Below are 449705 nucleotides of genomic sequence, written 5' to 3'. Positions count from 1 at the left end.
GAATCGTCCACCGCATTCGAAGGCGAGCAGCTCTCGGGTGGATCGGCCCCCTCGGTAGCACCCGCAGAGGCCAAGGCGATCGCGGGCAAGTCGCCGATGAAGCTGGCGATGATGCGGCTTCGCAAGGACAAGCTGACCATGGTCTCGCTCGTCATCGTCGTGCTTGTCGTCCTGGCCGCGATCGCTGCCCCGATCCTGGTCAAGGTCGGGGTCCTGGACCCCTTCGGCTTCAACCAGGACCTCCTCGACGAGAACACGCTCCCGGTCGGCGGCTGGAGCGGCGCCAGCCTGGACCACCCGCTGGGCGTCGAGCCGGGCACCGGCCGCGACGCGCTCTCCCGGTTCTGGTACGGCGTGACGTTCTCGCTCGTGATCGCGCTGACCGCGTCGATCCTGTCGGTGATCATCGGCGCCGTCGTCGGCATCATCTCCGGGTTCAGCGGTGGCTGGGTCGACGCCGTCCTGGGCCGGATCACCGACCTCACCCTCTCCTTCCCCTCCACCCTGATGCTGCTGGCACTGTCCTCGCTCGGTCTGGTGATCGTGCAGAACGTGACCGGGCTGCCGAACGGTCCCACCGTCCAGGCGATCTACTGCATCGTCGTGCTGGCGTTGTTCGGCTGGACCGGCACCGCCCGTGTGGTCAGGGGACAGGTGCTCTCGATCAAGCAGCGTGAGTTCGTGGAGGCCGCGATCGTGCTCGGTGCGGGCAGGATGCGGATCTACTTCAAGGAGATCCTGCCGAACCTGTGGGCGCCGCTGCTGGTGCTGGCGACGCTGATGATGCCCGCCTACATCTCGGCCGAGGCGGCCCTCAGCTACCTGCAGGTGAGCGTGAAGCCGCCGACGCCGACGCTCGGGAACGTGTTGGCCGACTCGTTGAAGTACGCGCAGACGGACTTCTTCTACTTCTTCGCGCCGGCGTTCTTGATCGCACTGATCGTGGTCTCGTTCAACCTTCTCGGTGACGGGTTGCGCGACGCCCTCGACCCCAAGGGAAACCGGTGAGCCTCGGGGCTCCGTAACACAAGCTGGTGTGCCTCGATGGCCACCGATATCAGCGCCACGTCGTGGCGGTGACAACACCAAGGAGAAACGAATGCTCAACAAGCGAGCAAAGTACGTGGCAGTCAGCGCTGCCGGCGTGCTGGGTCTCTCGCTGGGCCTTGCCGCCTGCGGCGGCGAGGACGGCGGGGGATCGAGTAGCAAGGCGCTGGTGATGGTCAGCGAAGACGCCATCGAGCACCTCGACCCTCAGCGCATCTACGTCGGCGCTGACATCGCCAGCACGACGCGTCTGGTCTACCGGCAGCTGTTGGCCTTCCCGTCCTCGACGGACCCGAAGGTGTCCGGCACCCCGACCCCGGACCTCGCGACCGACACCGGCACCTCGACCGAGGGTGGCAAGGTCTGGTCGTTCACCATCAAGGACGGCGTGAAGTGGCAGGACGGCTCCGAGATCACGTGTGAGGACTTCGCCTACGGCGCCTCGCGCAACTTCGCTGCCGACGAGCTCACCGGTGGTCCGGGCTTCTACCTGACCGCGAAGCTGGCCCTCAAGGGTGAGTACCCGGGCCCGTACACCGCGACGCCGGAGCAGCAGGCCGACTTCGACCAGGCCGTCACCTGCGACGACAAGACGATCACCTACAAGTTCAAGTCCCCGTGGCCTGACTTCCCGCTGGCGATCGCGTCCCTGCACATGATGGACCCCTACAAGAAGTCCTTCGACAAGGGCGCGAAGAACGACGACGTCATCTTCTCGAACGGCCCGTACAAGGTCGACAAGTGGAGCGCCACCAAGGGCGGCACGCTGGTCCGCAACCCGGAGTACGACCCCGAGACCGACGACAAGTCGCTGCGCGAGGCCCTGCCGGAGAAGATCGAGTTCAGGTACGGCGAGAAGGCCGAGACCCTCTACGAGAAGCTGTTCTCCGACAGCCCTGACTCGCAGTACATCGTTCCCAAGCAGAGCCGGGTGCCACCGGAGTTCTACTCCCGTCTCACCGAGCCCGGCGTGAAGGACCGCTACGTCCAGGTCAAGTCGCCCTACGTCGACTACCTGGTCCCCAACCAGAACCAGATGAAGGACCCGAAGGTCCGTCGCGCGCTGGCGCTTGCGACCAACGTCGAGGCGTGGATCGCCGCCGGCGGTGGCGAGAAGGCCTACACCCCGGCCGACTCGATCGTGAACCCGGCCGTCGGTGGCTACGTCCCGAACCCGTCGTTCAAGGACCGCAACCTGGCCGGTGACGTCGAGGGCGCCAAGAAGCTCCTCGCCGAGGCCGGTGTCAAGACGCCTTACCCGATCACCTTCACCTACCCGCAGAGCGACACCGCTGACAAGCAGGCCGCTGCGCTGGTGGAGACCTGGGAGGCTGCCGGGTTCAAGGTCACCCTCGACCCGCTGGGCGACGTGTACTACACCGAGATCCAGAAGCCGTCCAACGAGGCCGACGTGATGTGGGGCGGTTGGGGTGCCGACTGGCCCTCCGCGATGACCGTCACCGCGGCGCTGTTCGACAGCCGTCAGATCGAGAAGTCGACCAACGGCCAGAACTACGGCAACTACAAGAACCCGGAGGTCGACGCTCTGTTCGACAAGGCCGGCTCTGCGGCCACGATCGAGGAGCAGAACAAGTTCCTCCAGGAGGCCGACGCCATCATGGGTGAGGACACCGCTTACGTCCCGCTCGAGATCGCGACCTTCAACTGGGTCTACGGCTCGAAGGTGAAGAACTTCACCACGACGACTGCGTCGAGCTCGTTCGTCGAGCTGGGCAGCATCGACATCGAGGACTGATTCCTCGACACTCCGAATTACCCGTCGGAGCGTCGCGAACAACGCGCGGCGCTCCGACTCTCGGAGGCGGGGTTCCCTGGTGAGCCCCGCCTCTGTCCTATGAATGTCTCAAGATTCCCCGGACGGCGTCAGCGATGGCGCGTGTGCGGGCCGATCCAACGAAGGTGAGACCTCCTGATGGTCGCCTACATCATCCGCCGCGTCATGGTCGGCGTTCTCATGCTTGTCGCGATGAGCGCCGTCGTCATCGGGCTCTTCTTCGCGAGCCCTGTCGATGCCGCGAAGTTCGCCTGCGGGAGGAACTGCCCGCCCGAGCGTATCGCCGAGACGCGCGAGGCTCTGGGATATCCGGATCCTTCTCTTCCCCCGATCGACAAGGCCGCCGCGACGATCAAGGTGTGGGGCGGCTTCCTGGAGGGTGTCGCAGTCGGTCGTGAGTACCCGGCGAACGAGGAGCTGCGCAAGGCGGCTCCGGAGCTGGTGACCGAGTGCCCCGCTCCGTGCCTGGGCTACTCGCAGAACAACCAGACCACCGTCAACGCCGAGATCGCCGAAGCGGCACCGATCTCGATCTCGATCGCCATGGTGGCGATCGTCATCTGGATGGTGTTCGGCATCCTCTTCGGTGTCTTGGCCGCGGTCACCAAGGGCAGCCTGGTCGACCGCGGCGTAGTCGGAGCGACCCTGATCCTGTATGCGTTCCCGACCTTCTTCATCGGTGCGTTGCTGCTCAACTACGTGGCGATCAAGTTCGGGTTGTTCCCGGCGCCGGGATACGTCCCGATCGCGGAGGGCGGCGTCGGCCAATGGCTGGTGCAGCTCATTCTTCCCGGCTTCACGCTCGCGGTCGTCTACATGGCTGGCTACGTACGCATGACGCGCGCCTTCGTGCTGGAGTCGCTGAGCGAGGACTACATCCGCACAGCGCGGTCCAAGGGCCTCAAGGGTCCCAAGGTGCTCTTCAAGCACGCGCTGCGGGCCGCCCTGACGCCGCTGGTCACGATGGCCGGTCTCGACTTCGCCAGCGTCCTGGGCGGAGCGATCATCACCGAGAGCGTCTTCAACTACTACGGGCTCGGCAAGCTGGCGGTCACCGCCAACCGTGACTTCGACCTGCCCACCGTGATCGGGCTGGTCCTCCTCCTCGGAGCGCTGGTGATCGTCGCGAACATCATCGTCGACATCCTGTACGCCTTCATCGACCCGCGCGTGCGCGTCGCCTGACCCCGGAGCTGATTCATGACTGACCTCTCCAACACGCCCGGGACGACGCCGGCCAAGGACGGCGCGTTCCTCTCGGTGCGGGACCTGAAGGTCCACTTCACCACCTCCGACGGCATCGTCAAGGCGACCGACGGTCTCTCCTTCGACCTCGAGCGCGGCAAGACGCTCGGCATCGTGGGTGAGTCCGGCTCCGGCAAGTCGGTGTCCAGCTCGGCGATCATGGGGCTGCACCGTGGCACCAACGCCAAGCTGAGCGGCAAGATCCTGCTCGACGGGGTGGACCTGCTCAAGGTGAGCAACGAGGACATGCGCAAGCGTCGCGGCCGCGACGTGGCGATGATCTTCCAGGACCCGCTCTCCGCGATGCACCCCTACTACACGGTGGGCAACCAGATCATGGAGGCCTACCAGGTCCACAACGACGTGACCAAGAGGGAGGCGCGCAAGCGCGCCATCGAGATGCTCGACCGCGTCGGCATCCCGCAGCCCGACCGTCGTGTGGACGACTACCCGCACCAGTTCTCCGGCGGCATGCGCCAGCGCGCGATGATCGCGATGGGGCTGATCAACAACCCCAGTCTGCTCATCGCCGACGAGCCGACCACCGCTCTCGACGTGACCGTCCAGGCGCAGATCCTCGACCTGCTCCAGGACCTGCAGCGCGACTTCGACGCAGCGATCATCATCATCACCCACGACCTCGGGGTCGTGGCGGAGATGGCTGACGACGTACTCGTCATGTACGCCGGCCGCGCGGTCGAGTACGGCCCGGGCAAGGAGATCCTCACCAACCCGGAGATGCCCTACACCTGGGGTCTGCTCTCCAGCGTGCCGGACCTGACCGCGTCGACCGAGGCGAAGCTGATCCCGATCCGGGGCAACCCGCCCTCGCTGCTCAACCCGCCGCCGGGATGCGCGTTCGAGCCGCGCTGTGACCACGTGGCGAAGGTGGGCGGTGACCTGTGCCGGACGACCCTGCCCGCGCTCACCCCCGCCAGCACTGGTGGCAACCACGTCAAGCGTTGCCACATCAAGAACGCCGACGAGGTCTACGAGGCAGAGATCCTGCCCGAGATCGCCCCTGACCTGGTGGAGGACTGATGAGCGACACCACGACTGCCACCGCGGCCTCGGTCGCGCCGGCGAGCACCGAGACGGTGCTCTCGGTCGAGAACCTGAAGATGCACTTCCCGGTCAAGGGCAGCGGCGTGATCCGGCGTACGGTCGGCCACGTCAAGGCCGTGGACGGGGTCTCCTTCGAGGTCGCCAAGGGCACCGCCCTCGGCCTTGTCGGTGAGTCGGGCTGTGGCAAGTCCACCACCGGTCGGATGGTCACGCGGCTCTACAAGCCCACCGAAGGCAAGATCGACTTCGAGGGCACCGACATCGCCAACTACTCGGGTCGGCAGCTGCACCCGATGCGGCGCGAGATCCAGATGATCTTCCAGGACCCGTCGACGTCGCTGAACCCGCGTCACACGGTCGGCTCGATCATCGGCGCGCCGCTGCGGATCCACAAGATGGTGCCGAAGGACAAGGTGCTCGGCCGGGTCCAGGAGCTGCTCGAGATCGTCGGTCTCAACCCGGAGCACTACAACCGCTACCCGCACGAGTTCTCCGGCGGCCAGCGTCAGCGCATCGGCATCGCCCGGGCGCTGACCCTGCAGCCGAAGCTGCTCGTCGCCGACGAGCCGGTCTCCGCGCTCGACGTGTCGATCCAGGCCCAGGTGATCAACCTTCTGCAGGACCTGCAGAGGGAGTTCGACATCTCCTTCCTGTTCATCGCGCACGACCTCGCCATCGTTCGCCACTTCTGCCCCGAGGTCGCGGTGATGTACCTCGGCAAGATCGTGGAGATCGGCGACCGCGAGTCGATCTACGAGCGGGCCCACCACCCCTACACGCAGGCGCTGCTCTCCGCCGTGCCCGACGTGAAGCAGGCCGCGATCGGTGGCCGCCGCGAGCGGATCCGGCTGGAGGGCGACGTACCTTCGCCGATCAACCCGCCCTCGGGCTGCCACTTCCGCACCCGCTGCGCCATCGCCAAGGACATCTGCTCCGTGGTCGAGCCGCCGTTGCTGCAGATCGGCAAGAAGCACAAGGTGGCCTGCCACTTCCCGGGTGAGATCCACCAGCACCCGGAGAAGCCGATCACGGCGCCGCTGCTGGGCGTCGACGAGTTCGGCGCGCCGGACCCGGGCGCCAGCCCTGCCGAGGTCCCGGGCGACGGTCCGGGCTACGCCGACACGTGGTACGACCTGGCGAACAACTCGCGGGGACGCGCCTGAGGATCTTCTGCGTCTCAGCAAGATTACGAAAGACGGTCCGCAGCCATTGGCTGCGGACCGTCTTTGTTACGGATGTGTCACACGTCACGTCGGTATCGAACCGTTATCTGTAGGGGCGTCCCAAACGCCGGATCTTGGCATAACTTGAGCCAGCGCTGGCCCGGGACTGCGCGACGTGATCCCGGTCTTGGGCGAGCCGAGAGCGAAGGCATTCGAACGGAGATCCGAGCGTATGACTGTGTCCGAAGTGTTGATCCAGGGCGGGCCTGATCCCGAGATCGATCCGGAGCCGAGCTCCGGCGAGGTCGCCGGCCGCTCGCCGATGCGGATCGCCATGGACCGGCTGCTCTCGGACCGGGTCGCGATGATCTGTGCCGGGATCGTGCTGGTCTTCGTCCTGATCGCGATCTTCGCGCCACTGCTGTGCAAGCTGTTCGGTGTCGAGGTGCGTGCCGGCGACCCGGTCGCCGACACCGACTCGTTCAACTACCCCGTGATCGGGCCACCCAACTACGGCTTCACCTGGGAGGCGCCCCTCGGGCTGGAGCCCAACTCGGGCAACGACCTGCTCGCCGAGTGGTTCTACGGCGCGCGTACGTCCCTGCTGGTCGCCACGGTCGCCACCATCGTCTCGACCGTCGTCGGGGTGGTCCTCGGCCTGATCGCGGGCTACAGCCGCGGCTGGGGAGACCGGGTGGTCACCTTCGTGACCGACCTGTTCCTGACGCTGCCGTTCCTGCTCGTCGCGATCGCCGTCTCGCCGATGCTCGTGGAGCGTTGGAAGGAGAACCCGGCGATGCTCGACAACGCCTCCCTGATCGCGCTGATCGTGATCCTCTCGGTGTTCGGTTGGATGGGCCTGGCCCGGCTGATCCGCGGTGAGGTGGTCTCGCTGCGCGAGCGGGAGTTCATCGAGGCGGCGCGCGTGCTCGGGATGCCGACCCACCGGATCCTGTTCCGGGAGCTGCTGCCCAACCTGGTGGCTCCGATCGTCGTCTCGTTCTCGCTGAGCCTGCCGGCCACGATCGCCGCGGAAGCGACGCTGGCCTACCTCGGCGTCGGCGTCACCGGGCGCCCGTCGTGGGGTCAGACGATCCTGCGGGCCCAGAACTGGTTCGACGAGTACCCCTTGTTCCTCTACGCGCCGATCGTCGGGATCGTGGTCCTGGTTTTCGCGCTCAACCTGCTCGGAGACGCCATCCGCGACGCCTTCGACCCCAAGTCTTTCCGGTGAGCAGGTCGTCGGAGAGAGGCATCAACCATGGAAGGTGGAGACCTACGATGCGATTGAAGAGAACAGTGATCGCCGCCAGCGCGATCGCTGCGCTGACGCTCACCGCTGCGTGTGGCGGCGGGAGCGGGAGCGGCGAGGACTCGACCGGCGAGTTCAAGGCCGGCGGCGGCGCCGGTGCCGGTAAGGACGCCACGGCCGAGGGCCCGCTGGCGATCCCGGACGACGCCAAGAAGGGCGGCACCATCACGGTGCTGTCGAACCAAGCCCCGCACACCCTCGACCCGACCCGGACCTATTACACCGACTCCGGTGCGATCATGTCCGGCCTGGTGACCCGGTCCCTGACGCAGTACGTCTACGACGAGAAGAGCGGCGACTCGATCCTCGTCCCCGACCTCGCCACCGACCTCGGCCAGGTCTCCGAGGACGGCCTGACCTGGACCTTCGAGCTCAAGGACGGGCTCAAGTACGAGGACGGCACCGACGTCACCGCCGAGGACGTCGTCTACGGCATCAAGCGCTCCTTCGCCATCGACACGCTGACCGACGGTCCGACGTACCAGCTGACCTTCTTCAAGGACGGCGACAAGTACAAGGGCCCGTTCGCGGACACCGACGCCGAGCTGAAGAAGCTCCCCGACTACGACGCCGGCGCGGGCTGGTACGGCGGTGAGGACTACGACGGCGTCGAGGCCGACGGCAACAAGGTGATCATCCACCTCGCGCAGCCGTTCCCCGAGCTCGACTACTACGCCTCGTTTCCGGTCTTCTCGCCGATCCCGAAGGCCAAGGACAAGGACCCGCTGGCCTACGAGAGCCACCCGATGGCGACCGGCCCCTACAAGTTCGAGTCCTACAAGCCCGGCGTCTCGCTGAAGCTGGTCAAGAACGACCAGTGGGACGCCGACTCCGACCCCGGCCGCTTCCAGGCCGCCGACGCCTTCGACTTCCGGTTCGCTCAGGACACCGCGAAGCTCGAGAACCAGATCCTCGGCGACAAGGGCGCGGCGCAGACGATGATGACGTACGACGACGTCACGCCTCCGACCTACAAGTCGATCAAGGAGAGCGCGCCGGACAACCTCATCGAGGGCACCTCGCCGTGCACCTACATGTACCGCCCGGACCAGACCAAGATCAAGGACAAGAAGATCCGCGAGGCCATCAGCTGGGCCTACCCCTACCAGGCTGCCTGGAAGGCCTCCGGCGAGATCGTCGGCGTCACCATCCAGCCCGGCACCTCGCTCCTGCCCCCGGGCACCGCGGGCCGTGTCGAGTACCAGTACCCGAAGGGCCAGGACGGTCAGACCACCGACCCGGAGAAGGCCAAGGCGCTCCTGGAGGAGGCCGGTGCCGTCGGCTTCGAGCTGAAGTGGCACTACCAGCGTGACGACGAGAACTCGGTGGCCAAGAAGGACCAGATGGTCAAGGGCTTCGAGGCGGCCGGCTTCAAGGCGACCCCGGTGGCCTCGACCGACGAGACCTACCGCGACGACGAGAGCAACCTGGACGCCCCGGTCAACCTCCGCTACGGCGGCTGGTGCTCCGACTGGCCCTCGGGTGGCTCGTGGTTCCCGGCGCAGTGGATCGGCTCCAACGCCAACAAGGCGGGTATGCCGAACCCGACCAACTTCAAGGAGGCCGACGCCGACGCGAAGCAGGCGGAGATCCTGAAGATGGACGCCGACGAGGTGCCCGCCGCCTGGGGCGAGTTCGACAAGTGGATGCAGGAGACCTACATGGTCGAGATCAACGCCGGCTACGACGCGAACGCCTTCATCAAGGGCTCGCAGGTCGGCGGGGTCGTCAACGACCCGGTCAAGGGCATGCCGAGCTTCTCCATCATGTACCTCAAGTGAGGTGAGCCGGCCGGCGTGGGCGGTCCCCACGCCGGCCGGACCCCCGAAATCGGACCGCACCTGCGGGCCAGCGCCCGTGGACACCCTCTAGGAAGCGAGACCTCCGTCCCATGATCGGTTTTGTCGTACGCCGGCTGATCTCGGCACTTCTGGTGCTGTTCGTCATCTCGGTGGCGGTGGTCGCGCTCTTCACCTATGGTCCGAGCGACCCGGCGGACGCGATGTGCCCCGAGCCCAAGTGCACCGCGGAGCGCCAGGACGCGATCCGGGAGGCGCTCAACCTGGAGGCGCCGATCTACGTCCAGTACGGCGAGTACATGTCCGGGATCGTCAACGGCCGCCAGATCGCCTTCGGCTCCGAGGCGTACGACTGCGACGCCCCCTGCTTCGGGGTCAGCTTCATCTACCGCGTCAACGTCTGGGACGACATCAAGGACCGGATCGGGCCGACCGTCTCGGTCGCGGTCGGAGCCGGTGCCACGATCCTGCTCATCGGGGTGCCGATCGGGATGTTCGCGGCCAGACGCCGGGGGACCTCGGCCGACAAGGCCGTCATCGGCGCGACCCTCGTGATCGAGTCGATTCCCTACTATCTGTTCGTCCTGCTCGCCTTCCTCTATCTGGCGGTCGGGGCGGGGATCTTCCCGCAGGACGGCTACCACCCGCTGACCGACTCGCCCCTGAAGTGGGCCTGGGCGCTGCTGCTGCCCTGGCTCGCGCTCGGCCTGGTGAACTCCTCCAAGTACGCCCGGTTCACCCGTGGCTCGATGATCGAGGCGTTCAACGAGGACTACGTCCGCACCGCGAGGTCCAAGGGTCTGCCCGAGCGGACGATCGTCAACAAGCACGCGCTTCGCGCCGCGGTCGTGCCGATCGTGACCATCTTCGGTCTCGACTTCGGCGCCCTGCTGACCGGCACGATCTTCACCGAGAAGATCTTCGGCATCAACGGCCTGGGCCTCCGTGCCCTCGACGCCGTCGGGCAGAGCGACCTCCCGGTCATCGAGGCGACCACCCTGATCTCCGCCGCGATCATCGTGCTCACCAACCTCGTGGTCGACATGTTCTACAGCGTGCTCGACCCCCGCGTACGCCTCACCTGAGCGTTGTCGGTGCCGGCCACTAGGGTTGGCGTGTGGATGGGTTGTTCGAGATGGGCGCTGCCGGCGCCTCGCGTGGCGGGTCGCTGAGCCACAGCGACCATGCGGCCGCGCCGCTGGCGGTGCGGATGCGGCCGCGTACGCTCGAGGAGCTGGTGGGGCAGAGCTCGCTGCGCGCGGCCGGGTCGCCGCTTCACCAGGTCGTCGAGGGTGGGCAGTCGCTCTCGCTGCTGCTGTGGGGACCGCCGGGGACGGGGAAGACCACCATCGCCTCCATCGTGAGCCGCTCCACCGACCGGCGCTTCGTCGAGATCTCCGCGGTCTCGGCCGGGGTCAAGGAGGTCCGGGCCGCGATCGACTCCGCCCGGGCCGAGTTGGTCGCGACCGGCAAGGAGACGGTGCTCTTCGTCGACGAGGTGCACCGGTTCAGCAAGGCGCAGCAGGACGCGCTGCTGCCGGGCGTGGAGAACCGCTGGGTCACGCTGGTCGCCGCCACCACGGAGAACCCCTTCTTCTCGGTGATCTCGCCGCTGCTGTCCCGCTCGCTGCTGCTGCGGCTGGAGTCGCTGACCGACGACGACATCCGTGGCGTACTCCTACGGGCGCTGGAGGACGAGCGCGGCCTGGGCGGCTCGGTGACCATCTCCGACGAGGCGCTGGACCATCTCGTCCGCCTCGCCGGCGGCGACGCGCGACGGTCGCTGACCTACCTGGAGGCAGCCGCGGGCGCCGCGTCCGAGGGGGAGATCACCCTGGAGGCGGCCGAACGGGCCGTGGACCAGGCAGCGGTGCGCTACGACCGCCAGGGCGACCAGCACTACGACGTGGTCAGCGCCTTCATCAAGTCGGTGCGCGGGTCGGACGCCGACGCGGCGCTGCACTACCTGGCCCGGATGATCGAGGCGGGGGAGGACCCCCGGTTCATCGCCCGCCGGCTGATGATCCTCGCCTCCGAGGACATCGGCCTGGCCGACTCGACGGCCCTGCAGACGGCGGTCGCTGCCGCCCAGACGGTGCAGCTGATCGGGATGCCCGAGGCCCAGCTCACCCTGGCGCACGCGACGATCGCGCTCGCGGTGGCGCCCAAGTCCAACGCGGTCACCAACGCCATCTTCGCCGCCCGCGCCGACGTCGCCGCCGGAAAGATCGGCAACGTCCCGCCGCACCTGCGCGACGCCCACTACGAGGGCGCGAAGAAGATCGGGCACGGCGAGGCCTACAAGTACGCTCACGACGAGCCGTTCGGGATCGCGACGCAGCAGTACGCGCCGGAGGCGGTGGCCGATGCGGAGTACTACCGGCCGACGACCCACGGAGCCGAGGCCGGAGTGAAGGAACGTTGGGAGCGTGTCCGGAAAATCGTGCGCGGACAGGATGGATAGGGTAGGTCCACCATGACGATCTCGAGCATGCCCGGCTGGGCGCTGGCGGCGGCACTGGCCGCGGTGGGGGTTCTGGTCCTCATCTCGCTGGTGGCCGTGCTGCTCGCGCTCGGGGCACGGCGCCGCGCGCGGCTGAGGCTCGAGGCGGCCGAGGCCAGCGAGGCCGAGCTGCGTGAGCGGCTCGAGGCGCTGGAGAAGCGGCTGGCGCAGCCCGAGGTCAGGCGACGGGGCCGGGACGAGAAGGAGTACGTCATCACCTCCCTGGGGGAGGACGGCGAGCCTGCCGAGGTGGAGCAGGTGGTGCAGCGTACGTTGACCGCACCGGCGTTCGCGGACGCCGTCTTCCGGGAGACGATGGTGCACAGCGCCGCGCTGGTCCACGGGGTGCGCCGGGCGATCTCGCCCGAGGTGCGGTTCAAGATCCGCTACGAGATGCACCGCGAGGTCAAGCGGGCACGCAAGGACCGGAAGAGCGAGATGCGCGAGGCGCTGCGGGAGTACCGAGCGCGCCAGCGCGAGGCAGTTGACGAGGACGTACGTATGGAGGACACCCGATGAGGGGCGCGATCTGGTTCGTGGTCGGTGCGGGCGCGGGCGTGTACGCGATGGTCAAGGGACGACGCGCCGCCGAGGCGTTCACCGCCGACGGGCTGCGTGACCGGGCCCAGGCGATCGGGGTCGGCGCGCGGATCTTCCGCGAGGAGCTGGCCCAGGGCAAGGCGGAGAAGGAGCTCGAGCTGCGCGAGTGGATCGAGGCGAAGACCGCAGGTCCGAAACAGATTGGCGCCACGGGCGCCGAGCAGCAGAGACTTGGACTGAACGGGCCAACCGAGGACCCGAGGAAGAACACGGAAGGTAGTACCCCCTGATGGAGTGGTTGAGCACGGCGGAGATCCGCCGCCGTTTCACGGCGCATTTCGCCGAGAACACCGAGATCGGCGAGCACACGGTGGTGCCGTCGGCATCGCTCCTGCTCGACGACCCCAACCTGCTCTTCGTCAACGCAGGCATGGTGCCCTTCAAGCCGTTCTTCCTCGGTCAGGCGACCCCTCCCTACCCGCGGGCGACGTCGGTGCAGAAGTGCATCCGTACCCCCGACATCGAGGAGGTCGGCAAGACCACCCGGCACGGCACCTTCTTCGAGATGTGCGGCAACTTCTCCTTCGGTGACTACTTCAAGGAGGGCGCCATCACGCTCGCCTGGGAGCTGGTCACCAAGTCGGTCGCCGACGGTGGCTTCGGCTTCGACGAGTCGGTCCTCTACCCCTCGGTGCTCAACGGTGACGAGGAGGCGGTCGCGCTCTGGAAGAAGGTCTCCGGCCTGCCCGACGACCGCATCGTCCGGCTGCCCCCAAGCGAGAACTACTGGTCGATGGGCGTGCCCGGCCCGGGCGGCCCGTGCTCGGAGATCCTGATCGACCGCGGTCCCGAGTTCGGCGCCGACCGCGACTGGGACGCCGGCGACCGCTACCTGGAGTTCTGGAACCTCGTCTTCATGCAGGACAACGTCGTCGCGGCGCGGTCCAAGTACGACGTCGACATCGACGGTCCGCTCGCCCAGACCGGCATCGACACCGGCCTCGGGCTCGAGCGCGTCGCCTACCTCATGCAGGGCAAGTCCAACATGTATGAGACCGACGTCGTCTTCCCGGTCATCGAGAAGGCGATGGAGCTGACCGGGAAGAAGTACGGCGCGGCCTACGAGGACGACGTCCGCTTCCGCGTGGTCGCCGACCACGTGCGCTCCTCCCTGATGCTCATCGGCGACGGTGTCACCCCCGGCAACGAGGGCCGCGGCTACGTGCTGCGCCGGCTGATGCGCCGCGCGATCCGCAACATGCGGCTGCTCGGCTACGAGGACCCGGCGATGCCCGAGCTGCTGCCGATCTCCCGCGACAAGATGGGGGAGACCTACACCGACCTCCACACCGAGTGGGACCGGATCAAGCGCGTCGCCGACGCCGAGGAGGAGGCCTTCCGCAAGACCCTCGCGGCCGGCACCCAGATCTTCGACCTGGCCGCGACCGAGGTGAAGTCGAGCGGATCCACCACGTTCACCGGTGACAAGGCGTTCCAGCTCCACGACACGTACGGCTTCCCGATCGACCTCACCCTCGAGATGGCCGCCGAGGCGGGCCTCGAGGTCGACGAGGCGGGCTTCCGCGGTCTGATGACCGAGCAGCGCGAGCGGGCCAAGGCCGACGCGCGCGCCAAGAAGGGCCAGCACGCCGACCTGACGGTCTACCGCGGCATCCTGGACACCAACGGGCCGACCGACTGGCAGGCCTACACGACCCTCGACACCGAGTCGAAGCCGGTGGCGCTCCTGCGGGAGGGCAAGCCGGTCGACGTGCTCGGGCCCGAGGAGATCGGCGAGATCGTCCTCGACCGCACCCCGTTCTACGCCGAGTCCGGTGGCCAGTCCGCCGACGCGGGCATCATCGAGTTCGACGGTGGCCGGCTCGAGGTCGTCGACGTGCAGCGGCCGGTCAAGGGCCTCGTGGTGCACCAGGTCCGCGTCGTCGACGGCGAGTTCCACGGCGGCGAGTCGCTCGTGCACGCGAAGGTCGACCCGGAGTGGCGCCTCGGCGCCCGCCAGGCCCACTCCGGCACCCACGTGGTGCACGCGGCGCTGCGCGAGGTGCTCGGCCCGACCGCGCTGCAGTCGGGCTCGTTCAACCGGCCCGGCTACCTGCGTCTCGACTACGGCTGGACCAAGGGCCTGACCCCGGAGCAGATGCACGAGATCGAGGAGGTCTCCAACAACGCGCTGCGTGCCGACCTGCCGGTCTCCTGGGACTACATGACTCTCCCGCAGGCCAAGGAGTGGGGCGCGATCGCGCTCTTCGGCGAGACCTACGACGACTCCAAGGTGCGCGTCGTCGAGATCGGCGGCCCGTGGTCGCGCGAGCTGTGCGGTGGCACCCACGTCGACCACTCCGCCCAGATCGGCACCATCGTGGTCACCTCGGAGGCCTCGGTCGGCTCCGGCAACCGCCGCATCGAGGCCTACACGGGCGTGGAGGGCTTCAAGTACCTCGCCCGCGAGCGCGACGTGGTCTCCGAGCTCAACCTGCTGCTCAAGACCAAGTCCGGCGACGTCGTCGGCCGGGTCTCCGACCTCATGGAGCGGCTCAAGGCCGCCGAGAAGGAGATCGCCCGGGCGCGTACGGCGCAGCTGCTCGCCTCCGGCGGCTCGATCGCGGCCTCCGCGGTCGACGTCAACGGCGTCCAGGTCGTCGCCCAGCGGGTCCCGGGTGTGGGCGGCGGCGACGCGCGTACGCTCGCGCAGGACGTACGCTCCCGGCTCGGTGACGCCCCTGCGGCCGTCGTGCTCTTCGGGGATGCCGACGACAAGGTCGCGGTCGTGGCCGCGGTCAACCCGGCCGGCATCGCCAAGGGCGTCAAGGCCGGCGACCTGATCAAGGAGCTGGCGCCGGTCGTCGGCGGGCGCGGTGGCGGCAAGCCCGACTTCGCCCAGGGCGGTGGCACCGAGGTCGGCAGGATCGACGAGGCGGTCGCCAAGGTCAAGAGCCTGGTGGCCGGAGCCTGATGCGACACGGCGTACGCCTCGGTCTCGATCCTGGCGACGCCCGGATCGGCGTCGCCAGGAGCGACCCCACGGGGTTCCTGGCGACGCCGCTGGAGACGGTCAAGAAGGGCCGCGGGGATCTCGCCCGGCTGCAGGCGATCGTCGCCGAGATCGGCGAGGAGTCGACGATGCTCGAGGTGGTCGTCGGGCTGCCCCGCTCCCTCAAGGGAGGGGAGAACCCGGCGACTGCTAAGGTCCGGGACTTCGCCGCGTCGTTGGCGCGGCGAGTGGCCCCGGTCCCGGTTCGTCTCGTCGACGAGCGGCTCACCACTGTTTCTGCGGAGGCTATGCTCCGAGACCGAGGTCGCAAGGGTCAGGACCGTCGAGCAGTTGTCGACATGGCCGCGGCGGTTGTGATCCTGCAACACGCATTGGACAGTGAGCGCGCTTCGGGGGCCGCGCCTGGAGAGATCGTTGAGGTCGGTCATTGAGTGAGCGCTACTACCCCCCGGACCCGCGCGACCCGCGTCGCCCTGGTCAGGGGTCATATGGTCGCGATCCGCGCGGTGGCTACCCGCCGCGCCAGCAGCCGCCGCAGGATCCCCGTGACCCGCGCCGGATGCCGCCGCAGACGCCCGGGCAGATGCCGGGTCAGCTGCCTCCTCAGCATCAGGGGCAGCCTCGTCCGGGCCAGCCGGTTCAGGCGGGCCAGCCGGGGCGACGGCCAGGGCCGCGTCCGGTGCCCGGCGTCGGCACACCCCCGCCGGGCTACGGTCACCAGGAGCCCCCGCAGCGGCCCGGTGGCTACGGTGGGCCGACCTACCAGCAGCACCCGAGCTTCTTCGAGGCCGGTCCCGGCGAGCACGATCCCTACTTCGACGAGGAGCCACCCAAGCGCAAGCGACGCTTCGGTGGCTGCCTGGCCGTGCTGGTGGCCATGGCCGTCGTGCTCGGTGGGTTCTACGTCGTGGGTGACCGCGCCATCGACTACGTCAAGGACATGGTCGCGCCGCCCGCGGACTACCCCGGACCCGGCACCGACCCGGTCTCCTTCGAGGTGCGCGAGGGCGACTCGGTCTCAGCCGTCGGCCGCAATCTCAAGGAGGTCGGCGTGGTGGAGTCCGTCGATGCCTTCATCGATGCGGCCAACGCCGAGGGACTGACCGTGCAGGTCGGCTTCTACCCGCTGAAGAAGCAGATGAAGGCCGCCGACGTCGTCGAGATCCTCGCCAACCCGGACAACATCGACACGATCAACGTCACCATCACCGAGGGATCGCGCGCCAAGGCGATCTACAAGGTGCTCGCCGAGAAGACCAAGACGAAGCCGGCCGACTTCAAGAAGGCCGCCGAGGACACCGAGGCGATCGGGCTGCCCGACTACGCCAAGGGCAACGTCGAGGGCTACCTCTTCCCCGCGACGTACGCCTTCCCGCCCGACGCCACGCCGACCGAGATGCTGGCGATGATGGTCGACCGCTGGGAGCAGGCGCTGGGCGACAACGACATCGAGGCGCGCGCCAAGCAGCTGAAGTGCGGTGGCGGCAAGGCCTGCACGCCTGAGCAGATCATGACCGTGGCCTCGCTCGTGGAGGCCGAAGGTCGCGGTGACGACATGGCCAAGATCGCCCGGGTGATCTACAACCGCGTCGAGAACCCCGGCACGGCCGGCCAGGCGGGCTTCCTGCAGATCGACGCAACGGTCAACTACGCGCTCGGGAAGTCCGGCAGCACCGAGCTCGGTGGGGTCAACGTGCAGTCGGTCGACTCGCCCTACAACACCTACACCAACAAGGGTCTGCCGCCTGGGCCGATCGGTGCGCCCGGTGACAAGGCGATCCAGGCCGCGCTCAACCCGGCTGACGGTGACTGGTACTACTACGTGACCGTCAACCTGAAGACCGGTGAGACGAAGTTCGCGAAGAACTACGACCAGTTCCTGAAGTTCAAGGCCGAGTACAAGGCCTACTGTGCCTCGGCGAAGTCCAAGAGTTGCTGATCAGGAGACCTGAGTGAAGTGCGCTGTCCTGGGTGACCCGATCGGTCATTCGCTCTCCCCGGCCCTCCATCAGGCGGCGTACGCCGAGCTGGAGATGTCGGACTGGTCCTACACCTCCACCCGGGTGCAGGCCGGCGGCCTGGCGAAGTACGTGGCCGACCTCGGTGGCGACTGGCCGCCGAGCAAGTGGCGCGGGCTGTCGGTGACGATGCCGCTCAAGCGGGAGGCCTTCGAGCTGGCGCGGTCGGTCTCGCCGCGGGCGCGGCTCGTGGGGGCGGTCAACACACTGGTGCGCTCCTCGCACGGCTGGGTGGGGGACAACACCGACCTGCCCGGTGCGGTCGCGGCGGTCCGGGAGCGAGCCGGTGACGGCTTCTCCTGCTCCCACGGTGCGGTCCTGGGCGCCGGCGCCACGGCCGCGTCGACGGGCCTCGCGCTCGCCGAGCTGGGCGCTTCCCGGATCACGCTGCTGGCTCGCAACCCGGGTGCGGCGGGGGAGACGATCGAGATGATCTCCCGTCACCGGAGCAAGCCCGTGGTCTCGGTGCTGCCGCTGGACTCGGCCGTCGACGGAGTCGACGCGGTCGTCTCCACGGTCCCGGCGAAGGCACTGACCCCCGAGCTCATCGACCGCTGGGCGCCGACGCCGGTCGTCTTCGACGTCGTCTACGACCCGTGGCCCTCGCCGCTGCTCTCCGTCGCACCCGGTGTGGCTGTCAGCGGCCTGGACCTGCTCGTGCACCAGGCGGTGCTGCAGTTCGAGCTCTTCACCAGCCGTCCCGCCCCGCTCGACGCCATGCGGGCGGCGGGGGAGAAGGCGCTGGGGATCGCGGAGCTGTCACCGGCATGAGTCCTGGGGCGGTCGTGCTGGTGAGTGCGGCCGTCGCCGGTCTGCTCGCTCTCGGGATGCCGGCACTTCTTCGCCGGCTCCCCGAACCTGTCGACGACCCGCCGGCGGTCTCCTATGCCAGGTTGGCCGACTGGGCACCGTTCCGGCCTCTCGCGGTGGCCGTCTCCGCCGCGGTCGCCGGGCTCCTCGCCTGGCACGTCGATCCGTCGCGGCTGATGGTGGCGCTGGCGCCGCTCACACCGATCTGCGTGCTGCTCGCCTACGTCGACTGGCGCGTCCAGCGGCTGCCGAAGGTGCCGATCCTGGTGGCCACCGCGGTCGGGATCGCGCTGCTCGGCGTCGAGTGGCTCTGGACGCGCGAGACCGCAACGGCCCTCGGCGCCCTCGCCGGGCTGGTGATCGCCCGCTCGGCGTTCTGGCTGCTGTGGCGGCTCCTGCCGCACGCGATGGGCTTCGGCGACGTACGGCTCGCCGCACTCGTCGGCCTGGTCCTCGGTCGCCTCGGCTGGGACCAGCTGGCGATCGGGCTCTGGGCCGGGCTGGCGATCTTCGGTCTCTGGGGCATCGGACGTGCGGTCGCGCGACGTTCGCGCACGGCGATGCGCGAGCCGCTGGCGTACGGGCCGTTCATGATCTGGGGCATGCTCGTCGGGGTCTTCGCCGTCTCGCTTTGAGCCCGGGTGCACGGGGTTGCGTGGCGGGGATGAAAGACTGGCGTCATGTTGCGTTGGCTCACTGCGGGCGAGTCCCATGGTCCGTCCCTGACGGCCGTGATGGAGGGTCTGCCCGCCCACGTCCGGATCACCTCTGACGACATCGCTGATGCCCTGGCCCGGCGCCGGCTCGGCTATGGCCGCGGTGCCCGGATGAAGTTCGAGAAGGACCAGGTGCGGATCACCGGCGGCGTACGCCACGGGGAGTCGCAGGGCGGTCCGGTCGCGATCGAGGTCGGCAACACCGAGTGGCCCAAGTGGGAGACCGTGATGGCCGCCGACCCGGTCGACCCCGACGTGCTGGCCGGGCAGGCGCGCAACGCTCCGCTGACCCGGCCGCGGCCCGGTCACGCCGACCTGGTCGGGATGCAGAAGTACGACTTCGACGACGCCCGTCCGATCCTGGAGCGCGCCTCGGCCCGCGAGACGGCGGCCCGGGTCGCGCTCGGCGCGGTCGCCTCGGCCTTCCTCGAGCAGGCGCTCGGGGTGCGGCTGGTGTCCCACGTCCTGGAGATCGGCGGCATTCGTACGCCGGGCCGCGAGGTTCCCTCGCCCGAGGATGTCGCCCGGCTCGACGAGGACCCGGTGCGGGTGCTCGACCCGGACGGCTCCAAGCAGATGGTCGCCCGCATCGACGAGGCCCACAAGGACGGCGACACCCTGGGCGGCGTCGTCGAGGTGGTCGTCCACGGGCTGCCGCCGGGTCTCGGCTCCCACGTGCACTGGGACCGGCGGCTCGACGCCCGCCTGGCCGGCGCGCTGATGGGCATCCAGGCGATCAAGGGCGTCGAGGTCGGTGACGGCTTCGAGCTCGCCGCGACTCCGGGCTCCAAGGCCCACGACGAGATCGTTCCCTCCGCCGACGGCATCCGCCGCGCCTCAGGGCGCTCCGGCGGCACCGAGGGCGGGATGTCGACCGGCGAGATCCTGCGGGTCCGTGCGGCGATGAAGCCGATCGCGACGGTGCCGCGGGCGCTGCGTACCGTGGACGTGGCCACCGGCGAGGAGGCCGTCGCCCACCACCAGCGCTCCGACGTCTGTGCGGTGCCCGCCGCCGGTGTCGTCGCCGAGGCGATGGTCGCGCTCGTGCTGGCCGAGGCGGCGCTGGAGAAGTTCGGTGGCGACTCGGTCGCCGAGACCGCCCGCAACGCGAAGGCCTACCTCGAGAACCTGAGGTACTCCTGATGCCGGCTGTCGTGCTCGTCGGCCCGATGGGCGCGGGCAAGTCGACGGTCGGAGCGCTGCTCGCGGCCCGTCTCGGTGTCACGCTGCGCGACACCGACGAGGACATCGCGGCAGCCGCCGGCAAGAGCGTGCAGGACATCTTCGTCGACGAGGGTGAGGCCCACTTCCGTGCGGTCGAGGCCGAGGCCGTCGCGGCGGCGCTCGCCGAGCACGACGGCGTGGTCTCCCTCGGCGGCGGCTCCGTCCTGGCCGAGCAGACCCAGATCCTGCTCAAGGAGCACACCGTCGTCTACCTGCGGGTCGGCGTCGCGGACGCGGTCAAGCGGGTCGGTCTCGGCTCCGGCCGTCCGCTGCTGCTCGGCAACGTACGCGGCCGCATCAAGGCGCTCCTGGAGGAGCGCGCACCGATCTACGAGTCGGTCGCGACGATCGTCGTCGACACCGACGGCCGCTCGGCCGACGACGTCGCCACCGAGCTCGCCACCGCCCTGACAGCGCTGAACACCACGGAGTAGAAGTGACCGGAACCGTCATCAGGGTCGAGAGCGCCGCGGCGTACGACGTCGTCATCGGCTCCGGCCTCGCCGGCCGGCTCCAGGGGCTGCTGGGCGAGAGCGTCGAGCGGGTGGCGTTCCTCTACGCCGCCGAGCTGGCCGAGTACGCCGAGCCGGTGCTCGAGGAGCTGCTCAAGCACTACGACGTGCTCGGCCTCGGCCTGCCCAGCGGTGAGGACCAGAAGACCGTCGCGGTCGCGCACGACTGCTGGGAGGCGCTGGGGGAGCGGGGCTTCACCCGCTCCGACGCGGTCGTCACCTTCGGTGGCGGGGCGACCACCGACCTCGGCGGCTGGGTCGCGGCCGGGTGGCTGCGCGGCGTACGCGTCGTGCACATGCCCACCACCGTCCTCGCCATGGTCGACGCTGCGGTCGGCGGGAAGACCGGCGTCAACACCGCCGCCGGGAAGAACCTCGTCGGCGCCTTCCACGAGCCGGCCGGGGTGCTGTGCGACCTCGCGCTGCTCGCCACCCTGCCAGAGGCAGACCTGATCGCCGGCCTCGGCGAGGTCGTCAAGTGCGGCTTCATCGCCGACCCGGAGATCCTGCGGCTGGTTGAGGAGACGGACGGGATCACCGCTTCCTCGCCCGTTCTCGCCGAGCTGGTCGAGCGTGCGATCCGGGTCAAGGCTGAGGTCGTCGCCGCCGACCTGAAGGAGACCGGCGGCGCCGACGGCCACCCCGGCCGCGAGACCCTCAACTACGGCCACACCCTCGCCCACGCGCTCGAGAAGCACTCCGGCTTCTCGATCCGCCACGGTGACGCGGTCGCCGTCGGCTGCGTCTACGCCGCCGAGCTCGCCCGTCTCGCCGGCGTCCTCCCCGACGAGGTCGCCGCCCGGCACGCGCCGACGTTCGCGAAGGTCGGCCTCCCGACCACCGTCAAGGAGCTCGGCGTCGAGGCCGGCTTCGACGACCTCATCGGCGCCATGCGGGTCGACAAGAAGGCCCGCGGCTCCGTCCTGCGCTTCCTCGTCCTCCACGACATCGCCGACCCCCGCATCCTCACCGGGCCGACCGAGGAGCAGCTGCGCGAGGCGTACGCGGTCGTCGGGGGCTGACGCCCGGGCGCCGGTTCAGGCGCCGGACCAGCGAGCGATGTCCTCGTCGGTGACCTCGACGGGACCCTCGATCCGCTGGGTGGCGCGAATGTGGTTGCCGAAGGGGTCGCGGAAGGCGCAGTCGATGCCGTAGGGCTGCTTGGTGGGCTTGTCGGTGAACTCGACGCCCTTGGCGGAGAGTTCCTCGTAGAGCTTCTCGCAGTCGTCGGTGTTGAAGATGACCACCGCGCCCATCGCTCCCTTGGTGACCAGGTCACGCAGTTGGGCCGCCGTCTCGGCGCTGTGGGCGGGGGAGCGGCCCGGCACCTCGAGCAGCAGCTGGTGGTCCGGGTCGCCGGGGAGGTGGATGGTGAGCCAGCGCATGAAGCCCATGTCGACGTCGCTCCCGACCTCGAGGCCGAGCTTGCCGACGTAGAAGTCGAGCGCCTCGTCCTGGTCGAGAACGTAGATTCCGGTGATGTTGATGTTGGTCAGCATGCGACCAGTCTGCGGCGCGTTCGACGCCGGGCGCTTCTCCGAAACTGCTCAGCTCGCCGGCCGCATCCAGGCGCGGGCGACGCACCCGGGCACGGCGGGGCTGTGGGCCCTGGCCCGGTAGCCGCTCGGGGAGGTGCCGACGATGTCGCGGAACGTACGGCTGAAGGTGCCGGGGCTGGTGAAGCCGACCGTGAGCGCGACCTCCGTGACCGGAGTCGGGGTGTCCCGGAGCAGCGCCATCGAGCGCTCGATCCGGCGCCGTTGGAGATAGCGGTGGGGTGTCTCCCCGAAGACCGCCTTGAACCGGCGGCTGAAGTGCGCGGGGGAGACATGCGCGACCCGGGCCACCGCCGCGACGTCGAGCCGCTCGGCGTAGTGCCGGTCCATCACGTCGCGCGCCCGCAGCAGGCGGCGGTTCTCGTCCTCGCGCGGCGTCATGTGCCCGAGCCTAGCGCCGGGCGGACCTGGGAGTCCTGAGGTCACCAGGTGGACCCCAGGACTCCCAGGTCGGGTCTCACAGACCCATGTCCTTGGCGATGATGAGCTTCATGACCTCGGAGGTGCCGCCGTAGATGCGGTTGACGCGGTTGTCGGCGTAGAGCCGGGCGATGGGGTACTCGTTCATGTAGCCGTAGCCGCCGTGGAGCTGGAGGCAGCGGTCGATGACGCGGTGGGCGACCTCGGTGCAGAACAGCTTGGCCGAGGCGGCCTCGGCGGCCGTCAGCGTGCCGGCATCCTCGGCCTCGATGGCGCGGTCGACCACGGCCTCGGCGGCGTCGACCTCGGCCTTGCACGCGGCCAGCTCGAACTTGGTGTTCTGGAAGGAGGCGACGGCGGTGCCGAAGACCTTGCGGTCGTGGACGTACGCCTTGGCGAACTCGACGGCGGCAGCGGCCTGGGCGTACGCGCCGACGGCGATGCCGAGACGCTCGACCGGGAGGTTCTGGCCGAGGTAGGAGAAGCCCTTGCCGACCTCGCCGAGGACGTCCTCGACCGGGACCTGCACATCGGTGAAGGAGAGCTCGGCGGTGTCGGAGACCTTGAGGCCGAGCTTGTCGAGCTTGCGGCCGACCTCGTAGCCGGGCAGCTTGGTGTCGACGGCGAGGAGCGTGATCCCGCCGCGGCGGTCCTCGGGGGTGGCCGGCGCGGTGCGGGCGCAGACGATCACCCGGTCGGCGTTGACGCCGCCGGTGATGAAGGTCTTGGCGCCGTTGAGGACGTAGTGCTTGCCGTCCTCGGTGAGCTTGGCGTTGGTGGTCATCCCGGCCAGGTCCGAGCCGGTGCCCGGCTCGGTCATCGCGATCGCCCACATCTCCTCGCCGGAGACGAAGCCGGGCATCCAGCGCTCCATCTGCTCCTTCGTGCCGAGCTTGAGCAGGTAGGGCAGGCAGAGGCCGACGTGGGTGCTCGAGCCACCGAAGGAGACACCGGCACGGGCGAGCTCCTCGGTGATGACGGCGGAGTACTTGAACGACTCGATCCCGGCGCCGCCGTACTCCTCGGGCACCTGGATGCCCCACACGCCGAGCTCGCCGAGCTTGAGGTAGAAGTCGTGGGGGACGATCCCGGCCGCGTACCACTCGTCGTAGACGGGGGTGACCTCCTTCTCGATGAACGAGCGGATGGTCTCGCGGAAGGACTGGTGGTCCTCGGTGTAGATGGTGCGGCGCATACGGTGCTTACTCCTCGGGGTGCATTCTTCTCGGGGTCGAAACGGACGTTCAGGGGCGGGCGCCGACGGCGCGCAGCGCCAGATCGGCGTAGAAGTCGGCGAGGGCCTCGGGCGTCCAGGAGCCGTCGTCGCGGTACCAGCGGGCCAGGTCGATGCCGAGCGAGAGCAGGGCGGTGGCGGCCTTGGCCGGGTCGGGGGTGTCGAAGTCGCCGCTGCGTACGCCTTCCTCGACGACTTCGCGCATGACGGTGTCGATGGCGCGGCGCAGCCCGGCGATCTCCTTGAAGTGCTCCTCGGTCAGCGCCGCGAGCTCGTAGTTGATGACCCGGGCCATCGTGTGGGAGCGGGCGTGGAAGAGGACATAGGTGCGTACGGCGGCGGCGACCCGCTCGGCGGGTGTGGCGTCTGCACGGGTCGCGTCGGTGACCGCCTCGAGGATGACCTCGTGGCCACGCACCGCGATCGCGTGCAGGAGCTCCTCCTTGGAGCGGTGGTGGACATAGACCGCTGCCGGGCTCAGGCCGGCTGCGGTAGCGATGTCGCGGGTGCTGGTGCCGTGGAACCCCTTCGCGGAGAAGGCCTGGACCGCCGCGTCGAGCAGACGGGCGCGGCTGCGGTCGCCGCGTGCCTGGGTGCTGGTGCGGAGCTCGTTCATCGGCCCTCCTCGTGTCGGAGTCTCGCGTCGGAGTCTCCTGGTGTCGGATCCAGTGTCGCACAATATAAGTGAGCGCTTAGATTGGGATCGCCGTCACCTGTCGCCGAGACGAGCCCGGGACCACGCGAAGCCCGTGACAGGATGGCCGGGTGAGCAAGAAGCTGCAGCCGGTCCTCGTCCTCAACGGCCCCAACCTCGGACGTCTCGGGAAGCGCCAGCCCGAGATCTACGGGCACACCACCCATGACGAGCTCGCCGCGATGTGCGTCGACTGGGGCCACGCGCTCGGCTTCGCCGTGGACGTACGTCAGACCAACCATGAGGGCGCCATGGTCGACTGGCTCAACGCCGCCGCTGACAAGGACATCCCGGTCGTGCTCAACGCCGCCGCCTGGACCCATTACTCCTACGCCATCTACGACGCCTGCGCGCAGCTGACCGCGCCCCTGATCGAGGTGCACATCTCCGAGCCTCTGGAGCGGCCCGAGGTCTTCCGGCACACCAGCGTCGTCACCCCCCATGCGACCGCGGTCGTGGCGGGCAAGGGCATCGACGGCTACCGCGAGGCGCTCGAGGTCATCGCCGGGAAGCTCGGCCAAGCCTGACCTGACCCATATTGGCGATCGGCGCAGCGGGATCGCTGTGCGGGTGCGTCCCGGAGCCACCGTGAGGTCATGCGTCAGTTCCTCGACGGTCCCGCGCGAGTCCTCGCCGTGCTGCTCGCCGGCGGGATCCTCGGCGCCCTGATCGGCGGAGTCGGCGGACGGGTCGTGATGTACCTGCTGATCCGGCTCAGCCCCGCGGCCGACGGCGTGACCAGCGACGACGGGTTCGAGATGGGGCGCTTCACCCTGAGCGGCTCGCTGAACCTCGTCGGCGTGGGCATGGTCCTCGGGCTCGTCGGGGCGGTGCTCTACCTGCTCGTCCGCTGGCTGCTGTTCGGGCCGTGGTGGTTCCGCGTCCTCAGCGTCACCCTCGCCTCCGGGGTGGGGGTGGGCAACATCATCGTCCACACCGACGGCGTCGACTTCAGCCTGCTCCAGCCGGCCCTGGTCTCGGTGCTGGCGTTCGTGGCCGTCCCCGCGGCCTATGGAGCCGCCCTGACGGTGGTCGCCGAGCGGCGGATCCTGGCCGCCTGGCCGGTCCCACCCTCGACGGGGACGGTGGGCAGCGCCACGCTGTGGGTGCTGCGCGCGGTGGCGCTGGCCGTCGGCGTACTGTCGCTCGTGGATCTGGTCTGGAAGACCGCGGTCGTTGCTTGATTCGGCCGTGTGCGGACTCGCGGATAGGATTCTCCGAGGCCCTTCGGGCCCCAGGACATTGACAACGAAAGCCTGCATCGGTGCAGGTCGAAGAGACGAAGGCTGACGGACGGTTATGGCGACGACGAACGACCTCAAGAACGGCATGGTGCTGAAGATCGAGGGCCAGCTCTGGCAGGTGGTCGAGTTCCAGCACGTGAAGCCCGGCAAGGGTCCGGCCTTCGTCCGCACCAAGCTGAAGAACGTCGAGTCGGGCAAGAACGTCGACAAGACCTTCAACGCCGGCACCAAGGTCGAGACCGCCACGGTCGACCGCCGCACGTTCCAGTACCTCTACAACGACGGCTCCAACTTCGTCTTCATGGACGTCGCGGACTTCGACCAGGTCGAGGTCGGCCCGGAGATCGTCGGTGACGGTGCCGGCTTCCTCCTGGAGAACCAGGAGGTCATCCTGGCCACCAACGAGGGCCGCGTGCTCTTCGTCGAGCTGCCGCCGTCGGTCGAGCTCGTGATCTCCTACACCGAGCCCGGCGTGATGGGTGACTCGGCCACCGGCCGCACCAAGCCCGCCACCCTCGAGACCGGCGCCGAGATCCAGGTGCCGCTCTTCATCGAGCAGGGCGAGAAGATCAAGGTCGACACCCGCGAGGGCGGTTCCTACCTCTCCCGCGTCAAGGGCTGACCTGTGGCTCACGTCGCCACCGCCCGCACCAAGGCCCGCAAGCGCGCTCTCGACCTGCTCTTCGCCGCCGAGGCCCGCGGCCTCTCCGCCGGTGATCTGCTCGACCAGCAGATCAGGGAGGGCGAGGTGCCCAACAACCCGTTCACGGTCAAGATCGTCCGTGGCGTGGTCGCCGAGGCCGAGCGGATCGACGCCCTGATCGGCGCGTTCGCCAAGGACTGGACGCTTGCCCGGATGCCCGCTGTCGACCGCAACGTCCTCCGCATCGGCGTCTGGGAGCTCCTCGACGGCGACGTGGCCTCCGAGGTCGCGATCAGCGAGGCGACCGCCCTGGTGACCGAGCTGTCGACCGACGACTCGCCGTCGTTCGTCAACGGAGTGCTCGCCGCGGTCGCGAAGGATCTCGCCAAGGCCTGATCAGCACACGACGTACGCCTGCCCTGGAGCGTTCCGGGCAGGCGTAGCGTCATTTCGGGGTGCGGCGCGAAGCGTGTGTTTTCCGGTTATCGACGATTGCTTCGGTCGGGACCGTATGTTTGGACCCAAGGCTGATGGAGGCCGTAAACCAGCACCCGTATTCGGAGAGCGCATGACGCAGGAGAACAACCCCTACGACGAGCCGGACTCGCGCACCCGGCCGGCCGGAACACCCTCGCACTGGGTGACGCCGCCTCCGCCGAACTCGGCGGGCCGGCCGCCGACGCCCCCCGTACAGCCCCGTCCCGACCCGAGTCAGGAGGCGACTCGCATCACCAACCCACAGGTCACCACGACACCCGCTCCGCCCCCGCCGGCGGTGGCGGTGACGCCGCCACCGCCCGGCGGCCACGGGCTGGAGGTCCCCAGTGCGACCGACTTCCTCGATCGGCGCGCCGAGACGGCCGGGTTCGGCCCCGCGACCTGGGGCTGGCGAGGCGCGATCCGCAAGATGTCCGGCGGGCTGATCAGTCCGAAGATGGGGCCTGCCGAGGTCGCCTACGAGCAGGACCGGGCGATGATCCAGCGCGACTTCGACGGTCCGCGCACCATCGTCTTCATCAACCCCAAGGGCGGTGCCGCCAAGACCACCGGCGTGCTCGCCGCGGGCTACACCTTCGGCACCGTACGCGGCGGCGGGATCGTGGCCTGGGACAACAACGAGACCCGGGGCACCCTCGGCATCCGCGGCATGCGGAGCACCCACCGCAACACCACCCGTGAGCTGCTCGACAACCTGGCCGCGTTCAACAACGTCTACCAGTCCCGCATCGGCGACCTCGGTGCCTTCGTACGCTCCCAGGGCGACGCCCACTTCGACGTGCTCGCCTCCGACGAGCGCCCCGATGTGACCGGCCAGATCCACGCCGACGACTTCGCGCAGGTGCACCAGCTGCTGGAGCGGTTCTACAAGGTCATCCTGGTCGACACCGGCAACAACATGCGGGCCGAGAACTGGCTGGCCGCCGCCGACACCGCCGACCTGCTGGTGGTGACCTCGACGGTCCGCGAGGACACCGGCTACAGCGGTCTGTGGATGCTCGACGCGCTCCAGGAGTCCGGCTACGCCGACCTCAAACTGAAGACGATCACCGTGCTCTCCGACCCGTCCCCGAAGGTCGACAACAACCTGGCCCGCGACCTCACCGAGGTCTACCAGCAGCGCACCCGCGGGGTCTACCGGGTCCCGTTCGACCCGGTGCTCGTGGCGGGGTCCACGGTGCAGTACTCCCAGCTCTCGGAGGACACCAAGATGTCCTGGCTCAAGGCCTGTGCCGGGATGGCGCACGCGCTCTAGCCGGCGGCCGCTAACGTCGGAGTCATGCGCGCTGTCGTCTACTCCGAGAACGGTCCCTCCTCCGCCATGCGTCTGACCGAGCGGCCGGTGCCGAAGCCCGGCCCCGGTGAGGTCCTGGTCAGGCTGGTGCGAGCGGGCGTCAATCCCACCGACTGGAAGGTACGCGCCGGCGTGAGCGCGACGCTCACGACTCCGGAGGCCACCCCGGGCCAGGACGGCGCCGGCGTGATCGAGGAGATCGGCGAGGGGGTCGGCACTCACATTGTCGGTCAGCAGGTCTGGCTCTACATGGTCCAGCACGGCCAGGCCTGGGGGACCGCGGCGGAGTACGTCACCGTCCCGGCCCACAAGGCCGTCGAGCTCCCCGCCGGAGCCTCCTACGACCTCGGCGCCTCGCTCGGGGTCCCGGCGATGACCGCCCACCGGGCGCTCACCTGTGGAGCGGTGGAGCGGGTGGCCCCGGGTTCGTTCGACGGTCTCACCATCCTGGTCCACGGTGGCGCCGGAGCGGTCGGCAACGCCGCCATCCAGCTGGCCGTGTGGGCAGGGGCGACGGTGATCACCACGGTCAGCTCCCCGGAGAAGGCGGCGCTGGCGAAGGCCGCGGGCGCCCATCACATCGTCAACTACCGCGAGGGCGACCCGGCCGCGGAGATCCGCGAGATCGCGCCCGACGGCGTCGACCAGATCGTCGAGGTCGCACCGGCCGACAACAACGACCTCGACCGCGCGGTCGTCGCCAAGCGCGGCACCATCGCCATCTACGCCAACAACGGTGGTGACGAGCTCACCCTGCCCGTGAGGGCCACCTTCTCGCTCAACCTGCGCTACCAGTTCATCCAGCTCTACGGCATCGAGGACGCGCAGCTCCAGGCCGCGGCCGAGGACGTCACCGCCGCCGTGGCGGCGGGGGCGCTGCGTGTGGGCCCGGAGCACGGCGTACCCCTGCACCACTACCGGCTCGAGGAGACGGCAGCTGCCCACGACGCGGTCGAGGCCGGCGCGATCGGGAAAGTGCTCATCGACCTGGAGTGAGGATAAGGTTGGCCCGATCCTTTAACGAGTCGTCCCGTGAGGCGGAGAAGGAGACCACAACCTTGTCTGATGCCGTCCCCGTGCCCGCGACCGATGGTCGCGTCGTGCTCGACTCCCGTGACATCTCCCGGGCGCTGACCCGGATCTCCCACGAGATCCTGGAGCGCAACCGTGACGCCGAGGACCTGGTGCTGCTGGGTCTGCACACCCGCGGGGTGCCGCTGGCCAAGCGGATCGCCACGCGGATCGAGGCTGCCGAGGGCCATCCGGTGGCTCACGGCGCGCTCGACGTGACGATGTACCGCGACGACCTGCGCACCCACCCGACCCGGGCGCCGCACCACACCGAGATCCCGCCCGGCGGCATCGACGGAAAGACCGTGGTGCTGGTCGACGACGTGCTCTTCTCGGGCCGCACCGTCCGGGCCGCGCTCGACGCGCTGGCCGACTACGGCCGCCCCGCCGTCGTACGCCTGGCCGTGCTCGTCGACCGCGGCCATCGGCAGCTGCCGATCCGTGCCGACCACGTCGGCAAGAACCTCCCGACGGCACGCTCCGAGCGGGTCGGGCTGCGGCTGGAGGAGACCGACGGCATCGACGAGGTACGCATCGTGGAGCTGGAAGGGGTGCCCGCATGACGCGCCATCTGCTGTCCATCGACGACGTGAGCGCCGAGGAGATCCAGCAGCTCTTCGCGACCGCCGCCGAGATGCACGACGTCCAGAAGCGCGAGGTCAAGAAGCTCCCGGCGCTGCGCGGACGCACCGTGATCAACCTCTTCTTCGAGGACTCGACCCGCACCCGGTCCTCCTTCGAGATCGCCGGGAAGTGGCTCTCGGCCGACGTCATCAACCTGTCGGCGAAGGGCTCGTCGGCCTCGAAGGGCGAGTCGCTGCGTGACACCGTGCTGACGGTGACCGCGATGGGCGTCGACGGCCTGGTGATGCGTCACTCGGCCTCCGGCGCGGCCCACCAGGTCGCCGGCTGGCTCGACATCCCCGTGATCAACGCCGGCGACGGCATGCACGAGCACCCGACCCAGGCCCTGCTCGACGGCTACACGCTGCAGCGCCAGCTCGGCGGCCCGGGCTCGCTGGAGGGCAAGCGGATCGCGATCGTCGGCGACCTGACCCACTCGCGGGTGTTCCGGTCCAACGTGAAGTCGCTGACCAAGCTCGGCGCCTCGGTCGTCGCGGTCGCGCCGCCCACGCTGATGCCCTCGGGTGTCGCCGAGTGGGCCAAGGCCGACGGCTTCGCCACGTCCTACACGCTGGACGACGTGCTGCCCGAGGTCGACGCGGTGATGATGCTGCGCGTCCAGCGGGAGCGGATGAGCGGCGGCTACTTCCCGACCTCGCGCGAATACACCGTGGGCTACGGGCTCACCCGTCAGCGGCTCGCGCTGCTGCGCGAAGGCGTGCCGATCCTGCACCCCGGCCCGATGAACCGTGGCCTGGAGATCTCTCCCGAGGCCGCCGACGCCGCCTCCTCCCGGATCCTCGACCAGGTCTCGGCCGGGGTCGCGATCCGGATGTCCGTCCTCTACCACCTGCTTGCCGGCGAGGAGTCCGCATGAGCCTGTTGATCAAGGGTGCCTCCGTCCTCGGGGCCGAGCCGACCGATGTGTACGTCGACGGGGGAGTGATCCGGGAGATCGGCACGGTCTCCGCCAACGCGGACGAGGTCGTCGACGCCTCCGGCCTGGTCCTCCTCCCGGGCTTGGTCGACCTGCACACCCACCTGCGCCAGCCGGGCCGCGAGGACGCCGAGACGGTCGCCTCCGGTGCCGCCGCGGCTGCTGCGGGCGGCTACACCGCCGTGCTCGCGATGGCCAACACCTCGCCGGTCACCGACACCGCCGAGGCCGCGGTCTCGGTGTGGGAGCTCGGCCGCGAGGCCGGTCTGGCCGACGTGTTCCCGGTGGGCGCGGTGACCAAGGGGCTGGCCGGCGAGGAGCTCGCCGAGCTTGCGTTGATGAACCGGTCGCGCGCCGGTGTCACGGTCTTCTCCGACGACGGTCGCTGCGTCTCGGACCCGCGGGTGATGCGGCGGGCGCTGGAGTACGTCAAGGCGTTCGGCGGCGTGATCTCCCAGCACTCCCAGGACCCGTCGCTGGCCCCCTACGGCTCGGCCTGCTGCCACGAGGGCGAGCTCTCCGGACGGCTCGGTCTGCCCGGCTGGCCGGGCGTCGCCGAGGAGGTCATCGTCGCCCGCGACGTGATGCTCGCCCGCCACACCGGCTCGCGCGTCCACGTCGCCCACGCCTCCACCGCCGGCACCGTCGAGGTGCTGCGCTGGGCGAAGGCCCAGGCGGAGAAGGACGGCAGCTGGGCGGTCACCGCCGAGGTCACCCCGCACCACCTGCTGCTGACCACCGACCTGCTCGCCGGCTACGACCCCACCTTCAAGGTCAACCCGCCGCTGCGCCCCGCCGAGGACGTCGAGGCGCTGCGCGCCGCGCTGGCCGACGGCACCATCGACGCCGTCGCCACCGACCACGCTCCGCACGCGCGCCAGGACAAGGAGCACGCCTTCGTCGACGCCGCCTTCGGGATGCTCGGGCTCGAGGAGGCGCTCTCGGTCGTCTCGACCGTCATGGTCTCCTCGGGGCTGCTCGACTGGGCCGGCGTCGCCCGGGTCATGTCCACGACCCCGGCCCGGATCGCCGGCCTCGAGGGCCACGGCCGCCCGGTCGCCGTCGGCGAACCGGCCAACCTGGCCCTGGTCGACCCGGCCGCGACCTACGTCGTCGACCGCGACCGCTCGCTCTCGCTCTCCCGCAACAACCCCTGGCACGACCGCAAGCTCACCGGTCGTGTCGTCGCCACCTACCTGCGAGGGAAGCAGACCTACGCCGGTTAGGCTCCACCGCCGTGACCGACGTCTTCTCCGAGAGGCTCGCCCAGTGGCGCGCCTACACCGCGACCCCGTGGGGCCGCATCCGCTACACGGTGGTCGAGGAGGTCCTGCGCCGCCAGTGCGCCGAGCTGGGGGAGGGACTCCGGATCCTCGATGTCGGCGGCGGTGACGGGATGGACGCGCTGCCGCTGGCGTTGGCCGGGCACGACGTCACGATCCTCGATCCGTCCGAGGCCTGGCTGGCCGAGGCGAAGCGGCGGGCGGCCGAGGCGGGTGTCTCGCTGACCACGCTCGTCGGTGGCCTCGACGACCTGCCCGAGGGCGAGTGGGACCTGGTGCTGTGTCATTTCGTGCTGCACTATCGGCCCGCTGACGCCGGAGACGTACGCCGCCTCGCGGCCGCCGTCCGCCCCGGCGGTCGGCTCTCGCTGATGGTCCCCAACCCGGCGAGCATGGTTCTGCGCCAGCTGGTCACGGGCGGTCCCGAGGCCGCGCTCACCGAGCTGCGCGCGGACACCAAGCGTGCCGTCACCTTCGACCATGACGTACGCAAGGTGTCGATGGGCGACCTCGAGGCCGAGGTCGCCGCCGCGGGCCTGCGGCTCACCGGCCGCTTCGGCACCAGGATCGCCAACGACCTCCTCACCGACGACGCGGCCAAGCACGACCCCGCCCACTTCGACCGTCTCCTCGAGCTCGAGCGCCAACTGTGCGACCAGGAGCCGTTCGTACGTATCGCCGGGATGTACCAGCTCGTCGCCGAACGACCCGCCTGAGCCGAATCACGGGTGCGCCGACCGAGCGCCTGCGGCTATCCTGCGTCGGCAGAACCCGTACGTCGATGGCCCGGCGCCGCCGCTGAAAGGCGCCTTTGATCATGATCATGTCGGGAGCCTCCACCGTGCGCCGATGAGCGGCGCCAAGTCCAAGCCCTGCGAAATCCGGGCTAAGCGGCGATCCGGCCGCCACTCCTGCTGGGACCACCTCGTCGTCGCGCCGCTGTGGGTGGCGTACGAAGCCAACCTCGGCACCCTGCTGCGCACGTGTGACGCGATTGGGGCGTGCCTGGCGGTGCCGCGCACCAAGCACTATCTCGATGCGCTCCAGATCGGTGACACGCTGCGTGGCAGACGTCCGTGCATCCACTGGGTGACGCCCAGCAAGGAGGGGTGGATCGCGGCGCAGCGGGAGGCCGGCAAGCGGATCGTCGCCGTCGAGCTTGCCGACGGCGCGACCCCGTTGACCCGGCTGGCGCCGGCACGGGAGCCGACGGTGCTGTTGCTCGGCCATGAGCACCAGGGAGTGCCGGATGACGTACTCGCGGAGGTCGAGGAGTGCGTCGAGATCCCGATGGTCGGGTGGGGTGCGAGCCTGAACGTCGCGGTGGCCGGAAGCCTGGTGGCCTACCGGCTGGCCGGTCTGTCGTGACACCGGCGAGGCCGGGTTAGGCTCGCGAGCGTGGATAACCTCGAGCGCGTCTACAAGATGCCCTTCGGCTCCGTCTACCCGCACTACGTGACGAAGGTCGAGAAGAAGGGCCGCACCAAGGCTGAGCTGCACCAGGTGATCACCTGGCTGACCGGCTTCGACGACGCGGCGATCGCCAAGCACATCGAGGCGGAGACCAGCTTCGAGGAGTTCTTCGCCGCCGCCGACCTCAACCCGGCCTCGGACCTGATCACCGGCGTGGTCTGCGGGGTGCGGGTCCAGGACATCGAGGACCCGGTCATGCGTCAGGTGCGCTACCTCGACAAGCTGGTCGACGAGCTGGCCAAGGGCAAGGCCATGGAGAAGATCCTGCGCGGTTAGCCGTGTTCGGTTAATCGGTTGGACGGCGCATGCGTCCGCCGCGTACGCTTTTGCCATCATGAAGATCTCGCGCTGACCTCCGACCCGCGCCCGAGGCATCTGCCCGGCGGGTCGTCCTCGAACCCGAAGGCCAGCGCTCTCATGTCTATGAATCCCATCGTCGTCCGCGACCTCTCCGTCTCCTTCCGCAGCGGCACCGTTCTCGCCGGGATCGACCTCACCGTCTCCCCGGGCGAGCGGATCGCGCTGGTGGGAGAGAACGGCGCCGGCAAGTCCACGCTGCTCCGCGGTATCGCACGCAGGCTTCCCGCCAGCGCCCAACGCACCGGCAGCCTGGAGGCGCCCGACGACCTCGTCTGGCTGCCCCAGGAGCCGCCGTTCCGCGACGAGGCGAGCATCGAGGACGTGCTCGCCACCACCCTGCGTCCGCTGCGTGAGGCCGTCGCGACGGTCGAGACGCTCGCCGACCGGCTCGACGACCCCGAGGTCGCCGAGACCTACGCGCGTGCCCTCGACTTCGCCGTCGCCCACGACGCGTGGGACGCCGACCGGCGGGCCATCCTGGCCGCCGAGCGGCTCGGCCTCAGCGGGCTCGACCGGGAGCGGCCGATCAGCACGCTCTCCGGCGGTCAGCGGACTCGGCTTGCGCTCGCGACCGCGATCACGCGACGGCCCGACGCGTTGCTGCTCGACGAGCCGACCAACCACCTCGACGACGAAGCGGTCACGGTGCTGGGGGAGTTCCTGCGTGATCTGCCCGGTGTCGTCCTGATGGCCTCCCACGACCGGGTCTTCCTCGACGAGGTCGCCACCGGGCTCTTCGACCTCGACCCGACGGCCTTCGGCACCGACGGTGCCGGCGGTCGGCTCTTCGGCGGCGGCTGGAGCGCCTACGAGGAGGCCCGGAAGGCCGCACGCGAGCGGTGGGAGCAGACCTACGCCGAACAGCAGGAGGAGCTCAAGCGCCTGCGTACCGCGACCAAGATCGGCAACGACGCGATCGCCCACAACCGAGGCCCGACCGACAACGACAAGTTCATCTACAAGTTCAAGGGCAGCAACGTCGAGCGCACCGTCGCCCGCCGCAAGAAGGACGCCAACCGGCGGCTGGAGGAGGCCGAGGAGACACAGGTACGCAAGCCGCCTCTGCCGTTGCGCCTCAACGCCGCGCTGTCGGCTGCGGGGGCGAGCGGGCGAATGGTGGTCGTGCGCGACCTGGTGGTCGAGGAGCGGCTCAGCCTGCCGGTCCTCGACATCACGGCGGGGGAGCACCTGCTGATCACCGGGCCCAACGGCAGCGGCAAGTCCACACTGCTCGGGGTGATCTCGGGCCGGGTGAAGCCCACCTCGGGAGACGTCCAGGTCAGTGCGCGGCACGTCGAGGAGCTCACCCAGGACCCGCAGTTCGGAGACCTGCGCCGCAAGGTCGCCGACGTCTACCGCGAGTCGGTGGGGGAGGTCCTGGCGACCGAGGTGCCGCTGCGCGAGCTGGGCCTGGTCCACCCGCGAGACCTCAACCGGCCCGTCGGTGCGCTGAGCGTCGGGCAGCGTCGCCGGCTGGATCTGGCGATCGCGATCGCAACCGGTCCGGACCTCTTGCTCCTCGACGAGCCGACCAACCACATCTCGCTCACCCTGGCAGGCGAGCTGGAGGAAGCGATCGGTGTCACCGCGGGCACCATCGTCGTCGCCTCCCACGACCGTTGGCTGCGCCGACGCTGGGCCGGTCCGGAGCACCGCCTCGTGCCCTGAACGGGGCGCTGAAACGGGCGCTGACGGGCCACTTACGAGCGATGCCCTGTGGATGAGCAGCGTTATCCACAGGGCTTCGGTTCGTCGTTGTTCTCGCCGGCAGGCCGTGGTGGCCTACACCCATGACCGACAAGACCCCGTACGCCCCAGTCCTCCGCACCCAGGCCGACGTCGAGGCCGCCTGGCGACATCTGATCAACCCGCTCGGCTGGCCGGAACCACGGCTGTGGTTCATGTTGGTCGATCCCGACGGGGTCCCGTTCCCCCAGCTGTGCCAGATCGAAGGGCTGCCGGTGGAGATCGCCGACGACGGTGCGGCCAACCTCGCCACCATGCTGCGCGACCTGGTCGAAGCGCACGGCTTCGACCGGGTCGAGCTTCTGCTGTGCCGGCCGGGCGGTGGCCCACCGAACCGCTCGGACCGGAAGAACGCCGCCGAGCTCTATGGCGCGTGCGTCGTCGCCGAGGTGCCGCTCGATGTCGTCCATCTCGCGACCGACCACGACTTCTGGCCGATCCCGCTGGACGCGCTCGGTGAGATCAGAACTCCAGCGTGACCTTCGTGTCGCCGAGCTCGCGCTCGACGATGCGGTCGAACTCCGCGGAGGCGGCCTCGCGCTCGACCAGGTCACGCAGCGCGTGGTCGATCGCAGCCTGGTTGGTCGTCGTGCCGGCGATCTTCCTCGCCTCGGCCAACAGCTCCTCGTCGATGCTGATCGACGTCTCGGTCATTGCGTACCCCCGCACGTAATCGTGATGAAACATCGAAACGCTAGCGGCGCGCGCCATGCAACGCAATGACCTGCGACAACCGTCACATCGTGTCGCACTCAACTGGTTCCGGGTGGAGTCGTGGTGTCGGTGGTCGCCTCTAGGGTGCTCGACCATGAGCCCGGAGGACCGACTGTTGACCGACATCGCGATCATGGTGGACTCGATCGAGCCGATGGACGCCGTGGAGAGCGGCCACATCGCCGACGCGTCGGCGTGGTTGTGCGCGACCGACGACGTCTTCCGGCGGAGCACCGCCCCTACCGAGCCCGCCAAGCACCTGGTCTCCTACTTCCTGCTCGTCGACCCCGTCAGCGGTCACATGCTGCTGGGCGACCACCGTAAGTCCGGCCTCTGGCTGCCCTCCGGCGGCCACGTCGAGCCCGGTGAGAACCCCGCCGAGACCGTACGCCGCGAGTGCGTCGAGGAGCTCGGCGTCAAGGCACGGTTCCACCCGGACCTCGGACCGAGTCCGCTCCTGGTCACCATCACCAACACCCGACCCGACCGCCCGGACGTGCACACCGATGTCAGCCTCTGGTTCGTGCTCGCCCACGACCACCAAGTTCCGTTGGTGCCGGACGAGCGGGAGTACGTCAGTGTGCGTTGGTGGACGACCGCCGAGATCCGCGCTGCCGACCCGAGCTCCTTCGACCCGCACATGGGTCGGATGCTCGACAAGCTGAAGACCCTCGGGGCCTTCGCGTCCTAGCGACCTTTCTCTGTTGGCCGCCGACCAGAATTGTCCAACGACCGTTGGATAATTGCTTCGCGCGGCGCAGCGGCGAGTTTGCCGACGGCTGAACGAGAGACCGATCGAGCCGAACGCAGCCTCGCCGCTAACCACGAGTGCGGCACGCCCCCATCGGATAGCGGGTAATGGACGTCCGCCGCGCCGAACCGGGTCACCACGGTCACAGATTAGGGCGAGCGTGTGGAACACCGGTGAGTCGCGCATCAGGCACATGCCAGGATGGAGTCGAGAAGGACCGATGTGGGTCCGTGAACGCAAGGGTTAGAGATGACGGACGCAGCGTGGTACCCGGACCCGACCGGACAGGCCGAGCTTCGCTACTACGACGGGAGCCAGTGGACCGAGCACGTCTCCACGGGCGGGCAGCAGTCGACGGCGCCCCTGACGCCGCCCCAGGCCACCGTGGAGCAGGAGGCTCCGACGCAGGTCGGCTCGGCGCAGGCCGCGCAGGCGGCGTACGGCGACCACGCGCAGGCGCAGCAGGCCCAGTACGGGCAGCAGCCTGCCCAGGCTCAGCCCGCGGGCGACGCGTTCGCGGGGATCTCCGGTGACCTGATCGACGGTCGCTTCTCCGAGATCGAGGGCAACGGCGCGGTGCTGCAGAACAAGAAGCTTCTGCGCGTACGCGTGGGCGAGCCGTTCCAGGCGCGCCAGGGCTCGATGGTGGCCTACCAGGGCAACGTGCAGTTCAAGTACCAGGGCGGCGGCGTCGGGAAGTTCCTCAAGAAGGCCGTGACCGGTGAGGGCCTCAGCCTGATGGGTGTCGAGGGTCAGGGTGACGTCTTCCTGGCTGACGCCGCCAAGGAGGTCCACATCCTCCAGCTGAACAACTCGGGCATCTCGATCAACGGCGACCACGTGCTCGCCTTCTCCAACAGCCTGCAGTGGAACATCGAGCGGGTCCAGGGCGCCGGCATGCTCACCGGCGGCCTCTTCAACACGACCCTGCGCGGCACCGGATGGGTCGCGGTCACCACCGAGGGCGACCCGGTGGTGCTCAACGCCGCCGAGGCGCCGACCTTCGCCGACACCAACGCGGTCGTCGGCTGGTCGCTCGGCCTCCAGACCAGCCTGCAGAAGTCGTTCACCGCCGGCGCGCTCATCGGCCGCGGCAGCGGCGAGGCGTTCCAGGTCGCCTTCCACGGTGCCGGCTTCGTGATCGTGCAGCCGTCCGAGGGCGCGGTCGTCCCGCCCCACTCGCACAGCTGAGCCCGCTCGACCCGGTGCGACTGCCGCGTACGTCACATGCTGGCGTACGCGGCGGACGCCAACTGCCGTCAACCGGCATCTGCTTGATACTGTCACCAGCAAGTTGACCGACATCCTTTAAGCACCGTCCCGTGAGGCGGAGAAGGAGGTACGGCGTGCCGCTGCATGCCCACAAAGAAGCACTCCTCGTACTCGAGGATGGTCGATCGTTCCGGGGGGAGTCGTTCGGCGCCGAGGGTGAGACCTTCGGCGAGGCGGTCTTCTCCACCGGCATGACGGGCTATCAGGAGACGCTGACCGACCCGAGCTACCACCAGCAGGTGGTCGTGATGACCGCGCCCCACGTCGGCAACACCGGCGTGAACGACGAGGACCCCGAGTCGCGCAGGATCTGGGTCGCCGGCTACGTCGTCCGCGACCCTGCCCGGGTCTCCTCCAACTGGCGCGCGCAGCGCACCCTCGACGACGAGCTCCGCGACCAGTCCGTGGTCGGCATCAGCGGGATCGACACCCGCGCCCTCACCCGTCACCTGCGTGAGCGCGGCGCGATGCGCGTCGGGATCTCCACGATCGAGACCGACCCCGAGGCCCTGCTGAAGAAGGTGCTCGCCTCCGCCGAGATGAGCGGTGCGAACCTCTCCGACGCGGTCAGCACCCAGGAGGCGTACGTCGTCCCCGCGCAGGGCGAGAAGCGGTTCACCGTCGCCGCCCTCGACCTGGGCATCAAGGAGATGACCCCCGAGCGGATGGCCGAGCGCGGCATCGAGGTGCACGTGCTTCCCGCGACCGCGACCCTCGAGGACGTCCTCGCGACGAAGCCGGACGGGCTCTTCTACTCCAACGGCCCGGGTGACCCGGCCGCGACCACCGGCCAGGTGGAGCTGCTCAAGGCGGCGCTGGCCGAGGACATCCCCTACTTCGGCATCTGCTTCGGCAACCAGCTCTTCGGCCGCGCGCTGGGCTTCGGGACGTACAAGCTCAAGTACGGTCACCGCGGGATCAACCAGCCGGTCATGGACCTCACCACCCGCAAGGTCGAGGTGACGGCCCACAACCACGGCTTCGCCGTGGACGCCCCGATCGGGGAGGAGACGACGACCGACTACGGCATCGCGACCGTCTCCCACGTCAACCTCAACGACGACTGCGTCGAGGGCCTCGAGCTCAAGGACGCCGAGACCGGGAAGCTCAAGGGCTTCTCCGTCCAGTACCACCCGGAGGCAGCGGCCGGCCCGCACGATGCCGCCTACCTCTTCGACCGGTTCATCTCTCTCATGGCGAAGGAGGTCTGAGCGATGCCCAAGCGCGAAGACATCAAGTCCGTGCTCGTGATCGGCTCCGGCCCGATCGTCATCGGCCAGGCCTGCGAGTTCGACTACTCCGGCACCCAGGCCTGTCGCGTGCTGCGCGAGGAGGGGATCCGGGTCGTCCTGGTCAACTCCAACCCGGCCACGATCATGACCGACCCGGAGTTCGCCGACGCGACCTACGTCGAGCCGATCACCCCGGAGTTCGTCGAGAAGGTCATCGCCAAGGAGCGCCCCGACGCGCTGCTGGCCACCCTCGGCGGCCAGACCGCGCTCAACTGCGCGGTGGCGCTCGACGAGCGCGGGATCCTGGAGAAGTACGACGTCGAGCTGATCGGCGCGAGCATCGACGCCATCCAGCGCGGTGAGAACCGCGAGGAGTTCAAGAAGATCGTCGCCGAGCTCGGCGGCGAGAGCGCCAAGTCGGTCATCTGCCACAGCATCGACGACCTGCTCGCCGGCGCCGAGGAGCTCGGCTACCCCGTGGTCATCCGGCCGAGCTTCACCATGGGTGGCTCGGGCTCGGGCTTCGCGTACAACGAGACCGAGCTGCGGCGTCTGGGCGGCGCCGGCCTCGCGGCCAGCCCCACCACCGAGGTGCTCCTGGAGGAGTCCATCCTCGGCTGGAAGGAGTACGAGCTCGAGGTCATGCGCGACCGCAAGGACAACTCGGTCATCGTCTGCTCGATCGAGAACCTCGACCCGATGGGCGTGCACACCGGTGACTCGATCACCGTCGCCCCGGCGTTGACGCTGACCGACCGCGAGTACCAGAAGCTGCGCGACCTGGCGATCGGCATCATCCGCGCCGTCGGCGTGGACACCGGCGGCTGCAACATCCAGTACGCCGTCAACCCGGCCGACGGCCGGATCATCGTCATCGAGATGAACCCCCGCGTCTCACGCTCCTCGGCGCTGGCCTCCAAGGCGACCGGCTACCCGATCGCCAAGATCGCCGCGAAGGTCGCGATCGGCTACACCCTCGACGAGATCGAGAACGACATCACCGCCGGGCCGAACGGCTCGACCGCCGCGTCGTTCGAGCCGACCCTCGACTACGTCGTCGTCAAGGTCCCGCGCTTCGCCTTCGAGAAGTTCCCGGGCGCCGACACGACCCTGACCACCCACATGAAGAGCGTGGGCGAGGCGATGGCGATCGGCCGCAACTTCACCGAGGCCCTCCAGAAGGCGCTGCGAAGCCTGGAGAAGCCCGAGGCGGTCTTCGACTGGACCCAAGAGGTCGTCGAGCTCGACAAGCCCGCGCTGCTGGAGGAGATCAAGGTCCCCACCGACGGCCGGCTCAAGCGGGTCATGGACGCGATCCGCTCCGGTGCCACGCCGGAGGAGATCTTCGAGAGCACCAAGATCGACCCCTGGTTCATCGACCAGCTCTTCTTGATCAACGAGATCGCCCAGGACATCATCGCGGCGCCCGAGCTGACCGCCGACGTGCTCCGCTACGCCAAGCGCCACGGCTTCTCCGACTACCAGCTCGGCAAGATGCGCGGCATGACCGCGGACGTCGTCCGCGGCGTACGCCATGCCCTGGGAATCCGCCCGGTCTACAAGACGGTCGACACCTGCGCGGCCGAGTTCGAGGCGCGTACGCCCTACCACTACTCCTCCTACGACGAGGAGACCGAGGTCGCGCCGCGGGAGAAGGAGGCGGTGATCATCCTCGGCTCCGGGCCCAACCGGATCGGGCAGGGGATCGAGTTCGACTACTCCTGCGTGCACGCCTCCCTCGCGCTGAGCGAGGCCGGCTACGAGACCGTGATGGTCAACTGCAACCCGGAGACGGTCTCCACCGACTACGACACCTCCGACCGGCTCTACTTCGAGCCGCTCACCCTGGAGGACGTGCTCGAGATCGTCCACGCCGAGCAGCAGGCCGGACCGGTGGTCGGCGTCATCTGCCAGCTCGGTGGCCAGACCCCGCTGGGTCTCGCGCAGGCGCTCAAGGACAACGGCGTGCCGATCGTGGGCACCAGCCCCGAGGCGATCCACCTCGCCGAGGAGCGCGGCGCCTTCGGCCGGGTGCTCCACAAGGCCGGCCTGGTCGCGCCGAAGCACGGTATGGCCACCACCTTCAACGAGGCCCGCGAGATCGCCGCCGAGATCGGCTACCCGGTCCTGGTGCGCCCCTCCTACGTCCTCGGTGGCCGCGGCATGCAGATCGTCTACGACGACGAGGCGCTGCGCTCCTACATCGAGGCCGCGACCGAAGTCACCCCGGACAAGCCGGTGATGGTCGACAAGTTCGTCGACGACGCGGTCGAGATCGACGTCGACGCCCTCTACGACGGCACCGAGCTGTTCCTGGGCGGCGTCATGGAGCACATCGAGGAGGCCGGGATCCACTCCGGTGACTCCTCCTGCGCGCTGCCGCCGATCACCCTCGGCGCCGCCGAGGTCGAGCGGATCCGCACCGCCACCCTGGCGATCGCCGAAGGCGTGGGCGTACGCGGCCTGCTCAACATCCAGTACGCCCTCGGCTCCGACGTGCTCTACGTCATCGAGGCCAACCCGCGTGCCTCCCGCACGGTCCCGTTCGTCTCCAAGGCCACCGCGACCCCGCTGGCCAAGGCCGCGGCGCGGGTGATGCTCGGTGAGTCGATCGCGGAGCTGCGTACGGCCGGGGTGCTGCCGACGACCGGCGACGGGGGAGCGCTGCCGCCCAACCAGCCGATCGCGGTCAAGGAAGCGGTCATGCCGTTCAACCGGTTCCGCACGCCGGAGGGCCAGCAGGTCGACACCGTCCTCGGCCCGGAGATGAAGTCGACCGGCGAGGTCATGGGCCTCGACTCCGACTTCGGCCGCGCCTTCGCCAAGAGCCAGGCCGGCGCGTTCGGCCCGCTGCCGACGTCCGGACGGATCTTCGTCTCGATGGCCAACCGCGACAAGCGCACCATGATCTTCCCGATCAAGGTGCTCGCCGACCACGGCTTCGAGATCTTCGCGACCGAGGGCACCGCCGAGGTCCTGCGCCGCAACGGCGTCGCCACCCGGCAGATGCGCAAGCACTCCGAGGGTGTCGGTCCCGACGGTGAGAAGACCACGGTGCAGCGGATCCTCGGTGGCGAGGTCGACCTGGTCATCAACACCCCCAACGGCACCTCCAACGCCAAGTCCGCCCGCATGGACGGCTACGAGATCCGCACCGCCGCGGTGATGGCCAACATCGCCTGCATCACCACGGTCCAGGGCCTCGGCGCCGCCGTGCAGGGCATCGAGGCGCTGCGGCGCGGTGAGATCGACGTACGCAGCCTGCAGGAGTGGCGCGACGTCGTCGGCCACCACGACGGTGGGGTGTCGGCCAAGTGAGGGCCTATCGGACGCTGTTCGACAAGGTCCTGACGAAGACCGATCCGGAGCGGGCCCACCAGCAGGCGTTCGCCGCGATCCGGGCCGCCGGGCCGGCGCTGTCCCGGACGCGTACGCCGGGGACCCCGGTCCACGCCATGGGGCTCACCTTCCCGAACGTGATCGGGCTGGCCGCAGGCTTCGACAAGAACGCCGTCGGGATCGACGCGCTGGGCGGGCTCGGCTTCGGCCACGTCGAGATCGGCACGGTCACCGGTGAGGGTCAGCCGGGCAACCCGGCCCCGCGGCTCTTCCGGCTGCCCGCCGACCGCGCGGTGATCAACCGGATGGGCTTCAACAACGAGGGTGCCGAGGCGGTCGCCGCCCGGCTGGCCGGCCGCCTGGAGCGGCGCGGCACGGCCACCGGTGGGCCGATCCTCGGCATCAACATCGGCAAGACCAAGCTCGTCCCCGAGGACGATCAGGCCGCGGTCGAGGCCGACTACGCCAAGTCGGCGCGGCTCCTGGCCCCCTACGCCGACTACCTGGTCGTCAACGTCTCCTCGCCCAACACGCCCGGCCTGCGCAGCCTGCAGTCGGTCGAGAAGCTGCAGCCCCTGCTGGAGCACGTCCGCTCGATCGCCGACCAGGTCACCAAGCACCGGGTCCCGCTGCTGGTCAAGATCGCCCCCGACCTGGCCGACTCCGACGTGGTCGAGGTCGCCGATCTGGCCATGGCGATCGGCCTGGACGGGATCATCGCGACCAACACCACCATCGGCCGCGAGCACCTGGTCTCGGCGCCCACCGAGATCACCGCGGCCGGGGCCGGCGGCCTCTCCGGCGCCCCGCTCAAGTCGCGTGCGCTCGACGTCCTGCGACTGCTCCGCAGCCGGGTCAGCCCCGAGATGACGCTCGTCGGCGTGGGTGGCATCGCCACCGTCGAGGACGCCCGCGAGCGCCTCGCGGCCGGTGCCGACCTGCTCCAGGGCTACACCGGGTTCATCTACGAGGGCCCGCTCTACGCCCGCCGGATCGCGAACGGGGTGGCTCGATGACGTTCGGTGCTCGCTACACCGCCGCTCTCGCCGAGCGCGGGCGGCTCTGTGCCGGGATCGATCCGCACGCCTCGCTGCTCCTCGACTGGGGGCTGAACGACGACCTGGCCGGCCTGGAGAGGTTCGCGCTGACCGCGGTCGAGGGCCTGGCGCCCCACGTCCCCGTCGTCAAGCCGCAGAGTGCGTTCTACGAGCGCTTCGGCTCGCGCGGCATCGCGATCCTGGAGCGGGTCATCGCCGAGTCGAAGGCCGCCGGCGCGCTGGTGCTCCTCGACATCAAGCGCGGCGACATCGGCTCCACCAGCCAGGCGTACGCCGACGCCTACCTCGACCCCGCCAGCCCGCTGGGCTCCGACGCGGTGACGGTGAGCCCCTACCTGGGCTTCGGGTCGCTGACGCCGTTCGTCGAGACGGCCACGAAGTTCGACGCCGGGCTGTTCGTGCTCGCGCTGACCTCCAACAAGGAGGGCCCCGAGGTGCAGCACGCGACGGTGGAGGACGGCCGCAGCGTCGGCCGGGTCATGCTCGACCACCTGCGCCGGCTCAACGAGGACGAGACGCCGCTGGGCTCCTTCGGTGCGGTCGTCGGCGCGACGATCGACGGCGCGGACGGTGCCGGCGTGGCGTACGACTTCGGGTTCAACGGCCCCATCCTGGCGCCGGGCTTCGGTGAGCAGGGCGGCACCCCGGGCGACCTCGCCCGGATCTTCGGTCCCGCCAACGCCCACGTGGTCGCCAGCACCAGCCGTGGGCTGCTGCGCAAGGGCCCGGACGTCGCCGCGCTGCGCGACGAGGCGCTGCGACTGCGGGACGAGCTCGGCTGACGGCTGCCTGTTCGTGCAGGTACGCAGACGAACCGTCTCTTCCCAAGCGGAGCTCCGCACGGGAAGAGACGGTTTCGCTGCATACCTAGACCTACCGCCCACCCCAGTGCCTGACAAACTAGCCCGATGACCAGTCTCCGGATGGCCGCCCGGCTCCTCGTCCTGCCGATCCTCGCCACGAGCCTGAGCTCGTGCGGTGACCCGATCGAGGGCTACTGCGAATCCCTCGAAGGCCACCAGGAGGAGCTGACGAAGACCCTGGGGGAGGGCGGCACCGGTGGGCTGATCGCCGCCCTGCCGGTCTTCGAGGACCTCGAGAGCAACGCCCCCGACGACATCGAGAAGGACTGGAAGACGCTCACCGGGGCGATCTCGGGTCTCCGCACGGCTCTGGACGACGCTGGCGTCTCGGCCGACGACTTCGAGAACGGCGAGCCGCCCGAGGGCGTCGGCGACGCCGAGGCGAAGAAGATCGCCGACGCGGCCACGAAGGTGAGCAGCACGAAGACCCAGGAGGCGTCCGTACGCGTCCAGCAGCACGCCCGGGACGTCTGTCACACGTCGCTGACCCTGTGAACCATCTTGGGAACCAGATGGACACCAGTTAGGCGACCCCGATTGCCGCCCCGGCAACGTAATGGCTAGATTGGCGCGAGCGCTTACTTTCAGCGCTCAGCCGGGGGGCACGATCCCTGTACCGCGCGACCCGGTTGCCCTGTTGACTACACATTTGATCGTGAAAGGGAGTCTTCGTGGCTCTGCCTCCGGACATCACCCCTGAACAGCGCGCTGCCGCGCTCGCGAAAGCCGCGGCCTCGCGCCAGGAGCGGGCTGCTGTCAAGAACAAGGTCCGCACTGGCGGCATGTCCGTCATCGAGGTCATCGAGGAGGGGAAGAAGAACGAGGTCGTCGGCAAGATGAAGGTGATCGACCTGCTGACCTCCCACCCCGGCCTCGGCGAGGTGCGGGCAACCCAGATGATGGAGCGTCTCGGCATCGCGATGAGCCGCCGTGTGCAGGGCCTCGGCCCCAAGCAGGTGGCCGCGTTGGTCGAGGAGTTCGCTCGCCGATGAGTCTGATGGCGGACGAGAAGATCACGACCGACGGCGCGAGCCAGGAGAAGCGACTGGTGGTCCTGGCCGGCCCGACCGCGGTCGGCAAGGGGACCGTCTCCGCGGCGGTCCGCGACGACCACCCCGAGGTCTTCTTGTCCGTCTCGGCGACCACCCGGAAGCCTCGCGAGGGCGAGGTGCACGGGGTGCACTACCTCTTCGTCTCCGACGAGGAGTTCGACGCGATGATCGCCGGCGGTGAGCTGCTGGAGTGGGCCACGGTCCACAACATGGCCCGCTACGGCACCCCGCGCGGCCCCGTCGTCAAGGCGCTGGCCGAGGGCCGCCCGGCGATGCTCGAGATCGACCTGCAGGGCGCCCGGCTGGTGCGCGAGACCATGCCCGAGGCGATCTTCGTGTTCCTCGCCCCGCCGAGCTGGGACGAGCTCGTACGCCGCCTGGTCGGCCGTGGCACCGAGACCGAGGCCGAGCGGGAGCGCCGCCTCGAGACCGCGCGGGTCGAGCTGGCGGCGGAGAAGGAGTTCGACGTCACGATCGTGAATCACGAAGTTCATCAGGCAGCCGATGAGTTGGTAACCTTGATGACGCTCGGGCTCCCGAGCAAGAAATCCGACCAAGCCGACAAGTGAGGCTCACGTGGCTGCCCCTCAGATCGACGCCCAGGGCGTGACCAACCCCTCGATCGACGACCTGCTGACGAAGACCGACAGCAAGTACAAGCTGGTTCTCTACAGCGCCCAGCGGGCTCGCCAGATCAACGCCTACTACTCCCAGCTCGGCGAAGGCCTGCTCGAGTACGTCGGCCCCCTGGTCGACACCCACGTCCAGGAGAAGCCCCTCTCGATCGCGCTGCGCGAGATCAACGAGGACCTGCTGACCTGCGAGGACATCGACCCGGCCGAGCTGGCCGCCCAGGCTGCCGCCGCTCAGGCCGCTGCTGCCGAGGCGCCTGCCGCCGACCTCTGATCTAGGCACTTCGCTGTCCACCCACAGCACCACCCCGGCCGCCGCTCTCGACGAGAGGCGGCCGAAAGTGGTCTTAGGGGTCGCCGGCGGCATCGCCGCCTACAAAGCGGCCGAGCTGCTGCGCCGGTTCACCGAGTCCGGCCACGACGTGACCGTGGTCCCCACGGCCTCCGCCCTCGAGTTCGTCGGCGCCCCCACCTGGGCGGCGCTGTCGGGCAAGGAGATCGCCACCGGCGTCTTCGAGAACATCACCGAGGTCCCGCACGTACGCATCGGGCAGCAGGCCGACCTCGTGGTCATCGCGCCTGCGACCGCCAACACGCTCGCCCGCGCGGCCCACGGCCTCGCGGACGATCTGCTCAGCAACGTACTGCTCACCGCGCGCTGCCCGGTCGTCTTCGCCCCGGCGATGCACACCGAGATGTGGGAGCACCCGGCCACCCAGGCCAACGTGGCCACGCTGCGCGAGCGCGGCAACATCGTCATCGAGCCCGCCGAGGGCCGGCTGACCGGCAAGGACACCGGCAAGGGGCGCCTGCCCGAGCCGAGCGAGATCTTCGAGCTGTGCCGCGCGGTGCTCACCCACGGGGCGCGGGCCGACCTGACCGGCCGTCACGTCGTCGTCTCGGCCGGCGGCACCCGGGAGTTCCTGGACCCGGTCCGCTACCTCGGCAACCGTTCCTCGGGTCTGCAGGGCTACGCCATCGCCCGCGCGGCGGCCGCCCGCGGGGCCGAGGTGACGCTGGTCGCGGCCAACGTCACCCTGCCCGACCCGGCCGGCCTGAAGGTCGTACGTGTCGGCACCACCGCCGAGCTGCGCGACGCCGTCGTCTCCGCGGCCGAGGGTGCGGACGCGATCGTCATGGCGGCCGCACCGGCCGACTTCCGCCCGACCGGGGTGAGCGAGGCCAAGATCAAGAAGGCTTCCGACGGCTCGGCGCCGACGATCGAGCTGATGCAGAACCCCGACATCCTGGCCGAGATCTCCCACAACCGGACCAAGCCCGGTCAGGTCGTGGTGGGCTTCGCGGCCGAGACCGGGGACGCGACCGGCTCGGTGCTCGAGCTGGCCGCCGCCAAGCTGAAGCGGAAGGGGTGCGACCTGCTCGTCGTCAACGACGTCAGCGGTGGCGCGGTCTTCGGCAGCGAGGTCAACAAGGCGGTCATCCTGGATGCCGACGGAGGCCACGTCGACGTGCAGGAAGGGGCGAAATCCGCCCTGGCAGAGGTCATCTGGGACCAGATCGCCTTACGCCTGGATGAACAACGTACGAACTGACGACACGCCACGCGCCACGATGAGGACCAGCGCAGCAGTCCTGGGATTCGGGGTCTATGTTTGTCGACCAGAACGATTGACGATTCTCCACCTGAACACCCACACGAACCTGTGAAACGGAGCTACACGTGACCGGACGTCTCTTCACGTCGGAGTCGGTGACCGAGGGGCACCCGGACAAGATCGCCGACCAGATCAGCGACACCGTGCTCGACTACCTGCTCGAGCACGACCCCAAGAGCCGGGTGGCTGTCGAGACCCTGCTCACCACCGGCCTGGTCGTGGTCGCGGGCGAGGTGACCACCGACGCCTACGCGCCGGTCGCCCAGCTCGTGCGCCAGAAGATCCTCGACATCGGCTACGACTCCTCCCTCAAGGGCTTCGACGGCCACTCCTGCGGCGTCCAGGTCGCCATCGGCGCCCAGAGCCAGGACATCGCCCAGGGCGTCGACACCGCGGAGGAGCACCGCCTCAACTCCTCGGTCGACGAGCTCGACCTGCAGGGCGCCGGCGACCAGGGCCTGATGTTCGGCTACGCCTGCGATGACACGCCCGAGCTGTTCCCGCTGCCGATCAAGATGGCGCAGACGCTCGCGGAGAAGCTGACCGCGGTCCGCAAGGACGGCACGCTCGACTACCTGCGTCCCGACGGCAAGACCCAGGTCACCATCGAGTACGACGACGAGAACAAGGCCGTCCGCGTGGACACCGTCGTCCTCTCGACGCAGCACTCCGAGGAGACCAGCCAGGAGCAGCTGCACGCCGACATCAAGAAGTACGTCATCGAGCCGGTGCTCGAGCAGTTCAAGTCGTCGGTTCCCTTCGACGGCTACAAGCTGCACATCAACCCGACCGGCCGCTTCGTCGTCGGTGGCCCGATGGGTGACGCCGGCCTGACCGGCCGCAAGATCATCGTCGACACCTACGGCGGCATGGCCCGCCACGGCGGCGGCGCCTTCTCGGGCAAGGACCCGTCGAAGGTCGACCGGTCGGCTGCGTACGCCATGCGCTGGGTGGCCAAGAACATCGTCGCCGCGGGCCTGGCCCGTCGCGCCGAGGTCCAGGTGGCCTACGCCATCGGCAAGGCCCAGCCCGTCGGTGTCTTCGTGGAGACCTTCGGCACCCACACGGTGCCCGAGGCCAACATCCAGAAGGCAGTCCTGGAGGTCTTCGACCTCCGCCCGGCCGCGATCCTGCGCGACCTCGACCTGCTCCGCCCGATCTACGCCAAGACCGCTGCATACGGTCACTTCGGCCGCGAGCTGCCCGAGTTCACCTGGGAGCGCACCGACCGCGCCGACGCGCTCAAGGCTGCTGCCGGCGCCTGATCCACAGCACCACCTGTTGCCGAGTCGGCGCGTCCTGACGCGCCGACTCGACTTCGTTTTCGGTCAGGACGCGCCGACTCGGCGTTGTGTCGGCGCAGGCTGATAGGAATGTCGGTTGTGAGCCGGGGACCGCAGGAGGCAGCCGGGGCAGCCGAGCTGGAGCTGCCCGGGCTGGTTCGCGACCGGGTCAAGGAGGGGCGGGCGAAGGCCGCGGCCACGCGTGCGCGCAAGGCTGCCGAGGCGGAGACCGCCGAGATCGATCCGGTCGCCAAGGTCCTGATCGATCTGCCGATGGCCCACCTCGACCGGCCCTTCGACTATGCCGTCCCGGCCTCGATGGCCGAGGAGGCGCAGCCCGGGGTGCGGGTGAAGGTCCGGTTCGGACCCAAGGACGTCGACGGCTTCGTCGTGGCCCGCGCCGAGGCCTCCGAGCACACCAAGTTGCAGCCGCTCAAGCGGGTCGTCAGCTCCGAGGTGGTGCTCACCCCGCAGGTCGCCGCGCTGAGCGAGGCGGTCGCCCGGCGCTACGCGGGACCCCGGGCCGACGTGCTCCGGCTGGCCGTTCCGCCGAGGCACGCGTCGACCGAGAAGGAGCCGTCGCCGCCGGCTCCCGCGGCCCCGCCGTTCGACCCCGCGGCAGCCGCCTCGGCGTGGGCCGGTCACGAGCCCGCGGGCGCGTTCCTGCGACACCTGGCCTCCGGCGGCGCGCCGCGCGCGGTGTGGCACGCCGCGGCCGGCACCGACCACGCCGACCTGATCGCCCACGCCACCGCCGCGACGCTCGCGTCGGGACGGGGTGCGCTGGTCGTGGTGCCGGACTGGAGGGACCTCGCCCGCCTCGACACCGCGATGACGAAGGTGCTGGGAGAGGGCCGCCACGCCGTGCTGGCAGCCGATGCCGGGCCGGCGTCTCGCTACCGCGAGTTCCTGCGGGTCTCCCGCGGCGCGGTGAAGGTGGCCATCGGCACCCGTGCCGCGGCGTTCGCGCCGGTGCACGACCTCGGGCTCGTCGTCGTCTGGGACGACGGCGACGACCTGCTCGCCGAGCAGCGTTCGCCCTACCCGCACGCGCGGGACGTACTGCTGCTGCGGGCCGAGCTGGAGCACGCGGCCGCGCTCGTGGGCGGCTTCGCGCGCACCGTGGAGGCGGGGTTCCTGGCCGAGACGGGCTGGGCGCAGGAGATCCGGCCGACGCGCACCCTGGCTCGGCAGCGGGTGAGCATCGAGATCACCGGCGACACCGACTTCGACCTCGAGAAGGATCCGCTCACCCGAGCCTCCCGCGTGCCCCGAGAGGCGCACGAGGCGATCCGCGCCGCGCTCGCCACCGGACCGGTCCTGCTCCAGACCCCGCGCCGCGGATATGCGGCCTCGCTGGCCTGCGACCGGTGTCGTACGCCGGCCAGGTGCTCGGCCTGCCAGGGGCCGCTGCAGCTCGGCGGGCCGGCCGCGCCGCCGACGTGCGCCTGGTGCGGTCACGTCGAGGCGGCCTGGGCGTGCGGCGCCTGTGGAGGATTCGGCCTGCGGGCGCCGATCATCGGCGAGGCCCGCACGGCCGAGGAGATGGGTCGCTCCTTCGCCGGGGTGCGGGTGGTCACCTCGTCGGCGGGGGCGGTCAAGCAGACCGTGCCGGGGACCCCGGCCATCGTCGTCGCGACGATCGGCGCCGAGCCGGTCGCCGACGGAGGCTATGCCGCAGTGCTTCTCCTCGACACCTGGCTGCTGCTGGGGCGGCCGGACCTGCGTACGGACGAGGAGGCGCTGCGCCGCTGGAGCAACGCCGCCGGTCTGGTGCGGCCCGGCGGGCGGGTGCTGGTCGTCGGCGACCCCGCGCTGCCGGTGCTGCAGGCGCTGGTGCGCTGGGACCAGCCCGGGTTCGCCCAGCGGGAGGCGTCCGCACGGCAGGAGGCCCACCTTCCGCCAGCCTCGCGGATGGCCACCATCACCGGCACCCCCGGGGCGCTCGACGACGCGCTCACGCTGCTCGCGCTGCCGCCGGGCGCGGAGGTCCTGGGCCCTGTCCCGGCCGAGCCCACCTCCACCGGCGAGCCGCGACTGCGAGCGGTCGTACGCGTCCCGCGGTCCCTCGGCACCAAGCTCACCAAGGCGCTCGGGGAGCTGCAGCGGGTGCGGTCGGCGCGCAAGCTCGACCCGGTGCGGGTCCAGGTCGATCCGCCGACGCTCTGACCGAGGCTCAGCCCACGTATTGTGGACCCGACACGCTCGACCACCTAGGAGAACAGTGGCAGTCCAGCCCATCCGACTCTTCGGCGACCCCGTGCTGCGCAAGCCAGCCATCGAGGTCGTCGACTTCGACAAGGAGCTGCACAAGCTCGTTGCCGACCTGACCGACACCATGCTCGAGGCGCCCGGCGCCGGACTGGCCGCTCCCCAGATCGGCGTGAGCCTGCGGGTCTTCACCTGGTACGTCGACGGCCAGGTGGGTCATCTGGTCAACCCGGACCTGACGTTGTCGGAGGAGACGCAGGACGGGGGAGAGGGCTGCCTCTCGCTGCCCGACATCACCTTCGACTGCCGCCGCGCGCTGTCGGTCGTCGCGAAGGGCTTCAACATGCACGGCGAGCCGGTGACCATCGAGGGCTCCGAGCTGCTCGCCCGCGCCATCCAGCACGAGACCGACCACCTCGACGGCATCCTGTTCATCGACCGGCTCGACGAGGCCGCCCGCAAGGCGGCGATGAAGGAGATCCGGGAGTCGGAGTGGTTCGGCCTGGAGAAGCCGACGGTGAAGATCTCGCCGCACGCGACGAACGGGTTCGGGTTCTGATGAGGGTCGTCTTCGCAGGCACGCCCGAGGTCGCCGTACCCTCGCTGGACGCGATCGCCGCCTCCCGCCACGAGCTGGTCGGTGTCGTCACCCGGCCCGATGCGGCGCAGGGCCGCAGCAAGCGGCTGGTGCCCTCTCCGGTCGCCCAGCGGGCCGAGGAGCTGGGGGTGCCGGTGCTCAAGCCGGAGCACCCGCGCGAGCCCGAGTTCCAGGCTGCGCTGAAGGCTCTGGAGCCCGACTGCTGCCCGGTGGTCGCCTACGGTGCGATGCTGCCGCAGTCGGCGCTGGACATCCCGCCGCACGGCTGGGTCAACCTGCACTTCTCGCTCCTGCCCGCCTACCGTGGCGCGGCTCCGGTGCAGCGTGCGGTCTGGGCCGGCGAGGAGATCTCCGGCGCCACCACGTTCCGGATCGTGAAGGCGATGGACGCCGGGCCCGTCTTCGGCACCATGACCCAGGCGCTGGCCCCTGACGAGACCTCCGGGTCGCTCTTCGAGAAGCTCACCGCCGGTGGTGCCACGCTGCTGGTCTCCACCCTCGACGGGATCGAGGACGGCTCCCTGGAGGCGCGCGAGCAGCCCGCCGACGGCGTCTCCTACGCCGACAAGATCACCGTCGAGGACGCCCGGATCGACTGGACCCAGAACGCGGTCGCCATCGACCGGCAGGTCCGCGCCTGCACCCCGGCGCCGGGAGCCTGGACACTGCTCGACGGCGAGCGGTTCAAGGTCGGCCCGGTCACGATGACCGACGACGAGGCCGCCCCCGGCGAGCTGGTCGTCCGCAAGAACGAGGTGCTCGTCGGCACCGGCACGACGGCCGTACGCCTGGGCCGCGTGAAGGCCTTCGGCAAGAAGGAGATGCCGGCGGCCGACTGGGCCCGTGGCGTACGTCTGGAGTCCGGTGTCGCCTTCGAATAGAGCACAGCCGGGTAGGCGTCCGGGCCGCAGGCCTCAGGGACCGCGGCGACCGGGGGAGCGGGGCGGCACCAAGCCCGTCGACCCGGCGCGGCTGGCGGCGTTCGAGGTGCTCAAGGCGGTGCGGGTCGACGAGGCGTACGCCAACCTGGTGCTGCCCCACGTCCTCGGCCGCCTCGGCCTGGAGGGTCGCGACGCGGCCTTCGCCACCGAGCTGGCGTCGGGGACGCTGCGGCAGCAGGGCACCTACGACGCCGTCCTGGCCGCGTGCATCGACAGGCCGCTGGCCAAGGTCGAGGCGAAGGTTCTCGACGTTCTGCGGTTGGGGGCGCACCAGGTGCTCTCCATGCGGGTCCCGGACCATGCCGCGATCTCGACCAGCGTCGACCTGGCCCGCTCCAAGGTCGGGCAGGGACCGGCGGGCTTCGTCAATGCCGTCCTGCGCAAGGTCACCCGCAACACGCTCGAGGAGTGGGTCGCCGAGGTCGCGCCCGCGCGTGAGAAGGACCACGACGGCTGGGCCACGGTCGCCTTCAGCCATCCGCGCTGGGTCGTGGAGCAGCTGGCCGAGGCCGTCGGCCGCGACCAGATCGATGCGTTGCTCGAGGCGGACAACGTGCCGCCGTCGGTCACGCTCGTCGCCCGTCCCGGGCGCGCCACGGTCGACGAGCTCGGCGGTACGCCGACGTCCTACTCGCCCTTCGGCGTCACCCTCGACTCCGGCTCACCGGCCGGGATCGCCGCGGTCGCGGAGGGGCGCGCGGGCGTGCAGGACGAGGGCTCGCAGCTCGTGGCCATCGCGCTGGCCGAGGCGGCCATCGAACGCGAGGACGAGCCGGGCGAGGACCGGGCGGAGTCCTGGCTGGACCTGTGTGCCGGACCAGGCGGCAAGTCGGCGCTGCTGGCGGCTCTGGCCGCGCAGCAGGCCGCCGCGCTGGTCGCCAACGAGCGCCAGCCGCACCGCGCCGGACTCGTCCTGGCCAACCTGACCGACCGCTCGGCCGGATCACACGTCGAGGGGGTCGCGGGCGTCGTCGCCGGCGACGGGACCAGGCCGCCGTTCAAGGACGCCACCTTCGACCGGATCCTCGTCGACGCCCCGTGCACCGGGCTGGGGGCGCTGCGCCGCCGGCCGGAGGCGCGGTGGCGTCGCGGCACGGCCGACCTGGACGTACTCGTCGACCTGCAGCGCTCGCTCCTGGACCGGGCCGTCGACCTGACCCGACCGGGCGGCGTGGTGCTCTACGCCACCTGCTCGCCGGTGCTGGCGGAGACGAGCGGCGTGGTGCAGAGCGTGCTCGCGGACCGATCCGACGTCCGCCTGGAGCCCATCGCCGCCACGGTCGGCGACGTGCCCGACAGCGCCGGGCCGATCGAGGGCACCGTGCAACTGTGGCCGCACCGGCACGGCACCGATGCGATGTTCCTGGCGCTGCTGCGCCGCACCCGGGCGTGAGGTCTCAGTCGAGGATGTGACGCAGGTAGCGGCGCGGGTCGTCGAGGTAGCTGCGCCAGTGGCGTACGAGCTCGAGGTCTTCCCACGTCGTCTCCCGCAGACCCCAGTCGCCGACCTCGAGGATGGTGGCGCCGGGCATCGCGGCGAGCACCGGGGAGTGGGTGGCGCAGAGCACCTGACCGCCGTCTCGCACCACCTCGTCGAGCGTGGCGATCAGCCCCATCGTGGACATGAACGACAGCGCCGCCTCGGGCTCGTCGAGGCAGTAGAAGCCGGGGGTGTCGAAGCGCTGGCGCAGCACCGCGAGGAAGGACTCGCCGTGGCTCATCTCGTGGAACACCGGCTCGCCCGCCGGTGAGTGACCGAGATCCTCCATGTAGGTGTACCAGCCGTGCATCGTCTCCGCGCGGAGGAAGAAGCCCCAGCGTGCCGAGCCCAGGCCGCGCTGGAGGCGGAGGACGTCGCTCAGCGGTGACTCCGACGCCCGCGTCGAGTGGTTGGTGTTGCGCGAGCCGCCCTCGGGATTGAGGCCGTACGCCGCGGCGACGGCCTCCACGATCGTCGACTTTCCCGAGCCGTTCTCACCGACCAGGAACGTCACCCCGGCCGCGAGCTCGAGCCCCTTCTCCACGACCTGGGCGACGGCCGGCACGGTCAGCGGCCACTCGCCCGGCAGCAGCGGCTCACGCGTGGGGTCCGCCTCGACGCGTACGACGGGAGGCCGGTCGAAGTCCATGCCCTGAATATAGGAGGGGCAGCCGATCGTCCATGTCGCCCGTCCTCGACGGATCCGTGGCCTACGCTGGCGACCATGACCAAGGCATCGCCGTCGGTGGAGATAGAGGTCGACAACCGCGTCGTCAGGATCTCCAACCCGGATCGGGTCTACTTCCCCGAGACAGGCGCGACGAAGCTCGACGTGGCGCAGTACTACCTCGCCGTCGGCCCCGGGATCGTCAACGCGCTGTGGGAGCGGCCGTGCATGCTCCACAGGTTCCCCAAGGGCCTGGCGGGGCCGAAGGTGCACCAGAAGCGGCTGCCGCAGGGGGCGCCCGACTGGATCGAGACCGTACGCCTCTACTTCCCGCGCTGGGGCCGCACGGCCGACGAGCTGTGCGTGACCGAGCTCGGCGCGGTGATCTGGGCGGTCCAGATGTCGACCGTCGAGTTCCACCCCTGGAACAGCCGCCGCGAGGACACCGAGAAGCCCGACGAGTGGCGCATCGACCTCGACCCCGGTCCCGAGTGCCCGTTCTCGACGGTGCAGACCGTGGCCGGCGTCGTCCGCGAGCTGCTCGACGAGCTCGGCGCGGTGGGCTACCCGAAGACGAGCGGCGGCTCCGGGATGCACGTGTACGTGCGGATCCCCGCGGAGCACGGCTTTCAGGACGTACGCCGCGCCGCGCACGCCTTCGCCCGCGAGGTCGAGCGCCGGGCACCGAAGCTGGTCACCACCGCCTGGTGGCGCAAGGATCGCGACCCGGCGCAGCTGTTCGTCGACTTCAACCAGAACACCCGCGACCACACGATCGCGTGCGCCTACTCGATCCGCGGCGTCGCCGACGGCCGGGTCTCCACCCCGATCACCTGGGAGGAGACCAAGGACGTCGACCCGCGCGACTTCACGATGCGTACGGTGCCGGCGCGGTTCGCAGAGATCGGCGACCTGCACGCCGACATCGACGACCACCCGTTCTCGATCGAGCCGTTGCTCGAATGGGCCGACCGCGACGAGCGCGACGGGGCCGAGACGCCTCCCGACGAGGAGTGACCCTCACCAGACCTCGAGCCGTTCGCCCAGCGTGCGGGCGAGCTCCTCGGAGTAGGTCGCGGTGAGGTGATGCCCGTCGCGGTGGGTGATCGTGTCGCCGACGACCGTGGTGCAGATGCCGACGCTGTCGCAGAACATGTCGTCGAGGTCGACGGTCTCGACGCGAGCGGCCTTGGCAGCCTGCATCTGCAGGTCGGCGCCGTCCTGCTGGCTCTCGAGCGGCTTGTAGGTGCAGGGCGAGAGAGTCTTGTTGCTGCTCAGGCAGGTGGCCGGGTCGAACTCGAGCGCCGGTACGTCGCGCAGCCACACGGTGCGCTTGGCGACGGGCTTCACCTGGGCCAGCAGCCGCTCGTAGCCGCGGTAGACGGCGCGGCGTACTTCCTCACGGTCGGTGTGCCGGCCGGATGAGTCGTGGTAGGCGGCGCTGATCGGGCGTGAGGAGATCAGCAGCAGGTCGGGACGGAGCTTCTTGACCGAGGAGAGCATGAAGTCGTGGAAGTCGTCGCACGAGGTCATCGGGTCGGTGCTGTCGATCTTGTCGGGCGTGACCAGCGAGACGGTGCACTGCGGCATCGCCAGGACGTAGGCGCGGTAGCCGGAGCGCTCGGCGATCTCCTCGACCGCGGGCGTCCAGTGGCGGGCGTGGGAGTCGCCGATGATCACCATCGTCTTCTCGGCATCGACGTCGCCGCGCGGGCACAGCTTGCGTACGTTGGTCGCGTAGTAGTTGCACGCACCGACCGTCTCGACGTCGTCGGAGAGGTTCGTCAGCCCCGGCTCGAGGTTGGTGGGGATGGGCTGGTTCTTGCGGGCCGCGAGCACCGAGGCCTTCACGAGGTCCGGGAGCGGGTCGGGCTCCTGCGCCTTGGCCGCGGGCGGTGCGGCGCTCGATGCCGGCCGATCGGGCTGCTTGGAGTCCTTGGGCTCCTCGGCGGAGCCGGAGGAGTCGGCCTCGGCGAGCGTGATGGCCGGCTGGTAGCCGTCCCGGGCGGCCCCGGTGGCGTAGGAGTTGGCCCCGAAGCAGGTCAACGCGACCAGGGTGATGCTCAGCGGGTAGAGCGCGACCGGACCCAACGAGCCGGCCCGCCTCAGCACGGGGCGGCGCCACAGGACACCGCGCCGGAACGGCTCCTCGACGAAGCGGTAGGAGAGGCCCGCCAGGACGAACGCCAGCGCCACCAGGAGGATCTGCTCCCACCAGTGCAGCTCACGGCCCAGCTGCAGCTCGGCGAGAACCAGCACCGGGAAGTGCCACAGGTAGAGCGAGTAGGACCAGTTGCCGATCACCTGCAGCGGCGGCACCGACAGCAGCCTGCCGACCACGGTCGGGCCGTGCCAGAGCGTGCCGGCCACGATGATGAAGACGCTGCCGAGGACCGGCACGAGCGCCGGTGTGCCCGGGAACGGGGTCGCGTCGTTGAACTGCAGGCAGGCGCACACGATGAAGAACATCCCGAACGCCGAGAGCACCTGCGCGCGCCAGCGTGCGGTCGCGTCCTGCGGCCCGTCGTCACGGAACGCGATCGCCGCGATCGCGCCCAGGCCGAGCTCCCAGGCGCGGGTGAAGGGCGAGAAGTACGCCGCCTCCGGGCTGGTCCGGGTCAGCACCGCCGAGGCGAGCAGCGATGCCACGATGACGACGCCGAGCGCGATGACCAGCACGCGCCGGCGGCCGCGGGGGTCGGGCTCGGCGTGCACGCTGCGCCTCTTCAGCACCCACAGGCACCCCAGGATCACCAGCGGCCAGACCAGGTAGAACTGCTCCTCGACGGCGAGCGACCAGAAGTGCTGCAGCGGTGACGGCGGCAGCGCTGCCGAGAAGTAGTCGGTCTCCAGCGCGGCGAACCGGAAGTTGGCGGCGAAGGCCGCCGACCACAGCGCGTCGAGGGCGATCTCTCGGGTGCGTACGAAGCCGAGGAAGAACGCGGCGTAGACCACCGTCGCCAGCAGGACCACGGTCGCCGCGGGCAGGATCCGCCGAGCCCGGCGCGCGTAGAAGCCGAGCAGGCTGACCCGGCCCTCGGTGCGCACCTGCCGCATCAGCTGCTGGGTGATCAGGAAGCCCGAGATCGCGAAGAAGACGTCGACGCCGACGAAGCCGCCGGTCAAGGATCCGAAGCCGACGTGCAGCGCGACGACCGCGAGCACCGCGATCGCGCGCAGTCCCTGGATGTCGAGACGTTGCCGAGACGAGGTCGCGCTCCCGGTGGGCGAGCCTGTCGAGCTCACGGGCAGCCGCACCTCCCTCAGCCAAGCGCATCCGTCACAGTCGTCGCGACGATAACTCTCGTAACCTGCCGATCCTGGTAGACGCGCCTAGGGTCTAGTCGAGATCGAGGTCGTCGCCCGCCGTGACGGGGCCTGGAGTGGGCGGGAGCGGGGGAGGAGTGCCCCCGAAGGCGGGGCACAGCGGCTTGTGGGCGCACCAGCCGCACAGCTTCCCCGGGTTGGGCAGCCACTCCCCGGTCTCCTGGGCGGTGCGGATCGCCCGCCAGATCGCCTCGGCCTTGCGCTCGGTCGCGAGCAGGTCGGCCTCGTCCGGCACGTAGCGCAGGATGTCGCCGGAGCCGAGGTAGATCAGCTGGAGCATGGCCGGCACCACGCCGCGGGTGCGCCAGATCACCAGGGCGTAGAACCTGAGCTGGAACAGCGCCTTCGCCTCGTAGGCCTCGCTGGGGATCCTCGAGGTCTTGTAGTCGACCACGCGGATCCGGCCGTCGGCGGCGATGTCGACCCGGTCGATGAAGCCTCGCAGCAGCAGTTTGGAGTCGAGCAGGGCCTCGACGTAGTGCTCGCGCTCGGCCGGCTCCAGACGCCGCGGGTCCTCCAGGTCGAAGTAGCGGCGCAGCACCTGGCGGCACGACTCCAGCCAGGCGACCTCCGCCTCATCGGCCGCCGCGGTGAACAGCGTCGCCAGGGCCGGGTCGAGGCTGCGTACGTCCTCCCACGCCTGCTCCACCATCGACCTCGCCTGCCGGGGCGTGCGTTCGGTGGCGGGCAGGTCGAAGAGATCCTCGAGCACCTTGTGCACCACGGTGCCGCGCGCGGCCGCCTCCGAGGGCGGCTCCGGGAGCTGGTCGATGGTGCGGAACCGGTAGAGCAGCGGGCACGAGGTGAAGTCGCTCGCGCGGCTCGGCGAGAGCGACCCCAGCACGTTGATGCCGTCGACCGGGGTCGACCGCGCGTCGGCTGGTGAGGTGCTCATGGAAGTCGACACTATTCGCAAGCACCGACAACCGGGTCGACACCTCCTGGCCACCGCCGCTCAAGTACGCTCGGAATGTGGCAGACCCTGACCCACGCCCCGGCGGCGACAAGCCGGTCGAAGAGGCGGAGCCCGGCTCGCGAGCCCCGGGCACGATCAAGGTCGGCTCCATCGCCGGCAGCGACGTCCTGGTCACGCCGTCCTGGTTCCTGATCGCGGCGCTGATCGCCTGGCTGATGGCGCCCCGGATCGAGGCCGTCGAGCCAGGACTGGGCTGGTTGACGTACGTCGCCGGCTTCGCGTTCGCGATCGTGCTCTACGCAGCGGTGCTGCTGCACGAGGCGGCGCACGCCATCGTCGCCAAGCGGCTGGGCTATCCGGTGGGCGTGATCATGCTGCACTTCCTCGGCGGGGCGACCTCGGTGGAGAAGGAGGCGAAGCGGCCTCGCGACGAGTTCTGGATCGCCGTGGTCGGGCCACTGGTCTCCCTCGGCGTCGGTATGGCCGCCTACGGCGTCTCCTTCTTCACCCCCGACGGGCTCATCGGGCTGCTCGTCATGGGTCTGTGCGTCACGAACCTCTTCGTCGGCGTACTCAATCTCGTCCCCGGCCTGCCCCTCGACGGCGGCCGGTTGCTGAAGGCCGGCGTCTGGGCCGGGACCGGCAACGTCAACCGCGGCAGCATCGTCGCCGGCTGGGCGGGCCGCGTGCTCGCGGTCCTCGTGCTGCTGTGGCCCTTCACCCAGGGTCAGATCCTCCGCGTGCAGCCGGACCTCACCGACTACATCCTCGCCGTCATCATCGGCGTGTTCCTCTGGAGCGGCGCCTCCGCGGCGATCATGTCGGCGAAGGTACGCCTCCGCCTCCCGCTCCTCGTCGCCCGCGACCTCGCCCGCCGCACCCTGGCGGTGCCCGCCGACCTCCCCCTGGCCGAGGCCGTACGCCGCGCCCAGGAGGCCGAGGCCGGCAGCATCGTCACCGTGACGAGCGGAGGTGAGCCGATCGGTCTGGTGCACGAGGGCGCCCTGCTGGCCACTCCCGAGGACCGCCGCCCGTGGATGGCCACCTCGACGGTGACCCGACGGCTCGAGGACGGTCTCACCCTCCCGGCCGACATCGACGGGGAGGCCCTGATCCAGGCGATCTCGAAGACGCCGGCGCCCGAATACCTCCTGGTCGAGCCCGACGGCTCGATCTACGGCGTCCTGGTCACCTCCGACGTCGACGCGGCGTTCCGCGCGGGAGCATAAGAGATCGCGGTTTGCCGGGTTCGGCGGGAAAACGGGTAGCCTCGGCGGGTGTCAAGCGCTGATATTCCAGACATTCCGGCCGAGGCCCGAGCAGGTGTGCACCGCGGGCCGCTCCGCGAGGGCGAGTGGGTGCGGCTGACCGACACCAAGGGTCGCCGCCACAACTTCGAGCTCGTCGCGGGCAAGCGCTTCTTCTCCAACAAGGGCCACATCGACCACGACGAGCTGATCGGCCGCGAGGAGGGCTTCACGGTCACCGCCTCCACCGGAGGCGAGTACCTGGTCTTCCGCCCGCTCCTCTCGGAGTTCGTCGTCTCCATGCCCCGTGGCGCGGCCGTGGTCTACCCCAAGGACGCCGCCCAGATCGTCGCCATGGCCGACATCTTCCCGGGTGCCTCCGTCGTGGAGGCCGGGGTCGGCTCCGGTGCCCTGACCTGCTCGCTGCTGCGCGCGGTCGGTCCGTTCGGCAAGGTGACGTCCTTCGAGCGCCGCGAGGAGTTCGCCGAGGTCGCCCGCAAGAACGTCGACCAGTTCTTCGGCACCCCGGCAGGGGAGTCCCACCCCAACTGGTCGCTCAACCTCGGCGACCTCCAGGAGGAGCTCCCGCGCCAGCAGATCCGCTGCGACCGGCTGATCCTCGACATGCTCGCCCCGTGGGAGTGCATCGACGCGGCCGCCGAGTCGCTCTACCCCGGCGGCATGGTCTGCGCCTACGTCGCGACCACCACCCAGCTGTCCCGCTTCGTCGAGACGGTCCGTGCCCACGGCGGCTTCACCGAGCCGCAGGCGTGGGAGTCGCTGGTGCGCGACTGGCACGTCGAGGGTCTCGCGGTCCGGCCGGGTCACAAGATGATCGGCCACACCGCCTTCCTGGTGACGGCCAGGAAGCTGGCACCGGGCGAGCGTGCGCCTCGCAAGACGCGGCGACCTGCCCCCGGGGCGTACGGACCTGACTACACGGGCCCGCGCCCGGCCGACATGCCTGCTCCCGAGCCCGTCGCGGACGCCGTTCCCGGCGCCGCGCCGGAGGACGTCGCCGAGCTGGACTGAGTCCGGTCGGTGACAGTCCATGTTTCCGACGTGCCACAGGTCGACACGAACCGGTCGAAGTCGACCGAATAGTGTCCAACACCGGTAAATCCTTCTCCTCTCCTACCCCTCCGCCTTGTAGGGTCGAAGAAGTAGAGGAGGTGTGCTGATGTCGACATCCGATGGATTCCATTCCGAGGGGCGCAGCCCCGAGGAGCTCGAGAGTCATGTCCGTTTCCTCGAAGCTGAGGTGACCGACCTGCGGCACAGACTGACCGAGATGCCCGGATCTTCGCGTGGCCTGGAGGCGCGGCTCGCTGACGCGCAGCGCTCCCTGGCCGCCGTGACGTCGCAGAACGAGCGACTCACCGTGACGCTTCGGGATGCCCGAGACCAGATCATCAAGCTCAAGGAGGAGGTCGACCGGCTGGCACAGCCGCCAGCAGGCTTCGGCACCTTCATCGAGCGCAACGAGGACGACTCGATCGATGTCTTCACCGGTGGGCGCAAGCTCCGGGTGACCGCATCGCCCAACGTCGACCTCGACGAGCTGCGCTATGGCCAGGAGGTCATGCTCAACGAGGCGCTGAACGTCGTGGCCGCGATGGAGTTCGAGAAGGTCGGCGAGGTGGTGATGTTCAAGGAGCTGCTCGCCGACGGTGAGCGCGCCCTGGTGATCGCCAACGCCGACGAGGAGCGCGTCGTGCGGCTCGCCGAGCCGCTCCTCAACGACGCCATCCGCGCCGGTGACTCCCTGCTCCTCGAACCACGCTCGGGTTATGTCTACGAGAAGGTGCCCAAGTCCGAGGTCGAGGAGCTCGTCCTGGAGGAGGTGCCCGACATCTCCTACGAGTCGATCGGTGGCCTCAGCGGCCAGATCGAGCAGATCCAGGACGCGGTCGAGCTGCCCTACCTCTACCCGGAGCTCTTCATCGAGCACCAGCTCAAGCCGCCGAAGGGCGTGCTGCTCTACGGCCCTCCGGGATGTGGCAAGACCCTGATCGCGAAGGCCGTCGCCAACTCGTTGGCGAAGAAGGTCGCCGCGAAGACGGGAGCGGACGGCAAGTCCTACTTCCTCAACATCAAGGGCCCCGAGCTCCTCAACAAGTACGTCGGTGAGACCGAGCGCCACATCCGCCTGGTCTTCCAGCGGGCTCGTGAGAAGGCCGCGGCCGGCACCCCGGTGATCGTCTTCTTCGACGAGATGGACTCGCTGTTCCGTACGCGTGGCACCGGTGTCTCCTCCGACGTGGAGAACACCATCGTCCCGCAGCTGCTCTCCGAGATCGACGGTGTCGAGGCGCTGGAGAACGTGCTGGTCATCGGTGCCTCCAACCGTGAGGACATGATCGACCCGGCGATCCTGCGCCCGGGCCGTCTGGACGTGAAGATCAAGATCGAGCGTCCCGATGCCGAGGGTGCTCGCGACATCTTCTCGAAGTACCTGGTCCCCGAGCTGCCGCTGCACCCGACCGATGTGGGCGAGTTCAACGGCGACAAGCAGGCCACCATCGACGAGCTCATCCGCACCACCGTGGAGCGGATGTACACCGAGTCCGAGGAGAACCGCTTCCTGGAGGTCACCTACGCCAACGGTGACAAGGAGATCCTCTACTTCAAGGACTTCAACTCCGGCGCGATGATCCAGAACATCGTCGACCGGGCCAAGAAGATGGCCATCAAGTCCTTCCTGGACTCCGGTGAGGACGCCGCCCAGAAGGGCCTGCGGGTGCAGCACCTGCTCCAGGCCTGCGTGGACGAGTTCAAGGAGAACGAGGACCTCCCCAACACCACCAACCCCGACGACTGGGCCCGCATCTCCGGCAAGAAGGGCGAGCGGATCGTCTTCATCCGCACGCTCATCACCGGCAAGCAGGGCACCGAGCCCGGCCGTTCGATCGAGCAGGTCTCCAACACGGGGCAGTACCTGTAACCCACTGCACCACCGAGATCGGCCTGCCACCTGCGGAAACGCGGTGGCAGGCCGATTCGCGTCTGTGGGTTGGAAGGCGCGCCGATCGTCGGCCTCACTCCGCAGGCGGGAGAACCAGCATCAGCGCCTCGACGACGCATGCCGGTCGCTCCTGGTCCTCGATCTCGATCGTGTAGCGCACCCGGGCGAGGACGCCGGGGCCGGAGTCCTCGGCCGAGATCATCGCCGCGCGGGCTCGTACGCGGTCGCCGGGGCGGACGGGGGAGAGGAACCGGACCTTGTCCAGCCCGTAGTTGAGGGCGCGGCCGATGTTGGCGAACGTGAACACGTCGTTGCTCAGGCGCGGGATCAGCGACAGCGTCAGGTAGCCGTGCGCGATCGTGCTGCCGAGGTCGCTGCCGGCGGCCCGTTCGGTGTCGACGTGGATCCACTGCCAGTCCTCGGTCACGTCGGCGAAGGACGTGATGCGGGCCTGGTCGATCTCGAACCAGGGCCCGGGGTCGAGGTCGGTGCCGACGGCGGCTCGTACGCCATCGATCCCGTCGAGGGTCAACGTCATGATTCCTCCTGGATTGAATTCGGTTCAGGTATCGTACGACGCGGACAGCCAGTCGTGGTGAACATCCACCGAGTGAACGGAGTAAAGAGATGGGTCGATTCGAGGATCGCGTGGTCGTCGTGACCGGGGCCGCCCGAGGGATCGGGTACGCGTGCGCCCAGCGTTTCGCGGAGGAGGGCGGTCGGGTCGCGGTGCTCGACCTCGATGACACGGCCGCCAAGGACGCGGCCGCGCAGCTTCCCGGCAGCGGCCACCTGGGCATCGGGACGGACGTGTCGGCGTCGACGAGCGTCGACGAGGCGGTCGGACGCGTGGTCACCGAGCTCGGTGGGCTGCACGTGCTGATGAACAACGCCGGCATCACCCGCGACAACCTGCTCTTCAAGATGTCGGAGGCCGAGTGGGACCAGGTCGTCGACGTGCACCTCAAGGGCGCGTTCCTGATGTCGCAGGCAGCGCAGAAGCACTTCGTGGAGCAGCGCTACGGGAAGATCGTCAACGTCTCCTCGACCTCCGCGCTCGGCAACCGCGGCCAGGCCAACTACTCGGCCGCCAAGATGGGCATCCAGGGCTTCACGCGCACGCTGGCGATCGAGCTCGGGCCGTACGGCGTCAACGTCAACGCCATCGCTCCCGGGTTCGTCGCCACCGAGATGACCGACCAGACCGCGGCACGCCTGGGCCTCGAGCCGGACGAGTTCCGACGGCTCAACGCCGAGGCCAACCCGGTCAGGCGGGTCGGCATGCCGGAGGACATCGCGGCCACCGCCGCCTTCCTGGCGAGCGACGAGGGGTCCTACATCACCGGTCAGACGCTGTACGTCGACGGCGGCGGCAAGCTCTGACCCCGAGCCGAACACGCTGCCCCTGGCGGCCGGGCTGCGACACCCGGCCGCCGGAGGCGGGTCAGCCCACGTACGGCCGGGTCCTCCGCATCTCCAGCCGCGCGACCGTCCGACGATGCACGGCGTCGGGGCCGTCGACGATGCGCAGCACCCGCGCCCAGGCGTAGAAGTACGCCAGCGGGGTGTCGTCGGAGACGCCGGCTCCGCCGAAGACCTCGATCGCGCGGTCGATGACCGCGGTCGCCATCGCCGGCGCCGACACCTTGATCGCGCTGATCTCGCTGCGGGCGGCCTTGGCGCCGTACGTGTCGATCTTCCAGGCCGCGTCGAGGACGTGGAGCCGGGCCTGATCGATCTCGATGCGTGACTGCGCGATGTGGTCCTGCACGTTGGCGTAGTCGGACAGCGGCTGTCCGAACGCGACCCGGCTGCGCGCGCGCTCGACCATGAGGGCGAGGGCGCGCTCAGCCATGCCGATGGCCCGCATCGCGTGATGGATCCGCCCCGGCCCGAGCCTCGCCTGGGAGATGAGGAACCCGTCGCCCTCCTCGGCGAGGAGGTTGGCGGCCGGGACGCGTACGTCGCGGAAGACGATCTCCGAGTGTCCGTGCTGATCCTGATAGCCGAAGATCGGCAGGTGTCGTTCGATCTCGAGGCCCGGTGCATCCCGAGGCACGAGCACCATCGACTGCTGCCGGTGGGTCTCGGCGTCGGGATCCGTCTTCCCCATGACGATGAAGATCTGGCAGCGCTCGTCGGCGGCGCCGGTGATGAACCACTTGCGGCCGTTGATGACGTAGTCGTCGCCGTCGCGGGTGATGAGGGTGGTGATGTTGGTGGCGTCGGAGGAGGCGACCTCCGGCTCGGTCATCGCGAAGGCCGAGCGGATCTCGCCGGCCAGGAGTGGTTCGAGCCACCGCTTGCGCTGCTCGTCGGTGGCGAACAGCTCGAGGGTCTCCATGTTGCCGGTGTCGGGCGCCTGGCAGTTGATCGCCTCGGGCGCGATCACGGGCGACCACCCCGAGATCTCGGCGACCGAGGCGTAGTCGGCGTTGGTCAGGCCGGAGTGCTGGGGAAGGAAGAGGTTCCACAGCCCGCGTCTGCGTGCCTCGTGCTTCAGGTCCTCCATGACCGGCGGATGCGTGTGCTCGCCGTGCTCGCGCAGGTGGGCGTGCCAGACCGGTTCGGCGGGGAAGACATGCGTGCGCATGAAGTCCCACATGTTCTCGCAGGCCTCCTGGGCCTTGGCCGATGGTGCGAAGTCCATTTCGGTGCTCCTTGGGGTCAGATCAGGTCGAGGCCGGCGCGGGCGAGCGCGAGGATCTCGTCGTCGAGGTCGCCGAAGTCCTGGCCGCCCATCGCTCCGTCGCGGGACCTGTTGGCGACGCCCTGGGCGATGACGGCGAACTTGAAGTGGGCCAGCGCGACGTGGAAGTCCAGGTCGTCCAGGGTCAGCCCGGTCCTACGCGCATAGCGCTCCAGCAGCTGCGAGCGGGTCGGGAAGCCGGGCTGGTCGGTGACGGTCGGCGTCAGCGAGGAGATGGGCGGTTCGCCCGGGTGGCGCCAGAACATCAAGGCATAGCCGAGGTCGGTGAGCGGGTCGCCGAGCGTGGACAGCTCCCAGTCGAGGACCGCGTTGATCGTGCCAGGGTCGTCGAGGTGGAGGACGCAGTTGTCGATGCGGTAGTCGCCATGGACGATCGAGGTGGCCTGCTGGGCGGGTACGCGGCCGGAGAGACGGCCGGCGAGCTCGTCGACCTCGGGCACGTCGTGGGTGCGCGAGCTCTCCCACTGCCTGGTCCAGCGGCGTACCTGGCGCTCGGCGTAGCCGGCCGGGCGGCCGTAGTCTCCCAGGCCGACCTCGCCCGGGTCGACGGAGTGGAGCGCGGCGAGGGCGTCGATGAAGGCGAAGCCGAGTCGCTGCCGCTCCTCGGCGGTCGCCGCGTACCCGGTGGGGAGGGCCTCGCGGACGATGTGCCCGGGGACCCGCTCCATCACGTAGCAACGGATCCCGATGAGCTCGCCGGCGTCGGCCATCACGATCCGCGGCACCGGCACGGGCGAGCTCGCCAGCGCCGCCTGCACGCGGGCCTCGCGGAGCATGTCGTGAGCGCTCGGCAGCAGCTCGCCGGTCGGTGGGCGGCGCAGCACGAGCTCGCCGGCGGGGGAGGAGAGCAGGAAGGTCAGGTTCGACTTGCCGCCGCTGATCAGCTCGGCCCGGACCTCACTCCAGCCGGGCTCGCCGGTCGCCTCGACCAGTGCGGGTGCGAGTCGTTCCAGTCCTGCCAGCTCGGCCGCCGACACCGCTGCGATCTCGGTCATCACGCCTCCTGTCGCTCGTGTGGGCGCACACTCTTGTAATTGAAGTGAATTCAAGTAGTGTGATGACACTAGCGGATACCCGGTTCGAGGAGAAGCCCATGACCCAGAGCCTGGCCGTCTGGCCAGAAGCCGCCCCGTCGATCGTCGCGCCGATCGAGGAGCACGAGCAGCTGCGCGACGTGGTCCGCCATCTGCTCGATCGCGACGCCGACCATCAGGCCGTACGTCACGCCGCCGACTCGGCGCGAGGGTGGTCGGCCGATCTGTGGCTGAGGCTGAACAAGGAGCTGGACGTCGGCTCGATGATCGTCCCCGAGGAGCGCGGCGGAGCCGGCTTCGGCCTGCGCGACCTCGCCGTCGTGCTGGAGGAGACGGGTGCGGCGCTGCTTCCCGAGCCCGTCCTCGAGTCGTCGGTGCTGACCGCGCTGACGCTCTCGCTCGCGGACGACACCGAGGCGGTCCGAGAGCTGCTGGCCGCCGTCGCGGCGGGGGACCTCGTCGGCACGGTCGCGCTCTCCGCAGCGGTCCGGGTGTCCGACGGCAGGGCCACCGGGACTCTCGCCCGGGTCGTCGCCGGTGCCGACAGCGACCTCGTCGTCTTCGGCGGTGAGGACGGAGTCTTCGTCGTTCGCCGGACCGACCCCGGCGTCGAGACCCGCCGGATCGAGGTCCTCGACACGACCCGTCGCCAGGCCGACGTCGTGCTCAGCGGCGCAGAGGTCCTCCGCGTCGTCGGTCCCGAGCGGGCCGAGCAGGTCCTGGCGCGCGTACGCCGGGCCGCCACCGTCGCCGTCGCGGCCGAGCACGTCGGAATCATCCGCCACCAGCTCGATGCCGTGGTCGAATACGTCGGCCAGCGCGAGCAGTTCGGCCGGCCGATCGGTTCCTTCCAGGCGATCAAGCATCGCCTCGCCGACGTGCTCGTCGACCTGCAGCGTGCGCGCTCCGCCGTCGTCTACGCCGCGGCGCTCTACGACGAGAACCCGGATACGGCCCTGGCAGCCGAGGTTGCCGGGGCCGTGGCCACCGATGCCGTGATCCGTGCGGTGCACGAGGCCGTGCAGCTGCACGGTGGCATCGGGTTCACCTGGGAGCATCCGGCCCACTTCTACGTCCGGCGCGCCCTGGGTGACGAGGGCATCTTCGGCAGCGCCCGGGAGCATCGCACCCGTATCGCCGATCTCGCCGGGATCTGAGGCCGGGGGCGTGGTGGCGGGTGCCCCCACGCCCCGCTCGGCTCAGAAGGTCAGCTGCCCTCCAGATGCGTGCGAGCGGCGGTCAGCCCGAACACGATCGCCGCGGCGAGACCGCCGGCGTACGCCCGGTTCCACAGGCCGCCCGTGTCGGACCCGGCCGCCAGGAGGCCGGGGATCGGAGCGCCGTCGACCGCCAGGACCCGCGCCCGCTCGTCGATCAGCACCCCGACGAACGGGAACGTGATCGCGGGCGTGGTCTCGACGACGTAGTACGGCGGCTCGTCGAGCGGTGTGGCGTCGAGCTTCCTGCCCGGCGTGGTCCCCGCGGCGACCTCCGCGTTGAAGCGCTCGATCGCCGAGCGGATGGCAGCCCCGTCGTAGCCCCACTCCTCCGGCAGGTACTCCAGCTCTTCGAGCGACTCCGCCAGGCCCGTGCGTCCGCCCCGCTTCGAGGCGAGCGCGAACTTGTCGACGCTCACCGCTCCCTCGACGTACGCCGGCACCATCCAGTCGCGGCGCACCCGCGCATCGGCGATGAGCAGTCCGCGCGCCTCCGGTTGCTCGCTGAGCGCGACCGTCGTGAGGTGGTCGCCGAGCGTCTCGTCGACGAACCGCTCTTTGTCGAGGTTGAAGAGCAGCGCGTGCTCGCTGTAGTAGAGCGAGAGGTCGACGAAGTCGCCGGAGTCCTTGAACGGTACGCCGCTCGGCACCAGGTGGCCGTAGAAGCCGGCGCGCTCGAGGCCCGTCGCGGCCCCTACGGCCGTCGCCAGACGCAGTCCGTCGCCCCTGCTGTTCGGGTTGGACCGCAGGGGCAGTGCGCCGGCACCTGGGCCGAGCAGCTTCTCGCGCATCTCGGGGTCGGCCTGGAAGCCACCGGTGGCGAGGACCGTGTTTCGTGCCCGGATCTCCACGACCTCGTCCGTGGGCAGCCGCAGGCGGGCACCGGCAACGGCACCGTGGTCGACGAGGAGCTCCTCGGTCGCGGTCGAGAGCAGCACCTGGCCACCTGAGTCGGTCACGATGCGACGGCAGGTGTCGACGTACTGGTTGGTGTCGAAGCCGTGGCCCTGGCCGAAGGAGAGGATCCGCTGGGAGGGGCCGGCTTCGACCCCGGTGCTGCGGATCCATTCCACCGCGGCGTCGAACCGCTCGACGAGGGCCCGCTTGAGGGCCTCGTCGCCGCCGGGATTCTGCTCGTCCATCACCGCATCCGTCGGAGCGGTCCAGATGTAGCCGGCGAACCGTCCGGAGCCACCCACGTCGGAGGAGACCTCGACGACCGTGACGCGCTGTCCGTCACGCGATGCGCGGGCGGCGGCGGTGAGTCCGGCCATGCCGCCGCCGATGACCAGGAGGTCGGGGGAGAGGTCCATGAGCGCCTTTCGTCCTGCCCGGCAGTGCACCCGGGTTCGTGATGATGTTCTCGCGACCGTACCAATCGAACTAACTTCAGTTCAATGATTGACGGAGAGTGACGGACGTCCCATACTGAAGTGAATCCACTTCATATTGCCACCGACCGAAAGGCACCGGCCATGGTTGTCAACACCGACCACGTCGTTCTCGAGAAGGACGGCGGCGTCGCCCGCGTCTGGCTCAACCGTCCGCACAAGAAGAACGCGGTCACCGTCGAGCTGCTCCACCGCCTGGACGAGATCATCAAGGAGGTCGACGAGGACCCCGAGCTGAAGGTGCTGGTGCTCCGCGGCCGCGGCAACACCTTCTGCTCCGGCTTCGACCTCGACGAGCTCCTGGAGAACTACGTCGGCAACACCATGGCCATGGAGGTCGCGGTGCTCTCCGCCCAGGTCTGCGACCGGCTCTACCAGATGAACACGCCGTCCGTCGCCGTCCTCGAGGGGTACGTCACCGCCGGCGGTTTCGAGCTGATGATCTCCTGCGACTTCGCGGTCTCCGCGGACGACGCCAAGATCGGCGACTTCCACATCCGTCGCGCCCTCTTCGGCGGCGCCGGCCCGATCTACCGCCTGCCCCGCATGATCGGTCTGCGCAAGACCAAGGAGCTCATGCTCACGGGCAAGCTCCTCTCCGGCCAGGAGGCCAAGGACTTCGACCTGATCAACGACTCGGCCCCGGCCGAGCAGCTCGACCAGCTCGTCGAGGACTTCGTCGCGCCGATCATCGACAAGAGCCCGTTCGCGATGCGGCTGACCAAGATGGCGATCAACCAGGGCCTCGACGCGGACGTCCGCTCGCTCATGGTCATGGAGCACCTTGCCGTCGGCAACGCCCTCCAGTCGGAGGACGCCAAGGAGGGTGTGGAGGCCTTCCTCGGCAAGCGCGAGCCCAAGTGGGTCGGCCGCTGATCCGCAGCTGACCCGACCGACGAGTCATCCTGGTGAGGAGAGCGAAGTGACGGACGTGCAGACCCCTGCCCTCAAGGGGAGCCGGTGTGCCGGTTGCGGCAACGTGGCCTTCCCGGAGGCGCGGGGCTGCCAACGCTGTGGTGCGGTGGCGATGGAGCCGGTGGACCTCGGACGGCGTGGCATGGTGTGGGGCTTCACCATCCAGCGGTTTGCGCCGAAGTCGCCGCCGTACGTTCCCCCGGCCGACGGCTTCCGGCCCTTCGCGGTCGGCTACGTCGAGCTGCCCGAAGGAGTGAAGGTCGAGGCGGTCCTGGACTGCGCGGACTTCGCCGACCTCGACGAGCAGGCGCCGGTCGAGCTGGTCGCCACCACGCCGGTGCCGCGGTTCGCCGCGACCGGCGCCGGCTCCGCGACGGAGGAGAGCTGATGTCGAACGTCTCCATCATCGGCGCCGGACTCTCGAAGTTCGGTCGCCAGAACGGGGTGACGGGTCGGGAGATGGCGGTGGCGGCGATCCATGCCGCGCTCGCCGACGCCCAGCTCGAGTGGCCGGACATCCAGGTCGCCTTCGGTGGCAGCGACGGTGCCGGCCTCGCCGACACCCTCGTCGCCGACCTCGGCCTCACCGGGATCCCGTTCACCAACGTCAAGAACGGCTGCGCCACCGGCGGCAGCGCCCTGGTCTCCGCCGTCAACGCGATCCGCTCGGGACAGGCCGAGGTGGCTCTCGCGGTCGGCTTCGACAAGCACCCGCGGGGCGCCTTCGACCCGCGCCCGGAGGACTGGGGTCTCGACCCCGGCTACGGCGAGGCCGGGCTGATGGTCACCACGCAGTTCTTCGGCATCAAGATCGCCCGCTACATGCGGGAGTACGGGATCACCGACGCCACGCTCGGCCGGGTCGCCGCCAAGGCCTATCGCAACGGCTCCCTCAACCCGAACGCCTGGCGGCGCGACCCGATCAGCGAGGAGGAGATCCTCTCCGCCGACATGGTCAACGACCCGCTGACCCGGCTCATGTTCTGCTCGCCGGGCGAGGGCGGTGCGGCGATCATCGTCGCCAGCGAGGCCGCTGCTCGGAAGGCGGGCCTACGGCCCGTACAGCTGCTGTCGGTGGCCGCCCGCACCCGGCGGTTCGGCTCCTTCGAGGTCTTCAGCCCCGCCGTCCAGGGGCACGGTCGTCCCTCGAGCGCGAGCGCGGACGCGGCGGCGGCAGCGTTCGCCATGGCAGGGGTCAGCCCCGACCAGATCGATGTCGCGCAGCTCCAAGACACCGAGAGCGGGGCCGAGGTGATGCATCTGGCCGAGTGCGGCTTCTGCAAGGACGGCGAGCAGGAGGACCTCATCGCCTCCGGCGCCACCGAGATCGGCGGTCAGCTGCCGGTCAACACCGACGGCGGCTGCATCGCCAACGGGGAGCCGATCGGTGCCTCCGGTCTGCGGCAGGTGCACGAGATCGTCACCCAGCTGCGCGGCGAGGCCGGTGACCGGCAGGTCCCCGGCAGCCCGAAGCTCGGCTTCACCCACGTCTACGGCGCACCCGGCATCAGCGCGTGCACCGTCCTGGGGGTGTGAGCATGATCGGGCTGGAGGAGTTCCTGGCCGCGGGCCGCTCCTGGCTTGCCTCCGTCGCCGACGTACGCACCACCCACGCCTGGGGCGAGGGTTCGGACTCCGTCGCGGTCTTCGAGAACTGGACCGCCGAGCAGGAGCGTGCCGAGACCGATCGCATCCGGGCGTACGAGCAGGCCAAGTTCGACGCCGGGTTCGGCGCGATCACCTGGTCGGCGGAGTACGGAGGCCGTGACCTGCCGGTCGCGTACCTGCTCGCCTTCCGGCGCCTCGAGGGTGAGTACGACGTGCCTCGGCGCACCGAGATGTTCCCGGTCACCCAGCAGCTGATCGCGCCGACCATCGCGCAGTGGGGGACCGAGGAGCAGCGGGCGACCTACGTGCGCGCCATGCTGCGCACGGATCTGATCGCCTGTCAGCTCTTCTCCGAGACCGAGGCGGGCTCCGACCTCGCGGCGGTACGCACCAGGGCGACCCGCCTGGACGACGGCCGGTGGCGGCTCGACGGGCACAAGGTCTGGACATCGGGTGCCCGGGTCGCGGACTACGGGGTCGCGGTCACCCGGACCGATGCCGCGGCCGCCAAGCACGCCGGTCTCACGGTCTTCATCGTGCCGATGGATGCCGAGGGCGTGACCGTACGCCCGATCCGGCAGATGACGGGCGGCACCTCGTTCAACGAGGTCTACCTCGACGGCGTCGTCCTCGACGACGCCCTGCGGCTCGGCTCCGAGGGCCAGGGCTGGAAGGTCGCCCTCACCGTGCTCGCCTCCGAGCGGCTCGACTCCGGGTCCCTCGGTCTGGAGAACGCCGACCAGGCCGTCGAGCTCGCCCGCAACCTCGGTCGACCGCTCGACGCGCTGGAGCGCGACCAGGTCGCCGACCTGATCACCCGCAGCTACGTGCAACGGCTCACCGGGATGCGCGTCGCCGCGGCCGTGGTCTCGGGTCAGGACCCGGGCCCCGAGGCGTCGGTCGGCAAGCTCCTCGCCACCGACACCATGGCGCGCACCTCGGAGGTCGTACGTGCCCTGCTCGGTGCCGAGCTCAGCGCGAGCTCCGAGCGATGGGGCACCTGGGCGTGGGCCGAGCACGTCCTGGGCGCTCCCGGCTACCGGATCGCGGGCGGCACCGACGAGATCCAGCACAACATCATCGCCGAGCGGGTGCTCGGCCTGCCCCGGGAGCCACGCCCATGACCGAGCAGCCCTACGAGCTCGAGCTCGGCCCACGCATCGTCGACGTCCTGTGGGACCGGACGGGGCTGACCGGGATCGGCGAGCTTGCCGTCCTCCCCGGTGGCCACTCCGGCCTCACCTATCGGCTTCCGGTGGGGGAGGGCCGCGACCTCGTGGTCAAGGCCGTCCCTCGCGGTCAGCGGTCCATCGGCCGCCACGACATGCTCAAGCAGGCGCGGATCATGAGCGCGCTGGCCGAGACCGACGTACCGGTGCCACCGGTGCGCGCCGTCGACGAGACCGAGCCGGCCTGGTTCGCCGTCGACTTCATCCACGGCGAGTCGATCGAGCCGACCCTCGACGACCCAGCGATCGCCCCCGAGGTCGCCGCCGCCCGGATGCTGCGTGCCGCGGAGATCCTGCCGCGCCTCCACCGGGTCCCGCTCGCGAGCCTGCCCGCCGGCGGAGATCCGCTGACCCCGCAGGAGGAGCTCGCCCGCTGGTCCAAGACCATGGGCGCCGTCCCGGCCGAGCTCGTCCCGGGTGCCGCCGACCTCGAGGAGCGGCTCGCCCGCCGCGTACCAGATGCCCTGGACGTCACGCTCGTCCACGGTGACTACCGGCTCGGCAACATCATCTGCGTCGGCAACGAGCCCGCCGCGATCATCGACTGGGAGATCTGGAGCCTCGGCGACCCCCGCGTCGAGCTCGGCTGGTTCCTCGTCTTCGCCGACGGCTCGAACTTCCCCGGCGTCGGTCGCGAGGTGCCTGGCCTGCCCAGCGAGGAGGCACTGCTCGAGGCGTACGCAGCAGGCGGCCGCGCCCCCGAGGCGATGGCCTGGTTCAACGCCCTGGGCCGCTTCAAGATGGCCGCGATCATGGGCCACAACCTGCGCCGGCACCGCGAGGGCAGGCACCACGACCCCGACCAGGAGCGCCTGCCCGACACCATCGTCCGGCTCATCAGCAGCGGACTCGAGCGGCTCGGCTGAGCCGCGCCAGGAGGATCACCATGGACTTCGCACTCTCGCCGCGGACCGAGGAGCTCAAGGTCGAGCTCGAACGGTTCATGAGCGAGCACGTCTACCCGGCCGAGCCGGTCTACGACGCGCAGATCGCCGAGAACGACAACCCCCACGAGCAGCCGCAGATCATGCGCGACCTGCAGAAGATCGCTCGCGACCGCGGGCTCTGGAACCTGTTCATGACCCACGGCGACCGTGGCGCCGGGCTCACCAACCTGGAGTACGCCCCGCTGGCCGAGATCGTCGGCCGCTCCATCATCGGCAACGAGGCGATCAACTGCTCCGCCCCGGACACCGGCAACATGGAGATCCTGGCGATGTACGCCACCCCGGAGCAGCAGCGGCAGTGGCTCGACCCGCTGCTCGCCTGTGAGATCCGGTCCGCCTTCGCGATGACCGAGCCGGAGGTGGCCAGCTCGGACGCCACCAACATCACCTCGACGATCACCCGCGACGGGGACGAGTACGTCCTCAACGGCCGCAAGTGGTACACCTCCGGCATCCTCGACCCGGACTGCAAGCTCGTGATCTTCATGGGCAAGTCGGATCCGGACGGCCCGACGTACCGGCAGCAGAGCATGATCCTGGTGCCGGCCGACGCCCCCGGCATCGAGGTGCTGCGCGACCTGCCGATGTTCGGCTACCGCGACCGGCTCGGCCACGGCGAGGTGCAGTTCACCGACGTACGGGTGCCGGCGGCCAACATGCTCGGCGAGGAGGGCGACGGCTTCAAGATCGCCCAGGGACGGCTCGGTCCGGGCCGGATGCACTACGCGATGCGGGCCATCGGCTTCGCCGAGCGGGCGCTCGACCTGATGTGCCGGCGGGCGCTCTCCCGGGTCGCCTTCAAGGAGCCGCTGGCCGAGCGCGGGGTCGTCCGCGAGTGGATCGCGCGGAGCCGGATGGAGATCGACCAGATCCGGCTGCTCACCTTCCGCGCCGCCTGGCTGATGGACACCCAGGGCAACAAGTCCGCCCGCTCCGACGTGGCGGCGATCAAGGTCGCCGCGATGGAGACCGCGCACCGGGTCGTCGACCGCGCCGTACAGGTCCACGGGGCCGCCGGGGTCAGCGACGACACCGTCCTCGGCCGCCTCTACGCCATCACCCGTGCCCTCCAGATCGCCGACGGCCCCAACGAGGTGCACCTGCGCACCATGGCCCGCCTGGAGCTGAAGAAGCACGAGGCCGGCGCATGAGCGGGGAGCTGGCCGGCAAGGTCGCCCTGGTGACCGGTGCGACCCGTGGCCTCGGTCTCGCGATCGCGCAGGCGCTCGCGGCCGAGGGTGCCGCGGTCGTCGTGTCGAGCCGCAAGGAGGACGCCTGCCGCGAGGTCGCCGAGAAGATCGCCGCGACGTACGGCGTCGAGACGCTCGCCCTGCCGCTGCACGTCGGCCACTGGGACGAGATCGAGCCGGCCGTCGCGACGGTGGTCGAACGCCTCGGGCACCTCGACATCCTGGTCAACAACGCCGGGATCGCGCCGCTCGCGCCGTCGTTGCTCGAGGTCACCGAGGCGCTCCTGGAGAAGACGATGGAGATCAACCTCAAGGGTCCGTTCCGGCTGATGGCCGTCGCCGGCGCCCACATGCGCGAGCGCGGAGCGGGCTCCATCATCAACATCTCCAGCATCGGTGCCGTACGTCCGAGCCCGGCCGAGGCGATGTACGCCGCCGCCAAGAACGGCCTCAACGCGCTCACCCAGGCCTTCGCCCAGGAGTACGCCCCGCAGGTGCGGGTCAACTGCGTGCTGCCCGGCGCGTTCGAGACCGACATGGCCGCCGGCTGGGACGAGGAGTTCCTCGACCTCGTCACCCGCAACCTCCCGGCCGGCCGGCTCGGCAGGCCCGAGGAGGTCGCGAGCATGGTCGTCCATCTCGCCGGCGACCGCTCGGGCTACACCACCGGCGCCCTCATCGCCGTCGACGGCGGCCGTACCGCCGTCTACTGACCCACCCCTCATCAGATCTCCCTGGAAGGACACCATGGACCTGCCACACGCCTTTGACCTGAGCGGTCGCGTCGCCATCGTGAGCGGCGCCTCGTCCGGGCTGGGGGAGGGCTTCGCGCGGTCGCTCGCGGCCGCCGGTGCCACGGTGTTCGCGGCCGCGCGCCGGGTCGAGCGTCTGGAGCAGCTCGCGGCCGAGGTGGCGAACGTGGTCCCGGTCCGTTGCGACGTCACCGACGACGAGGACCGCAGGGCCCTCGTCGCCGCCGCGTCCGCCCACGGGTCGATCGACCTCCTGGTCAACAACGCGGGCCGAGCCGGTGGCCCCGACGCGCTGGCGGAGACGGTGCCGGAGTTCGAGAGCCTGCTCCAGCTCAACGTCGTCGCCGGCTTCGCCCTCTCCGCCGAGGTCGTCAGGTCGCTGCCTCCCGAGCACCCCTCCTCGATCATCAACATCTCCTCCGTCGTCGGCCTCGGCTCCACGGCTCCCATCGGCGGAGCCGGGTACGCCGCGTCCAAGGCCGCGGTGATCGGGATGACCCGCGAGCTCGCCGGTCAGTGGGGTCGTCGCGGGATCCGGGTCAACGCGGTGGTGCCGGGATGGTTCGATACCGAGATGACCGATGGGCTGTTCACCAACGACAAGTCAGCGACCTGGGTACGCCGTGGCACCATGCTCAACCGCAGTGGCCGCGACGGCGAGGTCGACGGAGCCGTCCTCTTCCTGGCCTCGGACGCCGCCTCGTACGTCACGGGGCAGGTCCTCGTCGTCGACGGCGGATGGACCGCGAAATGACCGACACGATGCTCGCCGTACGTTTCGAGGCCTGGGGCGAGCGCGCCCGCCTGCGCGAGGTCCCGATCCCCGAGCCCGGCCCCGACGGGGTGCTCCTCCAGGTGACCGCCGCCGGGATCTGCCACTCCGACCTGCACGTCGAGGAGTCGCCGCCCGGCCGGCTGCCGTTCTCGCTCCCGTTCACGCTCGGGCACGAGGTCGCCGGCACCGTCGTCGCCGTCGGTGACGACGCCGACCCGGGCTGGATCGGCCGCGCCGTGGTCGTCCACGGCGTCTGGGGCTGCGGCACCTGCCGCCGGTGCCGCGCCGGCCGGGAGAACTACTGCCTCGAGCGACCGCCCGCGATCGGCAACGGTCTCGGGTACGACGGCGGCCTGGCGGAGTTCATGGTGGTTCCGTCGACCCGGTATCTGGTGCCGGCCGACGGCCTCGACCCCGTGCAGGCGGCTCCGCTCACCGATGCGGCGCTCACGGCGTACCACGCTCTCAAGCCCTTCCTGCCCGAGCTCGACGCGGAGTCTCGTGCGCTCGTCATCGGAGCAGGCGGCCTCGGCCACTTCGCGGTCCAGCTCCTCGCGCAGACGGCGGCCAGGATCGTCGTGGTCGACCCGAAGCAGGCGGCCCGCGAGCTGGCCTCCGAGCTCGGCGCCCACGAGACGCTGCCCGACCTGGAAGCGGCGGCCCGCACGGCCGCGACGCCGACCACCCGGTTCGACGCGGTCTTCGACTTCGTCGCAGCCGAGTCGACCATGGCCGCCGCGGTCTCGCTCCTCGCCCCCGGCGGCTCGGTCCGGGTCGTCGGCGGCGCCGGTGGTGTCCTGCCGGTCGGCAAGGATCTCGGCTTCCCGCAGGGCTGGTCGGTCTCGGCGCCCTTCTGGGGACCCAAGCCCGATCTGGCGGCTGTCGTCGAGCTCGCCCGTGCCGGACGGCTGCACGCCCACACCGAGACGTTCCCGCTCACCGGCGCGATCGAGGCCTACGACCGGCTCCGATCCGGCGAGATCCGTGGCCGCGCCGTGGTGATCCCCGCCACAATGACCTCGCGCACATGACTCGGGACCAGGTGGCAAACCATGAATCAAGTGCACCCCAGGAGATGATCTGATGCGGATGTTGGCCGAGGAGTTCGCCGGTCGAGTGGCCACGGAACCAGACCGCGTGGTGGTGATCGACGCCGACGGCGAGCACACCACCGCCGAGGTGTGGCACGCGGCAGAGGCGCTCGCCGCGACCATCGCGGGCCTGGTGGAGGGTGCCCCCACGATCCTCGTCCAGGCCGACAACTCGTGGCGCACCCTGGTCACCGTTCTGGCCACCGGTCACCTCGGCGGCTTCGTCGCCGTGTTCAGCAGCCACGCGACCGCCGACGAGTTCGACCTCGCACTCGAGGACGTACGCCCCGACGTGGTCGTCGCCTCCGACGGCTGCGTTGCGACCTGGGACGTCGCCCGCAAGGGCTTCGACGGGGAGGCCGCCGACCTCGACGGCTGGGCCGTACGCGCCGTTCCCGGGCGGACACGGGGGACCGATCGATGGAACGGTGGCGTCGCGGTCGCGATGACCTCGGGTTCGACCGGCCGGCCGAAGTGCGTCGTCCAGTCCGAGGAAGCCCTGCGTTTCGCCGGCCGGGCGACGATCGACGCCGTCGGGCTGCAGGCCGGCGACCGGGTCGGTGCCTTCGTACCGCTCTCGTCGGTCGCGGCCCTCTGCTTCGGTCTCTACCTGCCCGCCATGCTCGGCGGCACGATGGTCTGCCTGCCCAAGTGGAACCCTGCGGACGCGCTCGACCTGATCCGCGAGGAGCAGGTGCGCTGGACGATGCTGGTGCCCACGATGGCGCTCCAGTTCGCCATGGTCGACGGTGCGGCCGGCGGCCTCTCCTCGCTGGCGGCGATGACCGTCGGCGGTGGTCCGATGGATGCCGGCGCGCTCGGTCGTGCCGAGGATCTGCTCGGCACCAGGTTCCTGCGTGTGTTCGGGATGTCGGAGTGCCTCGGACACACCACCCCGCTCCCGTCCGACCCCGCCGAGGTACGCCTCGGCCGCGACGGTCGCCCGTTCCCCGGCATCGAGGTGCGCGTCGTCGACGACCAGGGTGCGCCGCTTCCCGGTGGTGAGGTGGGCCGTGCCCAGGTCAAGGGACCCTCGCTCTTCACCGGGTACGCCCGCGACGGGGCTCCGGTGCCGCCGGAGCTCACCGAGGACGGGTTCTTCTTCACCGGGGACCTCGCCCGCGTCAACGAGGACGGCACGATCAACATCGTCGGCCGCGAGAAGCAGATCATCATCCGTGGCGGCCGCAACATCGACATCAACGAGGTCGAAGCGGTCGTGGCCTCGGTACCCGACGTGGTCCAGGTCTGCGTCGTCCCGGTGCCGGACCCGGTGCTCGGGGAGCGTGCGGCCGCACTGGTCGTCACGCCGAACCCGTCCCTGGACCTCGGGGCGGTGCGCGCTCACCTGGAGTCACGGGGCACGCCGAAGCATCAGTGGCCGGAGTTCGTCTTCGTGGTCGAGGACCTGCCGCAGAACCGCGTGGGGAAGCTCGCGCGCAAGGATGCGACGCGATTGGCCGCCGAACTGGTACGGTCGATGCCCCACTGAATTGACCTCAAGTCGGCTATTCTCGAAGAGAATCCCAGGAGAAAGGTTCGCCATGGCGCGTCAGGCGACCGTGACAGAGAGCCCCCGTTCGAAGCGCGGGCTGATCCTCAGCGCTGCAGTCGAGAGCTTCGGTGACCACGGGTTCGAGCTCACCAAGTGGGCCTCCGTCGCCGACAAGGTCGGCATCGGGCAGACAGCGCTCTACCACTACTTCGAGTCGAAGGTGCACTGCCTGCTGACGATCATGAGCACCGAGCTCGAGCGCAGCGCCAGCCGCTTCGAGAGGGTCGTCTCCGTCGAGGACGCGCCCGTTGACCAGCTGCGTGCCGCGGTCCGGGCGGCGTTCGACGTGACGCCCCAGGAGGTGCTGCAGATGCGCATCCTGCAGAGCCACATGGACCTGCTGGCGACCCCGCGACTGTCCGAGCGCGAGGAGGCCGAGCGGCAGCACGCCCGCGAGCTCGTCCGCAAGGTCGAGGAGAACTGGACCGGCCTGATCGAGCGTGGCATCGGGTCGGGCGACTTCGCCGACCGCGACCCCGAGCAGACCAGTCGCGCGGTGCTCGCTCTCGTGGTGAGTGTCTGGCGTTGGTACCGCACCGGCGGACCGACGACGCTCGAGGAGACCCGCGATTTCATCTCCGACGCCGTCCTCCGGCTCGTCGGCCCCTGACCCATCCGGTTCCCGGTCCGCGCGGACCTCTGTCCGCAGAACCCAAACAGAATTCAGATCAGGAGTGACATGTACAACCTCATCTTGATGGCCTCTCGTCCCGAGGACTGGTCGCACGAGCAGTTCATCGAGTGGTGGCGTGGCGAGCACGCCGAGGTGACGTACCCGCTTCCCGGTCTGCGCCGATGGCTGCACACCGACGTCCAGGTCGCCCTCGAGGAGCGGTCGGAGGGCTGGGACGGTGTCTCGATCCTGAGCTTCGACAGCAAGGAGGCCCTCGACCGGGCGCTCGCGAGCGAGGAGTGGGCCGCCGCGATCAAGCACGTGGGCCGCATGCGTGGCCACCGGATCGCCGTCATGGGCGAGGAACGGATGATGGTCGGCTGATGCCCGCCTCCGAGGCCTGGTGGGGCACACCCGGCTGCTACCAGGTCGTCGACGGCATCCACCGGATCCCGCTGACCATGCCCAACGACGGCCTGCGTGCCGTCAACGTGTACGCCGTCGAGACCGCCGAGGGGCTGCTCCTCGTCGACGGCGGCTGGGCGGTGCCGTCCGCGGTGGACGAGCTCGAGTCGGCGCTGAGGGCGATCGGGCGCTCGCCGCGGGAGGTCAGCGACGTACTGGTCACCCACATCCATCGCGACCACTACACCTTCGCCGTACGGCTACGGGAGAGGTACGGCCCTCGCGTCCACCTCGGCCGGCTCGAACGCCCCGGTCTGGTCGCGATCCAGGAGCTGGGCAACAACGTCCCGCTCAGCTCGCTGCGCGAGCTCCGCCGATCGGGCGCTGACGATCTCGGCCGGGTGATCGAGAAGGAGACCGAGCTCGAGCCGTACGACGTCGCCGACTGGGCAGACCCCGACGGCTGGCTCGACGCCGGCCCGCTCGCGATCGCCGGCTGGCAGGTGGAGGCCGTGCACACACCGGGCCACACCAAGGGTCATCTGGTCTTCCACGACGAGGAGCGTGGGCTGCTCTTCTCGGGCGATCACGTGCTCCCTACGATCACGCCGTCGATCGGCTTCGAGCTCGGTGAGTGGGACCTGCCGCTCAAGCACTACCTGGAGTCGCTCGCGCTGCTCCTGGACCGGGCCGACGCCCGGCTGATCCCCGCCCACGGGTATCCGACCGACAGCGTCCACGACCGGGTCCGCGCCCTGCTCGCGCACCACGAGCACCGGTTCGGTCAGGTGGCCGCCGTCCTCGACGCCCATCGGTGGGCGATGACGGCGGCCGAGGTCGCCGAGCGGCTTCCGTGGACCCGGCGCGAGGTGCCGTACGCCGATCTCGACGCCTTCAACCGGATGATCGCGATCTGCGAGACGGCCGCCCACCTCGACGTCCTGGCCGACCGTGCCGATGTCGCGGTCGGCCAGGAGGACGGGATCGACCGCTTCAGTCGGTGAACCGCACCTGCGGGGTACGGCAGATCAGCAACCGCCGTACGCGGCCGCTGGCCGGGTCGAGCTGGGCGCTCGCGTTGAAGGACGCCTCGAAGGCGCCGTCGCGTCGCGTCTCGCCGAGGGCCAGCTCGGAGTCGTCCACCCGCGAGCCCGCCAGCAGATGGTGGGTGAGCACGCTGACCTCGCGCTGCGCCAGGTAGGCGACCAGTCCGGCTCGGTCGCCCTGGAACTCCGCGGCCTGGTCGGCGCCCTTGGAGAAGAGGATCGAGAGCTGGAAGTCGTCGGTGATCATGTCGAGGACCCGCTCGGGGGTGGTCGAATCCATGATCTCGAACCAGTCGTGCAGCAGCGGGGTCGAGCTGGAACTCATCGTCTGTGACATGCGGGATGTCTCCTTCGTGGATCGGGATCAGTCGGGCAGGAGGCCGAGCTCGGGGTCGAAGGCGACCTGGTACGCGGCGATCAGGCCGTCGTCGCCCAGCCGGGCCGCGGCGAGGAAGTGGCCGGTCACGGTCGCCTCGTCCTCGACGACGGCGCCATAGACGAACTCCACGTTGCCGGCGACCGAGGAGCGCTGCGGTACGTGGCGGCGTACGACATCGCCACGGCCCGACAGGTAGGCGACGAGGTCCGTACGGCCGATCCCACGGACGGCGCGGTTGGGCAGCAGGATCGCGAACTCCACGTCGGGTGTCACGAGTGCCATGCCGGCATCGAAGTCGCTCGCGTCGACGGCGGCGTAGTAGCGGACCAGCGTGGGAGAGGTCTCGATGGACATGACTTGAACTTAGTTCAGGGACTATGGGTTGTCCAGGGGATTGATGTGATAGAGGTTACATATCCAACCGACTTCAGTTTGAGGAGAGCGCATGAGCGGGCAGCAGGCCGCGCGATTCGACGGGCAGGTCGCCCTGGTGACCGGAGGTGGCTCCGGCATCGGTGCCGCGGTGGCGAGGCGGCTCGCCGCGGAAGGCTGTGCTCGGGTGCACATCGCTGACATCGACGGAGCCAACGCCACCGCGGTCGCGGAGTCCGTGGGCGGCCGCGCTCATCTGGTCGATGTCGCCGACCCGCAGTCGGTCGACGACCTCGTCGCCGCCGTCACCGGGGCGGACGACCGGCTGGATGTCGTCGTCCACACCGCCGGCGTGGACGACCCCGCCGCCAAGGCGCGGATCCTCGCGGCCCAGGAGTCGGGCGAGCCCGTCGACGTGCTGAGCGATCTCGACGACGACGGCTGGCGCCGGGTCATGTCGATCAACCTCGACGGCACCTTCCACGTGCTCCGCGCGGCCGTACGGGCGATGCGTCCGCGTGGCGGGGGAGCGATCGTGACCGTCGGCTCCTCGGCCGCGTACGACACGCTCGTCGGCTACCCACACTACGCGGCCTCAAAGGCGGGCCTGCACGCCTTGTCGCAGTCGGTCGCCAAGGAGGTCATCCCGTACGGGATCCGGGTGAACACGGTCGCCCCCGGCCCGGTCGACACCCCGATGGCCGGGCGCACGCCGGGTGCTGTCCGCAAGGCGATGGAGGCGAGCGGTGCCATCGGGTACGCCTCGGCCGACGACCTCGCCGACAACATCTGCTACCTCGCCTCTCCGGGCGCCAAGAACGTCGTCGGGGCGGTGCTGCTCAGCAACGGCGGCCGCTTCACCGTCTGAAGAACCACCCCGGAACCGCCGCTGAAAGGACCCCCATGGGCACCGACTTCCCACACCTCTTCTCGCCCTTCACCATCGGCTCGATGTCGGTGAAGAACCGGCTGGTCGCACTCCCGGCCGGAACGAGCATGGCCGTCGACGGCGTGCCGACCCATGGCGACACCGAGCACTTCGAGCGTCTCGCCGCCGGCGGCGTCGGCATGATCATCGGTGGCGCCACGGTCGTCCATCCGACGACCACGCTGCGTTCGCGCAAGCTGGTCGAGGCCTATCTCGACGAGTTCGTCCCGGCCGCGGCGGCCAAGGCCGACGTCATCCACCGCCACGGCGCCAGGTTCATCGGGCAGCTGTGTCATCTGGGACGCGAGTTCATCGGCGGCGAGTCCGACTCGCCGCCGGTCGCGCCGTCGCCGATCAAGACGGTCCGCGATGCCTATCCGCCTCATGAGCTCACCGTCGCCGAGATCCACGACATCGTCGAAGGGTGGCGGGTGTCGACGCAGAACCTGGTCGAGGCCGGAGCCGACGGGGTCGAGATCCACGCCGCTCACGGGTATCTGCCCGCGCAGTTCATGTCGCCGCTGACCAACCGGCGCGAGGACGCCTTCGGCGGCTCCTTCGAGAACCGGATGCGGTTCCTGCACCTCGTCATCGAGGCGATGCGGTCGGTCATCCCCGAGGGCTTCGTCCTCGGCGTACGTCTCTCGGGCGAGGAGGAGATCCCCGGCGGGATGGACATCGACGACTGCGTACGCATCGCCGAGGATCTGGCCGGCTCCGGAGTCGACTACTTCAGCATCACGCACGGCACTCGCGGCAAGTACGTCAAGGACTCGACGAACCCGGACGCCATCGCGGTGCCGTCGGCGGCGCGCGTGAAGGCGGCCACCGGTCTGCCGACCCTCGTCGGGCAGCGCATCCGGGACGCGGCGACCGCCGACCACATCGTGAAGACGGGGCGTGCCGATCTGGTCGGGATGGCCCGCGCCCTGATCGCCGACCCCGATCTTCCGGCCAAGTCCGAGTCCGGCCGGGTGAGCGAGGTGCGCGGCTGCCTCGGCATCAACCAGGACTGTCGCGCCTTCGATCCGCACCTGCACTGCGCGGTCAACGCCGAGATCGGCCGCGGGCGGCATCGCAACGTCGGTGTCCGTGTCGATGCCCCGAAGGAGATCTACGTCGTCGGGGGAGGGCCGGCGGGTCTGGAGACGGCCCGGGTCGCGGCCGGCCGCGGCCACCGGGTCACCCTCTTCGAGCAGTCGCCGCAGTTCGGCGGTACGGCGCGGGTGGCCGCCGCATCTCCGCACCGGGCGACCTTCATCGACGTCGTCGACTACCAGGAGCGGGAGCTCAAGAGGCTCGGCGTCGACGTGAACCTCGCCGCCGGCATCGATGCCGACGACCTCCAGGAGATCCTCGGGATGGCCGATCACGTCGTGGTCGCGACCGGATCGCGACCGGCGGATCCGCCCGCGGAGCTGGCCGGCCGGCCGTTCGCGACCGTCGACGACGTGATCACCGGTGAGCTGGAGCACGACGGCGACCGGCGTGCGCTCGTCTACGACGAAGGAGACGGGTTCTGGCCTGCGTACAGCGCGGCCGAAGCGCTGGTGCGAGCGGGCTGGCAGGTCACCTTCGCGACCGCCCTCGGAGCGCTCGCCTCCCGGGTGCCGGCCGAGAGCGCTGGTCCGCTGCTCACCCGGCTCGGCGCCGCCGGGGTCGACCTGCGGGTCGCGAGCACGGTCGTCGTACCCGAGGACCCGGCGGCGTCGCTCCAGCTGGCGCCGGTCTTCGGTGGTGAGCCGGTGGATCTCGGGCCGGTGCTCACCGTCTGGCACCGGCCGCGGGTCCCTGTGCTGCTGCCGGGTGTGGTCGCCGGCGATAAGGTGAGCGTGATCGGCGACTGCCTCACGCCGCGGCGGGTCTCGCACGCGATCGCGGAGGGCTACCGGCTCGGCGCCGAGCTCTGAGCCGGTAGGCGTCGTCAGCGAGCGGTCCAGCCGCCGTCGGCGTACACCTCGCTGCCGGTCATGTAGCCGGCGTCGTCGCTGCCGAGGAAGGCGACGGCGCCGGCGATCTCGGCCGGGGTGCCGAGGCGGCCCATCGGAGTGTTGGCGAGCATCGCCTGGTGGCGCGGTGAGCCGCCGAACCGCTCGATCAGCTGAGGGGTCTCGATGAATCCCGGATGCAGCGAGTTGACGCGTACGCCCCGGGTGGCCCAGTGCAGGGCGGCGTTCTTCGTCATCGTGCGCACCGCTCCCTTCGCCGCGTGGTAGGCGATGCTGTTGCCGAGGCCGCCGGTGCTGCCCAGGATCGAGGCGACGTTGACGATCGATCCGCCGCCGCTGCGCTCCAGCAGCGGTCCGACATGCTTCATCCCCAGCCAGACCCCGGTCTGGTCGACCGCGACCACCCGGTCCCAGGTGTCGCGCTCCTCGTCCTCGACGGTCGCGATGCTGCCGATCGCGGCGTTGTTGATCAGCACGTCGAGTCCGCCCCAGGCGGCCTCGAGCTGCGAGGCGGCGTCGCGCCACTGCTCCTCGTCAGCGACATCCAGCTCGAGGCTGAGGTGGCCGGTGCCGGTGAGGGAGTCGAGGAGGGGACCGAGATCGGTCCCGGCCAGGTCGGCTGCGGCGACCCGCGCGCCCTCGGCGCTGAGCCGGGCGCAGATCTCACTGCCCAGCCCGCCGCCCGCTCCGGTCACCAGCACTCGCCGATCTGCGTACCGCTTCATCCTTCACCTCGTCCTCTCGGTCCCGCGAATCCTCAAGTGAATTCAATGAGACTTTTCCTTGCCATCGTGTGACCTGCGCCATACAGTCTACCTGAACCAACTTCACTTTAGTAACCAGAAGATGCTGTGCCATAAGGGAGAAGAGATGATCAGACGACGACTGTTCGCGCTGGCCGCCGCCACGGTGGCGCTCGCGACGACCCTGACGGCCTGCGGTGGCGCTGCCACCGAGACCGAGCTCGCAGGTAGCTGGGACGAGATCGTCGCGGCGGCCAAGGACGAGGGCTCGGTCACCCTCTACTCCACGCATGCCCCCGACAACCTCGAGCTGCTGAAGAAGGCGTTCGAGGCGAAGTACGGGATCAAGCTGAACTACGTACGCGGCACCGACGCCGACATCGTCCCCAAGGTCGAGACCGAGATCCAGACCGGCCAGGGCACCGCGGATGTCCAGATGGCGACCGACGCGGGCTTCATGGACCGTGCCACGAAGGAGAACTGGAACGTCGAGGTCGTCGGCCCGAGCTTCGACAACGCCGACTACAAGCGCTCCGAGAGCATCAAGGACGGCAAGTGGTTCCTCTCCAGCGCGACCGTCTTCGGCTACGGGTGGAACACCAGCAAGCTGCCGAAGGGCCTGCACACCTACGAGGACGTCCTGGCCGCCGACACGAAGGGCGGGAAGCTGGGCATCACCAACCCGGCCGGCATCCCGACGTACGTGGACATGTACCGCCGGATCGACGCCGACTGGGGCGGTGGGTTCGTGGAGAAGCTCGCCGCGCAGAAGCCGCGCATCTACCCGAGCGCCGTGGCCATCGACCAGGCGATCGCCTCCGGTGAGATCTGGGGCTCCCCGATGGCGGCCACGACGATGCTCGACACGAAGGCGAGCGGCGCACCGGTCGACTTCGTGGTCCCCAAGGACCCGTTCGGGGTCCCGTGGTACAGCCAGGTGCTCGCCTCGGCGCCGCACGCCAACGCCGCCCAGGTGCTCGCCGACTTCATGGTGACGCCCGAGGGGCAGGCCGCCATCTCGCACAACTACGTGGCCGTGCTGCCCGACGTCGAGGGGACCGGCGTCCCCGGCTCGGACCTGCTGGCGCAGGACATCGAGCTGCCCGACCCGAAGACGCTCGACCAGGACTCGGTCAACGAGTACCAGAAGCAGTGGGAATCGCTCTTCCAGGGCTGATCACCGCCCCTTCGCCGACCCCGACCTCGAGGAAGACCTCATGACCACGATCGTCAGCAGCACACTGCCTCGTCTGCGCGGCGACGCCGCCACCTGGCGCGCGCGCCTGACGTACGCGCCCTTGATCCTCATCCTCGGGTATCTCGTCGTGGTGCCGCTCTATCGGCTCCAGTCGCTCGCGTTCGCCGACGGCGCGAGCGGCTACCGGGCCCAGTTCGGGCGCGACGACATCGGGGAGACGCTCCGTACGACCATCCTGCTCGCGGTGGTCTCGCTGGCCATCGCGATGGTGCTCGGCACCGTCCTCGCCTTCGCGACGAGCCGGCTCCCGCGGCGACTCGGCTTCCTGCGGGTCGTCCCGCTGCTGCCGATCGTGATGCCGTCGGTGGCCAACGTGGCCGGCTGGGCGTTCCTGCTCTCGCCGGGCCCCGGCTACCTCAACGCCATGCTGCGGCACCTGCCGTGGTGGCAGGACCTCGAGAGCGGTCCGGTCAACATCTACAGCACGACCTGGATCATCATCATCACCGGCTTCGGGCTGACCTCGTTCGTCTACCTCTTCGTGAGCGCCGGGATGCAGAACATCGGCTCGGAGCACCTGGAGGCCGCGGCGATCAGCGGGTCCTCCACGATCGGGGTCTTCTTCAAGGTCGTGCTGCCGCTGCTGCGCCCGTCGCTGGTGTACGGCGCTGGTGTCGCGCTGCTGCTCGGGCTCGGCCAGTTCACCGGGCCACTGCTGCTCGGGCAGAACGAGGGCGTGAACGTGCTCACCACGGAGATGTATCGGCGCACGAGCGAGTCGCCGACCAACTTCGCCGCGGCAGCGGCCGCGGGATCGCCCCTGGTGATCTTCGGGCTGCTGGTGATCTTCGCCCAGCGCTACCTGCTCGGCAACCAGGCGCGGTTCGTCACCCACGGCGGCAAGTCCTTCGCGCCGACGCACGGCCGGTCCGCCTGGGCGGCTGTCGTCGTCGCGGCGTACGGGCTGGTCGCGCTCGTGCTGCCGTTGATCGGGGTGATCCTGGTGTCGCTCTCGCCGTTCTGGTCGGCCAACCTGTCGTGGGGCCTGTTCACGCTGGACAACTACCGCGCGCTGGTCGAGACCCCGGGCATCGTCGAGTCGGTGGTGACGAGCGTGGTCACCTCGCTGATCGCGGTCGCGATCTGCGTGCCGATCGGGCTCGGCGTCGCCCAGCTGATGGTGCGGCGGCGGGACCTGCCGCTCGTCCGCCTCCTCGGTGACCTGATCACCGCGCTGCCGCTCGGGATACCGGCCGTGATCTTCGGCGTCGGCTTCCTGCTGACGTACACCCAGCCGCCGTTCATCCTCTACGGCACCAAGGCGATCATCGTGCTCGTCTACGTCGTCCTGATGATCCCGTTCGCGACCCGGATGCAGCTCACGGCGCTGGTGTCGATGGGCAACACCTATCAAGAGGCGTCGGCGGTGAGCGGCGCCGGCCCGGTGCGTACCGCACTCACCGTCACGCTTCCCATGCTCAAGCCGGCCGTGCTGAGCTCCGTCGCCCTGATGTTCATCCTGCTCACCCACGAGTTCGCCGCCTCGATCATGGTGCGCTCGGCGACGACCCAGGTGATGGGCACGCTCCTCTACGACCAGTGGACCAACGGCTCGTACCCGCTGGTCGGGGCGATGGCGATCCTGATGTCCGCCGTCACCGGAGCCGGTGTCGCCATCGCGATGCTGGTCGGTGGCCGAAACGTGCTCGACAACCTCTGAGGGAGCGGCCCGGGCGTCCGCCGCCCGTGTCGTACGCCCCGTCGTAATCCCATCAAGCAAGTCCATGGAGGAATGGCCGATGTCCGCCAAGTTCCGAGTCGAAGGACTCACCAAGTCGTACGGATCGAACGTCGTCGTCGACCACCTCGACCTCGAGATGGAGGAAGGCGAGTTCCTGGTCCTGCTGGGCCCGAGCGGCTGCGGCAAGACGACCACCCTGCGCTGTCTGGCCGGCCTGGAGACCCCGGAGTCCGGTGTCATCGACTTCAAGGGGCGTCACGTCTTCGACTCCGGCCAGCGGGTGAACGTGCCGGCGCACAAGCGGGACGTCGGCATGGTGTTCCAGTCGTACGCGCTGTGGCCGAACATGACCGTGCGCAAGAACATCGCCTACCCGCTGAAGGTGCGCAAGATGCGCGAGGCGCTGGCCGGCGGGCGGGTCGAGGAAGCAGCCGCGATGGTGCACTGCGAGCACCTGCTCGATCGCTACCCGAGCCAGCTCAGCGGTGGGCAGCAGCAGCGCATCGCCGTCGCCCGGGGCCTGGTCTCGCGTCCGGACCTGGTGCTCTTCGACGAGCCGCTGAGCAACCTCGACGCGCGGCTGCGGGACACGGTGCGTACCGAGATCCACCGGTTGCACGAGAGCCTCGGCTTCGGGGCGGTCTTCGTGACCCACGACCAGTCCGAGGCGTTCGCGCTCGGTGACCGGCTGGCCATCATGCGCGCCGGCAGGATGGAGCAGGTCGACACGCCGCAGCGGGTCTTCGCCGACCCGGCGACCGACTACGTCGCCGAGTTCATCGGCATGTCCAACCGGCTCGAGCTGCACCGCACGACCGCGGGATGGCGTACGAACGCGGGTGTCGACATCACGCTCGAGCGGGATCTGCCCGACTCGGACGCGGTGGTCGCCCGGCTGTGGCCCGACGACCTCGAGCTCTACCGCGACGTGGCGTCGGTGCCGTCCGGCGTCGTCGCTCTCGAGGCCGAGCTGCTCGCCTCCGAGTTCGGAGGACGCACGTACGACGTCACCGTTGCCGCAGGGCAGGAGGAGTTCCGGCTCCGGGCGAGCAGTGCGCTGCACGGGTCGTGGCTGCGTGGCGCTGAGGAGGGTACGAAGGTGGTCATCGGGCTGCGCCCCGAGACCATGCAGGTCTATCCGTTGGACGCGGCAGCCGGGGGCGAGGCTGCGGCCAGGCCGCTGGTCGCGGCATCCTGAGGCGGCCGAGGTCGCTGCGCGTGCAGCGACCTCGGCCCGGCCTCGGGCAGCGTGACCTGGGGTCAGTCGGTGGTGACCACGAGCCGGCCCGTGACCCGGCCGGCCCGGAGGCGCTCGATGCCCTCCGGGACCCGGTCGTGGTCGAGGTGCTCGACGGTCGGGGTGATCTCGCCACGGGCGAGGTAGTCGTACACCGTGGCGATGTCCTCGCGGGTGCCGCCGGAGGAGCCGTGGATGTGGGCGCGCTGGTGGATGACGTCGGCGGTGACCAGGGTCGTCTCGACCGCGCCCAGGCCGACCATGACGATGGTGCCGCCCTTGCGGATCGCGCCGACCGCCGCCGAGGTGGTGGAGCCGAAGCCGGCGAAGTCGATCACCGCGTCGAGGCCGAGTCCGATCAGGTCCTCCGCCCGCGGGTGCACGGCGGCGAGGCCGAGCTGCTCGCCGAGAGCCACGGCGGCGGGGCTGGTGTCGGCGGCGTACACCTCGGCGCCGAGCAGGGCGGCGATGCGGGCACCGAACTGACCGAGGCCGCCGAGCCCGATGATGCCGACGCGGTCGCCGGCGCCGACCCGGGCGACCTCGGCGACCGCGTGGTGGGAGGTCATGCCTGCGTCCGTGCCGGCGGCGGCCAGGTCGAACCGAAGACCGTCGGGCATGGCGACCAGGTCGGTGGCAGGAGCGAGGGTGTAGGCGGCGTACCCGCCGTCGCGGCTGTAGCCCGGGACGGTCTCGCCGAGAGGGTGCACGCCGACCCGGTCCCCGACCTGCCACTGCGTGACGGCCGCGCCGACCTGCGCGATCTCGCCCGCGATCTCGTGGCCGAGGGTGATCGGGTTGCGGGTGATGGTGGCCGCCCACGACGGCTCGTCCAGCTCGCCCACGTCGGAGTGGCACATGCCGGCCGCGCGCACCCGGATGAGGACCTCGTCGGCCGCGGGGGTGGGGACCGGCACCTGGTTGAGCGTGAGAGGGCGTCCGGTCCCGGTCCATTGCCAGGCAGCCATTGCGGTGTTCACGGAACTGAAGTTAGTTTGGTTCAGGCGCCGTGTCCAGGCGGCCGAACCATCGAGGAGGTTCTGTGAAGAGCACTCAGGTGCACGTGGTCACGCTCCCGGACGGTGATGTGCGTCCGGAGCACTTCGAGCTCGTGAGCGTCGACCTGCCCGATCCGGAGGCCGGTCAGGTGCTGGTCCGCAACACCTGGACCTCGGTCGATCCGGGGATGCGGCTCCGGCTGCGTGCCGACGCACCCGAGGGCTACTTCCCGGCCTTCCCGCTGGGCGAGCCGATGGACGGGATCTTCACGGTCGGAGTCGTCGAGGAGTCCCGTGCGGAGGGCTTCCCGGTCGGTGCGACGGTGTGGCACTCCTACGGCTGGCGCAGCCACGCGGTCGTCGATCCCGGCGAGGTCGCGATGAACGGGGTCGCCGACCTGCGGGTCCTCGACGTCGAGCAGCTCTCGCCCCAGACCTACCTCGGTCCCCTCGGCCCGATGGGCCTGACGGCGTACGCCGGCCTGCACGTGATCGACGCGCTCGATGCCGGCGAGGACACCTCGACGATCTGGGTGTCGGCGGCCGCTGGGGCGGTCGGGAGCCTGGTCTGCCAGATCGCGAAGCTGTCCGGCCTGCGGGTCGTCGCGAGCGCGGGCACCGCGGAGAAGGTCGCCTGGCTGCGTGACGAGATCGGCGTGGACGCCGCCTTCGGCTGGCGCGACCGCCCGCTGGTGGAGTCGCTGCGCGATGCCGCGCCCGAGGGGCTCGACCTCTGCTTCGACAACGTCGGCGGCAGCCACCTCGAGGCCGCCCTCGCGGCGATGAACAACCGTGGCCGGATCGCCCTGTGCGGCTCGATCTCGGAGTACGAAGGGGCAGCCGCCGGTCCGGACAACCTCTTCCTCGCCACCTCCAAGAACCTGACCCTCCGCGGCTTCCGGGGGAGCGCGCACGTGCGGCTGCTCGACGAGATGCAGCAGCGGGTCGGTGGCTGGCTCGCCGAGGGCCGGCTGCACTACCGCGAGAGCGTCTACGACGGTCTCGCCCAGGCGCCGCGGGCGATCGCCGACATGATGGCGGGACGTACGACCGGCAAGACGCTGGTCCGGATCTGAGGGCCGGATGTCTCGCCCGATCGCGCCCACCTGGCGTCCCACCCCCGAGATCGAACGCTTCTACCGCGCTTCCGGGATGTGGCACGCGGCCAGCGTCACCGACGACCTGCGGCGCTGCGCCGACCGCTTCGGTGACAAGGTCGCGGTCCGCGACTCGACGACCCGGCTGACGTTCGGCCAGCTCTGGGACCGAGCCGCCGCGCTCGCCGGCTGGTTGCGCGAGCGCGGTCTGCGCCGCGGGGAGGCGGTCGCCGTCCAGCTGCCCAGCTGGACCGAGGCGGTCGTGGCGTTCCACGGGGTGCTGATGGCCGGCGGTGTCGTGGTGCCGATGACGAGCATCCTGCGCCGGCGCGAGGTCGGCTTCATCGTTCGTCAGACCGGTGCCCGCTTCGCGATCGCCGCCGAGGAGTTCCGCGGATACTCCTACCGCGACCTCTACGCCGACCTGACCGGTGAAGGCGTCGGGCTCGACCATGTCCTGTGGGTACGCGGCGGGGCAGGCGGCGAGCGCTTCGAGGAGGCGCTGCGTACCCGACCGGTGGACGTCGAGACCGCGCTCGCGAGCGCCGGGCGGGACGGCGACGTCGCGCTCGTCATCTACACCTCGGGGACCACCGCCGACCCGAAGGGCGCGATCCACACGCACGAGGGGATCGCGGCCTCGGGCGACATCTGTCAGCGCGCGTTCGGGCTCAACGAGAACGACGTCCTCTTCAACCCCTCGCCGGTCAGCCACATCACCGGCATCTCGCTGAGCGTGCTCTTCCCGGTCGCCTTCGGCTGCTCGGTCACCCTCCAGGAGGCCTGGGACCCGCAGCAGGCGTTCGATGTGGTCGAGCGCGACCGGACGACCTTCTTCATCTTCGCCACCCCGTTCCTGGCCGCCCTCACCGCGATCGCGGAGGACCGCGGCGTACGTCTGGACCACGTCCGGACGATCGTGTGCGGCGGCGCGGACGTACCCGAGGCGCTCGCCCGCCGCGCTCGTGAGCGGCTCGGCACGGTCGTTCGGATGTACGGCGCCACCGAGTGCCCCAACGCCAGCTGTGGCTCGCCGTGGGACCCGGAGCTCCAGCGCTGGGGCACCGAGGGGCACTGGCTCTTCCCGACCGAGGGGCGGGTCGTTGATCCCGGCACCGGCACGGACCTGCCGTCCGGCTCGGTCGGTGAGGCCTGGTGGCGCGGGCCGCAGCTGTGCTCGGGGTACGTCGACGCCGAGCGCAACGACGCCTTCACCGCCGACGGCTGGTTCCGCACGGGCGACCTCGTGCGCCTCGACGCCGGTGGCTGGCTGACGGTGCAGGGCCGGATCAAGGACGTCATCAACCGCGGCGGCGAGAAGTTCAGCGCACGGGAGATCGAGGACCTGGTCGCCGAGGTGCCCGGCGTCGCCGACGTGGCGGTCACGCCCGTGCCCGACCCCGTGCTCGGCGAGCGCGTCTGCGCCTGGGTCGTGCTCGAGCCCGGCGCCGACCTCGACCTGGCGGCCCTCACGGCCCACCTACGCGGCCTCGGCCTGACCACCCAGAAGCTGCCCGAGCGGCTCGAGGTCATCGACGAGATGCCACGCACACCGAGCGGAAAGATCCGCAAGACCGACCTGCGCGACCGCCTCGAGGCCGCGCCGACGACCCGGCTCTGACCGGGTCAGATGGAGGAAGACAGTGACCAAGGAACGCATCGTCGTGCTCGACGGGGCCCGGACCCCGATCGGCAGCTTCGGCGGCCAGTTCAAGGACGTACCGGCCCACCGGCTCGGCGCGGCGGCGGTCACCGAGGCGCTCGAGCGCTCCGGTGTGGCCGCAGCCGACATCGAGGAGGTCGTGATGGGCTGCATCGGCCAGGTCGGACCCGATGCGTACAACGCCCGGAGGGTCGCCATCGAGGCAGGTCTGCCCACCTCGGTCCCCGCGTTCACCGTCAACCGGCTGTGCGGCAGCGGGCTGCAGGCCATCTGGTCGGCCGCCCAGGAGATGCGCTGGAACGACCTGCGGGTCACCGTCGCCGGCGGCGACGAGTCGATGACCCGGATGCCGTTCTACGACTTCGGCGCCCGCAACGGCTACAGGCTCGGCGACCGCGATCTGGTCGACGGCACGGTCGCGATGCTCACCGACCCGTTCGGAGGTGTGCACATGGGGGTGACCGCGGAAGCCGTCGCCGAGAAGTACGGCGTCTCCCGTGCGGAGCAGGACGAGTTCGCGCTGCGATCCCAGCAGCGGTGTGCGGCGGAGGCTGCGAAGGCGGCCTTCGCCGAGGAGATCGTCCCCGTCGAGATCTCGGGGCGTCGGGGCGTCACCGTCGTCGACACCGACGAGCACCCCAAGCCGCAGACCACGCTGGAGGTGCTTGCCGCGCTGCGGCCGGCCTTCGCCCAGGGCGGTACGGTCACCGCCGGCAACGCCTCCGGGATCAACGACGGCGCCGCCGCGGTCGTGCTCGCGACCGAGTCGGCCGCTCGTGACCGCGGCGCGACCGGACTGGTCGCGCTCGAGCAGGTGGTGACCGCGGCGATGGAGCCGGGTCTGATGGGGTACGCCCCGACGCCCGCCCTGCGCAGTCTCTTCGAGCGCACCGGTCTGACCCCTGCCGACATCGACATCGTCGAGCTCAACGAGGCCTTCGCCTCCCAGGCGGTCGCGGTCTCGCGAGACGTGGGGCTCGATCCGGAGCGCACCAACCCCTACGGCGGGGCGATCGCGCTCGGCCACCCGGTCGGGGCGACCGGCGCGATCCTGTCGTTGCGAGTGGTCAAGCACCTGCGACGTACGGGAGGTGAGCTGGGCATCGTCACGATGTGCATCGGCGGCGGGCAGGCCCTCGCCGCGCTGTTCCGTCGCCTCGACTGATGCGCCCGGTGGACGTCCGTCAGCGCTCCTGGACCGAGACGAGAGCCGCGTTGCCGCGCGAGTCGACCTTCACCACGGCGACGGCGTGGCCGCCGTTGACCTCGGTCTCGATCTCCCGGGCCCGGTCCTGAGGAACGAAGAGGCTCTCGATGCCACAGCTGAGCCGCCAGCCGTCGTCGTGGCACTTCAGAAACGGTCCCTCGGCGGGGCGGTCGGTGTCGACGCCGGTGGCTTCCCAGACCTGGCCGCGTCGTGCCAGCGAGACGTACGCATCTCCGTCCTCCTTCGTCGTACGCGTGCTGATGCCGGGATAGGAGAGGTCGACGTAGGCGCCACGGAACGGGTCGATCGGGTCGACCGGCTCGACGCGGAGGCGGATCTCCTCGCCGATGGCGCGTGCGGAGAGCTGGCCGGCGACGGCGATGCCGACGAGGGCGAGGTTGAGGATGCTGACGAGTGCCACGCGGGTGCGAGTGTTCATGAGAGGACCTCACCGAGGTTGGCGGCCACGCCTCGCCGGGCGCGGTCGAAGACGAAGCCGGTGGCGAGCAGGAGCACGCCGAGCATCAGGAAGAGGGTGGCGCCGGACATGATCGGCGCGAATACCGCGAAGCTCTGCATGGTGGTGAAGACGACCAGCGCGCCGGTGGCGAGCACGACGAGCAGGGTCTGGTCGCGCACCGAGCCGTCGACCGCGACCGCACCGGCGACCACGACGTACACCGCGATGCTGACGAAGGCGGACAGCCACGCCTCGCCCGAGACCGAGCCGAGGTCGTCGACCTGCGGGTCCCAGGCCACCAGCGCGAGCCCGACCGGCACGATGAGCGCCGCGGCCAGCACCTCCCAGCGCGACAGCCCGTCCGTACGTACTGCCGCGGCTGCGACCAGGAGCCCCGCGATCACCAGCGCCACGAGGAGCGTGGGGCTCCACGCGAGGTCGCGGTCGCCGATCTGCGGGACGGCGGCGACGAAGAGGCCACCCAGGACGAGTACGCCGCCCGCCAGCCGCCACACCTGGGCGAAGGCCTCCTGGCCCCGGTCGTGCAGCGCGGCCATGGCGGTCGCGACCACACCGCCGACCAGCACCGCGAAGACGCCGGCGAACGTGCTCTCGCTGCTCGCCACCACCTGCCAGTCGAACCAGATCATCGTGGTCGAGATGCCGACGACCAGCGGCGCCAGGCCACTGCTCGCGTAGGCGTAGCCGAGCGCTCCGAGTCCCCAGATCCCCACCAGCGAAGGCTCGTACGCCGGCACCTGGAGGCTCTGCGCGGCCTGGAAGACGACGCCGCCGAAGCTCATCGCAGCGATGCCGCGGAACGCGCCGCGCAGGGGCCGGGGGAGCGGGATCGTCTCCGCGGCGGCGGTGAAGGCGAGCCAGATGACGACGATCCCGACGAACCGGACCAGCGGGGTCAGTGCGTCCAGGTTGGTCGCGACGAGCCACACCAGCCCGACGCCGAGGAACGCGCCACCGAGGTAGGAGACGACCCGCGTCAGCGACCCGGCTCGGGAGGCGACGTACTGCCTCTTGATCGTCGCCGCGGTGTCCCCGGTGAGGAGGCCCTCGCTCACCCAGCGGTCGATCTCGTTGTTCAGCCAGCCGAGCCGTCTCGGCGCGACGGGTCGTACGTCTGTGTCCATGTGACCATTGCAGCGGATCGTGGGGGAGCGGCGCGTGAGTCCAGGTACTCAACTCATCGGGTCCTGCGACCTTGACGCCTGCGGTCATTTCGGCTGCGCGGGCCGGGGCAGCGGCGATAGCCTTCGGTTATCCGCGGGAAACGCCCGCGTGGTGTGGACGGAGTGACGCGTGGCAGCGTGGTTGTTGATCCTGGTCGGAGCAGCGGCACTCGTCGTCGTGGTCGCCGTCGTGGCTCTGGTCTGGGTGCTCTCCGGTCGAGCCGAGCCAGGTGGCGTGATCAACCCGAACGACGACCCCGGCGTCCAGGCCGCACACGGTCAGGCCGAGCGGACCCACATCCAGCACAACTTCGGGGACGCCGGCCCCGGCTTCTGATCCTAAGGTTGAACGACGTGGCAGACGACATGGGTCGCAAGGACATCGAGGCGGGGTTGGAGACCCGCCATGAGCTGGGGGACGCCTTCGACGCCGAGCTGGTCGCCGGCTTCGCCGATCGCATCGAGAAGACCGTCCAGGAGCGGGTCGGGGCCACCGCCGCCGCCCGCACCCTCGCCGAGCGCAACGAGTCGCGCACCTCGGTCTTCCAGTTCGTGCTCGGCGCCGGCTCGGCCGTCGCCGGCATCCCGATCAGCATCACCCTCGGTGTCACCGACAACCTCGGCGCCCTGGTGATCTCCTGGGTGGGTATCGTCGGCGTCAACGTCGCCCACGCGCTGCGTACGCGCAAGCGCTGATGCGGGGGTGACAGCCCGACCGAGCGAGCCTCAGGGCGCGGTGGTGGGAGCCGGGGTGCGCTGAGGTCGCTGCTGCCGCCACTCACGTGCGCTGGACACGTAGATGGCGGAGTTGAGGACCACACCGAGCAGGAAGCCGAACTGCCCTGTCACGAGGGCGAAGGCGGTCCAGGGGATCTGGGTGATGAGCAGGAAGTGCTGCGCCCACCAGACCTTCCTGCCGACGAGCGCCGTTCCGGCGACTCCGAGAAGGGTCAAGGCGTAGGACCAGAGATCGGTCACGAGGGTGCGAAGGCTTTCTCAAACGTGCATGCGGTGGCCCGGGTTCGCTGGTCCCGAGTTGCGGCGAAGATTCGCTTGGTAGAAATCTTGACGGCTGCGGCTGGGTATCGTCAAAGTGACGCGAATGTGCGTCGCATCACGCCGAAGCGCGCCCTGCGGACACGTATCCCCACGGCTTGGAGAGGGCCGGGCCGGGGAGGTAGTCCTGCTGGAGGAGCTCGACCTGAAATCCCTGGTCGGCCAGGAGTTCCGGGATGTCGCGAGTGAGGTGGCAGCCGCCGAAGAGGCGTTGCTGGAGGCCGTCGAGGCGGTGCTGCCAGCGGGCGACCGCGGGGTCGGGGGAGAGGCCGTGCTCGGCGAAGCCGATGGTGCCACCCGGGCGCAGGACGCGGCGCAGCTCCGCGAGCGCGCCCGCGACGTCGGGGATGGTGCACAGCGAGAAGGTGACCAGCCCCGTGTCGACCGAGGCGTCGGCGAGCGGGAGCCGGGCGCCGTCGAGACCGACGCGGCTCACCGGGACCGAGGAGCCGGCACGCCGTGTCGCGGAGAGCTCCCAGGCGACATCGGAGGGCTCGACGGCGACGATCTCGGTGACCTCGGGCGGATAGAGGCCGATGTTGCTACCGCTGCCGAAGCCGACCTCGACGACCTGACCGCGGAGACCGTCACACGCCAGCTCGCGCAGCGGCTCGAGCTGCGGGAGACCGCAGGTGCGGTCCACGATGTGGGGCACCACGCGCGTCTCCCAGAGTCCCATGAGAGCTCACTCCTCCATCTCGCCGGTCCACTGGACCCCGAGGAGCAGCGTGTCCTCGGTCTCGGCGATCGTCGTGAACCCCACCCGCCGGTAGAAGCCGACCGCGCGGGTGTTGGCCGTGCTGACGCCGAGGTGGGCACCGCGTACGCCGGCGACGTGGAAGGCGCCGAGCATCATCCCGATCAGCTCCTTGCCCACACCTTGGCCCTGGGCGCGGGGGAGCAGGTTGATGTGCAGATGCGCCGGGTACTCGCTCAACAGCTCACCGGGCGTACGCACCGGCCGATGGATCAGGGAGCGCAGCCGAGCGTTCCAGTCGGTGCGGTCGTGGTCGGGGCCGGGATCCGGGTTGACCACCCGCAGCGCGGGCCACCAGTCCTCCTCGCACTCCTTCTCGAAGGCGCGGGTGAACGGGGTGCCGACGACGTAGCCGACGACGCCCTCGGAGTCGACCGCCACGAAACCGAGCCCGAGGCGCAGGACGATGTAGGGAGCGGCGTAGATGTTCCCGGGCAGCCGGGGGTCGTCGTAGAACTCGGTGGCGTCCTCGCCCGATGCTCCGGTCAGCAGACAGATCGAGAAGAGATCGTCGAGGTCGTCGGCGGTGGCCCGCCGGATCTCAGGAGTGCCCATGCCCCAACCTCACCATGACCCGCCTCCGCCGTCGCCGCCAGGCCAGACCTGGGAGGCGGCCGGCGGCCACGTACCCGCGGACATGGCGTTTCACAAGCGGTCTCCTCCCGGTGCCGCCCAGCCGAACAACCTCGGGCAACCTCAGCGTGGCGTATGGATGCTCACGTGCACTCGTGCACGTGGCCGGTAGCCTTGCAGGCATGAGCGTACGACGGGTGATGGGCACGGAGGTCGAATACGGAATTTCCGTGGCCGGACAGCCCCAGGCCAACCCGATGGTGGCCTCGAGCCAGGTCGTCAATGCGTACGCATCCTCGACCCTGAGGGCGAGGAGAGCGCGCTGGGACTTCGAGGAGGAGTCACCGCTGCGCGACGCGCGCGGCTTCGACATGTCCCGGCAGGTGGCCGATCCCAGCCAGCTCACCGACGAGGATCTCGGGCTGGCCAACGTCATCCTCACCAACGGCGCCCGGCTCTACGTCGACCACGCCCACCCGGAGTTCTCCTGCCCCGAGGTGACCAACCCGCTCGACGCGGTGCGCTGGGACAAGGCCGGCGAGCAGGTCATGCTCGACGCCTCCCGCGCGGCCGCGCGGCTGCCGGGCAACCCGCAGATCCACCTCTACAAGAACAACACCGACAACAAGGGCGTCTCCTACGGCGCGCACGAGAACTACCTCATGCGCCGGAGCACCGCCTTCGCCGACATCGTCAAGCACCTGACCCCGTTCTTCGTCTCCCGGCAGGTCTTCGCCGGCGCCGGCCGGGTCGGGATCGGCCAGGAGCGCCCCAAGCACGGCTTCCAGATCTCCCAGCGCGCCGACTTCTTCGAGGTCGAGGTCGGCCTGGAGACGACGCTGAAGCGGCCGATCATCAACACCCGTGACGAGCCCCACGCCGACCCTGAGAAGTACCGCCGGCTCCACGTCATCCTCGGCGACGCCAACCTGGCCGAGGTCTCGACCTACCTCAAGGTCGGGAGTACGTCGCTGGTGCTCGCCATGATCGAGGACGGCTACATCACCCGCGATCTCAGCGTCGACGGCCCGGTCTCGGCGCTGCGCGCGGTCTCCCACGACCCCACGCTGAAGACCCTGATCACGCTCAAGGACGGTCGCAAGCTGACCGGTGTCCAGCTGCAGATGGAGTATCTGGACCTGGCCAAGAAGTTCGTCCAGGAGCGCTACGGCTCCGACGCGGACCACCAGACCAAGGACGTCCTGGAGCGCTGGGAGTCGGTGCTCGACCGGCTCGAGCGCGACCCGATGGAGTGCGCCAACGAGCTCGACTGGGTGGCGAAGTACAAGCTGCTGCTCGGCTACCGCGACCGTGACGGCCTGGAGTGGGACGACCCCAAGCTCCACCTCATCGACCTGCAGTACGCCGACATCCGCCCGGAGAAGGGGCTCTACCACCGCCTCGTCCGGGCCGGCCGGATCGAGCGTCTGCTGACCGACGACCTGGTCGAGAAGGCGATGCACGACCCGCCCACCGACACCCGCGCCTACTTCCGCGGCCGCTGCCTGGAGAAGTACTCCGAGAACGTCGCCGCGGCCAGCTGGGACTCGGTCATCTTCGACCTGCCCGGGCGCGAGTCGCTGCAGCGGGTGCCGACGATCGACCCCTTGCGGGGGACCAAGAAGCACGTGGGCGGGCTCCTCGACTCCTCGGACACCGCGGTCGACCTGTTCAACCGGCTGACCGGTTCCTGATCCGTAGATCACGACCGTGCCACATCTCGGTCCAACGTCCGACTTCTGCTTCCTCCCGTAGCGAAATCGGGCATTGTTTCCTCAGGTTTGTCGGTGCTAGTGGATAGGTTGAAGACATGGCACAGGAGCAGAAGCAGCCGAAGAAGTCCTCCGAGACGGAGGAGTCCGTCGAGACCGCGCCCGAGACCGATGTGAACGAGCGCAAGGAAGCGCTCGACTCCGATGTCGACGACATCCTGGACGAGATCGACGACGTCCTGGAGACCAACGCCGAGGACTTCGTGAAGTCCTTCATCCAGAAGGGCGGGCAGTAGCAGATGTCGGAGTCCCGCATCCCGGCGGCCTACATGACGCCGGGCACCTCGTCCTTTGCCGATTTCCTGACCGCCCAGTCGCCAGAGCTGCTCCCGGGGCACAATCCGGTCCCGGGCAACCTGGGCGACATCGCCCCGCACGGCACCACGATCGTCGCGGCCACCTTCCCCGGTGGCGTGATCATCGCCGGTGACCGGCGCGCGACCCAGGGCAACCTGATCGCCGAGCGCGACATGCGCAAGGTGTTCCCGGCCGACGAATACTCCGCGGTCGGCATCGCCGGCTCCGCGGGCCTCGCGGTCGAGCTGGTCAAGCTCTTCCAGACCGAGCTGGAGCACTACGAGAAGATCGAGGGCACCACGCTCTCCATCGAGGGCAAAGCCAGCCGCCTCTCCGCGCTCGTGCGCGGCAACCTCGCGATGGCCATGCAGGGCCTGGTCGTGGTGCCGCTCTTCGTCGGGTTCGACCCCGACGCGGGCGTGGGCAAGATCTACGGCTACGACCCTACCGGCGGCCGCTACGAGCAGACCGGATACGCCGGCGTCGGCTCGGGCTCGCTGTTCGCCAAGGGCGCGCTCAAGAAGCTCTACCGGACCGACCTCGACGAGGACACCCTGGTCGCGGTCCTGGTCCAGGCGCTCTACGACGCGGCCGACGACGACTCGGCCACCGGTGGCCCCGACCTGTCCCGCAAGCTGTTCCCGCTGGTGCACGTGATCACGGCCGACGGTGGGCGCACCCTGCCCGACGCCGATGTCGCGGCCGTCGCGGAGTCTGTCATCGCCGGGAGGCTCCAGCGGCCCGACGGTCCCATCGCCGAGCTGGAGGGTCGCCCATGAGCACTCCGTTCTATGTGAGTCCCGAGCAGCTGATGCGCGACCGCGCGGACTTCGCGCGCAAGGGCATCTCCCGGGGCCGCGCTCTGGTCTCGCTGCAGTACGCGGACGGCATCGTGTTCGCCTCCGAGAACCCCTCGGCGGCGCTGCACAAGGTCAGCGAGATCTACGACCGGATCGCCTTCGCCGCGGTCGGGCGCTACAACGAGTTCGAGAACCTCCGCATCGCCGGCGTTCGGCTGGCCGACATGCGCGGCTACGCCTACGACCGGCGCGACGTCACCGGTCGTGGCCTGGCCAACGCCTACGCCCAGACCCTCGGGACGATCTTCTCCTCGGGCGGGGAGAAGCCCTACGAGGTCGAGCTGTTCGTCGGCGAGATCGGGGACACCGCGGAGGCCGACCAGCTCTACCGGCTGACCTACGACGGCCAGGTCGTCGACGAGCACGGCTTCGCCGCCATCGGCGGTGCGGCCGAGGCGGTCGGTGGCTACCTCAAGGAGCGCTACACCGAGGGCGCCACCCTCGAGGACGCCATCAAGCTGGCCGTGGCGGCGCTCGGCCACACCGACACCGACGACCGCGAGATCGCCGCCAAGGACCTCGAGGTCGCGGTCCTCGACCGCACGCGCACGCAGCCGCGCAAGTTCCGCAGGATCCGGCCGGCGACGCTGGTCGAGATCCTCGGCTCCGCGACCGCGACCCCGCAGGTCGAGGAGGCGAAGCCCGCCGCGGTCGAGGCGCCTGCCGAGAAGCCCGCGGAGAAGCCCGTCGACCAGGCGCCGCTGGCGCCGCCGGCCGACGACGACGGCGAGCCGCCGATCGCTCCGCCGCTCGACTGACACGAGAAGCCGGGGAGTCCCGGGCGCGATCAGATGCGCCCGAGACTCCCCGGCTTCGTGTTCTACCCGGTCTGTCCGAGACCGGCGATCGCGACCAGGATCAGCGCGACCCCGGCGACCGCCGGCCCGGCAAGACGCTCGCCGAGGACCGCTGCGGCGGCGATCGCGGCGGCGACCGGCTCCATCAGGCTGGCCACGGTCGCTGCGCTGCTGCGGGTGGTGCGCAGCCCGGCGTAGAGCAGCCCGTACGCCAGCGCCATCGTCGCGACACCGAGATAGACCAGCCAGGCCCACACCGCCACCGAGGAGGAGCCGAGCGTCCCACCGCCGAGCAGTGCCAGCGGTGCCAGGACCAGGGCCCCGACGCAGGTCGCGCCGGTGGTCACCAGCAGCGGGCTGCGCTGCTGAGCGAGCGGACGCCCGACCGCAGTGGTGAGCGCGTAGGCGGATCCGGACGCGATCGCGAGCAGCACCCCGGTCATCGGCCGCTCGCCGCCCGCCCGGCTGCCGGCGTAGGCCGAGGCGAGGACCAGTCCGGTCAGCGCGGTCGCCAGCACCACGAGCTGTCGGCGGGTCGGCCGCTGTCGTGTCGCGATGGCCTCACCGGCCAGCAGGATCGCGGGGGCGATTCCGAGGCTGACCACGGTGGACACCGTCACGCCGACGGCGACGACGGAGCCGAAGTAGAGAGCCTGGTACAGGCCCGTGGCGGCACCGACGATCACGGTGCGGAGGTCGAGACGAAGGTCGCGCAGGCGGCCCACGAGGGCAAGGACGGCGAGCAGCGCGACCGCTGCGATCAGCATCCGGTAGGCGCTCACCGTGAGCACCGACATCGGCGTGATCGAACGGACGATCTGAAGGACGAGGCCGCCGGTGCCCCACAGGACCCCGGCGAGGCAGATCTGAACGAGCCCGAGACGGGCCCCGAAATGGGTGCAGAGAGTGGACATAGAAGAGGTGCTCCAGGTTCGAGAGACGAGAAGGGCAGCGTCTGGAGCACGCCGAGGAGAGCCGATCCACGCTCGCAGCGTCAGATCGGCGAGGCCGCTCCGGTCAGGCGACCGGCGGCGGAAGCAGGCCGAGGTGCTTCGAGGTCATGGCGGGAAGTGTGTCACACGCCGCGGCGTCCAGGCCCGGCCTTTTCTTCGGCCTTTTCCGAGGGTGACCTCCCGGGTCAGCCGATCCGGTCCGAGAGCGAGACGACGATGCCCTCGGGCCCACGCACGTACGCCATCCGCACCACGTCCTCGTAGACGCCGACGCCGCCGACGAGGCCGTAGCCGTCGGCGGCCACCCGTTCGAGGACCGCGTCCAGGTCGTCGACCTCGAAGCAGACGTTGCGCAGGCCCAGCTCGTTGGCCATCGCCTCGGGTGAGCCGGGCACGTGGTCGGGACGTACGAACCGGGCGAGCTCGAGCGCCGTCCCGCCGCCCGGCGGCCGCAACATGACCACCTCGCAGCGCGCGCCGGGGATCCCGCAGACGGTGTCGATGAACTCGCCCTCGACGAAGGTGCGCCCCTCGATCTCCAGGCCCAGCGCGACGAAGAACTCCGTGGCCCTCTCGATGTCGGCGACGGTCACGCCGATGTGGTCGAACCGCAACAGCTGTGTCATGACTCTCATCCTCCTGCTTGTCGGGTGTCTCTGCCTGGTGAACGAAGCCGCCACACCGTCTTCTACACAGTTACGGCCCGTTGGCTAGGGTCGCTGTCCGTGGAGGTGGACAGGTCGGCGTGGCGGCGGGGAGGGCTGCTCGCGCTCGTCGCGGTGCTGCTCGCGCTGGTGATCGCGCTGCACGAGCTGGTACCGAACCGCTGGGGAAACCTGGGTTCATTGGTCGCGACGTTCCTGCCGTGGCTCGTCCTCGCGGTTCCACTGCTGATCCTCGGGGCGGCCGTACGCCGCTCGGTCCTCGCCGCGTTGCTCGCGCTGACTCCGCTCGCCGCCTGGTTGGGGGTGTTCGGCCAGCAGCTGATGCCCGTCGAGCCTGCGGCGTACGACCTGACGGTGGTGCAGCACAACGGCGCCGACGACAATCCCGACGTGGAGCGGACCGTCGAGCTCCTGCTGGCCGAGGACCCTGACATCGTGGCGCTCGAGGAGCTGACCTCGGAGAACCTTTCGCGCTACGCGGCGGCTCTTGACGAGACGTTCGAGCACCACACGACCCAGGGCACCGTCGGCCTCTGGTCGCGTCATCCGATCTCGGAGCGCGAGCGTGTCGACATCCGCCCGACGGGCATCGACGCGTCCTGGGACCGGTGCCTGCGAGCGGTCGTGCGGACCCCGGCGGGTGAGGTGACCGTCTATGTCGCGCATCTGCCGTCCGTCCGGCTGGGCCCGCGTGGGCTGGCGGCGAACAGCCGCAACCGGAGCGCCGGGCTGCTGGGCAAGGCGATCGCTGCGGACCCGGCGCCGCAGGTGCTGCTCGCCGGTGACCTCAACGGGAGCCTGCTCGACCCCGGGCTGGCACCCGTGACCGAGCAGGTTTCGCGTGAGGAGCACGGATTCGGGTTCACCTTTCCCGCGGCGTTCCCTGTCGTGCAGCTCGATCACGTCCTCGCGCGGGGTGCCGAGGTATCGGACCTGAGGGTCCTCCCGCGGTCCGGCAGCGACCATCGGCCGGTCGTGGCCCGCGTCTCGCTCGGCTGAGGCCGCCCGGCGGGCCGACGTGCCGGTGAGCGGCGCGGCTCGCCGTGTCGTACCTGCGAACGCCTCCGCGGTGACCGCCGACCGTCTAGGGTTTCAGTATGGACAGGCGCATCTTCGGCATCGAGAACGAGTACGGCGTGACCTGCACGTTCCGCGGCCAGCGGCGGCTGAGCCCGGACGAGGTGGCCCGCTACCTCTTCCGCAAGGTGGTGAGCTGGGGCCGCAGCTCGAACGTGTTCCTCCGCAACGGCGCGAGGCTCTACCTCGACGTCGGCTCCCACCCCGAGTACGCCACGCCCGAGTGTGACGACGTGATCTCGACCGTCACCCACGACAAGGCGGGGGAGCGGATCCTGGAGGGGCTGCTCCTCGACGCCGAGCAGCGGCTGCACGACGAGGGCATCGCCGGCGACATCTACCTGTTCAAGAACAACACCGACTCGGCCGGCAACTCCTACGGCTGCCATGAGAACTACATGGTCAGCCGCGCGGGGGAGTTCTCGAAGCTCGCCGACGTGCTCATCCCGTTCCTGGTCACCCGCCAGCTGATCGTCGGCGCCGGCAAGGTCACCCACACCCCGCGGGGCGCCGGGTTCGCGGTCTCCCAGCGTGCCGAGCACATCTGGGAGGGCGTCTCGTCCGCGACGACGAGGTCCCGGCCGATCATCAACACCCGCGACGAGCCGCACGCGGACGCCGAGAAGTACCGTCGGCTCCATGTCATCGTCGGCGACTCGAACATGTCCGAGACCACCACGATGCTCAAGATCGCCAGCTGCCACCTGGTGCTGCGGATGATCGAGGAGGGCGTCGTCATGCGAGACATGACGATGGAGAACCCGATCCGGGCCATCCGCGAGATCGCCCACGACCTGACCGGCCGCCGCAAGGTGCGGCTGGCCAACGGCCGCGAGGCCAGCGCCCTGGATATCCAGAACGAATACCTGAGCAAGGCGCGGGAGTTCGTGGACCGCCGCGAGATCACCGACCCGACCATGATCGCGGCCCTCGACCTGTGGGAGCGCGGGCTGAAGGCGATCGAGTCCGACGACCTCTCCCTGGTCGACCGCGAGATCGACTGGGTGATCAAGTGGAAGCTGATCGAGCGCTACCGCGCCAAGCACGGCCTCCCGCTGGGCCACGCGCGGGTCGCGCAGCTCGACCTCGCCTACCACGACATCCACCGCAACCGCGGCCTCTACTACCTGCTGGAGAAGAAGGGCGCGGTCAAGCGGGCCACCACCGACCTGAAGATCTTCGAGGCCAAGTCGGTGCCGCCGCAGACCACCCGCGCCCGGCTCCGTGGCGAGTTCATCAAGAAGGCCCAGGAGCGCCGCCGCGACTTCACCGTGGACTGGGTCCACCTCAAGCTCAACGACCAGGCCCAGCGCACCGTGCTGTGCAAGGACCCGCTGAGGGCGTACGACGAGCGCGTCCAGCGGCTCATCGACGGCATGTGAGGCGTTGCCCCGGGGTGGCTTCGCCACGGGGCAACCACCGTACGGATATGGTGTGCTCCGCTGTCGTCCGTTCCTTTCACGTCATGAAGGTTTGCACTGTGTCCACTGCTCCTCGGCCTCGCCTGCGCCATGCGCTGGGCGCGCTGACTGTGTTCCTGCTTCTCCCGGCTCTGGTCGCCTGTGGCGAGAAGGTGACGGGCTACGGCGACGAGACCGTCTCCGGCTTCGACGGGGCCACGGTCTCGGCCGACGTCAAGAAGGCGCCGACGCTGAAGTGGAAGTCGGCGATCTCCTACCCGAAGGACCCCAAGGTCAAGACGCTGACCGAGGGCGACGGCGAGGCGATCCCGAAGGACCGCGGCGTGTTCGCCAAGATCTACATCGGCAACGCCACCACTCTGGACAAGGAGTGGGCCTACGAGAGCCAGGCCGCCGAGGGTGAGGAGCTCCCGGCGGACAAGCCGTGGAGCACGATCCTGAAGGGCGCCAAGGTCGGCGACCGGATCGAGGCGATCGTGGGCTCGGCAGACCTGCTCGGTGAGGGCGGCAACCCGCAGATGGGCATCGGCAATCACGACACGCTGCTGGTCGTCGTCGACGTGGTCAAGGCCGCCGCCGACAAGACGCCGCACGACGTGGACGCCACCGAGCTGCCCAAGGTCGTCGAGAAGAACGGCAAGCCGACCGGGTTCGACTTCACCGGCATCCCCAAGCCGAAGGCCGACGACGTGCTCAAGCGGGTCATCGTCACCGAGGGCGACGGCGAGGAGATCACCACCGACCAGACGGTCACGGCCAACTACCTCGGCATGACCTACGGCGCCAAGAAGCCCTTCGACGAGAGCTTCAGCAAGGAGGCCGTGCCGTTCGCCCTCAACCAGGTGGTCGCGGGCTGGACCAACGGCCTGGAGGGCGTCAAGGTCGGCAGCCGTGTTCTGCTGCAGATCCCGCCGGAGCTGGGCTACGGTTCACAGGAGAAGCCGGGCCAGGGCGGCACGCCGGGGATCCCGGCCAACAGCACGCTCTACTTCGTCATCGACGTCGTCAAGGCCGAAGCCACCCCGGCGCCGCAGTAGAAAGTCTCTAGGGGGAGAAGCACACCGTGGCGGCGGGTAAGACCGAGCGGTTGATGAACCTGCTCATCATGCTGCTCGTGCAGCGTGACAACGTGTCGAAGGAGCGGATCCGCGAGGTCCTCTACCCGTCGTCGCACGGTGAGGCGTTCGAGAAGATGTTCGAGCGCGACAAGGAGGAGCTGCGCAGCCTCGGTGTGCCGATCGAGACCGGGGTGATCGACTCCTTCTTCGAGGACGAGATCGGCTACCGGATCAGCCCCGAGCAGTTCGCGCTCCCGCCGATCACCCTCGAGGCCGACGAGCTCGCCGTGGTGGCCCTGGCCACCAGGGTCTGGGAGAACGCCTCGATGGCGGAGGCGACCACGGAGGCCGTACGCAAGCTCAACGCCGCCGGGCTCGAGACCGACGTCTCGGCGCTGGAGATCGTGCAGCCGCGGCTGGCCGCGGAGGAGGGCTCCTTCGACGTCTTCGTGGCCGCGACCCAGGACCGGCAGATCGTCGAGTTCGACTACCGGGGATCCCGCGCGGCCGAGCCCTCCCACCGGCGGCTGCAGCCGTGGGGCGTGGTGCGCTACTCGGGCCGTTGGTACGCCGTGGGCCACGACGTCGACCGCGACGACACCCGCATCTTCCGGCTCTCCCGCGTCCTGGGGGAGGCCCGGGCGGTCGGCGAGTTCGATGCCTTCGAGGTGCCGGCCGAGGTGGACGTACGCGATATCGCACGAACCCTGGCGCCGGCCCCGCCCACGGGCAAGGCCGTCCTGCTGCTGCGGCAGGGGAGCGGCTACACCCTCCGGCGGGCCGCCGACTCCGTCGAGCTCGGGGTGACCGGCCCCGACGGCAGCGATGGCTGGGACCGCGTGGTGCTGACCCGGGTGCCCGCCGACCTCGTCGGCGCGGTGCTGGGCCACGGCCCCGACGCCTACGTCGAGGAGCCGGAGGACCTGCGCCGCGAGGTCGCGACCCGGCTCGAGCGGCTGGTCGCACGCCTGGACGGAGCCACCCGATGAGCGCGCACACCGGTGCCAAGGGTCAGGTCGGGCGGCTGCTGACGCTGGTGCCCTACCTCTATTCCCAGGCCGACGACGTACGCCTCGACAAGGCCGCCGCCGACCTCGGTGTCGAGGAGAAGCAGCTGGTCAAGGACCTGCAGGTGCTCTTCATGTGCGGCCTGCCCGGTGGCTATCCCGACGACCTGATCGACGTCGACATCGACGCACTGACCGAGCCCGACGGCGACCGGGTCATCCGGATCTCCAACGCCGACTACCTCGACCGCCAGCTGCGGCTCACCCCGATCGAGGCGACCGCCGTGATCGTCGCGCTGCGCGCGCTGCGGGGCGGGGCGGTGAGCGCGGAGACCAAGGAGGTCGTCGACCGTACGCTGGCCAAGCTCGAGCAGGCCGCCGCCGAGGGCGCCGCGGGGAGCGTGGACCCCGGCGAGGAGCCGATCGACACCTCGCTCGTCCAGATCCATGCCGCGATCGCGACCGCGATCGACCAGGGCCGCCAGGTCCGCATCGACTACTGGGTCCCCGCGCGCGACGAGGAGTCGTCTCGCGTCGTCGACCCGCGGGCGCTGGTCTCCATCCATGACGTCGAGTATCTCGACGCCTGGTGCCACCGGGCGGAGGCGCCGCGCAGCTTCCGGCTCGACCGGATCCGGGGCGCCGAGGTGCTCGACACGCCCATCGCGGTGTCTCCGGAGGCCGAGGACGGTGCGGATCTCGACCGCGAGGGCGTGTCGCTGCTGCGTACGGACTCCGGCACCGTCGTCCGGGTGCGGCTGGCGCCCGAGGCGCGCTGGGTCGGCGAATACTACGCGGTGATCGACCCGATGGAGCTGCCCGGCGGCGGGCTCGAGGTGGGGCTGCGGGTCTACGACCAGCGCTGGCTGACCCGGCTGCTGCTACGGCTTGCTCCCTATGCTGAAATCGTCGAGACCGAGGACAGTCGGCAGACGCAGCCACGCACAGAGTTCACTGAATCGTTTGCCGCGACTGCACGGCAGGCCCTCGGCCTGTACCGTTCGGACGCGTAGACTTCAAGCGTTCCCCCTAAGACGTAGATGAGGTAGTTCATGTTCACTCCATTGATCGGTATGCCGCAGGGAGCCGAGTGGCTCATCATCCTGGCGATCGTGATCCTCGTCTTCGGTGCTGCCAAGCTTCCCGAACTCGCCCGCGGCACCGGTCAGGCGCTGCGTATCTTCAAGACCGAGACCAAGGGTCTTCGCGACGAGGACGAGAAGGAGAAGGGCGAGAAGGTCGAGAAGCCGGCCGAGCTGACCGCCTCCGAGAAGGAGCGCATCGCCGAGCTCGAGCGTCGTGAGGCCGAGATCAAGGCCGAGCGCGAGCGCCTCTCCGGCAACTGAGGCCGACATTGTCCATCGCCGGTGTTGTCGCGGTTCTCCGCGGCACCCCCAAGCACGCCATCGGCGACGACGGCCGGATGGCGCTCTCCGATCACCTGCGTGAGCTCCGTGCGCGGGTGATCAAGGCATCGCTGGCCCTGGTCGTCGGGTTCATCGTGTCGCTGTTCTTCTTCGAGCAGCTCTTCGACCTGGTCATGGACCCCTACCTCAAGGCCGTCAAGATGATGGACCAGGAGGGCGGCGCCGCCTCGCTGAGCTCCGTCAACGGCGCTGCGGGCGGCTTCATGCTCTACCTGAAGCTGTGCGGCCTGGCCGCGCTGATCGGCACCGCGCCGATCTGGCTCTACCAGATCTGGGCGTTCCTGATGCCGGGTCTGCACGCGCACGAGAAGCGGATGTCCCGGATCTTCGTCGCGGTCGCCGGTCCGCTCTTCCTGGTCGGCGTCGTCCTGGGCTACGTGACCCTGCCCAAGGGCCTGGAGATCCTGTTCGCCTTCGTCCCCGACGGCCTGACCAACATCGTCGAGTTCAGCGAGTACCTGAGCTTCCTGAGCCGTACGTTGCTGGTCTTCGGTATCGCCTTCGAGATCCCGGTCTTCTGCATCCTGCTCAACCGGATCGGGGTCCTGCCCGGCGCCGCGCTCGGGAAGTACCGCGCCTGGATCATCGTCGGCTCCTTCGTCTTCGCCGCGGTGGCCACGCCGTCGGGCGACCCGTTCACGATGAGCATCATGGCCATCCCGATGGTCCTGCTCTTCGGGATCTCCGAGGTCATCACCCGGTCCCACGACAAGCGCAAGGCCGCCAAGCGCCAGGACATGCTCGGAGATCCTGACGTCCCGTCGGTGATCTGACCACTAGTCTTCACCCGTGACGCGCCAGATCGCTCTGCTCGCCAACCCCACCGCCGGTCGCGGCAACGCCGACCAGATCCTCGACGCGGTCACCGCACGCCTCGCGGCCTCGGGTGCCGAGGTGGAGCACCTCATCGGTGACGACGCCGACCATGCCCTCGAGCTGGCGCGCAAGGCCGCTGCCGACGGCGTCGACACGGTCGTGACCCTCGGCGGCGACGGGATGGTCCACGTCGCGGTCCAGGCGCTGGCCGGCACCGAGGTGAGCCTCGGCGTCGTCCCGCTCGGCACCGGCAACGACTTCGCCCGGGCGCTCGGGATCCCGACCGGCGATCCGCTGGCCGCGGCCGACGTGGTCGTACGCGACGACCCCCGCCGCATCGACCTCGGCCGCAGCGGGGACTCCTGGTTCGCCACCGTCCTCGCGGCCGGCTTCGACGCGGCGGTCAACGAGCGGGCCAACGCGATGCGGTGGCCGCACGGCGACCTGCGCTACACGCTCGCCGCCCTCTCGGTGATCCGCAGCTGGACGCCGGTGCCCTACCGGCTCGAGATCGACGGTGTGGTGCGCGAGCAGGAGGCGATGCTGCTGGCGATCGCCAACACCGAGTCCTACGGTGGTGGCCTGCGGATCGCGGCGGGGTGCGACCCGGCCGACGGCCTGCTGGACGCCATCCTCATCAAGCCGGTCTCACGGCTGGAGTTCCTGCGCGTCTTCCCGGGCGTACGTCAGGCCAAGCACCTCACCCACCCGGCCTTCGAGCGCATCCGGGCCCGCCGGATCACCGCCTCCGCGCCGGGCGTGATCGCCTACAGCGACGGGGAACGGCTCGGGCCGCTGCCGCTCGAGGTCGAGTGCGTGCCGTCCGCTCTCGGCGTACTGGTGCCGCCACGCGACTGAGCCCCGCGGCTCGCTGTCGGTGTCGGTCGATAGGCTCGGCACCATGGACGCCTCGCCAGCGGAGAAGTACGCCGCTTTCAAGCGTGACAAGGACTACCCCGTCTTCCGGGACTTTGCCGCGCTCTACGATTTCGGGCTCGACGAATTCCAGATCCAGGCGTGCAAGGAGATCGAGGACGGCAAGGGCGTCCTGGTCGCCGCGCCCACCGGTTCGGGCAAGACGATCGTCGGCGAGTTCGCCATCCACCTCGCGCTCGCCACGGGCCGCAAGGCGTTCTACACCACGCCGATCAAGGCGCTCTCCAACCAGAAGTACAACGACCTGGTCAAGCGCTACGGCCCCGACCAGGTCGGCCTGCTGACCGGCGACAACGTGGTCAACGGCGAGGCGCCGGTCGTGGTGATGACCACCGAGGTGCTGCGCAACATGCTCTACGCGGGGTCGCACACCCTGATGGGGCTCGGGTTCGTGGTCATGGACGAGGTCCACTACCTCGCCGACCGCTCCCGCGGCGCGGTCTGGGAGGAGGTCATCATCCACCTGCCCGAGTCGGTCTCGGTCGTCTCGCTGAGCGCCACCGTCTCCAACGCCGAGGAGTTCGGCGAGTGGCTCACCACGGTGCGTGGTGAGACGACCACGATCATCGAGGAGAAGCGGCCGGTGCCGCTCTACCAGCACGTGATGGCCGGGCGCCGGATCATGGACCTGTTCGCCTCCTCCGACGTCGACGCGGCCGCCGGGTTCGTCAAGGAGGGCGCCCCGGTCAACGGCGAGCTGATGAAGCTGGCCCGCGACGACTGGGCGGCCGGACGGATGACGGACCGGCGTACGCCCAAGGACCGGCGCAAGGGCAACGGCAACCGTCGCGTCGGCAACGGGCGACGCGTCTGGATCCCGTCGCGCGTCGAGGTGATCAACGCCCTGCAGCGCGACAACCTGCTGCCCGCGATCAACTTCGTCTTCTCCCGGGTCGGTTGCGATGCCGCGGTCCAGCAGTGCATCCAGGCCAACCTGCGGCTGACCACGCCCGACGAGCGCGACGAGATCTTCGCCTACGTCGAGGAGGCCTGCGCCGACCTGCCCGACGAGGACCGGCACGTGCTCGGCTACCACGACTGGGTCGACGGGCTCACCCGTGGCGTCGCGGCCCACCACGCCGGCCTCCTGCCGGCGTTCAAGCAGGTCGTCGAGGAGCTGTTCCTGCGCGGCCTGGTGAAGGCCGTCTTCGCCACCGAGACGCTCGCGCTCGGCATCAACATGCCCGCCCGCACGGTGGTCATCGAGAAGCTGTCGAAGTGGAACGGCGAGGCTCACGTCAACCTCTCGCCGGGGGAGTACACGCAGCTCGTCGGCCGCGCCGGCCGCCGCGGCCTCGACGTCGAGGGCCACGGCGTCGTGCTCTGGCAGCAGGGGCTCAACCCGCGCGAGCTCGCCGGCCTCGCCTCCACGCGTACGTACCCGCTGCGGTCCAGCTTCCGGCCCTCCTACAACATGGCGGTCAACCTGGTGCACCAGTTCGGCCGGGCGCGCTCGCGGGAGCTGCTGGAGCAGTCGTTCGCGCAGTTCCAGGCCGACAAGGCGGTCGTCGGGCTGGCCCGCCAGGTGCGCAAGGCCGAAGACGCCCTGGAGGGCTACCAGGAGGCCGCGACCTGCGACCGCGGCGACTTCATGGAGTACGCCGCGATCCGCCGCAAGATCTCCGACATCGAGAAGTCCTCGTCCCGCGAGCGTCGCGCCGACCGCCGCGAGGAGATCATCGAGTCGCTCTCCAAGCTGAAGATCGGTGACGTGATCGACGTGCCGACGGGCAAGTTCGCCGGCTACGCCGTGATCGTCGACCCGGGCTTCGACCCCGACGGCCCGCGCCCTTACGTCGTCACCCAGGACCGGCAGGCCCGGCGGCTGGCGATGATGGACTTCAACGTCCCGATCGCCGCCCAGACCCGGCTGCGGGTGCCGAAGTCGTTCAACGGCCGCAACCCGCAGATGCGTCGTGACATGGCCTCCCGCCTGCGGGAGAAGACCCGCGACCTGCGTCCGGTGCCCTACGAGGCCTCGCCGACCGCCCGCAAGGAGCGCAAGAGCTCGGTGGAGACCCAGATCTCCGAGCTGCGCCGCGAGCTGAAGATGCATCCGTGCCACGACTGCCCCGACCGCGAGGACCACGCCCGCTGGGCCGAGCGCTGGTTCAAGCTCTCGCGCGACACCGACACGCTGCGACGCCGGGTGGAGGCGCGCACCAACACGGTCGCGCGCACCTTCGACCGGGTCTGCGACGTGCTCGTCGCGCTCGACTACCTCGAGGGCGAGACGGTCACCGAGCGCGGCACCCACCTGATGCGGCTCTACTCCGAGATGGACCTGGTCGCCGCCGAGGCGCTCCGCGAGGGCCTGTGGGACGACCTCACGCCCTCCGAGCTCGCGGCCGCCCTCTCCGTGCTGGTCTACGAGGCCCGCCGCGCCGACGACGCCACCCCGCCCCGCCTCCCCGGCGGCCGGGTCAAGGACGTCATCGCCGAGACCGTGCGCCTGTGGGGACACCTCGACGCCCTCGAGCGTGACCACAAGCTCGACTTTCTCCGCCAGCCCGATCTCGGCTTCGCCTGGGCCGCCTACCGCTGGGCCGAGGGGGACGAGCTCGACGACGTCCTCAGCGAGGTCGAGCTCGCCGCCGGCGACTTCGTCCGCTGGGTCAAGCAGCTCATCGACCTCTGCGGCCAGGTGGCCGACGCCGCCGGGGACGTTCCGCTGCGGCGTACGGCGCGGCAGACCATGGATCTGCTCAAGCGGGGAGTCGTGGCGTACTCCTCGGTGGTCGAGTAGGAGGAGCCGCTCAGCGGCGTCTCAGCCCGGTGAAATACGATGGAGCGGTGGACGTATCTCCCTACGATGCCTTGCTGTTCGTCTCTTTCGGGGGGCCGGAGAAGACCGAGGACGTGGTGCCGTTCCTGGAGAACGTGACCCGGGGGCGGGGGATCCCGCGAGAGCGGCTGGTCGAGGTCGGGCAGCACTACTTCGACCGCGGCGGGAAGTCGCCGATCAACGACCAGAACCGTGCCTTCCTGGCGGCGCTGCGCAGCGACCTGGCCGAGCACGGGATCGACCTGCCGGTCTACTGGGGCAACCGCAACTGGGACCCCTACCTGAGCGACACGGTGGCGCAGATGCGGGCCGACGGGATCAAGCGGGCCGCGGTCTTCGCGACGAGCGCCTACTCGTCCTACTCCTCCTGCCGGCAGTACCGCGAGAACCTCTTCGAGGCGTGCGACACGACCGGTGGTGTGGAGAGCGCGCCGGTGCTGGACAAGCTGCGGCGCTACTACAACCACCCCGGCTTCGTGGCGCCGGTCGTCGACGGTGTGATCGCCTCGATCGAGGACCTTCCCGAGGCGGAGCGCGACGGTGCGCGGATCCTGTTCGTGACCCACTCGATCCCGACCTCGATGAACGACAACGCCGGCCCCGACGGCAACGCGTACGTCGCCCAGCACCTCGACGTCGCCGGCGTGATCGCCGAGCAGGTGGCCCAGCGGCGCGGGGTCACCCACGAGTGGGACCTCGTCTACTGCAGCCGCTCAGGCGCCCCGCACATCCCGTGGCTCGAGCCCGACGTGAACGACCACCTCGAGGAGCTCGCGAGCAAGGCCCCGGAAGACGGGGGGAGCAGCGCCGTGGTGATGTGCCCGGTCGGTTTCGTCTCCGACCACATGGAGGTCGTCTACGACCTCGACACCGAGGCTCTGGCGACCGCCGAGAAGCTCGGCATCCATGCCCGTCGCAGCCCGACCGCGGGGGAGGACCCGCGCTTCGTGGCCGCCGTACGCGACCTGCTCCTCGAGCGCGCCGCTGCAGAGCGTGGAGAGGCCCCTGAGCGGCTCACCGTCGGCGACCTGGGCGCCGGCCCCGACCGCTGCCCGGTGGGCTGCTGCTTCAACCAGCGCTCGCAGCTGCCGACCCTGTCCGGCGAGGACTCGCCCCAGTACTCCGGGTGATCACCCGCGGCATAGGGTCGGCTCCATGACAGATCATTCCGCCCCGAAGGCCGGAGACCTCCTCGCGCTCGCCGTGGCGACCGCCCGGGCGGCCGCCGACCTCGTCCGCGAGCGGGCTGCCGGCGTCGTCGAGGTGGCGGCCACCAAGTCCACCGCGACCGACGTCGTCACCGAGGCCGACCGCGACACCGAGGCCCTGATCCGGCGGCTGATCTCCCAGGAGCGTCCCGAGGACGGCTTCTTCGGTGAGGAGGGCGCCAGCGAAGGGCAGACCACGGCCGGCACCAGCGGCGTGCGCTGGATCGTCGACCCGATCGACGGCACGGTCAACTTCCTCTACGGCCTGCCCCGCTACGCCGTCTCGATCGCCGCGGAGTACGCCGGCGAGGTCGTCCCGGAGCCGTCGTGGACGTGTCCGCAGGGACCCTCTACGCCGCTTTCCGGCAGCCCGACGGCTCGGTGGCCGGGGTGAGGAACGGCGAGCCGGTCGAGGTGCGCCCGCCGGCCGAGCTCGGCCAGCGTCTGATCGCCACCGGCTTCTCCTACGACGCCGGTCTTCGCCGGATCCAGGCCGAGGCGCTGGTGCGCTTCCTGCCGGTCGTACGTGACGTTCGTCGCATCGGCTCGGCGGCCCTGGACATCTGCGGGGTGGCCGAGGGAACCCTCGACGGCTATCTCGAGGAGGGCCTGCATCTGTGGGACCACGCGGCGGCCTGTCTGGTGGCGGAGGCGGCCGGGGCGCGATGGGAGGCGACGACCGGCGTAGGGGGCCGGCGATTCGTCGTCGTCGCGCCGGCTCACGGCTACGATGAACTGCGGAAAGCGGCTGTTCAGGCCGGTTTTCTGCCAGTTGACTCGCTCCCGGGTGTCGTACCCGACTGAAAGCCGCTGGTTGATGTAGATCTATGACCGGCCGGTGGCCGGGAAGGTCCCGGAACCCCGTCGGCCACGGCCGCGTTCACCCACCCGAAACTCGTTGATCATCTATCCCCGTGATAGGGAATACCGCCAGATGACAGAACGTTCCGGCGACGCGGTTCCGATTGAGTGTGCGAAATGCACGTGAATAGTGCACAATCACGGGCCGTGCCGCTGCCCTCGGGGGCGCGCGGGGGGACTGAAGATGAGTGAGAAGGGGAGTGGCGCAGATGGCGACGGACTACGACGCACCGCGTAAAAATGAAGAGGACCAGTCCGAGGAGAGCATCGAAGAGCTCAAGGCTCGTCGTCATGACAAGAACTCGGGCAAGGTCGACGAGGACGAGGCCGAGGCGGCCGAGTCGTTCGAGCTCCCGGGAGCCGACCTCAGCCATGAGGAGCTCGCGGTTGAGGTCAAGCCGAAGCAGGAGGACGAGTTCACCTGTATGAGCTGCTTCCTGGTCCACCACCGCAGCCAGCTGGCTGACGAGAAGAAGATGATTTGCTTTGACTGCGCGTAGCGCAGTCAACAACGCCGAGTCGGCGCGTTTGTATAGCTTGCGCTAGCAAGCGCTTTGTACAAACGCGCCGCCTCGGCGAAAGCCCGGCGTAAGCCGGAACGAGAAGTAGAAGGCCGCACGGAATCCCGTGCGGCCTTCCTGCTATCTCAGGACGCGTCCTTCTCCAGCTGCTTCGGCAACCGACCGACCGACCTCACGTAGTAGTTGGCCGCGCGGCGCTGGGCGAACATCCGCGCGAGCGCGACGGTGGCGCCGGTGGCAGCCGACCAGAGCACGGCCTCCACGAGGCGTACGTCGGGGTCGGCTGGGTTGGCCGGCGGAGTGCGTCCGGTGGACGCCTTCCAGCCGGAGGAGAGGACCTTGTTGGTGACCTTGGCGGCCCCGATTCCGCTGACGAGGGCCATGATCGCCCAGACCTTGTCGCCCTTGTCAGCTTTATTGGACTTGGACATGTCTCGAGCCTAGGCCATCGGCTCGAGGATGGGTCTCAGAGACTCGCTCGGAGCGCGTTGACCGTCTTCGCGAGCGCCACCGGGTGGCGGGTGAAGAGCAGCCAGTAGGGCGTGGGGTCGGCCGGGTCCTCGATGGTGACCCGAACGGCGCGCTTGAGATAGGGGCGCAGGAGCAGGTAGGCCCTCGCGTCGGCGTCGCGGCCCGCCAGGTGGTGGGAGTCGATCTCGTCGAGCGCGACCGCCTCGCCGAGGAAGCGCGCCTCGATGCGGGCGGGCCCGGCGCGCAGGACACCGTCGGCGATCGTGATCCTGGCGTTGCCGTAGACGATCATGGCCAGCGCGAACAGGCCGACGATCGCGGCCGTGATGCCCCAGGCGAGGGCGGCCGGAACCCACAGGATGACCGCGATCCACAGGGTCGCCAGGAACATGACGCCCTGGACCCACCACCTCAGCGGCACGGTCAGTCGCTCGTCGTACGCCGGGGTGCTCACGAATCGTGAGTTTTTCACGCCGGTCAAGGGAGTCACGAATCGGGTGAGCCCTGGAGCATCTAAGGTGCGGGTTGTGTCTGATCTCGAAGTAGCCCTGGTGCGTCTCGACGCGGAGCTGCCGCCACCTGCGTACGCCCATCCGGGAGATGCCGGAGCCGACCTGCGCACGACCGTGGACGTGAGCCTCAAACCGGGGGAGCGCGCCCTGGTGCCGACCGGGATCGCGATGGCGCTGCCCGAGGGCTACGTCGGCCTGGTGCACCCGCGCTCCGGGCTGGCCGCCAAGCACGGGCTCTCCATCGTCAACGCGCCCGGCACCGTCGACGCGGGCTACCGCGGCGAGGTGAAGGTGGCGCTGATCAACCTCGACCCTGTCGAGCCCATCGAGCTGCGCCGCGGCGACCGGGTCGCCCAGCTGGTGATCCAGCGCGTCGAGCAGGCCCGTTTCGTCGAGGTCTCCGAGTTGCCCGACTCCGTCCGTGGGGATGGGGGATACGGTTCTACAGGGGGTTTCTCCAACCGCTGAGCGATCAGTGTTAGATAAGTCTCCTCAGAGATCCACCGCAACCTGAAAGCAGATGGTCGTGAAGTTCCGTCGCAAGTCCACGCCCTCCCACCGGGGAGAGCCGTCTGCATCGGTCGGCGAGCGGCCCGTGGCCGACGAGCGGCCGGTGCCGGCCGCTCCCGAGGTCGGCCCGTTCGACATCGACTCGGCCCCGGACGGGCTGATCACCGGTGACTGGGTGGACCTCGGCTCGATGATGCTCGCCCCCGCCCCGGGCAAGGAGCTGCGCCTCCAGGTGGACGAGAAGTCCGGCCAGATCGCGGCCGTGATGCTGACCGCGGACGACGGTGCCATGGAGCTGCGTGCCTTCGCCGCGCCCCGCAACGGCGACCTGTGGACCGAGTCGCTGCCGATGCTGCGCGAGGACGTCCAGCAGCGTGGCGGCGCGACCGCCGACCTGCAGGGCCCGTGGGGCACCGAGCTGATCACCCAGATGAAGGTGAAGCTGCCCGACGGCCAGCCGGCCGTGCAGCAGACCCGCATCATCGGCGTCAACGGCCCGCGCTGGATGCTCCGCGCCACCATGCTCGGCCGCCCGGCGATGGAGCCGACCGCCGGCAAGGAGTGGGAGCGGCTCCTCGAGCACGTCGTGGTGCGCCGTGGTGCCGAGGCCAGGCCCAAGGGCGAGGCGCTCGAGGTCAAGCTGCCGCCCAACGCGCGCCGCGTCGAGAAGTGAGCCGGTAGTGGCCAAGGGGCGCCTGCGCGCGAAGCTCAGCGAGTGGGCCAACACGGCCTCGATCGACGCGAGCGAGATCCGAGCGGCGTACGTCGCCAAGGATGTCGCCTCCATCGCCGACGCGCCGGACCGTGAGCCGGTGCGCCTGCGGGGAACATTGCGTACGATCACGCTGCGGCCTCGCGGAGGCGTCCCGGCGCTGGAGGCCGAGCTGTTCGACGGCTCCGGCACCCTGACGCTCATCTGGCTGGGTCGCCGGCGCATCGCCGGCATCAACCCGGGCCGGTCGCTGCAGGTGCAGGGCCGCATCGGCCGTACCGATGGCCAGCGCATCATGTTCAATCCACGCTACGAGCTGATTCCGGACCCCAACGAGTGAGCCAACCACACGTGAGCCCCACCTCAGAGACCCCTGCCGGCGACGGCTCTGCCGACGACCGTGCCGGCGAGCACCACGACCACAACCATCCGACGGTCGACACCGTCGAGGCGGTCGTACGCCGCCAGATGTCCGCCGGGCTGGGCGGTGTGCGCGGGATGCTCGAGGCCGGCGTGCCCGGGCTCGTCTTCACCATCGCCTGGCTGGTGGTCAAGGACCTCAAGGTCGCGCTGATAGCCTCGGCGGCGACCGCGGCCGTGTTCCTGCTGGTGCGGCTCGTGCAGCGCTCGAGCCTGCAGTACGTCGGCAACGCCATCTTCGGCATCCTGATCGGCTTCGCGGTCGTGCGGCTGGCCCAGTCGATGGGCGGGTCGGCCGAGGAGCAGGCGCTGGCCTACTTCCTGCCCGGCATCCTGATCAGCCTCGGCTACACGGTCGTCGTGGGTGGCCTGTGCCTGATCGGCTGGCCGATCTTCGGCTTCTTCATCGGTGTCGCCAGCGGCGACCCGCTCGAGTGGCACCAGGACAAGCAGATCGTGAAGCTCTGCTCGCGGCTGACCTGGCTCTTCCTGGCTCCCGGTGCGATCGGTGCGGCCATCCAGGGTCCGATCTGGTTCCTGGCCTGGAGCGGCGCCATCGACCGCGACTGGGCGATCCTGGCCCTCGGCATCCTCCGCACCGGTCTCGGCTGGGCGCTGCGGATCGCCTGCTACGGCACCATGATCTGGCTCCTCGCCCGCAACCACACCCCGGTCCAGGGCCGCCCCCAGGACGCCTGAGCCGGATGGAGGTCCGGGTGGTGAGGCCGACGCGCGGAAGCCTGTGGCTCTCCCTGCTCGCCACCCTCGAGATCATGACCGGCGCGGCCCTGGCCCACCTGGCCGCGGGCGGCGCGCTGCCGAACGCCGGCTGGCTGGCCGCGGCGGCCCTGGCCGTCTTCGGCGCCGGCGTGATGGTGCTGCAGCGCCGGGTCGGGCTCCTCACCGGTGCTGTCCTGGCCGGTCTGTCCCAGGTGGGGCTCCACGAGGTCTTCGCGGCCTTCTCCGCGGCCCCCGGCGCCGAGCACCATCACCCGGTCGGCACCTCGCTCGGCTCCGCCGACGGTGCCGCGATGCTCCTGGCCCACGCCTGCGCCGCCGTCCTCTCCGTCGTCGTCTGGGCGCTGCACCGCAGGGCCCTCGCCGTGGCCGTACGCAGCCTCCCGATGCCGCGGGTCGCGGTCGCCGGCCGCCTGCTCGCCGAGTCGTCACAGCTCGTCCCGCGACCGGCCCTGTGGGCCCATGTCTCTCCGCGCAGGGGACCGCCGAGGCCGGCAGGCCTCTGAGATCCCACTGCGAGCACCACCGGGTGAGTCCCGGTGGCTGTCTTGCGTACCCGAAAATTCGCGAGAGAGAACCTTCCATGTCCGTTCCGGCCCAGTTCCAGACCGCACCTCCAGCAGAGCCACAGATCGAGCCGCCGGGCCCCGGGCCCGGCTGGTGGTCGACGATCCGCCCGCTCGTGCTGCGGCTGCACTTCTACGCAGGGGTGCTCGTCGCCCCGTTCATCCTGGTCGCCTCGGTGACCGGGCTGCTCTACACGATTGCCCCGCAGGTCGAGCAGATCGCCTATCACGACCTGACCCACGTCACCCCGGCCAGCGAGACGGTGCCGCTGGCCGAGCAGGTCGCTGCGGCCCGCGCCGGCCACCCCGACGGTGACATCCTCCGCATCGACGTGCCGCCCGCCGCCGACCGCAGCACCCGGGTGGTCTTCACCGACGAGACCGTGCCCGACGACTACGCGATGTCGGTCTTCGTGAACCCCTACACCGCCGCCGTCGAGGGCCAGGTACGCAGCTACGGGCAGTGGCTCGGCTTCCGCGCCTGGCTCGACGAGCTCCACCGCAACCTCCACCTGGGAGCGGTCGGGCGCCACTACAGCGAGCTCGCTGCGAGCTGGCTGTGGGTGGTCGCCCTCGGCGGGCTGATGCTGTGGATCGGCAGGCGACGCCGTGACCGGCGAGTACGTCGCCTGGTGACCCCTGACCTGGCCGCCACCGGACGCTCCCGGGTGATGTCGTGGCATGCCGTGATCGGCGTCTGGGTCCTGCTCGGCGTACTCGCGCTGTCGGTCTCCGGGCTGACCTGGTCCCGCTACGCCGGCGCGAACATCGGTGAGGTGCGCACGGCCCTGTCCTGGACCGAGCCGACGCCGGCGACGTCCCTCCACACCGGCGGTTCCGCGGCCGAGCACGCTGATCACGGCTCCGCCGGGCGTGCCGCGGGTGCCGCTGACCCGGATGCCGTCCTCACGGCGGGAGTCGGTGTCGACGGGGTGCTCGCCGCCGCTCGCGAGGCAGGTCTGGGTGATCCGCTCTACCTCGTCCCGCCGGCCGACGGGTCCAGCGCCTGGACAGCGGCGGAGAACAAGCGCGACTGGCCGACCGCCTACGACGCGATCAGCGTCGACCCCGCCACCGGCACGACGCTGGACCGGGTCGACTTCGCCGACTGGCCGGTCATGGCCAAGCTGACCGACTGGGTCATCGGCGCCCACATGGGCATCCTGTTCGGCATCGTCAACCAGCTGGCGCTCGCGGCGCTGGCGATCGGTCTGATCGTGATGACGCTGCTCGGCTATCGGATGTGGTGGCTTCGGGGAGCGGGTTGGCGCCGCTTCGGCCGACCGGCACCGCGTGGGGCGTGGCGTCGACTGCCCTGGCCCGCGATCGTGGCTCTCGTCGCGATCGTCGGCGTGGTCGGCTGGTTCGTTCCGATGGTGGGCGTGACCCTCGTCGGGTTCCTGGTCGTCGATACCGCGCTCGGCGTGGTGCGCAGGCGGGGCTGACTCAGGCGGAGGCGCAGGCGGCGCAGAGGCCGAAGATCTCCACGGTGTGGTTGACGTCGGTGAAGCCGTTCTGCGCCGCCACCTTGTCGGCCCAGGTCTCCACGGCCGGGCCCTCGATCTCCACGGCCTTGCCGCAGCTGCGGCACACCAGGTGGTGGTGATGGGTCGTGGAGGCGTCGCCGCACAGCCGGTAGGTGGACTCACCGTCGGGCTTGTGGATCACGTCGGCGAGGCCGTCGTCGACGAAGATCTGCAGGTGGCGGTAGACCGTGGAGAGGCCGATCTTCTCGCCGTTGGCTCGCAGCGTGGCGTAGACGTCCTGGGCGCTGCGGAAGGTGTCCTCGGCGGCGAGAGCCTCCTTCACCGCGGCGCCCTGGTTGGTTGCGCGCCGCTTGACCTGCTGGGTTGGTGCCATGGCGCCATGTTAGTCGGTATCGGTATGGATCCCGTGTTCAGTGCGGCGGGGCGTCGTATGGCATACTGGGAATGATTCCGAATAACACGAAAGGCTCTCATGTCACGCACGTGTCAGGTCACCGGCGCCCGCCCCGGCTTCGGCAACAACCGCCCTTGGTCCAAGAAGGCGACCCGGCGACGCTGGGAGGTGAACCTGCAGAAGAAGACCTACTACGTCCCCAGTCTGGGCCGGAAGGTCACCCTGCGGCTCAGCACCAACGCGATCAAGCAGATCGACGTACGCGGCATCGATGCCGTCGTCGCCGAGATGCGCGCCCGGGGGGAGAAGGTCTGATGGCCAAGAAGTCGAAGATCGCGGCCGAGGCCAAGCGCCGCGAGATCGTGGAGAGGTACGCCGAGCGCCGAGCGGCCCTCAAGGAGGAGATCCGCGCCGCGGAGCCGGGCTCGGCCCAGCAGGCCGAGGCCGTCCGAGCCCTGTCGCGTCTCCCGCGCGACTCCTCGCCGGTACGCCTGCGCAACCGCGACCAGGTCGACGGCCGGCCGCGGGGATATCTGCGCAAGGCGGGCGTGTCGCGGATCCGGTTCCGCGAGCTCGCGCACAAGGGGCATCTGCCGGGGATCACCAAGTCGAGCTGGTGACGCGCGGGCAAAAGCCTAACCGGAACCATTCCGAGTCGGCGAGGCGCTACCGGGCCGTCATCGAGCTGTGCTAAACAGACGCCTCATGAGTACGAAGACCCCGGTGCGGGCGGCCGAGAAGCCTGGGTTCAGGCTGGGGCAGACAGAGGTCGTCGCGATCGTCCTGCTGGTCATCCTGCTCTCCCAGCGCTGGCTGCTGCCGCTGCTGGACCATGACCTGTTCAACACCTGGGGCACGATCTTCGTCGCCATCGTGGTGCAGTCGGCTCCGTTCCTGCTCGGCGGCGTGCTGCTCAGCGCCGTCATCTCGACGTTCCTCTCGGAGAAGGCGCTGAGCAAGATCGTGCCCAGGAGCCCGGCGCTCGGTGTCCCGGTCGCCGGCCTGGCCGGGATCGGGCTGCCGGGCTGCGAGTGTGCCGCGGTGCCGGTGACCAACTCGCTGATCCGCCGAGGCGTCGCGCCGGCAGTCGCGCTGACCTTCCTGCTGGCCGCTCCGGCGGTCAACCCGGCCGTGCTCGTCTCGACCGCGGTCGCCTTCCCGGGCCAGCCGGTGATGGTGCTGGCCAGGTTCCTGGCCTCGCTGATCACCGCGGTGGCGGTCGGCTGGATCATGCTCGCCCGCGGCAAGCTGCTGCTCGAGCGGCTCACCAACCTCGGCCGTGACGAGCACGCCCACGAGCGGTCGTTCCTCGGCAACGTCAGCCACGACTTCCTGCACGCCTCCGGCTTCCTGGTGCTGGGCGCCATGCTGGCCGCGGCGGTCAACACCTTCGTACCCCGCTCGGTGGTCAACACCGTCGCGGGTCAGGCCGTGCTGGGGATCGCGACGCTGGCGCTGTTCGCGTTCATCGTGGCGCTCTGCTCGGAGTCCGACGCCTTCGTCGCCGCCTCGTTCACCGCCTTCTCCGACACCGCGAAGCTCGTCTTCCTCGTCGTCGGCCCGGCGATGGACATCAAGCTCGCCTCCATGGAGGCCGGCCAGTTCGGCATGGGCTTCGCCCTGCGCTTCGTACCCTTGGTGATCATCACGGCGGTCGCCTCCGCCGTCGGCATCGGATGGTGGCTGCTGTGACTCGTACGACCCAGGCCCTGGTGGTCGGCTTCCTCGGCGCCGTCCTGCTGCGGCTCTCCCTCGGCGACGGCTATCTGAGGTACGTCACCAGCTGGATGAAGTGGCCGCTGGTCGCCACCGGTGTGGTGCTGCTCGGGCTGACGTTGTGGATGCTGCTGCGCCCCGCGCCGGAGGAGGACGGCGACGACCACGACGGGCACGAGGGACACGAGGGGCACAGCCACAAGGTTCCGGCGATGACGTGGCTGGCGATCGTGCCCGGCGTGATCGTCTTCGTCGCCAGCCCGCCGTCGCTGGGCGCCTACCTCGCCGAGCGTCGTGCCGACGACCCGGTCGCGGCCGCTCCCGACGCCGAGATCCTGCCGCTGCCGGCCTCGGACGGGCCGGTCGACGTCGAGGTCGCCGAGTTCATGTGGCGAGCCGGGGTCGAGGACGGCTCGACGATCAAGGACCGCGACGTACGCCTCACCGGCTTCGTCAGCACCGACGAGAACGGCAACTGGTACGTCACCCGCATTGCCATCGCCTGCTGCGCTGCCGACGCGAGCGCCTCCCGGGTTCGGGTGGAGGACTACGACGACGCCCCGGAGCGCGACTCCTGGGTCGCGGTCACCGGCCGCTGGGTCGAGGGCACCGCGCCGGGCGGCAAGTCGGAGACCGCCATCGAGGCCTCCTCGGTCGAGCCGCGCGAGGCGCCGGCCAACACCTACCAGTGAGACGCATGGGCGACCCGAGACGCTCCGGCAACCCGGCCCGGCGGGCCGAAGCTCTGCGCGAGCCCACCTGGCGCGACCGCCTGCCGCACCCGCCGCGTGCGCTCATCATCGGTGCGCTGATCGCCGTCGCGATCGGTGTCGTCGTGCTGACCCGCGACCTTGGCGATTCCGACGCCCCGGCGGCGTCCGGTCCCTCCGGCGCGGAGTCCTCGGCTGCGCCGGTCGCCACGGGGCCGGTCGCGTCCGTGGAGGAATTCTGCGGTGCCGTACAGACCATGGCGAACGCCCACGCGGCACAGATGTCCACGCCGAACGACGAGAACGAGACCACGCTCGGTCTGGCGGCGACGAGCCTGCAGTCGATGGGTGTCCCGGAAGGTACGCCGGCGGCTGCCGTCGAGGGTGTGCGGATGATGATCGAGGACGCGCTGCGCACTGGTCGTGGCGAGGACCCGCTCGGGCGCAGCGAGGCGCAGAACATGGCCTACGAGCGTCTCGGCGAGTTCCTCACCGAGAGCTGCGGCACGGCGGGCTAGGGATACCCGGTCAACCGGGTATTCATGGGGCTGGTGTGACTCGCTGCCCCATCAGGAGCTCAGGCGGCGGAGCAGGACGACCGCGTCCTCGAGCGTGGCCGGCTCACCGGACGGGCTGGTCACGGCACGGTGCCGGTGCTCGAGGACGACCGTCTCCCACTCGTCCTCGGGCAGGTCGAGCTCCGCCAGCTCCTCCTTGGCGTCGAGGAAGCGGTGCTCGTGGGCGGAGGCGTCCGCCCACGGCGGCGCCGCGGCGTGCGAGGTGATCAGCAGGTGGCCGCCGGCGTTCACCAGAGCAGCCGCCCGGCGCAGGATGTCGGTGCGGGGCAGCTCGACGGGGGAGTGGAAGAAGCTCGCGGTGACCAGGTCGTAGCCCCGGTCCAGGACGGCCGGGTCGGAGAGGTCGGAGACGACGAACCTGGCCTGTTCCTCGGCCAGTCCGGCAGCCTGCGCGGCCTCCTTGCCGCGGCTGACGGCGTTGTCGGAGATGTCGATGCCGGTGGCCCGCCAGCCGTGCTGCGCCAGCCAGATGACGTCGGCGCCCTCGCCGGAGCCCAGGTCGAGCGCGGTCCCGGGCTCGAGGCCGGCGGCGATGTCACCGAGCACGGTGTTGACCTTGCCGGACCAGATCCGGTCGCTGCCGGCGTACCTCTCCTGCCAGAAGTCCACCGGGGCGGGCCCGGCGACGGCGCGGTCGAAGTCGTCGGTCACCAGAGTCGCGTTCACGAAGCTGCCGGCCATCGTGCCGGCGCTCATGCTGATCGGGACGTTGGCCATCGGGTTGGAGACGTTGCCGACCGCCCAGATCCGGTCGCTGCTGGTCTTGCCGGTCGCGTCGACGGCGAGGAAGCTGCCGACCGGGGTGTCGGTGCGCTCGAGGCCGAGGTGGGTCACGAAGCCGTCGTGCGGGCGCAGGGTGCCGGCGGTGAAGATGGCGCCGACCTCGGTGGTGGACCCGTCGGCGGTGCGCACCGCGGTGACCTGGTCGCCCTCGCCGAGGACCTCAACGACGGGCTCCGGGACGAGCGTGACCCCACGTGCTCGCAGCCGCCGGTCGTCGGCCTCCTCGATCTCGCCGAGTCCGGCGGTGAAGACGACGACGTCGTCGCTCCACTGACGGATCAGCTGTGCCTGGTGCATGCCGAGCGGTGAGGTGGTCAGCACGCCGATCCGGCGGTCGCGCACCTCCCAGCCGTGGCAGTAGGGGCAGTGCAGCACGGTGGTGCCCCAGCGCTCGGCGAGGCCGGGGATGTCGGGGAGCTCGTCGGTGACCCCGGTCGTGACGATCGCGACACGAGCGGTCAGCCGCTCGCCGTCCTCGAGGAGGACGCTCACGCCGTCGTCGGTCTCGTCGAGGCGGGCGACGCGGCCCGGCCGGATCCCCACGTCGTACGCAGCCAGCTCCTCGCGCCCCGTGCGCAGCAGCTCGGCGGGGTCGATGCCCTCGTGGCCGAGGACGCCGTGCATGTGGGTCGTGAAGCGGTTGCGGGGGAGGCCGGAGTCGACCACGAGGGTCCGGCGGCGGGAGCGGCCCAGCATGAGGGCCGCGGAGAGTCCGGCGGCACCGCCGCCGATGACGATCACGTCGAGGTGTTCTGGGTGTGTGTTCATGTCATCCAGTTCAGTGGCACAATGAAAGAACGGCAAGGGTTCTTGCTGAAATGGCAAATGCGAGGTGGAGCACATGATCGACGAGCTCAAGCAGGTCGGACCGCGGATCCGGGCGATCCGGCACAGCAAGGGATGGACGCTCGAGCAGCTGGCTGCGATGGCGGAGATGTCTCCGAGCACGCTGTCCCGGCTCGAGTCGGGCAAGCGGCAGGCGAGCCTGGAGCTGCTGATCCCGCTGACCCGCCACCTCGGCGTCGGCCTCGACAGCCTGGTGACGCCGTCGGTCCCGGACCCGCGGGTGCGCCGGCCGGTGATCCGCCGCGACGGCATGGAGATCGCGCCGCTGACTCCCGAGGGGTCGCCGGTGAACACCTTCAAGATCACCTACGAGCCGGTGACCGAGGTGCCGGAGCCGCGCGTCCATGACGGCTACGAGTGGCTCTACGTCCTCTCCGGCAAGCTGCGGCTGCTGCTGGGCGACCGTGACCTGGTGCTGACCCGCGGCGAAGCGGCCGAGTTCGACACCCGGGTGCCGCACGCGATCTTCGCGACCGGTTCGCGCCCGGCGCAGGTGCTGAGCATCTTCAACAGCGACGGCGTACGCATGCACACCCACACCGCCGAGGGGTGATGCTCGCCTCGATGTGAGCGAAGACCACCAGCTGTGTGTAAGATGAGAATCGTTATCATTAACCACAGCGGGAGGTCCCCATGAAGCAAGGCATCCACCCCGTCTCCGGGCCGGTCGTCTTCCGCGACCGCTCGGCGGACAAGCTCTTCCTGATGCGGTCGACGCTCGTCGAGCGTCTCGCCGACGACCACGAGCGGGTCACCTGGGAGAACGGTGAGACCTATCCGGTCGTCGACGTCGACGTCTCCAGCGCCAGCCACCCGTTCTGGACCGGCCGCGGCCGCGTCGTCGACACCGAGGGCCGGGTCGAGCGCTTCAAGCGCCGCTACGGGCGCGATCGATGAGCGCGCCGCGTCCGCGGTCGCCCCGCAACCTGTCGCGCCCCAAGGTGCCGGTGATCCTGGTGAGCGGTGTCGAGGAGGGTGCGATGCTCTCGGCGACCATCTCGCTCCAGTTCGGCCTGCCCGACGCGGTCACGGTCCGCCATGTCATCGATCCCGAGCGCCAGCTGCTCACCCGTGTCGTCAGCGACGTCACCGGGGTGATCGAGCACGAGGAGATCAACCTCGCCCACGCGTGCGTCGCCTGCGCGATCCGCGAGGACATCGTGCCCACGCTCGAGCGCCTCGCTGCTCAAGGACGCTGGGGGAGCATCGTGGCCTGCCTTCCGGTCGCCGCCGAGGCGGTCCAGGTCTGCCGGGTGCTCGCCTGGGCGCCCCGGACGGCCCCGCACATCGGCATCTCCGCCGTCGTCGCGGCGCTCGAGGGCACGACGGTGGCCGAGGACCTGCTCGGTCCCGACCTCCTCGACGAGCGCGGCCTCGCCACCTCCGAGGACGACCGCCGTGGCGTCGCCGAGGTCGCCAGCGCGATCGTGGAGTACGCCGACGTCGTCTGCCTCACCGAGACCCCCGAGCCCGAGGAGGAGTCGCTGGTGGCGACCCTCGCCCGGCCGCGTACGCCGGTGGTGACCGACCCCTCGCTCCTCGATGCCGCCGGCCTGGTCGCCGGTGTGCACCGCCACCACGCGGTGGAGGCCTGGGTCGCCGAGGTGCGCCGCAATGAGCTGCCGCCGCTGCCCGAGGGCGGTGCGTGGCGGCTCGACCTGCGCTCCGATCGTCCGATCCATCCGATCAGGTTCCAGGACGAGCTGGAGATCCTGGGTGGCGGCCCGCGTCGCTCGCGCGGCTGCTTCTGGGTGCCGACCCGGCCCGACGACATCTGCGTGTGGGACGGAGCCGGCGGCCAGGCGAGCGTGGGCTCGACCCAGAAGTGGGGTCGCACCGACCGGCTCACCCGGATCGTCGTGGTCGGCATCGACGACGAGGCCGACGAGATCCCGCGCGCCTTCGAGCGCGCCCTGCTCACCGACCAGGAGATCGCTCAGCGCGGTCGGATCTGGGAGGAGTCCTGGGACGGGCTCGAGGACTGGCTCGGCCCCATCGGCCGCGCCGCCTGACCGGACCCGCATCAACCACCGAAGGAGGCCGCCATGGCCGTACCGAAGCGCAAGATGTCGCGCAGCAACACCCGCCACCGCCGCTCGAGCTGGAAGGCGACCCCGGTCGCGCTCGTGCCGGTGACCGTCGACGGAGAGACCTACGACGTGCCCCGTCGCCTGGTCCGCGCCGTCCAGCGCGGCTACGTCGACCCCGCCAAGCTCCGCTGAGACTCTGCTGGAAGGAACGATCAGATGCCCAAGCGACCACCGTCCCCCGTGCGCAAGCGGCGTAAGCCGCTGCTGGCGCCCGACGTGACCTACGTCGACTACAAGGACGTGCAGCTGCTGCGTACGTTCATCTCCGACCGCGGCAAGATCCGCTCCCGCCGCGTCACCGGACTCACCCCGCAGCAGCAGCGCGCCGTCACCAAGGCGATCAAGAACGCCCGCGAGGTCGCGCTGCTGCCCTACACGAGCACGAAGGGATAGTCCCCATGAAGGTCGTCAACTCCATCCGGTCGCTGAAGAACCAGCCCGGGTCCCAGGTCGTACGCCGCCGCGGCCGGGTCTACGTCATCAACAAGCTGAACCCACGGCTGAAGGCCCGGCAGGGCTGATCAGACGCGCCGACGGCGCCGAGTCCCTTGTCGGGGCTCGGCGCCGTCGTGCATCGGGAGCCATGATCACCAGAGGGCGTCACGGAGTGCCGCCAGTGTCAGCGCTCCTCGCGGAACTCGACGTGGCGCCGCACCACCGGGTCGTACTTGCGGAGCACGATCCGGTCGGGAGTGTTTCGGCGGTTCTTCATGCCGATGTAGGTGTAGCCCGTGCCTGCGGTGGAACGGAGCTTGATCTTGGGGCGTACGTCCGATGACCTGCTAGCCATGCTCAACCTCTAATCCTCATGAGAACGATTATCACTTATATGTTAGCGCGAGGCTGGTGATGGGAAAAAGCGAGAAGGGCCGGATCGAATCGATCCGGCCCTTCTCAGGTGTCCAGGGACTCAGCCCTTGGCGACCCGCTCCTTGAATGCGGAGCCGGCCTTGAACGCCGGGCCCTTCGAGGCCGGGATCTTGATCTCGGCGCCGGTCTGCGGGTTGCGGCCGGTGCGAGCCGAGCGCTCGCGCGACTCGAACGTACCGAAGCCGGGCAGCGTGACCTTGTCGCCGTCAGCGACGGCCGCGCTGATCGCCTCGATGGCGGCACCCAGGGCGGCGGAGGCCTGCGTCTGGGTGATCTCGGCCTGCTTGGCGATTTCGCTCACCAGGTCGGTGCGGTTCATGCGATCTCCTTTAATCGTTGATCCGAGCCGCAAAGGTTGACGAGATGCGGCTCGTCGCCAGCGTAGGCCAGACCTGGGGATCTTCAACGTTCACGCGCCGCGTGTCCCGCGTGGTTACGGGCTCTGCGGGGGTTTCCGGGGTCTGCAGAGGGCTCGGGCGGCACGATGTCGACGACCCGGTCCATCGCGCCCAGGGTTTGGTGGCGATGGGAGACCACCAGCATCGTGGCCGGGACCGTGCCGAGCAGGTCGGTGACCAGCCGGGCGGAGGCCTCGTCCAGGTCGGCGGTCGGCTCGTCCAGGATGAGGATCCGCGGGCGGTGCAGGACGGCACGCGCCAGCCGTAGCCGGGCCCGCTGCCCGCCGCTGAGGCGGAGGCCGCCCTCGCCGATGTGGCTCCCCGGCGTGACCGTGCCCGCGAGCCCGAGGCGGGCGAGCAGGTCCTCGATCTCGGCGTCGGTCGTCGACGGGGCGGCGACGGCCTCGCGCACGGTGCCGCTGAAGAGTGCGCCGTCCTGTTCGACGACGGCCAGCGCGGCCCGCAGGTCGGCGTCGCCGACCGCCGAGATCGCTACCTGGCCCGAGTCGGAGTCCGACAGCGCGACGGTCCCGGTGTCCGGGTCCCAGAGCCGGCCGGCGAGGGCCACCACGGTGGACTTCCCCGCTCCGGAGGCTCCGCGGAGGCCCACGTGCTCCCCGGGAGCGATGGTCAGGTCGAAGCCGTCGAGCACCCGGCGGTCGTCGTAGCCGAAGCCCACCTCGCTCATCACGAGGCCGAGCGGTCCCTCGGGCAGAGCGGCCACCGGGGTGTCACGGGTGAGCGCGGCCGGGCGGGCGAGCTCCTCGCCGACGCGAGCGGCGGCAGCACGCAGGGCGGGCAGCCGGACGCAGGTGGCGGCCGCTTCGGCGACCGGTGCGACCGTCGCGAGCGCGAGGACGACCAGGGCGGCGACCTGCTCGGCGGCGACGTCACGGCCGATGACGCCGACCAGCACGCCCACGCCGACGAGCGTCACCGCGGCCTCGCGCGCGCCGGCGAGGACGCGATGGGTGGTCTCGAGCCTGCCCGCCGCCCGGGCGGCCGCGGCGCCGGTCTCCCTGATCTGACGGCGCACCGGTCCGTGGATGCCGTAGCCCAGCACCTCGCGCAGGCCGCCGAGCACGTCGACGACACGGTCGGAGAGGGCGCCGGTCGCCTCGACCACCTCGCCTCCGAGCGTCTCCAGACGGCGCCGGCCGAGCGGAACGGTCGAGAGCACGAGCGCGAGCCCGGTGAGGGTGACCAGCGCGAGCACCGGCTCCACGACGGCGAGGAGGACCAGGCCGAGGAGCGCGTTGACGGCCGCGGCCACGAGCTGGGCCACGGTGTGGGCGTAGAAGAACTCCAGACGCTCGGTGTCGCTCATCGCGGTCGATGCGGCCCGGCCGACGTTCTCGCGACGTCTGGTCGGCAGCGCGACCGCGTAGCGGTCGAAGAGCGCCATCCGGAGCCGGGCGAGCACCCGGAACGCGAGCGCGTGAGAGGCGTCCATCTCGCCCCAGGTCAACACCGCCCGGAGAACCACGAGACCGGCCAGCAGTGCCCATAACCAGCCCGGGGGCACGCTGCGGAGCACGACGGCGTGGCCGACGGCGGCGGCCAGCAGCACCGAGATCGCCCCCAGGCACACCTGGCTGACGACCACGAGCACGATGGTGGCGGCGATGGCGCGGCGCTCGCTGCCCAGGTGTCCGAGCAGGCCGGTGAGGGGCCGCACGGACGTGGTCGTGGCGGTCATACGTGGCTCCCGTCGAGCAGCGGGGTGAGGTGCCCGTCGGCGAGCTCGAGGACGCGCTCGACCCCGTCGAGCGACTCCTCGCGGTGGGCGACCACGACCACGATGCGGTCGGCGGAGAGCCGTGCGAGCGTGGCGGTGACGGTGCGTGCCGCGGCCGGGTCGAGGGCGCTGGTCGGCTCGTCGGCGAGCAGGATCGGCCGGTCCGAGAGGACGGCCCGGGCCAGCGCGATCCGCTGGCGCTGACCGCCGGACAGGCTCGCTCCGGCGCTGGCGATCGGGGTGTCGAGGCCCGCGGGGAGGCGGCGTACCTCCCCCTCGATGCCGGCAGCGGCGCACGCCTCCCACAGGTCCGGATCGCTCGCGTCGGGGCGGGAGACGCGGAGGTTCTCGCGGACGGTCCCCTCGAAGAGCACCGGCCGCTGCGAGACCACCGCGACATCGGAGGTACGCACCGGCCGGTCGCCGAGGAGGACCCGGCCGCCGGTGGGGGAGAGGTGGGTGAGGACCAGGTCGAGGAGGGTGGTCTTCCCGGCGCCGCTCGGGCCGACGACGGCGGTGACCGCGCCGGGCCCGAAGGCGGCACGGACGCCGTCGAGGATTGCCGGGCCGTCAGGGTAGGCGAACGAGACGTCGTCGAGGACGAGCGCCGCTCCGGGGGATGGCTGCCGGTCGTCCTCGGCCGGGCCGCTCGTCCCGGTGCCGTGGTCCCGGCCGACGCCGAGCCTTCGCAGCGCCGGGACGGCGGAGGTCCCGAGATAGCCCGCATGCCAGGCGCCGGCGAGGTCCCGGATGGGCCGGAAGACCTCGCTGACGAGCATGAGTGCCAGGTAGAGCTCGGCGGGCGGCACCCCGCTCCCGTTCACGCTGGCCACGAGGGCGAGGCCGGCGGCCGCGAGGGTGCCACCCTGGACGGCGAGGTCGATGAGCGCGGTGTCGAGCAGCGACGTACGCATCACCCGCACCGTCGCGCGGTGCAGGTCGTGGCTTCGCCGGGCCATCCGGGCCCGCGTCGTCCCGACCTGGCCGAGCAGGCGCAGCGTCGACATCCCGCGGAGGGCCTCGAGCAGGTCGGAGCCCAGGCCCTCGTAGGTGTCCCAGTGGTCGTCGGAGCGCCGGCGCATGAGCCGCTTCCACAGCAGCGGAGCCAGCAGCGCGGCGGCGGCCGCCAGGCCGGCAGCGAGGCCGGTGAGCGGGTGGACGAGAACCAGCAGGACGGTCACGACCGGGATCAGCACGAGGGCCTGGGCCAGTGCCGGCAGGTAGCGGGTGACGTATGCGTCGACGCCGTCGACCCCGTCGACGAGCGCCGTGCGGAGACCGCCGTCGCGCCGGCCCGGGTCGTGCAGGGCCTCCGGCACCAGGACGCCGCGCAGCGCCTCGTCGCGCACCCCGAGGCGTACGTCCTCTCCCAGCCGTGCCGCGGCGCGCGCCTGCACCCACGACAGGAGCCAGCGTGCGGCCACGATCCCCGCGATCCACAGTGCTGCCGCCACCGCGCGGTCCTCGTCGCCGTCGACCACGGCGAACAGTCCCTGCGCCAGGGCGTAGGCCTGCGGGAGGTAGGTGGCGGTCACCAGGACCTGCAGCCCGACGGTGGTCGCGGCGGGTCCGGGATGTCGCAGCGCGGTGTGCAGCAGCAGGGTGTCGACCATCATCCGTCGGCTCCGTTCTCGAGGATGGCGAGGGCATGGACCAGCGGCGGTGAGCCCGCCGGCGGTGTGCAGAACCCGGAGACGGCGCGGACGCCGTGGCCTCGGGCGTTCAGGGCGTAGGTGTGCCGGGCGGCCTCGCGGTGGAGCTGCCACAGCCGGGCGTAGCCGATGCCGTCGAGACGGTCCGGACGTTCCCAGGAGACGACACGGTCGGCGCCGAGCACCCAGGACTGGCCGCTCTGCCGCGCCACCTCGGCGACGTCCGGCGAGGTGGCGCCCCGGGAGCAGCGGCGGTCGAAGCGATCGAGCGCCGGGCTGCGCCGCGAGCTCATCGCGGAGCAGGCGACCTCGTCGAGGTGAGGTGCGAGCGGGAGCCTGATCCGGGCCAGGGCGATCTCGGGTGCGAGGCCACGCTCGAGCCACCACGCCGTCTGGGTCGCGCGGGGCAGGCCGAGAGTGTGGCGGGCGAGCGCGAGATCTGACCAGTCCTCGGGCAGGTGCGTTCCCGGGACCAGCAGCAGCAGCGCCTCGAGCGCGTACGCCGCGTCGGCGACCCACAGCGGCCAGGCCCGGTGACGGTAGCGGCCGAAGGTGCGGCCGGGCTGAACGGTGACGACGATCTCGGCTGGGCCCGGCGGGATCGGGCTGCCCGGATCGAGCCGGCGCACCATATGCTCGGTCTCCGGATGGTAGACGTAGCGCCCCGGCCGGAGGTGGCCGCCACGGCCGGGAGGCACCACCAGGTGCCACTGCACCGGGTAGCAGCCGCCCGCCGAGGGCACCGCCCGGCGCGGGACGGACGTCAGGGTCCCGTCGGGGCGCGGATGATGGTCACGCGCCCGCCACAGCCGGTGGACGGCCGTCGCTGCCGCGCCGCCGACCTCGACGGGCTCGCCTGGCCAGCGGTTCGCGCGCGGCCCCGGCGGCAGCGGAGCGCCCGGGAGGTCGGGGGAGAAGGCGCTCTCGAGGAGCGCCAGGCTCGAGGTCATGGTCGGCTGCCGCTCACATGTGCGGCGGCGGGCACAGGGCCAGCGGCTCGTCGGGGTCGGCCGGGGCCCAGCCCCGTTGTCGCGCGGCCTCGCCGAAGCGCGGCATCCCGAGGTAGCGGAACGCGGCGGGGGCGTTCGGCACCAGGCCGTTGACGAAGGTGCGGACGACCCGCAGCGGCGTCTGCGCCACGTCGCGCGTGGTGAGGTCGCGGGTGATGACCCGGTGACCGCCTTCGTGGAGCCGGCGGCGCACCTCGGCGACGTCGGTGGTCGGCACCTCGGAGACGGGCACCGTGCCGAGGGCCGGTGCGGTGAACCGCTCCGCGAGCCGGTGCACCCGGGGATCGAGCCAGACCTGGACATGGGCGCCGAGGTCGCGGACGTTCGCGAAGTCCGGTCCCGCGGCGTCGAGGTAGCGGCGGTCCTCACGATGGTCGAGGTAGAGGCCGGGGGCCATCAGCCCGGCGCGTACGGCCTGGAAGACCCAGCCGTCGGCGTCGCGGCAGCCGAGGGTGTAGATCCAGGTGTGGACCGCCTCGAGAACGGCCTTGCGTACGGCCCGCACCGGGTCGGTGGAGGCCGAGAAGCCCGCCGCGTAGACACCCGTCTCCCGGTCGCGCACGAGCGCGGCCATGGCAGGGGCCAGCTCGGTGGGCATCTGGACGACGTGGACGTCGAGGGGCGCTCCTTCCAGGTCGGCGCTCAGGCCCGGGACCGACGCGGTGTCGATCCCGCGGGTCGGTCCGCCGTGGTGCCACCAGACCTCGAGGGCGTCGCGTTCGACGACCTCGAGAAGCCCGCGGTCGTGGGCGTCGGCGGCGCCCTGCCCGGTGGCGATGCCGGCGTAGTTGAGGTGGAAGACGCGGTCCAGGTGGGCGAACCGGCGCTGGCGCCAGTTGAGGCCGACGAGGGCGTGCGGCATCCATACGTCGGCCGCGTCCTCGGCGTAGCCGGTGACCGGCTGCTCGCGGCAGCGGCTCCACAGCGTCGGCACCTGGTCGTCGAGCGCGCGATAGGGGAAGTCGGGGCGGGTGAGCTGGTCGGCGCTCCACGAAGGGAGATCATCGAGCTCGATGACAGGTTCGCCCTGGTCCCGCAGCTCGGCCGCGGACCCGAGGCGGAACTCGGCCGGGTCGAGCCCGTCCGGGATGAAGTTGCCGCAGTAGCGCTCGACCCCCTCCGCGATCGCGGCGATCCGGGCCCCGGCGACGTCTCCGAAGGTGGTGCCGAGCGAGACCCGGTCGGCCGGCCAGTCGCCGAGCCAGCGTGCGTCGGAGACCTCGGCCGTCAGCGAGGTGTAGCGCAGCGGCGCCCGCTCGGGGCGCAGCACCTCGCGCACCCGCCGGATCAGCCCGGTCTCCTTGTCCACCAGCCGCTCGACGTCCAGCGGCGGCATCGCTGTGGGTGACCCGGTCATGCGTGTCCTCTCTCGGTTGCGGGCGTCGTCGTGGTCACGAGTGGCCGCTCGGACCAGGCCCGGGAGGCGACATCGAGCCGGAGCTCCTGGCCGGGTGCGGGCTCGCCGTCGGTGAGCCAGCGCAGGATGGTGCGGCCGGGGGAGCCGGCAGCGTCGTACGCCGCCTGGAGCGCGGGCTCAGTGGTGCCGAGGTCGTGGCCCCAGGGGCCGCTGACCAGGGCGCTCTGCACTCCGCTGCGAGAGCCCCACCCGGCGGCCAGCCGGCGGGCGTAGGCGTGGAACGGGTCGGCATCGCCGGTGACCACCAGGAGCGGCGCGGTGGCGTCGCCGAAGTGGTCGGCCAGGTCGAGCGCCGGGGTGGTCCAGAGGTCGCCGAAGGCGTCCAGGCGCGTCGGCTCCCAGCCGAGACCGGCCGCGGCAGCCATCGGGCCCTCGCAGTCCGCGACGGCGGTCGCGGCCCGGAGGACCTCGGGCGCCAGCGCGGGCTCGGCCCGGCGGCCGAAGCCGTGGATCGCCCACCAGCCGAGCCGGTCCAGGTGCTGCGGGGTCCCGTCGACGGAGTAGGCGGTCTCGTGGGGGCCGAGCGCGGGCACCAGAGCCACCACCCGGCTCACCCGGCGGTCGGCACGCGCGGTCTCGAGGGCGGTGTGGGCGGCGTAGGAGGCCCCGTAGGCCACCACAGGGGTTCGCGGGCAGCGCTGATGCAGGGCGTCGACGGTGTCGACGCCGTCGAGGGCCTCGGCGGCGTAGGGTCGCCAGCTGCCGCCGGAGGTGTAGCGGCCGCGTACGTCCTGGACCAGGCAGTCGAAGCCGCGACGGGCCAGCGACCGGGCGAGCGGCAGGTGGGCATGGGCGTCGTACGGCGTGCGCACGAGCACCACGGCCCGGGCGGCGCCGATCGCGCGGGCCAGCCAGCCGCCGAGGACGACGCCGTCGCGGGTGCCGACCGGGAAGGGGACGACCTCGGGATCGGTCACCGGGTGGGTCCCTGCGGGCGCGGTGCGGGCTCGTCGAACCCGAGGACCGTGTGGGTACGTTCGCGCAGACCGTCGCCGATGACGCGCAGCAGGCGCCGGTGCTCGGCGACGGCGGGATCCTCGGCCGCCCAGTCCTCCAGGATCGACAGGCAGCGCGCGACCGTGAGCGTCAGGGTCGCCCGGGCCAGCGGCCGGGGGTCGTGGCGGCTGCTGGAGAGCCAGGAGGAGAGCTCGGGGGCGGCGGGGGACGCGGCCAGCCGGCGGCGGCTGACCTGGTCGGGAGTGGCCTCGCTGCCGTCGACGACGAGCGGGAAGATCAGCATCCGGCTGCCCTCGCGCCGGCCGCGCAGCAGCACCGTTCCGCCGCTGACGAGCTGCTCCAGGCGCTCGTGGGGCTCGGAGCGCTGCGGAGCCTCGCGTACGTCCACGACGGCATCAGCACGCGGAGTCCGCCCGCTTCCGTGGTCGCTCCCGTCGTCGCGTCGGACGTCGGCACCCGAGCGCGCCAGCTCGGCGGCCAGCGTGCGGCTGAGCCGGCCGCGGCCGAGGACGAGCACGCTGCGCCGGCCCTCGGGCCACCGCGAGGCGCGGACCCGCTCCTCGCGTTCGAGCGCGGCGCGGCGTACGCGCAGGAGGTAGCGGTAGGTCGGGACCCGGCCGGGTCCGGGCAGGTCGTGCAGCCGGAGGAAGTCGCCCGAGCCGGTACGCAGCGCCGGCATGTCGGGGGAGAGGCGGACCTCGCCGCGGGCGGCGGGGAGAGGACGCCAGTCGTGTCTGGGGTACATCGGGGCTCCTGGCTGCTCGGTGGTCGATGGTGGGGAAGGGCCGGGGGCGCCGGGCTCGTCAGCCCGGCGCCCCCGCGATCAGACGGTGGCCAGCTCGCCCGAACGGCACGTGGTGCTCACCCGTCTGCGATCAGTCGAAGGGGTTCTCGACCAGCGCGTTCGAGTGGGACGCGGACAGGTGCGCCAGCTGCTCGGTGTCCTCGATCTCGCTCACGATGTCGTTGTTCATCGGTATCTCCTCTGTCGGATCGTTTCGACCCGGCATCGCCGGGGCCCGCTGGTGCGGACAGCGGCAAAACGTATATGAGAATCATTCCCAATACCAGTAGTGTTCCGCCCATGAACCCCACACTGGTCCTCGCAGACCACCGCGCCGGCCGTTGGCGGACCGTCGATCCGGGCGCATCGCCGGGCGCCTGGTCGAGCGCCACGCTGGCCGAGCACGCCGGCGTCCTGACGCTCCCGGCGGGCGCCCCCGGGGGCGCGCGGGCGGTGTTCGCCGACGACGCCCTCGGCACGCTGATGGTGCTCGACGGCGCAGGTCAGGCCCGCAGAGTGCCGATCGCGATCCCCGCCGAGCACCTCGCCTGCGACCCGACCGGTCGCTACGTCGTGGTCACGACCGGCCTCGGCGCCTCGTGGGAGCCGTGGAGCGATCTGGTCACGGTCGTCGACCTGGCCGACGCGAGCGGCACCACCGCGGTGCGGGTGCGGGTCCGCACCGGCGAGCCCGGCGTCGTGATCGTTCCGGATACCGGAACAGGCGAGCCCATGGTCGTGCTGCGGCACCGCGAGCCGGGCGAGGCGGAGGTGATCGCGCTGAGCGACCTGCTCCGGGCCGGCCCGCACTGCCCGGTCGTACGCGGCGAAACCCTGAAGCTGGCCGGAGACCTCGGCCACGGCGACGCCGCCGACCACCGGTCCGGCGTCGTCCACCTGTCCACCGAGGCGGGCATCGAGCGGCTGCGGGTCATCGGGGGACGGCCCGAGCGCCTCGAGACCTGGCCGTGGCCGGTTCCGGGACGGGCGTACTTCCTCCGGCTCGACCCGGCCGCGGGAATCGTCGCCGCCGTCCGTGGGGCCGACGCGGACGCGGCGCAGTGGCACACCTGGACGAACCACCTGGTGCGCTGGAGCCTCGACGGTGCCGCCGAGGTGACCCGGACCGGCGACGGCCTGGTGTTCCGGCCGGACGCGCTCGAGGGAACGGTCGCCTGGACGATCGTGCACCCCGACGGCGACCGGCTGGCGATGCTCGCCGACGGCCGGCTCAGCGAGGTCGAGCTGCCGCCGATGAGCGCCGCTCCGCGGCCCGGGGTCGCGCCCTGGGACCCGGTGGGCGACCGGTCGGCGCAGCGGCGCGCCCTCGTGCTGGTCTCGGCCGACCTGGCCGCGGTCACCCGCGGAGGCGACGGCCAGCTCCATCTCGTCCGTGGCTCGGGCATCGAGTCGACCCTGGAACTGGGATCACCCTTCGACGAGGGAGGCCACCTGGCCGTCATCAGGGCGCCCGAGGCACAGGTCGACGGGGTCGGACGGTGACCCGCGCGAGCGTTCACGACGCGCTGCGTCGTGCGGAACGGGCAGGCCGCCCGGGGCTGCCGATGGGCCGGTTCCGGCTCTCACGGCGCCCTGGAGACCTGCTGCCGGTCCTGGTGGACGAGGACGGCGGGGTCGTGTTCGACCCGGGCGCACGGATCCAAGCCGCGGCACCGTCACCGGACGGGCGCCTTGTCGCCGTCGAGGTCAGCGACGACGGTTCCGAGAACGGCCGCGTGCTGCTGGTGGACACGGCGTCGCGAAAGGTGACGGAGGTCGAGGGGGTGGTCGTCAGGCACGCGAGGATGGCCTGGGGCGACGAGGGCCTGGTCCTCGTCGACGCCGCCGGTCGCTGCCTGGGGGTCCGGCCAGGCGAGCCGGCCCGGACGCTGTTCGTCGGCGACGCCGGCGAGCGTCTGACACCGATCGGTGTCGGTGACAGCGTGGTCGTCGCCCGGACCGGGTCAGAGCGGACCCGGCTGGTCGGCACCGACGGCGTGGAGGTCCTCGAGCTTCCCCGGGTCCGCAGCATCACCGCGGCCGGCGACACGGTGCTGGCGGTGACCGGCGAGGAGCTGGTGAGCTTCCGGCTGCCCGGACCGGCACCGGCACGATGCCGGCTCGAGACGCTGCCCGGGGTGCCCGTGCACGCCCAGGCCTTTCCCGGCGGCGGCCTGGTCCACCTCGTCCGGGACGGCCACTCGGTCCTGGTCCGCCTCGCCGCCGACGGCGAGGTCCTCGCGCCGACAGAGACCGTCGCGATCTCGGAGCAGCAGGCGGTGCGTACCGTCTCGGGCCTGGTCTGGGCGGAGGACGGCGCCTGGGTGCGGACCGAGTCGCCGGCCGGGGCACCGCGGGTGCTGCCGGCCGAGGAGGCCGCGCGCTCGACGAACCACGGCCCGCCGTCCCGGCTGACCACGGTGACCGCGGACGACGGCGCCGAGATCGAGCTCGTCCTGACCGGAGAGCCGGGCGGCGCGACCCTCCTCGAAGTCTACGGAGGCTTCGGCGTGGTCGACCTGCCTCGCTTCGAGCCCTCGGTCGCCGCCTGGTGCGAGCTCGGCGGGCTGCACGTGACCGCCCGGCTGCGCGGTGGCGGCGGAGCCGGCACCCCGTGGCACACCGCCGGACAGGGCGCGGGCAAGGCACGTACGGTCGCCGACGCCGTGACCGTCGCCCGCGAGCTGGTACGCCTCGGCCTCGCCCGCCCGCAGCGGCTGGTGCTCGCCGGGGCCTCGCTCGGCGGGCTGGTCGCCGTCTCCGCGGCGCTCGCCGAGCCGGGCCTCGTCGCCGGGGTCGCCTGCACGGCCGCACCGCTCGACCCGCACCGCTTCACCGAGCACCCCGGCGCGCGGCACTGGAGCGAGGAGTTCGGCGACCCTGGCGACGCCGCGGTGCGAGCCGCGATGGACGACTACTCGCCGTTCGCGCGCGCCGTCCGCTATCCCAGCCGGGAGTGGCCGCGCTTCCTGCTGACCACGTTCGCGGAGGACTCCCGGGTCGCCCCCGCACCCACCGACCGCCTCGCCGAGGTGCTCACGGCACGCGGTGCCGACGTCGTACGCAGCCACCGCCCGCGGATGGGTCACGGCGGCAACCACCTCGACTCCGTGCACGACTTCGCCGCCGCGGTCCTCGACTTCGCCCTCGACTCAGCTCACCAACCCACAGGAGCGTGATGACCCCCACCGACATCGCCGTGCCCACGGACCAGGCGCCGGCAGCGAAGCCCCGGACCCCCGGCCAGGTCCCGGCTGTCATCGCCCGGCGCAGATGGCGCGCCCGGCTGCTGACCATCGGCCTCGCCGCCGCCCTCGCCGTGGTCGTCGCGCTGTCCGCATCGTCGGGCACCGTGGACCTGACCGCCCTCGACGCCGCCCGGCTGGTCACTGGTCACCTGCTGCCCGGGATGCCGTGGATGAGCGACGGCACCTACACCGTGCTCCAGGACCAGGTGGTGTGGCAGTTCCGGCTGCCCCGCGCGCTGCTCGCCGCACTGGCCGGGGCGGCACTGAGCCTGGCCGGGGTGTTCATCCAGGCAGTCGTACGCAACCCGCTGGCCGAGCCGGCGATCATCGGCGTCTCCTCGGGCGCGGGCGTGGGCGCGGTCTCCGTGGTGGTCCTGGGCGCGGCGGCGGTCGGTGCCTGGATCGGGACCGCGGCGTTCCTGGGCGCCGCGGTCGCGACCGCGGCCGTGTTCGCGGTGGCGTACAAGAACGGCAGCATCGCCCCGCAGCGGCTGGTGCTGACCGGGGTGGCGCTGGGCACCTTCTTCAGCGCGATCACCAGCTATCTGACGCTCACGACCGAGGCGCAGAACGTGTTCAGCGTGATGTTCTTCCTGCTGGGCTCCGTCTCCGCCGCCACGATGACCGACCTGGCCGGGCCGCTGGTGGCGCTCGTGGTCGCTCTCGGCGTCTCGGTCACCACCGGACGCGCCGTCAACGCGCTGCAGGTGGGTGACGAGACGGCCACCGCGCTGGGCGTCCGGGTCAACCGGCTGCGGTCGGTCCTGCTGCTCGCCGCCGCCCTGCTCACCGGCACCGTGGTCGCCGTCGCGGGCGGGATCGGCTTCGTCGGCCTGGTGGTCCCGCACATCGCCCGGGTGCTGGTCGGCTCCGACCACCGGCGCATCGTCCCGGTCGCGGTGCTCGGCGGCGCCCTGTTCCTGTGCGGCGCCGACCTGATCGCCCGGACGGTCTCGGCGCCCGCCGAGGTGCCGCTGGGCATCATCACCGCGCTGATCGGGGTGCCGTTCTTCCTGTGGCTGATGCGCGGCCGGGCCGCCGACGAGCAGGGGATGGCGCGATGAGGCTCGAGACGCTGGACCTCACCCTGAACCGGGGCAGCCGCGAGGTCGTCACCGCGGCCTCGGTCGTGGTCGAGCCGGGCGAGGTGCTCGGGCTGCTGGGGGCGAACGGCAGCGGCAAGTCGACGCTCCTGCGAGCCTGCTTCGGCGCCCTCCGGCCGGCCTCGGGCCACGTCCACCTCGACGGCACCGACGTGGCCACGATGACCCGCCGCGACATCGCGCGCCGGGTCGCGGTGATGGCCCAGGAGCCGCCGGACGAGTTCGGGCTCACCGTCGCCGAGAGCGTGCTGCTGGGACGTACGCCGCACCGCGGCGTGCTCGGCCGTGACAGTGCCGCGGACTGGCTGGTGGTGGACCGGGCGATGGCGCTGGCGGGCGTCTCCGCGCTCGCCGACCGGCCGGTGCACCGGCTCTCGGGCGGAGAGCGGCAGCGTACGTTGCTCGCCCGGGCGATCGCCCAGGAGGCCGAGCTCCTGCTGCTCGACGAGCCCACCAACCACCTCGACGTCTCCTACCGCTTCGAGCTGATGCACACCGTCGCGGAGCTCGGGATCACCACCGTGGTCGCCCTGCACGAGCTCGACCTCGCGCTGGCCTACTGCGACCGCGTCGCGGTGCTCGACCGCGGACGCGTCGTCGCGCTGGGCGAGCCCGCCGACATCCTCACGCCGGACCTGGTGCGTGAGGTCTTCGGTGTCGAGGCCAGCCGGATCACCGATCCGGAGGCCGGCACGCCACACCTGCTCCTGCGCGGGACGTCCGCGCGGGCCCGAGAGAGGAACACATGAACACCACCCCACTGCTGCGCACCGTCCCGGTCGCGGCGCTCATGCTCCTGGCCGTGACCGGGTGCGGCGGCACCGGCGTCACGAACGACGCGGCCGCTGCCGGTGAGGCCGCCGAGGGCTACCCGGTAACCGTGGAGAACTGCGGACGCCAGGTCACGGTCGAGTCCGCTCCCGAGCGGATCGTCGGGCTCAGCCCGGCCCAGACCGAGCTGCTCGTGCGCCTCGGGGTCGCCGACCGGCTCGTCGGCCAGGCGCAGACGGCCATGCACGAGCTCCCCGAGGCCGTCGCCGCGAAGGCGAGCGACGTGCCGGAGCTGAGCACGGACGCCCCGCCGGCCCGCGAGCAGCTGCTCGACGTGCAGCCCGACACTGTCGTCGCCCCGACCGAGTACGAGTTCACCGCCGAGCAGGGCTTCGCCACCATCGACCAGCTCACCGACGCGGGCGTGACCACGTACGTCGCCGCCGGCGGCTGCCCCGAGCGTCGCGCCACGGGCGAGGTCACGGACCTGTTCACCGACCTGGAGGCGCTCGGCAGCATCCTCGGGGTCCCGGCGGCCGCCGACGAGCTGGTCGCCGAGACCCGCGCCGACCTCGAGGCCGTCGAGAAGGCCGTGGCGGACCGCCCGCGGCCCACCGTCGCGCAGCTCTACGTCGAGGGCAAGACGCTCTCCGCGATCGGCGCGGGGGTGGAGTACGACATGATCGAGCGCGCGGGCGGCGAGAACGTCTTCAGCCCGGACGAGAAGCTCTTCGAGCAGTTCTTCTCCGCGGTCGTCTCGCCGGAGGAGATCGCCGCGCGCAACCCGGACGTCATCGTCTTCGCCGTGCGCGAGCAGGCCGAGGCCGAGCGGGTCGAGACGTACCTGCGCCGCACCTTCCCCGACCTCACCGCCGTCAAGGAGGACCGCTTCGTCGCGCTGCGCACCCCGGACACGTTCCCGGGCACGCTCGGCAACGTCGCCGCGGTGCGGACGATCGCGGAGGGGCTGCACCCCGACGCCTTCTGAGTCGGGTGGGGCGCCGGCCACCGGACCGTCCTCGGGGCGGCCCGGCGGCCGGCCGTCGGTGTCTACTCTCCGGCGAGAAGGCGCCAGCCCTCGGCCTGGGTACGCTCGCGCCAGAAGTCGAGGTAGCGGCCGCCGTGCGCCAGGAGCTCCGTGTGGGAGCCCCGTTCGACGATCCGGCCGCCGTCGAGGACGACGATCTGGTCGGCGGCGACGACGGTCTGGAGGCGGTGGGCGATGACGATGACCGTACGGTCGGCCGACAGCGCGGTGAGCGCCTCCTGCACCGCGGCCTCGTTCTCGGCGTCCAGGGCGGCGGTCGCCTCGTCGAGGAGCACGACCGGGGCGTCCTTCAACAGCGCCCGGGCGATCGAGACCCGCTGCTTCTCGCCGCCGGAGAGCGTCGAGCCGGCCTCGCCGATCCGGGTCTGCCAGCCGTGGGGGAGCCGCTCGACGATGTCGTCCACGCGCGCCAGCCGGGCGGCCTCCCGCAGCTCCTCCTCGGTCGCGTCGGGCCGCGACATCATCACGTTGTCGCGCAGGGTGCCCTCGAAGAGGTAGACGTCCTGGAAGACGATCGAGACGCGCCGCATCAGCGCCTCCGTCCCGAGATCGCGTACGTCGACCCCGCCCAGCATCACCGAGCCCGCCGTCACGTCGTGGAACCGGGCGACCAGACGCAGCAGGGTGCTCTTTCCTGAGCCTGAGGGCCCGACCACGGCGGTGAGCGAGCGAGGCGGAACCGTGAGGGACACCTGGTCGAGCACCTGGGTGGCGCCGTCGTAGGAGAAGGCGACCTCGCGCAGCTCGATGCCGCTGTCGGCCGGCTCGCCGGGCGTGGCCGGCTCGGGGAGCGGCTCGAGGGCGAGCACGTCGAGGACACGTCGCAACGAGCCCTCGGCGATGCGCAGTGCGCTGGAGAGCTCGCCGTAGTCGATCAGCGACTCGACGAATCGCACGGTGAGCACGAGCAGGCCGATCGCCGTGGCCGGCGCGAGCGTTCCGCCGAAGCTGAGGTGGACGGCCAGCGCGATCACCAGGGTGAGCAGCGCCTGGATGGAGAGGAGCTGGATCCCCAGGCCGCCGAACCCGGTGACCAGGAGCCGTCGTGAGGCCCGCTTCTGCTCCGTCAGCGCCGCCTCGACCAGCTCGTTGCCGTGGACGGTGCGCCCGAAGACGCGCAGCGCCGGCTGGTTGAGCGCGAACTCCACCACCCGCGCCGAGCCCTCCGCCATCGCCGCGTCGTAGGCGCCCTCGCCGCGCCCGACGATCACGGCCAGCAGCCGGGTGGTGGCCAGGACCGCGACGACGCCCACGAGGAGCGCGAGCGCCAGGCGCCACTCCAGGAACGCCATCGCGACGACCACGGTGACCGGGCTGACGACGGCGGCGATCAAGGGCCGCAGCAGATGTCCCGGCACCGAGGCGATGTCGGTGGCGCCCTTGGAGGCCATCCGGGAGAGCTGTCCGGTGCGGTCCTGGTCGTACCAGCCCAGCGGCAGCCGCACGGTGTGGTCGCCGAGGCGGCCCAGGGTGATGTCGAGCAGGTCGCAGGCCAGGTCGTAGCCGTCCAGGTTGCCGACCGTCAGGGCGACGTGATGGGCCACGAACAGCCCGGCGAGCACCTTGAGCCAGGTGGTCGCGGCGTCCCAGTCCTGACGCAGCGCGGCGTCCAGGACCGGCACGACACAGGCGAAGGCCAGACCCTGGAGCACCCCGGTGGCGACGAACATCGCCACCACCCGGGCGAGCTGGCGTCGATGTGCGCGGTCGAGAAGGCCGGCGAGCAGACGGACGATCGTGATCATGCCGACTCCTCCTCGGCCCAGCCGTCGGCCGGGTGGGCGCGCTGGTCGGCGGCCCAGAGCCGGCCGTAGCGCCCGCCCCGGGCGAGAAGCTCGTCGTGGGTGCCGAGCTCGGCGACCCGGCCCTCGTCGAGGACGACGATCTGGTCGGCCGCGGTGACCGTGGAGAGGCGGTGGGCGATCACCAGCAGCGTACGTCCGGCGACGAGGCGGGACAGCGCCCGCTGGACGAGCGCCTCCGACTCGGGGTCCGCGGCCGCGGTGGCCTCGTCGAGGACCAGGATCGGGGTGTCGGAGAGGAGCGCGCGGGCGATCGCGACCCGCTGCCGCTCGCCACCGGAGAGCTGGCCGTCCTCACCGACCACCGAGTCGTAGCCCCGCGGGAGCTCGTCGATGCGGCCGGCGATCTGCGCCGCCTCCGCTGCGCGCCGAACCTCCGAATCGGGCGCCTCCGGGTGGGCGAGCCGGATGTTGTCCCGGATGGAGGTACGCAGCAGCCCGGTGTCCTGGAAGACGAAGGAGACCTGCTCGTAGAGCTGCGCGCTCGTCATCTCCCGCAGGTCGACCCCGGCGATGGTGATCCGGCCCGATGTGGGGTCGGCGAAGCGGGGCAGCAGCTTCGCGAGGGTCGACTTGCCCGAGCCGGAGTGGCCGACGAGCGCGGTCACCGTCCCCGGCTCGAGGACCAGGTCGATGTCGTGGAGGACGGGCGGTGCGCCGGGGGAGTAGGCGAAGGAGACGCCGTGGAGCTCGACGCGGGACGAGGCCGGGACCGGCGTCGGGGAGGACGGCTCCGGGAGCTCCGGCTCGGCCAGCAGCCGCTGGATCCGCCGGGCCGCCTCGGTCGCCTCGCGCAGCTCGCGGGCGGCGTAGCCGGCGACGGTGACCGGCGCGGTCATCGCCAGCCCGAGGACGAGGAACGGCACCAGGTCGGGCCCGGTGATCCACGAAGCCCCAAGCATCCAGACCCCGCCGCCGAGCACGAGGACCAGGGTCAGCGCCGGTGTCAGCGCGAGCTCCATGAGCAGCATCCCGAACGCGGAGTGACGCATCCAGGCCCGGTTGAACCCGCCGAACCGGGTCGCGACCTCGGCCAGCCGCCGGTGGGCCTGACCGGTCGCGCCGAACGTCTTGATCTCGGCGATCCCGCCGGTGTTCTCGACCGTCGCCGCGGCCAGCTCTGCCAGGCCGGCGTCGTAGCCGCGGTAGAGCGCGCCCGCGCCCCGCATCGAGATCCGGAACCCGACCAGCCCGAGCGCGAGCGGCACCAGGGTCACCAGGGCGAGCGGCGGGGAGACCACGAAGAGATAGACGGCGACGACCGACGGCAGCGTGATCGCCGCGGTGAGCTCCATGACCGAGTGGGCGACCAGATGGTGCAGCGCGGCGACGTCGTCCTGCACCGCCTTCTTCACTGTGCCTGAGTTGCGCTCGGTGAACCACGCCAGCGGCACCCGGCCGAGGCGGGCGACCAGCAGCCGCCGCAGGTGGATGGAGAGGTCGAGGTCCGCGACGTGGGAGAGCCACGAGGAGCCGAGCACCGTCGCCAGGCGCACCAGGAGCGCCGCCACGCTGACCCAGACCACGACCCAGGCGCGGCCCGCGTCGACGGGCGACCCCGAAGCCGCGGGCAGCAGGACCCGGGCGAGCTCGACGATCCCGATCAGCGGCACCAGCCCGGCGACGGTCGAGACGACCATCAGCAGCAGGCTGCCGACCAGCCTTCCCCGGACAGGACGAAGCGTCTGGAGGAGGGGAGAGCGAGCCAACTGGTGTCCTGCCGAGATCGAGGGGTTGCTGCGTACGGAACCTAGCCGCCGTGGCTGGTCGGAGCGAGGAGCCGCTCGAGCTCGTCCTCCTTCTCGGTGGGCACGACGAAGAGGAGCTCGTCGCCCTGCTCGAGAGGCTGCTCGGGGGTGGGTACGTAGACCTGGCCGTCACGCAGCAGCGTGACCAGCGCGCAGTTCTCCGGGAACGGCACCAGGCCGGTGGGCTGGCCGACGTAGGGGGAGTCGGCGGGCAGGGTGATCTCGACCAGGTTGGCCTGGCCCTGCCGGAAGGTGAACAGGCGCACCAGGTCGCCGACGGTGACGGCCTCCTCGACCAGCGCGGACATGATCCGCGGGGTGGAGACGTTGACGTCGACGCCCCATGCCTCGGTGAAGAGCCACTCGTTGTTGGGGTGGTTGACCCGGCCGACGGTGCGCGGCACCCCGAACTCGGTCTTGGCCAGCAGCGAGCAGACCAGGTTGGCCTTGTCGTCACCGGTCGCGGCGATGACCACGTCGCAGTTGTCGAGCCGGGCCTCCTCGAGCGAGGAGAGCTCACAGGCGTCGGCGAGCAGCCACTCGGCGTCGGCCATCCGCTCGGGCTTGATCGAGCCCGGGTTCTTGTCGATGAGGAGCACCTCGTGGCCGTTGGTGATCAGCTCACGGGCGATGGACCGTCCGACGGCCCCGGCTCCGGCGATAGCAACTCTCATCGTCAGTCTTCCTCGGGGCCGTTCTTGATCGTCTTGTACGCCTGCGCGGTGTTCTCCTCGCGCATGACGATGTGGAGCACGTCGCCCTCCTGGATCACGCTCTCGCGGACCGGGAGGATGCCTTCGCCGAGCCGGTCGATCCAGGCGATCCGGCTGCCGGACTGGCGCTGGAACTTGATGGTCCGCTCACCGACCCAGGAGTCGGGCATGATGACCTGGTCGATGCGGATGTTGCCCGACATGTCGCGGAAGTCGGGCTCGGCGCCGGCCGGGAGCAGCCGGCGGAGCACCTGGTCGGCGGTCCACTTCACCGTCGCCACGGTGCTGATCCCGAGGCGCTGGTAGACCTCGGCACGGCCGGGGTCGTAGATGCGGGCCACGACCTGCTGGATGCCGAACTCCTCGCGCGCGACCCGGGCGGAGATGATGTTGGAGTTGTCACCGCTGGAGACCGCGGCGAACGCCTCGGCCCGCTTGATGCCGGCCTTGAGCAGGACCTCCCGGTCGAAGCCCATCCCGGCGACCTTGTCGCCGTTGAACCCCGGCCCGAGCCGCCGGAACGCGTCCGAGTTCTGGTCGATGACCGAGACCGTGTGGTTACGGTCCTCGAGGCTCCTGGCCAGGGTCGAGCCGACGCGGCCACAGCCCATGATCACTACGTGCACCGTGTCATGATTGCATTCGCCGGGCCCGTGCGTCGCCTACGCCCTCGAAAGTGGCGTGTTCAGCCGTGCCGGACGATCCGGAAGCGCGCGGAAGCCGCGACGTGCCGTAGCGTCTGCGGTTGTGGGTGTTGGTGATGTCTCCAAGCGAATCCTGATCGGTCGCAAGCTCCGGAGCTCGCAGCTGGGCGAGACGCTGCTTCCGAAGCGCATCGCGCTACCGGTTTTCGCGAGCGACGCGCTCTCCTCGGTGGCCTATGCGCCCGACGAGGTCTTCATCATGCTCGCGGTCGCCGGCGCCTCGGCGTACGCCTGGTCCTGGAAGATCGGCCTCGCGGTCGCGCTGGTGATGCTGACCGTGGTCGCCTCCTATCGGCAGACCGTGCACGCCTACCCCAGCGGCGGTGGCGACTACGAGGTCGCGACCGTCAACCTCGGCCGCCGGGCCGGTGTGACCGTGGCCAGCGCGCTGCTGGTCGACTACGTGCTCACGGTCGCGGTGTCGATCTCCAACGCCGCCCAGTACGCCGCGAGCGCGATCCCCAGCCTGATCGGTCATGAGGTGCTGGTCGCCTCGATCGCGGTCGTGCTGCTGACCGCGATGAACCTGCGCGGCGTACGCGAGTCCGGCACGTTCTTCGCGATCCCGACCTACCTCTTCATGCTCGCGATCCTCGGCATGGGCGTCTACGGGATGGTGCTGCTGCTGAGCGGCAACCTCCCGCAGGCCGAGAGCGCGAACCTCCAGATCCAGCCCGAGGAGGGCTGGGAGGGCACGCTCAACCAGGTGGCGCTGGTCTTCCTGCTCGCCCGGGCCTTCTCCTCGGGCTGTGCGGCGCTGACCGGTGTCGAGGCGATCTCCAACGGCGTACCCGCCTTCCAGCGGCCGAAGAGCAAGAACGCCGCCACCACCTTGCTGCTGCTCGCGCTGATCGCGGTCACGATGATGATGAGCATCATCGTGCTCGCCAAGCAGATGAGCATCCGCTACGTCGACCCGCACGCTCTCGACAACCTCCGCACCGCCGCCGGGAACGCCGTGCCGGACAGCTACGAGCAGCACCCGGTGATCTCGCAGATCGCCGCCGGGGTCTTCAACGACTTCCCGCCGGGCTTCTACTTCGTCATCACCGTCACCGGCATCATCCTGGTCCTGGCGGCCAACACCGCGTTCAACGGCTTCCCGGTGCTCGGCTCGATCCTGGCCAAGGACGGCTACGCGCCTCGAGCCCTCGGGGCGCGTGGTGACCGGCTCGCCTACAGCAACGGCATCGTCTTCCTGGCGGTGCTGGCGATCGCCCTGATCGTCGTCTTCGAGGCGCAGACGACCAAGCTGATCCAGCTCTACATCGTCGGCGTCTTCGTCTCCTTCAACCTGAGCCAGCTGGGCATGATCCGCCACTGGACCCGCCACCTGGCCACCGAGCGCGACCCGATCGAGCGGCGCCGGATGCAGCGGTCGCGTGCGATCAACACCTTCGGTCTCGGGATGACCTCGGTCGTGCTGGTGATCGTGCTGATCACCAAGTTCCTCGCCGGCGCCTGGATCACGATCCTCGCGATGGGCTTCTTCTTCGTGGTCATGCTGGGCATCCGGCGCCACTACGACAACGTGGCCCGCGAGCTGGCCGCCGACGAGCAGGACAAGGTCATGCCGACCCGCGTCCACGCGATCGTCCTGGTCTCCAAGCTCCACAAGCCGACCCTGCGCGCGCTTGCCTTCGCCCAGGCGAGCCGGCCCAACGTGCTCGAGGCGGTGACCGTCTCGACGACCGACTCCGACACCGCCGAGCTGCTGAAGCAGTGGGACGAGCGCAACCTGCCGATGCCGCTGAAGGTGCTGCACTCGCCCTACCGCGAGCTGATCCGCCCCGTCGTGGAGTACGCCTCGGCGATCCGCGATGCCAACCCGCGCGGCGTCGTGGCGGTCTACATCCCCGAGTACGTCGTCGGCCGCTGGTGGGAGCAGTTCCTCCACAACCAGACCGCGCTGCGGCTCAAGGGCCGGCTGCTGTTCACCCCGGGCGTCATGGTCATCTCGGTGCCCTACCAGCTCGCCTCCGGCAAGGAGCGCGCCGAGGAGATGCGCGAGGAGTACTGGCTCGCGCCGGGTCTGCGCCGCGGAAGCGGCCGGCGATGAGCCGTCCCCGGCGGTCCGCCCCGCCGCGTGGGCGGCGGCCGCGGCCGAAGGCGTCGAAGGGCGAGTCGTACGTCGGCCGGCGGTTCGAGGTCGAGGTCGGCCCGGTCGCCCACGGCGGTCACTTCGTCGCCCGGGTGCCGGTCGACGACACCTCCCGCGTCGTCTTCGTACGCCACGCCCTGCCCGGCGAGCAGGTCGTCGTCGAGATCACCGAGGGCACGGCCGGTGACCGGTTCTGGCGTGGAGATGCGGTCTCGGTGCTCTCGGCCGCGGCGGAACGGGTCGTTCCGCCCTGTCCCTACGCCGGTCCCGGGCTCTGCGGCGGCTGCGACTTCCAGCATGTCTCGCTCTCCGCCCAGCGCGACCTGAAGGCGACCGTGGTGCGCGAGCAGCTGGTCCGGCTGGGCGGCCTGTCCGCCGAGGACCCGCTGGTCGCCGAGCTCGTCGTCGAGGCCGTTCCCGGTGACGAGGACGGCCTGCGGTGGCGCACCCGCCAGCGCTACGCCACCGCCCCGGGCGGCGGCCGCGGGATGCGGCGCTACCGCTCCCACGACGTGATCCCGGTCGACGACTGCCTGATCGCCGCCGCCGACGCCCGCGAGGCGGCTCCCGGAACGGTCGTGGAGACGGTCGAGGTCGGAGGTGCGAAGCACTCCTTCGAGGTCGCCGCCGACGGCTTCTGGCAGGTCCACCCGGGTGCGCCGGCGGCCTTGGTCTCGGCGATGCTGTCCGCGTTGGAACCGATGCCGGGCCAGAGTGTCCTGGACCTCTACGCCGGCGTCGGCCTCTTCTCCGCCTTCCTCGCCGACGCGGTCGGTCCGTCCGGCCGGGTCGTCGCCGTCGAGGGCGACCAGACCGCCTCCGCGCTCTCGGTCGGCAACCTTCCCGGGGCCGAGGTCACCGCCGGCGACGTCGCCACCGTGCTGGCCGGCCTCGCCGAAGGCCCCTTCGACCTCGTCGTCCTCGACCCGCCCCGTGAGGGCGCGCGCCGGGCGGTCGTCGAGGCCGTCGTCGCGCGCTCGCCGCAGAAGGTCGCCTACGTCGCCTGCGACCCTGCCGCGCTGGCCCGCGACGTCGCGATCTTCGCCGAGCACGGCTACCGGCTGCGTACGCTGCGCGCCTTCGACCTGTTCCCGATGACCCATCACGTCGAATGCGTCGCCTTGCTGACGAAAACCGGCTCTGAACAGCAGTGATGCGATTCGGGATTTCGCGGCCGATCTCCAGGAACGGGCCTTAAGGCTCACTTTGGGCTCGGTTTCCGCAAAGCGAGCCCAGCTCAGGCGCCTGGGGAAACCCCGCGCGCGTCAGCAGCCGCGACAAGTATGGGAGCGCGCAGAACATCCCTTTGACGAACGAGGAGCGCGTCCGTGGGATGGGTCGGGGAGCCGTTCGTGGTCCCGGGAGGCTCTCAGAGCCTGACCGCTGGGCCGTCGCTTGTCTCGGAGCCGCGAGTGCGAGGCGCTCGGTCGCCGCCCGGTAGTCGGGCACGACGAGTTTGAGGTTGATGTAGTGCCGCTCAGCTACCGACTTGGAGGTGTGGCCGAGCTGGTTCATCGCGGCCTCGGCGTCGTAAATCTCGTCGATCTGCGTCGGCGTCGGGTGGCAACCGGGTCGTCGGAACGATCCCGCCACGAGGAGGGACGTGTAGTGGTCGAGGGTGTAGCCCGCTGCGGTCCGGGCCGCCCCACACGTCCGCTGACCCGGCCTTGGTCCAGATCCTCAGCGGGACAGCGCCATCTCCAGGCCCTCCCGATCACAGGCGTCGAGGTCACAACTCCGCCAAAAGGGGGATCGCCAGAGCGTGGATACGTTCGCCCGCTTGGGATAGAACCAAGTCGGAACTCTCAGAAGGGGGAGCGTCTTGATCGATCGCACCGGGCTGGCAGGGTTTCTCCGCAATCGGCGTGAGGCGTTGCAGCCGGAGGACGTCGGCCTGCCGCGTGGGCAGCGGCGCCGTACCAGCGGGCTGCGGCGGGAGGAGGTCGCGGCGCTGTGCAACATGTCGGCGGACTACTACTCGCGTCTGGAGCGGGAGCGTGGCCCCCAGCCGTCGCCACAGATGCTTGCCTCGATCGCTCAGGGGCTGCACATGTCGATCGACGAGCGTGACCATCTGTTCCGGCTGGCCGGGCACAACCCCACCGGCCAGGGGAAGCGTCAGCGAGCACATCAGCCCTGGGCTGCTGCGGATCCTGGACCGCCTCGAGGACACTCCTGCGGAGATCGTCACCGAGCTGGGTGAGACCCTGCGGCAGACCCCGATGGGGGTCGCGCTCACGGGTGATACGACCCAGTACACCGGGCCGGCTCGCAGTATCGGCTACCGGTGGTTCACCGACCCGTATGCCCGGGACATCTATGCGCCTGAGGAGCACGCATTTCTGACCCGGATGTACGCCGCCGGGCTGCGGGGTCTCGTCACGCTCCGGGGTCCCGATTCCCGGGCGGCCTACCTCGCGGATCTGCTGCTGGACCGCAGCGAGGAGTTCCGGCGGGTGTGGGAGGACCACGAGATCGGGATCCGCCCTCACGACGTCAAGCACTTCGTGCACCCCGAGGTAGGTGCGCTGGAGCTGAACTGCCAGCGCCTGGTCGACCCGGACCAGGCCCACTCCCTGATGGTCTACACCGCGGTTCCCGGCTCCGAGAGCTACGAGAAGCTGCAGATGCTGTCAGTCATCGGAGCACAGGCTCTGCGCTGAACCGGCGACCTGGAGCATTACCCGATCGCCCAGAGGTTCGGCGATCGGGCATGGCCCCCGCATTCCAGCAGGGAGAACCGGTCCGGGGAGCTCGTCACCGCTCACGCCGTTCGTTCCTCCGTCAGGCGCTTTCATGGTCAGCCGCCCAGCTGCTCCCTGGCAGCGTCGGTGTCCTGCAGGTTCGTCATGTTGATGAACCGTCCGTCACGGACCCGGTAGAGGGCGTACTCGGTGACCTCGAACGAGGCGCCGGTGGGAGCGACGCCGAGCCATTCCTTGACCGGGGTGCCGGTGTTGGTCAGGCGTGCGGCGACCTCGTGGCCGCTTACCCTGAAGTCGTCGAGGCGCCATTTCAGGTCCGGCACGGCGTCCATCTGGGCACTCAGTGCGGCGTGGACCTGGTCGCGGGTGACGACGTCCCCGAAGTGGGTGAGCTCGTCGGCGACGAACTCGTCGAGGCGGTGGAGCTCGTGGGCGTTGAGCGCTTCGATGTAGCGCTCGTAGAACTCGCGGAGCTCGGCGTATGTCATGTCAGCTTTTCCTTTTCGGTCTGCGGTCGAGATGCGTGCGCAGCACTAGCCTGACGGCGCGCGTTGCTAGAATCCATAACGTGACGTCCGCAGTTTCTTACGCATCGTCTACTTTCTCGGCTGAGGTCGCGGCGAGCGACCCGGTCGCGGACGCGATCGGCCTGCTGCGACCTCGTACGGTGGTCTATCCGGCGCTGCGTGCCGGTGGGTCATGGGGAGTGCGCTTCGAGGCGTTCCCGCACGTGAAGATCGGTGGCGTGGTGCGCGGCGAGACCTGGTTGGCGCTCGACGGGCGGGAGCCGGTGCACCTGCTTGAAGGCGACTTCTACCTGCTGAGCAACCCGCCGGCCTACTCGCTGGGCAGCAGTCTGTCCGTGGAGCCGCTGCCGGCCGCAGCGCTGTGGGAGACGGCCGTGGAGGGCGCCGTGAGCATCGGGTCGGTCGACGACGAAGACACCTACCTGTGCGGTGGGTACTTCTGGTTCGACGAGCTCAACGCCCCGATCCTGCTCGACATCCTGCCGCCGCTGGTGCACGTCCGCGCGGACGATCCCCGGATCCGTTCGCTGGCGTACGTGACCGAGCTGCTGTCGGGCGAGGTCGGGAACTGCGCCATCGGGCGTTCTCTCATCCTCGACCATCTGGTCCAGATTCTCCTGGTCCAGGTGCTGCGTGCTCACGCCGAACAGGCGGATCGTCCTGTCGGGTGGCTGGGGGCGCTCGTCGACGACGGTATCGGCGCCGCGCTGCGTGCGATGCACGCGAACGTGGCCCGACGCTGGACCGTCGAGGAGCTCGCCGGGATCAGCCACCTGTCGCGCTCGGGCTTCGCGAAGTCGTTCAAACGACAGGTGGGGCTCGCTCCGCTCGAGTACCTGATCCAGTGGCGGATGAGCTTGGCACGCGACGCTCTTCGGCGGAACGCGCAGACGATCTCCGAGCTCGCGTTCGCCACCGGGTACGAGTCCGAGAGCGCGTTCAGCACCGCGTTCCGGCGGGTGGTCGGAGCTTCGCCGAAGCAGTTTCGGGACCGTGCGCTGCGAGCTCCTGAGGCCGCCGGGCCCGCCTGATGCGGCCCCGGCGGCCCCCGCGTCCACCGCTGCGTCGGCTAGAGGTGCTTGATCAGCTTGTCGAGGGTGATGGGCACGTCGCGTACCCGGATGCCGGTGGCGTTGTAGACGGCGTTGCCGATCGCGGCCGCCGAGCCGACGGTGCCGATCTCGCCGAGACCTCGGGCGCCCAGGCTCCGGGTGCCGACGTCCTCGCCGCCGTCGCCGAGCGGTCCGGTGAGGACGGGATCGGGCCGGTCGAGCATGATCACGTCGATGTCGGGGACGTCTGCGTTGACGGGGACGAGGTAGTCGGCCAGGGTGCTGTTCGCCAGGCGTCCGGTGTCGAGCTCGAGGTGGTTCTCCTCCAGCAGGGCGTGACCGATGCCGAAGATGACACCGCCGACGAGCTGGCTCCGGGCGGCCTTGGCATTGATCACGCGGCCGACGTCGGCGACCGTCGTGAACCGGGTGACGCGGGTCTCCCCGGTGAAGCGGTTGACCCGGACCTCGCAGAAGTGGGCGCCGAAGCTGTGATGCACGTACCCCGGTTCGGCCGCCCCGGGTGACTCGGCGAGCGTGGTGATGCCCCGTGAGCCCACGACCCTGAGCAGACGGCCGAAGGTCATCGAGCGGCCGAGCCCGTGCAGGATCCCGCGCTCGTAGCCCAGGTCGTCCGTGCTCGCGCCGTGCCACGGTGACCTGTCGTCGGTCACGGCGAGCCGCTTGAGCTCGTCGATCGCATCTCGGGCAGCGTTCACGACCAGGGGTACGGTGGCGTGCGTGGCGCTGGATCCGACAGCGGGAGCGCCCTGGGGCAGCGCGGTGTCGCCGATCTCAGGCGTCACCCGCTCCAGGGGTATCCCCAGGGCGTCGGCACCGGAGACCGCGACCATGGTCGCGCCGCCGGTGCCGAAGTCCGAGATCCCCGTCGAGACCACGGCGGTGTCGTCGTCGAGCAGCCGGATACGAACGCTCGCGGGACGGCGGTGTGCCGGGTAGATGGCGGTGGCCATCCCGGTGCCGTACAGCCAGTGGCCCTGGACGCGGGCACGGGGTGTGGCGCTGCGGGCGGACCAGCCGAATCGCCGCGCCCCGACGCGGTAGCACTCCTCGAGGTGTTTGCTCGACCAGGGCAGCCCGGAGACGGGGTGGGCGGTGGCGTGGTTGCGCAGCCGCAGCTCGACCGGGTCGACGCCGGTGGCGACGGCCAGCTCGTCCATGGCCGTCTCCAGGGCGAAGGACCCGGGGGCTTCGTTGGGTCCGCGCATCGCCCGGCTCCCGGGGATGTCGAGGACGGCCAGCTCCGCGTGGACGTGCAGGTTGGGGGTGCGGTACAGCGCGTCCGTGGTGTTGTGGGCCGGCGTCATGGGGAAGGTGACGGTGGTCGGGCGCTCGGAGACACTCTGGTGGCTGACGGCGTTGAGGACGCCGTCGCGGGAGGCTCCCAGCCGGACGTTCTGCGTGAGCTGGGGACGATGCCCGGTGAGGGTGAACATCTGTTCACGAGTGAGGACGAGCCGGACCGGACGGCCGATCTCCCGGGCCGCGGCGGCGGGGAGCGGGGTGTCGCTCCAGATGATGACGCGGGCGCCGAATGCGCCGCCCACGTACTTGGTGATCAGCCGGACGTTCTGGGGCTGTACACCGAGTCGCTGGGACATTCCGAGTGCGAACGCCGCGGGGACCTGTGCGCCGGCGTGGATCGTGACCCGGTCTCCGTTCCAGACGGCGAGGATCGCGTGGGGTTCCATGGCCACGTGGTGCTGCGGGTGCTGGTGGAACTCGGCCTCCACGACGACATCGCTGGCGGCGAGCGCCTCGTCGATCGATCCGACGCCGGGCGCCAGGACCTCCAGGCTGCTCGGCGTCCCGCTGAGGGTGGGACCCGCCGGCTCGTGCGGCTCGTCTGCGAGCGAGGTACGCGGGGGCCGGATGTCGTAGGTCGTGGTGATCAGCGCGGCGGCGTCGCGTGCCTGCTCGGGAGTCTCGGCGACGACCATCGCGATGGCCTGGCCGTGGAATCGGACCTCCCTGTCAGCCAGGGGAACGTAGTTCTCCACGAAGCCCGCGAGCGGGCCGGTGATCGGGTGCAGGTCGAGGCGGGGCTCCGGCGCGGCGTAGACACGCAGGACACCGGGCGCTGCGAGCGCGGCCGCCGTGTCGATCCGGGTGATGGTGCCTCGCGCGATGGTGCTGGTGACGAGGTGGGCGTGGGCGAGGTCGGTGGCGCGGTAGTCACCAGAGTACTCGGCCGCGCCGGTGACCTTCAGCCGGCCGTCGACGCGGTCGGTCTCGCGGCCGACTGGGGAACTGGGCATCGTGACTCCGTTATCTGCTGTGTGTGAGGACGCGCGGCGATGGGGCGGCGTGGGGGAGGGGGACTCCGGTGCTCGGGCCCGTCATCAGCTCGCCATCAGTTCGGTCAGGGCGCGCACGATCGTGCGGCGTAGCAGCGCGGGCTTGAACGCGTTGTGCTCGCGCGGTTCGGCGCCGTCCGCGGCGTGGGCGACGGCGGCCTCGAACGTGTCGGACGTCGCGGGCCGGCCGGTCAGGGCGCGTTCGACCGCGGGCAGCCGCCACGGCCGGGTGCCGACGCCGCCGGCCGCGACCCGGGCCTGGGTGATGGTCCGGCCCCGCAGTCGCAGGGCGACGGCGGCGGAGGTGAGGGCGAACTCGTAGGACTGCCGGTCGCGGATCTTGAGGTAGAGCGAGCGCGCGGCGAGGGGGGAGCGGGGCACGGTGATCCCGGTGATGAGCTCGCCGGGGCGGAGCACGTTCTCGACCTCGGGTGTGGTTCCGGGCAGGGTGTAGAAGGTGTCGAGGGGCACGCTGCGGGTCTCCCTCGCGGAGGCCAGGTGCACGACCGTGCTCAGTGCCACGAGCGAGACGGCGAGGTCGCTGGGGTGGGTGGCGATGCAGGTGTTGCTGGTGCCCAGGACGGCGTGGCCGCGGTTGATGCCCTCCAGCGCGGAGCAGCCGGATCCCGGCTCGCGCTTGTTGCAGGGAGTGGTGACGTCGCGGAAGTAGCCGCAGCGGGTGCGCTGCAGCAGGTTGCCGCCGATGCTGGCCATGTTGCGCAGCTGTGCGGACGCGCTGAGCTCCAGGGCCTGCGCGATCATCGGGTAGTGCTGCCGCACGCTGCGATGGGCGGCGACGTCGCTCATCCGCTCCAGCGCGCCGATGTGCAGCCCCTTGTTGTCCAGGGTGATGCCGGTCAGCGGGAGCCGGTTGATGTCCACGACCTGGTCGGGGCTCATCACTTCGAGCTTCATCAGGTCGACCAGGGTGGTGCCGCCGGCCAGGTATGCGGTCTCCGGTCCGGCGCCCCGCAGGGCCTCGCGCACCGTACGCGCCTGGGTGTAGGTGTAGGGCCGCATCAGCGCATCACCTGCTGGGCGTCCCGGATCGAGTCGACGATGCGGGGGTAGGCGCTGCACCGGCAGATGTTGCCGGACATGCGTTCGCGGATCTCGTCGTCCGAACCCGCGCCGCCCTCGTTGTCGACCATGGCGACGGCGGACATGATCTGGCCGGGGGTGCAGAACCCGCACTGCAGGCCGTCGTGCTCGATGAACGCATGCTGCATGGGGTGCAGCCGGTCGCCGTCGGCCAGGCCCTCGATCGTGGTGACCTCGTGGCCGGTCGTGGTCGCGGCCAGGGTCAGGCAGGACAGCACCCGCCGTCCGTCGACATGTACGGTGCAGGCCCCGCACTGGCCCCGGTCGCAGCCCTTCTTCGTGCCTTTGAGGTCCAGCCGTTCGCGGAGCGTGTCGAGCAGGGTCGCGCGCGCGTCCACCTGCATCGTGACCGGGGTGCCGTTGACCGCGGCCCGTACCGTCACCTGACTCACGCCATCGGCGGTCGCCGCCGAGGCGGCGCTCGCCTCGGCCTGTCCGGTCAGCAGCGGCGTCACGGCCACGGCGGCCAGGCTGCCGCCCAGGAAGCTCCGCCGGGACACACCCGACCGCGCACCTCCCGCATCAGGTTCTTGATTCATCGGGTCTCTCCTGGCTGAGCGTCGATTCGGGCAGGGAAGGACAGCGCCGCGAGCATCCGTGTGCGGTCCGGATCTGGCGCTGATCCAAGGCTGGCCACCGGGAGCAGGAACATCCAGGCTCTCTCGATCCCAGGCTGAGGTGGAACGAATGCGGTCTCCGGCACGTAGACCGAGGCCGACCGGAGACGCCGGCAGGAGTGGGTCAGGCGCGGAGGACGGCCACGGCCTGGTCGAACAGGTCCACAGGATCGCTGGTGCCACCCGACTGGCGCCAGGCCTCCACTGCGACGTCGAGACAGCTGAGGTCGAGGTCGTCGGCGGGGCCATCGGATGGGCGGACGAGCATGATGGCGCCGATGACTCAACCCTGGCGCAACTGACAGTCGCGGTTCCCTCCATGACTCCAGAAGCAAAGATTGACCTCATTATGTCGGCGGCCGGCGGGAGCGGCGCCCCGACGGTGAACGCGTCTGCTTCAGGTACTCCTGTCGCTGCCTCGTTCGGATGCCGACTCTGATGCGGTCTCGGCGCCGGACGGTGCGACTGCGATCCCTGCGATGCAGATGTCCGCCACCGCTTCGGCGTGAGCGCGGATGTCGGCTGCGTCAGGGGGTGACGGGGCGCCGAGCAGTGCCGCCTCGACGTCGTTGGCGAAGATCGCGCCGCCACCTCCGACCGCCAGGAAGTGCAGGGTCGCGTAGGGGACGGGGCGGATCCTTCCGGCTGCGACGAGGCGGGAGAGCAGGTGCTCGACGCCGGGGCGCAGCGGGTTGACGAAACGCTCGACGACGAACCGCACGCGCGGGCTGTCGATCGACCCCTCGCGGTTCATGATCCGCAGCACCTGGGGGTGTGTCGCGGAGAAGATCACCTGTTGCACGAGCGCCTGCCGGAGCGCTTCGAGGTCGTCGAGGGTGGGCGATTCGTCGATGTCTCTCCAGGTCCGTTCGGACTGGGCCAGGGCGTGCTCCATCGCCGCGAACCAGAGGCCTTCCTTGGAGCCGTAGCGGGCGGTCAGCAGGGCGTGGCTGACGCCGAGGCGGCGGCTCAGCTCGCGTACGGACGTGCCGCCGTAGCCCCGGTCGGCGAACGCGTCCAAGGCGCCCTGCAGCAACCGGTCCGTGTCCGGCTCCTGTCCGGTCCGAGGGCGCCCGCGTCCGCGCGGTGTCGTCGGGAGAGCCGATTCATCACGCCGCTTGTCTGGACCCGGCACGTGGGTCATGCTATCGGTAGGCAAATAATAGACACCTGGATATTTAAGCACGGATCCGTTCCCACAGGAGGTAGGACCATGTCTGTCACCAGCACAGTTGCCCCGGCCCGTCTCGGCAGCACGCCCGAGGACTACGCCCGGCTCGGCATCGCTCCGGGCCACATCGAGCCCAGAGAGGACGGGATGCGCACCGACGGCTCCGCGGGCACCTACGAGTGGTGGTACTTCGACGCCCATCTGGCCGACGGCGCCAAGCTCGTCGTGGTCTTCTTCACCAAGCAGTTCACCGACCTGAAGAAGCCGCTCGACCCGACGATCCGGATCGACCTGACCCTCCCGGACGGCACCGCGATCCAGAAGCTCGTCGCGTTCGATCCCGAGGCCTTCTCGGCCTCCACCGAGGCCTGCGACGTGCGTATCGGCGACAACGTGTTCGCCGGCGACCTGAGCCGCTACACGATCCGCGCCACGCTGGAGGACGTCGAGGTCGACATCACTCTGACCGGTCAGGTGCCGGCCTGGCGCCCCGAGACGGGGTACTGGAACTTCGGGAACGACGGCGACTACTTCGCCTGGCTCCCGTCGGTGCCGCAGGGCGCCGTCAACGTGACCTACAGCGCGAGCGGCGAGACGGTCACCACGAGCGGCGTCGGCTACCACGACCACAACTGGGGCAACGCCTCGATGCTCGACCTCATGCACCACTGGTACTGGGCGCGCGGCGCGGCCGGCCCGTACTCGGTCATCGCCTCCTACATCACCGCGGAGAAGCGCTACGGGTACGCGGAGCTGCCGGTGTTCATGCTGGCCCGCGACGGACAGCTCATCGGCGACGACGGCGCCAAGGTGACCTTCGAGGAGCTCGGCCGGTACACCGACCAGCACACCGGCAAGCCCGTGGGCAACGTGACCCGCTACACCTATACGGACGGCGACGAGCGCTACGTCGTCACGTACAACCGGTACCACGACCTGACGGCGTCCAAGTTCGTCGACAACCTCGAGGGGCCCAGAAAGGCCGCCGCCAAGCTCGTCCGGTTCGACGGCGCCTACCTGCGGTTCACCGGAGAGATGCGGGTCGAGCGATACAAGGCCGGGCAGCTCGTCGAGAGCCACGCCGCCGACGCGCTGTGGGAGCTGATGTACTTCGGCAAAGCGCGCCCCTGAACCGGGGTGACGGCGTGATCTGCCTCCCTCGGCCCCGCCGCGACCGTGCAGGCAGTCTGGGATCGCTGACGACGGTCACCGTGCGATCGACCCGGTCTCCGACGACGGCGCGTCCTGGCACCGTGCCGAGGCACGGCCGGATGGTGACGGGACCTTCGTGGTGACCCTCGCGACGCCGTCGGGGCGGAGCAGATCTCGCTCGACGTCGAGGCGGCGAACCGCGGGGATCGGTCCACGAGACGACTATCGGCGCCTACCGGATCGGCGGATCCTTCACCGACGAACACCTGATCCTGCGACGGCAGCCTCAGGACGGCTCAGTGAGTGCCTGTGTGCCGATCACGGCGAGCAACTCGAGCAGTTCGGCAGTGTCGGTGCCCGGCGTCGGGGTGAACCAGAGCAGTCGTTGTCGGCCGTCCTCGCTGAACAGGTTGAGGCAGTTGACGTCGAGCACGCCGAGCTCGGGATGGTTGATGCGCTTACGGTCGCGTCGGCGAAAGGCCACGTCGTGCCTGCCCCAGAGGTCGGCGAACTCCGGGGAACCCTCCTGAAGCTCGGCGATCATGGAGCGTGCCTCGGTGTCCCTGCTGCCCCGGCGGGCGGCCCCCGCCCGGAGGTCGGCGACGAACGCCTGTGACTGGGCGTCGTGGTCGTCCTCGGGATAGATGGCGCGGGACGTCGGGTCCATGAACCAGCGGTAGGCGAAGCTGGCGTGCCGGCCGGTGAAGTGCGAATGATCGCCAACCAGCGCGACGGCGAGCGGGTTCTGGGCCAGCGTCACGTGCAGATCGGTGATCACCTTCGCGGGCGTCGAGGCCAGGCGATCGAGCAAGTCCAGCATCCCGGGCTGTATATGCGACGCCGCACTGCCCGCAGGGGGTACGGGCCGCTCGGCCAGATGGAAGAGGTGACGCCACTCGTCATCGGTCAACCGCAGCGCCCGGCCGAGCGCGGCCAGCATCTGCTCGGATGGCTGGGAGCCGGCGCCGCGTTCGAGCTCGTTGTAGTAGTCCACCGAGGCGCCCGCCAGATGGGCGACCTCGTCGCGCCGCAGACCGGGCACACGGCGCCGCGGACCGGGCACCAGCCCAACGTCCTCGGGCCGGATTCGTTCGCGGCGCGAGCGCAGAAACGCGCCCAGCTCGGCGTACCCGGCTCTTCTCATGTCACGAGTATCCCGTGAGCGGGGTCGCCATCACAGGGGGTGACATCCCCTGGTTCACGCTTCCGAGGTCCTGGAACGTGGGCTTCCCGACGAACAGACGGAGGATCCATCGTGACCGGACAACTTCTCGCCCCCCGAACCCGCACGGCCGTGGCCGTGCTCGCCGTCGGCGCGACGCTGACCACCGCGTACATCGTTGCGCCGGTTTCGTCGTCCGAAGCCTCTTCCAGCCGGACGGACGTCTGGCAGGAGCGTGCTCCCATGGCGCTGGAGCGGCAGGAGCTCTACCCCGAGGTCGTCGACGACCGGATCTACGTCGCCGGAGGACTGCTCAACCCCAACACCGGGGTGTCCGCACACTTCGATGCGTACGATCCCGGGGCCGACGCCTGGAACCGGCTGGCGACGATGCCGCAGGCCAGGCACCACATCGGCCTCGCGGAAGCGAACGGTTCGCTGTACGCCGTCGGCGGGTTCAGCGGTGGGTTCCCCCGGTGGCGGGCAGAGTCGGACACCTTCGTCTACTCGCCGCAGGACGACAGCTGGTCCACCGTCGCCGACCTGCCGGAACCGCGTGCCGAGTTCGTGATCGAGAGCGTGCGTGACCGGGTGTTCGTCATCGGTGGTCGGGTCCGTGAGGCACCTGGCGCCACGACGTTCACGACCCATGTCGACAGCGACAGGAACGAGATGTTCGATCCGGCCACCGGCAGGTGGAAACGGCGTGCCCCGGCGCCGACCCTACGGAACAGCGCCGCGTCGGCTGTCGTGGACGACCGGATCTACGTGATCGGTGGCCGGGAGTTCTCGCTCGCCGAGGACGGGTCCGCCGTCCAGGAGAACGTCGCGACCGTCGAGGCGTACGACCCGGCCACCGACGAGTGGGAGACGGTCGCGCCGCTCCCCGAGGCACGAGGTGGGCTGGCCGCGGCCGTGCACGACGGTTCGATCTACGTGTTCGGCGGCGAGCAGCACAACCCGGCCCCGCTGGTCTACGACGACGTCTGGCGGTACGACCCGGAGGCCGATGAGTGGACCGCCGCGGGGAACCTGCCCACTCCGCGGCACGGCCTCGGCGCCGCCACCGTCGGCGACGTCATTTATACCTTCGGCGGAGGCACCGAGGTGGGCGGCAACTTCGCAAGCGCTCGCAACGAGGCACTCACGCTGGCAGAGTGAGATACGGGGAGCGTCGTGATCGATCGCACCGGGTTGGCGGGGTTTCTCCGCAACCGTCGTGAGGCGTTGCAGCCGGAGGACGTCGGCCTGCCGCGTGGGCAGCGCCGCCGGACGAGCGGGCTGCGGCGGGAGGAGGTCGCGGCGCTGTGCAACATGTCGGCGGACTACTACTCGCGTCTGGAGCGTGAGCGTGGTCCGCAGCCATCACAGCAGATGCTTGCCTCGATCGCGCAAGGGATGCACATGTCGATCGACGAGCGCGACCATCTGTTCCGGCTGGCCGGGCACAACCCGCCGGCCAGGGGAAGCGTCAGTGAACACATCAACCCTGGGCTGCTGCAGATCCTGGAGCGGTTGGAGGACACCCCGGCAGAGATCGTCACCGAGCTCGGCGAGACCCTGCGGCAGACCCCGATGGGCGTGGCGCTCACCGGCGATCGGACCCAGTACACCGGGCCGGCCCGAAGCATCGGCTATCGCTGGTTCACCGACCCCACTGCGCGGGATCTCTACGCGCCGGAGGAACATGGGTACCTGACCCGGATGTACGCCGCTGGGCTGCGGGGACTCGTCACCCTTCGTGGTCCGGAATCGCGGGCCGCGTACCTTGCCGGGCTGCTCCTGGACAGCAACGACGAGTTCCGGCGGGTGTGGGACGACCACGAGGTCGGGATCCACCCCCGCCAGGTGAAGCATTTCGTGCACCCCGAGGTGGGATCCCTGGAGCTCAACTGCCAGCGGCTGGTCGACCCGGACCAGGCGCATTTCCTGATGGTCTTCACCGCCGCGCCCGGCACCGAGAGCTACGAGAAGTTGCAGATCCTTTCCGTCATGGGCGCGCGATCGATGCGCTGAACCGTCGGAACCGAGCTGCGCGTCTTCCGCCGACCCCTTGCCCAGGAGGCGTCATGGTGGCGCTCGCCATCGACCCACAACTACCCAACCGCTCCGCGCCGGCCGTCACTATCGACGGGCTCGACAGAAGAACTCGGCTGCGCGCTCTCGAACCCAGCATCCGTGGGCCGCACTCGGGGCAGAACCGACTTCCCTGCACGGGTCGGGGGAGCGTGGCCGAGGGTAAAATGCTCGTCGCGTCGCCACGTCAGGTGGCTTGCAGGAGATCGCTGGCGGCAGAGCCAAGGAGTGCCTGCCCGCTGTTCGTGATCGGCTCCTCGACAGTGTTGATGGGCAACAGGTCTCGGGTCGTTCTGATCAGATGGTCGGCGATTCCCTGGCGGCGCCACGCGGTCGCGGTCCAGATGTGAGCAATGGACTCATACTTCCCGTCATCGTCGCGGTCGTGGACAACCACGAAGCCGACAAGATTGCCGTAGAAGGCGCCCTCGATCCACCGGTAGGGACTGGCGGCGACCACCCATACGCCATCCTCTCCCGGCGGTGCGTCCCAGCGGCACTCTCGTTGGTAGGCCTTTGCCGCTCGAGCAAGTGCAGACTCCCTCCAATCGCCCGAACTCCAACCAGCAAGGCATTCGGCGCCAACTGGGTCGCTGTGGGTGCCGGTATCCGTGTCGATCACGAAGACAGCGCTGCCCGGCCGGGCCTCCTCATCGACGTCGCCGAGCCAGGTCATTCGTGGGCCGCGTTCGGCGTCGATCGCTTCATGCGCCATGCGGTACACCGTGTCGAGCTCGTCGACGATGATCGGCAGCGGGTCATCCTCCGGTGCTGTCAGGTAGGCGGATGGAACGATCGCACGTAGAGCGCGGTATGCGTCGCGGATCGGACCCTCAAGCTCGGAGTTGGTGTGCGGATTGTCGGTCCCCATGCCGCCCAACTCTCTCAATCAGATGTCGCGCGGTAACCGCGCTTTCCGGCGTGTCGCACTCTTGGCGTACGCCAATTCGCTGGACTCCCTGTCGCGACGCTGCTACCCGATTTCGGGCGGCTGCGAATTGGTCGGTTCCGAGACCCCGTCGTAGGCCTCGCGCATCCGGCCCGGCGTGGTATCGAAGGCGCGGCGAAAGGTGCGGGTGCGCCCGGCCTACGTCGGCGTATGCGGCAGCGATCTTCACGAGATCGTCGACGGCCCGCATGCGATACCGGTCAGCCGCCCCCACGGCCTCTCCGGCGGGCAGGCCCCTCTCGTGCTCGGGCACGAGTTCTCTGCGGTCGTGGAATCCGTAGGTCCCGGCGTCGAGGGGCTCGCCCCCGGCGACCGGGTCGCGGTCGAGCCCAACTACCGCTGCGGCACCTGCGCCGCGTGCCAGAGCGGGCTATACCACGTCTGCGAGCACTTCGGGTTCGCGGGGCTGATGGGCGACGGCGGCATGGCGGGCCTCGCCGTCTTGCCCTCCTACATGCTGCACCGTCTGCCGAGTCGGGTCGACCTTGCCCAAGCAGCTGTACTCGAGCCCGCGGCGGTGGCGCTGCACGCCACCCGGCGCTCGGGTATCGGCGCAGGCGACACGGCAGTCGTGATCGGCCTCGGACCTGTCGGGCTGCTCGTCTGCCTGCTGCTGCGACTGCGCGGTGTGCAAACCATCGTGGGTGTAGAACCCTCCGAGCAACGACGCGCCTTGGCTCTGAGCATGGGCGTCGACCACGTCATCGACCCGTCGAGAACCGAGAATGGACCAGCTGACCTCGTCCGGAAGCTTCTGGGCGGTGGCGCGACCGTGTCCTTCGAGGTCGTCGGTCACCAGTCGACCTTCGACATGGCTCTGGCAAGCGTTCGTTCAGGAGGGACGGTGCTGCTGGTGGGGCTGGCCGGGGGACTGCACTTCGACGGGTTCGCCGCTGTGAACGCGGAAATCACAATCCGTGCGAGTGTGGGCTACAACGACTGCTATCCCGAACTCATCGATCTCGTCGCCCAGGGTCAGCTCGACCTAGACCCGTTCACTGGCGACATGGAGCCACTTGCCGATGCTGTGGAAGTTCTGAACGACCTGGCACGCGGGCGGCGTCAAGGGCTCAAGACTTTGATCCGCTGTGCCGGCGCCGATATCGGTGCTTCGGTGCCCACTGTCTTCACCAACGTCTCGCAGGTACGGACGTAGATCAGGCGGCCTTGTGTCATCCGTGCTCGCAGCTCAGTGACCGCGGCGGCAGGAGCGGGTGGGGCTGGAGATCGACGCACGTCCGGCGTCAGCGGCCGGCCTATGTCCAGCTCCCATTTCATCCGCGGTAGGCGACTGCGGCGACGATCAGGCCGGAGAGCGTGCCCCTGCGGCGAGAGGGATTCCCAATGCGCGGCCGGGTGCGGGTAAGGGGTGAATGTGAACGGAGAGATGGGATGCGGTGGCGGAGTTCAGAGGACCTTCCGATTTTCCATCTGATGCCTATGCCTGGGATGAGGCCATCCGGGCAGGTGACTTTTGTTGCGGCCGGGGTGCTGGGGATCATGCCCCTTTCACGCGATGGCGTCAGGAAGGACGTCCTTCACGATCGTCAGCAGGCAGTGACGTAGCAGGCTGTGCGCCTGGGCGCGGGTGAGAACACCCTTGAGCAACCAGTCGCGTCCGGCGGACCTGGCGAGCTGACCGTAGGCCCTGATCATCGCCCGCAGCTCGGACCGATGGCGAGTGTCGTCGGCCAGGCCGACCGCCTCGAGCACACGGTCGACCGAGTCGTTCTCGGCCTTGAGCAGGATCTTCTCCAGCTCGGGATCCCTGCCGACGCCCATCGCCCCGCTCGCGCTGATCCAGCTGGCCCCTTGCTCGGCTAGTGAGTCGAGGAACCACGTGACCGCGGCGTCGATGCGCTCTTCGAGGGGGCCATCGGGCAGCTCGCTGACGGCGATCGCGGGAACGGTGGCGGCCTCGCGTACGACCTCCAGGTAGAGATCGCGTTTCGTGCCGAAGTAGTGGTTGAGCAGCCCGCGGGCGACCCCTGCCGCTCGCGCGATCTCGGCCGTGGACACCTCGCCGTAGGGTCGCTCGGCGAAGAGATTCTTTGCGGACGCAAGGATCTCTTCGCGTCGCTGGTCCGGACCGAGGCGTCTCCACCTGGGCTCTTCGGCGGTGCTCATGGGGTCGAGTCTTCCATCGGTCGCGACCAGGGCAGCCACGAGGGCAGTCCCTCCGCGACCGTCGTCGGGAAAGCGGGGGGACGCTTCTCCAGGAACGACATCACCCCCTCGACCGCATCTGCGCTGGTCGGCAGGCCTGCGATGAGCCGGGAGTCCACCTCGTGGGCCAGGTATGGAGTCGGCTGCCCGCTCAGATGGTTGAGCATCTGCCGGATCACGGCGACCGAGACCGGCGCGGTGTTGTCCCGGATGTCGCGGGCGAGCTCGTACGCCGCATCGAGGACGTCGGTCGGCGCGTGCGTGGAGGTCAGCAGGCCGGCAGCCTGGGCCTCTTCGGCGAAGAAGACGCGGCCGCTGGTCATCCAGTCCTGCGCCTTGGTCATCCCGACCAGGCGGGGGAGGTGCCAGGCGGATCCTCCTTCCGGGAAGATGCCACGGCGGCCGAAGACGAACCCGAACTTCGAATCCGTGGAGCCGAGCCGGAAGTCACACGCCAGCGTGATCGTCATTCCGGCGCCGATCGCGGCGCCGCGCATCGCCGCGATCACCGGCTTGTTCATCTCGAAGACGCGCCGGGAGCATCGTCCCGCGGGTTCCTGCCAGGCGCTGACGTCGTCGACCGTCTCGTTGACGTCGAAGCCGCCGCCGGACAGGTCGGCGCCCACGCAGAAGTCGCTGCCCGCTCCGGTGAGCACGACCACCCGGACATCCTCGTCGAGGTCGGCGCGGTCGAGGGCGGCGTGGAGGTCGTCTGCCATGGCGAGCGTGTAGGCATTTCTGGCCTGGGGCCGGTTGAGGGTGATGGTGGCGATCCGCTCGGAGACCTCGTAGGTGATGTCGGAGTAGTCGGTGGTGGTACTCGTGTCCATGAGATGACCTCTGTTCCGGATTGCTTGTTGACCGGCTGCCAACAGTAGTGCACTATTGGCGCTGTGCCAACAACTATGACTCGATCCTGGATGACGGACGACCTTCATGCGCTGCGTGAGCTGGCGGCGACGTACTTCGCCAAGGAAGTGCTGCCGCGCGCCGAGGAGCACCGTGCCCAAGGTCACGCGAGCCCTGAGGCCTACCTGAAGGCCGGCGAGCTCGGTCTCGTCGGGATGTCGCTGCCCGAGGCGTACGGCGGGGGAGGAGGCTCCTTTGCGCACGAGACCGTCCTGCTCGAGGAGCAGGTCGCCGCGGGGGACACCTCGATGGGATTCGCCGTGTCGGTCGGGATCGTGGCGCACTACATCGCGGCGTACGCGACCGAGGAACAGAAGCGTCGCTGGCTGCCGAAGGTCGCCAGCGGCGAGTGGGTGCTCTCCATCGCGATGACCGAGCCGGGCACCGGCTCCGACCTGCAGGCCATCAGCACCCGCGCGGTCAAGGACGGCGACGACTACGTCATCAACGGGTCCAAGACGTTCATCTCGAACGGGCATGTCTGCGGCCTGCTGGTGATCGCGGCCCGCACGAGTGACGAGCCGGGGGCGGCCGGGATCTCCCTGATCGTGGCCGAGGTCGCCGACGACCCCGAAGGGTTCACCCGCGGCAGGGTGCTGGACAAGATGGGCCAGAAGGATCAGGACACCGCTGAGCTCTTCTTCGACGACTTCCGCGTCCCGCAGTCGCACCTTCTCGGTCCCGAGGAGGGCAAGGGCTTCTACCAGATGATGGAGCAGCTCCCGCAGGAGCGGTTGATCACCGCGATCCTGGCGCAGGCACAGATCGAGCGCACCGTCCGCCTCGCGGTCGACTACACCAAGGACCGGCACGCCTTCGGCAAGCCGCTGCTGGCGCTGCAGAACACCCGCTTCGAGCTCGCTGAGTGCGCCACCATCGCCCGGGTGAACCGCGCGTTCCTCGACCAGTGCATCGAGAAGCACCTTCGTGGTGAGCTCGACGCCGCCGAGGCCTCGATGGCGAAGTACTGGATCTCCGACCGTGCCACCGAGGTGGCCGACCGCTGCCTGCAGCTGTTCGGCGGCTACGGCTACATCAACGAGTTCCCGATCGCCCGCATCTACACCGATGTCCGGGTGCTGCGCATTCTCGCGGGTGCCAACGAGGTGATGAAGGAGCTCATCGCCCGTTCCCTATGACTCGCCCCCTGTCACCGACGTACGTCACCGACGACCCCGTCTCGAAAGGACGCTCGCTGTGAGCACCGACGCATTCATCTACGACCACATCCGCACCCCGCGCGGCCGAGGCCGCAACGGCTCGCTCCACGGCGTCAAGCCGGTCACGCTCCTCGTCGACCTGATCGACGAGCTGCGCAAGCGCAACCCCGGCCTGGACACCGACGCGATCGACGACTTCGTCGCCGGCGTCGTCTCCCCGATCGGCGACCAGGGCTCGGTCATTCCGAAGACCGCGGCGCTGGCCGCGGGCCTGCCCGACACCGTGGGCGGTCTGCAGATCAACCGCTTCTGCGGCTCTGGGCTCGAGGCCGTCAACACCGCGGCCCAGAAGGTCGTCTCCGGCTGGGACTCGCTGGTGCTCGCCGGTGGTGTCGAGGTGATGTCGCGCGTTCCGATCGGGTCGGACGGCGGCGCCTGGGCGATGGACCCGGCCACCAACTACGACACCTACTTCGTGCCACAGGGCATCGGTGCCGACCTGATCGCGACCATCGAGGGCTTCAGCCGTGAGGACGTGGACACCTACGCCGTAGGCTCCCAGCAGCGGGCCGCCCGCGCCTGGGAGGAGGGCCGATTCACGGGCTCGATCGTGCCCGTGCACGACCAGAACGGCCTGCTCCTCCTCGACCGTGACGAGCACATGCGCCCCGAGTCGACCGTCGAGTCCCTCGGGAAGCTCAAGCCGTCGTTCGAGACGATGGGCGATCTCGGTGGGTTCGACGCGGTGGCGCTGCAGAAGTTCCACACCGTGGAGCGGATCAACCATGTCCACACCGCCGCCAACAGCTCCGGCATCGTCGACGGTGCCGCGCTGGTGCTCGTCGGTTCGGAGCAGATCGGCAAGGACCTCGGTCTGCGTCCTCGCGCCAGGATCGTCGCGACCGCGACCTCCGGCGCCGACTCCACCATCATGCTGACCGGCCCGACCCCGGCCACGCACAAAGTGCTGGCGACCGCCGGTCTGACCGCGGAGGACATCGACCTGTGGGAGATCAACGAGGCGTTCGCCTCGGTGGCCCTGAAGTGGCAGAAGGACTTCAACATCCCCGATGAGGTGCTCAACGTCAACGGCGGCGCCATCGCGATGGGCCACCCGCTCGGCGCGACCGGCGCCATGATCCTCGGCACCATGGTCGACGAGCTGGAGCGGACCGGTGGCCGTCGCGCCGTCGTCACCTTGTGCATCGGCGGCGGCATGGGCGTCGCCACCATCATCGAGCGCATCTGAGCGCCCCCATCTTCCGACACACGCAAAGGAAACTCATGAGTGCGAACATGATCGGCTGGGAGCAGGACGCCGACGGCATCGTCACGCTGACGATGGATGACCCGACCCAGTCCGCCAACACGATGAACGCGATCTTCATCGAGTCGCTGCGCGCCACCGTCGCGCGCCTGGTCGCCGAGAAGGACGAGGTGGCCGGGGTCGTGCTCACCTCGGCGAAGAAGACCTTCTTCGCCGGCGGTGACCTCAACGACCTCAGCGCGGCCGGCCCGGAGGACGCCCAGCGCGTCTTCGATCTGGTCACCGACATCAAGGCTCAGCTCCGTACGCTCGAGAGACTGGGCAAGCCCGTCGTCTCAGCGATCAACGGTGCGGCACTCGGCGGTGGCCTCGAGATCGCGCTCGCCACCCACCACCGGATCGCCGCCGACGTCAAGGGCTCCCAGATCGGGCTGCCCGAGGTCGGACTCGGGCTGCTGCCCGGCGGCGGTGGCGTCGTACGCACCGTTCGCATGCTCGGCATCGTCGACGCGGTCATGAAGGTGCTCGGCCAGGGCCAGCGCTACCGGCCCGCCCAGGCTCTCGAGGTCGGCCTGGTCGACGAGGTCGTCGCTCCCGAGGAGCTGCTCGCCGCCGCCAAGGCGTGGATCGTGGCCAACCCCGAACCGGTCCAGCCCTGGGACGTCAAGGGCCACAAGATCCCTGGCGGCACTCCCGCCACCCCGGCGCTCGCGGCCAACCTGCCGTCCTTCCCGGCGAACGTCCGCAAGCAGCTCAAGGGCGCCAACTACCCCGCACCCCGGGCGATCCTCGCGGCCGCCGTCGAGGGCGCGCAGGTCGACTTCGACACCGCCTTGGACATCGAGTCGCGTTATCTCGTCGAACTCGTCACCGGTCAGGTGTCGAAGAACATGATCAAGGCCTTCTTCTTCGACATGCAGCACATCGCAGCCGGTGGCAGCCGCCCGGAGGGGCATGAGAGGTTCGTCGCCACCAAGGCCGGTGTGCTGGGCGCCGGCATGATGGGCGCGGCGATCGCGTTCGTGTGTGCCAAGGCGGGGATGGAGGTGGTCCTCAAGGACGTGTCGATCGAGAACGCCGAACGTGGCAAGGGCTACTCCAAGAACCTCGTCGACAAGGCCGTCGCGCGCAACAAGATGACCCAGGAGCAGGCTGATGCGCTCCTGGCCAGGATCGTCCCGGCCGCCGAGCCGAGCGCGCTCACCGGCTGCGACCTGGTGATCGAGGCGGTCTTCGAGAGCGTCGAGCTCAAGCACCAGGTGTTCCAGGAGATCGAGCCGTACGTTGCCGACGGCGCGGTCCTCGGTTCCAACACCTCCTCGCTGCCGATCACGGGCCTGGCCGACGGCGTGCAGAAGCCGGAGGACTTCATCGGCCTGCACTTCTTCAGCCCGGTCGACAAGATGCCGCTGCTGGAGATCATCGCCGGCGACAAGACCAGCAACGAGACCCTGGCCAAGGCCTTCGACATCGCCCAGCAGATCAAGAAGACCCCGATCGTCGTCAACGACAGCCGCGGGTTCTTCACCAGCCGCGTGATCGGCACCTTCCTCAACGAGGCCCACGCCATGGTCGCCGAGGGCATCTCGGCGGCCTCGATCGAGCAGGCCGGTCTTCAGGCGGGCTACCCGGCCGCGCCGCTGAAGCTCTCCGACGAGCTCAACTTCTCGACGATGAGCAAGATCCAGAAGGCGACCCAGAGCGGCCTGGAGACCGACGGCAAGGGCCACCTCTACTTCCACCACCCGGCCTACGACGTCATCGACCGCATGCTCGAGGAGTTCGGCCGAACCGGCCGCGCAGGCGGCGGAGGCTTCTACGACTACGAGGACGGACGGGCCACGGGCCTGTGGCCCGGACTGGCCGAGCACTTCGGCGCGGGCAGCAAGGAGATCCCGTTCGAGGACATGAAGGAGCGGATGCTCTTCGCCGAGTCCATCGAGACGGTCAAGTGCTTCGACGAAGGTGTGCTGCGGTCGGTCGAGGATGCCAACGTGGGCTCGATCCTGGGCATCGGCTTCCCCGGCTGGACCGGCGGCGTCGTGCAGTACATGAACGGCTACGAGGGCGGTCTCGCCGGCTTCGTGGCGCGCGCTCGTGAGCTCGCGGCCGCCTACGGTCCGCAGTTCACCCCGCCGGACTCACTGGTCGCCAAGGCCGAGGCAGGCGAGTCCTTCGAAATGATCCCGGCCGATTAGCTGCCGCTGATCCGCCCTTTCAGAACCCGTACGCAGGAGTCAGACATGTATCTCACCCAGGGATTGCACCGCGCCCTCCAGGCCGCGCCGAACAAGGTCGCCACGATCAACGGCGATCGCACCCGCACCTTCGCCGAGCAAGGGGACCGGGTGGCACGTCTGGCCGCCGGCCTCAAGGGGCTCGGTGTCACCGAAGGGGACGTCGTCGCGATCCTGTCGCTGAACAGCGACCGGTTCGTGGAGTACTACTCCGCCGTCCCGTGGGCGGACGCGGTCCTCAACCCGATCAACATCCGGTGGAGCCCGGAGGAGATCGTCTACGCCCTCAACGACTCCAGCACCTCGGTGCTGCTCGTCGATGACGCGTTCGCTCCCATGGCATCGGTGATCAAGGCCAGGTGCGCATCGCTCGAGGCCCTGGTCCACTGCGGTGACGGACCCACGCCGGAGGGGATGGCGTCCTACGAGCAGTTGATCGCCGACAACGAGCCGGTCGCCGACGTACGCCGTTCCGGCGACCAGCTCGCCGGGATCTTCTACACCGGCGGCACCACCGGGTTCCCCAAGGGCGTGATGCTCTCCCACCGCAACCTCCTCACCTCGGCGCTGGGAGCGGTCGCCAGCGGCTACCTGCTGGACCGGACGTCGACCTATCTGCATGCTGCCCCGATGTTCCACCTCGCCGACCTGGCCGGCAACCTGGGCGCCAGCATGCTCGGGTGCACCCACGTCACGATCCCGTTCTTCGAGCCGAAGAACGTCCTGGAGACCATCCAGAAGCACCGCGTCACCGACGTGCTGATGGTGCCGACGATGATCCAGATGACCGTCGACCACCCCGAGGCCAAGGACTACGACCTGTCCTCGCTGGGCCGCCTGATGTACGGCGGCTCGGTCATCTCCGAGGGCGTCCTGCGGCGTACGCAGGCGCTGCTGCCGCACCTGAAGCTGACCCAGGCCTACGGCATGACAGAGCTCGCTCCGGTGGCCACCCTGCTCGGCCCCGACGATCACGTCGACGGCCTGCTCACCTCGGCCGGACGCGCCGTGCCCCACACCGAGGTGCGCATCTGCGACCCGGACGGCAACCCGGTCCCGAACGGCACCGTCGGCGAGATCTGCGTCTTCGGGGCCAACGTGATGCTCGGCTACCTGAACAAGCCGAAGGAGACCGCGGCGGTCCTGCGTGACGGCTGGATGCACACCGGCGACGGTGGCTACATCGATGACAACGGCTACGTCTTCGTGGTCGACCGGCTCAAGGACATGATCGTCACCGGCGGAGAGAACGTCTACTCCGCAGAGGTGGAGACCGCGCTCTCGAAGTTCCCCGGCGTGCTGATGTCGGCCGTCATCGGAGTGCCCAGTGAGCAGTGGGGCGAGACCGTCCACGCGTACGTCGTGAGGGCTCCTGAGGCCGACTTCACCGCGGAGGACCTGCAGCAGCACTGCAAGGAGCTGATCGCCAATTACAAGGTGCCGCGGAGCATCGAGTTCCTCGAGGAGCTGCCCGTCAACGGGGCCGGGAAGATCCTCAAGCGGGACCTGCGCAAGAACCACGCGGCTGGTGCTTGATGAGCCTGCTGAGCGTACGTCCGGCCGACGGCTCCGCGATCGCCGAGTTTCCCGTGATGGCGGAGGACGAGGTCCGCGAGATCGTCGCCGGCGCGCGGTCGGCTGCTGCGTGGTGGCGCGCGCAGGGGTTCAAGGGGCGGGCGGCTCATCTGGCCCGATGGCGCACCTGGATGTGGCGCCACGTCGAGGAGATCGCCGAGCTGATCCACCTCGAGAACGGCAAGCCGGTCGACGACGCCGTGCTCGAGGTCGTGCTCGCGGTCGAGCACGTCCTCTGGGCGGAGAAGAACGCCGGAAAGGTGCTCGCGTCCCAACGCGTCAACCCTGGTCCCCTGTTCGCCAACTACACCGCCCGCGTCGACTACGACCCTCTCGGAGTGGTCGGCGTCATCGGGCCCTGGAACTATCCGCTCTACGCGCCCAACAGCGCCGTCGCGTTCGCGCTCGCAGCCGGTAACACCGTCGTGGTCAAGCCGAGCGAGCTCACCCCTGCGGTCAGCCACTGGTACGTCGAGGCGTTCACCGCCGCCAACCCGCAGGCGCCGGCCGGCGTGCTCTCCGTGGTGACCGGTTTCGGCGAGACCGGTGCCGCGCTGTGCAGCGCCGGTGTCGACAAGATCGCCTTCACCGGGTCGAGCCGCACGGGCCGCCAGGTCATGGCACAGTGCGCGCAGACCCTCACTCCGGTCGTGCTCGAGTGCGGCGGCAAGGACCCGGTCGTGGTGGCTGCCGATGCCGATGTCGCCGCGGCGGCCCGCGCCGTCGCGTGGGGCGCCTTCACCAATTCGGGACAGACCTGTGTCGGCGTCGAACGCGTGTACGTCGTCGACGAGGTCGCCGATGAGTTCTGCACTCGGCTGCTCGCCGAGCTCGACGGGGTGTGTCCCGGCTCGGGCGAGGGCGCCGCCTACGGTCCGATGACGATGCCGGCACAGGTCGATATCGTCCGCCGTCATGTCGAGGACGCCGTGGCGCGAGGCGCCACCTTCCTCATGGGCGGTCCTGAGTCGGTCGGCGAGCGATTCATCTCGCCGATCGTCATCACCGACCTCGATGAGGACGCGATCGCGGTGCGGGAGGAGACGTTCGGGCCCACCGTCACGGTCAAACGCGTCCTCGACGTCGGCGAGGCGATCCGACTCGCCAACGACCACGACTACGCGTTGAGCGCGGCGGTGTTCTCGCGCAGCCGCGGCGACGAGATCGCGAGGCGGCTCCGTGCCGGTCAGGTCACCATCAACTCGGTGATCGCCTTCGCAGGGATGGGCGCGGTCCCGATGGGCGGTGTCGGCGACAGCGGGTTCGGCCGGGTCCACGGCGCCGACGGACTGCGTGAGTTCGCGCGGCCACGTGCGGTCGTGCGCCAGCGGTTCGCCCTGCCCGGCTTCGAGCTCATCTCACTGCGCCGGGCCGGACACGTACTGCCACTGATGAAGAAAATGCTGGGCGTCCGTCACGGACGCTGAGACGTTCGGGTGCCCATCAGCACCATCGGAACGATGTGCGTCCGAGCGAAGGCGCGTAGCTGCTGGGGTGTGGTCAGGTCGATCAACGCCTGTGGCGTCAGCAGGTAGGAGTGCACGACCCGCACCAAGAGCTCGGCACTCGGCTCCATCCCCTCAGCACTGTCCAGGAGGCCGTCGTCGACGGCCTCCTGGAAGAACCGCATGGTGGCCAACGTGGCCCCCGTGACCAGCAGCGTCCCCTCGGTGGTCAGCTGGGTCAGCACGGTCTCGGGCTCGGTCTTGAGCATCCGCGCCAGCAGCGAGTGGCCCCGGATCTGCTCCATCATCGAGGTGAAGCCCAGCTCCACGCGCTCATCGATCGTGCGGCCTGATCGAGCCTCGTTCGCGACGAGCTCGAAGAGCGCGGTCGCCTCTCGGGTGACCACCGCGTGGATCACGGCATCCTTGCCTCCCACACGGCGATAGACCGTCACCCGATCGATGCCGGCCGCCCGGGCGATGTCGCCGATCGTCGTGCGCTTGATGCCGTGCTCGACGAAGAGCTCCAGCCCCGCATCCAGGATCCGCTCGATCTCAGGGGCCCGGGGCGAGGGTCCGGCGGACTCGGTCAGCGCACTCGCTGCTCGGCTCAGCATGTCCTTCATGGGTCCAGCCTACGCAATCGAACATTGCAACAAACAGTGTTGCATTGTTACAGTGGCCGTCATCACAAGCCAAGGAGGATCGATGACGGATCTACACACCGACTCAGCGGCGTACCAGGACGAGGCTTTGGCGATCCATGCCCGTGACGTCCACTTCGACTGGACCGACGTGCCGACCGAGTACATCCCCGGGCACCCGTACGCCACGCACTTCTGGAACGTCATGCACCTGGTGCTCCCCGAGGGGGAGCGTGCGATGGCCGACGTCCTCGGCCGGGCACTGCCTGAGATCACAGACCCGCGGCTGCAGGAGGAACTGGTCGGATTCATCGGCCAGGAGGAGACGCACGCCAGCTCGCACGAGTCCTTCCGGATCCATCTGGAGCGGAACGGCTTCGACATCCCGAAGATCATGCGGATGATGGAGTTCCTGATGGACCAGGTCTTCGGCGACCACGGCCTCACCGGCCGCGCCGGCGACGCCTGGTTCAAGGAGCGGCTCGGCATCTACGCCGCCGCCGAGCACTTCACCGCCACGGTGGGGGAGTGGCTGCTGGACAACAAGACCTTCGACGAAATCGGGGTCGACCCGACGATGCTGGACCTGCTCCGCTGGCACGGCGCCGAGGAGATGGAGCACCGCAACGTCGCCTACGACGTCTTCCAGCACATCGACGGCAGCTACGCGCGCCGGGTCCGAACCGCTGTTCTGGCCGCCTTCGGGCTGCTCGTGCTGTGGCTCTACATCTCGAGCTGGATGTACGCCAACGATCCGACGAACTCCCGGCGCCGGATGCCCTGGCCGCTGGCCTTCTTCCTAGGCGTCCGCCGTGGCCTCATGCCCGGTGTGCGGTTCCTCTTCCGGGAGATTCCGCAGTATCTGCGGCCCGGGTTCCACCCATCGCAGATGGGCCCGATCGACAAGGCCGTGCGCTACCTGGCGCAGTCTCCGGCCGCGAACGGACACTGATGACCACCATCACGGCTCACGAACCCTCGCGCGGACTCCGCGCGCTGGCGCGCGGCGCGCGGGCGTACTCGACCGTCTTCGCAGCCGGTCCCGCCGCGCCCTACCTGTCCCGCGCCAACCCGGTCCGCCGGGTCGGCTACGACCTCGACCTCGTCGTCGACGGGCGAACCGAGGAGGCCGACGACGTGGTCAGCCTCGCCCTGCGCCATCCCGACGGTGACGCGCTGCCGCGCTGGCGGCCGGGCGCGCACCTGGACGTGTTCCTGCCCTCAGGCGCGCAGCGGCAGTACTCCCTGTGCGGCGACCCCACGGATCGCAGCCGCTACCGCATCGCGGTCCGCCGGATCTCCGACGGTGGCGGCGGCTCCGTGGAGATACACGACCGGGTGCGGGTCGGTGACCGGATCACGGTGAGAGGTCCGCGCAACGCGTTCCCCTTCGTCGACGTCGAGGACTACCTCTTCGTCGCCGGCGGCATCGGCATCACCCCGATCCTGCCGATGGTGCGGGAGGCCTCGCGTCGAGGTGCCCGCTGGCGGCTGGTCTATCTCGGCCGCTCGCTCGCGACGATGCCGTTCCTCGACGAGCTGCGGGACGTGCCCGGCGGCCGGCTGGAGGTGCGTCCCGACACCGACTTCGGCATACCCGATGCGGCCGAGCTGCTTGCGCTCGCCGAACCCGGTGCGGCGATCTACCTGTGCGGCCCGACGCCGTTGATCGACGCCGCCCGCGCGCTCCAGCCGTCGCTGAGCACCACCAGCTCTCTCCACTCCGAGCGGTTCTCGGCGCCGCCGGTCGTGGGCGGCCGCCCCTTCTCCGTACGCCTCGCCCGGACCGGCGTGACCGTGCCTGTCGATGCCGACGAGTCCGCGCTCGCAGCGATCCGCCGGGCGGTCCCGGGGGTGCGCTACTCCTGCCAGCAGGGCTTCTGCGGCAGCTGCAAGCACCGGGTCCTCGAGGGCACCGTCGAGCACCGCGACACCAAGCTGCGGCCCGCAGAGTGCGAGACCGAAATGCTCATCTGCGTCTCTCGCGCCGAGGGTGACGCGCTCACCATCGACCTGTGATCCGGAGGACTGTCATGACCCAGCATCTACGCGTTGCCGTGATCGGAGCCGGCTTCGGCGGTCTCTGCACGGCGATCAGGCTCAAGCAGGAGGGGATCGACGACTTCGTCGTGCTCGAGAAAGCCGGAGAGGTCGGGGGCACCTGGCAGGTCAACACCTACCCAGGAGCCCAGTGCGACGTGCCGTCCCTGATCTACTCGTTCTCGTTCGCCCCCAACCCCGACTGGAGCCGGCTCTACCCGCTCCAGGAGGAGATCCAGGCCTACCTGCACCGGTGCGCGGTGGACTTCGGCGTCCTGCCACATATCCGGTTCGACACCGAGGTCACCGACGCGTCCTGGGACGATCTGGCCGGCCGGTGGGACATCTCGACGACCGAAGGCAACCTGACCGCGACGGTGCTCGTCGGCGCGGTCGGACCGTTCAGCGCACCCTCGGTGCCAGACCTGCCTGGCCTGGACACGTTCGCAGGAACCGTCTTCCATTCCCAGGGATGGGAGCACGACCACGACCTGACCGGCGAGCGTGTCGGAGTGATCGGGACCGGCGCCTCGGCGGTGCAGTTCATCCCCCGTATCCAGCCACAGGTCGACCACTTGACCGTCTTCCAGCGCACGCCCACCTGGATCCTGCCCCACCCGGACCGTCCGGTCGGCGATGGTGTCCGGGCGCTCTACAGTCGCTTTCCTCGTGCCCAGGCGGTCGCTCGGAAGACCTGGGAGCTCGCCTTCGAGGCGATGGTGCCGGGGTTCGTCCACGAGCCGTTGCTGCAGAAGCCGCTCGAGGCGCTCGGTCGTGGCCTGCTCCGCAGGCAGGTCGCCGACCCCGAGCTCCGCGCCCGACTCACCCCGTCCTACGCGGTCGGGTGCAAGCGGCCCACCTTCTCCAACGCGTACTACCCGGCTCTGGCTGCCGACAACACCGACGTCGTCGTCGACGGCATCGTCGAGATCAACGAGCGCGGCATCATCACCGCCGACGGGCGCCAGCACGAGCTCGACACGATCATCCTCGGCACCGGATTCAAGATGGTCGACCACCCGGCCTTCGACCTGATGCACGGGCGCGACGGAGTACGTCTGGGCGACGTGTGGCGGGCGGGGGAGATGTCGGCCTACCTCGGCACCGCCGTGCACGGCTTCCCGAACCTGTTCCTGATCCTCGGCCCCAACTCGGGCGTCTACACCTCGGCGGTGATCACCATCGAGGCGCAGGTGCACTACATCCTGGAAGCGCTGCGCACGATCGACGAGCACGACCTGATCAGCCTGGAGCCCTCCGCGACCGCGCAGGAGCGGTTCGTCTCCTGGGTCGATCACGGGTTACGCAGGTCCGTGTTCGTGGCAGGCGGCTGCCAGAGCTACTACCTCAGCCCCTCCGGCCGGAACTTCACCCACTACCCGGGCTTCTCGGCGAGCTTCCGGGCCCAGACTCGCAAGGTCGATCTCGCCGACTACGTCGTTCGGGCACGGCGAACCGAGCCGATAGGAGCCGACGCATGAAGCGCCCGGCAACCAGCAGGTTCGATGTACGTGACCGGGTCGCGCTGGTCACCGGCGCCGGGTCCGGCATCGGACATGCGCTCGCACGCCTGCTGCACGAGCGGGGCGCCTCGGTAGCGCTGGTCGACGTGAACGAGACTGGCCTCGAGTCTGTCCGCGCCGCCGTCGGCCCCGATCGCATCAGCGTCCACGTCGCCGACGTCACGGACCGGATGCGGATGTCCGAGGTCGTCGCGGAGGCGATCGATCATCACGGCCGCTTGGATCTCGTGGTCGCCAACGCAGGCGTCACTCCCGCCCCGGCAACCATCACCACGATGGACCTCGCCGACTACGACCGCGTCGTGGCGATCAACCAGACCGGCGTGCTCAACACCGTGCAACCAGCCCTCCCCGAGGTCATCGCCCGTCAGGGGCATGTGGTCGTGGTCGCCTCCTGTGCAGCGTTCTCACCGGGTGTCGGCGGGGTCGCCTACATGTCGAGCAAGGCCGCGGCCGAGCAGATCGGGCGTGCGCTGAAGATCGAGCTGGCCCCTCACGGCGCGTCGGCCGGGGTGGCCTACTTCGGCTTCGTCGAGACCCCGTTGGCCACCGCGACCCTCGACGACGACCCGACCGGCCGCAAGCTCGACGAGCTGCTCGGCTGGCCGCTCAACCACCGCATCTCCGCCGAGGCCGCGGCGACGTCGATCGCCGACGGCATCACGTCCCGGGCCGGAGCGACCTACGCACCCAGACGCTGGTTGCCCTACTCGATGCTGCGCGGGGTGCTCAACCCTTGCATGGACCAGGTGCTCGTCCGAGACCAGCGCGTGCACCACCTGGTCCGCGAGCTCGAGACCCGTCGCCCCCGGGCGACCCGCTGAAACCCGACAACGTTCAGAGGTAGCACATGAAGATCAAGTACGTCTCGCCCCTCGATGCCGCGTTCATGATGGTCGAACGCGACGACATGCCCTGGCACATCGCCAACCTCATGCTGTTCACGAAGCCGTCCGGCGCCGCCCCCGACTTCGTGCCCGCACTGCGCGAGCAGATGCGCGGTCAGAGCGTGGTCGCGCCGTACGACCAGGCGCCTGCCTTCCCCAGCGCCCGATGGTTCCCCCTTCAGCGCCGGGTCGAAGCGATCGACTTCGACCATCATGTCCGGTTGCACACCCTTCCTGACGGGGCCGACGATCAGGACCTGTTGGCACTCGTCTCCGAGATTCACGCTGAGGGCCTCGATCCGAGGCATCCGTCCTGGGAGATGCACCTGATCGACGGGATCTCGGGCAGCCGGTTCGGCATCTTCATGAAGCTCCACCACTCGATCCTCGACGGCGTCACCGGGATGCGGCAGATGCTGCGCTGGCTCACGACCGACCCGACCGACCTCTCCCGCCCAGCGCTCTTCTCGGTCGGCCCGGACCCGCTGGCGCCGCCGCGCGAGGTGCTGACCTTGGGGGAGCGCGTCCGTCGCAGGTCCATCGCCGTGGCCGAGCTCTCCCGAAACGTATCGCAGCTGGTCCGCAAGGAGTTCGACGGCCAGCGGCTCGCGGCGCCGTACGGCGTGCCCAAGACCGTGTGGTCCGGTCCCGTTTCTCGGGGCCGCAGCATCTCCTACCGATCCTTCGAGCTCGACGAGCTCAAGACAGTCGCGCGGGCGCATGGCGTCGGGGTCAGCGATCTGGTGCTCTACATGTGCGGCAGCGCCCTGCGCACCTACCTCCTCGCCCACGGAGACGTGCCTGCTCGATCGCTCACTGCAGGTGCCCCGTTCAACATCCGAGCCGAAGGTGATGAACGTCCGGGCTCCTCGTTCGCCTTCCTGACCGTCGACCTCGGCACCGACATCGCCGACGCCCGCGAACGGCTCGCCCGGGTCAAGGCATCGAACGACGCCAGCAAGGCCCAGGTGGCCACGCTCGGTCCCGAGGCCCTTGCGTTGCAGACCGTCGTCGCCAACGGCCCCATGATCGCCACGATGGCGATGGGGATGCGCGGCAGGACCCTGCCCGCTTTCGGCGTGGTCGTCTCCAACGTGCCGGGGCCGCCCGAACTGCTCTACCTCAACGGGGCGCGGCTGGACGCGATGATCCCGATCTCGATCCCGATGCACAACAGTCCCTTCAACATGACCTGCATCGGCTACGACGGGAAGATGACGTTCGGCGTCGCAGCGGCCAGCGAACAGATCGTCGACGTGGACTTGATCACCGACGGCCTCGCATCGGCCCTCAACGAGCTCCGGGGTGCTGAGTCGAGCGTGACACGAGGAGCGGATGGATCGGCGAAGCCATGAATGAGCCGGGTGTCGAGCTGAGCATCGACGGCGCTGTGGCGACCGTGCTGCTGGATCGTCCTGACGTACGCAACGCGCAGCATCCGGCGATGTGGGCAGCGATCGCGGGGTTCCTCGAGTCGCTTCCGGACGAGGTACGGGTCGTCGTGGTGCGTGGGGCCGGTGGGACGTTCTCGGCGGGGTTGGATCTGTCGCTGGTCGACCCGGGGCAGACCGACGTCGACGGCAGTTTGGTCGCGACGCTGGCGCGCAGCGACCAGGAGGTGATCGACCTGATCGGGGAGTACCAGCGGCCGTTCGTGGCGTTGGCCGACCCGCGGTTCATCTCGATCGCTGTCGTCGACGGGTACGCGATCGGGGCGGGTTTCCAGATGGCGCTGGCGTGCGACCTGCGGATCATGGCCGAGGACGCCTGGGTCTGCATGAAGGAGCCGGCGCTGGGGCTGGTTCCCGACCTGGCCGGAACCAAGCCGCTGGTCGAGGCCGTGGGCTACTCGCGGGCCCTGGAGATCTGTGCGACCGCGCGCAAGGTGGGCGCGCACGAGGCCGAGCGGATCGGGCTGGCGCAGAGCGTCGTCCCGGCGGTCGAGCTGGATTCCACCCTCGCCGAGCTGGTGGCAGCTCTCCTCGCCCACGACGCGACCGCGGTGCGGCGTACGCACGAGCTCCTGGCGGCCGCGCCCGGCCGGAGCCTCGACGAGCAGCGTCTCGCCGAGCGCACCGCTCAGGTGGGCCGGCTCCGCGCGATACTGCGGCGCTGAGTTCCCACGCTTCCGGCAGACCGGCGTTTCCAGAACCCCATGTCTCTGGGGTCATGAAGAAGGTCGACAGGGCTCGGAATGGGCTCGCTTTGGTTCGCAACGGGCCGCAATCGTGTGCTGGCGCCAGCGGAGGCGCAAAGCGACGTCGCCGCAGGTCAGCGGATGGTTTTGACTCAAGAAAGCAGCCGATCGCAAACGATCGCGTTCACGCTCGCCACCATCAAGGCCTTCCCAATGACCCATCACGTCGAATGCGTCGCTTTGCTGACGAAAGCCGGCTCTGACCCGCGGTGATGCAGTTCGGGCTTTCGCGGCCGGCCCTGAGCGCGGCCTTGAGGTCACCTCGGGCTCGCTTTGCGGAAACCGAGTCCAGCTCTGACACCTGAGGAGCCCCGCGCCCGGCCTATCCGCTCCATGGGGTCGTACCGATTGAATCTTGTACAGCCCTGGCGTGAGACCATCCTTCACCCAAGGCGCTCGGCCGTCCGGCGCCGATGACGAATACGGCGGTTACGGGGATGGCGCGACGTGAGCGGCTGGCAGCCTCGCCGGCTCTTGTGGGCCGAGCCGCCGAGCTCGAGCTCCTTGTCGGCGCTCTGGCTGATCCGCCGACAGTGGCCTTCGTCGAGGGGGAGGCTGGGATCGGGAAGAGCCGGCTGGTCCGGGAGTGCTTGCAGTCCCCGGAGCTGTCCGGCCTGACGGTGCTCATGGTGACGTGCCCGCCCGTGATCGAGCCGTTCCCGTTGGGGCCGGTGGTTGATGGGCTGCGGCGGTTGCGCCCCCGGCCCGACGACCTCGAGCTGAGTCCGTTGGCTGGAGCCTTGCGGCCGTTGCTCCCGGAATGGGCAGACCGGCTGCCGCCCGCTCTGGAGCCGTCGGGCGATCCAGCTGCGACCCGGCACCGGTTGCTGGGCGCGTTGTCCGAGCTGGTCGAGCGGCTCGGTGTCGATGTGCTGGTGGTGGAAGACGCTCATTGGGCGGACGCCGCGACGCTGGAGTGGCTCCTCATCCTCACGGCCTCCGAGGGCCTGGACATGTCGGTGGTGGTGACCTTCAGGTCGACTGAGGTGCCGGCCGGGTCGCTGCTGTTGCGGTTGACGTCACGGCCCCTGGGCGCCGCGCGGATCCGGGTCGAGCTCAACCCGTTGAACGTCGCTGACACCCGCAGGCTGGTGGGGTCGATGTTGGACACCGACGCGGTCTCGGAGCAGTTCGCGGCCTTCCTGCACGAACGCACCGACGGGCTTCCGCTGGCAGTCGAGGAGACGATCTGGATGCTTCGGGATCGGCACGACATCGTCCGTCAGCACGACGCATGGACCCGGAGGGCGCTCGGCGCGATGAACGTGCCACCGACGCTGCGCGACTCCGTCCTCGAGCGCGCCAGCAGGCTCCCGCCGGAGGGCAGAACGGTTCTGCAGGCGGCGGCGATCTTGGCCGAACCGACCGATGAGGCGCTGCTGTCAGACGTCGCCGACCTGGACGAGCCCGCTGCCAAGCTCGGCGTCGCCGCTGCGCTCGGCTCGGGCCTCCTGCGTGAGGTCGGCAGCGGGCGTCTGGCGTTTCGGCATGTCTTGGACGCACTCGCGATCGGAGCGTCGATCCCAGCCTCCGAGCGGTGGGCGTTGCACCGCCGCGCCGCGTACGGTCTCCAGCGACTCGAGCCGCAGCCCGTGGTGCGACTGGCTCACCACTTCCACGAGGCGGGGGAGACCGAGCAGTGGAGCCACTACGCCGAAGCTGCCGCGGCACTGGCTCTCGAGTCCGGTGATGAGCGCACGGCGGTGGCCCTGCTGCACGGGTTGCTGACCAGCGTTGCGCACCCACCCGTTCGACGGGCCCGTCTGGCTCGTCGGCTGGGTGAAGTGGCGGTCAACAGGCTCACCCCCTTGGGCGGGATGGAGAGTGCGGTCAGGGAGACCCTCAGCGGAGTCCTCGACGATCCCGACCTTCCTGAGGCCGAGCGCGGCGAGGTCCGGCTGCTGCTGGGATGGATGCTGTTCCAGGTGGGGGAGTTCGAGGCGGGCCACGCTCAGTTCGAGATCGCTGTGGGCGAGCTGGGGCCCAGGCCCACGAGCGCGGCCAAGGCGATGTTGTTCCTTGCCGATCCGGAGTCGGAGCGTTCCTGGCCCGCGGAGCGACATCTGCAGTGGCTGGAGCGGGCGACACGTCTGATTCCGCTGATCGAGTCACCCGCGGAGAGGCGGGTGCTGGCGATCGACCGGGTGACGGGTCTGCTCAGCCTGGGGGAGGAAGCCGGATGGCAGGCTGCGGCGGAGATACCACGCTCCGCGGCCACCTTGGACGAACGGCGCCAGCTGGTGCGGGTCTTGTTCAACGTCGCCCACCGTGCCGTCCACTGGGGCCGGTACGCCGAGGCTCGCCGCCGGTTGGAGGGGGCGGCAGAGTCTGCTCGCGACGCCGGATTCGAGCGGGTGGCGGAGTACGCGAGGTTCCATCTGGCGCTGCTCGACTGGTACGTGGGCGCGTGGGACGGCCTGGCCGAGACCGTGTCCGGGATGGGCGCGAGCGAGGAGACGCATCCGCTCCTTCGTCTCGCGGCCCGTTCGGTCCAGGCGATGCAGGAGGTCGCTGTCGGCAACCGAGACGCCGCCGAGCGGCGTGCGCGTGACGTGTTGGAGCATGCCACCGGAACCCTGGACGATCCGACGATCCTGGCCGCCGTGGCGCTGGGCAGGCTGCTCCTGGCCGACGGTGCCGTGCACGAGGCCGTACAGGTGACGGCCGCGCCCATGGAGGCGATCGAGCGGAAGGGGATCTGGCTGCAGGCAAGCGACCTGGCACCTGTTCACATCGATGCCCTTGTCGGTGCCGGCGAGCTTAGCCGGGCCGCTGACGTGGTCGAATCCTTCGCGACCTGGACGGCGGTCCGTGACGTCCCGGCCGCTGATGCTGCCTTGCTGACGTGTCGCGCGATCCTGGCCGCCGCCGGCGATCCGGTCGCAGCGGGTCTGTACGCGGATGCGGCAGCCGCCTGGGCGGACCTGCCACGACCGTACGACGAGCTGTTGGCCCTCGAGCGGCACGGTCGATGCCTGTTGGCGACGGGGGAGCAGGACAACGCTGTGCGGGTGCTGTCCGACGTTCAGCAACGCCTCTCCACGTTGGGAGCCCGATGGGACGCCGATCGGGTGGCCCGCGCACTGCGACAGCTCGGCGTCGAGGTCGTGCGGACCTGGCGTCGTGGGCGGCGCGGATACGGTGAGCAGCTCTCGCCTCGTGAGGTGGAGGTGATCCAGCTGGTCGCACGGGGGATGACGAACAAGCAGGTCGCGGACACGCTGTTCATCAGCCCACGCACCGTCCACCGGCACGTGTCGACGGCGATGCGGAAGCTGGATGTGTCCTCGCGTACGGCGCTCGCCATGGCAGCAGTTGAGGCCGGCGTGCTGTCGGCCGACTCCGAGCAGTGAGCATGGGCGCCACCGGCGGTCGATAAAGAATGGTCCATGTGGACACTCGCGACCGTGAGCGGCGGGGTGGATCGTGGCCCACATGAACGACGAGCAGCGGCCATCGGTCGAACGGCGGGAGCCACAGACGCCTCCCGAGCCGGCACCTGAAACCCCGGCAACGGCGCCATCGCAGCTCGTCGAGGTCTCGGAGACCGGACCCGGCTGGGACGAGGGTTCGGCTCCGGCTGATCACTACGAACCCCTGTAGTCCCCTCGTTGATCGACGCCCCACCCTGCCTTGGTGCCCTCGACGTGCTCGAGCAAGCGCCGGTCCGGGTTCGGTCGACCTCTGTGGCCCGCCCTGGCAAGTACGCCACCCGGCGAAGTGAAAGCAAGGAGAACCATGCGAATCGTCCATATCCCGGCGACGTTGGCGCTGGCCAGTGTCGCGGCGTGGGCCGCGCTACCAGGTGGCCTCGCCCTCGGGCAGACCCACGAGCCTGGCGCTGCCCCGACCGCCGCCGCGAAACCGGCCCCGAACGCCGACACGAAAGTGCGCACCGTCACCCTCGTCACCGGTGACACCGTGCGGGTCAGCAGCCGCAACGGGCGGCCCGTGGTGGACGTGGAGCCCGCCGAAGGCCGCGAAAAGGTCCCGTTCGTCACCGCGAGCGCGGGCGACGACATCCGGGTGGTCCCCGCCGACGCCGCTGGCCTCCTCGCCAGTGGCCGACTCGACGAGCGTCTGTTCGACGTCTCGACGCTCCTCGACTTCGGATACGACGACACCCGCCGAAATCTTCCGCTCCTGATCCAAGGCAGCGCCCGGCTCACGGGTACCCGGTCGATGCAACGGCTCGACGGTGTGACGGCGTACCAGCAGGATCGGGACAGGCCCACCGTGCTCTGGAAGAGTCTCACCGACGCGGGCGAGCTGCGTTCCGGCGTCACCAGGGTCTGGCTGGACGGACTGCGAAAGCCGACGCTGGACGTGAGCGTGCCCATGATCGGCGCTCCTGCAGCCTGGCAGGCCGGGCTGACCGGGACGGGTGTGAAGGTTGCCGTGATCGACACCGGTGTCGACCAGCAGCATCCGGATCTGGTGGACAACGTCGCCGAAGCGGTCGATTTCACCGGCTCCGGGGATCTCAACGACTACGTGGGACATGGCACGCATGTCGCCTCGACGATCGCCGGGACGGGCGCCGCGTCCGACGGTAGCCACCGAGGTGTCGCCCCGGACGCCACGCTGCTCAGCGCGAAGGTGTGCGTCCTGGAGGGCTGCTCCGAGTCGGCGATTCTCGCGGGCATGCAGTGGGCGGCCGAGCAGGGTGCAGATGTCGCCAACCTGAGTCTGGGTGGCGAGGACACCCCGGGGGTGGACCCGCTCGAGGCTGCCGTCCACGACCTGACCGCTCAGTACGGGACCCTCTTCGTGATCGCGGCGGGCAACAGCGGCCCCGGCGAGGGCACCATCAACTCGCCGGGTAGTGCCGAGGAGGCCCTCACGGTGGGGGCGGTGTCGAAGACGGCGGAGCTCGCGGAGTTCTCCAGTCGTGGGCCGACGACGACCGGCGCGTCCGTCAAACCAGACATCACCGCACCGGGTGTGGGCATCGCCGCGGCACTCTCCTCGACCAGCGACCTCACGCCGTTGCCCGACAACGGGGCGTACACCCGACTCAACGGCACGTCGATGGCCACGCCGCACGTGGCCGGTGCCGCTGCCCTGCTGGCCCAGGAGCATCCGCAATGGAGTGCCGGGCGGCTCAAGGCCACGCTGATGTCAGCGGCGGCGCCGAGCGACGCGCTCGGGCCGTACGAGCAGGGTGCGGGTCTCGTCGACGTCGCGCGCGCGATCGACCAGGAGGTCACCGCCGATCCGGTCAGCCTCGGCTTCGACCGAGGGACGACCAGCCAGGATCGGACCGTCACCTATGTCAACAGCGGCGCGACGGACGTGACCCTGGACCTGAAGCTGCACTCGAACGCGCCGGACGGGCTGTTCACGGTGAGCGCCTCGACGGTGACAGTGCCGGCTGGCGGAAGCGCGGCGGTGACAGTGACGGTCGCGCCGGGGGAGGACCTGCCGGACGAGCCCTTCGGAGGAGAGCTCACGGCCTCATCCGGCACCGTACGTGTCGAGACGCCGATCGCGCTGGACAAGGCACGACACACGTTGACCGTGCGCACCCCTGCCGCCACCGGCGACGACCCACGATGGGTGACCATGCTGACCGACATCGACCGGCAGACGATCACGGCGATCGCGCACACCGGCGAGAGCGCCATGGTGCGACTGCCGGCGGGGCGCTACGTCGCTCAGTCGTACCTGCTCACCGGCCCTGAGGACGACGTGGCGATCACTTCATTGGTCGACCCGGCGGTGACGCTCGATGCTGATCGCACCGTCACGGTGGATGCACGTTCGGCGAAGCCGGTGGCGATCACGGTGCCGGACAGGTCGGCTGTTCCACGGCACACCGAGCTCGGCTGGACCATCCGCACGCAGGCGCCACAGATCTGGGGCTCCAACGACCCCTACAACGTCCTGATGAACATGGATCTCGCCAGTCTCCGAACCGGTTCGGCAAGGGGCAGCAAGAAGGCAACGGGCTTCGTCTCCTACATCTCGGGAACCTGGGCCCAGTCGCAGATCAACAGTCAGGCGGTCTATCAGGTCTACTTCTACGAGCGTGGCCGGATGATGACCGGAAAGACCGAGGCTCTCCGCGCCGACGACTTCGCCACCGTACGGTCCCGGATCGGGGCGGACGTTCCCGACGTACCGGTGGATCGGGTCGCGGTGGCCCGGGCACCGGGCAACTCGCCGGTCTGGACCAGCCTGGACGGCAGGACCAGGCCACTCACGCTCAGGTATGACGCGCCGAGCACCGTCGTCGAGCACTACAACCGGGATCAGAAGGCCGAATGGCTCATCTCGAACAGCCAGTCGGGCTACACGCACTACGAGTCGGACTGGACGTCGTACAAGCCCGGCCGGGTCTACGACGTGAAGTGGGCGAACGGTGTCGAGGGGCCGGTGTTCCCGGAACCGGAGTTCGACCAGCAGTACGCGACGCGCTACTGGGGCGACACGTTCGGCGCCCCGGGACCGATGCACGGCGACGGCAGCGGGCACGAGGGGTTCCGGTTCCCGGGGCGCGGCACGGGTGATGTCACGGTCTATCGGAACGGGACGCAGGTCGGTCACACGTCGTGGTTCAGGGACGCCATCGACGTCCCGGCCGAGCCCGGCGACTACCTGGTCCACGCGAGGTTCGAGAGCGACCCGGCGTTCACTCTCTCCACGCTGGTCGACGCGGAGTGGAGGTTCGAGTCGGGGCACGTACCCGACGGCGAGCTGGTGCACCTTCCGATGACAGCTGTCCGCTTCTCGCCGGACCTCGACATCGAGAACACTGCCCCCGCCGGACGGTCGTTCAGACTGCCGATCTCGCTGGACCGGCAGATCGGTGCGGCGCCCGCGAAGACCCGGGCTCTGACGGTCGAGGCATCGTTCGACGACGGCCGGACATGGCGCAAGCTGAACGTCGAGCGGCGGGGGGAGAAGGCGGTCGCTTCGGTGCAGCATCCGAGCGGCAGCGGCTTCGTCTCGCTGCGAGCATGGGCAACCGACACCTCCGGCAACAGCGTGCGGCAGACGATCATCCGCGCGTACCGCTACCAGTAGACGACATCGAGGTCCCCGGGCCGTGCTCCGGCCCGGGGACTTCGCCGTCGCGGTACAGACCGTGCACCGCGGCGGTCATCCGCCTATCCGCTCCGGCGTCGGAGGGTTGCGGATCCGCGGGCGGGTGCGGCGACGTTGAACCCGGCCACGACGATCAGATCGCCCTGCCGCGGACGGGGCCGGATACGAGCGTCACCCGGACAGCGATGCCTGCTGGAGAGCGTGCCGTATCCCAGAGAGCGTCGGCTGCTCGTCACTGCCGGTCAGGGCAGCATCGAGATCCTCGAATGTGGGCCGCACCTGGCTGGCGCGGATGAGCCCGGTGTCGGTGAGGTCGACAAGGAGCGAGCGCCGGTCTTCGGGGTTCGGGGACCTGTGGACCAGCCCGAGCGTCTCCAGTCGATTCACCAGGCTCGTGGCAGTCGAGGCTTTGATGTGCAAGGTCGACATCACCCCCGTCATCGTCAACGGACCCCGTTCGAGCGCCAGCAGCAGGACGGCTTCACCGGCTCCGAGGTCGGCACTGCTGAGGCGGCGTTCGAGCAGTATGACTGTTCGATCCTGTCCAGCCGAATGGTTGCCGGGGTGCCGCGGCCAAGGCTGCGGTGGCGTTGATTTCGGTTGCGCAACCCGGGCATCGGCGTTGAGATGCTGGCGTGAGCGATGATCTGTGGGGCACCGACCGGCTCGACCTGACGGCCTATCTGGACAGGATCGGGGTGACCGAGTCACCCGGCCCGTCGCGCGAGGCTCTCGAGGAGCTCTACGACGCCCATCTGCGCACGTTCACCTTCGACAACATCGACGTGCTGCTCGAGCAGCATCCGGGCGTCGATCTGCCCGACGTGCAGGCGAAGTTCGCCGGCCGGGGGAGAGGCGGCTACTGCTTCGAGCACGGCACGCTGCTCGGCGCGGTGCTGGACCGGCTCGGCTTCGCCGTCGAGCGGCGGCTCGCCCGGGTCGGTCCCGACCCGACCGCGGCGGGACGTACGCATCTGGTGGTCGTGGTCGACCTGGACGGCGAGAGGCTGCTGCTCGATCCCGGGTTCGGGCTGAGCGTGTGGCGGCCGATCCCGCTGGTCGACGGGGCGGTCGACGAGGTCCGCGGCATCGCCCACCGGGTGCGGCGGGGCGAGCACGGCTGGGCGCTGGAGCGGGCCAAGGGCGACGGGTGGGAGCTCATGCACACCCACGACGAGGCGCTGGTCGTGCCCAGCGACGTCGCGCTCGGCCACCACTACACCAGCACCCACCCGACGGTGCACTTCCGTCACCGGCTGATCATGACCAAGCTCTTCGACGACAGACACCTCAGCCTCACCCACGACACGGTCACCATCCGCCGCGAGGGCGAGGAGACCGAACACCGGGAGATCGGGCTCGACGAGGCGATGGGCTACCTCGAGGAGGCCGAGGTGCCGCTCACCGACGAGGAGCGCAGGCGCCTCCGCGAGCGGCTGGCGACGCTCGCCTGAGAGGCGGCGCTAGCCGCGCGACCTCTCCTGCTCGTCCACGATCATCTGCAACGCCATGGTGGGGTCCTCGGAGAGGTCGGTGATCAGCTGACGGCGGTCCAGGACGGCCTCGTCGAGATGCGGGCCGAGGGTGCCCAGCAGCTCACCGGTCGTGGTGGCCGGCATCGCGTTGAGCACGCGCGGGCCACGCCGGCCGGAGCTCGGCACCACACGCGCCAGCGCACCGGCCACCGACCGGGTCGCCTCCGCGAAGGGCGCGGTGATCTGGTCCGTGATCGGACTGAGCCAGTCCGCGGCGCGCTCGGCCTCGGCGCGGGACGTGCGCGCCTTGAGGTCCCCGAGACGCACGTCCTCCAGGGCCCGCTCGAGGCGACGCTGCTCCGCGAAGGCGAGGCCGACGGCGACCGCAGAGGCGAGGGCTCCGAGCAGCGCGAGACTAGCGACCAGCATGGACCTTGACCTCGGCCACGACGCCCTCGTCGGCGAGCCGCTCGCGCAGCGACTCGGCCGCCTGGTCGTAGACCATCTTCGAGAGCAGCGCCGGCCGCACCTTGTGCAGCATGGTGGCTGCCTTGGTCTGCGCGGAGGCGAGCTCGAGCGGGTTGAGGATGCGGATGCTCAGCAGCCGGTCCTCGGGCGGGAGCTCGGCGTAGGCGGTGCGCGGCGCGGAGATGTCGGCCTGCTCCAGGCGCCACAGCAGACCGATGGTCTCGGCACGCAGCGCCTTGTTGGAGCGGCGCAGGCGCCAGGCGACAGCGCCTGCGGCCACGGCGATCACCAGCGCCACGACGGCGATCAGGGTGCTCAAGGCTCTCCTCGCATCACTTCGTGCCCGACGAGTTGCGGCCGTCGGGTGGCCCGGTCGGACCAATCATGGAGTATCCGAGGATCGCTGTCAGCGGCGGTGGTCACAACACGGCGCGCCGGGTGATTCGAATTGTCGTTCGACCTCATGTATCTTGATATCAAGAGATCGGGCGAGTGATCGCCGCAAAAGGTTAGGTGAGCCTTTGTTTTCCCGGCGTAGGTAGCCGGGGCAGGATGGGCCTCAAAGACTTGAGAACGTACGTCACTGTGGACGCGAGCAAGGAGATGAACGCGTTGGCCAGCAAGGACAGCTTCGGTGCCAAGAGCACCCTGGACGTGGACGGTAAGTCCTACGAGATCTTCCGCCTGGATGCGGTCAAGGGTGAGGGCCTCGACGTCGCGTCGCTGCCCTTCTCGCTGAAGGTGCTGCTGGAGAACCTCCTGCGCACCGAGGACGGCGCGAACATCACCGCCGACGACATCAAGGCCCTGGCGGGCTGGGACGAGACCGCCGAGCCCGACAAGGAGATCCAGTACACGCCGGCGCGCGTGATCATGCAGGACTTCACCGGCGTGCCCTGCATCGTCGACCTGGCCACCCTGCGCGAGGCTGCGGCCGAGCTCGGCGGCGACCCGACCAAGATCAACCCGCTCTCGCCCGCCGAGATGGTCATCGACCACTCCGTGATCGCCGAGGTCTTCGGCACCCCGGAGGCCTTCGAGCGCAACGTCGAGATCGAGTACGAGCGCAACCGCGAGCGCTACCAGTTCCTGCGCTGGGGCCAGACCGCCTTCGAGGACTTCAAGGTCGTCCCGCCGGGCACCGGCATCGTCCACCAGGTCAACATCGAGCACCTGGCCCGCACCGTCTTCACCCGTGAGGTCGACGGCGAGCTGCAGGCCTACCCCGACACCTGCGTCGGCACCGACTCCCACACCACCATGGTCAACGGCCTGGGCGTCCTCGGCTTCGGCGTCGGCGGCATCGAGGCCGAGGCCGCGCTGCTCGGCCAGCCGGTCTCCATGCTGATCCCGCGCGTGGTCGGCTTCAAGCTGCACGGCGACCTGCCCGAGGGCTCGACCGCCACCGACCTCGTGCTCACCATCACCGAGATGCTGCGCAAGCACGGTGTGGTCGGCAAGTTCGTCGAGTTCTACGGCGCCGGCGTGACCGCGCTGCCGCTGGCCAACCGCGCCACCATCGGCAACATGTCGCCCGAGTTCGGCTCCACCATCGCGATCTTCCCGGTCGACGAGGAGACCATCAACTACCTCAAGCTCACCGGCCGCTCCGAGGAGCAGCTGGCCCTGGTGGAGAAGTACGCCAAGGAGCAGGGCCTCTGGCACGACCCGGCCGCCGAGCCGCGCTACTCCGAGACGCTCGAGCTCGACCTCTCCACGGTCGTCCCGAGCATCGCCGGCCCGAAGCGCCCGCAGGACCGCGTCGAGCTCACCGACGCCAAGACCTCCTTCGAGGGCCACCTGCCGTCCTACACCTCCAAGACGGACGCCAAGGTCCCGGTCAAGCTGGCCGACGGCACCGAGTTCGAGCTGGAGAACGGCGCGGTCACGATCGCCTCGATCACCTCCTGCACCAACACCTCCAACCCGTCGGTCATGATCGGCGCCGCGCTGCTGGCGAAGAAGGCCGTCGAGAAGGGCCTGACCCGCAAGCCGTGGGTCAAGACCACCCTGGCCCCGGGCTCCAAGGTCGTCACCGACTACTACGACAAGGCCGGGCTGACGCCCTACCTGGAGAAGGTCGGCTTCAACCTCGTCGGCTACGGCTGCGTGACCTGCATCGGCAACTCGGGCCCGATCATCCCCGAGGTCTCCGCCGCGGTGAACGACAACGACCTCGCCGTCGTCTCGGTGCTCTCCGGCAACCGCAACTTCGAGGGTCGGATCAACCCCGACGTGAAGATGAACTACCTCGCCTCGCCGCCGCTGGTCATCGCCTACGCCCTGGCCGGCAACATGAACATGAACCTGTTCGAGGACGCGCTGGGCCAGGACCAGGACGGCAACGACGTCTTCCTCAAGGACATCTGGCCGACCCCGGCCGAGGTCGAGGAGACCATCGCCACCGCGATCTCCTCCGACATGTTCACGAAGGACTACGCCGACGTGTTCGCGGGCGACGAGCGCTGGCAGAACCTGCCGACCCCGACCGGTGACACCTTCACCTGGGACGAGGAGTCGACCTACGTCCGCAAGGCTCCCTACTTCGAGGGCATGGCCAAGACCCCGGCGCCGGTCACCGACATCGAGGGTGCGCGCGTCCTGCTGAAGCTGGGCGACTCGGTCACCACCGACCACATCAGCCCCGCCGGCAACATCAAGAAGGACTCGCCGGCCGGCAAGTACCTCATCGAGCACGGTGTCGAGCAGCGTGACTTCAACTCCTACGGCTCGCGCCGAGGCAACCACGAGATCATGATCCGCGGCACCTTCGCCAACATCCGGATCAAGAACCAGGTCGCCCCGGGCACCGAGGGTGGTTACACCCGCGACTTCACCCAGCCCGACGCTCCGGTCAGCTTCATCTACGACGCCGCCCAGAACTACGCCGCGGCCGGCACCCCGCTGGTCGTCCTCGGCGGCAAGGAGTACGGCTCCGGCTCCTCGCGCGACTGGGCCGCCAAGGGCACCTCGCTCCTGGGCGTCAAGGCCGTCATCACCGAGTCGTTCGAGCGGATCCACCGCTCCAACCTCATCGGTATGGGCGTCATCCCGCTGCAGTTCCCGGCGGGCCAGAACGCCGAGAGCCTCGGTCTGACCGGTGAGGAGACCTTCTCGATCTCCGGCATCACCGCGCTCAACGAGGGCGTCACCCCGAAGACGGTCAAGGTCACCACCGACACCGGTGTCGAGTTCGACGCGGTCGTCCGCATCGACACCCCCGGTGAGGCCAACTACTACCGCAACGGCGGCATCCTGCAGTACGTGCTGCGCAGCCTGGTCAACGCCTGACCCTTCGCGGTCACCACGGCCCGTCGTCTCCCTCGGGAGGCGGCGGGCCGTTGCCGGATCGTGAGCAGAAGGTGCCCTGTCGTGGCCTCTGACCTGGCACTCTGAGCCGACTTTGTCGAGCTGACCGGAATCGGGCCGGGCGAAGGGGGTGTGAAAGTGCGGTCTCCGATTCGTACGTCTGTGGTGCTGTGCCTCGTAGTCGCCTTGGGCCTGATGGCGGCCTGTGCGACGCCTGGTGGGGATGATCCCGTGGTGCCGCCGGGTGGCGCACTTCCGACCCGGCTCCATGACGTCGACCGTGACCTGCACGGAACGGACGAGGTCGGGCCGATCGGACCCCTCGCGGTCGCCTGGACCGCCGGCAAGGGGCGGATGATCGGCGGAATCCCACTCTTCCGGCCGCTCTACGAGCAGGGAGTCGTCGGCGCCTCCGCGGAGACCGGAGCGTACGCGTTCCTCGACATCCCGATGGAGCCGGGCACCTATCGTTGCGGCTTCGTCGAGCTCTCGCCGGACGGACGGCGGATGGCGTTCTGGATCAGTCGAGTGTCCCGGCCATGGGCGCCATGGGCGTGCGACGACGCCAGCGCTCTCGGGGTCTACGACACGGTGACGGGCGAGGTTGTGCGGCGGTCGATCACGCCCGGGGAGAGCGTCGCATGGATCGACTCTGATCGGCTTGTCATCGGACACTTCGGGTCCCTGCGGCCGCGCACCGATGACCTGCGGGCTGCGCCTTTCCGGGTCTGGGACGTACGCCGTCCCGCTGACGCGCCCCGCGACGGCCTGCCGCGACCCTTGAGGGATGTGCGGCTGCCGCTGCGGAGCGTCAATGGAGTGGTGGCCATCGACGGCACTTCGACCAGAGCCGTACGTGTCCGAAACGACCGCGGGCCGCTCCTGGTCGCGTCGTGGGACAACAGGCTGGGCGAGGAGAGTCTGCGGGTGCCAGGTCCGGAGGACTATGTGGCCGTCGTCGGCTGGCGTGACGAGGGCTCGGTGGTCGCGCTGACGCAGACCGCAGACGATGCTCCCCGGAGTCTGGTGGCCACCGAGATCGAGACTGGCCGGCGGGAGGTCCTGACCAGGATCGACGGCACGTCCTCGGACCCGATCAGCTTCGCCGGCGATCTTCTCTCGGTTCCACCCGTACCTCGCCCCGCCCCGCGCGCCTCTGGGTGGTTCCACAGCCCCTTCGCTGTGGCGGGCCTGTCGCTGGCCACGATCCTGCTGGTCGGTACGGCACTGCTCGCCGCGGCGGCGCGGAGAAGGCGCGCGGGCGCGAACTGACGAGCCTGCCGAGGCGTCACGTACGTCGGTCGAGACGGCACAGCCCTGCCAGGTCGAGCGACGGGAGTGACGCTTCGACCGGCAGGGCTGACGTCTCGGCCGACGGGGGTGACGCCTCGGCGTCAGGTGAGTGAGGCGATCCGGGCCCGGCTGTCCTCGCCGAGCGCGACCAGCAGCGCCTCGAACGCGTCGCCGTGGTCGGCTCCGGCGGCCGCGATCTCGGCCACGGTCTCGTCGGGCAGGCCGGCGAGGAGAGGGTCGATCACCGAGGGCTCGTCGATGAACAGCGCGAGCCGGACGACCTCTGCGCCCGAAGCGCCGTCGACGACCTTCAGCGAGGTCTCGGGGCCGACGACACCGGTGAACCTGGCCAGGGTCAGCAGATGACCGTCGGCCAGGAGCCGGCGGCCGACGTCGACCACCAGGCCGCGGTCGAGCCTGGCGATGATCGCCTCGACGCGGTTCGGGTCGAGGTGGACGGAGAGGTCGGCGAGGAACGCGGGCTTCAGGTGGCCGGCCAGCTTCGCGGCGTCGGCCGGCTCCATCACCGCGGCCACCCGGGCGCTGAGCATGGGACCCATCGCGATCTCGGCGATCTTCGCGGTGACGGCCGCGGGGAGCTTCTTGCTGACCGCGGCCAGCCCCTTCACCCGGGACTCGTGACGGCTGAACATCGCGTGCGAGACGATCCCGCGCAGGTCGCGGAGGTCGTCGGGGGAGGTGGTGGCGAGGAAGGCGAGCTCGGCCTCGTCGACGTGCATCTCGTGGGCGAGCTTGGTGATCTCCAGAGCGCTGGTCAGGGCGGTCATCGGGCGCCTCCGAGCATCCTCTGGACGACCCCGCGCAGCATCTTCGGCACCAGCTTCAGAGCCTCGTCGAGCGAGGCCTCGAACGCCTTGTCCTCCGCGGTCATCGCGCCCTGCGTCAGATCGTTGAACCGGCCCAGCTGCTCGTCGTCGTACGCCTCCAGCGGCGCGAGCCGCGAGGCCGGCACGCCCAGCGTGGCAGCGAGCCGGTCGAGTCCCTCACTCATCGATTCCTCTCTCACCGGACGTGGCACCTTCGGCCCCCGGCGGCGCCACTATATGCAGGCCGCCCGAGTGTTTGGATAGTGTTTCGACATGCACGCAGCGTTCTCGATCGTCCGCGTCGCGAAGTGGAAGGAGCCCCGATGCTCGTAGCGTTCTCCGTCGCGCCGAGCGGCACCGGCCGCGCCGATGGTTCCGTGTCCGACGCCGTCGCCGCGGCGGTTCGCGTGGTGAGGGAGTCAGGGCTCCCGAACCGGACCGACGCGATGTTCACGACGATCGAAGGCGACTGGGACTCGTGCCTCGACGTCGTGAAGCGGGCGACCGAGGCGGTCGCCCCCTACGGGTCACGGGTGTCCCTGGTCCTGAAGGCCGACATCCGGCCGGGCTACGAGGGCGAGCTCGACGCGAAGCTCGAGCGGCTCGAAGAGGCGCTGGAGGACTGAGGCCCGGCCCCCGCGATTCCGGATGGCCGAGAAGGTCGAGGACAATCGACCCCATGGTCGAACTTCTCCTCGCCGTCACCTTCGCGTGCGGGCTGGTCGTGGCTGTCGCCCACGTCATCAACAGTCGCTTCATCGCACCCGTCTACGACGTCGTGGCGAACCTCACCGGCTTCGTGTGCGCGGTCGCTGCCTCGACGCTGCTCCACCACTGGATTCCCGCGCTGCTCGCCGCACTCGCCGTCTGCTGCTGGCTGGCGCTCGCGCTACGTACGCTGGGGGCCATCCGCCGTCGGGAACCGCTTCTCGGACAGGTGCCCCCTCATCAGGACTCCAGCGTCAGCAGCCACTGACGGGAGCCGTTGACCGGCGTCGGACGCCTCCGCGGGTCCGGCTGGTGCTCCGGGCCGACATCCGGCCCGGTCGCACCAGCCAGCTCACCGCGAAGGTCGAGCGGATAGAGGCTCAGAGTCCGCGGGCCATCGCGTCCTGTCCGGTCTTGATGGCCTCCCGGATCCGGGAGTAGGTGCCGCAGCGGCAGACGTTGCGGATCGTGTCGAGATCGGCCTCGGTGATGGCACGGCCCTCCGCGCGGACCTTGTTGACGAGCGCGACCGCGGTCATGATCTGGCCGGGCTGGCAGTAGCCGCACTGGGCGACGTCGTGCTCGAGCCAGGCCTCCTGCATCGGGTGCAGGCCGTCGCCGGGAGCCGTGTCGGCCAGGCCCTCGATGGTGGTGATCTCGTCGTCGGCGCCGACGTCGGCGACCCGCACCGAGCACGGGTTGAACGCCTTGCCGTTGATGTGCGACGTACAGGCCTTGCAGACGTTGATGCCGCAGCCGTACTTCGGGCCGGTGACACCGAGGATGTCGCGCAGGACCCACAGGATGCGTACGTCGTCCTCGACGTCGACGGTGACGGTCTCGCCGTTGAGCTGGAAGGTGTGAGAAGGCATCGCAGGACCTCAGAACGTGTAGGCGAGGCCGTCGGTCGGCGACTCGGGGACGGGCGGGACGAAGGACTTGGGCTCGAAGTGGAGCGGCTCGTGGAAGTTGATCGGGAACTCCGTGGGCACCTTGCCGGTCGCGCGGGCGTACGCGCAGGCGACCGCGGCCATCGAGGCGGCCACGCCGGCCTCGCCGACACCGCCGGGCTGGTTGCCGTGCGACTCCATCACCTCGCACTCGAACTCGAACGGCGTGTTCCACTGGCGGGTGTAGGCCGAGTTGTCCCAGCTCGCCTCCAGGAAGTGACCGTCGACCAGGTGGTTGCTGTAGGTCAGCGCCTGGCACATCCCGTCGGAGAAGCCGCCCATCATCTGGGCCTTCACCCCGGCCGGATTGATCACCAGGCCGACGTCGGCGACCACGACCGCCTTGGTGACCCGAGGTCCGGTCACGGCGTCGCGCACCTCGCGGTTGACCGTCTCGGGGCGGCAGTCGATCTCGACGAGAACGGCGGTGGCGCCCTTGTACTCCTTGTGGATCGCGATGCCCTGGGCCGTGCCGGCGGGCATCGAACGACCCCAGTCACCGATCTCGGCGGCGCGGTCGAGCACCCGCTTGACGACGTCGCTCTTGAGGTAGTTGCGCCGGAACGTGACCGGGTCCTGCTTCAGCTTCTTGGCGAGCTGGTCGACCATCAGCTCGCTGGCGGTGGCGACGTCGGGGGAGTAGATGTTGCGTACCGAGCTGGTGTTGAACCGGTCGACCGCGGGCTTGGGCTCGTTGAGCAGCTGGGTGACGACCCCGAAGTTGTAGGGCAGCTCGGTGGCGAGCAGGAAGATCGACTCGGAGAAGCTCAGGTTCGACAGACCGGGCGGGAGTGCCGCCACCTCGGCGGTCAGCCGCTCGCCGAGCCCATGGGTGAAGTCACAGGCCACGCTGGCGTGGCGCTGCTCGAAGGTGAGCACGCTGCCGGCCAGCACGGTCGCCCGGATCTGGGAGACCGCCATCGGGTGCACCCGGCCCTGGCGCGGCTCGTCGGCGCGGTGCCACATCAGCTTGACCGGCGCACCTAACTCCTTGGACGCGTGCGCGGCCTCGACCGCGGCGTCGCTGAACAGCTTGCGGCCGAAGGAGCCGCCGCCCTGGACCACGTTGACCGTCACGTCGGTCTGCGCGATCCCGAGCGCCTTGGCGATCCTGCCCTGGGCGTCGATCGGCGACTTGAGACCGCCCCAGACGGTGGCCTTCCCGTCGCGTACGTCGGCGACCGCACAGTTGGGCTCGAGAGCCGAGCCGCTGCGGAAGTGGAAGGTGAACTCGCCGTCGACCGAGGTGGCGCCGACCTTGGGCACGGCGAGCGGGATCTGCCCGGCCCGGAGCTCGGCCCGGATGTCCTTGGCCGACATCGTGGTCACGGTGCCGGAGTTCCAGGTGACGTCCAGCGCGCGTACGGCGTCGATGCACTGACCGAAGGTCTTGGCCCGGACCGCGACGCCGGTGGGGATGATCGCGACGTGGGTGACGCCGGGCATCTTCTCGATCTCGGCCTTGTTCCTGATCTTGTCCGGGGTGCCGTTGAGCTCGGGTGCCCGGCAGACCATCGTGGGCAGCGCGCCCGGGATGTCGAGGTCCATCGCGAACTTCTTCTTGCCGGTGACGGCCGCGCGCGCGTCGACGCGGCGGTGCGGCTTGCCGACGACGGTGTGCTCCGAGGTCTCCTTCAGCTCGACCTCGACCTTCTCGGTCGTCGGCTTCGCGGCCTTGGCGGCCGCCTCGCCGTAGGTCACCGAGGACCCGTCCGGAGCACTGATCACGCCGCCCTTGGAGACCAGCTGCGCCACCGTGCCCCCGAGCATGATCGCGGCCGCTTCGAGCAGCGCCTTGCGAGCGATCGCGGCGGCGACGCGGACCGGGGTGTACATCGAGATGATCGTGTTCGAGCCGCCGGTCAGCTGGTTGAAGAGCAGCTCGGGGCGGGCCGGCGCCAGCGTGACGTGCACGTGGTCGACCGGGAGGTCCAGCTCCTCGGCGATCAGCATCGACACGGCGGTCGTGATGCCCTGGCCGACCTCCATCCGCGGCAGCGCGAAGTGGGCGTGACCCTTCTCGTCGACCTCGATCGCGATCAGGTTCGACGTCGGCGCCGCGCAGTGCGTCAGGAAGTCGTTGAGGTCGTAGAGCTCGGGTACCTGCGGCACCGATGGGATGGGTGCCGCCTGGGCGGCGGAGGGTGTCAGGCCGAGATCGGCGGCGGCGATCAGGGTCGCGCCGCCGACGACGTATCCGACGAATGATCGTCTGGAGACCCGAGCAGGGCCTTCCGAGTTGTGCGTCCCCATGTGAAATCACTCCTGGCGTAGGCAGGGTCCGAGTTTTGTGACCACCGACACATAGCACCATTCACCAGCCAGATCTCGGTTGGGAAGGGCGCGTCGGGAAATGTGTGAGGCCCCGACACCCGGGTTGGAGACAGATCACATGGGGCTCGAAGCGTGACCGTCGCCACACTCGCGCGTTGATCTTGTTGACGCCGCAACCGCCAGCGAAACACCGAGGGAGCGCGATGAGCACAGAGCCGATCAAACGCATCGTCGCGGGCATCAGGGAGGACCTCCCGCACACCGTGGAGCTCTTCCTGAAGCACAACTGGGACCAGGTGCCGGCCTATGCCGTCAGCCCCGACCCCGAGCTGCGCAAGGAGGTCGGCGACCACGCCGAGGCGGTCTTCCTGGCGGTGCTCACCACCCTGGAGGAGGGACGCGCGGCCGTACGCGAGGACTTCCAGTTCACCGTCGACCAGGCGACTCGCCGGGTTCGTCAGGGGGTCGCGCTGGCCGACTTCCTGCAGGCCTTCCGCATCGGCCAGGTGGCGCTGTGGGAGCGCATCGTCGAGATCGCCGCCGCCGACCCGGAGACCAGCCGCGCGGCGCTCCCGGTGGCCTCGCACGTGATGCAGGTGATCGAGGTCGGCAGCACGGTCGCCGCCGAGGCCTACCTCGCCGCCCATCAGGTCGAGCTCGCCGAGGGCGACCGGATCCGCCGCGACCTCGTGGAGGACCTGCTCGCCGGACGAGTGGTCCGGCCGGGTCCGATGCTCGAGGTGGCCCGCAGGTGCGGGCTGGAGCCGGACGACCGGGTCATCGTCCTGATCGCGGTGCCGGTGCGGCCGCTACGCCCCGGTCGGAGCCTGCGGGAGGCACTTCGGCACGTACGCACCGAGCTGGGCCCGGCCCGGGAGGGGGTCACCGTGATCCGTCAGGAGCAGCTCGTCGGGATCCTGCCCGTCGCCACCGGTGACGTCAGGACGATCGTGCCCGACCTGCGGCGCATCTACCGCCAGCTCGCGCGGGAGGGATTCGAGCTGGCGGTCGGCGCCAGCACGGTGCACGCCGGGCTCGCGGCCGTGCCCGCTGCGTACGCCGAGGCGGGCATCGCACGCGACGTCCTCGGTGCGGAGCCCGGCGTGATGGCCCTGCCGATGATCTCGACGATCGACTACCTGGTGCTGCGCGAGGATCCGACCGCCCGCCGACTGGTGCGCCCGGCGCTGCGCCAGTTCGTCGAGGAGGACCTCTCCCGGGACCGCGTCATGATCGACACCATGCTGGCGTACGTCGCCTGCGACCTCAACGCCAAGCTGGCCGCCGAGCAGCTGCACGTCCACGTCAACACCGCCTACCACCGGCTCGAGCGGATCGCCGAGCGCACCGGCTGCGACCTGCGCCGCTTCGCCGACGTCGAGGAGCTGATCTTCGCGATCCGGCTGCTCACCGAGCCTCGCCGGACGGTACGGGCCTAGACCGCGGCCGGCTTCCGACCGTAGAACCAGTAGACCGCCGCACCGAGCAGGTTGGTGCTGCCCCACAGCCGCCACAGGATGCGCGGTCCGCGGATCTCGTCGTCCGAGCGCTTCTGCAGGTCACGCAGGATCACCGGCGCCACTGCCGCCTGGGCCGCGAGCGCGCCCGTGGTCAGGATCGCCTTCTTCTGCTTCTTGGTCAGTGCCATGACGCCAGTCTTTGCCTTGGTTTGTGCTCAGTCAAGGGACGTAGGTCTACAGGAGTGTCGTCAGGTCGGCGGTGGAGGGGAGGAGGTGGGTGTGGGGCTCGGTGGCGAGCTGGTCGTGGGTGAAGGAGCCGGTCGCGACGCCGACGACGAAGCCCGCCCCGGCGTTGGTGCCGGCGCCGAGGTCGTTGGGGGTATCGCCGGCGACCAGCACGCGGCGGACGTCGGTGACGCCGGTCGCCTCCATGCAGTGGAAGACGAGGTAGGGGGCGGGGCGGCTGGCGGCGACGAGGTCGGAGGTGACGACGGCGTCGACGGTCGAGTCGGCGCCCGGGCCGACGGTCCAGCCGAGGCCGTCGAGGATGGCTGCGGCGATCTCGGCCGAGTAGCCGGTCTGCAGCGCCACCTTCACGCCGTGCGAGCGCAGCGCCTCGAACATCTCGGGCACGCCGGGGAAGGGCTGCGGCGGGGTCTCACGGTAGGCGGTGACGAGGCGCTCGCGGAAGCCGTCGAAGATCTTGTCGACCTGCGCGGTGCTCGGGTCCTGGCCGAGTCCGCGCAGCAGCCCCTGGATCGCCTCCCACTTCGAGGTGCCCTTCCACTGCAGCAGCAGGTCGTGGGGGACGGGCTCGCCGGCGGCGTCGGCGACGGTCGAGTCGAGCACGTCGTAGACCAGCCCGCCCTCGTCGACGGTGGTGCCGGCCATGTCGAGGGCGGCGAGGTCGAAGCGAAGCCCGAGACGATCGGTGGGGTCGAAGCGGAGCCCGAGACGATCGGTGGGGTCGAAGGCGGTCACGAGATCTCCTTGAGGATGCGTACGTCGGTGCGGATCCCCGCCGCGGACGGGCGGGTGTTGTCGATGGTGAAGGTGACGCGGTCGGGCCGGTAGCGGTCGTCGGCGTACTCCAGCGGGGTGCCGTCGGCGGCGGTCGCCCGGCGGCGCTCGCGCAGAAGCGGGCTGCCGACGGCGATGTCGAGCAGGTCGGCGTCGGTCTCGTCGGCGGCGACGGCGTCCATGGTGTGGCGGGCGCCGTGCAGGTCGACGCCGGCGCTGGTGAGGTAGGCGTAGAGCGACCCGGAGTCGGGGTCGAAGTCGAAGAGCAGCCGTCCGACGCTCTCCACGAAGGTGCTGCGCTCGAGCATCGCGGGATGGCCGTCGAGGAGGCGGACCCGGAGCACGTCGACGACCGGGTCGCCCTCGTCGATGTCGAGCGCCTCGGCGGCCGCGGCGGTGGCGCCGCGCCGGGCGACCTCGATGGTGCGCTGGCCCGGGGTGCGACCGATCTGCTGCACCCAGGCGCTGAACGAGATCAGCTGCTCGAAGGGCTGGCCGAGGGCGGTGTCGCGCACGGTCGGCGGGCGCCCCTGGCCGCCGGTGAGCAGCCCCTCGCGGCGCAGGGTCGCCAATGCGGTGCGGATCGTGCCGCGGGAGGCCCCGAACTGCTCGCACAGCTGCGCCTCCGACGGGATCGGGGCGCCGGTCGGCAGCTCGCCGCCGATGATCCGGGCTCGGATGGCCTCGGCGACCTGGGTGTGCAACGGACTGCTCATGCCAGCAGGCTACAACTTGATCAGACAAGTGTGGGCGCTTGCATTGTGAACAGCGAGAGAACGCTGGTGAAGCGCGATGGGACGCAGGAAAACGACCGGTTAACTTGTCTGTACATGTTCGCTCCAGGTGTTGACCGGGCCGGTGCCGGGCAGAAGTGTTCGGGCCGTGCCAACTCATTCGACCACCACCGACACGGCCGCTGACCTCGTCGTCATCGGCGCCGGGATCGTCGGCCTCGCGCATGCCGCCGAAGGGCTCGCGCGGGGCCTGCGGGTCCACGTCATCGAGCGTGACGAGCGCGCCGTGGGCGCCTCGGTCCGCAACTTCGGCCACGTCTGCGCCACCGCCCAGTCGGGCCAGGCGCTGACGTACGCCCTCGCCGCCCGGGATCGCTGGATCGCCCTCGGCGAGCAGGCGGGTTTCGGGGTCGAGGAGACCGGCACCGTCGTCGTCGCCCGCACCGAGGCGGAGCTGGCCGTGCTCGAGGAGTTCGCCGCCGCCCGCGGCACCGAGCAGGCGCTCCTGCTCGACGCCGACGCCACCCGTGCCCTGTTCCCGCCGGCAACCGCGGACGTCGTCGGCGGCGCCCACCTGCCGCTCGACCTCCGCGTCGACCCCCGCGAGGCGCTCCCCGCGATCGCCGCCTGGCTCGAGGCCCAGGGCGTCCGGTTCAGCTGGGCGACCCACGTCGGAGCCGTCGACCCCGTCGCGGACGGGGTGGAGATCCGCACCAGCCGCGGAGCCATCCGTTCCGCCCGGGTCGTGCACGCCGCCGGCCACGACGTCGACCGGGTCTTCCCGCAAGTGGCCGAGAAGGCAGGCGTACGCCGCTGCCGGCTGCAGATGCTCGAGGTCGCGCCTCCGGGCGATGTCGAGATCGAGCCGGCGGTGCTGACCGGGCTCTCGATGCTCCGCTACGGCGGGTTCGCCGAGACCACGGCCGCGGCCGGCGTACGCGCGCAGTTCGAGGCCACCGGCCCCGAGCTCCTCGACGTCGTCATGAACCTCATGCTCACCCAGCGTCCCGGGACCGACGGCCGGCCCGGCTCGATCGTCCTGGGCGACACCCACCACTACGACCGCACGCACCAGCCCTTCGACGACGAGTACGTCGCCGAGCTGGTGCTGCGGGAAGGGGCGCGGCTGCTCGGGGCTCCGCTCACCGTCCGGCGTCGCTGGCGAGGGGTCTACGCGGACTCCCCGCTGATCGACTTCCTCGTCGACGAGCCGTTCCCGGGCCTCCGGGTCGTCTCGGTGACGTCGGGCATCGGCATGACCACAGCACTGGGCCTCGCGCCCACCGTTCTCGACCAGCTGCTCTGATCACAGGAGAAACCGACATGTCCAAGCTGCGCTCCCTCACCGCGCTCGCGGGTGCTGCGACCCTGACCCTCGCCCTGGCCGCCTGCGGCGGCGGGGCCACTCCCGAGAAGGCCGCCGCGGGCGGCGAGGTCGGCCCCGACCAGATCTGCCCCGACGGCACCCTGACGATGGGCGTCGAGCCCTTCGAGGACCCGAAGAACCTGATCCCCGTCTACGAGACCCTGGGCAAGGCCCTCGGCGAGGAGCTCGGCTGCGAGGTCGAGGTGCAGATCTCCGACACGTACGTCGCCGAGATCCTCGCCATGCAGAACGGCAAGCTCGACATCGGCCAGTTCGGGCCGCTGGGCTACGTCTTCGCCCAGAAGCAGGCCGGCGCCACGCCGCTGGCCTCGTTCGCGGGCGAGGACGGCAAGGTCTCCTCCTACACCGGCGGCATCTGGGTCCCCGAGGACTCGCCGATCAAGACCGTCGAGGACCTGAAGGGCTCGACCCTGGCGCTCTCGGAGTCGGGCTCCACCTCAGGTGACGCGGTGCCGCGCAAGGCGCTCATCGACGCCGGGATCGAGAAGGACGTGAAGGCGGAGTACGCCGGTGGTCACACCGAGGCGCTCCTGGCACTGGTCAACGGCAAGGTCGACGCCGCTGAGATCAACAGCCAGACCCTGGCCTCGGCGACCGCCGAGGGTCAGTTCGACGAATCGGCCTTCCGCCAGGTCTGGGAGTCGGAGCCGATCCTGAACGACCCGATCGCCGCGGGCCCGAACATGACGCCCGAGGTGTCCGAGGCCGTCCAGGAGGCGCTGCTGAACCTGCCCGCCGAGTCGGTCGCGGAGATCGGCGAGTACCTCGACTTCACCCCGCCCGCCGGCAAGCCGGCGCTGGTCGCGGTGACCGACGAGGACTACCAGCCCGTCACCGACCTGGCCGAGGCCCTCGACCTGACCACGGACGATCTCTGATGGGCGCTGATCACCTCCCCGGAGCGGCCATGCTGCGTATCGACGGCCTGAGGAAGGCGTTCGGGGAGAAGACGGTCCTGGACGGCCTGTCCTTCGAGGTCGCCTCCGGGGAGGTGGTCAGCCTGCTGGGGGCCAACGGCTCGGGCAAATCCACCTCGCTGCGCTGCGTGGTCGGTCTGGAGCGTCCCGACGCCGGCACGATCACCGTCGACGGCGTCACCGCCAGGCCCGCGGAGGCGATGCCGACGGTGGCGATGGTCTTCCAGAAGATCCATCTGGTGCCCCGCCGCAGCGTGCTCGACAACGTCTGCGCCGGAGCGCTCGGTCGGCTCGGCCTGAGCCGCTCCTGGTCGGTGCTGGCCTTCCCGCGCGAGGTCCAGGCCGAGGCGATGGCGTGCCTGGACCGGGTCGGTCTCGCCGACCGCGCCCGGGAGAAGGCGGGCCGTCTCTCCGGTGGTCAGCAGCAGCGGGTCGCGGTGGCCCGCGCGCTGTGCCAGCGGGCCAAGGTGCTGCTCGCCGACGAGCCGGTCTCGGCGCTCGACCCGGCCGCCTCGGAGCAGGTGATGCACCTGCTCCGCTCGCTGGCCGACGACGACGGCCTCGCCGTGGCCGCGGTGCTCCACCAGCCCGACCTGGCACGCCGCTTCTCCGACCGGGTCCTCGGTCTGGCCGGCGGTCGGCTGGTCTTCGACAGCCGCAGCGCCGAGATCGACGACGAGACGGTGGCCGGCCTCTACCGGCCCGCCCTGGAGGCGCTGGAGGCGGCCGAGGCCGCCGAGATGAGGGAGTACGCATGAGCACGGTGACCAAGACTCCCGACCCGGGTCTGGAGATCCCGCCACGCTTCCGCCCGGCGGGGATCGCCCTCGCGGTGGTCATAGCGATCGGCCTGGTCGTCGTGCACTGGTACGCCGCGGTGCAGACCAACACCTCGCCCAAGGAGCTCCTCGAGGGCTGGCGGGGGCTGTGGAACTTCCTGTTCGGCGTCGACCGCACCTACCCGAACGGCAAGACCATCCATCAGGACGGCGCCTTCCCGCTCGACCTGCGCTGGTCCGAGACCATCCGGCCCGGCCTGGAGTACTGCCTGCTGACGATCTGGATCGGCCTGCTCGGCACGACCCTGTCGATCCCGGTGGCGCTGTTCTTCGCGGTGATCTCGTCGCGGACGACCAACCGGTTCGTGCCGCTGTGGCTGCTGGGCCGCGCGGTGATGTCGGTGCTGCGTGCGATCCCCGAGACGGTCTACGCGCTGATGTTCATCGCCGCGGTCGGCTTCGGCGCCTTCCCCGGGGTGATCGCGCTGGCGATCCACAACGTCGCGGTCATGGGCAAGCTGTGGTCCGAGGCCATGGACGAGGTGGACCAGGGGCCCGTCGAGGCGCTCCGCGTGGCCGGCGCCTCGCCCGCGCAGTCGGCAGCGCACGCGGTGCTGCCCGCGGTGATGCCGTCGCTGCTCGGGCTGCTGCTCTACCGGTTCGACACCAACGTACGCAGCTCGGTCATCCTCGGCACCGTCGGTGCCGGCGGCATCGGGTTCTTCATCAAGACCGAGGTGGACAGCTTCCACTTCGACACGATGATGACCTACGTCTGCATGGTGATCGTGCTGATCATCGCCATCGACCTCTTCTCGGCCTGGCTGCGCCGGAAGGTCGGCGCGGTCTGATGGCGCGGGTGGCGGTGTGGCTCGGCGGCGCCGAGGTGACCCTGGAGACGGTGGCGCTGCCGGAGCCGGGCCCGGGGGAGACGCTGGTCGAGATCGACCTGGCGACGGTGTGCGGCTCCGACCACCACACCGTCTCCGGCCGGCGGCCCGGCGCCTGCCCGAGCGTGCTCGGTCACGAGGGCGTCGGCCGGGTCGTCGGCAGCGGTCAGCGGGTGGTCTGGGGCGTCACCGTCTCGTGCGGCGCCTGCGACCGCTGCCTGCGTGGCCTCACCGCGAAGTGCCGCTCCGTGCGCAAGCTCGGGCACGAGACCTACCAGGCGGCCTGGCCGCTCTCGGGCACCTACGCCACCCATGTGCTCCTGCCCGCCGGCACCGCGGTGGTGCCGGTCCCGGACACGCTGGCGGACGAGGTCGCCGCCCCCGCCGGGTGCGCGACCGCCACCGTGATGGCGGCGCTGGAGCGAGCCGGCTCGCTGCGCGGCCGCCGGGTGCTGGTGGTCGGCGCCGGGATGCTCGGTCTCACCGCGATCGCGGCCGCGGCCGACGCCGGCGCGGCCGAGGTCGTGGTGAGCGACGTCGTCCCCGCCCGGCTGGAGCTCGCCGCCGACTTCGGCGCCACCTCGACTCTCTCGGCCGGTCAGGGATTCCCGCCGGTCGATGTCGCGATGGACTTCTCCGGGGCCGCGCCGGCGATCGAGGCGGCGCTCGGCGCGCTCGACGTCGGCGGCTCCCTCGTCCTGGTGGGCTCGGTCTCCCCGGGGCCGGCGATCGCGGTCGACCCGGAGAGCATCGTGCGGGGGTGGCGGTCGGTCAGCGGCGTACACAACTACGAGCCGCGGCACCTCGAGCAGGCGGTCGCCTTCCTGGCCGCCTCGAGGCGTCCCTGGGCCGAGCTGGTCGAGGAACCCGTCGGGCTGGACCGGGTCGGTGACGTACTGACGAGGGAGCTGGGTAGGCCACGGGCGTCGGTGCGTCCGCGGGAGGACTAGGCTCGCTCCCCATGACCGAGTTCGCCGCCGTGATCCTTGTCGACCGTCGTGGGTGGGTGATGCTCCAGGAGCGTGACGAGCATCCGACGATCGCGCCGGAGAAGTGGTCCTTCAGCGGAGGCCACCTCGAGCCGGGGGAGGACCCGGTGACCGGCGCGGTCCGCGAGCTCGAGGAGGAGACCGAGGTGCGTCTCGCCCCCGAGGCCCTCGAGCTGGTCGCCGTCCAGGAGCTCCGCCACCCCGAGACCGGCACCGACGATACGATCCACCTCTACGCTGCCGGGGTCGACCTCACCGATGCCGACATCGTGTGCCACGAGGGCCGCCAGATCGTCTTCGTCGACCCCACGAAGGCGCCTGACCTGGACCTCAGCGACTCCGCCCGGATCGGGCTCGCGCGGTTCCTCGGATCGCCCCAGCACGTGGCGCTATCCGGGTCGGAGCCCGTCAGGGTGGAGACGTAGAATCCCCTCCTATGGGTCTCCTCGAACGCATCGCCGCGCCGCAGGATCTTCGTGATCTCTCCGACGACCAGCTCGAGCTCCTCGCGAGCGAGATCCGCGACCTGATGATCAGGACCGTGGCCACCAACACCGGCCACCTCGGCCCCAACCTCGGCGTCGTCGAGCTGACGCTCGCCATGCACCGCGTCTTCGACAGCCCCCGCGACAAGATAATCTTCGACACCGGCCACCAGTCCTACGTCCACAAGCTCGTCACCGGCCGGTCCGGTGACTTCGGCACGCTGCGCCGCGAGGGCGGGATGAGCGGCTACCCGAGCCAGTCCGAGTCCGACCACGACCTGGTCGAGAACTCCCACGCCTCCACCGCGCTCTCCTACGCCGACGGGCTGGCCAAGGCCTTCACGATCCGTGGCGAGGACCGCCACGTGGTCGCCGTGATCGGCGACGGCGCCCTGACCGGCGGGATGGCTTGGGAGGCGCTCAACAACATCGCGATCCAGCACGACTCCAGGCTGGTCATCGTGGTCAACGACAACGGCCGCTCCTACACCCCGACCATCGGTGGTCTGGCCACGGCGCTGACCTCGCTGCGCACCAATCCCCGCTACGAGCTGCTCCTCGACATGGTCAAGCGCCGCCTCAACGCGGTGCCCGGGATCGGCGCGATGGCCTATGACGCGCTGCACGCGGTCAAGAAGGGCCTCAAGGACGCGGTCGCGCCCCAGGGGCTCTTCGAGGACCTCGGCCTGAAGTACGTCGGCCCCGTCGACGGCCACGACCGGCACGCCGTCGAGCAGGCGCTGACCTCGGCCAAGAAGTTCGGCGGCCCGGTGATCGTCCACGCGATCACCCGCAAGGGCTACGGCTACGACCCGGCCGAACGCCACGAGGCCGACCAGTTCCACTCGCCGGGTCCCTTCGACGTCCAGACCGGGGCCGAGAAGCCCAAGGGCCGGATCTGGACCGACCACTTCTCCGACGCGATCGTGCGGCTGGGGGAGAGCCGGCCGGACATCGTCGCGATCACCGCGGCGATGATGCACCCGGTCGGCCTCGACGCCTTCCAGGCGCGCTTCCCCGAGCGCACCTTCGACGTCGGCATCGCCGAGCAGCACGCCGCCACCTCGGCCGCGGGCCTGGCGATGGGCGGCCTGCACCCGGTCTTCGCGGTCTACGCGACCTTCCTCAACCGCGCGTTCGACCAGGTGCTGATGGACTGCGCCCTGCACCGCGCCGGAGTGACGTTCGTCCTCGACCGGTCCGGCGTGACCGGCGACGACGGCGCCTCCCACAACGGCATGTGGGACATGTCGCTGCTCCAGGTCGTCCCCGGCCTCCGCCTGGCCGCGCCGCGCGACATCACCCGCCTCAACGAGCTCCTCGACGAGGCGGTCGAGGTCGACGACGCGCCCACCGTCGTCCGCTTCCCGAAGGGCCCGCCGCCCGAGGACATCCCGACCGTCTCCAAGCTCGGCGGCGCCGACGTGCTCGCCCGCGTCGGCACCAAGGACGTCCTGGTCCTCGGCGTCGGGTCGATGGCCGAGGTCGCCATGGGAGTCGCCGAGCGGCTCACCGCCCAGGGCATCGGCGTCACCGTCGTCGACCCGCGCTGGGTCAAGCCGATCGACCCGGCTCTCGTCGAGGCGGCCGCCGACCACAGCCTCGTGGTCACCATCGAGGACAACGGCGTCACCGGCGGCGTGGGCGCGGCGTTCCTGCAGGCGCTGACCGCCGCCGACGTACGCACGCCGGTGAAGATCCACGGCATCCCGCAGGAGTTCCTCGACCACGCCAAGCGGCCGAAGATCCTGGAGGCCATCGGCCTGACCCCGCAGGCGATCGCCCTGGACACCATCGAGCGCCTGGGCGCGCTGACGTCCACGCCGCTGTCCCGAGACGTCACCCTCTGACGGCGAGACGCCGAATTTTGACCCTGCGGACTCGGTCTCTCCGGCCGAGTCACTGGCGAAGTTCGGCTCGTCTGCGATTAGAGTGGGCCTGTCGGGGGCGACGAGGGCCCTCGGTCTTGTCACCACACAGCACTCGGGGGATTCAATGCTCTATGACGACCTCGTGGCCGAGTTCGCCTGGTCACCTGAGCAGATGTCGGCGCCGTTCGACCTCAAAGCGGCCGATGAGTTGATCCGCAAGAGGATCGAGAGCCGGCGACGCTCACCGCAGGCGACCGTGCGCCAACAAGCCCCGCGACAGCGGCAGAACACCGTCGCGCCCGAGAAGGCATGAGCTGAGGCTCCTGCAGGAACGGATCGGCCCCCGACCGCATGGCGGTCGGGGGCCGGGCGCTTCCAGGGTCAGTGGAACTTCTTGCCGGTGACCTTCTCGGAGATGCCCTCACGGTCGAGGAGCTGGGTGATGCCGCCGTTCCAGAACTGGAAGCCGGCACCGGTGATCATCCCCAGGTCGATGTCCTCGGCAGCCTGGGCGACACCCTCGTCGAGCATCCGGCCGATCTCGTCGGCGATCGCCTCGAGGGTCTGCTGGCGTACCTCCTCGGGCGCCTTCACCACGTCGCCGACGGTGAGGAGCGCCTCGACCTCCGGGTCGAGCGTGCGGCCGTCGGCACCGAAGAACGAGGCCTTCTTGGCCTCGACGACCTTGTGGAGGTTCTCCGAGAGGTAGAACCGCTCGGGGAAGGCCTTCGCCAGGGTCTCGTTGTTGTGGTACGCGATCGCCGGACCGACCAGCCCGATGAGCTGGTAGGGCGACATCGGGGTGACGCCCGCGAAGGCGGACTCGACGACGTCGATCGGGGTGCCCTCGTCGGCGATCTTCGCGATCTCGCCCATGAAGCGGCCCAGGAGCCGGTTCACGATGAAGGACGGGCTGTCCTTGACCAGGATGGAGGTCTTCTTCAGCGACTTCGAGACCGAGAAGGCCGTCGCCAGGGCGGCCTCGGAGGTCTTCTCGCCACGGATGATCTCCAGCAGCGGCATCACCGCGACCGGGTTGAAGAAGTGGAAGCCCACGACCCGCTCGGGGTTCTTCAGGTCCGCCGCCATCTCGGTGATCGAGAGGCTGGAGGTGTTGGTGGCGAAGACCGCGGTCTCCGGCGCGACCGCCTCGGCGTTGGCGAAGACGGTCTTCTTGACGCCCATCTCCTCGAAGACGGCCTCGATGATGAAGTCGGCGTCGGAGAAGGCCTCCTCGTAGTCGACCGAGGAGGTGACCAGCGCCTTGAGACGGTTGGTCGCGTCCTGGGACGCGCGGCCCTTGGCCAGCTTCTTGTCGAGCTCGGCGTGGACGTACGCCACGCCCTTGTCGGCACGCTCCTGGTCGAGGTCGACCATGACGACCGGCACCTTGAGGCGCTGGACGAAGAGCAGCGCGAACTGCGAGGCCATCAGACCGGCACCGATGATGCCGACCTTGGTGACCTTCTGCGCGAGCGCCTTGTCGGGGGCACCGGCGGGCCGCTTGGCCCGCTTCTGCACCAGGTCGAAGGAGTAGAGCGAGGCGAGCAGCTGCGGGGTCTTGGACATCGCCACGAGCGCGTCGTCCTCGGCCGCGAAGCCCTCGTCGCGGGTTGCGGTCTTGGCCAGGGTGAGCAGCTCCACAGCCTTCTTGGCGGCCGGGGAGGCGTCGCCGGTCTTGGCCCAGGCGAAGAAGCCCGCGTTCTTGGCGGCCTCGTCCCACGCCTCGCCGCGGTCGATCTCCTCACGGGAGACCTCGACGGTCCCGGAGAGGACGCCGTCGGCCCACAGCAGCGACTGCTCGAGGTAGTCGGCGCCACCGAACATCGCGTCCGCGATGCCCAGCTCGAAGGCCTCGGCGCCCTTGAGCACCTTGCCGTTGTTGAGCGGGTTCTCGATGAAGACCTTGGCGGCCTTGGCCGGGCCGATCAGGTTCGGCAGCAGGTAGCCACCGCCCCAGCCGGGGATCAGGCCGAGCATGACCTCGGGCAGGCCGACGGCCGGCACCGAGTCCTGGATGGTGCGGTAGTCGGCGTGCAGCGCGACCTCGAGGCCGCCGCCGAGCGCGAGCCCGTTGATGAAGCCGAACGACGGCTTCTTCGTCGTGCCGTCGCCGTCGCCCAGCTTGCGGAAGACGGCGTGGCCGAGCTCGGCGATCGTGCGGATCCCGTCGGCGCCACCGGCCTGCAGCGAGGTCAGGTCGGCACCGGCCGCGAGGATGAACGGCTTGCCGGTCACCGCGATCGCGTCGATCTCGGGGTCGGCCAGCGCCGCGTCGTACGCGGTGTTGAGCTCGACCAGCGACTTCGGCCCGAAGGTGTTCGGGCGGGTGTGGTCGTGGCCGTTGTCGAGGGTGACCAGGCCGAGGACCTTGCCGGAGGGCAGCGTGACCTTCTGCAGCTTGGCCGCGGTCACGACCTCGTCGTCGGAGAAGAGCTTCTCCACGTCGGCGAGAAGCGTGTTGATGTCCGTCATGTCAGGCCTCCGCGCCGTTCCAGTGAGGGTTCTCCCAGATGACCGTGCCGCCCATACCCAGGCCGATGCACATGGTGGTGAGGCCGTAACGGACCTCGGGGCGCTCCTCGAACTGACGGGCCAGCTGGATCATCAGCCGCACGCCGGAGGAGGCCAGCGGGTGACCGAACGCGATCGCGCCGCCGTAGGGGTTCACGCGGTCGTCGTTCTGGTCGATGCCGAAGTGGTCCAGGAACGCGAGCACCTGGATCGCGAAGGCCTCGTTGATCTCGAAGGCCTCGATGTCGTCGATGGTGAGCCCGGCCTTGGCCAGCGCCTTCTCGGTCGACGGGATCGGGCCGACGGCCATGACCTCGGGGGCGACGCCGGCGAAGGCGTACGACACCAGCCGCATCTTGATCGGCAGACCGAGCTCCTTGGCGACCTCCTCGGAGGCCAGCAGCGAGGCGGTCGCGCCGTCGTTGATGCCCGCCGCGTTGCCCGCGGTCACGCGACCGTGGGGGCGGAACGGGGTCTTGAGCTTGGCGAGGTCCTCGGTGGTGGTGCCGGGACGCATCGGCTCGTCGGTGGTGGCCAGACCCCAGCCGTTCTCCGCCGAGCGGGTGGCGACGGGGACCAGGTCGGGCTGGATCTTGCCGTCGGCGTACGCCTTGGCAGCCAGCTCCTGGGAGCGGACCGCGAACGCGTCGGTGCGCTCCTTGGTGATCGCCGGGTAGCGGTCGTGGACGTTCTCGGCGGTGTTGCCCATGACGAGCGCGCTCGGGTCGACCAGCTTCTCGGAGATGATCCGCGGGTTCGGGTCGACGCCCTCGCCCATCGGGTGGCGGCCCATGTGCTCGACACCACCGGCGATGGCGACGTCGTAGGCGCCGAAGGCGATGCCGCCGGCGGTCGTGGTGACCGCGGTCATCGCGCCGGCACACATCCGGTCGATCGCGTAGCCCGGCACGGACTGCGGGAGCCCGGCGAGCAGGCTCGCGGTGCGACCGATGGTGAGGCCCTGGTCGCCGATCTGCGTGGTCGCGGCGATGGCGACCTCGTCGATCCGCTCCGGGGGAAGATCGGGGTTGCGGCGCGTGAGCTCACGGATGAGCTTGACGACGAGGTCGTCGGCGCGGGTCTCGGCGTACTGGCCCTTGGCCTTGCCGAAAGGTGTGCGTACGCCGTCGACGAAGACGACTTCTCGCAGCTGTCGGGTCACCGTGTCACTCCATGTGAATTGCCGGTCGGTTGCCGCTGGGCGGCGCTGTTGTTGCGGGCACCGGTGGTGCCCCGATGCTTACATTACCCGCAAGTAACAACGGCCGCACCGAGGGGGAGGTCACATCGGAGATCGAGACGTGGTCGCCGGCCTCCGCGCGTCGGCTTGGGAATATCGGGGGCCTCCACGATGCTGCGCTGTCGTCATGTGGAAGCGTGTATTGAGAAGGTTGAGCCCCAGGGTCGAGACCCCGGGCGAGGCAAGCGACGGCGAGGCCCGCGAGGGTCGTACGCAACGGGAGGAGGCACCGATGGCCGGATCACGACTGGTGCACATCGTGGACGACCTGCCCGAGGAGATCATGCTCGCCGGCGGCGAGCGGCTGCCGCTGGTGGTGGTGCTGGACGGGTTCCTCGACGCGGGCAAGGCCTCCGAACGGGCGGCGGCCCACCTGATCCAGACCTCCAGGCGCGCGCCGGTGGTCGCGACCTTCGACGTCGACGAGCTCCACGACTACCGGGCCCGTCGCCCGGCGATCTCGTTCGTCAGCGACCACTACGAGTCCTTCGACGCGCCGCGGCTGGTCGTCCGGCTGCTCAAGGACACCGGCGACACGCCCTACCTCCTGCTGCACGGCCCCGAGCCGGACAACCGCTGGGAGGCCTTCGCCGGCGCCGTACGCGAGGTTGTCGAGCGCCTCGGCGTGACCGAGGTCATCTCGCTCACCTCGGTGCCGATGGCGGTACCGCACACCCGGCCGCTGACTACGACCAGGCACGCCAACGACGCGGCACAGGAGCTCACCGGCCAGGTCTGGGAGAGCCCCTGGAAGGGCGAGATCCGGATCCCCGCCTCCGCGCAGGCCATGCTGGAGGTACGCCTGGGGGAGTGGGGCCTGCCCATGGGCGGCTACGTGGTGCACATGCCGCACTACCTCGCCCAGAGCGACTTCCCCGCCGCTGCGGTCGTGCTCATCGAGGAGCTCGAGCGCGCGGCCCGGCTGACGATCCCGGTCTCCGACCTGGAGGCCGAGGCGCAGCGCCGCGAGGAGGAGATCGCCTCCTACATCGAGGACAACGCCGAGGTGCGGGAGGTCGTCGCCGCTCTCGAGCAGCAGTACGACACCTTCCAGCGTGGTGAGGAGTCCGGACGCTCGCTGCTGGCGCCCGACGAGCCGCTGCCGACCGGTGACGAGCTCGGCGAGCAGTTCGAGCAGTTCCTGGCCGGGCTGAACGGCCCCGACCCCGATGACGGCCCTGAGAAGGATTGAGGGACACTCACTCCTATGACGACCGACGCCGTAGCGGCGGATCAGGCGGTGGCCGAGCTGGTGGGCGTGCTCGACCTCGTCGAGATCGACAAGGACCTGTTCCACGGTGCCACTACGACCCGCAACTCGCGTGGACGCGCCTACGGCGGCCAGGTGGCCGCCCAGGCGCTGATGGCCGCGATCCGCTCGGCCGACCCGGCCTTCACGGTGCACTCGATGCACTCCTACTTCCTGCTGCCGGGCGACCCGTCCTACCCGATCGTCTACGACGTCGAGCGGATCCGCGACGGGCGCTCGTTCGAGACCAGGCGGGTCCGGGCGCGGCAGAAGGGCCGCGACATCTACTACCTCACCGCCAACTTCCAGCGTGAGGAGACCGGCTTCGAGCACCAGGACGCGATGCCGTCCGTCCCGCCGCCCGAGAAGTGCATCGACTTCCTGAAGCTGATGGCCGACTCGGGTTCGCCCGAGGCCGTGTCGCTGGCTCGTGAGTGGGAGGCGGTCGAGGTGCGCGCGGTCGGCAACTCCCTGCTCGGCATCGAGCCCGACCCCGCCCGCCCCGCGCAGCAGCGCCTGTGGATCCGCCTGGGTGCCTCGCTCCCCGACGATCCCGACATCCAGCGCGGCGCCTTCACCTGGGCCTCCGACATCTCGCTGCTCGGCGCCTCGCTGGCCGCCCACTCGCTGGACCACAAGGGCATCCAGATGGCGTCCTTGGATCACACGATCTGGTTCCACCGCCCCTTCCGGGCCGACGAGTGGTGGCTCTACGACCAGGAGAGCCCCTCGGCCTACGGCGGCCGGGGCCTGTCCATCGGCCGCGTCTTCACCGCCGACGGCACCCTGGCCGCGACGGTGGCCCAGGAGGGCCTCATCCGCCCGCCCCGCGCCTGAGCCCGCCGACCCGGCGCGTCAGTCCCGTCATCTCCCGCCGACCCGGCGCGTCAGTCTCATCCTCACGCGCCGAGTCGGCGCATCTGTCCCATCATCCCGTCAGGGAATAGGTCGGCGCACTATCGCACAGCCTGGTTGCCTGCCGCGATAGTGCACCACAGCGGCCGCTAAGGTGGCGGCGTGGATCAGATCACGGTGTACGAGAAGCCGACCTGCACGACGTGCCGGAACCTGTTCGTCCTCCTCAAGGAGGAGGGCATCGACTTCGAGAAGGTCGACTACCACGTGCTCGGCCTGCGGGCCGAGGAGGTCAGGGACATCCTGGCGAAGACCGGGCTGAGCGCCCGCGACGTGCTGCGCAAGCGCGAGCCGGTCTACAAGGAGCTCGATCTCGGCAGCCGCGACCTCTCCGAGGACGAGCTCGTCGACCTGATGGTGAAGCACCCTGCGCTGATGGAGCGCCCGATCGTGCTCAAGGGCGACCGCGGCGTGCTGGCCCGGCCGATCGAGAAGGTGCGCGAGCTGTTCTGAGGCGTCAGGCCCGGAGCCGCTCGACCGGCTGACCGGTGGTGCGGGTGATGAGGTCGACGTCGTTGTCGGCGTGGAGCACCGTGAGGTCGGCCTCCTCGGCGACCGCTGCGACCAGCAGGTCGGGGACCGACGGTGCCCGGTGGCGGCCGCCGCGCAGCACGAGGCGCTGGATCTCCAGCGCCCGCGCCTCCGTGCGCGGGGTGAGGGTCGCGAGCGGCATGTGGACCACCGGCACGTCCTCGACGAGCTCGGACCACTCCTGCTCCGAGCGGGCCAGGTGGCCGATCTCCAGCAGGGTCGTGGTGGTGATGCGTACCTGTCCCAGCTCGATCAGGCGGGACCACTTCTCAGCGTCGGGGCTGGTGGACATCCGGGCGAGCGCCGACCGGTGCACCAACCAGGGTCGAACTACGACCATGCGTCACGCATCAGACCCCGGTCGGCCAGCGCGGCGAACTTCGCGAAGTCGGCAGCGGCCACGGGGCGCGCCGGTGGCAGCGGGCGGAGCGCGTCGGGTGTGAACCAGCGACGGAGATAGTCGTCGCGGGTGAGCCCGAGCCGCGTCGCCTCGGTGTCGATGCGCGCGAGCTCGTCGTCCGAGAGCCCTCGGATCAGTACGTCGGACATGTCTGTCCACCTCCTGGACGGAAGATGCTAGCCCAGGGCAGGCCGCCGAGGTGGGATCAGGGGCGGGTCGCGCGGTGGACCCAGGTGGACTCGACCTCCATGCCGACGTGGCGGTAGAGGTCGAGGGCGCCGGTGCGGGAGTCCGTCGACAGCGTCGCGCGCGTCGCTCCGTGGGCCCGGGCGGCGCCGAACGCGTCGGCGAGGAGCGCCTGGGCCAGACCCCTGTTGCGCTGGTCCTTGCGGGTGGCCAGCTTGCTGACGTACCCCTCCCGGCCGTCCTCGGTCATCACCAGCACCGCCGCAGCGACCACGTCGCCGTCCGGACCGGTGACCACCCGGATGTTCCAGGGCTCGGCGCCGGGACGATCGACAACGGTGGCGACCCAGTCGGGGTAGGGCTCGCGCTCGCGCTCGGACCACTCGAGGAAGGCGTCCTCGATCACGGTCCAGACCTGCTCGTGGTCGTGCGAGGTGGCAGCCCTGATCGCGTACGCATCGGGCAGCTCCCGCACCGGGATCGTCGTGTCCTCCGGCAGCACCAGTACCCAGGACTCCCAGCGGGTGAACCAGCCCAGCGACCCCAGCAGCCGGTCGCCGGGTGAGCCCTGGGGGACCGGCATGCCGATGACCGGCTCGCCGAGCTCGCCGGCGCGGGCGCTGATCCAGCCGGCCAGCGCGGTGCCGATCCCGCGGCCCCAGTGCTCGGGGTGGACGGCCGCGTCGGCGCGAGCACCGCCGGAGCACTCGGCGTAGCCGACCAGCTCACCGGTCGGGGCCAGGACGCCGACGGTGGCGGCGCCGACGTCGAAGGAGGGCCGCTGCCACTCCGCGACGATGTCGGCCTCCTCGATGTGGACCTCGCCCGTCGTGGCCACCTCGTCCGCGGCCATCACGCGGGTCACGCCGCTGGCGTCCGCCAGTGTCAGGGGGCGCTCCGTATAACCCGTGGGGAGCTGAAGTGAAGCAGGCATGCGAGCACCGTCTCACCTGCGAGACCCCGCTCGCCACGGGTTAAATCGGGTGGCTCACAGGGCGGTCGTACGCCCCAGCAGGTGCAGGGTGTCGGAGCCGCGCTTGTGGAGCGAGAAGTCGTAGCCGTCCAAGTGCTTCAGCGACCCGAAGGCGACCGAGGACGGCAGGAAGACCGGCTTCTTGAACGCTACGTCCACGCGCACCGCGCTGGGGAGCCGGTTCTCCAGCGCCGCGATGCAGCGCGCCTTGGTCCACATCCCGTGGGCGATCTGCCGCTTGAACCCGAGCGCCTTCGCGGTCAGCGGGTAGAGGTGGATCGGGTTGTAGTCGCCGGCGACCTTGGCGTAGCGCCGCCCCAGGTCGGCCTTCAGCGGGAAGACCGGGCCCGAGGGATCGACCTCGATGAGGTCTCGCCCCTGAGTCGGACCCAGCCAGGAGACGTCGGGGTTGCGCTTCCCACGGACCAGGTAGGTCGAGGTGGACTCCCACACGACCTCGCCCTCGACGGTGGCGACGGTCAGGAACCGGTACGCCTTCCCGACCGGGTGCGGCTCAGGCTGCCCCACGGTGGCGGTCACGGCGACCGCCTCGCCGACTGAGATCGGCCGGTAGCCGCTGATCGAGTTCTCGACGTGGACCATGCCCATCGCGGGCGAGGGGAAGTCCGGCGAGGACATCAGCGCCATGTGCAGCGGGAAGGCCAGCATGTGCGGATAGGGGAGCGGCACGGTGTCCTTCAGCGGGAAGCCACACAGCTCGGCGTAGGCGTCGACCGCGTCACGTTCGAGGACGACCGGCTCGCGGGTGAGGCTGAGCTCCTCGTAGGTCACCCCGGTCTTCTTGATGCCGGGGAGCGCGTTGACGCCGGGAACGGCGGGCAGGGCCGCCCGGATGAGCAGGCCAGGACCCGACCTGCCCGTGAAGATGTCGCTCATCACGCACCCAGCATCATCTGGCCGCACACCCGCACGACGTTGCCGTTGACGGCGGTGGAGGCCGGCGAGGCGTACCAGGCGATCGTCTCGGCGACGTCGACCGGCAGGCCACCCTGCGCCATCGCGTTGAGCCGCTGGCCGACCTCACGCGTCGCGAACGGGACCGCGGCGGTCATCTGGGTGATGATGAAGCCCGGGGCGACGGCGTTGATCGTGATGCCGTCGGGGAGCTCCTCGGCCAGCGAGTCGACGAAGCCGATGACCGCGGCCTTCGAGGCGCCGTAGGAGGTCTGGCCGACGTTGCCGGCGATGCCCGCGATCGAGGAGACGCCGATGATGCGGCCGTTGGGGCGGATCAGCTTCTGCTCGAGCAGCTCGGCGGTGATCCGCTCCGGGGCGCTGATGTTGATCTCCAGCACCGTGCCGAAGCGGTCGGGCTTCTGGTTGGCGAGCTTCTTGTCGAGGGTGACGCCGGCGTTGTGGACGAGGATGTCGACGCCGCCGAACTTCTCCTGGAGGTAGGTGGCGATCGTGGCGGGGGCGTCGTCGGTGGTGATGTCGGCGGTGATGTAGTCGGGGGTGACCTTCTTCAGGTCGTCCTCGGACGGCGGGATGTCGAGGCCGACGACGGTCGCGCCGTCGCGCTGCAGGACCTTGGCGATCTCCTCGCCGATGCCGCGGGCGGCGCCGGTGACGAGGGCGACCTTGCCGGTGAGCGGCTTCTTCGGGTCGACCTGCTCGGCGGCGGCGGAGGCGTTCTTGGTGCCGATCCGCACGACCTGGCCGGAGACGTAGGCGCTCTTCGGGGAGAGCAGGAAGGCGAGCGTGGAGAGCAGGGAGCCCTCGAAGCCCTCGGCGACGTAGACGAGCTGGACCGTGCCGCCCTTGCCGATCTCCTTGCCGAGGCTGCGGGTGAAGCCCTCCAGCGCGCGCTGGGCGACCCGCTCGCCGCCCTTGACCTGCTCGGGCGGGGTGCCGATCACGACCACGCGCGGGTTGTTGTCCAGGCTGCGCAGCACGGGGGTGAAGAACTCCTGCAGCGCGACGAGATCGGACGTCGAGGTGAGGCCGGTGGCGTCGAAGACGAGGCCCTTGAAGCGGGCGCCGGAGGCCGCGGTGTCGGTCGAGGTGATGTCCAGCTCGCTGAGCAGGCCGCTCAGGGACTCGGCCAGACGACCACGCCCGCCGGTGAGGACGGTGCCCTTCACGAGCGGGGCGCCGGCTGCGTACCGCTCGAGCTTGGCGGGGCTCGGCAGCCCGAGGTTCTTGACGAGGACCTTGCCGATCGCCGACTGGGTGAAGCTCTGGTACTTGTCGCTCATGGTCTGCTCTGATCCTTCTGGACGTGGTCTCTGAGGCGTACGTTGGTATGTTACTGACCAGTTGTAACTAGGCGTGTAACTCGGTGTCCACTTTTCGTGATCTCCCTGACATACCCTTCTCCAAAGAGCTTCATCAGACAAGGATGAACCCATGACCACCACCCGTCGTGTCGCCATCGTGGGCGGCAACCGCATTCCCTTCGCCCGTTCCAACGGTGCCTATGCGACCGCGTCGAACCAGGAGATGTTCACCGCCGTCCTCGACGGCCTCGCCGCTCGCTTCGGCCTCGAGGGCGAGCGCATCGGTGAGGTCGCCTCCGGCGCGGTGCTCAAGCACTCGCGCGACTTCAACCTGACCCGTGAGTCGGTGCTCGGTTCGAAGCTGGCTCCCGAGACGCCCGCCGTCGACCTGCAGCAGGCCTGCGGCACCGGCCTCCAGGCAGCGACCTACATCGCCAACAAGATCGCCCTCGGTCAGCTCGACTCGGGCATCGCCGGCGGCACCGACACCACCTCCGACGCGCCGATCGCGCTGGGGGAGAAGCTGCGCAAGGTCCTGCTCGAGGCCAACCGTGCCAAGACCAATGTCGACCGGATCAAGGCGTTCGCCAAGCTCCGCCCCGCCGACATCATCCCCAACATCCCGGCCAACGTGGAGCCGCGCACCAAGCTCTCCATGGGCGAGCACGCCGCGCTGACCGCGCTCGAGTGGGGGATCACGCGGGAGGCCCAGGACGAGCTGGCCGCCGCCTCGCACCAGAAGCTGGGCGCTGCGTACGAGGCCGGCTGGTTCGAGGACCAGATCACCCCGTTCCGCGGCCTGGAGAAGGACAACAACCTCCGCCCCGGCTCGACCGTGGAGAAGCTCGCGACGCTCAAGCCCGTCTTCGGCGTCAAGGGCGAGAACCCGACCATGACGGCCGGCAACTCGACCCCGCTGACCGACGGCGCCTCCGCCGTGCTCTTCGCCAGCGAGGAGTGGGCCGCCGCCAAGAACCTGCCGGTCCTGGCCTACTTCGTCGACGCCGAGGTCGCCGCTGTCGACTACGTCGCCGGTGGCGAGGGCCTGCTGATGGCTCCCGCCTACGCCGTCCCGCGCCTCCTCGCCCGCAACGGCCTCACCTTCGACGACTTCGACTTCTTCGAGATCCACGAGGCGTTCGCGTCGCAGGTCCTCTCCACCCTCGCCGCCTGGGAGTCCCCGGACTTCTGCAAGGACAAGCTCGGCCTCGACGCCCCGCTTGGCACCGTCCCGCGCGAGAAGCTCAACGTCAAGGGCTCCTCGCTCGCCGCCGGCCACCCCTTCGCCGCCACCGGCGGCCGGATCATCAACAACCTCGCCAAGCTGCTCGACGAGAAGGGCTCGGGCCGCGGCCTGATCTCCGTCTGCGCCGCCGGCGGCCAGGGCGTCGTCGCCATCCTGGAGAAGTAAAACCTGCCGAGGCGTCACCCGCGTCGGCCGAAGCGTCACTCCCCGTCGGCCGAGCTGGCATCCGACTGCCGGCTCGGCCGACGTACGTGACGCCTCGACTTTGCGCCTGCGCCGAATCGGTAGAAATGGCGGCCGAATAGGTGGTTGTGGGCGACGAAACTCGAGTTTCGTCGCCCACAACTGCATTCTCGACGCGCCAGAAGAGCAGATTCGGCGGGGGCTACTTGGCGGTGAGGGCCAGGGCCGAGGTGACGAGGAAGTCGCGGACCTGGTCGGGGGAGACGGAGCCGACGGTGGGTACGCCGGGGGCGGACTCGGAGACCAGGATGCCGACCCGGGCGAGCTGGAGGGCGCCGAGGCCGGAGGCGTAGAGCGTGTTGGCCAGCAGGTTGGCGTCCTTCACGTGGAGCTCGCCGGTGGCGGCACCGTCCTCGAAGACCGTGGTGAGGATGGTGAGGCAGCCGTTCATCGCGCGGCCCAGGCGGAACAGCGCGCTCTCGGAGAGCTCGTCGAGCAGGTCGGAGCCGCTGCGGCGCATCAGTGTCTGGGCGCAGTCGACGAAGGCGGGGTGCTCGATCCCGTAGTCGACGAAGGTGCCGACGACGTCGCGGACCACGTCGATGGGCGAGCTGTCGCCCTCGGTTGCGATGAGCATCCGCTCGCGCAGCTCGTCGAGATAGCCGACCAGGGTCAGCGCGAAGATCTCGTCCTTGCCGGTGAAGTGGCGGTAGACGATCGCGCGGTTGATGCCGACCGCCTTGGCGATGTCCTCGATCTGCGCGTCGCTCACGCCGCGCTCGTCGAAGAGCCTGCGGGTGGCCGCGACGATGTCTGCCTCACGCGCGCGTCGTCGGGCGGCGGCGGCCGAGCGGCGGCCGTCCGATGCGGATCCGTGGGCCGAAGCGGAGCCCGAGGCGGAGTAGGAGGTCGGTGGTCGGGTGCTCACAAGCACACTGTACGCGGTGTGCAACTCCGAGTTGCACTGTGCGTGTGCGGCCTCACACCTCACCGCTGGAGCAGTGCCTTCCGAGCGCTGGCGACGTCATCGGTGGTGACGTAGTCGACCCCGGCGACCGCCGCCCGGAGCACGGACGCGGTGCCGACCGCCGGCCAGGTGCCGACCTCGGCGCCCTGGCGGCGGTAGCGGTCGACGAGTGCGGCGTCGAGCAGCCGGGTGTGGATGTGCACCTGTGCGAAGGCGCCGTCGTGGACGTCCGCGGGATCGGGCTCGTCCTTGACCGCGACCTTCTCCATCCCGGTCCGCTCGGCGCCGGGGAAGTCGAAGTGGCTCGCCTCGAAGCTCATGAAGATCGCCTTGTCGTCGTGGCCCGTCCGGGAGACCCAGCCGGGCCGTAGCGAGACGACCTTGCGGTAGAGCGCACCCATCTCAGCGGCGCTCTCGCCCTTGAGCTCGACCACGAGTCGCACCCGGTGCCCGTGGAGCCGCTCGGCGGTCTCGATGGCGTCGAAGGTCTCCTCGATGGTCGGCACCCGGACGCCCCGGAACTGCGGTGCCATCCACGAGCCCGCGTCGAGCGACTGCACCTCGGCGAGCGTGAACTCGCGGGGACTCGCGGTCCTCCGGTCGGGGAAGCGGGTCTCGACGTCGGTGGTGCGCCTGAAGTCGTCGTCGTGCAGCAGGACCCACTCACCGTCGGCCGTGGGCTGGAAGTCCATCTCGATGAAGTCGGCCCGCTGCCGCACCGCGCTGCGGAACGCATCCAGGGTGTTCTCCGGGTAGTTGAGCGAGTCGCCGCGCCAGGCCATCACGCCGACCGGTCTGTTCCCGATGGCGTAGACGGCTGCCGTGGGCCCCACGAACGCGGGCGCGCCGTGATGCTCCCGAACGACCGTCCGGAACCGGGTCTTCCCCACGTCCCGAGTCCTGAAGGCGTACGTCGCATGGCCGGTCGCGTCGCTGGTGAGGTCGGCGACCTTCGCCCATCCCCGGCCGCTGTCGCGCTGGAGGGTGAGCACCCGTCCGGGCCGGGCGGGCGCGGCGAAGAGGGTGATCCGCACCGCGCTGCCGGCACGCACCGACCTCGGCATGCTGGTCGTCACCGCCTGCGGCTGCCCGAAGAGCGTACGCGGCTCCGTGACCCGCTCCGGCCAGTCCTGACCCCGATCCTCGATGCCGGGGGCCAGGACCCGCCAGCGAGTCCTCCAGGAGGACTGGACCACGGTGAAGGAGTACCGCCCGGAGGTCGCGACGACCTGGCGCTGAACCGCCTGCCAGTCTCCGTCGTGATAGCGCTGCAGCCGCACCACCCGGCTGACGCCGGAGCCGATCGAGCCGCTCAGCGTGAACGTCTCCTGCAGGATCGGTCGGGTGACGCTGGGGGACGGGGCCGCGGCCGTCTCCTCGGCTGAGGCGGATCTGGCGGGTCCGAACGCCGAGACGGAGGCGACGGGCCAGAAGATCATCGTCAGCGTCGCGAGCAGCGCGACGACGCGGGCGTAGGGGGACACGCGCACTGAGGTTAAGGGGTCGGCCGGGCGCACCTTCACCCGGTATCCAGATCAGGTCACTGAAGATACATTCTGACCGTCTCGATCGTGTCCGCCTCGGCCGGCGACTTGTCGTCGCGATAGCGGACCACCCGGGCGAACCGCAGCGCGACACCGCCGGGATAGCGGGTGGAGCGCTGCACCCCGTCGAAGGCGATCTCCACCACCTGCTCGGGCCGGACCTTCACCTGCCAGTCGTCGGTGCCGCCGACGGCGAGCTCGGTGAACCGCTCGGTCTGCCAGGCGAGCATCTGGTCGGTCATGCCCTTGAAGGTTTTGCCGATCATCACGAACTCGCCGTCGGCGCCTCTGGCGCCGAGGTGGATGTTGGAGAGCCAGCCCTTGCGCCGTCCCGAGCCCCACTCGATGCCGATGACGACGAGGTCGAGGGTGTGGACGGGCTTGACCTTGATCCAGCCCGAGCCGCGCCGTCCCGCCTCCCAGGGCAGGCCGACACCCTTGACGACGACGCCCTCGTGGCCGGCGGCGAGCACATCGCTGGCGAACCGCTCCGCCTCCTCGGTGTCCACCGTGACCAGCCGCGGCGGCCGGTGCTGCTCGGGGACGATCCGGTCGAGCTCGGTGAGGCGCTGGTCGAGCGCGAGGTCGATGAGGTCGCGGCCGTCGACGTGGAGGATGTCGAAGAAGTAGGGCACCACGGCCGACCCGGGCGCCGACCGGGTCGCGGTGCGCGAGGCGGTCTCCTGGAACGGCCGCGGTCGCCCGTCGGGGCCGAGGGTCATCGCCTCGCCGTCGAGCACAAGCGTGTCGGCCGGGAACGAGGCGACGATCTCCGCCACCTCGGGCAGCCGCGCGGTGATGTCCTCCAGGGTGCGGGTCGCGATGCGTACCTCCGGGCCGGACTTGTGGGCCTGGATCCTGATGCCGTCGAGCTTGGTGTCGACCATGACCGCCTCGCCGAGCTTGGCCATCGCCTCCTCGACCGAGCCCGCGGAGGAGGCCAGCATCGGGAGCACGGGTCTGCCCACGACCAGCCCGACGTCGGCGAGCGCCTCCTCGCCGTCGAAGGCGAGCCCGGCGACCACCACGGTCGATCCGGCGAGCATCGCGGCGCGGCGTACGGCTGTCAACGGCACCTGCGCCGCGACCGCCAGCGCCTCCTGGACGAGCGAGTCGAGGGCGCCCTGACGAACCTCTCCGGTCACCACGCCCCGCAGCCATGCCTGCTCGGCCTCCGTCGCGGCGCCGAACAGCGCTTCGGCCTCGCGTGCCCGCTCGACCTGCGAGCCGGCCCCCGCCACCCGGGACATCCGCTCGAACGCCTCGTGCACCTCGCCGACCGTCAGCGACGGCGCGGCCGCAGGTGAGGGGAGCGCGCTGAGCGAACGCCACCCCAGCCCCGTACGCCGCTGCAGGAGCGTCCCGGACAGATAGGCCGTCACGACCGGGAGCTCGTCGCGCGACGTGGCGGCGAGACACTCCGCCAGGGCGGCGACCTTCGCCTTCCGCGACCGGGTCGCGGCGACGGCGTTCGAGGTGGAGACGATGTCGGCGAGCAGCATGCCTCCAGTGAACCTCACAGCACCGACAATCGGGCGTGCCCTCGCGCGTCGCCTACGCGGCAGGTAGCTGTTCCGGGTCGCGCCCGAGCAGGCGCAGGGCGTCGTGCCACCGGTCCGTGCCGTGCTCGCCGAGAGGCGCGCTGAACACCGGCGTGCCGCCGGGCCGCGCAGCGATCTGGCGGGCCAGGTCGAGGACCAGGGCGACGGTCGCCTCCGACGGCTGATAGGCGCGTCCCACGGCGGTGGCGACGTCCCAGGCATGGACGGCGGCGTCGACCAGCTGCATGCCCAGCGCCATCGCGACGGTCGGCCGGAAGCCGAACTCGGCGAGGTGGATCGTCGCCTCCGGGTCGGCGGCCGCGAAGGCATCCCGGACCCGGCCGGCCGAGTCCCGCCATCGCCGGGCGACGTCGTGGAGGGTCACCGGCACGGAGGCGTACGCGGCGACCGGGGCGTCGCCGTCGGCGACTGCGGCGGCGAAGCCGAGGTTCTGCCCGGCCATGTGGCCGAAGAGGTCGGCGAGGTCCCAGTCGGCGCACGGGGTGGGAACGCTCAGGTCGGCCACCTCGGAGGTGAGCGTGGTGGTGTCGTCGAGGGCGCGGTCGTACTCGGCGAGCATCTCCGGGAAAGTAAGCATGTGTTGATCGTAAGCGCACGTAGACGATATGTCGAGCGGTTACGATTCTGCGGTGGATCGACCCGAGCTCGGCTTCCTGCTGTCCCGTCTGATGCGCGAGGTGATGGCGCGCGAGAAGCCGATCCTCGAGGCCGCGGGGCTGGAGATGTGGGACTACGCGGTGCTGACCGCGCTGGCCGAGTCGGACGCGCCCACGCAGGCACAGCTCGCCGCGACCACCGGACGCGACAAGACCCGGTTGATCGGCAACCTGGACCGCCTCGAGGCCGACGGCATGGTCGAGCGCCAGCCCGACCCGGCCGACCGCCGCAACCGGATCGTGTCCCTGACGCCCGCCGGCTCTCGTGTTCTCGCCCGCTGTCGCAACGCCATCGCAGCCATGGAGACCGAGCTGCTGGCCGACCTGGACCCGGGTGACCGGGCCGGATTCGAGCGGGCGCTGACGACCCTCGCCGAGGCCGGCCGATGAGCGGTGCGCTCGCCGCGGCCCAGGCCTGGCTCCAGGACGAGCTGCCGGACCTGCTGAAGCGGCGCCGGGTGCCCGCCGCGGCCGTCGGCGTGCTCCACGACGGTCAGGTCGTCGACCACGCCCACGGCATCCTCAACCTCGACACCGGCGTCGAGGCGACCACCGACACGCTGTTCCAGGTCGGCTCGATCACCAAGCTGTGGACCACCGACCTGGTGATGCAGCTCGTCGACGAAGGCAGGATCGGCCTCGACGACGAGATCGTCCGCCACCTGCCCACCTTCCGGGTCGCCGACGAGGAGGCGACCCGGACGATCACGGTGCGCCAGCTGCTCGCCCACACCGCCGGCTTCGAGGGCGACGTCTTCACCGACCACGGACCCGGCGACGACGCGGTCGAGCGGTTCGTCACCTCGATGGGCGACCTGCCCCAGATCTTTGCGCCGGGGGAGCGGTTCTCCTACTGCAACGCGGGCTTCGCCGTGCTCGGGCGGCTGATCGAGGTGCTGCGCGGCACCACCTGGGACCGGGCGCTCCAGGAGCATCTCGCCGCCCCGCTCGGTCTCACCCACCTCGCCACGACGCCCTATGACGCGATCCGGTTCCGCACCGCGATGGGCCACATCGACCCCGGTCCCGAGCATGTCCTCCGCCCCGGCCCGTCCTGGGGGATGGCGCGGGCCAGCGGTCCCGTCGGCGCGATGCTCGCGATGCGCGTACGCGACCTGCTCGGCTTCGCCGCCATGCACCTGGCCGATGGCGTCGCCGCCGACGGCACCCGCCTCGTCTCGGCCGCCTCCTGCGCCGACGTCCTCACCCGGCAGGTCGACCATCCCGCCTCCACCCGGTCCGACGGTCGCGGCCTGGGCTGGTCCCTCGACGACACCAGCCAGGGGATCGTCGGCCACGACGGTCAGACGATCGGGCAGTCGGCGTTCTTCCGGATGGTGCCCGAGCACGGGCTCGCGGTCGCGCTGCTCACCAACGGCGGCGACACCTACGGGCTCTACCACGACGTCGTCGGGCGGCTGCTCGACGACCTCGCCGGCGTACGCATCACCCCCGGCCCCGTGCCGCCTCAGCAGCCGCCGCCCGGTTTCGACGCCGACCGCCTGCTCGGCACCTACCGCGCCCGGATCGTCGACTGGACGCTGCGCCGGGCTCCTGACGGGCGGCTGTGGGTCGAGGAGATCCCCGGCCCGGAGGCGGCCGCCGTCGGCGACGAGCCGCAGAGCTACCAGGTCCTGCCGTACGCCACCGACCAGGTCGTCACCGCCGACCCGCTGCACGGCGTGCACCACGTCTTCGGGTTCACCGGCAGCGACCCGTCCGGCCGGGCGACGCATCTGACCACCAGCCGCGTCTTCCCGCGGGTTAGCCTCGAAGTATGAGTGCGCAGCGGACGGTCCGTCCGGGCTATGCGGTGGGCCTCGCCTCGATGCTGCGGCCGTTGCGGCGCGGGCTCGGGGACCCGACGTACAAGATCATCGGCGAGGACCACTGGCGCGCCATCCGTACGCCGCACGGACCCGCCACGCTCAGGCTGTGCCAGCGCGACGCCGACGCCGTCGTCGAGTCCGAGGCGTGGGGCGAGGGTGCCGAGTGGGCGCTGGAGCAGGTGCCGGCGCTGCTCGGGGCCGACGACCGCCCGGAGGAGTTCCGCACCGACGACCCGCTGCTCGCGACGCTGCTGGAACGCTTCGAGGTGCCCCGCTTCGGACGTACCGGACTGGTCATGGAGGCGCTGGTGCCCTCGATCATCGAGCAGAAGGTGACCAACCACGAGGCGTTCCGCGGCTTCGGCAACCTGGTCCGCCGCTTCGGCGAGGCCGCCCCGGGTCCCGGCGCCGACCACGGGCTGTGCCTGCAGCCCTCGCCGGAGACGCTGCGCACCATCCCCAGCTGGGACTGGCTGCGTCTGCCGGTCGACCCGGCCCGCTCCAAGGCCGTCCTGCAGGCGGCCCGCGTCGCCTCGGCCGTCGAGCGCACCGCCGGTCTTCCCGGCGAGGAGGTCGAGCGCCGGCTGACCACCATCCCAGGCGTCGGTGAGTGGACCGTCGCCGAGGTGCGCCAGCGCGCCCTCGGTGACCCCGACGCGGTCAGCTTCGGCGACTACCACCTCGCCAAGGACGTCGGCTGGGCGCTGACCAACGCGGCGTGGGACGACGACCGGCTTCGCGACTATCTGGAGAGCTTCCGGCCGCACCGTGCTCGCGTCGTGGCGCTGATCTATCGGGGGGCTGGGAAGCGGCCTCGGCGGGGGCCGAAGATGTCGCCTCGGACGCATCTGCCTTCTTGATCCTCAGGCAGTTTTACTGCCGAGTCGGCGCATCAGCCCCCTCCGGCTCGCTTCGCTCGCCGGACACGGGGGCAGATGCGCCGACTCGGCAGGCCCTCAGAGCAGCGGTCGCAGGGGGGTTAGGACGAGCTCGGTGAACTTGCGGTGGACGTCGCGGGCTGCCCACTCGTCAGCGGTCAGCTCCAGGGCGTTGGACTCGTCGCGGGAGAAGATCTCCTCCATCTGCTTGGCGACGTCGCGGTCGAAGATCTCCAGGTTGATCTCGTAGTTGCCGGTCAGCGAGAGGCGATCGATGTTGGCGGTGCCGACGGTCGACCAGAAGCCGTCGACGGTGGCCGTCTTGGCGTGGATCATCGCGTCCTTGAACCGCAGGATCCGCACCCCTGCGTCGAGCAGCTGGGAGAAGTAGCCGCGCGAGATCCAGTCGACCACGACGTGGTTCGACTTCAGCGGCAGCAGGATGCGTACGTCGACCCCGCGCTGCGCCGCGGCCTTGAGCGCGTTCACGAAGTCCTCGTCGGGGACGAAGTAGGCGGTGGTCAGGTAGATGTTGCGTGAGGCCCGGTTGATCGCCTCGAGGTACATCGAGCGGATCGGGAACATCCACAGCCGCGGCACGTTGCGGTGGAAGCGCAGATCCGGGTCCCACGACGGCGCGGTCTCGATGAGCAGCGGACCCTCGGCGCCGGCCTGGTGGGTCAGCGGGTGCGGCCGCCGCCGGTTGAGGTTCCAGAAGTCGGCGAAGGCTCTGCGCAGGTCCCACACGCCGGGCCCGGTGATCCGCACGTGGGTGTCGCGCCACTCGGTGGCGTACGCGGTCCCGATGTTGTAGCCACCGACGAACCCGACCGTGTCGTCGACGACCAGGATCTTGCGGTGGTCGCGGCCGTAGCGGGAGAGGTCGAAGAAGCGCCAGCCGGCCGCGTAGGTCGGGTAGCGCAGCACGTGCATGCCTTCGGGGAAGCGCTTGAAACGGGCCGGGACCACGAGGTTGGCGAGCTCGTCGAAGATGCAGTAGACCTCGACGCCGCGCTCGGTCGCCGCGGCCAGAGCCTGCTTGAACCGCTGGCCGACCTCGTCACCCTTCCAGATGTACGTCTCGAGGAAGATCTGCTTCTTCGCGCCCTCGATAGCGGCGATCATGTCTTCGTAGAGGTCGTTGCCGAAGGTGTAGGTCGTGACCGTGCCGTCGCCGACGCTGTTGGTCCGCGGCGGCGTGACCGGGAACGGCTTGGCCCGCTTGCCGCGGCTGCGGTAGGCGTCGACGAGGCTCATCACGACGGCGAGCGCGACCGGCACGCCGAAGACGGCGAGGAGCAGGCGGCGTAGGAACCTCATGACGCCCCCCGGCGACAGTCTCATCACAGTCCCCAATCTAACCGGCTCGTCGCTCCTAGACACACCGGTGCTGACTTCTACCCCATGCCGAGGGCGCATGCGGCCGCGGCCAGGCGCCGACCAGCATGCGAGAACGACCTTCACGGAGGCGTGACGCCGGGTGGAGGATCTGTGATCCCCGTCACCTACTGGCGGGTAAGTCGTTGGACCTGAATACCTCCCACCCTGTTCGCAGACACGTCGGGGCCGGGTCGTTGCCCTCAGAACTGAAACGTGTTCTACTACTGGGCGAAACGTGAGCCGAGTCACAAGACCTCGCGGAAGGTGCAGGATGGCAGTGCAGTTCGCCTCGCTGGTCCGAGGCGTCGGCGGGATGGGCTTGATGACCGGCGAGGTCGTCAAGGGGACGTTCACGACCAAGTTCCAGCTCCGGGAGTTCCTCGAGCAGGCCTGGTTCATCACCAGCGTCACGATGATGCCGGCGGTGCTGGTCTCGATCCCGTTCGGAGCCGTCATCTCCCTGCAGGTCGGCAACCTCGCCGGCCAGCTCGGCGCGCAGTCGTTCGCGGGCGCGACCGCGGTGCTCGCGGTGGTCAGGGAGGCGGCGCCGATGGCGGCCGCGCTGATCATCGCCGGGGCCGCCGGGTCGGCGATCTGCTCCGACATGGGGTCGCGCAAGATCCGCGAGGAGATCGACGCGATGGAGGTGCTGGGCATCGACCCGGTCGTCCGGCTGGTGATCCCACGGGTCCTCGCGTGCCTGTTCGTCTCGGTGATGATCAACGGGATCGTCATCGCGACCGGCATCGGGGGCGGCTACTTCTTCACGGTGATCGTCCAGGGCGGCTCGGCCGGCGCGTTCCTGTCGAGCTTCACCGCGCTGGCCAGCCTGCCCGACCTCTACATCTCGATGGTCAAGTCGGCCCTGTTCGGGTTCCTGGCCGCGATCATCGGCGCCTACAACGGCCTCAACGCCCAGGGCGGCCCCAGCGGCGTCGGCCGAGCGGTCAACGAGGCCGTGATCATCGCGTTCATGATGCTGTTCGTCCTCAACTCCATCATGACCGCGGTCTACTTCCAGATCGTTCCTCAGGACGGGTTGTGATCCGCCGGTGTCCAACACGCTCGCCCAGGTGGGCAACCAGATCGTCAAGGAGCAGCGCCAGGCCGTCGAGGGCTATGGCGACCAGCTGCTCTTCTACGCCAAGGCCCTGGCCTGGGCGCCCCGCACCATCCGCCGCTACAAGCGGGAGGTGCTCAACATCCTGGCCGAGGTGGCCTTCGGCGCCGGTGGGCTGACGATGATCGCCGGCACCGTCGGCGTGATCGCCTTCATGGCGTTCTTCGCCGGCTCCGAGGTCGGCATCCAGGGCTACGCGAGCCTGAGCCAGATCGGTGTCGCGAAGTTCTCCGCGTTCATCTCGGCCTTCTTCAACACCCGCGAGGTCGCCCCGCTGATCTCCTCGATCGCGCTCGCCGCGACCGTCGGCTGCGGCTACACCGCACGCCTCGGCGCGATGCGCATCAGCGAGGAGATCGACGCGCTCGAGGCGATGGGCGTGCCGAGCCTGCCCTATCTGGTCACCACCCGGATGATCGCGGGGTTCCTGGCGGTCATCCCGCTCTACATCGTCGCCCTGTGCGCCTCCTACCTCAGCCCGCGGCTGATCACGACGCTGATGTACGGGCAGTCGGGCGGGACGTACGACCACTACTTCCTGGCGTTCCTGCCGCCGATCGACATCCTCTACAGCTTCCTGAAGCTGATCATCCTGGCGGTCGCGATCATCCTGATCCACTGCTACTACGGCTACACCGCCTCCGGCGGCCCGGCCGGGGTCGGCATCGCGGTCGGCAAGGCGATCCGTACGTCCATCGTGACCGTCGTCGTCGCCGACTTCTTCCTGAGCTTCGCGATCTGGGGCTCCACGACCACCGTCCGGATCACGGGATGAGGGTGGTGGCGAACAGATGTTGATGGGAATCCAGCGCGACACCCGCGCCGAGCACACCAAGCTCTTCGTCTCCGGGATCGCCTTCACGGTGACCCTCGCGCTGATGATCGCGCTCTGCGTGGCGATCTACCAGAAGGCGTTCGTGCAGTTCACCACGGTAAGCGTCGAGGCAGACCGGGCCGGTCTGCAGCTGCCCCGCTACGGCGACGTACGCATGCACGGCGTCATCGTCGGCCAGGTCCGCGAGATCCGTCAGGACGGCAAGAAGGCCGTCATCGAGCTCGGCCTCGAGCCGGAGCAGGCCGAGCAGATCCCCGCCAACGTCAGCGTCGCGATCAAGCCGACGACGCTGTTCGGGCAGAAGTACGTCGAGTTCATCGACCCCGAGGGGAAGCGGACCGGCGCGCTCAGCGACGGCACCGTGATCCCTGCCGACCGCGTCCGCACCAGCGTCGAGCTCGACGTGATCCTGGCGCGGCTCTTCCCGCTGCTGAAGTCGATCCGCCCCCAGGACCTCAACAGCACCCTGCACGCCCTCGCCACGGCGCTCTCCGGCAACGGGGAGAAGCTCGGCGAGACCCTCGTCCAGCTCAACGACTACCTCGAAGAGATGAACGTCCACCTCCCCACACTCGAACGCGATCTCGAGGACATGGCCGACGTCGCCGAGACCTACTCGATGGCCGCCCCCGACCTGGTCAAGGTCCTGGAGAACACCACGACGACCGCCAAGACCGTCTCCGCCCAGCGCGAGCGTCTCGGCGGCCTGCTCACCTCGGTCACCGGCGTCGCCGACACCTCGAAGAACCTGCTCGCCGAGAACGAGAAGGCGATCAGGTACGAGACCGAGCTGGCCGTGCCGCTGCTCAAGCTGCTCGCCGACTACTCCCCGGAGTACACCTGCCTGCTGCGGGGCCTCGACGACTACACCGAGCTGCTGGCGACCGTCTTCCAGCAGAACCGCGTGCGCCAGACGATGGTCCTCGACGGCACCCAGAAGCCGGCGTACGGCCGTGACGACCGCCCCGAGTGGGGCGAGATCGGTCACGGGCCCTGGTGCGACGGTCTGCCGACCCCGAAGGTGCCGGCCGGGCCGATGGAGCTGGAGAACGGCACCGAGGACGTCCCGTGGGCACCCGGCAACGGGGGTCTGCAGTGAACAAGCGCGACCTGAAGACCGCGGTGGCCGGGACCAAGCTGGCCATCTTCACCGTCATCTCGATCCTCGTCACCGGCACCCTGGCCTCGATCATGGGCAACGTCGGGTTCGGCGACCGGGTGCCCTACCGCGCCGAGTTCACCACCGCCTCGGGCCTGAGCGAGGGCGACGACGTACGCGTCGCCGGCATCACCGTGGGCGAGGTGCTCTCCGTCGAGATCGAGGGCGGTGACCACGCGATGGTCACCTTCCGGGTCGACAAGACGGTTCCGCTCACGACTGCCAGCGGCGCGCAGGTGCGCTACCTGAACCTGGTCGGCGACCGCTACCTCGCCCTGACCCAGGACGCCGGACAGCAGCCGGAGGCCGACGCGACACCGTTGCGGGAGGGGCAGGCGATCGCGATGGCCAACACCACGCCCGCGCTCGACCTGACCGAGCTCTTCAACGGCTTCCAGCCGCTCTTCCAGGCGCTGCAGCCCAAGGACGTCAACAAGCTCTCGCTCAACCTGATCCGGGTGCTGCAGGGGGAGGGCGGCACGGTCGCGAGCCTCCTCTCGGAGACGGCCGAGCTGACCAGCGCCCTGGCCGAGCGCGACCAGCTGATCGGCGACGTGATCACCAATCTCTCCAAGACGCTCAGCACCGTCAACGAGCACCACACCGAGCTGGCCGAGCTGATCCAGCAGCTGAGCGGCTGGATGAAGGACCTGGCGCGCGACAAGGAGGCGATCGGCGACTCGATCTCCTCGATCGGCGACCTCACCGACGAGCTGGCCGGGCTGCTCACCGACGTACGTCCGTTCCTGAAGGAGGACATCAAGCAGCTCAAGCGCGTGGTGGACATCCTCAACAAGCCGGGCAACCAGAAGCTGCTCGACCGGACCCTCGAGCGGCTCCCGGAGACGCTGGAGTCGCAGGCCCGGATCGGCAGCTACGGCTCCTGGTACAACTACTACCTCTGCGACCTCGACTTCTCGATCAAGCTGCCCTCGCTCGGTGAGCTGCTCGACAACTCGCCCGCCGTGAAGGCGATCCAGAAGCAGCTCGACAACGTGGCCTTCTACAGCCGGGCGGAGAGGTGCAAGCTCTGATGGCACACCACTCCGACACCCAGCTCAAGCGCACCGGCGTGATCACGATCGTGGCGATTGCGCTGGCCCTGACGGCGGCGTTCAACCTGCGCAAGCTGCCCTGGTTCGCCGGAACCACCTACCAGGCCGAGTTCTCCGACACCAGCGGCCTGCACGTGGGCAACCGGGTGGAGATCGCCGGCATCCGGGTCGGCCGGGTCAGCGACATCGAGATCGACGGCGCCAAGGTGGTCGTCTCCTTCTCGGTCGAGGGCACCGAGATCGGCCACCGCAGCGAGGCGAAGATCGGGGTGCTCAACCTGCTGGGGGAGAAGTACCTCGACATCACCCCGCAGGGCGGCCGGACGCTCGACGCCGGCTCGAGGATCCCGCTGGCCCGCACCAGCGCCGGCAGCGACATCGTCGGCACGTTCGGGGACCTGGCCGAGACCACGGAGGCGATCGACACCCAGCAGCTCGCCAAGGCGCTGACCACCATGTCGGGCACCCTCGACAAGGCCGGCCCCGAGGTGCAGGGCGCCTTCCAGGGGATCGCGGCGCTCTCCCAGACGATCGCCGCCCGCGGCGACGAGCTGGAGTCGCTGCTCCAGGACGCCGAGAAGGTCGTGCAGCTCGTCAACGAGCGCAAGCAGGACATCATCGGCGTGATGGAGAACGGCGACCAGGTCTTCGCCGAGCTGATCCAGCGCCGCCAGGCCATCCACCAGCTGCTGGTCAACGCGACCGCGCTGGCCGAGCAGCTGCAGGCCCTGGTGAAGGAGAACCAGAAGCAGATCGGTCCCGCGCTGGACGCGCTCGAGCAGGCGCTGAAGTTCCTCAACGCCCGCGACGAGGACCTGACCAAGACCATCCAGAACTACGGGCCGTACGCGTCGATCCTGATCAACATCATCGGCACCGGCCCCTGGTTCGACGCCTACCTCGCCAACCTGACCGGCATCGTGAGCGGTGAGTTCGTGCCCGGACGACGACCAGGGATCGTGCAATGACCAACATCATCGAACGACTGACCGAAGTGCCGCGCGGCCGGCGCCGGCGGCGTACGCAGGTGCCGTTCGCCGTGGCCGGGACCGAGCGGCCCTCTGGGCCGAGCCTGCGGTCCAAGTGGGCGGCGCTGCCGATCGCGCTGGTGCTGATGTGCGGGCTGCTGCTGGTCTCCGAGGTCGCCGCGCCCGACACCAAGCTGGTGACCGCCAGCTTCCCGCAGGCGGTGAGCATCTACGAGGGCTCCGACGTGGTCGTCATGGGCGTCAAGATCGGCAAGGTCGCCTCGCTGGAGCCGAAGGGCGACCACGTGGACGCGGTGATCGAGTACGAGAGCGACTACAAGCTGCCGAAGGACGTGAAGGCGGCGATCGTCACCCCGACGCTGGTCGCGGACCGGTTCGTCCAGCTGACGCCGGCCTACACCGGCGGGCCGGCCCTGGCCGACGGCGGAGAGATCCCGATCGAGCGCACCGCGGTCCCGGTCGAGCTCGACCGCATCTATGCCAGCCTCTCCGAGCTGACCACGGCGCTGGGGCCCAACGGCGCCAACAAGAACGGCGCGCTCAGCGACGTGCTACGGGAGGGAGCCGACGCCCTGGAGGGCAACGGCAAGATCGGCAACCAGGCGATCGCCGACATGTCGGAGGCGGCCCAGGTGCTCGGCGGCAACTCCGAGCAGCTCTTCAGCACTCTCTCCCAGCTCTCCGAGGTCACCAGGACGCTGGCGAGGAACGACGACACGACCGAGAAGTTCCTGACCGACCTCTCGACCGTCTCCACCCAGCTGGCCGGGGAGAGCGACGAGCTCGACCAGGCGCTCGTCGCGATTGCGCAGGCGGTCAAGGTGACCAAGTCCTTCGTGGAGAACAACCGAGACGCCCTGGTCGGCGACGTTAAGGAGCTCAACAAGACGCTCAACATCCTGGCCAAGGAGAAGGAGACCCTCGGCACCGTCCTCGACCTGGCCCCGCTGGGCATCGGCAACCTGGCCGAGTCCTTCGACGCGAGGTCCGGCTCGGTCGGCTTCCGCCTGCAGGTCGGACCGATCGGCTCGGACCTGTCCAACATCCTCTGCATGGTCGTCGAGAACGACCAGATCCCGGGCGCCAAGGAGATCTGCGCGCTGTTCAAGGCGCTGCTGCCGACCGGGTCGACCGCCCCGGCGGGCCAGGCGCTCACCGAGGGCAGCGCCCCCACCGACCGCGATACCGAGACCGGGCTGCCGCTCGACACCGGCACCCAGGCCGAGCAGCCCGAGGTCGAGCCCGAGGTCGTCACCCAGGGCGGCATCACCGAGCTCACCGGCTCGCTCCAGGAACTGATGTCGGGAGGCAAGAGATGAGGCGCGCTTGGGTGGCCGCGGCGATCCTCGGCGTCCTCGCCGTCGCGAGCGGGTGCGGCGTACAGGCCTATGACCTGCCGCTTCCCGGCAAGGAGGTCGGCGAGGGCGACGGCTACGTGGTGACCGCGGAGTTCAACGACGTCGTCGACGTGGTGCCGCGCACCAAGGTGATGGCCAACGACGTGCCGGTCGGCCAGGTCGACAAGGTCGAGCGCGAGGGCTGGTACGCCAAGGTCACCATGACCATCCGGAAGAACATCGAGCTCCCTGCCGACGCGCTGGCCAACGTACGCCAGACCAGCCTGCTGGGGGAGAAGTACATCGCCCTGGTGGCACCCGAGGGGTCCACCGTCGCCAGCGCCGGCAAGCTCGGCGACGGCGCGACCATCGGGCTCGACCGCACCAACCGCAACCCCGAGGTCGAGGAGGTGCTCGGCGCGCTCTCCTTCCTGCTGGCCGGCGGTGGCGTCGGTCAGCTGAAGACGATCAGCGACGAGCTCAACACCATGATGGACGGGCGCACCGGCGACATGCGGGCGCTGCTGGGCAACCTGGAGACCACGGTCGCCTCGCTCAACCAGCAGAAGGGCTCGATCATCAGGGCGATGGAGCAGGTCGACCGGCTGACCCGCACCCTCAACAAGGAGTCCACGTCGATCGAGGCGGCCATCGACTCCTTCGGGCCGGCCCTCGAGGTGCTCCGCCAGCAGCACGCCGATCTGTTGAAGATGATGAAGGCGCTGGACCGGCTCGGCGTGGTCGCGACCCGGGTGATCAACCAGAGCGGCGCCAACCTGACCACCGCGCTCGAGGAGCTGGCGCCGACTCTGCGCGAGCTCGCCGATGCCGGTGACTCGCTGCCGCGCGGCCTGATGATGGCGGCCAGCTTCCCGTTCCCCGAGAACGCCTCAGGACTGGCGATGGGCGACTACTCCAACGCGCTGTTCCACATGGACCTCGACCTCGGCAAGCTGGTCGGCAGCCTCACCAACGGCGAGTCGCCGGGCCTGCTGCCGCAGGTCTTCCAGATCTGCCTGTCCTACTCCAAGGGGTGCGAGGCGATCCAGCCGCTGGCCAAGGCGCTGTGCGACCTGACCAACATGCAGATCACGTGCTCCGTGGTCGGCAAGGAGGACACCGCGGCCAAGCCCGGCGAGAAGACGCCGAAGCTGCCCGACATCTCCGACCTGCTGCCCAAGAGCTCGGCCTCGACCAAGACGCCCGGGCTCAACGACCTGGTCCCGGAGATCGCCGAGGGGCTCTCCGCACCCACGGACGCCGAGTCGCCGACGGCCGAGCCGACCACCGGAGGCCTGGCTGGCCTCCTCGGACTGCTGGGAGGCGGCAGCTGATGACCCGGAGCGTACGCAACAAGCTGGTGATCTTCCTGGTGCTCGCCGCGGTCGGCATCTTCTACGTCTCGGCCGCCTACCTCGGCGTCGTCGACCGGGTCCTGGGCCGCCACGTCGACGTCTCGATCGACCTGCCGGCCTCTGGCGGGCTCTACGTGGGCAGCGAGGTCAACTACCGCGGCATCAGCATCGGCCGGGTGGCCTCGATGACCGTCACCGACGAGGGCGTACGCGCCGGGCTGCAGCTCGATCCCGGCACGGAGGTCCCCAGGGACGCCAAGGTGGAGGTCCACAACCTCTCGGCGGTGGGGGAGCAGTACATCAACTTCATCCCCGACTCCGCCTCCGGGCCCTACCTCGCCGAGGGCGACGTGGTGACCGCCGGGCCCGAGTCGATGCCCGGCACCACCGACGAGCTGCTCACCGAGCTCAACAGCTTCACCACCTCGATCAACGGCCAGGACCTGAGCACCGTGGTGGCCGAGCTCGGCACGCTGTTCCGCGGCAACGCCGAGAACCTGCGTACGTTGCTCGACTCGGGCTCCACGCTCGTCGACGAGGCCTCGGCCCACCGACGCGAGACGATCCGTCTCCTCAACACCAGCCAGACCGTGCTCCAGACGCAGAAGGAGCACAGCGGCGACATCCGCGAGTTCGCCAAGGGGCTCGAGGAGGTCACCGCCACGCTCGACAAGCGCGACCCGGAGCTGCGCGAGATCCTGCAGGGCGGCGAGGCGACAGCCGTCCAGGTGCAGTCGCTGCTCGACGGGCTGCAGCCGCTGCTGCCGGTCTTCCTGGCCAACCTCAGCACCGTCAACGAGGTGCTCACCGCGCGGCTGCCCGCGATCGAGCAGACCCTGGTGACCTTCCCGCGTGTCGTCGCGACAGGGTTTACCGGCTCGCCCGGTGACGGCTACGGTCACCTGTCGATGGGCTACGTCTACACCACACCGCCGTGCCAGGAGGGCTACAAGCCCGCCGACCAGTGGATCCCCGGCACCGTGATGGAGGACCAGCCGCTCTACCCGGCCAAGTGCACCGACGAGCGCGCCCAGCCCGGCTACCAGGGCGACAACCCGATCATGCAGCGCGGCGTCAACATGGTGCCGAAGCCCGAAGGCGTCGGAAAGTACGTGACGACCTACGACCCGAAGACCGGGCGCACCCAGCTCCCCGACGGAAAGACGGTCACGATGTCCACCCCGACCGATGACGGAGGCCTCGTCTCCGCCCTGTCCGACGACTCCTGGCGATCGATGATCCTGGGAGAGGAGTGAGTCCGCATGAGTTCTGACAACCCCCTCGAGGTGAAGCTCTCGCTCGCCAGACTGGGCCGGGTCAACACCGTGCTCGCGGCGGTCCTGGTGATCCTGGTCGTGCTGGCGGCGGCCGTCTTCATCGGCGGCGCCCGGGTGCTGCCCTGGACGACGCCGGCCGAGGCCGCGGCCGCCGACTACGACGAGGTGAAGGCGGTGGCCGAGGACGGCGTGATCGCCTTCCTCGATGTCGACTACCGCGACATGGACCCGCGGATCCAGGCGGTCAAGGAGATCTCGACCGGCACCTTCGGCAAGGAGTACACCGCCATCGCCGAGCAGATCCGGCAGGCCGCGATCCCCGCCCAGACCATCTCCAAGGGCAAGGTCAAGCAGGTCGGCATCCGGGCGATCGGGTCGAAGAGAGCGGTCGTGCTGGTCGCCGTCGACTCGGTCGTGACCAGCAGCCAGACCGCCGAGCTGAAGAAGAGCGACACCTGCCCCTACGACGGTGCCCGGTGCTCGAAGTACCGGTTCAAGGTGTCGCTGGCGAAGACGAAGGACGGATGGCGCATGTCCGACCTGGCAGGAGTCAACTGATGACAGGCGTACGAGCGAACGGATCGGTCTCCACCGGCCAGAAGGAGTGCCCCTTCTGTGCGGAGACGATCAAGGCCGCCGCGATCAAGTGCCGCTACTGCGGGTCCGACCTGCTGCCGCCGGCCGAGGAGCAGGAACCCCAGGACGTACGTGACGAGGTGGCCGCTCCGGACGACGCGGAGACCGAAGCAGAGCCTCAGGCTGAGGTTGAGGGTGAGGGTGAATCCGGGGAGCGTGCCGGGTTCGCCGAGCGGTGGCTGGGCGACGGCAGCCGGGTGCTGACGGCCGTTCTCGGCGTACTCGTCCTGGTGGCCGGCGGTCTGCTCTGGCTGGCTGTCGACATGGCCTCGAACGACGACGTGGCGCCGGGCGGCGAGCTGACCGCGGCCGGGTCGCGGGCGGCGATCATGGAGCACTCGGTCGGGCTGGCCCAGACGGTGATGTCCTACCAGGCCGCCAGCGCGGAGAAGGACATCGCGGCGGCGAAGAAGCTGATGACGCCGGCGATGCAGAAGGAGTACGACAAGACGCTGCCCGGCGAGGATAAGCGCAAGGAGCAGGCCGACCTCGGGATCAAGGTCGACGCCGAGGTGGCGCCGCTCTCCGAGGAGGGGGCGAAGGCCGCCGAGGAGGGCAAGGCCTGCGTCGACGAGGACTGCGCCGCCTCCATCATCTCCGCCACCGAGGAGTCCGCGAAGGTGCTGCTCTTCGTCAACCAGAGCGCGACCGCGCCGAAGACGAAGAACACCGTGGTCAGCCCGACCTGGGAGGTGCTGACGCTGGTCAAGGGCGACGGCGGCTGGCTGATCTCCGAGATGAAGGCCGCCTCCTAGCCGGAGCGGGGCCCGAGACGATGGGTCTGGTCTCAGCATGAGGTCCCTTCGAGGGGCGTCGTTGTCCCTGATATGGTAGAACGTGTTCTAGTTTCACTTGCTCGAGGAGGGCACATGGCCGGCTCACGCCAGTCCGTACAGCTGACCGAGGCGGAGATCGAGGAGTTCCTCGCCTCGCAGATGAAGGTGCAGGTCGCGACCGTCGGCCCCGACGGCGCTCCGCACCTGACCACGCTGTTCTACGTGCTCGACGAGGGCAAGATCGTCTTCTGGACCTACGGGTCCTCGCAGAAGGTCCGCAACCTGCGCCGAGACCCACGGGTCACCTGCCTGGTCGAGGACGGCGTCGACTACTTCGAGCTGCGCGGAGTGAGCATCACCGGCAAGGCGCGGCTCGTCGAGGACTACGACGAGATCAAGGGCATCGGGTCGCGGGTGATGACCCGCATGGCCGGCGGCGCGGACCTCGGCGAGCTCGGCGAGGAGCTGGTGTCGAAGCAGGCCCACAAGCGCGTCGGCATCGTCATCGAGCCCGACAAGGTCGCAAGCTGGGACCATCGCAAGCTGGGCGCGCTGCCCGGTCAAGGCTGAGTTCGATGATGACGAAGGACTGAGGAGACGGACATGGCAAAGGTGATCGTGGACTTCGACCTGTGCGAGTCCAACGGGATGTGCGAGGCATTCGCACCCGACGTGTTCGAGATCGACGACGACGACTACCTGCAGGTCGAGGACCCGACGGTGACCGACGAGAACCGCGACCGCGTCGAGCAGGCCGTGGCCGGCTGCCCCAAGGCAGCCCTGAGGATCGAGGAGTAGCACCACGTGAGCGTTGATCTGACAGGCAAGATCGCGATCGTCACCGGCGCCGGAGCCGGGCTCGGGCGCGCCGAGGCGGTCGCCCTGGCCCGCGCCGGCGCGCGGGTGGTGCTCAACGACCTGCCCGGCGCCGCCGAGGAGGCCGCCGAGGAGATCCGTGGGTTCGGTGGCGAGGCGGTGATCGCGGCCGGCGACGTGAGCGAGCGTGCCACCGCCGACGCGATGATGGCCGCTGCCGTCGACGGCTTGGGTGGCCTCGACATCGTGGTCAACAACGCGGGCATCACCCGCGACAAGATGCTCTTCAACATGTCCGACGAGGAGTTCGACCTCGTCGTACGCGTCCACCTCCGCGGCCACTTCCTGCTGACCCGCAACGCCTCGGCCCACTGGCGGTCGGTCGCGAAGGCGACGGGCGCGCCGGTCGACGCCGCGGTGGTGAACACCTCCTCGGAGGCGTTTCTCTCCGGCCCTCCCGGACAGGCCAACTACGGTGCCGCAAAGGCGGGGATCACTGCACTGACGATGTCGACGGCCCGCTCGATGGGTCGGTCCGGCGTACGTGCCAACGCGATCTGCCCGCGCGCGGCGACCGCGATGACCGAGGGCGTGCTCTCGGGGGACTCCTACGGGCCCGAGCACGTGGCTCCGCTCGTCACCTACCTCGCCTCGCCGGCCGCCGCCGCGATCACCGGGCAGGTCTTCGTCGTCTACGGCGGGATGATCGCCGTCCTGGCGCCGCCGACCGTGGCCGAGCGCTTCGACAACGCAGCCTGGGACCTGGACTCGCTCGACAAGCAGGTCGGCGGCTGGTTCGCCGACCGCGACCCCGCGGCCGGGTTCTCGGCCGACTCGATCATGCAGCTCACGCTGACGGACGACAAGGAGCAGTGATGGCACGTCTCGAGGGCAAGATCGCGATCGTCACCGGCGGCGCGCAGGGCCAGGGGGCAGCGATCGCGCGCGCCTTCGTCGCCGAGGGGGCCGAGGTCGTCATCGCCGACGTGGCCGACGAGCCCGGCAAGCTGCTCGCCGAGGAGTTGGGGGACTCGGCGCTCTTCGTGCACCACGACGTGAGCTCGGAGGAGTCCTGGACGGCGCTCGTGGCCGAGACCGCCGCTGCGTACGGTCCGGTCAACGTCCTCGCCAACAACGCCGGCATCCTCCGCTTCGGCGAGATCCTCACCCAGCCGGTCGAGGAGTTCGAGCTGCTGTGGCGGGTCAACACCCTCGGCTGCTTCCTCGGGATGCGCTCGGTGATCACGACGATGAAGGAGAACGGCGGCGGCTCGATCATCAACGCCTCCTCGATCGAGGGGCTGGCGGGGATGGCGTTCGTGGCCGGTTACACCTCGACCAAGTTCGCCATCCGCGGCATGACCAAGGCCGCCGCCCTCGAGCTGGGCCCCAGCGGCATCCGGGTCAACTCCGTCCACCCGGGCATGATCGACACCTCCATGACCCGCGGTGTCGGCGCCGACGACGCCGCCATGGAGTTCGGCGCCTCGAAGGTCGCCCTCAAGCGGGTCGGCCACCCCGCGGACATCGCCCCGCTCTACGTCTACCTCGCCTCCGACGAGTCGAGCTTCGTCACCGGCGCCGAGATCGCCATCGACGGCGGTGCCACCGCCACCCACGCCTTCGGCGGCTGACGGGCCGGAGGTCGGCCGCCCCGGCATGGGTGAGTCGGCCACACGGGAGGCTTGTCTCCGGCATACTGCGACGCGAAGTTTTTCAGTCACCGGGGACGAACCGAAAGCCAACAGAACTTGTCTCGACGACGCAGTGCGTTCGCCACCATGGCCGTGGTCGCGATCTTCTGCTGGTTCTACTCGTTCGCGTTGGCGGTGCCGATCGACACCGGCAACGTGTCCTCGCTCTGGCAGGCGCGCGGGCACGCATGGTTCGGGGCGTTCCTGGCCCGGGTGCTCGACGGTCTGTCGTTCCTCTGGGGATCGGTGGTCAGGTACGAGTACGCCGCGGCGCCCGAGTCCGCGTGGCCGGCGCTGGTCTTCGTCGTCCTCCTCGCCGGGTCGGTCTATGCGAGCCTCCGAACCGGAGGTGACGGCGCCTACGCCGTCGCCGGCCGGGTGCTGGGCGCGTCCTTCCTCGCCGGCGGACTCACGAACCTCTTCGTCATCGTCGAGGCCGCCGTGGCCTCTCCCTACGGAGCCGCGCAGCTGTCGGCGATGGCGTGGTCGCGTCCTGACGACGGGATCTGGCTGGCCCTGAGCCTCGGAGTGGTCGGCGGCGTGGTGGCGGCGTACGTGGTGACCTTGGTCCAGCTCGCGGCCGCCGTCTCGGAACAGGCCGAACGCGAGGACCCGCCTGCCTCGGCGACGGTGCCGAGGCTGAACCCTGCGCAGGGACGGGTGCGTGCCGTGCGGGTCGCGACCTGGGGTGCGCTCCCGACCCTGGCTCTCGCGCTCGTCGGTGGCTTCGTGTGGGACTACGGTCCCGACGTCTACACCGATGCCGCCGCCGATGCGCGCCAGGGCTGGGTGCACGCGGTCTGGTTCGCCCACGCCAGCCTGGCGCCGCCCGATGACCCCTACTCGCTCGGTGGCACCTTCGACACGTTGATCTGGCTGCCGCGCACGCTGAGCTCAGTCCTCCTGGTGGCACTCATCTGGCTCGCCATCCGTCTGGTGGTGGCTCGCTGGCAGCGCGGTGCGGCGCCGAGCGTGCTCGGCGTGGTCATAGGGTGCTGGGGCATGGTCGCGGTGCTCGCCGTGGTCGTGGGGCTGGTCGAAGGAGCCGTGTTCCCGGTTCCCGAGCTCGCCCCGCCCGCCTACAACCCGCCGGCCTATATCCGGGCGTTCGACAACGTCGCCGACGCGCTGCGCTTCGCTGCCTTCTTCGGCTGGGCGACCGGGGTCGCCGTCGCGCTCGCGCTTCGGCTGTCCGGCGGATCCGAGACCGAGCCGGAGGCCGCTGAGCCCGTACCCGAGGGGAGCATGGACCGATGACCAGGCAGAGGCCCAAGGGGCCCGAGAAGGCCGCCAAGGAGTCCTCGAAAGAGGTCGCGAAGGAGGCCGCGGCGGAGGCGCCGGCACCGGCCGGCGACGTGCGCCGCCGGGGTCCGCTGCCATGGGCGGTGTCGCTGCTGAAGAAGCCGACCGCCTGGGTGGTCGGCGTGGTCCTGGTCTCGCTGGGAGCGACGTTCGGCTCCGGCCTGCAGAATCTCTTCACCGGGCTGCTGCCCGAAGGCTGGAGCGATCCGGGCCAGGGCATCCAGCTGGTGGACGTACGCAGACAGGCGGCGAGCGGGCCGGTGCTGATCCCGGACGGTGCGGGCGCGGCACCGTTCAAGAGCAAGCAGCATGCGTTCGAGACGGTCAACGATCCTGACTGGCAGGCGGAGCACGAGTGGTACGCCGTGGAAAACGTGACCTGGGAGGTCACCCTGGTCGGCCGGCACAGCGAGGACGTGGTGATCACCGATCTGCGGCCGAAGCGCTCCGGACCGTGCACGTCGATGCTGCGCAAGGGCACCCTCGTGGAGGACGTTCCCCAGGGTGGAGGGGGAAACAAGATCCTGCTGCGGACGGACCTGGGCGCGCCGGCGCCGACACTGACCTCGGAGGACGACGGTTCGCCCTACTTCGCCAGCAAGACGGTGACCCTCTCCAAGGGCGAGACGGTGGTCATCCCGATCACGGCGACCAGCTCCGGGCCGACCTGCCGCTGGGTGCTCGAGGTCGACTACGTCGACCATGGCAAGCGCGAGCTGATGACGATCAAGGCTCCTGGCGGCCGCGAGTTCGGGATCACCGGCAAGGCCGAGGGACACCCTTATGAGCTCACTTGGAGCGTGAGCTGCAAGCGGGCGATGAGGCCGGAGGACTGGGCGGTGCCGGAGGACGACCGGACGCGGTGCCGGTGAGCTCTGGGGTCAGCGCAGCAGCAGGCGTACGGCGACGTCGATCGACTTCTCGACGTCCTCGGTGTCCATCCGGCCGGTGACCCAGGAGATGAGCGCGGAGAGCCATACGTCGGAGATGATCCGGATGATGGCGGCCTCCTCCTCGGTGACCTCGCCGTGGTCGGGGGTGCCGTGCATGGCGCGGGCGATGACCGTGGTCAGGCTGGTGCCGACCTCGTGGATCTCGCCGGTCACCGACTGGTCGGCGAACATGAAGGCGCGGACCAGGGCCTCGGTGAGCTTGGGCTGCTTCTGCAGGGCGCGGGTGCGGCGGTTGAGGACGTACATGATCCGCTCGTGCGCCGTGTCGCCCGGGGTCGCGCGGACGGCCGAGCGCTCGACGTCCTTGGTGAACTCGCGCGCCAGCGCGGAGACCAGCAGGTGGATCTTCGAGGGGAAGTAGCGGTAGAGGGTGCCGAGCGCGACCTCGGCCTGCTCGGCGACGGCGCGCATCTGCACGGCGTCGAAGCCGCCCTCGGCCGCGAGCGTGATCGTGGCGTCGAGGATGCGCCGGCGGCGCTCTCGCTGGGCCGCGGACCCGCCGGTGGGTGCGGCGGCCGGAGTGTTGCCATCGGTGTCGCGTGGCTCCGCGCTGACGGACGTCACTGGTGTCCCCCTAGGACTATGACCGGATCTCGATCTGTGGTTCTCAGGCTAACCGCAACAGCGCCCGAGAATGAAACACGTTCCTTCGTGAGTCTAGACTTGTAACACGTTCTACATCAGTCTCTATTCCGGACGAAGGCTCCCGAAACAATAGGAGGTCGCTGTGCCGATCGGCATCACCGACGAACACCAAGCCCTCAGCGAGAGCCTGCGCGACTGGGCGAAGGGGCTGGGCGGCATCGCCCTGGCCCGGGCCGCCGAGGGCACCGCCTCCGCGCGTTTCGACGAGGTGTGGCGAGGTGTCGAGGAGTACGGCGTCGCCGGCATCGCGGCGCCCGAGCCGAACGGCGGTGGCGGCACCCTCCTGGATGCGGCGGTCGCGCTCGAGGCCTGCGCGCACGAGCTGCTCCCGGGTCCGCTCCTCGGCAGCACGGTCGCGGCGTTTCTCGCGGGCGCGGCCGGTCTCGGCGACCTGGTCGCGACCGTCACCGCCGGCGGGTGCGGGATCGCGCTCGACCCCGTCCTCGAACACGGCGAGCGTCTCGTCGGCACCGTCCCCGTCGTCTACGACGGCGGGGGAGCCGCCCACCTGCTCCTCGGTGCCTGGAGCGGAGACGGTGAGGAGCGCTGGTTCCTCCTCGCGGCGGAGCAGGCGGACGTACGTCCCCACGCGGGCCCCGATCTGACCAGGCGGGTCGCCGAGGTGCGGGTCGACATCGACGCCGGCGAGGTGATCGAGATCCCGGGGCTGCGCGGCGAGACGGTGCGGCGTACGGCCCTCACCCTCGCGGCGGCGGAGGCCTCCGGGATCGCGCAGTGGTGCCTGACCACGGCCGTGGAGTACGCCAAGGTGCGCGAGCAGTTCGGCGCACCGATCGGGTCGTTCCAGGCGATCAAGCACCTCTGTGCGCAGATGCTGGAGACCGCCGAGGCGGTGGCCGCGACCGCGTGGGACGCGGCCGCCTCGGCCGAGACGGCGCTGTCGGCGGGAGCAGACACCGGCCAGTGGGCCTTCGCGGCCGAGGTCGCCGGCGCCACCGCGCTCGACGGCGCGGTGCAGGCGGCCCAGGACTGCATCCAGGTGCTCGGCGGGATCGGCTTCACCTTCGAGCACGACGCCCACCTCTACCTGCGCCGCGCGGTCGCCCTGCGCAGCCTCCTCGGCGGCGGCGACGCGCACGCGGTCGCGCTGGCCGGGCACGCCGTGGCCGGGACCCGCCGCTCGGTCCGGGTCGACCTCGACGGCAAGGACGAGGACGTACGTCCCCGGGTGCGCGAGACGGTCGCCGCGATCGCCGCACGTCCGGAGGCCGAGCGCCGCGATGCGCTCGTCGACGCGGCCTACCTGGCGCCGCACTGGCCGGCTCCGTACGGCCTCGGTGCCGGTCCCGTCGAGCAGCTCGTCATCGACGAGGAGCTCGACGCGGCGGGCGTGGCCCGCCCCGACATCAAGATCGCCGGGTGGGCGGTGCCGACCATCCTCAAGCACGGCACCGACGCCCAGCGCGAGCGGTTCGTCGACGCCTCGCTGCGTGGGGAGATCGTCTGGTGCCAGCTGTTCAGCGAGCCGGGCGCGGGCTCCGACCTGGCCTCGCTGGCGACCCGGGCCGAGCGGGTCGAGGGCGGCTGGCGGCTGACCGGCCAGAAGGTGTGGACCTCGCTCGCGGCCGAGGCCGACTGGGCGATCTGCCTGGCGCGTACGAACCCCGACGTCCCCAAGCACAAGGGCATCACCTACTTCCTCGTGGACATGCGCAGCGAGGGGATCGACGTCCGCCCGCTGCGCGAGCTGACCGGGGACGCACTCTTCAACGAGGTCTTCCTCGACGCCTTGTTCGTGCCCGACGAGCTCGTCGTCGGGGAGGTTGACGGCGGCTGGCGGCTGGCGCGTACGACGCTGGCCAACGAGCGCGTCGCGATGGCCTCGACCAACCTCGGCGGCAGCGTCGAGCGGGCGGTCGCGCTCGCCGACGTCCGGGGTGAGGCCGAGCTCGCCCGGGTCGGCCATGCGGTCGCGCTCTCCACGGTCTGCGCGCTGCTCGGGGTCCGTTCCACGCTCAAGGCGCTCGCCGGCCGTGGACCCGGTGCGGAGTCCTCGGTCGCGAAGCTGCTCACGGTGCGCAACCGCCAGGACGCCTCCGAGCTCGTCGTGGACCTGCTCGGGCCGCTGGCGCTCACCGACGACCCGCAGGTGCGCGAGGACCTGCACCAGTCCCAGCTGACCCGCTGTCTCTCCATCGCCGGAGGCACCACCCAGGTGCTTCGGAACGTGGCCGCCGAGCAGATCCTGGGGCTGCCGCGCTAGGCCGGCGCATTTCACCTGACGGGTGGCGCTCGGGACGCTAGGTTGCTGTCGCCGATCTCGAGGACCCAGGAGCTCACGTGCCACACGACGGCGCAGCCGCAGCACCGAACGACGCGCCTACGGTCGAACGGGAGAGCCACGGGCACAGCGCCGACGGCGGCGTCGCCTCGTTGCGCGCGATCCTGCGGCGTACCAAGGAGCAGGTCGGGCCCTACCATCAGGACGCGCGCGACGCCCGGTGGGCGCTCGCCCGGGCGACGCTGCTGGCGCCACGTGGCGAGCTCGGCGACGCGGAGACCAACGGGAGGCAGTTCCGGGCGGAGCGGTGCGCGCAGGTGTTCGTCGAGCATCTCGACGAGGCGGTGGCCGCCCACGGGGCGCCGAGCTGGCAGGCGCGGAGCGCGCGGGCCGAGCTGTCCCGGGCCTACCGACTCCTCCTCGAGGACCCGACCAGCCAGGTCCGGGTCTACGACGACCACCTCAGGGCCGTGCTCGCCGACGGCACGCATCGGATGATCGACCAGGTCCGGGCACGCCAGGACCTGGCCAACGCGTACGCCGACATCCACAAGTTCGACGAGGCGATCGCGCTCTACCAGGAGAACGTCGACAGCCTCGAGCGCTCGGAGCGGTTCGGCGCGCACAGCCGCTACAGCGACCACGCCCGGCGCTTGCTCGAATGGGCGCAGAAGGCGCGCCGCGACGTCGGGGCCGACAGGATGCCCGTACGCCGCCCGCGGCTGCGGCCCTCCGCGCACCGCCACGCGGTGCCGCTCGAGGACGGGCCCGCCATGGCCGACCTGCTCGGCGTCGACAGCGACGTCGACGCGCTCGGCCGGATGATCGCGGCCAGGTCGACCCAGCCACCGCTGGCGATCGCCCTGCTGGCGCCCTGGGGCGGCGGCAAGTCGACCTTCATGCGGCTGCTCAAGCACAAGGTCGAGGTGGAGCTTCCGGCCGAAGACCCGGCCACCTTCCACACCAGCGTCGACGTGGTGGAGTTCAACCCCTGGCACTACAGCGACACCCACGTCATGGTCGGGATGTCCCGGGCGATCTTCGAGTCGCTGACCCGCTACCTGGAGCGCCGCGTCGCCGAGAGCGGGTCGACCGAGACCTCCTGGCGTGAGCAGGTCGAGGAGCGCAAGGCGCTGACGGCGACGCGGAGCCGCCTCGAGCGCACCCAGGACGCGCTGCGGACCAACTCGGTCGTGCAGCGTCCGCGCGCGGCGCTGATCGCGCTGCGTACGCTGCCCGACCTCGTCCTCGGCCGCAACCACAAGGTGATGCGCATCCTGGTGATGCTCAGCGCGGCGTCGTTCCTCGTCGCGCTCGCGGCCGTGCTCGGCTGGGAGGCCTGGGGGCTCGACGTCGGCGCCAGGATGCGCGCGTGGGCGGACGTCGTGCTGCGCTCGGCGCCCGCGCTGCTCGTCCTCTCCACGGTGTGGGCGACGATCCTGGAAGGTGTGCCGAAGGCCGCGGCCATTCACCGGAAGGTGCGCTCCGGCGCGTCCTGGCTGGTGGGCTTCGTGGCGGCGGGTGTCGATGCCGAGATCGGTCGCATCGACGAACGGCTGAAGCGGACCGAGGCGCGCCCGACCACGGCGGCGGTGGCCGATCTGGAGACGATCCTCAGCGATCCGGAGCGAGCCGCCGAGCGGGACGTCCAACGCGGAGTTGTCGGGGTGCTCCAGACCCAGTTCGAGGAGCTGGCCGAGGCGTACGGTCTGGGCCGGGACGGCACGCTCGGCACCCAGGTGGCCGCCGACGACCTCCGGATCCGCCGGATCGTGCTCCATGTCGACGACCTCGACCGGTGCCGCCCGGAGCGGGTCGTCGAGGTCCTGCACACCCTCAACCTGCTCCAGGCGACGCGTCTCTTCGTCGCCGTGGTCAGCGTCGACCCGCGCTGGCTGCGGCGGTCGCTGCGCGAGCTCGACCCGACGCGACCGGGCGACCCGGACGCCTCCGAGGTGAGCGGGCGGCTGCGGGACGAGATCGGCGACCCGCTGGACTTCCTCGACAAGATCATCCAGATCCCGTACGCCCTGCGGCCGATGAACGCCTCCAACGCCGAGGAGTACTTCAGCCGCCTGGTGCGCAGCCACGACCTGGACGACCCCCGGATCGAGGAACCCGATCCCGAGGCCGCGGTCGGCGCGGGGGTGATGGCTCCGCCGTCGGCGCCCGAGCACCTGGACCAGCGGCGCCCGGCCCTGCAGCTGACGGTGACGCCGCGGGAGTGGGACTACCTCCGTCCGCTCGCGGCCGCCCAGGAGACGCCGCGGGCCGTGAAGCGTTTCCTCAACCTCTACCAGCTGCTGAGGCTGACCTCCGGGCTCGGCATGGAGGAGGAAGAGGGCATCCTCGGCGACGACGTACACGCCGCACGGCGCGCCGCCGCGACACTCCTCGCCGTGCTGGTGGGCGCGCCGCGGCAGGGCTCGGAGCTCCTGGCCGAGATGCTGTCGGTCGACGCTCCGGAGCACACCCTGGACGCCCTGGTCGACGACCTGCAGAGCAGACACCTGCATGACCCGAGCGGCCCGCACTCCCGCCGCCGGCAGGCCGGCACCGGTCGCTGCGACGTCTGCGTCGGGTGGCGCCGGATCCGTGACGTGGTCCAGCCGCCGGGCTCCCCTGACGAGGAGGGCGGGCCGGCGGACGGCCGTCTGCGGGTCGGTGACTTCCGGCCCTGGGTGGGCGAGGTGGCCCGGTTCAGCTTCCATTCCGAGGCGATGGGTCTCGCCGGAGTGGCATCCTCCTAGTAGCGGGGAAAACTAGAACGCGTTACAGTTTCGGCATGGGAGACGAGACGCTCGATGCCGTACGCAGCGTGGTGGCCGAGGTCCTTGCCCGCGAGTCCGACCGGGGTGACTGGTCGGCCTGGGCGAGCGCCGGCCTGACCGCACTGCCCGTGCCGGAAGCCCAGGGCGGCGAGGGGTTCGGCCTGACCGAGATCGCGGTGCTGCTGCGGGAGGCGGGTCGCCACGCGGTCCGCGTGCCGGTGTGGGAGACGCTCGCCGTCGGCGCGCTGACTCTTGCCGGGCACGGGACCTCGGAGCAGCAGGAGGCGATCCTGCCCGGCGTGGCGAGTGGCGAGATGCTGCTGACCCCGGCGTGGCTGGAGCCAGGACGACCCGAGACGCCGGCCGCGACCTACCGCGACGGCACCGTGAGCGGAAGCAAGACCGGGGTCACCTACGCGGCCGAGAGCGCGCGCCTCCTGGTGACCGCGACCGCGGCCGACTCCGGGGCACCGGTCGTGGTGCTGGTCGACCCGAGCGGACCGGGCGTCACGCTGGCCGCCGCCAGCACCTCGGGCGAGGCGCCCCAGCACACCGTGGTCCTCGAGGACGCTCCCGCGGAGCCGCTCGGCGCGGGGGCCTTCGCGGCGCTGACCGGCCTGGCCACCGCCGGGCTCGCGGTGAGCGCGGCGGGTGTGCTCGCCGGTGCGCGCGACCTGACCGCGGCGTACGTGAGCAACCGGCAGCAGTTCGGCCGGGCCCTGGCTGAGTTCCAGGCGGTCGCGCTGCAGATGGCCGACGTCTACGTCACCTCCCGCACGCTGGACCTCGCCGCGGACAACGTGGTCGCTGCCGTCGCGCACGGCCGCGCGCCGGGCACGGACCTGAAGGTCGCCGCCTACTGGGCCAGCCAGGTGGCGCCGTACGCCTTCCGCACCTGCCATCACCTCCACGGCGGCATGGGTGTCGACGTGACGTATCCGCTGCTCGGGTTCACCACCTGGGGCACCGACATCGCCCACCTGCTCGACACGCCGGCCGATGCCGTGCCGGTCGAGACCGACGAGGCGAAGAACCTCGAGCTCACCGAGGCGCAACGGTCGCTGAAGGCCGAGGTCCGTGCCTACTTCGCCGGTCTCTCGCACGAAGGCGAGCCGGCCGACCCCGGCCCCGAGGGCTCCTGGGACCGGCACGGCCCGACCTACCAGAAGCTCATCAAGCAGCTCGGCGACGACGGCTGGATGGGCGTGGGCTGGCCGAAGGAGTACGGCGGCCACGGCCTCGGCGAGGTCGAGCAGACGATCTTCGCCAACGAGGCGCAGTACGCCGACGTGCACCTGCCGGCGGTGACCCTGCAGACCGTCGGCCCGACGCTGATCCGCTACGGCACCGAGAAGCAGAAGCAGATGTTCCTCAACCGAATCCTCGGCGGCGAGGTCCACTTCGCGATCGGCTACTCCGAGCCCGAGGCCGGCACCGACCTGGCCTCGCTCCGCACCACCGCCAGACGCGACGGCGACCACTACGTCGTCAACGGCCAGAAGCTGTGGACCACCGGCGGTCACGCCGCCGACTACATCTGGTTGGCGGTCCGCACCGACCCGGACGCCCCCAAGCACAAGGGCATCTCGATCCTGATCGTCGACACCACCGACCCGGGCTTCTCCTGGACCCCGATCATCACCGCCGACGGCTCCCACCACGTCAACGCGACCTACTTCAACGACGTCCGCGTCCCCGCCGACATGCTGGTGGGGGAGGAGAACCAGGGGTGGAAGCTGATCACCACCCAGCTCAACCACGAGCGCGTCATGCTCGGCCCGGCCGGACGGATCGAGGGTCTGCGCGACCGGGTCCTGCGCTGGGCCACGGCCCGGGGCGTCACCGACAGCCCGGACGTACGCTCGCTGGTCGGGAAGACCACGGCCGTCTTCCGCGTCAACGAGCTGCTCAACTGGGCGGTCGCGCGCGCGGCCGAGCAGGGCGAGATCGAGGTCGCCGACGCCTCTGCCTCCAAGGTCTTCGCCGCCGACCAGGTCCAGCACCTGCTCGCCGACCTGATCACCCTGGTCCGCCGCCACGGCGACCCCGGGGAACCCGTCACGAAGAGCCTGCTCGACTATCTCGACGCCCAGGCGAAGCGGAACCTGGTGCTCACCTTCGGCGGCGGGGTCCAGGAGGTCCAGCGCGAGCTGATCGCGATGTTCGGGCTCGGGATGCCGAGGGTGCCGCGATGAGCGCCCCGCAGACGCTGGTGGACGAGGCGATCCACGAGAAGGTCATGGCCGCCGCCGAGGAGATCAAGGCGTGGGGCGAGGCCGCCGAGCGCGATGCCCGCGACCTGGTCAACCAGCCCACGATCAACAACTGGCTCGAGGCGATGGGACTCGAGTCCGAGCGGTTCCACCAGGGCGAGGCGCCGCCGTCGATGGCCCAGGTGTGGACGATGTACGGTCAGGGCGGCCGTCATCCCGACCGCGACCCGCTGCACGCGATGATGAACGTGCTCACCGACGCCGGCTTCCACGGGGTCCTCGGCACCAACTCCGAGCAGAGCTACGACCGTTACCTCCGTGTCGGCGAGCAGGTCCGGGTCACCACCGCGCTCGACTCCGTCGTCGGTCCGAAGAGCACCGGGATGGGCGTCGGCTACTTCGTGACCTCCCGATCGACCTGGTACGTCGGGGACGAACGCGTCGCGACCATGCTGTTCCGCGTCCTCAAGTTCATCCCCAAGGGGACGTCATGAGTGGGCCCGTACGGCCGGTGATCGGCCGGGACAACGCGTACTTCTTCGAGGGGACCGCCAAGCAGGAGCTGCGGATCCAGAGCTGCAACGCGTGCGGTGCCCTGCGGCACCCACCGGGTCCGGCGTGCCTGAGCTGCGACGCGTACGACCGTGGTCATGTCGTCGCCCGAGGCGAGGGCACGGTCTACTCGTTCACCGTGATCCACGCCCCCAAGCTGCCCGGCAAGGAGCTGCCGCTGGTGGTGGCTCTGCTGGACCTGCCCGAGGGCATACGCATGGTGGCGGAGGTGACCGGCGTACCGCCCGAGGGCGAGGGCGCCCTGCAGATCGGCGAACGGCTCGTCGTCGACTGGAATGTCATCGACGAGGAGCTGACGCTCCCGATCTGGAGGAGGCCGTGAAGTTGCAGACCGGAGAGAAGCTCCCCGCCTGGGAGCTCCCGATTACCCCGACGCTGGTCGTCTCGACCGCGCTCGCGACGCGCGACTTCCAGGACGTGCACCACGACCGCGACCGCGCCCAGGCCGCGGGCTCGAAGGACATCTTCATGAACATCCTGACCTCGACGGCGCTGTGTGAGCGTTACGCCACCGACTGGGCGGGGACCGACGTGCAGATCAAGGGGATCTCGATCCGCCTGGGCGCCCCGGCCTACCCCTACGACACGCTGTCGTTCACCGGCGAGGTCACCGACGTCAGCGACGGGATCGCCACGATCGCCGTCACCGGCAGTGTCTCGCTCGGTGCGCACGTGACCGGGACCGTGAGGGTCGCCGCATGAGCCTCAGCAGGAAGGCGGCGATCGTCGGCATCGGCGCGACCGAGTTCTCCAAGGAGTCCGGCCGCTCCGAGCTCCAGCTGAGCGTCGAGGCGACCAGGGCCGCACTCGCCGACGCCGGCCTCACGCCGGCAGACGTCGACGGGCTGACCACGTTCACCATGGACACCAGCTCCGAGATCGCCCTCGCGCGCGAGCTCGGGCTCGGAGACCTCAGGTTCTTCTCGCGGATCAACTACGGCGGCGGCGCCGCCTGCGCGACGATCCAGCAGGCCGCGATGGCGGTCGCCACCGGCGTCGCGGACGTGGTCGTCGCCTACCGTGGTTTCAACGAGCGCTCGGGACAGCGCTTCGGCCAGGTGCAGCCCTGGGCGGCCCAGCAGGTCAACACCAACGGCATCGACAACGCCTGGACCTACCCGCTCGGCCTCAGCACGCCCGCGGCGACGGTCGCCATGCAGGCGCGCCGGTACATGCACGACTACGGCGTGACCAGCGAGGACCTCGGTGCCGTGGCCGTCGCCGACCGTCGCCACGCCGCGACCAACCCCGCCGCGTTCTTCTACGGCAAGCCGATCACGCTCGAGGACCACCAGGCCTCCCGGATGATCGCCGACCCGCTCCACCTGCTCGACTGCTGCCAGGAGTCCGACGGCGCCGTCGCGATCGTCGTCACCAGCCCGGAGCGGGCCCGCGACCTTCCCGGAACGCCGGTCCAGATCGCCGCGGCCGCCCAAGGCAGCGCCGCCGACCAGTATGTGATGACCTCCTACTACCGCGACGAGATCGGCATCCCGGAGATGGGCGTCGTCGCCAAGGACCTGTGGCGCCAGTCCGGCCTCACCCCGGCCGATATCGACACCGCCGTCCTCTACGACCACTTCACCCCCTACGTACTCATGCAGCTCGAGGAGCTCGGCTTCTGCGGCAGGGGAGAGGCCAAGGACTTCGTACGCGACGGCGCCATCGAGCTCGGCGGGCGACTGCCCGTCAACACCCATGGCGGCCAGCTCGGCGAGGCCTACCTGCACGGCATGAACGGCATCGCCGAGGGCGTACGCCAGGTCCGCGGCACCTCGGTGAACCAGGTCACCGACGCCGCCCATGTGCTCGTCACGGCCGGCACTGGCGTACCCACGAGCGGACTGATCCTCGCGGCACCCTGACCGCTCTGAAATTTTGCGCAAGGTCTTGCACCCCCGGGCTACGCCCGGGGGTGCTGCTGTCAGATGACCACGCTTCAGGGGTTGACGTGTGACCGGCATCACTCATACGGTCAGCCTGCAAGATCTTGCAGCAAGATTCAAGCGCGTCGTGTCACCCCCACCACCCATCCGGACACGGCGCGTGCCTTCGACCTAGGAGGAACCATGGCTCTCAAGTCCATGGCTGCCGCACTTGCCCTCTCGGCGGGAGCTGCTGTCGCGCTCACGATCCCGGTCTCGGCCCCGGCACAGGCCGCGCCGCCGGGAGACAAGGACGTCACCGCGGTGATGTTCGAATGGAACTTCGCCTCGGTGGCCAAGGAGTGCACCAGCACCCTGGGCCCTGCAGGCTACGGCTACGTCCAGGTGTCACCGCCGCAGGAGCACATCGAGGGCTCGCAATGGTGGACGTCCTACCAGCCCGTCAGCTACAAGATCGCCGGCCGCCTCGGCGACCGCACCGCCTTCAAGAACATGGTCGACACCTGCCACGCCGCCGGCGTGAAGGTCGTCGCGGACGCCGTCATCAACCACATGTCCGCGGGCTCCGGGACGGGCACCGGCGGCTCCTCGTACAGCAAGTACGCCTACCCCGGCCTCTACTCGAGCTACGACCTGGACAACTGCACGGCCACGATCAGCAACTACCAGGACCGCACCAACGTCCAGGAGTGCGAGCTGGTCGGTCTCGCCGACCTCGACACCGGCGAGGACTACGTACGCGGCAAGATCGCCGGCTACCTCAACGACCTGCTCTCGCTCGGCGTCGACGGGTTCCGGATCGACGCGGCCAAGCACATGGCCGCCTCCGACCTGGCCAACATCAAGTCCCGGCTCACCAACCCGAACGTCTACTGGAAGCAGGAGGCCATCTTCGGCGCGGGCGAGGCCGTCTCGCCGAGTGAGTACCTCGGCAACGGCGACGTCCAGGAGTTCCGCTACGCCCGCGACCTGAAGCGCGTCTTCAACAACGAGAACCTCGCCTACCTGAAGAACTACGGTGAGGGCTGGGGCTACATGTCCTCGGGCAGCTCGGGCGTCTTCGTCGACAACCACGACACGGAGCGCGGCGGCGACACCCTCAACTACAAGGACGGCGCCAACTACACCCTGGCCAACGTGTTCATGCTGGCCTGGCCCTACGGCTCGCCCGACATCAACTCCGGCTACGAGTGGAGCGACAAGGACGCCGGCCCGCCCAACGGTGGCGCGGTGACCGCCTGCTGGCAGGACGGCTGGAAGTGTCAGCACGCCTGGCCGGAGATCAAGAAGATGGTCGCCTTCCGCAACACCGCCCGCGGCCAGGCCGTCACCAACTGGTGGGACAACGGCGCCGACGCCATCGCCTTCGGGCGCGGCAGCAAGGCGTACGTCGCGATCAACCACGAGTCCTCCTCGCTCACCCGCACCTTCCAGACGTCGCTGGCAGCCGGCACCTACTGCGACGCACAGAGCGGCAGGAGCATCACCGTGAACGGCTCCGGCCAGCTCACCGCCACCCTCGGGGCCAACACCGCCCTCGCGCTGCACGTCGGCGCGACGACCTGCAGCTGACCCCCTTCGTCCGGCCGTCCGGCGCCGTCCCCATGGGCGCCGGGCGGTCGGCACGCCGCACGACCTCGAACGACCCCGCACAACCAGAGAGGCCCTCACAGGTGAATCGAAGAAGTGGCGCACACAGCGCGCCCCGGATGGCCGCGACCGTGCTCGCGAGCGCACTGCTCGCCACGGCCCTGCAGACGGCCGCACCGGCCTCGGCGGCAGATGCCCCGAAGCCGCCCTCGGACGCCGAGCTGGCCGCCGAGCCGGCCCGCCACGACGCGACCAAGGAGCAGTTCTACTTCGTGCTGCCCGACCGGTTCGCCAACGGCGACCCCGCCAACGACAAGGGCGGCCTGACCGGCAGCCGCACCTCGACCGGCTTCGACCCGACCGACAAGGGCTTCTACCAGGGCGGTGACCTCCAGGGCCTCACCGAGCGCCTCGACTACATCAAGGGCCTCGGCACCACCGCGATCTGGATGGCGCCGATCTTCAAGAACAAGCCCGTCCAGGGCGAGGGCGCGAACGCGTCGGCCGGGTACCACGGCTACTGGATCACCGACTTCACCCAGGTCGACCCCCACTTCGGCACCAACGAGGACCTCGAGACGCTCATCGACGCGGCGCACGCCAAGGGCATGAAGGTCTTCTTCGACGTCATCACCAACCACACCGCCGACACGGTCGACTACGCCGAGAAGAAGTACGGCTACCGCCCCAAGGGCGCCTTCCCCTACCTCGACACCGAGGGCCGCCCCTTCGACGACGCCGACCCGGCCTCGGACGGAGTGAAGGTCGACGAGGACTCGTTCCCCTACACCCCGGACAGCACCGCCAAGACCGGCGAGATGGTGCCGTCCTGGCTCAACGACCCGACGCTCTACCACAACCGCGGCGACTCCACCTGGGAGGGCGAGTCGACCACCTACGGCGACTTCAGCGGCCTGGACGACCTGTGGACCGAGCGTCCCGAGGTCGTCGAGGGGATGTCGAAGATCTACCAGCGCTGGGTCCGCGACTTCGACATCGACGGCTTCCGCATCGACACCGTCAAGCACGTCGGCCTCGACTTCTGGACCGAGTGGGCGACCGCGCTGGACGCCTACGCCGCCAAGCAGGGACGCGAGGACTTCTTCATGTTCGGCGAGGTCTACTCCGCCGACACCGAGGTCACCTCGCCGTACGTCACCCGCGGCCGCCTCGACGCCACCTTGGACTTCCCGTTCCAGGACGCCGCCCGCGCCTACGCCTCGCTCGGTGCCCCGGCCGACCGGCTCGCAGGAGTCTTTGCCGACGACTACAAGTACGCTACCGACAAGGCCAACGCCTACGAACAGGTCACCTTCCTCGGCAACCACGACATGGGCCGGATCGGCACCTTCCTCGCGGCCGACCACCCCGGCGCGAGCGACGCCGAGCTCGTCCGGCGCGCCCGCCTCGCCAACGAGCTGATGTTCCTCTCCCGCGGCAACCCGGTCGTCTACTACGGCGACGAGCAGGGCTTCGCCGGCGCGGGCGGCGACAAGGACGCCCGCCAGACGCTGTTCGCCTCCGAGGTCGCCGACTACCTCGACGACGACCAGCTCGGCACCGACCGCACCCATGCTGCGGACGCGTACGACACCAGCCACCCGATCTACACCGCCATCGCCGCGCTGGCGAAGCTGCGCAAGGACCACCCGGCGCTGACCGACGGCACCCAGAAGGAGCTCCACGCCGCCGACTCCGTCTACGCGTTCTCCCGCACCGGCGAGAACCGCGAGTACGTCGTCGCGGTCAACAACGCCACCGAGCCGAAGACCGTCAGCCTGCCCGTGGAGTCGGCCGCCTTCGCGACGATCTACGGCGGCGACGCCACCGAGACCGCCCAGGACGGCACGATCGAGGTGACCGTCCCTGCGCTCTCCTCGGTCGTGCTGCGCGCCGGCGACACCCTCCCGGCGGCCACCGCGAAGCCCACGCTGAGGCTGACCGCTCCCGAGGCCGGTGCCACCGGCACGGTCACCCTCTCCGCCGACCCGGGGGAGACCACCGGCGCCCGCGTCGTCTTTGCCGCCCAGGTCGGCAACGGCAGGTGGGGCACCCTCGGCTCGGTCGACCACGCGCCCTACAAGATCACCCAGTACGTCCCCCCGACCGTCGCCGCCGGCACCGCCCTGCGCTACAAGGCGGTGGTCGTCGACCGCGACGGACGGACCGCGAGCGACCTGGCCGAAACCACGGCCGGACAGGTACCCGAGGCCGAGAACCCGAGCGCCGTCGACCGTGACTACGCGGTCGTGCACTACCGGCGCGCCGACGGCGACTACACCGGCTGGACCCTGCGGGCCGGCGAGCAGAGCGGCGAGTTCAGCGGCCGCGACGCGTACGGTGCCTTCGCCTGGGTGAGGCTTCCCGACGGCGCCTCGTCGGTGACGTACACGGTCGAGAAGGACGGGACCGCCGACGGCGGACAGCGCACGATCGATCTCGCCGAGACCGGCGAGGTCTGGGTCGAGGCCGACAGCGACGGCCAGGCGGACACCAGACCCGATGGTGTCTACCCGGCGCCGGACACCTCGAAGGCCGTGATCCACTTCCACCGTCCCGACGGCGACTACGACGGCTGGGGACTGCACACCTGGACCGGTGCCGCGAACCCGACCGAGTGGTCCAAGCCGCTGCAGCCCACCGGCAAGGATGCCTACGGCCTCACCTTCGAGGTGCCGCTGGTCGACGGTGCGACCTCCCTCAACTACATCGTCCACAAGGGCGACGAGAAGGACATCCCCAACGACCGCTCGCTCGACCTGACGACGTACGGCCACGAGGCGTGGCTCAACTCCGGCGACACCGGCTACCTGCTGCCGTCGGTCGGCTCGGCCCCCGAGCTCGACCTGGCGAAGGCGCACGCGCAGTGGATCGACCGGACCACCGTCGTGCTGCCGAAGGAGAAGGCCAGCGGCTCGGCGCTGTCCACACAGCTGGTCTACGACCGTGACGGCGGCATCACCGTCGAGGACGGTGCGCTCAGCAGCGAAGGCCGCTGGCTGCGGCTCCAGGCGACGACGCTGAGCGACGAGCAGAAGGCGCGGTTCCCGCACCTGAAGGAGTACGCCGCCTTCACCGTCGACACCCGCGACCGCGACCGGATCCGCGAGGCGCTCGCCGGCCAGGTCGTGCTCACCCAGCGCATCGGCAACGGCGCCCTGGTCACCGGCACCGGCGTCCAGACGCAGGGCATCCTCGACGACCTCTACGCCGCCAAGGCGGAGAAGGCGTCGCTGGGCCCGGTGTTCAAGGGCGGCAAGGTCACGCTGTCCGTGTGGGCGCCGACGGCGCACCAGGTGAAGCTCGAGCTCGATGGCCGGACCATCGGGATGCGCCGCGACGACGCCAGCGGCGTCTGGTCGGTGACCGGCTCGGCCACCGCCTGGCGCGGCAAGGAGTACCGCTACCTCGTGACGGTGTGGGCACCGAGCGTGCAGAAGCTCGTCACCAACAAGGTCACCGACCCCTACTCGGTCGCGCTCACCGCCGACTCCGAGCGCAGCCTGGTCGTCGACCTCGGCGACCGGTCGCTCGCCCCGAAGGGCTGGTCGACGCTGCGGAAGCCGAAGGCGGTCGCGATGAAGGAGGCCCAGATCCAGGAGCTCCACATCCGCGACTTCTCCGTCGAGGACGAGACCAGCGACCACCCGGGCGGCTACCTCGCCTTCGCCGACAAGGACAGCGACGGCTCGAAGCACCTGCGCGAGCTGGCCGAGTCCGGCACCTCGTACGTCCACCTGCTGCCGGCCTTCGACATCGCCACGATCCCGGAGGAGAAGGCCGACCAGACCAGCCCCGACTGCGACCTCGCGTCGTACGCCGCGGACAGCGACGAGCAGCAGAAGTGCGTCGCCGCGGCGGCCGCCGGCGATGCGTACAACTGGGGCTACGACCCCTACCACTACACGGTCCCGGAGGGCTCCTACGCGACCGACCCGGACGGCACCGACCGGACGGTCGAGTTCCGGAAGATGGTGAAGGCGCTCAACGAGGACGGCCTGCGGGTCGTGATGGACGTGGTCTACAACCACACCACCAGCAGCGGCCAGGCGAAGACGTCCGTGCTCGACAGGATCGTGCCCGGCTACTACCAGCGGCTCCTCGCCGACGGCTCGGTCGCCAACTCGACCTGCTGCGCCAACACCGCGCCGGAGAACGCGATGATGGGCAAGCTCGTCGTCGACTCGATCGTCACCTGGGCCAAGGACTACAAGGTCGACGGCTTCCGCTTCGACCTGATGGGCCACCACCCCAAGGCCAACATCCTCGCCGTACGCAAGGCCCTCGACAGCCTCACGCTCGAGAAGGACGGCGTCGACGGCAGGAGCATCATCCTCTACGGCGAGGGCTGGAACTTCGGCGAGATCGCCGACGACGCGCGCTTCGTGCAGGCCACCCAGAAGAACATGGCCGGCACCGGGATCGCGACGTTCAGCGACCGCGCCCGAGACGCCGTACGCGGCGGGGGACCGTTCGACGCCGACCCGGGTGTCCAGGGCTTCGCGAGCGGTCTCTACACCGCCCCGAACGCCTCGGCCGCCAACGGCACCGAGGCGCAGCAGCGGGCCCGCCTGCTGCACTACCAGGACCTGATCAAGGTCGGGCTCTCCGGCAACCTCGCCGACTACTCGTTCACCGACACCGGCGGCCGCCAGGTGAAGGGGGCCGAGGTCGACTACAACGGCTCACCGGCCGGCTACGCGGCCGAGCCCGGCGACGCGCTGGCCTACGCCGACGCCCACGACAACGAGTCGCTCTACGACGCGCTCGCCTTCAAGCTGCCTGCGTCCACCAGCACCGCGGACCGTGCCCGGATGCAGGTGCTCGCGATGGCGACCGCCGCACTCTCCCAGGGTCCGGCGCTCTCCCAGGCCGGCACCGACCTGCTGCGCTCGAAGTCGTTGGACCGCAACTCCTACGACTCCGGCGACTGGTTCAACGCCATCCACTGGGACTGCGCGGACGGCAACGGCTTCGGGCGCGGGTTGCCGCCGGCGACCGACAACAAGGACAAGTGGCCCTACGCCAAGCCGCTCCTGGGCTCGGTCTCGGCTCCGTCGTGCTCGGAGATCGAGGGTGCGACGGCTGCCTACCAGGACCTGCTGCGGATCCGTACGGACGAGCCGGTCTTCCACCTGGCCACCACCGGACAGGTGCAGGAGAAGCTGTCGTTCCCTTTCTCGGGGAAGGACGAGACGCCCGGCGTCATCACCATGCGCCTCGGTGACCTCGTGGTCGTCTTCAACGCGACCACGACGACCCAGCAGCAGACGGTGCAGGCCGAGGGCGCCCGCTACCGCCTGCACCCGACCCAGGCCGACGGCACCGACGAGGTCGTGAAGTCGTCCTCGTTCGACCAGGGCTCGGGCACCTTCACGGTGCCGGCCCGGACGGTGGCGGTCTTCACCCGCTGACGGAAGGAAAACGGACGCGGCCCCGGCTCATCGAGCCGGGGCCTGCGGCTTCCCTGTCAGGAAGCTCGGCGTCAGGATCAGGAGGGGCTGTTGCCGGCGAGAGCGCCGATCACCACGAGCGCGATGACGACCAGGGCGGCGATGACCATGAGGCCGGCCGGGCTCCGGAAGTCGAACATGGGGATTCCTTTCGGCTAGTTCGGCGACAGGCGTCGAGTGGGGACCGATGGCCTGCGGACGCGTCGGAAGAGCCAGTCACCGGCGATACCCGCGGCGTCGCGTATACATAACCAGCCGGGCTCGGGAAGCGCGTAGGGCCTAAAGTCCTAATTTTTACCGAAGCCATTCACGTGGAGAGAGATATGTGATATGGCAACAGTCCGCTCGATGAACGTCTTGACAGACTAGCTGCCCCTCGGGACCGGCCGGCCGTCGGTGTCGCCGGAGACGTCCCGACTGTGAGGCCCGTCACTCGACCCTGTCAGGTCGGTCAGGTCAGCCCGGCGGCATGACGTCCGGCCCGGCGCCCGAAGTACGAGCCGTCGCCGAGCTGCATGCCCGAGGCGTAGCCCTTGGCGTCCTGGGCGAGGTTGGCCGCGCAGGCGCCGGCGGCGTAGAGGCCGGCGATCGCGGAGCCGTCCTCGCGGCGTACCTCTCCGTCGACGGTGGTCGCCAGGCCGCCCATGGTGAACCCGGCGTACATCGCCTTGCCGAGGGAGAGGTCGTAGGCGCCCCAGGGGCCGGTGTTCTGCGGCTCGGTCCACTCCGGCGCCTTGTGGAGCTCCGGGTCCTCGCCGCTGGCGGCGTGGGTGTTGTAGGAGGTCAGTGTCTCGTTCAGCGCATCGAAGGGGACACCGAGGCCGGCCGCCATCTCCTCGACCGTCTCCCACCCGTCGATGAACGGGCACAGCGGCATCTTCGGGTGCTCGATGTGCTCCGAGTCGACGATCAGGAAGGCCGCCGAGTCCGGCTGCTCCATGACGAAGGCGGCGGTACGCGCGTGGTAGGAGTCCTCGGCCACGAACCGTCGGCCGTGCTTGTTGACGATGATCCCGGTCAGCAGGATCGAGGGCGGGTAGAACGGCGCGGTCTGGAACGGCTCGTCCATGAACCGCCACCGGCCGCCCGCCGAGGCCCCCAGACGCAGACCGAGGCCGTCGTCGTAGGTGGAGGCCAGCGGGAAGAGCTTCTCGCCGAGCCGGGGCGTGTGCTCGGCGACCATGTCGGCGTTGCCGACGAACCCGCCGGCGGCGAGGATCACCGCCTTGGCCCGGATCGCGCCGCGCTCCTCGAAGCGGCGCCAGGCCAGGCCGACGACCCGGCCGTCCTCGATCACCAGGTTGGTGGCCCCGGTCTCGTAGCGGATCTCGGCGCTGGTCTCGGCCAGGCGGTCGGCCATCCGGTCGACGACCAGCTTGGCCCCGCCGGTGTCGCCCGGCACGGGCACCTTGTGGCCGCGCGGAGCGGGGACGGCGAGGTCACGGAACGGGTGAACCTTCTCGTTGCCGGTGTACATCAGCCCCTCGGTGCCGGGCTGGATCACCGCCTTGCCGGGCCAGAACGTGCGCTCGAACTCGAAGCCCAGCGCCTCGAGCCAGTCGAAGTGCTCGACCGAGTCGTCGCAGTAGGCCCGGATCTTGTCGTCCTCGGGCTCCTTGGAGACCGCGCGGATGTACTTGAACATCTCCTCGGCCGAGTCCTCGATCCCGGTGGCCTTCTGTACCGCGGTGCCGCCGCCGAGGTAGAAGTGGCCGCCGGCCATCGCCGAGGTGCCGCCGGGCTCGGCGGCGCGCTCCAGCAGGATCGTGCGGGCACCGGTCCGGGCCGCCTCCAGCGCCGCGGCTCCGCCGGCCACGCCGAAGCCAACCACCACCACGTCGGTCTCCTCCGACCAGCCGCCGAAGCGCTCCTCGACGTCGGCGGTGGAGAGTACGTCGGGGAGTGCCGTGCCGCTCATGCCGTCGCCTCCAGGTAGCAGTCGGCGAGGACCGGGGCGCCGTCGCGCGCCGGATCGTCGGACGAGATGGTGGCCCTCACCAGGATCCGGGGCTCCTCGTCCCACGCCTCGATCGAGATCGTCTCGCCGGGGAAGACGATCCCGGCGAACCTGGCGCCGAACCCGCCCACCCGGGTCGCGTCGCCGTCCAGGAGGAGCCCTGTCGCCTCGCGCAGCACGATCCCGTAGGAGCACAGCCCGTGCAGGATCGGCTTGGGGAAGCCCGCCTTCGCGGCGAAGGCGGGGTCGGCGTGCAGCGGGTTGCGGTCGCCGCAGAGCCGGTAGAGCAGCGCCTGCTGCTCCGTGACGTCGTACGCAGCCACCGCATCGGGCGCGCGGTCCGGAACCGGCACCGACGTCGACGGCCCGCGCTCACCCCCGAAGCCGCCCTCGCCGCGTACGAAGATCGAGCTTCGGACCGTCCACAGCGGATCGCCGGCCGGGGTCGTGGCGACGCCCTCCTGGACGATGACGGCGGCCTTGCCCTTGTCCCAGACCTCGGCGATCCGGGTCGAGACGACCGCGTCGCCTGAGGTGGGGATCGGGCCGTCGACGTGGATCTCCTGGGAGCCGTGGAGCACCGAGGCGAGGTCGATGTCGCAGCCGGGCAGGTCGAGCGACGGTGGCTCGGTGGCGTGGAAGGTCGGCGCGACGACCCCGAAGGACGGCAGCACGGTCAGCGCGTCGGAGTCGAGCGTGTAGCGCAGCGCGGCCGGGTCGGTCGCGTCTCCGGGACGCGAGCCGGCGCCGATGCCGAGGTGGTAGAGCAGCACGTCGGACGAGGTCCACGAGAACGACTGCGACGGCAGCGAGGCGCCGATGGCCTTGGTGGGGTCGATGGGCATCAGTTGCCCTCCTCGGGTGAGACAGTCTTGAGAGCGCAGTCCTCGGCGGCCAGGTAGCCGAAGACGAGGGCGGGGCCGATGGTGGCGCCGGGGCCGGCGTAGGTGCGGCCCATGACGGCGGAGGAGACGTTCCCCGCGGCGTAGAGCCCCTCGATGGGGGAGCCGTCGGGCCGCAGGACCCGGGCGCGCTTGTCGGTGACCAGGCCGCCCTTGGTGCCGAGGTCGCCGGGGGCCATCTTGACGGCGTAGAACGGCGCCTGGTCGATGACGTTGAGCGAGCAGTTCGGCTTGACGGTGGGGTCGGAGTAGTACTTGTCGTAGGTCGACTCGCCGCGGTGGAAGTCCTCGTCGACGCCCGACTCGGCGAAGCGGTTGAACCGGGCCAGGGTCTCGCGGAGCCCGTCGACGGGCACCTCGATCTTCTCTGCGAGCGCTTCGACGGAAGAAGCCTTCACGACGACCCCGCTCTTGAGCCAGCGCCCCGGGATCGGCTGGCCCGGGCCGAGCCCCGCGAAGATGTAGCGGTTGCGGTAACGCTGGTCGAAGACCAGCCACGCCGGGACGTGCGAGATGCCCGTCTCCTGCCCCTTGTAGATCTCGTGGACCGCCTCGACATAGGGAAGCGCCTCGTTCATGAACCGCTTGCCGGCGCCGTTGACGATGATCGAGCCGGGCAGGTTGCGCTCGGCGAGCGCGAACCAGGGTCGTCCCGGGAACGGGATCGTCGGACCCCACCAGGACTCGTCCATCAGGTCGGTGTCTGCCCCGGCCGCGATCCCGGCCAGGATCCCGCCGCCGGTGTTGGAGAAGGCTCCTGTGGTCCACTCGACCGAGGTCGGCGCGGGCAGGTACTTCTCCCGCATCTCCAGGTTGCGCTCGAAGCCACCCGAGCCCAGGATCACGCCGCGCCGCGCCCGGATCACCGAGGTCGGGCCGGACTCGCCGTGGCGCACCTCGACGCCGATGACGCGGCCGTCCTCGGTGACCAGGCCGACCAGCTCCGTCTCGTACCGGATCGGGACGCCGGCATCCATCAGGCCCTTGCGCAGGCCGATCGCGAGCGCCGCGCCCATGGCGTACATCTTCCTGCCGAGCAGGCCGGCGAGGATCCGCGCGACCGCGATCTTGACCATCGTGATCGGGCCTCTGATCGTGCGCATGCCGAGGCTGATCTTCCGGAAGTCGGCCTGGGTGACCACCATGTTGGCCGGCGACTTCGTGTAGGGCGGGTGCAGCCGGTCGAGCTCGGGACCGATGATCCGCGCGTCGAGCGGGGCCGGCTCGACGGAGCGGCCGGCGCCGCGGCCGCCGGGGGCCTCGGGGTGGTAGTCGGCGTAGTCGGGCACCCAGTTGAACCGCACCGGGGTCTTCTCGCACACGAACGAGAGCACCTCCGGGCCACGGCCCAGGAATGTCTCGCGGCGCTCGGCCGGCACGACGTCGCCGACGATCGACTCGAGATAGAGGCTGGCGGCCTCGGGGGAGTCCTTCTGGCGGGCGGCTGCCAGGGCGTGGTTGCGCGGGATCCAGACCCCGCCGCCCGAGCGGGACGTCGATCCGCCGAAGTAGGCGCTCTTCTCGATGACGACGGTCTCGAGCCCGTGCCGGCGGGCGGCCGCGAGAGCCGCGGTCATCCCGGCGCCTCCGGCGCCCACGACCACGACGTCGTAGGTCTCCTCGTCGGTCTGTCCCATGGTGCTCCCTCAACCTCGTGCGATCAGGCGGTGCTGTCTAAGAACTGAAACACGTTCTACCATAGATGACAGGCAACGAAACACGTCCGAGGACTCGACAAAACTGAAACGTGTTCTAGTATTGATCCATCGGCAGCGCACGAATCGCGCCGCCCGACGACATCTGGGACACCATGCAGGAAGGCAGAGCGGTGAGCGAACCGACACAGCGCCCCCACAAGGACGCGCAGACCGTCAGGGACGGGGTGCAGGACCTGCTGCCCACCATCAGGGAGCGCGCCGAGGAGACCGAGCGCCTCCGGGTGGTGCCGGAGTCGAGCGTGAAGGAGCTGGAGGAGGTCGGCTTCTTCAAGCTGCTCCAGCCGGCCCGGTTCGGCGGGCTCGAGGCCGACCCGGTGGACTTCTACACCTGCGTACGCGACATCGCCTCTGCCTGCGGCTCGACGGGCTGGGTCTCCAGCGTCCTGGGCGTGCACCCCTGGCAGATCGCGCTCTTCGACGACGAGGCGCAGCAGGCGGTCTGGGGATCCGACCCCGACACGCGGGTGTCCTCCTCGTACGCCCCCATGGGCAAGGCGTCGCTGACCGAGGGCGGATTCCAGCTCTCCGGACGCTGGTCCTTCTCCTCCGGCTGCGCGCACGCCACCTGGGTGCTGCTCGGCGGCCTCGTCTTCAACGACGAGGGCCAGGTGGTCGACTTCCGTACGTTCCTGGTGCCCCGCGAGCGCTACGAGATCGTCGACGTCTGGAACGTCGTCGGCCTGGCCGGCACCGGGTCCAACGACATCGTGGTCGAGGACGTCTTCATCCCGGAGACCTTCACGCTCTCGATGGCCGAGACCGGGCGGTGCAAGGGTCCCGGGCAGGCGGTCAACACCGGCGACCTCTACAAGCTGCAGTTCCACTCGCTGTTCACGACCACCATCACCACGCCGATCATCGGCATGGCCCGCGGCGCCTACGACGAGCACGTCACCATGCAGCAGAACCGGGTGCGCGCGTCCTACGGGGAGAAGGCATCGCTCGACCCGTTCGCCGCGGTGCGCGTGGCGACGGCATCCTCCGACATCGACGCCGCCTGGGCGCTGCTGATGGGCAACATCCGCGAGCAGCAGGCCTACGTCGCGCGCGGCGAGAAGATCCCGATCTCCCAGCGGCTGCGGATCCGGCGTGACCAGGTCCTCGGTACGCAGCGGGCGATCGACGCGATCGACCTGCTCTTCGAGGCCTCCGGCGGCCGGGCCCTGGCCAACGGCACCCCGCTCCAGCGCGCCTGGCGCGACGCCCACGCCGGCCGTGTCCACGCCGCCAACGACCCCGAGCGGGCGCTGCAGATGTACGGCGCCTCCGAGTTCGGGCACAAGGTCGACCCGGGGATGTACTGATGACGCTGGCCAAGGATGACGTCGCCCACGACGTCCGGATCAAGACCGAGGCGGCGGGGGAGATCTCGCTGCGCTACTACGATCTCGGTGCATCTCAGGATGACCGGCTGCCGCTGGTGATGCTTCACGGCGGGGGTCCCGGGGCCTCGTCGTGGTCCAACTTCGGCTCGGCGCTGGAGGGCTTCGCGGCCGACTTCCGCACGATCCTGGTCGACCAGCCGGGGTTCGGTGCCTCCGACAAGCCGGAGGTGGTGGGCAACTACTACCGCTTCGCCGGCGACGCGGTGATCGCGCTGCTCGACGAGCTGGGCCTGAAGAAGGTGCACCTGCTGGGCAACTCGCTCGGCGGCGGCACCGCGATGCGGACCGCACTGACCTACCCCGACCGGGTCGGACGGCTGGTGCTGATGGGACCGGGCGGGCTCTCGCTCAACCTCTTCCACGCCGATCCCACCGAGGGCGTACAACGCCTGATGGACTTCTCCGGCGACCCCACGCGGGAGGCGCTCAAGGCGTTCATCTCGACCATGGTCGTCAACCAGAAGCTGGTCACCGACGAGCTGGTCGAGGAGCGGTTCGCGGACGCGACCGCGCCCGGCGCGCGAGAGGCGATGGCGTCGATGGGGTGGTCGTTCTACAACCCCGAGACCGCCGAGGACGGCATGCTCTGGCGCGAGGCCCACCAGCTCAAGCACCACACCCTGCTCACCTGGGGGCGCGAGGACCGGGTCAACCCGCTCGACGGCGCGTTCCCCGCCCTGAAGCTGATCCCCAAGGCGCAGCTGCATGTCTTCCCGCGCTGTGGGCACTGGGCACAGATCGAGGCCGCCGACGAGTTCCGCGAGATCGCAGTCTCGTTCTTGAAGAGGCACAAGGAGCGTACTGCCGAGGAGAAGCGATGAGCATCGACATCAAGTCCATGGGCTACGTACGCGTCACCAGCACCGACCTGGAGGCGTGGCGTACGTTCGCGGAGAAGGTCCTCGGCCTCGTGACGGCCAAGGGGCCGGACCCGGAGCACCTCTACTACCGCATCGACGAGGTCTCGGCGCGCCTGGTGATCGAGCCGGGCGAGGTGGACCAGCTCGGCTGCGTCGGCTGGGAGGTCGCCGACCACACCGCCCTGGCGCAGGCCCGCGAGCACCTGGAGAAGTCCGGTGTCGAGGTCGAGGAGGGCACCTCCGAGGAGCTCGCCGAGCGCCGGGTGCAGGAGATGCTGCGCTTCCGCGACCCCTTCGACAACGTCTTCGAGCTCTTCCACGGCATCACCTACGAGCGGCGTCCTGCGGTCTCGCCCTACGGCCACACCTTCGTGACCGGGGACCAGGGGATGGGCCACGTGGTGATCCCGGTCAGCGACGACGTCGAGGCGCTGGAGTTCTACCGCGACACGCTCGGGTTCCGGTTGCGCGACTCGATGAGCATGCCCGGCGAGTTCGCCGGCAAGGAGCCCGGCACCAAGATCTGGCTGCGCTTCCTCGGGATCAACCCGCGTCACCACTCGCTGGCGTTCCTGCCGTTCCCCAACGACTCCAAGTGCGTCCACATCATGCTCGAGGTCGACAAGCTCGACGACGTCGGCCGGGCGCTGGAGCGGGTCAAGAAGTACGGCGCGAAGCTGTCGGCGACGCTCGGGCGGCACATGAACGACGAGATGGTCTCGTTCTACGTGAAGTCCCCGGGCGGTTTCGACATCGAGTTCGGCACCGAGGGGCTGCAGGTCGACGACCAGAAGTGGGTCGCTCGGGAGTCCACGGCCGTCTCGTACTGGGGTCACGACTTCGGCGTAGGCCAGTGATCGGGTATGCGTATAGAGGTGCCTGACGGGATGTCTCCCGATGCCGCCGAGAGCTGGCCGCATCCGGAGCTGATCGAGTCCTTCCACGGTCGCTTCGACTTCGAGGCGCCACCGTCTCCTCCGGAGACCCCTGCCGACGCGGAGGCCGACGCCCGGTTCCGCACGGTGCTGGGCCGGTTCGCCTCCGGGGTCACCGTGATCACGGCGCAGACCGCGGAGGGACCGGTGGGGATGACCTGCCAGTCGTTCTCCTCGGTGTCGCTGCGGCCGCCGCTGATCCTTTTCGCGCCCACGAAGTCCTCGCGGGCCTGGGCCCGGATCCGTCGCGCCGGGCACTTCTCCGTGAACATCCTCGCCGCGGACCAGGAGGCGGTCTCGAACCAGTTCGCCTCCCGGGCCGCCGACAAGTACGCCGACATCTCCTGGACGCCCTCGGACCACCACGGCGACCCGCATCTCTCCGGTGCCGTCGGCTACCTCGACTGCGCCGTCCACTCGGTCCACGAGGAGGGTGACCACTACCTCGTCGTCGGCCGCGTCCTCGACCTCGAGGAGGGCGCTGCCTCCGAGCCCCTGCTCTTCTTCCGCAGCAACTACCGCGAGCTCGGCTGAGGCGGGTCTGTCAGGGGAGCTCGTCGAGGCGGCGGATGGCGTCGGCCTCGTCGGGGTCGGGGGTGGTCTCGTCGAGGAACGCCCGGGCCACCTCGACGGCGACGTCCGGGGCGAGGCGCTTGAGGCTCAACGCCAGGACGTTGGCGTCGTTCCACAGCCGGGCGCCGCGGGCGATCCAGGGCTCCCACGCCAGCGCGGCGCGGACGCCGGGGACCTTGTTGGCGGCGATCGCTGTCCCGGTGCCGGTCCAGCACATCACCACGCCGACGTCGGCGCGGCCCTCGACGACCGCCCGGCCGATGCCGGCGCCGAGGTCGGGCCAGGAGTCGGTGTCGACGACCTCGACCTCGCCGCGCTCCTGCAGCTCGGCGAGCACGGCTCGGGTCGTCTCGTTCTCGTCATCGGCTCCGAAGGCGATCCGCATGGTGTCGAACCTACCGCCGTCCTCAGGCGTGCGTGGCAGGTCCGCCGGGTCCGGTCAGCTTCGCGCTGGGCTGGTCCTTGAGGCTGGTGGTGAGCTCCCAGGTGCGCTCGTAGCCGGTGTGGGCGATGCGCCAGCCCTGCGGCGTACGCACGTAGCGGTCCTCGTAGAAGGCGGCACCCTCGAGGGCGAACGCGAAGGCTGGGGCGAAGACCTTGTCGTAGAGGTACCAGCGGCCGGAGGCCGCATCGCCGTCGACCGTGATCTCGGGGTGGTGCAGGTGGTGCATCGTGATGATCTCGGCGGGCAGGTTGGTGCGCATGTAGTCGACCAGCTCGCCCGGAGTGCCGAAGGAGAGGCCGGCGTAGTCGGCGGTCGCGTCGTCGCTGAAGCACGTGGCGAACTCGTCCCACTGCTTGGTGTCGAGGAGGCGTACGTAGCGGAACTTGAGCTGCTCGATCTCCCTGATGTCACTCATGGACCGATCATAGTAGAACGTGTTCTATAAATGGGCCGGTCGTGGGCTGATGTTCGGCCACCGGTCGGCCATAGGTCACGACGTGGACCGCCGTCGAGGTGCAGGATCGCGGTGTGGACGGGATGGTCGAGCTGCGCGAGCGGCGCGCGGCACTGCTGGCGAACCGCCGCCTGACCTGGGTCTTCGGTGCCGACGACCCGGAAGCGGTGATGCGAGAGGTGCGAGCCCGTGACCTCCGGCTGCGCGTGCATGTCCCGCGAGCTCCCGCGACCTCCGCGACCGGACGGCCGATCGTGCTGGCCTTTCACGGCGGCGGCTGGTGCTGGGGGTCGCCGGAGCAGTCCCGCTGGATGGCCGGTCGGATCGCGGCCCGCACGGGTGCCGTCGTCGTCGCGCCGGCCTACCGGCTGGCGCCGGAGCACCCCTATCCGGCGGCGGTCGAGGACTGCTGGACGGCGCTGAGCTGGGTGGTCGCCCATGCCGCCGACCTCGGCGGCGACGCCGACCGGATCGCGGTGATGGGCGACAGTGCCGGCGGCACGCTCGCCGCCGTCGTGGCCCTGCGCGCCCGTGACGAGGGCGCGCCCCGGATCCGCGGCCAGGTGCTCATCTATCCGGTCGTCGACCTCGTCGGCCTGCGCGGGCCCTGGCTCGGTGGGATCGTCGAGCACTATCTCGGCGGTGACGCGTCGCGCGCGGAGGAGTGGGCGGCCTCGCCGCTGCGGGCGGCCTCCCATGCCGACCTGCCCCCGGCCCTCGTCCTCACCGCGCGGTTCGACCCCCTGCGCCGACATGCCGAGCGCTACGCCGGGGTGCTGCGTACGGCCGGGGTGGAGGTCGCCGTCCACTGCCCGGCCCTGGCGACCCATGCCTACCTCACCCTGCCCGGGATCTCTCCCGCGTCGCGCGCCGGCCTGGCCCGCGTGGTGACCTTCCTCGACCAGGTGCTGGCCAGTCGATAACGCCGACCCGGCGCATCTGTCCCACATGAGGATGCCGAGTCGGCGCATCTGTCTCGCGTGAGCGTGCCGAGTCGGCGCAACTGCTCCATGAGTCCGGGACATTTGCGCCGAGTGGGCGCCGAAATCTGGGACATTCGCGCCGGGTCGGCGTCGGGTGGTGGGACAGTTGCGCCGAGTCGGCGGTTGGTCAGGTCAGATTCAGGCGGGCGGCTAGCTTGTCGAGGTAGGTGAGTACGCCTGCGGGTTCCGTGTCGGGGACGCCCCAGATCAGCTCGTCGGCGACGGACCACTCGGTGAGGTCCTCCGGGGTCGGCTTCTTGGCGACGAGCACCCGGACCTCGGGTTTGCCCTCGCGGCCGGCCGACTCCCACTCGTCCTGGAGGGTCTTGACCTTGTCGCCGATGCCGGCCTCGGTCGGTGTCGACATCCAGCCCTCGGCGTTGCGGGCGATCCAGCGCAGCGTCTTGGGTCCGCCGCCGGCGCCGACGATCGTCGGGATCCGGCCCTGCGGCGGCTTCGGGTAGGCCCAGGAGGGGCCGAAGGAGACGAACTCGCCGTCGTAGGCGGCCTCCTCCTCGGTCCACAGCGCACGCATGGCCTCGAGATACTCCTTGAGCGCGGTGCGCTTGCGGTCGCCGGGGATGCCGTGGTCGGCGAGCTCGTCGGTGTTCCAGCCGAACCCGACGCCCAGCGAGACCCGGCCGCCGGAGAGGTGGTCGAGGGTCGCGATCGCCTTGGCCAGCGTGATCGGGTCGGACTCGACCGGCAGCGCGACCGCGGTCGACAGCCCGATCCGCGAGGTGACCGCGGCGCAGGTCCCGAGCGTCACCCAGGGGTCGAGCGTACGCAGGTAGCGGTCGTCGGGGAGCTCGGTGCCGCCGGTGGGGTGCAGGGCGTCGCGGCGCACCGGGATGTGGGTGTGCTCGGGCACGTAGAACGTGTCGAAGCCGCGCTCCTCTGCGGCGGAGGCGAGCTCGGCGGGCGCGATGCCGCGGTCCGAGGTGAACAGGACGATGCCGTGGCGCATGACACAACAGTAGAACGTGTTCTAGTCTTTGCGGAAGGGATCACCGGGAGAGAGAAGTGAACATGGAAGCGGACTACATCGTCGTAGGAGCCGGGAGTGCCGGGTGTGCCACCGCCCGCAGGCTGGCCGAGAGCGGTGCCAGCGTGATCGTGATCGAGGCGGGCACCAAGGACACCGCCTTCGGGATCAAGAACCTCCTCGAGCTGCCCGGCGCTGTCGCCGCGATGCTCTCCACGCCGCAGCTCAAGAAGCTGGTCGACTGGGGCTACAAGTCGGTGCCGCAGAGCGCCGCCCTCGACCGGGTCATCCCGATGACGCGCGGCAAGGTGCTGGGTGGCTCCTCCTCGATCAACGGCATGCTCTGGGTGCGCGGCAACCGCCAGAACTTCGACGACTGGGCGGCCGACGGTGCGACCGGCTGGTCCTACGACGACGTCCTGCCCGCGTTCAAGCGGATGGAGGACTTCGAGGGCGGCGCGGACGAGTTCCGCGGCGAGGGCGGACCGGTGAAGGTGCGCTACCAGAAGGACCTCACCCCGGCCGCGCAGACCTGGCTCGACGAGGCGCCCAAGCGGCTCGGGGTCAGCGCGCTCGACGACTACAACGGCAAGGAGCAGGAGGGCGTCGGCGTCGTCCAGCTCTCTGCGTCCGAAGGACGCAGATACTCCGCCTCAAAGGCCTATCTGCGCGACGAGCCCCTGGACAACCTGCTGATCCTGACCAAGGCCCACGTCACCCGGGTGCGGATCGAGGGCTCACGCGCGACCGGCGTCGAGGTGGTCGGCGCCGACGGGGAGAAGCAGACGATCCGCGCGACCCGCGAGGTCATCGTCTCGGCCGGCGTCTACGGCTCGCCGCACCTGCTGATGCTCTCCGGAATAGGTCATTCCGCCCACCTCCGCGAGCACGGCATCGAGGTCCACACCGACCTCCCGGTCGGCGACAACTTCCACGATCACCTCTTCGTGCCGGTCTCCTTCCGGATGGACTCGGCGCTACGGCGGCCGACGCCCGCCTACTTCGCCGCCGGCTTCGCGAAGTCGCGGCTCACCCGCAAGGGCTGGGCGGCCGGGTCGCAGTTCGAGGCCTTCGGTTTCGTACGCAGCGCCCTGGCCGGCCAGGTCCCCGACCTGCAGCTGCACGTCCTCTACTGGGTCTACCCGTTCCCGAACCAGGACGGCGAGAAGGCGATCCGGCCGCCGACGAGCAAGCCCGGCCTGTGCATCCTGCCGACGCTGATCTATCCCGAGAGCCGCGGCACCGTACGCCTGGCCAGCGCCGACCCGCTCGCGCACCCGCTGCTCGACCCGGCCTACCTGGCGTCGGGCAAGGACACCGAGGTGCTCCTGGACGGGATCGCGAAGGTGCGCGAGATGATGGTCGGACTCGGTGACAACCAGGGTGAGATCTCGCCAGGCCCGGACCACGCCGGCGCGGAAGCCACCCGCAAGCTGCTGCCCAACATCGTGCACAGCGTCTACCACGGCGTCGGCACCTGCCGGATGGGCTCGGACGAGCGCGCGGTCGTCGACCCGTCGCTGCGGGTGCTGGGCATCGACGGCCTGCGGGTCGCAGACGCGAGCGTGATGCCCTCGATCACCGGTGGCAACACCAACGCGCCCTCGATCATGATCGGGGAGCGCGCCGCCGACCTGATCCTGAGCGCCTAGGAGGCCCTGCACATGTCTGACCTCCTGCTGAGCGAGGACCGCGACCGCGTCCGTACGCTGACCCTCAACCGACCCGACCAGCTCAACGCCTTCAACCAAGCGCTCTACGTCGCCCTCGCCGAGGCGTTGCGCGAGGCCGACGAGGACCCGGAGGTGGCGGTCGTGCTGCTCACCGGGACCGGGCGGGCCTTCTCGGCCGGGACGGACCTCCTGGAGATGAAGGAGACCGCCTCGAGTGCCGGCGAGGATGCCGGTGACGGCGCCCCGCACGGGTTCATCGAGCTGCTCGACTCCCTGGTGGCGTTCTCGAAGCCGCTGGTCGTCGCGGTCAACGGGCTCGGGCTCGGCATCGGCGCGACGCTCCTCGGCTACGCCGACCTGGCCTTCGCCTCCACCGCGGCGAGGTTCAAGACGCCGTTCACCATGCTCGGCGTCGCCCCGGAGGCGGCCTCGAGCTTCCTCTTCCCGCGGCTGATCGGGCGACAGAACGCCGCCTGGATGCTGATGTCGGGGGAGTGGGTGAGCGCCGAGGAGGCCCAGCAGATGGGACTCGTGTGGCGGGTCACCGAGCCCGACGAGCTCCTCGACACCGCCTGGGACCACGCCGCCACGCTCGCCGCGCGGCCGATCAGCAGCCTGGTCGCGGTCAAGGAGACCATGACCGCGCCGCTGCGTCCGGGGATCGAGGCGGCCCGTGAGCTCGAGAACGCCAAGTTCGCCGAGCTGCTCGGTGGCCCCGCCAACATCGAGGCGCTCGTCGCCTTCGCCGAGGGGCGCAAGCCCGACTTCACGAAGCTTCCGCCGGGGGCCTGAGCGGACTCAGCGGTGCGAGCGGGGTCGGTGGTCGAAGCTTCCGTAGCGGTCGCGGCCGTCGAGATGGTACTCACGCTCCATCTCGGTGAGGTCGTGCTCGATCTGGCGGCCGCGGCGGCGGTCGAGGAAGGCGGCGATCAGCATCAGGACGGTCCAGAACACGATCATCCCGATCGTGACCGCGATGACTGCGCTGTTCATGGGGATCAGCTCCTCTGTGGTGGGTCGATCTTCTCGTGGCCGGGCCCGCCCGGACCGGGCTCGGCGCTGAGCATGATGTGGTCGACGATCTCGAGCCCGGTGTCGTGCTCCCTGACGACCTCGAGGACCGTGGCCCGCCGCTCCTCGGAGGCGACCTCGCCGGAGACGACGAGATGGTCGCCGCGTACCTGGACTCGGATGCCCAGCTCGTTGGTGCGTGGGTCGGTCGCGATATCGCGCTCCAGATCTCGTGCCAGCTGTTCGTTCATGCCGACCTCCTGGGGACGACGTCGTAGACGCGGAACGCTGCCTGGATGACGGGCTGGGCGACGTTGCGTACCGGGACCCCGGCTGGGGTGAGGCCCTTCTCTCGCCCGGCGTGGGCGTGGCCGTGGAGGGCCAGGTCGACGCCAGTCTCGTCGATCGCCTCGCCGAGCCGGTAGTTGCCGAGGAACGGCCAGATCTCCTTCGGCTCCCCGACCAGGGTCTCGTCGACGGGAGCGAAGTGGGACAGGGCGACCGTCACGTCGGGCTCGTCGCCGAGGTCGTCGAGGGCTTTGCGCAGCACGGCTGCGGTCTCGATGCCGTGGCCCGTGAAGGCCTTCATCTGCGGCTCTCCGAAGTCGGCCGCGGAGCGGCCGAGGAAGCCGAGACAGAAACCCTTGACCCCGGCGACGCCGAGCCGGCCGGCGTCCGTGTCGATGGTGGTCGAGGTGCCTTCGAGCACGGTCATCCCGCAGTCCTCCAGCAGCCGGGTGATGTCCCGCTCGGCTCCGGAGTGGTAGTCGTGGTTGCCGAGCACGACGAGGACGGGCACGTCGGCGACGCCGAACTCGTCGGCGAACGCCTCGGCCTCCTCGAGCGTCCCGTGCTGGGTGAGGTCGCCGGCGACGAGCAGCGCGTCGGCCTCCCCGGAGATCCCCTCGAGCAGCGGTGCATAGCGTCCTCGCAGGTCGTCAGCGAGATGTACGTCGCCGACGGCTGCCACACGAATCGGGTCAGGCATCGTCCCCTCCCAGGATGCTTCTCTCCGTGATGGCGAGCGAGTCCAGCAGGCCGAGTGCGGCCTGCGCGAACGGGCTCCGCTTCGCCTCCTGTCGCACGAGCTGCCAGTCGATCTGCTCGCGCAGCGCCCGGGCGCTGCCGACGATCGGCGAGAGGTCGCAGGCGTGCTCGCTGAGGGCGAGCATGCGCGAGACGACCAGGTCCGTCGCCGACATGACGGGCATGGTCACCGAGTCCACGGGCAGCTCGGTGCACCGCACCAGCAGCTCCTCGTCGACCGGGCCGGTCGGGAGCCGGTGGATCAGGTCGACGACCACGGTGTCGCGGCCGACCTTGACCAGCCAGTCCTCGGGGGCGGCGACCCGATCCATCCCGTTCTCGACCAGCTTCTGCACGGCCTCCTCGACGCAGTCCTGAGGGAGGACGAAGTCGACGTCGTGGGTGCTCTCCGGGCCGCCACGGGTCCAGACCGCGTACCCGCCCGCGAGCGCGAACGGGATCTCGGCGGCCTTCAACGTCGCGCCCACCCGCTTGAGTACGTCGCGTTGTCGCTGGAGCTCCTCGCCCAGCACGTCAGTTCTCGGCATAGAGGTGCGGTACCCCGAATCGGCTCGGCTCACCCCTTGCTCAAAACAAGAACGTGTTCTAATCTGGACACGTGTCCAGCGCAACGAGCACCCGACAGGCGGAGACGGTCGAGCGACTGTTCTCCGCCGGCCTGCAGGAGCTGCGCGAGGTCGGGCACGAGGCGCTGACCATCCGTTCGGTCGCCGCACGGGCCGGAGTCTCCTCGGCGACGGCCTACACCTACCTCGCCTCCAAGAGCCGCCTCTTCGCCGAGCTCTTCTGGCGCCACCTCACCCACGCCTCGCCGACCACGGCGACCGGCTCCCGCGTGGAGCGAGTGCAGGAGGCCGTACGCAGCCTGACCACGAGGATCGCCGAGGAGCCGGCGCTCGCGGCCGCGGTCACCCCGGCGCTGCTGGGCAGCGCTGCCGATGTCGAGCGCCTCCGGCTGCGGATCGGCGGCGAGTTCGCCGCCCGGTTCGAGGCGGCGCTCGGCGAGGAGGCCGAGGATGCCGTGCGCGAAGCGCTGCTGCTCGCCTTCTCGGGCGCGCTGCTGCAGGCGGGCATGGGCCTGATGACCTACGACGAGATGGCCGACCGGCTCGCTCCGGTCGTCGCCGTGATCGTCGACAAGCCGCCGAATCGAGCCTGTCGAGATGAGTGAGATGACGAGCACCGCCACCGAGATCTTCGACCCCTACGACTACGACTTCCACGAGGACCCCTACCCGGTCTACGCCCGGCTGCGGGAGGAGGCGCCGCTCTACTACAACGCCTCCGACGGCTTCTGGGCGCTCTCCCGGCACGCCGACGTGCACGCGGTGCTGAAGAACGACACCGGCTTCTCCAACCGGATGGGTGTCTCGCTCGACGCGAGCGCCTGGAACGCGGACGCACACCGGGTGATGTCATTCCTCGCGCTCGATGGCACGGAACAGACTCGGCTGCGGAAGCTGGTCTCGGCGGGGTTCACGCCGCGACGGGTGCGCGAGCTGACCCCGCACGTGCAGGCGCTGGCCGAGAGCTACCTCGACCGGCTGCTCGCCGCGAACGAGGAGAACGGCGAGGCGGACTGGATCGCCGAACTGGCCGGCAGACTTCCGATGGACGTCATCTGCGGGATGCTCGGGGTGCCCGAGACCGACCGCGACGAAGTGCGGCGGCTGGCGGACCTGACGGTGCATCGGGAGGCCGGCGTCCGCGACGTTCCGGAGACCGGGGTCGCCGCCGCGTTCGAGCTGATCGCCTACTACGAGGCCATGGTGGCCGAACGGAGACAGCGGCAGGGAGAGGATCTCACCTCTGCTCTGATCAAGGCCGAAGTCGACGGCGACCGACTCCACGACCACGAGATCATCGCGTTCTTGATGTTGATGGTCGTGGCGGGCAACGAGACCACCACCAAGCTGCTCGGCAATGCGCTGCTCCACCTCGGGGCCGATCCGACCCAGGCAGCGGACGTGTTCGCCGGCGACGACCTCGTCGGGCCGTGGATCGAGGAGACGCTCCGCTTCGACACCTCCACCCAGATGCTTGCCCGTTACGTCGCCGAGGACGTTGAGTTCTACGGCCAAGTCGTTCCGGCCGGGTCGAAGCTGATCGTGCTGCTCGGCTCGGCGAACCGCGACGAGCGCGCCTTCACCGCCCCGGACGTCTTCGACATCCACCGCGCGCAGGAAGAGCTCGGCAAGAGCCTGAGCTTCGGCGTCGGCCGGCACTTCTGCCTCGGCGCCAACCTCGCCCGGCTCGAGGCCAAGGTCGTGCTGGCGGAGCTGGTGCGGCGTACGTCGGGGTTCGAGGTCCACGCCGAGCGTGCCGTCCGCGTGCACTCCACGAGCGTGCGCGGGTTCGCCGAGCTGCCCGTCACGTTCGCCTGGAGGGCTGTGCGATGAGCAAGTACGCACAGCCCGACCGGCGGCCGGCGGTGATCACCGGCGCGTCCTCCGGGATCGGCGCGGAGACGGCGAAGGCGCTGGCCACGGCCGGGTTCCCGGTCGCGCTGGGCGCCCGGCGGGCCGATCGGGTCGAGGAGATCGCCGCCGCGATCCGGGCCGACGGGGGAGAGGCGGTCGCGCACCCCCTCGACGTGACCTCCGATGACTCGGTGGCCGAGTTCGCCGCGAAGGTGGCCGCCGACCTGGGCGATGTCGAGGTCCTGGTCAGCAACGCCGGCGTCACCCACCCGGGCGCGACCGTCGAGGTCCCCACCGAGACTTTCGCCGGTCAGGTCGACGTCAACCTGCTCGGCGCCCACCGGGTCCTGCGGGCCTTCGGGCCCGGGATGGTCGAGCGGTGCCGCGGTGACCTGGTCTTCCTCTCCTCCGACGTGGCGGTCAAGCCGCGACCCTTCATGGGTGCCTACGCAGCCTCCAAATGGGGCCTGGAAGGCATGGTGGCCGCGCTCCAGATGGAGCTCGAGGGCACCGGGGTCAGGGCGTCCATCGTGCGGCCCGGCCCGACCCACTCCGACATCGGCAACGAGTGGCCCGCCGAGCTCGGCGGGTTCGTGCTCGAGCAGTGGGTCCGCTGGGGCCTGGCCCGGCACCCGCACTTCCTCAAGGCCCGCGCTCAGGCTGACGCGATCACGACGATCGTGACCGCTCCGCGCGGCGTCCACATCAGCACCATCGACGTCAACCCCGAAGCCCCTGTGGTTCCCGAAGGGCCCGGGGAGCGAAGCGACCGACGGGAGGCACCATGACGATCCCCACCGTCTCCACCGTCCTGGACGACCACGATCCGAGCGTGCCCGAGATCATCCGCGGCACCGGGCACCTGCCCGAGATGCGGGTCGACCCGATCTCGCTGTTCACCCGCGTCCGCGAGGAGTGCGGCGACCTCGGCCGCTTCCGCCTCGCCGACAAGGACGTCGTCCTGGTCACCGGGGCCGAGGCCAACGAGGCGTTCTTCCGGGCACCCGACGACGTGCTCGACCAGGCGGCTGCGTACCCGTTCATGACGCCGATCTTCGGCAAGGGCGTCGTCTTCGACGCCTCGCCCGAGGAGCGGCAGCAGATGCTGAAGAACCAGGCGCTGCGCGGCGACATGATGCGCGGCCACGCGCAGACGATCGAGGCCGAGATCCGCCGGATGATCGCCGGCTGGGGTGAGGAGGGGGAGATCGACCTGCTCGACTTCTTCGCCGAGCTGACCATCTACACGACCTCGGCGTGCCTGGTCGGGAAGCCGTTCCGCGAGGAGCTCGACTCCTCGTTCGCCCAGCACTACCACGAGCTCGAGCACGGCACGGACGCGATCGCGTACGTCGACGCCTACGCCGACATCGAGAACTTCCGGATGCGCGACGCCGCCCGGGAGCGGCTGGTCGCGCTGGTCCAGGCGATCGTCGACAAGCGGGTCGCCCGCGGCAAGGTCCCGCGGGAGGACCGCGACCTGCTCGACGTGCTGATCTCGATCGACATGGACACCGACACCATCACCGGGATCTTCATCTCGATGATGTTCGCCGGCCACCACACCTCCTCGGGCACGGCCTCCTGGGCGATGATCGAGCTGCTGCGGAACCCCGAGGTCATGGGCGATGTCGTCCACGAGCTCGACGAGCTGTACGCCGACGGCAGCGAGGTCTCCTTCCAGGCGCTGCGTTCCATCCCGGTGCTCGAGGCCGCGCTCAAGGAGACGCTGCGGCTGCACCCGCCGCTGATCATCCTGATGCGGCTGGTGCGCGAGGACTTCGAGCTGCTCGGCGAGACCATCCCGGCCGGCACGCTGCTCGCCGCCTCGCCGCGGGTCTCCAACCGGATCGAGGCCGACTTCCCGAAGGCCGAGGCCTTCGACCCGTCGCGCTACATCGACCCGCGCCAGGAGGACATGCAGAACCGGTGGACCTGGATCCCGTTCGGCGCCGGCAAGCACCGCTGCGTCGGCAACGCGTTCGCGATGATGCAGATGAAGGCGATCTTCTCGGTCATCCTGCGCGACTACTCGTTCGAGGCGGCGCAGCCACTGGAGTCCTACGCCGACGACTTCACCAAGATGGTGATCCAGCTCCAGCAGCCCTGTCGGGTCCGCTATAGGAGGCGGTCGTGAAGCTGATCGCCGATCTGGGTCTGTGCCAGGGGCACCAGGAGTGCCTCGCCGAGGCGCCGGAGCTCTTCGGCTTCGACGAGGACAGCTACCAGGTCGTCGTACGCGTCCCCGAGCCGTCCGCCGACCAGCTCGTGGCGGCACGGGCGGCCGTCAAGTACTGCCCGGCTTTCGCTCTCACCCTGGAGGACTGAGATGGACCGCACCGAGATCGAGGCGTTCTGGGCCGACTGGCTCAGCCTTAACCGTCAAGCAGAGGCTGAGGGTGATTGGGCGCCGCTGGCCGACGCGTACGCCGAGGACGCGACGTACGGCTGGATGTACACCCCAGACGAGCACTTCATGGCCGTGGGCCGCGACCAGATCCGGGAGTGGGCGCTCGGCACCGAGATGGCCGGGCTCGAGGGCTGGCACTACGACTACCAGGCGACGGTCATCGACGACGTCAACGCGATGGTGATCGGGTTCTGGCGGCAGCGGGCCGGGATCGTCGACGACGCGACCGGCGAGGAGTACGAGATCCTCGGCATCGGCGGCTCCTGGTTCGGGGTCGCCCAGCGGCCCGACGGCAACGGGCTGGAGTTCGCCTGGCAGCGCGACTGGTTCGACCTCGGCTCCACCGCGACCACCTTCCTCGACATCGTCAAGGCCAAGAAGGCGACCGCCGGGCTGCTGGAGCGGATGTCCCTCAACGGGATCGAGCAGCCCGGCCACTACCGCCTCGCCGACCTGCCCTCAACCGTCTGGCCGCCGCCCGTCGCGGCCGGGAACTTCGTGACCCAGGAGACCGTGTGACGAACCGGAACCCCACCAACCCGCCCGCCCAGCAGCTCGTCGACGGCAAGCTCGGCGCGGCCGCGTCCGGTGAGACGTACGCGATCCTCAACCCGGCCACCGGGCAGGAGATCGGGCGCGCGCCCGACTCGACGGCCCAGGACATGGACGCCGCGATCGCCGCCGCGCGCCGGGCGTTCGACGAGACCGACTGGTCCACCGACGTGGCGTTCCGGGTCCGCTGCCTGCGTCAGCTGCACCAGGCGATCCTCGACAACGCCGACGCGCTGCGGGAGCTGACGACCGCCGAGGTCGGGGCGCCGGCGTTCCTGGTCGCCGGGCCGCAGTTCGACACCCCGGTCGACACGCTGCGGTGGACCATCGACCTGGCCGAGTCCTACGAGTGGTCGCGAGATCTGGGGGTCGGGGTCACGATGGGCATCTCCTCGCGCCGGACCGTGCGCAAGGAAGCTGTCGGGGTGGTCGCGGCGATCACTCCATGGAACTTCCCCAACCAGATCAACCTGGCCAAGATCGGCCCGGCCCTGGCCGCCGGCAACACCGTGATCCTCAAGCCCGCACCCGACACCCCGTGGCTGGCCGCGGAGCTCGGGCGCCTGGCCGCCGAGCACACCGACCTCCCTCCGGGGGTGTTCAACGTGGTCACCCCGCGCGACAACCGGGTGGCCGCGATGCTGGCCGAGGACCCTCGGGTCGACCTGGTCTCCTTCACCGGCTCCACGGCCACCGGCCGGGCCATCATGGCGGCCGCGGCGCCGAGCCTGAAGAAGGTCTTCCTCGAGCTCGGCGGCAAGTCCGCGGCGATCGTCCTCGACGACGCCGACGTGGCATCGGCCGCGTCGATGGCGGCCTTCTCGGTGGCCGTGCACGCAGGTCAGGGGTGTGCCCTGACGACCCGGCTGCTGGTGCCCCGGGCGTCCTACGACGCGGCCGTCGAGGCCGCCGCCGCGACCATGGCCTCGCTCGGCGCGGGCGACCCGGCCGAGCCCGGCACGATCTGCGGCCCGGTGATCTCCGCGGTCCAGCGCGACCGGATCCTCGGCTACCTCGCGCTCGCGGAGGAGGAGGGCGGCCGCTTCGCCACCGGCGGCACGCCTGTGGCTCAGGACGGCGACCTCGCCGGCGGCTTCTGGGTCGAGCCCACCGTCGTCGCCGGCCTCGACAACACCGCACGCGTCGCCCGCGAGGAGATCTTCGGTCCCGTCCTCACGGTCATCGCGCACGACGGCGACGACGACGCCGTCCGCATCGCCAACGACTCGCCCTACGGCCTCTCCGGCTCGGTCGAGTCCGGGTCGCTGGAGCGCGCGAAGTCGGTGGCCGCCCGGATCCGCACCGGCACGATCGGCGTCAACGGCGGCCAGTGGTTCGGCCCCGACGCCCCCTTCGGTGGCTACAAGCAGTCCGGCCTCGGCCGGGAGATGGGCGTCGAAGGCTTCGAGGAGTACCTGGAGACCAAGCTGATCGCGGAGCCGGCATGAGCACAGGAGAGACCATGAGGTTCGAGGACAAGGTCATCGTCGTCACCGGCGCCGCGCAGGGGATCGGCGAGGCGTACGCGAAGGGGCTGGCCGCCGAGGGCGCCAGCGTCGTCGTCGCCGACCTGAACGAGGAGAAGGGCCAGCAGGTCGCCAAGGAGATCGAGGCCTCCGGAGGCATCGCGAGGTTCGTACGCTGCGACGTCTCCGACCACGCGTCGGCCGCCGCGCTGGTGGCCGAGACGACCGAGGCGTACGGCGGGATCGACGGTCTGGTCAACAACGCCGCGATCTACGGCGAGATGGCCTTCGACCTGCTGATCACCGTCGACTGGGACTACTACGAGAAGTTCATGGGCGTGAACCTCAACGGCGCCCTGGTGATGACCCGCGCCGTCTACCCGGCGATGCAGAAGCGGGGCGGCGGGGCGATCGTCAACCAGTCCTCGACCGCCGCCTACCTCTATTCCGGCTTCTACGGCCTGGCCAAGGTCGGCATCAACGGGCTGACCCAGCAGCTCGCCCACGAGCTCGGTGGGATGAACATCCGGGTCAACGCGATCGCGCCCGGGCCGACCGACACCGAGGCGACCCGGGTCCAGGCCGGCGACGCGGCGCGAGAGATGACGAAGGGCATGGCGATCAAGCGTCTCGGCACCACCGAGGACATGGTCGGGACCGCGAAGTTCCTCCTCTCCGAGGAGTCCTCGTGGATCTCCGGGCAGATCATCGCCGTCGACGGCGGAGGGACGTTCCGGCTGTGAGACGCGCAGGTTTTGTGGGACTCGGCAACATCGGCAGGCCGATGGCGCTCCGGCTCGCCGGTGCCGACGGCATCGAGCTGTGGGTCCACGACATCGCCGCCGAGCCGGTCGCCGAGCTCGGTGCCGCCGGGGCGAAGACCGCGGTCTCGGTCGGCGAGCTGGCCTCGGCCGTCGACGTGCTCAGCGTGATGGTGCGCGACGACGAGCAGGTCCGCCAGGTCATCGCCGAGGTGATCGCGGCCGACCGCTCGACGCAGGGACCGCTGACGGTCCTGGTGCACTCCACGGTCGCCCCGGAGACGCCCGCCGCCTTGGCCGCAACCGCGGAGCCGCACGGTGTGCAGGTGCTCGACGCTCCGGTCTCCGGCGGCCCGATGGGAGCGGCCGAGGGCACCCTGGCGATCCTCGTCGGCGGCACCCCCGAGGCGTACGCAGCCGCTGCGCCGGTCCTGGCGGCGATGGGCACCAAGGTGGTCCATGCCGGTGAGATCGGTGCCGGGACGAAGCTCAAGCTGGCCCGCAACCTGCTCCACTTCGCCTCCTTCACCGCCGCCACCGAGGCCGCCCGGCTCGCCGAGGCGGCGGGCCTGGACCTGAAGGCGCTCGGCGAGGTCGTACGCCACACCGACGCGATCACCGGCGGCCCGGGTGCGGTCCTCTACCGCGACACCACGGCCCCGATCGAGGAGACCGACTTCTGGCACGGCGTCTTCGGCCACGTGGCCGCGCTGGGGGAGAAGGACCTCGGCTTCGCGATCGCCCTCGCCGACGAGCTCGGCGTCGAGGTGCCGCTGGCCCGGCTCGCACTCGAGCGGCTGGCACCCGGACTCGGGCTCCCCAAGAACTGAGCAAGGAACACAGGGACATGAGCACTGGACATTCGAGTGAGGGCACCGACAAGTTCGCCGACCTCCCCGAGGAGCGGGCCAGGGGGCTGCGCAAGATGGAGGAGGTCTACGGCTTCGATATGGCCGACGGCGAGGGTGACTTCTTCCGCTACACCGCCGACCACCTCTTCGGCGACATCTGGCAGCGCCCGGGCCTGACCACGCGCGACCGCCGGCTCCTCCTGATCGGCCTGCTCGCCGGCCGGGGCGCCGCCGACGTGCTCGGGATCCAGATCCCCGCTGCGTACGCCAACGGCGAGCTCTCCGAGGACGAGCTGCGCGAGATCGTGGTCTTCCTGAGTCACTACGCGGGATGGCCCGACGGTGCCAGGATGAACACGGTCGTCGAGGAGACGATCGGGAAGGCCCGGCGGAAGGCTCAGCGCTCATGACGTACGTCATCACCCAGTCCTGCTGCAACGACGCCTCCTGCGTGGAGGTCTGCCCGGTCGACTGCATCCACCCCGGCCCCGACGAGCCCGGGTTCGGTGCCGCCGAGATGCTCTACATCCACCCCGACGAGTGCATCGACTGCGGCGCCTGCGAGGACGCCTGCCCGGTCAACGCGATCTTCCCGGACTACGAGGTCCCGGACGCCTTCGCGCCCTACGTCGACATCAACGCCGCCTTCTTCGAGTTCACCGGCGAGCAGGACGAGCCCGCGCCGCTGCCGCCGCCCGGGGCGAAGATCCCCGGAGGCCCGCTCAAGGTGGCCGTGGTGGGGGCAGGCCCGGCCGGCTGGTACGTCGCCGAGGAGCTCGCCGCGACCCGCCGCTGCGACGTCGAGATCACCGTGATCGACCGGCTCGCGACGCCCTACGGCCTGGTCCGCTACGGCGTCGCGCCGGACCATCTGGACACCAAGGAGATCGTCTCCGGCTTCGCGAAGACCGCGCGCCATCGCCGGGTGCGGACGCGCTACAACGTCGAGATCGGGCGCGACGTCACCCACGAGGAGCTGCTCGGCGCCCACCACGCGGTGGTCTACACGACCGGCGCCGGCGAGGGCCGCAGCCTCGGCCTGCCGGGGGAGGAGCTGCCGGGCTCGACGTCGGCCGCAGAGCTCGTCGGCTGGTACAACGGCCATCCCGATCGCGCCGCGCTGAGCTTCGCGCTCGCCCACGAGCGTGCCGTCATCATCGGCAACGGCAACGTCGCCCTCGACCTGGCACGGCTGCTGCTGGCCGACGAGGAGGCGCTGCAGGCCTCCGACCTGGCGCCGGCCGCGCTCTCGGCCCTGGCCGCCAGCGGCATCCGCGAGGTCGTCGTCACCGCCCGTCGGGGCGCCGAGCACGCCGCCTTCACGAGTCCCGAGCTGCGTGCGCTGGCCGACGACCCCCACCTCGACGTCGTGGTCGACGAGGCCGACCTGGGCTCGTTGCCGACCGATGCGGACCTGACCGAACGTGACGCCGGCACCTTCGCGGCGCTGCAGAAGGCGGACCTGCTCCGCGATCTGGCCGCCCGGCCGCGTACCGACGCCGACAAGCGGCTGGTCCTCCGCTTCGGCCTGACACCCACCGAGATCCTCGGCGCCGACACCGTAGCCGGCGTGCGCTTCGGCACGGGCGAGGAGATCGAGGCCGGGCTGGTCGTTCGCGCCACCGGCTACCGCTCCGCCGGTGTCCCCGGTGTGCCGAGCGAGGAGGGCAGCGGCCGTTTCCTGCACGAGGCCGGCCGGGTCGTCGGAGCCCGGGCGACCTACACAGCCGGCTGGGCCAAGCGCGGCCCCAGCGGCGTGATCGGGACGAACCGCGCCTGCGCCGCCGAGACCGTACGCACCCTCCTGGACGACTACGCGGCCGGCTCGCTCGCCGATCCCGCCGGCGAGCCGCTCGACGACCTCCTGGCCGCGCGCGGCGTGATCGTCGTCGACCAGACCGGCTGGAACACGCTCGACACCCACGAGCGCGAGTCGGGGAAGGAGATCGGCCGACCGCGGGCGAAGGTGACCGACCGGGAGGAGCAGGTGCGGATCGCGGCGCTTGCCCGCGTTTGACCTTTGTCCGTTGGGGATGTCTGCCAGAGTGGGTGAAAACCGACCCTCGGGGAAAGGCACTCGATGTCAGGCAGCGACTACAAGGACTGGAACCAGTCGATCATCGACGAGTTCCGCGCCAACGACGGCAATGTCACCTCCGTGCCCTTCGGGCGCGGGCTCGTGCTCGTGCACCACACCGGCGCCAAGACCGGCAAGGAGCGCGTCTCGCCGGTGGCCAACCTCCACCCGGACGCCGACACCTGGCTGATCGCCGCCTCCAAGGCCGGCGCGCCGGAGAACCCGGCCTGGTACCACAACCTCCTGGCCCATCCGGAGACCAAGATCGAGACCCCCGACGAGGGCGTCGTCGAGGTCGAGGTCACCGAACTGAAGGGCGCCGAGCGCGACCAGGCCTGGGAGCGGTTCAAGGCGATGAGCCCGGGCTTCGGCGAGTACGAGGCGAAGACCGACCGGGTCATCCCCGTCCTCGCGCTGCGCCGCAGGTGATCCTCAGACCGGGGTGATCGGCAGCGACCGGCGCGGCTCGAAGGCGAAGTCCGCGCCGGTGCTGAACCTCACCACCGCGACCTCGGAGGCTTCCGGGGCGGGTTCGGGCCGGCGGACGACCTCGACCCGCCACCCGGGGCCGGCTCCATCGGGCGTCACCTCGACGTCGAGGTGAGGGTCGAGAGCCTGCACCGCCGCCTGCAGCGGAACGAACCATTCCGGCCCGATCAGCGAGACCCAGGCGCCGTCCTCGTCGGCGGGCCCGGGGCGGACGACCAGCGCGTCGGCGCCGACCTCGCCCGAGACGTACGCAGCGGGGTTGAGCATCGGGTGGAGCGCGAGCAGCCGCAGCGCGCCCTTGGTGTCCGGCGGCAGGTCGAGGGCCCGAGCGAGCCGGGCTCCGGCGATGCCGGCGACCCCGATGAGCTGTTTGCGGCGGATGTCGAGGAGCTGCTCGGGAGAGGTCGCCCGCGGCTCCAGGGCGATCGTGAAGCCACGGTCGAGTAGAGCCATCTGCAGGCAGACCTCGTCGGCGATGCGCGCCAGGGCCGAACGGGAGAACGCAGCGAGGTCGAGGTCGGAGACCAGGGGACCCGCGTAGTCGGCCGCGCCGTCGTCGGCGGGGTCGATCGACGCGAGCTCGATCCCGGCGGCCCGGGAGCGCTCGTTGACCGCCAGCTCCGGGATCGCGACCGCCTCGGGGTGGGCGTCATCGATGACCACGGTCCAGCGGCAGTGGGGCGTCCGGTCGGCGGGCGTCCGCGGCGGCCGGTGGACGGGACGTACCTGGGCGCGCGGGTGCGTCGCGATGGCGGTGGCGTCGAAGGTGGGGTCCTCGATGTCGTGGCACATCCCACGGACGTACTCCTCGCCCATGGGCTCGACGTCCATCAGCGCGCCGCAGTGGTCGAGGTGGAACTCGCCGTGGCGCGCGTCGTGGACGGTGTAGCGAAAGTCCATGAACTGCGGCGGCGCGCCGATGTCGAGCTGGAGGCCCTTGAAGATGGTCGGTACGTCACCCTGCCCGGGCACCGCCGGCGCGTAGCCGAGCGCGGCCTGCATCCGCCGGGTGTAGATCGGCGAGGCCGCGGCCCACTCGACGATCGCGATCCGCAGCATCTCCTCGCGCCCGAAGGCGGAGATGCACCACGCCATCCCGGCCCGGTCGATCAGCTGGCCGATCAGGAGGAGCTCGCGGACGACCTCGGCGAGCTCCTCCCGAGTCAGGTCGGCATAGCGGGAGATCAACGGATGCGGAGCTTCCGCATCCACCGCAGCGACGTCTGCATCTGCTTGGCGTAGTCGTCGAAGGTCTGCTTGCCCTGCGGCCCCATGACCTGCTTCTTCAGGGTCGCGACGTTCTGGGTCTCGGTGTACTTCAGCAGCCCCTGGTCGCCGTGACGGGCGCCGACGCCGGACTGCTTCATGCCGCCCGACGGAGTCGACTTGGAGGCGTACGCGGTGGCGAGGCCGTCGTTGATGTTGACGTTGCCGGACTCGATCCGGGCCGCGATCGCCTGGGCGCGCTTGAAGTTGGTGGTCCACACCGAGGCGTTGAGCCCGTACTCGGTGTCGTTGGCCAGCTCGATGGCCTCCTCCAGGGTGGAGTAGCGGTGCAGCGAGACGACCGGCCCGAAGGTCTCGGTGACGCCGTGGAGCATCTCCTTCGTGGTGCCCTCCAAGATGGTCGGCTCGAAGAAGGTCGGCCCGATGTCGGGGCGCGCCTTCCCGCCGGTCAGGACGGTGGCGCCCTTGGCGACCGCGTCCTCGACGTGCGACTGCACCCGCGCCAGGTGGTCGGGGGAGACCAGCGCCCCGAGGTCCGGCCCGAAGGCGTACGCAGCCTCGATCCGCATCCCCTCGACGGCGGCGACGAACTTGTCGCGGAACTCGTCGTACATCGCCTCCGGGATGTAGATCCGCTCGATATGCATGCAGATCTGGCCGGTGTTGCCGAAGACGGCGAACATCGAGCCGCCCACGGTCTCGTCGATGTCGGCGTCGTCGAGGACGATCATCGGGTTCTTGCCGCCGAGCTCGAGGCAGGCGCCGATCAGGTTGCGGCCGGCCTGCTCACCGATCACCCGGCCGGTGGCGGTCGAGCCGGTGAACATCGCGTAGTCGACGTTGTCCAGCATCGTCGGGCCGACGTCGGGGCCCTCGCCGCAAACGACCTGGAACAGGCCCTTGGGCAGTCCGGCCTCCTCGAGCAGCGAGATCCCGAACAGCGGCGAGAGGGCGGTCTTGTTGTCGGGCTTGAGGAGCACCGCGTTGCCGGCCATCAGCGCCGGGATCGCGTCGGAGAGACCGGTCGCGAACGGGAAGTTCCACGGCGCGATGATCCCGATCAGCCCTCGCGGCGGGTGGCGCTCGATCGAGCTCGACAGCAGCGGCATGACGCCCGGGCGCTTCTTGTCCTTGAGCAGCTTCGGAGCCCGCTTGAGGTAGTGCGAGATCACCATCGGCGGGTCGCACACCTCCTCGAACGCGATCCGGCGCGCCTTGCCCGACTCGGCCTGGATGAGGTCGGCGATCTTGTGCTGGTTTCGCAGGATCAGCTCGTGGGCACGTTTGAAGACGGCCAGCCGCTCCGGGAGCGGGGTGGCCGCCCACGCGCGCTGAGCCGCCCGGCCGGCCGCGGCGGCGCGCTCCACGTCCTCCGGTGAGGACTGCGGCAGCGCGACCAGCACCTCACCGGTGTAGACCTCGGTCAGCTTCCAGGACGCACCCGTCGAGGACGGGACCCGGGAGACCAGCTCGCCCAGCAGCTCCTCGGTGATCCAGTCGGGGCGGCGTACGTCTGCTGTCTTCGCGGTGTCAGTGCTCATGTGGGCTCCGATCAGCTGTTCTCGAGAATGGCTCTATGAATTTTCGTCAAGGACGAAGGCCGCGCACCGGTCACCGATCATGACCGCGGGAGCGTTGGTGTTGCCGCCGATGATCGACGGCATGATCGAGGCGTCGGCGACGCGGAGGCCGTCGATGCCGCGTACGCGGAGCTGCGGGTCGACCACGGCCCGCTCGTCGACGCCCATCCGGCAGGAGCCGACGCCGTGGTAGATCGAGGTCGCCCGGTTGGTGACCTCCTCCTTCATCGCCTCCGCGTCGATCGCCCTGCCGGGGTGGATCTCCGACTTGACCTGGTCGCCGAAAGCCGGGGACGCCATGATCTCGCGGATCATCTCGACGCCCTCGAGCAGCACCCGCTTGTCGTCGGGCTCGGCGAGGTAGTTGAAGTCGATCAGCGGCTCGGCGGTCGGGTCGGCGCTGCGCAGCCGCAGCGTCCCGCGCGAGCGCGGGTAGATCAGCGACGACATCACCGTCAGCGCCGCCCGTGGGTCGACCTCGTGGCGGATCGGCGCGTCCTGGTTGGGGGAGGGATAGGCCCAGGGGAGGACGTGCAGCTGCAGGTCGGGTACGTCGGTGGCCAGCGAGGTCCGGACGAACCCGACGGTCTCGAAGACGGTGTGACCGAGGATCGACCTGCCGACGGTCTGCTCCTTGAGGACCGCCTTGCCGAAGTATCCGGCCGTGCCGTGGTGCAGCGCGGTCGGCATCTCCCAGGTGGTCGGCACGAACATGTGGTCGTGCAGGTTGTCGCCGACCGGCAGCTCGTGGACGGTCTGGATGCCGTGCTCGGCCAGGTGGGCGGAATGACCGATTCCGGAGAGCATCAGCAGCTGCGCCGAGCCGAAGACGCCGGCGGAGACGACGACCTCCTGGGTCGCCGAGATCCTCTGCGGGCCCTGCCTGGTGATGATCTCGACGCCGGTGGCGCGGCCGTTCTCGATCACGATCCGGGAGACGTGCACGCGGGTGAGCGTGGTCAGGCTGGGCAGCTCCTGGTCGTGGAGGTAGCCGCGCGAGGCCGAGTAGCGGAGCCCGTCGATCGCGCTCTGCTGGAAGGTCGAGACGCCCTCCTGCTCGGCGCCGTTGTAATCGTCGAGCACCTTCACGTCGAGGGTCTCGGCGGCGGCGCGCTGGAAGGATAGCGACGCCTCGGTCGGCCGCGGGTGCTTCATAACCTTGATCGGCCCGCCGGTTCCGCGGTAGTCGGAGCCGCCGCCCTCGTAGTCCTCGATCCGCCGGTACGCCTCGTTGACCGAGTCCGCGTCCCAGCCGGTGTTGCCCTCGGCGGCCCAGGCGTCGTAGTTGGCCCGGTTGCCCCGGACCCAGAGCAGGCCGTTGATGGAGGAGGAGCCGCCGAGCACCTTGCCGCGCGGCTGGGGAAGCTCGCGGTTGCGGGCGTGCTTCTGGGGGACCGTGTGATAGCCCCAGTCGACCAGCTTCTTCAGCCGCGGCTCGGCGTGCATCGGGCCGATCATGCCCGGCTTGGTGACCATGTAGTTGTGCTTGTCGTTCTTCCCCGCCTCGAGCAGGATGACCGACCTGCCGGCCGCGGCCAGCCGGCCGGCGACGGCACAGCCGGCCGAGCCGGCGCCGACGACGACGTACTCGGCCTCGGTGATCTTCTCGCGGCCCATCTCAGATCCTCTCGATGATCGTCGCGGTGGCCTGTGCGCCCCCGGCACACATCGAGACCAGGGCGGTGCTGGCGTCGCGGCGCTCGAGCTCGTGGAGGGCGGCGGTGAGCAGCCGGGTGCCGGTGGAGCCGACCGGGTGGCCGAGCGCGATGGCGCCGCCGTTGACGTTGATCTTCTCCTCGGGCACCTGGTGCACCTTGGCCCAGGACATGACGACGCCGGCGAAGGCTTCGTTGACCTCGGCGATGTCGATGTCGCCGATCGTCATCCCGCTGTCCTTCAGCGCCTTCTCGGTCGCCTGGACGGGGCCGTCGAGGTGGTAGTAGGGGTCGGAGCCGACGAGGTTCGAGGTGACGATCCGAGCCCGAGGCTTCAGCCCCAAGGACGCGGCGACCGACGAGTCCATCAGCAGCAGCGCCGAGGCGCCGTCGGAGATCTGCGAGGAGGTGCCGGCGGTGTGGGTGCCGCCCTCGAGCACCGGGCTGAGCCCGGCCAGCTTCTCCAGGGACGTGTCGCGGATGCCCTGGTCCTCGGTGACGGTGCGGAGCTCGCCCGTGGGGTTGCCGTCGTCGTCGAGCATGGGGGCCTCGACGGCGAAGATCTGGCTCTTGAAGTGGCCGGCGTCGCGCGCGTGGCGCGCCTTGACCTGCGACCACAGCCCGAACTCGTCGACCTCGTTGCGGGAGAAGCCGCGGTTCTTCACGATCCGGTCGGCGCCCTCGAACTGGTTGGGCAGATCGATGTTCCAGTCCGCGGGACGCGGGTCGCCGGCTCCCTTGGGGACGTTGGCGCCCAGCGGGATGCGGGACATCGACTCGATGCCGCAGGCGATGCCGACCTTGATCTGGTCGGAGGCGATCATCGCGTTGATCAGATGGGTGGCCTGCTGGGCCGACGAGCACTGCGCGTCGATGACCGTGGAGCCGGTGTGGATGGGCAGCCCGGCATGGAGCCAGGCTCGGCGGACCATGTTGTTGGACTGCTCACCGGCCTGGGACACGCAGCCGCCGATGACCTGATCCACCAGGTCAGGGTCGACTCCGGCGCGCTTGAGCACCTCCACCTGGGCGGCACCGAGCAGCACGCCCGGGTGCAGGCCGGCCAGCCAGCCCTTGCGCTTGCCGATGGGGGTACGTACGGCTTCGACGATGACGGGCGTGCCCATGGAACCTCGCTCTTCGGGGGTTTCGACAAGTCGCTGGTGCGCGGCAACGCGCCGCCACGCCTGGTGACGTGACACCGGTTACACTCGATTGTCCCAAAGTAGAACGTGTTCTCGTTTGGCGCAACCCTTGTGTGATGCGGAGCACTGTGTGACGATAAACTAGAACGTGTTACAGAAAAGACCTCGAAGGAGCACACCCGTGACCGCTCTCCCCGTGGATTTCGATCCGACTGATCCCGTGCTCAACGAGGAGCGCGTCCCGCTGCAGGAGTTCCTCGAGCTTCGCAAGACCGCGCCGGTGTGGTGGGTCGAGCAGTCGCCGGCCGCACGCGCCGGCTTCCTGGACACCGGGTTCTGGGCGGTGACCAAGCACGAGGACATCCTGGCCGTCTCCAAGGACAGCGAGAACTTCGGCACGAACGAGAACGGCGTGATCATCCGGTTCGCGCCCGACATGACCCGTGAGCAGGTCGAGCTGCAGCGCGCGATGCTCATCCACCACGACGCCCCGGACCACACCAAGCTGCGCCAGATCATCAGCCGCGGCTTCACCCCGCGCGCGATCAACGCCCTCAAGGAGCGCCTGGTCGAGCGGGCCAACAACATCGTCGACGACGCCCTGGCCAAGGGCGAGGGCGACTTCGTCTCCGAGGTCGCCGCCGAGCTTCCGCTCCAGGCGATCGCCGAGCTCCTCGGGGTCCCGCAGGAGGACCGGCGCAAGCTCTTCGACTGGTCCAACCAGATGCTCGCCTACGACGACCCGGACTACGACGCGGACCCCGAGGCCGCCTCGATCGAGATCCTCTCCTACGCGATGGCGCTGGCCGCGGAGCGCAAGGCCGACCCCAAGGACGACATCATCTCCAAGCTCGTCAACGCCGAGCTGGAGGGCGGCGCGCTGGGCGACGACGAGTTCGGCTTCTTCGTCATCCTGCTCGCGGTCGCGGGCAACGAGACCACCCGCAACGCGATCACCCACGGCATGCAGGCCTTCTTCGACCACCCCGACCAGTGGGAGCTGTGGAAGAAGGAGCGACCCGACACCATGGTCGACGAGGTGATCCGCTGGGCGACCCCGGTCACCGTCTTCCAGCGTACGGCGCTCAACGACGTCGAGGTCGGCGGTCAGCTGGTCAAGAAGGGCCAGCGCGTCGGCATCTTCTACGCCTCGGGCAACCACGACGAGGACGTCTTCGACGACCCCGACACGTTCGACATCACCCGCGAGCACAACCCCCACCTCGCCTTCGGCGGCCACGGCGCCCACTACTGCATCGGTGCCAACCTGGCCCGGATGGAGGTGCGGATCATGTTCGACGTGATCGCCGACCGGATGCCCGACCTGAAGCCCAACGGCACGCCGCGACGCTTGCGCCACGCCTGGATCAACGGCATCAAGGAGATGCCGGTGACCTACGCCTGACTCCGGGCGCTACGGCACGACCACGTTGGAGAAGTGGGGTCGGCGGAACGGATACTCCGCCGGCACCCACTTCTTCAGCGCTTCGTAAACCACCTCGTAGAGCCCACGCTCGTAGGCCTCGGTGGTCACCCACCAGCTGACGTCGACGTCGTACGCAGCCAGCTCCTCGCTCAGCTCCTGCCGGACGCCCAGCGGGTAGAGATAGGCGCACCCGACGTAGCCGAGCTCTGAGGTCTCCAGGACGTAGGAGTACGACTTGTTCTCCTTCCACTCGCCCTCGTGCCAGACGAGGTCGATGTAGTCCTCCTCCTCCGACGTCGGACCCGTCGGCCAGCCGCCGCCCCGGGTGGCGTTGATGAGGTCGATGTCGGCGTTGATGGCGCGTACGTCGTCGGCCAGGCACTCGCGCGACAGCGGCCGCGCGGTCAGGTCGCCGTGGGTGAGCACCCTCGGTGCCTCGAACCCGGCGGGGACGGCCAGCAGCTTGCTCAGTCCTGCGTAGCTCATGCCCGAAGGCTACGTTCGCAGACGCACGGCCAGCATCCCGGCGTACGCGGCCAGCAGTCGCTCCTTCGGATATTCGTCGGGGCGCGCCAGCAGCAGCCGGGCGAACTCCTGCACCAGCGTGACGAGCGAGTGGGCGACCACCTCGACGTCGAGCTCGGTCTCGGGCCCGAGGTTGGTGCGCAGCACGTCGGCCACGAACCCGCGCAGCAGGACCAGGGTGCTCTCGATGCGTTCGCGCACGGCGGGCGGAGCGCCATCGGTCAGGCCGAGCACCGGGCGCCACGTCTCCGGATCCTCCTGGACCGCCTGGAGGAGTCCGTCGGCCGCCTCGAGCAGCCACCGGTCGAGCTCGACCGGGACGCCGCCGGCGGGGATGAGCGCCAGCGCCGCGTCCGTGGCGCGCTGCTGGGTGCGGTCGAGCAGGGCGTGGAGGAGTGGGTCGATCCCTCCGTACGCGTCATAGACGACCGGCCGCGTCACGCCTGCCTCGGCGGCGATGGCGCTGATGGTGAGCTGACCGTAGCCGTCACGGCCGAGCACGCGCAGCGCCGCGTCCAGGAGCGCCTCCCGACGCTCCTCGAGAGGCATCCGGGCGGCATAACGTCGCCTGGCGGCGGGTCGGTCGTTGGCCATCACGAGGAACGTTACGGGTTGGAGGACGCACGGCGGAAGGGGTGACACACGCCACACGATGTGCGAATCTACACCCGTGTAGTAATTGACGGCGGCTGTCGACGACGAGGAGTTTCCGGGTGACCGCAACCTTGCCCGAGCGGCTGGCGACCGGCCTCTGGCGCCGTTTCGCCGAGGGGCTGAGGACCGTCGGGGAGACCATCGCGCTGGGCACCGAGGCCTGCGCGTACGCCGCCAGGGACATCGTCACCGGCCGGTTCGACTGGGCGCAGGCCGCCGACCAGGCCTGGTTCATGGCCCGTGTCTCCCTGCTGCCGACGATCCTGGTCGCGATCCCGTTCGGGGTGGTCACCTCCATCCAGGTCGGCGCGGTGGCCAACAGCATCGGCGCCTCGTCGTTCAGCGGTGCCGTCAACGGCGTCGGTGTGCTGCGCCAGGCGGCGCCGCTGGTCACCTCGCTGATCATCGCGTGCGTGGTCGGCTCGGCGATCTGCTCCGATCTCGGGATGCGCGCGATCCGCGACGAGATCGCCGCCCTGGAGGTGATGGGCACCAACCCCGTCCAGCGGATGGTGGCGCCCAGGATCGTGGCCGCCGTCTTCCTCTCGGTGATGCTGACCGCGATCGTGGCGGTGGCCGCGATCGCGACCGGCTACGTGATGAACGTCGGACGGGGCGTGGTCGGCGCGGGCACCTATCTGGACGCGTTCACCAACTTCAGCCAGAGCGCCGACCTGTGGCTGGCCGAGGGCAAGGCGGTGCTGTTCGGGCTGATCGGCACCACGGTGGCGGCCCACAAGGGACTGGGGGCGACCGGGGGGCCGCAGGGCGTCGCCGACGCGGTCAACCAGACCGTCGTGCTGAACGTGATCGTGCTGGCCGTGGTGAACGCGGTCGTCACCCAGGGATACCTGGCGCTCGCTCCGGGCGGGGCTGCCTGATGGCCGCGGTCGAGACGGACGGGCCGGCGACCGGCTGGTGGAGCCCGCTGGTGCCGTTCGGCTCCTTCCTCACCTTCAGCGCCTCCGTCCTGCTGGCCGTGCCGGCCACGCTGGTGCATCACTGGCGCACCTGTCTGGAGCACTTCTCCGACATCTGCTGGGGCAGGGGCGCGATCATCGTCGGCGGCGGCACGATCGGGGTGATGGTGCTGCTCTCGGTCTCGGTCGGCACCTCGCTCGGCATCGAGGGGTTCAACGGGTTGGAGCTGGTCGGACTGGCGCCGCTGGTCGGGTTCATCTCGGCCACCGCCAACACCCGGGAGCTCGGGCCGCTGGTCGCCGCCCTGGCGCTGGGGGCGCAGGTCGGCTGCCGCTTCACCGCCCAGCTGGGCGCGATGCGGGTCAACGAGGAGGTCGACGCGCTCGAGGTCATGTCGGTCCGCCCGGTCAACTACCTGGTCGCCACCCGTCTGGTCGCCACCATGCTCGCGATCGTGCCGCTCTACGTGATCGGCCTGCTCGGCTCCTACATCGCCTCGGAGTCGACCGTGGTGATGCTCTTCGGGCAGTCGCCGGGCCAGTTCGACCACTACTTCCTGGAGTTCCTGACGATGCGCGACATCGGGTTCTCGCTGATCAAGATCCTGACCTTCGCCGCGATCGTGGTGCTGATCCACTGCTGGTACGGCCTCGCGGTCTCGGCCGGCTCGCTCAACGTCGGCGAGGCCACCGGCCGCTCGATCCGGGCCAGCTTCGTGGTCATCGTCGTGCTCAACATGCTGCTCACCGTCGCCATGTGGGGTGGCGACCCGGGCTTCAGGATCTCCGGATGAGCCGCGGCATCCGGCCCCAGACCCTGGCCGTACGCGGTGCCGCCGGCGTGCTGGTCTGCGGGCTGCTGGCGGCCGGGATGATCGTGCTCTCCGGGCGCCCGTTCGCCGACGTCGTCGCGACCCGGGCGGCCATGGTCGACGTGGGGGCCTCGCTGCGTACCGGGTCGGACGTGAAGATGGGCGGGGTCGTCATCGGCACCGTCACCGGCATCAGCCGGGCAGCCGAGTCCTCGACGGCCTCGGTCGCGATCCGGCTGGACGGCGAGGCGGCGGAGAGACTCCCGGCGGACGTGGCAGCGCGGGCGCTGCCGGCGACCGTCTTCGGCACCGCGTACGTGGACCTGGTCTCGACCGGCTCCCGGCCGGGGCGGTGGGCGGGCGGAACCATTCCGCAGGACCTGCGCCAGGGCACCGTCGAGCTGCAGCAGGCCCTCGACAGCATCGACGAGCTGGTCAGGGCGGTCAGCCCGGCCGACCTCAACGCCGCCCTGGCCGCGGTCGCCGGCGGTCTCGACGGGCGCGGCGACGACATCCACCGGACCCTCGAGCTCGCCGCCACCGTGCTGGAGCGGGCCGAGGCGGACCTGCCGACGATCCGGTCGACCGCGGCCCTGCTGGCGGTCAACCTGGAGACGCTGGAGGCGACCGCCGGCGACCTGTTCGCAGCCCTGGAGTCCGGCACCGCGACCGCCGAGACGATCGCCGCCAAGCGTGAGCAGCTCGCCGCGCTGCTCTCCGGCGGCCTCACCCTGACCGCCGACGCGCAGCGGTTCCTCGACGAGCACGGCGCCGAGCTGGTCGAGGCGATGGACCAGGCGGCGGTGGTCGCCGACGCCGTCGCCGACAACCGGGAGGACGCCGTGGTGGAGAGCTTCCGGGCCAACCGCGAGATCGGCCAGGAGATCCCCACCGTGATCGACGACGGCCGGGCCGCCCTCGACCTGATCCTGAGCCGGGTCGCGCCGCCCTACTACACCCGTGAGCGCGACTGCCCGACCTACGGCAGCACGAGAGGGGAGTGCTGATGTCCGGGCTGCGTGGCTCCTCGGGCCGCCCCACCGCGACCTACCTCAAGCTGGGTGCCTTCACCCTGGTCGCCGGGCTCGCCTTCGCGCTCGTCCTCGGCACGCTGAAGGCGCCGGTCGCCGGAGACCTGGTCACCTACACCGCCGAGTTCGCCGACGTGAACGGCCTGCACGAGGAGGATGCCGTACGCATCGCGGGAGTCAGCGTCGGCAAGGTCACCGACATCACCGTCACCGCCGCCGGGACGGCGACGGTGGAGCTGACGGTGTCCCGGAAGCAGCAGGTGCTGGACACCGCGCGGCTCTCGGTGCGCTACCAGAACATCGCCGGGCAGCGGTTCCTCGGGATCGAGCAGACCCGCGGCTCGGGGAAGCCACTGGCCGCCGGAGCCCGGATCCCGGCGACCCGGACCAGTGCCGGGTTCGACCTGACCGAGCTGCTCAACGGGTTCCGGCCCCTCTTCGACGTACTCGATCCCGACGAGGTCAACCAGCTCGCGGCCACCATCTTGAAGGTCCTCCAGGACGAGGGCGGCAGCATCCCGGTGCTGCTGGAGCAGACCGCCGAGCTGACCAGGTTCGTGGCCACCCGCGACCAGGTCTTCGAGCGAGTGCTGAGCAACCTGACCCCCTTCCTCGCCGACCTGGCCGCGCAGGGGGACGAGTTCGAGACCACGGTGCGTGAGCTCGAGAAGCTGATGAAGGGTCTGGCCGAGCAGCGCGACGCCCTCGGTGCCTCCGTCGAGGAGCTGTCGGGACTCCTGGCCACCGGCGCCGACTTCGGTACGCAGATCGAGGCTCCCGCACGCACGCTGAGCCGCAACCTGCGGATCTCGGTGACCGCCTTCGCCGCCAACCTGACCAGCTTCGAGGGCGCCGTGGTCGCCTTCGCCCAGCTGGTCGAGACGCTGGGCAGGATCACCTCCTACCGCAACGCGCTCAACATCTACGTCTGCCGCTACGACTTCTCCGTCGACGAGCTCGTGCTGGCGCTGCCACCGACCGATGACCGCTACTCCGAGGTGTGCTCCGGATGACCCCACTGCGAACCATGGACCCGCTCAAGGTCGGGATCGTCGCCGTCGTGCTCGCCGCGCTGACGGTCGTCTTCGTCTTCCGTGCCGGAGCGCTCGGCTTCGGCGAACGGGTGTGCGTGGCCCACTTCGAGCACACCGCGGGCCTCCGGGTCGGCGAGGACGTGACCGTGGCCGGCGCGCGGGTCGGGGAGGTGCGCTCGATCTCGCTCGGCGCCCATGACGTTATCGTCGAGTTCACCGTCGAGGACCACATCCGGCTCGGGGCCCGCACCCAGGCCGAGATCGAGGTCGCCACCCTGCTCGGCACGCATCTGCTCGCCGTCACGCCGGCCGGCGGGGGAGAGCTCGCCGAGGACACGATCCCGCTCTCCGCGACCAGCGTGCCCTACAACCTCCAGGACATCGTCGACCGCGGCAGCGCCTCGCTCGACGAGCTCGACCCCGAGCTCCTCTCCCGCACCCTCGACGAGGTCGGCGCCACCATGGCGAGCTCCCAGCCCGACCTCGCCGCCGCCCTCGACGGCGTCTCCGCGGTCTCGAAGGTGGTGCTCACCCGGGCCGACCAGGCCGACGCCCTGGTGAGAGCGGCCACCGACGTGACGAGCCGGCTCAACGCCAACAGCACCGAGATCGTCTCGCTGATGAAGCAGGCCAACGCGGTGATGGCCGAGCTGCAGAGCCGCCGCGGCGCGATCCGCCGGCTGCTGGCCGACGCCCAGCGGCTCACCACCACCCTGAAGCGGGTCGTCTCCGCGAACCAGCAGGACCTCGACGTCGCGCTGACCAAGCTGGCCGTGGTCATCAAGGGGCTGCGCGCGCAGGAGAAGGAGCTCAGCGCCGCGCTCGACGTGCTCGGTCCTTCGGCCCGCTACCTGGCCAACGCCACCGGCAACGGCCCCTGGGTCGACATCCGGCCCGACGACCGCGCGCTGCCTGACGGGCTGACCTGCCGGCTGAAGGGGCTGTGCTGATGAGCGCGCCGTGGACGCAGGGCAGGCATCTGGGCAGGTACGTCGCGATCGTGGTGACTCTGGTGGCCGCCCTCGGCGGCGGTGCCGCGGCGATCCCGTTCGCCGGCACCTACTCCGTGACCGTCACCTTCGCCGACACCGCCGGCCTCTTCGTCGGCAACGACGTCGGCGTGCTCGGGGTCAAGGTCGGCGAGGTCAAGCGGATCACGCCCGCGGGCGCGGGGGTCGAGGTGGACCTCGAGCTCGACCAGGACGTCACCGTGCCGGCCGACGCCCAGGCGCTGATCGTCTCGCGCTCGGTGGCCAACGACCGCTACGTCGAGCTCACCCCGCGCTACGCCGGCGGGCCGGTGCTCGCCGACGGCGACCTGATCACCAGCGAGCGCACCCGCACCCCGGCCGACTTCGACGCCATTCTGAACGCGCTCGACCGGTTCAGCAGCGGGCTCGCCGGAGGCGACGGAACGAGCGTCGACCGGTTCCTGCAGGCAGGATCGGCGACCCTGGGGTCCAACGGACAGCGGGCCGGCGCGGCGCTGGCCGATCTCGCCGCCGCCCTGAACGAGGTCAACGGCCACACCGACTCCGCCGTCGCCGCGCTGCACGAGACCGACGAGCTGACCAGCGCGATGGTCGCCCACGATGCGCTGATCGAGCTCTTCATCGATAACGTCACCGCGACCTCCGAGCTGCTCGCGGAGCAGCGCACGGAGTTCACCGCCACGCTGCGTACGACCCGGGAGGCGATCGACGCGCTGGCCAGGTTCACGCAGGCCAACGACAAGGACCTCCAGGCGGCGCTGGCTCAGGTCAACGCCGTGCTCGACCTGATCCTGGCGCACACCGACGACATCGAGGAGTTCGTCGAGGTGCTCCCGCTGGCCCTGCAGAACGTCGAGCAGGCCCGCGCGCCCGGAGGCGTGATGCTGCGCGTGCCGCTCACCGACGCGCTCAGCGAGGAGCTCGCCGGCCGGTGCCGCGAGGCCCTCTCGGACGTGTGCGACATCGTCGGAACGGATCCGCTGAGCGCGGGAGGGCGGCCATGAGGGCGGTCATGAGGAGGGTCCTGGTGGCCGCGGTCGCCGGTCTGCTGCTGACCGGGTGCGGCATCGACGCCCGTACGCTGCCGCTGCCCGGCACCCGAGCCGGCGACGACGCGACCACGGTCGAGGCCGTCTTCGACGACGCCCTCAACCTCGGCGTCGGCTCGAAGGTGAGCGTCAACGGCGTCGACGCCGGCCGGGTGGTCTCGCTCTCCACCGACGGCTACTCGGCGGTGGCCGAGATGAGCCTCGACGACGGCGTACGCATCACCGACCTCTCCGCGGCGCGGCTGCGCTACGACACCCCGCTCGGCGAGGTCTACGTCGACGTGACCACCCCCGAGGGCGGCCGGGCGATCCCCGAGGGAGGACGGCTCGACCCGGCCCGGTCGACGACGGCCCCGACCGTCGAGGACGCGCTCGCCTCGGCGTCCCTGCTCATCAACGGCGGCGGCATCGGTGACCTCGGCCGGATCGTCGACGAGCTCAACCGGGCCGTCGGCGACGGCACCGACCTGGCCCAGGTGCTCGACCGGAGCGCCACCTTCCTCACCCAGGCCAACCGCACCACCGCCGAGATCGACCGGGCGCTCACCTCGCTCGACGCCGTCTCGGCGACCCTGGCCCGGGAGAAGGAGACCATCACCGACGCGCTGGCGGCGATCGGGCCGGCCGCGCGCACCGTTCGGCAGCAGACCGAGCAGATCATCGCGCTGCTCAACCGGCTGGTGAGGCTCTCCCGCGACGCCAACGGAGTGCTCGACCGGATGGACGACGACACGGTGGCCGTGGTCCGCGACGCCGGGGCGATCCTCGCCCAGGTCCGCCGGATCAGCGGCGATCTCGGCCCCGGTCTGGACACGTTCAGCTCGGCGATCAACGAGCTGCTCGAGGTCATCCCCGCCGACCACATGCCGATCCAGCTCCGCGTCGACATCGGCGACTCCGTCGCGCAGGACCCGCTCAACCCGCTGCCACCGCTCCTGGATTCACCGGTCCTGCCCCAACAACCCGGCTGGGACCTGGGCGGCCTCCTCGGTGACGGCGCCGTGCTCGGAGGGGTGGGCTGATGGCGCTGCGCGAGACGGACCGGCGCCTCTTCGTCGGATTCGGGGCGGCCGTGGTCGTGTTCGTCGCGGCCACGGCGTACCTGCTGCTGGTCACCCTCGAGATCCCGCTCCTGTCCCGGCCGGCCACCGTCACCGTCGACCTGGAACGCACCGGCGGCCTGTACGAGGGCTCGTCGGTGACCTACCGCGGCGCCAAGGCCGGGGTCGTGGAGACGATCGAGCTGACGATCGACGGCACGGCGCAGGCCCGGATCAGGCTGGATCCGGACGTCCGGATCCCGCAGGACTCCCCGGCCGAGGTGCGCAGCCTCTCGCCGGTGGGGGAGCAGTACCTCAACTTCCAGCCGACCACTGTTTCCGGGCCCTACCTCCGCGACGGCAGCCGGGTGCGCGCCGAAGCGGTGGACCTGCCCACCGCGCTGGCCAGCACGGTGGTCAGTCTCGAGAAGCTGATGGACCAGGTCGACCCCGAGCAGCTGCGGACCGTGGTCACCGGACTGCGCACGACCTTCGCCGGCCGCGAGGACGAGCTCGCCGACCTGGTCGAGGGCAGCCAGGTCCTGCTGGTCACCCTCGACGAGGAGCGGCCGACGATCTCCCGCGTCCTGATCAACTCCGAGTCGCTGCTGCGCATCGGCGACCGGCACGCCTCCGATGTACGCGCCGCCGCGCACGACCTCGCCCTCCTCACCGCCGAGCTGGAGAAGGCCGACCCCGAGCTGCGCCGTGCCTTCGACCGCGGCCCCGAGCAGTTCGCCGACCTCGTCCGCCTCGTCGGCGTCCTGGACCGTACCCTGCCGCCGACCCTGGAGCGCACCACCGCCCTCACCGACATCCTCGTCGTGCGCGACCCGCACCTGCGTGAGCTGCTGGCCGAGTATCCCGACGCCATCCGCTCGCTGGCGGATGCGATGTACGACGGTGCGATCCACGGCGGCCTCGTCCTGCAGAACGACTACCAGTGCGACTACGGCGGCCCCAAGTACCCGGCCACCGACACCACCCCCGAGCCGCTCTACGAGGACGGCCACTGCTCCGCGCCGCCCGACCGGGTCGTGCGCGGGGCGGACAACGCGCCCGGCTCGACCGGATAGGCAGACCCTCAGGCGTCCTTGAACGCGCGGTGGAGCGCCTTGCCCATGAAGGTGCCGAGGTCGTCCGGACCCCAGTCGTTGCTCGTGTCGAGGAGCGAGCGCACCGCCGACTCGCAGGACGACAGGAAGAGATCGATCAGGACCGGCAGCTTGCGCTCCAGGTCGGCCGTCTGCCACCAGCGCTCCATTGCGGGCCTGATCCACTCGGTCGCCCGGGTCTGGACCAGGGCCTTGACGTCGCGGAAGCGCTCCGCGATGACCGGGTCGGGCTCGCCGGAGAAGACGAACCGCCAGGTCTCGGGTGCGGAGGCGGCGGCGTCGAGGAGCGCCCGGAAGCCGTCGACGAACGCCTGCTCCGGATCGTCGGGGTTGGCGGAGCCGTGCAGCGCGGTGAGGATCGCCTCGAGGAGCTCGGCCGACTCCCGGTCGAGGAGAGCGTCGACCAGCTCGACCCGGTCCGCGAAGCAGGCGTAGACGACGGGCCGGGTCACGCCCATGGCCGCTGCGACCGAGCCGATGGTCACGGCGCCGATGCCGTCGGCCACCGCGATCGCCCGGGCGGCGTCGAGCACGTGGGGCCGCCTGCGCTCCGGACCCAGATGAGGGGCACGGGCGCGCTGCGCTTGACCGGTTGTCGACGGTGGCATGAGGCGATCCTAGGTGATCAGGAAAGTTCCTACATAAGTGTAGCAAATTCCTACACGAGTGTATTAATGTGACGGAGTCCCCTCACCATGGAGTGCTCACATGCCGCTGTTCAACCCGCACAAGCCCGACCTCGACGAGTTCGACGACGAGACCCGCCGCATCTTCGAGGCGACGATCGACTTCTTCGAGGGCAAGGGCAAGGAGTGGCTGCTCCAGCAGGACCGCGACCGCGTCTGGTACGACGAGTTCCTCGCCTTCCAGCAGCGGGAGAAGGTCTTCGCGACGCTGCTGACCCCGGCGGCCCAGGCCGACGGCGACCCGAACAAGCGCTGGGACGAGGCCCGCATCGCCATGTACAGCCAGATCCTCGGCTTCTACGGGATGTCCTACTGGTACGTCTGGCAGGTCACGATCCTCGGCCTCGGTCCGATCTGGCAGTCCGGCAACGAGCTGGTGAAGCGCCGGGCCGCGGGCCTCCTCGACGACGGCGCGATCTTCGCCTTCGGTCTCTCGGAGCGCGAGCACGGTGCGGACGTCTACACCACCGACATGGTCCTGACCCCTGACGGCAACGGCGGCTACCTGGCCAACGGCGGCAAGTACTACATCGGCAACGGCAACAAGGCCGGCATGGTGTCGGTCTTCGGTCGCGTCGAGGGGCTCCCGACCGGGCCCAAGACCCAGGACGGCTACGTCTTCTTCGTCGTCGACAGCCGGCATGAGGCGTACAAGCTTCGCAAGAACGTCGTGAACTCGCAGATGTACGTCGCGGCCTTCGACCTCGAGGACTATCCGATCCGCGAGGAGGACATCATCCATGTCGGCTCCGAGGCGTTCGACGCCGCCATCAACACCGTCAACGTCGGCAAGTTCAACATCGGCTTCGGGTCGCTCGGAGCGGTGCAGCATGTCTGGCACGAGGGCATCGCCCATGCCGACGGCCGCGTTCTCTTCGACACCAAGGTCACCGACTTCCCGCAGGTCCGGGCGCTGTTAATCGAGAGCTGGGTTCGGCTCGCCGCGATGGAGCTGTTCGGCGAGCGAGCCATCGACTACATGCGCTCCGGCAGCGTCGACGACCGCCGCTATCTGCTCTTCGACGCGATCGAGAAGATGACCGTGAGCCGCCAGGGTGCGAAGGTCTACGACCTGATCGCCGACTGCATCGCGGCCCGGGGCTTCGAGAACGACATGTACTACCCGGTCGGCGCGGTCGCCATGATGGGCCTGCCCCGGCTCGAGGGCACGGTCCACGTCAACATGGCGCTGGCGCTGAAGTTCCTGCTGAGCTATCTCTTCAGCCCTACCGATCCGAGCCTGGCCGCCCTGCCGCCGCGGCGGCGCGATCCCGTGGACGACACCTTCCTCTTCCGCCAGGGTCCGGCCCAGGGGCTCGGCACGGTGGCCTTCCACGACTGGCGTGCGGTGTACGCCGCATGGGCCCACCTGCCGAACGTGAGGCTGCTGCTCGAGCAGGTCGACGCCTTCCAGGCGCTGCTCGTCACGACGCCGCTGTCCAAGGCCCAGATGCGCGACCTGGACCTGCTCCTGGTCGTCGGCGACATCTTCACCACGGTCGCCTACGGTGACCTCATCCTGCAGCAGGCGACGATCTGGGGCGTCGGCGACGACCTGGTCGAGAGCATCTTCGAGGTCATGGTCGGAGACGTCTCCGCCCAAGCCCTGACCCTGACGCGCAAGCCGTCGCTGACCGACGCGCAGGCCAGGGCCGCCGACGCCATCCAGCGCCGTCCTGCCTTCGACGCCGAGCGCACCGCCCGGGTGTGGGCGGAGGCCCGCGCCACCGCCGGCACCTACGCGATGAACCCGTGAACCGACCGAGGAGGAGTAAGCGATGAGGAAGACGCGCGAGATCACGCCGCACGAGGATTACGGTTTCTTCGGCCCGGACTCCATCACCCAGAAGGTCTGGGGCCACCCTGCCGTCCCGCTGATGGGCATCGTACGAGCGGTGACGATCGAGGAGCTCGATCCCAACCTCCTCGCCGCCGTGCACAACACCGGTGCGAACTACGACCGGCTCGACACGCGCTACGCCAGGACGGTCCAGTACTTCGCCGCGGTGGCGTTCGCGGACAGCCGGACCGTCGCGAAGATGGCCGACGTGCTGGTCAAGATCCACTCCAAGGCGATCGGCAACGAGCCGGTCAGCGGCAATCGGTACGACGCCAACGACCCCGACTCCCAGCTCTGGATCCTGATCACGGGCTGGCACTCGGTCCTCACCGCCTACGAGACGTTCGGGCCCGGCAGGCTCTCGGACGCCGAGGTCGAGCAGTTCTGGGCCGAGTGCGCGATCGCCGCGGAGTTCCAGACCTGCGACCCGCGCGCGGTTCCGCGCACCCGCGAGGCGGTGCGTGCGTACTTCGAGGAGTGGCGTCCCAGGCTCGCGGCGAGCGAGGCCACCCAGCGGATGATGCACCACCTGCTGAACGGCACCAACGCGATCCTTCCCTGCAAGGGTTTGCTGGGTCTGGCCCGGCCGATCGCGAACGCGTTGGTCTGCAGGGCGACGATCGCCACCCTGCCGCGACACATGCGTCGGCTCGCCGACATCCGGCAGTCACGGGTGACGGACATGGTGGTGATCGCGATCATGAGGGCGATGCTGGCGCCCGCCCACCGGAGTCGCACGCTGCAGCGGTGGATCCTCGGCATCCTCGCACCGAAGGTCCTGCCGATCATGGAGCCCGTCTGGCGCGGTGTCCCGCCCGTGCACCCGGTCGTGCTCACGCCCGCCGAGGCGCGAGAACGCTACGGGTACGTCAAGCCGGCCCAGGCGCATCTCGAGCTGCGCGCGCGCCAGCGGGCACGTGTCTTCGACGACCGTCAGGCACCCAGCGACGAGGGCCTGATCGAGTCCCAGCCCATCCTGGGGACTCTCGGCTGAACGCCTGCCAGATCGCTGTCGCCGGTGGCTCCCGGTCTGTCACGACAGGTGACCGACCGGGAGCCAGGCGTTTCGCTGTTGGCCGAGGCAGGGGCTAGTTCGCCGGCTGCTCGGACCCCACGACCCACATCGAGAAGAACTGCGACCCGCCGCCGTAGGCGTGCCCGAGCGCCCGGCGCGCCCCGTCGACCTGGTGCTCGCCGGCCCGGCCCCTGACCTGCAGGGCGGCCTCGGCGAAGCGGAGCATCCCGGAGGCGCCGATGGGGTTGGAGGAGAGCACGCCGCCGCTCATGTTGACCGGCAGGCTCCCGCCGATGGCGGTCTCGCCGGCCTCGCTGAGCTTCCACCCCTCGCCCTCCGGCGCGAAGCCGAGGTTCTCGAGCCACATCGGCTCGAACCAGGCGAACGGCACGTAGATCTCGGCGCAGTCGATCTCGCGGGCCGGGTCGGTGATCCCGGTCGCCTTCCACAGCGCCGCCGCGGCCTCGCGGCCGGCCTGCGGGTTGACCTGGTCGCGCTCGGCGGCCGAGGTGGGCTCCGAGCGCATCGCGGTGCCGTGGATCCAGGCGGGTGCCTCGTACGTCTTGGCGACGTCCTCCGAGGCGATCACCATCGCGCAGGCGCCGTCGGAGGAGGGGCAGGTCTCGTCGTAGTGGATCGGATCCCACAGCATCTGCGAGGCCAGCACCGACTCGACGGTGGTGCCCTCGTTGTGCAGGTGCGCGTAGGGGTTCTTGAGCGCGTTGTTGCGGTCCTTGGCCGCGACGATGGCGCCGATGTGCGAGGGCGCGTTCGCGCGGCGGATGTAGGAGCGTACGTGCGGGGCGAAGTAGCCGCCGGCACCGGCGTGGACCGGCATCACGAACGGGATCGGCACCGACAGTGCCCACATCGCGTTGGACTCCGACTGCTTCTCGAAGGCGACGGTGAGCACCTTCTTGTGGACACCTGCCTGCACCAGCGAGGAGGCCACGATCGCGGTCGAGCCGCCGACCGAGCCGGCGGTGTGCACCCGCAGCAGCGGCTTGCCGGCCGCGCCGAGCGCCTCGGCGAGGTAGAGCTCGGGCATCATCACGCCCTCGAACAGGTCCGGCGCCTTGCCGATGACGATGGCGTCGACCTCGTCGAGGGTCAGCCCGGCGTCCTCGAGGGCCCGGTCCATCGCCTCGCGGCAGAGCCCGGCCATCGAGACGTCCTCGCGCTTGGCGCGGTGGTGGGTCTGGCCGATCCCGATCACGGCCGCGGGAACCTTGCTCACTTGCCTCTCCCGTTCTCCTGGGCTTCCATCACGCACACGAGGTTCTGCTGCAGTGCCGGCCCGCTGGTCGCGTGGCCGAGCACCTTGTCGGCGCTGCCGTCCCAGATGTGCTTGGCGGCCTCGCCGATCCGGATCGCCCCGGCGCTGAACATCGGGTTGGCGGCGAGCGCCCCACCCGAAGGACTGACCTGTACGTCACCACCCAGCCCGAGCGCGGAGCGCAGGACGATCTCCTGGTGGCTGAACGGCGCGTGCAGCTCGGCGACCTGGACGCCGGCGGTGCCGCCCACGGCGGCCGCAGCCCGCTGCGCCGAGCCCGAGACGGTCAGGTCGCGGGTGCCGAGGTGGAGGCCGTCGGAGCTGTGCGCGATCCCGGTGATCCAGGCGGGACGCTGGTTGGCCTCGTAGGCCCGGTCGCCGGCGGCGAGCACGATCGCGGCCGCGCCGTCGGTCACCGGCGCACAGTCGTGCTTGCGCAGCGGGTCGGCGAACATCGGCCGGGCGAGCAGCTCGCTCACCGAGGAGCCTCCGGCCCGGACGGCGTACTCGTTCTTCTCGGCGTCGGTCAGGGACCGGTTGACGATCTCGGCCATCGCGGCCTCGTCCCAGAGCTCGGCGTCGAGCCCGAGGCGCGCCTGCAGCGCGGCCAGGGACACGGTGTCGGGCCACAACGGCGTCATCGTGTAGGGGTCGAGCTGCAGCGTCAGCGTCCGGCGCAGCACGCCCGCCGACGCCTTGCCGAACCCGAAGACCAGAGCGGTGTCCACCTCGCCGGTCTGGATCTTCACCCAGGCCTCGTAGAGCGCCCAGGCGGCGTCCATCTCCACGTGCGACTCGTTGACCGGCGGCAGCACCCCGATCGCGTCGATCGCGCTCACGAACGAGAACGAGCGGCCGGCCAGGTAGTCCGAGGAGCCGGAGCACCAGAACCCGATGTCCGATCTGCCCCATCCGGTCTGGTCGTAGCACTCGGCCAGGATCGGCACGAGCAGCTCGGCCATGCTCGGCGATCCGTCGAAGTCCTTCATCTGTCGCTGGGCGAACCCGACGACGGCAACGTCTCTCATACGGTCCTCTCTCCCGGGCCTAGAGGTGGTGCTTGTAGCTGTCGAAGTCCGCGTCCGGCTCACCGGTCGGCGCGAAGTGGCTGATGTTCTCGATGCTGGTGCCCCACTCCTCGCGCGGCTTCCACACCGCCTTGACCCGCATCCCCATCCGGACCTCCTCGGCCGGGACCTCCAGGATCAGGTGCTGCAGCGCGATGTCGGCGCCGTCGAGGAGGACGTACGCGGAGACGTACGGCGGCTTGATCCGCTGTCCCAGGAACGGCACGTTGACGACGCAGAACGTGGTCACGGTCCCGACGTCCGAGAGCTCGATCTCCTCCGAGGTCGGCACGCCGTCGGTCGGGCACGCGCCGCGCGGCGGGACGTAGACCTTCCGGCACTTCGGGCACCGCTGGCCCACGATCCGGCCCTCCGCCAGGCCGCGGAAGAACGAGGACTCCTCCGGGGAGGCCGCGTAGCGGTAGTCGAGGCTGACCGGGGTGACGATCAGGCTGACATCCTCGGTGCCTCCCGCCGGCGTACCCGCCTCAGCGGCGTTGCCGTCGTCGGCCACGAAGACCAGGTCGGTGACCGCCCCGGTGCGTTCCTCGGCCCAGCGCGCGCGGACCCGCATCCCGGTCTCGATGTCGTCGGGGGAGGCGACCTCGACCGCGTGCAGCCACGGGGTGTCGGCGCCGTCGATCGTGATCAGCGCGTACGCGAACGGCTTCTCGAACGGCTGGCCGGCGACGGGCTCGCTGACCCAGGTCCACGAGGTGACCGTGCCGGTGTCGGGGAGCTCGACGAACTCGGTCACGGCCCGGTAGGTGACCGGGTCGTACTCGGGTGGTGGGACGGCCACTCGACCGTCACCGAGGCGTCCACCGACGATGGTGGCGTCCCTCAGCCCGGTGAGGAAGCGGCCGATCACCGGCCCTGTGGATCTGGTGTAGTCGAAGGCCACCGTCACGGGTGCCTGAAGAGTGCGACTCATGGTAGAAAGTGAAACACGTTCTAGTATTGGCCACAACCCGTACGCCCTGCCGAACGGCTACGGAGCCTGCGGACGAAGGAGTCGATGAGAGTGAAGCTGGGGCTACAGCTGGGCTACTGGGGAGCACAGCCGCCGAGCGGGGTCGGCGAGCTCGTCGCCGCCGCGGAAGAGGCCGGGTTCGACGCGATCTTCACCGCCGAGGCGTGGGGGAGCGACGCGTTCACGCCGCTGGCCTGGTGGGGCCGGGAGACCTCTCGGGTCCGCCTCGGCACCTCGATCGTGCAGATGTCCGGACGTACGCCGACCTCGATCGCGATGCACGCGCTGACGCTCGACCATCTCTCCGGTGGCCGGTTCGTCCTCGGGCTCGGGGTGAGCGGCCCGCAGGTGGTCGAGGGGTGGTACGGCCAGCCGTTCGGCAAGCCGCTGGCCCGCACCCGCGAGGTCGTCTCGATCATCCGCAAGGTGCTCGCCCGGGAGGCGCCGGTGACGAATTCCGGTCCCCACTATCCACTCCCGTTCACCGGGGAAGGGTCGGTCGGGCTCGGCAAGCCGCTCAAGCCGATCGTGCACCCGCTGCGCGCCGACATCCCGATCTGGCTCGGCGCGGAGGGCCCCAAGAACGTCGCCCAGACCGCGGAGATCGCCGACGGCTGGATCCCGATCTTCTACACGCCCAGATCCGCGCCGATGTACGCAGACTGGCTGGCCGAGGGCTTCGCCCGTCCCGGCGCGCGGCGCACCGCCGACGACTTCGAGATCGCCGCGACCTGCCACCTCCAGATCGTCGCCGACGCCGAGGAGAAGAAGGCCGCGCTCGAGGCGATGAAGCCGTTCGCGGCCCTCTACATGGGCGGCATGGGCGCCAAGGAGCAGAACTTCCACAACCAGGTCTTCGAGCGGATGGGCTACGCCGAGCTCGCCGGCCAGGTCCAGGCCCTCTACCTGACCGGCGAGAAGGAGAAGGCGACCGCGCTCATCCCCGACGAGCTCGTCGACGATCTGCACATCATCGGCACCGAGGCCGAGGTACGCGACAAGGTGGCCCAGTGGGAGGAGACCGGTGTGACCACGCTGCTGCTGAGCCTCGGCTCGGCCGCCGACGTCCACCGCATCGCCGAGGTGCTCGGGTGACGGCGGCGCGTGTCTTTGGGGCGGTCCGCTGATGGCGGTCTACGCCGTCACCGGGTCGGCCTCGGGCATGGGCGCCGCGGTGGTCGAACGGCTCCTCGACGCCGGACACCGGGTCGTGACCGTCGATCTGCGCGACGCCGACGTGGTCGCCGACCTGTCGACGGCGCAGGGCCGGCGCGATGCCGTCGAGAAGGTGCTGGCGGCGGTCGGCGGCCGGCTCGACGGCGCCGTCCTCGCGGCCGGCCTCGGCCCGGCGCCGGGGCGCGAACGGCCAGCCCTGATCACCCAGGTGAACTACTTCGGCGTCGTCGAGCTCCTGGAGGGGTGGCGCGAGGCGCTGGCGGCCGCCGGGAACGCCAAGGTCGTGGTCTTCTCCAGCAACTCCACCACGACGATGCCGCTCGTCCCGGGCCGGGCGGTCGCCGCGCTGCTCGCGGGCGACGCGGAGCGGGCGGTGAAGGCGTACCGGATCTTCGGGAAGGGCGCGCCGGCGATGGCCTACGGCGGCTCGAAGGTCGCCGTGACCCGATGGGTGCGGCGGCGCGCGGTCGAGCCGGAATGGGTCGGCGCCGGGATCCGGCTCAACGCGATCGCGCCGGGCGCGGTGCTGACACCGCTGCTGGAGAGGCAGCTGGCGACGCCGTCGGAGGCGAAGGCGATCAGGTCCTTCCCGGTCCCCGCGGGCGGCTACGGTGACCCGGGGCTGCTCGCCGACTGGGTGATCCACATGCTGAGCCCGGCCGCGGACTTCATGGTCGGCAGCGTCGTCGTGGTCGACGGCGGCAGCGACGCCTGGTTCCGGGCCGACGACTGGCCACGTCCCGTGCCCGGCCGGCGGCTGCGGGGCTATCTGCGCAGGATGCGCGAGTTCCGAAAGACCCATCCATGACCGACGCCACGACCGATCCGCTCGCGCCCGCGGCGCTGGGACCGGTGACGCTGCGAAACCGGGTGATCAAGGCGGCGACCTTCGAGGGTGCCTCGCCGGGCGCGCTCGTCTCGGACCGGCTGATCGACTACCACCTCGCCGTCGCCGAGGGCGGTGTCGGGATGACCACGGTCGCCTATCTCGCGGTGGCCCCGGAGGGACGTACGCATGCCGACTGCATCTACTGGCGGCCCGAGGCCCTGCCCGGCCTGACCAGGTTGACCGAGGAGATCCACAAGACCGGAGCGAAGGTGTCGGCCCAGATCGGCCACGCCGGCCCGGTGGCCAACGCGAAGTCCAACGGCGCCCCTTCGCTGGCGCCCGCGCGGTCGTTCAACGCGCTCGGGATGGCGTTCAACCGCGCCGCGACCGCGGCCGACCTCGCCCGGGTCGTCGAGCAGCACGGCGCCGCGGCTCGGATGGCCGTGGAGACCGGGTTCGACGCGATCGAGGTCCACCTCGGCCACAACTACCTGCCCAGCTCGTTCCTCAGTCCGCGTCTCAACCCTCGCACCGACGAGGTCGGTGGGTCGCTCGTCAACCGGGCCTCCTTCCCGCGCCGCATCCTCGCCGCCGTCCGAGAGGCGGTCGGCGGCCAGGTCGCCGTGCTCGCCAAGATGAACATGCGCGACGGTTACCGCGGCGGGTTCGACCTGCCGGAGTCGGTGGAGTTCGCGCGGCTGCTGGAGGCCGACGGTCATCTCGACGCGCTCGAGCTCACCGGCGGCTCCTCGTTCATGAACCCGATGTACCTCTTCCGAGGCGACGCGCCCTACCGCGAGATGGCCGCCAACATGCCGCTGCACCCGGTGATCAGGTTGGGCATGCGGATGGTGGGGAAGGGCTTCTTCAAGGAGTACCCCTACAAGCCGCTCTACTTCCTCGACACCGCCCGCGAGTTCCGCCGCGCGCTCACGATGCCGCTCGTGCTCCTCGGCGGGGTCACCGACCTGGCCGGGATGCGGACGGCGATGGACGAAGGCTTCGAGTACGTCGCGATGGCCCGCGCGCTGCTGCGCGAGCCCGATCTGGTCAACCGCCTGCGGGCCGATCCCACGACCGAGTCGCGATGCATCCACTGCAACCTGTGCATGTCGACCATCTACCCGGGGACCCACTGCCACCTCGACACCGAGCACGTCTACGGTGAGGCTCATCCCCTCCTGCTGCCCCCATCCTGAACGCGAGGACCCAGATGTCGATGCACTACGGACGCGCTCACCACCCGCAGGCTCCCGCGGGATACGTCCACGACGACATGACCGAGGCCGAGATCAAGGAACGCGAGGCCGCCCTGGTCCCGTTGACCGACTCGGTCCGCGGGCTCGTCGACGCCGTCGTACGCACCCAGGTCCCGGATGCGGTCCTCGACGACGTACGCCGCCGGGTGGAGGCGCTGACCGAGGAGCTGCTGGCCGAGGCGCTGCCCGGCCCGCATGGGGTCCGGTTCGGGGCGGATGGCGGGTTCCGCAACTACGGCAACCCGGTGGTCGGGAAGGGGAACGCCTTCGCCCCGCCGCTGGCGGTGCAGCGTGACGGTGAGGACGTCTGGGCCGACTTCGAGCTCGGCCCGGCGTACGAAGGTCCGCCGGGGCTGGTCCACGGTGGTGTGTCCGCGCTGATCCTGGACCAGCTGCTCGGCGAGGCCGCCTCCGCGGGCGGCCGGCCCGGGATGACCGGGACCCTGACGATCGTCTACCGGCACGGCACCCCGCTGGGTCCGCTCCGCGGCGAGGCACGGATCGAGTCGACCGAGGGCGTGAAGGCGATCGTGCGCGGTCGACTGCTGACCCGGCCGGACGACGGCTCCGAGCCGATCTTGTGCGTGGAGGCCGAGGGGATCTTCATCCTGCCCCGGTGGGCGCGTCAGCCGGTCGACGAGGCCGACCGGGAGCACGTCGGCGACGCCTGAGGCCTTGCCGCCCTCGATCCAGGGGCTAGAACACGTTCTAGTTTCACGGTAGGGTGCGGCACATGGATACCAGCCGCATCGGTCCCCACAACGGTCATCTGATGGTCTCGGCGCTGGAGCGCCACAAGCATCGTCCGATCATCCATCTCGGAGACGTGAGTCTGACCGGGGCGGAGGTGGCGGCGCGGATCAGCCAGTACGTCCAGGCGTTCGAGGCCCTCGGGGCCGGCACCGGCTCCGCGACCGCGCTGCTCGCGCTCAACCGTCCCGAGGTGCTCTTCATCCTCGGCGCCGGCCAGACCCAGGGATTCCAGCGCACCTCGCTGCACCCGCTGGGCAGCGCGGAGGACCAGGCGTACGTGATCAACGACGCCGGGATCACCGGCATCGTCATCGACCCCTACTTCGCCGACCGGGCGGTCGAGCTGCTCGAGCTGTGCCCGGGCCTCAAGCAGGTGCTGACCATCGGGCCGGTGCCGCCCCAGCTCGCCGAGGTCGGGGTCGACCTGGTCGCCGCCGCGGCGACCTATCCGGTCGAGCCGTTGACCGCGCGGCTGCTGCCGCCCGACCACGTCACCTCGATCACCTACACGGGCGGGACGACCGGCAAGCCGAAGGGCGTGATCGGGCTGGCCGGGTCGTTCGCGACGATGACCCAGGTGCAGCTCTCCGAGTGGGAGTGGCCCGAGGCGCCCCGCTTCCTGATGTGCACGCCGCTCTCGCACGCCGGTGCCGCCTTCTTCGTGCCGGTCGTGATCAAGGGCGGCACCCTGTTCGTACTGCCGAAGTTCGACCCGGCCGAGGTGCTCGCGACCATCGAGCGCGAGCGCATCTCCTCGCTCATGGTGGTGCCGACGATGCTCTACGCGCTCCTGGACCACCCCGACTCCCGGACCCGCGACCTGTCCTCGCTCGAGACCGTCTACTACGGCGCCTCCGCGATCAACCCGGTGCGCCTGGCCGAGGCGATCGAGCGGTTCGGGCCGATCTTCGCGCAGTACTACGGCCAGTCCGAGGCGCCGATGGCGATCACCTACTTCGCGAAGACCGACCACGTCGACGCCTCCGGTGCGCCGCTGACTCACCGCCTCACCTCCTGCGGCCGCCCCTCCGCGCTGGTCCGCACCGCCCTGATCGGTCCCGACGGCACCCCGGTCGCACCCGGCGAGCCGGGCGAGATCTGCGTCGCCGGCCCGCTGCTCTCCGGTGGCTACTGGCAGCTCCCGGAGGTCACCGCGGAGACATTCAAAGACGGCTGGATGCACACCGGCGACGTCGCCCGCGAGGACGAGGACGGCTTCTGGTACATCGTCGACCGCACCAAGGACATGATCGTCACCGGCGGGTTCAACGTCTTCCCGCGCGAGGTCGAGGACGTCATCGCGACCCATCCGGCCGTCGCCCAGGTCGCCGTCATCGGCACCCCCCACGAGAAGTTCGGCGAGGCCGTGACCGCTGTCGTCGTCGTACGTCCCGGCGCAGCCCTCACCGACGACGTCGTCGCCGAGATCCAGGCCCTGGTCAAGGAGCGGAAGGGCTCGGTCCAGGCGCCGAAGTCGGTCATCGAGGTCGACGCGATCCCGATGACCGCCCTCGGCAAGCCCGACAAGAAGGCGCTGCGGGCCCGCTTCTCGGGCTGAGGTGTCTCAGGGGTAGCGCACCAGGTAGCGGAGGTGCGTCACCCCACGCCCCTCGAGCCGCCGGACCAGCTCGAGCTCGACCGGACCGACGCCGTCGTCGGGGAAGAGCCGCCGTCCGGCGCCGAGGAGCACCGGCACCAGATGGATCTCGATCTCGTCGAGCTGGCCGGCCGCGAGGAGTGCCTGGGCGACGCCAGCACCGTGGACCATGACGGCCTTGTCTTGGGCCGCCGCACGGGCCTCGTCGGCGCACCGGTCGACATCGGTGAAGTAGCGGACGCTGCCTGGCGGGACGTCGTCGGGATGATGGGTGAGCACGTGGATGGGCACGCCGTCGTGGTGGTCGCCGCCCCAGCGGTCGGCGAGCTCATAGGTACGTCGCCCCGAGATCAGCGCGCCCGTCGCGAGGTACTCGCGGAACACGTCGCCGTTCACGCCGGCGTCGTGACGGTCGTCGAGCCAGTCGAAGATCCGCCCGCCGCCCCGCCCGAGACCTTGGCCCGGGCGGTCGTCGGGGCCGGTGACGAATCCGTCGAGGGTCATGGACATGGTCAGACGGACGGGCGTGCGTGCGGTGCGTGGGGTCTCGGACATGGGATCCTCCTGTGGTCGGTCGTGCGTCGCCGGCGGCGACGCTCACCCACGCCACGATCAGGATCGTGCCGATCCGACACGAAGCGCTCGGCGTTTGTCGTGATCGGCCGTGCTTCCCCGGATGCTGCCGGGGGCGGCGTACGTCCGGAGGGACCGGGCCTGAGCCCGGCTCAGCGTCCCCTGAACTCGGGCTTGCGCTTCTCCAGGAAGGCCTTGGGGCCTTCCTTGGCGTCCTCGGAGGCGAAGACGGCGGCGCCGACCTTGGCGTCGTCGGCCCAGCACTCGTCCTCGTGCTTCCCCTCGGAGTCGCGCATGGTGCGGAGGATGGCCTGGACCGCGAGCGGGCCGTTGGCGGCGATCATGTCGGCGAGCTCGTGGGCCTTCGCCAGGGCGGTGCCGTCGGGGACGACATGGCCGATCAGGCCGAGCTCCTTGGCCTCGGGGGCCTTCAACGTACGTCCGGTCAGGAGCAGCTCGGCGGCGACCGTGTAGGGGATCTGGCGGGGGAGGCGCACCGCGGATCCACCCATCGGGTAGAGCGACCAGCGGGCCTCGGCGACGCCGAACTTCGCCGACTCGCCGGCCACCCGGATGTCGGTGCCCTGCAGGATCTCGGTGCCGCCGGCGATGGCGGGTCCCTCGACCGCGGCGATCAGCGGCTTGGTGAGCCGGAAGCCTTTGAGTAGGCCCTTGAGCACCGTCGGGTCGAAGCCCTCCTCGAAGGACTCCGAGGGCGGCTTCTCGTCGGCCGCCTTCAGGTCCATCCCGGCGCAGAAGTAGCCACCGGCGCCGGTCAGGATGCAGACCCGGATCTCAGGGTCGGAGTTCACCCGGTCCCAGGCGTCCTCCATGATCCGCAGCATCTCGGAGGAGAGCGCGTTGCGGCGCTCGGGCCGGTTCATCGTGACGATGAGCTTGTGGCCGTCCTGCTCGACGATCGCGTGCGGCGTCTCGGCAGAAGATTCTGTGATCGGCATAACATCGACCCTAGCGGAAAACTGAAACGTGTTCTAGTCTCGCAGTCATGGCGCTGAACCTTGCTGACCTCTTCGAACACGCCGTCGACGCCGCGCCCGAGAAGGTGTCGGTCCAAGTCGGCGACCGCAAAGTGACCTACGCCGAGCTCGAGCGTGAGTCCAACAAACTGGCCCACTACCTGGCCGCCCAGGGGATCGGGAAGGGCGATCACGTCGGGCTCTACTCCAAGAACTCCGTCGAGCACGTCATCGCCCTGCTCGCGATCCTCAAGATCCGTGCCGTCGCCATCAACGTGAACTATCGCTACGTGGCCGGTGAGCTGGAGTACCTCTTCGAGAACGCCGACCTCAAGGCCCTCGTCCACGACCGCGTCTACGCGCCGCTGGTCGCCGAGGTCGCCCCCAAGCTGGAGGCGCTGAAGACGTTCGTCGCGGTGCCTGATCCGCTCGAGCCCGGCGACGACTCCGACCTGAGCCCGTTCGGCGGCGTCACCCTGGAGGAGGCGCAGGCCGGCCAGTCCGACGCCCGCGACTTCGGCGAGCGTAGCCCCGACGACATCCACGTCATCTACACCGGCGGCACCACCGGGTTCCCCAAGGGCGTGATGTGGCGCCACGAGGACTTCTGGCGCGTGCTCGGTGGCGGCATCGACTTCATGACGGGCGCGCCGCTGGAGGAGTACGACCAGTCCAAGCAGGCCGCGGGCGACGGGCTCATCACCCTCCCGCTCAGCCCGCTGATGCACGGCGGCGCCCAGGCGTCGCTCCTCATGCATCTCTTCGCCGGCCAGGTCACGATCCTCGAGCCGAAGTTCGACCCGGTACGCACCTGGGAGATCGTCGACCGCGAGAAGGTCCAGATGATGTTCATGACCGGTGATGCGATGGCGGTGCCGCTCATCGACGCGTACGAGGCCGGCGGCTTCGACGGCCAGTCGCTGTTCGCGATCGCCTCCAGCGCCGCGATCTTCTCCAAGTCGGTCAAGGAGCGCTGGATGAAGGCGTTCCCGAACGCCGTCTTCACCGACTCGATCGGCTCCACCGAGACCGGCTTCCAGGGCACCGGCCTGCAGGACGCCTCCGCGCTCTCGACCGACGGGCCGGTGGTCACCGCTGGTGCGCACACCGCCGTCATCGGCGACGACGGCCACCCGCTCGACCTCGCCAAGGACGTCGGCAAGATCGGCCGCACGGCCCGCAAGGGTCACGTGCCGGTCGGCTACTACAAGGACCCCGAGAAGTCGGCGAAGACGTTCGTCGAGATCGACGGCGAGCGCTACGCGATCCCGGGCGACAACGCCCGGATCGAGGAGGGCAACCGCCTCACGCTGCTGGGCCGGGGCTCGAACTGCATCAACACCGGTGGCGAGAAGGTCTACCCCGAGGAGGTCGAGGCGGCCATCAAGGCACACCCCGACGTCTACGACACCCTCGTCGTCGGCATCCCGGACGAGCGCTACGGCCAGGCGGTGGCCGCGGTCGTCGAGCCGCGACCGGGCGCGACGATCGAGCTCGAGGGGCTGCGTACGTTCCTGCGGGCGCACCTGTCCGGCTACAAGCTGCCTCGAGCGCTGACCATCGTCGACGAGGTGCCCCGCAACGCCACCGGCAAGGCCCAGTACCCCAAGGCCAAGGAGATCGCCCTGGCCAGCCAAGCGACCGAGCAGGACTCCGAAGGAGCAACAGCATGATCCGTACGCCATTGTGCGAGGCATTCGGGATCGACTACCCGATCGTCGCCTTCACCCCCTCGGAGCACGTGGCCGCGGAGGTCTCCAAGGCCGGCGGGCTGGGCGTGCTGGGCTGCGTACGCTTCAACGACGCCGAGGAGCTCGACCGCACCCTCACCTGGATGGACGAGAACACCGACGGCAAGCCGTACGGCGTCGACGTGGTCATGCCGATGAAGGTGCCGACCGAGGGCACCTCGACCGACCTGTCCGCCTACATCCCGGCGGAGCACACCGAGTGGGTCGACAAGACCCTGCTCTCGCTGGGCGTGCCGCCGCTGCCGGAGGGGGAGGGGCGCGAGGGGGTGCTCGGCTGGTTGCACTCCACCGCCCGCTCGCACGTCGACGTCGCGCTGCAGCACCGGCCGGTGCTGATCGCCAACGCGCTCGGCACCCCGCCCAACGACGTGATCGAGAAGGCGCACGAGCACGGGATCAAGGTGGCCGCGCTCGCGGGCGCCCCGAAGCACGCGGTCTCCCACGTCTCCAACGGCGTCGACATCATCGTCGCCCAGGGCTACGAGGCCGGTGGGCACACCGGCGAGATCGCCTCGATGGTGCTCCAGCCGGACATCGTCGATGCGGTCGGGCCCGACGTACCGGTGCTGGGGGCCGGCGGGATCGGGTCGGGCCGGCAGATCGCCGCCTCGCTGGCGCTCGGCGCGCAGGGCGTCTGGACGGGCTCCATCTGGCTCGGGACGTCGGAGTACCGCAACCTCAACACCCACGCCGGCTGGGAGACCGCCTTCACCCGCGCGACCTCGGCCGACACCCGGCGGATGCGGATCTACACCGGTAAGCCGGCCCGGCTGCTGAAGTCGAAGTGGACCGACGCCTGGGAGGCCGAGGGCTCGCCCACGCCGCTGCCGATGCCGCTGCAGAACCTGCTCGTCTCCGACGCCCACAACCGCATCAACGCGGCCGGGGATCCCGACGTCGTCGCGATGCCGGTCGGGCAGATCGTCGGCCGGATGAACGAGGTGCGTACGGTCGCCGAGGTCATGGCCGACCTGATCGCCGAGTTCGAGGCGACGGTCAAGCGCCTGGACGCGATCGCCGAAGGCTAGACCCGCAAGACCACGAGAGGCGCCGGCTCCGAGAATCGAGCCGGCGCCTCTTTCGCGCCTGCTCGATGGCCGACTTTGCAGCCGCGCACTATCGCACAGCTTGGTCGCCGGCGCCGCTACCGCACACCCGAGCCCGCCTCGGAGCGGAGAGCGACTGACAGGATGGGCGCGTGACGATCTCGAGCTACGTACGTGACGGACTCACCTTCGACGTGATCGACTCGGGCCCCGCCGACGGCGACCCGGTCGTGCTCCTGCACGGCTTCCCGGAGCGGGCGACCTGCTGGCGCGAGGTGTCGCCGATCCTGCACGAGGCCGGCTTCCGCACGCTCGCCCCGGACCAGCGCGGCTACTCGCCCGGCGCCCGGCCGCGTACGCGCCTGGGCTACGGCGCCGGCGAGCTCGTCGAGGACGTGGTGGCGCTGATCGACGAGATCGGGCGTCCGGTCCACCTGGCCGGTCACGACTGGGGGAGTGCGGTCGGCTGGGGAGTGGCGGCCAAACGGCCCGACCTGGTGCGCAGCTGGACCGCGATGTCGGTCCCGTTCGCGCGCTCCATGAAGGGTCCGCAGCGGCGCAAGTCGGCCTACATGGCCTACTTCAACATCCCCTTCCTTCCCGAGCTGGTCTCCGGGCGCGACGGCCGGATGGAGCGGATGATGCGGGGGAGCGGCTGGACCGACGCGGACGTCGAGCGCTTCCGTGAGGAGATCGTCGACTACGGCGCGCTCCCGGGCGGGCTCGGCTGGTACCGCGCCCTCTTCCTGGCCCCGCGCGTCGGCCGGGTCTCGGTCCCGACGACCATGCTCTGGAGCGACCGCGACGTCGCCATCGGCCGCACCGCGCTGGAGGGCAACGAGAACTCCGTCACCGGCCCCTACGAGTTCATCGAGCTCACGGGCGTCAGCCACTGGATCCCCACCAAGGCGCCCGAGGCCGCAGCCGCGGCGATCCTCAGGACCATCGCTAAGGCAGCCTGACGCGTCTCTCTGCTTCGCCGAAGCTCGATGAGGTCGCCCACGATGTCATGTTGCGCGCAGTGATCTCGGCGTCGTCACCCCGCATCGCTGACCGGATCGGGTCGCGGTACGCCTCCGCAGGTAGGGCCGTCGAGCACGTCCGACCCGTCGAGGTACTCGAACGGCGCCGAACCGACGGAGGTTGCCAGCAATGATGAAGTACAGGGCTCGGAAAGTACCCAGCCAACCGCGGCGGGGTCACCGAGATGGTCACCTTCTCGACGCGCGACCTCTCTAATCACTTCGATCTGCAAACGGTGTGACGCACTAATGAGTGGTAGATCAGGAAGCGAGCCACGTAAGCCTGGTCGCCGGTCCCTCGTAACCTTCGTCCATACCTTCCAAATTCATCGGACATTGGCCGATCAATTGCCGAACATCGCAACTGCGGCTCTCATCAATGGCGCGCCCCCACTCACGGCGCCGATGAGAACGGCCGCCTGCACGTGTAGTTTCAGGGCAGGAAGCCGATCTTCCGGACGCAACGTCTCGTAGACGAGCCAGCGATACGTCGCCAGGACCACCACGAAGACGACAACACCCAGGAAACTCTGCACAATTTCGCCCTTTCGCGACATTGTGGTGGAGGGGTTTCGTCAGAAGCGTCTTCTGGCACCCGCACCAAAGGGTTTCCTAAGTTCAATCCAAGTCTAGTCGAGACGTTCTGCCAACGCTAGTAAGCCACGGCTTCGTGGGCGATGGGTCTGGCACTCGGAGCATCTGGTTTGGTGTGCCTTGCTAACTGCCCTGGTCGCGCTGCCGCTCGCCGTGGCCGGTTTCCTCGGGATCGGCCAGCCGCTGCCGGGTTCTGACCCGTGGTGGTTCTGGCCGGCTATCGCGGCGGTCGAGGGAGCGGCATCGGTCTGGCTCGCCGCAGCCGTCCCTACTCGGTCCCGCCGACGGTCGGCGACGTCGGCCGGGGTGCGGTGTCGCGAGCCGTGATCGCTTCGCCGACACCGCGGATCGCCGTAAGGATCATCTGCCCGTACGGTCCGCCTGGAAGAGCCGCTGCACGTTCCTCCGCCACGCCGATGTGCTCGGCGGCCGCTGTGAAGGCGCCCAGCCGACGGAGGTTGTCGGCGATGTTGAGATGCAGGCTCGGGTAGAAGCCTGCGACCTGCAGGCTCGCCTCGTGCTCCTGCGCCCGTTCGTCGGTGAGGGCGTCGGCGGCGTCGAGGGCACGTACGTCCCAGATCAGCGCCACGGCCGCGTCCGTGTAGAGGTCGGCGAGATAGTGGGCGAGCGTGCATCGGTGGAGCGGGTCTCCGAGCACCCCGAGGTCGGCCCAGATCGCGAGCAGGTCGTCCCGTGCCCTGGTCACGTCACCCTCGCGGCCGAGTGTCACGGCGGCGGTGATGGCATCCATCGTCGGATCAACAGCGGGCGTTGCAGTCATGTCGCGAGCCTGAGGCTTCGACCGGCCTGAAGGTCAAGCAGTTGAGTACGCAGGCTCATCACGCCGCGCTCCAGGTCCGCAAGACTCGTCGCATGCTCGCTTTCGACCGACCGATCCTGACGCCGCGTCGCGTCAGGCGAGTGCCCTGGGCCGGGGTCGCCACCGTGCTGGCATCGGGCGTGGCCATCGTCGCGCTCGGGAACCTGGTGTCCAACTGGCTGGACGTCTACCTGGTCTTCTTCGGCGACCAGCCGAAGGTGCTGCCTGCGAACGTGGCGGCATATCGGGTCTGGGGCACGATCCTGGCCGTCGCCCTGGTGGCAGGTGTGGTGACCCACCTGCTCAACCGCCGCCGTCGAGTTCTCGGGACGGTCTGGCAGGCGCTGCTGGTCGTCGGCGGAGCCGCGATCCTCGTGCTCTGCTACATCCCCGGGGCGGTCGACCTGCCGGAGCCGGAACGCGACCAGGACGGCTACGGCGCCCCGCCCTGCTACTCCGGCGGCGACAACGACGAGTGCGTCGGAGGCTGACGCTGCGGCCATTTATCAGGAACGGTCGTGGAGCGTGATCTGGTAGCCGTCGGGGTCGGCGAAGGTGAAGGTCCGTCCGAAGGGCCCGTCGATCGGAGCGGACACGATGGTGTGGCCGTCGGCGACGAGGCTGTCGTGGATGGCCTGCACCTCGGTGGCGTGGAGCCAGATGGCGGCGCCGATGCCGGGCTGGGCGACGGACTCGAGGTCGGTGCCGGGGATCACCTCGCGGAGAGCGAATGCGATCGGCTTGGTCTCGAAGACAACAGCGTGCGGAGGCCCGGCCGGCGATCGGACGAGGCCGAGATAGTGCTCGTAGAACGCCTGCGAGGCGTCGAGGTCTCGGGTCTGCAGCGAGATGAAGTCGGGGCCGGTGACGGGCATGATGGTCTCCTCAGAGTTGTGTCAGTTTGCTGACACGTGGAACGTATGTCAGGATACTGACATGAGTCAAGACGGCGTCGACCTGGACAAGTCGCTCGGCTACCTGCTGAAGGAGGCGTCGAGCGCCCTCCGCGCCGCCATGGAGGAGGTGCTGCGACCGCTCGGCATGAGCATCACCCACTACGCCTGTCTGGAGCTGCTGGCCCAGCGCCCCGGCCTGTCGAACTCCGAGCTCGCCCGCGGCGCCTTCGTGACGCGGCAGACGATGAACGTCCTGCTCCGGTCCCTCGAGAAGGAAGGCGATGTCACCAGGCCTGCGGAGGCACCCGTCGGAAAGGTCCTCCCGACACGGCTGACCCCACGCGGCCGACAACGGCTCGAGAAGGCGACCGCGGCGGTGCGGTCCGTCGAGGTCAGGATGCTCGCCGGCATGACGCCGGTCGATCAGGCGGAGGCGTTCCGGATCCTGCAGGGGATGATCCATTCGTTGCGGGATCCGTCGGTCTCCGGGTGACCGTGGTCATCGGTTCGAAGGGCCGGCCTACGTACGCCTGGTGAAGCGGATGTCGCCGTTGGGGAGGCGTTCGTGGAGGTAGGTGGGGTCGTGGGCGCGGTGGTGGTGATGGCTGCAGAGGAGCGCGGCGTTGTCGAGATCGGTCGCGCCGCCTTGGGCCCATTCGATCCAGTGGTGGGCTTCGGCCCAGGTGCCGGGGAGGTCGCAGCCTTCGGCCTCGCAGGTGGCGGATCTGAGGAGGAGGGCGCGGCGTTGGGCGGCGGTGAAGAGGCGTTCCTTGCGGCCCAGGTCGAGGACTTCGGAGTTGCTGCCGAGGACGGCGGGGATGATGCCAGCGGTGCAGGCCAGGCGCCGGGCTTCGGCGGCGGTGATCGGGCTGCCACCGAGGACCTGGGCGATGCCGGCTTCGGTACGGAGCTGGTCGAGGTCGATGGTCACGATCACGGTGGTGGCGTCCCCGCCGTGGATCGGCAGCCGGGCTGGGTCGAGGGTCTCGAGGAGCTGGCAGAACGCGAGGCCGAGCCGACGGGCGTAGGGCAGGTAGTCGCCGGTCTCGGTGCGGGTGCCGTCCTCGCGGCGGGGTGAGGCGAAGGCTTCCAGGTTGGTGGCGAGCCGGTCCGCTGCCGCGTCCGGGACCACGGCCGCGATCCGGGTGGTGCCGTCCCCGAGGCGGCGCATGCTCAGCCGGGTCTTCTTCCGGGCGTGGGCGTCTTCGGCGGCGAGGCGTCGAGCTTCTTCGGCCTCGGCGATCTCGGGGGCGATGACCTCCAGGATCCGCCGTCCCAGGCGGCGCAGCTGGGTGGGGTCGAACTGGGTGGCGTAGGCGAGGAGGGTCTCTTCGGCCTTGGTCTTGATCTCGACATCGAGGTCGGCCGGGAGCTCGTCGAGGGCCGCGACGATCACGGCGGCTTGGGCGGGGTTACATCGACCACTGCGCATCGCGGCCGCGACCAGGCCGTAGGACCGGTCCAGTGCGGTAGCGAGTCGGAGGTCGGCCCGCAGGGCCTCGGGGCGTTGATGGGTGTGGTGGTGAAGCCAGGCCGCCACATCCCGTGCGGCAGACTCGGCGGCGACATCGTCAGCGGTCGCGAGCACGCGGAGCTCGAGCTCGGCCAGCTGCGCCTTCGCGCGGGCGATCTGGACCAGGGTGGTGGCCTTCTGGTCGGTGCCCATGAACGCCGGGTTCGCCTCCGCAACCTGGTCCAGAGCGGCCGTGATGCCGACGACGGCCTCGAGGACGGGGTGTTGGGGCTGTTGCAGCGTGGTCATCGAAGCGGTCACCTCCCGACGTACGAACTCAAGGATCTGCCCGCGCAGATCCGCCTGGTTCGCTGGTCTCGGAGGCCCGGCAGTACGGGCTATTACTTACCCTCGCAGCTCAGCGTTCACGCCCCTGGTTCCCCTGGAATACCCGCACATTGAATGATCGGGGCACGCCTCTTTCGAGGTGGTCGGCCTTCACGTTTACGCCTGCGCCGAGCCTACCACACAAAGCAAAATGAACCCAACCCGATCAGGGACAGGTATCCCAAACCAAACCCAGATCGCTGCTGGAACCCAGGCAAGTCAGGGAAATGGCACCCAACCCAGACACCCTGGCTTGGTAAATCTCCCAACCCAAACCCGGTATTGGCCCCACCCGTGCTGGAACCCAGACCCGAGACCAGACGGACACACACCAAGCCTCCCCACACGATCCGCGGCCAGCGCAGCGCCCTGATTCAGACCCGCCCAGCCCGCCACAGAGCCAACCCGAGCCACAGAGCCGCAGCAGCAACGAGTCCGCCCCAGGCGATCCGCAACGCGTGCGGCAAGAAATACTGGGGCAGCATGGTGACCAGGAGAGCCGCAAGCGGTACTGCGCTCCAGCGGGGGAGGGACCCCGAGCGCCAGACGGCGATCGCGACGAGCACGGCCGCGACAGCGATCAGCAGCAGCCCGATGGCGAAGACGGTCATCGCGGTCGGGTCGAGGCGGAAGTCGTTGCCGACGTCGGTCAGGCTGGCGTCACCGTCGGCGACCGCGCGCTGACCGATGGCCTTGAGCCCGTAGACCTCCGCTCCGTAGTAGGAGATGGTCAGGCCGGAGCCGATGTAGCCGGTGGTCGCGGCGAGGAACGCGGTCCTCTCCTGCGCGGTGTCCTCGAGAAAGCCGCGGATCGCGCCGTAGCCGAGAGGGATCAGGATGAGACCGACGATGGCGCTGATGTGCGCAATGCTCCAGCCGGCGGAGGCTCAGGACGCCGCGCCGTCGAGCGTCGTCTGATCGGTGCGCGGAGCTGCGGCCTCATAGACGGCGAAGAGGACGCCGGCGATCGCCAGGGCGATCGCGCCCAGGCGCGTGCGTTGGACGGGGGAGACGTGGGGAGAGGTGTGGGGGACGGCCACTGCTGAGCTCCTCGGCGGGCGCGATGAGAGCGGTGCTCTCGGTTGCGCCCGATGATGACATCGCCCGGCGTGCCCCGCACACGATTTTCCCGACCTTCACCCCTGGCGATCCGATCGCCGCGATAACAAGACCGATAGGCCAAAGCGCTATCGCACAGCCTGGTTACGTGCCGCGATACCGCACAGACAACCGCCCCGAGAAGAGGGGCTCCGGCGAACGCCGAAGCCCCTCCGAGATCCGCTCGAGGTCAGGACGCCGCGAACGTACGCCCGATCTTTAGCGCCTGCTCGGTGGCGCCTCCGAAGACGAACTCGAAGCGCTTGGCGGTGGTGAAGTAGCGATGGGCCTCGCCGTCGAGGTCGATGCCGACACCGCCGTGGACGTGGACGGTGGTGTGGGCGAGGCGGTGGGCGGCATCGGCGGCCCAGAGCTTGGCGACCGCGACCTGTTCGGCGGCAGGCAGCCCCGAGGAGACCCGCCAGACGGCCTGCCAGAGGGTGAGCCGCTGGGCGAGTACGTCGATGAACCCGTCGGCCAGGCGCTGTGAGACGGCCTGGAAGGTGCCGATGGCACGGCCGAACTGCTCCCGGGTCTTGGCGTAGGAGGAGGTGAGGTCGAGGGCGCCCTCGGTGACGCCCAGCAGCTCGGCGGCAGCGGCGACGGTCAGGAGCTCACCCAGCCGGTCGGCAGCAGAGGCGTCGCCGATGCGGCGGGCTGGCGCCGATGCGAACGAGACCTGCGCTGTGACGTCTCCGTCGCTGGTGTGCTGAGCCTGGCGGTCGACGCCGGCGGCCGACGCCTCCACCAGGAAGACCCCGACGGTGCCGTCCGGCACCGAGGCGGTGACCAGGAACGCGTCGGCGATCATCCCGGCTCTGATCAGCGTCTTCACGCCCGTGATCGTGTCGCCCGTGGCGATGACGGTGGGGGAGTCGGGCAGATGGGAGTGCTCCTCGGCGACCGCGGCACACAGCACCCGCGACCCGTCGGCAACGCCGGTCAGCGCGTCCGCAGCGGTCTCCGAGAGGAGCAGCCCGCAGGGCCCGTGCACGGCGAGCGGCACCGGCGCGACGCGTCGCCCGGCCTCGACGAGCACCCGGCACAGCTCGACGAGCCCGAGCCCGGCACCGTCATGAGCCTCGGGGAGATGGAGCCCCAGCAGCCCGGCCTCGCCGAGCGCGGACCAGAGGTCGGGGTCGAAGCGGCCGCGGTCGCCGGCGTCCGCCTCGGCCGTACGCAGCCGCTCGAGCGAGGTGGCATCGCCGATGATCTTCGCCGCGAGCTCGGCGGCGTCGTCGGATTCGGTGGTGAAGGAGAAGTCCATGAGGTGTCCTCGGGGGTCGGGGTGGTCAGCGCTTGGCGGCGGGGAGGCCGAGGCCCACGTAGCCGATGATGTCTCGCTGGATCTCGTTGGTGCCGCCGCCGAAGGTCATGACCAGCGACGAGCGGTGGAACCGCTCCAGGCGGCCGGCGAGCACGGCGCCGGGGGAGTCGGCCGTCACCCCGGCGTGCGGGCCGACGATCTCCATGAGGGTCCGGTAGACCTCGGTCGCCAGCTCCGAGCCGTACACCTTGGTCGCCGACGCCTCGGCCGGCGAGAGCGCGACCCCGTGGTCGGCGTCGGAGGCGAGCTTCCAGTTGACCAGCGAGAGCGCCTCGATCCGCGCGTGCGCCCGGCCCAGCGCGACCTGCACCCACTCGGAGTCGATCACCCGGCTGCCGTCGGGCACGACGGTGGTGCGTGCCCACTCCTTGACCAGCCCGAGCGAGTGCACCAGCGGCGCCGCCGAGGTGAGCGCGACCCGCTCGTGGTTGAGCTGGTTGGTCATCAGTGCCCAGCCCCCTCCGCGCGAGGAGACGAGGTTCGAGGCCGGCACGCGGACGTCGGAGTAGTAGGTCGCCGAGGTGCCGACGCCGGCGACGGTCTGGACCGGCGTATAGGAGAAGCCCTCCGACGACGTCGGCACCAGGATCATCGACAGCCCCTTGTGGCGCGACGCCTCGGGCTCCGTCCGGCAGGCGAGCCAGATCCAGTCCGCATACTGGATCAGCGAGGTCCACATCTTCTGGCCGTTGATCACCCACTCACCGGTGCCCTCGTCGAGAACGGCGCGTGTCTGCAGCGAGGCGAGATCGGTCCCCGAGCCCGGCTCGGAGTAGCCGATCGAGAAGTGCAGCTCGCCGGCGAGGATCTTCGGCAGGAAGTACGCCTTCTGCTCCTCGGTCCCGAACCGCATGATCGTCGGGCCGACCGTGTTGAGCGTGAGATAGGGGATCGGCACCCCGGCCACGGCGGCGGCATCGGTGAAGATCAGCTGCTCCACCATGGAGCGGTCCTGGCCGCCGTACTCCTTCGGCCATCCGATCCCGAGCCAGCCGTCCGCGCCGATCTGCCGGATGGTCGAGAGGTAGACCTCCTTGTCGGCCTCGTCCCCGAACTCACCCGACGCTCGCGCGAGCGCGGCGCGACGCTCCGGCGTGACCAACTGGGCGAAATAGGAGTTGAGCTCTGAGCGAAGTTGCTCCTGGGCGGGTGTCAAGGCCACATGCATGTGATAAAACTAGAACAGGTTCTTGTTTTTGAATAGGCTCAGCTTGGAAAGACCAACGCGGAAGGTACGAAAATGGCCGACCCCACCACCCAGACCCGCACGCTCGACCACGGCTCCCAGCCGGAGCGCTTCGCGCGCGGTTGGCACTGCCTGGGTCTGGCCAGCGAGTTCAAGGACGGCAAGCCGCACGCGGTCGAGGCGTTCGGCGGCAAGCTGGTCGTCTGGGAGAACAGCAAGGGCGAGCTCGGCGTGCTCGACGGCTACTGCCGTCACATGGGCGGCGACCTCACCCAGGGCGCCGTGAAGGGTGACGAGGTCGGCTGTCCGTTCCACGATTGGCGCTGGGGCGCCGACGGCCGTTGCAAGCAGATCCCCTATGCCCGCCGCGTCCCGCTGCGCGCCCGCACCAAGGCGTACGAGACCGTGATCCGCAACGACTCGCTGCTGATCTGGCACGACCCCGAAGGCTCGAAGGCCGACTACGACATCCTGCCGCCGGAGCTGCCCGACATCAGCAACCGCGAGGTCTACACCGACTGGATCTGGAACACCGTCCCGATCAAGGGCAGCCACTGCCGCGAGCTGATCGACAACGTGGTCGACATGGCGCACTTCTACTACGTGCACTTCGCCTTCCCGACCGACTTCCGCAACGTCTTCGAGGACCACACCGCGACGCAGTACATGGCCTCGAAGGGGCGGCCCGACGTGGCCGGCGGCTACGGCGACGCCGACATGTTCCTGAAGTCCGAGGCGACCTACTACGGCCCGGCGTACATGATCAACTGGCTCGAGGTCGACTACAAGGGCTTCGTGACCGAGGTGATCCTGATCAACTGCCACATCCCGACCGGTCCGGACTCGTTCCTCCTGCAGTACGGCATCACCGTCAAGAAGCCCGAGGGCCTCGACGACAAGACCGCCAACTTCATCGGCAAGAAGTACGCCGACATGTTCGGCGACGGGTTCCTCCAGGACGTGGCGATCTGGGAGAACAAGGCGCCGGTGCAGAACCCGCTGCTGTGCGAGGAGGACGGCCCGGTCTACCAGCTGCGCCGCTGGTACGAGCAGTTCTACGTCGACGTCGCCGACATCGAGCCGGAGATGCGTGCCCGCTTCGAGTTCGAGGTCGACACCACCAAGGCCAACGAGTTCTGGCACGAGGAGGTCGCCGAGAACCTCCGCCGGATCGAGGCGGAGAAGGCCGAAACCGAGGCCGCCGCGTCGAGCGACGCCGGGGTCAGTTGATGGCCTCGTTCGTCCCGACGTCGCAGGAGACCATCGAGGACCAGCGGCTCTACACCCAGGCCCGCCTGGTCGAGGTGGAGTGTCTCGACTGTCTCGCCCGCGTCGGGGTGAAGAAGAACAGCGAGCACCAGACCTCCGTCCAGTGGACGGCCGAGGCGCAGGCCCAGTGTCCGGATCTCGTACGCCGCAAGGCCGCCGCCGACGGCGCCCGGCTCGTCCACGCCCGCTGCCCTCGTCTGGCCGCGTCCATCGAAGCAGCCGTCGCCGACGGCCGGATCCAGATCGGAGCCGAGGATGGCTACTGACTCCTTCCTGCTGCCCGTCAGCGACGTCGTCAAGGAGACAGCCGACGCACACTCGATCGTCTTCGAGCTCCCCGAGGACGTGAGGCACGCCTTCCAGCCCAAGCCTGGACAGTTCCTCACCGTCGCGGTGCCGAGCGACCGTGACGGCCTCGCGGCCCGCTGCTACTCGCTCTCCAGCGCGCCCGGCGACCCGCTGACCGTGACCGTCAAGCGCACCGTCGACGGCTACGCCTCCAACTGGATCTGCGACAATCTCCGTCCCGGCGACACCCTCCGCGTGCTCCCGCCGAGCGGGATCTTCACCCCCGCCGACATCGACGCCGACTTCCTGCTCTTCGCCGGCGGATCGGGCGTCACCCCGATCATCTCGATCGCCCGGACCGCTCTCCGGGAGGGCACCGGCCGGATCGTGGTCTTCTACGCCAACCGCGACGAACGCTCGGTGATCTTCGCCGAGGAGTGGGCGCGGCTGGCCGCCGAGCATCCGGACCGGCTCCAGGTGGTCCACTGGCTCGAGTCGGTCCAGGGGCTGCCCACCGGGGAACAGCTCAAGGCTTTCGCGGCCGACCGTCTGACGTACGACGCCTTCGTCTGTGGCCCGGCGCCGTTCATGAAGGCCACGATCGCGGCGCTCAAGGAGCTGGAGTTCCCGCGGGCACGCCGGCACCAGGAGAAGTTCGCGTCCCTGGGCGGCAACCCGTTCGGTGACGTCGCCCCGGTCGAGGAGGCCGAGGCGGAGGTCATCGAGGGCGACGGTGTCGCCCAGCAGCCGGTGACGCTGGAGATCGAGCTCGACGGCACCACGACAACGTACGACGACTGGGACCCGGGCACACCGATGCTCGACTTCCTGGAGTCGAAGGGGGTCAAGGCGCCCTACTCCTGCCGCGAGGGCGAGTGCTCGGCGTGCGCCTTCCGGCTGCTCGAGGGCGAGGTGAAGATGGCGCGCAACGACGTGCTTGAGCAGGAGGACCTCGACGACGGGATCCGGCTCGGCTGCCAGTCGCTGCCGACCACCGACACCGTCCGCGGCACCTACTCCTGAGGCACCCGCGGGAGACACAGATCACCAACCGGTTGCCAGGTCGTCGCTCCGGGCGCGATAGTGTCGCGCTGCCCGAACCACCTCCCACCGGGTCATCCGCAGCGAACCGGATCGGCTGACCACTGGGACTCAAGCGAGGTTTCCCCCTACGTGTTCAATCGCAACTTCTACGCCGCCCAGGACGACCGACGGTTCGTCGTCGGCTATGCCCTCGACCTCGGTTTCCGGGTCTTCGACGCCTACTCGGCCCCTGGCCAGCCGCTGAGCGAGATCACCACGACGGCCTCGGCCTCGCTGCTGGCGGCTCGGCCCGCGTTCAAGCTCTACGCCCCCAACACCGGCCCCGAGCCGGTGATCACCCGGGTCGAGCTGGACGAGTCCGAGTTCGGTCCGTCGGCCTATGAGTACCAGTGCAGCGGCTGGGGCCTGATCAGCCTCAACTTCGGTGGCGTGGTCGGTCTCGGCGGCCTCGGCTGGAGCACCCTGACCACCATGGCCGAGGCCCGCGCGACCCGCTGGCACGCCGTCGAGCCGATCGGTCCCGCTCCCTCGGAGTGGAACTGGCCCGCCGTCGACGACGCCGCGGTGAAGATGTTCGAGGCGATCACCTCGATGGCCGGATCCGCCGTCGGCGACAGCCCGATCCTGGCGGCCGCGGGGCAGCTGATCAAGGACAAGGGTCTGCTCTACGAGTCCGGCGGCGGGCTGCACGCCCGGCCGGGCCTCGGCTGACGCCTGCTCGGTTGTTGATACGCCGGGCGTATCAATGCCGGGCATATCGATACTTCCCAACATCAGGTCGGCGCTCCTAGATTCTCGGGCATGGACGTCACCCGTGTAGCCAGCCGTGCCCCGGTCCGCCGCGAGCAGGTGGCGTCGTGAACGCGGTCGACGTGCACCATGTCGTCTCGGGCCGGACGGACGGTCCGGTGGTGGTGCTGTCCAACTCGCTGGGCGCCACCCACGCCATGTGGGACGAGAACCTCCACGATCTCGAGCAGCACTTCCGCGTGGTGCGCTACGACACCCGCGGCCACGGCGCGTCGCCCGTGCCCGCCGGCCCCTACTCGATCGACGACCTCGCCGACGACGTCGTCGCCCTCCTGGACCGCCTGGGTGTCGAGCGAGCCCACTTCGTCGGCCTCTCGCTCGGCGGCATGACCGGCATGCGGCTCGCCGCACGCAACCCCGACCGCGTCGACCGCCTCGTCCTCTTGTGCACCGGCGCGCACCTGGCCCCGTCGTCGGCCTGGCGCGACCGCGCGGCGACGGTCCGGACCCGGGGGACCCAGGCCGTCGCCGAGGCGGTCGTCGCCCGCTGGTTCACCCCTGGCTTCCTCGAGACCAGCCCCGAGGTGAAGGCGTCCTGCGAGGCGATGGTCGCCGAGACTCCCGCCGAGGGGTACGCCGGCTGCTGCGAGGTCATCGCCGCCATGGACCTGCGCGACGACCTGCCCGCGATCACCGCACCGACCCTGGCCATCGCCGGTGCCGATGACCCAGCCACGCCGCCTCCGCATCTGAAGGAGATCGCCGAGACGGTCGAGGACGGTCGGCTGCTGGTGGTCCCCGACTCGGCGCACCTGGCCAGCGCCGAGCGGCCCGAGACCATCACCCCCGCGATCATCGACCACCTCCAGGGTTAACCACGTGCGGGAGGGTGCGCGACCTGACTAGGTTCGGGTCGATGCGAGAACCCGATGCCGCGTTCGCGGACCCCCGTCAGGCCGAGTTCTACGACGTCTTCGACAGCGACCGTTCCGATCTGGAGGTCTATGTCGCGATCGCCCACGAGGTCGGCGCCCATCGTGTCGTCGACATCGGTTGCGGCACGGGCTCGCTCGCGGTTCGACTGGCGGAGGAGGGGTTCACCGTGGCCGGCGTCGATCCTGCCGCAGCGTCCCTGGACGTCGCCCGCACCAAGCCACGTGCCGACCGCGTGACCTGGATCAACGGCGACGCGACCGCGCTTGCCGACCTTCCCGGTGGCGCCGACCTGGCCGTGATGACCGGCAACGTCGCCCAGGTCTTCGTCTCCGACCAGGACTGGTCCGTGACGCTCGCCGGCGTTCGCAGCGGTCTCCGCCCCGGTGGCTGGTTCGTCTTCGAGACCCGTCGCCCGGAGGCCCGAGCCTGGGAGGAGTGGGATCTCCCACCGACGACCGTCGACCTTCCGGACGGCCGCATCGCCGTCGTCACCCGCACGGTCACCGACGTCGACCTTCCGCTGGTCACCTTCCAGGGGTCGACCACCATCGGCGACGAGACCCTGACCTCGACCTCCACCCTCCGCTTCCGCGGCCGCGCCGAGATCGAGCGCGACCTCCTCGCTCACGGCTTCACCGTGAGCGAGGTACGCGACGCCCCGGATCGCCCGGGCAAGGAGGATGTCTTCCTCGCCCGATGTGGCGATCTCAGTGCTGCGGGGTGAGCACGTCGAAGACCACCTCCTCCTCGGTCCCGGCAGCCAGCCGCCAGACGGCGTCGGCGATCTTGTCCGGGTCGAGGGTGGCGTAGGGGGCGGGGGTGCCGGGCTCGGTGAGCATCTGGTGGATGTCGCCGCGCTCGATGAGGCCGCCGACGACGAGCGAGCCGACGTGAATGCCGTCCTCGGCCACGGCTGCGGCGAGGGTGCGGGCGTAGGTCCGCAGTGCGCCCGAGGCGGGGGCGTACGGGCCGAGGAAGGGGAGCGGGACGAGCGCGCTGACCCCGGAGACGTACACCAGGGAGCCGCTGCCGCGGGAACGCATCGTGGGCAGCATGAGCGAGGCGACCTCGGCGGCGGGCTCGACGATCTCGGCGGTCGCGCGGCGGATCTCAGCGGGGCCGGTCTCGAGGATGCCGACCGTCGGTGCGCTCAGGTCGTGGGCGCCGGGACCGTGGTAGACGACGTCGATCGGACCGAGCTCGGCGGTGATCTCGGCGAGGGCGCGGCTGATGCCGCCGGGCTCTCGTAGGTCGGCGGCCACCGCGACGGCCGGCACTCCGCTGTCCGCCAGCGTCTCCAGGTAGCCGGGGTGGCGGTCCGCGCTGCGAGAGACCAGCCCGACGGCGTACCCCTCCTCGGCGAACCGCTGCGCCACCGACGTCCCCAGGCCGGGGCCGGCGCCCAGGACCGCGATCGTGCTCATCTTCCTCTCCCTCATGGATAGGTTGCTGATGTCAGCAACCCTCGCCGTCCGGCGGCGCTCGCGGAAGAAGGCACTTCAATGTCAGATGGGAACACCGATGTGCCCCAGCACATCGTGAGCGTGGCTCTCGGCCCCGGGCTGCCGGAGCTGGTCCCGGCCGGGGACTACGAGGCGTGTCCGGTGACGCAGACCCTGCAGATGCTCGGGGACAAGTGGACCCTGCTGGTGCTGGTGATGCTCGCCGAGCGCCCGCACCGCTACAACGAGCTGCGCCGCCGGGTCGAGGGGATCAGCCAGCGCATGCTCACCCGGACCCTGCGCACGCTGGAGGAGGACGGGATCGTGACGCGTACGGTCTTCCCGACGATCCCGCCGGGTGTGGAGTACGCCCTGAGCGACCGCGGCCGGGAGTTGCTGGTTCCGCTCGCCGGACTCGCGCAGTGGGTGGTGAGCGGCCGGGCGGCCTGACGCGTCAGAACCCGCGGGTCCAGAAGACCTCCTCGTGGAGGTGGCGGGAGCGCCAGCCGTCCGGCGTACGCACGAAGTTGTGCCGGTAGCGGCCGCCGACCTCGACGACGCGCTCGCCGCCGGACCCGTCGGCGATCACCATCGGGTTGTCGAAGTACGCCACGACGTCCGCCCCCTCGTCGGTGAAGGTGATCGCGACCTGGCCGATCGTGTGCAGCCGCTTGCTCGAGAACGCCGGCAGCATCTCGGCGAGCCATTTCTTGACGTCGGCGACCTCGCCGACGGTGCCGCCGGACTCGGAGTAGTCGATCGTGGCGTCAGCGGCGAACACCGTGTCGAGTGCGTCCCAGTCACCGTCGTCGACGGCCAGGGTGTAGCGGGTCAGCGCGTCGGTGATCTCGGCGCGGTCGATGAGCTCTTGGACGCCTTCGATGTGCGCGGTCATGGCAGGTCTCCTTCAGCGAGGTGAGAGGACGATGACCGGGATCTCCCGGTCGGTCCAGGTCTGGTAGGTCTCGAAGTCCGCGTACGTCTCCAGCAGCTGCGGCCACAGCGCGGCCCGCTCGGCGGGGTCGGCGACGCGGGCCCGGACGAGGCTGCGGCCGCTGCGGGGGAGGCGGACGGCGACGTCGGGCTGGGCGCGCAGGTTGGCGACCCACTGCGGATCCTTCGGCAGCCCGCCCTGGGAGCCGACGACGACCAGGTCGGGGCCGGACCGCATGAACAGCAGGGGAGTGCTGAAGGTGCGGCCCGACGTGCGGCCGATGTGCTCGAGGAGGAGCACCGGCGCGGGCTTGCGCCAGCCCGCCATCACCCGCCACCGACCGCCGACCCGGCCGTTGGTCAGCTTGAAGAGCGCCGCGTTGGCACGGGCGCCGTACTTGATGACCCTCGCCGTCAGCGGCGAGTCCAGGCCAGCAGGACGATCGAGAGAAGGAGACATGGCGAACACTCTGGCAGAAACTTAGAACACGTTCTAGTGTTGGCCCATGCGCTTCACCTATGCCGAGGCAATGACGCAGGCCGACTACTACGCACCGCTGGCTCAGGCGGCGGAGGCCGCCGGCTACACGAGCATGACCGTGGCCGACAGCCTGATCTATCCCGAGGAGTCCGACTCCACCTATCCCTACACCGACACCGGCGACCGGGAGTTCCTGCAGGGCAAGGAGTTCATCGAGGCGTTCATCCTGTGCGCCCACCTCTTCGCGGTCACCGAGACGCTGCGCCTGACGCCGTTCGTGGTGAAGCTGCCGGTCCGTCCGCCCGTGCTGGCCGCCAAGCAGGCCTCGAGCCTCGCCTTCCTCTCCGGCAACCGGCTCGGCCTCGGCGTCGGGCTGTCCCCGTGGCCGGAGGACTTCGCCGCCCTCGGCGTCGACTGGAAGCGGCGCGGGAAGCGGATGGACGAGTGCATGGACATCCTGCGAGGCCTCACCGACCCGAGCGGTGACTTCTTCGGCTACGACGGCGAGTTCTACGAGTTCGCGCCGCTCCAGCAACGTCCGGCGCCGACCGAGAAGATCCCGCTCCTCGTCGGTGGCCACGCCGACGCCGCGCTGCGCCGGGCGGTCCTCAAGGGCGACGGCTGGATGCACGCCGGTGGCGACGGCGAGGAGCTCGACCGCCTGCTGGTGCGCCTCGCCGAGATCCGACGCGAGGAGGGTGACACCCGGGACGACTTCGAGGTCCACGTGATCAGCTACGACGCGTACGACCTCGACGGGATCAAACGGCTCGAGGACAAGGGCGTGACCGACTGCATCGTCGGCTTCCGCGATCCCTACGTGAAGGGCGCCGACCCGGAGCCGCTGGAGAAGAAGATCAAGCACCTGGAGTGGTACGCGGAGAACATCATCGCGAAGGCGAACGGATGACCTCGCCGGAGCCCAGCGCGGCGTACGGCCTGACCGAGCCGCTGCAGCGGGCGATCGCGGACGCGGAGGAGCTGATCGCGAACGCGCCCTTCATCCGGACCGAGGCCGACCGGCTCGAGGGCTATGAGTACCTCTCCGGCCGGATCCGGATGGCGATGCAGACGGCGTTCGACTACGACCTCGAGCAGCCGCTCTTCGTGAACCCGACCCACCAGTTCTCCAAGCAGGGCCTGGACAACCCCGACGCCATCTACCTCAACGCCTACCTGCGAGAAGGCGTCGAGTACGTCGTCCGCGGCCGCCGTGGGACGAGCGCCGACCTCTCCTTCCAGGTGATGGGTGGCGCCTACACCGCGGATGCCGCCGCGACCAGCCTGATGGCCTTCGACGACCGCAAGCTCCAGCTCGACGACGACGGGTCCTTCGAGTTCACCTACACCGCGGAACCGGGCGCGAAGACCCTGATCGTGCGCGAGGTGTTCAACGACTGGGACACCGAGACCCGCGGCACGATCACCATCGAGCGCCCCGACACCCTCGGTCGCCCGCGCCGCCCGCTCACCCAGGAGCTGCTCCGGAAGAAGTACGAGGTCGCCGCCCGGTCGCTGACCGGCTCGATCCAGACCTGGTTCGCCTTCCCCCAGTTTTTCCAGTACAAGGAGCCGGTCAACACCCTCACCGTCCCGGCGCGCACGCCCGGCGGGCTGGAGTCGCAGTTCTCCTCGATCGGCCACTACGAGCTGGCCGAGGACGAGGCGCTCGTGGTCGAGGTGCCCCGGTGCGACGACTGCTCCTACCAGGGGTTCCAGATAGGGTCCGACTGGTACGCATCGACCGACTACGAGACCCACCAGACCAGCCTCACCAAGGCCCAGGCGGTCACCGATCCCGACGGCGTGATGCGCTTCGTGATCTCCGAGCGCCCGCCCCTGGACGGGAAGCCGATCGCCAACTGGCTCGAGACCACCGGCCACCGCACCGGCTCGGTGATGCTCCGCTGGCAGCGGCTCGAGCGCGACCTCACCGCTGCCGACGGTCCGGTGGTCCACAAGGTGGGCCTCGGGGACGTACGTGACCTGCTGCCGCACACCGAGACGCTGAACCCTGGGGGGTATGCGGAGAGGATCACCGCACGTCAGCGGGCAGTTGCGCGCCGGATGCTCAGCTGAGGTAGGGCGCGACGCGAAGGCGTCGGACGCCTATGCTTGCCGCCCATGGCCAGCCCCCACCACGAGCCACCGACGATCCCGGGTTTCCGGCATCGCGCGCTGATCGGCGCGGGCGACTCCTCGGAGCTCTTCCTCTACGAGTGGCAGCAGGAGAAGGTCGACGTCGCCGTGAAGGTCTGGAACGACCGGCTCAGCGCGGAGATCCAGGACGCGCTCGCCCGGGAGACCAAGGAGGTCGCCGAGCTCGCCGCGCACCCGCACGTGCTGCCGCTGCACGCCGTCGGGGTCAGTGACGACGACCGCTGCTTCGTCGTGATGGACCACCGCGCCGGCGGTGACCTGGAGGCGCGCAGACGGAGCGAGCGGCTCCCCGTCGCCGAGGCGCTCAGCCTCACGATCAAGGTCGCCGGAGCGCTCGACGTCGCGGCCCGCCACGGCATCCTGCACGGCGACGTGAAGCCGGGGAACATCCTGCTGACCAGCGGTGGCGAGCCGCAGCTGGTCGGCTTCGGAAGCCTCTCCTCGGCCGGGCGTCCCGGCGGCGCCGACTCGCCCTCGCTGCCGTGGATGGCGCCGGAGATGCTTGCCGAGCCACCCGAGCCGAGCGCCTGGGCGGACATCTGGAGCCTGGCCGCGACCTGCTACACGCTGCTGGCGGGACGTACGCCGTTCGAGGGGCCGGACGGTTCCGGCGCCCCCGGGGCGCTGGCGGAGCGGATCCGGGAGTCCGACCCGACGGCCATCGACCGCGACGACGTCCCGGCGTCGTTCGAGGAGGCGCTGCGCAAGGCGATGTTCAAGCGCCGCGCCGGGCGGCACTGGAGCGCCGCCGACTTCGCCAAGGCCCTCCAGGCGGTCGAGGAGGAGCTCGGCCTGCCGGTCACGCCGCTCGCCGAGATGCCCGAGCCCGGGGAGGAGCTGCCGGGGCGGGCCTCGATCGTCGACGCTCCCGAGAGTGTGGACGCACCCGACGTTCCCGACGTTCCTCGGGCGCCCGAGATCTCCGAGGCCCCCGAGGTCGAGTTCGCGCCGGACCCGGTCCCACCTCCGGTGCAGTCGGAGTCGGAGGCAGCCGCGGCGGGAGACACCGCCGAGGTGCCGATCGTCACCGGTCCCGTGATCGACACCTCGCCCGAGCAGTCCGAGGACGTCCTGGGCCATCGGGTCGACGTCGACCGGGTCGCCCGCCTCCTCGTCTCCGCGCACACCCAGCTGCCGATCTCCGTGGCCGTCCAGGGGCTGCCCGGGAGCGGCAGGTCGACCTTCCTGCGGAAGGTCCAGGAGCGCATCGACTGGCTCACCGAGCACGACGACACCTATGCCGTCCGCACGAGGCACGTACGCATCGACGCCCGGCAGTACGCCGACGGCGACGTGGCGAGCCGGGTGATCGAGCGCGTGCGGAGCGTGGGCAGGAGCCAGCCGCCGCCGCTGGTGGCCAAGCACCAGGCCGCGCAACGGCGGACGGCCGAGCTGAGGGCCGCCCTGGCGGGGCTGCCCGAGGAGGAGACGCAACGCGGCAAGCGCCGGACGCAGCAGCCGATGACCACCAGCATGGCCCTCGCGGCGATGGACCGGGAGGTCGCGGCCTACGAGGCCGCGCTGCGGGCGGCGCCGCCCGGACCACCGCCGGGCCCGCCGGCCGGCGCGCTGGCGGGCGCCGTGGCTGTCCGGACGATCGTCTACGTCGACGACCTGGACCGGTGCGACCCCGCCACGACGGCCGGCGTGCTGCGGGCCGTCGACGAGCTGGGCGGCCAGGAGGAGGTCGCGGTCGTCGCGGCCGTGGACGCGCAGATGCTGCGGCGGTCGCTCGAGGGCCGGGTGGCGGAGCCCGCTGCGTACCTCGCCCGGGTCTTCGACGTGCCGTTCGCGCTGCGCGCGTTCGCGGGCGACCCCGCGGTGCGGTTCATGCGGTCGCTGATGCGCCAGGCGGTGCCGTCGTGGCCCTCCGCGCTGGCCACGGGCGCCGGTGACCGGTCCGGCCGCCAGGGTGCGGTCGCGAGCTTCGAGATGACGCCCGGCGAAGCGCTGTTCACGAGCGAGCTGGCGCGCTTCTGCGCGACGCCCGGAGGCGCCCGGAAGCTGCTCGCCGTCTATCGGCTCGCGCGTACGGCGCCGGCGAAGGTGAGCGCCGGCCCGGCCGGCCACCACGCCCTCGGGATCCTGATGGCGATCCTGGTCGGTGCCCCGGCTCAGGCGGCCCAGGTGCTCGGGGCCGTCGTCGAGGCGCTCGCCGCGGGCGAGGACAGCGGCACGTTCCGCACGCTGCTGGAGAAGGTGGCGCGGGAGCACACCGCCGAGTGCGGGCGGGCGACCTGCGGGCCGTGCGCCGACTGGTCCCGGGTGCTCCGTGCCCACGCCGACCTCGTCCGCGGGCAGCAGGTGCCGCAGGAGATCGGGGCGTACGCCGAATGGGTCGACGAGGTGGCGAGGTTCAGCTTCCCGACCTGACCCCTTCCGCGCCGAACCCTTCCAGGCTGTGCCTTTTCAAGAACTGAAACACGTTCTACTCTAGGCGCCATGACTGGACTCCTGGATGGCAAGGTCGTCGTGCTCTCGGGGGTCGGCCCCGGCCTCGGACGCTCGCTCGGCGAGCAGGCCGCGCTGATGGGCGCCGACCTCGTGCTCGCCAGCCGCACCGAGAAGCGGCTGCAGAAGATGGCCGGCGTCATCGAGGAGCACGGACGGCGTGCCCTGGTGGTGCCGACCGACATCACCGACGAGGACGCCCGCCGGCACCTGGTCGACGCCGCGCTGGAGGAGTTCGGCCGTGTCGACGTGCTGCTCAACAACGCCTTCGGCATCCCGCCGATGGACCCGCTGACCCAGATCCCGCTCGACGCGCTCCGGCTGGCCCAGGAGTCCAACGTGTACGCACCGCTGCGGCTCTCGGCGCTCTTCGCCGACGCGCTCGCGGCCACCCCCGACAAGCCCGGCGGCGCGATCGTGATGATCAACTCGGCGGTGCTCTACCAGAGCCAGCCGGAGTTCGCGGGCTATAAGCTCTCCAAGGGAGCCCTCGCGCACCTCGCCTCGTCGCTGGCCACCGAGCTCGGCCCGCGCGGCATCCGGGTCAACTCCGTCGCGCCGTCCTACATCTACGAGGACGTCAACAAGGCCTACTTCGACTGGATGGCCTCGGAGTCGGGGCGCACCCACGAGGAGGTGTACGCCGAGAAGGCCGCCCCCACCGACCTGAAGCGGCTCGCCACCCCCGAGGAGGTCGCCCGGGCGGCGCTGTTCCTGGGCAGCGACCTGGCCTCCGCGGTGACCGGGACCGTGCTCAACGTGGACTGCGGGGAGTTCCATGACTGAGACTCGCCCGAACGAGACCGCACCGCGCGAGCGGGCGGACGTCGGGACGTACGAGGACATCTGCGCGGCGGCCACCCGCACCACCGGGCTGAGCGACTTCGGCGGGACCGACCACGAGGAGGGGCTGCGGCTGCTCGTCGAGGACCTCGCCTCGCCCGAGGCCGGTCTGACCCCCGTCGGCAACTACTTCCACCGCGCCCAGGTGAAGTCCGCCCTCGTCGGCCGGCTGATGACGCAGGCCAGGCTCGCGGAGTTCCCCCAGCACCAGGACGTACGCATCGAGCGGCCGATCTTCGTCACCGGGCTCGTCCGCACCGGCACCACCGCCCTGCACCGGCTCCTGGCCGCCGACCCCGCCCACCAGGGCCTCGAGACCTGGCTGACCGAGTTCCCTCAGCCGCGGCCGCCGCGGGAGACCTGGGAGGACGACCCGGTCTTCGAAGCGCTGCAGAACGCCTACCGGCAGCACCATGTCACCAACCCCGAGTTCATGGGGATCCACTACATGGACGCCACCAGCGTCGAGGAGTGCTGGCGGGTGCTGCGGCAGAGCGGCAAGTCGATCTCGTTCGAGTCGCTCGCCAACGTCCCGCGCTACTCCTCCTGGCTGGCGAAGCAGGACTGGCGCGACGCGTACGAGCTCCACCGCCGGAGCCTGCAGCTCATCGGGCTCAACGACACCGACAAGCGGTGGGTGCTCAAGAACCCCTCGCACCTGGTCGCGCTCGACGCGCTGATGGAGGTCTACCCCGACGCGCTCGTCGTCGTCACCCACCGGGACCCGGTCGTCTCGGTCGCGTCCGGCTGCTCGCTGTCCGCGGAGGCGACCGCGGGGATGTCGACCACGTTCGTGGGGGAGACCATCGGGGCGACCCAGCTCGAGATGCTCTCCCGCTCGTGGCGCTCGTTCGGGGAGGCCCGTCGGCGCTATGACCAGGCGCAGTTCCTCGACGTCGACTACCGCGGGTTCGTCCAGGACCCGGTCGGCACGGTCGAGGGCATCTACAGCCACTTCGACATCCCGTGGAGCGACGCCGCCCGGACCGAGGTCTCCCGTATCGACGCCGAGTCCCGGAGCGGGAGCGCGCGGCCCAGGCACGACTACAGCCTCGCCGACTACGGGTTGACGGAGGACGAGGTTCGCCAGGCGTTCACCTCCTGATCCGGCGAGCGCTCGCCGTGGCGGACCGGATGTGCTCTACCGTTCGGCGCGAGCTCAGCGCGTGCGGGCTCATGAAGCTGCCCAACTCACGGGAGTCGTGCGATGAGTCACGCCACTGCTGTCCTGGCCTCCGAGTCGACGGACGCGCCTGCCAGGCCCTCGGCCCGGCTCGTCGCCGTACTGGCCCTGCTGGCCGCGTTCGCCGCCTCGATGAGCCTCTACTTCGCCACCACGCACGCGCTGTCCTACCACGCACGTGACGAGGGACCGAACGCCTCGTACGCCATCTCCCTGCACGCCGGCGACCTGCCCACGATCGACTCGCCGGTGGCCCTCGACCGGGACCGCTTCCCGCAGATCGCCCGAGGCGCGAACGGGGAGGAGTTCGACCGGCACCGGATGATCTGGACGGCCAACCACCCGCCGCTCTACTACCTCCTCGGGGTGCCGTGGGTCGCTCTCGCCGACGCGCTCGACAACCCGCAGGTGCTGATCACCGGGATGCGGGCGACGAGCGCGCTGGCGTACGGGGCGCTGGTGTTCCTGGTCGGGCTGATCGCCTTCGAGGTCACCCCTCGGCGTCCCGCGGCGGCGATGCTCGCCACGGCGATCACCGCCTCGCCCGCGGTGCTGGCGGTCGCGGCGGGGTTCATCATGAACGACAGCGTCGCGGTGGCGGCCTCGTCGCTGACCGTGCTCGCGACCCTGCGCATCCTGCGGCTCGGCGTGACGCGGAACCGGATGATCGTGATGGCGGTCGCCGGCACGCTGGCCGCCGCGACGAAGGCGCCCGGCGTGATCACCGTGATCATGTGCGGTGCCGCGCTCGGGGTGACGCTGCTGCTCCGCGACCGCACCTGGAAGGGCTTCCTCCGGGCGACCTGGCTGACCGCGATCGCGACCGGGGTGCCGGGCCTGGCGATCGGCTGGTTCTACGTACGCAACATCGTGCTCTACGGCGACCCGACCGCGAGCTCTGCGCTCCTGGAGCGCTACCAGCGGGTGCAGGTGGACACCTGGTTCGAGGTGATGACCGCGCCACGGTTCTGGCACGGCTGGTACGACCACCTGTGGGTGCCCCTCCCGCTGCGCGGCACCGGGCTGCACTGGGTCATCGACACGATCACGCTCGTCGCGCTGCTCGGGCTGGCGCTCGGTGTCGTGGCGCGGCTGCGTGACCACGGCCGGGAGCACGGCCTCGTCGTCGGCGCACCCCGGGTCCCGTCGGTGGCGACCGTGGGTCTGCTCGTGCTGATCGCGCACGCGTTCGTGATCATCGTCAACCTCGCCCAGTTCCGCTCCGGAGGCGGCAACCCGCACGAGCGCTACCTGATGACGATCATGCCGCTGGTGGCCATCGTGCTCTCGGTCGGCCTCCTGGCCATCGTCGACGCGGTCCCGTGGGGAGAGGTCCGCCGGCGCGAGGAGATCGCCGCCGCGATCGTCTCGGCGTTCCTGCTGGGGATGGCCGCCGCCACCTTCGCCGTCTCGGTGCGCACGCAGATCCGCGTGGGCGCGGATGTCATGCTCCCGGAGCTCCGGCTGGTGCCGTACGTCGTCCTCGTCGCCGGCGGACTCTGCGCACTCGCCGCGGTGGCACTCCCGCTCGTCTGGCGGCCACGTGCGGACGAAGGTGTGGGTGTCGGGCCGCTTCGTGGGTTCTCCGGCCCGGGCTTCGCCGATGTGGAGGGGACCCTGCGGGCTCCTCTCTAGCGCCGCGCCCGAGACAGGTAGCGCACTACTCGCTCTCCGGGGCGCGGGGCGCGGTTGGGTGACTGCATGATCACCCACGCCATCCCGAGCTCCCACCGCACGGCATCGACGGTCTGGAACAGGATCGCCGCGGTGCTGTCCGGTCTGCTCGGCGTCGGCTTCGGCATCCCGGCCGCCTATGGCACCTACCACCTCGCGACCCATGACGGCGAGGTGTGGATGTTCATGGGCTTCCCGACTTACGGCGACGGCCCGTTCGTCGACGTCGGTATCCCGACGACCGTGCTGCTGCTGGCCGGGTTCACCGCGGTGTGCCTGGCCGAGGCCGTGGTCGGCGCTCTGCTGTGGACGCGTCCGCGCCTCGGCGGGTGGCTCTCGATCGCCCTGCTCCCGTTCGAGCTCGCCTACTGGTGGGGCTTCGCGTTGCCGTTCGGGCCGATCGCGGGGCTGGCTCGGACGGCGGCGGTGGTCATGGTGCTTCGTCGGCGGGACTAGTCCGAGCGTCGGCGTGGAGGTCGAGGGCACCAAGACTGTCGGTGGTCCCGAGTAGCCTGGACATCATGCGTCCTGTCACCGATCTCGAGCGTCGTGTCGCCCCGTTCAAGGTGGTCTCCGACTACCAGCCCTCGGGCGACCAACCGGCGGCGATCGCGGAGATCACCAAGCGGATCCAGGACGGCGTCAAGGACGTCGTCCTCCTCGGTGCCACAGGAACCGGTAAGACGGCGACGGTGGCCTGGACCGCCGAGCAGCTGCAGCGTCCGATGCTGGTGCTGCAGCCCAACAAGACCCTCGCCGCGCAGTTCGCCAACGAGCTGCGCCAGCTGTTCCCGGACAACGCGGTCGAATACTTCGTCTCCTACTACGACTACTACCAGCCGGAGGCGTACGTCCCTCAGACCGACACCTACATCGAGAAGGACTCCTCGATCAACGAGGAGGTCGAGCGGCTGCGCCACTCGGCCACCAACTCCCTGCTGACCAGGCGCGACGTGATCGTGGTGAGCACGGTGTCGTGCATCTACGGCCTCGGCACCCCGCAGGAGTACGTCGACCGGATGATCCGGCTGCGGGTGGGGGAGGAGCATGACCGCGACTCGATCCTGCGGCGGCTGGTGGAGATCCAATACACCCGCAACGACCTCTCCTTCACCCGCGGCACCTTCCGGGTGCGCGGCGACACCCTGGAGATCTTCCCGGTCTACGAGGAGCACGCCGTCCGGATCGAGTTCTTCGGTGACGAGATCGAGCGACTGATGACGCTGCACGCGGTCACCGGCGAGGTGCTCACCGAGGACCAGGAGCTCTACGTCTTCCCGGCGACCCACTACGTCGCCGGTCCCGAGCGCATGGAGCGGGCGATCAACGGCATCGAGGCCGAGCTCGACCAGCAGCTGAGCACCTTCGAGAAGCAGGGCAAGATGCTCGAGGCGCAGCGGTTGCGGATGCGTACGACCTACGACATCGAGATGATGCGCCAGGTCGGATCGTGCTCCGGGATCGAGAACTACTCGATGCACATCGACGGCCGGGAGCGTGGCTCGGCGCCCAACTGTCTGCTCGACTACTTCCCGGAGGACTTCGTCCTCGTCGTCGACGAGTCCCACGTCGCGGTCCCGCAGGTCGGCGGGATGTACGAGGGCGACATGTCCCGCAAGCGCAACCTGGTCGAGCACGGCTTCCGGCTGCCCAGCGCCCAGGACAACCGGCCGCTGAAGTGGGAGGAGTTCCTGGAGCGGATCGGCCAGACCATCTACCTCTCCGCGACACCGGGCGACTACGAGCTCGACAAGGTCGGCGGCGACACCGTCGAGCAGATCATCCGCCCGACCGGGCTGATCGACCCCGAGGTGATCATCAAGCCGACCAAGGGCCAGATCGACGACCTGATCGGCGAGATCAACGACCGGGTCGCCAAGAACGAGCGCGTCCTGGTCACCACGCTCACCAAGAAGATGTCCGAGGACCTCACCGACTACCTGCTCGACGCCGGGATCCGGACCAGGTATCTCCACTCCGAGGTCGACACCCTCAAGCGGATCGAGCTCCTCCGCGACCTGCGGCTGGGGGAGTACGACGTCCTGGTCGGCATCAACCTGCTCCGTGAGGGTCTCGACCTCCCGGAGGTGTCGCTGGTCTCGATCCTCGACGCCGACAAGGAGGGCTTCCTGCGCTCGGACAAGTCGCTGATCCAGACGATCGGCCGTGCGGCCCGAAACGTCTCCGGCCAGGTGCACATGTACGCCGACAAGATCACCCCCTCGATGGAGTCGGCGATCGAGGAGACCAACCGCCGGCGCGCGATCCAGATGGCCTACAACGAGGCCAACGGCATCGACCCGCAGCCGCTGCGCAAGAAGATCGCCGACATCACCGACATGCTCGCCCGCGAGGACGAGTCCACCCAGGAGCTGCTCAACACCTGGGCCGGCACCGAGGCCAAGGGCCGCGCGGGCAAGACGTCCGCCAAGGCGCCCACCCCGATGCTCGGCGACGCCGCCCGCGAGGCCCGCGAGCGCGGCCTCGTCGGCCTCCCCTCCTCCGACCTGGCCCAGCTCATCGGCGACCTCACCGACCAGATGAAGGGCGCCGCCGCCGAGCTCCAGTTCGAGGTCGCTGCCCGGCTGCGTGACGAGATCTCCGAGCTCAAGAAGGAGCTCAGGCAGATGATGGAAGCCACTAAGTAAAGAGGCTTCCCTGCTGGTCGAGCCGCGAGCGCCAGCGAGCGTGTCGAGACCAACACAGTCCTATCGAGCGCCGACGTGAACTGTGTTGGTCTCGACACGCCTCCGCCTAGCGGCTCCGGCGGCTCGACCAGCGGTCGAGCATGCCCTCGATCAGGTCAGCAGCCCGGCGGGTGCCGCCCTCGGTGAGCGCGTCGGCGCGCAGCTGAGCAGACCGGGCGACCCGGTCGGGGTCCTCGAGCAGCTCGAGCAGAGCCGTACGCAGCGCAGCCGCCGAGACGTCCTCGGCGTCGATCCGACGGGCGACCCCCAGGTCGACCAGCCGGTCGGCGTTCATGAACTGGTCGACGGCCTGCGGCACCGTGATCATCGGCACGCCCGCCATCAGGCCTTCGCTGCTCCCGCCCATCCCGGCGTGGGTGACGAACGCGTCCGCCGCTGCGAGAACGGCGCGCTGCGGCAGCCAGCGGTGGACCTCCACGTTGCCGGGGAGCTCGCCGAGCTCGGCGGGGTCGAGCGTGGTGCCGATCGAGATCACGACGTGCCAGCCGGGGAGGGCTGCGTACGCCTCGATGCAGGCGCGGAAGAAGGAAGCGTCGCCGGTGTAGGCCGAGCCGAGGGAGACCAGCAGGACGTGTTCGGCGCCGGCGGGGCGGGTCCAGGTCTCGTCCGAGTCGAGCGCGAAGCACGGCCCCACGAAGGTGACCACGTTCTCATCGACCTTGTCCGCGTTCGGCTGCATCGCCCGGGGGATGAGCGCGAGCGCGCGCTTCGGCGCCCCGGCGAACGTGTCCAGATCCAGGGTGGTCGCCCCGGCTTCCTCGAGCCACGCCGAGAACCGGTCGAGGTAGTCGTCGTAGCCCGGCAGCTGGCGCACCTGTGCACCGACCTCCTCGGCGTACCCGTCCCAGGCCACGAACGTCGGCGAGAGCTGCACGAACGGACGCTGCTGCTTCTCGGCGAGCGCCCGGGCAGCGTAGCCGCCGATGTCGTAGAGGTAGAGGTCGGCCGGCTCGGTGTCGTAGAACGCGTGCAGATGCGGCAGCACGAGCATCGCGTCATCGAGGAAGATGCCCATCCCAGCGACCGGGTCCTCGGGCCACTGCCGGTCCTCGACGGGCAGCACCGTCGGCATCGCGACCAGCTCGGCCCCGGTCGGCTTGATCGCGTCGGACATCGACTCGTGGGTGGCGTACGTGACCCGATGGCCGCGCGCGACCAGCTCCTTGATCAGCTCGAGGCTCGGGAGGACGTGGCTGATCGCGGGAGAGGCGACCATGGCGATGTGGCGCGGTGGAATAGTCATGACATCGCTGAACGCTATCGGCCCGGCGACGGCCGGAGCGACCGAGTATTCGCGTCGACCTTCGCTCACCTGCCCGTCGCGGTCTGTTCACCGCACGTGAGCCGTGGGCCGCGTGTCTCGTCAGTTTTGCGCGTTACGGTCGTAGATGTGTCCGTTCCCCGGGTCTCCGCGTCCCAATCCACGATCTGCGTCCTGCTGCTGGGTGTGCTCGGCTTCGCGATGAGCGCCCAGGTGGCGATCGCGATGCCGGCGCTGTTCAAGGCCGACGAGCGGGCTCATGCGGCGTACGCGGTGGCGCTCTCCCAGGGGACGCTCCCGACGATCGACACCGACATCCCCGACGACCCGGTGCGCTACCCGCAGCTGGCCGAGAGCCTCTTCGGGGCCGACGAGGCCCACCGTGACATCTGGGTCGCCAACCACCCGCCGCTGTTCTACGTGATGAGCCTGCCGCTGGTCTGGCTCGGCGACGCGGTCGGCTCGCCGGGGCTGACGCTGCTCGGGATGCGGCTGCTCAACGCCCTCGGCTTCGCCTTGACCACGATCATGGTCGGGCTGCTGGCGCGCGAGCTCGTGCCCAGGCGTCCGGCGGTCCCGGTGATCGCCTCGGCGATGTGCATCGGCTGCGGCGCGATGACGTTCCTGGGCGGCGGGATCTACAACGATGGCTGGTCCTCGGCGGCGGCGTTCATGACGCTCTTCCTCGGCTTCCGGATGATCCGCCAGGGGGTGACCCGTGAGCGCCTGATCGCCGCGGCAGCGGTCGGGGTGGCGGCCGCCGGCCTCCGATCGACCGGCCTGGTCGCGGTCTTCTTCCTGGGTCTCTGCGTGCTGGTGGCCATGTGGCTGCGGGAGCCGTCGCTGCGTACGTTCCTGCGGGGTACTTTCTGGCGCGCGGTCGGGATCGCGGCGTGCATCGGGATGGCGCCGGTGGTCGTGTTCGGCTGGTTCTACGTGCGCAACATCCAGATCTACGGCGACCCGACCGCGTCGAGCTCGCTTTTCGAGAAGTTCGGACGCGAGCCCAACGGCACCACGCTGTTCCAGCTGGTCAACCCCGAGTTCTACGGCCATCTCCTCGGCAGCCTGTGGACCGATGGCAACATCGCCAACACCTGGAGCCAGGCGGCGGTCATCGTGCTCACCCTCACCCTGGTCGGCTTGGTGCTCGACGCCGCCGCGAAGGCCAACCCGCGCCGCACCGGCGTCCTGCAGCGCATCCAGCTCGCTCCGCAGAGCACGATGCAGCACCGCCAGGACCTGGCGATCTGGGCGCTCCTGGGCGGCTACTGCCTGCTGATCCTGGTCAACGTCGCCGGGTTCATCGCCGGTGGTGGCTGGATCCACGCCCGCTACGCGGTGCCGTTCCTGCCGTTCCTCGCCGCCGGCGCCGGGCTCGCCGCGCTGCGCCTGGGCCGCGTCTTCCCGCTCCGATCCATCCCGACGGGTCCGACCTCCGGGGCGACCGCGACCGACGAGGCCCGCGACCTGCGCATCGGCCTGGGCGTCTCGCTGGCCTTCATGGTCGTCGGCCTGGTCTGCCACCTCGACACCGAGCAGTACGTCGACGGGCCGGTCAGCAGCACCTTCGCGCTGGTCGCCCTGGTGACGGCCGATCTGGTGATGTTCGCCGTCGCCGCGTACGTGGCCACCGAGCTGCGGCGGCGGATGCGACCGGGCACCTTCGACGCTGCCCGCACCCTCGCCGCGCCCGTGACGACAGGGGCTGTGACCGAGGGCGCTGCCAGCCGTCCACGGGCCAGCACCGGGAGCTCGGCGACCCCGAAGACCCCGTAGCATCCCTATGTGAGCCACGAAGATCCCCAGTCATCCGCACGCTCATGGCTCGTGTGGGGCATCGGCGTAGCGGTCTACGGTCTGGCGGTCTTCCATCGCAGCAGCCTCGCGGTCGCCGGGCTGGTGGCCACCGAGCGCTTCGGGATCGGCGCCAGCCAGCTGGCCGTCTTCACGATGCTCCAGCTGCTGGTCTACGCCTTGATGCAGGTGCCGGTCGGGCTGCTGGTGGACCGGTTCGGGTCGCGTACGGTTCTCTCCGCCGGCGCCGTGATCCTCGCGGTGGCGCAGGCCGGCTTCGCGTTCGCCGACTCCTACCCGCTGGCGCTGCTGGCACGTACGTTCGTGGGGATGGGCGACGCGATGACGTTCATCTGCGTGCTGCGGCTGGTGCCGTCGTGGTTCCCGACCCGCAAGGTTCCGCTGGTCAGCCAGCTGACCGGCACGATCGGCCAGATCGGCGCGATCGCCGCCGCGGTCCCGATGACCTGGGCGCTCGGCCACCTCGGCTGGACCCGCGCCTACCTGACGGCCGCGCTCATCGGACCGGTCCTGCTGGTGCTGCTGCTCCTCTTCGTCCACGACGGCCCCGGCGCCCGGCACCGCCGCGGCATCGCCCTCAAGCCGCGCGAGGTCTTCCGGAGCCTGAAGGCGTCCTGGTACCAGCCGGGCACCCGCCTGGGCTTCTGGATCCACTTCTCCACCCCCTTCAGCTCCCACCTGATGGGGCTGCTGTGGGGCTTCCCGTTCCTGGTGACCTCCGAGGGGCTCTCCGACACCCTCGCCGGCACCCTGCTCTCCGTCACCGTCGTCGCCGCCCTGGCCGCGGGGCCGGTGATGGGCATCCTCGCCGGCCGCCATCCCTGGCACCGCTCGACCCTGGCACTGACGATGATCGCGGTGATCGCATCCGTGTGGACCCTCGTGCTCGCCTGGCCGGGCGAGGCGCCGCTGCCGGTCCTGCTGCTCCTGATGTGCGTGGTCGGCTTCGGCGGACCGGCCTCCATGATCGGCTTCGACGTCGGCCGCACCAGCAACCCGCCGGCCCGGATGGCGAGCGCCAGCGGCATCATCAACCAGGGCGGCTTCGTCGCCGCGCTGCTCGTGATCGTGCTGGTCGGCTGGATCCTCGACTGGCGCACCGCGGGCGACTCGACCTCCTACACGCCGGAGGCGTTCCGCTGGGCGATGTCGGTGCAGTACCTGTTCTGGGGCCTCGGCGTGGTGCAGATCTGGCGTCATCGGCGCGACGTGCGGCGGCGTACGACCCGGGAGCAGGTCGCCGCCGGCTCCTCGATGGTCGCCGACTGAAAAGCGATCGACGCCGTTCGCCCGGACGTCACCTGGACGGCACCGAGGCGCACTAGCTTGTCGAGGTGCCCACGCCTCCGCGCTCGCTGTCCCAGGTGACCGTTTGCCTGCTCCTGCTGGGGGTGCTCGGCTTCGCGATGAGTGCGCAGTACGCGATCGGGATGCCGCCACTGCTGAAGGCCGACGAGAAGCAGCACGCGGCGTACGCCATCGTCCTGTCCCAGGGCGTCCTGCCGACGATCGACACGAACACCCCGGCGGACCCGGTGCGCTATCCGCAGTTCGCCGAGGCGCTCTTCGGGCTCGACGAGCCGCGCCGCGACATCTGGGTCGCCAACCACCCGCCGCTGTTCTACGTGATGAGCCTGCCGCTGGTCTGGCTCGGCGACGCCGTCGGCAACGTCGGGGTCACGCTCCTGGGGATGCGGCTGCTCAACGCGCTCGGCTACGCGCTGAGCATCATCCTGGTCGGGCTGCTCGCTCGTGAGCTGGTGCCCAGGCGCCGGGTGGTGCCGGTGCTCGCCGCGGCGATGGTGCTCGGCTGCGGCGTGGTGACCTATGACGGCGGCGCGATCTACAACGACGGCTGGGGCACGGTCGCCGCCTCGATGACGCTGCTGCTCGGGTTCCGGATGGTCCGCGAGGGCGTCACCCGCGACCGGCTGATCTGGGCGACCGTCGCCGGCGTCGCGGCGGCCAGCTTCCGCTCGACCGGTCTGGTGGCGGTGCTCGTGCTCGGTGGCTGCGTGCTCGCCGCGCTGTGGCTGCGCGACCCGACGATGCGTACGTTCCGCCGCGGTGTGCTGCTCGCGGTCCGGATCGGACTGGCGCCGGTGGTCGTGATCGGCTGGTTCTACGTACGCAACATCATGCTCTACGGCGACGCGACCGCCTCCGCGGCGCTCTTCGAGAAGTTCTCCCGGCAGACCCACGGCGACACGCTCTTCCAGCTGGTCAACCCGGAGCTCTACCTGCACCTCTACGGCTCGCTGTGGGCCGACGACGTGATCCCGAAGATCTGGATCGTCGCCGCCGCGGCGACGCTGGCCGTCACCGTCACCGGCATGGTGCTCGACGTCAACGCGAAGGCCCGGCCACGGCCGGACGGGGTGATGCGCCGAGTCGTCATCCCCGGACCGGAGCCGACCCTCCTGGAGCGTCGGCTGGAGCTGGCCGTGCGCGCGCTGATGGGCATCTACTGCGTCATCATCATCGTCAACCTGGCCTCCTTCCACGCCGGCGGCGGCTGGATCCACGCCCGGTACGCGGTGCCGTTCCTGCCGGTGATCGCGGCGCTGACGTCGCTCGCCCTGCTGCGCGTCGGCCGCCGCTGGGTCCGGGGCGACGACGAGGAGAGGGTCGACCTGCGCATCACGCTCTACGCCGCGGTCGGGTTCGTCGTCTCCGCGATGGTCGCCCACCTGCACATCCAGCAGCGGATCGACGGACCGGCAGATGCCTCCTGGCTCTTCGCCCTGATCGCGGCCGACCTGGTGATGTTCCTCGCCGCCGCGTACGTCACCGCGCAGCTGCGCCGCCGGCTGCGGCCTGAGGTCTTCGGCCTGACCGCGCAAGCGGAGGCGAACTCTTCGCCCGCCGGACACCTGACGACCAGTCACCTGTCGCCGCGGTGAACATCTGAGCCGCCATGGTGGCCCCCACCCCCACCTGAAGGAGCTCCTGTGGTTGACATCGATCGTCGTAGGTTTCTCGGACTCGCCGGCGGCGCGACCGCGCTGACCATGCTCGACCAGAGCATCGCGCGCGCCGCCTCCATCCCCGCGGCCCGTCGGACCGGCACGATCCGCGACATCGAGCACGTGGTCGTCCTGATGCAGGAGAACCGCAGCTTCGAGCACTACCTGGGCACGCTGCGCGGCGTCCGCGGCTTCGGCGACCCGCATCCGGCGATCCTGCCCTCGGGCAAGCCGGTGTGGCACCAGCCGAACGGCGACGGCGAGCTGCTCCCGTTCCACCCGGAGGTCGACGACCTCGGCGCCGCCTTCCTCGAGGGCCTGCCGCACGGCTGGACCGATGGCCAGCAGGCGCTCAACCGTGGTCGCTACGACCAGTGGGTGCCGGCCAAGGGCACGACCACGATGGCGTACCTCGAACGACAGGACGCGGCCTTCCACTTCGCGCTGGCCGACGCGTTCACGGTGTGCGACGCCTACTACTGCTCGTTCATCGGCAACACCGACCCCAACCGCTACTACATGCTGACGGGCTGGACCGGCAACGACGGCAAGGGCGGCGGGCCGGTGCTCTACAACGACGAGGCCGGCTACGACTGGACCACCTACGCGGAGCGGCTCGAGGCCGCCGGGGTGAGCTGGAAGGTCTACCAGGACGAGGGCAACGGCCTCAACGCCGAGGGCGACAACTGGTGGGGCTGGGAGAAGGTGGACGCCTACATCGGCAACTACGGCGACAACTCGCTGCTCTACTTCAACAAGTTCCAGGACGCCCAGCCCGGCGACCCGCTCTTCGAGAAGGCCCGCAGGGGCACCCGCGCGGTCGACGGGCAGGACTACTTCGAGATCCTGCGCGCCGACGTCGAGGCCGGCACCCTGCCCTCGATCAGCTGGATCGCGGCGCCGGAGGCCTTCTCCGAGCACTCGAACTGGCCGACCAACTACGGCGCCTGGTACATCTCCAAGGTCCTCGACGCGCTCACCTCGAACCCCGAGGTGTGGTCGAAGACCGCGCTGTTCATCACCTACGACGAGAACGACGGCTTCTTCGACCACCTGGTCCCGCCGCACATCAACAGCCCGCTCGTGCCGGGGGAGTCGACCGTCTCGACCGAGCACGAGCTCTACACCGGCTCACACGGCGACGGTCACTACGGCCTCGGGCCGCGGGTGCCGATGTTCGTCGTCTCCCCGTGGAGCGTCGGCGGCTGGGTCTCCTCGGAGACCTTCGACCACACCTCGATCCTGCGCTTCATGGAGAAGCGCTTCGGGGTCGCTGAGCCCAACATCACGCCCTGGCGCCGCGCCGTGTGCGGTGACCTGACCTCCGCCTTCGACTTCTCCCGCACCGCCGAGCCGCCCACGCTGCCGGACACGAGCGGATGGGAGCCCGCCGACCGCGAGCGCCACCCGGACTACGCCCCGGAGGCGCCGGCGAACGGGACGATGCCCACCCAGGAGCGGGGCTCGCGCCCGGCTCGCCCGACGCCCTACCAGCTCGAGGTCGTCGAGACCGTCGCCGCCGGCGCGATCGCCGTCGAGATCCGCAACACCGGCAGTGTCGGTGCGCACTTCCAGGCCCGGCTCCTGGCTCCTGAGGGCGCGCCGCACAGCTACACCGTCGGCGCGGGCGACAGCCTCTCCGTGCGGTGGCCGGTCAGCGGCGACTACGAGATCCACCTGCACGGCCCCAACGGCTTCTTCCGCTCCTACGCCGGCACCGCGGGCTCCGACCCCGCCACCGCCGCCGGGCTGCGGCGCGAGGGCCGCTCCCAGCGACTCACCGTGACCGCGCCCGGGAAGGCCGACATCACCAGCGCGTACGCCGGCAGGATCCGCTCGCGCCACGTGGACACGCGCGCCACCGGCGGTTGGTACGACCTGACCCTGACGATCCCGGGCACGCCCTGGTCCCGCGGGTTCGCCGGGCACCTGGAGAACGGACGTCCCTCCGTGAGCGACCCGCAGCTGGGCGCCTAGCGGCGGCTCAGGAGGGATCGCCGGGCCGGTCCTTCTCGGACTGACCCGGCGGGTCGAGGATCGGGGCAGCCGTCTCGGGGGCTGCCTCGATCTCGTCCTGCGATGGCTTCTTCGCCGCCTTCTTGGCGGCCTTCTTCTCGAGGCGGTGCACCTCACGCTGCACGATCGCCTCGCGGCGTACGCCGGTGCCGACCAGGTTCACGACCAGGAAGAGCATCGGGTAGAGCGGCCAGGGGTGCCCGTCGGGGGCGGTGGTGAACAGCCAGATGCCCCAGGTGATGAGGCTGACCATCAGGAAGGTGGCGATCGCCTCCTGGAACTCCTTGCGGTAGGCGGCCGCCCCCTGCTCGCGGAAGCTGAGCGCCTCGGGCAGGCTGGCCGCGGCCTCCGCGGGAACCGGCGAGACGACCACGAGATCGTCGACGAGCGCGGGCAGTTCGCCGAGCGTACGGGCCTCGAGCAGGGTGCCGACCCTCTCGTCGTGCTCCTCGCGGGTCAGCCGGCCGTCGGCGAACGCGTCGGTCAGCACGGTGCGTACGACCTCCCGATCGGCATCGGAGGCGCGCATGTGTGCGTTGTCGGCCTGCCTCGGGTCGAGGCGGAACCGGGTCCAGAAACCCTCCACGGCACCAGCCTAGACGCACAGCCCGGCATCGTCTGTTGAAGCGGCTGCATTAGAGTGACTGGCGCTGGCTACCTGCTAGTATAGAACACGTTCTAGTTTTGCTCTGCCTAGTTTCGAGGGAGGTGGCGGATGCGGATCGCTCTGCTGTCGTATCGCAGCAAGCCGCACGTCGGCGGTCAAGGCGTCTATATCCGCCATCTGAGCCGGGAGCTCGCCAAGCTGGGGCACACCGTCGAGGTCTTCTCCGGTCAGCCCTATCCCGAGCTCGACCTCGAGGGGGAGGGTGTCACCCTCACCAAGGTGCCGAGCCTGGGGCTCTACGAGGAGCCCGACCCGTTCGGCAACCCGAGGCTCTCCGAGATCCGCGACCTGGTCGATGTGGAGGAGTGGGCGCGGATGCGCACGGGTGCCTTCCCGGAGCCGCTGACCTTCGCGAAGCGCGTCCTCAAGGTCCTGAGGGAGCGCACGGACGACTTCGACATCGTCCACGACAACCAGACGCTCGCCTTTCCGCTGCTGCGCATCGAGCCCGACCTCGGCCTGCCGCTGGTGACCACGATCCACCACCCGATCTCGTTCGACCGGCGCATCGAGCTGGAGAGCGCCGAGGGCTGGAAGAAGAAGTTCGGCGTGTGGCGCTGGTACTCGTTCGTGAAGATGCAGGCGAAGGTCGCCTCCCAGCTGCGGCACGTGATCACGCCCTCGGACAACTCCAAGCGCGACATCCTCACCGACTTCGGCGTCCCCACGGACCGCGTGCAGACCGTGCACCTCGGCGTGCCGGAGGAGTTCGTCCCGCCGACCGGGCCCCGCGTCCGGGGCCGGATCCTGGCCATGGCCAGCGCCGACGCCCCGCTGAAGGGCATCGCGTTCCTGCTCGAGGCCTTCGCCAAGCTGCGTACCGAACGCGACCTGGAGCTGGTTCTGGTCTCCAAGCCCAAGAAGGACGGGCCGACCGAGCAGCTCATCGAGACGCTGGCGATCAAGGACCACGTACGTTTCGTCAACGGCATCTCCGACGCCGAGCTCGTGGAGCTGATGGGCTCGGCGGAGATCGCCTGTGTGCCCTCGCTCTACGAGGGCTTCTCGCTGCCGACCGCCGAGCTGATGGCCTGCGGCACCCCGCTCGTCGTCTCTCGTGCCGGCGCGATCCCGGAGGTCGTCGGCCCCGACGACCTGTGCGCGAAGCTGGTCACCCCGGGCGACACCGAGGAGCTCGAGCAGGCCATCGCGGCGCTGCTCGACGACCCCGAGCGCCGGGTCCGCTACTCGGCCGCCGGGCGTGCCCGGGTCGAGGAGCACTTCTCGTGGCACGCCGTCGCCGAGCGAATGACTGCTCTCTATCAGCAGTCCATCGACGAGTTCGGTCATCTCGACAAGCTCGACCAACGAAACGGAAGGAAGTGAGCCGTGCTCACCGTTGACTTCGATCGCCTTGGCCTGAAGGCCGGAGAGCGCGTGCTCGACATGGGTGCCGGCGGTGGCCGGCACGCCTTCGAGATGTACCGCCGCGGCGCCGACGTGATCGCGTTCGACCAGGACGCCGAGGAGCTCGCCAAGGTCTCGGAGTGGTTCTTCGCGATGCGCGACGAGGTTCCTGCGGGCGCCAACGCGGAGGTCAAGGAGGGCGACGCGCTGTCGCTGCCGTTCGCCGACGGTGAGTTCGACCGGATCGTCGCGGCCGAGGTGCTCGAGCACATCCACCACGACGTCGACGCCATCAAGGAGCTCGTCCGGGTGCTCCGCCCCGGTGGCACCCTCGCGATCTCGGTGCCGCGCTGGCTGCCCGAGGTCGTCAACTGGAAGCTCTCCGCTGACTACCACAACACCACCGGCGGCCACATCCGCATCTACACCGACCACGAGCTCATCGACAAGGTCACGAAGGCCGGCCGTCCCAACGACGGCACGCCGGGTGACGCGATGATCTTCGAGGGCAAGTCCTACGCCCACGGCCTGCACGCGCCCTACTGGTGGCTCAAGTCGGCCGTCGGCGTCGACAACGACAAGCACGTCCTGGTGAAGGCCTATCACCAGCTCCTGGTCTGGGAGATCATGAAGAACCCGCTCCCGCTGCGGCTCGCCGGCAAGGTCCTCGACCCGGTGATCGGTAAGAGCATGGTCCTCTACTTCCGCAAGCCGGGCCCCATCGCCTCGGACCCGAACTCGGCCGGCTGATTCTCGGATGCGAGTCGAGATCCCGTACGTCGACGGGGTGCTGACCCCTGCCCAGATCGCTGCCACGGCCGGGTCGATCGCCCGCGCCCAGGAGCCGTCGGGCGCGATCCCGTGGGTGCCCGGCCAGCACACCGACATCTGGAACCACGTCGAAGCGGCCATGGGCCTGCTCGTCGGTGGTCTGGTGGAGGAGGCCGAGGCTGCGTACGACTGGATCCCGTCGCTGCAGAACGCCGACGGCTCCTGGCCGATGAAGATCGTCGCCGGGGCTCCGGTGGAGACGATCGGCGAGTCCAACATGTCGGCCTACTTCGCCGTCGGGCTCTGGCACCACTGGCTGATCCGGCGTGACCGGGCGTTCGTGGAGCGGCTGTGGCCCTCCGTACGCGCCGGGCTGGACTTCGTGGTCGGGCTGCAGCTGCCCTTCGGCGGGATCGCCTGGACGCCGCGCGACCCGTTCGCCCTGCTCACCGGCTCGTCCTCGATCTACCAGTCGCTGCGCGCCGGCGTCGCCCTGGCCGACCTGATGGACGACCCGCAGCCGGAGTGGGAGATCGTCGGCGGCCGGCTCGGTCACGCGCTGCGCCACCACCGCGACTCGTTCGAGGACAAGTCGCACCACTCGATGGACTGGTACTACCCGGTCCTCGGCGGTGCCGTCGTCGGCGCCGCGGGTCACGACCTGATCGAGTCGCGCTGGGACCACTTCGTACGCCCCGGACTCGGCGCCCTCTGCGTCGACACCAACCCGTGGGTCACCGGAGCGGAGACGTGCGAGCTGGTGATGGCGCTCGACAACCTCGGCGACCACCGTCGGGCGCTGGGTCTGTTCAAGGACATGCAGCACATGCGCGCCGACGACGGCGGCTACTGGACCGGCTGGGTCTACGAGTCGCCCGGCTACCCCAATCCGAACCCCAACGCCTTCTGGCCCGAGGAGCACTCCACCTTCACCGCCGCGGCCGTGATCCTGGCCGCGGACGCGCTGGGGGAGCGATACGGCGGCTCCACCGCAGGCTCCGGGATCATGCGCGGCACCTCCCTCGCCGCCCGCTTCGAGGAGCTGGCGCTGGAGTGTGGCTGCGAGACGTCAGAGGCGTCGCAGCACGCGTAGCGATCCGACCGCGTCGATCTCCTCGAACTGCTTCGAGGCGAGCGCGGGGAGGTAGATCTCCTCGTACGGCGGCCGGCCGCCGTCGGCCGGGTCGGGGAAGACGTCGTGGACCAGGAGCAGGCCGCCGGGCATGACTTTCGGCGCCCAGCCGCGGTAGTCCAGCTGCGCGGGCTCGACGCCGTGGCCGCCGTCGATGAAGAGGAACGAGACCGGCGTGGTCCACCACCGGCTCACGGTCGTCGAGGCGCCGATCACCGCGACCACCTCGTTCTCGAGACCGGCCTGCTCGATCGTGCGCCGGAAGGTCGGCAGCGTGTCCAGCCGCCCGGTGGTCGGGTCGACCAGGCTGGTGTCGTGGTGCTCCCATCCCGCCTGGTTCTCCTCGCTGCCGTGGTGGTGGTCGACGGTGAACACCGTGCCGCCGGTCAGCTTCGCCGCGGCGCCGAGATAGATCGACGACTTGCCGCAGTAGGTCCCGATCTCGACCGCCGGGCCGTGGGGCAGCCGCTCCACGGCGTACTCGAACAGCGCGATGCCCTCCTCGGGAGGCATGAACCCCGTGGCGTCGAGGGCGTGCTTGAGTAGTTCCGCGGGCATCTCAGGCGTAGACACCCGGGCACCCTAGCCGAGCCGTCGCTCGTCGGTGACAATCCGGTGCATGACGAACATCGAGGAGGCGGCGACGGGATCGGCCGGGCACTCGGTGCTGGTCGTCCCGGTGCCTGCGCTGGAGACGTACGTCCTGGAGCGGACGCGCCACTACGACGACTCGTTCGTCTCGACCGAGCCGGCGTTCGTCCACGCGCACATCACGCTGCTGGCGCCCTTTCTCGCCTCGCCCACGAGCGACGATCTGGATCTGGTCGAGAAGATCGCGGCCGCGGCGCCGGCGTTCGACTTCGTTCTCGAGGATGTACGCCTCTTCGCCGGGGGCACGATCTATCTGCACCCCGAGCCCGCGGAGCCGTTCGCCGCGTTGACCGCCGAGCTGAGCGCGGCGTTCCCGCAGTGTCCGCCCTATGCGGGGCTCTTCGAGCCGGTGCCGCACCTGACGGTCGACCACGTCGCCGGGGGAGTGGATCTTGACTCGACGCGTACGTCCCTGGCGCCGCTCCTGCCGGCGCGGTGTCGCGCGGACCGGATCAGTCTGCAGTGGTACGCCAACCACGGCTGTCGTGTGATCGCCGAGTGGCCGATTGGCGGGCCGCCGGCACCGTGACCGCTCGTCAGGGTGTGGGTGCGGACATCGCCTGCATCACGTAGCCGATCGCGACCAGGATGGTCAGGCTGCTGATGGCGATGCCGGCGATCGCGGCCCAGCGGCCGCGACGCTTGTCGTCGGCCGTGCGGAACAGGCCGATGATGCCGAGGATGAACCCGAGCGGGCCGCACATCAGCACGCTCGCGATCAACGAGGCGACCGAGACGCCGTCGAGCGGCACCGCGTAGAGCGACCAGGCGTTGGTGGGCTTCCTGGTCGCCGCGGCCGGAGGCGGAGTCGGGGTCACCGGCTGCGGGTTGGCCGGCTGAGGATTCGGAGCCTGGGGGCTGGGTGCCGTCGCCTGGACGGTGGGCTGTGGCCGGGGCGTCTCAGGTGCCGCAGGCGGTGGCGTGGGCGGTGCGGGGCGCTGGCGCGCCGACAGCGCGGGGTTCGCCGCGCGAGCCTGCCGGGTGGCCTGGCGCAGTCGGCTGACCGAGGGGCGCACGCGGGCCGGTGGGGGTGGCACCGGGCCCGAGGTGCTGCCGGCGGCCGGGGCGGGGCGAGGCGTGCTGCTTCCCCACTCCGCTCGCCAGCGGCGGTCACGGCTGAGCGGCGGAGCGGAAGGAGCCGGCTCTGGCGTGGACGGCGTGGACGGCGTGGGCGCCGCCGGACCAGGGGGAGTGGCCGTCCGGCGGCGCCGGGCGAGCTCCTCGTCGAGCGTCGCACGGGCGACCGGGTCGAGCAGGACGTCGCGCGCCCGGTTGATCCGCATCATCAGCTCGCCGTCGGCGGCTCGGCCGCCACGGTCGGGATGGAACTGCTTCGCGAGCTCACGGTGGCGTGCTCGCACGGCCGCATCGTCCGCGTCCGGGGCGACCTGGAGCACGGAATAGGCGTCGATGAACTTCCCGCTCACTCAACGCCCCCCACGCACAGTCCTTCGGTTGTCGGCCTCGACCCCCGGGCTCTTCCTCACCCGGTGCCTCACAAATCCCAGAGCAGTGAAATCCTAGAGCAGTAGCGGCGAGATGCTGGTTTCGCCACGGGAAATTGACCGAGGGCCGCCCAGGTGGGCGGCCCTCGCTCTACGAAATCTTCGCCTCCGGCGAAAGTGGAGCGGACGACGAGGCTCGAACTCGCGACCTCAACCTTGGCAAGGTTGCGCTCTACCAACTGAGCTACGTCCGCTTGCGAGAAGAACAGTAGCGGATGTGGTCGGCAGAGCTCCAACTGGGGTACCGCGTGTCATGAACCTGCTTCGGGCGCATCGGCCGGTGACGTACGTCGCTCGAGCTGCTCCACGAGCTGGGTGACCTGGGCCTGGTGTGCGGCCCTGAGGTCGTCGAGCCGCTCGGCCGCGTGGGCACGTTCGCGGTCCAGCTCCGCGCGGGCGGCGTCCCGGTCCGCCTTGGCCGCGGCCTCGCTGCCGCGCAGGTCGGCGATCCTGTCCCGAAGCGCGTCGATCTGCTCGCGGGCCGCGTCGCGCTGCGTACGCAGCCCCGCGCTCGTCGCCTCCGCGCTGGCCACCGCCTTCTCGGCGGCCTTCTTCTCGGCGATCAGCTGCTCCTGCAGTCGTGCCACGGCCTTCTCGGCTTGGTCGGCGCGCGCGGTCTCGCTGCGCCGGCGCTGCACGGCTGAGTCGTGCTCGGCCTGCAGCCTGTCGAGTCTCTCGGCCAGACCCGCGCGGGCGGACGTCGTCTCGGCGAGGCTCTTCTCGAGCGAGGCGATCGTCGCGGCGGCGGTCTCGGCCGCGGCTCGCGCGTCCGCCTCGGTTCTCTCCAAGGCCGCCTGCGCGGCCTGGCGGGACTCCTCGGCCGCGGTGGTGGCGGCCAGCGCCTGCCTCAGGATCTCGGCGGATCGTTCGGACTCCTCCGACGCCTCCGCAGCCGCGGCATCGGCCTCGTCGCGCTCCGCCTCGGCCGCGCGCTGGGCCTGCTCGGCGCGGACCGCACGGGCGGTGGCCGCGGCGATCTGCTCCTGCGCCTCGCTCTGCACCGTGGCGATCTGGGCCTCGGCGGCGGTCAGGTCGCCGAGCGTACGCAGCTCCTCGAGCGCCTTCGGAAGCTGGTCGAGGAACCGGTCGGCGAGCTGGGTGAGCTGCGTGGTGATCTCGGCGGCGCGTTGCTGCGCGGCCTGCACCGGCCGAGCGGTCTCCTCGGGCGGCCGCGACTCCGCGAGCCGCTGCAGGCGCTTCCGCTCGCGCCAGGCGGCGGCCCGGTTGTGGGCGGGGTCGTCGCAGTACTCCGGCGGCCGGCCGCTCCCGCTCTCCGACACCGCCGCCGGCAGGGGACAGCCGGGGAAACGGCAGAGCTTCTCGTCGACCACGATCGTTTCCGTCATTGCGTCATCGTAGCGTGACGAAAGACGAAACGAATACTCAATAGACGTCCGAATGAGATGCCGAGGAGACACACAACATAACCGGCATTATGATGTGTGTTTGTGAGCGCGATCGAGCCCCGTCCGCAGACCCCCACCACAGCCTTCGCGGTGACGGAATCCGTCAAACAGCTGTTCCTCGAGGACCTGAACGAGCTGCCTCAGGAGAAGAGGGCCGAAGCGCTCGCCCGGAGGTTCCTGCTCTCCTACGCAGGACACACCCGCGCTGCGTACGCACGAGACCTCGCCGACTGGTTCGGCTGGTGCGCGGCCCTGGAGATCGACCCGCTCGCCGCCAACCGGGCGATGGTGGACGGCTACGCCCGCCACCTGGAGACCCGGCGGAGCCCGGCGACGATCGCCCGGCGGCTCTCTGCCATCGCCGGCTTCTATCGCTACGGCGTCGCGGAGGACGTCCTGAGCGCCTCCCCGGCCCAGCACATCAAGCGCCCCAAGACCAGCAACGACTCCCAGACCCTGGGCATGGACAGGGGAGAGGCCAGGGCATTCCTCGCCGCGGCTCGCGAGCACTCCAGCCGCGCCGCGGCGCTGGTGACGCTGCTGCTCCACGACGGCCTGCGCATCTCCGAGGCGCTGGGCGCGGACGTGACCGACCTCAGCCACTCCCGCGGCCACCGCATCCTGACGATCACCCGCAAGGGAGGCGCCCGGCGCGACGTCGTGCTCAACCCCGCGACCTCCCAGGCCCTCGACAGCTATCTGGACGCCCGGGTCGACGGGCCTGTCTTCGTGACGAGCACCGGCAACCGCTGGCACCGCTCCGAGGCGTTCCGCCTGATCCGGCGCCTCGGCGCGTCAGCGGGCATCGAGCACGGCGACCAGCTCTCCCCGCACAGCCTGCGCCACACGTTCGTCACGCTGGCCCGCGAGGCCGGCGTACCGCTCGAGGACGTCCAGGACGCCGCGGGTCACGCCGACCCGCGCACCACCCGCCGCTACGACCGCGGCCGTCACAACCTCGACCGCCACCCCGCCTACGCCCTGGGCGCTTTCCTCGCCGACCGAGAGTGAGCAGACCCTCCCCAACCACGCCTTCGCGGCGGTAGCCTTCCGAGAGCCCGTCAACGCTGACGAAGGAGATCCGGTATGAGCCAGGAACTGACCAGCGACTACGTGGTGGTGGGGGCCGGATCCTCGGGGGCGGTGCTCGCGGCAAGACTCAGCGAGGACCCGAGCGTGCGGGTGACGCTGCTCGAGGCAGGTCCGCGCGACAAGGGCATGAACATCCACATCCCGGCGGCGTTCTCGAAGCTCTTCCGGAGCGAGCACGACTGGGACTACTCCACCGAGCCGCAGCCCGAGCTCGGCGGCCGCCGGATCTACTGGCCGCGTGGCCGGATGCTGGGCGGCAGCTCCTCGATGAACGCGATGATGTGGGTCAAGGGGCTGCAGGCCGACTACGAGGAATGGGGCGCTGCCGCCGGACCCGAGTGGGGCTGGGACGCCGTCAAGAAGGCCTACGCGAAGCTCGAGGACGTCGAGGACGCCACCGCGCTCGACGGCACCGGCGGCCCCGTCCGCGTGGAGCGGCAGCGGAGCCCACGCCCCTACACCGAGTCGTTCCTCCAGGCCGCCGAGCAGGCCGGCTTCACCCGCGGACGGGCCAACGGCCCCAACCCCGAGGCGTACGTCGAGACCATGGTCACCCAGCGCCGCGGCGCCCGGTGGAGCACCGCCGCGGCCTACCTCAAGCCCGCCGCCACACGCGCCAACCTGAACGTGGTCACCGGCGCCCAGGTCTCCCGGGTGACCTTCGACGGACGCCGCGCGACAGGTGTCGAAGCCGTCATCGACGGCCAGCAGACGACCGTCACCGCCCGGCGCGAGGTCATCCTCTCCGGCGGCGCCATCAACACCCCGCAGCTGCTGATGCTCTCCGGGATCGGGCCGGCCGCCCACCTGAAGGACCTCGGCATCGAGATCGTCCAGGACGCCGAGGAGGTGGGGGAGAACCTCACCGACCACCTCGTCGCCGGCCTCGGCTGGGAGGTCGAGCAGGGCTCGCTCGCGACCGCGGAGTCGCTACGCCACCTGGCCAACTACCTGCTGCGCCGGCGCGGGATGCTCACCTCCAACGTCGGCGAGGCCTACGGCTTCCTCCGTTCGCGCCCCGACCTGACGGCGCCCGACATCGAGATGATCTTCGCCCCGGTCGGCTTCTTCGACGAGGGCCTGGTGCCGTTCGTGGGTGAGGCGGTCGTCGCCGGTCCGATCCTGGTCGACCCGGCCAGCCGCGGCCGGATCACGCTCGCCTCCGCGGATCCCGCCGCCAAGGCGCTCATCGACCCGCGCTATCTCTCCGACCCCGAGGGCAGGGACCGCGCCGCGATGGTCGAGGGCGTCCGGGCCGCGCTGGACATCGCCTCGCAGCCCGCGCTCAAGCCGATCCTCGGTGAGCTCCTGCGTCCCGAGCTCCCGGCGGACTCGACCGCGGAGGAGGTCGCCGACGCGCTCCTGGCGCGTCACGCCCACACCCTCTACCACCCGACCGGCACCTGCCGGATGGGCACGGACGAGGCGAGCGTGGTGGATCCGAGCCTGCGCGTACGCGGCGTCGAAGGCCTCCGCGTCGCCGACGCCTCGATCATGCCGAGGATCGTGCGCGGCCACACCAACGCGCCGGCGATCATGATCGGCGAGCGTGCCGCGGAGATCATCAGGGGCGCCTGAGGTCATCCGGTGGGGTCAGGTCAGCGAGGCCGCCGCGACCGCGGTGTCGTCGCCGTCGAGGGTGATCTCGACCCGCTCGACGTCGGCGATCGGCACCGCCGAGGAGGCGTCCAGCCCGAGCGTCTCCCCGCCCGACCAGGTCCAGGAACCGGCGACGGTGCGCGCCCCGTCGCGGCGGACCAGCACCAGGTCGTACGTCACCGGCTCGCCCGGATAGTCGGACTGCGGCGGCTGGCTCTTCCCGGGCTTGGGCGGGTAGTGGCAGCTCCACTTGAGCTTGGTGCCCCACGAGGTCGGGGTGACGACGAGCTGGGCCCACATGTCGACGCTGCCCACGGGGCGCAGGTCGACGGTGCGTACGTTCGCGCCTGCGGAGCCCGACGTCGTCGCAGAGGCCGAGGGCGCGGCGAGCGGCTCCTGGCTCCCGTCGCGGCCGAGCAGCAGCCCGCCGATGGCCGTGCCGCCGGCGAGAAGGACGACGGCGGCCGCGGCCGCGAACGCCCGGCGGCGCAGTCGCGACCTGCGTACCGCCCTGGCGAGCTCGGCGAGCGGAGGCGGCACGGCCTCGGTGGCGGTGTCCTCCAGGAGCTCCTCGGCCTCCTCGCGGGAGAGTGCCCCGAGCAGCCCCGGCATCCCGGCGAGCTCGGCGACGGCGTCGCGGCACACACTGCAGGTGGTCAGGTGGCGCTCGAACGCCCTGCGGTCGCTCGGGCTCAGCGCCCCGAGAACGTAGGACGCGTCCCAGTCGGCGAACGTCTCGTGTCCGGAGGCGTCCAGGTGGTCGTTCATGGTGTGACCCCCTTCTCTTGCAGGGCGAGACGCAGGGCTCGCAGGCCGTAGTGCAACCGAGACTTCACGGTGCCGGGCGGGATGTCGAGCTCGTGGGCGAGCTCGGCGACCGACCGGCCGCCGTAGTAGGCGCCGACCACCACCGCACGATGCTCGGCGGACAGGGCCAGCAGCGCATCGGCGACGACCCAGGAGTCGAGCACGGCCTGGGTGTGGTCGGCCCGGCTCTGGTCGACGCACCACTGGTCGGGCAGAGTCTCCGCGGCGTACTCCCGCTTGCGGCGAGCGCTGCGCAGGTCGTCGATGACGAGATTGCGAGCGGTGGTGAACAGCCAGGCGCGTACGCCCTCGTCGGGCCGCTGCAGGACCTCCGGGTTGCGCCAGGCCCGCAGCAGCGTCTCCTGCACCACGTCGCGCGCCTCCTCGGCGTCCCCGGTGCGGCGTACGACGTAGCGGTAGAGCGCCTCGGAGTGGGCGTCGTGCACTGCTACGAGCAGCTCGTCCTCCGCGCCCATGTCACCTCCTCGCACACCCCAAGCGTCCCAGATCAGCCCTTGGCCAGCTCGAGGGAGAACTCGACGGTGCCGGCGTCCTCCACCTTCACGAAGCCGAGGTTCGGCGCCTCGACACCGAAGTCGGCGAAGGTGATCGGCACGCTGCCGACGACCTGGAGGGCGCTGGTGCCGTCGCCGCCGACCTCGGCGTCGACCGTCACCGACTTCGTCTCGCCGTGCACGGTGAGGTCGCCGACCAGCTGGACCTCGGTCGCGCCCGCCTCGAGAGCGGCGGGCTCGGTGAGCTCGAAGGTGGCGGTCGGGAACTTCTCGGCCTCGATCGCGTTGTCGCGGAAGTAGCCGTCCCGGTTGCCGGAGTCGGTGGCGATCGTGGCCACCTCCACCTCGATGCTCGCCTCGGTGACCTGGCCTCCGTCGATGGTGACCTCGCCGGTCACGTCCTCGGTACGGCCGGTGACGGTCACGTCCTCACCCTGCAGCACCTCGTCGAGGCGGTAGCCGGCGAAGGAGCCGTCGGAGACCGTCCAGGTCCCGGCGCTGTCGGCCGTGTCGGCGGGGGCCGCCGAGCTGCTGAGGCTGGGCTTGTCCGCGGCCGCCTCCTCGGCGCGGTCCGCGTACCAACCGGGTCCGAAGATCGCCGCGGCCCCTCCGACCACGACCACTGCCGCACCGACCCCGACTGCTGCTTTCGTACGTGTCCGCACGCCGTTTCCTCTCGCCTCGAGGCCGACCCGATGCCGGCCTTCACCCTGACTACGGAGTGCTGCGGCGAACGGTTCAAACGAGCCCGCGTGACGGGTGACACAATCGGTCGCGGCCCCCGATCGACCCCAAGGAGACTCCCCATGCCCCAGACCCCGCTCGAGCTCTTCGGCACCGAGGCCCTCATCGGCGAGGAGGACCGTGCGATCCGCGACACGGTGAGATCCTTCGCGGAGAAGGAGATCAAGCCGCACCTCGCCGACTGGTTCGAGGCGGGCTCCGTGCCGGTCAAGGAGCTGGCCCCGGAGCTCGGCAAGCTCGGCGTCCTCGGTATGCACCTGGAGGGCTACGGCTGCGCGGGCACCAGCGCCACGGCGTACGGCCTGGCCTGCCTGGAGCTCGAGGCCGCCGACTCCGGGATCCGCTCGCTGGTCTCGGTGCAGGGGTCGCTGGCGATGTTCGCGATCTGGAAGTGGGGGAGCGAGGAGCAGAAGCAGGAGTGGCTGCCGCGGATGGCGGCCGGCGAGGCGATCGGCTGCTTCGGGCTCACCGAGCCGGACTTCGGCTCGAACCCGGCCGGGATGCGCACGCGTGCCCGGAGGGAGGGCGATGACTGGGTGCTCACCGGCACCAAGATGTGGATCACCAACGCCCCGGTCGCCGACGTCGCGGTCGTCTGGGCCCAGACCGACGAGGGTGAGAACGGCAAGGGCATCCGCGGCTTCGTGGTCCCCACCGACACCCCGGGCTTCTCCGCCCCGGTGATCAAGCAGAAGCTCTCCCTGCGCGCGTCGGTCACCGGCGAGATCGTCCTGGACTCGGTCCGTCTTCCTGCTTCCGCCGCGTTCCCCGAGGTCAGGGGCTTGAAGGGCCCGCTGTCCTGCCTCAACGAGGCCCGCTTCGGCATCGTCTTCGGCGCCGTCGGCGCGGCCCGCGACTGCCTCGAGTCGGCCATCGCGTACGCCGCCTCCCGCGAGATCTACGACAAGCCGCTGTCCGGCTACCAGATCACCCAGACCAAGCTCGCCGACATGACCCTCGAGCTCGGCAAGGCGATGCTCCTGGCGCTGCACCTGGGACGGCTGAAGGACGAGGGCGCTCTCCGCTCCGAGCAGATCTCGCTGGGCAAGCTCAACAACGTTCGCGAGGCCATCGCCATCGCCCGCGAGTGCCGCACCATCCTCGCCGCCGCCGGCGTCACCCTCGAATACCCGATCCTGCGCCACGCCAACAACCTCGAGTCGGTCCTGACGTACGAGGGCACGAGCGAGGTCCACCAGCTCATCATCGGCCAGGCGCTGACGGGGGAGTCCGCCTTCCGCTGACCGGGTCTGGCCCGCGGTCAGGCGAGGGCGGCGACCAGCAGCGTGAAGGCGGCGATGATCACGGCGACGCGCAGGTAGTGCCAGCGCTCCCAGCGGCTCAGCTGCGCCCTCCAGTCCTCGGGCCGGTTCTCGGGGGTCCAGGACTTGTTCCGGTTGTTGATCGGAACGAGCAGCAGGACCGACATGACGACGCTGAGGATCAGGAGCCCGCCAGCAGTGATGACGAGGGCAGTGCCGTCGTGCTGCCACCCGGCGACGGCCCAGATGCTCACCAGCACGAGCGAGCCGATGTACCAGACCGGCATGACGGCGCCGAGCATCCGGCCGCCGTGAGCGTGCCCGAGCTGGCTGCTGTCCTCGGGGAGTGCGTTGAGGATCCGGTTCATGACGAAGGCGACCGAGAACTCGACCCCCACCATGACGCCGACGACCACGGTGGTGACGACCACGAGTGTGCTGAGCATGATGCTCCTCCAAAAAACTAGCGCTGCTAGAACGAAGTGCAACGCTAGCAGTGCTGCTGCTCGCATGTCTAGCAGTGCTAGGATTCGGGTCATGTCGGTACAGGAGCGCAAGCAGCGCGAGCGAGCAGACCGTGAGCGCCTGATCGTGGCGACGGCCCGTGAGCTCGCCGAGCAGCAGGGCTGGGACGCGGTGACCACGCGCCGGCTCGCCGAGCGCATCGAATACAGCCAGCCCGTCCTCTACAGCCACTTCCGCGGCAAGCGCGAGATCATCGGCGCGGTGGCGCTCGAGGGCGCCTCCGAGATGGCCGTCGCGATGCGGGCTGCCACCGCGGCCGCCGCCACCCCACGCGAACGGGTCGCCGCGTTGGCACGTGCCTATCTCGACTTCGCCGACCGCAACCCCGCGGTCTACGACGCCCTGTTCCAGCTCGACGGCGGCCTGGCGTACGCACAGGAGGACACCCCGGAGCAGCTGAAGGACGCCTTCGCCGCGCTGATGGAGACCCTGAGCGAGGTCGCCGGCGGCGTCGGGCCGGAGCTGTTCACCGAGGTGTTCTGGGCGTCCCTGCACGGGATCGCGACCCTGACCCGGTCGAGGCGGTTGCTACCCGAGGACGCCGAGCAGCGGCTGGAGCTGCTCGTCGACCGCCTCGCCGTGCTCTGAGGCGCGAAACCGGTCAGTCGCGCGGCACCAGGAAGGATGCCCGCCAGATCTTGCGGTCCTTCTCCGAGACCATCCCGTGCTCGGTGAGGTAGGGCATCATCTTCTCGCCCATCCAGGCCAGCGTCGCGCGGTAGTGCTCGTTGCCGAGTGCCTCGCGGCGGGCTGCCATCGGGTCGAGGCCGACGGCGGCGTAGCAGTCCGGGTGGACCAGCGAGCGGGCCATCACGTAGGCCGCGCGGGCGGTGAGGTTCTGGTGCAGCCGGAGCTGCGTACGGCTGATCTTCTGCGTCATCGCCGCGGCGAGCTCCTCGCGGGCGAAGGTGACGTGGCGGGCCTCCTCGGTGACGTGGATGCGGGAGGCCATCCGGGTCAGCGGCTGGCAGCGCTCGTCCTTCATCAGCTCGCGCTGCCACCGGTCGAGCGGCTCCTCGCCCACGAGAGTCGCGGAGAAGACGCTGGGCCCGTGCAGCAGAGGAGCGAACTTCCCGATACGCAGGACGGCGGGCCGCGGGCCGTACGCCGGTGCGCCCATCGCTGCGATCGCCCGCCCGAACATCACCGAATGACGGGTCTCGTCGCCGATCTCGGTCAGCGCGTACTGCGTGCGCGCCGTCCGCGGGTCGGCGCCGTAGACCTCGCGGAGCAGCAGCTGCATCAGCAGCACCTCGAACCACAGCCCGACGCTCATGATGCTGGCGACCTCGTGCCGGGAGAGCTCGATCTGCTGCTCCTGGCTGAGCCGGTCCCACATCGGGGTGCCGTAGAGGGATACGCGCTCGGGCTGCATCCACCACAGGCCCTCGACGGGCGCGGCGTCCCAGTCGAGATCGACCTCGGGGTCGTAGGACTGACGTGCGGTGGAGCGCAGGAGCCGGTCGGAGGTCGGGTCGGCGATGGTCATTCTTCTCCAGACTGAACTACGTGTTACCGAGAGTTACGGGTAGTTGCTAGAGTGCAGGACATGACACGGAAGGTCAAGGACGACGGCCGCTCCTCGCGCTGGGACGCGCACCGGGAGGCGAGGCGCGCGGAGCTGGTCGCGGCGGCGGTACGCGCCGTCGACTCCGCCGGCGCCGAGGTCTCCATCGCCGACATCGCCGCGGAGGCGGGGGTCAGCAAGCCGGTGCTCTACCGCTACTTCGCCGACAAGGCAGAGCTGCACGCCGCGGTGGGGATGTGGGCCGCACGGCAGATCCTCGACGCCGTGGTGGAGGCCGTGCTCGCGCCCGCGCCGACCAGGCAGCGCGTGGAGGCGGGCGTCGCTGCGTACGTCGAGACCATCGCCGAGCACCCCAACGTCTACCTGCTGCTGGTGCGCCAGCACACCGGCGGCACCGACCCGCTCGCCGATGGCAAGCAGCTCATCGCCGCGACCTTCGCGCGCCTGCTCGGTGACACCTTCGGCCGTCTCGGCATCGACGCCGCGGGTGCCGAGCCGTGGGCCCACAGCCTGGTCGGGATCGGTGAGTCCGCCGGCCAGTGGTGGCTCGACCGGCGCACCATGTCGCGCGCCGCGTTCGCCCGCTACCTGAGCGAGTTCGTCTGGCACGCCCTGGAAGGCACCACCGCCGAGTACGGGGTCGACCTGAGCGCCCTCGACCGCCCCGAGATCGTCACCCCACTGCGAAAGAGCCCCCGATGAGCGAGCACGAGCCCCAGCATCTCTACGACGGCCCCGTCCGCCTCGAGTCCGCTGACGACACCTGGGAGGTCGACGTCGCGCTGCGCGGGGTCTTCCAGCCGATCGACGGCCACTTCCACTGGTACGGCCGGGTCGCGACGGCCCTCGACGGCGTACGCAACGGGCAGACCGTCACCGTTCGCACCGATCATGGCCAGGCCGAGGGCCGGCTCTCCGACATCGACCCCTGGGGACGGTTCCGGATCTCCGGAACGGGAAAGCCGCCCTTCTGAGTTCAGCTCTGACCTCAGCGCACGAGCATGAGCGTCGCGGCGCCGATCCCGACGACGACGATCAGCGAGCGCAGGACGGTGGCCGGCAGCCGCCGACCGATGTGGGCTCCGACGTACCCACCCACGACCGAGCCTGCGGCGAGCAGTCCGACGGCCCGCCAGTCGAGATCGGCGATGGCCAGGAAGATCACGGTCGCGACCACGTTCGAGGCCATCACCGCGAAGGTCTTGAGCGCGTTGACGGTGCGGAACTCCAGGTCGGTCCCGAGCCCGAGCACGGCCATCATCATCACCCCGGAGCCGGCACCGAAGTAGCCGCCGTAGACGCCGGTCAGCGTCGCGAACACGGTGGTGAGGCCCGAGATCCGCACGCGCGGCTCGTCGTCGGTGGCGTGCTGGCGCAGGAAGCGGCTCAGCCAGGGCTGGATGCCGACGAGTACGCAGGTGCCGAGGATCAGCCAGGGAACGACCGCCTCGAAGACCGACCCCGGCAGCCACAGGAGCAGCAGCGATCCGGCGACGCCGCCCCCGGCCGCCGTCATCAGCACGGCCGCGGTGACACCCGGATGCTCGGCGAGCTCACGCCGGTAGCCGAAGGAGCCGCTGAGTCCGGCCGGCGTCATCCCGACCGTGTTGGAGGTGTTGGCCACCACCGGCGGCAGGCCGACCGCGACCAGGACGGGGAAGCTGAGCAGCGAGGCGACACCCACGGTCGAGGTGAGGATGCCGGCGCCCAGGCCCGCGGCGAGCACCGCGAGCTGGTCCAGCCAGGTCATCAGTCGCGGAGCAGGGCGACGTCGCTGACCAGCATGACGTGGCCGTGCATCGCGGCCGCGGCGGCCTGAGAGTCACCCGACGCGATCGCGTCGGCGATCTTCTGGTGGCCGGCGAGCGAGGTCTTGGGCCGGTCGGGCTGGGAGAGCGACTCGATGCGGGTCTCCCGGATCAGCTCGCTGATCTCCGACATCATCTGCTCGAGCAGAGGGGAGTGGGCGGCCTCGGTGACCGCGTGATGGAAGAGCTCGTCGCCCTGGACGCCGCGCCCGCCGCCCTCGATGTCGTCCGCCATCGCCTTCAGCGCCGCCTGGATGCGGTCCAGGTCCTCCTGCGTACGCCGCTGCGCGGCCAGCGCGGCGATCTTGGTCTCGAGCGCGTCGCGCGCCTCGATGACGTCCGGGATCCGCTCCGCATGCGCCCGGATCGCATCGGTGATGCGCTCGACCCGCGGCTTGTCCGTCAGCACCGTCCCGTCACCGTGCCGCACCGCGACGACGCCGATCACCTCGAGCGCGACCAGCGCCTGACTGAGGGTCGCCCGACTCACCCCGAGGCTGGTCGCGAGCTGTCTCTCCGGCGGCAGCCGGTCACCTGACTTCAGGTCGTTCTCCGAGATCCAGGCAGTGATCTGCTCAGCGACCTGCTCGTACAGGCGGGTTCGCTGCAGCGGACGCGGAAAGCGCGCGGACTCACTCATGACTACAGAGTATGGACGTCAGGGCGGATTGACCTATTGGCTAGGCCACCAATGTCTGTGGGACGCGTCACAAGTGAGACGTGGCCGCCCCCTGAGAGGGAGCGGCCACGTAGGTCGTCGTACGACGTCGGGCAGGTCAGCCCACGTGCACGCCGCCCTCCGGCCCGTCCGTCGACAGCTCGGTGTGCTTGACGTTGAGGAAGATCCAGATGATCGCGGAGACCGCGAGCATCATCACGGATCCGACCAGGAACGCTGCCTGGGCGCCGGAGGTGAAGGTGCCCTGGAACAGCGCGCCCTGGAAGAAGGACAGGTCGCTGCCCGGGATCAGGGCGTTCGGGTCCATCCCGGACCTGGTGATGCCGTCGCGCAGCGGAGCGGCGATGTCGTCACCACGGCTGTTGCTGAACTGGAGCGCCACCGTGCTCAGAATCGCGAGGCCGAGCGCACCGCCGACCTGCTGCATCGTGTTGAGGACGCCGGAGCCGATGCCCGAGTCCTCGGTCCGCACGTTGTGCACTGCGGTCAGGGTGAGCGGCACGAACACCATGCCCATGCCGATCGCCATCAGGAGGATGTACGGGAACAGGCTGGTCCAGTAGTTCACGTCCGCACCGACGGGGTTGCCCGCGCCGAGCGCCGAGAGGACCGCCGACGGGCTGTCGTCGACCTCGATGCGAGAGAACATGAACAGCGAGACCGCCGCGAGCAGAGTGCCTGTGCCCGAGAGGTAGCGCGGAGGGATCCGGGCCACCAGGTTGGACGACACGGCCGCGCCGATCACGATGCCGAACGAGAACGGCAGGAACGAGAAGCCGGCCTCGAGCGGGCTGAACCCCTTGATCTGCTGCACGAACAGGCTCAGGTAGAAGAACATCGCGAACATCGCGGCCGGGGCGATCATCATGGCCACGAAGCTCGTGGCCCGCGTCCGGTTCGCGAAGATCCGCATCGGCAGCAGCGGGTGGTCGACCCGCGACTCGATGACGACGAACGCGATCAGCAGGGCGGCGCCCGCGACGAGCGAGCTGATGGTCTGGACGTGGTCCCAGCCGTAGGCCTCCTCGCCGGCCCGCGAGAGACCGAACACGATGCCCAGCAGGCCGAAGGTGCCGGTGATGGCGCCCGGGATGTCCAGCCAGCCGGTGTGCTTCTCCGACTCCTGCAGGATGCGGGGAGCCGCGAAGGCGGCGACCAGGCCGATCGGGACGTTGATCAGGAAGGTGAGCCGCCAGCCGTCGACGCCCAGGGGCTGGTCGAGGCCGGTGAGCCAACCGCCGAGGATCAGGCCGATCGCGGCGCCGATGCCCGACATGGTCGCGTACGCCGCCATCGCGCGGTTGCGCTGAGGACCGGCGGGGAACGTCGTGGTGATCAGCGCGAGCGCGGCCGGTGCGGCGAGCGCGGCACCGACACCCTGCAGGCCTCGCGAGCCCAGCAGCAGCGCCTCGTTCTGGGCGAGCCCGCCGAGGAGCGAGCCGATCGCGAAGACGGTGAGACCGCTGATGAAGAGGCGGCGCCGTCCGTAGAGGTCGCCGAGGCGGCCGCCGAGGAGCAGCAGGCCGCCGAATGCGAGCGCGTAGCCGGTGACGATCCAGGTCAGGTTCGCCTGGGAGATCTCGAGGTCCCTACCGATGTAGGGCAACGCGATGTTGGCAATGGTCGAGTCGAGCACCACCATCAGCTGTGCAGTGAGGATGAGCACGAGGGCGAGGCCGGCGTGCGGGACCTTGGCCTTCTCCTGCTCCGGCGGCGCGGTCGTGGAGATCGTCCCTTCGGCGCCGAGGGATTCGGTGTTGGTCATCAGTTGGATTCCTTGGTGTGGGTTGGAGTCAGCCGCGGATCACGGCAGGGAGGATCAGCTGGTCGACCACCTTGGCGATCAGCTCGTTCGTCGGCGGCTCCCCGAGGAGGAATGTGTGGTGCAGGACGATGCCCGGGAGGGCGGAGGAGATCAGATCGAGATCGAGGTCATCGCGGAGCTCACCGCGCTCCTGCGCGCGGCGGAACATCTCGGTCGCGATGGTCTTCTTGGGGCCGACGACACCGCGCCGGAACGCCTCGGCGAACTCGGCGTCACGGGAGATCGCGGTGACGACGCTGCCGAAGATCGCGATCTGGCGCTGGTCGGTGAGACCGCCCATGCCGCAGAACGCGCCCAGCAGGTCCTCGCGTAGGTCGCCGGTGTCGGGAGCCGTCATCGGCTCCTTGGTCGAGGTGAGCGCTTCGATCACGAGCTGGGCCTTGCCGTTCCACCGGCGGTAGAGCGTCGCCTTGGAGGCCTTGGCCCGCCCGGCGACGGCATCCATCGTGAGCCGGTCGTAGCCCAGCTCGGCCAGGATGTCGATCGTCGCGTCGAAGATCTCCTGCTCCCGCTCGCCCTCGACTCGCGGGCGAGACTGCGCCTCGGCGGCGGCACGGGCGGCTCGGGCGGGGGACATCGGCACCTCACAGATGAGTGGTTGATGAAACGGTACGGTTTCGTTTCAAGAGATAGTACGGAGTCGTTTCGTTCCAGGCAAGTCGGTATTCGGTCTTGACGTTCTCCCGATTGTCCTATTGGCTAGGCCACTGAGCCGCCGTGATCCGGGTCACACACCACGCGGTGTCATCTGGGGGCCAACAGAAGGGAAGTCCGATGGGACCGGAATGGGTGGCGATCATCGCGTTGGTCGCCTTGTTCGTGGCCGGCACGCTGCTGCCGATCAACATGGGAGCTCTGGCGTACGTCGCGGCCTGGCTGGTCGGGATGTTCGCGCTGAATCTCGACGAGAAGGAGATCCTGGCCGGGGTCAGCGCCGACCTGATCCTGACGCTGATAGGTGTCACCTATCTGTTCGCGATCGCGAGGAACAACGGCACGGTCGACCTGATCGTCAGTAGCGCCGTCCGCGCGGTCGGAGGCCGGGTCGCTCTGATCCCGTGGGTGATGTTCGGCGTGACCGCGCTGCTGACCGCGATGGGTGCCGCGAGCCCGGCGGCCTGCGCGATCATCGGGCCGGTGGCCCTCGGGTTCGCGGGCCGCTACAAGATCAACCCGCTGATGATGGGCATGTTCGTCGTGCACGGCGCCCAGGGCGGTGGCTTCTCGCCGATCAGCATCTACGGCACCATCACCAACTCGGTCATGGTCGACAACGGCCTGCCCGCCAGCGAGATGACGGTCTTCCTGACCAGCCTGGTGGTCAACCTGATCATGGCGGGGATCCTGTTCTTCGCGCTCGGCGGACGGTCGCTGATGTCGATGCGGCTCGACCCTGACGAGGCGGCCAGCGCCGCCGCCGGCGTACCGGGCGAGCTGAACGAGGGCGGCGTGACCGTCCCCGCCCGCGGCTACGGCACCGTCGCCCCGACCGGCACCAAGCCCGGCATCCGCACCGAGCAGCTCCTGACCCTCGCCGCCTTCGTGATCGTCGCGGCCGTCGCCCTGTTCTTCGACAAGAACATCGGCTTCGCCTCGATCACCGCGGCCACCGTCCTCGCGGCCCTCTCGCCGAGCCAGCACAAGGACGCCATCCGCCAGATCGCCTGGCCGACCGTGCTCCTGGTCGCCGGCGTCTCGACGTACGCCACGATCCTGAACACCGCCGGATCGCCGGAGTTCGTGGGTGGCTGGGCAGCAGGCCTGGGTGTCGCCGCGATCGGCGCGCTCATCCTCTGCTACGTCGGCGCCGTGGTCTCCGCGTTCGCCTCCTCCACGGCGCTGCTGCCGATCATCATCCCGATCGCGGTGCCGCTGATCGCCGAAGGCGGTATCTCGGCGGCGATGTTCGTGGCCGCGCTGGCGATCTCCTCGACCATCGTCGACGTGAGCCCGTTCTCCACCAACGGCGCGCTGATGCTGGCCAACCGGCCCGAGAGCATCACCGAGGAGCGCTACTACAAGCAGATCCTCGGCTACAGCGTCATCGTGGTGCTCGTCGGTCCCCTCCTGGTCTGGGCCACCATGGTCCTCCCGGGTTGGTGACGCGCATGCGTGGACCGCTCGACGACGTCGTCGTCCTCGACCTCTCCCGTGCCCTGGCCGGGCCGCACGCCGCGATGATGATGGGCGACCTCGGTGCCCGTGTGATCAAGGTCGAGGCACCCGGGCACGGCGACGACACCCGGGGCTGGGGCCCGCCGTTCGTGGGGGAGGAGGGGCAGCGGGAGGCGACGTACTTCCTCTCGGCCAACCGCAACAAGGAGTCGATCACCCTCGACCTCAAGAACACCGACGACAAGGACGTGCTGCTGCGGCTGGTCGACCGGGCCGACGTGCTCATCGAGAACTTCCGCACCGGCGTCCTCGACCGGCTCGGGCTCGGCATCGACGAGCTGCAGGCCCGCAACCCCCGCCTCGTGGTGCTCTCGATCACCGGGTTCGGTCACGACGGCCCGGAGGGCGGGCGGTCCGGCTACGACCAGATCGCGCAGGGCGAGGCCGGGCTGATGTCGCTCACCGGCTCGGGCCCCGACGATCCCCAGCGGGTCGGCACCCCGATCGCGGACCTGCTGGCCGGGATGTACGGCGCCTACGGTGCGCTCGCCGCTCTCCACGAGCGGGACCGCACCGGCCGCGGCACCGTCGTCCGCACCTCGCTGCTCTCCGCCGTCGTCGGCGTCCACGGGTTCCAGGGGACCCGCTGGACCGTCGCCGGCGAGGTCGGCCGCGCGCAGGGCAACCATCACCCGAGCATCTCGCCGTACGGCCTGTTCCGCTGTGCCGACGGGACCGTGCAGATCGCGGTGGGCAGCGAGGGGCTGTGGCGGCGGTTCTGCACCGCCTTCGACATCTCGCCCGATCTGGAGGGGATGGCCACCAACCCCGAGCGGGCGGCGAACCGGGAGAAGGTCGTCGAGCTCGTCGAGTCGCTCTTCGAGCCGTGGCCTGCCGAGGAGCTGCTCGCCAAGCTCGCCGAGGCCGGTGTCCCGGCCGGCAAGGTGCGCTCCCTGGACGAGGTCTACGCCTGGGAGCAGACCGCCAGCCAGGGTCTGCTGATCGACGTCGACCACTCGACCCTCGGCCATCTCACCCTTCCCGGACCGCCCCTGCGGTTCTTCACCGAGGGAGCCGAGGTGACCCCCACCGGCCACGCGGCGCCGCCCACCCTCGACGAGCACGGCCCCGAGCTGCGTACGTGGGTGGCGGACCAGCCCTGAATCCGGAGGAGGAGGGCGCCTCACTGGGATACTCCAGGACATGGACGACTCTCGTGACGGCGCCCCTCTCCGGCTGGGTAGTGCCCAGGGCCGCTGGGTGCTGGCGACCACCGTGCTCGGCTCCGGCCTGGCGATGCTCGACTCGACCGTCGTCAACGTCGCCCTCGGCCGGATCGGCGAGGACCTCGACGCGGGCTTCTCGGGTCTGCAGTGGACGGTGAACGCCTACACCCTGAGCCTCGCAGCGCTGATCCTCCTCGGTGGTTCGCTCGGCGACCGCTTCGGCCGGCGCCGGGTGTTCCTCGTCGGCGTGGTCTGGTTCGCGGCCGCGTCCCTGCTGTGCGGGCTGGCGCCCGACATCGATCTGCTGATCGCGGCGCGCGGGCTTCAGGGGGTCGGCGGCGCCCTCCTGACACCGGGGAGCCTGGCGATCATCGCCGCGTCGTTCCATGCCGATGACCGGTCGGCCGCCGTCGGCGCCTGGTCCGGGCTCAGCGGCATCGCGGCCGCGATCGGGCCGCTCGTCGGGGGCTGGCTGGTCGAGGTGGACTGGAGGCTGGTCTTCCTCGTCAACGTGCCCGTCGCGGTGCTCATCGTGGTCGTCGCCGTCCGCCACGTACCGGAGAGCCGTGACCCGGACGCCGGCGGCCGGCTCGACCTGACCGGGACGGTGCTCGCCGTGGCCGGACTCGGCGCGCTCACGTTCGGGCTGACCCGGGCGGGTGAGGTCGGGTTCGCCGGCACGGTGGCGGCGACCGTTGCCGCCGGGGTCGCCTGCCTGGTGGCCTTCGTGGTCGTCGAGGCCCGCTCGAGCCACCCGCTGGTCCCGCTCGAGCTCTTCCGCAACGCCCAGTTCAGCGCGGCCAACGCCGTCACCCTGCTCGTCTACGCGGCGCTCGGCGTGATCTTCGTGCTGCTCGTCCTCCAGCTCCAGGTCGTCAGCGGCTGGTCGCCCCTCGCCGCCGGGTCCGCGCTGCTCCCGGTCACCGTGGTGATGCTGCTCTTCTCCGCGCGCGCGGGCGCGCTGGCGCAGCGCATCGGCCCGCGCCTGCCGATGACGCTCGGGCCGCTGCTGGCGGCCGGCGGGGTGCTCTGGATGGGGAGGATCGGCCCACAGGCCTCGTACGTCGCGGACGTGCTCGCGCCCGTCCTGCTCTTCGCCGCCGGGCTCACGCTGCTGGTCGCGCCGCTGACCGCCACCGTGCTCGGCGCTGCTGACGACCGGCACGCCGGCATCGCCTCGGGCGTCAACAACGCCGTCGCGAGGACAGCCGGGCTCTTGGCCGTGGCCGTCGTCCCGGCCGCCGTCGGGATCGCCGGCGACGACTACACGAACCCGAGCGCCTTCGACGACGGATTCGGCATGGCGATGCTCCTCAACGCCGGCCTGCTGGTCCTCGGCGCGGTGCTCGCAGCGGTGTTCGTACGACGCCCGCTCGCGGCCGAGGAGGAGCACGACGAGCACCGGGTGCACATCGAGACGTGTGCGCACTGCGGTGTGACCGGTACGCAGCTGCACCCCGCCGACCACGACCGGTGAGGTCGGCTCGACCGTCGACCGAACCTCGGGTGGCATGACCTGAGCGGCTTCCGGTTACCGGGGCTCCCGTGGAATCCCCGTGGTGGCGTGAGGCCGTGACGTACCAGATCTACCCACGCTCGTTCGCCGATGCGGACGGGGACGGCACCGGAGATCTCGCCGGTATCACCTCGCGGCTGGACCATCTGGCCGACCTCGGGGTGGACGCGATCTGGCTCTCGCCGTTCTACCCCTCGCCGCAGATCGACTACGGCTACGACGTCACCGACGCCCGCGGGGTGCACCCTCTCTTCGGGTCGCTCTCCGACGCCGAGGACCTGCTCACCAAGGCGCACGAGGTGGGCCTGAAGGTGATCATCGACCTGATCCCCAACCACACCTCCTCGGAGCACCCGTGGTTCGGCGAGGCGCTCTCGGCCGGACCGGGCTCGCCGGAGCGTGACCGCTACGTCTTCCGCGACGGTCGAGGGCCGGACGGCGACGAGCCGCCGACCAACTGGCAGTCCGTCTTCGGTGGGTCCGCGTGGACCCGGGTCGAGGACGGGCAGTGGTATCTCCACATGTTCGCCGAGGAGGAACCCGACCTCAACTGGCGCCATCCCGAGGTGGCCGAGGAGTTCCGGTCCGTGCTGCGGTGGTGGCTGGACCGGGGCGTCGACGGGTTCCGTGTCGATGTCGCCCACGGCCTGGTCAAGGCGCTGCGCGACCAGCACGTCCCCGAAGGGAAGTCACCGAACTCCGACCCGGCGGTGATGTACGACACCGGCGTCGAGGACGATCCGATGTGGGACCACCCGGACGTCCACGGGGTCTACCGGGACTGGCACGACGTCATCTCGTCCTATCCCGGCGATCGGATGCTGATCGCCGAGGCGTGGACCCGAGGCCCGGCAGACCTGCGCGGCTACCTGCGCACCGACGAGTTCGAGCAGGCGTTCAACTTCCGGTGGCTGCAGGCGCACTGGTCGGCGCGCGAGTTCACCGACGCGATCGTGTCCACGCTGGAGGCGCTGAGTCCCTCCCGGGCTTGGCCCACGTGGGTGCTCTCCAACCACGACGCCGTACGCCACCGCACGCGCTACGGCGACGGGGCCCAGGCGCTCGCCCGTGCCCGCGCGGCGACGCTGACGATGCTGGCACTGCCCGGGTCGGCGTACCTCTACCAGGGCGAGGAGCTCGGCCTGCCGCACGTGGAGCTGCCCCCGGAGCACCAGCAGGATCCCTGGGCGGCCGGCGGGAACGGCCGCGACGGCTGCCGGGTGCCGCTGCCGTGGAGCGGTGACGCACCACCCTTCGGCTTCGGTCCCGGCGACGGCCAGCCGTGGCTGCCGCAGCCGGTCCAGTGGGCGGAGCTGACCGTCGCGGCGCAGACGGGCCGGCCCGGCTCGACCCTGGAGTTCTACCGGTCGGCGATCGCGGCCCGGCGCCGCTACGCCCGGGGCGGCGAGGTGCGGTTCCTCGACATGCCCGACGACGTCATCGCCTTCCGCCGCGGCCGGCTGACGGCGGTCATCAACTGCGGGGCGGTTCCGACGCCGCTGCCCCCGGGAGACGTGGTGATCTGCAGCGGCGAGCCCGTCGGCGCCGAGCTGCCGCCGGACACCGCGGTCTGGCTGCTCGACGACGACGGCTGAGCCGGGTCAGCGGCGGTAGACCCGCGACTCCCAGGGCTGCATCACCGCACCGCGCCCGGACCCGAGCACGAGCTCGCCTCGGCACTCGTCGGCGAGCTCACCGAGGTCGGCCTCGTCGCCGCTGAAGTTGGCGAGCACCGTCAGCTGCCCGCTCTCGTGGCGACGGCGGAAGGCGAAGACCTGCGGATGGCTCTCGGCCAGCAGGCTGAAGTCGCCGTCGACCACGACCGGGTCCTCGTGGCGCAGCTGGATCAGCCGGCGATAGTGCGAGAGCACCGAGTCCGGGTCCTCGAGCTGCGCGGCGACGTTGATCTCGGTGTGGTTCGGGTTGATCGCGAGCCAGGGCGTCCCGGTCGTGAAGCCCGCGCCGGGGGAGTCGTCCCACTGCATCGGCGTACGTCCGTTGTCACGAGACATCGCCCGCAGCGAGCGCATCACGTCCTCGTGCTCCTGGCCTGCGGCGATCGCCTCGTGGTAGTAGTTCACCGCTTCCACGTCGTCGAACTCGTCGATCGAGGCGAACGGGTGGTTCGTCATGCCGATCTCGTCGCCCTGGTAGACGAACGGGGTGCCCCGCTGCAGGTGCAGCACGGTCGCGAGCAGCTTGGCCGACTCGGTGTGCCAGCGGCCGTCGTCGCCGTACCGCGAGACCACCCGCGGCTGGTCGTGGTTGTCCCAGTAGAGGCTGTTCCAGCCCACGTCCGCCAAGCCGGTCTGCCAGGCCGCGAACCGGTCGCGGAGGCGACCGAGGTCGAAGGGGCGTACGTCCCACTTGAAGGTGCCGTGGTCGATCTCGACGTGCTCGTAGTGCAGGACCATGTCGAGCTCGCGGCGTGCCGGATCGGTGTACTTGCGGCCTTCCTCGACCGTCGTCTCGCCGGTCTCCCCGACGAGCAGGAGGTCGCGGTCGTAGCGGTCGAAGACCTCCCGGTGCATCTCGGCGAGGAACTCGTGGACGCGCGGCCCGTCGATCACCGACCGGCGCATGTTGCCGTAGCGCTGCCCCGGCATGACCGGCGCCTCCGGGAGCTCCGGGTCCTTGGAGATCAGGTTCACCACGTCCATCCGGAAGCCGTCGACACCACGGTCCAGCCACCAGCGCATGACCTCGTACACCGCCTGCCTGACCTCGGGGTTCTCCCAGTTCAGGTCCGGCTGCTTCCTGGTGAACAGGTGGAGGTAGTAGGCGGCCCTGCCCTCGCTGTAGGTCCAGGCCGGCCCGGAGAAGAACGAGCCCCAGTTGTTGGGCTCCTCGCGCCACCAGTACCAGTCGCGCTTCGGGCTCTCCGGGCTCATGGTCGAGTCCACGAACCAGGGATGCTCGTCGGAGGTGTGGTTGGCGACCAGATCCATCACCAGCTTCATCCCGCGCTCGTGGAGCTCGGCGATCAGGGCGTCGAGCTCCGCAAGCGTCCCGTACGTCGGGTCGACATCGTGATAGTCGCTGACGTCGTAGCCGTTGTCGGCCATCGGCGAGGGGTAGACCGGCGAGATCCACAGCACGTCGACGCCGAGCCACTCGAGGTGGTCGAGCCGCTCCCGGATCCCGCGCAGGTCGCCGACGCCGTCACCGTTCCCGTCGGCGAAGCTGCGCGGGTAGACCTGGTAGACGACGGCGGAACGCCACCAGCCCGGACCGGTGCGACCAGCGGGTTCGGTGAGGTTCGAGGGCATCCTGGTTTCCTCCTGATGAGGGGACAGCGGTCCCTGCGAGCGGTAACCGGGTCGGGCGCCACGCATACGCGCCGCGCTCGGACGGCGGCTAGCGTGTGGGCATGGCACTGACCCACGACTACACGGTCTCGGTGGAGTGGACGGGCAACCGCGGCACCGGGACGAGCGGCTACCGCGACTACGCCCGCGACCACGTCGTACGCATCGACGGGCTGCCCGAGATCCTCGGCTCCGCCGACCCGACCTTCCGTGGTGACGCGAGCCGGCACAACCCCGAGCAGCTGCTGCTGGCCTCCCTGGCGCAGTGCCACATGCTCTCCTACCTGCACCAGGCGGTGACGGTCGGTGTGATCGTGCTCGATTACCACGACGCCGCGACCGCGACCATGGAGACGCAGGGGACCGGCGGCCGGTTCACCCGCGCCGTGCTCCACCCCGTCGTCACCGTCGCCGACGAGTCCATGATCGAGGCCGCGACCACCGCCCACCACCAGGCCCACCTGGACTGCTTCATCGCGAGCAGCGTGAACTTCCCGGTCGAGACCGAGCCCACCGTCATCGTCGGGGGACTGAATCGGTAGCCCCCTCTTCCGGGGGTAGGGCGGGCATCGGGTCCGCCACCAAGATGCCGTCATGACGAGTACGACTTCGACGGATGCCCTGCGTGCCGCCCGGGACGCGCTGATCGCCCAGCGCGTCGACTACTCCGCGGCGGTCGACACCTTCCGCTGGCCCGACGTCGGCGAGAGCTTCAACTTCGCCCATGACTGGTTCGACCCGATGGCGCGCGGCAACGAGGCCCCGGGGCTGATCATCGCGGAGCCGGACGGGTCGCGGGCTGCGTACTCCTTCGACGAGCTGGCGCGTCGCTCGGACGCGGTGGCGCGCTACCTCGGGCGGCTCGGGGTCGGGCGAGGGGACAGCGTGGTCGTCATTCTCGGCAACCAGGTCGAGCTGTGGGAGACGATGCTGGGGGCGATGAAGCTCGGGGCGGTCCTCATGCCGACGACCACCGCGGTGGGCACGGCCGAGCTGGTCGACCGGCTCGCGCGGGGCCGGGCGAAGGCGGTGGTGTGCAATGCCGAGGACACGGGCAAGTTCGACGGCGTCCCTGGCGACTACGTCCGGATCTGCGTGGGGGAGCAGGAGGGCTGGCACGGGTACGCCGCGGCCGCCGCGGAGAGCCAGGAGCCGCTCGAGCATCCCGGCAACGCCACGAGCGACGCGCTGCTGCTCTACTTCACCAGCGGCACCACGAGCCGGCCGAAGCTGGTCGAGCACACCCACTACACCTACCCGGTCGGGCACCTGTCGACGATGTACTGGCTCGGTCTGCGCCCCGGCGACGTGCACATGAACATCTCCAGCCCCGGCTGGGCCAAGCACGCCTGGTCGAACTTCTTCGCGCCGTGGCTCGCGGGTGCGACCGTCTTCGTGCTCAACTACGCTCGCTTCGAGGCGGCCACGCTGCTGCAGCGCATCCGGGAGGAGCACGTCACCAGCATGTGCGCCCCGCCGACTGTGTGGCGGATGCTCATCCAGGCCGACCTCTCCGGCGGCCGCGGCTCGCTCCGCGAGGCGATCAGCGCGGGGGAGCCGCTCAACCCCGAGGTGATCAGCCAGGTGCGCCAGGCCTGGGGCCTGACCATCCGCGACGGCTTCGGCCAGACCGAGATGACCGCGACGGTGGCCAACAGCCCGGGACAGCCGGTGCGGCCGGGCTCGATGGGACGGCCGCTGCCCGGCGTACCGGTCGTGCTGGTCGACCCGATCGAAGGCACCGTGATCGAGGGAGCGGGGGAGGGAGAGCTCTGCCTCGACCTCTCCGCGCACCCGGCCACGCTGATGACCGCCTACCGCGACGACGAGAAGCGCACCGCCGACGCGATGCGCGGTGGCTTCTTCCACACCGGTGACGTCGCCGGCCGCGACGCGGACGGCTACATCACCTACGTCGGTCGCACCGACGACGTCTTCAAGGCCTCCGACTACAAGGTCTCGCCCTTCGAGTTGGAGTCGGTCCTGATCGAGCACCCCGCGGTGGCCGAGGCCGCGGTCGTCCCTGCCCCGCACCCGGTGCGGCTCGCCGTCCCCAAGGCGTACGTCTCCCTCACCGCCGGCCACGAGCCGACCGCCGAGACCGCGAAGGCCATCCTCGAGTTCGCCCGCGACCACCTGCCGCCCTACCTGCGGGTGCGTCGCCTGGAGTTCTTCGACCTGCCTAAGACGATCTCCGGCAAGATCCGCCGCGTCGAGCTCCGGACCCGTGAGCAGGACGTGGTCGACCAGCGGCCGCCGGGCGAGCACCGCTACGAGGACTTCTTCACCCGCAGCTAGCGCTGATGCTCCGCTAGTCGTTGTCCACGAGGCGCCGGACGCTCTCGACGACGATCTCCCGGCACCGGGCGCGGCTCGGCCGGCGCACGAGCGCCAGCTCGGGGGTGTGGAGATGCCAGCTCATCGCGAGGGCGCGCACCTCGGTGAGCAGCTCGAGGGGGGAGTAGGCCGTCGTCAGCCTCCCCGCTCGTTGCGCCTCCTCGATCTTGGCGAGCTTCGCGTCGTTGGAGGCGACGATCGCGGGGAGCTTCCCGTCGGGTCGCTCGAGCTGATACCACGTCGTCAGCCGAAGGGTCGTGGGGAAGCGCTCGTAGAGGTCGAAGGAGCGCCCCGCATAACCGGGCAGGTCGGTGGCGTCGAACTCGACCTCGTCGACGAACGCGAGCACCCGGTGGGCGAAGACAGCGTCGAAGAGCTCGTCCTTCGTGCCGAAGTACTTGTAGATCAGCGCCTTGTTTGCCAGCGCCGCATCCGCGATCCGGTCGACGCGCGAGCCGGCGATGCCGTACGCCGCGAACTCGGCCTCGGCAGCGTCGAGGATGCGTGCGCGGGTCGCTTCGGAGTCTCTGGCCATGCACCCACCTTAAAGCAAGTAACTAGTTAGTTGTCTTTTCTGGCGATCAGTGTTTCACTGAAGAAACCAACTCGTTAGTTACTTAGGAATGGTGCAACCATGTCTTCGACACCTCCGAGGGCCGCCCGACACCGGGCAGTCGTGCTCATGGTGATCCTCGGCTGCCAGCTGATGATGACCCTCGACGCCTCGATCGTGACCACAGCTCTCACCCACATCAAGACCGAGCTCGGATTCACCGACTCCTCGTTGTCCTGGATCCAGAACGCGTACGTCCTCACCTTCGGTGGCCTCCTGCTGCTCGGCGCCCGCGCCGGTGACCTGCTCGGCCGGCGTCGCGTGTTCATCGCCGGCGCGGCGGTGTTCACGGCGGCCTCGCTGCTGGCGGGGATCGCGCCCTCGGCCGGCGTCCTCATCACGGCACGTGCGCTGCAGGGGCTGGCGTCGGCCTTCGCGATCCCGTCCACGTTGGCGCTCCTGATCACGAGCTTTCCCGAGCCCGAGGAGCGCACCCGGGCGATCGCGATCTACAGCGCCGTCATCGGGGCCGGTGCGAGCGTCGGGATCATCGTCGGCGGTGTCTTCACCGAATACCTCTCCTGGCGCTGGGGCCTCCTGGTCAACGTCCCGATCGGGATCCTGATCCTCGCTCTCTCACCGCGCTTCCTGCCGGAGACCGAGCGTCGGCCCGGCCGCGTCGACATGCTCGGCGCGCTGACCGTCACGGTCGGCATGTCGGCACTCGTCTACGGGCTGGTCGAGGCCGCCGAGATCGGCTGGGCCAGCCCTCGCACCCTGCTCCCGCTGGCCGCGGCGGTGGTCCTGCTCGTCGGCTTCGTGCTCGTCGAGCAGCGGGCCGCCCAGCCGATCGTCCCGATCCGGCTCTTCCACAGCCTGCAGCGCTCCGGGGCGTACGTCGGCCGGATCCTGATCGTCGGCGCGATGTTCTCGACGTTCTACTTCCTCTCCCAATACCTGCAGAACGTCCTCGGTCTCAGCCCGCTCGCCACCGGGTTCGTCTACATCCCGATGACCGGCATGTTCTTCGCCATGGTGTACGTCGTGCGCTGGGCCGCCCCGAGGGTCAGCAAGCCTGCGCTGCTGCTCACGTCCTTGGCCACCGCGGCGATCGGCATGGCCTGGCTCAGCCGGATCGACAGCACCACCACCGTCGCCTGGATCCTGCCGCCGCTCCTGGTGCTGGGGATCGGCCAGGGCATCGCGATCATCCTCCTCACCGACTTCGGCATGGCCGAGGTCGACCCGGGTGACGCCGGCGCCGCCTCCGGTCTGGTCAACACCGCCCATCAGATCGGCGGCTCGATCGGGCTCGCGCTCCTCACCGTGGTATACGGCGCCGCGGTGCACCATGACGCGGCCCCGGATGCGGTCGCCCAGGCCCACGGCTACGCGGTCGTCTTCGATGTCGCGACCGGGTTCTATGCGCTGGCCGTGGTCGTCGCCCTGGTCATCCTCGCCGCCGACCGCCGGCGGGCGCGCCGACCGGCCCCTTCGGTGCCGGTGGCGGCCGCCCGCTGAGCGGCCGTCACGGACGCACGGTCAGGCACTGCGTACTGACGCCGAAGGCGCCGTGCTCGTCATGCAGCACAGTGGTGGTCACGCCGGCGCCTTCCGGGCCGAACGAGACGGTCGTGTCGAGCCCGAGCCAGCCGGCGGCCGGGGTCCGGAACAGGTGCGCGGTCAGGTCGAGGTTGGGGAAGCTGACGTCCTTCGGGTCGACCCGGACGGCGACGCCGTTGGTGATGTCGAGCAGCCCGGCGACCTGGGCGAGCCGGCTCACCTCCTCGCCGGCGACGAGCGGATGAGGCGTACGCACCCACGACTGCGCCCGTCCTGGGCCGAGGTCGCGGCGGCGCACCTCGACGGAGGCGATGAAGCCTCCGTCCCACAGCGAGGTCATGTCCCAGGCGGGCACCACGTCCGGCGCGGGCATGGCCTCGTGATGGGTGCCGGAGAGCTCGCCGGTCGGATAGCCGGCGGTCAGCCAGGCTCGGAGCAGCACGACGGGCCGGCCGCCGTGGCAGGCCCGCACCTCGACGAGCTCGATCGTGCGGCCGGCACGGAGGACGGTGACCTCGACGTCGACCGCCTCGAGGGGGATCGTGCCGAGGATGTCGTAGCTGACCCGGGTGATCTGGAGCCCGTCGTCGCGGCGGGCGTCGCGGTCCCGTTCGACCTCGTGCGCGAGCACGCCGAGCAGGGTGGCGATGTGCTGGGTGTTCAGGTCCCAGGCGCCGCCGACGCGCTCGGTCGGGGTGAACGTGTGCGGGCCGGTGCGGTGCCAATAGGCCATGCGGCGGCTCACAGGCCGAGCAGAGCGACGCTCTGCTCGCGCATGTCGATCTTGCGGACCTTGCCGGTCACCGTCATCGGGAACTCGTCGACGATGAGCACGTAGCGCGGCGACTTGTAGTGCGCGAGCTTGCCGTCGGCGAAGGCCCGGACCGCGGCGGCGTCCAGGGGCTCGGCGCCGGGACGCATCCGGATCCAGGCGCAGAGCTCCTCGCCGTACCGCTCGTCCGGGACGCCGACGACCTGGGCCTCGGCGATGTCGGGGTGGGTGAAGAGGAACTCCTCGATCTCACGCGGATAGATGTTCTCCCCGCCGCGGATGACCATGTCCTTGATCCGGCCCACGACCACGCAGTAGCCGTCCTCGCGCATGACGGCCAGATCGCCGGTGTGCATCCAGCCGTCGGCGTCGATCGCCTCGGCGGTCTTGGTGTCGTCGTCCCAGTAGCCGAGCATCACCGAGTAGCCGCGGGTGCAGAACTCGCCGGCCGTGCCGCGGGGGACGACCGCGCCGGTGGCCGGGTCGACGATCTTGATCTCGACGTGCGGCGCGGCCCGGCCGATCGTCTCGGTGCGCCGCTCGAGGTCGTCGTCGGTGCGGGTCTGGCAGGAGACCGGCGAGGTCTCGGTCATCCCGTAGGCGATGGCGACCTCGCTCATGTGCATCTCGCTGACGCAGCGTTTCATGACCTCGATCGGGCACAGCGCACCCGCCATGATCCCGGTACGCAGGGTCGAGAGGTCGAACGAGGCGAACTCCGGGTCGTCCTGCATCGCGATGAACATCGTCGGCACACCGTACAGCGCGGTGCACTTCTCGTCCTGGACCGTCTGCAGCGTCGTACGCGGGTCGAAACCGGGCCCCGGGATGACCATGGTCGCCCCGTGGGTGGTGGAGCCGAGGTTGGCCATCACCATGCCGAAGCAGTGGTAGAACGGCACCGGGATGCAGAGCCGGTCCTCCTCGGTGAAGTGGATCGTCTCGGTGACGAAGAAGCCGTTGTTGAGGATGTTGCGGTGCGACAGCGTCGCGCCCTTCGGGAAGCCCGTGGTCCCGGAGGTGTACTGGATGTTGATCGGGTCGTTCGGGTCGAGCGGGTAGTCGACATGGTCGGCCAGCTGCTCGCCACGGCCCGCGGCGAGCAGCGCGTCCCACTCCGGCGTACCCAGGAAGACCGTCCTCTCGAGCGCGCCGCAGTCGCCCTCGACCTCGCGGACGAGCGCGACGTAGTCGCTGGTCTTGAAGGCGGTCGCGCTGATCAGCAGTCGCACTCCGGACTGGTTGAGCGCGTAGGCGAGCTCGTGGGTGCGGTAGGCCGGGTTGATGTTGACCAGGATCGCGCCGATCTTCGCGGTGGCGAACTGGACCATCGTCCACTCGGCGCAGTTGGGAGCCCAGATGCCGACGCGGTCACCCTTGCCGATGCCCGCCTTGCGGAGGCCGACCGCGAGGGCGTCGACATCAGCGTTCAGGGACGCGTAGGTCCAGCGGCGTCCGGTGGCGATCTCGACGAGCGCCTCACGGTCTCCGAAGCGGGCGACCGTGCGCTCGAAGTTGGCTCCGATCGTCTCCTCGAGCAGCGGGACGTCGATGTCGCCGCGGGCCGACGAAGCGGTGAAGGAAGAGGTCTCGGTCATGCCACGAGCATGACCGAGACCGTGGCGACATCCACACCCCCGAAAGAGGGTGGATCAGGCGGGCACCGGCTCCGCGTCGAGCTCCACGCGGCTGGTCTCCTTGGCGATCAGCAGGCAGACGACGCTCAGCAGCGCCAGAGCGGTCAGGAAGTACGCGATCCCGTCGGTGCCCCACCGGGCCAGCAGGTCCTCGGCGATGACCAGCGGGACGGCCCCGCCGAGGATGCCGGCGATGTTGTAGCCCAGCCCGGCGCCGGTGTAGCGGTACTTGGCCTGGAACGTCTCGGGCAGGAACGCCGCGATCGGACCGTAGTTGAGGCCGAGCACGCACAGCAGCAGGCTGTTGCCGAGCGCGAAGCTCGCGAAGCTGCCCGGCTGCATGACACCGAACGCCAGTGGGCCGGCCACGACGCCGAAGGCGGCGCCCAGGAGCAGGACCGTGCGGCGGCCGAGCGTGTCGGAGAGCCAGGCGGAGAGGATGACGGTCAGGCTCATCGCGAACGCGGCGATGATGACCCCGAGCAGGGCCTGGGTCATGCTCAGGCCGAGGGTGCCGACCGCGTGCGCGACCATGAAGCTGGCGCCCGTGTAGAAGGCTCCGAAGACGATCGCCATGATGCCGCCGCCGAGCAGCACCTGGCGCCACTGGTCCCGGATGCACCCGACGAACGGCAGTGCGCTGCGGGTGCCGGCCGACTGCACCTTCTTGAACGAAGGAGTCTCGGCGATGTTGAGCCGGACCCAGAGGCCGACGCCGATCAGGACGGCGCTGGCCAGGAACGGGATCCGCCAGCCCCAGGCCGCGAAGGCGTCGGGGTCCATCAGCCGGAAGGTGGTCAGCATGGCGCCGGCGGCGATGATCAGGCCCAGGCTGGGACCGAGCTGCGGGAACATGCTGTAGCGCCCGCGCTGGCCGTGGGCGGCGTACTCCGTGGTGAGGAGGGCGGCGCCGGCCCACTCGCCACCGAGCGCGATGCCCTGCAGCGCGCGCAGCACCACCAGGATGACGACGGCGCTCTTGCCGATCGACTCCACGCTCGGGATGAGGCCGATCGCGAACGTCGAGGAGCCCATGATCAGCAGCGTCGTGATCAGCGTCGCCTTGCGGCCGATCCGGTCGCCGTAGTGGCCGAAGAGGATCGCGCCGAGCGGACGGAAGACGAACGCGACGCCGAAGGTCGCGATCGACGCCAGGGTGCCCTCGGGCCCGCCCATGGACGGGAAGAAGATGGCGTTGAAGACGAGTGCTGCGGCGAGTCCGTAGATGAGGAAGTCGTAGAACTCGATGGTGGTGCCGGTCAGTGACGCCGTCGCGACGCGGCGCATGGTGCGCCCGTCGACCTCGGCTCGGTTAGCCGCGATTTGGGCCATGATCGTGCCTCCTACTCGGATTGGTGAACCGAGTGTGGGACCGTCACCACCGCTCCGATACCCCCGGACGAGTGCCCTCGAAGGAGGGGGTGCGCCTCTTGTTGCCTGTGATGGTCGTCACTTACGCTCAACGTCATGAGCACCCCCGCGATCGCCCCTGAGGCGCCGTACGACGGGTCCCGGATCGCCCAGACGCTGGCCTCGTTCCGGGCGGCGTCGGGGCTGGATCTCGCCTTCGGAGGTCCGGTCCGTCGCGACGGCACGGCCATCGACATCACCGCGACCTGTGGTGCGAAGGGCATCTCGCTGCGCGGTCTGCGGGTCGTCAACGGGGAGGGCCTGGGCGGGAAGACACTGCAGACCCGTCAGCCCGGATCTGTCGACCACTACTACACGGCGCGCGGGATCACCCACCTCTACGACACGGCCGTGGCCCAGGAGCAGATCCAGACCGTCGCCGCCCTGCCGATCATGGTCGACCGGAGCCCGCGGATGCTCATCTACCTCGCCTCCCGCTCGCGGCTCGGACTCGGTGGCGTCTGGTTCGATGGGCTGCGTCCGCTGATCCGCACCCTCGAGCGCGAGATCCTGATCGACGACGAGGTCCGCAACCGGCTCTCCCGGCTGGCCCCCGCGCCCGCTCCCACGTCGAGCTCGGCCGAGGCCGCGGCCGCCGCCAAGCGCGACCTCGCCGAACGCCGGGAGATGGCCGCAGAGCTCACCGATCTGGCCGGTCAGGTGATGGACCCCGACGTACGCAGCCGCCTGGAGGCCATGGTGCTGCGGCTCACCGCCGCGCCGGGGGAGAAGCGCCCGGCCCAGCTGGTCCCCGCCGTGCGCCTGGCCGCACGCGAGATCGATGTCCTGCGCCAGGTGGCGCTCGGCAACAGCAACCGCGAGGCCGCCGAGGCCCTCGGCATCGTCGAGAGCACCGTGAAGTCCTACCTCAAGAGCGCCACCCGCAAGCTCAACGCCAACAACCGCGTCCACGCGGTCCGGATGGCGCGCGAGGCCGGCCTGATCGACTGACCTCTCAGCGCAGCAGGGTTCGCATCGCGTCGCGCGCCTCGTCGTAGGCAGCCTCACGCCCGCCCGCGGAAACCGACACGAGCATGCCCTCGTAGACCAGGTGGCAGGCCGTGCCGACGGCTTCGGGATCGCCGATGCCTGCCTCGGTGGCAAGGCGGACGAACAGCTCGCGGGCCTGGGCCTTGCCGGTGCGGACGACCTCGGCGCCGGGGTGGTCGGTGTTGCCGATCTCGGCATAGGCGTTGATGTAGGCACATCCTCGCAGACTGCCGGCGCGCCAGGCCTGCTCGGCGTCGATCACGGAGAGCACCCGCTCGGGCCCGTCGGCGGGATGGGTGGTGAGCCAGTCGGCGATGAAGGTGTGCCACAGCTCGCCGCGACGCGAGAGGTACGCGGCGACCAGCCCGTCCTTGGAACCGAAACGGTCGTAGACGGTCTTCTTCGTGGTCTCGGCCTCGAGCGCGATCAGGTCCACGCCGACCGCGCGGATGCCTCGCTCGTAGAAGAGGGCGGTGGCCACCTCGAGGATCCGGCGACCGGTGGGGGTGTCGGGGTTGGGCAGGCGCTTCACCGTGGATCTCCTTCGCTCAGGACACTGAAAGTATACCTACCGGTATGGTTACCTCGCTGGTATGTCCCGAGTGCTGCTCACCCTGGCCCTGTTCGCTGCGCTCGTCGTGTCCTGGAGCTCCGGTTTCATCGGCGCCACGATGGCGGCGGCGACCGGTGCGCCGGCCGAGACCACGATGCTGTGGCGCTACCTGTTGACCGCGGCGCCGCTGGTCGCGATCGCGGTCGGCCGGAGGCGCCGCCTGAGCGCGACCTTCCTCTGGCGCGAAGGCCTGGTCGGTCTGCTGTCCCACGCGATCTACATCTACGGGGCATACCAGGCGGCAGCGCACGGCGTGCCGACCGGTACGAACGCACTGGTCGCCTCCCTCCAGCCGCTGCTCGTCGCGGTGACGGTGACGGTGCTGGCCGGGCGCATGCTGACGCCACGTACGCTGCTCGGGCTCGCGGCGGGCCTCATGGGCGTCACGCTCGTCGTCGGCACCGACCTCGGCGCCGGCGGCCAGGGGGCGGCGTACGGCCTGACGATGGCCGGGGTCGCGATGGTGGCGCTCTCGGCCGGAACCGTGCTCGGTGAGCGGTGGAGCACGGGCACGGACGTGCTGGACCGGCTCACCGTCCACGTCGTGGTCACCGTCGGCTTCATGTCCGCGATCGCGGTGCCGTCGGGGCGGTGGCGGCCTCCTGCCGACCCGGCGTTCTGGAGGGTCCAGGCGTTCATCGTGCTGGTCGCCGTGATGGCGTACGTGCTCTATCTGATCGTGCTGCAGCGCCACGGGTCCGTCGCGGCCAGCGCCCTGCTCTACCTGACCCCGGGCGTCGCGGCCGCGTTGGCCTGGCCCGTCTTCGGTGAGACCCTGACGCCGATCGCGGTCGCCGGCTTCACCCTCAGCGCGGCCGGCGTGGTCGCGATCCTGGGGCCGGCTCGGCGAGGGCGTCACGCACACCTCGCCGAGCGCTCCCGAGCGGTCATCGCTCCATGAGCGGACCGGTGACCGCCGATGAGCACGGGTCGTCGATGTGATCCTGACCGCGGGACCGAGTCACGTACGCTCGCGGGGTGGCCATCATCGGAGTCATCGCCTGCGCCGCCGGCGGTGTGGAGCAGCTGTGCGACGAGCTGGTCACCCCGCTGGTGAACGCCGGCCATGACGTGCCGGTGACCCTGACCCCGACCGCGTTCACCTGGCTCAGCGCGAACGGCGAGGCCGACCGGATCGAGGCGCTGACCGGCTTCCCCGTACGCGGCGCGAGCCGCCTCCCCTGGGAGCCGCGCACCCACCCGGCGCAGCTCGACGTCATCATCGTCGCCCCCGCAACCTTCAACAGCACCGCGAAGATCGCGCTGGGCCTGGCCGACAACCAGGCCCTCACGATCGTCACCGAGAGCCTCACGACCGTCCCCGTCGTGCTCTTCCCACTCATCAACGCCGCCCACGCCGAGCACCCCGCCTGGGCCTCCCACATGGCCGCCCTCCGCGCCGCCGGCGTATACCTCATCGAGGGCCCCGACCTCTGGCTCCTCCACCCACCCCGCCAGATGCCACCGGACCAGAGACTGCCGTGGAAAGCGATCCTCGAGGCCACCGAGCGGGGGCTCAGAGCAGACGAACCGCGCGGGTGACCTCGTCCAGCGTGATCCGGTGGGCCGTGGCCTGGAGATAGCGCGCCGGAACCCACGAGGCCCCGTCGTACGACTCGACCCACGTCGCTGGATCGAAGATCGCCTGCCAGGACCGTTCGACCTCCTCACGCAACCACCCGGGCCACGAGTCCAGCGGGATCTCCTCGCAGCCACGCGTACGTTCTGACCAGTCATCCCACGACCGATCGAACCGTGCCTCCCAGTCCGGCCACGGGACATCGCGGTCGCCGGGGATGTGGAGCGTCCGATTGAGTACGTGGTGCCAGTCGCCGAAGTGACTGAGCAACACGTGCTTGCGGGGAACCCGCACGGAGACGAGCACGTCCCCTCGTGCCCTGCGCGCCGAGGCGAGCAGCTCGCGCCGAGTGGTGGCGGCCCACATCCAGACCATCCCGTCGCCGGAGGTCGGAAGCCGGCGATCCATCTCCCGCTTCATCCACCGATAGGCCTCGGCGAAGTCCTCCATCCAATAGCGCGATGACCCCTCCAGCACTCCGGTCCGCCGCAGCTCGTCGAAGGCCTCGACCGTCTGGAACGTGTGGAGGTCGACGTACGCACCCGGGGCCGCGTCCGCCCGGACGTGAGGTGCCGCCGGAGTCGCGAGGAACCACGGAAGCCGCCGAGGCTTCGCAAGCCCTTGAGACAGCCGGCCTGCTCCCCGGCGCTTGTTCGCCCGAGGTGCTCGTTCCGACATGAAGCGGATGCTAGCCGTGACCACCGACAAGGATCACCAGCTCATGACACCCCGGGAAGCGCTGAGCGGTTCCCGTTGGACGAAGGTCGTCGACCAGGCACCGCGTCTCCAGGGGCGTAACGCTCGGTCGAGAGCTGGTCGGCGGAGACCCATTCCGTCGACCAGTCCGTCGGCGTGGTCATGCGCACGATCTGAGCCCACCAGACGTACTTGCCGAACTGATCTGCCGGTGAGTGCGCCCAGGCCAGGAGGAACACCGGGTCCCCTTCGCTCCCCGGCGAGGGCGACAGGTGCCGCCAGCAGTGCCGGGCCTCCGGGCGGGGCACGATGATCGGTGGCTCAAGGCCGGGTGGCTTCGAGGAACCTGGCGTGCGGGTCATGAATCGATCATACGTTCGATTCAGGCAGGTGTGACTCCTGGGTAGGGTGCCGACAACTCTTCGTGGTCAGTCGACGGTTGCCCCCGCGGGAGTCGCCTCGGCGGACTCCGGTCGGGGTGTCCGCTTCGGGAGCCGGGCGTGGGCGATGAGGGCGGCGAGGAGCCCGGGCGACGACGGGGACGAGCATCGCCGTACGGAGGGTGGTGAGGTCGGAGAGCCAGCCGATGGTCGGCGAGGTGATGAGGAACCCGATCCGCATGAGCCATCCGAGGATCGCGATGCCGGTGCCTTCGGGCAACCCGGGGATGCGACCTGCGGCGGCGAACGCGGCGGGCACGAGGGTGGCGCAGCCGAACCCTGCGATGGCGAACCCGGCGAACGCGAGCGGGTAGACCGGGGAGGTGACGATCAGCAGCGCACCGCCGCCGATGAGCAGGCCACCGGCCCGGGCCACGCCCTCCCGGCCCCACCTGTCGGTCATCGGGTCACCGAGGAGCCGGCCGATGAACTGGGCACCGAGGGCGACAGTGAGCCCGAGCCCGGCGATGGCGGTCGAAGCGCCGGTCTGGCCGAGGAAAAGCACCGCCCAGTTGTTCGCGACGTCCTCGACCAGGGTGCCGCAGATCGCCAGCACGACCAGCGGAAGCAGCAGCCGCCACGCATGGCGGCGCGCCGATCGGTCGGCTCTACCAGCTGGAACGCCGTGGTGGTCCGCCTCGACCTGGAGCGCGCCGCGGACTTCGTCGGGAACAGCCGCAAGCCGGCACGCGAGCACGGCGACCAGGGCCCACACGATGCCGTTGATCAGCATCTGCGTGGACGGGGCGACGCTCGCTGCCGCGGCGGCAGCACCGATCACGCCGCCGGTGGCAGCGCCGACCGACCACAGGGCGTGGAAGGAGTTCATCGCCGAACGTCCGCGCCACTGCTCCGCCACGACACCCTGCACGTTCTGCGCAGCGTCCACGACCGCGTCGACAGCCCCCGCGACCACCAGCGCGGCAGCGAACAGCCACACCGAGTGGCTGAACCCGGCCACACCCAGCGCCGAGGCCAGGACCATCGAGCCGTACCCGTTGGTTCGTAGCGCGCCGACTCTCCGGATGATCCGACCAGCGAACCCGGCCGCGATCAGCGCCCCGACCGGGAACGCGATGACCAACAGCCCGAACTGGCTGTTGCTCAACCCGAAAGCGGCCTTGATCTCGGGGTAGCGAGGCAGGAGTGCACTGAACAGGACACCGTTGGTGAAGAACATCAGCGAGACGCCGGTGCGGGCACGTCCGGGGGAGGCAGCGAGGTGGGGGAGGAGGCGAGGCACGTCGGCAACGTAGGTGCTTGAATGATCACGTGCAACGATCACTTCGGCACAAAACGATCATCAGATCCGTGGCCTCCGGGACCACCGTCAGCGTCGAGGCCCTCTGTGACCTGACCGGCGCCTCGGCCATCACGATCCGCCGCGACCTCGCCGAGCTCGCCGACCAGGGCGCGGTGCGTCGCGTGCGCGGCGGCGTCACCCGTGCGGACGTGCGCGGTACGTTGATGCCGTTCTCGGTTCGGTTCGAGACCGATCGGGAGCGCAAGGACGCCCTGGCGGCGGTCGCGGCCGGGCTGGTTGCCGACGGCGAATCCCTCGTCCTCGACAACGGCACCACGTGTTACGCGGTCGCTCGCCATCTGGCGGGTCGCCCGGTCACGGCGCTGGCGCTCTCTCTTCACGCCGCCGCGGCGCTGGCAACGCGTCCCGGTGCGACCGTGATCGTTCCCGGTGGACCGGTCGAGAACGACACCCTCGCGTTCACCGGCCACGCCGCCGTGCGCGCCATCAGCGAGACCAATGCCGATGTCGCCATCATCGGAACTTGTTCAGCACAGCCCGGTTTCGGGCTGACCTCCACCAGCTACGAGGACGCGCAGGTCAAACGCGCCTGCCTGGCCGCGGGCGCCCGGCGCGTCTTGATCACCACCGCCGAGAAGCTGACCCGTACGTCGACGTTCCGGTTCGGCGAGTTCGGCGACCTCACCCACCTCGTCACCACCGCCGACGCCGATCCCGACAGGCTCGCACCCTTCCGTGCCGACGGCGTCGAGGTCCACCTCGTCGAAACCCCACCTCCGCCTTCGGCTGGGGGCTGACGCCCGAGGCACCTTTGTCAGAGGTCTCCCGAGGATGGGGGTGACCATGACCTCGGGCTCGAAGTGCTCGGGCAGCGGTTGGAGCCCGATCGGGCGATTCTCCGACGACCCGGAACGCGGACCGACGACGCGCCGCGAGCCGTCAGTCGCCGACGCTGCCGTCGATCATCTCGCGCAGGATGTCCGCGTGGCCGGCGTGCCGGGCGGTCTCCACGATCACGTGCAGGTACATCCACGTCAGCTCCCTGCCCCGCGGTGTGGTGACGGCGTGGTCGAGGCTGTGCTGGGCGGCGACCTCGCGGGAGCGGTCGCACGCCGCCTGGTAGGCGGCGATGACGTCGTCGAGCTTCTCGTTCGGCTCCAGCCGCAGGTCGGCCTCCGGGTCTTCGTCAGTCCACGGCGGCGTGGGCAACTCCGCGGCGGGGATCTGCCCGATCTGCTGGGCGAACCCGCCCAGCTCCACCCACCGCAGGTGTTTGATCAGGCCGCCGAGGTTGGTGCCGGTCGGCACCGGGCTGCGCCGGGCGTCCTCCTCCGACACCCCGCGGGCCTTGCGCACGACGGCGTCGCGCAGATAATCCAGGTACGTCTCGAGCTGTTCGCGCTCGCTGGCGGCGAGCACGGTGCCGAGGATCTCACCGGGTCTGGTCATTGCCCGAACGTAGCACGCGGGCCGACCCTTTCACCGGGGCTATTTTGGGCTCTTCGAAGTCGCAGATGAGGGTGTACGACGCATTGCGACGGGCATCGTGCTCTCGCGAAAGTCGAGGGGATCGAGCCCGAAGGATTGTCAGGCACTTTGTCATGCACCGTCGAACACCTATTCGATGGGGCCTAATCAAACCGGCCCTTGATCAGCATTTCGCTGGTCAAGGGCCGGTTTCATTGGTGGACGATACTGGGTTTGAACCAGTGACCTCTTCCGTGTCAAGGAAGCGCGCTACCGCTGCGCCAATCGTCCGTGGTTATTCAGTTTATATCAGGGTGGTGCTTCGAGGTGGGTACGGGATTTGAACCCGTGTACACGGATTTGCAGTCCGTTGCCTCGCCTCTCGGCCAACCCACCGCTGGAGGCAATGCCTCCGGTGGAGACCTACTCCGAGCGGACGACGAGGCTCGAACTCGCGACCTCAACCTTGGCAAGGTTGCGCTCTACCAACTGAGCTACGTCCGCTTGTGCTTCCGGCCCGGTTTCCCGTGCCCTTGGCGACGAGAAGAACATTAACGGAGCCGCACCCGGGGGACAAATCGGGGGTCACCTTCGTGTCATTCACCATCAGCCCCAGGAGTCCCATCGGCGGGCATTCCGGCCCCTGACCAGGGACGTCATAGAGTTGCCGCATGCGCGCGTGGATCGATGGTCAGCTTCTCGACAACCCGGCCGCTCCGGCGGTCTCCATCCGTGACCATGGTCTGGTGGTCGGCGACGGCGTCTTCGAGACGCTCAAGGTGATCGAGGACCAGCCGTTCGCGCTCGACCTCCACCTCGACCGGCTCAAGCGCTCGGCGAGCGGCCTCGGCCTGCCCGCGCTCGACCGCGGCTTCATCACCAAGGGTGTGGAGGCGGTGCTCGGGGCAGCCCCGACGGCGTACGGACGGCTTCGGATCACCGTCACGGGCGGGCCGGCGCCGTTCGGGTCCGGCCGCGTCGAGGTCGCGCCGACGGTCATCATCGGCCTGGAGGACGCCGAGCCGAACCCGGCGGAGACCAAGGTCGTCAGCGTGGCGTGGCGCCGCAACGAGCACGGCGCGACGAGCGGCCTGAAGACGACGTCGTACGCGGAGAACGTGATCGCCCTCGCCGAGGCCCGCAAGCACGGGGCCAGCGAGGCGATCTTCGCCAACACCGTGGGCGACCTGTGCGAGGGCACCGGGAGCAACATCTTCTACGTGCTCGACGGGGCGCTGAAGACCCCGACGCTGTCCAGCGGCCCGCTGGCCGGGATCACCCGCGCCCTGGTGCTGGAGTGGTTCGGCGCCGAGGAGACCGACGAGCCGCTGGCCGAGGTCGAGGAGTACGCCACCGAGGTCTTCCTCACCTCCAGCCTGCGCGACGTGCAGGCTGTGACGGAGTGGGGCACGCGCACCCTCCCGCACGGCCCGGTGACCCGGGCGGCGCAGGAGGCGTGGCGTACGAACGAGCCGAGCCTGCTCGGCCTCTGAGCCGAAGGAAGAGCTCAGCCGGTGAAGAGCTGCGCCGCACGGCGCAGCGTCTCGATGACTCCGTAGGCCAGCGGGATCCCGACCAGGGCCCAGGCGACGACGATCTTGGGGTTCATGCTGCGCTCCTCTCGGTCTCAGCGGGATCGGCCGAAGACGGCTCGTGGAACCGGTCCGGCACCTGGTGGACCAGGAGGTTGGCGACGAAGCCCACCGCCAGCAGACCGACCATGGTCAGCAGCGCCGGCCGGTAGGCGTCGGCGGTGAGGGTGCCGGGCTCGCCCTGCGCGTCGAGGAAGGCGTTGATGATGAGCGGCCCGGCGATCCCGGCGGCCGACCAGGCGGTCAGCAGCCGGCCGTGGATGGCACCGACCTGGAAGGTGCCGAAGAGGTCGCGCAGGTAGGCCGGGACGGTGGCGAAGCCGCCGCCGTAGAAGGACAGGATCACCACGGCCAGCAGCACGAACAGCGCCATCGAGGCGTGCCCGACGGTGGCCAGCAGCAGATAGAGGACCAGGCCGACGCCGAGATACATCATGTAGATCGGCCTACGGCCGATGACGTCGGAGGTCGAGGACCAGACGAACCGGCCGCCCATGTTGGCGATCGAGAGCAGCCCGACGAAGCCTCCGGCCGCGACGGCGCTCACCGACGAGACGCCGTCGGAGCGGAAGAAGTCCTGGATCATCGGCGCCGCCTGCTCGAGGATGCCGATGCCGGCAGTGACGTTGCAGAAGAGCACGATCCAGACGAGCCAGAAGGAGCGGGTGCGGACGGCGTTGCGAGCAGACACGCTCGCGGTGGTGACGAGCTTCTTCTCCTTGACGCTCGCCGGGTCCCAGCCGGCCGGCGTCCACCCTTCCGGTGGGACCCGGACGGTGGCGGCGCCGAAGGACATGAAGACCAGATAGACGACGCCCAGGGTGAGGAAGAGCATCATCACGGCGTGACCGTCGGGCACCGTGGTGGCGTCACCCGTGTAGGACGGGTCGTAGAGCGCCAGCAGCCGGCCGCTCAGCGGGCTGGCGATCATCGCGCCACCGCCGAAGCCCATGATCGCCATCCCGGTGGCCAGGCCGGGCCGGTCCGGGAACCACTTGATCAGCGTGGAGACGGGGGAGATGTAGCCGATCCCGAGTCCGATGCCGCCGACGAAGCCGTAGCCGAGGTAGACCAGCCACAGCTGGCCGCTGCCGATGCCGAGGGCGCCGATGAAGAAGCCCGACGCCCAGAACACCGCGGCCGCGGTCATCGCCGCGCGTGGGCCGTTGCGATCGACCCAGGTGCCCATCACCGCGGCGGAGAGGCCGAGCATCACGATCGCGATCGAGAAGATCACGCCGATCGCGGTCTGGCTCGTGTCGAAGTGCTCGACCAGAGCGGTCTTGTAGACGCTCGTGGCGTACACCTGGCCGATGCAGAGATGGACCGCGAGAGCGGCGGGTGGGATGAGCCAGCGGCTGAAGCCGGGACCGGCCACCGTTCGCTCGCGAGAAAGGAAAGCTGGCAGCACTGTGACCTCCGAGAGGGTGCGGGTGACGCACATCACTACCACAGTTGACCTGGCAACCGCGAGAGATCGCTTCCGACCAGCGAAAAGCACGCACCCTCCCGCCCCGGATGTCCGGGACGGGAGGGTGCGCTGACGAACGAGCAGGCGGGCGGAGTGCCTACTCGGCGTCGAAGGAGCTGCTCAGCAGGTCCGCGATCAGCGCGTCGAGATCCATGTGCTGGCTCTCGGAGCCGACCGGGACGGCCGAGAAGGACTTGCCGAGGAACGTCTGCACCTCGCCGGAGTCCGCGGTCGCGATCAGGCGGCCGTCGGGGGAGCTGAAGTCGAAGACGGCCACCGCCTTGGCGTCCTCGTCGATGCTCGGGTAGATCTTCACGTCACCCTCGCCGGCCGGGGCCGACAGGCCCTGCAGCATCAGGGTGCGGGACACGACCCACTCGACGTCACCCGCGCCGGAGTGGAAGGTCAGGCTCACTGCGTACGGGTCGTTCTCGCGGTAGCCCAGGGTGGTCGGCACCTCCACCGTTCGACCCCAGGGGTCGAGGCACGAGATCTTGATGTCCTGCTGCACTGCCGGGTGCTTGATGTCGCTCATTCGTCCGCTCCTTCTTGGTGGTCTTGCCAAGGAGACGGAGCGGTGAACGGGTGATGATGCCGTTTCTACAAACTTTCTGAATCGAATCGGGGAGACCCCGATCACACCCGCAGTAGCGCTGCTTCCAAGCGGGCGACGGGGGAGCTGAGGTTGTACGTCGCGGCCAGCTCGCGCAGCCGTTCCGGGTCGGCCGGAGCGCTGGGCAGCGCGGTCCGGCTGCGGTCCAGGTCGAGGTCCCGTGCCACCGCCACGACCTTCGGCGCCACCGCCAGATACGGGACGGCGTCGATGAACTTCTGCCGCTGGGCCTTGGTGAGCGAGGTGGTGGGGTCGGCGACGGCGGCGACGATCCCGTCGAGGTCGCCGTACTGCTCGAGCAGCTTGGCGGCGGTCTTCTCGCCCACGCCCTTCACACCCGGCAGCCCGTCGGAGGTGTCACCGCGCATGGTGGCGAAGTCAGCGTACTGCGCGGCGCTGATGCCGTACTTGGCGAGCACCCACTTCTCGTCCACCAGATCCGGGTCGCCCACACCCCGCGTCGGATAGAGGATGCGTACGCCGGCCGCGTCGTCGACCAGCTGGAAGAGATCCCGGTCGCCGGTGACGACGTCGACCGGCATCCCCGCGCCGGTGGCGAGGGTGCCGATCACGTCATCGGCCTCGTAGCCGTCGGCGCCGATGACGCAGATCCCGGCCGCCGCGAGCACCTCGCGGATGATCGGCACCTGGACCTGCAGCGGGTCGGGAACCTCCTCCACGTCGGGCGCGGCCTCCAGCTCCTCGACCACGCGGTGCGCCTTGTAGGACGGGATCAGGTCGACCCGCCACTGCGGGCGCCAGTCGTTGTCCCAGCAGCACACCAGATCGGTGGGGGAGTAGTCGTTGACCAGCCGGGAGATGAACTCCAGCAGGCCGCGGACGGCGTTGACCGGGGTGCCGTCCTCGGCCTTGATCTCGGGCACACCGAAGTAGGCCCGGAAGTAGAGCGACGCGGTGTCCAGCAGGAGCATTCGAGGTTCAGCCACGAGTGAAGCCTAGTGAATCGCCCGCGTCGTGTCGGTCGGGTCGGACGAGAGTCGCTGAGCGAGCCAGATCGGCGCGACCGAGACGACGATCATGACCACCGCCACCACGTTGACGATCGGCGCCTGACCGGGGCGGAACAAGTTGGTCAGGATCCAGACCGGCAGGGTGGTCACCCCCGGTCCGGCGGCGAACGTCGTCACGATGATCTCGTCGAAGCTGAGCGCGAACGCCAGCAGCCCGCCGGCCAGCAGCGCCGAGCGCAGCTGGGGGAGCGTGACCAGCCGGAACGTGGTCCACATCCCCGCCCCCAGGTCGGCGGAGGCCTCCTCGAGGTTGCCGCCCATCCGTCGCAGCCGAGCCTGCACGTTGTTGAAGACGGTCACGATGCAGAACGTCGCGTGGGCCACCACGAGCGTGAAGAACCCCAGGCGTACGCCGAGGATCGACGAGAACGCGTTGGACAGCGCGATCCCGGTGACGATGCCGGGCAGGGCGATGGGGAGCACCACCAGCAGGTTGACGGTGTCTTTCCCGAAGAACGAGTAGCGCTGCATCGCCAGGCCGAGAAGCGTGCCGAGCACGAGCGCCAGCACCGTGGCGCAGGCCGCGACCGTCAGTGAGGTGAGGATCGCGTCGTGCGCTCCCGGGTTGACCGCCGCCCGCTGCCACCACTGGGTGGTGAAGCCGCTGGGCGGCCAGGTCAGTGCCTGGGAGGTGTTGAACGAGTTGACCACGACCAGGGCCAGCGGCGCGTAGAGCACGGCGAGCACCAGGCCGGTCACCGCGGCGAGCAGGCGTCGGGTCGATCGCGAGATGGTCATAGGTTCTCCAGAGCTCCGGTGCGGCGTACCAACGCCAGGTAGATCATGATCACGACGATCGGGATCAGCGCGATCGCGGCGGCCAGCGGGAGGTTCGACCCCGAGTTGATGTAGACGAGGTTGCCGAGCATCTGGTTCGCGCCGCCGACGATGTTGACCGTGATGTAGTCGCCCATGGTCAGCGAGAACGAGAAGATCGACCCCGCGACCAGGCCCGGCACCACCAGCGGCAGCACCACCGTGCGGAACGTCAGCGCGGGCCGGGCACCGAGATCACCGGCGGCGTCGATCAGCGAGTCCGGGACACGTTCGTAGGCCGCGTAGACCGGGAGGATGACGTACGGAAGCCAGATGTACGCCTGGGTGAGCACGATCGCGGTGAAGCCGAATCCCGGAGAACCGAGGCCGACCAGGCCGCCGGCCCAGTCCAGCAGACCGCCGTTGGACAGCAGCGATCGCCAGGCGAGCGCCTTGACGAGGTAGGACGCCCACAGCGGCATCAGGAACGCGATCACCAGCAGGTGCCGCGAGCGCCGCGAGGCGATCTTGGCCATGTAGAAGCCGACCGGCAGCGCGATCGCGCAGTCGATCAGCGTCACCAGCAGGGCCACCCCGAGGGTGCGCAGCGTGACGGTCCGGTAGAGCGCCTCGCCGGTGATCTCGCGGACGTTGTCGAGGGTGAAGGTGCGCTGGAGCTCGTTGGTGAAGGAGTCGATCGTCCAGAACGCCGTCACCAGCAGTGCCGCGAGGGCGACGACGTAGACGAGCACCAGCCAGGTCAGGGGAGCGGCCAGCAGGAGGCCGAGGCGGATGCCCGGCCTCCTGCTGAGCGTGCTGCTGATGGAGCTCAAGGTCATCCCTTGATCTCTGCCCAGGCCTTGGTCCAGTCCTGGTAGTCGGTGCACGTGACGTCGGTCCGGCCGTCCAGGCACTTCTCGATCGGGGTGTTCCAGAACCAGATCTGCTCGGCGTACTTCTCGTCGCCGGCGTGGAAGGTCTCGCAGTGGCCCTCGGAGGCGAACTCGCAGGCCTTGTCGGAGTTGGGGGCCTCACCGAAGTATTCGGTCGCCTGGGCGTTGGTCTTCGGGTCGGAGATGTGGTTGAGCCAGGCGTAGGCGCAGTTGGGCGACTTCGCGTTCGACGAGATCATCCAGGTGTCGTTCCAGCCGGTCGCGCCCTCGGAGGGGAGGATCGCCTCGACCGAGGCCTTCTTCGGGTCGATGAGGTTGGCGATCACCTGCCAGGTGGTGCCGACCACGGTGTCACCGGTCTCGAACGAGGCCTGCGTCTTGGTGTAGTCGGACCAGTACTCACCCACGGAGGCCCGCTGCGCCTTGAGCAGGTCGACAGCGGCCGCCAGCTGCTTCTCGTCGAGCGAGTAGGGGTTCTCGATCCCCAGGTCCGGCTGGTGCGCCATCAGGTAGACCGCGGCGTCGGCGATGTAGATCGGCGAGTCGTACGCGGTGACCTGGCCCTTGTGCTTCGGCGCGTCCTCGAAGACCGCCTTCCACGAGGTCGGCGCCGGGGTGACGTCCTCGGTGTTGTACATCAGCAGGTTGGCGCCGTAGCCGTGCGGGATGCCGTAGTTCTTGCCGTCCACGGTGTTCCACTCGCGGTCCTTGAGGAAGTCGTAGATGCCCTCGTAGTTGGGGATCAGGTCGGTGTTGACCTCGGCCGCCTCGCCCGCCGCGATCATGCGGAGGGTGAGGTCGCCGGAGGCGGCCACGACGTCGTACTCGCCGGACTTGGCCAGGTTGAAGGCCTCGTCGGAGGTGCCGTACACCTTGGCGGTGACCTGGCAGCCGGTCTCCTTCTCGAAGCCGGAGACCCAGTCGACCGCCGGGTCGGTCGAGCCGTCCTCGACATAGCCGGGCCAGGCGAGGATCGAGACCTCGCCCTCGTTCTCACCGAGCTTCTCGACGGCGCCGGTCGACTCGCTCCCGCTGTCGCCGCCGCAGGCGGTGAGCGTGATCAGGGACAGGGCCGCGAGCGCTCCGCCGATGGTGCGGCTGGCGGCGTACCTGGTTGGGATGTTGCGCATGGTCAAACCTCTCTGGATGGGTTCTGGCTCATCGGTGTTGCACGGCACGGGACGAGTCGGTGCCCAAGGGGACCAGGTCGCCCGGCGACCAGGAGACGACCACGCGGTCGCCCCGAGACTCTGGTTCGGCGGCATCCGGGTGCAGCGCGCCGCGGCTCTGCTCGAGGGCGACCAGCCTGGTGCCGTCCTCCAGCTCGATGTGGACGCGATGACCGGTGCCGATGTAGATCGACTCGGTGATCACCCCGGCAGCGGTCATCGCGCCGGCCGGGGCGCTCGCGGACTCCGGGGAGAGCAGGATCTTCTCGGGCCGCAGGGCGAAGGCGCCCTCCATCTTCAGGACCCGCTTGGCCACCTCCTCGTCGAAGACGTTCGAGGTGCCGACGAAGTCGGCGACATACGGGGAGGACGGCCGCTCGTAGATCTGCTTCGGGGTGCCCAGCTGCACGATGTGACCGCTGTCGAAGACCGCGATCCGGTCGCTGAGGGTGAGCGCCTCCTCCTGGTCGTGGGTGACGAAGACGAAGGTGATCCCCAGCTCCCGCTGGATCTGCTTGAGCTCGACCTGCATCTGCTCGCGGAGCTTGAGGTCGAGCGCACCGAGCGGCTCGTCGAGGAGCAGCACCCGGGGACGTACGACGATGGAGCGGGCCAGGGCGACCCGCTGCCGCTGTCCGCCGGAGAGCTCGGTCGGCTTCCGGGTCGCGACGTGGTCGAGGCGGACCATCGCCAGCGCCTCCCGAGCCCGGGAGCTCCGCTCGCCCTTCGCGACGCCACGGACGCGCAGACCGTACGCGACGTTCTCCAGCACGTTGAGGTGCGGGAAGAGGGCGTAGTCCTGGAAGACCGTGGTGACGTCGCGGTCGAACGGGGCCAGCGCGGTGACGTCCTCGCCGCCGAGGCGGATCGTGCCGGAGTCGGCCCGCTCGAAGCCCGCGATCAGGCGCAGCACCGTCGTCTTGCCGGAGCCGGAAGGGCCGAGCATCGAGAAGAACTCGCCGTCGCCGATCGTCAGGTCGAGCGCGTCGACGGCCATCACGTCGCCGTACGCCTTGGACACGGCGTCGAGCTGGATCTGCGGAGATTCGGTCGGTCGCATTCGTGAATCATATGGAACCAGATCTTAGATTTTAAAGACCTTCTGCGTAAGTTCTTCGTAAACCCACCCGAAGGAGGAGCCCGATCGTGGCCAACCCCCGTGCGATCACCTCGCGCGCCCGGTCGGCGATCTTCGCGCCGATCGGCGACGAAGGCAGAGCCGTACGTGTCGAGAACCGTCTCGCGGAGGCGATCCGCTCCGGCGTCCTCGCCGACGGTGACCGCCTGCCGAGCGAGCTCGAGCTCGCCCAGATGCTCGGGGTGGCGACCGTGACCGCCCGCGAGGCACTGGTCTCGCTGCGGGCGCAGGGGCTGGTCGTGACGACACGGGGGCGCGGCGGCGGGTCGTTCGTGCGTGCGCCCGCTCCCGGCGACGTCGTGAAGGGACGGCTCGCCACGATGTCGCGCGTGGAGCTGCGCGACCGGGCGAGTCTCTATCTGGTGGTGCTGACCGGCTGCGCCGAGCTGGCCGCCGAGCGGGCGGCTCCGGAGGAGGTCGAGGACCTCCGGGATCTGCTGGTCCCGGCGGACGAGGAGGACGTCGGCCGGTGGCGCGACGCGGAGAGCGAGCTCTATCTCTCCGTCGCCGCACTGACACAGTCGGCGCGCCTCACCCGAGAGGTGGTGCGACAGGAGGCCGACTTCGGTACGTTGCTGCGAGTGCCGCTGAGCGAGTCGGACTTCCGGCAGGCATCCGGCGAGCGGCACCGGGCGCTGGTCACCGCACTGGGGTCGGGCGACGTGGCCGCGGCCCGGGCGAGCGTACGCGACCACGTGACCCACGCCGTTGAACGTCTGACCGAGATCCACGAGGTGGTACGACAGTGAACATCGATGTGTCCCTCGACTGTGCCGCCCGGATCGAGCAGCACTTCGGCTCCATCCTCACCGAGCTCGAGCGGCTGCGCACCGAGGTGGGTGCCCTCTTCGCGTCCGGACCGGTCACCTCGGACCAGCTGCGGGCCCACGTGGAGGAGGGCACGCTCGAGTTCCTCCAGGACCCGAACCTCCTGGGCGGCGGGTTCGTCGCCGCACCGGACGCGCTCAGCGACCGGCGGCTCTACCTGGCCTGGTGGCAGGGAGCGGGCCGCGACCTGCTCGGCGAGGCCGAGGTGCCGGGCACGCGGGAGATCATCGACTACACCCGCCAGCCGTGGTTCCGTGTCCCGGAACGCACCGGGCAGCTGCACGTCGCCGGACCCTATGTCGACTTCATCTGCGCCGACGAGTACGTCATCACCACGACCCTCCCGGTCTACGCGGGCGGCCGGATGGTCGGTGTCGCCGGGGCCGACACCTTGGTCGAGACCCTGGAGACGATGCTCCTGCCCGGCCTGCGCGAGGTCGGCGGCACGCTGGTCAACGCACACGGCCGTGTGATCGTCTCCGCGGACCCGCACCGGGCCACCGGAGAGGCGATGAGCGGCGCCCACGAGGCCTCCGCCGGCCGGCTCCTGTCCGTCGTCGGAGTAGCTGCCGCCGACGGTCGCGATGAGCTGATGTCGCTCGCCGGCTGGCCCTCCTGAAGCCGGAAATCTTTCGACATCAACTAGTTTTTTGGACGTTGCGGCGGAGATATTGCTGTTGTGGGTACGCTATCGCCGTGACTGCACCTGAGATCGAGGCCACCGACCGTAAAATCCTCCAGCTTCTCGCGGAGGACGGTCGGATGTCCTACACCGACCTGGGCAAGGCGACCGGCCTGTCGACCTCGGCGGTGCACCAGCGCGTCAAGCGGCTCGAGCAGCGCGGCCTGATCACCGGCTACGGCGCCACCGTCAACTACGCCGCCATCGGCGTGCCGCTGACCGCCTTCGTCGCGGTGCAGCCCATGGACCCGTCCCAGCCCGACGACTGCCCCGAGCGTGTCGCCGACCTCCACGAGGTGGAGGCCTGCTGGTCGATCGCGGGTGTCGAGTCCTACATGCTCAAGGTGCGGGTGGCGACCCCCGAGGCGCTCGAGGAGCTCCTCGGCCGGATCCGCTCGGTCGCCAACGTGTCCACCCGCACGACCATCGCGATGTACACCTACTACGAGAACCGCCCGACCCTGACGCACTGATCAGCGCGCGCAGAGCCGGGCGATCTCGATCACTTGGCGTGGGTGCGCCACCACTCCTGGCCCGACTCGGGCAGCGTGTGGATCGGGTCGTAGTACTCGTAGGTCCTGGTCAGCGCCTCGGCATCCGACGCCTCGATCGAGGTGCGGTAGTTCTTCGTCCAGTAGGAGATGCCGCGCTCGGTGTCGTAGTCGGCGAGCTGGTGGACCCAGCGCTTCCCGACGAAAGGTACGTCGCACACGATGCGCGGGGTGGCGAACCCGGGCAGGTAGCCCATGATGTCGTGCTGCATCCGCTGGGCGTCGGCGACCGAGACGCGCCAATGCTCCGAGAACGGGATCATGTCGCACATGTAGAAGTAGTAGGGCATGATCTGCGCGCCGTCGAGCAGGCGGAAGCAGAGGTCGAGCAGAGAGTGGCTGTCGGCGTTGACGCCGGCGAGCAGCACACCCTGGTTGCGTACGTCCCGAACCCCGGCCGCCATCAGCGCCTTGGACGCCTCGGCGACCAGGGGCGTGACCGAGTTGGCGTGGTTGGCGTGGGTGTGGACGGCCAGTGACACACCGCGCTCGCGGGCGATGCTGGTCACCCGGCTCATCCCCTCCAGGAGCGGCTCCTGGAGCCAGTGCTGGGGGAGTCCGATCAGGCCCTTGGTGGCCAGCCGGATGTCACGGATGTTGTCGATCGCCATCAGCTTGGTGAGGAAGTCCTCCAGCCGCGGCCAGGGCAGGTTGGCGACGTCGCCGCCGGAGACGACCACGTCGCGCACCTGTGGGGTGTTGCGGAGGTAGTCGAGCATCGCCTCGTGGCGGTCGACCGGCTTGCCGGTGAGCTTGAGCTTGTCGATGACCGGGGTCGAGTTGCCGACCAGGTCCATCCGGGTGCAGTGGCCGCAGTACTGCGGGCAGGTGGAGAGCAGCTCGGCGAGCACCTTGGTCGGGTAGCGGTGCGTCAGCCCCTCGGCGACCCACATGTCGTGCTCGTGCAGCGAGTCGCGGCTCGCTTGCGGGTGCGACGGCCAGTCGGTGCGGCGGTCGGAGAAGACCGGGATCATGTAGTGACGGATCGGGTCCGCGTAGAACGCATCGGTGAACTCGCTGGGATCGGTGGTCGAGCTTGTCGAGACCACCATGGTGTTGACCATCTGGGGCGGCACCAGCATCGACATGGTCGCGCGCTCGGCCATGTCCTTCTCGAGATCGGCGTAGAAGCGCTCCTCGAGAAGATCGCCCATCAGGGCACGCAGCTGGCGCACGTTCTTGATGCAGTTGACGCGCTGCCACTGCACGTCGCGCCACTGCTCCTCGGTCACGTCGGCCCACCCCGGGAACCGGGTCCAGTCGGGCTCGACCAGCTCGACACGCTGGTAGGCGTAGGGCTGTCCGTCTCGGGTAGTGGGCTCGATGGTTGCCGTCATGTTCTCCACCATAGCGGGAGATCCTCCGGTGTTAGCAAGCCTAGGCCGCAATTCTTCCATCCATCGCTGGTAGGGTCCGGCGTGAGATGGACGCAAGGAGGCGTACGACGATGACCACTTCTGACCCGACAGGCCTGCACCGGGTGCTCGATGAGCCGGTGGCCGGCTCGTTGCCGCTGCCTCAGGCGGCGCGAAGACTCGACACCCGAAAGACCTTGTGGCCCGACGAGGTGCGAATCCGGGTCGAGCGGCTGAACCTCGACGCCGCCTCCTTCCGGCAGCTGGAGTCCGCGCACGGCGGCGACGGGGAAGCCGTACGCCGCGAGGTGCTCGACATCGTCGCCGACCGCGGCAAGATGCAGAACCCGGTGACCGGCTCGGGCGGGATGCTCGTCGGCGTGGTCGAGGAGGTCGGCCCGGAATCCCCGCTGGGGTTGAAGGCCGGCGACCGGGTCGCGACCCTGGTGTCGCTGACGCTGACCCCCCTGGTGATCGAGGACGGGCTCGCCGGCTGGGGTGGTGACTCCGAGCAGGTGCCGTGCGACGGCTACGCCATCCTGTTCGGCCGCTCCATCGCCGCGGTCCTTCCCGACGATCTCGCCCCGGAGCTGGCTCTGTCCGTCATGGACGTCTGCGGTGCCCCGGCGTTGACCCGGAGGGTCGTCTCGGAGCGCTACGTCGACGGCGTCGTCGCCGTGATCGGTGGCGGCGGCAAGTCCGGGTCGCTGTCCCTGGCCGCGGCCCGTGATGCCGGCGCCCGCCACCTGATCGGCGTCGTCCCGACCGAGGCCGAGGCCGAGCGTCTTCGCGACGCCGGCCTGGCCGACGAGGTCGTCGTCGCCGACGCCCGCAACCCGGTGGCCCTGCGCGACGCGGTCGCCAAGGCCGGCGGCCCCGCCGACGTCACCGTCGTCTGCGTCGACGTGCCCGGCTGCGAGGGCGGCGCCATCCTCGCCACCGCCGACCGGGGCACCGTCATCTTCTTCTCGATGGCCACCTCCTTCTCCGCCGCCGCGCTCGGCGCCGAGGGCCTCGCCGCCGACGTCACGATGCTGGTCGGCAACGGCTACGTCCCGGGCCACGCGGTCTACGCGCTGGATCTTCTCCGTGCCGATGCCGGGGTCCGGGCACTGTTCGAGGGGAGACTGGCCCAGTGAGACTCGACCTGGACCCACGCACCATCGCCCGTGCCCGTGAGCTGGCCACCCGTGCCGGGGAGCCGATCGTGGAGATGGCGAAGCGGCACACCACCGTCGCGGTGGAGCGAGCCACACTGCGGCTGGCCGGCCTCGCCGGCGCCGACCCGGACGGCACCCCCTGGGTGAACCACCTGGTCGACGCGGTGCGTGCCGACGTCGGCCTGGAGCACGGCATCGCCCTGCCGGTGTGGCACGCGCTGGCCGCCCACGACAACGACCTGGCCCGCCTCGCCGAGGAGGCCGCCGCCGGCCAGGTGACCTTCCACCTGCCCGAGGGTGCCGAGGCCGAGCTGGCCGCGAAGCACGCCCGCGAGGCGGTCGGGGTCGGCATCGCCCGACTCGACGCCAGCCGGGTGGCCCGTGAGCGGATGATCGCCGAGATCGGCGACGCACCCCGCAAGCCCTGGATCTACCTGATCGTCGCGACCGGCGACATCTACGAGGACATCCCGCAGGCGCAGGCGGCAGCCCGCGAGGGCGCCGACATCATCGCGGTCATCCGCTCGACCGGCCAGTCGCTCCTCGACTACGTGCCCGAGGGCGCCACCCGGGAGGGGTTCGCCGGGACGTACGCGACGCAGGAGAACTTCCGGCTCATGCGGGCCGCGCTCGACGAGACGAGCCGCGAGCTGGGCCGCTACGTACGCCTCACCAATTACGCGAGCGGGCTGTGCATGCCGGAGATCGCGGCGCTGGCGGGCATGGAGCGTCTCGACATGATGCTCAACGACTCGATGTACGGGATCCTGTTCCGCGACATCAACCCGGTGCGTACGTTCGTCGACCAGCGGCTCTCCCGCCAGATCCACGCGCGGGCGGGGATCATCATCAACACCGGCGAGGACAACTACCTCACCACCGCTGACGCGGTCGAGGCGGCCCACACCGTCACCACGAGCCAGCTGCTCAACGAGTACTTCGCCAAGGAGGCCGGTCTCGAGGACTGGCAGCTGGGTCTCGGTCACGCCTTCGAGATCAACCCCGACGTACCGGACTCCTTCCGGCTCGAGCTCGCGCACGCGCTGCTGGCGAAGACGATCTTCCCCGACGCTCCGCTGAAGTGGATGCCGCCGACGCGGCACATGACCGGCGACATCTTCAAGGGCTACCTGCTCGACGGGTTCTTCAACCTCGCCGGCGCGATGACCGACCAGGGCATCCTGCTGGTCGGGATGATGACCGAGGCGGTCGTGACGCCCTGGCTCTCCGACCGCGACCTGGCGCTGCAGAACGTCCGGTACGTCATGGACGCGGCCGGGCGCCTCGGCGAGGACTTCCACCCGGCTCCCGACGGGTTCATCGCCAACCGGGCCCGCGAGGTGCTGGGGGAGTCGATCGACCTGCTCGGGAAGATCATCGACGAGCCCAACGGGCTCCTGGACGCCATCGCCGACGGCACCTTCGGCCTGATGAAGCGCCCCGCCGACGCCGGCAAGGGACTCGAGGGCGTGGCCGAGAAGTCCGAGGCTTACTACAACCCGGCCAGCGACATCTTGGAGGGCAAGTGACCATCATCAGGCCGTACGGCGACACCACCGGCGACGGGATGGTGCAGCTCTCCTTCACGCTGCCGATCAAGCACAGCAAGGTCGCCGACGGCGCCGCGCTGCAGCTGGCCAACAAGATGGGCATGGAGCCGGCGATGGTCGTCCACTCCAAGCCGATGGGCGACGACTTCACCTTCTTCGTCGTCTACGGGCAGGTGAACCACCTCGTCGACACCGACAAGGTGCAGGTCGTCGAGCGCGACTTCCCGCTGCTGACGCCCAAGGAGGCCAACGCGGTGATCAAGGAGACGCTGCGGCGCCCGATGGTGGTCGTCGGTGCCTGTATCGGCACCGACGCCCACACCGTCGGCATCGACGCGATCCTCAACATCAAGGGGTTCGCGGGGGAGAAGGGGCTGGAGTACTACAAGGAGATCGAGGTCGTGAACCTCGGCGCCCAGGTCTCCGTGCCGTCCCTGGTCGACGCCGCCGTCACCCGGCGCGCCGACGCCGTACTGGTCTCGCAGGTCGTCACCCAGCGCGACGCCCACCTGCTCAACACCCGGGAGATGTCCGCCGCATTCCGTGAGGCCTATCCGGCAGGGGAGCGGCCGCTGCTCGTCGTCGGCGGGCCCCGGTTCGACGAGTCGATGACCGCCGAGCTCGGCGTCGACCGCATCTTCGGCCGCGGCACCACCCCCGCCGAGGTCGCCTCCTATCTCGTCCACCGCACCACCGCCAAGGAGCCCGCCGCATGACATCGCCCCAGAACGGGCCCAGCATCGGAACCAAGGTCGTCCACCGCCGCTACGTGCCCTACTCCCACGCCCACTACGCCGGCAACCTGGTCGACGGCGCCTACAGCCTGGGCCTCTTCGGCGACGTCGCGACCGAGATGTGCATCCTCACCGATGGCGACGAAGGCCTCTTCGCCTCCTACGACGACGTCCAGTTCAAGGCGCCCGTACGTGCCGGCGACATCCTCGAGATCACCTGCGAGCTCACCAAGGCCGGCCGACGGTCCCGCGTGATGGAGTTCGCCGTGCACGTCGTGGCCCGCGGAGCCGCCACCGAGGACCGTCCCGGTGCCGCCGAGATGCTGGACCAGCCGATCCTCGCCACCTCCGCACGCGGTACTGTCGTCGTTCCCTGATCGCCGCAACGGGTACCCGCAGGCGACACGCCGAGGTTCCCCGGTAATTCGTTGCTTTTTCGCGTCCGCCAGGCTGTGGCTGACCTGCGGAAACATATGTTTCCGCAGGTCAGCGGCGTGTTGACTTACGCCGAGCCAGCGGGTGATGGTGGCAACGTTCGCCCATGCAGAGTCGCGGTCGGCGGACCGGCGCTCGACGAATCGGGTCGGGGGGTGTCGAGCCAGGCATACCTTCGTTCCGTTTTCGCGGGCGCGGTCAACGACCGCGAGGGCAACGCGGGAGGGCAAAGGCGCCCTTAGACAACGATCGTCTCCCTGCATCCAGCAGGGATCGGAACGGCCCGAAGATCGTCTGGGTCCTCCCGCGCTCTGTACTTTTTGCGATTGCTTCGCAATTCGCGCAGCACCTCCGCTTCACCCTCGTCTTCCTCCGCTGCGCTCGGTCGCTTCGCTCCCTCGCTCCGCTGCGTCCAGACGAGGGACGCTCCGGTGCTGGATTGCTGGCCGGACGAGTTGTCTGCTCGCCTTGGTTCTCCTAACGCGAGGATCTTGGGTTCGACCGGGGGACGGATATCCTGTGACTTCCACCCCATTCCTTGACAAGGCCGGCGTACGTGACGAACGAGCAGCTTCCACCCTGGACCGAGATCGGCCGGGCGGTGATGGTGATCCCGACCTACAACGAGGCGGACAACCTCGCCTGGATCGTGGGACGGCTGCGCAAGGCGCAGCCGCGCGTCGACGTACTGATCGTCGACGACGGCTCACCCGACGGCACCGGCACGATCGCCAACGAGCTGGCCGACAACGACGAGCAGATCCATGTGCTGCACCGCACCGAGAAGGCCGGGCTGGGGGCTGCGTACCTCCACGGGTTCGGCTGGGCGCTCGAGCAGGGCTACGACGTCGTGGGGGAGATGGACGCCGACGGCTCCCACCAGCCCGAGGAGCTCCACCTGCTGCTCGAGGCGCTGACCTCCGCCGACCTGGTGATCGGCGCCCGCTGGGTCCGCGGCGGCTCGGTGGTCAACTGGCCGCTGTCGCGACGCCTGCTCTCGGTCGGTGGCAACTTCTACGTCCGGCTCCTGCTGGGCATCGGCGTCCACGACGCCACTGCGGGCTACCGCCTCTTCCGGCGTACGACGCTCGAGAAGCTCCAGCTGAACAGCGTCGAGTCGACCGGTTATGTCTTCCAGACCGAGATGGTGACGCGTACGCTCCGGGCCGGCCTCACCGTCAAGGAGGTGCCGATCCAGTTCATCGAGCGGGTCCGGGGCGAGTCGAAGATGAGCCCCGCGGTCGCGGCCGAGTCGATGCGCCGGGTGACCCGCTGGGGCCTGGCCGAGCGCCGTGAGCAGCTGCTCCGGCTGCTGCGCCGCTTCGGGCTGGAGCGTCTCGTGGGAGGCCGTCGATGACCACGCGACGCCGCAGGCTCTCCTGGGTGCTGGTGCTGCTGTTCCTGGTGATGCCGCTGGTCGAGCTGTTCGTGCTCATCCAGGTCGGCCAGGTCATCGGTGTCTGGTGGACGATCCTGCTGCTGGTCGCCGACTCGATCTTCGGTGCCTGGCTGATGCGACGCGAGGGCTCGCGCGCCTGGAACGCGCTGACGACGGCGCTCTCCTCGGGCAAGCTGCCGTCCAACGAGATCGCCGACGGTGCGCTGATCCTGCTCGGCGGTGCGTTGATGCTCAGCCCGGGGTTCGTGACCGACATCTTCGGCATCGTCCTGATCCTGCCGTTCACCCGGCCGTTCTTCCGGCGCATCCTGGCCACGGTCGTGCAGAAGCGACTGGTCACCGCCGCGATGCCCTCGACCTTCGGTCCGGGCGCCCGGCCCCGCAACGACGACATCGTCACCGGCGAGGTCATCGACAAGGACAACATCGCCTAGACACGCCTCCAGATACGCCGAAGGCGGCCTCCCGGTCGGAAGGCCGCCTTCGGCGTATCTGGCTGTGTCAGAAGTCAGGCGTTGGCCTTCTTCTTGCCCGGTCCCTTGCGGTGCAGGTGAGCCGGGCCGATCTCGCCGCCGCGAAGCAGGTCGAGGCGCTCCTTGAGGATGTCCTCGAGCTCCTTCTCCGAGCGCCGCTCCAGGAGCATGTCCCAGTGCGTACGCGCCGGCTTCTCGGCCTTCTCCTCGGGCTTGGCACCGGAGAGGTTGAGAGCCTCCATCCCGCAGCGCGGGCACTCCCAGATCGCCGGAACCTCGGCCTCGTCCGACATCGTGATCTCGAAGTCGTGGCCCTGCGGGCACCGGTAGGCCACCTGCTGGCGGCCCGCGAACTCGATCCCGCGTTCGTCCTCAAAACTTTGTCCGCCCAGTCGGGCGCCGCGCAACGTGCGCTCGGCCATGAAGCACCTCCTGAGTCGATCGTCCCCCGTTGAATGAGCTGAAGAGCGAAGCGGTCTGCGGACTCATGACGCAGGCCGGTCAGGCCTCTTCACACCGTCAACGGTACAGAGGAGGTGATGATTCCGTGAATTGTCGAGATCCTCGCCGTGTTGTTCGACACAGGGCCCGCCTGACCTGCGGATCTCCCTGAGAGAGTCCTGAGCGGGCGGTGTCCCGAAACCGCCAGGGGCTAGGAGCGCTCTCAGACCCTCTCGGGCGCCCGGTTGCCCGCCTGCTCGATGCCCTTCGCCGTGTTCACCAGCGCCAGCAACGCCCCGCCGAGGACGAAGAAGGCGATCAGCGCCAGGATCGCGGGCCGGTAGGAGTCGGTGAGCTGGTAGACGAGCCCGAAGACCAGCGTGCCGAGCCAGGAGGTGCCGCGGTCCATGGCGTGGTAGAGGCTGAAGTACTCCGCCTCCTTGCCCGCCGGGATGAACAGCGAGAAGTAGGACCGTGCGAGCGCCTGGGTGCCGCCCATGACCAGACCGATGCCGACCGCCACGACGAGCAGCGGGGTGAGGCTCTTCTCCGGCACGAAGTAGGCCACGACCACGATCAGCATCCAGCCACCCAGGCCGCCGAGGATCACCCGCTTGGCACCGAAGCTCTTGGCCAGCCGGCCGAAGAAGATCGCACCGCCGACGGCGACGAACTGCACCAGCAGGTAGATCCCGAGCATCGTGCCGGTCTCGAACCCGAGCTCCTCGACGCCATAGGTCGAGGCGGAGCTGATCACGGTCTGGATGCCGTCGTTGAAGAAGAGGTATGCCAGCAGGAAGGTCAGCGCGACCGGATACTGCGGCAGCTCCTTGAGGGTCACGAACAGCTGGCCGAAGGAACGCGCCACGACGCCACCGGAGACGTCCTCGACGTCGGCGGGCTCGTGCCGGCGGATCCGGCGCCACGGGATGATGATGAACCCCGCCCACCACAACCCGGCCGAGAGCATCGAGATCCGCACCGCCAGCGCGGTGCCGAGCCCGAGCGGGTCGGCAAAGGTGACCAGGAGGAAGTTGACGGCGAGCAGCAGCCCGCCGCCCGCGTAGCCGTAGGCCCAGCCGATCGAGGAGACCCGGTCGCGCTCGTTCTCGGTCGAGATCAGCGGCAGGATCGAGTCGCTGACGACCACCGCCGCACCCGCGCAGAGGTTGGCGATGATGAACATGATCGACCCGAACCACCAGTTGTCCCCGGTCATGAAGAACAGCAGCGCCGCGCAGAGCGCGCCGGCCCAGGCGAAGCCGGCCATCAGGTCCGGTTTGCGGGAGGTGCGGTCGGCGATCGCGCCGACCAGCGGGTAGATGAGCGCCGAGAGGAGTGTGGAGAAGGTGATGACGTACGACGGCAGCGCGCCGGGCGCGATCGAGAGCCCCAGCACGTCGATGCGGTTGTCGACGGCGGCGGCCTTCGCGATCTCGATCAGGTAGGGCGCGAACAGCACCCCGGCGACCGTCGTCTGGAACGCGGAGACGGCCCAGTCGGTGAAGAACCAGCCCTTCTGCTCCCGCGCCCGCTCGACCGGCCTGAAATCGCCGATCCCGGCTGATGTGGTCACTTCTCGGGCTCCTCGCCATGCTCTTCGGATTCGGCCTCGTCGGTGGGCTCAGCCCGAGACGGCTCAGCCTCCCACAGCCCACGCTCCTCGAGGAACGCTTTCAGGACGTCGGTGCGGTCGGTCATCAGCCCGTCGACGTCGCGCTCGAGCAGCCGCTTCATCTCGGCCGGGTCGTCGATGGTCCAGACGTGGACCTCCTTGCCGGCCTTGTGGGCGCGGCGTACCAGTCCACGCGACGCCACCCGGACGGAGAGCGGACCGAAAAGGCGGTGGCGGTGCGGGATCTGGAAGGCGTCGAACTGTCCGCCCGCGAGCCGCCTGGCGATCCCGGTGGTGGGGGCGAGCACGTAGGCCAGCACCTCCCGAGGATTCGCCGAGGTGCGTACGCGCCCCTCGGTCAGACGCCGGAACTCCTTGATCCGGCGCGCCGAGAACGAGCCGACGATGACCGTGTCCTCGTGACGGGTCGCCGCGAGGAGCTCGGCCAGCGCACCGACCGCTCCGTCGGACTTGAGGTCGATGTTGAAGGTGACCCCGGGGAACGCCTCGAAGAGCTCGGCCAGCGTCGGCACGCCGTGCTCGCCGCCGATGCGGGCGGCCTGCACCTCGGCGTACGTCATCTCAGCGATCAGCCCGCTGACGTCGGTCACCCGGTCGAGCGCCTCGTCGTGGAAGGCGAGCAGGACGCCGTCGCGGGTGACGTGCACGTCGGTCTCGAGATGGGTGTAGCCGAGCTCCACCGCATGCCGGAACGCCTCCATGGTGTTCTCCATCCCGACCAGGTCGGGATGGAGCGCTCCACCACGGTGCGCATAGGCGCGTACGCGTCGTTGCTGCTCCCTCACGGGGAGCATCTAACCACCCGTGAGGGACGGATCACATGAGCCCGCAGACTCAGGTGCCTCAGATGTCGCGGAAGGCGGTGATGTTGGCGCCGAGCTGGTTGAGACGCTCGGCGAGGTCCTCGTAGCCGCGGGCGATGACGTAGGTCGAGCGGAGCACGGAGGTGCCCTTCGAGGCGAGCATCGCGAGCAGCACGACGACGGCGGGACGCAGCGCCGGCGGGCAGACGATCTCGGTGCCGGAGAAGTGCGTCGGGCCCTCGATCATCACCCGGTGCGGGTCCATCAGCGTGACGTTGCCGCCGAGCTTGTTGAGCTCGGTCAGGTAGATCGCCCGGTTCTCGTAGACCCAGTCGTGCAGCAGCGTCTGACCCTGCGCCACCGCGGCGATCGCGGCGAAGAACGGCAGGTTGTCGATGTTGAGGCCGGGGAAGGGGAGCGGGTGGATCTTGTCCAGCGGCGCGTGCAGGACCGAGTGCTTGGTGTCGATGTCGACGAGGCGGGTCTTGCCGTTGAGGGCGAGGTACTCCTCGGAGAGGCTGTAGTTGAAGCCCATCTCCTCCAGCGTCGCCAGCTCGATCTCCATGAACTCGATCGGCACGCGCTTGATGGTGATCTCGGAGTCGGTCACGATCGCGGCGGTCAGCAGCGACATCGCCTCGATCGGGTCCTCGCTCGGCGCGTAGTCGACGTCGACGTCGATGACCTCGCGGCCGGTGACGCGGAGCGTGGTGGTGCCGATGCCCTCGACCTCGACGCCCAGCTTCTGCAGGTAGAAGCAGAGGTCCTGGACCATGTAGTTGGAGGAGGCGTTGCGGATCACCGTGGTGCCCGGGTGCAGCGCGGCGGCCATCAGGGCGTTCTCGGTGACGGTGTCGCCACGCTCGGTCAGCACGATCGGGCGGCCCGGCTGGATCTCCCGGTTGACGCTGGCGTGGTAGGCGCCGTCGGTCGCCTTGACCTCGAGGCCGAAGGGGCGCAGAGCGGACATGTGCGGCTCGACGGTGCGGGTGCCGAGGTTGCAGCCGCCGGCGTAGGGCAGCTCGAAGGTGTCCAGGCGGTGCAGCAGCGGGCCGAGGAACATGATCACCGAGCGGGTGCGGCGGGCCGCGGCCTCGTCGACCGCGTCCAGGCGCAGCTCCTTGGGCGGGACGATCTCGAGGTCGTTGTCGTCGTTGAGCCAGCGGGTCTGCACGCCGATCGAGTTGAGCACCTCGATGATGCGGTTGACCTCTTCGATGCGGGCGACCTTGCGGAGCGTCGTACGGCCCCGGTTGAGGAGCGAGCCGACCAGGAGCGCCACACCGGCGTTCTTGGAGGTCTTGACCGTGATCTCACCCGACAGCGTCGTCGGACCGGTGACGCGCAGGTGCGTCGGGCCGGCCCCGATGTCCACCAGGGAGGAGTCGAGCGCGGCACCGACCCGGGCGATCATCTCGAGGGACAGGTTCTGTTGCCCCTGCTCGATGCGGTTGATCGCACTCTGGCTGGTGTTGAGAAGGTCAGCGAGCTGTGCCTGGGTGAGGCCCTTGTGCTTGCGCGCATCGCGAATCAGATTCCCGATACGACCCTTGTATCCGTCGGTCATGGTGCACCACCGTAACTCATATATGAGATAAGCCTGGATTCCCCGCGAAGTGTCGGCGTTTCGTTTCAGGGCTGTTGCCTGGCTCGTGGAACGGCCACCGTGTGCAACATCTCTTTACGCCGGGTGACAGGATGCCACCATGCGCGCGACGACGATCCATGGGGTGGGCGACATCCGCTTCACCCAGGTACCCGATCCTGCTCTGACACAGCCCACCGACGCCATCGTCAAGGTCGTGGGCTCCTGCATCTGCGGCTCCGACCTGTGGAACTACCGCGGGTCCAACGGCGAGATCGACGAGCCCCGCACCATCGGTCACGAGTGCATCGGCGTGATCGAGGAGGTCGGCTCAGACGTACGCGACTTCAAGCCCGGCGACTTCGTGATCGTGCCGTTCGACCACTGCGACAACACCTGCCCGCACTGCCTCGCCGGGGTCCAGTCGGTCTGCGAGAACCTCGGCTTCACGGTCAGCGGCCAGAGCGAGTACGCGCTGGTGAACCAGGCCGACGGCTCCCTGGTCAAGCTCGACGAGACGCCCGACCCGTCGATGTACCCCGACCTGCTCGCCCTCACCGACGTGATGGCCACCGGCTGGCACGCCGCGGTCATGTCCGGCGTCGGCTCCGACGCCAAGGGCGGCACCGCGGTCGTCGTCGGCGACGGCGCGGTCGGTCTGTGCGGCGTGCTCGCGGCCGCCCAGCTCGGCGCGGAGCGGGTCGTGGCGATGTCGCGCCACGAGGCCCGCCAGGAGATCGCCAAGAAGTTCGGTGCCACCGACATCGTCGCCGCGCGCGGCAAGGAGGGCGAGGCGGCCGTACGCGAGCTCACCGGTGGCATCGGCGCCGACTACGTCCTCGAGTGCGTGGGCACCGACCAGTCCTTCAAGACCGCCTCGAAGGTGGCCCGACCGGGCGCGACCGTCGGGTTCGTCGGCGTCCCGCACGACGTCAACCTCCCGGTCAACGCCCTGTTCCGCACCAACGTCGGCCTCAAGGGCGGGATGGCTCCGGTACGCCGCTACCTGCCCGACCTCCTGCGGCTCACGCTCGAGGGCACGATCAACCCGGGCCTGGTCTTCGACAAGGCGCTGCCCTTCTCCGAGGCGGCCGAGGGCTACCGCCTGATGGACGAGCGCCTCGCGACCAAGGTCCAGCTCACCTACTGATCAGATCCCGGGCGGGGGATCGACCGAGCCGTTCGTCTGCGACACTCGGTCGATGCCCCGCACCGACACCATGCGCCTGCGCCCGCTGTCACCGGGTGACGAACACGTCTACGCCGCCTGGGCAGAGGATGAGGAGTTCCGGGTCGCCAACGGCTGGCCGGAGCGCGACCGCGACGGCCACCTCCGCCACTGGCGCCGTCTGATCGACGCTCCGCCGCCCGAGCTCATCCGGCTGGCCGTGGAGGTCGACGAGGAGGTCGTCGGCTACGCCGATCTCCACGGCCTGGCCCCCGACACCCGCGAGCTCGGCATCGCCATCGGCCCGAGCTCCCGCTGGGGCCAGGGCCTCGGCCAGCGCGCCATCAAGACCGCGCTCACCTACGGCTTCTCCGTCCTCGACCTGACCCGGATCTGGGCCGAGACGCACGAGACCAACGCCCGTGCCAAGAAGCTCTTCGACGCCACCGGCTTCATCGAGACCGGCCGCCACGGCACCGACACCTACCGCGGCGAGGACGTCAGCCTGGTCCAGTACGCCGTCGAGCGCCCCTACTAGCCGGCGATGCGTACGGCCTTCTCGCCCGGGTAACCCTCGGGCAGGAGCATGGTGCCGTCCTGGTGCCGGTAGAGAACCTGCCAGTGCCAGTAGAGGTCGTACGCAGCGGGGGACCGCTTCATCTGCTCGGCGTAGGCGCTGACGGCCGCGACATAGCGGTCGGAGTGGTTGTAGGACCACAGCGCGCCGGCCATGTCGCCGGGCGCGCCGTTGTTGGCGAGCATCCGGCCCGCCGCCATGATCGCGTCGCCGGGGTCGATGATGTCGCCGCCGGCGCCGTACTGGGCGAAGGTCGAGGGCAGGAACTGCATCGGGCCCTGGGCGCCCGCGGTGCTGGTGCCGCGGATGCGTCCCATGCGGGTCTCGACCAGGTGGACGGCGGCGAGGTACTCCCACGGCGTCCCGGTCTCCTGCTGCGCCCTGCGGTAGAGCGGCCGGAGCTCGTCCGGCGGCGGTGGCGTCAGGATCTTCCAGTCCGGGAGCTTCGGCTGCGGGTCGGTCATCGCCATGAGCTCGCGAGCAGCGGCGATGTCCGACGCGAGCTGGGCGCGGTCGGCACGGCCCAGCGCACCCAGAACGTCGTCGGCCTTCGCCTTCGACCCGCGGGCGAGGTTGCGCGCGGTCGTCTGCTCGAACAGCGCCGCGTCGCGTACGTCCGCGGCTCCCGGCTCCCCGGAGGCGACCGTCGCCATCGCCCGGGTGAGGCGCTCGGCCAGCGGCACCGACGCGTCGTCGAGCGGCGACGTCGTCGGGACCGGTGACGATGATGCCGACGGCGTTGCCGACGGGCTGGGGGTGGGGTCCGAGGACGGATCACCCCCGCAGCCGGCGACAAGAGCCGAGAGGGCCGCGATGGCGGTCAGGGCAGCGAGCCGGGTGCGCACGCACCCGACGCTACCCGACGCCCGCCTACTCGCCTGCCCGGGCGATGATGGCGGCGAGCTCGGCCGGCTTGGACAGCTGCGGCCAGTGCCCGGTAGGCAGGTCGACGTAGGTGACGTCCTTGTGCTTCGGGATCGCGGCAACCGACTCGGTGCCGTCGGCGACCCACTCCTTCAGGTCGGCAGCTCGGTATTCGGGGCAGACGAACACCGCCGGGACGGAGTAGCGCCGCTCGTCGCCGAGCTCGAACGGCTCGGAGGTCAGACTGGCGGGGGAGGGCCGCAGCAGTGCCTCGAAGGTGGCGCGGTCGAGGTCGCGTACGTCTGCCTCCTCGAACTCCTCCCACGGCACCGGCGGCAGGTCGGCGCCGTCGGTCGGGAAGTTCTTGCCCGGGATCATGCCCGGCTCCGCGGGCCAGCCGCCGACGTAGACGACGGTCGAGACCTTGTCGACGCGCGCGTCGAGCGCCGCACCGGCCACCGCGCAGCCCATCGAGTGTCCGACGAGGATCACGGGCGCGTCCGCCTCGTCGATGGCTGCCACCACGGCGGCGACCTGGTCGGCCACGTGCACGCCGGACCGGTCGGTCTCGGCCGACTCGAGGCCGGGGAGGGTGACCGGGCGGGCGGTGTGGCCGGCGTCGGTCAGGTGGGGGACGACGAGGTCCCATGAGGATGCGTCCAGCCAGAGGCCGGGTACCAGAACGATGTCCATGAGGCGATCCTGAACCTGGTTGCGGACGATCCGCTTCCGTGACCCGACTCGATTTCGAGCTGCGCCGACTTTCGAACAAAAGAACGGTGACCACCGCGATGCGGTGGTCACCGTTCTGGACGCCCGAGACAGCTGACGTCAGGTCGTTCAGCGAGCGCCGGCGACCTCCAGTAGCTCCGCGACCTCGTGGGCGCGGCAGTCGCAGTCGGAGTCGCACGGCAAGAAGCGGTGACGTGCGTGACCGCAGTCGCGGCACGGCATGTCGTGAGAAAGCGTGAAGCTCTGCACCTCAACGGTGTCCCACATAACTAATTCATCCCCCAGAGAATGTTGGTCGGCCTTATATCGGTGAAACTGCATCGGTGAAGCTGCCTGATATGTAACACGATAATCCGCGACTTCGGAAGAGCTCGGACAACACGCCGAGACAATGTTTTCCCTGGTCAGTCGACCGATATGATTATTCGGTCGACCGATAGATAAACTCATAAGGGGCTCCTGTTGATGCTGTGTAGGTGTCCGCTTTACGGCACGTACGACGGCCCACTTGGCGTGTTGATGGAATGAAAACAGAACGCCGACCGCCACACGACCACCGACAAGGTGGTGTCGAGACGGAGACAGTTCCGGAGTGCAGAACACCCAGAGGCGAAGGTCCCGGTCGCTCCGCCGGACGTGACCAGGCCCCGCCTGACCCCGGCTCGAGGGAATCCTGTGGGACTGTTGAGGGTTCTACTACCTGTGAAGAACATCGGATTCTTGTCTTTCGGCCACTGGACACCGTCGCCCTACTCGCAGACCCAGTCGGCACGAGACGCGCTGCTCCAGGGCATCGACCTCGCGGTCGCCGCCGAGGAGCTCGGCGTCGACGGAGCGTACTTCCGGGTCCATCACTTCGCGCGCCAGTACGCCTCGCCGTTCCCGCTGCTGTCCGCGATCGGCGCCCGCACCTCGAAGATCGAGATCGGCACCGGCGTCATCGACATGCGCTACGAGAACCCGCTCTACATGGCCGAGGACTCCGCGGCGGCCGACCTGATCTCCGGCGAGCGCCTCCAGCTCGGGATCAGCCGCGGCTCACCCGAGCAGGTCATCGAGGGATGGCGCTACTTCGGCTACGAGCCCGGCGAGAACGCCTCAGAGGCCGACATGGCGCGCGCCCACACCGAGACCTATCTCAAGATCATCGAGGGCGCGCAGTTCGCCGAGCCCAACCCGCGGCCGATGTTCCCCAACCCGCCCGGCAAGCTCCGCGTCGAGCCCTACTCCGAGACGCTGCGCGACCGGATCTGGTGGGGCTCGAGCTCGCTCGCAACCGCTCGCTGGGCCGCCGGCCTCGGCATGAACCTGCAGAGCTCGACGTTGAAGACCGACGAGAACGGCAAGCCGTTCCACATCCAGCAGCGTGAGCAGATCGAGGCCTACCGCGAGGCCTGGAAGGAGGCCGGACACGAGCGCGAGCCGCGAGTCTCGGTCTCACGCTCCATCTTCGCCCTCGTCAACGAGGAGGACCGGCGCTACTTCGGCCTCGACCGGCAGACCAAGGACCAGATCGGCAACATCGACGACCAGACCAGGGCCATCTTCGGGCGCTCCTACGCCGCCGAGCCCGACGTGCTGGTCGAGGAGCTCGCCGAGGACGAGGCGATCCAGGCAGCGGACACGCTGCTGCTCACCGTGCCGAACCAGCTCGGCGTCGATTACAACGCCCACGTCCTTGAGAGCATCCTCACCCACGTAGCCCCCGGTCTCGGCTGGCGATAGTAACCTGCAGACCGCGCAACTTCCGGGTCACAAAAGGGCGCATAATCGTTGTCAACCGCCCCACGTGGCCGCGCCATTGGCTACCGTGCACGGCGACCGTTATTCAAGGGGGACCCCTGTTGGCTACGTACGCAGAGCTGCTTGACGTCTATCTTCGCGAACCCAGCCCGGAGTCACTGAGGGCCTTGCGCGAGGCGATCCTCGAGGCTCCCAACTTCAGGCCCGATCTCGAGATCACCGAGCTGGTCGCCCCGATGATGTCGGTCGGCGACTACGCCGGCGCCGTGTCCGCCGTGCACGCGCTCATGCCCGGCGCGATCTTCAGTCCCTCGGCTCACGCCGCCCTCGCCGATGCCCAGCGCGGCCTCGGCAACGTCGAGCAGGCCCAGCGCGAGTCGATCCTGGCGCAGGCGGCGCTCGACAGCATCATCAGCACCGGCGAGGGCACCGAGTCCGAGCCGTGGTCGGTGCTGCGGACCAGCGATGCCTACGACGTCGTGCTCGCCTCGGGAAAGACGCCGCGTTCACAGGTGGCGGTCGGCAAGCTCGACCGGATCGTGTGCACCGACTCGACAGTCTGGTTCTTCGACATCAGCAACGACTTCGCCCGGACCTGAGCGGGGAGCTCCACACGGAGCGGTTCTGATTGTTCACCGGGTTGTCGCCGGTAGGGACGGTGTGCGTCGGGTTCCTGACGGGACCGGCGCTCACGCTCGGGAGCATGATGAGTCGCACCTTGCGGATTCTGCTCGCCGGGATGGTCGCCGTCGTCTTCGCCTCCGCGGCGCTGAGCTCGGCGACGGCCGACGAGCCGCGTGCATCCGACCAGAGCCAGGTCGTGCTCGACCGTCACGAGGTCGCGCCCGAGGACGCGCGGCCCGGCGGCGGTGCGGCGCCGTTCGACACCGGTGTGGTGATCGTGGTCAACACCCTGCTCCTCGGTGCGCTCGTGGGTGGCGTGCTGTTCGCCCGCCAGCGGATGGGCTGCACCGACGGGGCGCTGCCGCGCCTGTCCGCATAGCGATATTGACGTCTCATTTTTCGGGATTTCGCGCGTAGGGTCGGCGCATGTCGACCTACACCCATGGCCACCACGAGTCGGTGCTGCGCTCGCACAGGTGGCGCACGGCGGAGAACTCCGCGGCGTACCTCCTGCCGCGGCTGAGCCCTGATCAGCGGCTGCTCGACGTGGGCGCCGGGCCGGGCACGATCGCGTTGGATCTCGCCGGCCGGGTCGCCCAGGTGACCGCGACCGAGATAGGGGAGACCGAGCTCGGGCTCTCCCGCCAGGCGGCCGAGGCCGGGGGAGTCACCAACATCGACTTCCGGGTCGAGGACGTGCACGCGTTGAGCATCGAGGACGCGGCGTACGACGTCGTGCATGCACATCAGGTGCTGCAGCACATGGCGGACCCGGTGCAGGCGGTGCGGGAGATGCGGCGGGTCACGAAGCCCGGTGGCCTGGTGGCGGTGCGAGACAGCGACTACGAAGGTTTCGTGTGGTGGCCGGAGTCGGCCGAGCTGACCGAATGGCTGCGGCTCTACCAGCGGGCCGCGCGGGCCAACGGCGGCGAGCCCGACGCGGGCCGTCGGCTGGTCTCCTGGGCACGCGCGGCAAGCTTCACCGATATCGACGCCTCCTCGAGCACGTGGTGCTTCGCCGACCCCGAGGACCGGGCCTGGTGGGGCGGCATGTGGGCCGACCGGTTCACCGACTCGGCGGTGGCCCGCCAGCTCGTCGCCTCCGGAGACGCCACGACCGCCGACCTCGCCCGGGTTGCGGACGGGTGGCGGTCGTGGGCCGGGGCGGAGGACGGTTGGTTCTCCGTCCTCCACGGCGAGATCCTGGCTCGCGCCTGAGCGCTCGACGTCAGCGGCGCAGGATCCGCGCCGACAGCGTGTTGCCGATCAGCTGGATGACCTGCACCAGCGCGACCAGGATGAGCACACAGACCCAGGTGACGGTCGGGTCGTACTGCCGGTAGCCGAAGGTCTGGGCGAAGCTGCCCAGGCCGCCGCCGGCGATCAGGCCGGCGACCGCGGACATGTCGACGACCGCGACGAAGGCGAAGGTGTAGCCCAGGATGATCGGCGCCAGCGCCTCGGGAAGGACGACGGTCGCGGCGATCCGGGCGCGACTCGCACCCATCGCACGGGCCGCCTCGATGACTCCCGGAGGCACGGTCACCAGGTTCTGCTCGATGATCCGGGCGATCCCGAACATCGCGGCGAGGATCAGTGAGAAGACCACCGCCGGCATCCCGATCCCGGTGCCGACGATCAGCCGCGCGGCCGGCTGGACGGCGGCGATGAAGATGATGAACGGGATCGGCCGGAAGAAGTTGACCAGCACGTTGAGGACGACCGAGACGACGGCGTTCTCGTAGAGCCCGCCCTTGCGGGTCAGATAGAGCCCGAGCGCGAGCAGCAGTCCCAGGGTGCCGCCGATCAGCATCGTCAGCGCCACCATGAGCAGCGTCTCGCCGGTGGCCTGCCAGATGTCGGGCCAGAGCTCGCCGAGCCGGGTGTCGGTGGGGAGAGCGGTCAGCATCACACCTCCTTGGTGGTGACGAGGGCGGACAGCTCGCGTACGGCCTCGTCGACCGAGGATGCGGGTCCGTCGAGGGCGAGCGTCAGATTCCCGAAGGTGGCGCCCCGGATCTCCTCGATGCCGCCGAAGACGAGCTCGAAGGCGATCCCGCGCTCGAGGAGGACGGCGAAGATGTCGGTCTGGCGCGGTCCGCCCTCGCGCAGCTCGACCTTCACGAACCGGCCGGGGTGCCGCGACCGCAGCGCGGCCAGCGCCTCGGGCGCGGGCTCGTCGTCGACGACCGTGCCGACGAAGCGCCGGGTCACCGGCTGCCGCGGTGCGGAGAAGACGTCGTAGACGGCGCCGGACTCGACGATCCGCCCGTTCTCCATGACGGCGACGTGGTCGGCCAGCTCGCGGACGACCTCCATCTCGTGGGTGATCGCGACGATGGTGGTGCCGAACTCCTCGTTGACCCGCTTCAGGAGCCGCAGTACCTCGTGGGTCGTCTCCGGGTCAAGCGCGCTGGTGGCCTCGTCGGCGAGCAGCAGCGAGGGGTTGGTGGTCAAAGCGCGGGCGATGCCGACGCGCTGCTTCTGCCCGCCCGAGAGGTTGCGCGGATAGGTGTGGGCCTTGTCGGGGAGGCCGACGAAGTGGAGCAGCTCGGAGATCCGGCGCTGCTGCTCGGCCTTGGCGACACCAGCGATCTGCAGCGGATAGGCCAGGTTGCCCCAGACCGTACGCGACTCGAAGAGGTTGAACTGCTGGAAGATCATCCCGATCCCGAGCCGGATCGGCCGCAGCTGGCGCTCGTGCAGGCCGACGAGCTCGGTGCCGCCGACCTGGATGGAGCCCGAGGTGGCCGGCTCCAGGCCGTTGAGCAGGCGTACCAGGGTGGACTTGCCGGCACCGGAGTAGCCGACGATCGCCTGGACGTCACCGGCGGCGATGTCCAGGTCGACGTCGTCGACCGCCCGGACCTCCGTGCGCCCCCTGGCCGCCGGATAGGTCTTGGTGACGTTGCGGAGCCGCACCAGCGGCTCCGCAACGGTGGCGGAGTGCGTCACTGACGCTCCTCGACCTGCTTCTCGGTCTCATCGAGCGACTTCTGCAGGTCCCCGACCGGGATCTTCACCAGCTCGGCGGTGTTGCCGGAGGTCTCGTAGACACCCTGCTGGACGTCCTCGTTGGTCTGGAAGATCTCGACGAGCTTCTTGTAGGTCGGGTTGTCCTTGTCCTCGGCGCGTACGGCGAAGATGTTGACGTAGGGGAGCGCCTTCGGGTCGGAGGGGTCGTCGGTGGCCAGCGCGTCCTCGAACTTCAGGCCGGCGTCCTCGACGAAGTCGTTGTTGATGATCGCCGCGGCGACGTCGGGGAGCGAGGAGGCGGTGATCGAGGCCTGGACGGCCTTGATCTTCACCTTGGAGGCGGCCGTGTCGACCTCCTTGATGGTGCTGAACGGGGTGCCGCCGTCGGTCAGCTTGACCAGGCCCTTGGACTGGAGCAGGACCAGGCCGCGGGCCTGGTTGGTCTCGTCGTCGGGGACGATCACGGTCTCGCCGGCCTTGATGTCGTCGAGGCTCTTGTACTTGGAGGAGTAGAGACCCAGCGGGTAGGTCGCGGTCGAGCCGAGGGCGACCAGGTCGTCGTCGTTCTGCACGTTGTAGTCGGCGAGGAAGATGATGTGCTGGAACTGGTTGAGGTCCAGCTCGCCCTCGGACAGCGCCGGGTTGGGCTGGTTGTAGTCGCCGAAGTTCTTGACCTCGAGGTCGATGCCCTCATCACGGGCGGCATCCTGGAAGGTCTTCCAGTAGGGGTCGTCGGCGCCGACGACACCGATGGTCACCTTGGTCAGGTCGCCGGCGGAGTCGTCGTCACGGGTGAGGAAGAAGGCGAGGCCGCCGATCACGATCGCCGCGGCGACGACGATGCCGATGATCAGCGGGAGCTTGGACTTGGGAGCCTCGATGAGCGGGGTGGGCTCGGGCGTGTTGGAGGACACGGGTGGGAACCTCTTCTAGACGGAGATGTCTCGACGTTGAGAGCGGGCAACCTGGTTGTTGTCCACCAAAACAGTAGACTTAACGAGGATCACATCCCGATTGTCGGTCACACGCCGAGACGTGTCACGGACCCGCCCCGGCGTGTGCTAGCGACATGTTTCCCGAGGTCAGGCGAGGTCGCGCCGCCTCATCACGACCACCGCGGCAACCACGGCGACCAGGACGTACGCCGCAACGGTGATCAGCGCGCGCTCGCCGGAGATCGCGTCGAGGACTCCCGGAGTCCCGTTGGGACCGCCGATGATCGCGCCCACCAGCGAGCCCCCGGCGGTGCCCGGAAGGGCCTCGGTGACGGTCTCGACGCCCGAGAGGAGACTGCCGACACCGCGGAGCAGGTTCTCGACCACCAGCGACCAGACCAGGCCCAGGCCCACGGCGAGCGCCGGTCCCTTGGCGAGCACGCCGACCAGGAACCCGAGCAGCGCCCACATCTCCAGCACCAGGAACCCGGCACCGAACGACTGCGCCAGGTCGCCCAGGGCGGGCATCGTGATCGACTCACCCTCGGTCGCGGCGATCGCGACCGAGACACCCGCACACAGCGCCAGGGTCGCGGTCATCATCGCGACGATGAAGGTCGTCACCGCGACCAGCGAGCCGCCCACGGCGGCGAACCGGCTCGGCCCCTGGGTGAAGACGGTCTTCCACGTGCCCCAGCCGAACCCGTTGCCGGCGACCAGGGCGCCGACCACCATCGCCAGGGCTCCGCCGAACATCGGCAGGCCGCTGACGATCACGTCCGGGATCGCGCTCGGCATCAGCTCGGCCAGCAGCTGGGCGTTGCTGGCACCGTCACCGGCGAAGTTGTCGTCACCGGTCTTGTAGGCGACGTAGTTGAAGACGTACCCGAAGGAGAGCGAGAGCGCCAGCCAGGCGCCGACGATCACCCAGATGGCCGACCACTTGCGCAGACGCAGCAGCTCGGCGCGGGTGCTGTTCACCAAGGCGTTCATGACACGAGCTCCTTGCTGCTGGTCATCTCGAAGAAGACGTCCTCCAGGGAGCGCTCCGCGACGGTGACCTCGTGGACATCGATGGAGTGGGCGACCAGGTGACGTACGACGTCGGGGGCCGCCGTGGCCGGCAGCTCGACCTCGAGCGTCTCGTTGCCGATGCGGCGTACGCCCTCGTCACCGGCCAGCCGCATGACGGCCGCCAGCGCGGCGTCTTCGGGGGTGGCCCGGACCCGGAGGGTCGCGCCGCCACGCAGTTCGGCGACGGTCGACTCGCGCAGCAGACGGCCGTTGTCGATCACGCCGACGCGGTCGCAGATCTCCTGCACCTCCGCGAGGATGTGGCTGGAGAGGATCACGGTCTGGCCGGCCTCTGCGAGCGCGACGACCAGGGCCCGCATGTCGGCCATGCCGGCCGGGTCGAGCCCGTTGGTGGGCTCGTCGAGCACGAGCAGGTCGGGGGAGCCGAGCATCGCGGCGGCGACACCGAGGCGCTGCTTCATCCCGAGCGAGTAGCCCTTGAAGGCGTCCTTCGCCCGGTCGGCGAGGTCGACCATCTCGAGCACCCGGTCGACCTCGGTGTTCGGCAGGCCCTGGTAGTGCGCCATCGTGCGCAGGTTGTCGCGGCCGCTCAGGTAGGGGTAGAAGCCGGGGCCCTCGATCAGGGCGCCGATCCGGGCAGTGACGTCGGGTCGCCCGGCGGGCCGGCCCAGGACGCTGGCCGATCCGGCGGTGGGCCGGATCAGGCCGAGCATCATCCGCAAGGTGGTCGTCTTGCCGGCCCCGTTGGGGCCGAGGAAGCCGTACACCTCGCCTCGCATGACGGTCATGCTGACCCGGTCGACGGCGAGCCTGTCGCCGTACCGCTTGGTCAGCCCGTCGGTCTCAACCACGAGTTCGTTCATGGTTCTCACGCTCTCCTGGCGTCCCCCGGGTCGGCATCGGCGTCGCGGCGGCTCCCGGTTACGCAGATCTGCGTAGTCGGCTGGCCGCCTGTGTCGTACGTCTCGGGCCCCCGCGCGAACTACGGTGTGTCCATGTCCCGGATCCGTCGTCATTGGCTCCCGTGGCTGATCGTCGTGGTGGAGCTCGTCGGCTCGCTGGGCAGCAACGCCCAGGCGGACACCCGGGGGCCGGCCGTGCTGCCCGCCCTGATCGCCGTCGTCGCCGTCCTCCCGCTGCTGCTCAGCCGGCCGCCGGCGTGGGCGGTCGCGGTGAGCGGCGCGTGTGTCGGGGGCTACTTCACGGCGGGCTACGCCGACGGGCCGATTTTCTTGGCGCTGCCGGTGGTCACCTTCGCGACGGCGTTGTCGCTGCCGCCACGCAGGTGGGTCGGCTGGGCGGTTGCGGGGGCGGCGCTCGTGGCCACCGGGATCATGCTGAACCCGACCGAGAGTTCGCGCTTCGACGGCGGCCGTGGTCCGTGGGGACCCGGCGGCGGCCCGGAGGGCGACCTGTCCCAGTGGCAGGCCTTCGGACAGGTCGCGCTGATCGCCGCGTGCGGTGCGGTCGCGGCCGCGATGCGCTCCCGCAACGAGGCCCGCGCCCAGCGTCAGCGTCGCGCGGTCAGCGACGAGCGGGTGCGGATGGCCGCCGACCTGCACGACGGCGTCGGTCACGGGCTGGCAGTGATCGCGATGCAGGCCGGTGCCGCGCTGCACGTGCTCGACCGGGACCCGGAGGCGGCCCGTCGCAACCTGGAGGCCATCCGGGCCGAGAGCAAGGAGTCGCTCGACCTGCTCCGCCGGCAACTGGCCCGGCTGACCGACACGGGGGCCGACACGGAGGCCGGCGCGGAGGCGGCGCCACGAGCACCGGAGCACGGGCTCGCCGACGTGCACGCTCTGGTCGAGCGGGTGCGCACCGGAGGTCTGGACGTCTCGCTCCGGCTCGAGGCGACCTCGGCGTCGGCGGAGGCCGAGCGGGCTGCGTACGCCGTGGTCCAGGAGGGGCTCACCAACGTGCTGCGGCACGCGGGAGCGTCCCGTGCCGAGGTCTCGGTCGTGGTCTCGACAGGCTCGACCACCGGGGAAACCGCCGAGATGGTCGTGACGGTGCACGATGACGGGCGGGGATCGGACATTCTGAGCAAAGAAAGGCGCTCTGGGACGGGAATTGTGGGAATGCGGTCGCGCGTGGAGGCACTTGGGGGCACCCTAGAGGCGGGGCCGGAGGTACGGGGCTTCCGGCTGCGGGCCTCCATCCCGCTTTCTGGGTCCTCGGCGGGTGGCGCGGAGGGGCTGGCATGAGCAGCACGGATCAGATGATCAGAGTTGCTCTGGTCGATGACCAGCCCCTTGTCCGCATGGGCCTGGCGACGATGATCGGCGCCGAGCCCGACCTCGAGGTGGTCGGCGAGGCCTCCGACGGCAGCGCCGCGCTGCCGATGCTGCGCCGCACCCACCCCGACGTCGTGCTCTGCGACATCCGGATGCCGGTCCTCGACGGACTCGGCATGCTCGAGCAGGTCACCCGCGACGCATCCCTCCAGGACGTTCGGGTGGTGATGCTGACGACCTTCGAGCTCGACGAGTACGTCTTCGAGGCGCTGCGCCTGGGCGCGAGCGGGTTCCTGCTCAAGGACGCCGAACCGGTCGCGCTGCTCGACGCGATCCGGGTCGTCGCCGACGGCGGCTCGCTGCTCGCCCCGACGGTGACCAGGCGGGTGATCGAGGAGTTCGGCTCATCCCGCCGGGCCGCCAACCCGCATCCGCGTCTCGGTGACCTCACCGAGCGGGAGCGGGAGATGGTCGCCTGGGTGGCGACCGGCCGTTCCAACGCCGAGATCGCCGCCGAGCTCGTGGTCAGCCCGGACACGGTCCGTACGCACGTCTCGCGCGCCATGGTGAAGCTGCATGCCCGTGACCGCGCCCAGCTCGTCGTCTTCGCGATCGAGTCGGGGCTGAAGGTCTAGCCAGGCCCGCTCAGGCGACCAGCGCGACGCTGCCCGGCATCACGACCGGGGCGCAGGGGCAGGTGTCGCTGCAGGCAAGGTAGGTGTGCACCTCGTGGCCGCATCGCGGGCACGGCAGGAAGTGCGACATCGGGAAGCTGCGTACGTTGGTGTTCTCGGGGTTCTGAACCGTGTCCCACATGACTTTCTCCTATCCGCGTGTTGTGCCTTCACCTACTCCACGAGTGTGCGCGCCCGATTTCGACATCTTTACTTCGACATGCGGCAGATTCATCAAATGGGAGGATCGGAGGGTGACGAGCAAGCCCGACCAGGAACAGCGCCTTCGTGACTTGAAGCTGCTGCGGAAGGTCAAGGACCGGATCGACCGCGAGTACGCGCAGCCCCTCGACGTGGAGGCGCTGGCCCGCGGCGTACACATGTCGGCCGGACACCTGAGCCGGGAGTTCCGCAAGGCCTACGGCGAGCCTCCCTACTCCTACCTGATGACCCGGCGCGTGGAGCGGGCGATGACCCTGCTGCGGCGCGGCGACCTCAGCGTCACCGACATCTGCTTCGCGGTCGGCTTCGGGTCGCTGGGGACGTTCTCGACCCGGTTCAGCGAGCTCGTCGGGATGTCGCCGAGCGTCTACCGGGACAAGGCGACGAGCGGTGGTGCCGGCATCCCGCCCTGCGTCTCGAAACAGGTCACCAGACCGGTCAGAAATCGAGAAGCGAAGGTGCCGGACCCCTACATAGGTTGAGGTCCATGGACATCCACATCTGCCACAGCTACCTTCCGCACACCGACCCGGAGGCCTCGCTGAGGTTCTACCGCGACCTGCTGGGATTCGAGGTCAGGAAGGACGTCGGGTACGAGGCGATGCGCTGGCTCACCATCGGACCGCCCTCCCAGCCCGGGGTGAGCGTCGTGCTCTACCCGCCGCTCGCCGACCCGAACATCACCGAGGACGAGGGCCGGGTCGTCCTGGAGATGATGGCCAAGGGCACCTTCGCCAGCCTGATGCTCTCCTCCCCGGACGTCGACGCCGCCTTCGAGAAGATCCAGGCCGGCATCGACGCCGCCGGCGGCGAGATCATGTCGGAGCCGACCGACCAGGACTGGGGGATGAGGGACTGCTCGTTCCGCGATCCGGCGGGCAACACGGTCCGTCTCCAGCAGATCAAGTGAGCCGGGAAAAATGTGCACGCCCGGGTTCAATCCTCCGGCTAGCCTGACCGCCATGAGCGATCCCCGTACGGCCGCACACGATGCCGACACGCACGATCTGATCCGCGTCCAGGGCGCCCGGCAGAACAACCTCAAGGACGTCTCGGTCGAGATCCCCAAGCGCCGGCTCTCGGTGTTCACCGGGGTGTCCGGGTCGGGGAAGTCGTCGCTGGTCTTCGGCACGATCGCGGCGGAGTCGCGGCGGCTGATCGACGAGACGTACTCGACGTTCATCCAGGGGTTCATGCCCAGCCTGCCGCGGCCGGAGGTCGACGCGATGGAGGGGCTGACCACCGCCATCCTGGTCGACCAGGAGCGGCTCGGCGCCAACCCGCGCTCGACCCTGGGCACGGTCACCGACGCCCACGCGATGCTGCGCTCGCTGTTCAGCCGGCTCGGCGACCCCTACATCGGCGGCCCGACAGCGTTCTCCTTCAACATCCCCACCACCCGCGCGAGCGGCGTGATGACCGGCCCCAAGGGCGAGAAGACGATCGTCAAGGACGCGGTCTACCTCGGCGGCATGTGCGCCGAGTGCGAGGGCCGCGGGACGATCTCCGACCTCGACCTCGCGGTCATCATCGACGAGTCGAAGTCGCTGGTCGACGGGGCGATCCTGGTGCCCGGCTACACCGCCGACGGGTGGATGGTCGCGGCGTTCAAGGTGGTCGTGCCGGCCGACGTGCCGATCAAGGACCTGACCGAGGAGCAGCGCCACGACCTGCTCTACGCCGAGCCGCGCAAGATCAAGCTCGAGGGCATCAACGCGACCTACGAGGGCCTGATCCCGAAGATCCGCAAGTCGATGTTCAGCAAGGACGTCGAGGCACTGCAGCCGCACATCAAGAAGTTCGTCGAGGCGGCAGCGGTCTTCAAGCCGTGCCCCGCCTGTGGTGGCACCCGGCTCAACGAGTCGGCGCTCTCCTCCAAGATCCGCGGCAAGTCGATCGCCGACGTGTGCGCGATGCAGGTCACCGACGCGGCCGAGTGGCTGCGGAGCATCGACGACCCGGGCGTCGCGCCGCTGGTTGCCGGTCTGCTGCACCTGTTCGACTCGTTCGTCGAGATCGGTCTGGGCTATCTCTCCCTCGACCGGCCCTCCGGCACCCTGAGCGGCGGTGAGGCGCAGCGTACGAAGATGGTCCGCCACCTCGGCTCCGCGCTGACCGACGTCACCTACGTCTTCGACGAGCCGACCGTCGGACTGCACCCGCACGACATCCAGCGGATGAACAAGCTGCTCCTCGACCTGCGCGACAAGGGCAACACCGTCCTGGTCGTCGAGCACAAGCCGGAGACGATCGCGATCGCCGACCACGTCGTCGACCTCGGCCCGGGTGCGGGCAGCGACGGCGGCACGATCTGCTTCGAGGGCACCTTCGAGGGACTCTCGAAGGCCGACACCCTCACCGGGCGCCACCTCGGCCACCGGGCCTCGCTCAAGGAGAGCGTACGCACGCCGAAGGGGCAGCTGGAGATCCGCGGGGCGACCTCGCACAACCTGCGCAACGTCGACGTCGACATCCCGCTCGGCGTGCTGACGGTCGTCACCGGCGTCGCCGGTTCGGGCAAGTCGTCCCTGATCCACGGCTCCATCCCCGCGAGCGAGGACGTCGAGTTCGTCGACCAGAGCGCGATCAAGGGGTCACGCCGGAGCAACCCGGCGACCTACACGGGTCTGCTCGAGCCGATCCGTAAGGCGTTCGCGAAGGCCAACGGGGTGAAGCCGGCGCTCTTCTCGGCCAACTCCGAGGGCGCCTGCCCGACGTGCAAGGGCAACGGGATGATCTACACCGAGCTCGGGTTCATGGAGACCGTCGCCTCGCCCTGCGAGGACTGCGGCGGCAAGCGGTTCCAGGCGCTGGTGCTCGAATACCGACTCGGCGGGCTCAACATCGCCGAGGTGCTCGATCTGTCGGTGGCCAAGGCGCACGAGTTCTTCTCCGAAGGTGAGTCGAAGGTGCCGCCGGCTGCCAAGATCCTGGAGCGGATGACCGACGTCGGCCTCGGCTACCTCAAGCTCGGCCAGCCCCTCAACACCCTCTCCGGTGGCGAGCGGCAGCGGATCAAGCTGGCCATGCACCTGGGTGAGAAGGGCGGGACGTACGTCCTGGACGAGCCGACCACCGGTCTTCACCTGGCCGACGTCGACAACCTGCTCGCGCTGCTCGACAAGCTGGTCGACGCCGGCAAGTCGGTCATCGTGATCGAGCACCACCAGGCCGTCATGGCCCACGCCGACTGGATCATCGACCTCGGCCCGGGGGCCGGCCACGACGGTGGCCTGGTCGTCTTCGAAGGTACGCCCGCCGAGCTCGTCGCGAAGAAGTCGACGCTGACCGGCGAGCACCTGGCGGCGTACGTCGGGGCCTGATCTGACGCGCCCGGTGGTGCGAATCACGTCTGGTTGCGGCCATCTGGATGTGGTCGGGGTGGAGGGTCGCGCTTAGTGTGCTTTGGTTGCAGTATCAATCAAGGAGCACCCGAGCATGACCCTCCACCTTCCCGAGCACAGGCGGACCACGGCGGTGGAGATCACCCAGGTCGAGGAGCGGCCGGCGCCGGTATGGCCGCGCGGGCTGGTGGCCACGGCCGTCGCCGCGGTCACCACGACGGTGATGGCCGTGATCGCCAAGGCGGTCGGGGTCGACTTCGGCAGCAGCCTCGGCGACGTACCGCTCTCCGCGTTCCCGATGCTCACCATCTACTGCTCGCTGATCGGCATCATCATCGCCGAGGTGATGATCCGGGTGGCCACGATGCCCCGCTCGACCTTCCAGATCACGATGATCGTGCTCACCGGGCTCTCCCTGGTCCCCGACGTGCTGCCCGTCTTCGAGTTCGACCTGACCTTCGTCGGCTTCCTCTGCCTGACTCATGTCGTCGCCGCCGCGATCGTGGTGCCGATGATCGCGCTGCGGATGGAGGAGCGCCGCGGCCTCGGGCTGCCCGGTCCCGCCCATCGCCGATAGCGGACGCAGACTGTCCTGATTCGATGCCATGGTGGAGCCATGGCTCTTGAAACACGAACCGTCCAGGTCACCTTCGACGCGCACGACCCGCGTGCACTCTCCGAGTTCTGGCGCGACGTGCTCGGTTACGTTCACCCCGGACCTCCGGGAGTCGAGGTTCCCGAGGGCGTCGATCCCCTCGACGCCTGGGACGAGTTCCTCGAGCGCATCGGCGTCCCCGCCGACCAGCGCAACAACAACTCCGCGATCGTCCACCCCACGGGCGACGGCCCGCGCGTCTTCTTCCAGCGCGTCCCCGAGTCGAAGACCGCCAAGAACCGCGTCCACCTCGACGTCCGCGCGGCTCCGGGGCTGCAGGGGGAGGAGCGGATGGCTGCGTTGGAGGCGGAGTGCGAGCGGGTCGTTGCGCTCGGCGCCACCCGGGTCCGCCGGTTCGAGCCCGAGCCGCCGATGAGCAACGGCTTCATCGTCATGCAGGACCCCGAGGGAAACGAGTGGTGCCTCGACTGAGGTTCTTCCTATCCTCACCGCATGCTGATCCGAGCGGCTGTCGTCGATGACGCCGAGGCGTTGACCGATCTCCACCTCGACGTGTGGGAGGAGGCGTACGCCGGCCTGATGCCGGACTCGATCTTCGTCGAACGGCGCTCCGGGCGCGCGGCCAGGATCGACCGGTGGCGCACCAACCTCGGGACCGGGCCGATCTCCACCCTGGTCGCCGAGGACGACGAGCCGGGCCGGCTGCTCGGCTTCGCGAGCGCCGGACCGGGCCGTGACACCGATCCCGGGTTGCCGCCGCTGGAGCTCTCCGCGCTCTACGTCCGCGCGGAGAGGTACGGCACCGGCCTGGGCCATCGACTGCTCGAGAAGGCGATCGGGTCCTCGGCGGCGTACCTCTGGGTTCTCGACGGCAACCTGCGCGCGATCGGGTTCTACGAGCGCCAGGGATTCCGGTTCGACGGGGAGACCAAGCCCGAGTCCGTCGGCCTCCATCGGCGAATGGTCCGCGCCTAGGCCTTGCGTCGCGCGAGCAGGGTCGAGTCGTCGATCTCGACCGGGATGCCGTCGCGGATGGTCAGGCGGGGGCGCTGCTCGACCACGACCGGTTCGAAGTCTTCCGGCAGCCCGGGGAGCAGGTCCGTGGCGAGGAACATCGCGTCGTGGTGGCTGTGGCGCGCGAAGACCTCCGAGGGGGCATGGCCGACGACGAGGAGGTGGCCGCCCGGCGCGACCGCGGTGGCCAGGCGTCCGGCGACGTCGACCATGCTGCCGTCGGGCGTGTGCAGGAAGTGGCACGTGACCAGGTCGAACGCTCGACCATCCGCGTCGAAGGTGCGGGCGTCGACCTGCCACCAGGACGTACGCTCCGCGACCCCGGCCTCCTCGGCATGCCGCTGGGCCCGGGCGAGCCCGTTCGCGGCGAAGTCGGCGCCGGTGACCGTCCAGCCCTGCTGGGCCAGCCAGATCACGTCGCCGCCCTCCCCGCAGCCGACGTCCAGCGCCGTGCCCGGCGTCAGTGCGGAGACCTCGGCGACGAGCTGAGGGTTCGGGTTGCCGCTCCAGACCTTCTCCTCACCGGCGTAGCGCTCCTCCCACGACTCCGGCTCGAACATCTCGCGTCCCTCGTGCTCGCTCATGGCCTCAATCTAGCCCGCACCCCGACCAAAACCTGGTGCGTTCGGAGCACGCCGCATGGTTGTCTGACCGGCGATGATCACGCTGCAAGAACCACCTCGCCTGGTCCGTCCGACGACGGCCGTACGCACCTCCTACCTCACCGGGGAACAGGCCGACTGTCTCCTCCGTGGCACCGACACCGACTGGCTCGGGCCGGCCAGCGAGGACTTCGACGGGTTCGTGGCTGCCAGGGACCACGACAAGGAGCGGTGGGAGGTGATGTCGACGGTCTACTGGTACGTCTCTGGCGAGCACTATCTCGGCACCCTGGTCGTGCGCCACACGCTGACGCCCGAGCTCGCCGTCGACGGTGGTCACATCGGCTACCACGTCGTCGCCCCGTGGCGGCGCCAGGGTCATGCCACCCGCATGCTCGGGCTCGGCCTGGAGAGGGCGCGCGAGCACGGCGTCTCCCGTGCGCTGCTCACCTGTGACCCGGCCAACGAGGCGTCGCGCCGTGTGATCGAGAACAACGGCGGAGTACGCGACGAGCAGCTCGAGAACGAGCTCCGGTTCTGGATCGGGTAGGGATACTTCACCCATGCACGCTCTCGTACGCCGCCCCTCGCCCCGCCTCGCCGACGGGCTCGTCACCCACATCGACCGGAGCCCGGTCGACGTCGACCTCGCTGCCGAGCAGTGGGAGGCGTACGTCGCCGCGATGCGCTCCGCGGGCTGGACCACGCACGAGGTCGATCCCGCCGACGACTGCCCGGACTCCGTCTTCGTCGAGGACACGATGGTGGTCTTCGGGGACCTGGCCGTGATCAGCCGTCCGGGTGCCCTGGAGCGGCGCCCGGAGATCGCCGCGGCCGAGGCCGCCGTCCGGGCGCGGGGATACCGGATCGCCCACATCGAGGCACCCGGAACGCTCGACGGCGGCGACGTGCTCAAGCACGGCGACACCGTCTGGGTGGGGGAGGGCGGGCGTACGAACGCCGAGGGGATCGCCCAGCTCCGGGCGCTGCTCGGGCCGCTGGGCGCCGAGGTCGTCGCCGTCCCGGTCTCGAAGGTCCTTCACCTCAAGTCGGCCGTCACCGCGCTTCCCGACGGCACCGTCATCGGCCACGAACCGCTGGTCGACGACCCGAGCGTGTGGGGAGCCCGGTTCCTGCCGGTCCCGGAGGAGTCGGGCTCCCACGTGGTCGTCCTCGACGACGACACGCTGCTGATGGCCACCTCGGCACCGCTGAGCCGGGCCATCTTCGAGGAGCGTGGCTACACGGTCGTGGCCGTCGACATCTCCGAGTTCGAGAAGCTCGAAGGCTGTGTCACCTGCCTGTCCGTGCGGCTACGCCGACCTCAGGGCTGACTCGGCAGCGTCGCGCAGGTGGAGCCGGCCGCGACGCCCTTGACCCGGTCGGTGATCCAGTTGACCGCGGCGGTCTGGTCGACCAGGAGCGGCGTGACATGGTTGGTGATCAGCCCGTCGCCGAGGTTGGGCAGCACGACCGCCTGGTAGGTCACCCTGGCTCCTTGGCCGCACCAGTCGACGGCCAGCTGACGGGCCTGCTCGTGCGGCACGATGTCGTCCTCGGTGCCGGTGGCGAGGCGGACCGGGACCCGCGGCGCCAGGTTCCCGAGCTTCTGCTCGGCCATGATCGCCTGGACGGTGGGCTCGCGCTCGATGATGTCGTCGAGGCTCTCGCCGGTCGTGGTCCAACTGCTGCTGCGCTGGAACGGGTAGGCGGCGATGCCGTCGGCGACGCACGCCGTGGACAGGTCCTCGAGCGCCGCCTTCCCCTTGGCGTTCAGGTTCTCGTCGAGGATCGGCCGCAGCTCCGGGTTGGACTGCGCCAGACCGTTGATGGTCCAGCCGAGCGCCGCCACCAGAGCCGAGCCGTCGATGCCCTCCGCCGTCGCGCGCAGGTCGGCGGGCGGTGCGCCGACATAGGCACCGACGAGGTTGACGTCGGGTGCATATTCCGCGGCGAGCTCGGACGCCGACCCGGTCGCGCCGCCGCCCTGGCTGTAGCCGTAGAGCGCCACCCGCGAACCGCTGGTCACCGACGCCTCCGGAACGCTGCGGGCCGCCCGAGCCGCGTCGAGGACGGCGTGACCGCCGTCGACCCGGTCGACATAGGTGTGCAGCCGGTCGGTGGTGCCGAGGCCGACGTAGTCGGTCACCATCACCGCCACGCCACGCGCCAGCAGGCGGTAGATCCCGATGTCCTCGTAGCCCACCGAGACGGTCCTGCCGTTGAAGAAGATCGGTCGCTCGAGGCCGAGCGAGGCCGAGCACTGGTCGCCCTGGCCCATGGTGCCGGGCGCGACGACCACGAGCGGACGGTCGCCGGGACCGCTCCACGCGGCGAACGGCTCGATGTAGGCGCCGGTCACCGCGGCGGGGGCACCGTTGTTGTCGGTCGTCTTGTACATGACCCGGGTCGCGGTACCGGGCAGCGAGCCGATGCCGGGGATCGAGAGTCCGAAGCCGAGGCGGAGGGGCTCGGTGCGTACGAGCTCGCCGTTGACGTCGGGAAGGGTCGCCGGCGGGTTGTAGAACGGCGGGATCTCGACGCCGCGGGAGACGACGGTGGTACCGGTATCGGCGGCTGAGGCGGGGGCTGCGAGGGCGGCCGGAGTGACCGCGGCGACGGCCAGGGCGGTGGCGAGCACACGTACGGCGTGGCGGCCAGGACGCTTCACGAACATCCTCGATGCGTGCAGAGGCAT

General features: G+C 70.0%; 444 protein-coding genes, 4 tRNA genes and 1 pseudogene (1 of these 449 running past the window's edge). 292 read left to right on the top strand and 157 right to left on the bottom strand.

Going from position 1 to position 449705, the window contains the following annotated elements:
- The 19 genes from ACWZJV_RS02245 to aroB all read left to right on the top strand — a co-directional run.
- Positions 1-1008: the 3' portion of an ABC transporter permease gene (locus ACWZJV_RS02245; protein ID WP_008356850.1), read on the top strand. Its footprint begins 6 nt before the window's first position; 1008 of the gene's 1014 nt are visible here — the last part of the coding sequence; its start codon lies beyond the left edge, outside the window; it ends in the stop codon at positions 1006-1008.
- 91 nt (positions 1009-1099) lie between these two features.
- The gene (locus tag ACWZJV_RS02240) at positions 1100-2803 is read left to right on the top strand and encodes an ABC transporter substrate-binding protein (protein WP_008356849.1); all 1704 of its coding nucleotides are present in this window, start codon (positions 1100-1102) and stop codon (positions 2801-2803) included.
- Between the two features lie 177 nt (positions 2804-2980).
- Positions 2981-4027, top strand: a complete 1047-nt coding sequence (locus ACWZJV_RS02235; RefSeq protein WP_008356848.1) for an ABC transporter permease — start codon at positions 2981-2983, stop codon at positions 4025-4027.
- Between the two features lie 15 nt (positions 4028-4042).
- Positions 4043-5128 (top strand): ABC transporter ATP-binding protein, encoded by a 1086-nt coding sequence (locus tag ACWZJV_RS02230; RefSeq protein ID WP_457180083.1) that lies wholly within the window; start codon positions 4043-4045, stop codon positions 5126-5128.
- Positions 5128-6315, top strand: a complete 1188-nt coding sequence (locus tag ACWZJV_RS02225; protein ID WP_196873879.1) for an ABC transporter ATP-binding protein — start codon at positions 5128-5130, stop codon at positions 6313-6315. Before ACWZJV_RS02230 ends, ACWZJV_RS02225 begins: the two co-directional genes overlap by 1 nt.
- 232 nt (positions 6316-6547) lie before the next feature.
- Entirely contained in the window at positions 6548-7549 is a 1002-nt protein-coding gene (locus tag ACWZJV_RS02220; RefSeq protein WP_008356843.1) for an ABC transporter permease, read from the top strand.
- Between the two features lie 47 nt (positions 7550-7596).
- Entirely contained in the window at positions 7597-9408 is a 1812-nt protein-coding gene (locus tag ACWZJV_RS02215) for an ABC transporter substrate-binding protein (RefSeq protein ID WP_457180082.1), read from the top strand.
- Positions 9409-9518: 110 nt separating this feature from the next.
- Positions 9519-10511: an ABC transporter permease gene (locus tag ACWZJV_RS02210; RefSeq protein WP_008356838.1), complete on the top strand. Its 993-nt coding sequence runs from the start codon at positions 9519-9521 to the stop codon at positions 10509-10511.
- A 50-nt stretch (positions 10512-10561) separates the two neighbouring features.
- Positions 10562-11890, top strand: a complete 1329-nt coding sequence (locus tag ACWZJV_RS02205; protein ID WP_196876365.1) for a replication-associated recombination protein A — start codon at positions 10562-10564, stop codon at positions 11888-11890.
- A 12-nt stretch (positions 11891-11902) separates the two neighbouring features.
- Complete coding sequence (locus ACWZJV_RS02200) at positions 11903-12448, top strand: hypothetical protein (RefSeq protein ID WP_457180081.1); 546 nt, start codon at positions 11903-11905, stop codon at positions 12446-12448.
- The gene (locus ACWZJV_RS02195) at positions 12445-12759 is read left to right on the top strand and encodes a DUF6167 family protein (protein WP_008356832.1); all 315 of its coding nucleotides are present in this window, start codon (positions 12445-12447) and stop codon (positions 12757-12759) included. Before ACWZJV_RS02200 ends, ACWZJV_RS02195 begins: the two co-directional genes overlap by 4 nt.
- Positions 12760-12767: 8 nt before the next feature.
- Positions 12768-15443, top strand: coding sequence for an alanine--tRNA ligase (gene alaS, locus ACWZJV_RS02190; RefSeq protein ID WP_040755075.1), 2676 nt, complete (start codon positions 12768-12770; stop codon positions 15441-15443).
- Complete coding sequence (gene ruvX, locus ACWZJV_RS02185) at positions 15443-15913, top strand: Holliday junction resolvase RuvX (RefSeq protein ID WP_008356828.1); 471 nt, start codon at positions 15443-15445, stop codon at positions 15911-15913. The genes alaS and ruvX overlap by 1 nt, the downstream gene beginning before the upstream one ends.
- Before the next feature lie 248 nt (positions 15914-16161).
- Positions 16162-17421, top strand: a complete 1260-nt coding sequence (gene mltG, locus ACWZJV_RS02180; protein WP_457180080.1) for an endolytic transglycosylase MltG — start codon at positions 16162-16164, stop codon at positions 17419-17421.
- A gap of 13 nt (positions 17422-17434) precedes the next feature.
- A complete protein-coding gene (locus ACWZJV_RS02175; protein WP_457180079.1) occupies positions 17435-18271 on the top strand; it encodes a shikimate dehydrogenase in 837 nt (278 codons plus the stop codon).
- Positions 18268-18945 (top strand): prepilin peptidase, encoded by a 678-nt coding sequence (locus tag ACWZJV_RS02170; protein ID WP_457180078.1) that lies wholly within the window; start codon positions 18268-18270, stop codon positions 18943-18945. Before ACWZJV_RS02175 ends, ACWZJV_RS02170 begins: the two co-directional genes overlap by 4 nt.
- Before the next feature lie 45 nt (positions 18946-18990).
- Positions 18991-20169: a chorismate synthase gene (gene aroC, locus ACWZJV_RS02165; protein ID WP_457180077.1), complete on the top strand. Its 1179-nt coding sequence runs from the start codon at positions 18991-18993 to the stop codon at positions 20167-20169.
- Positions 20169-20684, top strand: a complete 516-nt coding sequence (locus ACWZJV_RS02160) for a shikimate kinase (protein WP_008356815.1) — start codon at positions 20169-20171, stop codon at positions 20682-20684. The genes aroC and ACWZJV_RS02160 overlap by 1 nt, the downstream gene beginning before the upstream one ends.
- A gap of 2 nt (positions 20685-20686) precedes the next feature.
- Entirely contained in the window at positions 20687-21784 is a 1098-nt protein-coding gene (aroB, locus tag ACWZJV_RS02155; protein ID WP_457180076.1) for a 3-dehydroquinate synthase, read from the top strand.
- Positions 21785-21799: 15 nt separating this feature from the next.
- Here the strand turns inward: aroB and ACWZJV_RS02150 are convergent, their stop codons facing one another.
- The 4 genes from ACWZJV_RS02150 to ACWZJV_RS02135 all read right to left on the bottom strand — a co-directional run bounded on the left by ACWZJV_RS02150 (position 21800) and on the right by ACWZJV_RS02135 (position 24588).
- Positions 21800-22261, bottom strand: coding sequence for a VOC family protein (locus ACWZJV_RS02150; protein WP_457180075.1), 462 nt, complete (start codon positions 22259-22261; stop codon positions 21800-21802).
- A gap of 48 nt (positions 22262-22309) precedes the next feature.
- Complete coding sequence (locus tag ACWZJV_RS02145) at positions 22310-22699, bottom strand: helix-turn-helix domain-containing protein (protein WP_457180074.1); 390 nt, start codon at positions 22697-22699, stop codon at positions 22310-22312.
- 76 nt (positions 22700-22775) lie between these two features.
- Positions 22776-23933, bottom strand: a complete 1158-nt coding sequence (locus ACWZJV_RS02140) for an acyl-CoA dehydrogenase family protein (RefSeq protein ID WP_008356802.1) — start codon at positions 23931-23933, stop codon at positions 22776-22778.
- A 49-nt stretch (positions 23934-23982) separates the two neighbouring features.
- Positions 23983-24588: a TetR/AcrR family transcriptional regulator gene (locus tag ACWZJV_RS02135; RefSeq protein ID WP_457180073.1), complete on the bottom strand. Its 606-nt coding sequence runs from the start codon at positions 24586-24588 to the stop codon at positions 23983-23985.
- 149 nt (positions 24589-24737) lie between these two features.
- On the opposite strand from ACWZJV_RS02135, the gene ACWZJV_RS02130 reads away from it, so the two are divergent.
- The 14 genes from ACWZJV_RS02130 (at position 24738) to ACWZJV_RS02065 (ending at position 36318) form a co-directional block, all read left to right on the top strand.
- Positions 24738-25193, top strand: coding sequence for a type II 3-dehydroquinate dehydratase (locus ACWZJV_RS02130; RefSeq protein WP_457180072.1), 456 nt, complete (start codon positions 24738-24740; stop codon positions 25191-25193).
- Between the two features lie 69 nt (positions 25194-25262).
- Entirely contained in the window at positions 25263-25850 is a 588-nt protein-coding gene (locus ACWZJV_RS02125) for a hypothetical protein (protein ID WP_457180071.1), read from the top strand.
- Between the two features lie 115 nt (positions 25851-25965).
- Positions 25966-26532, top strand: coding sequence for an elongation factor P (efp, locus tag ACWZJV_RS02120; protein WP_008356794.1), 567 nt, complete (start codon positions 25966-25968; stop codon positions 26530-26532).
- A gap of 3 nt (positions 26533-26535) precedes the next feature.
- Complete coding sequence (gene nusB, locus ACWZJV_RS02115; protein ID WP_196873895.1) at positions 26536-26949, top strand: transcription antitermination factor NusB; 414 nt, start codon at positions 26536-26538, stop codon at positions 26947-26949.
- Positions 26950-27121: 172 nt separating this feature from the next.
- Complete coding sequence (locus ACWZJV_RS02110; protein WP_457180070.1) at positions 27122-28306, top strand: MinD/ParA family ATP-binding protein; 1185 nt, start codon at positions 27122-27124, stop codon at positions 28304-28306.
- A 24-nt stretch (positions 28307-28330) separates the two neighbouring features.
- Positions 28331-29341 (top strand): NADPH:quinone reductase, encoded by a 1011-nt coding sequence (locus ACWZJV_RS02105; protein ID WP_457180069.1) that lies wholly within the window; start codon positions 28331-28333, stop codon positions 29339-29341.
- A 62-nt stretch (positions 29342-29403) separates the two neighbouring features.
- Positions 29404-29979 carry a bifunctional pyr operon transcriptional regulator/uracil phosphoribosyltransferase PyrR gene (gene pyrR / locus ACWZJV_RS02100; RefSeq protein WP_008356786.1) on the top strand — a complete coding sequence of 192 codons (576 nt, stop codon included), beginning with the start codon at positions 29404-29406 and terminating at the stop codon, positions 29977-29979.
- Positions 29976-30917: an aspartate carbamoyltransferase catalytic subunit gene (locus ACWZJV_RS02095; protein WP_457180068.1), complete on the top strand. Its 942-nt coding sequence runs from the start codon at positions 29976-29978 to the stop codon at positions 30915-30917. The genes pyrR and ACWZJV_RS02095 overlap by 4 nt, the downstream gene beginning before the upstream one ends.
- The gene (locus ACWZJV_RS02090) at positions 30914-32203 is read left to right on the top strand and encodes a dihydroorotase (RefSeq protein WP_457180067.1); all 1290 of its coding nucleotides are present in this window, start codon (positions 30914-30916) and stop codon (positions 32201-32203) included. The genes ACWZJV_RS02095 and ACWZJV_RS02090 overlap by 4 nt, the downstream gene beginning before the upstream one ends.
- Positions 32204-32214: 11 nt before the next feature.
- On the top strand, positions 32215-32976 hold the full coding sequence (locus ACWZJV_RS02085; protein WP_457180066.1) for a methyltransferase domain-containing protein: 762 nt from the start codon (positions 32215-32217) through the stop codon (positions 32974-32976).
- Between the two features lie 133 nt (positions 32977-33109).
- Positions 33110-33628 carry a TrmH family RNA methyltransferase gene (locus tag ACWZJV_RS02080; RefSeq protein ID WP_457180065.1) on the top strand — a complete coding sequence of 173 codons (519 nt, stop codon included), beginning with the start codon at positions 33110-33112 and terminating at the stop codon, positions 33626-33628.
- A gap of 30 nt (positions 33629-33658) precedes the next feature.
- A complete protein-coding gene (locus ACWZJV_RS02075) occupies positions 33659-34009 on the top strand; it encodes a DUF2200 domain-containing protein (protein ID WP_457180064.1) in 351 nt (116 codons plus the stop codon).
- 141 nt (positions 34010-34150) lie between these two features.
- Positions 34151-35761 (top strand): ABC-F family ATP-binding cassette domain-containing protein, encoded by a 1611-nt coding sequence (locus tag ACWZJV_RS02070; protein ID WP_457180063.1) that lies wholly within the window; start codon positions 34151-34153, stop codon positions 35759-35761.
- A 122-nt stretch (positions 35762-35883) separates the two neighbouring features.
- The gene (locus tag ACWZJV_RS02065) at positions 35884-36318 is read left to right on the top strand and encodes a hypothetical protein (protein ID WP_457180062.1); all 435 of its coding nucleotides are present in this window, start codon (positions 35884-35886) and stop codon (positions 36316-36318) included.
- Here the strand turns inward: ACWZJV_RS02065 and ACWZJV_RS02060 are convergent.
- A complete protein-coding gene (locus ACWZJV_RS02060; protein WP_457180061.1) occupies positions 36302-36493 on the bottom strand; it encodes a type II toxin-antitoxin system VapB family antitoxin in 192 nt (63 codons plus the stop codon). The two genes, ACWZJV_RS02065 and ACWZJV_RS02060, sit on opposite strands and share 17 nt — an antisense overlap.
- A 154-nt stretch (positions 36494-36647) precedes the next feature.
- Here ACWZJV_RS02060 and ACWZJV_RS02055 point away from each other — a divergent pair, with 154 nt between their 5' ends.
- From ACWZJV_RS02055 to ACWZJV_RS01980, 16 genes are all read left to right on the top strand, one after another.
- Complete coding sequence (locus tag ACWZJV_RS02055; RefSeq protein WP_457180060.1) at positions 36648-37244, top strand: NUDIX hydrolase; 597 nt, start codon at positions 36648-36650, stop codon at positions 37242-37244.
- 309 nt (positions 37245-37553) lie between these two features.
- A complete protein-coding gene (locus ACWZJV_RS02050) occupies positions 37554-38495 on the top strand; it encodes an AIM24 family protein (RefSeq protein ID WP_008356766.1) in 942 nt (313 codons plus the stop codon).
- Between the two features lie 155 nt (positions 38496-38650).
- Positions 38651-39787, top strand: coding sequence for a glutamine-hydrolyzing carbamoyl-phosphate synthase small subunit (carA, locus tag ACWZJV_RS02045; protein ID WP_457180059.1), 1137 nt, complete (start codon positions 38651-38653; stop codon positions 39785-39787).
- 3 nt (positions 39788-39790) lie between these two features.
- Entirely contained in the window at positions 39791-43126 is a 3336-nt protein-coding gene (gene carB / locus ACWZJV_RS02040) for a carbamoyl-phosphate synthase large subunit (protein ID WP_457180058.1), read from the top strand.
- Positions 43123-44163 carry a quinone-dependent dihydroorotate dehydrogenase gene (locus ACWZJV_RS02035; protein ID WP_457180057.1) on the top strand — a complete coding sequence of 347 codons (1041 nt, stop codon included), beginning with the start codon at positions 43123-43125 and terminating at the stop codon, positions 44161-44163. The genes carB and ACWZJV_RS02035 overlap by 4 nt, the downstream gene beginning before the upstream one ends.
- Entirely contained in the window at positions 44160-44987 is an 828-nt protein-coding gene (gene pyrF, locus ACWZJV_RS02030) for an orotidine-5'-phosphate decarboxylase (RefSeq protein ID WP_457180056.1), read from the top strand. The genes ACWZJV_RS02035 and pyrF overlap by 4 nt, the downstream gene beginning before the upstream one ends.
- A gap of 126 nt (positions 44988-45113) precedes the next feature.
- Positions 45114-45563: a hypothetical protein gene (locus tag ACWZJV_RS02025; protein WP_008356755.1), complete on the top strand. Its 450-nt coding sequence runs from the start codon at positions 45114-45116 to the stop codon at positions 45561-45563.
- Between the two features lie 176 nt (positions 45564-45739).
- Positions 45740-46060 carry an integration host factor, actinobacterial type gene (mihF, locus tag ACWZJV_RS02020; protein WP_008356752.1) on the top strand — a complete coding sequence of 107 codons (321 nt, stop codon included), beginning with the start codon at positions 45740-45742 and terminating at the stop codon, positions 46058-46060.
- Positions 46057-46689, top strand: a complete 633-nt coding sequence (gene gmk, locus ACWZJV_RS02015; RefSeq protein WP_008356750.1) for a guanylate kinase — start codon at positions 46057-46059, stop codon at positions 46687-46689. Before mihF ends, gmk begins: the two co-directional genes overlap by 4 nt.
- A gap of 7 nt (positions 46690-46696) precedes the next feature.
- Positions 46697-47026 (top strand): DNA-directed RNA polymerase subunit omega, encoded by a 330-nt coding sequence (gene rpoZ / locus ACWZJV_RS02010; RefSeq protein ID WP_008356749.1) that lies wholly within the window; start codon positions 46697-46699, stop codon positions 47024-47026.
- 67 nt (positions 47027-47093) lie between these two features.
- On the top strand, positions 47094-48305 hold the full coding sequence (coaBC, locus tag ACWZJV_RS02005) for a bifunctional phosphopantothenoylcysteine decarboxylase/phosphopantothenate--cysteine ligase CoaBC (protein WP_457180055.1): 1212 nt from the start codon (positions 47094-47096) through the stop codon (positions 48303-48305).
- A gap of 128 nt (positions 48306-48433) precedes the next feature.
- Positions 48434-49633, top strand: a complete 1200-nt coding sequence (gene metK / locus ACWZJV_RS02000) for a methionine adenosyltransferase (RefSeq protein WP_196873909.1) — start codon at positions 48434-48436, stop codon at positions 49631-49633.
- 108 nt (positions 49634-49741) lie between these two features.
- A complete protein-coding gene (locus ACWZJV_RS01995) occupies positions 49742-51820 on the top strand; it encodes a primosomal protein N' (protein WP_457180054.1) in 2079 nt (692 codons plus the stop codon).
- A 55-nt stretch (positions 51821-51875) separates the two neighbouring features.
- The gene (gene def, locus ACWZJV_RS01990; protein ID WP_457180053.1) at positions 51876-52421 is read left to right on the top strand and encodes a peptide deformylase; all 546 of its coding nucleotides are present in this window, start codon (positions 51876-51878) and stop codon (positions 52419-52421) included.
- Positions 52421-53341, top strand: a complete 921-nt coding sequence (gene fmt, locus ACWZJV_RS01985) for a methionyl-tRNA formyltransferase (RefSeq protein ID WP_457180052.1) — start codon at positions 52421-52423, stop codon at positions 53339-53341. The genes def and fmt overlap by 1 nt, the downstream gene beginning before the upstream one ends.
- Complete coding sequence (locus tag ACWZJV_RS01980) at positions 53325-54794, top strand: RsmB/NOP family class I SAM-dependent RNA methyltransferase (protein WP_457180051.1); 1470 nt, start codon at positions 53325-53327, stop codon at positions 54792-54794. Before fmt ends, ACWZJV_RS01980 begins: the two co-directional genes overlap by 17 nt.
- Before the next feature lie 4 nt (positions 54795-54798).
- Here the strand turns inward: ACWZJV_RS01980 and ACWZJV_RS01975 are convergent, their stop codons facing one another.
- Entirely contained in the window at positions 54799-55530 is a 732-nt protein-coding gene (locus ACWZJV_RS01975; RefSeq protein ID WP_457180050.1) for an AAA family ATPase, read from the bottom strand.
- A 75-nt stretch (positions 55531-55605) separates the two neighbouring features.
- Here ACWZJV_RS01975 and ligD point away from each other — a divergent pair, with 75 nt between their 5' ends.
- Positions 55606-56565, top strand: a complete 960-nt coding sequence (gene ligD, locus ACWZJV_RS01970) for a non-homologous end-joining DNA ligase (protein ID WP_196873914.1) — start codon at positions 55606-55608, stop codon at positions 56563-56565.
- A gap of 3 nt (positions 56566-56568) precedes the next feature.
- Here the strand turns inward: ligD and ACWZJV_RS01965 are convergent, their stop codons facing one another.
- Positions 56569-58794: an acyltransferase family protein gene (locus ACWZJV_RS01965; RefSeq protein ID WP_457180049.1), complete on the bottom strand. Its 2226-nt coding sequence runs from the start codon at positions 58792-58794 to the stop codon at positions 56569-56571.
- A 94-nt stretch (positions 58795-58888) separates the two neighbouring features.
- The gene (locus ACWZJV_RS01960) at positions 58889-59770 is read right to left on the bottom strand and encodes a RecB family exonuclease (protein ID WP_457180048.1); all 882 of its coding nucleotides are present in this window, start codon (positions 59768-59770) and stop codon (positions 58889-58891) included.
- A gap of 77 nt (positions 59771-59847) precedes the next feature.
- Here ACWZJV_RS01960 and ACWZJV_RS01955 point away from each other — a divergent pair, with 77 nt between their 5' ends.
- The 3 genes from ACWZJV_RS01955 to arc all read left to right on the top strand — a co-directional run bounded on the left by ACWZJV_RS01955 (position 59848) and on the right by arc (position 63982).
- Entirely contained in the window at positions 59848-61020 is a 1173-nt protein-coding gene (locus ACWZJV_RS01955) for a site-2 protease family protein (RefSeq protein ID WP_196873917.1), read from the top strand.
- A gap of 48 nt (positions 61021-61068) precedes the next feature.
- Positions 61069-62070, top strand: coding sequence for a tRNA (adenine-N1)-methyltransferase (locus tag ACWZJV_RS01950; protein ID WP_307785592.1), 1002 nt, complete (start codon positions 61069-61071; stop codon positions 62068-62070).
- Between the two features lie 148 nt (positions 62071-62218).
- Positions 62219-63982 (top strand): proteasome ATPase, encoded by a 1764-nt coding sequence (gene arc, locus ACWZJV_RS01945; protein ID WP_008356721.1) that lies wholly within the window; start codon positions 62219-62221, stop codon positions 63980-63982.
- A 94-nt stretch (positions 63983-64076) separates the two neighbouring features.
- Here the strand turns inward: arc and ACWZJV_RS01940 are convergent, their stop codons facing one another.
- On the bottom strand, positions 64077-64541 hold the full coding sequence (locus ACWZJV_RS01940) for a MaoC family dehydratase (RefSeq protein ID WP_457180047.1): 465 nt from the start codon (positions 64539-64541) through the stop codon (positions 64077-64079).
- An 89-nt stretch (positions 64542-64630) separates the two neighbouring features.
- Between ACWZJV_RS01940 and ACWZJV_RS01935 the strand changes: the two genes are divergently transcribed.
- The gene (locus ACWZJV_RS01935) at positions 64631-65386 is read left to right on the top strand and encodes an SDR family NAD(P)-dependent oxidoreductase (protein WP_457180046.1); all 756 of its coding nucleotides are present in this window, start codon (positions 64631-64633) and stop codon (positions 65384-65386) included.
- Between the two features lie 61 nt (positions 65387-65447).
- Here the strand turns inward: ACWZJV_RS01935 and ACWZJV_RS01930 are convergent, their stop codons facing one another.
- Together ACWZJV_RS01930 and ACWZJV_RS01925 are read right to left on the bottom strand one after the other, a co-directional pair.
- Entirely contained in the window at positions 65448-66653 is a 1206-nt protein-coding gene (locus tag ACWZJV_RS01930; RefSeq protein WP_457180045.1) for an acyl-CoA dehydrogenase family protein, read from the bottom strand.
- A gap of 17 nt (positions 66654-66670) precedes the next feature.
- Entirely contained in the window at positions 66671-67708 is a 1038-nt protein-coding gene (locus ACWZJV_RS01925) for a phosphotransferase family protein (protein WP_457180044.1), read from the bottom strand.
- Positions 67709-67806: 98 nt separating this feature from the next.
- Between ACWZJV_RS01925 and ACWZJV_RS01920 the strand changes: the two genes are divergently transcribed.
- Positions 67807-68904: an acyl-CoA dehydrogenase family protein gene (locus ACWZJV_RS01920; protein ID WP_457180043.1), complete on the top strand. Its 1098-nt coding sequence runs from the start codon at positions 67807-67809 to the stop codon at positions 68902-68904.
- A 50-nt stretch (positions 68905-68954) separates the two neighbouring features.
- Here the strand turns inward: ACWZJV_RS01920 and ACWZJV_RS01915 are convergent, their stop codons facing one another.
- On the bottom strand, positions 68955-70277 hold the full coding sequence (locus ACWZJV_RS01915) for an FAD-dependent oxidoreductase (protein WP_457180042.1): 1323 nt from the start codon (positions 70275-70277) through the stop codon (positions 68955-68957).
- A gap of 162 nt (positions 70278-70439) precedes the next feature.
- On the opposite strand from ACWZJV_RS01915, the gene ACWZJV_RS01910 reads away from it, so the two are divergent.
- From ACWZJV_RS01910 to ACWZJV_RS01850, 13 genes are all read left to right on the top strand, one after another.
- Positions 70440-71231, top strand: a complete 792-nt coding sequence (locus ACWZJV_RS01910) for an enoyl-CoA hydratase/isomerase family protein (RefSeq protein ID WP_008356713.1) — start codon at positions 70440-70442, stop codon at positions 71229-71231.
- 46 nt (positions 71232-71277) lie between these two features.
- Positions 71278-71658, top strand: a complete 381-nt coding sequence (locus tag ACWZJV_RS01905; protein WP_457180041.1) for a Zn-ribbon domain-containing OB-fold protein — start codon at positions 71278-71280, stop codon at positions 71656-71658.
- Entirely contained in the window at positions 71658-72806 is a 1149-nt protein-coding gene (locus ACWZJV_RS01900) for a thiolase family protein (RefSeq protein WP_457180040.1), read from the top strand. Before ACWZJV_RS01905 ends, ACWZJV_RS01900 begins: the two co-directional genes overlap by 1 nt.
- Before the next feature lie 2 nt (positions 72807-72808).
- Entirely contained in the window at positions 72809-74002 is a 1194-nt protein-coding gene (locus tag ACWZJV_RS01895; RefSeq protein ID WP_457180039.1) for an acyl-CoA dehydrogenase family protein, read from the top strand.
- On the top strand, positions 73999-74973 hold the full coding sequence (locus ACWZJV_RS01890) for a phosphotransferase family protein (protein WP_457180038.1): 975 nt from the start codon (positions 73999-74001) through the stop codon (positions 74971-74973). Before ACWZJV_RS01895 ends, ACWZJV_RS01890 begins: the two co-directional genes overlap by 4 nt.
- Positions 74974-74993: 20 nt before the next feature.
- Positions 74994-76205, top strand: coding sequence for an acyl-CoA dehydrogenase family protein (locus tag ACWZJV_RS01885; protein ID WP_008356707.1), 1212 nt, complete (start codon positions 74994-74996; stop codon positions 76203-76205).
- Positions 76202-76957 (top strand): SDR family NAD(P)-dependent oxidoreductase, encoded by a 756-nt coding sequence (locus ACWZJV_RS01880; RefSeq protein ID WP_457180037.1) that lies wholly within the window; start codon positions 76202-76204, stop codon positions 76955-76957. The genes ACWZJV_RS01885 and ACWZJV_RS01880 overlap by 4 nt, the downstream gene beginning before the upstream one ends.
- A gap of 34 nt (positions 76958-76991) precedes the next feature.
- The gene (locus ACWZJV_RS01875) at positions 76992-77750 is read left to right on the top strand and encodes an SDR family NAD(P)-dependent oxidoreductase (RefSeq protein WP_457180036.1); all 759 of its coding nucleotides are present in this window, start codon (positions 76992-76994) and stop codon (positions 77748-77750) included.
- Positions 77747-78802 (top strand): NAD(P)-dependent alcohol dehydrogenase, encoded by a 1056-nt coding sequence (locus tag ACWZJV_RS01870; protein WP_457180035.1) that lies wholly within the window; start codon positions 77747-77749, stop codon positions 78800-78802. Before ACWZJV_RS01875 ends, ACWZJV_RS01870 begins: the two co-directional genes overlap by 4 nt.
- A gap of 52 nt (positions 78803-78854) precedes the next feature.
- Positions 78855-80354, top strand: coding sequence for a class I adenylate-forming enzyme family protein (locus ACWZJV_RS01865; protein WP_457180034.1), 1500 nt, complete (start codon positions 78855-78857; stop codon positions 80352-80354).
- A gap of 52 nt (positions 80355-80406) precedes the next feature.
- On the top strand, positions 80407-81027 hold the full coding sequence (locus ACWZJV_RS01860) for a TetR/AcrR family transcriptional regulator (RefSeq protein ID WP_008356698.1): 621 nt from the start codon (positions 80407-80409) through the stop codon (positions 81025-81027).
- A 69-nt stretch (positions 81028-81096) separates the two neighbouring features.
- Positions 81097-81414, top strand: a complete 318-nt coding sequence (locus ACWZJV_RS01855; protein WP_457180033.1) for an EthD domain-containing protein — start codon at positions 81097-81099, stop codon at positions 81412-81414.
- Entirely contained in the window at positions 81414-82439 is a 1026-nt protein-coding gene (locus tag ACWZJV_RS01850) for an MBL fold metallo-hydrolase (RefSeq protein WP_457180032.1), read from the top strand. Before ACWZJV_RS01855 ends, ACWZJV_RS01850 begins: the two co-directional genes overlap by 1 nt.
- Here ACWZJV_RS01850 and ACWZJV_RS01845 read toward each other — a convergent pair.
- Together ACWZJV_RS01845 and ACWZJV_RS01840 are read right to left on the bottom strand one after the other, a co-directional pair.
- Positions 82429-82818 (bottom strand): hypothetical protein, encoded by a 390-nt coding sequence (locus ACWZJV_RS01845; protein ID WP_457180031.1) that lies wholly within the window; start codon positions 82816-82818, stop codon positions 82429-82431. The genes ACWZJV_RS01850 and ACWZJV_RS01845 overlap by 11 nt on opposite strands.
- Before the next feature lie 27 nt (positions 82819-82845).
- The gene (locus ACWZJV_RS01840) at positions 82846-83214 is read right to left on the bottom strand and encodes a nuclear transport factor 2 family protein (protein WP_008356690.1); all 369 of its coding nucleotides are present in this window, start codon (positions 83212-83214) and stop codon (positions 82846-82848) included.
- 91 nt (positions 83215-83305) lie between these two features.
- On the opposite strand from ACWZJV_RS01840, the gene ACWZJV_RS01835 reads away from it, so the two are divergent.
- On the top strand, positions 83306-84100 hold the full coding sequence (locus ACWZJV_RS01835; protein WP_457180030.1) for an SDR family NAD(P)-dependent oxidoreductase: 795 nt from the start codon (positions 83306-83308) through the stop codon (positions 84098-84100).
- A 35-nt stretch (positions 84101-84135) separates the two neighbouring features.
- Positions 84136-86070, top strand: coding sequence for an oxidoreductase (locus ACWZJV_RS01830; RefSeq protein WP_457180029.1), 1935 nt, complete (start codon positions 84136-84138; stop codon positions 86068-86070).
- 14 nt (positions 86071-86084) lie between these two features.
- Here ACWZJV_RS01830 and ACWZJV_RS01825 read toward each other — a convergent pair whose 3' ends face one another.
- Positions 86085-86834 carry an SDR family NAD(P)-dependent oxidoreductase gene (locus ACWZJV_RS01825; RefSeq protein ID WP_457180028.1) on the bottom strand — a complete coding sequence of 250 codons (750 nt, stop codon included), beginning with the start codon at positions 86832-86834 and terminating at the stop codon, positions 86085-86087.
- Positions 86835-86979: 145 nt separating this feature from the next.
- On the opposite strand from ACWZJV_RS01825, the gene ACWZJV_RS01820 reads away from it, so the two are divergent.
- From ACWZJV_RS01820 to ACWZJV_RS01810, 3 genes are all read left to right on the top strand, one after another.
- Positions 86980-88029, top strand: coding sequence for an ABC transporter substrate-binding protein (locus ACWZJV_RS01820; RefSeq protein WP_457180027.1), 1050 nt, complete (start codon positions 86980-86982; stop codon positions 88027-88029).
- Positions 88030-88069: 40 nt separating this feature from the next.
- Positions 88070-89770 carry an ABC transporter permease gene (locus ACWZJV_RS01815; protein ID WP_457180026.1) on the top strand — a complete coding sequence of 567 codons (1701 nt, stop codon included), beginning with the start codon at positions 88070-88072 and terminating at the stop codon, positions 89768-89770.
- Between the two features lie 79 nt (positions 89771-89849).
- Positions 89850-90989, top strand: a complete 1140-nt coding sequence (locus ACWZJV_RS01810) for an ABC transporter ATP-binding protein (RefSeq protein WP_457180025.1) — start codon at positions 89850-89852, stop codon at positions 90987-90989.
- A gap of 62 nt (positions 90990-91051) precedes the next feature.
- Here the strand turns inward: ACWZJV_RS01810 and ACWZJV_RS01805 are convergent, their stop codons facing one another.
- Positions 91052-92008 (bottom strand): zinc-binding dehydrogenase, encoded by a 957-nt coding sequence (locus ACWZJV_RS01805; RefSeq protein ID WP_457180024.1) that lies wholly within the window; start codon positions 92006-92008, stop codon positions 91052-91054.
- Positions 92009-92070: 62 nt separating this feature from the next.
- Here ACWZJV_RS01805 and ACWZJV_RS01800 point away from each other — a divergent pair, with 62 nt between their 5' ends.
- From ACWZJV_RS01800 to ACWZJV_RS01790, 3 genes are read left to right on the top strand one after another with little or no spacing between them, the layout of a single operon-like run.
- The gene (locus ACWZJV_RS01800; RefSeq protein WP_457180023.1) at positions 92071-93102 is read left to right on the top strand and encodes an NADP-dependent oxidoreductase; all 1032 of its coding nucleotides are present in this window, start codon (positions 92071-92073) and stop codon (positions 93100-93102) included.
- Positions 93103-93109: 7 nt separating this feature from the next.
- Positions 93110-94744, top strand: a complete 1635-nt coding sequence (locus ACWZJV_RS01795; RefSeq protein WP_457180022.1) for a class I adenylate-forming enzyme family protein — start codon at positions 93110-93112, stop codon at positions 94742-94744.
- Between the two features lie 22 nt (positions 94745-94766).
- Positions 94767-95951: a thiolase family protein gene (locus tag ACWZJV_RS01790; protein WP_457180021.1), complete on the top strand. Its 1185-nt coding sequence runs from the start codon at positions 94767-94769 to the stop codon at positions 95949-95951.
- A 19-nt stretch (positions 95952-95970) separates the two neighbouring features.
- Here ACWZJV_RS01790 and ACWZJV_RS01785 read toward each other — a convergent pair whose 3' ends face one another.
- Together ACWZJV_RS01785 and ACWZJV_RS01780 are read right to left on the bottom strand one after the other, a co-directional pair.
- Positions 95971-96432 carry a GDYXXLXY domain-containing protein gene (locus ACWZJV_RS01785; protein ID WP_457180020.1) on the bottom strand — a complete coding sequence of 154 codons (462 nt, stop codon included), beginning with the start codon at positions 96430-96432 and terminating at the stop codon, positions 95971-95973.
- Entirely contained in the window at positions 96429-97598 is a 1170-nt protein-coding gene (locus tag ACWZJV_RS01780; RefSeq protein WP_457180019.1) for a DUF2157 domain-containing protein, read from the bottom strand. Before ACWZJV_RS01780 ends, ACWZJV_RS01785 begins: the two co-directional genes overlap by 4 nt.
- Before the next feature lie 169 nt (positions 97599-97767).
- Between ACWZJV_RS01780 and ACWZJV_RS01775 the strand changes: the two genes are divergently transcribed.
- Positions 97768-97974 (top strand): hypothetical protein, encoded by a 207-nt coding sequence (locus tag ACWZJV_RS01775; RefSeq protein WP_457180018.1) that lies wholly within the window; start codon positions 97768-97770, stop codon positions 97972-97974.
- 17 nt (positions 97975-97991) lie between these two features.
- Positions 97992-98333, top strand: a complete 342-nt coding sequence (locus ACWZJV_RS01770; protein WP_196873942.1) for a hypothetical protein — start codon at positions 97992-97994, stop codon at positions 98331-98333.
- A 30-nt stretch (positions 98334-98363) separates the two neighbouring features.
- On the opposite strand, the gene ACWZJV_RS01765 is transcribed toward ACWZJV_RS01770, so the two are convergent.
- From ACWZJV_RS01765 to ACWZJV_RS01755, 3 genes are all read right to left on the bottom strand, one after another.
- Positions 98364-98615, bottom strand: a complete 252-nt coding sequence (locus ACWZJV_RS01765; protein WP_008356654.1) for a hypothetical protein — start codon at positions 98613-98615, stop codon at positions 98364-98366.
- 136 nt (positions 98616-98751) lie between these two features.
- Entirely contained in the window at positions 98752-99372 is a 621-nt protein-coding gene (locus tag ACWZJV_RS01760) for a class I SAM-dependent methyltransferase (RefSeq protein WP_457180017.1), read from the bottom strand.
- A 6-nt stretch (positions 99373-99378) separates the two neighbouring features.
- The gene (locus tag ACWZJV_RS01755) at positions 99379-100005 is read right to left on the bottom strand and encodes a GNAT family N-acetyltransferase (RefSeq protein WP_196873944.1); all 627 of its coding nucleotides are present in this window, start codon (positions 100003-100005) and stop codon (positions 99379-99381) included.
- Positions 100006-100205: 200 nt separating this feature from the next.
- Between ACWZJV_RS01755 and dop the strand changes: the two genes are divergently transcribed.
- From dop to prcA, 4 genes are all read left to right on the top strand, one after another.
- A complete protein-coding gene (dop, locus tag ACWZJV_RS01750; protein WP_196873945.1) occupies positions 100206-101717 on the top strand; it encodes a depupylase/deamidase Dop in 1512 nt (503 codons plus the stop codon).
- Between the two features lie 116 nt (positions 101718-101833).
- The gene (locus tag ACWZJV_RS01745; RefSeq protein WP_008356645.1) at positions 101834-102031 is read left to right on the top strand and encodes a ubiquitin-like protein Pup; all 198 of its coding nucleotides are present in this window, start codon (positions 101834-101836) and stop codon (positions 102029-102031) included.
- Between the two features lie 3 nt (positions 102032-102034).
- The gene (prcB, locus tag ACWZJV_RS01740; RefSeq protein WP_008356642.1) at positions 102035-102871 is read left to right on the top strand and encodes a proteasome subunit beta; all 837 of its coding nucleotides are present in this window, start codon (positions 102035-102037) and stop codon (positions 102869-102871) included.
- Positions 102868-103710, top strand: a complete 843-nt coding sequence (gene prcA, locus ACWZJV_RS01735) for a proteasome subunit alpha (RefSeq protein ID WP_008356640.1) — start codon at positions 102868-102870, stop codon at positions 103708-103710. The genes prcB and prcA overlap by 4 nt, the downstream gene beginning before the upstream one ends.
- Before the next feature lie 62 nt (positions 103711-103772).
- Here the strand turns inward: prcA and ACWZJV_RS01730 are convergent, their stop codons facing one another.
- On the bottom strand, positions 103773-104663 hold the full coding sequence (locus ACWZJV_RS01730; protein WP_457180016.1) for a DMT family transporter: 891 nt from the start codon (positions 104661-104663) through the stop codon (positions 103773-103775).
- 224 nt (positions 104664-104887) lie between these two features.
- A complete protein-coding gene (locus tag ACWZJV_RS01725; protein WP_457180015.1) occupies positions 104888-105328 on the bottom strand; it encodes a VOC family protein in 441 nt (146 codons plus the stop codon).
- 99 nt (positions 105329-105427) lie between these two features.
- On the opposite strand from ACWZJV_RS01725, the gene ACWZJV_RS01720 reads away from it, so the two are divergent.
- The 13 genes from ACWZJV_RS01720 (at position 105428) to ACWZJV_RS01660 (ending at position 118463) form a co-directional block, all read left to right on the top strand.
- A complete protein-coding gene (locus tag ACWZJV_RS01720) occupies positions 105428-106366 on the top strand; it encodes an endonuclease/exonuclease/phosphatase family protein (RefSeq protein WP_457180014.1) in 939 nt (312 codons plus the stop codon).
- Between the two features lie 98 nt (positions 106367-106464).
- Positions 106465-107826 carry a Pup--protein ligase gene (pafA, locus tag ACWZJV_RS01715; RefSeq protein ID WP_008356635.1) on the top strand — a complete coding sequence of 454 codons (1362 nt, stop codon included), beginning with the start codon at positions 106465-106467 and terminating at the stop codon, positions 107824-107826.
- Positions 107827-107924: 98 nt separating this feature from the next.
- Positions 107925-108902, top strand: coding sequence for an FKBP-type peptidyl-prolyl cis-trans isomerase (locus ACWZJV_RS01710; RefSeq protein WP_008356633.1), 978 nt, complete (start codon positions 107925-107927; stop codon positions 108900-108902).
- Positions 108903-108928: 26 nt separating this feature from the next.
- On the top strand, positions 108929-109912 hold the full coding sequence (locus tag ACWZJV_RS01705; RefSeq protein WP_457180013.1) for a helix-turn-helix transcriptional regulator: 984 nt from the start codon (positions 108929-108931) through the stop codon (positions 109910-109912).
- The gene (locus ACWZJV_RS01700) at positions 109909-110943 is read left to right on the top strand and encodes a helix-turn-helix transcriptional regulator (protein ID WP_457180012.1); all 1035 of its coding nucleotides are present in this window, start codon (positions 109909-109911) and stop codon (positions 110941-110943) included. Before ACWZJV_RS01705 ends, ACWZJV_RS01700 begins: the two co-directional genes overlap by 4 nt.
- A gap of 39 nt (positions 110944-110982) precedes the next feature.
- Complete coding sequence (gene tatA, locus ACWZJV_RS01695; protein ID WP_008356628.1) at positions 110983-111276, top strand: twin-arginine translocase TatA/TatE family subunit; 294 nt, start codon at positions 110983-110985, stop codon at positions 111274-111276.
- Positions 111277-111284: 8 nt separating this feature from the next.
- A complete protein-coding gene (gene tatC / locus ACWZJV_RS01690) occupies positions 111285-112130 on the top strand; it encodes a twin-arginine translocase subunit TatC (protein WP_008356626.1) in 846 nt (281 codons plus the stop codon).
- A 16-nt stretch (positions 112131-112146) separates the two neighbouring features.
- Positions 112147-113031 carry a diacylglycerol/lipid kinase family protein gene (locus ACWZJV_RS01685; RefSeq protein WP_008356624.1) on the top strand — a complete coding sequence of 295 codons (885 nt, stop codon included), beginning with the start codon at positions 112147-112149 and terminating at the stop codon, positions 113029-113031.
- Positions 113032-113074: 43 nt separating this feature from the next.
- Complete coding sequence (locus ACWZJV_RS01680; protein WP_008356622.1) at positions 113075-115855, top strand: DEAD/DEAH box helicase; 2781 nt, start codon at positions 113075-113077, stop codon at positions 115853-115855.
- Positions 115856-115902: 47 nt separating this feature from the next.
- Complete coding sequence (locus ACWZJV_RS01675) at positions 115903-117024, top strand: ferrochelatase (protein WP_457180011.1); 1122 nt, start codon at positions 115903-115905, stop codon at positions 117022-117024.
- Positions 117025-117049: 25 nt separating this feature from the next.
- On the top strand, positions 117050-117496 hold the full coding sequence (locus tag ACWZJV_RS01670; protein ID WP_457180010.1) for an inositol monophosphatase family protein: 447 nt from the start codon (positions 117050-117052) through the stop codon (positions 117494-117496).
- Positions 117436-117906: an inositol monophosphatase family protein gene (locus ACWZJV_RS01665; RefSeq protein ID WP_457180009.1), complete on the top strand. Its 471-nt coding sequence runs from the start codon at positions 117436-117438 to the stop codon at positions 117904-117906. Before ACWZJV_RS01670 ends, ACWZJV_RS01665 begins: the two co-directional genes overlap by 61 nt.
- 266 nt (positions 117907-118172) lie before the next feature.
- Positions 118173-118463, top strand: coding sequence for a DUF4193 domain-containing protein (locus tag ACWZJV_RS01660; protein WP_040755057.1), 291 nt, complete (start codon positions 118173-118175; stop codon positions 118461-118463).
- 146 nt (positions 118464-118609) lie between these two features.
- On the opposite strand, the gene ACWZJV_RS01655 is transcribed toward ACWZJV_RS01660, so the two are convergent.
- Positions 118610-118915, bottom strand: a complete 306-nt coding sequence (locus tag ACWZJV_RS01655) for a DUF4235 domain-containing protein (RefSeq protein ID WP_196873958.1) — start codon at positions 118913-118915, stop codon at positions 118610-118612.
- A gap of 35 nt (positions 118916-118950) precedes the next feature.
- Positions 118951-119409 carry a DUF3093 domain-containing protein gene (locus ACWZJV_RS01650; RefSeq protein ID WP_008356610.1) on the bottom strand — a complete coding sequence of 153 codons (459 nt, stop codon included), beginning with the start codon at positions 119407-119409 and terminating at the stop codon, positions 118951-118953.
- 73 nt (positions 119410-119482) lie between these two features.
- Here ACWZJV_RS01650 and dut point away from each other — a divergent pair, with 73 nt between their 5' ends.
- The 6 genes from dut (at position 119483) to ACWZJV_RS01620 (ending at position 123858) form a co-directional block, all read left to right on the top strand.
- Positions 119483-119935, top strand: a complete 453-nt coding sequence (dut, locus tag ACWZJV_RS01645) for a dUTP diphosphatase (protein ID WP_457180008.1) — start codon at positions 119483-119485, stop codon at positions 119933-119935.
- A gap of 52 nt (positions 119936-119987) precedes the next feature.
- Positions 119988-120650: a DUF3710 domain-containing protein gene (locus ACWZJV_RS01640; protein WP_008356607.1), complete on the top strand. Its 663-nt coding sequence runs from the start codon at positions 119988-119990 to the stop codon at positions 120648-120650.
- Between the two features lie 7 nt (positions 120651-120657).
- The gene (locus ACWZJV_RS01635; protein ID WP_008356605.1) at positions 120658-121029 is read left to right on the top strand and encodes an OB-fold nucleic acid binding domain-containing protein; all 372 of its coding nucleotides are present in this window, start codon (positions 120658-120660) and stop codon (positions 121027-121029) included.
- Positions 121030-121040: 11 nt separating this feature from the next.
- The gene (locus tag ACWZJV_RS01630; protein WP_008356602.1) at positions 121041-121808 is read left to right on the top strand and encodes a DUF3159 domain-containing protein; all 768 of its coding nucleotides are present in this window, start codon (positions 121041-121043) and stop codon (positions 121806-121808) included.
- 20 nt (positions 121809-121828) lie between these two features.
- A complete protein-coding gene (locus tag ACWZJV_RS01625) occupies positions 121829-122353 on the top strand; it encodes a cell division protein FtsQ (RefSeq protein WP_457180007.1) in 525 nt (174 codons plus the stop codon).
- Between the two features lie 77 nt (positions 122354-122430).
- The gene (locus tag ACWZJV_RS01620) at positions 122431-123858 is read left to right on the top strand and encodes a PepSY-associated TM helix domain-containing protein (RefSeq protein ID WP_457180006.1); all 1428 of its coding nucleotides are present in this window, start codon (positions 122431-122433) and stop codon (positions 123856-123858) included.
- A 1-nt stretch (position 123859) separates the two neighbouring features.
- Here the strand turns inward: ACWZJV_RS01620 and ACWZJV_RS01615 are convergent, their stop codons facing one another.
- A complete protein-coding gene (locus ACWZJV_RS01615; RefSeq protein ID WP_008356597.1) occupies positions 123860-124273 on the bottom strand; it encodes a Fur family transcriptional regulator in 414 nt (137 codons plus the stop codon).
- Positions 124274-124372: 99 nt separating this feature from the next.
- Here ACWZJV_RS01615 and rpmB point away from each other — a divergent pair, with 99 nt between their 5' ends.
- The 5 genes from rpmB (at position 124373) to ACWZJV_RS01590 (ending at position 127238) form a co-directional block, all read left to right on the top strand.
- Positions 124373-124609, top strand: a complete 237-nt coding sequence (gene rpmB / locus ACWZJV_RS01610) for a 50S ribosomal protein L28 (RefSeq protein ID WP_196873964.1) — start codon at positions 124373-124375, stop codon at positions 124607-124609.
- Complete coding sequence (rpsN, locus tag ACWZJV_RS01605; protein ID WP_457180005.1) at positions 124609-124914, top strand: 30S ribosomal protein S14; 306 nt, start codon at positions 124609-124611, stop codon at positions 124912-124914. The genes rpmB and rpsN overlap by 1 nt, the downstream gene beginning before the upstream one ends.
- 85 nt (positions 124915-124999) lie before the next feature.
- On the top strand, positions 125000-125986 hold the full coding sequence (locus ACWZJV_RS01600; RefSeq protein ID WP_008356591.1) for a permease: 987 nt from the start codon (positions 125000-125002) through the stop codon (positions 125984-125986).
- Positions 125983-126702 (top strand): TIGR03943 family putative permease subunit, encoded by a 720-nt coding sequence (locus tag ACWZJV_RS01595; RefSeq protein ID WP_008356589.1) that lies wholly within the window; start codon positions 125983-125985, stop codon positions 126700-126702. Before ACWZJV_RS01600 ends, ACWZJV_RS01595 begins: the two co-directional genes overlap by 4 nt.
- Before the next feature lie 5 nt (positions 126703-126707).
- Positions 126708-127238 carry a hypothetical protein gene (locus ACWZJV_RS01590; RefSeq protein WP_457180004.1) on the top strand — a complete coding sequence of 177 codons (531 nt, stop codon included), beginning with the start codon at positions 126708-126710 and terminating at the stop codon, positions 127236-127238.
- 51 nt (positions 127239-127289) lie between these two features.
- Here ACWZJV_RS01590 and ACWZJV_RS01585 read toward each other — a convergent pair whose 3' ends face one another.
- Positions 127290-128849, bottom strand: a complete 1560-nt coding sequence (locus ACWZJV_RS01585) for an FAD-dependent oxidoreductase (RefSeq protein WP_457180003.1) — start codon at positions 128847-128849, stop codon at positions 127290-127292.
- A 73-nt stretch (positions 128850-128922) separates the two neighbouring features.
- On the opposite strand from ACWZJV_RS01585, the gene ACWZJV_RS01580 reads away from it, so the two are divergent.
- The 6 genes from ACWZJV_RS01580 to ykgO all read left to right on the top strand — a co-directional run bounded on the left by ACWZJV_RS01580 (position 128923) and on the right by ykgO (position 131538).
- A complete protein-coding gene (locus ACWZJV_RS01580; RefSeq protein WP_457180002.1) occupies positions 128923-129480 on the top strand; it encodes a helix-turn-helix domain-containing protein in 558 nt (185 codons plus the stop codon).
- Positions 129481-129560: 80 nt separating this feature from the next.
- A complete protein-coding gene (locus ACWZJV_RS01575) occupies positions 129561-129824 on the top strand; it encodes a type B 50S ribosomal protein L31 (RefSeq protein ID WP_008356583.1) in 264 nt (87 codons plus the stop codon).
- Positions 129821-130939, top strand: coding sequence for a GTP-binding protein (locus tag ACWZJV_RS01570; protein ID WP_457180001.1), 1119 nt, complete (start codon positions 129821-129823; stop codon positions 130937-130939). Before ACWZJV_RS01575 ends, ACWZJV_RS01570 begins: the two co-directional genes overlap by 4 nt.
- Positions 130940-130972: 33 nt before the next feature.
- Entirely contained in the window at positions 130973-131149 is a 177-nt protein-coding gene (gene rpmF / locus ACWZJV_RS01565) for a 50S ribosomal protein L32 (protein ID WP_457180000.1), read from the top strand.
- A gap of 24 nt (positions 131150-131173) precedes the next feature.
- Positions 131174-131410, top strand: coding sequence for a 30S ribosomal protein S18 (gene rpsR / locus ACWZJV_RS01560; RefSeq protein ID WP_141804807.1), 237 nt, complete (start codon positions 131174-131176; stop codon positions 131408-131410).
- Between the two features lie 5 nt (positions 131411-131415).
- The gene (gene ykgO / locus ACWZJV_RS01555; protein ID WP_045547214.1) at positions 131416-131538 is read left to right on the top strand and encodes a type B 50S ribosomal protein L36; all 123 of its coding nucleotides are present in this window, start codon (positions 131416-131418) and stop codon (positions 131536-131538) included.
- 98 nt (positions 131539-131636) lie between these two features.
- On the opposite strand, the gene rpmG is transcribed toward ykgO, so the two are convergent.
- The 9 genes from rpmG to amiA form a co-directional block, all read right to left on the bottom strand.
- Entirely contained in the window at positions 131637-131807 is a 171-nt protein-coding gene (gene rpmG, locus ACWZJV_RS01550) for a 50S ribosomal protein L33 (RefSeq protein ID WP_196873972.1), read from the bottom strand.
- A 120-nt stretch (positions 131808-131927) separates the two neighbouring features.
- Positions 131928-132239: an HU family DNA-binding protein gene (locus ACWZJV_RS01545; RefSeq protein WP_269210638.1), complete on the bottom strand. Its 312-nt coding sequence runs from the start codon at positions 132237-132239 to the stop codon at positions 131928-131930.
- Between the two features lie 50 nt (positions 132240-132289).
- A complete protein-coding gene (locus ACWZJV_RS01540; RefSeq protein WP_457179999.1) occupies positions 132290-133984 on the bottom strand; it encodes an ATP-binding cassette domain-containing protein in 1695 nt (564 codons plus the stop codon).
- Positions 133981-135639, bottom strand: a complete 1659-nt coding sequence (locus ACWZJV_RS01535) for an ABC transporter ATP-binding protein/permease (protein WP_457179998.1) — start codon at positions 135637-135639, stop codon at positions 133981-133983. Before ACWZJV_RS01535 ends, ACWZJV_RS01540 begins: the two co-directional genes overlap by 4 nt.
- A complete protein-coding gene (locus ACWZJV_RS01530) occupies positions 135636-136625 on the bottom strand; it encodes a hypothetical protein (protein ID WP_457179997.1) in 990 nt (329 codons plus the stop codon). The genes ACWZJV_RS01535 and ACWZJV_RS01530 overlap by 4 nt, the downstream gene beginning before the upstream one ends.
- Positions 136626-136638: 13 nt before the next feature.
- Complete coding sequence (locus ACWZJV_RS01525; protein WP_457179996.1) at positions 136639-138042, bottom strand: YcaO-like family protein; 1404 nt, start codon at positions 138040-138042, stop codon at positions 136639-136641.
- Positions 138039-139019: a CocE/NonD family hydrolase gene (locus tag ACWZJV_RS01520; RefSeq protein ID WP_457179995.1), complete on the bottom strand. Its 981-nt coding sequence runs from the start codon at positions 139017-139019 to the stop codon at positions 138039-138041. Before ACWZJV_RS01520 ends, ACWZJV_RS01525 begins: the two co-directional genes overlap by 4 nt.
- Positions 139016-139804, bottom strand: a complete 789-nt coding sequence (locus ACWZJV_RS01515; protein WP_457179994.1) for a hypothetical protein — start codon at positions 139802-139804, stop codon at positions 139016-139018. The genes ACWZJV_RS01520 and ACWZJV_RS01515 overlap by 4 nt, the downstream gene beginning before the upstream one ends.
- A gap of 130 nt (positions 139805-139934) precedes the next feature.
- The gene (gene amiA / locus ACWZJV_RS01510; RefSeq protein WP_246321463.1) at positions 139935-140033 is read right to left on the bottom strand and encodes a streptamidine family RiPP; all 99 of its coding nucleotides are present in this window, start codon (positions 140031-140033) and stop codon (positions 139935-139937) included.
- A gap of 110 nt (positions 140034-140143) precedes the next feature.
- Here amiA and ACWZJV_RS01505 point away from each other — a divergent pair, with 110 nt between their 5' ends.
- The 5 genes from ACWZJV_RS01505 to ACWZJV_RS01485 are packed head-to-tail and all read left to right on the top strand — an operon-like array spanning position 140144 to position 145953.
- Positions 140144-141346 (top strand): hypothetical protein, encoded by a 1203-nt coding sequence (locus ACWZJV_RS01505; RefSeq protein ID WP_457179993.1) that lies wholly within the window; start codon positions 140144-140146, stop codon positions 141344-141346.
- Positions 141343-143022 (top strand): prolyl oligopeptidase family serine peptidase, encoded by a 1680-nt coding sequence (locus ACWZJV_RS01500; RefSeq protein WP_457179992.1) that lies wholly within the window; start codon positions 141343-141345, stop codon positions 143020-143022. The genes ACWZJV_RS01505 and ACWZJV_RS01500 overlap by 4 nt, the downstream gene beginning before the upstream one ends.
- Positions 143022-144155 carry a FecCD family ABC transporter permease gene (locus tag ACWZJV_RS01495; RefSeq protein WP_457179991.1) on the top strand — a complete coding sequence of 378 codons (1134 nt, stop codon included), beginning with the start codon at positions 143022-143024 and terminating at the stop codon, positions 144153-144155. The genes ACWZJV_RS01500 and ACWZJV_RS01495 overlap by 1 nt, the downstream gene beginning before the upstream one ends.
- A complete protein-coding gene (locus tag ACWZJV_RS01490; RefSeq protein ID WP_457179990.1) occupies positions 144152-144943 on the top strand; it encodes an ABC transporter ATP-binding protein in 792 nt (263 codons plus the stop codon). The genes ACWZJV_RS01495 and ACWZJV_RS01490 overlap by 4 nt, the downstream gene beginning before the upstream one ends.
- Positions 144940-145953, top strand: a complete 1014-nt coding sequence (locus ACWZJV_RS01485) for an ABC transporter substrate-binding protein (RefSeq protein ID WP_457179989.1) — start codon at positions 144940-144942, stop codon at positions 145951-145953. Before ACWZJV_RS01490 ends, ACWZJV_RS01485 begins: the two co-directional genes overlap by 4 nt.
- 62 nt (positions 145954-146015) lie before the next feature.
- Here the strand turns inward: ACWZJV_RS01485 and ACWZJV_RS01480 are convergent, their stop codons facing one another.
- From ACWZJV_RS01480 to ACWZJV_RS01465, 4 genes are all read right to left on the bottom strand, one after another.
- Positions 146016-147758: an ABC transporter ATP-binding protein gene (locus tag ACWZJV_RS01480; protein WP_457179988.1), complete on the bottom strand. Its 1743-nt coding sequence runs from the start codon at positions 147756-147758 to the stop codon at positions 146016-146018.
- The gene (locus ACWZJV_RS01475; RefSeq protein WP_457179987.1) at positions 147755-149455 is read right to left on the bottom strand and encodes an ABC transporter ATP-binding protein; all 1701 of its coding nucleotides are present in this window, start codon (positions 149453-149455) and stop codon (positions 147755-147757) included. Before ACWZJV_RS01475 ends, ACWZJV_RS01480 begins: the two co-directional genes overlap by 4 nt.
- Positions 149456-149565: 110 nt before the next feature.
- Positions 149566-150237, bottom strand: a complete 672-nt coding sequence (locus ACWZJV_RS01470; RefSeq protein ID WP_457179986.1) for a potassium channel family protein — start codon at positions 150235-150237, stop codon at positions 149566-149568.
- A gap of 2 nt (positions 150238-150239) precedes the next feature.
- Positions 150240-150902 carry a potassium channel family protein gene (locus ACWZJV_RS01465; RefSeq protein ID WP_008360318.1) on the bottom strand — a complete coding sequence of 221 codons (663 nt, stop codon included), beginning with the start codon at positions 150900-150902 and terminating at the stop codon, positions 150240-150242.
- Between the two features lie 121 nt (positions 150903-151023).
- On the opposite strand from ACWZJV_RS01465, the gene ACWZJV_RS01460 reads away from it, so the two are divergent.
- The 4 genes and pseudogenes from ACWZJV_RS01460 to ACWZJV_RS01445 all read left to right on the top strand — a co-directional run bounded on the left by ACWZJV_RS01460 (position 151024) and on the right by ACWZJV_RS01445 (position 155744).
- Complete coding sequence (locus ACWZJV_RS01460) at positions 151024-153039, top strand: APC family permease (protein WP_008360316.1); 2016 nt, start codon at positions 151024-151026, stop codon at positions 153037-153039.
- Positions 153036-154235 carry a class I SAM-dependent RNA methyltransferase gene (locus ACWZJV_RS01455; protein WP_457179985.1) on the top strand — a complete coding sequence of 400 codons (1200 nt, stop codon included), beginning with the start codon at positions 153036-153038 and terminating at the stop codon, positions 154233-154235. The genes ACWZJV_RS01460 and ACWZJV_RS01455 overlap by 4 nt, the downstream gene beginning before the upstream one ends.
- Positions 154236-154903: 668 nt before the next feature.
- Positions 154904-155098 (top strand): annotated as a pseudogene (locus ACWZJV_RS01450) (helix-turn-helix domain-containing protein); the annotation flags it as partial.
- A 49-nt stretch (positions 155099-155147) separates the two neighbouring features.
- Positions 155148-155744: an MmyB family transcriptional regulator gene (locus ACWZJV_RS01445; RefSeq protein WP_457179984.1), complete on the top strand. Its 597-nt coding sequence runs from the start codon at positions 155148-155150 to the stop codon at positions 155742-155744.
- A gap of 137 nt (positions 155745-155881) precedes the next feature.
- Here ACWZJV_RS01445 and ACWZJV_RS01440 read toward each other — a convergent pair whose 3' ends face one another.
- A complete protein-coding gene (locus ACWZJV_RS01440; protein WP_196873987.1) occupies positions 155882-156274 on the bottom strand; it encodes an ester cyclase in 393 nt (130 codons plus the stop codon).
- Between the two features lie 80 nt (positions 156275-156354).
- Between ACWZJV_RS01440 and ACWZJV_RS01435 the strand changes: the two genes are divergently transcribed.
- Positions 156355-157344 carry an AraC family transcriptional regulator gene (locus tag ACWZJV_RS01435; protein WP_457179983.1) on the top strand — a complete coding sequence of 330 codons (990 nt, stop codon included), beginning with the start codon at positions 156355-156357 and terminating at the stop codon, positions 157342-157344.
- A 38-nt stretch (positions 157345-157382) separates the two neighbouring features.
- On the opposite strand, the gene ACWZJV_RS01430 is transcribed toward ACWZJV_RS01435, so the two are convergent.
- The 5 genes from ACWZJV_RS01430 to ACWZJV_RS01410 form a co-directional block, all read right to left on the bottom strand.
- Positions 157383-159644, bottom strand: coding sequence for a xanthine dehydrogenase family protein molybdopterin-binding subunit (locus ACWZJV_RS01430; protein WP_457179982.1), 2262 nt, complete (start codon positions 159642-159644; stop codon positions 157383-157385).
- Positions 159645-159728: 84 nt separating this feature from the next.
- Positions 159729-160703: an FAD binding domain-containing protein gene (locus ACWZJV_RS01425; protein ID WP_457179981.1), complete on the bottom strand. Its 975-nt coding sequence runs from the start codon at positions 160701-160703 to the stop codon at positions 159729-159731.
- Positions 160703-161284 (bottom strand): (2Fe-2S)-binding protein, encoded by a 582-nt coding sequence (locus ACWZJV_RS01420; protein WP_457179980.1) that lies wholly within the window; start codon positions 161282-161284, stop codon positions 160703-160705. The genes ACWZJV_RS01425 and ACWZJV_RS01420 overlap by 1 nt, the downstream gene beginning before the upstream one ends.
- Before the next feature lie 241 nt (positions 161285-161525).
- Positions 161526-161669, bottom strand: a complete 144-nt coding sequence (locus tag ACWZJV_RS01415; protein WP_457179979.1) for a hypothetical protein — start codon at positions 161667-161669, stop codon at positions 161526-161528.
- Between the two features lie 129 nt (positions 161670-161798).
- Positions 161799-162536 (bottom strand): TetR/AcrR family transcriptional regulator, encoded by a 738-nt coding sequence (locus tag ACWZJV_RS01410; protein ID WP_457179978.1) that lies wholly within the window; start codon positions 162534-162536, stop codon positions 161799-161801.
- Between the two features lie 78 nt (positions 162537-162614).
- Here ACWZJV_RS01410 and ACWZJV_RS01405 point away from each other — a divergent pair, with 78 nt between their 5' ends.
- Complete coding sequence (locus ACWZJV_RS01405; protein ID WP_457179977.1) at positions 162615-163703, top strand: lipocalin-like domain-containing protein; 1089 nt, start codon at positions 162615-162617, stop codon at positions 163701-163703.
- Between the two features lie 307 nt (positions 163704-164010).
- Here the strand turns inward: ACWZJV_RS01405 and ACWZJV_RS01400 are convergent, their stop codons facing one another.
- Positions 164011-164868, bottom strand: coding sequence for a helix-turn-helix transcriptional regulator (locus ACWZJV_RS01400; RefSeq protein WP_457179976.1), 858 nt, complete (start codon positions 164866-164868; stop codon positions 164011-164013).
- A 111-nt stretch (positions 164869-164979) separates the two neighbouring features.
- Between ACWZJV_RS01400 and ACWZJV_RS01395 the strand changes: the two genes are divergently transcribed.
- Both ACWZJV_RS01395 and ACWZJV_RS01390 read left to right on the top strand, forming a co-directional pair.
- On the top strand, positions 164980-166047 hold the full coding sequence (locus ACWZJV_RS01395; RefSeq protein ID WP_457179975.1) for a Kelch repeat-containing protein: 1068 nt from the start codon (positions 164980-164982) through the stop codon (positions 166045-166047).
- Positions 166048-166062: 15 nt separating this feature from the next.
- Positions 166063-166902, top strand: coding sequence for a helix-turn-helix transcriptional regulator (locus tag ACWZJV_RS01390; RefSeq protein ID WP_457179974.1), 840 nt, complete (start codon positions 166063-166065; stop codon positions 166900-166902).
- 247 nt (positions 166903-167149) lie between these two features.
- On the opposite strand, the gene ACWZJV_RS01385 is transcribed toward ACWZJV_RS01390, so the two are convergent.
- Positions 167150-167833 carry a GNAT family N-acetyltransferase gene (locus ACWZJV_RS01385; RefSeq protein WP_457179973.1) on the bottom strand — a complete coding sequence of 228 codons (684 nt, stop codon included), beginning with the start codon at positions 167831-167833 and terminating at the stop codon, positions 167150-167152.
- A 175-nt stretch (positions 167834-168008) separates the two neighbouring features.
- Between ACWZJV_RS01385 and ACWZJV_RS01380 the strand changes: the two genes are divergently transcribed.
- The gene (locus ACWZJV_RS01380; RefSeq protein ID WP_457179972.1) at positions 168009-169067 is read left to right on the top strand and encodes a zinc-binding dehydrogenase; all 1059 of its coding nucleotides are present in this window, start codon (positions 168009-168011) and stop codon (positions 169065-169067) included.
- Between the two features lie 353 nt (positions 169068-169420).
- Here ACWZJV_RS01380 and ACWZJV_RS01375 read toward each other — a convergent pair whose 3' ends face one another.
- On the bottom strand, positions 169421-170038 hold the full coding sequence (locus ACWZJV_RS01375; protein ID WP_196874344.1) for a TetR/AcrR family transcriptional regulator: 618 nt from the start codon (positions 170036-170038) through the stop codon (positions 169421-169423).
- On the bottom strand, positions 170035-170907 hold the full coding sequence (locus ACWZJV_RS01370) for an enoyl-CoA hydratase-related protein (protein ID WP_457179971.1): 873 nt from the start codon (positions 170905-170907) through the stop codon (positions 170035-170037). The genes ACWZJV_RS01375 and ACWZJV_RS01370 overlap by 4 nt, the downstream gene beginning before the upstream one ends.
- Before the next feature lie 90 nt (positions 170908-170997).
- Here ACWZJV_RS01370 and ACWZJV_RS01365 point away from each other — a divergent pair, with 90 nt between their 5' ends.
- The 5 genes from ACWZJV_RS01365 to ACWZJV_RS01345 are packed head-to-tail and all read left to right on the top strand — an operon-like array spanning position 170998 to position 178652.
- Positions 170998-172125 (top strand): acyl-CoA dehydrogenase family protein, encoded by a 1128-nt coding sequence (locus tag ACWZJV_RS01365; protein ID WP_457179970.1) that lies wholly within the window; start codon positions 170998-171000, stop codon positions 172123-172125.
- A 58-nt stretch (positions 172126-172183) separates the two neighbouring features.
- Positions 172184-173395, top strand: a complete 1212-nt coding sequence (locus ACWZJV_RS01360; protein ID WP_457179969.1) for an acetyl-CoA C-acetyltransferase — start codon at positions 172184-172186, stop codon at positions 173393-173395.
- Positions 173396-173430: 35 nt separating this feature from the next.
- Complete coding sequence (locus tag ACWZJV_RS01355; protein ID WP_457179968.1) at positions 173431-175611, top strand: 3-hydroxyacyl-CoA dehydrogenase NAD-binding domain-containing protein; 2181 nt, start codon at positions 173431-173433, stop codon at positions 175609-175611.
- Between the two features lie 45 nt (positions 175612-175656).
- Positions 175657-177186: a long-chain-fatty-acid--CoA ligase gene (locus ACWZJV_RS01350; RefSeq protein WP_457179967.1), complete on the top strand. Its 1530-nt coding sequence runs from the start codon at positions 175657-175659 to the stop codon at positions 177184-177186.
- Positions 177186-178652, top strand: coding sequence for an aldehyde dehydrogenase family protein (locus ACWZJV_RS01345; protein WP_457179966.1), 1467 nt, complete (start codon positions 177186-177188; stop codon positions 178650-178652). Before ACWZJV_RS01350 ends, ACWZJV_RS01345 begins: the two co-directional genes overlap by 1 nt.
- On the opposite strand, the gene ACWZJV_RS01340 is transcribed toward ACWZJV_RS01345, so the two are convergent.
- A complete protein-coding gene (locus tag ACWZJV_RS01340; RefSeq protein WP_196874338.1) occupies positions 178640-179296 on the bottom strand; it encodes a TetR/AcrR family transcriptional regulator in 657 nt (218 codons plus the stop codon). The two genes, ACWZJV_RS01345 and ACWZJV_RS01340, sit on opposite strands and share 13 nt — an antisense overlap.
- A gap of 82 nt (positions 179297-179378) precedes the next feature.
- Between ACWZJV_RS01340 and ACWZJV_RS01335 the strand changes: the two genes are divergently transcribed.
- From ACWZJV_RS01335 to ACWZJV_RS01295, 9 genes are all read left to right on the top strand, one after another.
- Positions 179379-180266: a metal-dependent hydrolase gene (locus ACWZJV_RS01335; RefSeq protein WP_457179965.1), complete on the top strand. Its 888-nt coding sequence runs from the start codon at positions 179379-179381 to the stop codon at positions 180264-180266.
- Complete coding sequence (locus ACWZJV_RS01330) at positions 180266-181333, top strand: PDR/VanB family oxidoreductase (RefSeq protein WP_457179964.1); 1068 nt, start codon at positions 180266-180268, stop codon at positions 181331-181333. The genes ACWZJV_RS01335 and ACWZJV_RS01330 overlap by 1 nt, the downstream gene beginning before the upstream one ends.
- Positions 181334-181347: 14 nt before the next feature.
- Positions 181348-182835 carry a flavin-containing monooxygenase gene (locus ACWZJV_RS01325; RefSeq protein ID WP_457179963.1) on the top strand — a complete coding sequence of 496 codons (1488 nt, stop codon included), beginning with the start codon at positions 181348-181350 and terminating at the stop codon, positions 182833-182835.
- Positions 182832-183701, top strand: coding sequence for a short-chain dehydrogenase/reductase (locus ACWZJV_RS01320; RefSeq protein WP_457179962.1), 870 nt, complete (start codon positions 182832-182834; stop codon positions 183699-183701). The genes ACWZJV_RS01325 and ACWZJV_RS01320 overlap by 4 nt, the downstream gene beginning before the upstream one ends.
- Before the next feature lie 26 nt (positions 183702-183727).
- Positions 183728-185119 (top strand): wax ester/triacylglycerol synthase family O-acyltransferase, encoded by a 1392-nt coding sequence (locus ACWZJV_RS01315; protein ID WP_457179961.1) that lies wholly within the window; start codon positions 183728-183730, stop codon positions 185117-185119.
- The gene (locus ACWZJV_RS01310; protein WP_457179960.1) at positions 185116-185880 is read left to right on the top strand and encodes an enoyl-CoA hydratase/isomerase family protein; all 765 of its coding nucleotides are present in this window, start codon (positions 185116-185118) and stop codon (positions 185878-185880) included. The genes ACWZJV_RS01315 and ACWZJV_RS01310 overlap by 4 nt, the downstream gene beginning before the upstream one ends.
- A 78-nt stretch (positions 185881-185958) precedes the next feature.
- Positions 185959-186174 carry a hypothetical protein gene (locus tag ACWZJV_RS01305; protein ID WP_457179959.1) on the top strand — a complete coding sequence of 72 codons (216 nt, stop codon included), beginning with the start codon at positions 185959-185961 and terminating at the stop codon, positions 186172-186174.
- 224 nt (positions 186175-186398) lie between these two features.
- Positions 186399-189314, top strand: coding sequence for a helix-turn-helix transcriptional regulator (locus tag ACWZJV_RS01300; protein ID WP_457179958.1), 2916 nt, complete (start codon positions 186399-186401; stop codon positions 189312-189314).
- A gap of 283 nt (positions 189315-189597) precedes the next feature.
- Positions 189598-192990: a S8 family peptidase gene (locus ACWZJV_RS01295; protein ID WP_457179957.1), complete on the top strand. Its 3393-nt coding sequence runs from the start codon at positions 189598-189600 to the stop codon at positions 192988-192990.
- A 192-nt stretch (positions 192991-193182) separates the two neighbouring features.
- On the opposite strand, the gene ACWZJV_RS01290 is transcribed toward ACWZJV_RS01295, so the two are convergent.
- Positions 193183-193722, bottom strand: coding sequence for a MarR family winged helix-turn-helix transcriptional regulator (locus ACWZJV_RS01290; RefSeq protein ID WP_457179956.1), 540 nt, complete (start codon positions 193720-193722; stop codon positions 193183-193185).
- Between ACWZJV_RS01290 and ACWZJV_RS01285 the strand changes: the two genes are divergently transcribed.
- On the top strand, positions 193647-194465 hold the full coding sequence (locus ACWZJV_RS01285) for an arylamine N-acetyltransferase family protein (RefSeq protein WP_457179955.1): 819 nt from the start codon (positions 193647-193649) through the stop codon (positions 194463-194465). The two genes, ACWZJV_RS01290 and ACWZJV_RS01285, sit on opposite strands and share 76 nt — an antisense overlap.
- 9 nt (positions 194466-194474) lie before the next feature.
- On the opposite strand, the gene ACWZJV_RS01280 is transcribed toward ACWZJV_RS01285, so the two are convergent.
- Positions 194475-194915, bottom strand: coding sequence for a hypothetical protein (locus ACWZJV_RS01280; RefSeq protein WP_457179954.1), 441 nt, complete (start codon positions 194913-194915; stop codon positions 194475-194477).
- On the bottom strand, positions 194902-195273 hold the full coding sequence (locus tag ACWZJV_RS01275; RefSeq protein ID WP_008360297.1) for a hypothetical protein: 372 nt from the start codon (positions 195271-195273) through the stop codon (positions 194902-194904). The genes ACWZJV_RS01280 and ACWZJV_RS01275 overlap by 14 nt, the downstream gene beginning before the upstream one ends.
- A gap of 284 nt (positions 195274-195557) precedes the next feature.
- Between ACWZJV_RS01275 and acnA the strand changes: the two genes are divergently transcribed.
- Positions 195558-198245 (top strand): aconitate hydratase AcnA, encoded by a 2688-nt coding sequence (gene acnA, locus ACWZJV_RS01270; RefSeq protein WP_269210639.1) that lies wholly within the window; start codon positions 195558-195560, stop codon positions 198243-198245.
- A gap of 249 nt (positions 198246-198494) precedes the next feature.
- Positions 198495-199535, top strand: coding sequence for a hypothetical protein (locus tag ACWZJV_RS01265; protein WP_457179953.1), 1041 nt, complete (start codon positions 198495-198497; stop codon positions 199533-199535).
- Positions 199536-199657: 122 nt separating this feature from the next.
- On the opposite strand, the gene ACWZJV_RS01260 is transcribed toward ACWZJV_RS01265, so the two are convergent.
- Both ACWZJV_RS01260 and ACWZJV_RS01255 read right to left on the bottom strand, forming a co-directional pair.
- The gene (locus ACWZJV_RS01260; RefSeq protein WP_457179952.1) at positions 199658-200344 is read right to left on the bottom strand and encodes a hypothetical protein; all 687 of its coding nucleotides are present in this window, start codon (positions 200342-200344) and stop codon (positions 199658-199660) included.
- Positions 200341-200568 (bottom strand): hypothetical protein, encoded by a 228-nt coding sequence (locus ACWZJV_RS01255; RefSeq protein ID WP_457179951.1) that lies wholly within the window; start codon positions 200566-200568, stop codon positions 200341-200343. The genes ACWZJV_RS01260 and ACWZJV_RS01255 overlap by 4 nt, the downstream gene beginning before the upstream one ends.
- 138 nt (positions 200569-200706) lie before the next feature.
- On the opposite strand from ACWZJV_RS01255, the gene ACWZJV_RS01250 reads away from it, so the two are divergent.
- Positions 200707-201009, top strand: coding sequence for a thiamine-binding protein (locus tag ACWZJV_RS01250; RefSeq protein WP_008360289.1), 303 nt, complete (start codon positions 200707-200709; stop codon positions 201007-201009).
- Between the two features lie 53 nt (positions 201010-201062).
- On the top strand, positions 201063-201359 hold the full coding sequence (locus ACWZJV_RS01245) for a hypothetical protein (protein WP_457179950.1): 297 nt from the start codon (positions 201063-201065) through the stop codon (positions 201357-201359).
- A 112-nt stretch (positions 201360-201471) separates the two neighbouring features.
- Here the strand turns inward: ACWZJV_RS01245 and ACWZJV_RS01240 are convergent, their stop codons facing one another.
- Together ACWZJV_RS01240 and ACWZJV_RS01235 are read right to left on the bottom strand one after the other, a co-directional pair.
- Positions 201472-201963, bottom strand: coding sequence for a (2Fe-2S)-binding protein (locus ACWZJV_RS01240; RefSeq protein ID WP_008360285.1), 492 nt, complete (start codon positions 201961-201963; stop codon positions 201472-201474).
- 9 nt (positions 201964-201972) lie between these two features.
- Positions 201973-204294, bottom strand: coding sequence for a molybdopterin cofactor-binding domain-containing protein (locus ACWZJV_RS01235; protein ID WP_457179949.1), 2322 nt, complete (start codon positions 204292-204294; stop codon positions 201973-201975).
- A 224-nt stretch (positions 204295-204518) separates the two neighbouring features.
- Between ACWZJV_RS01235 and ACWZJV_RS01230 the strand changes: the two genes are divergently transcribed.
- Positions 204519-205754, top strand: a complete 1236-nt coding sequence (locus tag ACWZJV_RS01230; protein ID WP_457179948.1) for a PucR family transcriptional regulator — start codon at positions 204519-204521, stop codon at positions 205752-205754.
- Here the strand turns inward: ACWZJV_RS01230 and ACWZJV_RS01225 are convergent.
- From ACWZJV_RS01225 to ACWZJV_RS01215, 3 genes are read right to left on the bottom strand one after another with little or no spacing between them, the layout of a single operon-like run.
- Positions 205751-205963: a hypothetical protein gene (locus ACWZJV_RS01225; RefSeq protein ID WP_008360282.1), complete on the bottom strand. Its 213-nt coding sequence runs from the start codon at positions 205961-205963 to the stop codon at positions 205751-205753. The two genes, ACWZJV_RS01230 and ACWZJV_RS01225, sit on opposite strands and share 4 nt — an antisense overlap.
- 46 nt (positions 205964-206009) lie before the next feature.
- Positions 206010-206756, bottom strand: coding sequence for a phosphonatase-like hydrolase (locus tag ACWZJV_RS01220; protein ID WP_457179947.1), 747 nt, complete (start codon positions 206754-206756; stop codon positions 206010-206012).
- Positions 206753-207511 (bottom strand): GntR family transcriptional regulator, encoded by a 759-nt coding sequence (locus ACWZJV_RS01215; RefSeq protein ID WP_008360280.1) that lies wholly within the window; start codon positions 207509-207511, stop codon positions 206753-206755. The genes ACWZJV_RS01220 and ACWZJV_RS01215 overlap by 4 nt, the downstream gene beginning before the upstream one ends.
- A 166-nt stretch (positions 207512-207677) precedes the next feature.
- Here ACWZJV_RS01215 and ACWZJV_RS01210 point away from each other — a divergent pair, with 166 nt between their 5' ends.
- The 8 genes from ACWZJV_RS01210 (at position 207678) to ACWZJV_RS01175 (ending at position 215160) form a co-directional block, all read left to right on the top strand.
- Positions 207678-208835 (top strand): TIGR03364 family FAD-dependent oxidoreductase, encoded by a 1158-nt coding sequence (locus ACWZJV_RS01210; RefSeq protein WP_457179946.1) that lies wholly within the window; start codon positions 207678-207680, stop codon positions 208833-208835.
- 17 nt (positions 208836-208852) lie between these two features.
- Positions 208853-209794, top strand: a complete 942-nt coding sequence (locus tag ACWZJV_RS01205) for a phosphate/phosphite/phosphonate ABC transporter substrate-binding protein (protein ID WP_457179945.1) — start codon at positions 208853-208855, stop codon at positions 209792-209794.
- Positions 209794-210591 carry a phosphonate ABC transporter ATP-binding protein gene (locus ACWZJV_RS01200; RefSeq protein WP_457179944.1) on the top strand — a complete coding sequence of 266 codons (798 nt, stop codon included), beginning with the start codon at positions 209794-209796 and terminating at the stop codon, positions 210589-210591. The genes ACWZJV_RS01205 and ACWZJV_RS01200 overlap by 1 nt, the downstream gene beginning before the upstream one ends.
- The gene (phnE, locus tag ACWZJV_RS01195; RefSeq protein ID WP_457179943.1) at positions 210588-211463 is read left to right on the top strand and encodes a phosphonate ABC transporter, permease protein PhnE; all 876 of its coding nucleotides are present in this window, start codon (positions 210588-210590) and stop codon (positions 211461-211463) included. The genes ACWZJV_RS01200 and phnE overlap by 4 nt, the downstream gene beginning before the upstream one ends.
- A complete protein-coding gene (locus tag ACWZJV_RS01190) occupies positions 211463-212452 on the top strand; it encodes a zinc-binding dehydrogenase (RefSeq protein WP_457179942.1) in 990 nt (329 codons plus the stop codon). Before phnE ends, ACWZJV_RS01190 begins: the two co-directional genes overlap by 1 nt.
- Before the next feature lie 11 nt (positions 212453-212463).
- Entirely contained in the window at positions 212464-212916 is a 453-nt protein-coding gene (locus ACWZJV_RS01185; protein ID WP_457179941.1) for an NUDIX hydrolase, read from the top strand.
- An 11-nt stretch (positions 212917-212927) separates the two neighbouring features.
- Positions 212928-214826, top strand: a complete 1899-nt coding sequence (gene dxs / locus ACWZJV_RS01180) for a 1-deoxy-D-xylulose-5-phosphate synthase (protein WP_457179940.1) — start codon at positions 212928-212930, stop codon at positions 214824-214826.
- A gap of 145 nt (positions 214827-214971) precedes the next feature.
- The gene (locus ACWZJV_RS01175) at positions 214972-215160 is read left to right on the top strand and encodes a hypothetical protein (protein WP_457179939.1); all 189 of its coding nucleotides are present in this window, start codon (positions 214972-214974) and stop codon (positions 215158-215160) included.
- A gap of 68 nt (positions 215161-215228) precedes the next feature.
- On the opposite strand, the gene ACWZJV_RS01170 is transcribed toward ACWZJV_RS01175, so the two are convergent.
- Entirely contained in the window at positions 215229-217322 is a 2094-nt protein-coding gene (locus tag ACWZJV_RS01170) for a 3-hydroxyacyl-CoA dehydrogenase NAD-binding domain-containing protein (protein ID WP_457179938.1), read from the bottom strand.
- A gap of 1 nt (position 217323) precedes the next feature.
- Positions 217324-218523, bottom strand: coding sequence for a thiolase family protein (locus tag ACWZJV_RS01165; RefSeq protein WP_008360265.1), 1200 nt, complete (start codon positions 218521-218523; stop codon positions 217324-217326).
- Positions 218524-218833: 310 nt separating this feature from the next.
- Here ACWZJV_RS01165 and ACWZJV_RS01160 point away from each other — a divergent pair, with 310 nt between their 5' ends.
- From ACWZJV_RS01160 to ACWZJV_RS01150, 3 genes are all read left to right on the top strand, one after another.
- A complete protein-coding gene (locus tag ACWZJV_RS01160; RefSeq protein ID WP_457179937.1) occupies positions 218834-219793 on the top strand; it encodes a PAC2 family protein in 960 nt (319 codons plus the stop codon).
- A 15-nt stretch (positions 219794-219808) separates the two neighbouring features.
- The gene (locus ACWZJV_RS01155) at positions 219809-220687 is read left to right on the top strand and encodes an acyl-CoA thioesterase (protein ID WP_040755512.1); all 879 of its coding nucleotides are present in this window, start codon (positions 219809-219811) and stop codon (positions 220685-220687) included.
- A 180-nt stretch (positions 220688-220867) separates the two neighbouring features.
- Entirely contained in the window at positions 220868-221218 is a 351-nt protein-coding gene (locus ACWZJV_RS01150) for an ArsC/Spx/MgsR family protein (protein WP_457179936.1), read from the top strand.
- A gap of 4 nt (positions 221219-221222) precedes the next feature.
- On the opposite strand, the gene ACWZJV_RS01145 is transcribed toward ACWZJV_RS01150, so the two are convergent.
- The 5 genes from ACWZJV_RS01145 to ACWZJV_RS01125 all read right to left on the bottom strand — a co-directional run bounded on the left by ACWZJV_RS01145 (position 221223) and on the right by ACWZJV_RS01125 (position 225074).
- Positions 221223-221636: a PIN domain-containing protein gene (locus ACWZJV_RS01145; protein WP_008360258.1), complete on the bottom strand. Its 414-nt coding sequence runs from the start codon at positions 221634-221636 to the stop codon at positions 221223-221225.
- A complete protein-coding gene (vapB, locus tag ACWZJV_RS01140) occupies positions 221627-221845 on the bottom strand; it encodes a type II toxin-antitoxin system VapB family antitoxin (RefSeq protein WP_008360256.1) in 219 nt (72 codons plus the stop codon). Before vapB ends, ACWZJV_RS01145 begins: the two co-directional genes overlap by 10 nt.
- A gap of 56 nt (positions 221846-221901) precedes the next feature.
- Positions 221902-222747 carry a GNAT family N-acetyltransferase gene (locus tag ACWZJV_RS01135; protein ID WP_457179935.1) on the bottom strand — a complete coding sequence of 282 codons (846 nt, stop codon included), beginning with the start codon at positions 222745-222747 and terminating at the stop codon, positions 221902-221904.
- Between the two features lie 123 nt (positions 222748-222870).
- Positions 222871-223752: a MaoC/PaaZ C-terminal domain-containing protein gene (locus ACWZJV_RS01130; RefSeq protein ID WP_457179934.1), complete on the bottom strand. Its 882-nt coding sequence runs from the start codon at positions 223750-223752 to the stop codon at positions 222871-222873.
- The gene (locus tag ACWZJV_RS01125; protein ID WP_457179933.1) at positions 223752-225074 is read right to left on the bottom strand and encodes a 3-oxoacyl-ACP reductase; all 1323 of its coding nucleotides are present in this window, start codon (positions 225072-225074) and stop codon (positions 223752-223754) included. Before ACWZJV_RS01125 ends, ACWZJV_RS01130 begins: the two co-directional genes overlap by 1 nt.
- 151 nt (positions 225075-225225) lie before the next feature.
- On the opposite strand from ACWZJV_RS01125, the gene ACWZJV_RS01120 reads away from it, so the two are divergent.
- Positions 225226-226506 carry an acetyl-CoA C-acetyltransferase gene (locus ACWZJV_RS01120; RefSeq protein ID WP_008360246.1) on the top strand — a complete coding sequence of 427 codons (1281 nt, stop codon included), beginning with the start codon at positions 225226-225228 and terminating at the stop codon, positions 226504-226506.
- Between the two features lie 220 nt (positions 226507-226726).
- On the opposite strand, the gene ACWZJV_RS01115 is transcribed toward ACWZJV_RS01120, so the two are convergent.
- From ACWZJV_RS01115 to ACWZJV_RS01100, 4 genes are read right to left on the bottom strand one after another with little or no spacing between them, the layout of a single operon-like run.
- Complete coding sequence (locus tag ACWZJV_RS01115; RefSeq protein WP_008360244.1) at positions 226727-227452, bottom strand: TetR/AcrR family transcriptional regulator; 726 nt, start codon at positions 227450-227452, stop codon at positions 226727-226729.
- Between the two features lie 59 nt (positions 227453-227511).
- Positions 227512-228975, bottom strand: a complete 1464-nt coding sequence (locus tag ACWZJV_RS01110) for a glycerophosphodiester phosphodiesterase (RefSeq protein WP_457179932.1) — start codon at positions 228973-228975, stop codon at positions 227512-227514.
- Between the two features lie 56 nt (positions 228976-229031).
- Positions 229032-230555, bottom strand: a complete 1524-nt coding sequence (locus ACWZJV_RS01105; protein ID WP_457179931.1) for an ATP-dependent DNA ligase — start codon at positions 230553-230555, stop codon at positions 229032-229034.
- 34 nt (positions 230556-230589) lie between these two features.
- Positions 230590-231174, bottom strand: a complete 585-nt coding sequence (locus ACWZJV_RS01100) for a TIGR03086 family metal-binding protein (RefSeq protein ID WP_457179930.1) — start codon at positions 231172-231174, stop codon at positions 230590-230592.
- A gap of 52 nt (positions 231175-231226) precedes the next feature.
- Here ACWZJV_RS01100 and ACWZJV_RS01095 point away from each other — a divergent pair, with 52 nt between their 5' ends.
- The 3 genes from ACWZJV_RS01095 to ACWZJV_RS01085 are packed head-to-tail and all read left to right on the top strand — an operon-like array spanning position 231227 to position 233942.
- On the top strand, positions 231227-231643 hold the full coding sequence (locus tag ACWZJV_RS01095) for a MarR family winged helix-turn-helix transcriptional regulator (protein WP_457179929.1): 417 nt from the start codon (positions 231227-231229) through the stop codon (positions 231641-231643).
- Positions 231640-233034 (top strand): serine hydrolase domain-containing protein, encoded by a 1395-nt coding sequence (locus ACWZJV_RS01090; protein WP_457179928.1) that lies wholly within the window; start codon positions 231640-231642, stop codon positions 233032-233034. The genes ACWZJV_RS01095 and ACWZJV_RS01090 overlap by 4 nt, the downstream gene beginning before the upstream one ends.
- Positions 233031-233942, top strand: coding sequence for a DNA-3-methyladenine glycosylase family protein (locus tag ACWZJV_RS01085; protein ID WP_457179927.1), 912 nt, complete (start codon positions 233031-233033; stop codon positions 233940-233942). The genes ACWZJV_RS01090 and ACWZJV_RS01085 overlap by 4 nt, the downstream gene beginning before the upstream one ends.
- Positions 233943-234038: 96 nt before the next feature.
- On the opposite strand, the gene ACWZJV_RS01080 is transcribed toward ACWZJV_RS01085, so the two are convergent.
- Complete coding sequence (locus tag ACWZJV_RS01080) at positions 234039-235280, bottom strand: phospholipase D-like domain-containing protein (RefSeq protein ID WP_196874019.1); 1242 nt, start codon at positions 235278-235280, stop codon at positions 234039-234041.
- A gap of 331 nt (positions 235281-235611) precedes the next feature.
- Here ACWZJV_RS01080 and ACWZJV_RS01075 point away from each other — a divergent pair, with 331 nt between their 5' ends.
- From ACWZJV_RS01075 to ACWZJV_RS01000, 16 genes are all read left to right on the top strand, one after another.
- The gene (locus ACWZJV_RS01075; protein ID WP_008360228.1) at positions 235612-236385 is read left to right on the top strand and encodes an MlaE family ABC transporter permease; all 774 of its coding nucleotides are present in this window, start codon (positions 235612-235614) and stop codon (positions 236383-236385) included.
- Positions 236386-236392: 7 nt separating this feature from the next.
- Positions 236393-237235 (top strand): MlaE family ABC transporter permease, encoded by an 843-nt coding sequence (locus tag ACWZJV_RS01070; protein ID WP_045549369.1) that lies wholly within the window; start codon positions 236393-236395, stop codon positions 237233-237235.
- A gap of 16 nt (positions 237236-237251) precedes the next feature.
- Complete coding sequence (locus tag ACWZJV_RS01065) at positions 237252-238394, top strand: MCE family protein (protein ID WP_008360224.1); 1143 nt, start codon at positions 237252-237254, stop codon at positions 238392-238394.
- Positions 238391-239488: an MCE family protein gene (locus ACWZJV_RS01060; RefSeq protein ID WP_457179926.1), complete on the top strand. Its 1098-nt coding sequence runs from the start codon at positions 238391-238393 to the stop codon at positions 239486-239488. The genes ACWZJV_RS01065 and ACWZJV_RS01060 overlap by 4 nt, the downstream gene beginning before the upstream one ends.
- The gene (locus ACWZJV_RS01055; RefSeq protein WP_008360220.1) at positions 239488-240477 is read left to right on the top strand and encodes an MCE family protein; all 990 of its coding nucleotides are present in this window, start codon (positions 239488-239490) and stop codon (positions 240475-240477) included. Before ACWZJV_RS01060 ends, ACWZJV_RS01055 begins: the two co-directional genes overlap by 1 nt.
- A complete protein-coding gene (locus tag ACWZJV_RS01050) occupies positions 240474-241817 on the top strand; it encodes an MCE family protein (RefSeq protein WP_457179925.1) in 1344 nt (447 codons plus the stop codon). Before ACWZJV_RS01055 ends, ACWZJV_RS01050 begins: the two co-directional genes overlap by 4 nt.
- Entirely contained in the window at positions 241814-243169 is a 1356-nt protein-coding gene (locus ACWZJV_RS01045; protein ID WP_457179924.1) for an MCE family protein, read from the top strand. The genes ACWZJV_RS01050 and ACWZJV_RS01045 overlap by 4 nt, the downstream gene beginning before the upstream one ends.
- Entirely contained in the window at positions 243169-244446 is a 1278-nt protein-coding gene (locus tag ACWZJV_RS01040) for an MlaD family protein (RefSeq protein ID WP_457179923.1), read from the top strand. The genes ACWZJV_RS01045 and ACWZJV_RS01040 overlap by 1 nt, the downstream gene beginning before the upstream one ends.
- A 6-nt stretch (positions 244447-244452) precedes the next feature.
- Positions 244453-245025, top strand: a complete 573-nt coding sequence (locus ACWZJV_RS01035) for a hypothetical protein (RefSeq protein WP_457179922.1) — start codon at positions 244453-244455, stop codon at positions 245023-245025.
- Entirely contained in the window at positions 245025-245858 is an 834-nt protein-coding gene (locus ACWZJV_RS01030; protein WP_457179921.1) for a hypothetical protein, read from the top strand. Before ACWZJV_RS01035 ends, ACWZJV_RS01030 begins: the two co-directional genes overlap by 1 nt.
- 114 nt (positions 245859-245972) lie before the next feature.
- A complete protein-coding gene (locus ACWZJV_RS01025) occupies positions 245973-246449 on the top strand; it encodes a pyridoxamine 5'-phosphate oxidase family protein (RefSeq protein WP_196874025.1) in 477 nt (158 codons plus the stop codon).
- A gap of 33 nt (positions 246450-246482) precedes the next feature.
- Entirely contained in the window at positions 246483-246677 is a 195-nt protein-coding gene (locus tag ACWZJV_RS01020) for a ferredoxin (RefSeq protein ID WP_008360212.1), read from the top strand.
- A gap of 6 nt (positions 246678-246683) precedes the next feature.
- Complete coding sequence (locus ACWZJV_RS01015; RefSeq protein WP_457179920.1) at positions 246684-247571, top strand: SDR family NAD(P)-dependent oxidoreductase; 888 nt, start codon at positions 246684-246686, stop codon at positions 247569-247571.
- Positions 247571-248329 (top strand): glucose 1-dehydrogenase, encoded by a 759-nt coding sequence (locus tag ACWZJV_RS01010; RefSeq protein WP_457179919.1) that lies wholly within the window; start codon positions 247571-247573, stop codon positions 248327-248329. The genes ACWZJV_RS01015 and ACWZJV_RS01010 overlap by 1 nt, the downstream gene beginning before the upstream one ends.
- A 117-nt stretch (positions 248330-248446) precedes the next feature.
- Positions 248447-249646: a hypothetical protein gene (locus ACWZJV_RS01005; protein ID WP_457179918.1), complete on the top strand. Its 1200-nt coding sequence runs from the start codon at positions 248447-248449 to the stop codon at positions 249644-249646.
- Positions 249643-250563, top strand: a complete 921-nt coding sequence (locus tag ACWZJV_RS01000; RefSeq protein ID WP_457179917.1) for a hypothetical protein — start codon at positions 249643-249645, stop codon at positions 250561-250563. Before ACWZJV_RS01005 ends, ACWZJV_RS01000 begins: the two co-directional genes overlap by 4 nt.
- Positions 250564-250572: 9 nt before the next feature.
- On the opposite strand, the gene ACWZJV_RS00995 is transcribed toward ACWZJV_RS01000, so the two are convergent.
- Complete coding sequence (locus ACWZJV_RS00995; RefSeq protein WP_008360204.1) at positions 250573-251208, bottom strand: TetR family transcriptional regulator; 636 nt, start codon at positions 251206-251208, stop codon at positions 250573-250575.
- 163 nt (positions 251209-251371) lie between these two features.
- On the opposite strand from ACWZJV_RS00995, the gene ACWZJV_RS00990 reads away from it, so the two are divergent.
- From ACWZJV_RS00990 to pulA, 9 genes are all read left to right on the top strand, one after another.
- The gene (locus tag ACWZJV_RS00990) at positions 251372-253513 is read left to right on the top strand and encodes an acyl-CoA dehydrogenase family protein (RefSeq protein ID WP_457179916.1); all 2142 of its coding nucleotides are present in this window, start codon (positions 251372-251374) and stop codon (positions 253511-253513) included.
- 77 nt (positions 253514-253590) lie between these two features.
- On the top strand, positions 253591-256281 hold the full coding sequence (locus tag ACWZJV_RS00985; RefSeq protein ID WP_457179915.1) for a P-loop NTPase fold protein: 2691 nt from the start codon (positions 253591-253593) through the stop codon (positions 256279-256281).
- 35 nt (positions 256282-256316) lie between these two features.
- A complete protein-coding gene (locus ACWZJV_RS00980) occupies positions 256317-258497 on the top strand; it encodes an acyl-CoA dehydrogenase (RefSeq protein WP_457179914.1) in 2181 nt (726 codons plus the stop codon).
- Entirely contained in the window at positions 258494-259009 is a 516-nt protein-coding gene (locus ACWZJV_RS00975; RefSeq protein WP_457179913.1) for an FAS1-like dehydratase domain-containing protein, read from the top strand. The genes ACWZJV_RS00980 and ACWZJV_RS00975 overlap by 4 nt, the downstream gene beginning before the upstream one ends.
- Positions 259006-259410: a Zn-ribbon domain-containing OB-fold protein gene (locus ACWZJV_RS00970; RefSeq protein WP_457179912.1), complete on the top strand. Its 405-nt coding sequence runs from the start codon at positions 259006-259008 to the stop codon at positions 259408-259410. Before ACWZJV_RS00975 ends, ACWZJV_RS00970 begins: the two co-directional genes overlap by 4 nt.
- Positions 259407-259790, top strand: coding sequence for a MaoC family dehydratase (locus ACWZJV_RS00965; RefSeq protein ID WP_457179911.1), 384 nt, complete (start codon positions 259407-259409; stop codon positions 259788-259790). The genes ACWZJV_RS00970 and ACWZJV_RS00965 overlap by 4 nt, the downstream gene beginning before the upstream one ends.
- Positions 259787-260953, top strand: a complete 1167-nt coding sequence (locus ACWZJV_RS00960) for a lipid-transfer protein (protein WP_457179910.1) — start codon at positions 259787-259789, stop codon at positions 260951-260953. The genes ACWZJV_RS00965 and ACWZJV_RS00960 overlap by 4 nt, the downstream gene beginning before the upstream one ends.
- A gap of 204 nt (positions 260954-261157) precedes the next feature.
- Positions 261158-262546: an alpha-amylase gene (locus ACWZJV_RS00955; protein ID WP_457179909.1), complete on the top strand. Its 1389-nt coding sequence runs from the start codon at positions 261158-261160 to the stop codon at positions 262544-262546.
- A 137-nt stretch (positions 262547-262683) separates the two neighbouring features.
- Complete coding sequence (gene pulA / locus ACWZJV_RS00950; RefSeq protein ID WP_457179908.1) at positions 262684-267978, top strand: pullulanase-type alpha-1,6-glucosidase; 5295 nt, start codon at positions 262684-262686, stop codon at positions 267976-267978.
- Between the two features lie 490 nt (positions 267979-268468).
- On the opposite strand, the gene ACWZJV_RS00945 is transcribed toward pulA, so the two are convergent.
- Genes ACWZJV_RS00945 through kstD form a run of 3 tightly spaced genes read right to left on the bottom strand, consistent with a single transcriptional unit; the run spans position 268469 to position 272513 of the window.
- Complete coding sequence (locus ACWZJV_RS00945; RefSeq protein ID WP_457179907.1) at positions 268469-269935, bottom strand: FAD-binding protein; 1467 nt, start codon at positions 269933-269935, stop codon at positions 268469-268471.
- Positions 269932-270819: a MaoC/PaaZ C-terminal domain-containing protein gene (locus ACWZJV_RS00940; protein ID WP_457179906.1), complete on the bottom strand. Its 888-nt coding sequence runs from the start codon at positions 270817-270819 to the stop codon at positions 269932-269934. The genes ACWZJV_RS00945 and ACWZJV_RS00940 overlap by 4 nt, the downstream gene beginning before the upstream one ends.
- Positions 270819-272513, bottom strand: coding sequence for a 3-oxosteroid 1-dehydrogenase (gene kstD, locus ACWZJV_RS00935; protein WP_457179905.1), 1695 nt, complete (start codon positions 272511-272513; stop codon positions 270819-270821). The genes ACWZJV_RS00940 and kstD overlap by 1 nt, the downstream gene beginning before the upstream one ends.
- A gap of 191 nt (positions 272514-272704) precedes the next feature.
- Here kstD and hsaA point away from each other — a divergent pair, with 191 nt between their 5' ends.
- The 4 genes from hsaA to ACWZJV_RS00915 are packed head-to-tail and all read left to right on the top strand — an operon-like array spanning position 272705 to position 276308.
- Positions 272705-273898 (top strand): 3-hydroxy-9,10-secoandrosta-1,3,5(10)-triene-9,17-dione monooxygenase oxygenase subunit, encoded by a 1194-nt coding sequence (gene hsaA, locus ACWZJV_RS00930; RefSeq protein WP_457179904.1) that lies wholly within the window; start codon positions 272705-272707, stop codon positions 273896-273898.
- The gene (hsaD, locus tag ACWZJV_RS00925) at positions 273898-274800 is read left to right on the top strand and encodes a 4,5:9,10-diseco-3-hydroxy-5,9,17-trioxoandrosta-1(10),2-diene-4-oate hydrolase (RefSeq protein ID WP_457179903.1); all 903 of its coding nucleotides are present in this window, start codon (positions 273898-273900) and stop codon (positions 274798-274800) included. The genes hsaA and hsaD overlap by 1 nt, the downstream gene beginning before the upstream one ends.
- Positions 274797-275696: an iron-dependent extradiol dioxygenase HsaC gene (gene hsaC, locus ACWZJV_RS00920; RefSeq protein ID WP_457179902.1), complete on the top strand. Its 900-nt coding sequence runs from the start codon at positions 274797-274799 to the stop codon at positions 275694-275696. The genes hsaD and hsaC overlap by 4 nt, the downstream gene beginning before the upstream one ends.
- Positions 275697-275726: 30 nt before the next feature.
- Positions 275727-276308, top strand: coding sequence for a flavin reductase family protein (locus tag ACWZJV_RS00915; protein ID WP_457179901.1), 582 nt, complete (start codon positions 275727-275729; stop codon positions 276306-276308).
- Positions 276309-276318: 10 nt separating this feature from the next.
- Here ACWZJV_RS00915 and ACWZJV_RS00910 read toward each other — a convergent pair whose 3' ends face one another.
- Both ACWZJV_RS00910 and ACWZJV_RS00905 read right to left on the bottom strand, forming a co-directional pair.
- A complete protein-coding gene (locus ACWZJV_RS00910) occupies positions 276319-276732 on the bottom strand; it encodes an RpiB/LacA/LacB family sugar-phosphate isomerase (protein ID WP_457179900.1) in 414 nt (137 codons plus the stop codon).
- A 22-nt stretch (positions 276733-276754) separates the two neighbouring features.
- Entirely contained in the window at positions 276755-277207 is a 453-nt protein-coding gene (locus ACWZJV_RS00905) for a nuclear transport factor 2 family protein (RefSeq protein ID WP_457179899.1), read from the bottom strand.
- A 122-nt stretch (positions 277208-277329) separates the two neighbouring features.
- On the opposite strand from ACWZJV_RS00905, the gene ACWZJV_RS00900 reads away from it, so the two are divergent.
- Entirely contained in the window at positions 277330-278169 is an 840-nt protein-coding gene (locus ACWZJV_RS00900) for an alpha/beta hydrolase (protein WP_457182012.1), read from the top strand.
- Between the two features lie 187 nt (positions 278170-278356).
- On the opposite strand, the gene ACWZJV_RS00895 is transcribed toward ACWZJV_RS00900, so the two are convergent.
- Positions 278357-279196, bottom strand: a complete 840-nt coding sequence (locus tag ACWZJV_RS00895) for an LLM class F420-dependent oxidoreductase (RefSeq protein WP_196874046.1) — start codon at positions 279194-279196, stop codon at positions 278357-278359.
- 62 nt (positions 279197-279258) lie between these two features.
- Here ACWZJV_RS00895 and ACWZJV_RS00890 point away from each other — a divergent pair, with 62 nt between their 5' ends.
- Both ACWZJV_RS00890 and ACWZJV_RS00885 read left to right on the top strand, forming a co-directional pair.
- Positions 279259-280866, top strand: a complete 1608-nt coding sequence (locus ACWZJV_RS00890) for a GMC family oxidoreductase (protein ID WP_457179898.1) — start codon at positions 279259-279261, stop codon at positions 280864-280866.
- Between the two features lie 12 nt (positions 280867-280878).
- Positions 280879-281679 (top strand): enoyl-CoA hydratase/isomerase family protein, encoded by an 801-nt coding sequence (locus ACWZJV_RS00885; RefSeq protein ID WP_457179897.1) that lies wholly within the window; start codon positions 280879-280881, stop codon positions 281677-281679.
- Positions 281680-281685: 6 nt separating this feature from the next.
- On the opposite strand, the gene ACWZJV_RS00880 is transcribed toward ACWZJV_RS00885, so the two are convergent.
- The 4 genes from ACWZJV_RS00880 to ACWZJV_RS00865 are packed head-to-tail and all read right to left on the bottom strand — an operon-like array spanning position 281686 to position 283472.
- Complete coding sequence (locus tag ACWZJV_RS00880; protein WP_008360157.1) at positions 281686-281880, bottom strand: hypothetical protein; 195 nt, start codon at positions 281878-281880, stop codon at positions 281686-281688.
- A gap of 5 nt (positions 281881-281885) precedes the next feature.
- Complete coding sequence (locus ACWZJV_RS00875) at positions 281886-282149, bottom strand: BON domain-containing protein (RefSeq protein WP_008360156.1); 264 nt, start codon at positions 282147-282149, stop codon at positions 281886-281888.
- Entirely contained in the window at positions 282146-282886 is a 741-nt protein-coding gene (locus tag ACWZJV_RS00870; protein WP_457179896.1) for a metallophosphoesterase family protein, read from the bottom strand. Before ACWZJV_RS00870 ends, ACWZJV_RS00875 begins: the two co-directional genes overlap by 4 nt.
- Positions 282879-283472 carry a nucleotidyltransferase gene (locus ACWZJV_RS00865; RefSeq protein WP_457179895.1) on the bottom strand — a complete coding sequence of 198 codons (594 nt, stop codon included), beginning with the start codon at positions 283470-283472 and terminating at the stop codon, positions 282879-282881. The genes ACWZJV_RS00870 and ACWZJV_RS00865 overlap by 8 nt, the downstream gene beginning before the upstream one ends.
- A gap of 71 nt (positions 283473-283543) precedes the next feature.
- On the opposite strand from ACWZJV_RS00865, the gene ACWZJV_RS00860 reads away from it, so the two are divergent.
- The 12 genes from ACWZJV_RS00860 to ACWZJV_RS00805 all read left to right on the top strand — a co-directional run bounded on the left by ACWZJV_RS00860 (position 283544) and on the right by ACWZJV_RS00805 (position 293911).
- A complete protein-coding gene (locus tag ACWZJV_RS00860) occupies positions 283544-284116 on the top strand; it encodes a TetR/AcrR family transcriptional regulator (RefSeq protein WP_457179894.1) in 573 nt (190 codons plus the stop codon).
- Positions 284109-285344, top strand: a complete 1236-nt coding sequence (locus ACWZJV_RS00855) for a cytochrome P450 (RefSeq protein WP_457179893.1) — start codon at positions 284109-284111, stop codon at positions 285342-285344. Before ACWZJV_RS00860 ends, ACWZJV_RS00855 begins: the two co-directional genes overlap by 8 nt.
- Positions 285341-286153, top strand: a complete 813-nt coding sequence (locus ACWZJV_RS00850) for an SDR family oxidoreductase (RefSeq protein WP_457179892.1) — start codon at positions 285341-285343, stop codon at positions 286151-286153. Before ACWZJV_RS00855 ends, ACWZJV_RS00850 begins: the two co-directional genes overlap by 4 nt.
- Positions 286150-287502, top strand: coding sequence for a cytochrome P450 (locus tag ACWZJV_RS00845; protein WP_457179891.1), 1353 nt, complete (start codon positions 286150-286152; stop codon positions 287500-287502). The genes ACWZJV_RS00850 and ACWZJV_RS00845 overlap by 4 nt, the downstream gene beginning before the upstream one ends.
- Positions 287499-287693 (top strand): ferredoxin, encoded by a 195-nt coding sequence (locus tag ACWZJV_RS00840; RefSeq protein ID WP_457179890.1) that lies wholly within the window; start codon positions 287499-287501, stop codon positions 287691-287693. Before ACWZJV_RS00845 ends, ACWZJV_RS00840 begins: the two co-directional genes overlap by 4 nt.
- Before the next feature lies 1 nt (position 287694).
- Positions 287695-288294, top strand: coding sequence for a hypothetical protein (locus ACWZJV_RS00835; protein WP_457179889.1), 600 nt, complete (start codon positions 287695-287697; stop codon positions 288292-288294).
- Positions 288291-289775 carry an aldehyde dehydrogenase gene (locus tag ACWZJV_RS00830; protein ID WP_457179888.1) on the top strand — a complete coding sequence of 495 codons (1485 nt, stop codon included), beginning with the start codon at positions 288291-288293 and terminating at the stop codon, positions 289773-289775. The genes ACWZJV_RS00835 and ACWZJV_RS00830 overlap by 4 nt, the downstream gene beginning before the upstream one ends.
- A 14-nt stretch (positions 289776-289789) precedes the next feature.
- Complete coding sequence (locus ACWZJV_RS00825) at positions 289790-290536, top strand: SDR family oxidoreductase (RefSeq protein WP_196874054.1); 747 nt, start codon at positions 289790-289792, stop codon at positions 290534-290536.
- A gap of 14 nt (positions 290537-290550) precedes the next feature.
- Entirely contained in the window at positions 290551-291384 is an 834-nt protein-coding gene (locus ACWZJV_RS00820; RefSeq protein WP_457179887.1) for an NAD(P)-dependent oxidoreductase, read from the top strand.
- A 17-nt stretch (positions 291385-291401) separates the two neighbouring features.
- On the top strand, positions 291402-291815 hold the full coding sequence (locus ACWZJV_RS00815) for a carboxymuconolactone decarboxylase family protein (RefSeq protein ID WP_457179886.1): 414 nt from the start codon (positions 291402-291404) through the stop codon (positions 291813-291815).
- Positions 291812-293422: an FAD-dependent oxidoreductase gene (locus ACWZJV_RS00810; RefSeq protein WP_457179885.1), complete on the top strand. Its 1611-nt coding sequence runs from the start codon at positions 291812-291814 to the stop codon at positions 293420-293422. The genes ACWZJV_RS00815 and ACWZJV_RS00810 overlap by 4 nt, the downstream gene beginning before the upstream one ends.
- Positions 293423-293485: 63 nt before the next feature.
- Positions 293486-293911, top strand: a complete 426-nt coding sequence (locus tag ACWZJV_RS00805) for a nitroreductase/quinone reductase family protein (protein ID WP_457179884.1) — start codon at positions 293486-293488, stop codon at positions 293909-293911.
- A 3-nt stretch (positions 293912-293914) separates the two neighbouring features.
- Here ACWZJV_RS00805 and ACWZJV_RS00800 read toward each other — a convergent pair whose 3' ends face one another.
- From ACWZJV_RS00800 to ACWZJV_RS00785, 4 genes are read right to left on the bottom strand one after another with little or no spacing between them, the layout of a single operon-like run.
- Positions 293915-295183 (bottom strand): hypothetical protein, encoded by a 1269-nt coding sequence (locus ACWZJV_RS00800; RefSeq protein WP_457179883.1) that lies wholly within the window; start codon positions 295181-295183, stop codon positions 293915-293917.
- On the bottom strand, positions 295156-296739 hold the full coding sequence (locus ACWZJV_RS00795) for a succinic semialdehyde dehydrogenase (RefSeq protein WP_457179882.1): 1584 nt from the start codon (positions 296737-296739) through the stop codon (positions 295156-295158). The genes ACWZJV_RS00800 and ACWZJV_RS00795 overlap by 28 nt, the downstream gene beginning before the upstream one ends.
- 33 nt (positions 296740-296772) lie before the next feature.
- Positions 296773-298395, bottom strand: coding sequence for a GMC family oxidoreductase (locus tag ACWZJV_RS00790; protein ID WP_457179881.1), 1623 nt, complete (start codon positions 298393-298395; stop codon positions 296773-296775).
- A 1-nt stretch (position 298396) separates the two neighbouring features.
- On the bottom strand, positions 298397-299560 hold the full coding sequence (locus tag ACWZJV_RS00785; RefSeq protein ID WP_457179880.1) for a steroid 3-ketoacyl-CoA thiolase: 1164 nt from the start codon (positions 299558-299560) through the stop codon (positions 298397-298399).
- Positions 299561-299759: 199 nt separating this feature from the next.
- On the opposite strand from ACWZJV_RS00785, the gene ACWZJV_RS00780 reads away from it, so the two are divergent.
- Positions 299760-300983 carry a cytochrome P450 gene (locus tag ACWZJV_RS00780; protein WP_045549415.1) on the top strand — a complete coding sequence of 408 codons (1224 nt, stop codon included), beginning with the start codon at positions 299760-299762 and terminating at the stop codon, positions 300981-300983.
- 9 nt (positions 300984-300992) lie between these two features.
- Here the strand turns inward: ACWZJV_RS00780 and ACWZJV_RS00775 are convergent, their stop codons facing one another.
- Positions 300993-301490, bottom strand: coding sequence for a GNAT family N-acetyltransferase (locus tag ACWZJV_RS00775; protein WP_457179879.1), 498 nt, complete (start codon positions 301488-301490; stop codon positions 300993-300995).
- 9 nt (positions 301491-301499) lie between these two features.
- Positions 301500-302123 carry a TetR/AcrR family transcriptional regulator gene (locus ACWZJV_RS00770; RefSeq protein WP_008360125.1) on the bottom strand — a complete coding sequence of 208 codons (624 nt, stop codon included), beginning with the start codon at positions 302121-302123 and terminating at the stop codon, positions 301500-301502.
- Positions 302124-302242: 119 nt separating this feature from the next.
- On the opposite strand from ACWZJV_RS00770, the gene ACWZJV_RS00765 reads away from it, so the two are divergent.
- From ACWZJV_RS00765 to ACWZJV_RS00730, 8 genes are read left to right on the top strand one after another with little or no spacing between them, the layout of a single operon-like run.
- Entirely contained in the window at positions 302243-303064 is an 822-nt protein-coding gene (locus ACWZJV_RS00765; protein WP_457179878.1) for an MlaE family ABC transporter permease, read from the top strand.
- Positions 303064-303897, top strand: coding sequence for an ABC transporter permease (locus ACWZJV_RS00760; protein ID WP_457179877.1), 834 nt, complete (start codon positions 303064-303066; stop codon positions 303895-303897). Before ACWZJV_RS00765 ends, ACWZJV_RS00760 begins: the two co-directional genes overlap by 1 nt.
- Positions 303894-304922: an MCE family protein gene (locus ACWZJV_RS00755; protein WP_457179876.1), complete on the top strand. Its 1029-nt coding sequence runs from the start codon at positions 303894-303896 to the stop codon at positions 304920-304922. Before ACWZJV_RS00760 ends, ACWZJV_RS00755 begins: the two co-directional genes overlap by 4 nt.
- Complete coding sequence (locus tag ACWZJV_RS00750; RefSeq protein ID WP_457179875.1) at positions 304922-305959, top strand: MCE family protein; 1038 nt, start codon at positions 304922-304924, stop codon at positions 305957-305959. Before ACWZJV_RS00755 ends, ACWZJV_RS00750 begins: the two co-directional genes overlap by 1 nt.
- Positions 305956-306930 (top strand): MCE family protein, encoded by a 975-nt coding sequence (locus ACWZJV_RS00745; RefSeq protein WP_457179874.1) that lies wholly within the window; start codon positions 305956-305958, stop codon positions 306928-306930. Before ACWZJV_RS00750 ends, ACWZJV_RS00745 begins: the two co-directional genes overlap by 4 nt.
- Positions 306930-307976 (top strand): MCE family protein, encoded by a 1047-nt coding sequence (locus ACWZJV_RS00740; RefSeq protein ID WP_457179873.1) that lies wholly within the window; start codon positions 306930-306932, stop codon positions 307974-307976. The genes ACWZJV_RS00745 and ACWZJV_RS00740 overlap by 1 nt, the downstream gene beginning before the upstream one ends.
- 8 nt (positions 307977-307984) lie before the next feature.
- On the top strand, positions 307985-309043 hold the full coding sequence (locus ACWZJV_RS00735; RefSeq protein WP_457179872.1) for an MCE family protein: 1059 nt from the start codon (positions 307985-307987) through the stop codon (positions 309041-309043).
- Positions 309043-310137: an MlaD family protein gene (locus ACWZJV_RS00730; RefSeq protein WP_457179871.1), complete on the top strand. Its 1095-nt coding sequence runs from the start codon at positions 309043-309045 to the stop codon at positions 310135-310137. Before ACWZJV_RS00735 ends, ACWZJV_RS00730 begins: the two co-directional genes overlap by 1 nt.
- A gap of 8 nt (positions 310138-310145) precedes the next feature.
- Here the strand turns inward: ACWZJV_RS00730 and ACWZJV_RS00725 are convergent, their stop codons facing one another.
- On the bottom strand, positions 310146-310784 hold the full coding sequence (locus tag ACWZJV_RS00725; RefSeq protein WP_457179870.1) for a TetR/AcrR family transcriptional regulator: 639 nt from the start codon (positions 310782-310784) through the stop codon (positions 310146-310148).
- Positions 310785-310884: 100 nt separating this feature from the next.
- Between ACWZJV_RS00725 and ACWZJV_RS00720 the strand changes: the two genes are divergently transcribed.
- Together ACWZJV_RS00720 and ACWZJV_RS00715 are read left to right on the top strand one after the other, a co-directional pair.
- A complete protein-coding gene (locus ACWZJV_RS00720) occupies positions 310885-312618 on the top strand; it encodes an acyl-CoA dehydrogenase family protein (RefSeq protein WP_457179869.1) in 1734 nt (577 codons plus the stop codon).
- A 22-nt stretch (positions 312619-312640) separates the two neighbouring features.
- Complete coding sequence (locus ACWZJV_RS00715) at positions 312641-313696, top strand: oxygenase MpaB family protein (protein WP_457179868.1); 1056 nt, start codon at positions 312641-312643, stop codon at positions 313694-313696.
- A gap of 94 nt (positions 313697-313790) precedes the next feature.
- On the opposite strand, the gene ACWZJV_RS00710 is transcribed toward ACWZJV_RS00715, so the two are convergent.
- From ACWZJV_RS00710 to ACWZJV_RS00700, 3 genes are read right to left on the bottom strand one after another with little or no spacing between them, the layout of a single operon-like run.
- A complete protein-coding gene (locus ACWZJV_RS00710) occupies positions 313791-314954 on the bottom strand; it encodes a thiolase domain-containing protein (protein ID WP_457179867.1) in 1164 nt (387 codons plus the stop codon).
- Entirely contained in the window at positions 314951-316021 is a 1071-nt protein-coding gene (locus ACWZJV_RS00705; protein ID WP_457179866.1) for a thiolase domain-containing protein, read from the bottom strand. The genes ACWZJV_RS00710 and ACWZJV_RS00705 overlap by 4 nt, the downstream gene beginning before the upstream one ends.
- Positions 316022-316040: 19 nt before the next feature.
- Positions 316041-316994, bottom strand: coding sequence for a Zn-ribbon domain-containing OB-fold protein (locus ACWZJV_RS00700; protein WP_457179865.1), 954 nt, complete (start codon positions 316992-316994; stop codon positions 316041-316043).
- A gap of 90 nt (positions 316995-317084) precedes the next feature.
- Here ACWZJV_RS00700 and ACWZJV_RS00695 point away from each other — a divergent pair, with 90 nt between their 5' ends.
- From ACWZJV_RS00695 to fadD8, 5 genes are all read left to right on the top strand, one after another.
- Positions 317085-318128 carry an LLM class F420-dependent oxidoreductase gene (locus ACWZJV_RS00695; RefSeq protein ID WP_457179864.1) on the top strand — a complete coding sequence of 348 codons (1044 nt, stop codon included), beginning with the start codon at positions 317085-317087 and terminating at the stop codon, positions 318126-318128.
- A 31-nt stretch (positions 318129-318159) separates the two neighbouring features.
- Positions 318160-319017: an SDR family oxidoreductase gene (locus ACWZJV_RS00690; RefSeq protein ID WP_457179863.1), complete on the top strand. Its 858-nt coding sequence runs from the start codon at positions 318160-318162 to the stop codon at positions 319015-319017.
- The gene (locus ACWZJV_RS00685; protein ID WP_457179862.1) at positions 319014-320237 is read left to right on the top strand and encodes an NADH:flavin oxidoreductase; all 1224 of its coding nucleotides are present in this window, start codon (positions 319014-319016) and stop codon (positions 320235-320237) included. The genes ACWZJV_RS00690 and ACWZJV_RS00685 overlap by 4 nt, the downstream gene beginning before the upstream one ends.
- A gap of 14 nt (positions 320238-320251) precedes the next feature.
- On the top strand, positions 320252-320968 hold the full coding sequence (locus ACWZJV_RS00680; RefSeq protein WP_008360094.1) for a PaaI family thioesterase: 717 nt from the start codon (positions 320252-320254) through the stop codon (positions 320966-320968).
- Positions 320969-321030: 62 nt separating this feature from the next.
- Positions 321031-322608, top strand: coding sequence for a fatty-acid--CoA ligase FadD8 (gene fadD8, locus ACWZJV_RS00675; RefSeq protein ID WP_040755503.1), 1578 nt, complete (start codon positions 321031-321033; stop codon positions 322606-322608).
- Between the two features lie 6 nt (positions 322609-322614).
- Here the strand turns inward: fadD8 and ACWZJV_RS00670 are convergent, their stop codons facing one another.
- Together ACWZJV_RS00670 and ACWZJV_RS00665 are read right to left on the bottom strand one after the other, a co-directional pair.
- A complete protein-coding gene (locus tag ACWZJV_RS00670) occupies positions 322615-323202 on the bottom strand; it encodes a dihydrofolate reductase family protein (RefSeq protein WP_008360092.1) in 588 nt (195 codons plus the stop codon).
- A 170-nt stretch (positions 323203-323372) separates the two neighbouring features.
- Positions 323373-324179: a crotonase/enoyl-CoA hydratase family protein gene (locus ACWZJV_RS00665; protein WP_008360091.1), complete on the bottom strand. Its 807-nt coding sequence runs from the start codon at positions 324177-324179 to the stop codon at positions 323373-323375.
- Positions 324180-324226: 47 nt separating this feature from the next.
- On the opposite strand from ACWZJV_RS00665, the gene ACWZJV_RS00660 reads away from it, so the two are divergent.
- From ACWZJV_RS00660 to ACWZJV_RS00650, 3 genes are all read left to right on the top strand, one after another.
- Positions 324227-325870 carry an acyl-CoA synthetase gene (locus ACWZJV_RS00660; RefSeq protein ID WP_008360090.1) on the top strand — a complete coding sequence of 548 codons (1644 nt, stop codon included), beginning with the start codon at positions 324227-324229 and terminating at the stop codon, positions 325868-325870.
- A complete protein-coding gene (locus ACWZJV_RS00655) occupies positions 325867-326976 on the top strand; it encodes an NAD(P)H-dependent flavin oxidoreductase (protein WP_008360089.1) in 1110 nt (369 codons plus the stop codon). The genes ACWZJV_RS00660 and ACWZJV_RS00655 overlap by 4 nt, the downstream gene beginning before the upstream one ends.
- 170 nt (positions 326977-327146) lie before the next feature.
- Complete coding sequence (locus ACWZJV_RS00650) at positions 327147-327956, top strand: alpha/beta fold hydrolase (RefSeq protein ID WP_457179861.1); 810 nt, start codon at positions 327147-327149, stop codon at positions 327954-327956.
- A 404-nt stretch (positions 327957-328360) separates the two neighbouring features.
- On the opposite strand, the gene ACWZJV_RS00645 is transcribed toward ACWZJV_RS00650, so the two are convergent.
- The gene (locus ACWZJV_RS00645) at positions 328361-328552 is read right to left on the bottom strand and encodes a hypothetical protein (RefSeq protein WP_457179860.1); all 192 of its coding nucleotides are present in this window, start codon (positions 328550-328552) and stop codon (positions 328361-328363) included.
- Between the two features lie 326 nt (positions 328553-328878).
- Positions 328879-329391, bottom strand: a complete 513-nt coding sequence (locus ACWZJV_RS00640; RefSeq protein WP_457179859.1) for a hypothetical protein — start codon at positions 329389-329391, stop codon at positions 328879-328881.
- Positions 329392-329483: 92 nt separating this feature from the next.
- On the opposite strand from ACWZJV_RS00640, the gene ACWZJV_RS00635 reads away from it, so the two are divergent.
- Positions 329484-329921, top strand: a complete 438-nt coding sequence (locus ACWZJV_RS00635) for a hypothetical protein (RefSeq protein WP_457179858.1) — start codon at positions 329484-329486, stop codon at positions 329919-329921.
- Positions 329922-329936: 15 nt separating this feature from the next.
- Here the strand turns inward: ACWZJV_RS00635 and ACWZJV_RS00630 are convergent, their stop codons facing one another.
- On the bottom strand, positions 329937-330305 hold the full coding sequence (locus ACWZJV_RS00630; protein WP_457179857.1) for a VOC family protein: 369 nt from the start codon (positions 330303-330305) through the stop codon (positions 329937-329939).
- Between the two features lie 61 nt (positions 330306-330366).
- On the opposite strand from ACWZJV_RS00630, the gene ACWZJV_RS00625 reads away from it, so the two are divergent.
- Positions 330367-330819 (top strand): MarR family winged helix-turn-helix transcriptional regulator, encoded by a 453-nt coding sequence (locus ACWZJV_RS00625; RefSeq protein ID WP_457179856.1) that lies wholly within the window; start codon positions 330367-330369, stop codon positions 330817-330819.
- A gap of 27 nt (positions 330820-330846) precedes the next feature.
- Here the strand turns inward: ACWZJV_RS00625 and ACWZJV_RS00620 are convergent, their stop codons facing one another.
- The 5 genes from ACWZJV_RS00620 to ACWZJV_RS00600 form a co-directional block, all read right to left on the bottom strand.
- On the bottom strand, positions 330847-332088 hold the full coding sequence (locus ACWZJV_RS00620; protein WP_457179855.1) for a DUF222 domain-containing protein: 1242 nt from the start codon (positions 332086-332088) through the stop codon (positions 330847-330849).
- 452 nt (positions 332089-332540) lie between these two features.
- Positions 332541-332777: a hypothetical protein gene (locus ACWZJV_RS00615; RefSeq protein WP_457179854.1), complete on the bottom strand. Its 237-nt coding sequence runs from the start codon at positions 332775-332777 to the stop codon at positions 332541-332543.
- 276 nt (positions 332778-333053) lie between these two features.
- Entirely contained in the window at positions 333054-333206 is a 153-nt protein-coding gene (locus ACWZJV_RS00610; RefSeq protein WP_457179853.1) for a hypothetical protein, read from the bottom strand.
- Between the two features lie 248 nt (positions 333207-333454).
- Positions 333455-334531, bottom strand: coding sequence for an acyl-CoA dehydrogenase family protein (locus ACWZJV_RS00605; protein WP_457179852.1), 1077 nt, complete (start codon positions 334529-334531; stop codon positions 333455-333457).
- A gap of 25 nt (positions 334532-334556) precedes the next feature.
- Positions 334557-335759: an acyl-CoA dehydrogenase family protein gene (locus ACWZJV_RS00600; protein WP_457179851.1), complete on the bottom strand. Its 1203-nt coding sequence runs from the start codon at positions 335757-335759 to the stop codon at positions 334557-334559.
- Positions 335760-335831: 72 nt separating this feature from the next.
- Here ACWZJV_RS00600 and ACWZJV_RS00595 point away from each other — a divergent pair, with 72 nt between their 5' ends.
- The 6 genes from ACWZJV_RS00595 (at position 335832) to ACWZJV_RS00570 (ending at position 340788) form a co-directional block, all read left to right on the top strand.
- A complete protein-coding gene (locus tag ACWZJV_RS00595) occupies positions 335832-337007 on the top strand; it encodes a Rieske 2Fe-2S domain-containing protein (protein WP_457179850.1) in 1176 nt (391 codons plus the stop codon).
- Complete coding sequence (locus ACWZJV_RS00590; protein ID WP_008360072.1) at positions 337007-337312, top strand: hypothetical protein; 306 nt, start codon at positions 337007-337009, stop codon at positions 337310-337312. Before ACWZJV_RS00595 ends, ACWZJV_RS00590 begins: the two co-directional genes overlap by 1 nt.
- Entirely contained in the window at positions 337302-338357 is a 1056-nt protein-coding gene (locus tag ACWZJV_RS00585; protein ID WP_008360070.1) for a ferredoxin--NADP reductase, read from the top strand. The genes ACWZJV_RS00590 and ACWZJV_RS00585 overlap by 11 nt, the downstream gene beginning before the upstream one ends.
- Positions 338358-338507: 150 nt before the next feature.
- A complete protein-coding gene (locus ACWZJV_RS00580; protein WP_040755498.1) occupies positions 338508-339089 on the top strand; it encodes a hypothetical protein in 582 nt (193 codons plus the stop codon).
- Positions 339090-339235: 146 nt separating this feature from the next.
- Positions 339236-340003 carry a 3-oxoadipate enol-lactonase gene (gene pcaD, locus ACWZJV_RS00575; protein WP_457179849.1) on the top strand — a complete coding sequence of 256 codons (768 nt, stop codon included), beginning with the start codon at positions 339236-339238 and terminating at the stop codon, positions 340001-340003.
- A gap of 41 nt (positions 340004-340044) precedes the next feature.
- Complete coding sequence (locus ACWZJV_RS00570; protein WP_457179848.1) at positions 340045-340788, top strand: class I SAM-dependent methyltransferase; 744 nt, start codon at positions 340045-340047, stop codon at positions 340786-340788.
- Here ACWZJV_RS00570 and ACWZJV_RS00565 read toward each other — a convergent pair.
- On the bottom strand, positions 340772-341488 hold the full coding sequence (locus ACWZJV_RS00565; protein WP_457179847.1) for an SDR family NAD(P)-dependent oxidoreductase: 717 nt from the start codon (positions 341486-341488) through the stop codon (positions 340772-340774). The two genes, ACWZJV_RS00570 and ACWZJV_RS00565, sit on opposite strands and share 17 nt — an antisense overlap.
- 78 nt (positions 341489-341566) lie before the next feature.
- Between ACWZJV_RS00565 and ACWZJV_RS00560 the strand changes: the two genes are divergently transcribed.
- Entirely contained in the window at positions 341567-341956 is a 390-nt protein-coding gene (locus tag ACWZJV_RS00560) for a winged helix-turn-helix transcriptional regulator (protein ID WP_457179846.1), read from the top strand.
- Positions 341957-341960: 4 nt separating this feature from the next.
- On the opposite strand, the gene ACWZJV_RS00555 is transcribed toward ACWZJV_RS00560, so the two are convergent.
- Both ACWZJV_RS00555 and ACWZJV_RS00550 read right to left on the bottom strand, forming a co-directional pair.
- Positions 341961-342401 carry a nuclear transport factor 2 family protein gene (locus ACWZJV_RS00555; RefSeq protein ID WP_457179845.1) on the bottom strand — a complete coding sequence of 147 codons (441 nt, stop codon included), beginning with the start codon at positions 342399-342401 and terminating at the stop codon, positions 341961-341963.
- Between the two features lie 12 nt (positions 342402-342413).
- The gene (locus ACWZJV_RS00550; protein WP_457179844.1) at positions 342414-342899 is read right to left on the bottom strand and encodes a nitroreductase/quinone reductase family protein; all 486 of its coding nucleotides are present in this window, start codon (positions 342897-342899) and stop codon (positions 342414-342416) included.
- Between the two features lie 46 nt (positions 342900-342945).
- Between ACWZJV_RS00550 and ACWZJV_RS00545 the strand changes: the two genes are divergently transcribed.
- The 8 genes from ACWZJV_RS00545 to uvrB all read left to right on the top strand — a co-directional run bounded on the left by ACWZJV_RS00545 (position 342946) and on the right by uvrB (position 353879).
- Positions 342946-343830 (top strand): TIGR03619 family F420-dependent LLM class oxidoreductase, encoded by an 885-nt coding sequence (locus ACWZJV_RS00545; protein WP_008360056.1) that lies wholly within the window; start codon positions 342946-342948, stop codon positions 343828-343830.
- On the top strand, positions 343827-344999 hold the full coding sequence (locus ACWZJV_RS00540; RefSeq protein WP_457179843.1) for a hypothetical protein: 1173 nt from the start codon (positions 343827-343829) through the stop codon (positions 344997-344999). The genes ACWZJV_RS00545 and ACWZJV_RS00540 overlap by 4 nt, the downstream gene beginning before the upstream one ends.
- 45 nt (positions 345000-345044) lie before the next feature.
- On the top strand, positions 345045-347453 hold the full coding sequence (locus tag ACWZJV_RS00535; RefSeq protein ID WP_457179842.1) for a protein kinase domain-containing protein: 2409 nt from the start codon (positions 345045-345047) through the stop codon (positions 347451-347453).
- Between the two features lie 69 nt (positions 347454-347522).
- A complete protein-coding gene (locus tag ACWZJV_RS00530) occupies positions 347523-348317 on the top strand; it encodes an SDR family oxidoreductase (protein ID WP_008360049.1) in 795 nt (264 codons plus the stop codon).
- Positions 348310-349479 (top strand): sulfotransferase family protein, encoded by a 1170-nt coding sequence (locus ACWZJV_RS00525; RefSeq protein ID WP_457179841.1) that lies wholly within the window; start codon positions 348310-348312, stop codon positions 349477-349479. The genes ACWZJV_RS00530 and ACWZJV_RS00525 overlap by 8 nt, the downstream gene beginning before the upstream one ends.
- A 102-nt stretch (positions 349480-349581) precedes the next feature.
- Positions 349582-351192: an ArnT family glycosyltransferase gene (locus ACWZJV_RS00520; protein WP_457179840.1), complete on the top strand. Its 1611-nt coding sequence runs from the start codon at positions 349582-349584 to the stop codon at positions 351190-351192.
- Positions 351193-351258: 66 nt separating this feature from the next.
- Complete coding sequence (locus ACWZJV_RS00515; protein ID WP_457179839.1) at positions 351259-351687, top strand: hypothetical protein; 429 nt, start codon at positions 351259-351261, stop codon at positions 351685-351687.
- 65 nt (positions 351688-351752) lie between these two features.
- Positions 351753-353879, top strand: a complete 2127-nt coding sequence (gene uvrB / locus ACWZJV_RS00510) for an excinuclease ABC subunit UvrB (protein ID WP_008360043.1) — start codon at positions 351753-351755, stop codon at positions 353877-353879.
- Between the two features lie 106 nt (positions 353880-353985).
- On the opposite strand, the gene ACWZJV_RS00505 is transcribed toward uvrB, so the two are convergent.
- Positions 353986-355182 (bottom strand): macrolide family glycosyltransferase, encoded by a 1197-nt coding sequence (locus tag ACWZJV_RS00505; protein WP_457179838.1) that lies wholly within the window; start codon positions 355180-355182, stop codon positions 353986-353988.
- Positions 355183-355329: 147 nt separating this feature from the next.
- Here ACWZJV_RS00505 and ACWZJV_RS00500 point away from each other — a divergent pair, with 147 nt between their 5' ends.
- The 4 genes from ACWZJV_RS00500 (at position 355330) to ACWZJV_RS00485 (ending at position 361961) form a co-directional block, all read left to right on the top strand.
- Positions 355330-356979, top strand: a complete 1650-nt coding sequence (locus ACWZJV_RS00500) for an ArnT family glycosyltransferase (protein ID WP_457179837.1) — start codon at positions 355330-355332, stop codon at positions 356977-356979.
- 9 nt (positions 356980-356988) lie between these two features.
- Positions 356989-358287, top strand: a complete 1299-nt coding sequence (locus ACWZJV_RS00495) for an MFS transporter (protein WP_457179836.1) — start codon at positions 356989-356991, stop codon at positions 358285-358287.
- Between the two features lie 65 nt (positions 358288-358352).
- Positions 358353-359921 carry an ArnT family glycosyltransferase gene (locus tag ACWZJV_RS00490; RefSeq protein WP_457179835.1) on the top strand — a complete coding sequence of 523 codons (1569 nt, stop codon included), beginning with the start codon at positions 358353-358355 and terminating at the stop codon, positions 359919-359921.
- Positions 359922-359969: 48 nt separating this feature from the next.
- Positions 359970-361961: a phosphocholine-specific phospholipase C gene (locus ACWZJV_RS00485; protein ID WP_457179834.1), complete on the top strand. Its 1992-nt coding sequence runs from the start codon at positions 359970-359972 to the stop codon at positions 361959-361961.
- Between the two features lie 7 nt (positions 361962-361968).
- On the opposite strand, the gene ACWZJV_RS00480 is transcribed toward ACWZJV_RS00485, so the two are convergent.
- Complete coding sequence (locus ACWZJV_RS00480; RefSeq protein WP_008360030.1) at positions 361969-362586, bottom strand: DUF1707 domain-containing protein; 618 nt, start codon at positions 362584-362586, stop codon at positions 361969-361971.
- 129 nt (positions 362587-362715) lie between these two features.
- On the opposite strand from ACWZJV_RS00480, the gene ACWZJV_RS00475 reads away from it, so the two are divergent.
- From ACWZJV_RS00475 to ACWZJV_RS00465, 3 genes are read left to right on the top strand one after another with little or no spacing between them, the layout of a single operon-like run.
- The gene (locus ACWZJV_RS00475) at positions 362716-363993 is read left to right on the top strand and encodes a glycosyltransferase family 4 protein (RefSeq protein ID WP_457179833.1); all 1278 of its coding nucleotides are present in this window, start codon (positions 362716-362718) and stop codon (positions 363991-363993) included.
- Positions 363994-363996: 3 nt separating this feature from the next.
- Positions 363997-364764 (top strand): class I SAM-dependent methyltransferase, encoded by a 768-nt coding sequence (locus ACWZJV_RS00470; protein ID WP_008360027.1) that lies wholly within the window; start codon positions 363997-363999, stop codon positions 364762-364764.
- A gap of 7 nt (positions 364765-364771) precedes the next feature.
- Positions 364772-365878 carry a prenyltransferase gene (locus tag ACWZJV_RS00465; RefSeq protein WP_457179832.1) on the top strand — a complete coding sequence of 369 codons (1107 nt, stop codon included), beginning with the start codon at positions 364772-364774 and terminating at the stop codon, positions 365876-365878.
- On the opposite strand, the gene ACWZJV_RS00460 is transcribed toward ACWZJV_RS00465, so the two are convergent.
- Complete coding sequence (locus tag ACWZJV_RS00460) at positions 365855-366490, bottom strand: class I SAM-dependent methyltransferase (protein ID WP_457179831.1); 636 nt, start codon at positions 366488-366490, stop codon at positions 365855-365857. The two genes, ACWZJV_RS00465 and ACWZJV_RS00460, sit on opposite strands and share 24 nt — an antisense overlap.
- Before the next feature lie 46 nt (positions 366491-366536).
- Here ACWZJV_RS00460 and ACWZJV_RS00455 point away from each other — a divergent pair, with 46 nt between their 5' ends.
- Positions 366537-367097, top strand: a complete 561-nt coding sequence (locus tag ACWZJV_RS00455; protein WP_457179830.1) for a 2'-5' RNA ligase family protein — start codon at positions 366537-366539, stop codon at positions 367095-367097.
- 7 nt (positions 367098-367104) lie between these two features.
- On the opposite strand, the gene ACWZJV_RS00450 is transcribed toward ACWZJV_RS00455, so the two are convergent.
- From ACWZJV_RS00450 to ACWZJV_RS00440, 3 genes are all read right to left on the bottom strand, one after another.
- Positions 367105-367995, bottom strand: a complete 891-nt coding sequence (locus tag ACWZJV_RS00450; protein ID WP_457179829.1) for a DnaJ domain-containing protein — start codon at positions 367993-367995, stop codon at positions 367105-367107.
- Positions 367996-368191: 196 nt separating this feature from the next.
- Positions 368192-368267 (bottom strand) — tRNA-Gly (locus ACWZJV_RS00445).
- A gap of 57 nt (positions 368268-368324) precedes the next feature.
- Complete coding sequence (locus ACWZJV_RS00440) at positions 368325-369419, bottom strand: hypothetical protein (protein WP_457179828.1); 1095 nt, start codon at positions 369417-369419, stop codon at positions 368325-368327.
- A 102-nt stretch (positions 369420-369521) separates the two neighbouring features.
- Between ACWZJV_RS00440 and ACWZJV_RS00435 the strand changes: the two genes are divergently transcribed.
- Positions 369522-370490 (top strand): tyrosine-type recombinase/integrase, encoded by a 969-nt coding sequence (locus ACWZJV_RS00435; RefSeq protein ID WP_457179827.1) that lies wholly within the window; start codon positions 369522-369524, stop codon positions 370488-370490.
- A 75-nt stretch (positions 370491-370565) separates the two neighbouring features.
- Entirely contained in the window at positions 370566-372149 is a 1584-nt protein-coding gene (locus ACWZJV_RS00430) for a GMC family oxidoreductase (RefSeq protein ID WP_457179826.1), read from the top strand.
- A gap of 15 nt (positions 372150-372164) precedes the next feature.
- Here ACWZJV_RS00430 and ACWZJV_RS00425 read toward each other — a convergent pair whose 3' ends face one another.
- Genes ACWZJV_RS00425 through ACWZJV_RS00415 form a run of 3 tightly spaced genes read right to left on the bottom strand, consistent with a single transcriptional unit; the run spans position 372165 to position 374157 of the window.
- Positions 372165-372938 carry a zf-HC2 domain-containing protein gene (locus tag ACWZJV_RS00425; protein ID WP_457179825.1) on the bottom strand — a complete coding sequence of 258 codons (774 nt, stop codon included), beginning with the start codon at positions 372936-372938 and terminating at the stop codon, positions 372165-372167.
- Positions 372935-373468 carry a sigma-70 family RNA polymerase sigma factor gene (locus ACWZJV_RS00420; RefSeq protein WP_457179824.1) on the bottom strand — a complete coding sequence of 178 codons (534 nt, stop codon included), beginning with the start codon at positions 373466-373468 and terminating at the stop codon, positions 372935-372937. The genes ACWZJV_RS00425 and ACWZJV_RS00420 overlap by 4 nt, the downstream gene beginning before the upstream one ends.
- A gap of 17 nt (positions 373469-373485) precedes the next feature.
- A complete protein-coding gene (locus tag ACWZJV_RS00415) occupies positions 373486-374157 on the bottom strand; it encodes a YceI family protein (protein ID WP_457179823.1) in 672 nt (223 codons plus the stop codon).
- A 141-nt stretch (positions 374158-374298) separates the two neighbouring features.
- Between ACWZJV_RS00415 and ACWZJV_RS00410 the strand changes: the two genes are divergently transcribed.
- Positions 374299-375480: an acyl-CoA dehydrogenase family protein gene (locus ACWZJV_RS00410; protein ID WP_457179822.1), complete on the top strand. Its 1182-nt coding sequence runs from the start codon at positions 374299-374301 to the stop codon at positions 375478-375480.
- 17 nt (positions 375481-375497) lie between these two features.
- On the opposite strand, the gene ACWZJV_RS00405 is transcribed toward ACWZJV_RS00410, so the two are convergent.
- The gene (locus ACWZJV_RS00405; protein WP_457179821.1) at positions 375498-375944 is read right to left on the bottom strand and encodes an anthrone oxygenase family protein; all 447 of its coding nucleotides are present in this window, start codon (positions 375942-375944) and stop codon (positions 375498-375500) included.
- A gap of 91 nt (positions 375945-376035) precedes the next feature.
- On the opposite strand from ACWZJV_RS00405, the gene ACWZJV_RS00400 reads away from it, so the two are divergent.
- Complete coding sequence (locus tag ACWZJV_RS00400; RefSeq protein WP_457179820.1) at positions 376036-376611, top strand: TetR/AcrR family transcriptional regulator; 576 nt, start codon at positions 376036-376038, stop codon at positions 376609-376611.
- Between the two features lie 13 nt (positions 376612-376624).
- Here ACWZJV_RS00400 and ACWZJV_RS00395 read toward each other — a convergent pair whose 3' ends face one another.
- Positions 376625-377512, bottom strand: coding sequence for an AurF N-oxygenase family protein (locus tag ACWZJV_RS00395; RefSeq protein ID WP_457179819.1), 888 nt, complete (start codon positions 377510-377512; stop codon positions 376625-376627).
- A 60-nt stretch (positions 377513-377572) separates the two neighbouring features.
- Between ACWZJV_RS00395 and ACWZJV_RS00390 the strand changes: the two genes are divergently transcribed.
- A complete protein-coding gene (locus tag ACWZJV_RS00390) occupies positions 377573-378253 on the top strand; it encodes a TetR/AcrR family transcriptional regulator (protein WP_457179818.1) in 681 nt (226 codons plus the stop codon).
- Positions 378250-378525 carry a DUF4873 domain-containing protein gene (locus ACWZJV_RS00385; RefSeq protein WP_457179817.1) on the top strand — a complete coding sequence of 92 codons (276 nt, stop codon included), beginning with the start codon at positions 378250-378252 and terminating at the stop codon, positions 378523-378525. The genes ACWZJV_RS00390 and ACWZJV_RS00385 overlap by 4 nt, the downstream gene beginning before the upstream one ends.
- A gap of 14 nt (positions 378526-378539) precedes the next feature.
- Here the strand turns inward: ACWZJV_RS00385 and ACWZJV_RS00380 are convergent, their stop codons facing one another.
- The 4 genes from ACWZJV_RS00380 to ACWZJV_RS00365 form a co-directional block, all read right to left on the bottom strand.
- On the bottom strand, positions 378540-379301 hold the full coding sequence (locus ACWZJV_RS00380) for a sulfite exporter TauE/SafE family protein (protein WP_457179816.1): 762 nt from the start codon (positions 379299-379301) through the stop codon (positions 378540-378542).
- Positions 379301-379999 (bottom strand): FadR/GntR family transcriptional regulator, encoded by a 699-nt coding sequence (locus tag ACWZJV_RS00375; protein WP_008359990.1) that lies wholly within the window; start codon positions 379997-379999, stop codon positions 379301-379303. Before ACWZJV_RS00375 ends, ACWZJV_RS00380 begins: the two co-directional genes overlap by 1 nt.
- A 136-nt stretch (positions 380000-380135) precedes the next feature.
- Entirely contained in the window at positions 380136-381803 is a 1668-nt protein-coding gene (locus ACWZJV_RS00370) for an MFS transporter (protein WP_457179815.1), read from the bottom strand.
- 28 nt (positions 381804-381831) lie between these two features.
- The gene (locus ACWZJV_RS00365; protein WP_457179814.1) at positions 381832-382440 is read right to left on the bottom strand and encodes a TetR/AcrR family transcriptional regulator; all 609 of its coding nucleotides are present in this window, start codon (positions 382438-382440) and stop codon (positions 381832-381834) included.
- A gap of 197 nt (positions 382441-382637) precedes the next feature.
- On the opposite strand from ACWZJV_RS00365, the gene ACWZJV_RS00360 reads away from it, so the two are divergent.
- The 4 genes from ACWZJV_RS00360 to ACWZJV_RS00345 all read left to right on the top strand — a co-directional run bounded on the left by ACWZJV_RS00360 (position 382638) and on the right by ACWZJV_RS00345 (position 388315).
- Positions 382638-383966 (top strand): SLC13 family permease, encoded by a 1329-nt coding sequence (locus ACWZJV_RS00360; protein WP_008359984.1) that lies wholly within the window; start codon positions 382638-382640, stop codon positions 383964-383966.
- A gap of 5 nt (positions 383967-383971) precedes the next feature.
- Positions 383972-385141, top strand: a complete 1170-nt coding sequence (locus tag ACWZJV_RS00355; protein ID WP_457179813.1) for a CaiB/BaiF CoA transferase family protein — start codon at positions 383972-383974, stop codon at positions 385139-385141.
- A 40-nt stretch (positions 385142-385181) separates the two neighbouring features.
- Positions 385182-386681, top strand: a complete 1500-nt coding sequence (locus tag ACWZJV_RS00350; protein ID WP_457179812.1) for an MFS transporter — start codon at positions 385182-385184, stop codon at positions 386679-386681.
- 95 nt (positions 386682-386776) lie between these two features.
- Positions 386777-388315 carry a glycoside hydrolase family 13 protein gene (locus ACWZJV_RS00345; RefSeq protein WP_196874104.1) on the top strand — a complete coding sequence of 513 codons (1539 nt, stop codon included), beginning with the start codon at positions 386777-386779 and terminating at the stop codon, positions 388313-388315.
- A 6-nt stretch (positions 388316-388321) separates the two neighbouring features.
- Here the strand turns inward: ACWZJV_RS00345 and ACWZJV_RS00340 are convergent, their stop codons facing one another.
- Complete coding sequence (locus ACWZJV_RS00340; RefSeq protein WP_008359974.1) at positions 388322-389989, bottom strand: alpha-glucosidase; 1668 nt, start codon at positions 389987-389989, stop codon at positions 388322-388324.
- A gap of 101 nt (positions 389990-390090) precedes the next feature.
- Between ACWZJV_RS00340 and ACWZJV_RS00335 the strand changes: the two genes are divergently transcribed.
- Entirely contained in the window at positions 390091-390570 is a 480-nt protein-coding gene (locus ACWZJV_RS00335; protein WP_008359973.1) for an OsmC family protein, read from the top strand.
- A 52-nt stretch (positions 390571-390622) separates the two neighbouring features.
- The gene (locus ACWZJV_RS00330) at positions 390623-392326 is read left to right on the top strand and encodes an AMP-binding protein (RefSeq protein WP_457179811.1); all 1704 of its coding nucleotides are present in this window, start codon (positions 390623-390625) and stop codon (positions 392324-392326) included.
- Positions 392327-392339: 13 nt separating this feature from the next.
- On the opposite strand, the gene ACWZJV_RS00325 is transcribed toward ACWZJV_RS00330, so the two are convergent.
- Complete coding sequence (locus tag ACWZJV_RS00325) at positions 392340-392900, bottom strand: TetR/AcrR family transcriptional regulator (protein ID WP_008359971.1); 561 nt, start codon at positions 392898-392900, stop codon at positions 392340-392342.
- Between the two features lie 99 nt (positions 392901-392999).
- Between ACWZJV_RS00325 and ACWZJV_RS00320 the strand changes: the two genes are divergently transcribed.
- Positions 393000-394439 carry an MFS transporter gene (locus tag ACWZJV_RS00320; protein WP_457179810.1) on the top strand — a complete coding sequence of 480 codons (1440 nt, stop codon included), beginning with the start codon at positions 393000-393002 and terminating at the stop codon, positions 394437-394439.
- A 7-nt stretch (positions 394440-394446) separates the two neighbouring features.
- On the opposite strand, the gene ACWZJV_RS00315 is transcribed toward ACWZJV_RS00320, so the two are convergent.
- From ACWZJV_RS00315 to ACWZJV_RS00305, 3 genes are read right to left on the bottom strand one after another with little or no spacing between them, the layout of a single operon-like run.
- Positions 394447-395226 carry a thioesterase family protein gene (locus ACWZJV_RS00315; RefSeq protein WP_457179809.1) on the bottom strand — a complete coding sequence of 260 codons (780 nt, stop codon included), beginning with the start codon at positions 395224-395226 and terminating at the stop codon, positions 394447-394449.
- Positions 395223-396851, bottom strand: coding sequence for an AMP-binding protein (locus tag ACWZJV_RS00310; protein WP_008359968.1), 1629 nt, complete (start codon positions 396849-396851; stop codon positions 395223-395225). The genes ACWZJV_RS00315 and ACWZJV_RS00310 overlap by 4 nt, the downstream gene beginning before the upstream one ends.
- Before the next feature lie 54 nt (positions 396852-396905).
- Positions 396906-398222 (bottom strand): MFS transporter, encoded by a 1317-nt coding sequence (locus ACWZJV_RS00305; protein ID WP_008359967.1) that lies wholly within the window; start codon positions 398220-398222, stop codon positions 396906-396908.
- A gap of 135 nt (positions 398223-398357) precedes the next feature.
- Between ACWZJV_RS00305 and ACWZJV_RS00300 the strand changes: the two genes are divergently transcribed.
- Positions 398358-399251: a helix-turn-helix transcriptional regulator gene (locus tag ACWZJV_RS00300; protein ID WP_008359966.1), complete on the top strand. Its 894-nt coding sequence runs from the start codon at positions 398358-398360 to the stop codon at positions 399249-399251.
- Between the two features lie 4 nt (positions 399252-399255).
- Here ACWZJV_RS00300 and ACWZJV_RS00295 read toward each other — a convergent pair whose 3' ends face one another.
- Positions 399256-399822, bottom strand: coding sequence for a TetR/AcrR family transcriptional regulator (locus ACWZJV_RS00295; protein ID WP_457179808.1), 567 nt, complete (start codon positions 399820-399822; stop codon positions 399256-399258).
- Between the two features lie 61 nt (positions 399823-399883).
- On the opposite strand from ACWZJV_RS00295, the gene ACWZJV_RS00290 reads away from it, so the two are divergent.
- Together ACWZJV_RS00290 and ACWZJV_RS00285 are read left to right on the top strand one after the other, a co-directional pair.
- Entirely contained in the window at positions 399884-400804 is a 921-nt protein-coding gene (locus tag ACWZJV_RS00290; protein ID WP_457179807.1) for a DMT family transporter, read from the top strand.
- Between the two features lie 77 nt (positions 400805-400881).
- The gene (locus tag ACWZJV_RS00285) at positions 400882-401445 is read left to right on the top strand and encodes a flavoprotein (protein WP_457179806.1); all 564 of its coding nucleotides are present in this window, start codon (positions 400882-400884) and stop codon (positions 401443-401445) included.
- Here ACWZJV_RS00285 and ACWZJV_RS00280 read toward each other — a convergent pair.
- On the bottom strand, positions 401420-402160 hold the full coding sequence (locus tag ACWZJV_RS00280) for a DUF3841 domain-containing protein (RefSeq protein WP_457179805.1): 741 nt from the start codon (positions 402158-402160) through the stop codon (positions 401420-401422). The two genes, ACWZJV_RS00285 and ACWZJV_RS00280, sit on opposite strands and share 26 nt — an antisense overlap.
- Before the next feature lie 387 nt (positions 402161-402547).
- Positions 402548-403861: an MFS transporter gene (locus tag ACWZJV_RS00275; protein WP_457179804.1), complete on the bottom strand. Its 1314-nt coding sequence runs from the start codon at positions 403859-403861 to the stop codon at positions 402548-402550.
- A gap of 29 nt (positions 403862-403890) precedes the next feature.
- Here ACWZJV_RS00275 and ACWZJV_RS00270 point away from each other — a divergent pair, with 29 nt between their 5' ends.
- Complete coding sequence (locus tag ACWZJV_RS00270; protein ID WP_457179803.1) at positions 403891-404679, top strand: DeoR/GlpR family DNA-binding transcription regulator; 789 nt, start codon at positions 403891-403893, stop codon at positions 404677-404679.
- Between the two features lie 142 nt (positions 404680-404821).
- Here ACWZJV_RS00270 and ACWZJV_RS00265 read toward each other — a convergent pair whose 3' ends face one another.
- The 4 genes from ACWZJV_RS00265 to ACWZJV_RS00250 all read right to left on the bottom strand — a co-directional run bounded on the left by ACWZJV_RS00265 (position 404822) and on the right by ACWZJV_RS00250 (position 405853).
- Positions 404822-405331: a DinB family protein gene (locus ACWZJV_RS00265; RefSeq protein ID WP_457179802.1), complete on the bottom strand. Its 510-nt coding sequence runs from the start codon at positions 405329-405331 to the stop codon at positions 404822-404824.
- Positions 405332-405565: 234 nt separating this feature from the next.
- Positions 405566-405640: transfer RNA gene (locus ACWZJV_RS00260), tRNA-Val, on the bottom strand.
- A gap of 34 nt (positions 405641-405674) precedes the next feature.
- A tRNA-Cys gene (locus tag ACWZJV_RS00255) sits at positions 405675-405745 on the bottom strand.
- Between the two features lie 35 nt (positions 405746-405780).
- A tRNA-Gly gene (locus ACWZJV_RS00250) sits at positions 405781-405853 on the bottom strand.
- A 167-nt stretch (positions 405854-406020) separates the two neighbouring features.
- On the opposite strand from ACWZJV_RS00250, the gene ACWZJV_RS00245 reads away from it, so the two are divergent.
- Complete coding sequence (locus ACWZJV_RS00245) at positions 406021-406842, top strand: aminotransferase class IV (protein ID WP_457179801.1); 822 nt, start codon at positions 406021-406023, stop codon at positions 406840-406842.
- A gap of 14 nt (positions 406843-406856) precedes the next feature.
- Here ACWZJV_RS00245 and ACWZJV_RS00240 read toward each other — a convergent pair whose 3' ends face one another.
- From ACWZJV_RS00240 to ACWZJV_RS00205, 8 genes are all read right to left on the bottom strand, one after another.
- Positions 406857-406958, bottom strand: coding sequence for an MFS transporter small subunit (locus ACWZJV_RS00240; protein ID WP_008359741.1), 102 nt, complete (start codon positions 406956-406958; stop codon positions 406857-406859).
- Positions 406955-408319 carry an OFA family MFS transporter gene (locus tag ACWZJV_RS00235; protein ID WP_457179800.1) on the bottom strand — a complete coding sequence of 455 codons (1365 nt, stop codon included), beginning with the start codon at positions 408317-408319 and terminating at the stop codon, positions 406955-406957. Before ACWZJV_RS00235 ends, ACWZJV_RS00240 begins: the two co-directional genes overlap by 4 nt.
- 190 nt (positions 408320-408509) lie before the next feature.
- Positions 408510-408947, bottom strand: coding sequence for an SsgA family sporulation/cell division regulator (locus tag ACWZJV_RS00230; RefSeq protein ID WP_008359737.1), 438 nt, complete (start codon positions 408945-408947; stop codon positions 408510-408512).
- Between the two features lie 101 nt (positions 408948-409048).
- Positions 409049-409957: a 5'-3' exonuclease gene (locus ACWZJV_RS00225; RefSeq protein ID WP_457182011.1), complete on the bottom strand. Its 909-nt coding sequence runs from the start codon at positions 409955-409957 to the stop codon at positions 409049-409051.
- A gap of 24 nt (positions 409958-409981) precedes the next feature.
- Positions 409982-410794 (bottom strand): ABC transporter permease, encoded by an 813-nt coding sequence (locus ACWZJV_RS00220; protein WP_008359735.1) that lies wholly within the window; start codon positions 410792-410794, stop codon positions 409982-409984.
- Positions 410791-411651: an ABC transporter permease gene (locus ACWZJV_RS00215; RefSeq protein ID WP_457179799.1), complete on the bottom strand. Its 861-nt coding sequence runs from the start codon at positions 411649-411651 to the stop codon at positions 410791-410793. The genes ACWZJV_RS00220 and ACWZJV_RS00215 overlap by 4 nt, the downstream gene beginning before the upstream one ends.
- Positions 411648-412835: an extracellular solute-binding protein gene (locus ACWZJV_RS00210; protein ID WP_457179798.1), complete on the bottom strand. Its 1188-nt coding sequence runs from the start codon at positions 412833-412835 to the stop codon at positions 411648-411650. Before ACWZJV_RS00210 ends, ACWZJV_RS00215 begins: the two co-directional genes overlap by 4 nt.
- Before the next feature lie 28 nt (positions 412836-412863).
- Positions 412864-413934 carry an ABC transporter ATP-binding protein gene (locus ACWZJV_RS00205; RefSeq protein WP_457179797.1) on the bottom strand — a complete coding sequence of 357 codons (1071 nt, stop codon included), beginning with the start codon at positions 413932-413934 and terminating at the stop codon, positions 412864-412866.
- An 86-nt stretch (positions 413935-414020) separates the two neighbouring features.
- Here ACWZJV_RS00205 and ACWZJV_RS00200 point away from each other — a divergent pair, with 86 nt between their 5' ends.
- The 3 genes from ACWZJV_RS00200 to ACWZJV_RS00190 all read left to right on the top strand — a co-directional run bounded on the left by ACWZJV_RS00200 (position 414021) and on the right by ACWZJV_RS00190 (position 415995).
- Entirely contained in the window at positions 414021-414761 is a 741-nt protein-coding gene (locus ACWZJV_RS00200; RefSeq protein WP_457179796.1) for a FadR/GntR family transcriptional regulator, read from the top strand.
- A complete protein-coding gene (locus ACWZJV_RS00195) occupies positions 414758-415459 on the top strand; it encodes a cache domain-containing protein (protein ID WP_457179795.1) in 702 nt (233 codons plus the stop codon). Before ACWZJV_RS00200 ends, ACWZJV_RS00195 begins: the two co-directional genes overlap by 4 nt.
- Positions 415460-415536: 77 nt before the next feature.
- A complete protein-coding gene (locus tag ACWZJV_RS00190) occupies positions 415537-415995 on the top strand; it encodes an Lrp/AsnC family transcriptional regulator (protein ID WP_442940959.1) in 459 nt (152 codons plus the stop codon).
- Positions 415996-416024: 29 nt separating this feature from the next.
- On the opposite strand, the gene ACWZJV_RS00185 is transcribed toward ACWZJV_RS00190, so the two are convergent.
- Positions 416025-417410 (bottom strand): lysine 2,3-aminomutase, encoded by a 1386-nt coding sequence (locus ACWZJV_RS00185; RefSeq protein WP_040755578.1) that lies wholly within the window; start codon positions 417408-417410, stop codon positions 416025-416027.
- Between the two features lie 110 nt (positions 417411-417520).
- Between ACWZJV_RS00185 and kdd the strand changes: the two genes are divergently transcribed.
- The 6 genes from kdd (at position 417521) to ACWZJV_RS00155 (ending at position 423140) form a co-directional block, all read left to right on the top strand.
- Positions 417521-418567 carry an L-erythro-3,5-diaminohexanoate dehydrogenase gene (gene kdd, locus ACWZJV_RS00180; protein ID WP_008359727.1) on the top strand — a complete coding sequence of 349 codons (1047 nt, stop codon included), beginning with the start codon at positions 417521-417523 and terminating at the stop codon, positions 418565-418567.
- Positions 418564-420117, top strand: a complete 1554-nt coding sequence (gene kamD, locus ACWZJV_RS00175) for a lysine 5,6-aminomutase subunit alpha (RefSeq protein ID WP_008359724.1) — start codon at positions 418564-418566, stop codon at positions 420115-420117. The genes kdd and kamD overlap by 4 nt, the downstream gene beginning before the upstream one ends.
- Positions 420114-420854: a lysine 5,6-aminomutase subunit beta gene (gene kamE, locus ACWZJV_RS00170; RefSeq protein ID WP_008359723.1), complete on the top strand. Its 741-nt coding sequence runs from the start codon at positions 420114-420116 to the stop codon at positions 420852-420854. Before kamD ends, kamE begins: the two co-directional genes overlap by 4 nt.
- Positions 420851-421249 carry a 3-aminobutyryl-CoA ammonia lyase gene (gene kal / locus ACWZJV_RS00165; RefSeq protein WP_457179794.1) on the top strand — a complete coding sequence of 133 codons (399 nt, stop codon included), beginning with the start codon at positions 420851-420853 and terminating at the stop codon, positions 421247-421249. Before kamE ends, kal begins: the two co-directional genes overlap by 4 nt.
- 614 nt (positions 421250-421863) lie before the next feature.
- Positions 421864-422664, top strand: a complete 801-nt coding sequence (locus ACWZJV_RS00160) for a polyprenol monophosphomannose synthase (RefSeq protein WP_307785614.1) — start codon at positions 421864-421866, stop codon at positions 422662-422664.
- Complete coding sequence (locus tag ACWZJV_RS00155) at positions 422661-423140, top strand: FxsA family protein (protein ID WP_196874130.1); 480 nt, start codon at positions 422661-422663, stop codon at positions 423138-423140. The genes ACWZJV_RS00160 and ACWZJV_RS00155 overlap by 4 nt, the downstream gene beginning before the upstream one ends.
- A 74-nt stretch (positions 423141-423214) precedes the next feature.
- Here ACWZJV_RS00155 and ACWZJV_RS00150 read toward each other — a convergent pair whose 3' ends face one another.
- The 4 genes from ACWZJV_RS00150 to ACWZJV_RS00135 form a co-directional block, all read right to left on the bottom strand.
- Positions 423215-423601 (bottom strand): RNA polymerase-binding protein RbpA, encoded by a 387-nt coding sequence (locus ACWZJV_RS00150; RefSeq protein WP_008359714.1) that lies wholly within the window; start codon positions 423599-423601, stop codon positions 423215-423217.
- A 242-nt stretch (positions 423602-423843) separates the two neighbouring features.
- The gene (locus tag ACWZJV_RS00145) at positions 423844-425196 is read right to left on the bottom strand and encodes an MFS transporter (protein WP_008359712.1); all 1353 of its coding nucleotides are present in this window, start codon (positions 425194-425196) and stop codon (positions 423844-423846) included.
- Entirely contained in the window at positions 425193-426050 is an 858-nt protein-coding gene (locus ACWZJV_RS00140) for a glycerophosphodiester phosphodiesterase (RefSeq protein WP_457179793.1), read from the bottom strand. Before ACWZJV_RS00140 ends, ACWZJV_RS00145 begins: the two co-directional genes overlap by 4 nt.
- Positions 426051-426099: 49 nt before the next feature.
- A complete protein-coding gene (locus ACWZJV_RS00135) occupies positions 426100-427626 on the bottom strand; it encodes a UDP-N-acetylglucosamine 1-carboxyvinyltransferase (RefSeq protein WP_165112579.1) in 1527 nt (508 codons plus the stop codon).
- A gap of 139 nt (positions 427627-427765) precedes the next feature.
- Here ACWZJV_RS00135 and ACWZJV_RS00130 point away from each other — a divergent pair, with 139 nt between their 5' ends.
- Positions 427766-428794 (top strand): zinc-dependent alcohol dehydrogenase family protein, encoded by a 1029-nt coding sequence (locus ACWZJV_RS00130; protein WP_008359706.1) that lies wholly within the window; start codon positions 427766-427768, stop codon positions 428792-428794.
- A 52-nt stretch (positions 428795-428846) separates the two neighbouring features.
- The gene (locus ACWZJV_RS00125) at positions 428847-429350 is read left to right on the top strand and encodes a GNAT family N-acetyltransferase (RefSeq protein ID WP_008359703.1); all 504 of its coding nucleotides are present in this window, start codon (positions 428847-428849) and stop codon (positions 429348-429350) included.
- Here the strand turns inward: ACWZJV_RS00125 and ACWZJV_RS00120 are convergent.
- Entirely contained in the window at positions 429347-430234 is an 888-nt protein-coding gene (locus ACWZJV_RS00120; RefSeq protein WP_457179792.1) for a transglycosylase SLT domain-containing protein, read from the bottom strand. The genes ACWZJV_RS00125 and ACWZJV_RS00120 overlap by 4 nt on opposite strands.
- A gap of 25 nt (positions 430235-430259) precedes the next feature.
- Positions 430260-430946: an alpha/beta fold hydrolase gene (locus ACWZJV_RS00115; protein WP_457179791.1), complete on the bottom strand. Its 687-nt coding sequence runs from the start codon at positions 430944-430946 to the stop codon at positions 430260-430262.
- A 759-nt stretch (positions 430947-431705) separates the two neighbouring features.
- Here ACWZJV_RS00115 and ACWZJV_RS00110 point away from each other — a divergent pair.
- The 4 genes from ACWZJV_RS00110 (at position 431706) to ACWZJV_RS00095 (ending at position 434570) form a co-directional block, all read left to right on the top strand.
- On the top strand, positions 431706-432710 hold the full coding sequence (locus tag ACWZJV_RS00110) for an LLM class flavin-dependent oxidoreductase (protein WP_457179790.1): 1005 nt from the start codon (positions 431706-431708) through the stop codon (positions 432708-432710).
- Positions 432711-432829: 119 nt separating this feature from the next.
- On the top strand, positions 432830-433327 hold the full coding sequence (locus ACWZJV_RS00105) for a hypothetical protein (RefSeq protein WP_008359693.1): 498 nt from the start codon (positions 432830-432832) through the stop codon (positions 433325-433327).
- Positions 433328-433431: 104 nt separating this feature from the next.
- Positions 433432-433731: a hypothetical protein gene (locus ACWZJV_RS00100; protein ID WP_457179789.1), complete on the top strand. Its 300-nt coding sequence runs from the start codon at positions 433432-433434 to the stop codon at positions 433729-433731.
- A 47-nt stretch (positions 433732-433778) separates the two neighbouring features.
- Positions 433779-434570: a class I SAM-dependent methyltransferase gene (locus ACWZJV_RS00095; RefSeq protein WP_457179788.1), complete on the top strand. Its 792-nt coding sequence runs from the start codon at positions 433779-433781 to the stop codon at positions 434568-434570.
- Positions 434571-434580: 10 nt separating this feature from the next.
- Here ACWZJV_RS00095 and ACWZJV_RS00090 read toward each other — a convergent pair whose 3' ends face one another.
- The 5 genes from ACWZJV_RS00090 to ACWZJV_RS00070 all read right to left on the bottom strand — a co-directional run bounded on the left by ACWZJV_RS00090 (position 434581) and on the right by ACWZJV_RS00070 (position 439161).
- Complete coding sequence (locus tag ACWZJV_RS00090) at positions 434581-435261, bottom strand: methionine ABC transporter permease (RefSeq protein ID WP_457179787.1); 681 nt, start codon at positions 435259-435261, stop codon at positions 434581-434583.
- Complete coding sequence (locus tag ACWZJV_RS00085) at positions 435261-436307, bottom strand: methionine ABC transporter ATP-binding protein (protein WP_457179786.1); 1047 nt, start codon at positions 436305-436307, stop codon at positions 435261-435263. Before ACWZJV_RS00085 ends, ACWZJV_RS00090 begins: the two co-directional genes overlap by 1 nt.
- Positions 436304-437242 carry a MetQ/NlpA family ABC transporter substrate-binding protein gene (locus ACWZJV_RS00080; protein WP_457179785.1) on the bottom strand — a complete coding sequence of 313 codons (939 nt, stop codon included), beginning with the start codon at positions 437240-437242 and terminating at the stop codon, positions 436304-436306. Before ACWZJV_RS00080 ends, ACWZJV_RS00085 begins: the two co-directional genes overlap by 4 nt.
- A 168-nt stretch (positions 437243-437410) precedes the next feature.
- A complete protein-coding gene (locus ACWZJV_RS00075; protein WP_457179784.1) occupies positions 437411-438256 on the bottom strand; it encodes an ABC transporter permease in 846 nt (281 codons plus the stop codon).
- The gene (locus ACWZJV_RS00070) at positions 438253-439161 is read right to left on the bottom strand and encodes an ATP-binding cassette domain-containing protein (protein WP_457179783.1); all 909 of its coding nucleotides are present in this window, start codon (positions 439159-439161) and stop codon (positions 438253-438255) included. The genes ACWZJV_RS00075 and ACWZJV_RS00070 overlap by 4 nt, the downstream gene beginning before the upstream one ends.
- 132 nt (positions 439162-439293) lie before the next feature.
- Here ACWZJV_RS00070 and ACWZJV_RS00065 point away from each other — a divergent pair, with 132 nt between their 5' ends.
- Both ACWZJV_RS00065 and ACWZJV_RS00060 read left to right on the top strand, forming a co-directional pair.
- Positions 439294-440505, top strand: coding sequence for a sensor histidine kinase (locus ACWZJV_RS00065; protein WP_457179782.1), 1212 nt, complete (start codon positions 439294-439296; stop codon positions 440503-440505).
- Positions 440502-441170: a response regulator gene (locus ACWZJV_RS00060; protein WP_008359674.1), complete on the top strand. Its 669-nt coding sequence runs from the start codon at positions 440502-440504 to the stop codon at positions 441168-441170. The genes ACWZJV_RS00065 and ACWZJV_RS00060 overlap by 4 nt, the downstream gene beginning before the upstream one ends.
- Before the next feature lie 10 nt (positions 441171-441180).
- Here the strand turns inward: ACWZJV_RS00060 and ACWZJV_RS00055 are convergent, their stop codons facing one another.
- Positions 441181-441351, bottom strand: a complete 171-nt coding sequence (locus tag ACWZJV_RS00055) for a hypothetical protein (protein WP_008359672.1) — start codon at positions 441349-441351, stop codon at positions 441181-441183.
- 112 nt (positions 441352-441463) lie between these two features.
- Here ACWZJV_RS00055 and ACWZJV_RS00050 point away from each other — a divergent pair, with 112 nt between their 5' ends.
- The 6 genes from ACWZJV_RS00050 to ACWZJV_RS00025 all read left to right on the top strand — a co-directional run bounded on the left by ACWZJV_RS00050 (position 441464) and on the right by ACWZJV_RS00025 (position 446366).
- Complete coding sequence (locus tag ACWZJV_RS00050; protein ID WP_457179781.1) at positions 441464-441913, top strand: helix-turn-helix transcriptional regulator; 450 nt, start codon at positions 441464-441466, stop codon at positions 441911-441913.
- A 5-nt stretch (positions 441914-441918) separates the two neighbouring features.
- A complete protein-coding gene (locus ACWZJV_RS00045; protein ID WP_457179780.1) occupies positions 441919-442341 on the top strand; it encodes a VOC family protein in 423 nt (140 codons plus the stop codon).
- 52 nt (positions 442342-442393) lie between these two features.
- A complete protein-coding gene (locus tag ACWZJV_RS00040; protein ID WP_457179779.1) occupies positions 442394-444754 on the top strand; it encodes an ATP-binding cassette domain-containing protein in 2361 nt (786 codons plus the stop codon).
- 115 nt (positions 444755-444869) lie between these two features.
- Positions 444870-445352, top strand: coding sequence for a DUF6069 family protein (locus tag ACWZJV_RS00035; protein ID WP_008359665.1), 483 nt, complete (start codon positions 444870-444872; stop codon positions 445350-445352).
- 39 nt (positions 445353-445391) lie between these two features.
- A complete protein-coding gene (locus ACWZJV_RS00030) occupies positions 445392-445862 on the top strand; it encodes a VOC family protein (RefSeq protein ID WP_008359663.1) in 471 nt (156 codons plus the stop codon).
- 21 nt (positions 445863-445883) lie between these two features.
- Entirely contained in the window at positions 445884-446366 is a 483-nt protein-coding gene (locus tag ACWZJV_RS00025; protein WP_457179778.1) for an N-acetyltransferase family protein, read from the top strand.
- Here ACWZJV_RS00025 and ACWZJV_RS00020 read toward each other — a convergent pair.
- Positions 446363-446989: a class I SAM-dependent methyltransferase gene (locus ACWZJV_RS00020; protein ID WP_457179777.1), complete on the bottom strand. Its 627-nt coding sequence runs from the start codon at positions 446987-446989 to the stop codon at positions 446363-446365. The two genes, ACWZJV_RS00025 and ACWZJV_RS00020, sit on opposite strands and share 4 nt — an antisense overlap.
- A gap of 73 nt (positions 446990-447062) precedes the next feature.
- Between ACWZJV_RS00020 and ACWZJV_RS00015 the strand changes: the two genes are divergently transcribed.
- Together ACWZJV_RS00015 and ddaH are read left to right on the top strand one after the other, a co-directional pair.
- Positions 447063-447557 (top strand): GNAT family N-acetyltransferase, encoded by a 495-nt coding sequence (locus tag ACWZJV_RS00015; RefSeq protein ID WP_457179776.1) that lies wholly within the window; start codon positions 447063-447065, stop codon positions 447555-447557.
- A 13-nt stretch (positions 447558-447570) separates the two neighbouring features.
- Entirely contained in the window at positions 447571-448341 is a 771-nt protein-coding gene (gene ddaH / locus ACWZJV_RS00010) for a dimethylargininase (RefSeq protein ID WP_457179775.1), read from the top strand.
- Here ddaH and ACWZJV_RS00005 read toward each other — a convergent pair.
- Positions 448332-449705: a lipase family protein gene (locus tag ACWZJV_RS00005; RefSeq protein ID WP_457179774.1), complete on the bottom strand. Its 1374-nt coding sequence runs from the start codon at positions 449703-449705 to the stop codon at positions 448332-448334. The two genes, ddaH and ACWZJV_RS00005, sit on opposite strands and share 10 nt — an antisense overlap.

This window comes from Nocardioides sp. WG-D5 (assembly GCF_054031175.1).
Note: the sequence above shows the minus strand (reverse complement) of the source record. Positions and strands in the feature narration are given on the sequence as shown.

Coding starts and splice junctions, on each gene's coding strand:
- ACWZJV_RS00530 (WP_008360049.1), top strand. CDS start 347,523: ATGACTGGACTCCTGGATGGCAAGGTCGTCGTGCTCTCGGGGGTCGGC.
- ACWZJV_RS00555 (WP_457179845.1), bottom strand. CDS start 342,401: ATGACCGCGCACATCGAAGGCGTCCAAGAGCTCATCGACCGCGCCGAG.
- ACWZJV_RS00600 (WP_457179851.1), bottom strand. CDS start 335,759: ATGCATGTGGCCTTGACACCCGCCCAGGAGCAACTTCGCTCAGAGCTC.
- ACWZJV_RS00205 (WP_457179797.1), bottom strand. CDS start 413,934: ATGCGACCGACCGAATCTCCGCAGATCCAGCTCGACGCCGTGTCCAAG.
- carB (WP_457180058.1), top strand. CDS start 39,791: ATGCCCAAGCGCGAAGACATCAAGTCCGTGCTCGTGATCGGCTCCGGC.
- ACWZJV_RS00620 (WP_457179855.1), bottom strand. CDS start 332,088: ATGACCACGCTGCAACAGCCCCAACACCCCGTCCTCGAGGCCGTCGTC.
- ACWZJV_RS00605 (WP_457179852.1), bottom strand. CDS start 334,531: ATGGACTTCTCCTTCACCACCGAATCCGACGACGCCGCCGAGCTCGCG.
- ACWZJV_RS02230 (WP_457180083.1), top strand. CDS start 4,043: ATGACTGACCTCTCCAACACGCCCGGGACGACGCCGGCCAAGGACGGC.
- ACWZJV_RS01530 (WP_457179997.1), bottom strand. CDS start 136,625: ATGACCTCGAGCCTGGCGCTCCTCGAGAGCGCCTTCTCCCCCGACCTC.
- ligD (WP_196873914.1), top strand. CDS start 55,606: ATGACCAAGGCATCGCCGTCGGTGGAGATAGAGGTCGACAACCGCGTC.
- ACWZJV_RS00020 (WP_457179777.1), bottom strand. CDS start 446,989: ATGAGCGAGCACGAGGGACGCGAGATGTTCGAGCCGGAGTCGTGGGAG.
- ACWZJV_RS01325 (WP_457179963.1), top strand. CDS start 181,348: ATGACCCAGCATCTACGCGTTGCCGTGATCGGAGCCGGCTTCGGCGGT.
- ACWZJV_RS01305 (WP_457179959.1), top strand. CDS start 185,959: ATGGGCTCGCTTTGGTTCGCAACGGGCCGCAATCGTGTGCTGGCGCCA.
- ACWZJV_RS01960 (WP_457180048.1), bottom strand. CDS start 59,770: ATGAGCACCTCACCAGCCGACGCGCGGTCGACCCCGGTCGACGGCATC.
- ACWZJV_RS01850 (WP_457180032.1), top strand. CDS start 81,414: ATGCCCGCCTCCGAGGCCTGGTGGGGCACACCCGGCTGCTACCAGGTC.
- ACWZJV_RS00850 (WP_457179892.1), top strand. CDS start 285,341: ATGAGCAAGTACGCACAGCCCGACCGGCGGCCGGCGGTGATCACCGGC.
- ACWZJV_RS01075 (WP_008360228.1), top strand. CDS start 235,612: ATGGCAGTGCAGTTCGCCTCGCTGGTCCGAGGCGTCGGCGGGATGGGC.
- ACWZJV_RS01680 (WP_008356622.1), top strand. CDS start 113,075: ATGGACGCCTCGCCAGCGGAGAAGTACGCCGCTTTCAAGCGTGACAAG.
- ACWZJV_RS00770 (WP_008360125.1), bottom strand. CDS start 302,123: ATGGCCAACGACCGACCCGCCGCCAGGCGACGTTATGCCGCCCGGATG.
- ACWZJV_RS00550 (WP_457179844.1), bottom strand. CDS start 342,899: ATGTCTCCTTCTCTCGATCGTCCTGCTGGCCTGGACTCGCCGCTGACG.
- ACWZJV_RS02105 (WP_457180069.1), top strand. CDS start 28,331: ATGCGCGCTGTCGTCTACTCCGAGAACGGTCCCTCCTCCGCCATGCGT.
- ACWZJV_RS00545 (WP_008360056.1), top strand. CDS start 342,946: ATGCGCTTCACCTATGCCGAGGCAATGACGCAGGCCGACTACTACGCA.
- ACWZJV_RS01255 (WP_457179951.1), bottom strand. CDS start 200,568: ATGAGTGAGGGACTCGACCGGCTCGCTGCCACGCTGGGCGTGCCGGCC.
- ACWZJV_RS00875 (WP_008360156.1), bottom strand. CDS start 282,149: ATGAACGAACAGCTGGCACGAGATCTGGAGCGCGATATCGCGACCGAC.
- ACWZJV_RS01025 (WP_196874025.1), top strand. CDS start 245,973: ATGGCCGGCTCACGCCAGTCCGTACAGCTGACCGAGGCGGAGATCGAG.
- rpmG (WP_196873972.1), bottom strand. CDS start 131,807: ATGGCTAGCAGGTCATCGGACGTACGCCCCAAGATCAAGCTCCGTTCC.
- ACWZJV_RS01455 (WP_457179985.1), top strand. CDS start 153,036: ATGAGCCGTCCCCGGCGGTCCGCCCCGCCGCGTGGGCGGCGGCCGCGG.
- gmk (WP_008356750.1), top strand. CDS start 46,057: ATGAGTCTGATGGCGGACGAGAAGATCACGACCGACGGCGCGAGCCAG.
- ACWZJV_RS00040 (WP_457179779.1), top strand. CDS start 442,394: ATGAGCGATCCCCGTACGGCCGCACACGATGCCGACACGCACGATCTG.
- ACWZJV_RS01930 (WP_457180045.1), bottom strand. CDS start 66,653: ATGGACTTCGCACCATCGGCCAAGGCCCAGGAGGCCTGCGAGAACATG.
- ACWZJV_RS01490 (WP_457179990.1), top strand. CDS start 144,152: ATGAGGCTCGAGACGCTGGACCTCACCCTGAACCGGGGCAGCCGCGAG.
- ACWZJV_RS00720 (WP_457179869.1), top strand. CDS start 310,885: ATGCCGCTGTTCAACCCGCACAAGCCCGACCTCGACGAGTTCGACGAC.
- ACWZJV_RS01760 (WP_457180017.1), bottom strand. CDS start 99,372: ATGGGACTCTGGGAGACGCGCGTGGTGCCCCACATCGTGGACCGCACC.
- ACWZJV_RS00355 (WP_457179813.1), top strand. CDS start 383,972: ATGCGTGGACCGCTCGACGACGTCGTCGTCCTCGACCTCTCCCGTGCC.
- ACWZJV_RS00725 (WP_457179870.1), bottom strand. CDS start 310,784: ATGCCACCGTCGACAACCGGTCAAGCGCAGCGCGCCCGTGCCCCTCAT.
- ACWZJV_RS00890 (WP_457179898.1), top strand. CDS start 279,259: ATGGAAGCGGACTACATCGTCGTAGGAGCCGGGAGTGCCGGGTGTGCC.
- ACWZJV_RS00585 (WP_008360070.1), top strand. CDS start 337,302: ATGGCTACTGACTCCTTCCTGCTGCCCGTCAGCGACGTCGTCAAGGAG.
- ACWZJV_RS00300 (WP_008359966.1), top strand. CDS start 398,358: ATGAGCACCCCCGCGATCGCCCCTGAGGCGCCGTACGACGGGTCCCGG.
- ACWZJV_RS00805 (WP_457179884.1), top strand. CDS start 293,486: ATGTCAGGCAGCGACTACAAGGACTGGAACCAGTCGATCATCGACGAG.
- ACWZJV_RS00030 (WP_008359663.1), top strand. CDS start 445,392: ATGGCTCTTGAAACACGAACCGTCCAGGTCACCTTCGACGCGCACGAC.
- ACWZJV_RS01575 (WP_008356583.1), top strand. CDS start 129,561: ATGAAGCAAGGCATCCACCCCGTCTCCGGGCCGGTCGTCTTCCGCGAC.
- ACWZJV_RS01745 (WP_008356645.1), top strand. CDS start 101,834: ATGGCACAGGAGCAGAAGCAGCCGAAGAAGTCCTCCGAGACGGAGGAG.
- ACWZJV_RS00895 (WP_196874046.1), bottom strand. CDS start 279,196: ATGCGCCACGGCATCGTCCTGTTCACCTCGGACCGCGGCATCGCGCCC.
- rpsR (WP_141804807.1), top strand. CDS start 131,174: ATGCCCAAGCGACCACCGTCCCCCGTGCGCAAGCGGCGTAAGCCGCTG.
- pyrF (WP_457180056.1), top strand. CDS start 44,160: ATGACGTTCGGTGCTCGCTACACCGCCGCTCTCGCCGAGCGCGGGCGG.
- ACWZJV_RS00870 (WP_457179896.1), bottom strand. CDS start 282,886: ATGCCTGACCCGATTCGTGTGGCAGCCGTCGGCGACGTACATCTCGCT.
- ACWZJV_RS01525 (WP_457179996.1), bottom strand. CDS start 138,042: ATGACCGGGTCACCCACAGCGATGCCGCCGCTGGACGTCGAGCGGCTG.
- ACWZJV_RS00210 (WP_457179798.1), bottom strand. CDS start 412,835: ATGCGCAACATCCCAACCAGGTACGCCGCCAGCCGCACCATCGGCGGA.
- ACWZJV_RS00865 (WP_457179895.1), bottom strand. CDS start 283,472: ATGCCGAGAACTGACGTGCTGGGCGAGGAGCTCCAGCGACAACGCGAC.
- ACWZJV_RS02055 (WP_457180060.1), top strand. CDS start 36,648: ATGAGCCCGGAGGACCGACTGTTGACCGACATCGCGATCATGGTGGAC.
- ACWZJV_RS00075 (WP_457179784.1), bottom strand. CDS start 438,256: ATGAACGCCTTGGTGAACAGCACCCGCGCCGAGCTGCTGCGTCTGCGC.
- ACWZJV_RS00405 (WP_457179821.1), bottom strand. CDS start 375,944: ATGCTCAGCACACTCGTGGTCGTCACCACCGTGGTCGTCGGCGTCATG.
- ACWZJV_RS01620 (WP_457180006.1), top strand. CDS start 122,431: ATGTCCGTTCCGGCCCAGTTCCAGACCGCACCTCCAGCAGAGCCACAG.
- ACWZJV_RS01810 (WP_457180025.1), top strand. CDS start 89,850: ATGTCCGCCAAGTTCCGAGTCGAAGGACTCACCAAGTCGTACGGATCG.
- ACWZJV_RS01660 (WP_040755057.1), top strand. CDS start 118,173: ATGGCGACGGACTACGACGCACCGCGTAAAAATGAAGAGGACCAGTCC.
- ACWZJV_RS00360 (WP_008359984.1), top strand. CDS start 382,638: ATGGGACCGGAATGGGTGGCGATCATCGCGTTGGTCGCCTTGTTCGTG.
- ACWZJV_RS01350 (WP_457179967.1), top strand. CDS start 175,657: ATGTATCTCACCCAGGGATTGCACCGCGCCCTCCAGGCCGCGCCGAAC.
- ACWZJV_RS01825 (WP_457180028.1), bottom strand. CDS start 86,834: ATGAAGCGGTACGCAGATCGGCGAGTGCTGGTGACCGGAGCGGGCGGC.
- ACWZJV_RS00035 (WP_008359665.1), top strand. CDS start 444,870: ATGACCCTCCACCTTCCCGAGCACAGGCGGACCACGGCGGTGGAGATC.
- ACWZJV_RS00140 (WP_457179793.1), bottom strand. CDS start 426,050: ATGCTCCCCGTGAGGGAGCAGCAACGACGCGTACGCGCCTATGCGCAC.
- ACWZJV_RS01895 (WP_457180039.1), top strand. CDS start 72,809: ATGATCGGGCTGGAGGAGTTCCTGGCCGCGGGCCGCTCCTGGCTTGCC.
- ACWZJV_RS00700 (WP_457179865.1), bottom strand. CDS start 316,994: ATGAGTCGCACTCTTCAGGCACCCGTGACGGTGGCCTTCGACTACACC.
- ACWZJV_RS00220 (WP_008359735.1), bottom strand. CDS start 410,794: ATGACCATCTCGCGATCGACCCGACGCCTGCTCGCCGCGGTGACCGGC.
- ACWZJV_RS00230 (WP_008359737.1), bottom strand. CDS start 408,947: ATGAGCGACATCAAGCACCCGGCAGTGCAGCAGGACATCAAGATCTCG.
- ACWZJV_RS00970 (WP_457179912.1), top strand. CDS start 259,006: ATGAGTGGGCCCGTACGGCCGGTGATCGGCCGGGACAACGCGTACTTC.
- ACWZJV_RS00760 (WP_457179877.1), top strand. CDS start 303,064: ATGGCCGCGGTCGAGACGGACGGGCCGGCGACCGGCTGGTGGAGCCCG.
- ACWZJV_RS01830 (WP_457180029.1), top strand. CDS start 84,136: ATGGGCACCGACTTCCCACACCTCTTCTCGCCCTTCACCATCGGCTCG.
- ACWZJV_RS00320 (WP_457179810.1), top strand. CDS start 393,000: ATGTCTTCGACACCTCCGAGGGCCGCCCGACACCGGGCAGTCGTGCTC.
- ACWZJV_RS00670 (WP_008360092.1), bottom strand. CDS start 323,202: ATGTCCGAGACCCCACGCACCGCACGCACGCCCGTCCGTCTGACCATG.
- ACWZJV_RS01340 (WP_196874338.1), bottom strand. CDS start 179,296: ATGAAGGACATGCTGAGCCGAGCAGCGAGTGCGCTGACCGAGTCCGCC.
- ACWZJV_RS00065 (WP_457179782.1), top strand. CDS start 439,294: ATGTCCCGGATCCGTCGTCATTGGCTCCCGTGGCTGATCGTCGTGGTG.
- ACWZJV_RS00915 (WP_457179901.1), top strand. CDS start 275,727: ATGTCTCCCGATGCCGCCGAGAGCTGGCCGCATCCGGAGCTGATCGAG.
- ACWZJV_RS00880 (WP_008360157.1), bottom strand. CDS start 281,880: ATGAACAGCGCAGTCATCGCGGTCACGATCGGGATGATCGTGTTCTGG.
- ACWZJV_RS00400 (WP_457179820.1), top strand. CDS start 376,036: ATGTCGGTACAGGAGCGCAAGCAGCGCGAGCGAGCAGACCGTGAGCGC.
- ACWZJV_RS00335 (WP_008359973.1), top strand. CDS start 390,091: ATGGCACTGACCCACGACTACACGGTCTCGGTGGAGTGGACGGGCAAC.
- ACWZJV_RS02170 (WP_457180078.1), top strand. CDS start 18,268: ATGAGTCCTGGGGCGGTCGTGCTGGTGAGTGCGGCCGTCGCCGGTCTG.
- ACWZJV_RS00060 (WP_008359674.1), top strand. CDS start 440,502: ATGAGCAGCACGGATCAGATGATCAGAGTTGCTCTGGTCGATGACCAG.
- ACWZJV_RS00130 (WP_008359706.1), top strand. CDS start 427,766: ATGCGCGCGACGACGATCCATGGGGTGGGCGACATCCGCTTCACCCAG.
- ACWZJV_RS01835 (WP_457180030.1), top strand. CDS start 83,306: ATGAGCGGGCAGCAGGCCGCGCGATTCGACGGGCAGGTCGCCCTGGTG.
- ACWZJV_RS00135 (WP_165112579.1), bottom strand. CDS start 427,626: ATGACCGACGGATACAAGGGTCGTATCGGGAATCTGATTCGCGATGCG.
- ACWZJV_RS00185 (WP_040755578.1), bottom strand. CDS start 417,410: ATGACGGCAACCATCGAGCCCACTACCCGAGACGGACAGCCCTACGCC.
- ACWZJV_RS02090 (WP_457180067.1), top strand. CDS start 30,914: ATGAGCCTGTTGATCAAGGGTGCCTCCGTCCTCGGGGCCGAGCCGACC.
- ACWZJV_RS01870 (WP_457180035.1), top strand. CDS start 77,747: ATGACCGACACGATGCTCGCCGTACGTTTCGAGGCCTGGGGCGAGCGC.
- ACWZJV_RS01890 (WP_457180038.1), top strand. CDS start 73,999: ATGACCGAGCAGCCCTACGAGCTCGAGCTCGGCCCACGCATCGTCGAC.
- ACWZJV_RS00005 (WP_457179774.1), bottom strand. CDS start 449,705: ATGCCTCTGCACGCATCGAGGATGTTCGTGAAGCGTCCTGGCCGCCAC.
- ACWZJV_RS00540 (WP_457179843.1), top strand. CDS start 343,827: ATGACCTCGCCGGAGCCCAGCGCGGCGTACGGCCTGACCGAGCCGCTG.
- ACWZJV_RS00900 (WP_457182012.1), top strand. CDS start 277,330: ATGGTCGAGCTGCGCGAGCGGCGCGCGGCACTGCTGGCGAACCGCCGC.
- ACWZJV_RS00310 (WP_008359968.1), bottom strand. CDS start 396,851: ATGACCGAGACCTCTTCCTTCACCGCTTCGTCGGCCCGCGGCGACATC.
- ACWZJV_RS00155 (WP_196874130.1), top strand. CDS start 422,661: ATGACCACGCGACGCCGCAGGCTCTCCTGGGTGCTGGTGCTGCTGTTC.
- ACWZJV_RS01320 (WP_457179962.1), top strand. CDS start 182,832: ATGAAGCGCCCGGCAACCAGCAGGTTCGATGTACGTGACCGGGTCGCG.
- ACWZJV_RS01280 (WP_457179954.1), bottom strand. CDS start 194,915: ATGCTGGTCGCTAGTCTCGCGCTGCTCGGAGCCCTCGCCTCTGCGGTC.
- ACWZJV_RS01580 (WP_457180002.1), top strand. CDS start 128,923: ATGATCGACGAGCTCAAGCAGGTCGGACCGCGGATCCGGGCGATCCGG.
- ACWZJV_RS00290 (WP_457179807.1), top strand. CDS start 399,884: ATGTCCCGAGTGCTGCTCACCCTGGCCCTGTTCGCTGCGCTCGTCGTG.
- ACWZJV_RS01935 (WP_457180046.1), top strand. CDS start 64,631: ATGGGTCGATTCGAGGATCGCGTGGTCGTCGTGACCGGGGCCGCCCGA.
- ACWZJV_RS00680 (WP_008360094.1), top strand. CDS start 320,252: ATGTCGATGCACTACGGACGCGCTCACCACCCGCAGGCTCCCGCGGGA.
- ACWZJV_RS00535 (WP_457179842.1), top strand. CDS start 345,045: ATGGCCAGCCCCCACCACGAGCCACCGACGATCCCGGGTTTCCGGCAT.
- ACWZJV_RS00280 (WP_457179805.1), bottom strand. CDS start 402,160: ATGTCGGAACGAGCACCTCGGGCGAACAAGCGCCGGGGAGCAGGCCGG.
- ACWZJV_RS01670 (WP_457180010.1), top strand. CDS start 117,050: ATGACAGATCATTCCGCCCCGAAGGCCGGAGACCTCCTCGCGCTCGCC.
- ACWZJV_RS01425 (WP_457179981.1), bottom strand. CDS start 160,703: ATGCGGCCCTACACCTACACCCAGGCGCGTACGGTGCGCGAGGCCCTG.
- ACWZJV_RS01310 (WP_457179960.1), top strand. CDS start 185,116: ATGAATGAGCCGGGTGTCGAGCTGAGCATCGACGGCGCTGTGGCGACC.
- ACWZJV_RS00570 (WP_457179848.1), top strand. CDS start 340,045: ATGCGAGAACCCGATGCCGCGTTCGCGGACCCCCGTCAGGCCGAGTTC.
- ACWZJV_RS00660 (WP_008360090.1), top strand. CDS start 324,227: ATGGCGCTGAACCTTGCTGACCTCTTCGAACACGCCGTCGACGCCGCG.
- ACWZJV_RS01495 (WP_457179991.1), top strand. CDS start 143,022: ATGACCCCCACCGACATCGCCGTGCCCACGGACCAGGCGCCGGCAGCG.
- ACWZJV_RS00520 (WP_457179840.1), top strand. CDS start 349,582: ATGAGTCACGCCACTGCTGTCCTGGCCTCCGAGTCGACGGACGCGCCT.
- ACWZJV_RS01430 (WP_457179982.1), bottom strand. CDS start 159,644: ATGCCCAGTTCCCCAGTCGGCCGCGAGACCGACCGCGTCGACGGCCGG.
- ACWZJV_RS00395 (WP_457179819.1), bottom strand. CDS start 377,512: ATGACCATCGCCGACCCGACCTCCGACCGGCTCCTGCGCTCCACCGCA.
- hsaD (WP_457179903.1), top strand. CDS start 273,898: ATGACGCTGGCCAAGGATGACGTCGCCCACGACGTCCGGATCAAGACC.
- ACWZJV_RS01190 (WP_457179942.1), top strand. CDS start 211,463: ATGGCGCGGGTGGCGGTGTGGCTCGGCGGCGCCGAGGTGACCCTGGAG.
- ACWZJV_RS01755 (WP_196873944.1), bottom strand. CDS start 100,005: ATGGGCACTCCTGAGATCCGGCGGGCCACCGCCGACGACCTCGACGAT.
- ACWZJV_RS00370 (WP_457179815.1), bottom strand. CDS start 381,803: ATGACCAACACCGAATCCCTCGGCGCCGAAGGGACGATCTCCACGACC.
- ACWZJV_RS01125 (WP_457179933.1), bottom strand. CDS start 225,074: ATGAGCGACAAGTACCAGAGCTTCACCCAGTCGGCGATCGGCAAGGTC.
- ACWZJV_RS00705 (WP_457179866.1), bottom strand. CDS start 316,021: ATGAGAGACGTTGCCGTCGTCGGGTTCGCCCAGCGACAGATGAAGGAC.
- ACWZJV_RS00960 (WP_457179910.1), top strand. CDS start 259,787: ATGAGCCTCAGCAGGAAGGCGGCGATCGTCGGCATCGGCGCGACCGAG.
- ACWZJV_RS00385 (WP_457179817.1), top strand. CDS start 378,250: ATGAGCGAGCACGAGCCCCAGCATCTCTACGACGGCCCCGTCCGCCTC.
- ACWZJV_RS00730 (WP_457179871.1), top strand. CDS start 309,043: ATGGCGCTGCGCGAGACGGACCGGCGCCTCTTCGTCGGATTCGGGGCG.
- ACWZJV_RS00905 (WP_457179899.1), bottom strand. CDS start 277,207: ATGAGTGACATCAGGGAGATCGAGCAGCTCAAGTTCCGCTACGTACGC.
- ACWZJV_RS01515 (WP_457179994.1), bottom strand. CDS start 139,804: ATGTACCCCAGACACGACTGGCGTCCTCTCCCCGCCGCCCGCGGCGAG.
- ACWZJV_RS00240 (WP_008359741.1), bottom strand. CDS start 406,958: ATGAACCCCAAGATCGTCGTCGCCTGGGCCCTGGTCGGGATCCCGCTG.
- ACWZJV_RS02235 (WP_008356848.1), top strand. CDS start 2,981: ATGGTCGCCTACATCATCCGCCGCGTCATGGTCGGCGTTCTCATGCTT.
- ACWZJV_RS01405 (WP_457179977.1), top strand. CDS start 162,615: ATGTCTGTCACCAGCACAGTTGCCCCGGCCCGTCTCGGCAGCACGCCC.
- uvrB (WP_008360043.1), top strand. CDS start 351,753: ATGCGTCCTGTCACCGATCTCGAGCGTCGTGTCGCCCCGTTCAAGGTG.
- ACWZJV_RS00775 (WP_457179879.1), bottom strand. CDS start 301,490: ATGAGCTACGCAGGACTGAGCAAGCTGCTGGCCGTCCCCGCCGGGTTC.
- fmt (WP_457180052.1), top strand. CDS start 52,421: ATGAGGGTCGTCTTCGCAGGCACGCCCGAGGTCGCCGTACCCTCGCTG.
- ACWZJV_RS02135 (WP_457180073.1), bottom strand. CDS start 24,588: ATGAACGAGCTCCGCACCAGCACCCAGGCACGCGGCGACCGCAGCCGC.
- phnE (WP_457179943.1), top strand. CDS start 210,588: ATGAGCACGGTGACCAAGACTCCCGACCCGGGTCTGGAGATCCCGCCA.
- ACWZJV_RS02095 (WP_457180068.1), top strand. CDS start 29,976: ATGACGCGCCATCTGCTGTCCATCGACGACGTGAGCGCCGAGGAGATC.
- ACWZJV_RS01100 (WP_457179930.1), bottom strand. CDS start 231,174: ATGCTTACTTTCCCGGAGATGCTCGCCGAGTACGACCGCGCCCTCGAC.
- ACWZJV_RS02220 (WP_008356843.1), top strand. CDS start 6,548: ATGACTGTGTCCGAAGTGTTGATCCAGGGCGGGCCTGATCCCGAGATC.
- ACWZJV_RS00390 (WP_457179818.1), top strand. CDS start 377,573: ATGACACGGAAGGTCAAGGACGACGGCCGCTCCTCGCGCTGGGACGCG.
- ACWZJV_RS00750 (WP_457179875.1), top strand. CDS start 304,922: ATGTCCGGGCTGCGTGGCTCCTCGGGCCGCCCCACCGCGACCTACCTC.
- ACWZJV_RS01170 (WP_457179938.1), bottom strand. CDS start 217,322: ATGACGGACATCAACACGCTTCTCGCCGACGTGGAGAAGCTCTTCTCC.
- ACWZJV_RS00815 (WP_457179886.1), top strand. CDS start 291,402: ATGAGCACTGGACATTCGAGTGAGGGCACCGACAAGTTCGCCGACCTC.
- ACWZJV_RS00565 (WP_457179847.1), bottom strand. CDS start 341,488: ATGAGCACGATCGCGGTCCTGGGCGCCGGCCCCGGCCTGGGGACGTCG.
- ACWZJV_RS00560 (WP_457179846.1), top strand. CDS start 341,567: ATGTCAGATGGGAACACCGATGTGCCCCAGCACATCGTGAGCGTGGCT.
- ACWZJV_RS00785 (WP_457179880.1), bottom strand. CDS start 299,560: ATGGGCACGCCCGTCATCGTCGAAGCCGTACGTACCCCCATCGGCAAG.
- ACWZJV_RS01840 (WP_008356690.1), bottom strand. CDS start 83,214: ATGTCCATCGAGACCTCTCCCACGCTGGTCCGCTACTACGCCGCCGTC.
- ACWZJV_RS01200 (WP_457179944.1), top strand. CDS start 209,794: ATGGGCGCTGATCACCTCCCCGGAGCGGCCATGCTGCGTATCGACGGC.
- ACWZJV_RS00525 (WP_457179841.1), top strand. CDS start 348,310: ATGACTGAGACTCGCCCGAACGAGACCGCACCGCGCGAGCGGGCGGAC.
- ACWZJV_RS02195 (WP_008356832.1), top strand. CDS start 12,445: ATGAGGGGCGCGATCTGGTTCGTGGTCGGTGCGGGCGCGGGCGTGTAC.
- dop (WP_196873945.1), top strand. CDS start 100,206: ATGAGCGTACGACGGGTGATGGGCACGGAGGTCGAATACGGAATTTCC.
- ACWZJV_RS01995 (WP_457180054.1), top strand. CDS start 49,742: ATGTCGGTTGTGAGCCGGGGACCGCAGGAGGCAGCCGGGGCAGCCGAG.
- ACWZJV_RS02050 (WP_008356766.1), top strand. CDS start 37,554: ATGACGGACGCAGCGTGGTACCCGGACCCGACCGGACAGGCCGAGCTT.
- ACWZJV_RS00350 (WP_457179812.1), top strand. CDS start 385,182: ATGGACGACTCTCGTGACGGCGCCCCTCTCCGGCTGGGTAGTGCCCAG.
- ACWZJV_RS00795 (WP_457179882.1), bottom strand. CDS start 296,739: ATGAGCACTGACACCGCGAAGACAGCAGACGTACGCCGCCCCGACTGG.
- ACWZJV_RS00825 (WP_196874054.1), top strand. CDS start 289,790: ATGAGGTTCGAGGACAAGGTCATCGTCGTCACCGGCGCCGCGCAGGGG.
- ACWZJV_RS00940 (WP_457179906.1), bottom strand. CDS start 270,819: ATGCCCATCGACCCCACCAAGGCCATCGGCGCCTCGCTGCCGTCGCAG.
- ACWZJV_RS00665 (WP_008360091.1), bottom strand. CDS start 324,179: ATGCCGATCACAGAATCTTCTGCCGAGACGCCGCACGCGATCGTCGAG.
- ACWZJV_RS00115 (WP_457179791.1), bottom strand. CDS start 430,946: ATGGACATCGTTCTGGTACCCGGCCTCTGGCTGGACGCATCCTCATGG.
- ACWZJV_RS02210 (WP_008356838.1), top strand. CDS start 9,519: ATGATCGGTTTTGTCGTACGCCGGCTGATCTCGGCACTTCTGGTGCTG.
- ACWZJV_RS01010 (WP_457179919.1), top strand. CDS start 247,571: ATGGCACGTCTCGAGGGCAAGATCGCGATCGTCACCGGCGGCGCGCAG.
- ACWZJV_RS00855 (WP_457179893.1), top strand. CDS start 284,109: ATGAGTGAGATGACGAGCACCGCCACCGAGATCTTCGACCCCTACGAC.
- ACWZJV_RS02080 (WP_457180065.1), top strand. CDS start 33,110: ATGAGCGGCGCCAAGTCCAAGCCCTGCGAAATCCGGGCTAAGCGGCGA.
- ACWZJV_RS02150 (WP_457180075.1), bottom strand. CDS start 22,261: ATGCTGACCAACATCAACATCACCGGAATCTACGTTCTCGACCAGGAC.
- ACWZJV_RS01585 (WP_457180003.1), bottom strand. CDS start 128,849: ATGAACACACACCCAGAACACCTCGACGTGATCGTCATCGGCGGCGGT.
- ACWZJV_RS00100 (WP_457179789.1), top strand. CDS start 433,432: ATGATGAGTCGCACCTTGCGGATTCTGCTCGCCGGGATGGTCGCCGTC.
- ACWZJV_RS01880 (WP_457180037.1), top strand. CDS start 76,202: ATGAGCGGGGAGCTGGCCGGCAAGGTCGCCCTGGTGACCGGTGCGACC.
- ACWZJV_RS00515 (WP_457179839.1), top strand. CDS start 351,259: ATGATCACCCACGCCATCCCGAGCTCCCACCGCACGGCATCGACGGTC.
- ACWZJV_RS01730 (WP_457180016.1), bottom strand. CDS start 104,663: ATGTCCACTCTCTGCACCCATTTCGGGGCCCGTCTCGGGCTCGTTCAG.
- arc (WP_008356721.1), top strand. CDS start 62,219: ATGTCGACATCCGATGGATTCCATTCCGAGGGGCGCAGCCCCGAGGAG.
- ACWZJV_RS00410 (WP_457179822.1), top strand. CDS start 374,299: ATGCCCCAGACCCCGCTCGAGCTCTTCGGCACCGAGGCCCTCATCGGC.
- kal (WP_457179794.1), top strand. CDS start 420,851: ATGACATCGCCCCAGAACGGGCCCAGCATCGGAACCAAGGTCGTCCAC.
- ACWZJV_RS01215 (WP_008360280.1), bottom strand. CDS start 207,511: ATGAGCAGTCCGTTGCACACCCAGGTCGCCGAGGCCATCCGAGCCCGG.
- ACWZJV_RS01485 (WP_457179989.1), top strand. CDS start 144,940: ATGAACACCACCCCACTGCTGCGCACCGTCCCGGTCGCGGCGCTCATG.
- ACWZJV_RS01330 (WP_457179964.1), top strand. CDS start 180,266: ATGACCACCATCACGGCTCACGAACCCTCGCGCGGACTCCGCGCGCTG.
- ACWZJV_RS01640 (WP_008356607.1), top strand. CDS start 119,988: ATGGTCGTGAAGTTCCGTCGCAAGTCCACGCCCTCCCACCGGGGAGAG.
- ACWZJV_RS00125 (WP_008359703.1), top strand. CDS start 428,847: ATGCCCCGCACCGACACCATGCGCCTGCGCCCGCTGTCACCGGGTGAC.
- ACWZJV_RS01915 (WP_457180042.1), bottom strand. CDS start 70,277: ATGGACCTCTCCCCCGACCTCCTGGTCATCGGCGGCGGCATGGCCGGA.
- ACWZJV_RS00465 (WP_457179832.1), top strand. CDS start 364,772: ATGCGAGTCGAGATCCCGTACGTCGACGGGGTGCTGACCCCTGCCCAG.
- ACWZJV_RS01055 (WP_008360220.1), top strand. CDS start 239,488: ATGGCACACCACTCCGACACCCAGCTCAAGCGCACCGGCGTGATCACG.
- ACWZJV_RS02070 (WP_457180063.1), top strand. CDS start 34,151: ATGTCTATGAATCCCATCGTCGTCCGCGACCTCTCCGTCTCCTTCCGC.
- ACWZJV_RS01160 (WP_457179937.1), top strand. CDS start 218,834: ATGGCCGGATCACGACTGGTGCACATCGTGGACGACCTGCCCGAGGAG.
- ACWZJV_RS01090 (WP_457179928.1), top strand. CDS start 231,640: ATGAGCGGTGCGCTCGCCGCGGCCCAGGCCTGGCTCCAGGACGAGCTG.
- ACWZJV_RS01185 (WP_457179941.1), top strand. CDS start 212,464: ATGACCGAGTTCGCCGCCGTGATCCTTGTCGACCGTCGTGGGTGGGTG.
- ACWZJV_RS00340 (WP_008359974.1), bottom strand. CDS start 389,989: ATGCCCTCGAACCTCACCGAACCCGCTGGTCGCACCGGTCCGGGCTGG.
- ACWZJV_RS01440 (WP_196873987.1), bottom strand. CDS start 156,274: ATGACATACGCCGAGCTCCGCGAGTTCTACGAGCGCTACATCGAAGCG.
- ACWZJV_RS00740 (WP_457179873.1), top strand. CDS start 306,930: ATGAGCGCGCCGTGGACGCAGGGCAGGCATCTGGGCAGGTACGTCGCG.
- ACWZJV_RS00615 (WP_457179854.1), bottom strand. CDS start 332,777: ATGACCGTCTTCGCCATCGGGCTGCTGCTGATCGCTGTCGCGGCCGTG.
- ACWZJV_RS01205 (WP_457179945.1), top strand. CDS start 208,853: ATGTCCAAGCTGCGCTCCCTCACCGCGCTCGCGGGTGCTGCGACCCTG.
- ACWZJV_RS01370 (WP_457179971.1), bottom strand. CDS start 170,907: ATGGACACGAGTACCACCACCGACTACTCCGACATCACCTACGAGGTC.
- ACWZJV_RS01345 (WP_457179966.1), top strand. CDS start 177,186: ATGAGCCTGCTGAGCGTACGTCCGGCCGACGGCTCCGCGATCGCCGAG.
- ACWZJV_RS01240 (WP_008360285.1), bottom strand. CDS start 201,963: ATGCCTTCTCACACCTTCCAGCTCAACGGCGAGACCGTCACCGTCGAC.
- ACWZJV_RS00150 (WP_008359714.1), bottom strand. CDS start 423,601: ATGGCCGAGCGCACGTTGCGCGGCGCCCGACTGGGCGGACAAAGTTTT.
- ACWZJV_RS01920 (WP_457180043.1), top strand. CDS start 67,807: ATGACCCAGAGCCTGGCCGTCTGGCCAGAAGCCGCCCCGTCGATCGTC.
- ACWZJV_RS01365 (WP_457179970.1), top strand. CDS start 170,998: ATGACGGACGACCTTCATGCGCTGCGTGAGCTGGCGGCGACGTACTTC.
- ACWZJV_RS00505 (WP_457179838.1), bottom strand. CDS start 355,182: ATGACTATTCCACCGCGCCACATCGCCATGGTCGCCTCTCCCGCGATC.
- ACWZJV_RS00045 (WP_457179780.1), top strand. CDS start 441,919: ATGGACATCCACATCTGCCACAGCTACCTTCCGCACACCGACCCGGAG.
- amiA (WP_246321463.1), bottom strand. CDS start 140,033: ATGAACAACGACATCGTGAGCGAGATCGAGGACACCGAGCAGCTGGCG.
- ACWZJV_RS01975 (WP_457180050.1), bottom strand. CDS start 55,530: ATGGACTTCGACCGGCCTCCCGTCGTACGCGTCGAGGCGGACCCCACG.
- ACWZJV_RS00745 (WP_457179874.1), top strand. CDS start 305,956: ATGACCCCACTGCGAACCATGGACCCGCTCAAGGTCGGGATCGTCGCC.
- ACWZJV_RS00330 (WP_457179811.1), top strand. CDS start 390,623: ATGACGAGTACGACTTCGACGGATGCCCTGCGTGCCGCCCGGGACGCG.
- ACWZJV_RS01300 (WP_457179958.1), top strand. CDS start 186,399: ATGGCGCGACGTGAGCGGCTGGCAGCCTCGCCGGCTCTTGTGGGCCGA.
- ACWZJV_RS01130 (WP_457179934.1), bottom strand. CDS start 223,752: ATGAGCGACATCTTCACGGGCAGGTCGGGTCCTGGCCTGCTCATCCGG.
- ACWZJV_RS02065 (WP_457180062.1), top strand. CDS start 35,884: ATGACCGACAAGACCCCGTACGCCCCAGTCCTCCGCACCCAGGCCGAC.
- ACWZJV_RS01250 (WP_008360289.1), top strand. CDS start 200,707: ATGCTCGTAGCGTTCTCCGTCGCGCCGAGCGGCACCGGCCGCGCCGAT.
- ACWZJV_RS00955 (WP_457179909.1), top strand. CDS start 261,158: ATGGCTCTCAAGTCCATGGCTGCCGCACTTGCCCTCTCGGCGGGAGCT.
- ACWZJV_RS00980 (WP_457179914.1), top strand. CDS start 256,317: ATGGGAGACGAGACGCTCGATGCCGTACGCAGCGTGGTGGCCGAGGTC.
- ACWZJV_RS01780 (WP_457180019.1), bottom strand. CDS start 97,598: ATGGACACAGACGTACGACCCGTCGCGCCGAGACGGCTCGGCTGGCTG.
- ACWZJV_RS01385 (WP_457179973.1), bottom strand. CDS start 167,833: ATGGGGACCGACAATCCGCACACCAACTCCGAGCTTGAGGGTCCGATC.
- ACWZJV_RS01875 (WP_457180036.1), top strand. CDS start 76,992: ATGGACCTGCCACACGCCTTTGACCTGAGCGGTCGCGTCGCCATCGTG.
- ACWZJV_RS00215 (WP_457179799.1), bottom strand. CDS start 411,651: ATGACCTTGAGCTCCATCAGCAGCACGCTCAGCAGGAGGCCGGGCATC.
- ACWZJV_RS00475 (WP_457179833.1), top strand. CDS start 362,716: ATGCGGATCGCTCTGCTGTCGTATCGCAGCAAGCCGCACGTCGGCGGT.
- ACWZJV_RS01655 (WP_196873958.1), bottom strand. CDS start 118,915: ATGTCCAAGTCCAATAAAGCTGACAAGGGCGACAAGGTCTGGGCGATC.
- ddaH (WP_457179775.1), top strand. CDS start 447,571: ATGCACGCTCTCGTACGCCGCCCCTCGCCCCGCCTCGCCGACGGGCTC.
- aroC (WP_457180077.1), top strand. CDS start 18,991: ATGTTGCGTTGGCTCACTGCGGGCGAGTCCCATGGTCCGTCCCTGACG.
- ACWZJV_RS00625 (WP_457179856.1), top strand. CDS start 330,367: ATGAGTCAAGACGGCGTCGACCTGGACAAGTCGCTCGGCTACCTGCTG.
- ACWZJV_RS00945 (WP_457179907.1), bottom strand. CDS start 269,935: ATGAGCGGCACGGCACTCCCCGACGTACTCTCCACCGCCGACGTCGAG.
- ACWZJV_RS00365 (WP_457179814.1), bottom strand. CDS start 382,440: ATGTCCCCCGCCCGAGCCGCCCGTGCCGCCGCCGAGGCGCAGTCTCGC.
- ACWZJV_RS01480 (WP_457179988.1), bottom strand. CDS start 147,758: ATGATCACGATCGTCCGTCTGCTCGCCGGCCTTCTCGACCGCGCACAT.
- prcA (WP_008356640.1), top strand. CDS start 102,868: ATGAGCACTCCGTTCTATGTGAGTCCCGAGCAGCTGATGCGCGACCGC.
- ACWZJV_RS00070 (WP_457179783.1), bottom strand. CDS start 439,161: ATGAACGAACTCGTGGTTGAGACCGACGGGCTGACCAAGCGGTACGGC.
- ACWZJV_RS01080 (WP_196874019.1), bottom strand. CDS start 235,280: ATGAGGTTCCTACGCCGCCTGCTCCTCGCCGTCTTCGGCGTGCCGGTC.
- ACWZJV_RS02200 (WP_457180081.1), top strand. CDS start 11,903: ATGACGATCTCGAGCATGCCCGGCTGGGCGCTGGCGGCGGCACTGGCC.
- ACWZJV_RS00425 (WP_457179825.1), bottom strand. CDS start 372,938: ATGAACGACCACCTGGACGCCTCCGGACACGAGACGTTCGCCGACTGG.
- ACWZJV_RS00430 (WP_457179826.1), top strand. CDS start 370,566: ATGAGCCAGGAACTGACCAGCGACTACGTGGTGGTGGGGGCCGGATCC.
- ACWZJV_RS02240 (WP_008356849.1), top strand. CDS start 1,100: ATGCTCAACAAGCGAGCAAAGTACGTGGCAGTCAGCGCTGCCGGCGTG.
- ACWZJV_RS01785 (WP_457180020.1), bottom strand. CDS start 96,432: ATGAACACTCGCACCCGCGTGGCACTCGTCAGCATCCTCAACCTCGCC.
- ACWZJV_RS01910 (WP_008356713.1), top strand. CDS start 70,440: ATGGTTGTCAACACCGACCACGTCGTTCTCGAGAAGGACGGCGGCGTC.
- ACWZJV_RS00440 (WP_457179828.1), bottom strand. CDS start 369,419: ATGACGGAAACGATCGTGGTCGACGAGAAGCTCTGCCGTTTCCCCGGC.
- ACWZJV_RS01540 (WP_457179999.1), bottom strand. CDS start 133,984: ATGACCGCCACGACCACGTCCGTGCGGCCCCTCACCGGCCTGCTCGGA.
- ACWZJV_RS01030 (WP_457179921.1), top strand. CDS start 245,025: ATGACAGGCGTACGAGCGAACGGATCGGTCTCCACCGGCCAGAAGGAG.
- ACWZJV_RS01700 (WP_457180012.1), top strand. CDS start 109,909: ATGAGCGCGCACACCGGTGCCAAGGGTCAGGTCGGGCGGCTGCTGACG.
- rpmF (WP_457180000.1), top strand. CDS start 130,973: ATGGCCGTACCGAAGCGCAAGATGTCGCGCAGCAACACCCGCCACCGC.
- ACWZJV_RS00590 (WP_008360072.1), top strand. CDS start 337,007: ATGGCCTCGTTCGTCCCGACGTCGCAGGAGACCATCGAGGACCAGCGG.
- ACWZJV_RS00635 (WP_457179858.1), top strand. CDS start 329,484: ATGCTCGCTTTCGACCGACCGATCCTGACGCCGCGTCGCGTCAGGCGA.
- ACWZJV_RS01925 (WP_457180044.1), bottom strand. CDS start 67,708: ATGACCGAGATCGCAGCGGTGTCGGCGGCCGAGCTGGCAGGACTGGAA.
- ACWZJV_RS00225 (WP_457182011.1), bottom strand. CDS start 409,957: ATGCTCCTGCTGGACACCGCGTCGCTCTACTTCCGGGCCTACTTCGGT.
- ACWZJV_RS01315 (WP_457179961.1), top strand. CDS start 183,728: ATGAAGATCAAGTACGTCTCGCCCCTCGATGCCGCGTTCATGATGGTC.
- ACWZJV_RS00055 (WP_008359672.1), bottom strand. CDS start 441,351: ATGTGGGACACGGTTCAGAACCCCGAGAACACCAACGTACGCAGCTTC.
- ACWZJV_RS00455 (WP_457179830.1), top strand. CDS start 366,537: ATGACGAACATCGAGGAGGCGGCGACGGGATCGGCCGGGCACTCGGTG.
- ACWZJV_RS00755 (WP_457179876.1), top strand. CDS start 303,894: ATGAGCCGCGGCATCCGGCCCCAGACCCTGGCCGTACGCGGTGCCGCC.
- acnA (WP_269210639.1), top strand. CDS start 195,558: ATGAACGCGTTGGCCAGCAAGGACAGCTTCGGTGCCAAGAGCACCCTG.
- ACWZJV_RS00375 (WP_008359990.1), bottom strand. CDS start 379,999: ATGAGTGAGTCCGCGCGCTTTCCGCGTCCGCTGCAGCGAACCCGCCTG.
- ACWZJV_RS00885 (WP_457179897.1), top strand. CDS start 280,879: ATGTCTGACCTCCTGCTGAGCGAGGACCGCGACCGCGTCCGTACGCTG.
- ACWZJV_RS01050 (WP_457179925.1), top strand. CDS start 240,474: ATGACCAACATCATCGAACGACTGACCGAAGTGCCGCGCGGCCGGCGC.
- ACWZJV_RS00265 (WP_457179802.1), bottom strand. CDS start 405,331: ATGACCAGACCCGGTGAGATCCTCGGCACCGTGCTCGCCGCCAGCGAG.
- ACWZJV_RS01040 (WP_457179923.1), top strand. CDS start 243,169: ATGACCCGGAGCGTACGCAACAAGCTGGTGATCTTCCTGGTGCTCGCC.
- ACWZJV_RS01400 (WP_457179976.1), bottom strand. CDS start 164,868: ATGAGAAGAGCCGGGTACGCCGAGCTGGGCGCGTTTCTGCGCTCGCGC.
- ACWZJV_RS00715 (WP_457179868.1), top strand. CDS start 312,641: ATGAGGAAGACGCGCGAGATCACGCCGCACGAGGATTACGGTTTCTTC.
- tatA (WP_008356628.1), top strand. CDS start 110,983: ATGTTCACTCCATTGATCGGTATGCCGCAGGGAGCCGAGTGGCTCATC.
- ACWZJV_RS00685 (WP_457179862.1), top strand. CDS start 319,014: ATGACCGACGCCACGACCGATCCGCTCGCGCCCGCGGCGCTGGGACCG.
- dxs (WP_457179940.1), top strand. CDS start 212,928: ATGGGTCTCCTCGAACGCATCGCCGCGCCGCAGGATCTTCGTGATCTC.
- ACWZJV_RS01065 (WP_008360224.1), top strand. CDS start 237,252: ATGTTGATGGGAATCCAGCGCGACACCCGCGCCGAGCACACCAAGCTC.
- ACWZJV_RS00640 (WP_457179859.1), bottom strand. CDS start 329,391: ATGACTGCAACGCCCGCTGTTGATCCGACGATGGATGCCATCACCGCC.
- ACWZJV_RS01865 (WP_457180034.1), top strand. CDS start 78,855: ATGCGGATGTTGGCCGAGGAGTTCGCCGGTCGAGTGGCCACGGAACCA.
- ACWZJV_RS01615 (WP_008356597.1), bottom strand. CDS start 124,273: ATGGCACCAACCCAGCAGGTCAAGCGGCGCGCAACCAACCAGGGCGCC.
- ACWZJV_RS00810 (WP_457179885.1), top strand. CDS start 291,812: ATGACGTACGTCATCACCCAGTCCTGCTGCAACGACGCCTCCTGCGTG.
- ACWZJV_RS02060 (WP_457180061.1), bottom strand. CDS start 36,493: ATGACCGAGACGTCGATCAGCATCGACGAGGAGCTGTTGGCCGAGGCG.
- ACWZJV_RS00595 (WP_457179850.1), top strand. CDS start 335,832: ATGGCCGACCCCACCACCCAGACCCGCACGCTCGACCACGGCTCCCAG.
- ACWZJV_RS00095 (WP_457179788.1), top strand. CDS start 433,779: ATGTCGACCTACACCCATGGCCACCACGAGTCGGTGCTGCGCTCGCAC.
- ACWZJV_RS01000 (WP_457179917.1), top strand. CDS start 249,643: ATGACCAGGCAGAGGCCCAAGGGGCCCGAGAAGGCCGCCAAGGAGTCC.
- ACWZJV_RS01415 (WP_457179979.1), bottom strand. CDS start 161,669: ATGCTCGTCCGCCCATCCGATGGCCCCGCCGACGACCTCGACCTCAGC.
- ACWZJV_RS00380 (WP_457179816.1), bottom strand. CDS start 379,301: ATGACCTGGCTGGACCAGCTCGCGGTGCTCGCCGCGGGCCTGGGCGCC.
- pafA (WP_008356635.1), top strand. CDS start 106,465: ATGGACAGGCGCATCTTCGGCATCGAGAACGAGTACGGCGTGACCTGC.
- ACWZJV_RS01045 (WP_457179924.1), top strand. CDS start 241,814: ATGAGGCGCGCTTGGGTGGCCGCGGCGATCCTCGGCGTCCTCGCCGTC.
- ACWZJV_RS00325 (WP_008359971.1), bottom strand. CDS start 392,900: ATGGCCAGAGACTCCGAAGCGACCCGCGCACGCATCCTCGACGCTGCC.
- ACWZJV_RS02205 (WP_196876365.1), top strand. CDS start 10,562: ATGGGCGCTGCCGGCGCCTCGCGTGGCGGGTCGCTGAGCCACAGCGAC.
- ACWZJV_RS01375 (WP_196874344.1), bottom strand. CDS start 170,038: ATGAGCACCGCCGAAGAGCCCAGGTGGAGACGCCTCGGTCCGGACCAG.
- ACWZJV_RS01145 (WP_008360258.1), bottom strand. CDS start 221,636: ATGGTCGTAGTTCGACCCTGGTTGGTGCACCGGTCGGCGCTCGCCCGG.
- ACWZJV_RS01900 (WP_457180040.1), top strand. CDS start 71,658: ATGTCGAACGTCTCCATCATCGGCGCCGGACTCTCGAAGTTCGGTCGC.
- ACWZJV_RS01820 (WP_457180027.1), top strand. CDS start 86,980: ATGATCAGACGACGACTGTTCGCGCTGGCCGCCGCCACGGTGGCGCTC.
- ACWZJV_RS01855 (WP_457180033.1), top strand. CDS start 81,097: ATGTACAACCTCATCTTGATGGCCTCTCGTCCCGAGGACTGGTCGCAC.
- ACWZJV_RS01940 (WP_457180047.1), bottom strand. CDS start 64,541: ATGACGTTGACCCTCGACGGGATCGATGGCGTACGAGCCGCCGTCGGC.
- ACWZJV_RS00690 (WP_457179863.1), top strand. CDS start 318,160: ATGGCGGTCTACGCCGTCACCGGGTCGGCCTCGGGCATGGGCGCCGCG.
- ACWZJV_RS02225 (WP_196873879.1), top strand. CDS start 5,128: ATGAGCGACACCACGACTGCCACCGCGGCCTCGGTCGCGCCGGCGAGC.
- ACWZJV_RS00790 (WP_457179881.1), bottom strand. CDS start 298,395: ATGGGCCGCGAGAAGATCACCGAGGCCGAGTACGTCGTCGTCGGCGCC.
- ACWZJV_RS02145 (WP_457180074.1), bottom strand. CDS start 22,699: ATGACGCCGCGCGAGGACGAGAACCGCCGCCTGCTGCGGGCGCGCGAC.
- kdd (WP_008359727.1), top strand. CDS start 417,521: ATGACCACTTCTGACCCGACAGGCCTGCACCGGGTGCTCGATGAGCCG.
- hsaC (WP_457179902.1), top strand. CDS start 274,797: ATGAGCATCGACATCAAGTCCATGGGCTACGTACGCGTCACCAGCACC.
- ACWZJV_RS00630 (WP_457179857.1), bottom strand. CDS start 330,305: ATGCCCGTCACCGGCCCCGACTTCATCTCGCTGCAGACCCGAGACCTC.
- ACWZJV_RS01020 (WP_008360212.1), top strand. CDS start 246,483: ATGGCAAAGGTGATCGTGGACTTCGACCTGTGCGAGTCCAACGGGATG.
- ACWZJV_RS01245 (WP_457179950.1), top strand. CDS start 201,063: ATGGTCGAACTTCTCCTCGCCGTCACCTTCGCGTGCGGGCTGGTCGTG.
- ACWZJV_RS00835 (WP_457179889.1), top strand. CDS start 287,695: ATGGACCGCACCGAGATCGAGGCGTTCTGGGCCGACTGGCTCAGCCTT.
- ACWZJV_RS01260 (WP_457179952.1), bottom strand. CDS start 200,344: ATGACCGCCCTGACCAGCGCTCTGGAGATCACCAAGCTCGCCCACGAG.
- ACWZJV_RS01230 (WP_457179948.1), top strand. CDS start 204,519: ATGAGCACAGAGCCGATCAAACGCATCGTCGCGGGCATCAGGGAGGAC.
- kstD (WP_457179905.1), bottom strand. CDS start 272,513: ATGGGACAGACCGACGAGGAGACCTACGACGTCGTGGTCGTGGGCGCC.
- ACWZJV_RS01335 (WP_457179965.1), top strand. CDS start 179,379: ATGACGGATCTACACACCGACTCAGCGGCGTACCAGGACGAGGCTTTG.
- ACWZJV_RS01355 (WP_457179968.1), top strand. CDS start 173,431: ATGAGTGCGAACATGATCGGCTGGGAGCAGGACGCCGACGGCATCGTC.
- ACWZJV_RS01845 (WP_457180031.1), bottom strand. CDS start 82,818: ATGTCACAGACGATGAGTTCCAGCTCGACCCCGCTGCTGCACGACTGG.
- ACWZJV_RS00025 (WP_457179778.1), top strand. CDS start 445,884: ATGCTGATCCGAGCGGCTGTCGTCGATGACGCCGAGGCGTTGACCGAT.
- ACWZJV_RS01475 (WP_457179987.1), bottom strand. CDS start 149,455: ATGGTCGTCTCGACCGTCGCCGGGCTGGTGCCGCTGATCGGGATCGTC.
- pulA (WP_457179908.1), top strand. CDS start 262,684: ATGGCCGCGACCGTGCTCGCGAGCGCACTGCTCGCCACGGCCCTGCAG.
- ACWZJV_RS01535 (WP_457179998.1), bottom strand. CDS start 135,639: ATGATGGTCGACACCCTGCTGCTGCACACCGCGCTGCGACATCCCGGA.
- ACWZJV_RS00015 (WP_457179776.1), top strand. CDS start 447,063: ATGATCACGCTGCAAGAACCACCTCGCCTGGTCCGTCCGACGACGGCC.
- ACWZJV_RS01795 (WP_457180022.1), top strand. CDS start 93,110: ATGTCTCGCCCGATCGCGCCCACCTGGCGTCCCACCCCCGAGATCGAA.
- ACWZJV_RS00090 (WP_457179787.1), bottom strand. CDS start 435,261: ATGCTGACCGCTCTCCCCACCGACACCCGGCTCGGCGAGCTCTGGCCC.
- ACWZJV_RS00845 (WP_457179891.1), top strand. CDS start 286,150: ATGACGATCCCCACCGTCTCCACCGTCCTGGACGACCACGATCCGAGC.
- ACWZJV_RS01225 (WP_008360282.1), bottom strand. CDS start 205,963: ATGGCACTGACCAAGAAGCAGAAGAAGGCGATCCTGACCACGGGCGCG.
- ACWZJV_RS00245 (WP_457179801.1), top strand. CDS start 406,021: ATGCGCGCGTGGATCGATGGTCAGCTTCTCGACAACCCGGCCGCTCCG.
- ACWZJV_RS01885 (WP_008356707.1), top strand. CDS start 74,994: ATGGACTTCGCACTCTCGCCGCGGACCGAGGAGCTCAAGGTCGAGCTC.
- ACWZJV_RS01590 (WP_457180004.1), top strand. CDS start 126,708: ATGGGCGACCCGAGACGCTCCGGCAACCCGGCCCGGCGGGCCGAAGCT.
- ACWZJV_RS01120 (WP_008360246.1), top strand. CDS start 225,226: ATGACCACCACCCGTCGTGTCGCCATCGTGGGCGGCAACCGCATTCCC.
- ykgO (WP_045547214.1), top strand. CDS start 131,416: ATGAAGGTCGTCAACTCCATCCGGTCGCTGAAGAACCAGCCCGGGTCC.
- ACWZJV_RS01235 (WP_457179949.1), bottom strand. CDS start 204,294: ATGGGGACGCACAACTCGGAAGGCCCTGCTCGGGTCTCCAGACGATCA.
- rpmB (WP_196873964.1), top strand. CDS start 124,373: ATGTCACGCACGTGTCAGGTCACCGGCGCCCGCCCCGGCTTCGGCAAC.
- ACWZJV_RS00910 (WP_457179900.1), bottom strand. CDS start 276,732: ATGCGGATCGCCTTCGGAGCCGATGACGAGAACGAGACGACCCGAGCC.
- ACWZJV_RS01860 (WP_008356698.1), top strand. CDS start 80,407: ATGGCGCGTCAGGCGACCGTGACAGAGAGCCCCCGTTCGAAGCGCGGG.
- ACWZJV_RS01470 (WP_457179986.1), bottom strand. CDS start 150,237: ATGAGAGTTGCTATCGCCGGAGCCGGGGCCGTCGGACGGTCCATCGCC.
- ACWZJV_RS01035 (WP_457179922.1), top strand. CDS start 244,453: ATGAGTTCTGACAACCCCCTCGAGGTGAAGCTCTCGCTCGCCAGACTG.
- ACWZJV_RS01600 (WP_008356591.1), top strand. CDS start 125,000: ATGAGTACGAAGACCCCGGTGCGGGCGGCCGAGAAGCCTGGGTTCAGG.
- ACWZJV_RS01725 (WP_457180015.1), bottom strand. CDS start 105,328: ATGACACAGCTGTTGCGGTTCGACCACATCGGCGTGACCGTCGCCGAC.
- ACWZJV_RS00735 (WP_457179872.1), top strand. CDS start 307,985: ATGAGGAGGGTCCTGGTGGCCGCGGTCGCCGGTCTGCTGCTGACCGGG.
- ACWZJV_RS01155 (WP_040755512.1), top strand. CDS start 219,809: ATGACGACCGACGCCGTAGCGGCGGATCAGGCGGTGGCCGAGCTGGTG.
- ACWZJV_RS02110 (WP_457180070.1), top strand. CDS start 27,122: ATGACGCAGGAGAACAACCCCTACGACGAGCCGGACTCGCGCACCCGG.
- ACWZJV_RS00305 (WP_008359967.1), bottom strand. CDS start 398,222: ATGGCCCAAATCGCGGCTAACCGAGCCGAGGTCGACGGGCGCACCATG.
- fadD8 (WP_040755503.1), top strand. CDS start 321,031: ATGGATACCAGCCGCATCGGTCCCCACAACGGTCATCTGATGGTCTCG.
- ACWZJV_RS01570 (WP_457180001.1), top strand. CDS start 129,821: ATGAGCGCGCCGCGTCCGCGGTCGCCCCGCAACCTGTCGCGCCCCAAG.
- ACWZJV_RS02215 (WP_457180082.1), top strand. CDS start 7,597: ATGCGATTGAAGAGAACAGTGATCGCCGCCAGCGCGATCGCTGCGCTG.
- ACWZJV_RS01085 (WP_457179927.1), top strand. CDS start 233,031: ATGAGTGCGCAGCGGACGGTCCGTCCGGGCTATGCGGTGGGCCTCGCC.
- ACWZJV_RS00975 (WP_457179913.1), top strand. CDS start 258,494: ATGAGCGCCCCGCAGACGCTGGTGGACGAGGCGATCCACGAGAAGGTC.
- ACWZJV_RS01505 (WP_457179993.1), top strand. CDS start 140,144: ATGAACCCCACACTGGTCCTCGCAGACCACCGCGCCGGCCGTTGGCGG.
- rpsN (WP_457180005.1), top strand. CDS start 124,609: ATGGCCAAGAAGTCGAAGATCGCGGCCGAGGCCAAGCGCCGCGAGATC.
- ACWZJV_RS02025 (WP_008356755.1), top strand. CDS start 45,114: ATGACCAGTCTCCGGATGGCCGCCCGGCTCCTCGTCCTGCCGATCCTC.
- efp (WP_008356794.1), top strand. CDS start 25,966: ATGGCGACGACGAACGACCTCAAGAACGGCATGGTGCTGAAGATCGAG.
- ruvX (WP_008356828.1), top strand. CDS start 15,443: ATGCGACACGGCGTACGCCTCGGTCTCGATCCTGGCGACGCCCGGATC.
- ACWZJV_RS00655 (WP_008360089.1), top strand. CDS start 325,867: ATGATCCGTACGCCATTGTGCGAGGCATTCGGGATCGACTACCCGATC.
- vapB (WP_008360256.1), bottom strand. CDS start 221,845: ATGTCCGACGTACTGATCCGAGGGCTCTCGGACGACGAGCTCGCGCGC.
- prcB (WP_008356642.1), top strand. CDS start 102,035: ATGTCGGAGTCCCGCATCCCGGCGGCCTACATGACGCCGGGCACCTCG.
- ACWZJV_RS01815 (WP_457180026.1), top strand. CDS start 88,070: ATGACCACGATCGTCAGCAGCACACTGCCTCGTCTGCGCGGCGACGCC.
- ACWZJV_RS02160 (WP_008356815.1), top strand. CDS start 20,169: ATGCCGGCTGTCGTGCTCGTCGGCCCGATGGGCGCGGGCAAGTCGACG.
- ACWZJV_RS02140 (WP_008356802.1), bottom strand. CDS start 23,933: ATGCGCCGCACCATCTACACCGAGGACCACCAGTCCTTCCGCGAGACC.
- ACWZJV_RS01175 (WP_457179939.1), top strand. CDS start 214,972: ATGCTCTATGACGACCTCGTGGCCGAGTTCGCCTGGTCACCTGAGCAG.
- ACWZJV_RS02125 (WP_457180071.1), top strand. CDS start 25,263: ATGCGTCAGTTCCTCGACGGTCCCGCGCGAGTCCTCGCCGTGCTGCTC.